Source organism: Rhodovulum sp. FJ3 (assembly GCF_032918305.1).
Taxonomy (GTDB): domain Bacteria; phylum Pseudomonadota; class Alphaproteobacteria; order Rhodobacterales; family Rhodobacteraceae; genus SAT37.
On record NZ_JAWJUU010000001.1, the window covers coordinates 454,249 to 905,690 of the forward strand.

The 451,442-nt window shown below is 60.9% G+C and carries 467 protein-coding genes, 7 tRNA genes and 1 pseudogene (2 of these 475 only partly in view); 211 read left to right on the plus strand and 264 right to left on the minus strand.

Annotation, left to right across the window (positions count from 1 at the left end):
* Positions 1-310: the 5' end (the start) of an AraC family transcriptional regulator gene (locus R1W00_RS02205; RefSeq protein ID WP_317261079.1), read on the minus strand. It extends 575 nt beyond the left edge of the window; 310 of the gene's 885 nt are visible here — the first part of the coding sequence; the start codon lies at positions 308-310; its stop codon lies beyond the left edge, outside the window.
* Positions 311-781: 471 nt separating this feature from the next.
* On the opposite strand from R1W00_RS02205, the gene R1W00_RS02210 reads away from it, so the two are divergent.
* Entirely contained in the window at positions 782-1,342 is a 561-nt protein-coding gene (locus tag R1W00_RS02210; RefSeq protein ID WP_317261080.1) for a hypothetical protein, read from the plus strand.
* Positions 1,343-1,357: 15 nt separating this feature from the next.
* Positions 1,358-1,483, plus strand: coding sequence for a hypothetical protein (locus R1W00_RS02215; RefSeq protein WP_317261081.1), 126 nt, complete (start codon positions 1,358-1,360; stop codon positions 1,481-1,483).
* A 69-nt stretch (positions 1,484-1,552) separates the two neighbouring features.
* On the opposite strand, the gene R1W00_RS02220 is transcribed toward R1W00_RS02215, so the two are convergent.
* Together R1W00_RS02220 and R1W00_RS02225 are read right to left on the minus strand one after the other, a co-directional pair.
* The gene (locus R1W00_RS02220; protein ID WP_317261082.1) at positions 1,553-2,101 is read right to left on the minus strand and encodes a hypothetical protein; all 549 of its coding nucleotides are present in this window, start codon (positions 2,099-2,101) and stop codon (positions 1,553-1,555) included.
* Between the two features lie 209 nt (positions 2,102-2,310).
* The gene (locus R1W00_RS02225; protein WP_317261083.1) at positions 2,311-3,135 is read right to left on the minus strand and encodes a hypothetical protein; all 825 of its coding nucleotides are present in this window, start codon (positions 3,133-3,135) and stop codon (positions 2,311-2,313) included.
* A gap of 411 nt (positions 3,136-3,546) precedes the next feature.
* Here R1W00_RS02225 and R1W00_RS02230 point away from each other — a divergent pair, with 411 nt between their 5' ends.
* Complete coding sequence (locus R1W00_RS02230; RefSeq protein WP_317261084.1) at positions 3,547-4,341, plus strand: hypothetical protein; 795 nt, start codon at positions 3,547-3,549, stop codon at positions 4,339-4,341.
* A gap of 194 nt (positions 4,342-4,535) precedes the next feature.
* Here R1W00_RS02230 and R1W00_RS02235 read toward each other — a convergent pair whose 3' ends face one another.
* Positions 4,536-5,207, minus strand: coding sequence for a hypothetical protein (locus R1W00_RS02235; protein ID WP_317261085.1), 672 nt, complete (start codon positions 5,205-5,207; stop codon positions 4,536-4,538).
* 169 nt (positions 5,208-5,376) lie between these two features.
* On the opposite strand from R1W00_RS02235, the gene R1W00_RS02240 reads away from it, so the two are divergent.
* A complete protein-coding gene (locus R1W00_RS02240; RefSeq protein WP_317261086.1) occupies positions 5,377-6,120 on the plus strand; it encodes a hypothetical protein in 744 nt (247 codons plus the stop codon).
* 119 nt (positions 6,121-6,239) lie between these two features.
* Here the strand turns inward: R1W00_RS02240 and R1W00_RS02245 are convergent, their stop codons facing one another.
* Both R1W00_RS02245 and R1W00_RS02250 read right to left on the minus strand, forming a co-directional pair.
* A complete protein-coding gene (locus R1W00_RS02245; protein ID WP_317261087.1) occupies positions 6,240-6,485 on the minus strand; it encodes a DUF2842 domain-containing protein in 246 nt (81 codons plus the stop codon).
* Positions 6,486-6,495: 10 nt separating this feature from the next.
* Entirely contained in the window at positions 6,496-7,791 is a 1,296-nt protein-coding gene (locus tag R1W00_RS02250; protein ID WP_317261088.1) for an adenylosuccinate synthase, read from the minus strand.
* A 158-nt stretch (positions 7,792-7,949) separates the two neighbouring features.
* On the opposite strand from R1W00_RS02250, the gene secG reads away from it, so the two are divergent.
* The 13 genes from secG to R1W00_RS02315 all read left to right on the plus strand — a co-directional run bounded on the left by secG (position 7,950) and on the right by R1W00_RS02315 (position 20,926).
* Positions 7,950-8,312, plus strand: coding sequence for a preprotein translocase subunit SecG (gene secG / locus R1W00_RS02255; protein ID WP_317261089.1), 363 nt, complete (start codon positions 7,950-7,952; stop codon positions 8,310-8,312).
* A 164-nt stretch (positions 8,313-8,476) separates the two neighbouring features.
* Complete coding sequence (locus tag R1W00_RS02260; protein ID WP_317261090.1) at positions 8,477-10,120, plus strand: CTP synthase; 1,644 nt, start codon at positions 8,477-8,479, stop codon at positions 10,118-10,120.
* A 3-nt stretch (positions 10,121-10,123) separates the two neighbouring features.
* Positions 10,124-10,852: a hypothetical protein gene (locus R1W00_RS02265; protein ID WP_317261091.1), complete on the plus strand. Its 729-nt coding sequence runs from the start codon at positions 10,124-10,126 to the stop codon at positions 10,850-10,852.
* A gap of 143 nt (positions 10,853-10,995) precedes the next feature.
* Entirely contained in the window at positions 10,996-11,439 is a 444-nt protein-coding gene (locus R1W00_RS02270; protein ID WP_317261092.1) for a TerB family tellurite resistance protein, read from the plus strand.
* 188 nt (positions 11,440-11,627) lie between these two features.
* On the plus strand, positions 11,628-12,410 hold the full coding sequence (locus tag R1W00_RS02275; RefSeq protein WP_317261093.1) for an ABC transporter ATP-binding protein: 783 nt from the start codon (positions 11,628-11,630) through the stop codon (positions 12,408-12,410).
* A gap of 27 nt (positions 12,411-12,437) precedes the next feature.
* Positions 12,438-13,169, plus strand: coding sequence for a transporter substrate-binding domain-containing protein (locus R1W00_RS02280; RefSeq protein WP_317261094.1), 732 nt, complete (start codon positions 12,438-12,440; stop codon positions 13,167-13,169).
* Positions 13,170-13,232: 63 nt separating this feature from the next.
* Positions 13,233-14,111 carry an ABC transporter permease gene (locus tag R1W00_RS02285; protein ID WP_317261593.1) on the plus strand — a complete coding sequence of 293 codons (879 nt, stop codon included), beginning with the start codon at positions 13,233-13,235 and terminating at the stop codon, positions 14,109-14,111.
* Positions 14,108-14,914: an ABC transporter permease subunit gene (locus R1W00_RS02290; protein WP_317261095.1), complete on the plus strand. Its 807-nt coding sequence runs from the start codon at positions 14,108-14,110 to the stop codon at positions 14,912-14,914. The genes R1W00_RS02285 and R1W00_RS02290 overlap by 4 nt, the downstream gene beginning before the upstream one ends.
* Entirely contained in the window at positions 14,911-16,245 is a 1,335-nt protein-coding gene (locus R1W00_RS02295) for a glutamine synthetase family protein (protein WP_317261096.1), read from the plus strand. Before R1W00_RS02290 ends, R1W00_RS02295 begins: the two co-directional genes overlap by 4 nt.
* 60 nt (positions 16,246-16,305) lie before the next feature.
* On the plus strand, positions 16,306-16,998 hold the full coding sequence (locus R1W00_RS02300) for a type 1 glutamine amidotransferase (protein WP_317261097.1): 693 nt from the start codon (positions 16,306-16,308) through the stop codon (positions 16,996-16,998).
* Entirely contained in the window at positions 16,991-18,346 is a 1,356-nt protein-coding gene (locus R1W00_RS02305; protein WP_317261098.1) for a glutamine synthetase family protein, read from the plus strand. Before R1W00_RS02300 ends, R1W00_RS02305 begins: the two co-directional genes overlap by 8 nt.
* On the plus strand, positions 18,343-19,647 hold the full coding sequence (locus R1W00_RS02310) for an FAD-binding oxidoreductase (protein ID WP_317261099.1): 1,305 nt from the start codon (positions 18,343-18,345) through the stop codon (positions 19,645-19,647). The genes R1W00_RS02305 and R1W00_RS02310 overlap by 4 nt, the downstream gene beginning before the upstream one ends.
* A gap of 79 nt (positions 19,648-19,726) precedes the next feature.
* Complete coding sequence (locus R1W00_RS02315) at positions 19,727-20,926, plus strand: DegT/DnrJ/EryC1/StrS family aminotransferase (protein WP_317261100.1); 1,200 nt, start codon at positions 19,727-19,729, stop codon at positions 20,924-20,926.
* Here R1W00_RS02315 and R1W00_RS02320 read toward each other — a convergent pair whose 3' ends face one another.
* Positions 20,927-21,901 carry a LysR family transcriptional regulator gene (locus tag R1W00_RS02320; RefSeq protein WP_317261101.1) on the minus strand — a complete coding sequence of 325 codons (975 nt, stop codon included), beginning with the start codon at positions 21,899-21,901 and terminating at the stop codon, positions 20,927-20,929.
* Between the two features lie 201 nt (positions 21,902-22,102).
* Here R1W00_RS02320 and R1W00_RS02325 point away from each other — a divergent pair, with 201 nt between their 5' ends.
* Positions 22,103-23,488, plus strand: coding sequence for an aminotransferase (locus R1W00_RS02325; protein WP_317261102.1), 1,386 nt, complete (start codon positions 22,103-22,105; stop codon positions 23,486-23,488).
* A gap of 77 nt (positions 23,489-23,565) precedes the next feature.
* On the opposite strand, the gene phaR is transcribed toward R1W00_RS02325, so the two are convergent.
* The 3 genes from phaR to R1W00_RS02340 form a co-directional block, all read right to left on the minus strand.
* Positions 23,566-24,132, minus strand: coding sequence for a polyhydroxyalkanoate synthesis repressor PhaR (phaR, locus tag R1W00_RS02330; RefSeq protein WP_317261103.1), 567 nt, complete (start codon positions 24,130-24,132; stop codon positions 23,566-23,568).
* A gap of 152 nt (positions 24,133-24,284) precedes the next feature.
* Positions 24,285-24,734 carry a phasin family protein gene (locus R1W00_RS02335; protein WP_317261104.1) on the minus strand — a complete coding sequence of 150 codons (450 nt, stop codon included), beginning with the start codon at positions 24,732-24,734 and terminating at the stop codon, positions 24,285-24,287.
* A 117-nt stretch (positions 24,735-24,851) separates the two neighbouring features.
* Positions 24,852-26,672, minus strand: coding sequence for a class I poly(R)-hydroxyalkanoic acid synthase (locus tag R1W00_RS02340; protein WP_317261105.1), 1,821 nt, complete (start codon positions 26,670-26,672; stop codon positions 24,852-24,854).
* A 102-nt stretch (positions 26,673-26,774) separates the two neighbouring features.
* Between R1W00_RS02340 and phaZ the strand changes: the two genes are divergently transcribed.
* Positions 26,775-28,043 carry a polyhydroxyalkanoate depolymerase gene (gene phaZ, locus R1W00_RS02345; protein ID WP_317261106.1) on the plus strand — a complete coding sequence of 423 codons (1,269 nt, stop codon included), beginning with the start codon at positions 26,775-26,777 and terminating at the stop codon, positions 28,041-28,043.
* On the opposite strand, the gene R1W00_RS02350 is transcribed toward phaZ, so the two are convergent.
* Both R1W00_RS02350 and R1W00_RS02355 read right to left on the minus strand, forming a co-directional pair.
* Positions 28,044-28,751: an alpha/beta hydrolase gene (locus R1W00_RS02350; RefSeq protein ID WP_317261107.1), complete on the minus strand. Its 708-nt coding sequence runs from the start codon at positions 28,749-28,751 to the stop codon at positions 28,044-28,046.
* Between the two features lie 304 nt (positions 28,752-29,055).
* Positions 29,056-29,808, minus strand: a complete 753-nt coding sequence (locus tag R1W00_RS02355; protein WP_317261108.1) for an alpha/beta hydrolase — start codon at positions 29,806-29,808, stop codon at positions 29,056-29,058.
* A gap of 103 nt (positions 29,809-29,911) precedes the next feature.
* On the opposite strand from R1W00_RS02355, the gene R1W00_RS02360 reads away from it, so the two are divergent.
* Together R1W00_RS02360 and R1W00_RS02365 are read left to right on the plus strand one after the other, a co-directional pair.
* On the plus strand, positions 29,912-31,027 hold the full coding sequence (locus R1W00_RS02360; protein ID WP_317261109.1) for a pyridoxal phosphate-dependent aminotransferase: 1,116 nt from the start codon (positions 29,912-29,914) through the stop codon (positions 31,025-31,027).
* 65 nt (positions 31,028-31,092) lie between these two features.
* Complete coding sequence (locus R1W00_RS02365) at positions 31,093-31,266, plus strand: hypothetical protein (RefSeq protein ID WP_317261110.1); 174 nt, start codon at positions 31,093-31,095, stop codon at positions 31,264-31,266.
* On the opposite strand, the gene R1W00_RS02370 is transcribed toward R1W00_RS02365, so the two are convergent.
* Complete coding sequence (locus R1W00_RS02370; RefSeq protein WP_317261111.1) at positions 31,257-32,459, minus strand: pyridoxal-phosphate-dependent aminotransferase family protein; 1,203 nt, start codon at positions 32,457-32,459, stop codon at positions 31,257-31,259. The genes R1W00_RS02365 and R1W00_RS02370 overlap by 10 nt on opposite strands.
* Before the next feature lie 252 nt (positions 32,460-32,711).
* On the opposite strand from R1W00_RS02370, the gene R1W00_RS02375 reads away from it, so the two are divergent.
* From R1W00_RS02375 to R1W00_RS02420, 10 genes are all read left to right on the plus strand, one after another.
* A complete protein-coding gene (locus R1W00_RS02375) occupies positions 32,712-34,388 on the plus strand; it encodes an ABC transporter ATP-binding protein (protein ID WP_410901521.1) in 1,677 nt (558 codons plus the stop codon).
* Between the two features lie 62 nt (positions 34,389-34,450).
* Positions 34,451-35,212 carry a folate-binding protein gene (locus R1W00_RS02380; RefSeq protein WP_317261113.1) on the plus strand — a complete coding sequence of 254 codons (762 nt, stop codon included), beginning with the start codon at positions 34,451-34,453 and terminating at the stop codon, positions 35,210-35,212.
* A gap of 97 nt (positions 35,213-35,309) precedes the next feature.
* Positions 35,310-35,603: a hypothetical protein gene (locus R1W00_RS02385; protein ID WP_317261114.1), complete on the plus strand. Its 294-nt coding sequence runs from the start codon at positions 35,310-35,312 to the stop codon at positions 35,601-35,603.
* Between the two features lie 77 nt (positions 35,604-35,680).
* Positions 35,681-36,964 (plus strand): homoserine dehydrogenase, encoded by a 1,284-nt coding sequence (locus R1W00_RS02390; protein WP_317261115.1) that lies wholly within the window; start codon positions 35,681-35,683, stop codon positions 36,962-36,964.
* Between the two features lie 131 nt (positions 36,965-37,095).
* Positions 37,096-38,064 (plus strand): class II fructose-bisphosphatase, encoded by a 969-nt coding sequence (gene glpX, locus R1W00_RS02395; RefSeq protein ID WP_317261116.1) that lies wholly within the window; start codon positions 37,096-37,098, stop codon positions 38,062-38,064.
* A 43-nt stretch (positions 38,065-38,107) separates the two neighbouring features.
* On the plus strand, positions 38,108-39,871 hold the full coding sequence (gene recJ / locus R1W00_RS02400; protein ID WP_317261117.1) for a single-stranded-DNA-specific exonuclease RecJ: 1,764 nt from the start codon (positions 38,108-38,110) through the stop codon (positions 39,869-39,871).
* Between the two features lie 93 nt (positions 39,872-39,964).
* A tRNA-Glu gene (locus tag R1W00_RS02405) sits at positions 39,965-40,039 on the plus strand.
* A gap of 25 nt (positions 40,040-40,064) precedes the next feature.
* A tRNA-Glu gene (locus tag R1W00_RS02410) sits at positions 40,065-40,139 on the plus strand.
* 25 nt (positions 40,140-40,164) lie between these two features.
* Positions 40,165-40,239: transfer RNA gene (locus R1W00_RS02415), tRNA-Glu, on the plus strand.
* 25 nt (positions 40,240-40,264) lie between these two features.
* Positions 40,265-40,339 (plus strand) — tRNA-Glu (locus tag R1W00_RS02420).
* Between the two features lie 35 nt (positions 40,340-40,374).
* On the opposite strand, the gene R1W00_RS02425 is transcribed toward R1W00_RS02420, so the two are convergent.
* From R1W00_RS02425 to R1W00_RS02440, 4 genes are all read right to left on the minus strand, one after another.
* Positions 40,375-41,382, minus strand: coding sequence for a diguanylate cyclase (locus R1W00_RS02425; protein ID WP_317261118.1), 1,008 nt, complete (start codon positions 41,380-41,382; stop codon positions 40,375-40,377).
* Positions 41,379-41,957 carry a heme NO-binding domain-containing protein gene (locus R1W00_RS02430; protein ID WP_317261119.1) on the minus strand — a complete coding sequence of 193 codons (579 nt, stop codon included), beginning with the start codon at positions 41,955-41,957 and terminating at the stop codon, positions 41,379-41,381. Before R1W00_RS02430 ends, R1W00_RS02425 begins: the two co-directional genes overlap by 4 nt.
* Positions 41,958-42,020: 63 nt before the next feature.
* Positions 42,021-43,748 (minus strand): DUF4153 domain-containing protein, encoded by a 1,728-nt coding sequence (locus R1W00_RS02435; RefSeq protein ID WP_317261120.1) that lies wholly within the window; start codon positions 43,746-43,748, stop codon positions 42,021-42,023.
* A gap of 35 nt (positions 43,749-43,783) precedes the next feature.
* Positions 43,784-44,488 carry an HAD family hydrolase gene (locus tag R1W00_RS02440; RefSeq protein ID WP_317261121.1) on the minus strand — a complete coding sequence of 235 codons (705 nt, stop codon included), beginning with the start codon at positions 44,486-44,488 and terminating at the stop codon, positions 43,784-43,786.
* Positions 44,489-44,593: 105 nt separating this feature from the next.
* On the opposite strand from R1W00_RS02440, the gene R1W00_RS02445 reads away from it, so the two are divergent.
* Positions 44,594-45,049 (plus strand): MarR family winged helix-turn-helix transcriptional regulator, encoded by a 456-nt coding sequence (locus R1W00_RS02445; protein WP_317261122.1) that lies wholly within the window; start codon positions 44,594-44,596, stop codon positions 45,047-45,049.
* 11 nt (positions 45,050-45,060) lie between these two features.
* Here R1W00_RS02445 and R1W00_RS02450 read toward each other — a convergent pair whose 3' ends face one another.
* Positions 45,061-45,339 (minus strand): DUF3572 domain-containing protein, encoded by a 279-nt coding sequence (locus R1W00_RS02450; RefSeq protein ID WP_317261123.1) that lies wholly within the window; start codon positions 45,337-45,339, stop codon positions 45,061-45,063.
* A 99-nt stretch (positions 45,340-45,438) separates the two neighbouring features.
* Here R1W00_RS02450 and R1W00_RS02455 point away from each other — a divergent pair, with 99 nt between their 5' ends.
* Positions 45,439-46,815 carry a diguanylate cyclase domain-containing protein gene (locus R1W00_RS02455; RefSeq protein WP_317261124.1) on the plus strand — a complete coding sequence of 459 codons (1,377 nt, stop codon included), beginning with the start codon at positions 45,439-45,441 and terminating at the stop codon, positions 46,813-46,815.
* Between the two features lie 7 nt (positions 46,816-46,822).
* On the opposite strand, the gene R1W00_RS02460 is transcribed toward R1W00_RS02455, so the two are convergent.
* The 4 genes from R1W00_RS02460 to R1W00_RS02475 form a co-directional block, all read right to left on the minus strand.
* The gene (locus R1W00_RS02460) at positions 46,823-47,320 is read right to left on the minus strand and encodes a periplasmic heavy metal sensor (RefSeq protein ID WP_317261125.1); all 498 of its coding nucleotides are present in this window, start codon (positions 47,318-47,320) and stop codon (positions 46,823-46,825) included.
* The gene (locus tag R1W00_RS02465) at positions 47,317-47,691 is read right to left on the minus strand and encodes a dihydroorotate dehydrogenase (protein ID WP_317261126.1); all 375 of its coding nucleotides are present in this window, start codon (positions 47,689-47,691) and stop codon (positions 47,317-47,319) included. The genes R1W00_RS02460 and R1W00_RS02465 overlap by 4 nt, the downstream gene beginning before the upstream one ends.
* Entirely contained in the window at positions 47,684-48,268 is a 585-nt protein-coding gene (locus R1W00_RS02470) for an RNA polymerase sigma factor (RefSeq protein WP_317261127.1), read from the minus strand. The genes R1W00_RS02465 and R1W00_RS02470 overlap by 8 nt, the downstream gene beginning before the upstream one ends.
* 85 nt (positions 48,269-48,353) lie before the next feature.
* Positions 48,354-48,878 carry an EF-hand domain-containing protein gene (locus tag R1W00_RS02475; protein WP_317261128.1) on the minus strand — a complete coding sequence of 175 codons (525 nt, stop codon included), beginning with the start codon at positions 48,876-48,878 and terminating at the stop codon, positions 48,354-48,356.
* Positions 48,879-49,127: 249 nt separating this feature from the next.
* Between R1W00_RS02475 and R1W00_RS02480 the strand changes: the two genes are divergently transcribed.
* On the plus strand, positions 49,128-49,505 hold the full coding sequence (locus tag R1W00_RS02480; protein ID WP_317261129.1) for a DUF983 domain-containing protein: 378 nt from the start codon (positions 49,128-49,130) through the stop codon (positions 49,503-49,505).
* The gene (locus R1W00_RS02485) at positions 49,466-50,173 is read left to right on the plus strand and encodes an NUDIX hydrolase (RefSeq protein WP_317261130.1); all 708 of its coding nucleotides are present in this window, start codon (positions 49,466-49,468) and stop codon (positions 50,171-50,173) included. The genes R1W00_RS02480 and R1W00_RS02485 overlap by 40 nt, the downstream gene beginning before the upstream one ends.
* A gap of 6 nt (positions 50,174-50,179) precedes the next feature.
* On the opposite strand, the gene R1W00_RS02490 is transcribed toward R1W00_RS02485, so the two are convergent.
* A complete protein-coding gene (locus R1W00_RS02490) occupies positions 50,180-51,223 on the minus strand; it encodes an aldo/keto reductase (RefSeq protein WP_317261131.1) in 1,044 nt (347 codons plus the stop codon).
* Between the two features lie 135 nt (positions 51,224-51,358).
* On the opposite strand from R1W00_RS02490, the gene R1W00_RS02495 reads away from it, so the two are divergent.
* Entirely contained in the window at positions 51,359-51,991 is a 633-nt protein-coding gene (locus tag R1W00_RS02495; protein ID WP_317261132.1) for a hypothetical protein, read from the plus strand.
* Between the two features lie 88 nt (positions 51,992-52,079).
* Entirely contained in the window at positions 52,080-53,801 is a 1,722-nt protein-coding gene (gene metG, locus R1W00_RS02500) for a methionine--tRNA ligase (protein WP_317261133.1), read from the plus strand.
* A 40-nt stretch (positions 53,802-53,841) separates the two neighbouring features.
* Here the strand turns inward: metG and R1W00_RS02505 are convergent, their stop codons facing one another.
* The gene (locus tag R1W00_RS02505; protein ID WP_317261134.1) at positions 53,842-54,213 is read right to left on the minus strand and encodes a hypothetical protein; all 372 of its coding nucleotides are present in this window, start codon (positions 54,211-54,213) and stop codon (positions 53,842-53,844) included.
* A gap of 21 nt (positions 54,214-54,234) precedes the next feature.
* Positions 54,235-54,678: a cupin domain-containing protein gene (locus R1W00_RS02510; RefSeq protein ID WP_317261135.1), complete on the minus strand. Its 444-nt coding sequence runs from the start codon at positions 54,676-54,678 to the stop codon at positions 54,235-54,237.
* 111 nt (positions 54,679-54,789) lie between these two features.
* Between R1W00_RS02510 and R1W00_RS02515 the strand changes: the two genes are divergently transcribed.
* On the plus strand, positions 54,790-55,722 hold the full coding sequence (locus R1W00_RS02515) for a LysR family transcriptional regulator (RefSeq protein WP_317261136.1): 933 nt from the start codon (positions 54,790-54,792) through the stop codon (positions 55,720-55,722).
* On the opposite strand, the gene ggpS is transcribed toward R1W00_RS02515, so the two are convergent.
* From ggpS to R1W00_RS02570, 11 genes are all read right to left on the minus strand, one after another.
* Positions 55,719-57,227, minus strand: a complete 1,509-nt coding sequence (gene ggpS, locus R1W00_RS02520; protein ID WP_317261137.1) for a glucosylglycerol-phosphate synthase — start codon at positions 57,225-57,227, stop codon at positions 55,719-55,721. The genes R1W00_RS02515 and ggpS overlap by 4 nt on opposite strands.
* A gap of 3 nt (positions 57,228-57,230) precedes the next feature.
* Complete coding sequence (locus tag R1W00_RS02525; protein WP_317261138.1) at positions 57,231-58,013, minus strand: HAD-IIB family hydrolase; 783 nt, start codon at positions 58,011-58,013, stop codon at positions 57,231-57,233.
* A gap of 2 nt (positions 58,014-58,015) precedes the next feature.
* Positions 58,016-59,176, minus strand: coding sequence for an NAD(P)H-dependent glycerol-3-phosphate dehydrogenase (locus R1W00_RS02530; RefSeq protein WP_410901522.1), 1,161 nt, complete (start codon positions 59,174-59,176; stop codon positions 58,016-58,018).
* A 208-nt stretch (positions 59,177-59,384) separates the two neighbouring features.
* Positions 59,385-59,948: a maleylpyruvate isomerase N-terminal domain-containing protein gene (locus tag R1W00_RS02535; protein ID WP_317261139.1), complete on the minus strand. Its 564-nt coding sequence runs from the start codon at positions 59,946-59,948 to the stop codon at positions 59,385-59,387.
* A 3-nt stretch (positions 59,949-59,951) separates the two neighbouring features.
* On the minus strand, positions 59,952-61,025 hold the full coding sequence (locus R1W00_RS02540) for a cupin domain-containing protein (RefSeq protein ID WP_317261140.1): 1,074 nt from the start codon (positions 61,023-61,025) through the stop codon (positions 59,952-59,954).
* A gap of 15 nt (positions 61,026-61,040) precedes the next feature.
* Positions 61,041-61,688 (minus strand): maleylacetoacetate isomerase, encoded by a 648-nt coding sequence (gene maiA / locus R1W00_RS02545; protein ID WP_317261141.1) that lies wholly within the window; start codon positions 61,686-61,688, stop codon positions 61,041-61,043.
* Positions 61,685-62,380, minus strand: a complete 696-nt coding sequence (locus R1W00_RS02550) for a fumarylacetoacetate hydrolase family protein (protein ID WP_317261142.1) — start codon at positions 62,378-62,380, stop codon at positions 61,685-61,687. The genes maiA and R1W00_RS02550 overlap by 4 nt, the downstream gene beginning before the upstream one ends.
* A 43-nt stretch (positions 62,381-62,423) precedes the next feature.
* The gene (locus tag R1W00_RS02555) at positions 62,424-63,611 is read right to left on the minus strand and encodes a 3-hydroxybenzoate 6-monooxygenase (RefSeq protein ID WP_317261143.1); all 1,188 of its coding nucleotides are present in this window, start codon (positions 63,609-63,611) and stop codon (positions 62,424-62,426) included.
* Positions 63,612-63,626: 15 nt separating this feature from the next.
* Positions 63,627-65,018 carry a TRAP transporter large permease gene (locus tag R1W00_RS02560; protein ID WP_317261144.1) on the minus strand — a complete coding sequence of 464 codons (1,392 nt, stop codon included), beginning with the start codon at positions 65,016-65,018 and terminating at the stop codon, positions 63,627-63,629.
* Positions 65,011-65,508 carry a TRAP transporter small permease gene (locus R1W00_RS02565; RefSeq protein ID WP_317261145.1) on the minus strand — a complete coding sequence of 166 codons (498 nt, stop codon included), beginning with the start codon at positions 65,506-65,508 and terminating at the stop codon, positions 65,011-65,013. Before R1W00_RS02565 ends, R1W00_RS02560 begins: the two co-directional genes overlap by 8 nt.
* A 75-nt stretch (positions 65,509-65,583) precedes the next feature.
* Complete coding sequence (locus R1W00_RS02570; protein ID WP_317261146.1) at positions 65,584-66,612, minus strand: TRAP transporter substrate-binding protein; 1,029 nt, start codon at positions 66,610-66,612, stop codon at positions 65,584-65,586.
* A gap of 183 nt (positions 66,613-66,795) precedes the next feature.
* Here R1W00_RS02570 and R1W00_RS02575 point away from each other — a divergent pair, with 183 nt between their 5' ends.
* Both R1W00_RS02575 and R1W00_RS02580 read left to right on the plus strand, forming a co-directional pair.
* Positions 66,796-67,236: a MarR family transcriptional regulator gene (locus R1W00_RS02575; protein WP_317261147.1), complete on the plus strand. Its 441-nt coding sequence runs from the start codon at positions 66,796-66,798 to the stop codon at positions 67,234-67,236.
* Between the two features lie 140 nt (positions 67,237-67,376).
* The gene (locus R1W00_RS02580) at positions 67,377-67,589 is read left to right on the plus strand and encodes a hypothetical protein (protein WP_317261148.1); all 213 of its coding nucleotides are present in this window, start codon (positions 67,377-67,379) and stop codon (positions 67,587-67,589) included.
* Between the two features lie 37 nt (positions 67,590-67,626).
* Here R1W00_RS02580 and R1W00_RS02585 read toward each other — a convergent pair.
* Together R1W00_RS02585 and R1W00_RS02590 are read right to left on the minus strand one after the other, a co-directional pair.
* A tRNA-Leu gene (locus R1W00_RS02585) sits at positions 67,627-67,712 on the minus strand.
* A 105-nt stretch (positions 67,713-67,817) separates the two neighbouring features.
* Positions 67,818-68,345 carry a tetratricopeptide repeat protein gene (locus tag R1W00_RS02590; RefSeq protein WP_317261149.1) on the minus strand — a complete coding sequence of 176 codons (528 nt, stop codon included), beginning with the start codon at positions 68,343-68,345 and terminating at the stop codon, positions 67,818-67,820.
* A 113-nt stretch (positions 68,346-68,458) separates the two neighbouring features.
* On the opposite strand from R1W00_RS02590, the gene R1W00_RS02595 reads away from it, so the two are divergent.
* The gene (locus R1W00_RS02595) at positions 68,459-69,202 is read left to right on the plus strand and encodes a rhomboid family intramembrane serine protease (RefSeq protein ID WP_317261150.1); all 744 of its coding nucleotides are present in this window, start codon (positions 68,459-68,461) and stop codon (positions 69,200-69,202) included.
* Positions 69,199-69,561, plus strand: coding sequence for a GFA family protein (locus R1W00_RS02600; protein ID WP_317261151.1), 363 nt, complete (start codon positions 69,199-69,201; stop codon positions 69,559-69,561). The genes R1W00_RS02595 and R1W00_RS02600 overlap by 4 nt, the downstream gene beginning before the upstream one ends.
* A 15-nt stretch (positions 69,562-69,576) precedes the next feature.
* On the opposite strand, the gene R1W00_RS02605 is transcribed toward R1W00_RS02600, so the two are convergent.
* The 5 genes from R1W00_RS02605 to R1W00_RS02625 form a co-directional block, all read right to left on the minus strand.
* Positions 69,577-70,365, minus strand: a complete 789-nt coding sequence (locus tag R1W00_RS02605; RefSeq protein ID WP_317261152.1) for an inositol monophosphatase family protein — start codon at positions 70,363-70,365, stop codon at positions 69,577-69,579.
* A gap of 103 nt (positions 70,366-70,468) precedes the next feature.
* Positions 70,469-71,146 (minus strand): hypothetical protein, encoded by a 678-nt coding sequence (locus tag R1W00_RS02610; RefSeq protein ID WP_317261153.1) that lies wholly within the window; start codon positions 71,144-71,146, stop codon positions 70,469-70,471.
* Between the two features lie 21 nt (positions 71,147-71,167).
* On the minus strand, positions 71,168-71,974 hold the full coding sequence (locus R1W00_RS02615; RefSeq protein WP_317261154.1) for a hypothetical protein: 807 nt from the start codon (positions 71,972-71,974) through the stop codon (positions 71,168-71,170).
* A gap of 11 nt (positions 71,975-71,985) precedes the next feature.
* Positions 71,986-72,609 (minus strand): hypothetical protein, encoded by a 624-nt coding sequence (locus R1W00_RS02620; protein WP_317261155.1) that lies wholly within the window; start codon positions 72,607-72,609, stop codon positions 71,986-71,988.
* 125 nt (positions 72,610-72,734) lie between these two features.
* Positions 72,735-73,640 carry a LysR family transcriptional regulator gene (locus tag R1W00_RS02625; protein ID WP_317261595.1) on the minus strand — a complete coding sequence of 302 codons (906 nt, stop codon included), beginning with the start codon at positions 73,638-73,640 and terminating at the stop codon, positions 72,735-72,737.
* 100 nt (positions 73,641-73,740) lie between these two features.
* On the opposite strand from R1W00_RS02625, the gene metF reads away from it, so the two are divergent.
* Both metF and R1W00_RS02635 read left to right on the plus strand, forming a co-directional pair.
* Positions 73,741-74,610 carry a methylenetetrahydrofolate reductase [NAD(P)H] gene (gene metF, locus R1W00_RS02630; protein WP_317261156.1) on the plus strand — a complete coding sequence of 290 codons (870 nt, stop codon included), beginning with the start codon at positions 73,741-73,743 and terminating at the stop codon, positions 74,608-74,610.
* Positions 74,611-74,667: 57 nt separating this feature from the next.
* The gene (locus R1W00_RS02635; protein WP_317261157.1) at positions 74,668-75,156 is read left to right on the plus strand and encodes a PaaI family thioesterase; all 489 of its coding nucleotides are present in this window, start codon (positions 74,668-74,670) and stop codon (positions 75,154-75,156) included.
* Here the strand turns inward: R1W00_RS02635 and R1W00_RS02640 are convergent.
* From R1W00_RS02640 to R1W00_RS02650, 3 genes are all read right to left on the minus strand, one after another.
* Positions 75,124-76,254: a DUF2235 domain-containing protein gene (locus R1W00_RS02640; protein ID WP_317261158.1), complete on the minus strand. Its 1,131-nt coding sequence runs from the start codon at positions 76,252-76,254 to the stop codon at positions 75,124-75,126. The two genes, R1W00_RS02635 and R1W00_RS02640, sit on opposite strands and share 33 nt — an antisense overlap.
* Positions 76,255-78,549, minus strand: coding sequence for a xanthine dehydrogenase family protein molybdopterin-binding subunit (locus R1W00_RS02645; protein ID WP_317261159.1), 2,295 nt, complete (start codon positions 78,547-78,549; stop codon positions 76,255-76,257).
* Positions 78,550-78,624: 75 nt separating this feature from the next.
* On the minus strand, positions 78,625-79,752 hold the full coding sequence (locus R1W00_RS02650) for a type III PLP-dependent enzyme (protein ID WP_317261160.1): 1,128 nt from the start codon (positions 79,750-79,752) through the stop codon (positions 78,625-78,627).
* Between the two features lie 123 nt (positions 79,753-79,875).
* Here R1W00_RS02650 and R1W00_RS02655 point away from each other — a divergent pair, with 123 nt between their 5' ends.
* From R1W00_RS02655 to R1W00_RS02665, 3 genes are all read left to right on the plus strand, one after another.
* Positions 79,876-80,304, plus strand: coding sequence for an Lrp/AsnC family transcriptional regulator (locus R1W00_RS02655; RefSeq protein ID WP_317261161.1), 429 nt, complete (start codon positions 79,876-79,878; stop codon positions 80,302-80,304).
* Between the two features lie 100 nt (positions 80,305-80,404).
* Entirely contained in the window at positions 80,405-80,587 is a 183-nt protein-coding gene (locus tag R1W00_RS02660; protein ID WP_317261162.1) for a hypothetical protein, read from the plus strand.
* A 94-nt stretch (positions 80,588-80,681) separates the two neighbouring features.
* Positions 80,682-83,747: a valine--tRNA ligase gene (locus R1W00_RS02665; RefSeq protein WP_317261163.1), complete on the plus strand. Its 3,066-nt coding sequence runs from the start codon at positions 80,682-80,684 to the stop codon at positions 83,745-83,747.
* On the opposite strand, the gene R1W00_RS02670 is transcribed toward R1W00_RS02665, so the two are convergent.
* Positions 83,748-85,025 (minus strand): MFS transporter, encoded by a 1,278-nt coding sequence (locus tag R1W00_RS02670; RefSeq protein WP_317261164.1) that lies wholly within the window; start codon positions 85,023-85,025, stop codon positions 83,748-83,750. It lies immediately after the preceding gene.
* A gap of 135 nt (positions 85,026-85,160) precedes the next feature.
* Here R1W00_RS02670 and thrS point away from each other — a divergent pair, with 135 nt between their 5' ends.
* The 5 genes from thrS (at position 85,161) to R1W00_RS02695 (ending at position 89,835) form a co-directional block, all read left to right on the plus strand.
* Positions 85,161-87,107, plus strand: a complete 1,947-nt coding sequence (gene thrS, locus R1W00_RS02675) for a threonine--tRNA ligase (RefSeq protein WP_317261165.1) — start codon at positions 85,161-85,163, stop codon at positions 87,105-87,107.
* Between the two features lie 211 nt (positions 87,108-87,318).
* The gene (locus tag R1W00_RS02680) at positions 87,319-87,615 is read left to right on the plus strand and encodes a DUF2282 domain-containing protein (RefSeq protein ID WP_317261166.1); all 297 of its coding nucleotides are present in this window, start codon (positions 87,319-87,321) and stop codon (positions 87,613-87,615) included.
* Positions 87,616-87,667: 52 nt separating this feature from the next.
* A complete protein-coding gene (locus R1W00_RS02685) occupies positions 87,668-88,522 on the plus strand; it encodes a DUF692 domain-containing protein (protein ID WP_317261167.1) in 855 nt (284 codons plus the stop codon).
* Positions 88,519-89,265, plus strand: coding sequence for a DNA-binding domain-containing protein (locus tag R1W00_RS02690; RefSeq protein ID WP_317261168.1), 747 nt, complete (start codon positions 88,519-88,521; stop codon positions 89,263-89,265). The genes R1W00_RS02685 and R1W00_RS02690 overlap by 4 nt, the downstream gene beginning before the upstream one ends.
* A gap of 3 nt (positions 89,266-89,268) precedes the next feature.
* Positions 89,269-89,835: a DoxX family membrane protein gene (locus R1W00_RS02695; RefSeq protein ID WP_317261169.1), complete on the plus strand. Its 567-nt coding sequence runs from the start codon at positions 89,269-89,271 to the stop codon at positions 89,833-89,835.
* Here the strand turns inward: R1W00_RS02695 and R1W00_RS02700 are convergent.
* Entirely contained in the window at positions 89,817-90,173 is a 357-nt protein-coding gene (locus R1W00_RS02700) for a hypothetical protein (RefSeq protein ID WP_317261170.1), read from the minus strand. The two genes, R1W00_RS02695 and R1W00_RS02700, sit on opposite strands and share 19 nt — an antisense overlap.
* A 15-nt stretch (positions 90,174-90,188) precedes the next feature.
* Positions 90,189-90,518, minus strand: coding sequence for an arsenate reductase family protein (locus tag R1W00_RS02705; RefSeq protein ID WP_410901513.1), 330 nt, complete (start codon positions 90,516-90,518; stop codon positions 90,189-90,191).
* A gap of 218 nt (positions 90,519-90,736) precedes the next feature.
* Here R1W00_RS02705 and R1W00_RS02710 point away from each other — a divergent pair, with 218 nt between their 5' ends.
* On the plus strand, positions 90,737-90,943 hold the full coding sequence (locus tag R1W00_RS02710) for a cold-shock protein (protein WP_317261172.1): 207 nt from the start codon (positions 90,737-90,739) through the stop codon (positions 90,941-90,943).
* 92 nt (positions 90,944-91,035) lie between these two features.
* Here R1W00_RS02710 and R1W00_RS02715 read toward each other — a convergent pair whose 3' ends face one another.
* Both R1W00_RS02715 and thyX read right to left on the minus strand, forming a co-directional pair.
* On the minus strand, positions 91,036-91,362 hold the full coding sequence (locus R1W00_RS02715; protein WP_317261173.1) for a hypothetical protein: 327 nt from the start codon (positions 91,360-91,362) through the stop codon (positions 91,036-91,038).
* A 187-nt stretch (positions 91,363-91,549) separates the two neighbouring features.
* Positions 91,550-92,458 carry an FAD-dependent thymidylate synthase gene (thyX, locus tag R1W00_RS02720; RefSeq protein WP_317261174.1) on the minus strand — a complete coding sequence of 303 codons (909 nt, stop codon included), beginning with the start codon at positions 92,456-92,458 and terminating at the stop codon, positions 91,550-91,552.
* A 177-nt stretch (positions 92,459-92,635) separates the two neighbouring features.
* Between thyX and R1W00_RS02725 the strand changes: the two genes are divergently transcribed.
* Genes R1W00_RS02725 through R1W00_RS02745 form a run of 5 tightly spaced genes read left to right on the plus strand, consistent with a single transcriptional unit; the run spans position 92,636 to position 96,796 of the window.
* Positions 92,636-93,562, plus strand: coding sequence for a thymidylate synthase (locus tag R1W00_RS02725; RefSeq protein WP_317261175.1), 927 nt, complete (start codon positions 92,636-92,638; stop codon positions 93,560-93,562).
* A gap of 6 nt (positions 93,563-93,568) precedes the next feature.
* Positions 93,569-94,933, plus strand: a complete 1,365-nt coding sequence (locus R1W00_RS02730; RefSeq protein ID WP_317261176.1) for a hypothetical protein — start codon at positions 93,569-93,571, stop codon at positions 94,931-94,933.
* A 50-nt stretch (positions 94,934-94,983) separates the two neighbouring features.
* Entirely contained in the window at positions 94,984-95,412 is a 429-nt protein-coding gene (locus R1W00_RS02735; RefSeq protein ID WP_317261177.1) for a VOC family protein, read from the plus strand.
* Positions 95,379-96,119 carry a DUF1194 domain-containing protein gene (locus R1W00_RS02740; protein ID WP_317261178.1) on the plus strand — a complete coding sequence of 247 codons (741 nt, stop codon included), beginning with the start codon at positions 95,379-95,381 and terminating at the stop codon, positions 96,117-96,119. Before R1W00_RS02735 ends, R1W00_RS02740 begins: the two co-directional genes overlap by 34 nt.
* Before the next feature lie 35 nt (positions 96,120-96,154).
* Positions 96,155-96,796: a DUF1194 domain-containing protein gene (locus R1W00_RS02745; RefSeq protein WP_317261179.1), complete on the plus strand. Its 642-nt coding sequence runs from the start codon at positions 96,155-96,157 to the stop codon at positions 96,794-96,796.
* Here R1W00_RS02745 and R1W00_RS02750 read toward each other — a convergent pair.
* From R1W00_RS02750 to R1W00_RS02760, 3 genes are all read right to left on the minus strand, one after another.
* Positions 96,790-97,287 carry a MarR family winged helix-turn-helix transcriptional regulator gene (locus R1W00_RS02750; RefSeq protein WP_317261180.1) on the minus strand — a complete coding sequence of 166 codons (498 nt, stop codon included), beginning with the start codon at positions 97,285-97,287 and terminating at the stop codon, positions 96,790-96,792. The two genes, R1W00_RS02745 and R1W00_RS02750, sit on opposite strands and share 7 nt — an antisense overlap.
* Positions 97,288-97,360: 73 nt before the next feature.
* Positions 97,361-97,624 (minus strand): succinate dehydrogenase assembly factor 2, encoded by a 264-nt coding sequence (locus R1W00_RS02755; protein ID WP_317261181.1) that lies wholly within the window; start codon positions 97,622-97,624, stop codon positions 97,361-97,363.
* The gene (locus R1W00_RS02760) at positions 97,621-98,022 is read right to left on the minus strand and encodes a helix-turn-helix transcriptional regulator (RefSeq protein WP_317261182.1); all 402 of its coding nucleotides are present in this window, start codon (positions 98,020-98,022) and stop codon (positions 97,621-97,623) included. Before R1W00_RS02760 ends, R1W00_RS02755 begins: the two co-directional genes overlap by 4 nt.
* 87 nt (positions 98,023-98,109) lie before the next feature.
* Between R1W00_RS02760 and R1W00_RS02765 the strand changes: the two genes are divergently transcribed.
* Both R1W00_RS02765 and R1W00_RS02770 read left to right on the plus strand, forming a co-directional pair.
* Entirely contained in the window at positions 98,110-99,312 is a 1,203-nt protein-coding gene (locus tag R1W00_RS02765; RefSeq protein WP_317261183.1) for a pyridoxal phosphate-dependent aminotransferase, read from the plus strand.
* Positions 99,313-99,319: 7 nt separating this feature from the next.
* On the plus strand, positions 99,320-99,736 hold the full coding sequence (locus tag R1W00_RS02770) for a hypothetical protein (RefSeq protein WP_317261184.1): 417 nt from the start codon (positions 99,320-99,322) through the stop codon (positions 99,734-99,736).
* Here the strand turns inward: R1W00_RS02770 and R1W00_RS02775 are convergent.
* The 4 genes from R1W00_RS02775 to R1W00_RS02790 all read right to left on the minus strand — a co-directional run bounded on the left by R1W00_RS02775 (position 99,705) and on the right by R1W00_RS02790 (position 103,748).
* On the minus strand, positions 99,705-101,096 hold the full coding sequence (locus R1W00_RS02775) for an MATE family efflux transporter (protein ID WP_317261185.1): 1,392 nt from the start codon (positions 101,094-101,096) through the stop codon (positions 99,705-99,707). The genes R1W00_RS02770 and R1W00_RS02775 overlap by 32 nt on opposite strands.
* A 36-nt stretch (positions 101,097-101,132) precedes the next feature.
* Positions 101,133-101,798: an SOS response-associated peptidase gene (locus tag R1W00_RS02780; protein ID WP_317261186.1), complete on the minus strand. Its 666-nt coding sequence runs from the start codon at positions 101,796-101,798 to the stop codon at positions 101,133-101,135.
* A gap of 9 nt (positions 101,799-101,807) precedes the next feature.
* Positions 101,808-102,116, minus strand: a complete 309-nt coding sequence (locus R1W00_RS02785; protein ID WP_317261187.1) for a DUF1992 domain-containing protein — start codon at positions 102,114-102,116, stop codon at positions 101,808-101,810.
* 66 nt (positions 102,117-102,182) lie between these two features.
* Positions 102,183-103,748 (minus strand): bifunctional metallophosphatase/5'-nucleotidase, encoded by a 1,566-nt coding sequence (locus R1W00_RS02790; protein ID WP_317261188.1) that lies wholly within the window; start codon positions 103,746-103,748, stop codon positions 102,183-102,185.
* A 234-nt stretch (positions 103,749-103,982) separates the two neighbouring features.
* Here R1W00_RS02790 and R1W00_RS02795 point away from each other — a divergent pair, with 234 nt between their 5' ends.
* The 3 genes from R1W00_RS02795 to arsC are packed head-to-tail and all read left to right on the plus strand — an operon-like array spanning position 103,983 to position 105,717.
* On the plus strand, positions 103,983-104,321 hold the full coding sequence (locus R1W00_RS02795) for a DUF952 domain-containing protein (RefSeq protein ID WP_317261189.1): 339 nt from the start codon (positions 103,983-103,985) through the stop codon (positions 104,319-104,321).
* Entirely contained in the window at positions 104,318-105,379 is a 1,062-nt protein-coding gene (locus R1W00_RS02800; protein ID WP_317261190.1) for a quinone-dependent dihydroorotate dehydrogenase, read from the plus strand. Before R1W00_RS02795 ends, R1W00_RS02800 begins: the two co-directional genes overlap by 4 nt.
* On the plus strand, positions 105,376-105,717 hold the full coding sequence (arsC, locus tag R1W00_RS02805; RefSeq protein ID WP_317261191.1) for an arsenate reductase (glutaredoxin): 342 nt from the start codon (positions 105,376-105,378) through the stop codon (positions 105,715-105,717). The genes R1W00_RS02800 and arsC overlap by 4 nt, the downstream gene beginning before the upstream one ends.
* Here arsC and R1W00_RS02810 read toward each other — a convergent pair.
* Genes R1W00_RS02810 through R1W00_RS02820 form a run of 3 tightly spaced genes read right to left on the minus strand, consistent with a single transcriptional unit; the run spans position 105,704 to position 107,998 of the window.
* Positions 105,704-107,056: an MATE family efflux transporter gene (locus tag R1W00_RS02810; RefSeq protein ID WP_317261192.1), complete on the minus strand. Its 1,353-nt coding sequence runs from the start codon at positions 107,054-107,056 to the stop codon at positions 105,704-105,706. The two genes, arsC and R1W00_RS02810, sit on opposite strands and share 14 nt — an antisense overlap.
* Positions 107,049-107,558 (minus strand): PaaI family thioesterase, encoded by a 510-nt coding sequence (locus tag R1W00_RS02815; protein ID WP_317261193.1) that lies wholly within the window; start codon positions 107,556-107,558, stop codon positions 107,049-107,051. The genes R1W00_RS02810 and R1W00_RS02815 overlap by 8 nt, the downstream gene beginning before the upstream one ends.
* Positions 107,555-107,998: a PaaI family thioesterase gene (locus tag R1W00_RS02820; protein ID WP_317261194.1), complete on the minus strand. Its 444-nt coding sequence runs from the start codon at positions 107,996-107,998 to the stop codon at positions 107,555-107,557. The genes R1W00_RS02815 and R1W00_RS02820 overlap by 4 nt, the downstream gene beginning before the upstream one ends.
* A gap of 202 nt (positions 107,999-108,200) precedes the next feature.
* Here R1W00_RS02820 and R1W00_RS02825 point away from each other — a divergent pair, with 202 nt between their 5' ends.
* The 9 genes from R1W00_RS02825 to R1W00_RS02865 all read left to right on the plus strand — a co-directional run bounded on the left by R1W00_RS02825 (position 108,201) and on the right by R1W00_RS02865 (position 117,014).
* Positions 108,201-109,247: a putative manganese transporter gene (locus R1W00_RS02825; RefSeq protein ID WP_317261195.1), complete on the plus strand. Its 1,047-nt coding sequence runs from the start codon at positions 108,201-108,203 to the stop codon at positions 109,245-109,247.
* Between the two features lie 58 nt (positions 109,248-109,305).
* Positions 109,306-109,677, plus strand: a complete 372-nt coding sequence (locus R1W00_RS02830; RefSeq protein ID WP_317261196.1) for a MerR family DNA-binding transcriptional regulator — start codon at positions 109,306-109,308, stop codon at positions 109,675-109,677.
* A 119-nt stretch (positions 109,678-109,796) separates the two neighbouring features.
* Positions 109,797-110,195 carry a MerR family DNA-binding transcriptional regulator gene (locus R1W00_RS02835; RefSeq protein ID WP_317261197.1) on the plus strand — a complete coding sequence of 133 codons (399 nt, stop codon included), beginning with the start codon at positions 109,797-109,799 and terminating at the stop codon, positions 110,193-110,195.
* Positions 110,196-110,208: 13 nt separating this feature from the next.
* Positions 110,209-111,987, plus strand: coding sequence for an acyl-CoA dehydrogenase C-terminal domain-containing protein (locus R1W00_RS02840; RefSeq protein WP_317261198.1), 1,779 nt, complete (start codon positions 110,209-110,211; stop codon positions 111,985-111,987).
* Positions 111,988-112,011: 24 nt separating this feature from the next.
* On the plus strand, positions 112,012-112,224 hold the full coding sequence (locus R1W00_RS02845) for a hypothetical protein (protein WP_317261199.1): 213 nt from the start codon (positions 112,012-112,014) through the stop codon (positions 112,222-112,224).
* 259 nt (positions 112,225-112,483) lie between these two features.
* Complete coding sequence (locus tag R1W00_RS02850) at positions 112,484-113,113, plus strand: glutathione S-transferase (protein WP_317261200.1); 630 nt, start codon at positions 112,484-112,486, stop codon at positions 113,111-113,113.
* A 15-nt stretch (positions 113,114-113,128) separates the two neighbouring features.
* Positions 113,129-114,340 (plus strand): acetyl-CoA C-acetyltransferase, encoded by a 1,212-nt coding sequence (locus tag R1W00_RS02855; RefSeq protein WP_317261201.1) that lies wholly within the window; start codon positions 113,129-113,131, stop codon positions 114,338-114,340.
* Entirely contained in the window at positions 114,340-114,813 is a 474-nt protein-coding gene (locus R1W00_RS02860; protein ID WP_317261202.1) for a cupin domain-containing protein, read from the plus strand. The genes R1W00_RS02855 and R1W00_RS02860 overlap by 1 nt, the downstream gene beginning before the upstream one ends.
* On the plus strand, positions 114,810-117,014 hold the full coding sequence (locus R1W00_RS02865; RefSeq protein ID WP_317261203.1) for a 3-hydroxyacyl-CoA dehydrogenase NAD-binding domain-containing protein: 2,205 nt from the start codon (positions 114,810-114,812) through the stop codon (positions 117,012-117,014). The genes R1W00_RS02860 and R1W00_RS02865 overlap by 4 nt, the downstream gene beginning before the upstream one ends.
* Positions 117,015-117,040: 26 nt before the next feature.
* Here R1W00_RS02865 and R1W00_RS02870 read toward each other — a convergent pair whose 3' ends face one another.
* The 3 genes from R1W00_RS02870 to R1W00_RS02880 all read right to left on the minus strand — a co-directional run bounded on the left by R1W00_RS02870 (position 117,041) and on the right by R1W00_RS02880 (position 118,907).
* A complete protein-coding gene (locus tag R1W00_RS02870; RefSeq protein ID WP_317261204.1) occupies positions 117,041-117,691 on the minus strand; it encodes a Hint domain-containing protein in 651 nt (216 codons plus the stop codon).
* Between the two features lie 204 nt (positions 117,692-117,895).
* Positions 117,896-118,084 carry a hypothetical protein gene (locus R1W00_RS02875; protein ID WP_317261205.1) on the minus strand — a complete coding sequence of 63 codons (189 nt, stop codon included), beginning with the start codon at positions 118,082-118,084 and terminating at the stop codon, positions 117,896-117,898.
* A gap of 172 nt (positions 118,085-118,256) precedes the next feature.
* Positions 118,257-118,907: a sulfotransferase family 2 domain-containing protein gene (locus tag R1W00_RS02880; protein ID WP_317261206.1), complete on the minus strand. Its 651-nt coding sequence runs from the start codon at positions 118,905-118,907 to the stop codon at positions 118,257-118,259.
* Positions 118,908-119,012: 105 nt separating this feature from the next.
* On the opposite strand from R1W00_RS02880, the gene R1W00_RS02885 reads away from it, so the two are divergent.
* Positions 119,013-120,650 carry an AMP-binding protein gene (locus tag R1W00_RS02885; RefSeq protein ID WP_317261207.1) on the plus strand — a complete coding sequence of 546 codons (1,638 nt, stop codon included), beginning with the start codon at positions 119,013-119,015 and terminating at the stop codon, positions 120,648-120,650.
* Between the two features lie 90 nt (positions 120,651-120,740).
* On the plus strand, positions 120,741-121,757 hold the full coding sequence (locus R1W00_RS02890; RefSeq protein ID WP_317261208.1) for a hypothetical protein: 1,017 nt from the start codon (positions 120,741-120,743) through the stop codon (positions 121,755-121,757).
* Between the two features lie 66 nt (positions 121,758-121,823).
* On the opposite strand, the gene R1W00_RS02895 is transcribed toward R1W00_RS02890, so the two are convergent.
* The 6 genes from R1W00_RS02895 to R1W00_RS02920 form a co-directional block, all read right to left on the minus strand.
* Positions 121,824-123,041: an SPOR domain-containing protein gene (locus tag R1W00_RS02895; protein WP_317261209.1), complete on the minus strand. Its 1,218-nt coding sequence runs from the start codon at positions 123,039-123,041 to the stop codon at positions 121,824-121,826.
* Positions 123,042-123,290: 249 nt separating this feature from the next.
* Entirely contained in the window at positions 123,291-123,923 is a 633-nt protein-coding gene (gene upp / locus R1W00_RS02900; RefSeq protein ID WP_317261210.1) for a uracil phosphoribosyltransferase, read from the minus strand.
* The gene (locus tag R1W00_RS02905) at positions 123,916-124,908 is read right to left on the minus strand and encodes an adenosine deaminase (RefSeq protein WP_317261211.1); all 993 of its coding nucleotides are present in this window, start codon (positions 124,906-124,908) and stop codon (positions 123,916-123,918) included. Before R1W00_RS02905 ends, upp begins: the two co-directional genes overlap by 8 nt.
* Entirely contained in the window at positions 124,895-126,103 is a 1,209-nt protein-coding gene (locus tag R1W00_RS02910) for a phosphopentomutase (RefSeq protein WP_317261212.1), read from the minus strand. Before R1W00_RS02910 ends, R1W00_RS02905 begins: the two co-directional genes overlap by 14 nt.
* Positions 126,103-127,410 (minus strand): thymidine phosphorylase, encoded by a 1,308-nt coding sequence (locus R1W00_RS02915; protein ID WP_317261213.1) that lies wholly within the window; start codon positions 127,408-127,410, stop codon positions 126,103-126,105. Before R1W00_RS02915 ends, R1W00_RS02910 begins: the two co-directional genes overlap by 1 nt.
* Complete coding sequence (locus R1W00_RS02920; RefSeq protein ID WP_317261214.1) at positions 127,410-127,805, minus strand: cytidine deaminase; 396 nt, start codon at positions 127,803-127,805, stop codon at positions 127,410-127,412. Before R1W00_RS02920 ends, R1W00_RS02915 begins: the two co-directional genes overlap by 1 nt.
* A 217-nt stretch (positions 127,806-128,022) precedes the next feature.
* On the opposite strand from R1W00_RS02920, the gene R1W00_RS02925 reads away from it, so the two are divergent.
* Both R1W00_RS02925 and prpE read left to right on the plus strand, forming a co-directional pair.
* Positions 128,023-130,302, plus strand: a complete 2,280-nt coding sequence (locus tag R1W00_RS02925; protein WP_317261215.1) for an NADP-dependent malic enzyme — start codon at positions 128,023-128,025, stop codon at positions 130,300-130,302.
* 227 nt (positions 130,303-130,529) lie between these two features.
* On the plus strand, positions 130,530-132,425 hold the full coding sequence (gene prpE / locus R1W00_RS02930; RefSeq protein ID WP_317261216.1) for a propionate-CoA ligase PrpE: 1,896 nt from the start codon (positions 130,530-130,532) through the stop codon (positions 132,423-132,425).
* Positions 132,426-132,488: 63 nt separating this feature from the next.
* Here prpE and R1W00_RS02935 read toward each other — a convergent pair whose 3' ends face one another.
* A complete protein-coding gene (locus R1W00_RS02935) occupies positions 132,489-133,253 on the minus strand; it encodes an NAD kinase (RefSeq protein ID WP_317261217.1) in 765 nt (254 codons plus the stop codon).
* Between the two features lie 229 nt (positions 133,254-133,482).
* On the opposite strand from R1W00_RS02935, the gene glyA reads away from it, so the two are divergent.
* Positions 133,483-134,778 (plus strand): serine hydroxymethyltransferase, encoded by a 1,296-nt coding sequence (gene glyA, locus R1W00_RS02940; RefSeq protein WP_317261218.1) that lies wholly within the window; start codon positions 133,483-133,485, stop codon positions 134,776-134,778.
* A 68-nt stretch (positions 134,779-134,846) separates the two neighbouring features.
* Here the strand turns inward: glyA and R1W00_RS02945 are convergent, their stop codons facing one another.
* The gene (locus R1W00_RS02945) at positions 134,847-135,218 is read right to left on the minus strand and encodes a hypothetical protein (RefSeq protein WP_317261219.1); all 372 of its coding nucleotides are present in this window, start codon (positions 135,216-135,218) and stop codon (positions 134,847-134,849) included.
* A 91-nt stretch (positions 135,219-135,309) separates the two neighbouring features.
* Between R1W00_RS02945 and R1W00_RS02950 the strand changes: the two genes are divergently transcribed.
* Positions 135,310-136,080, plus strand: a complete 771-nt coding sequence (locus R1W00_RS02950; RefSeq protein ID WP_317261220.1) for an alpha/beta fold hydrolase — start codon at positions 135,310-135,312, stop codon at positions 136,078-136,080.
* Here R1W00_RS02950 and R1W00_RS02955 read toward each other — a convergent pair whose 3' ends face one another.
* The gene (locus R1W00_RS02955) at positions 136,081-136,263 is read right to left on the minus strand and encodes a CTP synthetase (protein WP_317261221.1); all 183 of its coding nucleotides are present in this window, start codon (positions 136,261-136,263) and stop codon (positions 136,081-136,083) included.
* A gap of 132 nt (positions 136,264-136,395) precedes the next feature.
* On the opposite strand from R1W00_RS02955, the gene R1W00_RS02960 reads away from it, so the two are divergent.
* Positions 136,396-136,524 (plus strand): entericidin A/B family lipoprotein, encoded by a 129-nt coding sequence (locus tag R1W00_RS02960; protein ID WP_317261222.1) that lies wholly within the window; start codon positions 136,396-136,398, stop codon positions 136,522-136,524.
* Positions 136,525-136,576: 52 nt separating this feature from the next.
* On the opposite strand, the gene lepA is transcribed toward R1W00_RS02960, so the two are convergent.
* On the minus strand, positions 136,577-138,376 hold the full coding sequence (gene lepA, locus R1W00_RS02965) for a translation elongation factor 4 (RefSeq protein WP_317261223.1): 1,800 nt from the start codon (positions 138,374-138,376) through the stop codon (positions 136,577-136,579).
* Positions 138,377-138,621: 245 nt separating this feature from the next.
* Here lepA and R1W00_RS02970 point away from each other — a divergent pair, with 245 nt between their 5' ends.
* The gene (locus R1W00_RS02970; protein WP_317261224.1) at positions 138,622-138,924 is read left to right on the plus strand and encodes a hypothetical protein; all 303 of its coding nucleotides are present in this window, start codon (positions 138,622-138,624) and stop codon (positions 138,922-138,924) included.
* Here R1W00_RS02970 and R1W00_RS02975 read toward each other — a convergent pair.
* Positions 138,915-139,376 (minus strand): low molecular weight protein-tyrosine-phosphatase, encoded by a 462-nt coding sequence (locus R1W00_RS02975; protein ID WP_317261225.1) that lies wholly within the window; start codon positions 139,374-139,376, stop codon positions 138,915-138,917. The genes R1W00_RS02970 and R1W00_RS02975 overlap by 10 nt on opposite strands.
* A gap of 41 nt (positions 139,377-139,417) precedes the next feature.
* Here R1W00_RS02975 and R1W00_RS02980 point away from each other — a divergent pair, with 41 nt between their 5' ends.
* Positions 139,418-140,116 (plus strand): NAD-dependent deacylase, encoded by a 699-nt coding sequence (locus R1W00_RS02980; RefSeq protein WP_317261226.1) that lies wholly within the window; start codon positions 139,418-139,420, stop codon positions 140,114-140,116.
* A gap of 32 nt (positions 140,117-140,148) precedes the next feature.
* Here the strand turns inward: R1W00_RS02980 and R1W00_RS02985 are convergent, their stop codons facing one another.
* From R1W00_RS02985 to R1W00_RS03005, 5 genes are all read right to left on the minus strand, one after another.
* Positions 140,149-140,640, minus strand: a complete 492-nt coding sequence (locus R1W00_RS02985) for a copper chaperone PCu(A)C (protein WP_317261227.1) — start codon at positions 140,638-140,640, stop codon at positions 140,149-140,151.
* 38 nt (positions 140,641-140,678) lie between these two features.
* Entirely contained in the window at positions 140,679-141,026 is a 348-nt protein-coding gene (locus R1W00_RS02990) for a hypothetical protein (RefSeq protein ID WP_317261228.1), read from the minus strand.
* Positions 141,027-141,127: 101 nt separating this feature from the next.
* Positions 141,128-141,415 carry a 50S ribosomal protein L28 gene (gene rpmB / locus R1W00_RS02995; RefSeq protein WP_317261229.1) on the minus strand — a complete coding sequence of 96 codons (288 nt, stop codon included), beginning with the start codon at positions 141,413-141,415 and terminating at the stop codon, positions 141,128-141,130.
* 196 nt (positions 141,416-141,611) lie between these two features.
* Positions 141,612-142,589 carry a methylmalonyl Co-A mutase-associated GTPase MeaB gene (gene meaB / locus R1W00_RS03000; RefSeq protein ID WP_317261230.1) on the minus strand — a complete coding sequence of 326 codons (978 nt, stop codon included), beginning with the start codon at positions 142,587-142,589 and terminating at the stop codon, positions 141,612-141,614.
* A 61-nt stretch (positions 142,590-142,650) separates the two neighbouring features.
* Entirely contained in the window at positions 142,651-143,553 is a 903-nt protein-coding gene (locus R1W00_RS03005; protein WP_317261231.1) for a LysR family transcriptional regulator, read from the minus strand.
* A gap of 89 nt (positions 143,554-143,642) precedes the next feature.
* Between R1W00_RS03005 and R1W00_RS03010 the strand changes: the two genes are divergently transcribed.
* On the plus strand, positions 143,643-144,257 hold the full coding sequence (locus tag R1W00_RS03010) for a methyltransferase domain-containing protein (RefSeq protein WP_317261232.1): 615 nt from the start codon (positions 143,643-143,645) through the stop codon (positions 144,255-144,257).
* Between the two features lie 37 nt (positions 144,258-144,294).
* Positions 144,295-146,721, plus strand: coding sequence for an ATP-dependent helicase HrpB (gene hrpB / locus R1W00_RS03015; RefSeq protein WP_317261233.1), 2,427 nt, complete (start codon positions 144,295-144,297; stop codon positions 146,719-146,721).
* Between the two features lies 1 nt (position 146,722).
* On the opposite strand, the gene R1W00_RS03020 is transcribed toward hrpB, so the two are convergent.
* The 3 genes from R1W00_RS03020 to R1W00_RS03030 all read right to left on the minus strand — a co-directional run bounded on the left by R1W00_RS03020 (position 146,723) and on the right by R1W00_RS03030 (position 148,095).
* Positions 146,723-146,977 carry a DUF6455 family protein gene (locus R1W00_RS03020; protein WP_317261234.1) on the minus strand — a complete coding sequence of 85 codons (255 nt, stop codon included), beginning with the start codon at positions 146,975-146,977 and terminating at the stop codon, positions 146,723-146,725.
* Between the two features lie 2 nt (positions 146,978-146,979).
* The gene (locus R1W00_RS03025) at positions 146,980-147,240 is read right to left on the minus strand and encodes a DUF6455 family protein (protein WP_317261235.1); all 261 of its coding nucleotides are present in this window, start codon (positions 147,238-147,240) and stop codon (positions 146,980-146,982) included.
* Between the two features lie 105 nt (positions 147,241-147,345).
* Positions 147,346-148,095: a M48 family metallopeptidase gene (locus R1W00_RS03030; RefSeq protein WP_317261236.1), complete on the minus strand. Its 750-nt coding sequence runs from the start codon at positions 148,093-148,095 to the stop codon at positions 147,346-147,348.
* 116 nt (positions 148,096-148,211) lie between these two features.
* Between R1W00_RS03030 and R1W00_RS03035 the strand changes: the two genes are divergently transcribed.
* Positions 148,212-148,460, plus strand: coding sequence for a hypothetical protein (locus R1W00_RS03035; RefSeq protein WP_317261237.1), 249 nt, complete (start codon positions 148,212-148,214; stop codon positions 148,458-148,460).
* Here the strand turns inward: R1W00_RS03035 and R1W00_RS03040 are convergent.
* Complete coding sequence (locus R1W00_RS03040) at positions 148,457-148,774, minus strand: DUF167 domain-containing protein (protein WP_317261238.1); 318 nt, start codon at positions 148,772-148,774, stop codon at positions 148,457-148,459. The two genes, R1W00_RS03035 and R1W00_RS03040, sit on opposite strands and share 4 nt — an antisense overlap.
* Positions 148,775-148,802: 28 nt before the next feature.
* Between R1W00_RS03040 and R1W00_RS03045 the strand changes: the two genes are divergently transcribed.
* Positions 148,803-149,381 carry a nitroreductase gene (locus tag R1W00_RS03045; RefSeq protein WP_317261239.1) on the plus strand — a complete coding sequence of 193 codons (579 nt, stop codon included), beginning with the start codon at positions 148,803-148,805 and terminating at the stop codon, positions 149,379-149,381.
* Complete coding sequence (locus R1W00_RS03050) at positions 149,366-150,067, plus strand: EI24 domain-containing protein (RefSeq protein WP_317261240.1); 702 nt, start codon at positions 149,366-149,368, stop codon at positions 150,065-150,067. Before R1W00_RS03045 ends, R1W00_RS03050 begins: the two co-directional genes overlap by 16 nt.
* On the opposite strand, the gene R1W00_RS03055 is transcribed toward R1W00_RS03050, so the two are convergent.
* On the minus strand, positions 150,033-150,329 hold the full coding sequence (locus tag R1W00_RS03055; protein WP_317261241.1) for a DUF1467 family protein: 297 nt from the start codon (positions 150,327-150,329) through the stop codon (positions 150,033-150,035). The two genes, R1W00_RS03050 and R1W00_RS03055, sit on opposite strands and share 35 nt — an antisense overlap.
* Entirely contained in the window at positions 150,329-150,733 is a 405-nt protein-coding gene (gene mce / locus R1W00_RS03060; protein ID WP_317261242.1) for a methylmalonyl-CoA epimerase, read from the minus strand. The genes R1W00_RS03055 and mce overlap by 1 nt, the downstream gene beginning before the upstream one ends.
* 144 nt (positions 150,734-150,877) lie before the next feature.
* Between mce and R1W00_RS03065 the strand changes: the two genes are divergently transcribed.
* Positions 150,878-151,573 carry a response regulator gene (locus R1W00_RS03065; RefSeq protein WP_317261243.1) on the plus strand — a complete coding sequence of 232 codons (696 nt, stop codon included), beginning with the start codon at positions 150,878-150,880 and terminating at the stop codon, positions 151,571-151,573.
* Positions 151,574-151,576: 3 nt separating this feature from the next.
* Here R1W00_RS03065 and R1W00_RS03070 read toward each other — a convergent pair whose 3' ends face one another.
* On the minus strand, positions 151,577-152,281 hold the full coding sequence (locus R1W00_RS03070) for a GNAT family protein (RefSeq protein ID WP_317261244.1): 705 nt from the start codon (positions 152,279-152,281) through the stop codon (positions 151,577-151,579).
* A 114-nt stretch (positions 152,282-152,395) separates the two neighbouring features.
* Positions 152,396-154,174, minus strand: coding sequence for an aspartate--tRNA ligase (gene aspS / locus R1W00_RS03075; protein WP_317261245.1), 1,779 nt, complete (start codon positions 154,172-154,174; stop codon positions 152,396-152,398).
* Between the two features lie 138 nt (positions 154,175-154,312).
* On the opposite strand from aspS, the gene R1W00_RS03080 reads away from it, so the two are divergent.
* Positions 154,313-155,578, plus strand: coding sequence for a cyclopropane-fatty-acyl-phospholipid synthase family protein (locus tag R1W00_RS03080; RefSeq protein WP_317261246.1), 1,266 nt, complete (start codon positions 154,313-154,315; stop codon positions 155,576-155,578).
* Between the two features lie 3 nt (positions 155,579-155,581).
* On the opposite strand, the gene R1W00_RS03085 is transcribed toward R1W00_RS03080, so the two are convergent.
* The gene (locus R1W00_RS03085) at positions 155,582-156,232 is read right to left on the minus strand and encodes an aminotransferase class IV family protein (protein ID WP_410901514.1); all 651 of its coding nucleotides are present in this window, start codon (positions 156,230-156,232) and stop codon (positions 155,582-155,584) included.
* Positions 156,193-157,323, minus strand: a complete 1,131-nt coding sequence (locus R1W00_RS03090; protein ID WP_317261247.1) for an aminodeoxychorismate synthase component I — start codon at positions 157,321-157,323, stop codon at positions 156,193-156,195. Before R1W00_RS03090 ends, R1W00_RS03085 begins: the two co-directional genes overlap by 40 nt.
* Positions 157,324-157,524: 201 nt before the next feature.
* On the opposite strand from R1W00_RS03090, the gene carB reads away from it, so the two are divergent.
* Positions 157,525-160,755, plus strand: a complete 3,231-nt coding sequence (carB, locus tag R1W00_RS03095) for a carbamoyl-phosphate synthase large subunit (RefSeq protein ID WP_317261248.1) — start codon at positions 157,525-157,527, stop codon at positions 160,753-160,755.
* Positions 160,756-160,806: 51 nt separating this feature from the next.
* On the opposite strand, the gene R1W00_RS03100 is transcribed toward carB, so the two are convergent.
* Positions 160,807-161,454 (minus strand): DUF3047 domain-containing protein, encoded by a 648-nt coding sequence (locus tag R1W00_RS03100; RefSeq protein WP_317261249.1) that lies wholly within the window; start codon positions 161,452-161,454, stop codon positions 160,807-160,809.
* 110 nt (positions 161,455-161,564) lie between these two features.
* Positions 161,565-162,023 carry a hypothetical protein gene (locus R1W00_RS03105; protein WP_317261250.1) on the minus strand — a complete coding sequence of 153 codons (459 nt, stop codon included), beginning with the start codon at positions 162,021-162,023 and terminating at the stop codon, positions 161,565-161,567.
* Between the two features lie 386 nt (positions 162,024-162,409).
* Between R1W00_RS03105 and R1W00_RS03110 the strand changes: the two genes are divergently transcribed.
* Positions 162,410-163,000, plus strand: coding sequence for a thymidine kinase (locus tag R1W00_RS03110; protein ID WP_317261251.1), 591 nt, complete (start codon positions 162,410-162,412; stop codon positions 162,998-163,000).
* On the opposite strand, the gene R1W00_RS03115 is transcribed toward R1W00_RS03110, so the two are convergent.
* The 4 genes from R1W00_RS03115 to R1W00_RS03130 all read right to left on the minus strand — a co-directional run bounded on the left by R1W00_RS03115 (position 162,997) and on the right by R1W00_RS03130 (position 165,455).
* Complete coding sequence (locus tag R1W00_RS03115; RefSeq protein WP_317261252.1) at positions 162,997-163,338, minus strand: tRNA-binding protein; 342 nt, start codon at positions 163,336-163,338, stop codon at positions 162,997-162,999. The genes R1W00_RS03110 and R1W00_RS03115 overlap by 4 nt on opposite strands.
* Positions 163,335-164,150: a pyrroline-5-carboxylate reductase gene (gene proC / locus R1W00_RS03120; protein WP_317261253.1), complete on the minus strand. Its 816-nt coding sequence runs from the start codon at positions 164,148-164,150 to the stop codon at positions 163,335-163,337. The genes R1W00_RS03115 and proC overlap by 4 nt, the downstream gene beginning before the upstream one ends.
* A 68-nt stretch (positions 164,151-164,218) precedes the next feature.
* Positions 164,219-164,722 (minus strand): YbjN domain-containing protein, encoded by a 504-nt coding sequence (locus tag R1W00_RS03125; RefSeq protein WP_317261254.1) that lies wholly within the window; start codon positions 164,720-164,722, stop codon positions 164,219-164,221.
* A 484-nt stretch (positions 164,723-165,206) separates the two neighbouring features.
* The gene (locus tag R1W00_RS03130; protein WP_317261255.1) at positions 165,207-165,455 is read right to left on the minus strand and encodes an accessory factor UbiK family protein; all 249 of its coding nucleotides are present in this window, start codon (positions 165,453-165,455) and stop codon (positions 165,207-165,209) included.
* 95 nt (positions 165,456-165,550) lie between these two features.
* Between R1W00_RS03130 and lgt the strand changes: the two genes are divergently transcribed.
* The 5 genes from lgt to R1W00_RS03155 all read left to right on the plus strand — a co-directional run bounded on the left by lgt (position 165,551) and on the right by R1W00_RS03155 (position 169,645).
* Positions 165,551-166,444: a prolipoprotein diacylglyceryl transferase gene (gene lgt, locus R1W00_RS03135; RefSeq protein ID WP_317261256.1), complete on the plus strand. Its 894-nt coding sequence runs from the start codon at positions 165,551-165,553 to the stop codon at positions 166,442-166,444.
* The gene (locus R1W00_RS03140; RefSeq protein WP_317261257.1) at positions 166,441-167,508 is read left to right on the plus strand and encodes a class I SAM-dependent methyltransferase; all 1,068 of its coding nucleotides are present in this window, start codon (positions 166,441-166,443) and stop codon (positions 167,506-167,508) included. Before lgt ends, R1W00_RS03140 begins: the two co-directional genes overlap by 4 nt.
* Positions 167,505-168,260, plus strand: a complete 756-nt coding sequence (pgeF, locus tag R1W00_RS03145; protein WP_317261258.1) for a peptidoglycan editing factor PgeF — start codon at positions 167,505-167,507, stop codon at positions 168,258-168,260. The genes R1W00_RS03140 and pgeF overlap by 4 nt, the downstream gene beginning before the upstream one ends.
* A 147-nt stretch (positions 168,261-168,407) precedes the next feature.
* Positions 168,408-168,542, plus strand: coding sequence for a hypothetical protein (locus R1W00_RS03150; RefSeq protein ID WP_317261259.1), 135 nt, complete (start codon positions 168,408-168,410; stop codon positions 168,540-168,542).
* 422 nt (positions 168,543-168,964) lie between these two features.
* Positions 168,965-169,645, plus strand: a complete 681-nt coding sequence (locus tag R1W00_RS03155; RefSeq protein ID WP_317261260.1) for a Hint domain-containing protein — start codon at positions 168,965-168,967, stop codon at positions 169,643-169,645.
* Positions 169,646-169,649: 4 nt separating this feature from the next.
* Here the strand turns inward: R1W00_RS03155 and R1W00_RS03160 are convergent, their stop codons facing one another.
* The gene (locus tag R1W00_RS03160; protein WP_317261261.1) at positions 169,650-170,150 is read right to left on the minus strand and encodes an Lrp/AsnC family transcriptional regulator; all 501 of its coding nucleotides are present in this window, start codon (positions 170,148-170,150) and stop codon (positions 169,650-169,652) included.
* Between the two features lie 178 nt (positions 170,151-170,328).
* Between R1W00_RS03160 and trxB the strand changes: the two genes are divergently transcribed.
* Both trxB and R1W00_RS03170 read left to right on the plus strand, forming a co-directional pair.
* Positions 170,329-171,276, plus strand: a complete 948-nt coding sequence (trxB, locus tag R1W00_RS03165; RefSeq protein ID WP_317261262.1) for a thioredoxin-disulfide reductase — start codon at positions 170,329-170,331, stop codon at positions 171,274-171,276.
* Positions 171,277-171,441: 165 nt separating this feature from the next.
* Positions 171,442-173,151, plus strand: coding sequence for a bifunctional sulfate adenylyltransferase/adenylylsulfate kinase (locus R1W00_RS03170; protein WP_410901515.1), 1,710 nt, complete (start codon positions 171,442-171,444; stop codon positions 173,149-173,151).
* A 72-nt stretch (positions 173,152-173,223) separates the two neighbouring features.
* On the opposite strand, the gene R1W00_RS03175 is transcribed toward R1W00_RS03170, so the two are convergent.
* From R1W00_RS03175 to R1W00_RS03185, 3 genes are all read right to left on the minus strand, one after another.
* Positions 173,224-173,439 carry a 4-oxalocrotonate tautomerase family protein gene (locus R1W00_RS03175; protein WP_317261264.1) on the minus strand — a complete coding sequence of 72 codons (216 nt, stop codon included), beginning with the start codon at positions 173,437-173,439 and terminating at the stop codon, positions 173,224-173,226.
* 162 nt (positions 173,440-173,601) lie between these two features.
* The gene (locus R1W00_RS03180) at positions 173,602-173,844 is read right to left on the minus strand and encodes a DUF1150 family protein (protein WP_317261265.1); all 243 of its coding nucleotides are present in this window, start codon (positions 173,842-173,844) and stop codon (positions 173,602-173,604) included.
* Positions 173,845-173,858: 14 nt separating this feature from the next.
* Complete coding sequence (locus tag R1W00_RS03185; protein ID WP_317261266.1) at positions 173,859-174,272, minus strand: Hsp20 family protein; 414 nt, start codon at positions 174,270-174,272, stop codon at positions 173,859-173,861.
* 168 nt (positions 174,273-174,440) lie between these two features.
* Here R1W00_RS03185 and R1W00_RS03190 point away from each other — a divergent pair, with 168 nt between their 5' ends.
* From R1W00_RS03190 to R1W00_RS03200, 3 genes are read left to right on the plus strand one after another with little or no spacing between them, the layout of a single operon-like run.
* A complete protein-coding gene (locus tag R1W00_RS03190; protein WP_317261267.1) occupies positions 174,441-174,662 on the plus strand; it encodes a YdcH family protein in 222 nt (73 codons plus the stop codon).
* Positions 174,663-174,708: 46 nt separating this feature from the next.
* Entirely contained in the window at positions 174,709-175,197 is a 489-nt protein-coding gene (gene purE / locus R1W00_RS03195; RefSeq protein WP_317261268.1) for a 5-(carboxyamino)imidazole ribonucleotide mutase, read from the plus strand.
* Positions 175,190-176,269, plus strand: coding sequence for a 5-(carboxyamino)imidazole ribonucleotide synthase (locus R1W00_RS03200; protein WP_317261269.1), 1,080 nt, complete (start codon positions 175,190-175,192; stop codon positions 176,267-176,269). The genes purE and R1W00_RS03200 overlap by 8 nt, the downstream gene beginning before the upstream one ends.
* Here the strand turns inward: R1W00_RS03200 and R1W00_RS03205 are convergent, their stop codons facing one another.
* Positions 176,270-177,112, minus strand: a complete 843-nt coding sequence (locus tag R1W00_RS03205) for a DMT family transporter (RefSeq protein ID WP_317261270.1) — start codon at positions 177,110-177,112, stop codon at positions 176,270-176,272.
* A gap of 91 nt (positions 177,113-177,203) precedes the next feature.
* Here R1W00_RS03205 and R1W00_RS03210 point away from each other — a divergent pair, with 91 nt between their 5' ends.
* Complete coding sequence (locus R1W00_RS03210; protein WP_317261271.1) at positions 177,204-177,656, plus strand: NUDIX hydrolase; 453 nt, start codon at positions 177,204-177,206, stop codon at positions 177,654-177,656.
* Here R1W00_RS03210 and R1W00_RS03215 read toward each other — a convergent pair.
* The 4 genes from R1W00_RS03215 to R1W00_RS03230 all read right to left on the minus strand — a co-directional run bounded on the left by R1W00_RS03215 (position 177,653) and on the right by R1W00_RS03230 (position 181,162).
* The gene (locus tag R1W00_RS03215; RefSeq protein ID WP_317261272.1) at positions 177,653-178,150 is read right to left on the minus strand and encodes an N-acetyltransferase; all 498 of its coding nucleotides are present in this window, start codon (positions 178,148-178,150) and stop codon (positions 177,653-177,655) included. The genes R1W00_RS03210 and R1W00_RS03215 overlap by 4 nt on opposite strands.
* Before the next feature lie 190 nt (positions 178,151-178,340).
* Entirely contained in the window at positions 178,341-179,984 is a 1,644-nt protein-coding gene (gene groL / locus R1W00_RS03220) for a chaperonin GroEL (protein WP_317261273.1), read from the minus strand.
* A 40-nt stretch (positions 179,985-180,024) separates the two neighbouring features.
* The gene (locus R1W00_RS03225; RefSeq protein WP_317261274.1) at positions 180,025-180,312 is read right to left on the minus strand and encodes a co-chaperone GroES; all 288 of its coding nucleotides are present in this window, start codon (positions 180,310-180,312) and stop codon (positions 180,025-180,027) included.
* Positions 180,313-180,427: 115 nt separating this feature from the next.
* Positions 180,428-181,162: a DUF2161 domain-containing phosphodiesterase gene (locus R1W00_RS03230; protein WP_317261275.1), complete on the minus strand. Its 735-nt coding sequence runs from the start codon at positions 181,160-181,162 to the stop codon at positions 180,428-180,430.
* A gap of 148 nt (positions 181,163-181,310) precedes the next feature.
* On the opposite strand from R1W00_RS03230, the gene R1W00_RS03235 reads away from it, so the two are divergent.
* From R1W00_RS03235 to R1W00_RS03260, 6 genes are all read left to right on the plus strand, one after another.
* Positions 181,311-182,231, plus strand: a complete 921-nt coding sequence (locus R1W00_RS03235; RefSeq protein ID WP_317261276.1) for a manganese-dependent inorganic pyrophosphatase — start codon at positions 181,311-181,313, stop codon at positions 182,229-182,231.
* A gap of 141 nt (positions 182,232-182,372) precedes the next feature.
* Positions 182,373-183,242: a TIGR01459 family HAD-type hydrolase gene (locus tag R1W00_RS03240; RefSeq protein ID WP_317261277.1), complete on the plus strand. Its 870-nt coding sequence runs from the start codon at positions 182,373-182,375 to the stop codon at positions 183,240-183,242.
* A 144-nt stretch (positions 183,243-183,386) separates the two neighbouring features.
* Complete coding sequence (locus R1W00_RS03245) at positions 183,387-183,830, plus strand: MaoC family dehydratase (protein ID WP_317261597.1); 444 nt, start codon at positions 183,387-183,389, stop codon at positions 183,828-183,830.
* Between the two features lie 32 nt (positions 183,831-183,862).
* Positions 183,863-184,798, plus strand: a complete 936-nt coding sequence (locus tag R1W00_RS03250; RefSeq protein ID WP_317261278.1) for a bifunctional riboflavin kinase/FAD synthetase — start codon at positions 183,863-183,865, stop codon at positions 184,796-184,798.
* A gap of 26 nt (positions 184,799-184,824) precedes the next feature.
* Complete coding sequence (locus R1W00_RS03255; protein WP_317261279.1) at positions 184,825-185,295, plus strand: YcgN family cysteine cluster protein; 471 nt, start codon at positions 184,825-184,827, stop codon at positions 185,293-185,295.
* Between the two features lie 2 nt (positions 185,296-185,297).
* On the plus strand, positions 185,298-186,356 hold the full coding sequence (locus R1W00_RS03260) for a low specificity L-threonine aldolase (protein ID WP_317261280.1): 1,059 nt from the start codon (positions 185,298-185,300) through the stop codon (positions 186,354-186,356).
* Here the strand turns inward: R1W00_RS03260 and R1W00_RS03265 are convergent.
* Both R1W00_RS03265 and R1W00_RS03270 read right to left on the minus strand, forming a co-directional pair.
* Positions 186,353-187,168 carry an alpha/beta hydrolase gene (locus R1W00_RS03265; protein ID WP_317261281.1) on the minus strand — a complete coding sequence of 272 codons (816 nt, stop codon included), beginning with the start codon at positions 187,166-187,168 and terminating at the stop codon, positions 186,353-186,355. The two genes, R1W00_RS03260 and R1W00_RS03265, sit on opposite strands and share 4 nt — an antisense overlap.
* Positions 187,168-187,764, minus strand: a complete 597-nt coding sequence (locus R1W00_RS03270; RefSeq protein ID WP_317261282.1) for a 2-hydroxychromene-2-carboxylate isomerase — start codon at positions 187,762-187,764, stop codon at positions 187,168-187,170. The genes R1W00_RS03265 and R1W00_RS03270 overlap by 1 nt, the downstream gene beginning before the upstream one ends.
* Before the next feature lie 107 nt (positions 187,765-187,871).
* On the opposite strand from R1W00_RS03270, the gene R1W00_RS03275 reads away from it, so the two are divergent.
* The gene (locus R1W00_RS03275; protein WP_317261283.1) at positions 187,872-188,888 is read left to right on the plus strand and encodes a ribose-phosphate pyrophosphokinase; all 1,017 of its coding nucleotides are present in this window, start codon (positions 187,872-187,874) and stop codon (positions 188,886-188,888) included.
* Between the two features lie 54 nt (positions 188,889-188,942).
* Here R1W00_RS03275 and R1W00_RS03280 read toward each other — a convergent pair whose 3' ends face one another.
* The 8 genes from R1W00_RS03280 to R1W00_RS03315 form a co-directional block, all read right to left on the minus strand.
* Positions 188,943-189,719, minus strand: coding sequence for a sulfotransferase family 2 domain-containing protein (locus R1W00_RS03280; protein WP_317261284.1), 777 nt, complete (start codon positions 189,717-189,719; stop codon positions 188,943-188,945).
* A gap of 41 nt (positions 189,720-189,760) precedes the next feature.
* Positions 189,761-190,108: an H-type lectin domain-containing protein gene (locus tag R1W00_RS03285; RefSeq protein ID WP_317261285.1), complete on the minus strand. Its 348-nt coding sequence runs from the start codon at positions 190,106-190,108 to the stop codon at positions 189,761-189,763.
* A gap of 144 nt (positions 190,109-190,252) precedes the next feature.
* A complete protein-coding gene (locus R1W00_RS03290) occupies positions 190,253-190,672 on the minus strand; it encodes a F0F1 ATP synthase subunit epsilon (protein ID WP_317261286.1) in 420 nt (139 codons plus the stop codon).
* A gap of 11 nt (positions 190,673-190,683) precedes the next feature.
* Positions 190,684-192,108 carry a F0F1 ATP synthase subunit beta gene (gene atpD / locus R1W00_RS03295; protein WP_317261287.1) on the minus strand — a complete coding sequence of 475 codons (1,425 nt, stop codon included), beginning with the start codon at positions 192,106-192,108 and terminating at the stop codon, positions 190,684-190,686.
* Between the two features lie 17 nt (positions 192,109-192,125).
* Positions 192,126-193,004, minus strand: coding sequence for a F0F1 ATP synthase subunit gamma (locus R1W00_RS03300; RefSeq protein ID WP_317261288.1), 879 nt, complete (start codon positions 193,002-193,004; stop codon positions 192,126-192,128).
* Positions 193,005-193,026: 22 nt separating this feature from the next.
* Positions 193,027-194,565: a F0F1 ATP synthase subunit alpha gene (atpA, locus tag R1W00_RS03305; protein ID WP_317261289.1), complete on the minus strand. Its 1,539-nt coding sequence runs from the start codon at positions 194,563-194,565 to the stop codon at positions 193,027-193,029.
* Positions 194,566-195,126, minus strand: coding sequence for a F0F1 ATP synthase subunit delta (locus tag R1W00_RS03310; RefSeq protein ID WP_317261290.1), 561 nt, complete (start codon positions 195,124-195,126; stop codon positions 194,566-194,568).
* A 261-nt stretch (positions 195,127-195,387) separates the two neighbouring features.
* A complete protein-coding gene (locus R1W00_RS03315; RefSeq protein ID WP_317261291.1) occupies positions 195,388-196,125 on the minus strand; it encodes a hypothetical protein in 738 nt (245 codons plus the stop codon).
* Between the two features lie 62 nt (positions 196,126-196,187).
* Here R1W00_RS03315 and gloB point away from each other — a divergent pair, with 62 nt between their 5' ends.
* The 3 genes from gloB (at position 196,188) to R1W00_RS03330 (ending at position 200,437) form a co-directional block, all read left to right on the plus strand.
* Positions 196,188-196,952 (plus strand): hydroxyacylglutathione hydrolase, encoded by a 765-nt coding sequence (gene gloB, locus R1W00_RS03320; protein ID WP_317261292.1) that lies wholly within the window; start codon positions 196,188-196,190, stop codon positions 196,950-196,952.
* Positions 196,953-197,135: 183 nt separating this feature from the next.
* Positions 197,136-199,472 (plus strand): ATP-dependent Clp protease ATP-binding subunit ClpA, encoded by a 2,337-nt coding sequence (gene clpA, locus R1W00_RS03325; protein ID WP_317261293.1) that lies wholly within the window; start codon positions 197,136-197,138, stop codon positions 199,470-199,472.
* A gap of 62 nt (positions 199,473-199,534) precedes the next feature.
* Positions 199,535-200,437 carry a M23 family metallopeptidase gene (locus tag R1W00_RS03330; RefSeq protein ID WP_317261294.1) on the plus strand — a complete coding sequence of 301 codons (903 nt, stop codon included), beginning with the start codon at positions 199,535-199,537 and terminating at the stop codon, positions 200,435-200,437.
* Here the strand turns inward: R1W00_RS03330 and R1W00_RS03335 are convergent.
* The 3 genes from R1W00_RS03335 to R1W00_RS03345 form a co-directional block, all read right to left on the minus strand.
* Positions 200,434-202,380, minus strand: a complete 1,947-nt coding sequence (locus R1W00_RS03335) for a peptidoglycan -binding protein (protein WP_317261295.1) — start codon at positions 202,378-202,380, stop codon at positions 200,434-200,436. The genes R1W00_RS03330 and R1W00_RS03335 overlap by 4 nt on opposite strands.
* A gap of 4 nt (positions 202,381-202,384) precedes the next feature.
* Positions 202,385-203,560, minus strand: a complete 1,176-nt coding sequence (locus tag R1W00_RS03340) for a biopolymer transporter ExbB (RefSeq protein ID WP_317261296.1) — start codon at positions 203,558-203,560, stop codon at positions 202,385-202,387.
* Between the two features lie 65 nt (positions 203,561-203,625).
* The gene (locus R1W00_RS03345; RefSeq protein ID WP_317261297.1) at positions 203,626-204,189 is read right to left on the minus strand and encodes a gamma-glutamylcyclotransferase; all 564 of its coding nucleotides are present in this window, start codon (positions 204,187-204,189) and stop codon (positions 203,626-203,628) included.
* A gap of 68 nt (positions 204,190-204,257) precedes the next feature.
* Between R1W00_RS03345 and R1W00_RS03350 the strand changes: the two genes are divergently transcribed.
* The gene (locus R1W00_RS03350) at positions 204,258-205,211 is read left to right on the plus strand and encodes a DUF2125 domain-containing protein (protein ID WP_317261298.1); all 954 of its coding nucleotides are present in this window, start codon (positions 204,258-204,260) and stop codon (positions 205,209-205,211) included.
* On the opposite strand, the gene R1W00_RS03355 is transcribed toward R1W00_RS03350, so the two are convergent.
* From R1W00_RS03355 to R1W00_RS03380, 6 genes are all read right to left on the minus strand, one after another.
* Entirely contained in the window at positions 205,208-206,074 is an 867-nt protein-coding gene (locus R1W00_RS03355; protein ID WP_317261299.1) for an extensin family protein, read from the minus strand. The two genes, R1W00_RS03350 and R1W00_RS03355, sit on opposite strands and share 4 nt — an antisense overlap.
* The gene (locus tag R1W00_RS03360; protein WP_317261300.1) at positions 206,071-206,991 is read right to left on the minus strand and encodes a prephenate/arogenate dehydrogenase family protein; all 921 of its coding nucleotides are present in this window, start codon (positions 206,989-206,991) and stop codon (positions 206,071-206,073) included. Before R1W00_RS03360 ends, R1W00_RS03355 begins: the two co-directional genes overlap by 4 nt.
* Complete coding sequence (gene hisC / locus R1W00_RS03365; RefSeq protein WP_317261598.1) at positions 206,988-208,043, minus strand: histidinol-phosphate transaminase; 1,056 nt, start codon at positions 208,041-208,043, stop codon at positions 206,988-206,990. Before hisC ends, R1W00_RS03360 begins: the two co-directional genes overlap by 4 nt.
* A 213-nt stretch (positions 208,044-208,256) precedes the next feature.
* A complete protein-coding gene (rpsD, locus tag R1W00_RS03370; RefSeq protein ID WP_317261301.1) occupies positions 208,257-208,877 on the minus strand; it encodes a 30S ribosomal protein S4 in 621 nt (206 codons plus the stop codon).
* Between the two features lie 165 nt (positions 208,878-209,042).
* Complete coding sequence (locus tag R1W00_RS03375; protein ID WP_317261302.1) at positions 209,043-209,930, minus strand: Hint domain-containing protein; 888 nt, start codon at positions 209,928-209,930, stop codon at positions 209,043-209,045.
* A 286-nt stretch (positions 209,931-210,216) separates the two neighbouring features.
* Positions 210,217-211,152 carry a lipid A-modifier LpxR family protein gene (locus R1W00_RS03380; protein WP_317261303.1) on the minus strand — a complete coding sequence of 312 codons (936 nt, stop codon included), beginning with the start codon at positions 211,150-211,152 and terminating at the stop codon, positions 210,217-210,219.
* A gap of 152 nt (positions 211,153-211,304) precedes the next feature.
* Between R1W00_RS03380 and R1W00_RS03385 the strand changes: the two genes are divergently transcribed.
* Entirely contained in the window at positions 211,305-212,507 is a 1,203-nt protein-coding gene (locus R1W00_RS03385; protein WP_317261304.1) for a dienelactone hydrolase family protein, read from the plus strand.
* 53 nt (positions 212,508-212,560) lie between these two features.
* On the opposite strand, the gene R1W00_RS03390 is transcribed toward R1W00_RS03385, so the two are convergent.
* From R1W00_RS03390 to R1W00_RS03405, 4 genes are all read right to left on the minus strand, one after another.
* Positions 212,561-213,508, minus strand: coding sequence for an alpha/beta hydrolase (locus R1W00_RS03390; protein ID WP_317261305.1), 948 nt, complete (start codon positions 213,506-213,508; stop codon positions 212,561-212,563).
* 39 nt (positions 213,509-213,547) lie between these two features.
* Positions 213,548-214,168 (minus strand): pyridoxamine 5'-phosphate oxidase family protein, encoded by a 621-nt coding sequence (locus tag R1W00_RS03395; protein ID WP_317261306.1) that lies wholly within the window; start codon positions 214,166-214,168, stop codon positions 213,548-213,550.
* 23 nt (positions 214,169-214,191) lie between these two features.
* The gene (locus R1W00_RS03400; protein ID WP_317261307.1) at positions 214,192-214,656 is read right to left on the minus strand and encodes a nuclear transport factor 2 family protein; all 465 of its coding nucleotides are present in this window, start codon (positions 214,654-214,656) and stop codon (positions 214,192-214,194) included.
* Between the two features lie 114 nt (positions 214,657-214,770).
* A complete protein-coding gene (locus tag R1W00_RS03405) occupies positions 214,771-214,941 on the minus strand; it encodes a hypothetical protein (protein WP_317261308.1) in 171 nt (56 codons plus the stop codon).
* Positions 214,942-215,157: 216 nt separating this feature from the next.
* Here R1W00_RS03405 and R1W00_RS03410 point away from each other — a divergent pair, with 216 nt between their 5' ends.
* Positions 215,158-215,760, plus strand: coding sequence for a TetR/AcrR family transcriptional regulator (locus R1W00_RS03410; protein ID WP_317261309.1), 603 nt, complete (start codon positions 215,158-215,160; stop codon positions 215,758-215,760).
* A gap of 246 nt (positions 215,761-216,006) precedes the next feature.
* Entirely contained in the window at positions 216,007-216,444 is a 438-nt protein-coding gene (locus R1W00_RS03415) for a MarR family transcriptional regulator (protein WP_317261310.1), read from the plus strand.
* A 55-nt stretch (positions 216,445-216,499) separates the two neighbouring features.
* Here the strand turns inward: R1W00_RS03415 and R1W00_RS03420 are convergent, their stop codons facing one another.
* A complete protein-coding gene (locus R1W00_RS03420) occupies positions 216,500-217,816 on the minus strand; it encodes an aspartate aminotransferase family protein (protein WP_317261311.1) in 1,317 nt (438 codons plus the stop codon).
* A 142-nt stretch (positions 217,817-217,958) separates the two neighbouring features.
* Here R1W00_RS03420 and R1W00_RS03425 point away from each other — a divergent pair, with 142 nt between their 5' ends.
* Entirely contained in the window at positions 217,959-218,528 is a 570-nt protein-coding gene (locus R1W00_RS03425; protein ID WP_317261312.1) for a cupin domain-containing protein, read from the plus strand.
* On the opposite strand, the gene R1W00_RS03430 is transcribed toward R1W00_RS03425, so the two are convergent.
* The 7 genes from R1W00_RS03430 to urtA form a co-directional block, all read right to left on the minus strand.
* A complete protein-coding gene (locus R1W00_RS03430; RefSeq protein ID WP_317261313.1) occupies positions 218,529-218,861 on the minus strand; it encodes a zinc ribbon domain-containing protein in 333 nt (110 codons plus the stop codon).
* Positions 218,862-218,918: 57 nt separating this feature from the next.
* Entirely contained in the window at positions 218,919-220,154 is a 1,236-nt protein-coding gene (gene fmdA, locus R1W00_RS03435) for a formamidase (RefSeq protein ID WP_317261314.1), read from the minus strand.
* 26 nt (positions 220,155-220,180) lie between these two features.
* Positions 220,181-220,870 carry an urea ABC transporter ATP-binding subunit UrtE gene (gene urtE, locus R1W00_RS03440; RefSeq protein WP_317261315.1) on the minus strand — a complete coding sequence of 230 codons (690 nt, stop codon included), beginning with the start codon at positions 220,868-220,870 and terminating at the stop codon, positions 220,181-220,183.
* A gap of 11 nt (positions 220,871-220,881) precedes the next feature.
* Positions 220,882-221,631 carry an urea ABC transporter ATP-binding protein UrtD gene (gene urtD, locus R1W00_RS03445; RefSeq protein ID WP_317261316.1) on the minus strand — a complete coding sequence of 250 codons (750 nt, stop codon included), beginning with the start codon at positions 221,629-221,631 and terminating at the stop codon, positions 220,882-220,884.
* An 11-nt stretch (positions 221,632-221,642) separates the two neighbouring features.
* Positions 221,643-222,770, minus strand: coding sequence for an urea ABC transporter permease subunit UrtC (gene urtC, locus R1W00_RS03450; protein WP_317261317.1), 1,128 nt, complete (start codon positions 222,768-222,770; stop codon positions 221,643-221,645).
* A 14-nt stretch (positions 222,771-222,784) separates the two neighbouring features.
* Positions 222,785-223,711: an urea ABC transporter permease subunit UrtB gene (gene urtB, locus R1W00_RS03455; protein WP_317261318.1), complete on the minus strand. Its 927-nt coding sequence runs from the start codon at positions 223,709-223,711 to the stop codon at positions 222,785-222,787.
* 94 nt (positions 223,712-223,805) lie between these two features.
* Positions 223,806-225,077 carry an urea ABC transporter substrate-binding protein gene (gene urtA, locus R1W00_RS03460; protein WP_317261319.1) on the minus strand — a complete coding sequence of 424 codons (1,272 nt, stop codon included), beginning with the start codon at positions 225,075-225,077 and terminating at the stop codon, positions 223,806-223,808.
* Between the two features lie 211 nt (positions 225,078-225,288).
* Here urtA and R1W00_RS03465 point away from each other — a divergent pair, with 211 nt between their 5' ends.
* From R1W00_RS03465 to R1W00_RS03495, 7 genes are all read left to right on the plus strand, one after another.
* Positions 225,289-228,627, plus strand: coding sequence for an ATP-binding protein (locus tag R1W00_RS03465; protein WP_317261320.1), 3,339 nt, complete (start codon positions 225,289-225,291; stop codon positions 228,625-228,627).
* Complete coding sequence (locus R1W00_RS03470) at positions 228,614-229,513, plus strand: DNA-binding response regulator (RefSeq protein ID WP_317261321.1); 900 nt, start codon at positions 228,614-228,616, stop codon at positions 229,511-229,513. The genes R1W00_RS03465 and R1W00_RS03470 overlap by 14 nt, the downstream gene beginning before the upstream one ends.
* A 78-nt stretch (positions 229,514-229,591) precedes the next feature.
* Positions 229,592-230,068, plus strand: a complete 477-nt coding sequence (locus tag R1W00_RS03475) for a GNAT family protein (RefSeq protein ID WP_317261322.1) — start codon at positions 229,592-229,594, stop codon at positions 230,066-230,068.
* 102 nt (positions 230,069-230,170) lie between these two features.
* Positions 230,171-230,998, plus strand: coding sequence for an NmrA family NAD(P)-binding protein (locus tag R1W00_RS03480; protein ID WP_317261323.1), 828 nt, complete (start codon positions 230,171-230,173; stop codon positions 230,996-230,998).
* Between the two features lie 11 nt (positions 230,999-231,009).
* Complete coding sequence (locus R1W00_RS03485) at positions 231,010-231,516, plus strand: DUF1772 domain-containing protein (protein ID WP_317261324.1); 507 nt, start codon at positions 231,010-231,012, stop codon at positions 231,514-231,516.
* A 61-nt stretch (positions 231,517-231,577) separates the two neighbouring features.
* A complete protein-coding gene (locus R1W00_RS03490) occupies positions 231,578-232,702 on the plus strand; it encodes a class I SAM-dependent RNA methyltransferase (protein WP_317261325.1) in 1,125 nt (374 codons plus the stop codon).
* Positions 232,703-232,780: 78 nt separating this feature from the next.
* Positions 232,781-234,037, plus strand: coding sequence for a 3-deoxy-D-manno-octulosonic acid transferase (locus R1W00_RS03495; RefSeq protein WP_317261326.1), 1,257 nt, complete (start codon positions 232,781-232,783; stop codon positions 234,035-234,037).
* On the opposite strand, the gene R1W00_RS03500 is transcribed toward R1W00_RS03495, so the two are convergent.
* On the minus strand, positions 234,034-235,218 hold the full coding sequence (locus R1W00_RS03500) for an acetoin utilization protein AcuC (protein ID WP_317261327.1): 1,185 nt from the start codon (positions 235,216-235,218) through the stop codon (positions 234,034-234,036). The genes R1W00_RS03495 and R1W00_RS03500 overlap by 4 nt on opposite strands.
* Entirely contained in the window at positions 235,149-235,670 is a 522-nt protein-coding gene (locus tag R1W00_RS03505; protein WP_317261328.1) for a glutathione peroxidase, read from the minus strand. The genes R1W00_RS03500 and R1W00_RS03505 overlap by 70 nt, the downstream gene beginning before the upstream one ends.
* 118 nt (positions 235,671-235,788) lie before the next feature.
* Between R1W00_RS03505 and R1W00_RS03510 the strand changes: the two genes are divergently transcribed.
* From R1W00_RS03510 to ptsP, 4 genes are all read left to right on the plus strand, one after another.
* Positions 235,789-236,244 (plus strand): DUF1178 family protein, encoded by a 456-nt coding sequence (locus R1W00_RS03510; protein WP_317261329.1) that lies wholly within the window; start codon positions 235,789-235,791, stop codon positions 236,242-236,244.
* A 10-nt stretch (positions 236,245-236,254) separates the two neighbouring features.
* A complete protein-coding gene (locus R1W00_RS03515) occupies positions 236,255-236,917 on the plus strand; it encodes an SDR family NAD(P)-dependent oxidoreductase (RefSeq protein WP_317261330.1) in 663 nt (220 codons plus the stop codon).
* A gap of 63 nt (positions 236,918-236,980) precedes the next feature.
* Positions 236,981-238,216, plus strand: coding sequence for an aspartate kinase (locus R1W00_RS03520; protein ID WP_317261331.1), 1,236 nt, complete (start codon positions 236,981-236,983; stop codon positions 238,214-238,216).
* Positions 238,217-238,488: 272 nt separating this feature from the next.
* Positions 238,489-240,741: a phosphoenolpyruvate--protein phosphotransferase gene (ptsP, locus tag R1W00_RS03525; protein WP_317261332.1), complete on the plus strand. Its 2,253-nt coding sequence runs from the start codon at positions 238,489-238,491 to the stop codon at positions 240,739-240,741.
* A 4-nt stretch (positions 240,742-240,745) separates the two neighbouring features.
* Here ptsP and R1W00_RS03530 read toward each other — a convergent pair whose 3' ends face one another.
* The gene (locus R1W00_RS03530) at positions 240,746-241,231 is read right to left on the minus strand and encodes an N-acetyltransferase (protein WP_317261333.1); all 486 of its coding nucleotides are present in this window, start codon (positions 241,229-241,231) and stop codon (positions 240,746-240,748) included.
* Positions 241,232-241,311: 80 nt separating this feature from the next.
* On the opposite strand from R1W00_RS03530, the gene R1W00_RS03535 reads away from it, so the two are divergent.
* Positions 241,312-241,920 (plus strand): flavin reductase family protein, encoded by a 609-nt coding sequence (locus R1W00_RS03535; RefSeq protein ID WP_317261334.1) that lies wholly within the window; start codon positions 241,312-241,314, stop codon positions 241,918-241,920.
* Between the two features lie 15 nt (positions 241,921-241,935).
* On the opposite strand, the gene R1W00_RS03540 is transcribed toward R1W00_RS03535, so the two are convergent.
* Complete coding sequence (locus R1W00_RS03540; RefSeq protein WP_317261335.1) at positions 241,936-242,109, minus strand: hypothetical protein; 174 nt, start codon at positions 242,107-242,109, stop codon at positions 241,936-241,938.
* A 336-nt stretch (positions 242,110-242,445) separates the two neighbouring features.
* Here R1W00_RS03540 and R1W00_RS03545 point away from each other — a divergent pair, with 336 nt between their 5' ends.
* Positions 242,446-242,985 (plus strand): adenine phosphoribosyltransferase, encoded by a 540-nt coding sequence (locus tag R1W00_RS03545; RefSeq protein ID WP_410901516.1) that lies wholly within the window; start codon positions 242,446-242,448, stop codon positions 242,983-242,985.
* Between the two features lie 6 nt (positions 242,986-242,991).
* On the opposite strand, the gene R1W00_RS03550 is transcribed toward R1W00_RS03545, so the two are convergent.
* The 11 genes from R1W00_RS03550 to coxB all read right to left on the minus strand — a co-directional run bounded on the left by R1W00_RS03550 (position 242,992) and on the right by coxB (position 252,383).
* Complete coding sequence (locus R1W00_RS03550; protein WP_317261336.1) at positions 242,992-243,426, minus strand: DsrE family protein; 435 nt, start codon at positions 243,424-243,426, stop codon at positions 242,992-242,994.
* A gap of 67 nt (positions 243,427-243,493) precedes the next feature.
* On the minus strand, positions 243,494-244,906 hold the full coding sequence (locus R1W00_RS03555) for an FAD-binding oxidoreductase (protein ID WP_317261337.1): 1,413 nt from the start codon (positions 244,904-244,906) through the stop codon (positions 243,494-243,496).
* 31 nt (positions 244,907-244,937) lie between these two features.
* Complete coding sequence (locus R1W00_RS03560) at positions 244,938-245,522, minus strand: GNAT family protein (RefSeq protein ID WP_317261338.1); 585 nt, start codon at positions 245,520-245,522, stop codon at positions 244,938-244,940.
* Positions 245,522-246,784, minus strand: coding sequence for a pitrilysin family protein (locus R1W00_RS03565; protein ID WP_317261339.1), 1,263 nt, complete (start codon positions 246,782-246,784; stop codon positions 245,522-245,524). The genes R1W00_RS03560 and R1W00_RS03565 overlap by 1 nt, the downstream gene beginning before the upstream one ends.
* Positions 246,781-248,172, minus strand: a complete 1,392-nt coding sequence (gene thrC / locus R1W00_RS03570; protein WP_317261340.1) for a threonine synthase — start codon at positions 248,170-248,172, stop codon at positions 246,781-246,783. Before thrC ends, R1W00_RS03565 begins: the two co-directional genes overlap by 4 nt.
* A gap of 10 nt (positions 248,173-248,182) precedes the next feature.
* Entirely contained in the window at positions 248,183-248,857 is a 675-nt protein-coding gene (locus R1W00_RS03575; RefSeq protein ID WP_317261341.1) for an SURF1 family protein, read from the minus strand.
* A gap of 78 nt (positions 248,858-248,935) precedes the next feature.
* Positions 248,936-249,739, minus strand: coding sequence for a cytochrome c oxidase subunit 3 (locus R1W00_RS03580; protein ID WP_317261342.1), 804 nt, complete (start codon positions 249,737-249,739; stop codon positions 248,936-248,938).
* Positions 249,740-249,761: 22 nt separating this feature from the next.
* Positions 249,762-250,343, minus strand: coding sequence for a cytochrome c oxidase assembly protein (locus R1W00_RS03585; RefSeq protein WP_317261343.1), 582 nt, complete (start codon positions 250,341-250,343; stop codon positions 249,762-249,764).
* Positions 250,340-250,531 carry a hypothetical protein gene (locus tag R1W00_RS03590; RefSeq protein ID WP_317261344.1) on the minus strand — a complete coding sequence of 64 codons (192 nt, stop codon included), beginning with the start codon at positions 250,529-250,531 and terminating at the stop codon, positions 250,340-250,342. Before R1W00_RS03590 ends, R1W00_RS03585 begins: the two co-directional genes overlap by 4 nt.
* A complete protein-coding gene (gene cyoE / locus R1W00_RS03595) occupies positions 250,525-251,460 on the minus strand; it encodes a heme o synthase (protein ID WP_317261345.1) in 936 nt (311 codons plus the stop codon). Before cyoE ends, R1W00_RS03590 begins: the two co-directional genes overlap by 7 nt.
* A gap of 53 nt (positions 251,461-251,513) precedes the next feature.
* Positions 251,514-252,383, minus strand: a complete 870-nt coding sequence (gene coxB / locus R1W00_RS03600) for a cytochrome c oxidase subunit II (RefSeq protein ID WP_410901517.1) — start codon at positions 252,381-252,383, stop codon at positions 251,514-251,516.
* A 173-nt stretch (positions 252,384-252,556) separates the two neighbouring features.
* Between coxB and tldD the strand changes: the two genes are divergently transcribed.
* From tldD to R1W00_RS03625, 5 genes are all read left to right on the plus strand, one after another.
* On the plus strand, positions 252,557-253,978 hold the full coding sequence (gene tldD, locus R1W00_RS03605) for a metalloprotease TldD (protein WP_317261346.1): 1,422 nt from the start codon (positions 252,557-252,559) through the stop codon (positions 253,976-253,978).
* 201 nt (positions 253,979-254,179) lie between these two features.
* Positions 254,180-255,274 carry a DNA-processing protein DprA gene (gene dprA / locus R1W00_RS03610; RefSeq protein ID WP_317261601.1) on the plus strand — a complete coding sequence of 365 codons (1,095 nt, stop codon included), beginning with the start codon at positions 254,180-254,182 and terminating at the stop codon, positions 255,272-255,274.
* 153 nt (positions 255,275-255,427) lie between these two features.
* Positions 255,428-257,932 (plus strand): type I DNA topoisomerase, encoded by a 2,505-nt coding sequence (gene topA / locus R1W00_RS03615; RefSeq protein ID WP_317261347.1) that lies wholly within the window; start codon positions 255,428-255,430, stop codon positions 257,930-257,932.
* A 78-nt stretch (positions 257,933-258,010) separates the two neighbouring features.
* The gene (locus R1W00_RS03620) at positions 258,011-258,715 is read left to right on the plus strand and encodes a CoA transferase subunit A (RefSeq protein WP_317261348.1); all 705 of its coding nucleotides are present in this window, start codon (positions 258,011-258,013) and stop codon (positions 258,713-258,715) included.
* Entirely contained in the window at positions 258,715-259,344 is a 630-nt protein-coding gene (locus R1W00_RS03625; RefSeq protein WP_317261349.1) for a 3-oxoacid CoA-transferase subunit B, read from the plus strand. The genes R1W00_RS03620 and R1W00_RS03625 overlap by 1 nt, the downstream gene beginning before the upstream one ends.
* 94 nt (positions 259,345-259,438) lie before the next feature.
* On the opposite strand, the gene R1W00_RS03630 is transcribed toward R1W00_RS03625, so the two are convergent.
* Entirely contained in the window at positions 259,439-259,810 is a 372-nt protein-coding gene (locus R1W00_RS03630; RefSeq protein ID WP_317261350.1) for a hypothetical protein, read from the minus strand.
* A 165-nt stretch (positions 259,811-259,975) separates the two neighbouring features.
* Positions 259,976-260,785 carry a transglycosylase SLT domain-containing protein gene (locus R1W00_RS03635; RefSeq protein ID WP_410901523.1) on the minus strand — a complete coding sequence of 270 codons (810 nt, stop codon included), beginning with the start codon at positions 260,783-260,785 and terminating at the stop codon, positions 259,976-259,978.
* A gap of 339 nt (positions 260,786-261,124) precedes the next feature.
* Here R1W00_RS03635 and R1W00_RS03640 point away from each other — a divergent pair, with 339 nt between their 5' ends.
* The 15 genes from R1W00_RS03640 to pdeM all read left to right on the plus strand — a co-directional run bounded on the left by R1W00_RS03640 (position 261,125) and on the right by pdeM (position 276,382).
* On the plus strand, positions 261,125-261,325 hold the full coding sequence (locus R1W00_RS03640; RefSeq protein ID WP_317261351.1) for a pilus assembly protein: 201 nt from the start codon (positions 261,125-261,127) through the stop codon (positions 261,323-261,325).
* 160 nt (positions 261,326-261,485) lie between these two features.
* The gene (locus R1W00_RS03645; protein ID WP_317261352.1) at positions 261,486-261,674 is read left to right on the plus strand and encodes a hypothetical protein; all 189 of its coding nucleotides are present in this window, start codon (positions 261,486-261,488) and stop codon (positions 261,672-261,674) included.
* Between the two features lie 160 nt (positions 261,675-261,834).
* Positions 261,835-262,689: a Flp pilus assembly protein CpaB gene (gene cpaB / locus R1W00_RS03650; protein WP_317261353.1), complete on the plus strand. Its 855-nt coding sequence runs from the start codon at positions 261,835-261,837 to the stop codon at positions 262,687-262,689.
* A 198-nt stretch (positions 262,690-262,887) separates the two neighbouring features.
* Positions 262,888-264,318: a type II and III secretion system protein family protein gene (locus R1W00_RS03655; RefSeq protein WP_317261354.1), complete on the plus strand. Its 1,431-nt coding sequence runs from the start codon at positions 262,888-262,890 to the stop codon at positions 264,316-264,318.
* A gap of 4 nt (positions 264,319-264,322) precedes the next feature.
* Positions 264,323-264,988 (plus strand): OmpA family protein, encoded by a 666-nt coding sequence (locus R1W00_RS03660; protein ID WP_317261355.1) that lies wholly within the window; start codon positions 264,323-264,325, stop codon positions 264,986-264,988.
* A gap of 215 nt (positions 264,989-265,203) precedes the next feature.
* Positions 265,204-266,469: a CpaE family protein gene (locus R1W00_RS03665; RefSeq protein ID WP_317261356.1), complete on the plus strand. Its 1,266-nt coding sequence runs from the start codon at positions 265,204-265,206 to the stop codon at positions 266,467-266,469.
* Between the two features lie 18 nt (positions 266,470-266,487).
* Positions 266,488-267,924, plus strand: coding sequence for a CpaF family protein (locus tag R1W00_RS03670; protein ID WP_317261357.1), 1,437 nt, complete (start codon positions 266,488-266,490; stop codon positions 267,922-267,924).
* Between the two features lie 5 nt (positions 267,925-267,929).
* Positions 267,930-268,898, plus strand: coding sequence for a type II secretion system F family protein (locus R1W00_RS03675; protein WP_317261358.1), 969 nt, complete (start codon positions 267,930-267,932; stop codon positions 268,896-268,898).
* Between the two features lie 8 nt (positions 268,899-268,906).
* Positions 268,907-269,911, plus strand: a complete 1,005-nt coding sequence (locus tag R1W00_RS03680; protein WP_317261359.1) for a type II secretion system F family protein — start codon at positions 268,907-268,909, stop codon at positions 269,909-269,911.
* A 3-nt stretch (positions 269,912-269,914) separates the two neighbouring features.
* The gene (locus R1W00_RS03685) at positions 269,915-270,481 is read left to right on the plus strand and encodes a tetratricopeptide repeat protein (RefSeq protein ID WP_410901518.1); all 567 of its coding nucleotides are present in this window, start codon (positions 269,915-269,917) and stop codon (positions 270,479-270,481) included.
* 26 nt (positions 270,482-270,507) lie between these two features.
* Positions 270,508-271,368, plus strand: coding sequence for a tetratricopeptide repeat protein (locus R1W00_RS03690; protein WP_317261360.1), 861 nt, complete (start codon positions 270,508-270,510; stop codon positions 271,366-271,368).
* An 8-nt stretch (positions 271,369-271,376) separates the two neighbouring features.
* Entirely contained in the window at positions 271,377-271,859 is a 483-nt protein-coding gene (locus tag R1W00_RS03695; RefSeq protein WP_317261361.1) for a prepilin peptidase, read from the plus strand.
* Positions 271,860-271,934: 75 nt separating this feature from the next.
* Entirely contained in the window at positions 271,935-273,245 is a 1,311-nt protein-coding gene (locus R1W00_RS03700; RefSeq protein WP_317261362.1) for an ATPase, read from the plus strand.
* A gap of 38 nt (positions 273,246-273,283) precedes the next feature.
* A complete protein-coding gene (locus tag R1W00_RS03705; RefSeq protein ID WP_317261363.1) occupies positions 273,284-275,689 on the plus strand; it encodes a ligase-associated DNA damage response DEXH box helicase in 2,406 nt (801 codons plus the stop codon).
* A gap of 39 nt (positions 275,690-275,728) precedes the next feature.
* Positions 275,729-276,382, plus strand: a complete 654-nt coding sequence (gene pdeM / locus R1W00_RS03710; protein WP_317261364.1) for a ligase-associated DNA damage response endonuclease PdeM — start codon at positions 275,729-275,731, stop codon at positions 276,380-276,382.
* Between the two features lie 56 nt (positions 276,383-276,438).
* Here the strand turns inward: pdeM and folD are convergent, their stop codons facing one another.
* The 15 genes from folD to ruvC form a co-directional block, all read right to left on the minus strand.
* The gene (gene folD, locus R1W00_RS03715; protein WP_317261365.1) at positions 276,439-277,332 is read right to left on the minus strand and encodes a bifunctional methylenetetrahydrofolate dehydrogenase/methenyltetrahydrofolate cyclohydrolase FolD; all 894 of its coding nucleotides are present in this window, start codon (positions 277,330-277,332) and stop codon (positions 276,439-276,441) included.
* Positions 277,333-277,433: 101 nt separating this feature from the next.
* Positions 277,434-279,107: a formate--tetrahydrofolate ligase gene (locus R1W00_RS03720; RefSeq protein ID WP_317261366.1), complete on the minus strand. Its 1,674-nt coding sequence runs from the start codon at positions 279,105-279,107 to the stop codon at positions 277,434-277,436.
* Between the two features lie 196 nt (positions 279,108-279,303).
* Entirely contained in the window at positions 279,304-281,223 is a 1,920-nt protein-coding gene (gene ftsH / locus R1W00_RS03725) for an ATP-dependent zinc metalloprotease FtsH (RefSeq protein ID WP_317261367.1), read from the minus strand.
* Positions 281,224-281,292: 69 nt separating this feature from the next.
* A complete protein-coding gene (gene tilS, locus R1W00_RS03730) occupies positions 281,293-282,531 on the minus strand; it encodes a tRNA lysidine(34) synthetase TilS (RefSeq protein WP_317261368.1) in 1,239 nt (412 codons plus the stop codon).
* A complete protein-coding gene (gene ybgF, locus R1W00_RS03735) occupies positions 282,522-283,355 on the minus strand; it encodes a tol-pal system protein YbgF (RefSeq protein WP_317261369.1) in 834 nt (277 codons plus the stop codon). The genes tilS and ybgF overlap by 10 nt, the downstream gene beginning before the upstream one ends.
* Positions 283,356-283,377: 22 nt before the next feature.
* Positions 283,378-283,881 (minus strand): peptidoglycan-associated lipoprotein Pal, encoded by a 504-nt coding sequence (gene pal, locus R1W00_RS03740; RefSeq protein ID WP_317261370.1) that lies wholly within the window; start codon positions 283,879-283,881, stop codon positions 283,378-283,380.
* 69 nt (positions 283,882-283,950) lie between these two features.
* Entirely contained in the window at positions 283,951-285,270 is a 1,320-nt protein-coding gene (tolB, locus tag R1W00_RS03745; RefSeq protein WP_317261371.1) for a Tol-Pal system beta propeller repeat protein TolB, read from the minus strand.
* 4 nt (positions 285,271-285,274) lie between these two features.
* Positions 285,275-286,453 (minus strand): cell envelope biogenesis protein TolA, encoded by a 1,179-nt coding sequence (locus tag R1W00_RS03750; RefSeq protein ID WP_317261372.1) that lies wholly within the window; start codon positions 286,451-286,453, stop codon positions 285,275-285,277.
* Positions 286,443-286,919: a protein TolR gene (gene tolR / locus R1W00_RS03755; protein ID WP_317261373.1), complete on the minus strand. Its 477-nt coding sequence runs from the start codon at positions 286,917-286,919 to the stop codon at positions 286,443-286,445. The genes R1W00_RS03750 and tolR overlap by 11 nt, the downstream gene beginning before the upstream one ends.
* Positions 286,920-286,922: 3 nt before the next feature.
* Positions 286,923-287,618: a protein TolQ gene (gene tolQ, locus R1W00_RS03760; protein WP_317261374.1), complete on the minus strand. Its 696-nt coding sequence runs from the start codon at positions 287,616-287,618 to the stop codon at positions 286,923-286,925.
* A 105-nt stretch (positions 287,619-287,723) separates the two neighbouring features.
* On the minus strand, positions 287,724-288,119 hold the full coding sequence (gene ybgC / locus R1W00_RS03765) for a tol-pal system-associated acyl-CoA thioesterase (protein ID WP_317261375.1): 396 nt from the start codon (positions 288,117-288,119) through the stop codon (positions 287,724-287,726).
* Complete coding sequence (locus tag R1W00_RS03770) at positions 288,116-288,739, minus strand: hypothetical protein (RefSeq protein ID WP_317261376.1); 624 nt, start codon at positions 288,737-288,739, stop codon at positions 288,116-288,118. The genes ybgC and R1W00_RS03770 overlap by 4 nt, the downstream gene beginning before the upstream one ends.
* A 98-nt stretch (positions 288,740-288,837) precedes the next feature.
* On the minus strand, positions 288,838-289,866 hold the full coding sequence (ruvB, locus tag R1W00_RS03775) for a Holliday junction branch migration DNA helicase RuvB (protein ID WP_317261377.1): 1,029 nt from the start codon (positions 289,864-289,866) through the stop codon (positions 288,838-288,840).
* Between the two features lie 11 nt (positions 289,867-289,877).
* Complete coding sequence (gene ruvA, locus R1W00_RS03780; protein WP_317261378.1) at positions 289,878-290,552, minus strand: Holliday junction branch migration protein RuvA; 675 nt, start codon at positions 290,550-290,552, stop codon at positions 289,878-289,880.
* Complete coding sequence (gene ruvC / locus R1W00_RS03785; protein WP_317261379.1) at positions 290,549-291,052, minus strand: crossover junction endodeoxyribonuclease RuvC; 504 nt, start codon at positions 291,050-291,052, stop codon at positions 290,549-290,551. The genes ruvA and ruvC overlap by 4 nt, the downstream gene beginning before the upstream one ends.
* Positions 291,053-291,368: 316 nt before the next feature.
* Here ruvC and R1W00_RS03790 point away from each other — a divergent pair, with 316 nt between their 5' ends.
* Complete coding sequence (locus R1W00_RS03790; protein ID WP_317261380.1) at positions 291,369-291,557, plus strand: DUF1127 domain-containing protein; 189 nt, start codon at positions 291,369-291,371, stop codon at positions 291,555-291,557.
* Between the two features lie 81 nt (positions 291,558-291,638).
* Here the strand turns inward: R1W00_RS03790 and R1W00_RS03795 are convergent, their stop codons facing one another.
* The 4 genes from R1W00_RS03795 to R1W00_RS03810 all read right to left on the minus strand — a co-directional run bounded on the left by R1W00_RS03795 (position 291,639) and on the right by R1W00_RS03810 (position 294,932).
* A complete protein-coding gene (locus R1W00_RS03795; RefSeq protein ID WP_317261381.1) occupies positions 291,639-291,986 on the minus strand; it encodes a hypothetical protein in 348 nt (115 codons plus the stop codon).
* A gap of 72 nt (positions 291,987-292,058) precedes the next feature.
* The gene (locus tag R1W00_RS03800) at positions 292,059-292,928 is read right to left on the minus strand and encodes a 50S ribosomal protein L11 methyltransferase (RefSeq protein ID WP_317261382.1); all 870 of its coding nucleotides are present in this window, start codon (positions 292,926-292,928) and stop codon (positions 292,059-292,061) included.
* 69 nt (positions 292,929-292,997) lie between these two features.
* A complete protein-coding gene (gene msrA / locus R1W00_RS03805) occupies positions 292,998-293,648 on the minus strand; it encodes a peptide-methionine (S)-S-oxide reductase MsrA (RefSeq protein ID WP_317261383.1) in 651 nt (216 codons plus the stop codon).
* 51 nt (positions 293,649-293,699) lie between these two features.
* Positions 293,700-294,932 (minus strand): MFS transporter, encoded by a 1,233-nt coding sequence (locus R1W00_RS03810; protein WP_317261384.1) that lies wholly within the window; start codon positions 294,930-294,932, stop codon positions 293,700-293,702.
* 116 nt (positions 294,933-295,048) lie between these two features.
* On the opposite strand from R1W00_RS03810, the gene R1W00_RS03815 reads away from it, so the two are divergent.
* Complete coding sequence (locus R1W00_RS03815; protein WP_317261385.1) at positions 295,049-296,116, plus strand: YeeE/YedE family protein; 1,068 nt, start codon at positions 295,049-295,051, stop codon at positions 296,114-296,116.
* On the opposite strand, the gene R1W00_RS03820 is transcribed toward R1W00_RS03815, so the two are convergent.
* A complete protein-coding gene (locus tag R1W00_RS03820) occupies positions 296,113-298,308 on the minus strand; it encodes a primosomal protein N' (RefSeq protein WP_317261386.1) in 2,196 nt (731 codons plus the stop codon). The two genes, R1W00_RS03815 and R1W00_RS03820, sit on opposite strands and share 4 nt — an antisense overlap.
* Before the next feature lie 89 nt (positions 298,309-298,397).
* Here R1W00_RS03820 and fsa point away from each other — a divergent pair, with 89 nt between their 5' ends.
* The 6 genes from fsa (at position 298,398) to R1W00_RS03850 (ending at position 303,402) form a co-directional block, all read left to right on the plus strand.
* The gene (gene fsa, locus R1W00_RS03825) at positions 298,398-299,051 is read left to right on the plus strand and encodes a fructose-6-phosphate aldolase (RefSeq protein WP_317261387.1); all 654 of its coding nucleotides are present in this window, start codon (positions 298,398-298,400) and stop codon (positions 299,049-299,051) included.
* Between the two features lie 46 nt (positions 299,052-299,097).
* Entirely contained in the window at positions 299,098-299,805 is a 708-nt protein-coding gene (locus R1W00_RS03830; RefSeq protein ID WP_317261388.1) for a DUF484 family protein, read from the plus strand.
* Positions 299,802-300,737: a tyrosine recombinase XerC gene (locus R1W00_RS03835; protein WP_317261389.1), complete on the plus strand. Its 936-nt coding sequence runs from the start codon at positions 299,802-299,804 to the stop codon at positions 300,735-300,737. Before R1W00_RS03830 ends, R1W00_RS03835 begins: the two co-directional genes overlap by 4 nt.
* An 84-nt stretch (positions 300,738-300,821) precedes the next feature.
* On the plus strand, positions 300,822-301,415 hold the full coding sequence (locus tag R1W00_RS03840; protein ID WP_317261390.1) for a cytochrome P460 family protein: 594 nt from the start codon (positions 300,822-300,824) through the stop codon (positions 301,413-301,415).
* Between the two features lie 101 nt (positions 301,416-301,516).
* Complete coding sequence (locus R1W00_RS03845) at positions 301,517-302,230, plus strand: CDP-alcohol phosphatidyltransferase family protein (RefSeq protein ID WP_317261391.1); 714 nt, start codon at positions 301,517-301,519, stop codon at positions 302,228-302,230.
* A 119-nt stretch (positions 302,231-302,349) separates the two neighbouring features.
* The gene (locus tag R1W00_RS03850) at positions 302,350-303,402 is read left to right on the plus strand and encodes a cytochrome-c peroxidase (protein WP_317261392.1); all 1,053 of its coding nucleotides are present in this window, start codon (positions 302,350-302,352) and stop codon (positions 303,400-303,402) included.
* A gap of 65 nt (positions 303,403-303,467) precedes the next feature.
* Here R1W00_RS03850 and ileS read toward each other — a convergent pair whose 3' ends face one another.
* Together ileS and R1W00_RS03860 are read right to left on the minus strand one after the other, a co-directional pair.
* A complete protein-coding gene (gene ileS, locus R1W00_RS03855) occupies positions 303,468-306,371 on the minus strand; it encodes an isoleucine--tRNA ligase (RefSeq protein WP_317261604.1) in 2,904 nt (967 codons plus the stop codon).
* A 259-nt stretch (positions 306,372-306,630) separates the two neighbouring features.
* Positions 306,631-307,791 (minus strand): MFS transporter, encoded by a 1,161-nt coding sequence (locus tag R1W00_RS03860; RefSeq protein ID WP_317261393.1) that lies wholly within the window; start codon positions 307,789-307,791, stop codon positions 306,631-306,633.
* Positions 307,792-307,858: 67 nt separating this feature from the next.
* On the opposite strand from R1W00_RS03860, the gene R1W00_RS03865 reads away from it, so the two are divergent.
* Both R1W00_RS03865 and R1W00_RS03870 read left to right on the plus strand, forming a co-directional pair.
* On the plus strand, positions 307,859-308,290 hold the full coding sequence (locus tag R1W00_RS03865; protein ID WP_317261394.1) for a helix-turn-helix domain-containing protein: 432 nt from the start codon (positions 307,859-307,861) through the stop codon (positions 308,288-308,290).
* Positions 308,291-308,362: 72 nt separating this feature from the next.
* A complete protein-coding gene (locus R1W00_RS03870; RefSeq protein ID WP_317261395.1) occupies positions 308,363-308,770 on the plus strand; it encodes a group III truncated hemoglobin in 408 nt (135 codons plus the stop codon).
* On the opposite strand, the gene R1W00_RS03875 is transcribed toward R1W00_RS03870, so the two are convergent.
* Positions 308,767-309,783 (minus strand): TIGR01620 family protein, encoded by a 1,017-nt coding sequence (locus R1W00_RS03875; RefSeq protein ID WP_317261396.1) that lies wholly within the window; start codon positions 309,781-309,783, stop codon positions 308,767-308,769. The genes R1W00_RS03870 and R1W00_RS03875 overlap by 4 nt on opposite strands.
* Positions 309,780-311,198 carry a YcjX family protein gene (locus R1W00_RS03880; protein ID WP_317261397.1) on the minus strand — a complete coding sequence of 473 codons (1,419 nt, stop codon included), beginning with the start codon at positions 311,196-311,198 and terminating at the stop codon, positions 309,780-309,782. The genes R1W00_RS03875 and R1W00_RS03880 overlap by 4 nt, the downstream gene beginning before the upstream one ends.
* Before the next feature lie 101 nt (positions 311,199-311,299).
* On the opposite strand from R1W00_RS03880, the gene truA reads away from it, so the two are divergent.
* On the plus strand, positions 311,300-312,070 hold the full coding sequence (truA, locus tag R1W00_RS03885; protein ID WP_317261398.1) for a tRNA pseudouridine(38-40) synthase TruA: 771 nt from the start codon (positions 311,300-311,302) through the stop codon (positions 312,068-312,070).
* Between the two features lie 66 nt (positions 312,071-312,136).
* Positions 312,137-313,132 carry an aldo/keto reductase gene (locus R1W00_RS03890; protein WP_317261399.1) on the plus strand — a complete coding sequence of 332 codons (996 nt, stop codon included), beginning with the start codon at positions 312,137-312,139 and terminating at the stop codon, positions 313,130-313,132.
* 236 nt (positions 313,133-313,368) lie between these two features.
* On the opposite strand, the gene R1W00_RS03895 is transcribed toward R1W00_RS03890, so the two are convergent.
* The 13 genes from R1W00_RS03895 to R1W00_RS03955 all read right to left on the minus strand — a co-directional run bounded on the left by R1W00_RS03895 (position 313,369) and on the right by R1W00_RS03955 (position 326,969).
* A complete protein-coding gene (locus R1W00_RS03895) occupies positions 313,369-314,961 on the minus strand; it encodes an acyl-CoA dehydrogenase family protein (RefSeq protein ID WP_317261400.1) in 1,593 nt (530 codons plus the stop codon).
* Positions 314,962-314,991: 30 nt separating this feature from the next.
* The gene (locus tag R1W00_RS03900; RefSeq protein WP_317261401.1) at positions 314,992-315,465 is read right to left on the minus strand and encodes a MarR family winged helix-turn-helix transcriptional regulator; all 474 of its coding nucleotides are present in this window, start codon (positions 315,463-315,465) and stop codon (positions 314,992-314,994) included.
* Positions 315,465-316,232: a crotonase/enoyl-CoA hydratase family protein gene (locus R1W00_RS03905; RefSeq protein ID WP_317261402.1), complete on the minus strand. Its 768-nt coding sequence runs from the start codon at positions 316,230-316,232 to the stop codon at positions 315,465-315,467. The genes R1W00_RS03900 and R1W00_RS03905 overlap by 1 nt, the downstream gene beginning before the upstream one ends.
* 9 nt (positions 316,233-316,241) lie before the next feature.
* Complete coding sequence (locus R1W00_RS03910) at positions 316,242-317,009, minus strand: SDR family NAD(P)-dependent oxidoreductase (protein ID WP_317261403.1); 768 nt, start codon at positions 317,007-317,009, stop codon at positions 316,242-316,244.
* An 84-nt stretch (positions 317,010-317,093) separates the two neighbouring features.
* Positions 317,094-318,410: a TRAP transporter large permease gene (locus R1W00_RS03915; RefSeq protein WP_317261404.1), complete on the minus strand. Its 1,317-nt coding sequence runs from the start codon at positions 318,408-318,410 to the stop codon at positions 317,094-317,096.
* On the minus strand, positions 318,407-318,994 hold the full coding sequence (locus tag R1W00_RS03920; protein WP_317261405.1) for a TRAP transporter small permease: 588 nt from the start codon (positions 318,992-318,994) through the stop codon (positions 318,407-318,409). Before R1W00_RS03920 ends, R1W00_RS03915 begins: the two co-directional genes overlap by 4 nt.
* A gap of 295 nt (positions 318,995-319,289) precedes the next feature.
* On the minus strand, positions 319,290-320,435 hold the full coding sequence (locus R1W00_RS03925; protein ID WP_317261406.1) for an iron-containing alcohol dehydrogenase: 1,146 nt from the start codon (positions 320,433-320,435) through the stop codon (positions 319,290-319,292).
* A gap of 1 nt (position 320,436) precedes the next feature.
* Positions 320,437-321,819, minus strand: a complete 1,383-nt coding sequence (locus tag R1W00_RS03930; protein WP_317261407.1) for an aldehyde dehydrogenase family protein — start codon at positions 321,817-321,819, stop codon at positions 320,437-320,439.
* Between the two features lie 3 nt (positions 321,820-321,822).
* A complete protein-coding gene (locus R1W00_RS03935; RefSeq protein ID WP_317261408.1) occupies positions 321,823-323,193 on the minus strand; it encodes a glutamine synthetase family protein in 1,371 nt (456 codons plus the stop codon).
* A 58-nt stretch (positions 323,194-323,251) separates the two neighbouring features.
* Positions 323,252-324,286, minus strand: coding sequence for a TRAP transporter substrate-binding protein (locus R1W00_RS03940; protein ID WP_317261409.1), 1,035 nt, complete (start codon positions 324,284-324,286; stop codon positions 323,252-323,254).
* Between the two features lie 78 nt (positions 324,287-324,364).
* The gene (locus tag R1W00_RS03945; protein WP_317261410.1) at positions 324,365-325,687 is read right to left on the minus strand and encodes a TRAP transporter large permease subunit; all 1,323 of its coding nucleotides are present in this window, start codon (positions 325,685-325,687) and stop codon (positions 324,365-324,367) included.
* Positions 325,687-326,193, minus strand: a complete 507-nt coding sequence (locus R1W00_RS03950; RefSeq protein WP_317261411.1) for a TRAP transporter small permease subunit — start codon at positions 326,191-326,193, stop codon at positions 325,687-325,689. Before R1W00_RS03950 ends, R1W00_RS03945 begins: the two co-directional genes overlap by 1 nt.
* Positions 326,178-326,969, minus strand: a complete 792-nt coding sequence (locus R1W00_RS03955; RefSeq protein WP_317261412.1) for an N-formylglutamate amidohydrolase — start codon at positions 326,967-326,969, stop codon at positions 326,178-326,180. The genes R1W00_RS03950 and R1W00_RS03955 overlap by 16 nt, the downstream gene beginning before the upstream one ends.
* Positions 326,970-327,088: 119 nt before the next feature.
* On the opposite strand from R1W00_RS03955, the gene R1W00_RS03960 reads away from it, so the two are divergent.
* Positions 327,089-327,961, plus strand: a complete 873-nt coding sequence (locus R1W00_RS03960; protein WP_317261413.1) for a MurR/RpiR family transcriptional regulator — start codon at positions 327,089-327,091, stop codon at positions 327,959-327,961.
* 3 nt (positions 327,962-327,964) lie between these two features.
* On the opposite strand, the gene R1W00_RS03965 is transcribed toward R1W00_RS03960, so the two are convergent.
* A complete protein-coding gene (locus R1W00_RS03965; protein ID WP_317261414.1) occupies positions 327,965-329,038 on the minus strand; it encodes a DUF2793 domain-containing protein in 1,074 nt (357 codons plus the stop codon).
* Between the two features lie 163 nt (positions 329,039-329,201).
* On the opposite strand from R1W00_RS03965, the gene R1W00_RS03970 reads away from it, so the two are divergent.
* Positions 329,202-330,068 (plus strand): 2-dehydro-3-deoxygalactonokinase, encoded by an 867-nt coding sequence (locus tag R1W00_RS03970; RefSeq protein ID WP_317261415.1) that lies wholly within the window; start codon positions 329,202-329,204, stop codon positions 330,066-330,068.
* Here the strand turns inward: R1W00_RS03970 and R1W00_RS03975 are convergent.
* The 7 genes from R1W00_RS03975 to R1W00_RS04005 all read right to left on the minus strand — a co-directional run bounded on the left by R1W00_RS03975 (position 330,065) and on the right by R1W00_RS04005 (position 335,866).
* The gene (locus R1W00_RS03975) at positions 330,065-331,150 is read right to left on the minus strand and encodes a DUF1513 domain-containing protein (protein WP_317261416.1); all 1,086 of its coding nucleotides are present in this window, start codon (positions 331,148-331,150) and stop codon (positions 330,065-330,067) included. The two genes, R1W00_RS03970 and R1W00_RS03975, sit on opposite strands and share 4 nt — an antisense overlap.
* A 2-nt stretch (positions 331,151-331,152) precedes the next feature.
* Positions 331,153-332,142 carry an imelysin family protein gene (locus tag R1W00_RS03980; RefSeq protein WP_317261417.1) on the minus strand — a complete coding sequence of 330 codons (990 nt, stop codon included), beginning with the start codon at positions 332,140-332,142 and terminating at the stop codon, positions 331,153-331,155.
* The gene (locus tag R1W00_RS03985; RefSeq protein ID WP_410901524.1) at positions 332,139-333,710 is read right to left on the minus strand and encodes a di-heme oxidoredictase family protein; all 1,572 of its coding nucleotides are present in this window, start codon (positions 333,708-333,710) and stop codon (positions 332,139-332,141) included. Before R1W00_RS03985 ends, R1W00_RS03980 begins: the two co-directional genes overlap by 4 nt.
* Before the next feature lie 89 nt (positions 333,711-333,799).
* On the minus strand, positions 333,800-335,068 hold the full coding sequence (locus R1W00_RS03990; protein WP_317261418.1) for an imelysin family protein: 1,269 nt from the start codon (positions 335,066-335,068) through the stop codon (positions 333,800-333,802).
* Between the two features lie 29 nt (positions 335,069-335,097).
* Positions 335,098-335,514: a hypothetical protein gene (locus R1W00_RS03995; RefSeq protein ID WP_317261419.1), complete on the minus strand. Its 417-nt coding sequence runs from the start codon at positions 335,512-335,514 to the stop codon at positions 335,098-335,100.
* Between the two features lie 41 nt (positions 335,515-335,555).
* Positions 335,556-335,705: a hemin uptake protein HemP gene (gene hemP / locus R1W00_RS04000; protein ID WP_410901525.1), complete on the minus strand. Its 150-nt coding sequence runs from the start codon at positions 335,703-335,705 to the stop codon at positions 335,556-335,558.
* Between the two features lie 2 nt (positions 335,706-335,707).
* Positions 335,708-335,866 carry a hypothetical protein gene (locus R1W00_RS04005; RefSeq protein ID WP_317261420.1) on the minus strand — a complete coding sequence of 53 codons (159 nt, stop codon included), beginning with the start codon at positions 335,864-335,866 and terminating at the stop codon, positions 335,708-335,710.
* A gap of 176 nt (positions 335,867-336,042) precedes the next feature.
* Between R1W00_RS04005 and R1W00_RS04010 the strand changes: the two genes are divergently transcribed.
* The 12 genes from R1W00_RS04010 (at position 336,043) to R1W00_RS04065 (ending at position 347,191) form a co-directional block, all read left to right on the plus strand.
* Positions 336,043-337,035: a LysR substrate-binding domain-containing protein gene (locus tag R1W00_RS04010; RefSeq protein ID WP_317261421.1), complete on the plus strand. Its 993-nt coding sequence runs from the start codon at positions 336,043-336,045 to the stop codon at positions 337,033-337,035.
* Between the two features lie 245 nt (positions 337,036-337,280).
* Positions 337,281-337,460 carry a hypothetical protein gene (locus R1W00_RS04015; RefSeq protein WP_317261422.1) on the plus strand — a complete coding sequence of 60 codons (180 nt, stop codon included), beginning with the start codon at positions 337,281-337,283 and terminating at the stop codon, positions 337,458-337,460.
* Positions 337,461-337,568: 108 nt separating this feature from the next.
* On the plus strand, positions 337,569-338,372 hold the full coding sequence (gene cpaB, locus R1W00_RS04020; RefSeq protein WP_317261423.1) for a Flp pilus assembly protein CpaB: 804 nt from the start codon (positions 337,569-337,571) through the stop codon (positions 338,370-338,372).
* 6 nt (positions 338,373-338,378) lie between these two features.
* Positions 338,379-339,839: a pilus assembly protein TadG-related protein gene (locus R1W00_RS04025; protein ID WP_317261424.1), complete on the plus strand. Its 1,461-nt coding sequence runs from the start codon at positions 338,379-338,381 to the stop codon at positions 339,837-339,839.
* Positions 339,840-339,848: 9 nt separating this feature from the next.
* Positions 339,849-340,331 (plus strand): TadE/TadG family type IV pilus assembly protein, encoded by a 483-nt coding sequence (locus R1W00_RS04030; protein WP_317261425.1) that lies wholly within the window; start codon positions 339,849-339,851, stop codon positions 340,329-340,331.
* Complete coding sequence (locus tag R1W00_RS04035; RefSeq protein ID WP_317261426.1) at positions 340,328-340,969, plus strand: TadE/TadG family type IV pilus assembly protein; 642 nt, start codon at positions 340,328-340,330, stop codon at positions 340,967-340,969. The genes R1W00_RS04030 and R1W00_RS04035 overlap by 4 nt, the downstream gene beginning before the upstream one ends.
* Before the next feature lie 12 nt (positions 340,970-340,981).
* Positions 340,982-342,190, plus strand: coding sequence for a CpaE family protein (locus tag R1W00_RS04040; RefSeq protein WP_317261427.1), 1,209 nt, complete (start codon positions 340,982-340,984; stop codon positions 342,188-342,190).
* Between the two features lie 18 nt (positions 342,191-342,208).
* Positions 342,209-343,597 (plus strand): CpaF family protein, encoded by a 1,389-nt coding sequence (locus R1W00_RS04045; protein ID WP_317261428.1) that lies wholly within the window; start codon positions 342,209-342,211, stop codon positions 343,595-343,597.
* Positions 343,594-344,565: a type II secretion system F family protein gene (locus tag R1W00_RS04050; RefSeq protein ID WP_317261429.1), complete on the plus strand. Its 972-nt coding sequence runs from the start codon at positions 343,594-343,596 to the stop codon at positions 344,563-344,565. The genes R1W00_RS04045 and R1W00_RS04050 overlap by 4 nt, the downstream gene beginning before the upstream one ends.
* A 9-nt stretch (positions 344,566-344,574) precedes the next feature.
* Positions 344,575-345,567 carry a type II secretion system F family protein gene (locus tag R1W00_RS04055; protein WP_317261430.1) on the plus strand — a complete coding sequence of 331 codons (993 nt, stop codon included), beginning with the start codon at positions 344,575-344,577 and terminating at the stop codon, positions 345,565-345,567.
* 329 nt (positions 345,568-345,896) lie between these two features.
* Complete coding sequence (locus R1W00_RS04060; protein ID WP_317261431.1) at positions 345,897-346,736, plus strand: helix-turn-helix transcriptional regulator; 840 nt, start codon at positions 345,897-345,899, stop codon at positions 346,734-346,736.
* The gene (locus tag R1W00_RS04065) at positions 346,733-347,191 is read left to right on the plus strand and encodes a prepilin peptidase (protein WP_317261432.1); all 459 of its coding nucleotides are present in this window, start codon (positions 346,733-346,735) and stop codon (positions 347,189-347,191) included. The genes R1W00_RS04060 and R1W00_RS04065 overlap by 4 nt, the downstream gene beginning before the upstream one ends.
* Here R1W00_RS04065 and R1W00_RS04070 read toward each other — a convergent pair.
* A complete protein-coding gene (locus R1W00_RS04070; RefSeq protein WP_317261433.1) occupies positions 347,188-347,955 on the minus strand; it encodes an ABC transporter permease in 768 nt (255 codons plus the stop codon). The two genes, R1W00_RS04065 and R1W00_RS04070, sit on opposite strands and share 4 nt — an antisense overlap.
* 163 nt (positions 347,956-348,118) lie before the next feature.
* Between R1W00_RS04070 and R1W00_RS04075 the strand changes: the two genes are divergently transcribed.
* Together R1W00_RS04075 and R1W00_RS04080 are read left to right on the plus strand one after the other, a co-directional pair.
* Positions 348,119-350,155, plus strand: a complete 2,037-nt coding sequence (locus R1W00_RS04075; RefSeq protein WP_317261607.1) for a 4Fe-4S binding protein — start codon at positions 348,119-348,121, stop codon at positions 350,153-350,155.
* Positions 350,152-351,015 (plus strand): FAD:protein FMN transferase, encoded by an 864-nt coding sequence (locus R1W00_RS04080; protein WP_317261434.1) that lies wholly within the window; start codon positions 350,152-350,154, stop codon positions 351,013-351,015. The genes R1W00_RS04075 and R1W00_RS04080 overlap by 4 nt, the downstream gene beginning before the upstream one ends.
* Positions 351,016-351,106: 91 nt before the next feature.
* On the opposite strand, the gene R1W00_RS04085 is transcribed toward R1W00_RS04080, so the two are convergent.
* From R1W00_RS04085 to pedF, 6 genes are all read right to left on the minus strand, one after another.
* The gene (locus tag R1W00_RS04085; protein ID WP_317261435.1) at positions 351,107-351,895 is read right to left on the minus strand and encodes a xanthine dehydrogenase family protein subunit M; all 789 of its coding nucleotides are present in this window, start codon (positions 351,893-351,895) and stop codon (positions 351,107-351,109) included.
* A 64-nt stretch (positions 351,896-351,959) separates the two neighbouring features.
* On the minus strand, positions 351,960-354,335 hold the full coding sequence (locus R1W00_RS04090) for a xanthine dehydrogenase family protein molybdopterin-binding subunit (protein WP_317261436.1): 2,376 nt from the start codon (positions 354,333-354,335) through the stop codon (positions 351,960-351,962).
* A 24-nt stretch (positions 354,336-354,359) separates the two neighbouring features.
* Positions 354,360-354,848 (minus strand): (2Fe-2S)-binding protein, encoded by a 489-nt coding sequence (locus R1W00_RS04095; protein ID WP_317261437.1) that lies wholly within the window; start codon positions 354,846-354,848, stop codon positions 354,360-354,362.
* A gap of 48 nt (positions 354,849-354,896) precedes the next feature.
* Entirely contained in the window at positions 354,897-355,457 is a 561-nt protein-coding gene (locus tag R1W00_RS04100) for a carbon monoxide dehydrogenase subunit G (RefSeq protein WP_317261438.1), read from the minus strand.
* Positions 355,458-355,528: 71 nt separating this feature from the next.
* Positions 355,529-356,407 (minus strand): substrate-binding periplasmic protein, encoded by an 879-nt coding sequence (locus tag R1W00_RS04105; protein WP_317261439.1) that lies wholly within the window; start codon positions 356,405-356,407, stop codon positions 355,529-355,531.
* Positions 356,408-356,438: 31 nt separating this feature from the next.
* On the minus strand, positions 356,439-357,131 hold the full coding sequence (gene pedF / locus R1W00_RS04110) for a cytochrome c-550 PedF (RefSeq protein ID WP_317261440.1): 693 nt from the start codon (positions 357,129-357,131) through the stop codon (positions 356,439-356,441).
* A 168-nt stretch (positions 357,132-357,299) separates the two neighbouring features.
* On the opposite strand from pedF, the gene R1W00_RS04115 reads away from it, so the two are divergent.
* From R1W00_RS04115 to R1W00_RS04140, 6 genes are all read left to right on the plus strand, one after another.
* Positions 357,300-358,460 carry an ABC transporter substrate-binding protein gene (locus R1W00_RS04115; protein WP_317261441.1) on the plus strand — a complete coding sequence of 387 codons (1,161 nt, stop codon included), beginning with the start codon at positions 357,300-357,302 and terminating at the stop codon, positions 358,458-358,460.
* A gap of 10 nt (positions 358,461-358,470) precedes the next feature.
* Positions 358,471-359,439, plus strand: coding sequence for a YVTN family beta-propeller repeat protein (locus R1W00_RS04120; protein ID WP_317261442.1), 969 nt, complete (start codon positions 358,471-358,473; stop codon positions 359,437-359,439).
* 15 nt (positions 359,440-359,454) lie between these two features.
* Positions 359,455-359,904, plus strand: coding sequence for a hypothetical protein (locus R1W00_RS04125; protein WP_410901519.1), 450 nt, complete (start codon positions 359,455-359,457; stop codon positions 359,902-359,904).
* Between the two features lie 13 nt (positions 359,905-359,917).
* Positions 359,918-360,640, plus strand: coding sequence for an ABC transporter ATP-binding protein (locus R1W00_RS04130; RefSeq protein ID WP_317261443.1), 723 nt, complete (start codon positions 359,918-359,920; stop codon positions 360,638-360,640).
* Positions 360,637-361,428: an ABC transporter permease gene (locus R1W00_RS04135; RefSeq protein ID WP_317261444.1), complete on the plus strand. Its 792-nt coding sequence runs from the start codon at positions 360,637-360,639 to the stop codon at positions 361,426-361,428. Before R1W00_RS04130 ends, R1W00_RS04135 begins: the two co-directional genes overlap by 4 nt.
* 76 nt (positions 361,429-361,504) lie before the next feature.
* A complete protein-coding gene (locus R1W00_RS04140) occupies positions 361,505-362,047 on the plus strand; it encodes a sel1 repeat family protein (RefSeq protein WP_317261445.1) in 543 nt (180 codons plus the stop codon).
* Here R1W00_RS04140 and R1W00_RS04145 read toward each other — a convergent pair.
* Both R1W00_RS04145 and R1W00_RS04150 read right to left on the minus strand, forming a co-directional pair.
* Positions 361,987-362,688, minus strand: a complete 702-nt coding sequence (locus tag R1W00_RS04145) for an ABC transporter ATP-binding protein (RefSeq protein WP_317261446.1) — start codon at positions 362,686-362,688, stop codon at positions 361,987-361,989. The two genes, R1W00_RS04140 and R1W00_RS04145, sit on opposite strands and share 61 nt — an antisense overlap.
* Before the next feature lie 10 nt (positions 362,689-362,698).
* Positions 362,699-363,664 (minus strand): ABC transporter substrate-binding protein, encoded by a 966-nt coding sequence (locus tag R1W00_RS04150; protein WP_317261609.1) that lies wholly within the window; start codon positions 363,662-363,664, stop codon positions 362,699-362,701.
* 168 nt (positions 363,665-363,832) lie between these two features.
* Between R1W00_RS04150 and R1W00_RS04155 the strand changes: the two genes are divergently transcribed.
* Complete coding sequence (locus R1W00_RS04155; protein ID WP_317261447.1) at positions 363,833-364,246, plus strand: c-type cytochrome; 414 nt, start codon at positions 363,833-363,835, stop codon at positions 364,244-364,246.
* A gap of 3 nt (positions 364,247-364,249) precedes the next feature.
* Here the strand turns inward: R1W00_RS04155 and R1W00_RS04160 are convergent, their stop codons facing one another.
* On the minus strand, positions 364,250-364,777 hold the full coding sequence (locus R1W00_RS04160; protein WP_317261448.1) for a hypothetical protein: 528 nt from the start codon (positions 364,775-364,777) through the stop codon (positions 364,250-364,252).
* A 213-nt stretch (positions 364,778-364,990) separates the two neighbouring features.
* On the opposite strand from R1W00_RS04160, the gene R1W00_RS04165 reads away from it, so the two are divergent.
* The 3 genes from R1W00_RS04165 to R1W00_RS04175 all read left to right on the plus strand — a co-directional run bounded on the left by R1W00_RS04165 (position 364,991) and on the right by R1W00_RS04175 (position 368,898).
* Positions 364,991-366,757 (plus strand): PQQ-dependent methanol/ethanol family dehydrogenase, encoded by a 1,767-nt coding sequence (locus R1W00_RS04165; RefSeq protein ID WP_317261449.1) that lies wholly within the window; start codon positions 364,991-364,993, stop codon positions 366,755-366,757.
* 421 nt (positions 366,758-367,178) lie between these two features.
* Positions 367,179-368,072: an FkbM family methyltransferase gene (locus R1W00_RS04170; protein ID WP_317261450.1), complete on the plus strand. Its 894-nt coding sequence runs from the start codon at positions 367,179-367,181 to the stop codon at positions 368,070-368,072.
* Positions 368,073-368,175: 103 nt separating this feature from the next.
* Complete coding sequence (locus tag R1W00_RS04175; protein ID WP_317261451.1) at positions 368,176-368,898, plus strand: hypothetical protein; 723 nt, start codon at positions 368,176-368,178, stop codon at positions 368,896-368,898.
* Positions 368,899-368,900: 2 nt separating this feature from the next.
* Here the strand turns inward: R1W00_RS04175 and R1W00_RS04180 are convergent.
* Positions 368,901-369,422: pseudogene (locus R1W00_RS04180) on the minus strand (IS5 family transposase); the annotation flags it as partial.
* Positions 369,423-369,796: 374 nt separating this feature from the next.
* Here R1W00_RS04180 and R1W00_RS04185 point away from each other — a divergent pair.
* The 3 genes from R1W00_RS04185 (at position 369,797) to R1W00_RS04195 (ending at position 373,927) form a co-directional block, all read left to right on the plus strand.
* Entirely contained in the window at positions 369,797-370,483 is a 687-nt protein-coding gene (locus tag R1W00_RS04185; protein WP_317261452.1) for a response regulator transcription factor, read from the plus strand.
* Positions 370,484-370,661: 178 nt separating this feature from the next.
* Positions 370,662-371,714 (plus strand): FIST N-terminal domain-containing protein, encoded by a 1,053-nt coding sequence (locus R1W00_RS04190; protein WP_317261453.1) that lies wholly within the window; start codon positions 370,662-370,664, stop codon positions 371,712-371,714.
* Positions 371,711-373,927, plus strand: coding sequence for a PAS-domain containing protein (locus R1W00_RS04195; protein ID WP_317261454.1), 2,217 nt, complete (start codon positions 371,711-371,713; stop codon positions 373,925-373,927). The genes R1W00_RS04190 and R1W00_RS04195 overlap by 4 nt, the downstream gene beginning before the upstream one ends.
* A gap of 3 nt (positions 373,928-373,930) precedes the next feature.
* On the opposite strand, the gene R1W00_RS04200 is transcribed toward R1W00_RS04195, so the two are convergent.
* The 8 genes from R1W00_RS04200 to R1W00_RS04235 form a co-directional block, all read right to left on the minus strand.
* Positions 373,931-375,997 carry an exonuclease domain-containing protein gene (locus tag R1W00_RS04200; protein WP_317261455.1) on the minus strand — a complete coding sequence of 689 codons (2,067 nt, stop codon included), beginning with the start codon at positions 375,995-375,997 and terminating at the stop codon, positions 373,931-373,933.
* A complete protein-coding gene (locus tag R1W00_RS04205) occupies positions 375,990-376,367 on the minus strand; it encodes a response regulator (protein WP_317261456.1) in 378 nt (125 codons plus the stop codon). Before R1W00_RS04205 ends, R1W00_RS04200 begins: the two co-directional genes overlap by 8 nt.
* Before the next feature lie 18 nt (positions 376,368-376,385).
* Positions 376,386-376,892, minus strand: a complete 507-nt coding sequence (locus R1W00_RS04210) for a hypothetical protein (protein WP_317261457.1) — start codon at positions 376,890-376,892, stop codon at positions 376,386-376,388.
* A 14-nt stretch (positions 376,893-376,906) separates the two neighbouring features.
* Positions 376,907-378,748: a DUF294 nucleotidyltransferase-like domain-containing protein gene (locus tag R1W00_RS04215; protein WP_317261458.1), complete on the minus strand. Its 1,842-nt coding sequence runs from the start codon at positions 378,746-378,748 to the stop codon at positions 376,907-376,909.
* 117 nt (positions 378,749-378,865) lie between these two features.
* On the minus strand, positions 378,866-380,650 hold the full coding sequence (locus R1W00_RS04220) for a sodium:solute symporter family protein (RefSeq protein ID WP_317261459.1): 1,785 nt from the start codon (positions 380,648-380,650) through the stop codon (positions 378,866-378,868).
* 6 nt (positions 380,651-380,656) lie between these two features.
* Positions 380,657-380,917 (minus strand): DUF4212 domain-containing protein, encoded by a 261-nt coding sequence (locus tag R1W00_RS04225; protein WP_317261460.1) that lies wholly within the window; start codon positions 380,915-380,917, stop codon positions 380,657-380,659.
* A gap of 83 nt (positions 380,918-381,000) precedes the next feature.
* The gene (locus tag R1W00_RS04230; protein ID WP_317261461.1) at positions 381,001-381,675 is read right to left on the minus strand and encodes an adenylate kinase; all 675 of its coding nucleotides are present in this window, start codon (positions 381,673-381,675) and stop codon (positions 381,001-381,003) included.
* Between the two features lie 428 nt (positions 381,676-382,103).
* Positions 382,104-382,613: a DUF2478 domain-containing protein gene (locus tag R1W00_RS04235; protein ID WP_317261462.1), complete on the minus strand. Its 510-nt coding sequence runs from the start codon at positions 382,611-382,613 to the stop codon at positions 382,104-382,106.
* A gap of 76 nt (positions 382,614-382,689) precedes the next feature.
* On the opposite strand from R1W00_RS04235, the gene mobA reads away from it, so the two are divergent.
* Positions 382,690-383,325, plus strand: coding sequence for a molybdenum cofactor guanylyltransferase MobA (gene mobA, locus R1W00_RS04240; protein WP_317261463.1), 636 nt, complete (start codon positions 382,690-382,692; stop codon positions 383,323-383,325).
* Here mobA and R1W00_RS04245 read toward each other — a convergent pair.
* Genes R1W00_RS04245 through deoC form a run of 4 tightly spaced genes read right to left on the minus strand, consistent with a single transcriptional unit; the run spans position 383,286 to position 387,484 of the window.
* The gene (locus tag R1W00_RS04245; RefSeq protein ID WP_317261464.1) at positions 383,286-383,537 is read right to left on the minus strand and encodes a sulfurtransferase TusA family protein; all 252 of its coding nucleotides are present in this window, start codon (positions 383,535-383,537) and stop codon (positions 383,286-383,288) included. The genes mobA and R1W00_RS04245 overlap by 40 nt on opposite strands.
* Entirely contained in the window at positions 383,534-384,193 is a 660-nt protein-coding gene (locus R1W00_RS04250) for an HAD-IA family hydrolase (protein ID WP_317261465.1), read from the minus strand. Before R1W00_RS04250 ends, R1W00_RS04245 begins: the two co-directional genes overlap by 4 nt.
* On the minus strand, positions 384,190-386,544 hold the full coding sequence (locus R1W00_RS04255) for an aldehyde dehydrogenase family protein (protein ID WP_317261466.1): 2,355 nt from the start codon (positions 386,542-386,544) through the stop codon (positions 384,190-384,192). Before R1W00_RS04255 ends, R1W00_RS04250 begins: the two co-directional genes overlap by 4 nt.
* 10 nt (positions 386,545-386,554) lie before the next feature.
* Positions 386,555-387,484, minus strand: coding sequence for a deoxyribose-phosphate aldolase (deoC, locus tag R1W00_RS04260; RefSeq protein ID WP_317261610.1), 930 nt, complete (start codon positions 387,482-387,484; stop codon positions 386,555-386,557).
* Between the two features lie 573 nt (positions 387,485-388,057).
* Between deoC and R1W00_RS04265 the strand changes: the two genes are divergently transcribed.
* From R1W00_RS04265 to R1W00_RS04285, 5 genes are read left to right on the plus strand one after another with little or no spacing between them, the layout of a single operon-like run.
* Entirely contained in the window at positions 388,058-390,043 is a 1,986-nt protein-coding gene (locus tag R1W00_RS04265) for an FAD-dependent oxidoreductase (RefSeq protein WP_317261467.1), read from the plus strand.
* A gap of 11 nt (positions 390,044-390,054) precedes the next feature.
* Complete coding sequence (locus tag R1W00_RS04270; protein ID WP_317261468.1) at positions 390,055-391,572, plus strand: ammonia-forming cytochrome c nitrite reductase subunit c552; 1,518 nt, start codon at positions 390,055-390,057, stop codon at positions 391,570-391,572.
* Between the two features lie 58 nt (positions 391,573-391,630).
* Positions 391,631-392,209, plus strand: coding sequence for a DUF3365 domain-containing protein (locus tag R1W00_RS04275; RefSeq protein ID WP_317261469.1), 579 nt, complete (start codon positions 391,631-391,633; stop codon positions 392,207-392,209).
* A gap of 4 nt (positions 392,210-392,213) precedes the next feature.
* Positions 392,214-392,672, plus strand: coding sequence for a c-type cytochrome (locus tag R1W00_RS04280; RefSeq protein ID WP_317261470.1), 459 nt, complete (start codon positions 392,214-392,216; stop codon positions 392,670-392,672).
* Position 392,673: 1 nt separating this feature from the next.
* Positions 392,674-393,093 carry a globin family protein gene (locus R1W00_RS04285; RefSeq protein ID WP_317261471.1) on the plus strand — a complete coding sequence of 140 codons (420 nt, stop codon included), beginning with the start codon at positions 392,674-392,676 and terminating at the stop codon, positions 393,091-393,093.
* Between the two features lie 7 nt (positions 393,094-393,100).
* On the opposite strand, the gene R1W00_RS04290 is transcribed toward R1W00_RS04285, so the two are convergent.
* From R1W00_RS04290 to R1W00_RS04350, 13 genes are all read right to left on the minus strand, one after another.
* Positions 393,101-393,286, minus strand: a complete 186-nt coding sequence (locus R1W00_RS04290) for a DNA gyrase inhibitor YacG (protein WP_317261472.1) — start codon at positions 393,284-393,286, stop codon at positions 393,101-393,103.
* Positions 393,283-394,326, minus strand: coding sequence for a ribonuclease E/G (locus R1W00_RS04295; protein WP_317261473.1), 1,044 nt, complete (start codon positions 394,324-394,326; stop codon positions 393,283-393,285). Before R1W00_RS04295 ends, R1W00_RS04290 begins: the two co-directional genes overlap by 4 nt.
* Positions 394,323-394,901 (minus strand): Maf family protein, encoded by a 579-nt coding sequence (locus tag R1W00_RS04300; RefSeq protein WP_317261474.1) that lies wholly within the window; start codon positions 394,899-394,901, stop codon positions 394,323-394,325. Before R1W00_RS04300 ends, R1W00_RS04295 begins: the two co-directional genes overlap by 4 nt.
* A 4-nt stretch (positions 394,902-394,905) precedes the next feature.
* Positions 394,906-395,124 carry a translation initiation factor IF-1 gene (gene infA / locus R1W00_RS04305; RefSeq protein ID WP_037209844.1) on the minus strand — a complete coding sequence of 73 codons (219 nt, stop codon included), beginning with the start codon at positions 395,122-395,124 and terminating at the stop codon, positions 394,906-394,908.
* 81 nt (positions 395,125-395,205) lie between these two features.
* Positions 395,206-396,093, minus strand: coding sequence for a carbon-nitrogen hydrolase family protein (locus tag R1W00_RS04310; protein WP_317261475.1), 888 nt, complete (start codon positions 396,091-396,093; stop codon positions 395,206-395,208).
* Positions 396,090-396,677 carry a GNAT family N-acetyltransferase gene (locus R1W00_RS04315; RefSeq protein WP_317261476.1) on the minus strand — a complete coding sequence of 196 codons (588 nt, stop codon included), beginning with the start codon at positions 396,675-396,677 and terminating at the stop codon, positions 396,090-396,092. The genes R1W00_RS04310 and R1W00_RS04315 overlap by 4 nt, the downstream gene beginning before the upstream one ends.
* On the minus strand, positions 396,674-397,069 hold the full coding sequence (locus R1W00_RS04320) for a ketosteroid isomerase-related protein (RefSeq protein WP_317261477.1): 396 nt from the start codon (positions 397,067-397,069) through the stop codon (positions 396,674-396,676). The genes R1W00_RS04315 and R1W00_RS04320 overlap by 4 nt, the downstream gene beginning before the upstream one ends.
* Before the next feature lie 4 nt (positions 397,070-397,073).
* A complete protein-coding gene (locus R1W00_RS04325) occupies positions 397,074-397,469 on the minus strand; it encodes a low molecular weight phosphatase family protein (RefSeq protein ID WP_410901526.1) in 396 nt (131 codons plus the stop codon).
* A 65-nt stretch (positions 397,470-397,534) separates the two neighbouring features.
* A complete protein-coding gene (locus R1W00_RS04330; RefSeq protein ID WP_317261479.1) occupies positions 397,535-398,026 on the minus strand; it encodes a UPF0262 family protein in 492 nt (163 codons plus the stop codon).
* The gene (gene hisD, locus R1W00_RS04335; protein ID WP_317261480.1) at positions 398,026-399,333 is read right to left on the minus strand and encodes a histidinol dehydrogenase; all 1,308 of its coding nucleotides are present in this window, start codon (positions 399,331-399,333) and stop codon (positions 398,026-398,028) included. The genes R1W00_RS04330 and hisD overlap by 1 nt, the downstream gene beginning before the upstream one ends.
* A gap of 66 nt (positions 399,334-399,399) precedes the next feature.
* Positions 399,400-399,879, minus strand: coding sequence for a DUF2948 family protein (locus tag R1W00_RS04340; protein ID WP_317261481.1), 480 nt, complete (start codon positions 399,877-399,879; stop codon positions 399,400-399,402).
* A complete protein-coding gene (murA, locus tag R1W00_RS04345; RefSeq protein ID WP_317261482.1) occupies positions 399,879-401,144 on the minus strand; it encodes a UDP-N-acetylglucosamine 1-carboxyvinyltransferase in 1,266 nt (421 codons plus the stop codon). Before murA ends, R1W00_RS04340 begins: the two co-directional genes overlap by 1 nt.
* A gap of 4 nt (positions 401,145-401,148) precedes the next feature.
* Positions 401,149-401,295 carry a hypothetical protein gene (locus R1W00_RS04350; protein WP_317261483.1) on the minus strand — a complete coding sequence of 49 codons (147 nt, stop codon included), beginning with the start codon at positions 401,293-401,295 and terminating at the stop codon, positions 401,149-401,151.
* Positions 401,296-401,384: 89 nt separating this feature from the next.
* Between R1W00_RS04350 and R1W00_RS04355 the strand changes: the two genes are divergently transcribed.
* Positions 401,385-401,459, plus strand: a tRNA-Thr gene (locus R1W00_RS04355).
* Positions 401,460-401,637: 178 nt separating this feature from the next.
* On the opposite strand, the gene R1W00_RS04360 is transcribed toward R1W00_RS04355, so the two are convergent.
* The 5 genes from R1W00_RS04360 to dnaE all read right to left on the minus strand — a co-directional run bounded on the left by R1W00_RS04360 (position 401,638) and on the right by dnaE (position 409,546).
* A complete protein-coding gene (locus R1W00_RS04360) occupies positions 401,638-401,820 on the minus strand; it encodes a hypothetical protein (RefSeq protein WP_317261484.1) in 183 nt (60 codons plus the stop codon).
* Between the two features lie 154 nt (positions 401,821-401,974).
* Positions 401,975-403,867 carry an acyl-CoA synthetase gene (locus R1W00_RS04365; RefSeq protein WP_317261485.1) on the minus strand — a complete coding sequence of 631 codons (1,893 nt, stop codon included), beginning with the start codon at positions 403,865-403,867 and terminating at the stop codon, positions 401,975-401,977.
* 120 nt (positions 403,868-403,987) lie between these two features.
* The gene (locus R1W00_RS04370; protein ID WP_317261486.1) at positions 403,988-405,781 is read right to left on the minus strand and encodes an ABC transporter transmembrane domain-containing protein; all 1,794 of its coding nucleotides are present in this window, start codon (positions 405,779-405,781) and stop codon (positions 403,988-403,990) included.
* Positions 405,782-405,916: 135 nt separating this feature from the next.
* Positions 405,917-405,991: transfer RNA gene (locus tag R1W00_RS04375), tRNA-Gly, on the minus strand.
* A 69-nt stretch (positions 405,992-406,060) separates the two neighbouring features.
* Positions 406,061-409,546, minus strand: a complete 3,486-nt coding sequence (dnaE, locus tag R1W00_RS04380; RefSeq protein ID WP_317261487.1) for a DNA polymerase III subunit alpha — start codon at positions 409,544-409,546, stop codon at positions 406,061-406,063.
* Positions 409,547-409,779: 233 nt separating this feature from the next.
* On the opposite strand from dnaE, the gene xdhA reads away from it, so the two are divergent.
* Genes xdhA through R1W00_RS04415 form a run of 7 tightly spaced genes read left to right on the plus strand, consistent with a single transcriptional unit; the run spans position 409,780 to position 419,145 of the window.
* Positions 409,780-411,159, plus strand: coding sequence for a xanthine dehydrogenase small subunit (gene xdhA, locus R1W00_RS04385; RefSeq protein WP_317261488.1), 1,380 nt, complete (start codon positions 409,780-409,782; stop codon positions 411,157-411,159).
* Entirely contained in the window at positions 411,156-413,504 is a 2,349-nt protein-coding gene (xdhB, locus tag R1W00_RS04390) for a xanthine dehydrogenase molybdopterin binding subunit (protein ID WP_317261489.1), read from the plus strand. The genes xdhA and xdhB overlap by 4 nt, the downstream gene beginning before the upstream one ends.
* On the plus strand, positions 413,501-414,445 hold the full coding sequence (gene xdhC, locus R1W00_RS04395; protein ID WP_317261490.1) for a xanthine dehydrogenase accessory protein XdhC: 945 nt from the start codon (positions 413,501-413,503) through the stop codon (positions 414,443-414,445). The genes xdhB and xdhC overlap by 4 nt, the downstream gene beginning before the upstream one ends.
* Complete coding sequence (locus R1W00_RS04400; RefSeq protein WP_317261491.1) at positions 414,442-415,962, plus strand: ABC transporter ATP-binding protein; 1,521 nt, start codon at positions 414,442-414,444, stop codon at positions 415,960-415,962. Before xdhC ends, R1W00_RS04400 begins: the two co-directional genes overlap by 4 nt.
* A gap of 48 nt (positions 415,963-416,010) precedes the next feature.
* Positions 416,011-417,090 (plus strand): ABC transporter permease, encoded by a 1,080-nt coding sequence (locus tag R1W00_RS04405; protein ID WP_317261492.1) that lies wholly within the window; start codon positions 416,011-416,013, stop codon positions 417,088-417,090.
* On the plus strand, positions 417,090-418,019 hold the full coding sequence (locus tag R1W00_RS04410) for an ABC transporter permease (RefSeq protein ID WP_317261611.1): 930 nt from the start codon (positions 417,090-417,092) through the stop codon (positions 418,017-418,019). The genes R1W00_RS04405 and R1W00_RS04410 overlap by 1 nt, the downstream gene beginning before the upstream one ends.
* 52 nt (positions 418,020-418,071) lie before the next feature.
* Entirely contained in the window at positions 418,072-419,145 is a 1,074-nt protein-coding gene (locus tag R1W00_RS04415) for a BMP family ABC transporter substrate-binding protein (protein WP_317261493.1), read from the plus strand.
* Positions 419,146-419,192: 47 nt separating this feature from the next.
* Here R1W00_RS04415 and R1W00_RS04420 read toward each other — a convergent pair whose 3' ends face one another.
* From R1W00_RS04420 to R1W00_RS04440, 5 genes are all read right to left on the minus strand, one after another.
* Positions 419,193-421,082, minus strand: coding sequence for a bifunctional sugar phosphate isomerase/epimerase/4-hydroxyphenylpyruvate dioxygenase family protein (locus tag R1W00_RS04420; protein ID WP_317261494.1), 1,890 nt, complete (start codon positions 421,080-421,082; stop codon positions 419,193-419,195).
* 36 nt (positions 421,083-421,118) lie between these two features.
* Positions 421,119-422,390, minus strand: a complete 1,272-nt coding sequence (locus R1W00_RS04425) for a TRAP transporter large permease (RefSeq protein ID WP_317261495.1) — start codon at positions 422,388-422,390, stop codon at positions 421,119-421,121.
* A 1-nt stretch (position 422,391) separates the two neighbouring features.
* A complete protein-coding gene (locus R1W00_RS04430) occupies positions 422,392-422,922 on the minus strand; it encodes a TRAP transporter small permease (protein WP_317261496.1) in 531 nt (176 codons plus the stop codon).
* 75 nt (positions 422,923-422,997) lie between these two features.
* The gene (locus tag R1W00_RS04435) at positions 422,998-424,002 is read right to left on the minus strand and encodes a DctP family TRAP transporter solute-binding subunit (protein ID WP_317261497.1); all 1,005 of its coding nucleotides are present in this window, start codon (positions 424,000-424,002) and stop codon (positions 422,998-423,000) included.
* Positions 424,002-424,934: a shikimate dehydrogenase gene (locus R1W00_RS04440; RefSeq protein WP_317261498.1), complete on the minus strand. Its 933-nt coding sequence runs from the start codon at positions 424,932-424,934 to the stop codon at positions 424,002-424,004. The genes R1W00_RS04435 and R1W00_RS04440 overlap by 1 nt, the downstream gene beginning before the upstream one ends.
* A 130-nt stretch (positions 424,935-425,064) precedes the next feature.
* Here R1W00_RS04440 and R1W00_RS04445 point away from each other — a divergent pair, with 130 nt between their 5' ends.
* Positions 425,065-425,724, plus strand: a complete 660-nt coding sequence (locus R1W00_RS04445) for a TetR/AcrR family transcriptional regulator (RefSeq protein WP_317261499.1) — start codon at positions 425,065-425,067, stop codon at positions 425,722-425,724.
* Positions 425,725-425,730: 6 nt separating this feature from the next.
* On the opposite strand, the gene R1W00_RS04450 is transcribed toward R1W00_RS04445, so the two are convergent.
* A complete protein-coding gene (locus R1W00_RS04450; protein ID WP_317261612.1) occupies positions 425,731-426,378 on the minus strand; it encodes a GntR family transcriptional regulator in 648 nt (215 codons plus the stop codon).
* A gap of 303 nt (positions 426,379-426,681) precedes the next feature.
* On the opposite strand from R1W00_RS04450, the gene R1W00_RS04455 reads away from it, so the two are divergent.
* The 5 genes from R1W00_RS04455 (at position 426,682) to R1W00_RS04475 (ending at position 431,385) form a co-directional block, all read left to right on the plus strand.
* A complete protein-coding gene (locus R1W00_RS04455; protein ID WP_317261500.1) occupies positions 426,682-427,665 on the plus strand; it encodes an ABC transporter ATP-binding protein in 984 nt (327 codons plus the stop codon).
* Positions 427,666-427,710: 45 nt separating this feature from the next.
* Positions 427,711-428,976 (plus strand): PotD/PotF family extracellular solute-binding protein, encoded by a 1,266-nt coding sequence (locus R1W00_RS04460; RefSeq protein WP_317261613.1) that lies wholly within the window; start codon positions 427,711-427,713, stop codon positions 428,974-428,976.
* Positions 428,977-429,037: 61 nt separating this feature from the next.
* On the plus strand, positions 429,038-429,907 hold the full coding sequence (locus R1W00_RS04465) for an ABC transporter permease (protein WP_317261614.1): 870 nt from the start codon (positions 429,038-429,040) through the stop codon (positions 429,905-429,907).
* A 2-nt stretch (positions 429,908-429,909) separates the two neighbouring features.
* Positions 429,910-430,746 (plus strand): ABC transporter permease, encoded by an 837-nt coding sequence (locus R1W00_RS04470; RefSeq protein WP_317261501.1) that lies wholly within the window; start codon positions 429,910-429,912, stop codon positions 430,744-430,746.
* A gap of 3 nt (positions 430,747-430,749) precedes the next feature.
* A complete protein-coding gene (locus R1W00_RS04475) occupies positions 430,750-431,385 on the plus strand; it encodes an aspartate/glutamate racemase family protein (protein WP_317261502.1) in 636 nt (211 codons plus the stop codon).
* Positions 431,386-431,402: 17 nt separating this feature from the next.
* Here R1W00_RS04475 and R1W00_RS04480 read toward each other — a convergent pair whose 3' ends face one another.
* The 12 genes from R1W00_RS04480 to glpD form a co-directional block, all read right to left on the minus strand.
* Positions 431,403-431,573 (minus strand): DUF2256 domain-containing protein, encoded by a 171-nt coding sequence (locus tag R1W00_RS04480; protein WP_317261615.1) that lies wholly within the window; start codon positions 431,571-431,573, stop codon positions 431,403-431,405.
* Positions 431,574-431,575: 2 nt separating this feature from the next.
* Positions 431,576-433,114 carry a cryptochrome/deoxyribodipyrimidine photo-lyase family protein gene (locus R1W00_RS04485; protein WP_317261503.1) on the minus strand — a complete coding sequence of 513 codons (1,539 nt, stop codon included), beginning with the start codon at positions 433,112-433,114 and terminating at the stop codon, positions 431,576-431,578.
* A gap of 22 nt (positions 433,115-433,136) precedes the next feature.
* Positions 433,137-434,273: an iron-containing alcohol dehydrogenase gene (locus tag R1W00_RS04490; RefSeq protein WP_317261504.1), complete on the minus strand. Its 1,137-nt coding sequence runs from the start codon at positions 434,271-434,273 to the stop codon at positions 433,137-433,139.
* Positions 434,270-435,271 (minus strand): class 1 fructose-bisphosphatase, encoded by a 1,002-nt coding sequence (locus tag R1W00_RS04495; RefSeq protein ID WP_317261505.1) that lies wholly within the window; start codon positions 435,269-435,271, stop codon positions 434,270-434,272. Before R1W00_RS04495 ends, R1W00_RS04490 begins: the two co-directional genes overlap by 4 nt.
* A 4-nt stretch (positions 435,272-435,275) precedes the next feature.
* Positions 435,276-436,760: a glycerol kinase GlpK gene (glpK, locus tag R1W00_RS04500; protein ID WP_317261506.1), complete on the minus strand. Its 1,485-nt coding sequence runs from the start codon at positions 436,758-436,760 to the stop codon at positions 435,276-435,278.
* A 111-nt stretch (positions 436,761-436,871) separates the two neighbouring features.
* Positions 436,872-438,518: an ABC transporter substrate-binding protein gene (locus R1W00_RS04505; protein WP_317261616.1), complete on the minus strand. Its 1,647-nt coding sequence runs from the start codon at positions 438,516-438,518 to the stop codon at positions 436,872-436,874.
* A gap of 150 nt (positions 438,519-438,668) precedes the next feature.
* Positions 438,669-438,941 (minus strand): DUF2160 domain-containing protein, encoded by a 273-nt coding sequence (locus R1W00_RS04510; protein ID WP_317261507.1) that lies wholly within the window; start codon positions 438,939-438,941, stop codon positions 438,669-438,671.
* 18 nt (positions 438,942-438,959) lie between these two features.
* Positions 438,960-439,811 (minus strand): carbohydrate ABC transporter permease, encoded by an 852-nt coding sequence (locus R1W00_RS04515; RefSeq protein WP_317261508.1) that lies wholly within the window; start codon positions 439,809-439,811, stop codon positions 438,960-438,962.
* A gap of 3 nt (positions 439,812-439,814) precedes the next feature.
* Positions 439,815-440,684: a sugar ABC transporter permease gene (locus tag R1W00_RS04520; protein ID WP_317261509.1), complete on the minus strand. Its 870-nt coding sequence runs from the start codon at positions 440,682-440,684 to the stop codon at positions 439,815-439,817.
* Positions 440,684-441,766 (minus strand): ABC transporter ATP-binding protein, encoded by a 1,083-nt coding sequence (locus R1W00_RS04525; RefSeq protein WP_317261510.1) that lies wholly within the window; start codon positions 441,764-441,766, stop codon positions 440,684-440,686. Before R1W00_RS04525 ends, R1W00_RS04520 begins: the two co-directional genes overlap by 1 nt.
* Positions 441,767-441,776: 10 nt before the next feature.
* Entirely contained in the window at positions 441,777-442,865 is a 1,089-nt protein-coding gene (locus R1W00_RS04530) for an ABC transporter ATP-binding protein (protein ID WP_317261511.1), read from the minus strand.
* A gap of 12 nt (positions 442,866-442,877) precedes the next feature.
* Positions 442,878-444,476 (minus strand): glycerol-3-phosphate dehydrogenase, encoded by a 1,599-nt coding sequence (gene glpD, locus R1W00_RS04535; protein ID WP_317261512.1) that lies wholly within the window; start codon positions 444,474-444,476, stop codon positions 442,878-442,880.
* Between the two features lie 211 nt (positions 444,477-444,687).
* Between glpD and R1W00_RS04540 the strand changes: the two genes are divergently transcribed.
* The gene (locus tag R1W00_RS04540; RefSeq protein ID WP_317261513.1) at positions 444,688-445,452 is read left to right on the plus strand and encodes a DeoR/GlpR family DNA-binding transcription regulator; all 765 of its coding nucleotides are present in this window, start codon (positions 444,688-444,690) and stop codon (positions 445,450-445,452) included.
* A gap of 3 nt (positions 445,453-445,455) precedes the next feature.
* Here the strand turns inward: R1W00_RS04540 and R1W00_RS04545 are convergent, their stop codons facing one another.
* The 7 genes in view from R1W00_RS04545 to R1W00_RS04575 are tightly spaced (at most 48 nt apart) and all read right to left on the minus strand, a layout consistent with a single transcriptional unit that may run on beyond the window.
* Positions 445,456-446,316 carry a TauD/TfdA family dioxygenase gene (locus tag R1W00_RS04545; RefSeq protein ID WP_317261514.1) on the minus strand — a complete coding sequence of 287 codons (861 nt, stop codon included), beginning with the start codon at positions 446,314-446,316 and terminating at the stop codon, positions 445,456-445,458.
* Between the two features lie 47 nt (positions 446,317-446,363).
* Complete coding sequence (locus R1W00_RS04550; RefSeq protein ID WP_317261515.1) at positions 446,364-447,155, minus strand: SDR family NAD(P)-dependent oxidoreductase; 792 nt, start codon at positions 447,153-447,155, stop codon at positions 446,364-446,366.
* A 1-nt stretch (position 447,156) separates the two neighbouring features.
* Positions 447,157-448,590 (minus strand): AMP-binding protein, encoded by a 1,434-nt coding sequence (locus R1W00_RS04555; protein ID WP_317261516.1) that lies wholly within the window; start codon positions 448,588-448,590, stop codon positions 447,157-447,159.
* A complete protein-coding gene (locus tag R1W00_RS04560; protein WP_317261517.1) occupies positions 448,590-449,177 on the minus strand; it encodes a thermostable hemolysin in 588 nt (195 codons plus the stop codon). The genes R1W00_RS04555 and R1W00_RS04560 overlap by 1 nt, the downstream gene beginning before the upstream one ends.
* A 48-nt stretch (positions 449,178-449,225) precedes the next feature.
* Positions 449,226-450,611 (minus strand): HAMP domain-containing sensor histidine kinase, encoded by a 1,386-nt coding sequence (locus tag R1W00_RS04565; RefSeq protein WP_317261518.1) that lies wholly within the window; start codon positions 450,609-450,611, stop codon positions 449,226-449,228.
* Complete coding sequence (locus R1W00_RS04570; protein ID WP_317261519.1) at positions 450,608-451,285, minus strand: response regulator transcription factor; 678 nt, start codon at positions 451,283-451,285, stop codon at positions 450,608-450,610. The genes R1W00_RS04565 and R1W00_RS04570 overlap by 4 nt, the downstream gene beginning before the upstream one ends.
* A 10-nt stretch (positions 451,286-451,295) precedes the next feature.
* Positions 451,296-451,442: the end of a DUF6134 family protein gene (locus R1W00_RS04575; protein WP_317261520.1), read on the minus strand. Its footprint extends 447 nt past the window's final position; only the last 147 of its 594 coding nucleotides appear in the window; its start codon lies off the right edge, out of view; the stop codon is at positions 451,296-451,298.

Genomic DNA, 451,442 nt, shown 5'->3' on the forward strand with positions numbered 1-451,442 from the left:
GGTAGACATGCGTAACCTCGATCGGTTCCTTCCAGTTCCACGATACTTGCTGTGCACGTGTCAGCAGCGAAGCCGCCCCCGGCCCCAACGTGTCCTTGCTCCAGCGCCCGTCAAAGCGACGCTGCATCGGCGTTACCCCCGTGCGATAGCCAACCAGCATGAAGTCCTTCATGCTCGGCACGATCACGTCCTGCGCCTCATAGTGATAGGCGCGCAGGCCGACGTTCTTCCAGCCCAGCCCGTCGCTGGCCAAAAGCACCCGCCCCGGTACCCACTGGGGCAGTTCCTCGAAATTGATGAAATCGCTCATCACACACCTCCTCCCAAAGCCATGCGAAACGAATACGAGGGCACATGGCGCGCCCCGACGATTTGCTACCTGCCTTCAGCCGCGCAATTCTGGCCGGTGCATCGAGGTCCGGCAGCCCCTCCTCGACGCATTGAAGCGCTCAGATGCCCGCAATGGCCGTCGCGTGCCGAACCTTTGGTGACACAGCGCAACACGTTATTGGGCGCACCGGCGCGGTCTTCGGTGCGAAGGTCTTTCATGATGTCCTCCCGCGAACAATGCGTCACAGGATGCCCGTCCAATGCAGAAAGCGCTATCAGCGATCGGCAGACCATGTCCGGTTTCGGAAGCCGAATAGCCTTTGCGGCACCCACGTCCGCATTTACGAGGGCACCGCGAAAACAATCACGGCAGCTTGGTCCGCCATGCGACATATGAGGCGGATAGTGTTCGCACGTTGGGAAATCAGAACTTATGCTGCGACATTGATCAATGTCCACTTCAGTGGCACATGGATTGAAAGTTCCCGAGGGATTGATTGTGCTCTACTCTGCATTGCTTTTGTTTAGCTTGTTGCTTGCACCGCTTCTGGCTCAACTCCGCGGTTGGAGGCCCGCCGGATTGTTCTTCGCTGTAGCGGCGGTCTACGGGGTTTTCGGGGCAGTCAACTTGGCGCCCCCCCAGATTTCTCAGATTGCGTTTCAGGGCACCATTAACGTAGGGAGCCATGGCCGTTTTTTTATAAGTATTGGCATCGCAATGGCGGTCTTCGGCGCAATAACATGGGTGCAAGCGCGTTTTGGGGCAATGCTATACCCGACCCTGACCAAAATCCTATTTTGGGTTCTTCATATCGCCCTGATGGGAATCACCTCATTTCAAGCAGTGTTCGCTTTTCTCCAACTTAAACCACTCAGATATATCGACTATGCGAAATTTTTGAAAACCCACGTCGTGATAATCTCGTGGTCAGGCCCCCTTTCACACGCTGCACTACTCGGTTTGTTGTGCCTGCTCTTGTGGTCGATCATGGCGAAACGGCTTTTGCGGTAAATCACGACTTGCGAAATGACGGTCGTGGAAGCGCTGGCCGCCCAATCCGCCAAGCCGACCTATGCGCTGAATGGCCTTCGCACATGGTTCAATCAGGAATTTCGCTATGATCCACTTTGGATCGAAGCGGGTCGCGCCTAAAAGCATATCTCGACGCCCGCTGTGAGCCTAACTCCACCCATTCTGCGCACGCCACCAACGGCTGCTTTGTCAACTCCGCCACGGTGAGACCGCGAATGCACGTAGGTGCAACAGCCAAAGGATGAGTAGAGCCTCGACAACCGGTAACACCTGCAAAACTGGGCGTCTCAAGGAAACCGTGATTTCCTCTGCTCGGCCCGCGCAGTCTGCTGTCCAAGTCTTCACAAAAAGGACGTCGAAAAAAAAGCTCCCGACGTCATACGCAAATGGCGCGATCAGTATCGCCGCAACGAGTGTCATAAACCAATCTCGCGCCGACTTGCGCAATCGAAAGTCAAAAATATCCTTTCCACCAAGCCTGTTTTTCGTCGAAACGAAGGTGAGCAGGCCGGAAGTGATAAGGGCTATTGCAGCAAATGGCAGAGCCACGTGATATGCCTGCATGAGCGGAATACCCAAGCTGTCGCAACTCCAGTGGGGCGCGAACCAATGGGGAGCAATAAAGATGTCGATAACGTGCGCGGGGACCACTAGCCAAATCAGGAACGCACCACTCAGCCAATAAGTTAATGGTTTGGCGCTCGCGTATCGCCAATGTCTTTTTGAATCGGTTTCCATGGAGCCACCATCGCGAAAAATCTGTTATTGCTCAACTGGAAAGCCGCCACTGGCGCAACCGCAGCGAACTGGTGCTTTGTACGTTAAGCCGGCCATCGGGCTGGGTGACTTCTAGGCGTTGGGAAATCAGGGTTTTGAGCGAATATCCAGTTTCGCGCTTGCATCGGCGGGGCAATCAAACGACGAAATCCGAGTATTCTCACAGTCGCCTAACGCTTCGACGCCATGATCAGGTCCGCAAGCGTGACGCAGTAAATTCCATCCTGCCACAACAGGGCCGCTGTTCCACCTCGCGTCGCGATCAAAGTGCGCCCGATTGGCTCACCCTCGACTGTGAGATCGAACCACGTGCCTTTCTGTGCTTCGATATCAAACAGGAGGACGCGGTCATCGTTATAGTTCCCGAAGAAGGCGACATGACCACCACCAACCAAAATTGCTCTGGCACCCTTCACAGGGCAGCTTTCTATGACGATCTGGACGTCTTCATTCGAAATCCGCGCAAGATAGAAGTCTGTATACGGATAGACCCATATGTTTCCCTCGGCGTCCAAGTCCATTGCGTAGAGGTCAAAAATATTATGACCAGAGGACGCGTTGAAATCATAGATCAGGTCGCCCTTGTCCGAGAACTTTCGCAGGCCCAAAGGGTTTTCATCGAAGTAACCGACCCAAATTTCGTCGTTGGGATCGACGATGACTTGTTCAATCGCGTCGTCCAGTCGGAATTCACTAAGGAGATCCAGATCTGTAGAGAATATGCGGGCGTTTCGGTCTGTGCCCTTGCAGCGGCGACCCACAACAAGCCACCGCCCATCGGCGAACCGTTGAACAAGGGGGAAAAGAAAGTCCTGAAATTCGAATTGCACAGGCTCCTGCCAGTTTCCTTCGCAAACAACGTATGTTGACGTATCTCCGCCCGACCAAGCCAAAAGCAGCTCCCCGCGCGCGTCGTAATTAAAGGATAGGTAGTCCCGCTGCGGCTGCGACGGGACGGAGGTTCGTTTCGTCAATTCCAGTGTTTGCGTCGCCATTCCCATCCGTTCCTATTTCTGCATCATCCCAATCCCGCCATACCTATGGGAGACCTTAGCCTACGACACGCAAAGGGCCGCAGGAACGTCAAGGGCGCGGTGTATTTACATTCGTCGCCACATCTCGATTTATCAACACCTGATCCCACCACGAAAACCAGTCGGAAGGAACGGTATTGGTGATCAGCGAACAAAAAGGGCCCTCCGATGGGGCCCTTTTGAATATTGTGATGTAAGAGGATACCATTCAGATACATACCTCGACGACCACTTTGTGTCCTGATTACCAGATCCTGCGAGATACACCAATGGCAGTTATCGGTGTTGCTTCTACTTTGCCTAACTTGCCTATCGTCCTGGGAAATGGTTCAGTTTTCCTCAACTAGCCCTTTTTCCCAAACTTGTTTGCTTATGCTTGATAAACCTCGGCCCGCCATTGAAAGACTGTTGAGAGGCATTTCGACGGATCATGCTGAAACCGTTCGAGATGCGTGGCGAGATATTTTACAGGGTGGCACAAGTTCGATCAGACAAATCGAAGAAAAACTCGCGTCTCCAGCATGGGCCGAGAACCCTCGCGGGCCATTAGCAAAATATTTTGCTGTGTTGCTTGCCATACTTGCAGAGCTGGACGCCTCTGCCTTCAAAAAAGAAACTGAGAGGCTCCGAAAGAGCAAGTTGCATCCGATGCACAAAAAGACGCTCGACCTTCTTTCGCGGCGTGTCCTTGATAGTCCTGCCACATATGTTGCCGACAAAATCCCCGTCTTTGTCGCCTCAGACATCGAGGATCGCGCGCAGGTCATCAGAAATGTCGAACGCTGGAGCAAGACAAAACACCTGTCGCTCGACGATGTGACCCGCATAGATGTTCTGGCTCGCGACATCGGCCTTGATTATCTGGGAAAGTACAACTTGTTTTTCTCCGGCATCATCCTGACATGGCCCGCCAGCCCATCCAAGGGCATCAAACTTTGGTGGCGTTGTCTGGATGCGGAGTTCACTTTCTACCATGAGGTTGGGCATCACGTGTCCGGCCACATTGAGGGTTGGCAGGTGGCTGAACAGGAAAAGGAAGCAGATGAGTTCGCTCGGTCAATGATGCGGAATTCGAGGCCCATCTTGATGGGGATTGGTAAGATTTTTCGCCGGCCACTCAGACCACTTCTCAACCGACGCCTCACTCATATGATCGCGCCTGAGTAGACTTCCCTCATCAATCGCAGCACGAGTGGCCATCGCCGCAACCACAGTGAATTGGCACCGTATCCGCCAGGCCGCCGATGGCCTGGATAGCTTGAAAACATTGGACGATCAGGGATTATGCTATGATCCATAGTGGATCGAGGCGGGACCCGTCTGGAAACACGTCTCAAAGACTGCTTTGAGCCCAGACCCACCTATAACTGATCCGGTCTACTCGACATCCAAGAGCTGTAGGTATTTTCAAGTTGAGTAATTTTACCGGGCTGCAAACTGATGATGTCGAAGCCTCCATCATATGGCGCAAACACAGTTTGAGCATCTTCGGAAAACAAAACTGCCCGTTCTCGATCTTCAGCGATTTCTCGAAAAAGCCAATCCAAAGAGCTTCGCGTCCATTCCGCGCGAGAGGCGAAAAATGACCATTCCTGTTGATATGCGGGCGCTTCGTCCTCGTCTATCCAATCCATTACTTTCGACATATTCATACGAATAGGGAGATCATCGTCGTTTAAGGCAATTTCCGAGAGGCGTCCGGTAGCAATCCAGATAGGTGTCTGTTTCTCGAAACATTCTGCCGCGAGAGTGTTGGCCCGTTCGAGAAGAATGCCAAATTCTTCGTCACTTTTTGCAAGCCGTTTGGAGTTAGGTAGAGAGTGGAACCGCGTCCAATTTTGGAAGTAATCATACCTCAGCACATACCCCAGAGGTGGGCTCATCCCAAAGGATCGCCGCCACGCTTTGGAGAACTCATTTTGCTCAACTTTGGATTCGCTTTCTGGCATACAGTTTGAATAAACCATTCCTACGAACGGTGGCAATGTCGGCCAAGCCGAGCTGCGGGCCGAGTGGCTTAGAACATTGGACAATCAGGGTTCATGCGATGATCCATAGTGGATCGAGGCGGGACCCGTCTGGATGCATATCTCAACGCCCTCTTTGAACCCAGATTGACCAATGCGGCAGGGTGATTGAATGGCTGCTGTTGTGATGTAGACTTAGGAGCAAATGATTGCCGCTATACATACACAGGGCGTTATGAAGATTGCTTTTACAGACAAAATTTGGAGCCGTCTGTACGGCCCCTACGGGAACCGCTCGGTCAATGCGCGGCTGATGTCACTTTCCGAAAGATGGGACAAAGCTGCTGCAACGGAGCTCTTTTGGGAAGAGCTGCACCATCAGGATGATATATACCCTTCGACGTTTGCAGCTTTGCCCTGGTTGGTAGAAGTCTCGCCTTCTCACAATGAAGCGTTCAAAGAAACGCATCTCTTTCTGTCTCACGTAATCCACTGCGCTTGCACCGAAGGCGGTACAGGATGTGATGGGGCAGAACCGAGAGGAAAATACCGAGGGCTATCTACAGTAATCGCGGATCACCAGCATTCGTGGATACCGCAGAGTGAATGGTTGACCGTCGAGGACCAACCCATACTCATCGGCCTCGAACAATGGTTTTCCGAAAACTGGAAAATGATCGCAAACCGGTGTCTCAACTTGATTGGTTCTGATTTGGTGGTCTCAGCCCATGCAATTGAGGGGTTCGCCTCTGCAAACGGCAGTTCAAGGGTAGCTAGGTCCATCCAAATGTTCGCAGATGGCGAAGACGTCGATTTCATCAGCCGAGAACTGGGAGGCTACGACGATCGTGATGCACTGGTGGTCGCGAAGTTGTATCCACATGTCCATGAAAGAAGCCCTGATTTGGCTTCATTCCTGCTGGATTACCCTGGCTGCAACTTTGTTCCGGATGATCCCCGACAAAGAAGTTTATTTTGACAACAAAGCCGACTTTGGCGCAGCGGCAGCGAAAGTCCGCCTCGTGCGCCAAGCAGACCTTGAGGGTGAACGGTTTGGGTGGGTAGAGAAGAAAAGGGCCCTGCGATGGGGCCCTTTGCTTATTTCTGGTTCTGGTCGTCGGCGGGCGGGGCCGCGTTGGGGTCGTCTTTGCCGACCCCTTTGAACACCGCCTTGAACGGCAGGGCCCACAGGAAGCCCAGCACCACATAGACCACCAGTTCCACCCAGAACGGCGGGCGTCCCAGCGCGTTGATGATCGTGACCGCGATGACCACATAGGCGGGCATCCCGACCACAAGGATCAACAGCGACAGGCGCTTGCGGGCTTTGTGGCTGAGGGCCATGCGTGTCCCCTTAGTCCGCGAACGGGTCGGTGACGAGGATGGTGTCGTCACGCTCGGGCGAGGTCGACAGCATCGACACCGGACAATCGATCAGCTCTTCGACGCGACGCACGTATTTGATCGCATTGGCGGGCAGATCGGCCCAGCTGCGCGCGCCTTCGGTGGATTCAGACCAGCCCGGCACGGTTTCATAGATCGGGGTACAGCGCGCCTGTTGATCGGCGGCGGTCGGCAGGTAATCCAGAACCTCACCATCCAGATCATAGCCGGTGCAGATCTTGAGTTCATCAAACCCGTCCAGCACGTCCAGTTTCGTCAGGGCAATGCCGTTGACGCCCGAGGTCGCACAGGTCTGACGGACCAAGGCCGCGTCGAACCAGCCACAGCGGCGCTTGCGGCCCGTGGTGGTGCCGAACTCATGACCGCGCTCGCCCAGACGCTGACCGTCTGCATCGTCAAGCTCGGTCGGGAACGGACCCTCACCCACGCGGGTGGTGTAGGCCTTTACGATGCCCAGAACATAGTCGATCGCACCCGGACCAATACCGACACCAGTAGCGGCCTGACCTGCGATCACGTTGGACGAGGTCACGAACGGATAGGTCCCGAAATCGATATCCAGCAGCGCGCCTTGGGCGCCTTCAAACAGGATACGTTTGCCCGACTTGCGCTTTTCGTTCAGCACCTTCCAGACCGGTGCCGCAAAGGGCAGGATCTTGGGCGCGATTTCATTCAGTTGCGCCAGCAGCGCGTCGCGATCAACGGGCTCAAAGCCCAGACCCTTGCGCAGGGGATCGTGGTGCTGCAGCGCACGGTCGACGCGGGCCTCAAGCGTGGCAGGATCGGCCAGATCGGCAACGCGAACCGAACGGCGGCCCACCTTGTCCTCATAAGCCGGACCAATGCCGCGACCGGTGGTGCCGATTTTGGTGCCTTTGCTGGCGGCCTCTTCGCGGGCGCGGTCCAGTTCACCGTGGATCGGCAGAATCAGCGGCGTGTTCTCTGCGATCATCAGGGTCTCGGGCGAGATATCGACGCCTTGGGCGCGGACCGTCTCGATTTCGTTGATCAGGTGCCACGGATCCAGAACGACGCCGTTGCCGATCACCGACAGCTTGCCACCGCGCACAACACCCGAAGGCAGGGCGTGCAATTTATAGACGTTTCCATCAATGACCAGCGTGTGGCCCGCGTTGTGACCGCCCTGAAAGCGCGCGATGACATCTGCGCGTTCCGACAACCAGTCTACGATCTTGCCTTTTCCTTCGTCACCCCATTGGGCGCCGACGACGACGACATTGGCCATGAGAGATCCTTGCTTTGTATGTGATCAAACCCGCGCCCGTATAACGACACTGAACGCCGCCCGCAAATGGCAAATGCGACGCATGCCAAATCGGGGGGTTGCGACCAACGACACATGCGCCTACATAGACGCGTCAAACAAACCGGATCCCTGCCGCTATGGAAAACGTCGTACTTGTCATTCACCTGATCCTTGCTCTGTGCCTGATTGGCATTGTTCTGCTGCAACGGTCCGAAGGTGGCGGTCTGGGTATGGGCGGTGGCGGCGGTGCCGTATCCAGCCGCGCAGCGGCGACCGCTCTGGGTAAACTGACGTGGTTGTTCGCGATTGCGTTCATCATCACTTCGATCACTCTGACGGTCATTGCGGCGCAAAACTCCGGTAGTTCTTCGGTTCTGGACCGTCTTGGCGTTGAGGCCCCTGCGGCCGATGCTGGCTCGGACGCTCCGGCGGATGGTCTGGGCGACCTGCTGCCCCCGACCTCGTCGGATTCGCCGCTGGTTCCGCCGCGGGCCGAGTGATCGTAACTACTAAAGCTTGATTCTGGCTCTTTATTAGCCCCAGTATGTTGCGGTCTGGTTGCGGCGCGCTTGCGAATCCGTTATACCTTAAATCCCGTGATGCTGTGGTTTTCACGAGCAGTTGAGCACAGCCAAAATTCTGAATTCACGGGGGATGCCAGCCAATGGCGCGTTATATCTTTATTACCGGCGGCGTTGTTTCATCACTGGGCAAGGGTCTTGCCTCGGCCGCATTGGGTGCGCTGTTGCAAGCGCGCGGGTATACGGTGCGTCTGCGCAAGCTGGACCCCTATCTGAACGTCGATCCCGGCACGATGAGCCCGTTTGAACACGGTGAGGTTTTCGTGACCGATGACGGCGCGGAAACGGACCTCGACCTTGGTCACTACGAGCGTTTCACCGGCGTGTCCGCGCGGGCAACGGATTCGGTGTCCTCGGGGCGGATCTATTCCACCGTTCTGGAAAAAGAGCGTCGCGGCGATTACCTTGGCAAAACCATTCAGGTGATCCCCCACGTCACGAACGAGATCAAAGATTTCCTTAAGGTTGGCTCGGATGAGGTCGATTTCATGCTGTGTGAAATCGGTGGCACCGTGGGCGACATCGAAGGTCTGCCCTTCTTTGAGGCCATCCGCCAGTTCAGTCAGGAACAGCCGCGCGGCGAATGTATCTTTATGCACCTGACCCTGCTGCCGTGGATCAAGGCCTCGGGCGAACTCAAAACCAAACCGACCCAGCACAGCGTCAAGGAACTACGCTCGATCGGGATTGCGCCTGACGTTCTGGTCTGCCGGTCCGAGGGTCCGATCCCCCAGAAAGAGCGCGACAAGCTGGCCCTGTTCTGTAACGTGCGCCCCGATTCCGTGATCGCCGCGCAGGACCTGAAATCCATCTACGAGGCCCCGCTGGCCTATCACCGCGAAGGTCTGGATCAGGCGGTTCTGGATGCCTTCAACATCAGCCCCGCGCCCAAGCCCGACCTGACCCGTTGGGAAGATGTCTATGACCGTATCTTCCATGCCGAGGGCGAAGTGCGCGTTGCGATCGTCGGCAAGTACATCCAGCTGGAAGACGCCTATAAATCCATCGCCGAGGCCCTGACCCACGGTGGCATGGCCAACCGCGTCAAGGTCAAGGCCGAGTGGATCGACGCCGAGATCTTTGAAAACGAAGACCCCGCACCCCATCTCGAAGGCTTTCACGCGATTCTGGTGCCCGGCGGCTTTGGCGAGCGCGGCACCGAGGGCAAGATCAAGGCGGCCCAATTCGCCCGTGAACGCAAAATCCCCTACATGGGCATCTGTCTGGGCATGCAAATGGCCGTCATTGAGGCCGCACGCAACATGGCCGACCTGACCGACGCAGGGTCCGAGGAATTCGATCACGAGGCAGGCGGCAAACGCTTTACCCCCGTGGTCTATCACCTCAAGGAATGGGTGCAGGGCAACCACACCGTCAAACGCAAAGTGGGCGATGACAAGGGCGGCACCATGCGCTTGGGCGCCTATACCGCGCATCTGGTCGAGGGGTCCAAGGTGGCCGAGGTCTATGGCAGCACCGAGATCGAGGAACGCCACCGCCACCGCTATGAGGTCGACATCAAGTACCGTGAGGCGCTTGAGGAAAAGGGCATGGTCTTCTCGGGTCTGTCGCCCGATGGCCGCCTGCCCGAGATCGTCGAATGGAAAGATCACCCGTGGTTCATCGGCGTTCAGTTCCACCCCGAACTGAAATCCAAACCGTTTGAGCCGCACCCGCTGTTCGCGGACTTTGTCCGTGCCGCGCGGGACATCTCGCGTCTGGTCTAAGACATGAATTTTGGGCGGCGACAGATACACCTCTGCGCCGCCCTTTTTCTATGGGCCGCCCTGCCCGCGCCCGCGTTGGCCGAGGGGCAAATCATCGACATGGATTATGATGAGGTCGCGGGCATCGTGCCGGGCCATGTGGGTTTTACCACCCTGCCGGGTCGCGCCTATCCGGGCTATACGCTGAACGCCGGATACGCCTTTGCGGGCGGACGGATCGGGGAACATTTCGCGGGACAGGTGGTGGGTGAGGTCACTCTGGACGGCGACCGGTTTGACCAGATCACCGGCACACCCAGCGCGCCCCTAACGGTGCAAAACGGCCCACCGGATCGCAATATCTCCATCAGCCTTCACCGCGCGTTCGGCTCAAACGCGCTCTATCCGCTGGGTCCTGTCGGGCAACCCGCCCCCGAGGGCCGTGGCGAGGGCGCGGTGTCGGTGCAATTCACCCCGCCGGTCTGTGCGGCGGGACTGCGCATCCATACCGAATACCTGAACGATCTGGGCACCACGGACACGCATCAGGGCGCGGTGACGATCCGGTTCTTTGGCGCGGATGGGGCGATGCTGGCGGATATGCCCCTGACCCTTGGCGCGGGGATCAATGACCTGGGCTTCGGGCATCACCGGTTTCGCGGGGAAATTGCGGGGATGCAGATCGAAAACCGTGATCCGGGCGGGATTTCCGTTGACGACCTGCGCTTCGGTTGCCAGCCTGCGACCAGTTGACCCAAGGTCAGGCCACACGCCCGACCCCATGAACAACGTTCGCGTCGCGGAATTTTGCCGGGGCCGATGCCAATCGTGTGTATGTAAAGGATAAGACGGACAGGTGCCTTTCCCAATCGCCCCCGCCGTCCTATATGGACCTTATGTTTGCTGATTTTCTGACGCGGCTGTTTCAGCCCAACCTTGATCCCCTGCCCGACCCCGATGCCCGCCTTGCGCTGGCCGCGCTGTTGATCCGCGTGGGTCGCTCGGACGGTCAATATGACGTGGCCGAGGCCAGCCGGATCGAACGCATCCTGACCAAACGCTATGACCTGCCGCCGGATCAGGCCGCCGCCCTGCGCAGCGATGCCGAGCAACTGGAATCCGAGGCCCCCGATACCGTGCGTTTCACCCGCGCAATCAAGGACGCCGTGCCCTATGAACACCGCGCCTCGGTGATTGAGGCGCTCTGGGACGTGGCACTGGCCGATGGGGTGCGCGATCACGAAGAGGATTCGCTGTTGCGTCTGGTGGCGAACCTGTTGGGCATCAACGACCGCGACAGCGCCCTCGCCCGTCAGCGCGTGGAAAACCGCCAAGACTAAAACGTCGCAAAACCCACATGAAACGGCGCTTTTGCGCCGCGCGGATCGGGGCACTGATCACGCTTTGGGCGCATCCATCCGGTGCGCCTTATTTTTCGCCACGTCACCTGCGAATTTTTTGACTGTTTGTTGCAATTTTGGATTTCCGGCGCGTAATCTAGTCCAAACCTAACGATCAAGCGGTCCTTGTGTCAGACACCACGCCCAACACACCCGTCCTCGAAATCCGCAACCTTCATAAGGCCTATGGCGATCTGGAGGTCCTGAAGGGCGTCAGTATCACCGCCCACAAAGGTGACGTTGTGTCCCTGATCGGGTCGTCGGGGTCGGGGAAATCCACCATTTTGCGCTGTGCCAACTTGTTGGAGGACAGTCAGGGCGGCGAGATCCTGTTCGAGGGCGAACCGGTCAAATGGAAGGGCACGGGCCACAACCGCCAACCCGCCGACCGCAAACAGGTTTTGCGGATGCGCACCAACCTGTCGATGGTGTTTCAACAGTTCAATCTGTGGGCCCATATGACCATCCTGCAAAACGTGATGGAGGCCCCCGTGACCGTCATGGGCCGTCCGCGTGATGAGGTCGAGGATGCCGCGCGCCGCTATCTGGACAAGGTGGGGATCGGCGACAAATGCGACGTCTATCCCGCGCAACTGTCCGGTGGCCAGCAACAGCGCGCCGCGATCGCCCGCGCCCTGTGTATGGAGCCGCGCGCGCTCTTATTTGACGAGCCGACCTCCGCGCTGGACCCCGAATTGGAACAAGAGGTCGTGCGCGTGATCCGCGCCTTGGCCGATGAGGGCCGCACGATGCTGATCGTGACCCACGACATGCGCATGGCCAATGACGTGTCCGATCAGGTCGTGTTCCTGCACCAAGGTTTGATTGAGGAACAGGGTGCGCCAAGTGACATCCTGACCAATCCCACAAGCGCGCGTTTGCGCCAATTCCTAAGCGCCACAATGGCGTGAACCAACCAGAAATGGGGAGAGACTGATATGAAAAAACTGATCATGACGACGGCTGCGCTTGCACTTAGCGCGGGTGCGGCAATGGCAGCGGGCCACGAACTGGTCCGTCTGGGCACCGAGGGCGCCTACCCTCCGTACAACTTCCTTGACGACAACGGTGAGGTCGCGGGTTTTGAGCGTATTCTTGGCGATGAGCTGTGCAAGCGCGCCGAACTGACCTGTGAATGGGTCACCAACGACTGGGATTCGATCATTCCGAACCTCGTCTCGGGCAACTATGACGCTATCATCGCCGGCATGAGCATCACCGCCGAACGCGCCGAGGTGGTTGATTTCACCCAGAACTACACGCCCCCCTCGCCCTCGGCCTATGTCGCCCTTAGTGCGGATGTGGATCTGGCCGGTGGTGTGATCGCGGCCCAAACCGGCACGATCCAAGCGGCCCACGTCATTGAAACCGGCGCGACCCTGCTGGAATTCCCGACACCCGACGAAACCATTCAGGCGGTCAAGGCCGGTGAGGCCGACGCGGTCATGGCCGACAAGGACTTCCTGATCCCCGCGGTTGAGGAATCTGGCGGCGAGATGGTGTTCGTTGGCGACGATGTGCCGCTGGGCGGCGGGATCGGCATGGCCTTCCGCAAATCGGACCCCGAAATGCGCGCCAAATTCGACGCGGCCATCCAGTCGATGAAAGACGACGGCACGCTGAACACGCTGATCGTGGAATGGCTGGGCGAAGACAGCCCGAAATTCTAAGATCCCATTGGACAGGCGGCCCCGCGTCGCCTGTCCATGACCCGCAGGACGCCGAGGCCCACCATTTTCAGCTATTGTACAGAACCGGACACGCTGGCCCGCCTTGAATGGCTGTCCTGCTTTTTGACGACGGGTAAACACCTGTCGTTTTACGCGTCTTTCGGCACGGTGTTGGCGCTGTTGGCCATCACGGCGCCGGTGGCGTTGCTGTTCGGATTTGGCGGGGCAACGGCGGCGCGCGCGTCCCTGTGGCCTGTGCGGATGCTGGGCAAGATTTACATCTCGGTGGTGCGCGGCGTGCCCGACATCGCCTTTTTCATGTTCTTTGTGATCGCTCTGGATCAGGGGTTTGAATGGCTGCGCCATCAGGTGAAATGCCCTGAATGGACCGATCCTATCCGGCAGGGAAACGATTTCATCGTCTGCGCGGCGGCGAAACTGCCCCTGAATACGGATCCGCAATGGATGCATGAGGTCTACGGCTTTCTGATTGCCGTCCTGACCTTTGCCATCGTGTTCGGCGCCTTTGCCGCCAATATCATTTTCGGCGCGATGAACGCCGTTCCCCGAGGTCAGCTTGAGACCGCCGAGGCCTATGGCTTTTCCCCGCGTCAGACGTTCTGGCGCATTCTGGTGCCGCAGATGTGGCGCTATGCCCTGCCCGGCCTGTCGAACCTGTGGATGATCCTGATCAAATCGACGCCCCTGTTGTTCCTATTGGGGGTTGAGGACATCGTGTATTGGGCGCGCGAACTGGGTGCCTCTAAAACCGCGCGGTTCACCGACTACCCGCATGGCGATTGGCGGATGTGGTATTTCCTTGCCCTGCTGGTGTTTTACCTTGCCTTTACCAAACTGTCCGAGGTCGTTCTGGAACGCGTCATGCGCCGGTTGAATAGCGGTCAGGCCGTCGTGCCGACCAGTGGAAAGGCCGCCGCATGAGTTGCCTTCAGACCATTCAGGATTACGGCCTGCGCGCGCTTGGGATGGGCGAACGCCTATTGCCGCGCACCGACTTCACCCTGTGCGATCAGTTCACCCTGATCGGATCGGGGATGCTGTGGAACATCTATTTCGCCATCATCGCGGTCAGTTGCGGGTTCGTCTTTTCGACCCTCCTGGCCCTCGCCAAGGCCAGCCACAGCGCCGCCTATCGCAAGCCCGCCGAATGGTTCATCTTTGTCTTTCGCGGCTCGCCCTTGTTCATCCAGTTCTTCTTTGCCTATTTCCTGTTCCTCAGCCTGAAATCGAACGTCCCCGCCTTGGGCATGTTCACCTCGGCATGGGCGGGGGCGGCGGTCGTTCTGTTCCTGAACACCTCGGCCTATAGCGCCGAGATTTTCTATGGCGCGCTGCGCACGATCCCAAAGGGCGATATCGAGGCCGCAGATGCCTATGGCCTAACGGGCTGGGCACGGTTTCGGCGGATCATCTGGCCGACCATGCTGCGCCTTGGCTGGCCCGGCTACACGAATGAGGCGATCTTTCTCTTCCACGCCACGACGCTTGTTTTCTTTAGCGGCTTTCCCTCCTACCAACAGCGTGGCGATGCCCTCTATTACGCGAACTATTTCGCGATCAAGACCTACAACCCATTCATCCCCTATCCTATTTTGGCGGGGTACTTTATCCTGTTCACATTGTTGATCATCGCCGTGTTCGGCCTTGTAAACCGCCGTCTGAACAGGCACCTCCCCGCCAGTGCTCGGCGTAAGATACGCATAAAACCGCAGGTTATCAGATGAGTGAATGGTTAATGGCCCACCCCGAGGTCCGCACAATCCGCGTCGCGGCGTGCGACCTAAATGGTCAGGCCCGAGGCAAGCGCATGCCCACCCGCTTTGCCAGCAAGATCGAAAGCGAGGGCACCCGTTTCCCCTTTTCCGTTCTGAACCTCGACATCTGGGGCGAAGACATCGACGACAGCCCCCTTGTCTTTGACACGGGCGATCCCGATGGCGTCCTGCACCCGACCGAGCGCGGATTTGTCCCCATGCCGTGGCTGTCCGCGCCCACCGCCCTGTTGCCGCTGTGGATGTATCACGAGGACGGTCGCCCGTTTGATGGCGATCCGCGCCACGCGCTGGCCCGTGTGATCAAACGCTATGCCGACAAGGGCCTGACGCCCGTGGTCGCGACCGAGCTGGAATTCTACCTGATCGACGACAGCACGCGGCAATTGCGCGTGCCGCCCTCGCCGCGCACGGGCAAACGCCGTCCGGGGGCGGATACGCTGGCCCTGCGGGCGCTGGACGCGTTCGATATCTTTTTCTCGGACCTCTATGACGCGTGCGAGGCGATGGATATCCCCGCCGACACCGCGATTTCCGAGGCCGGTCTGGGCCAGTTCGAGATCAACCTTGTGCATCAATCCGACGCGCTCAAGGCTGCCGATGACACGTGGCTGTTCAAGATGCTGGTGCGCGGATTGGCCCGCAAACACGGCTTCGCGGCCAGCTTCATGGCCAAGCCCTATGACGATTACGCGGGCAACGGGATGCACACGCATTTCTCGGTGCTGGACCGCGACGGCAACAACATCTTTTCCGACGGTGGCCCGCGCGGCTCGGACGCGCTGCACCACGCGATTGGCGGCTGTCTGAACGCCATTCCGGGCAGCAGCCTGCTCTTTGCGCCGCACGGCAATTCCTATGACCGCTTGGTGCCTGAAAACCACGCGCCAACCGGTATCTGCTGGGCCTATGAAAACCGCACGGCGGCCGTGCGCGTGCCCGGCGGTGGGGCGGCGGCGCGCCGGATCGAACACCGCGTGTCGGGCGGGGATGTGAACCCCTATCTGATGCTGGCCGGTGTTTTGGGCGCAGCCCTGATCGGGATAGAGGACGCCATTACCCCCCACCCGCCGATCACCGGCAACGCCTATGATCAGGACCTGCCGCAAATGCCCAACACATGGGGCGCTGCGATCGACACGTTCGAGGGCTGCCCGATGATGGCGCGGATTTTCCCCGAGGGCCTGATCCGCAACCTCGTCCTGACCAAACGGCAAGAGGTCAAATACTACGCCGAACTGACCCCCGAAGAGCAGGTGGAATTGTATCTGGACACGGTTTGATCCCTTGCCCCGCCCCGCGCGCGGGACTACCGTGATCAAAACCAATCTGACAGGCACATCATGCGGATCGGCATCCTTCAAACCGGCCATGTTCCCGACACGCTCAGGGACGACTTTCCATCCTATGCGCTGATGTTCGAACGGCTTCTGGCGGGGCACGGGTTTACCTTTGCCCACTGGATGGCGGTCGATATGGACTTTCCGACGGGTCCCGAGGACGCCGACGGATGGCTGATCACCGGATCGCGCCACGGCGCCTATGAGGACCTGCCGTTCATCGCGCCGCTGGAACAGTTGATCCGCGATATCCACGCCACACAGCGTCCGCTGGTCGGGATCTGTTTCGGCCATCAGATCATCGCGCAGGCCCTTGGCGGCAAGGTCGAAAAGGCCCCCGCCGGATGGGCCGTCGGCCCGACCACCTATTCGTTTGATGACCGGTCTGTGCGCCTGATGGCGTGGCATCAGGATCAGGTGACACAGTTGCCCGAAGGCGCCCGTGTCCTTGGCGGCAACGATTTCTGCCCCTATGGGATGCTTGGCTATGACGACAGCATCCTGACCGTACAGGCGCATCCCGAATTCGACCCCGATTTCGTCACCGGCCTGATCGATACACGCGGGCGCGGCGTTGTGCCTGACGCGCAACTCGACCGCGCCAAGGCCGATCTGAGCGATCACATCGACAAACCTTATCTGGCGACGCGTATCGCCGACTTCTTTCTCGCACACCAAGAGGCCCCAAATGTCTGACTGGATCGAAACCCTGCCCGAGGCGGCTCAGCTCTATCTTGAGGGCCGCCGCCTGGATGAGGTCGAATGCATCGTCTCGGACCTTGCCGGTGTCGCGCGCGGCAAGGCCATGCCTGCCAGCAAATTCGCCAAGCAAACCCATTTCTACCTGCCAAACTCGATCTTTTTGCAGACGATCACCGGTGACTGGGCCGATCTTGAGGGCGAGGTCTTTACCGAGCCCGACATGGTTCTGGTCCCCGACATGTCCACCGCCACCGCCGCGCCATGGACCGCCGACTGGACCTTGCAGGTGATCCACGACATCAACGATCAGGACGGCAACCCCGTCCCCTTTGCGCCGCGCAACGTGCTGCGCCACGTGGTCGAACAATATAACGCGCGCGGCCTGCAACCCGTGGTCGCGCCGGAAATGGAATTCTTTCTGGTCGCCCGCAACATCGACCCGTCCCAACCCGTGGAACCGCCGATGGGACGTTCGGGTCGTCGCGCCGCCGCGCGGCAGGCCTATTCGATGTCGGCGGTTGATGAATACGGCCCCGTGATCGACGACATCTATGATTTCGCCGAAGCCCAAGGGTTCGAGATCGACGGCATCCTGCAAGAGGGCGGCGCGGGTCAGATCGAAATGAACCTGCGTCACGGCGATCCTGTGCGTCTGGCCGATGAGATCTTTTTCTTCAAACGCCTGATCCGTGAGGCAGCGTTGCGTCACGATTGCTATGCGACCTTTATGGCCAAACCCATTCAGGACGAACCGGGCAGTGCGATGCATATCCACCATTCGGTCGTGAACGCCGAAACTGGTCAGAACATCTTTTCCGACGCAACCGGCCAAGAAACGCCCGAGTTCATGCATTTCATCGCCGGCATGCAGACGCATATGCCCTCGGTCATTGCCCTGCTGGCGCCCTATGTGAACAGCTATCGCCGTTATGTGCCCGATTTCGCCGCGCCGATTAACCTTGAGTGGGGGCGCGACAACCGCACCACCGGTCTGCGCGTACCGATTTCGGACGCTGCTGGTCGGCGGATCGAAAACCGGATCGCGGGCATGGATTGCAACCCCTATCTGGGCATCGCGGCCTCGCTGGCCTGTGGTCTGCAAGGTCTGGTTGAGGCCAAGGACCCCAAGCCCGAGTTCAAGGGCGACGCCTATTCCAGCATCGAAGGCATTCCCGGCCATTTGAATGAGGCCTTGGACCTCTTTGCCGAAAACCCCGCCATCCGCACGATGCTGGGTGAGGATTTTTGCAAGATTTACGAGACCGTCAAAACCCTTGAATACAAGGCGTTCTTGCAAGTCATCAGCCCCTGGGAACGTGAACATCTGTTGTTGAACGTATGAACCTGCTGTTTTCCAACGACCGGCGCGGGGAATTCCCCAACAGCTGGTATGCGGCAACTGCCACGCCGCCCCTGCCGTTTTCGCCGCTGCGCGGGCGGGACACGGCCACGGTCTGTGTGATCGGGGGCGGGTTTACGGGGTTGTCGACCGCGCTGCATCTGGCGACGGCCGGTGTGGATGTCGTGGTGCTTGAGGCGCACCGCATCGGGTTTGGCGCATCGGGGCGCAACGGCGGTCAGGTCGGCAGCGGTCAGCGTTTGGAACAAACCGATCTGGAAAAGATGATGGGCGACGCGGATGCGACCGCCCTGTGGCAATTGGGCGAAGACGCCAAGGCCAAGATCACCGACGTCTGCGCCACCCACGGGATCGACTGTGACTATCGCCCCGGCGTGGTCCATGCCGATTGCCATGCGCGCGATGTGCCCCATGCACACGCCTATGCCAAACACCTGCATGACCGTTATGGCTATGACCGGATTGAGTTGCTGGACCGCGAGGGCCTGCGCGCAATGGTCGATAGCCCCGCCTATCACGGTGGATATGTGGATTGGGGCGCGGGGCATTTGCATCCGCTCAAGCTGGCCTTTGGCTTGGCGCGCGCCGCCGTGACCGCGGGCGTCCGCATCCATGAAGGCACATGGGTCCACGACATCCAAACCGGCACCCGCCCGTTGGTGCGCACGGATATGGGATCAATCGAATGCGACCACGTGGTTCTGGCGACCAACGGCTATATGGGTCGTCTGAACGATCAGGTCGCCGCGCGGGTCATGCCGATCAACAATTTCATCGTCGCGACCAAACCCTTGACCGAACCACAGGAACAGGTTCTGAAACAGGACGTGGCGGTCGCCGATAGCAAGTTCGTCGTGAATTACTTTCGCCTCAGCGACGACAAGCGCCTGTTGTTTGGCGGGGGCGAGACCTATGGCTATCGTTTTCCGCGCGACATTGCCGCGCTGGTGCGCAAGCCGATGTCGCAAATTTTCCCGCAACTGGCCGATGTCGCGATTGAATACGCGTGGGGCGGGACCTTGGCGATCACGCGCAATCGCCTGCCCTGCTTCATGCGCCCCGCGCCCGGTGTCTGGTCCGCCTCGGGCTATAGCGGGCATGGCGTCGCCTTGGCCGTTCTGGCCGGTGACATCATCGCCGAAGCGATTTCGGGCAACAGCGCGCGGTTCGACCTGATGGCCCGCTTGCCACAGCCGCGGTTCCCTGGTGGAACGGGATTGCGTAGCCCCCTGTTGGCGGGTGCGATGACGTGGTTTTCCCTGCGCGACCGTCTGGGATTCTAGCGTCATATTTATTTGACTTGGCCCACGGAGCACATGCGGTTACGGTTTTCCCGAAAATAGATTTCAGGAAAGCGAAAACATGTCCAACGCGCCGAATGTGTATGATGCTGAACCGATCCCCGCCGCCGCGCGTGCGGAAATCGAACGGCTGCTGAACTCGGGGGATTTGTTTCGTTATACCGCGCCGGAAAACGCGCCTGTGGCCCTGTTGGAACGCGAATTCGCCGAAATGATGGGCGCGAAATACGCCCTGTGCGTGGCGTCCTGTTCGGCGGCACTGTTCCTGTCGCTCAAGGCGCTGGACCTGCCACGTGGCGCACGCGTTTTGATCCCCGCGTTTACCTTTGGCGCGGTCCCATCCGCCATTGTCCATGCCGATTGTCAGCCGGTTCTGGTCGAGGTGGGCGACAATTACCGCATCGACATCAACGACTTCCGCGCCAAGTTGAACCAAGGGGCGGATGCGATCCTGATCAGCCATATGCGCGGGCATACCTCCGACATGGACGCGATTATGGCGCTGGCCGCGGAATACGACCTGCCCGTGGTTGAGGACGCGGCGCATTCCCTTGGGACCACGTGGCACGGGCGCAATATCGGCACGATTGGCAAGATCGGGTGCTTTTCGTTCCAGTCCTACAAGCTGATCAATGCGGGCGAAGGCGGGGTGATGATCACCGACGATCCCGACCTGATTGCGCGCGCCATCATCATGTCGGGCGCCTATGAACATAACTGGAAAAAGCACCCCGTCCTGCAGGACCATTTCGCGCGCTGGCAGAACAAGCTGCCCCTTTATAACACGCGGATGCAGAACCTGTCGGCGGCGGTGATCCGTCCGCAACTGGCCGAGGTGCCCCGCCGTGTCCGCGACGGGCGCGCGAACCACGACTATGTGGCCGAACGGTTGAACCGGTCCGCGTGGCTAGCGGTGCCGGACAAGTTGGACGCCGAAGAGCGCGCGCCGGATTCGATCCAATTCAATCTGGTGGGCCTGAACAGCGAGGACAGCGCCCGCGCCTTTCAGGACGCCGCCAATGCGCGCGGCATTTCGGTTCAGATTTTCGGCCTATCAACGGACAACGCGCGCGCCTATTGGAACTGGGAATTCATCGACGGGCCGGTGCCCGATCTGCCGCAGACAAAGGCGATGCTGATGCGGGCCTGTGACGTGCGCCTGCCCGCGCGCCTGACGCGCGAGGATCTGGATTACATCGTGGACGCACTGGTCGGGGCGGCGGAACAGGTGTTTGACGCCCCCCGCGCCTTTGGCACCTGATCAGGGCAAAACGCGCAGATCATCCGCCAACCACGGCGCGTCCCGCACCATCGGATCAACCACCCGTGCCTGCAACAGCGGGCGCAGACGTCCGGCCACCTGTTCGGGCAGCACCCCCAATACGCCCTTGCGCGCGGTCAGGGTGATCCGGCGCGACAAGGTCCCGAACGGCAGCGGCACCAGATCGACGGTTTCGGCACAGCTTGGCACGCTGTGACAGGCCAGCGCGCTAAGGATGGTCCAGCCGATCCCGCCCGCCACCATGCCCATGATGGCGTTATAGCTGTCCAATTCGAACCGGTGGGCCAAAGGCACCTGCGCGTGCTCCAGATGCTGGGCGATCTGGCGGCCCATATAGTGGCGCGATGTGTACTGGATCAGGGGCAGATCACCCAATGCGGCCAAGGTATCGCCCCCCGCCGCGACCGCGCCCTTGGGCACGGCGGCGATATAGGGGTCGTTGATCAACGGATGGACCTCAACCATGTCGCCATGGCGCACGGCGTCGAATTCCGCCGCGACCACAACGTCCAACGCACGGGTGTCCAAAAGGTCCAGCAACCGGTGGCTAGGCCCCGTTTCCAGAACGAATTTACACGCGCTATAGGCTTGTCCCAGATCAGACAGCAGATCGGGCGTGATGTGGCGATCGAAATCCTCAATCATGCCCAGACGGAAATCGGTCAGGGCGGTCAGGTCCTGTTGCGCGACCTCGGCTTGGGCCAATTGCGCCTGTGACAGGATGGTTTGCGCGCGCAGGCGGAACACCTGACCGGCGGGGGTGGCCTGAACGGGCCGTGTGCTGCGATCAATCAGGGCCACGCCAAGCGCGCCCTCTAGCGACGTGATCTGTTGGCTGACCGAGGAGATCGAGGCGCGCAGTCGCCGCGCCGCGCCCGACACGGACCCCTCATCAAGTGTGGCCAGAAACACCTCAATTCCCCACAGGGTAATGCGACCCGTATTCGGTGCCATGTCCGTTCCCTATCCTACCCCCTTTCACGCTAGGGCCATGACCGCGCGGGCGCAATATCGCGCGCTGCCGTCGATGTGCCAAAACCCGCCGGTCGCGGTAAACTTTGTGCCCAACGGCGCGTCAGAATGGCGGGCACCGATTGCGCCCGCCTGCGCGCAAGAGTAGCGTGAGGAAAACCGCGTTGACCAAGGATGACTGTGATGCGTGACGAGACCCCCAACAGCTGGGAAGCCCGCGCCGAAACCAATAGCTTTTACGGCTTTACCGACCTGCCCTCTGTGCATGAGCGCGGCACGGTCGTTCTGACCCATGGCGAAGGCCCTTATGTGTTCGACGTCCATGGCGGGCGCTATCTGGATGCGAACTCGGGCCTGTGGAACATGGTTGCGGGGTTCGATCACCCCGGCATGGCCGCCGCCGCCAAGGCGCAATACGACAAATTCCCCGGCTATCACGCCTTTTTCGGGCGGATGTCGGACCAGACCGTGATGCTGAGCGAAAAGCTGGTCGAGGTGTCGCCGTTTGAGCGCGGCAAGGTGTTCTACACCAACTCCGGCTCCGAGGCGAACGACACCATGGTGAAAATGCTGTGGTTCCTTGGCGCGGCCGAGGGTCACACAGAGAAACGCAAGATCCTGACGCGCAAGAACGGCTATCACGGGGTGACGGTCGTGTCGGCCTCAATGACCGGCAAACCCTATAACAGCGTGTTTGGCCTGCCCTTGGACGGGTTTATCCACCTGACCTGCCCGCATTATTGGCGCGAAGGTCAGGCCGGCGAAACCGAGGCCGAGTTCACCGCGCGTCTGGCCAAGGAGCTTGAGGATACCATCGCCGCCGAGGGCGCAGAGACCATCGCCGGTTTCTTTGCCGAGCCGGTCATGGGCGCGGGCGGTGTGATCCCGCCGTCTGACGGGTATTTCCAAGCCATCGCGCCGATCCTGAAAAAACACGGCATCCCATTGATCGCGGATGAGGTGATCTGTGGTTTCGGCCGGACCGGTGGCGTCTGGGGCTGTGAGACCTATGATTTCATGCCCGACGCGATCATCAGTTCGAAAAACCTGACCGCGGGTTATTTCCCGATGGGCGCGGTGATCCTTGGGCCGGAACTGTCCGACCGTCTACAGGCGGCCAGTGAGGCGATTGAGGAATTCCCGCACGGGTTCACCGCCTCGGGCCATCCGGTTGGCAGTGCGATTGCCCTTAAGGCGATTGATCTGATCCTGAACGGCGATGACGACAGCGGCCCGTTGATCGAGAACGTGCGCCGCATGACCCCCATCTTTGAGCAGCACATGGCCCGTCTGGGCGAGCATCCCCATATCGGTGAAATCCGTGGCAAGGGTCTGATGGGCGCGCTTGAGGCGGTTCAGGACAAGGCGACCAAAACCCCGTGGCCCGGCGATCTGTCGGTCAGCGAACGTATCGCCAACACATGCACCGATCACGGGTTGATCTGTCGTCCGCTGGGCCAGTCGATCGTGCTGTGCCCGCCGTTCATCATCACCGAATCCCAGATGGCCGAGATGTTCGAGAAACTGGAACGGGCCCTGACACAGGTGTTTGACGGTCTGACCGCCTGACACGGGCACCATCCACGCAATAAAAAACGGGCGTGTCTCCTCCAGCCGCGCCCGTTTTCAATTCTGGTGTAGCCTGATCAGGGCTTCATTTTCATCAGTTGCGCCTGAAGTTCGGCCAGCTGTTTCTTGATCGCGTTCAGGTCGTCGCCGCCCGCCTCTTCGCCTTCGGCAGCGGGACCCGAGCTTGCACCCGGCCAACCGCCCGACATGCCAGCAGTCATCGCCTGCATAAAGGCCTGCTGTTGTTTCTGCATCGCATCAAACCCCGGCATGGCCGACATCGGGTTCGGCATAGAGGCCATGTTTTCCATCATCTTGGACTGGCCGTCCTGCAGCATCTCAAAGCTCATCGCAAGAAACTGCGGCACGACGCTTTGGGCTTGGGTCGTATAGCTGCGCACCAGATCGGTCAGAACGTTGATCGGCAGGACGTTTTCGCCCCGGCTTTCGTGTTCGGCGACAATCTGTAGCAGATACTGGCGGGTCAGATCGTCCCCGCTCTTGAGGTCGACAATCTGGACCTCACGGCCATCGCGGATGAAACCGGCGATGTCCTCTAGTGTGACATAGTCACTTGTTTCCGTGTTATACAGCCTGCGGCTTGCATAGCGCTTGATCAGAAGCGGTTTCGCGTCGTCCGTCACAAGCTCCCCCCTTTTGCGGTTATCGTGCATGTGCAGAGAAGCTTAGGCAGCTTTTTCGCATATTGCAAAAAGAAAGGGCGGGCTTGCGCCCGCCCTCAGCGACCACATCGACCGGGAGGAGGAGAGTCGACGTGTAGTTCTAAGCCTGAAGCTTATTTCGAAGCAGCGGTTGCCTTTTTGGCAGCGGCGGTTGCTTCTTCAGTAGCTTTTTTGACAGCGGCGGTGGCGTCTTCCGAGAAGTCTTTGCCAGCAGCCAGCATCAGTTCAACGGTTTCCATCTGAACTTTTTTCGCGATCTCAGCGAAGGCAGCCATGTTTTCGGTGGCAGCTTCAGCCGAAGTCGAAGCGAAATCGGTTACAGCTTTGGAGTAATCAGCAGGGTCTGCTTTGACCTTGGTGACAGCGCCCAGCTGAGCGATGGTGTCTTTGGTCCATTTGCTGGCCAGCTCGGTCGATTTGTCAGCAGCTTCCAGAGCGACTTTCGACATTTTCTCGCCCATAGCGGCCGAGGTTTTGAAAGCGTCTTCGAAGGATTTGGTGTCAACCGAGAACGAAGCCATCATGTCTTGTACGGTTTTGTTAAAGTCAGTTGCGGTAGCCATTGTTCTATCTCCTTGGGGTTGGGGTCGCCCCGTTTCGTCGTCTGATAGAACATATACTTGCTGCACCGCAGCATTTCAAGTCTTTTTTGCTGCGGTGCAGAAAAATCCGGTTTTCCCTTATTTTTCTGGCTCTTCTTCGCCTTTTTCCGCCGGAAGCACGTATGTTCCGGGGGCTGGGCACAGGCTGGGGTGTGAAGAATCACCGGGCTGACGTGCCGGAACCTGCTTGCCCGATTGCTTGGACAACCACTCTCCCCAACGCGGCCACCACGAGCCCTGATGGAAATCGGCGCTCTCGCGCCACTCGTCGGGGCCGGACACCGACGACATATCGACGTCATTGGTATAATGACCGTACTTGCCCTTGGATGGCGGGTTGATGATCCCCGCGATATGGCCCGATTCCGACAGGATGAACGTCTTGCTCTTGCTGCCCATCTGCGCCACGCCACGGAAGCTGGACCGCCACGCGGCGATGTGGTCCGTCTCGCAGGCGATCGCGCACACGGGGATCGAGATGTCCGACAGTCTAGGCATTTCGCCACAGATTTCGAACTCGCCCTTGGCCAGCTTGTCCTCTTGGCAAAGACCGCGCAGATACTCGACCACCATCTTGGCCGGCAGGTTCGTCCCGTCCCCGTTCCAATAGAGCAGATCAAACGCGGGCGGCGATTCCCCCATCATGTAGCTGCGGATCGCGGGGCGATAGATCAGGTCGTTCGAGCGCAGGAAACTGAAGGTCCGCGACATAAAGAAGCTATCGAGATAGCCCTCGCGGTCGACCTCGCGCTCAATCCCCCCGACGAAATCCTCATCGAGGAAGACGCCCACCTCCCCCTGATCCGAGAAATCGGTCAGCGTCGTAAAGAAGGTCGCGGATTTGATCGAGGTGTCCTTGCGCTTTTTCATAAGGCCAAGCGTCAGGCTGAGCGTGGTGCCCGCAATACAGTAGCCGACCACGTTGACCTTTTTCTCGCCGGTGATCTTTTTCACCTCATCAACGGCAGTCAAATAGCCCTCGGTCACATATTCATCCATGCCCACATCCACATAGGACACGTCGGGATTGACCCAGCTGACCACGAACAGGGTAAAGCCCTGATCAACGATCCATTTGATCAAGGAATTCTTTTCCTTGAGGTCCATCACGTAGAACTTGTTGATCCACGGCGGGAAGATGATCAGAGGCGTCGCATGCACCGTTTCCGTCGTCGGCGTATATTGGATCAGCTCGAACATACGGTTGCGGAACACGACCTCACCAGGCGTGGTGGCGATGTTTTCGCCCACGGTGAACGCGTCCTTGTCGGCCAGCGTCACCAGAACCTCACCGCGGTTGGCCTCTATATCACGCACGAGGTTTTCCAGACCTTTGACAAGGCTCTCGCCCTCAGTCTCAACCGCGCGCTCCAAGGCCTCGGGGTTCGTGCCCAAGAAATTGGTCGGGGCCATCATGTCGACGATTTGCTTGGTGAAATATTCCAGCCGCTTGCGATCCCGCGGCTCTAGTCCCTCAACCTTGTCCACCGCGTCCTCGATGGCTTGGGAGGTCATCAGGTAATGTTGTTTAACGTAATTAAAGTAAGGATGGGTTTCCCAAAGCTCATTCTGAAAACGTGGATCTTTGGGGGTGCTATCCGGGGGAACTTCGAGTTTGCCAGAGGCTAATGCCTCTTGCGCCTCTAGGAAATGCTTGACCGTTTTTCCCCAATAGCTGACCTGCTGTTCGAAGACTTTTGAGGGGTTGTGCAGCCATTCATTCCAGTAGGCGGTGCTTGCTTTGACGAATAAATCTTGGCCGGGGCCCTGCAGATTCGGGTCAATCTGCCGTTTGTTAGAGAGAACTTTCACTAATCTCTCAGAAAGCTGTTCAACTTTCTGCAAATTTTCATTGAGACGTTCGACCTTAGCCGTATCCGGCACTTCTCCAGTTGTCACCTCTCCAAATCCTCCCTATCCTTTGCATTCGCAGCATTGAATAAACGGTAATACGGGATGGTCCGCCTGTAAACGGGCCGACGGGGGGGATCGGAGAATAGAATGAAAAATCTTGCCACATACGATCTGATGGAATCCATTCGGAACACCAATCAGTGGCTCGGCGCATCTGCACTGGCAATGGCGTCCTATCCCATCACGGGTATCGTCCCAAATCCGATGTTCAAAATGATGGCCGCTTGGGGCGAAGTGACCGAGCGCTCTTTCGCGCGCATGGTCGCCAAGCCCGACTGGAACATCTACACCGTCGTGGCCGAGGATGGCCGTGACCATATCGTCGATATCGAAACCGTGGTCGAACGCCCCTTTGGCGATCTGATCCATTTCAATGTCCGCGGACGTGAGCCGAAGAAACGCCGCGTCCTGCTGGTCGCGCCCATGTCGGGCCACTATGCGACCCTGCTGCGCTCGACTGTCGCCAGCCTGTTGCCCGATTGTGAGGTCTACATCACCGATTGGCACAACGCGCGCGACATTCCCGTTTCTGAGGGCAAGTTCGACATTGAGGACTATACCCTCTACCTCGTCGACTTCATGAAAGAGCTGGGCAGCGACATCAACGTCATCGCCGTGTGTCAGCCCGCGCCGCTGGCCCTTGCCGCGACCGCCTACCTCGCCGAAGAAGACCCCAAGGCCCAGCCGCGCACCCTGACCCTGATCGGGGGCCCGATTGATCCGGACGCTGCCGCGACCGACGTCACCGATTTCGGCAACCGCATCACCATGGGTCAGCTGGAGCAACTGGCGATCCAACGCGTCGGGTTCAAATACGCGGGCGTTGGCCGTCTTGTGTATCCGGGCCTATTGCAGCTGACCTCGTTCATGTCGATGAACATGGACCGCCACGCCAAGGCGTTCGGCGACCAGATCCTGCGCGCCGCCAAGGGTGAGGCCAGCGATCACGACAAGCACAACCGCTTTTACGACGAATATCTGGCCGTCATGGACATGACCGCCGAATTCTACCTGTCGACCGTGGATCGCGTGTTCAAAAACCTCGAAATCGCCCAAAACCGGTTCGTTGTGAACGGCAAAACGGTCGATATCGGCAAGATCACCGACGTTGCTGTGAAAACCGTCGAAGGCGAAGAGGATGACATCTCGGCGCCCGGTCAATGTGTGGCCGCGCTGGACCTGCTGACCGGTCTGTCGGACGACAAAAAGGCCAACCACCTTGAACCCGGTGCGGGTCACTACGGGATTTTCGCGGGCAAAAGCTGGCGCAACAACATCCGCCCGCTGGTTCTGGACTTTATCGATGCGAACTCGGACGGGCCCAAGGGCAACGTCACCAAGCTCAAGACCGCCTGATCACATCAGGCGCATCGGCATCGCCATAAATTCCTGTAACGCCCGGGTCACGCGCTCGGGCGTTTCCAATAGGGGCATATGCCCCGCCTCTTCGATCACCTCAAGACGCGCGTTCGGGATCAGTTCGGCCATGAATTGGTGACGGCGCGGGGACACGATCGTGTCTTTGGCCCCGCACAGAACCAGCGCGGGCAAACGCGACTGGCGCAGGACTTTTTGCTGATCAGGACGGCGTTGCAGCGCGCGGGTCTGGCGCACAAAGGTCTCAACGCCCAAGGACAGGCCCATCTGCACCAAGGCCTCTTGGACCTGATCCTGATAAGGCCCGTCGGCAAAAGCACTTAGCGGGTATTCCTCACGTAGGGCCGCGTCCAGTTGACCGGCCTGTGCCTTGACGATCCGCGGCTCACGCAGCGCAGCGTCCTGCGGGGATTCAAGCAGGGGCGAACACCCCATCAACGCAATCCGCGACACCCGTTCAGGGGCCTGTCGCAGCACATCCATCGCCACCAACGCCCCAAGACCCTGCCCCACCAAGGCAAGGTGGTTCGGCGCGCCCTCAAGCACCTTTTTCGCCATCGCAGGGATCGTGGTGTCCAGTGACAACGGGGCCAGATGGATGGCCTGTTCGGCGTTCAACGCCAAAATCTGATCGGAAAATACCCGCGCGTCGCACATGAACCCCGGTAGAAAAACAAGGGTTTCCACAGTGCTGCCCCCTGCGGGGCGCAAATGTCGCTCCGGCCTCATGATGCCCTGCCCGTATGTTTTGTTTTTATGGGCTCAGGGTAACAGCGGGCCGAAATTCGATCCATACTTTAGTTGGGGCCGTCCGCAATTCCCAACCCGCGCGCGTTTTTTACAACACCGCCCCGCGACAGCACGAATTGTTTGATTTGTGTGATTGAGGCGAGTCAAAGATCGTACAATTAGCCCTTGAATCTAGATGATTAAAAGAAGACGGACGCGAAAACCGCGCCCATCGAAAATCACCGAATTCTGTAGAATTTGTTCAAGCCACAGAGACGCGCGACAGCACCTTGGCCACGCTATGCGCGATCAGGGACAGGCAATCGGGCGTCGAAAACCGATGATCTGCGCCTTTGACCAGCGTCAGGCGAATATCATCGCCTTCGGCATGCTCCAACAGCCGCAGCGCCACGGATGTCGCGACCGCTTCATCCTCGGTACCTTGCACAAACCGGACCGGAAACGGCAGGGGCAGCGGGTCGCGCAGCACCAGATTGTTGCGCCCGTCCTCAATCAAACGGCGGGTGATGGTATAGGGGGTGTCATAGTCGCTGGGCAGTTCGACGCGGCCATCACGCATCAACGCCGCGCGCTGTGCCTCATCGAAACCGGCCCACATCGAATCCTCGGTGAAATCGGGGGCGGCGGCGATCCCGACCAGACCACAGACCCGTTCCGGCATCGCCCGCGCCGTCAGCAGGGAAATCCAGCCCCCCATGGAGGACCCGACCAGAACCTGCGGCCCCTCGGTCAGATGCGTCAGAACCTCGCGCGCGTCCTCGGCCCAATCGCCAATCGCGCCGTCCTCAAACGCCTCGGAACTTTCACCGTGGCCCGAATAATCGAACCGCAGAAACGCGCGACCCTGTTGTTTCGCCCAATCCTCAAGGAAGACCGCCTTGGTGCCCTGCATGTCCGACCGAAATCCACCCAGAAACACGATACCGGGGCCAGTGCCTTCGGTTTTGACATAGGCGATTTTGCGTCCTTGGGATGTGGTCAGATAGTCGGTCATGGGGGCCTCTTACGTTACGGGGCGACCTTATCCATCCCGCGCGCCCTTGCCAAAGCGAAATCCGCCGTCCTACATCAGGGGCACAAAATCGGAGGACCCCCATATGACCGGACCACGCTATACCCCGTTGGTGCAATCGCTGCCTGCGTCTGTGCCGTTTGTGGGCCCCGAAACCCAAGAGCGCGCTCGTGGCCACGCCTTTCGTGCCCGCCTAGGGGCCAATGAGAACGTGTTCGGCCCCTCGCCCAAAGCGATTGCCGCGATGCAGGGCGCGGCGGGCGAGGTCTGGAAATACGGCGACGCACAGAACTATGACCTGCGCGCGGCGATTGCGGCGGACCTGAACATCGGGATGGAAAACATCACCATCGGCGGCGGGATTGACGGGCTGCTGGGATCACTTGTGCGGCTGCTGATCGAACCGGGTGATGCGATTGTCACCTCCGCGGGGGCCTATCCGACGTTCAACTATCATGTGACGGGCTATGGCGGGGTGCTGCACATGGTGCCCTATCGCGAGGATTGCGAGGACCCCGAGGCCTTGATCGCCAAGGCGGCCGAGGTTGACGCGAAACTGATTTATATCGCCAATCCCGACAACCCGATGGGCACCTGCCACGACAGCGCACGGATTCAGGCGATGATTGACGCGGTGCCGGATGGGGCGCTGTTGATCCTTGATGAGGCCTATGTCGAATTCGCGCCCTTGGGCACGGCGCCCGCGCTGGACATCACCGACCGGCGCGTCATCAGAATGCGCACCTTTTCCAAGGCTTATGGCATGGCGGGCGCGCGGATGGGCTATGCCATCGGGCATAGCGACCTGATTACCGCCTTTGACAAGGTGCGCGATCATTTCGGCATCAACCGCATTGCACAGGCCGGTGCGTTGGCCGCGTGGCAGGATCGCGACTGGCTGCAAACCACGGTCGATAATGTCACCCGCGCGCGGGGCATCATCGCGGAGATCGCCACCGAAAACGGTCTGACCACCCTGCCCTCGGCCACGAATTTTGTGACGATTGATTGCGGCGCGGACGGGGATTTTGCGCGCGCGACGCTGGCGGCACTTGTCGAGCGGGATGTGTTCGTGCGCATGCCCTTTGTCGCGCCACAGGACCGGTGCATCCGCGTGTCTTGCGGCACGGATGAGATGTTGGAGGTTTTGCGCAAGGAATTGCCAAACGCCCTAGCCGAGGCGCGGCGCACCCAAAAGTGACTGTTCAAACGGGATTCTGACGCTAATCTTTTCGTTATGGGAGGGCCCTAGCGAGAGAGAGACCCGTGAAAGAAGCCCCGAACTACACCAACGCCTTTCTGGTAATGGCGTTCGTCAATCTGGTCACCGCCCTGATCATTATCTGGGCCGCTTATGGTTATCTGGCCGCGCTGCTGACCTGCACTGGGATTTATACGGCCCTGCAGATGTGGCAGGATCGTCACCGCCCTCAGGCCTGAGCGATCACCGCCGCCGCCGCGTCCAACGCCCCGTCACCATAGGGGATTTTCAGCGCGCTCATCCCTGCCTGAATACAGCCAAGCACGCCCATGATCATATGCGCGTTGACGTGGCCCATGTGACCGATGCGGAAAATCCCGTGCCATGCCGGATCACCAGGATCGGCCAGCCCCATACTGATCCCCAAGGTAATCCCCGCCTTGTCCGACACCCAATCGCGCAGCGCCGTAGCGTTCGGGCTCTGCATCCGGATCGTCGTCACCGCGTGTGAGCGCAGGTGACGCGGCGCGATGTTGCAGGCAATCTCGCCCCCCGTGCCCCATGCATCCACCGCCGCCCAGATCGTTTCGGCCAGTTTCGCGTGCCGCGCCCAGACGTTTTCCAGACCCTCTTCGTGCACGATCATGTTCAGCGCCTCGCGCAGCCCGAACAGGTGGTGCGTCGGGGGCGTGCCACCGAAATAGCGATAGAAATTCTCGGGGAAGGCACGCGGGGTCCAGTCCCAGTTCGGGCTGACCCGCTCTAACCCCTTGCGGGCCTCATGCGCCTTGTCGTTGAAATAGACAAACCCCATGCCTGCGGGCGTCATGAGGCCCTTTTGGCTGGCCGCGATGGCAACATCCGCGCCCCAGTTCTGCATCTCGAACCGATCACACCCCATGGAGGCCACGCAATCCACCATGAACAACGCGGGATGGTTCACCCCGTCAATCGCCGCACGGATGGCGGGCACATCATTGCGTATGCTGGTCGCCGTATCGACGTGGACCATCAAAACCGCCTTGATCTCATGCGCCGTGTCCGCGCGCAGATGATCGGCCACGCGGTCCGGATCAATCGTGTCCTGCAAGCCAAAGTTCAACAGATCGACATTGATCCCCATGGCGCGCGCGGTGTTGGCCCACCATTCGCCAAAGGTCCCCGTGGCCAGCACCAGAACACGCTCTCCGGGTGCGACGGTGTTGGCCAGTGCCGCCTCCCACGTGCCGTGCCCGTTGGTGATATAGATCGCCACATGACCATCGGGCAGGCAGGCCACGCTGCGCAGGTCCTTGACCAGATCGCCCATCATATCGACCAGTTCCCCGTAATAGATGTTCGGGGACGGCTGATGCATCGCCTGCAGCACACGATCAGGCATGACCGAAGGACCAGGAATGGCCAGATAGGGGCGACCGTTATGCAGGGACATGGGAACCTCGTCATATGTGGTGAATCCCAGTTAAGTGCAGAACCCCAACAGGTCAATCGCACCCGTTCACGGTTCTGGGTCCGCACTTGAAACAACGGGGGGTTTCGGTCTATGTCCAGCAAGCTTGGCCATATTCTGGCTTAACAAAAGGCATTCCGCGTGCGCCAAACCCCCAGCCCGAAAACCAAAGCCCCGTCCGCGCCCCTGTTGCGTCGGTTCTGGCGTGACTATCTGGTGCATTATCGCGGCTGGATGATCCTATCCCTATGTCTGATGGCGATTGAGGGCAGCACGCTTGGCGCGCTCAGCTATTTGCTTAAACCGCTGTTTGATCAGGTGTTTGTCGCCGGAAATGCAGGCGCGATCTGGTGGGTCGGTCTGGGGATTTTCTCGCTGTTTATCATCCGCGCGGTGACTTCGGTTTGCTATCGCACGGTGCTGGCGCGCATCTCGCAAAAATCATCGTCCCAGATGCAGATCGACCTGTTGCGTCACCTGCTGGGCTTAGAGTCGGGGTTCTATCAGGCCAACCCGCCCGGTGCCCTGATCGAACGCGTCCAAGGCGACACGATGGCGGTTCAAAACGTCTGGTCGGCCATTATCACCGGTGCAGGGCGCGATATTGTCGCCCTGATCGCGCTGTTTTCGGTGGCGGTGACGATGGCCCCGAAATGGACGTTTCTGGCCCTGATCGGCATTCCGTTGCTGGTGGTACCGACCGCAATGGCGCAACGTTATATCCGGCGCAAGACCAAGCATATGCGCGAACAATCCGGCGACCGCGCCACCCGTCTGGACGAGGTGTTCCACGGCATCAGCGCGGTCAAACTGAACCGGATGGAGGCCTATCAGATGGGCCGCTATCAGGGCATCGTTAAACGGATCGTGCGCGCCGAAATCAAGCTTATGGCGATCCGCAGCACCATCCCCGCAATGATCGACATCGTCACCGGTTTGGGCTTTTTCCTTGTGCTGTTGGTGGGGGGGCGCGACATCATCGCGGGCGACAAGACCGTTGGCGAATTCATGAGCTTTTTCAGCGCGATGTCGCTGGCCTTTCAACCGATGCGCCGTTTGGGCAACCTGACGGGTGTCTGGCAAACCGCGGCGGCGAACCTGACGCGAATTTATGAGTTGCTGGACCGTCCCGCCGCAATCACCAGCCCCGGAAAACCCGCCGACATGCCCGAGGCGCGAACGGCCGATCTGGCCCTGAGTGACGTGCATCTGTCCTATGGTGACACCAAGGTTCTGAACGGTCTGACCCTGACCGCCAAGGCCGGTCAGATGACCGCGTTGGTCGGACCTTCGGGCGCGGGGAAGTCCACGGTGTTTCACCTGTTGACCCGCCTGATCGACCCCGATCAGGGCGCGGTGACCCTTGGCGGCGTGCCGGTCACCGACCTGTCCCTGCCCGATTTGCGCAGCGCGTTTTCGTCGGTGTCCCAAGACGCGTTGCTGTTTGATGAAACGCTGCGCGAAAACATCCTGCTGGGCCGCGAAGATGTGGATGAGGCGCATCTGGAGCAGGTGCTGCAGGTCGCGCATGTGGCGGACTTTCTGCCCCAACTGGCCGATGGCCTGAACAGTCCCGCCGGTCCGCGCGGGTCGAACCTGTCCGGAGGCCAGCGTCAGCGCGTCGCGATTGCGCGTGCCCTATTGCGCGATGCGCCGATCCTGTTGCTGGATGAGGCAACCAGCGCCCTTGACGCCCAGTCCGAGCGCGCCGTCCAAACCGCCCTCGACACCCTCAGCCGTGGGCGCACCTCCATCGTCATCGCGCACCGCCTGTCGACCATCCGTGACGCCGATCAGATCATCGTGCTGGATCAGGGTCGCGTCGTTGAACAGGGCACCCATGATGACCTGCTGGCGCAAAACGGGGCCTATTCGAACCTGTTCAAATTGCAATTCGGCGGGGACGCGTAACCTTGCGCGGGGCGAAAACGGCCCCACATCGTGATGCGTACCGCCCAAATCCGACTGGACCCATGACCGAGACCCTGCCGCCCCTGCCCCGCACCGTTCTGGAACTCACCGGCGCCGACCGCGTGACCTTTTTGCAGGGGCTGATCAGCAACGACATTTCCGATCTGGACGGGCGTCTGGTCTATGCCGCGCTCTTGTCGCCGCAGGGCAAATATCTGGCCGATTTTTTCCTGACCGCGCGGGGCGATGCGATCCTGATGGATTTGCACCGCGATCTGGCCCCCAAGATTGCCCAGCGTCTGAGCATGTACAAACTGCGCGCGGATGTGGCGATTGCGGCCACCGATCTGGCGGTCGGTTGGGGCACGGGCGATGCACCTGACGGAGCATTGGACGATCCGCGCGATGCGGCGATGGGCTGGCGTCACTATGCGGTCACGCCGGTGGTTGCCGGTACGCCTGCGGAGTATGACGCCCTGCGCGTCGCCCATGTGGTGCCCGACACCTTGGTCGAGCTGATCCCCGATCAATCCTACATCCTTGAGATGGGGTTTGAACGTCTGCACGGCGTTGATTTCAAGAAGGGATGTTATGTCGGCCAAGAGGTCACCGCGCGGATGAAGCATAAGACCGAATTGCGCAAAGGTCTGGTACAGGTCGAAATCGACGGCGCGGCCCCCGTCGGCACCCCGATCATGGCGGGCGAGAAAGAGGTCGGAACGCTGTTCACGCAATCGGGTGACCGCGCGCTGGCCTACCTGCGGTTTGACCGTGCGGGCGGCGACATGGTGGCGGGCGGCGCGACGGTGCGCTGGACCGCCTGAGGTACAGACGCGAAAATCCACCGACCTGATCGCGCCTGCCTTGCCCCCTGACCCGAACGGGCGATACAGTCACGGCACCCAACCGGATTCCACGTCGATGATGAAACCCCTATTCACCGCCTGCCTGATCGTTTTGACAGGCTGCACCGATTTTCCCGACGTGGATAGCCGTCTGGCCACCTCGGCGGACGGGGCGGCGTTTCCGACCCTCGTGCCGATCGACGCCATCCTCTATGGCGGGGATTCGCCGCGCTTGGGCGAGGATGACGCCGAGAACCTGTTGAACCGCGTCGCGAACCTGCGGGCCAAGGCGCGCCGCCTGCAAACCACGGTTCTGACTGGTGCCGAACGCACACAGCTGCTTGAGGCGGTGAAACGACACGGCACCTGAACGTCCTGTCACGTTGCAAGCCGCGCCTCAACGCGCTAAAGCCCAGCCGATAATTCGATCGAGCGGAGAACCTCCAGATGTCCACCCCCCTGCGCCTTGGCATTGCCGGGCTTGGCACCGTCGGTATCGGCGTCGTCAAAATCATTCAGTCGCACGCCGACCTGTTGACCCTGCGCGCGGGACGCCCGATCACCATCTCTGCCGTCTCCGCCCGCAGCCGCCGCGACCGTGGGGTCGATCTGGACGGCTATGCGTGGGAAGACGATCCCGTCGCCTTGGCCAAACGTGACGATGTCGACGTGTTCGTCGAACTGATGGGCGGCAGTGACGGCCCCGCCAAAGCCGCGACCGAGGCCGCGATTGCCGCAGGCAAGGATGTCGTGACCGCGAACAAGGCGATGCTGGCCCTACATGGCAACGAGCTTGCCCAGAGCGCCGAAGACGCCGGTCGCGCCATCCGGTTCGAGGCCGCCGTCGCCGGTGGCATCCCCGTGGTCAAGGCCCTGACCGAGGGCCTGGCCGGCAACGAGATCAAGCGCGTCATCGGCGTGATGAACGGCACCTGTAACTACATCCTGACGCGGATGGAGACCTCGGGCTTGCCCTATGACGATATTTTCGCCGAGGCAAACGATCTGGGCTATCTTGAGGCCGACCCGACGCTGGACGTGGGCGGGATTGATGCGGGGCACAAGCTGTCGCTGTTGTCCTCGATTGCTTTTGGCACGCGCGTCGCCTTTGACGACGTCGAACTGCAAGGCATCGAACGCATCAGCATCGACGACATCCGCCACGCGTCCGATATGGGCTTCAAGATCAAGCTGCTGGGCGTGGCCCAGATGACCGGTCGCGGTCTGGAACAGCGCATGACCCCCTGTCTGGTCCCCGCGACCAGCCCCCTTGGCCAGCTGGACGGCGGCACGAACATGGTTGTCCTAGAGGGCGACAGCGTGGGTCAGATCGTCCTGCGCGGTGCGGGTGCGGGCGAAGGTCCGACCGCCAGCGCGGTGATGGGCGATGTGATCGACCTTGCCCGTGGCCTGCGGATTTCGACCTTTGGTCAGCCCGCCGCGTCCCTGCAACCGGCCCCCGCCGCCAAGGCCACCGCCGCCGCACCTTATTACCTGCGCGTTGTGCTGCAGGACAAACCGGGGGCATTGGCCAAGATCGCGACGGTTCTGTCGAACTCGGGCGTGTCGGTTGACCGGATGCGTCAGTACGGCCACGCCGACACCACCGCGCCGGTTCTGATCGTGACGCATAAAACCACGCAGGATGCACTGGATCACGCGATCTCTGGCTTTGCTGAAACCGGTGTGGTTGTAGGCGAACCCGTCGCCATCCGTATCGAGAACGTTTGATCGGCCCGAAAACCGATTCTGCCCCTGACTCTTGTCGCTAACACCGCGCCGCGTCGGGGGCGGCGGCTTGTCTCATGCCTGTTGCACGGGATAGATAGAACGAAGTGACTTTATAAATGACTGGACGCGCTATGCAGCACACCGTTGATTTCAATGACCGCATGCTTTCTCTGGGTCTTGCCCGTGTTTCCGAGGCGGCAGCGATGGCATCGGCCGATCTGGTCGGACGCGGCGATGAAAAGGCCGCCGATCAGGCCGCGGTCAACGCGATGCGCGAACAGCTGAACAAGCTGGACATCGCCGGCGTCGTTGTCATCGGCGAGGGTGAGCGCGACGAGGCCCCGATGCTCTATATCGGCGAAGAGGTCGGCACCGGCTCCGGCCCCGCCGTGGACATCGCTCTGGACCCGCTTGAGGGCACGACCCTGACGGCCAAGGACATGCCCAACGCCCTGACCGTGATCGCCATGGCCCCGCGCGGCACGCTGCTGCACGCGCCCGACGTGTACATGGACAAACTGGCAATCGGTCCGGGCTATCCGACCGATGTGGTGTCGCTGGACATGACGCCGGCGGAACGTGTGAACGCCCTTGCCGCCGCGCGCGGCTGCGCCCCCAGCGCGATCACCGTCTGTGTTCTGGAACGCCCGCGCCATCAGGACATGATTGACGAATTGCGTGGCACCGGCGCGGCGATCCGCCTGATCACCGATGGCGACGTGGCCGGTGTCATCCACTGTGCCGAGGCGCATCTGACCGGCATCGACATGTATATGGGGTCCGGCGGCGCACCCGAGGGTGTTCTGGCGGCCTCGGCCCTGAAATGCATGGGCGGTCAGATGTGGGGCCGTCTGTTGTTCCGCAATGACGACGAACGTGGCCGCGCCACCAAGGCCGGTATCACCGATTTCGACAAGATCTACACCCGCGATGAAATGGTCACCAACGACGTGATCTTTGCCGCGACGGGTGTCACGGACGGCTCGATCCTGCAGGGGATCAAGCGTGAGCCGACCCACCTGACCACGGAAACGATCCTGATGCGGTCGAAAACCGGCTCGGTGCGGCGCATGATCTATCGCAACCCGATCAACCGCTGAGTTCGGACAGGGCGCGCAGCGATGTGCGCCCGTCTTGTTTGCGATGACTGACACGCCCGCCCGCCCCGCATTTCTGAACGTATCCACCTCGGCCACGGGGCGGCGCTGGATCGGGCCGAGCGCCGAGGACGACCGACAGGCGGAGGCGCTTGAACAGGCGACCGGCCTGCCCCCTGCGTTGTGTCGTGTGTTGGCCCGTCGGGGCGTGCCTGCGCAAGAGGCCGAGTTGTTCCTTGCCCCCGCCCTGCGCGATTTGCTGCCCGATCCGCGCAGCCTGCGCGATATGGACAAGGCCACCGCGCGCTTCCTTGAGGCCGTCGAGAAACGCCAGCGCATTGCGATTTTCGCCGATTACGACGTGGATGGCGGATCGTCCGGCGCGCTGTTGATTTGCTGGCTGCGGGACATGGGCCTGCCCGCGACTCTCTATATTCCCGACCGCATTGATGAGGGATACGGCCCCAATGACGCGGCGATGTCTGCCCTTGCCCGCGACCACGACCTGATCATCTGTGTGGACTGCGGCACCCTTAGCCACGGGCCGATTGCCGCCGCCGTGGGCGCCGATGTGATCGTTCTGGACCACCACCTTGGCGGCGAGACCCTGCCGCCCGCGCTGGCCGTGGTGAACCCCAACCGACAGGACGAAACCGGCGATCTGGCGCATCTTTGTGCCGCCGGTGTGGTATTCCTGATGCTGGTTGAGGCGGGCCGCCTCCTGCGTGAGGCGGGGCACAAGGGTCCCGACCTGTTGTCACTGCTGGATCTTGTCGCGCTGGCCACCGTGGCCGATGTGGCGCCCCTGATCGGGGTGAATCGCGCCTTGGTGCGTCAGGGTCTTACCGTGATGGCGCGCCGCAACCGCCCCGGTCTGGTGGCGCTGGCCGATGTTGCGCGCATGGACACCGCGCCGACGCCCTATCACCTTGGGTTCCTGTTGGGTCCGCGGATCAACGCCGGTGGCCGGATCGGTCAGGCCGACCTTGGCGCGCGGTTGCTGTCGACCGTCGATCCGCATGAGGCGGGCGCGTTGGCCGAACGTCTGGATCAGTTGAACACCGAACGCCGCGATGTGGAAAACGCCGTGCGCGCAGCGGCCGTGGATCAGGCGACCGAGCGCGGTCTGGACGCGCCCCTTGTCTGGGCGGCGGGCGAGGGTTGGCATCCGGGCGTGGTCGGTATCGTCGCCTCGCGCCTGAAAGAGGCCAGCAACCGCCCCGCCATCGTCATCGGGTTCGACGGGGATGAGGGCAAGGGATCGGGCCGCTCTGTATCCGGCATCGACCTTGGCGCGGCGATCCAACGGCTGGCCTCCGAGGGTCTGTTGATTAAGGGCGGCGGGCATAAAATGGCCGCCGGTCTGACCGTGGCGCGCGACAAATTGGAACCCGCGATGGCGCGCCTGGCCGAGCTGTTGGCCAAACAGGGCGCGGCGGATCTGGGTCCTGCCGATTTGCGTCTGGACGGGGTGTTGATGCCCGGTGCGGCGACGGTTGAGTTGATCGAGCAGATCGAAAAGGCAGGTCCCTTTGGGGCCGGCGCCCCCGCGCCGCGGTTTGCCTTTCCTGATGTGCAGATCGCCTTTGCCAAACGGGTCGGGGAATCACATCTCAAGATCAGTTTCAGCGACGGGATCGGTCCGCGCATTGACGCGATCGCATTTGGCGCGTTTGACACGGACCTTGGCCCGATGTTGGAAAAGCACGGCGGGATGCGGTTTCACCTCGCCGGACGCCTTGAAATCAACAGTTGGGGCGGGCGTCAGCGCCCCCAACTGCGGCTTGAGGATGCGGCGCCGGTTAGTTAATTTTGGCCCCCTCGCATAAAGGCGCGAATTTTTCTGAAAACCCTCTTGCGCAGTCGCCGCAATTTCCCTAATTACCGCGTCACGCCACGGTATGGCCCGTTCGTCTATCGGTTAGGACGCCAGGTTTTCAACCTGGAAAGAGGGGTTCGATTCCCCTACGGGCTGCCATTTTGGACCACGGCGTGAAACGTGTGGCCCGTTCGTCTATCGGTTAGGACGCCAGGTTTTCAACCTGGAAAGAGGGGTTCGATTCCCCTACGGGCTGCCATTTTGGACCACGGCGTGAAACGTGTGGCCCGTTCGTCTATCGGTTAGGACGCCAGGTTTTCAACCTGGAAAGAGGGGTTCGATTCCCCTACGGGCTGCCATTTTGGACCACGGCGTGAAACGTGTGGCCCGTTCGTCTATCGGTTAGGACGCCAGGTTTTCAACCTGGAAAGAGGGGTTCGATTCCCCTACGGGCTGCCACTTTTCCCTTAAAGTTCTGACACCTACCCGCGCCATCAGGCGGTTTGGCGCGTGTCGTCCTCTTGGCCGATTTCGGCCATGCGGAAACAGCCCTTACCGGCGTCTTTGGCCGCATAGAGGGCCACATCCGCGTCATGCAGCAACTGATCAATCGCGGGAAAGCGATAGGACCGGCTGGTCGTCGCACCGATACTGCCCGAGATTTTGCACAGGGTGCCGTCAAACGGGATCGGCTCTTCAAGACGCGCAATAATCCGGTCAGACAGGATTTTCAGGACCTTGGGGTCGCTCTCGCCCTCAAGGACGACGACAAATTCGTCCCCACCCGCCCGCGCGGCAATGTCGTGACCCCGCGTTTCATCGGTCAGGATCTCCCCCACACGGCGCAGAACCTCATCGCCCGCCGCATGGCCCATCGTGTCGTTGACCGTCTTGAAGAAATCCAGATCGATATGCAGAACACTGAACACCGCGCGTTTCGCGATCAGCGCCTCTAGCGCTAGGTTCAGACCACGACGATTGCGCAGCCCCGTCAGCATATCGGTCAACGCCTGTTCCTGCGCCTTGCTGCGCGCCGCGCTCAGGCGGGAATTGAGGCGCATCGCCTCGCCCATCACCGCATTCTTGGCCTCAACCAGATAGAGCAATTCAACCGCCAGATCGGTCGAGGCGAAATCGCGTTGGGTCAGTCCGAATTGGCGCACCGCATCCACGATCGAAATCCCCAGCGACAGGTTGATAAACACCCCCTGCCCGCCGCCCAGCGCAATCGCCTCGCCCTTCAAGGCACAGCGCGCGCCGTTGCGCGGATAGAGGCGGACCTTTTGGCGCGGCACATAGCCCGCCAGCAGTTTTTCCAGACCATCCGCCGGATGACGCACATCAAACAGGTCGTGCAGGGCCCGCCCGACCATGTCCTCATCGGCGAAAATCTTGGCCAAGGTCGGACCGGTTGAACGCACAACCCCGTTCCCGTCCAAAACCATGTGCATGGGCATCAGGGCGGCCAATGCCCCGCCATTCAGTTCAATCGCATCACTCATCGTACCACCGCCAATTCGAATTCCCGTCCGGCGGAATGGGCGTCGTCAAACAGGGTGATTTCGATGGCATCGGGCCGTGTGTCGGAAAAATCCATCATCGCCAGCACCCCGTAATCATCGGCCATGGCCCGCAACACACCGACGACAACCGCTGCACACCCCGGGATCGTCCAGCCACAATCGAGAACAAAACTGTTTGGACCCGCGCTGTGCAGATGCAGGACCGGTAAATCCAGATCATCGACGGCAAGGCGGGCCCGGTCGCGCAGGTCGTCCAATGAAAACAGAAAATCCCGAAAGTCCTGCCCGCCAAAGCGCAGCAATCGTCGCAAGGCCTCGGACGAGGGGCCGGACACCAGAAACGCGCCGGTGTCTTCCAATATCGCATCGCGCGAGGTGTTCAGGTGCGCCATTGCCGCCGACAACAGGCGTTCGGTCAGGGCGTCGTCATATTGCGCGAACGCCTCAATCCCGTCGGGCGTGACCCCGGCCTGTGTTGCGACAGCATCCCATGCGTCGGGGCCATGTGCCCCGATAACGAACGCCTGAATGGCCTTGTTGACCAAACCGTGCATCCCCATCCCTCCAGTAAGATGGGATCAGCCTAGCGTGTAAAACGTTAACAATTCCCCAACCCATTAAGGAATGATCAGGATCACCATATCCCCGACCTTGATCCCCGGATAGGTCAGTGGAACCGCCCCCGCGCCGGCCTGAATGTATTGATCGAATAGGTCGCCTGTAGGATCGGAAACCGAGGGACGGTTGGCCAAAGCAGACCCATTGCGTTCGGATGAGACATCTGTAGAGGACACTTTATCACCGGTCCAGTACACTAGAAGGTCGACAAAACGACCGGACCCGTCCTGATACAGAACATGTGTGATCAGGCACCCCGCATGTCCGGCTGGCGAAGACAGCTTACAGGCGCGCGAAACAACCTCGCGTCTAAGATACGCGCCTGTGTTGTCGATGAAATCAAAATAGTCGCTCTCGGTCGGGGCATAGTCCGCGGCGAACCCATAGCGCGGGATGGCCTCAAACATCTCGCGTGTGAACACGTCGGTCGTCGGTCTGGCAAATTTATCGTTCGACAGATAGTTGCGGACAGAGGGGCTTATCTCGGGATGATCAAGCGCGACGAGTTGATCAAGGGCCGTCCTGCCCGCAACGCCCCACTCATTGCGCATATCGAACAGTTCGGCCCAATCGGGGTCTTCGCCCTCCGCGATGATGCGGGCGATCTTATCGCGGGTCGAAATGGCCTCGGGGTTGATCACGGGGGTCAGGGTCAGCGCGGCAAGCACGCCCACCACCGGCGCCATCACCGTATTGGTCCGCCGGATGCGCGCCATCCAGTCCCCCCGCCGCACAACCGACACCGCATAGAACGCGCCATAGGAAAGCGCGATCAGGCTGGCCACAGCGGCATAGATGCGCGCGGGGCTGAACCCGTGCTGATCAATCCTGAGCCACAGGGCATAGCTTGCCACCCCAGCAAGGATCACCACGAACAGGGCCAACAGACGCACCGCGTTGCGCATCAGGGGGTTGTGGACCGCCTGTTCCGCACCGCAATCCAGACCGATACTGACCAAGGTCGTCGCGACCATCGCCGCCAACAGGGCCGTTGTCGCCGCCGAGCCCCAAGGCGCACCGGACAGGCCGTTGATCGGCAAAAACAGCGCAAACAACCCGATAATGACCAGCGCGGGCAGGATAAACACCCGCAACAGGCGCAGCACCAGCGCGGCGGAAAGCACTTCTGACAGCTCATTCAAAATCGCCGCCGACAGCCCAACCGCCGCCCCCGAGATCAGCCACGGCACGGCAGGCAGGTTCAGAAACTGGTTCAGAAAGGTCAGTTGCACCGTCACCAACAACTGGTTCGCCAGAATAATCGCCAGCCACATCAGGCCGACGAAGACCCCGCCGCTGGCCACGCGCACGATGACGTCCCATGAATGGGTGAACAGGCCCTGATAGTTCCAGAAACTGCCATCCACCTCACGCGCCATAACGAACGGAATGGGCAACAGACCAACGATCAGAAAGGCAAAGACCGGCATAATCGTTTCGAGGTACTCCTCAACCTCGACAAATCTTAGCGATCCCCATGTCAGTAGGCCCGCCGCAACCGCACCGATCACGACCGCATAGGGCACCGACCGGCGCAGGGGCACGGCCCCCGCCGTCACCAGAATGGCGGTAAACCCGATCCCCCAAAGCGCGCCTACGAACAGGTGCAGACGCTCGGCCCCTTCGAATACATCCGTGGAAAAGAGATTATAACCGCCGAGCCCCGCCAGCAGACCCACCAAGGTCAGGATCACGCGGGTTTTCACGGTGGGGGACAGATTGGGCATGGGGCACCTACAGTATAACTCGTTTTTCAGGGCGATCAGGCGGGCGCGGCCAGCCCGATCAAACCGGGAACCGCGCCGATATCGGGCGCAATCGCATCTGCATAGGGCCGCAACTCTTCCGCGATGGCAACACCTGTTAACACGCCCAGCGTGTTCACCCCCGCCGCGCGTCCCGCCATCAGGTCATGCAAACTGTCGCCGACCATCAGGATATGACGCGGGTCGATGCCCATCGCCGCGGCAAAGGCATTGATCTGACCCGGTTCGGGTTTCGCGCCATAGCCACTGTCGCAGCCCGCCACGAAATCGAACCGCTCTAGCACGCCCTCGGCCATCAGATGCGCGCGGGCGGGGGCCTCACCATCATTGGTGATAACGCCGACGCGGATGCCCGCCGCCCGCAAGTGATCCAGCAGCGGCGCCAAGGGCACGGCGGGTTGCAACGGCGCATGGGCGGCCTGTTCATTCATATGGGCAATCAGATCGCCGCGCGCCCAATCGGGTAACAGCGGCAACAGCCCCCCCGCGATTTCCCCGGGCGTGCCCGCGATCACGGGGCTGTCGGGCGCATAGGTGGCGGTGTCCACGTCAAACCCGATGGCCGTGCCGAGCGCGCGCGCCCGTTCGGATTCCCCACCGGCCAGTCCGGTCAAAAACCGCTGGGCCCACGCCGCCCATGTTGCGTGAAAATCGAACAGCGTTCCGTCCTTGTCGAACGCCACGGCGCGTATGTCCTGCATAGCCCCTCCTCTTTCGGTTCCAAGATGTGTCAGTGCGCCGCACAAACGCAACCCTTATCGGCTTGGCTGTTGACAGACGTAAGACACATAAGAGAAACAGCCCCGATGGCAGAAAACACCACATACCGCCTGCATGACAGCTTGGGCTATTACATGTCGCTGACCTCGCGGATGCAGGAACGGCGGCTGGACGACTGGCTGCGCCCGCTGGGTCTGACGCGGATCACGTGGTGTATCCTGTTGGCCGTCGAGAACGAGGGCCTGAGCCGCCCGTCGGAAATCGCCGATTTCGTCGGGATTGACCGCACCGCCACCTCGCGCGCGCTGCGCCAGATGGAAGAGGCCGGGTTGATCAGCCGCGCCAGTGCGCGCGACGACCGGCGCATGACCGATGTCCGCCTGTCCGATCTGGGACGGGATCTGATGACACGGGCAACCCCGCTGGCCGAAGAAAACAACCGCATCGCCGCCGCCCGCCTGAGCAGCGAAGAGCGCGACGAACTGGTCCGTTTGTTGGCCAAGTCGATTGAAGGTGCCGAGCTCGGCCTTAACAAGTTGTGAAGCGCCCGTGATCAGGTCCAGTGTGTCTGGGCCCCACCCGGCAGAGCCATCCGCGCCTGCATCGGGGTCTCATAAGACAACGCGTTGGCGTCGCAAAACGCCACGACCCACGCATCGTCCATACAGATGAAATCGAGCAAAGATCCAAGGAATTCAGGGTTTTCCGCCTGATTTCGCAGGTCATCCAGCGACGCCCCGCTGGACCCCAGAAACACCGGCAACAGCTCGTCATTGGTCACAAGCCACGACAGCGCCTGCAGGGCCACAGTTTCGGCGGTTTCTTGCCTCATGCATTGATTCCCAAAGCAACGTTAAAGGGTTTGTTAACCTTTATTGCCGAAGGTCTAAAGGATCAACGCATGGGGATTTCCAGAACGGAGGGATGCGAAATGCCGGGAACAATCCTGGTTCTAGATCCGGTCGCAACCAGTCGCATCGTCACCAAGGTGCGCCTGTCGCAGGCCTTTTACCACGTCGAACAGGCGTCGGACATTGAAACCGCTGTGGATATCGCCACGCGGGTTCATCCCGATCTTGTTTTGGCAAACATGGGGCAGGATGACACCATCCTTGCCCTTCCCGCACGGCTGCGCGCGATTGAGGGGCTGGGCACCCTTCCGGTCGTGTTCATGGGCGAAGAGCACGGGGGCGCGTTCACTCTGCGCGCATTGCGTGCTGGGGCCGATGACTATATCGCGCGGCCTTTTGACGAGGTGCAGTTGCTTGCGCGGGTGCGCAACCTGATCCGCATCGGGGATGTGGCGCGCGAATTGGACCTGCGCCATGACGTGTCCGATGTCGCCGGTTTTGGCGAGGCGGGCGCGGCGTTTACACCGCAAACCACCTGCGCCTTGATTTCCTATTCACCTGAGGCCGCGATGGCGTGGCGCAATGCGTTGGGACCGTTTCATATCGGGCGATTGATCATCGGGTCGCGCGCCGATGCGGTCGTACAGCGTCCGGATGGCACCCCGCCCGATGCGTTCGTGATCTCCGCCGATCTGGCCAGCAAGGGTGAGGGCCTGCGCCTTCTGTCCGAACTGCGCTCGGCCAGCGGCACGCGTAACGCGGCCATCATCATCGCGGTTGAGGACGGGGATACGAACACTGCCGCGCTGGCCTTGGACATGGGGGCAAATGACGTCATCACCATGCCCTTTGCGGCCGAGGAGCTGGCCCTGCGCCTACAGAAACATCTGACCCATAAACACCGCGCGGATCAGTTGCGCGATAACGTGGCACGCGGGTTGCGCCTTGCCTCGGTGGATCCGCTGACGGGGCTTTATAACCGGCGCTATGCCCTGCCCCATCTGGACCGGATCGCGCTTGAGGCACAGGCGAACGCCACCCCCTATGCGGTGATGGTTCTGGACATGGACCGGTTCAAACGGATCAACGACCAGTTCGGCCATTTTGTTGGGGATCAGGTGTTGGCGCATGTGGCCAAAACCCTGCGCCTGAACTTGCGCCCCGAGGATCTGATCGGGCGTCTGGGGGGCGAGGAATTCCTCGTCGCGCTGCCCGGTGTCACGCCAACAAAGGCCAATGTGGTCGCGACCCGCCTGTGCGAGGCGGTGCGCACCACGCCCGTCACCCTAAGCGACGGACCGGCCAACGCCCTGTTTGTGTCGATCAGTATCGGTCTGGCGACCAGTGCGCGCGGCCACCACGCCGCCAAGGAGATGATGCAAGAGGCCGACCTTGCCCTTTATGAGGCCAAGGCCGCCGGTCGCAACACCATCTCAACGCATAGTTTCGCCGCTTAGGCCCGTCCTACTTGCGGGGCGGGCCGCGACGCAGGACCCGTTCCAGGCGGTCCGCAAACTCTTCTCGCTCTTCGGCGCTCATCTCGGTCAGTTGCTCTAGCAAGACGCGGCTGACCAGATCGATCTGCTTTTGCACCCGCGCCTGTTGCTCGGCCATGATGGCGGCGGTCGCTGCGGGGTCATAGGGTTCGGCGCGAACAGCGTTCAAAAGGCGCTTGAAATCGGCCTTAACCGCCCGCCGGTTGTCGCGGATTTCGCCCTGTGCATCGACCAACCGCTCCAGCAGAACCTCACGGTCTTCTTCGGTCAGGGCACTGGTATAGGGGCCATAGCTTAGGATTTCGGACTTGGGCGGACGGCGGTCATGATCGCGCGGCCCGTGTTTCAGAACCGCCCCGATCACCAACCCTGCCACGGCCACATTCACCGCCAGCGAGATCACCAGCACAATGCGTGTCACCGAGAACCGTTTGCTCTTGGTGGGGGTGTCACCTGATGCGCTCATCCCTCGACCTCCGCGTAAAATCCATCCATCGACGGGATCAGATCAACCACGTCATAGCCTGTCCCGATCTCCAGCCCAAAGCCCGAGGTCACATTCCCGACCGGCCCCGGCGCGGCATATCCGATCGACACGCCCGTCACCGCCGCCGTCACCAGACCGGCCGCCGCGGGCCAACCGCCCAGCGCGGACAGGAACCGGCGCCATGCGGGGGCGCGGGACACGGGGGCAACGGCAACCTCGGCCACCGGCATATGCGCCAAGCCATCGTCCAGAACCCGCGCCAACAGATCGCTCGAGGGTTCGATCGACGTCTCTCGGGCCTCTTGGAACAAGAGATCAAGGTGGCTGTGGTCTTCTGTGTGCTTAACCATTGCTATACCCCAGTTCTTCGCGCTGATCGGACAATGCCGCCGCGAGGGCGCGCTTGCCCCGCGCGGTCAGACTTTCGACAGCCTCGACGCTGATGTCCAGAATCTCGGCAATTTCGGGGTTCGACAACCCCTCTATGTGGCGCAGGACCACGGCTTCGCGTTGACGATCCGGCAGCGTCGCCAACGCCTTGTCCAATGCGGCCATGCGCGTGGCCTGTTGCAGGCGCTCATCGGCGGCGGGTTGGTCGTCCTCAGGCTCGGGCACGGCGTCGATGTCCACCCCGCGCGTCCGGCGCAACCGGTCCGTGCACAGGTTCGTCACCACACGATAGAGCCACGTTGACACCTTGGCCTCGCCACTGCGCCAGTCGGGTGCCATCTTCCACAGGCGCAGCATCGCCTCTTGGGTGACATCCTCGGCCTCGGCCCGATCCGTCAGAAGACGCGCCGCATAACCCAGAACGCGCGGCGTCAACCGCAGCGTCAGCGCCCGCGCCGCTGCCGGATCGCCCTGACCATACAGGTCCAAGAGCGTCTCGTCCGACATCTCGTTCATCTGGTCCAGAGCCATATTCATCCCAAAACGGCGTAACCTGTTTCCTGCGTGCTCGCAATGGACTGCCCTGCCCCCTCACAGGGGCAGGACACCCGGTGTGAGGGCCTTAGTTGGCGCCCTTCTTTTTGAATTTGCCGCCCATTTCTGCGTGGGCTGCGTCAAATTCCTCTTGCGAGATCGCGCCGTCGCCATTGGCGTCAATCTTTTCAAACATCTGGGCCGGTTTCGGGTTGGCCGAGAGTTCCTCGAGGCTCAGCAGGCCGTCACCATCGGCATCCAGATTGGCGATCATCTTGGCCGCGCGGTCGCCACGGTTGCCGCCGTGCTCGCCACCATGTTTGCCGAACTTACCACCGCCAAAGCGTTTGCCCTCACCCTTTTCAGGGCCGGCGGCGTTCAGTTCATCGGCGGACAGGTTTCCGTCGCCATCGGTGTCGGCCGATTGAAACCGCTCCAACATCGGGGCCTGCATTTCCTCAACGCTGAGGACGCCATCGCCGTTGGTGTCCAGATCGGCAAAGGACATATGTCCGCCACCAAATCCACGGGCCGAGGCCGGAACCACGGTCGAGGCCAGCATCGCGCCAACGGTCAGGGCCGACAGGGTGCTCAAAAGGATCTTGCGTGTCATTCTTTGTTCTCCAGTGTACTCAAAAACTGTTCTTTTTGATCGCGATCTGGACATAGAACGGGGCAGTTCGGCGCTTCCGTCGAAAAAAGTTCAAACTTATTCAAAAAAACGAATTGCGACATTCCGGCGCAAGGACAATGCGCCCCCTATCACATTACGCCTTTGGTCCCATATAACGCTTGAATTGTTAACGTTAGCGCCGTAACCGGCGTGCCCGACCGAATAGGGATCAAATAGGGAATGCCGTCCATGACTTCGACCGACGAACGGGCTGTGAAACCTGCGCTGCTGCGCGGTTGGCGCCGGAAATGCCCGAACTGTGGCGCAGGCCCCATGCTCAGCGGCTATTTGACCGTGCGCGACAGTTGCCCCGTCTGTCATGAGGAACTGCACCATCACCGCGCCGATGACGGGCCTGCCTATCTGACCATTCTGGTGGTCGGGCACCTGATGGCGCCGTTCCTGCATTTCTCGTTTACCAAGTGGCAACCGGAACCTTTGGTTCTTGCGTCCACATTATCGGTTGGCTGTGTCGCGCTGGCGCTCTACCTTTTGCCCCGACTGAAAGGCGCAATTGTGGGGTTCCAATGGGCGAAACGGATGCACGGGTTCAAAGCCCAGAGCTAGACAAAAGCGCGCTGCGCGACGCCGCGACGGTGATCGTGCTGCGCGACCGCGACACCGCGCCCAAGGTCCTGATGGGCCAGCGCGGGTCCAAAGCGGCCTTTATGCCCAACAAATTCGTCTTTCCCGGCGGGGCGGTGGATGCGGACGATCACCGGATCGCGCTGAACACGCCGCTGCGCGAGGTTTGCGATGCGCGCCTGCGTCAGGCCTGTGCGCACTCCGCGCCCGACGCCATGGTGATCGCCGCTATTCGTGAACTGTGGGAAGAGACCGGTTTGATCCTTGGCCAGCGCGGCGATTGGCCTGCGCCCGTGCCCGCCGATTGGGTCGAATTTGCCGAACGCGGTTATGTCCCCGATCCGGGCGGCGCCTATTTCATCTTTCGCGCCATCACGCCCAAGGGCCGCCCGCGCCGGTTCGATGCGCGGTTTTTCTTGGTGGATGCGGACCGGATTGCCGGTGATCTGGATGATTTTTCCGGCGCGCAGGATGAGTTGTCCCATCTGCAATGGGTTCCCTTGGACCGCGCGCGGGAATTCGATTTGCCCTTTATCACCGAGGTGGTCTTGGGCGAGGTCAGCCAGATCCTGACCCGTGGGTTGCCGCCGCAATCGGTGCCGTTTTTCGACAACAGCACCGATCTGTCGCATTTCAAGCGGCTGGTCTAACCCCGATCAGAACGGCATCGGGTGGGCCTTGTGCACCGCCGCGATGTCGGCCAGCGCGTCCTCGGACAGGGTCACATCAACCGAGCCCAGCACCGTTTTCAACTGATCCAGCGAGGTCGCGCCGATGATCGGCACCACCGGAAACGGGCGCGACAGGACAAAGGCAATCGCCATCTGAACGGGGTCCAGACCGTGATCCTTGGCCACGCGCAGATAGGCCGATACGCTCTCCCACACTCGCGGGGTGATGCGCCCGCCCAGATCGGAAACGCGGCTGCGACGGGTGCCTTCGGGCGTGACATCGCCCGCGTATTTCCCACTGAGCAGACCCGCCGCCAGAGGCGTATAGGCCAACAGGGTCACGTCCTCATGCACGCCAAGTTCCGCCAGATCGAGGTCATAGAGACGGCAGAGCAACGAGTATTCGTTCTGGATGCTGACCGCGCGCGGGCCATAGCCCTCGTCCGACAGGCGCAGCCATTGTGCCATGCCCCATGTAGTTTCGTTCGAGGTGCCGAAATGGCGGATTTTACCGGCCGAGACCAGATCCTGTAGCGTGCCCAGAACCTCAATCATATGCTCGCGCGTGGTGGCGGTGTCCTGTCCCGAGGCGTCATAGGTCCAGTTCTGGCGGAAGTGATAGGAGCCGCGGTTGGGCCAGTGCAATTGATACACATCAATGTAATCGGTCTTTAGCCGCGTCAGGGATTGATCCACCGCCGTCAGGATCGTGTCGCGCGTAATCGGCGCGCCGTCACGGGTGGCCTTTTGGCCCTCACCGGTGATCTTGGTGGCAAGGATCACGTCCTCACGCCGACCGGTCTTGGCGAACCATTCGCCGATCACACGCTCGGTGTCGCCGACGGTTTCTTTGGAGATCGGAGCGACGGGGTACATCTCGGCGGTGTCGATGAAATTGACCCCTGCATCCAGCGCCATGTCGATCTGCGCGTGGCCCTCGTCCATGGTGTTCTGGCTGCCCCATGTCATCGACCCGAGGCACAGTTCGGACACCTGCAGGCCCGTACGGCCCAATGTGCGGAATTTCATATCTCTGCTTCCCTGTTAGGTTTGATCGAAAGGTAAACTCTGGCAGTCGGGGCACAACCCCCTGTCCCGAATTTTCCGCGCCGAACCCACGCATGGAAATTGAGAACAAAATAAGAACATGGTAATTTGCGGGGCATGAGCATCCCGTTGCTGAGTCGCACCCACGCCCACCGCCCTGCCCCCCATCTGACGGTGATGGGGCCTGTCGCGCTGACCCTTGGGCGGGTGCATGAGATCTGTGGCAGTGCGCGACGCACGCTGGCCCTGATGGCGGCGGCGGCGACCGAGGGGCCGGTGTTCTGGATCCAACTGGATTGGGCACCGGATCGTCTGTACCCCGACACGGTGGCCGCGTTCATCCCGCCCGGACGTCTGACCCATGTGCGCCCCCTGCACCCCACCGATTTGTTGTGGTGCATGGAGGAAACCCTGCGCTCTGGCGCGGTGCCCCTTGTGATTGCCGATCTGCCCGACCCGCCGGGTTTGACGCCCGTGCGCCGGTTGCATCTGGCGGCCGAGGCCGGTGCCGCCACGGGGCGCAGCCGTCCCATCGGTCTGATCCTGACCCCCGGTCAGGGCGGCGCGGCGGGGGTGGAGAGCCGTTGGCACATGGCCCCGCGTCACGGTGGCGAGCATAACATGTGGCGTCTGGACCGGCTGCGCGCGCGCACCGCGCCGCCCAAGACATGGCACCTGCACGCCACCGCCGATCCCGAAACCCTAAGCCCCGCGCACCCCCGCCCGATGGAGATCCGCGATGCGCCCTAGCCCTGTACACATGACATGTCGCCAAATACTGGCCAATCGCGCGGGGCTGCGCTAAACGGGGCGGGAAACCGGAACAGAAGGCCCCACCATGGCACGCATCCTGATCACCTCGGCACTGCCCTATATCAACGGCATCAAACACCTCGGGAACCTCGTCGGCTCACAGCTGCCGGCGGATTTGTACGCCCGTTACATGCGTCAGCGCGGCCATGAGGTCATGTTCATCTGTGCAACAGACGAACACGGCACGCCCGCCGAACTGGCCGCCGCGAAAACCGGCGAAGAGGTGGCCGATTACTGTGCGCGGATGCATGACGAACAGGCCGAACTGGCGCGGGGGTTCCGTCTGTCGTTTGACCACTATGGCCGCTCGTCCTCGGGGCGCAACCACGCCCTGACCCAGCATTTCGCGGGCAAGCTGGCCGAGAACGGGTATATTCAGGAAGTGTCGGAAAAGCAGGTCTATTCGAACGCCGATGGCCGTTTCCTGCCTGACCGCTATATCGAGGGCACCTGCCCCAACTGTGGCTATGACAAGGCCCGCGGGGATCAGTGTGAAAACTGCACCAAGCAGTTGGACCCCACCGATCTGATCGAGCCGCGCTCGGCGATTTCCGGTTCGACCGACCTTGAGGTGCGCGAGACCAAGCACCTTTACCTGCGCCAATCCGCCCTGAAAGGCGAGATCGACCAATGGATCGACGCACAGGACGGCTGGCCCGTGCTGACGACCTCGATCGCCAAGAAATGGCTGCATGATGGCGACGGGCTACAGGACCGTGGCATCACCCGCGACCTGAAATGGGGCGTGCCGGTGAAACGCGGCGATCAGGACTGGCCGGGCATGGAGGGCAAGGTCTTCTATGTCTGGTTCGACGCCCCCATCGAATATATCGGCGCGACTGCCGAATGGGCCGACGCCAACGGCAAAACCGACGCGGATTGGGAACGTTGGTGGCGCACGGACAAGGGCGCGGACGACGTGCGCTATGTTCAGTTCATGGGCAAGGACAACGTGCCGTTCCACACCCTGTCCTTCCCCGCGACGATCATGGGGTCGCGCGAGGACTGGAAGCTGGTCGATTACATCAAATCGTTCAACTATCTGAACTATGACGGCGGCCAGTTCTCGACGTCCCAAGGGCGCGGCGTGTTCATGGATCAGGCCCTTGCGATCCTGCCCGCCGACTACTGGCGTTGGTGGCTGCTCTCGCATGCGCCCGAAAGCAGCGATAGCGAATTCACGTGGGAAAACTTCCAAGCCAGCGTGAACAAGGACCTTGCCGACGTTCTGGGCAACTTTGCCAGCCGCGTCACGAAATTCTGCCGCTCCAAGTTCGGCGAAGTCGTGCCCGAGGGCGGCGATATCGCAACCGACGCCAATCTGGATAAACTGGCGGGCTTTGACGCGAAACTGGCCGAATACGTCGCCAACATGGAGGCGATGGAGGTGCGCAAGGCCGCAACCGCGCTGCGCGCTCTGTGGGCGATGGGCAACGAGTGGCTGCAAGAGGCGGCCCCGTGGACCGCATTCAAGGAAAACCCCGATCAGGCCGCCGCCATCGTGCGCGTCGCACTGAACCTGATCCGTGCCTATGGTGTTTTGTCGATGCCGTTCATCCCCGATGCCTCGGGCGCGATGCTGGGTGCGATGAAGACCGACAATGCCGAATGGCCCACCGATCTGAACAGCGCCCTGTCCGCCCTGCCCGCCGGTCATGCGTTCGAGGTGCCCGAGAACCTGTTCCGCAAGATCACGGATGACGAACGCGAAGAATGGCAGGCCCAGTTCGCGGGCGTGCGCCAATAACAAAACGCCCCGCGCGATCACAGCGCGCGGGGCGCCTCCGTCAGACCGGTTTACGGTGACGGATCATAACCACCACAAACAGCAGCATCGACAGCACCGCCAAGATCGACCCGATTTTGGCCAAGGCCTCCCCCTGTTCGGAAATGGCCCGCGCGATACCCGGGATCAGAACAACCACCGATACGATCGCCAGACCGAAATGCGCACTGCCCAGTTTGGACGCCGCCGCCGACGGGACCAGCGCGTAATAGGTCCCGAAAACCGCCATCGCCACGAACCCGATCAGGTTTAGGTGCCCGTGCGCCGGTGACAGGCTGTGATCGCCCGTGGCCGACATCTGAATGCCCCAAACCATACCGCACAGCGCGAAAATTCCTGCGGCCAGATAGAACCGCGTTGCTAGTGTATTCATCCCTGAAACTCCCTTGTTCCCTTAATCCAACGGCGGACCGGTGAATGTCATGTTGTGCCGTTCCCCCGATTCAACGATCGACGGCATGTCGTCTGGAATGGCGAACTTGCCCGCCGCCATATCCGCAAAAAAACCCTCAAACCCGCCAGGCGTCAGGATCACCAAATGGCGGCAAGGCTGATCGCCGACCGGTTGAAAGGTGTGTTCTTTGCCGCGCGGAATGAATGCCGATTGCCCCGCATTCAACAGCTGTTCCTCGCCCTCGATCCAGACGCGGCAGGCCCCCGTCAGGATCACAAATGTCTCGTCTTCGGCGTGGTGGATGTGGCGCGGCGGGCCGCTGCCAACGGGGGAGGTGCTGTCGACAATCGACATCGCGCCGCCCGTGTCACTGGTTGAAAGAATGGTTTTATATGTGACGCCCAACCACTCAAGCGTCTCTGGCTGTCCCTCTAGCTGCGCCATGGCTTCCCCTACTTTTTACCCTGAACAAACGACCAAAGGCCGTTGACCCAACTTTAGTTCACAGTAACGTTATCAAACAAATTCGTATTCCAGATAAAGGATATCGAGCGCATGAATTTCGCGACCTTTGATCTGAACCTGCTCAGGGTACTGGACGCGCTGTTCATTGAGGGATCAACGGTCAAGGCCGGTGCGCGGCTGGGTCTATCGCAGTCGGCGGTGTCCTCGGCCCTCTCGCGGATGCGGCACGCGTTGGACGATCCGCTGTTTCTGCGTCAGGGTAATCGACTTGTGCCGACAGACTATGCCCGTGGCCTACAGGGACCGTTGCGGGAGGAACTCTCGCGGCTGGAAACACTGCTCGCCCCGCCCCGCGCCTTTGATCCCGCGACGGCGGAGGGGACGTTCAAAATCTCGGCCTCGGATTTCATGGCGGAAATGCTGATGCCGCAATTGGGTAGCCTGCTTTATGAAACCGCGCCGAACATCCGCGCACAGTTGGTCGATCTGGTGCCCGACGATTACATCGGCAGCCTCGAGCGCTATGACGCCGATCTGGCCCTGATCCCCGACGCCCCCATCCCCAGCTGGATCAGCCGCGAGGCCCTATTCCTGTCGCCGTTTGTGGTGATCGCACGGCGCAGCAATCCGCGTGTCGCCCATATCGACGAGGGCGATGTGATGCCGATGGACCTGTTTTGCGATCTGCACCACGTGCTGTTTTCGCCCGAGGGGCGGCTGGCCTCGCTGGGGGATCGCTCCTTGGCCCGCGTCGGGCGTCAGCGTCACGTGGCCATGACGGTACAGGTCTTTTCCGGCGTGTGCCGCGTGGTGCGGGGCAGCGACCTGATCGCGCTGATCCCTGCGCAATTGGCGCATGAGGTGCGTACCGCCTATGACCTGCGCCTGTTTGAACCGCCCATGCCCGTTGATCCCGCCCTGATCGTCGGCATCTGGCACAAGCGGTCCGACAATGACCCGATGGCCCATTGGGTGCGGCAACAGATCTTTGACCTGTTGCGCGCCTTGGACATGCGGGATTAGGCCACTTCGCGCGAGAAGGCGATCACGGCCCCTTGGTCCCCGCCAAACGCCTGCATCTGATCCTCGGCCCAGTTGCGGATGTCCAGCTTGCGCACCATTTCGCGGTTCAGGCGCATCCGGCCACGGCGTTCGTCCTTGGGCAGGTCCAGCGCGTATTCAATCGCCCCGTCCATGGATTTGTGCGAAAACGGGTTGGTCGGCACCGCAGTCGCCAGTTCGACCGCCGCCCCCGCAAATTCCGACAGGACCAGCACCCCGTCCTCATCCGTGCGGGCCGCGCAATATTCCTTGCATACCAAGTTCATCCCGTCGGCCAGCGGCGTAATCCACGCCACATCCGCCGCGCGGTAATAGGCCACCAGTTGATCAAACGGCACAGGCCGCGAGATCAGCGCGATCGGCTGCCAGTCAAACGAGCCATAGCGCCCGTTGATGCGACCGGCCATTTGTTCCAGATCCTGCTGAATTTCCTCATAGGCGGTCATGTTGGAATTGGCCGCCACGGACACATGCATCAAACGTACCTTGCCACGTAGATCGGGGCGGCTTTCCAACAGACGCTCATAGCTGGCCAATTGTTCGATGCCGCCCTTGGTGTAATCCGTGCGCCCGACCGACAGGATCAATTGACCATCGCCAATTTCCTGTTTGATCTGCTCGACCTTGGCCGCCGTGGCGTCCGATTTGGACAGGGTTTCGATATAGTCCACATCGACGCCCACGGGACTGCTCTGAAGGCGGATTTTGCGCCCCTCATAGCCCAGTTCGGTGACGACGGATTGCTCGGACAGGGCGGATGTTTCCGCCTTCATCTCGGGTTTGACCTTTTCACGCTGCAAGGTTTCCACGTCCAAAAGGGACCGCGCGGCAGAGACGAAATTGTTCGCATAACGCGGGATGTGGAAGCCGACCACGTCGCAACACAGCAGGCTTTCCAAAATCTCTTTGCGCCACGGCAGCACGTTGAAAATATCCGCATTCGGAAACGGCGTGTGGTGGAAGAAACTGATCTTCACATCAGGGCGCAGCGTGCGCAGATACCCCGGCACCAGCCACAGGTTATAATCATGCACCCAGATCACCGCACCCGGCGCGGCCTCGGCGGCGGCGGCCTCGGCAAAGGCCCAGTTCACCTCACGAAAGGTCGGCCAATCGACGGGGTCATAGTTATAGCGCTCTTTGAACCCGTGCAGGATCGGCCAGAACGCCTCTTTGGAGGAGACGTGATAAAAGCTCTGGACCTGCTCGGCGGTCAGCGGCAGGCGCGACACGGTATAGGCGCCGTGCTGATCCTCGATCTCGATCACCTGTTCGAAATCGGGATTGGCGGGATCATCGGCCTGTTTCCACGCGATCCACGCGCCCTTGTCCACGCGGCCAAAAAAGCTCTTGAGCGTGGGAACAATGCCGTTGGGGCTTTTGTTTTCGCGGTATTCGATTTTGCCATCGACCTCGACCTCTTCGTAAGGTTGACGGTGGTAAACAATCACAAGGTTCGAAGACATGGGTTAGACTCCTTTCGGGATGTCATGCAGGTTCATCGCGTCAATCGCCTCAAGGATGCCGGCGGCACCGTGGGCACGGGCGTGATAGACGCGGGGATGATCGTCGATTTGCGCCAACAGGGGCGGCTCGGAATTGCCCACCGCCACGGCGGGCAGGCCTGAGATCAGCATCGACAGATCGTTCAATGTGTCGCCTGCGCAGAGCACCGTTTCGGGGGGAATCCCCAGATGCGCGATCAGGCGGGTGATCGACGGCCCCTTGGACACCCCACGGGGCAGCACGTCGAAATAGCGGTTGTCCGAAATCAGCCAGTCCAGCCCCAGATCGGTCACGATCTCTTCGGCGCGGCAATCATAGATGTCGGGGTTCAGGTCATAGCTGATCCGGTGGCGAAATTCGGTCGGTTGACGTGTCAGGCCACGATGGCCGTCCAACGCGGCCTCAACCCGCGCGCCCGCATTGTCCCAGCGCAGGGCGATATCGGCCTCCAGCGCGGGGATGGGCGCGATGGTGCCGTCGGCGCGCACCTTGGCAATCGTGGTGCCAACGTCACCGACCACGTACTCGGGCCACGGCAGACCACGGTCGCGGCACATCTCGATGATGAACGCGGGATCGCGACCGGTGACAAAGATCAAACCGATGCTATCGCGGTTCTGTTCGATCCAATCGTAAAGCGTGCTGCGTTCGGCCTCGGTCCCGCCAAGAAAGGTGCCATCCAGATCGGTGGCCAATGTCATGCGCCGCCCCGAAATCGGGGGGCGTGTTTGGGTGTAATGGGTCATGATTATGCCTTGAATTGCAGGGGCAGATCGGGCGACGGATGGGATAGGGACAGATCAAGCGCGGCTGGCTCGGCCTCAATCGGGCGGGCCCAGAGCGCGGTAAAGGCGTCCTGTAAATCCGCGCCCTTGTGCAGGATCGCGTGCACGGTTTCGCAGATCGGCATCGCCACCCCGATCCGACGCGCAAGGTCGGTGACGGACACCGCGTTCACCTCGCCCTCGACCACCACAGGGCGGCCATCGAAACAGGACGGGCGCGCGATCCCTTGGCCAAGCTGATGGCCCAAGGACATGTTGCGCGACGTGGTCGAGCCACAGGTCAGCATCAGGTCCCCCGCCCCCGCCAGACCGGTGACGGTTTCGCGTCGCCCGCCCAGTGCCTCGGCGAGATGTTTCATCTCATCAATGCCACGGGTCACAAGGGCCGCGCGGGTGTTTTCGGCAAACCCCGCCCCCGACATCATCCCGCAGGCGATGGCGATCACGTTCTTGACCGCGCCGCCGACCTCAACCCCCGTCAGGTCGTCGGACACATAGGCGCGAAAGCCCCCGCCCGACAGCGACACCGCCAGACGTGCGGCAGTGCTGCGCTCGGGCGATAGACGATCGGCATAGCGGAACGGAAAGGCCACGGTCGCCCCTGTGGGGTGATCCAACGCAGTTTCGCGGGCAAAGGTCGGACCGGACACCGCGCCGATAGGATGGCCCGGCAGTTCCTCAGACGCGGCCTCGGACAGCAGATATCCCGTGCGCTGTTCCACGCCTTTACAGGCAAGGGCGACGGGAATTTCGGCGGGGATGATCGGGGCAATCGCCTGACACATAGACCGCAGGGTAAGGGACGGCGTGGCCAAGATCACGGCCTCGACCCCGTTCAGAGCAGCCGTCAGATCGGCCGTGGATGTGATACCGGGGGGCAGATCGACATCGGGCAGATACGCATCGTTTCGGCCAGTGTCGTTGATGGCGCGGGCCTGTTCGGGGCGGCGCGCCCACAATCGGACTTGGCGGCCATTTCGGGCAAGTACTGTGGCAAGGGCTGTGCCCCAGCCACCTGCGCCGAGAACGGCGATCCGATCATAAGGGGAAGACGGGGTATGTGCGGTCGAATCCTTGATAGGGAGCTCCTTTTGGGTGCTCGGATGGTCAGTTTCTGTTTTGATTTCTCACGATCCGCGGATCGGTCGCGCCCCCTCCCGGCGGTTGCAATTTGGGACGGACGCGCGCGGCGCATCAACAGAACCCGAGACAGCAACATGTCTACCCTTAAGCCTAGCGTGCAGACGCAGCATGTCAAAGGGACCTGCAAAGAAAGTCCGCAAAATATTGATTTTAAATTGTACTTTTAGGAAATCCGCAAAGCGCCGCCCACTATTTGTGCGGGCGCAGCATCACCGGCAGGTCCACGATCCGCGCCCCGTTGTCGAGATCCAGCGCGCCCTGCCACACCTCGACCGCGCGTAAACGCGGCAAATCGGACACCGGCACGACACCCCCGTCCATCAGGGTCACAGACGCCCCCCACCCCGCATCGGGCAGGTCGCGCCATTCGACGTCCAGATGCTTGACCGCGTGATCGAACAGATGGCGCAGCGCCTGCGCAGGCAGGGTCGCGCCCAGCGCGATTTCGCCGTCCCGCGCGGCGGCGGAGGGGTACATCGGCACGGGCGCGTCGATGCGCACGCCCTCAACCACATGGGCCAGCGCGCGGGCGTGATAGGCCACATGCGCTATCAGATGGCGGCGCGTCCAGCCGTCCCGCGCAGACGCGCCCGACAGATCATCATCGCCAAGCTCATTCAGTTTGCGCGCGAAAAACGCCGTCCCGCGACGGGCCAGCAACAGGTCGTCGTGCGGGGCGGCGTCGGCATCGTATCGCGCGCCCGCCCCCTGTTTTTCGCGCAGCGCGGCGCGGGCGGCGTCCTGATCGGACATGACCTAGGCCCCGCCCATTTGGGTGCGCATAAAGTTCAGCCGCTCCATGATCGGGGCGTCCGAGAAATGGAACAGATCGAACTGTGTCTCGGCCTGCAACGACCACGACACCCACGACGGCACCACGAACAAATCCCCCTTGGACAGGTTTTTGACCTCGCCGTTCAGGACAACCGCGCCTTCGCCCTCAAACACCTGAAAAACCGACGATCCGACGTCTTGGCGGGTCTGGGTTTCGGTGCCCGCGCGCAGACGGTGGAATTCGCAACGGATCGTCGGCATCACATCGCCGCCCGTCGTCGGGTTCACATAGCGGATCGCCGCGTGGCCTTGTTCGACCGTGGCGGGGTTGCCTTCATCCTCAAGCAGCAGCTGTTGCGTCAGCGCCTGATCGGTGAAGTCCCAGCGGTAGGCCCCGATGGGCGAGGACACTGTGTCCTGAAGCTGGGACAGCGGGCGCAGGCCCGGATGACACCACAGGCGTTCCCCTTGCGAGAAATTCGGCGTGGCGTTGTCGGTCACACGCTCGGACCCGAATTCAAAGAACCCGACGTCCATCTGTTGGCTGAACGGGATGTCCAGCCCGTCGATCCACGCCATGGGTTCGGTCGCGACATTGTGGTGACCGTGGAAATTCCAACCGGGTGTCAGCAACAGATCTCCGCGCGACATGCGCACCGGATCGCCGTTGACGACGGTCCAGACGCCTTCGCCTTCAACCACGAACCGGAATGCGTTTTGGGAATGGCGATGCTCGGGCGCGTTTTCACCTGGGCACAGGTATTGGATCGCGCACCAAAGGGTCGGGCTGACATACGCGCGTCCGCCCAGACCGGGGTTGGCCAGACCGATGGCGCGGCGCTCACCCCCGCGGCCCACGGGAACCAGTTCGCCCGACTTTTCCGCCATCGGCAACAGGTCCGCCCATTTCCAGACATGCGGCACCGCCTTGGGTTTAGGGTGCAGCGGCATCAGGTCCCCCGTTTGCGTCCAGAGCGGGTTCAGGTGATGTTCCTTGAACCCCTCATAAAGGGCGCGCAGTTCCGGGGTGTCTTCGGGTTGCATGGCGTTGTCCATGGGCGGCTCCTGTGCTTAGGTGGCGTCGGGTTGATTGGGGGGCGCGGCGTTGCGGAATTCGGGCAGTGCGTCCAGCGCGGCGAAAATGCGCGAAATGGTCGGCCACGGGTCCAGCGCGATGTCAAACCGGCGGTTGTTCCAGACCTGCGCATAAAGACACACATCGGCCAGACCGGGGGTATCCCCGTGGCAGTAGGTGCCGGTGTCGGGACTACTGGCCAAAGCGTCCTCAAGCGCATCAAAGGTGGTGCTGACCCAATGGGTGAACCATTCTTTTTGCGCCTCCTCATCCGCGCCGAACTGATCGCGCAGACGGAACAGAACCCGCAGATTGTTCAGCGGATGGATCTCGCAGGCGATCATATAGGCCAGCGCCCGTACCCGCGCACGCCCCGAAGGATCGGCGGGCAACAGCGCGGGGGTGGGATGGGTTTCCTCCAGCCATTCGATGATGGCCAGAGATTGGGTCAGGTTGGTGCCGTCATCCAGTTCCAGCGTCGGCACCAAGCCCTGTGGATTGCGCGCCAGATATGCGGGCGTGCGGGTTTCCCCGTCACGCAGCACATAGGCGACATAGTCATAGTCCAACCCCTTTAGGTTCAACGCCGCCCGCAGGCGGGTTGAGGTCGAGGACCGGAAAAAGTTGTGAAGCTTGAGCGTCATGCGCGCGGCCCGATCGTGGTGGTCAACTCGCCCACGCCTTCGATTGTCACGACACAGACGTCACCGGGCACCAGCGGGCCAACACCGGCGGGCGTGCCGGTCATGATGACATCGCCGGCCTTCAGCTCCATCGAATGGGACAGGATCGAAATCATCTCGGGGATCGACCAGATCAATTCGGACAGATCGGCGTCCTGTTTGACCTCACCATTCACCGTCAGTTTGATCGAGCCCTTGGACGGATGGCCGACCTTGGACACGGGATGGATCGGCGCGATGGGGGCCGAACGGTCGAACCCTTTGCCCAGATCCCACGGACGCCCCTGTTCGCGCGCGATCAGTTGCAGGTCACGGCGGGTCAGGTCATTGCCCACCCCATAGCCCCAGACGTGGTCCAGCGCATCGGCCTCGGCGATGTTCACGCCGCCCTTGCCGATCACCGCGACCAGTTCGGCCTCATAGTGGAAATTCTCGGTCTGGGGCGGGTACGGGATGGTCGCGCCGTCCTCAACCACCGCATCGGCGGGCTTCAGGAAAAAGAACGGGGGTTCACGATCAGGGTCGCGGCCCATTTCGCGCGCGTGGGCGGCATAGTTGCGCCCGATGCAGAAAATGCGGCGCACGGGGATGCGGTCGTCACTGTCGGCAACGGCGACGGTGGGGGTGTCTTGGGGCGGAAATACCAGTGCCATGTTCATGTCCTGTCTGTCTAAAATCGCGTTTCGTGTTTGGGTCTCAGGCCTCTTCCAGCCCGTTCGAGCCGTAGAGCCAATTCAACTGGTTGTACCAATCATCTGCGCTCATCCCGCGCATGATGTGGTTGCGCACGGCGGCCTTGGCGTCGTCGGGATGATAGATATATTCCCCGATCAGACGCGAATTCATCTGCACCCGCGCGGTACGCACGCGGCGCATGTCCTGATAGCGCTGCAAGGCGTTTTCGATGTCGTCCCCACCCGTTTCGATGCAATGGGATAGGGCCACCGCGTCCTCCATCGCCATACAGGCGCCTTGGGCGAAATATTGCAGCATCGGGTGGGCCGAGTCCCCCAGCAACGCCACACGCCCGTCGACCCAGTTCGAGATCGGATCGCGGTCGCACAGCACCCAGAGCTTCCAATCCGAACCGTGTTCAATGATCTGGCGCGCTTTGGGGTGGATGTGTTCGAACCCTTGGGCGACTTCCTCTTTGGACACGGGGCGGCCCGCAATCGCCTCTTGGACATCACGGTGATAGGTGACGACAAGGTTGTAAACCTTACCGCCCTTCAGCGGATAGTGCACGATATGGCATTTCGGCCCCGCCCACAGGGTCGCCGCGTTCCAGCGCAGATCCTCGGGCATCTGTTCGGTCGGAATGACGGACCGGTAGGTGGTGTGGCCGGAAATGCGCGGCTCACCATCGCCGATCATCTGCCCCCGGATGGGTGAGCGCAGCCCCTCGGCCCCGATCAGGATACGACCCTTGATCGGTTCGCGGTCCTTGCACAGCAGGGTCGCACTGGTCCCGTCCTGCTCGTATCCGGTGACGACGTGGCTGGTGCGGATGTCGACAAGGGGGCTTGCCTCACAGAACTTCAACAACACCCCGTGCAGATCGGCGCGATGCACCACCGCATAGGGGTTGCCGTAGAATTTGCGAAACGGCTCATCCAGCGGGATTGAGGTAATATCCTCCGCCGTTTTGGCGTCCATCAGGCGCAGATGGTCGATGTAAACGGCGACCGCGCGCGCCTCATCCCCGACGCCCAGATAGTCGAAACAGTGAAACGCATTCGGGCCGATCTGGATGCCTGCGCCGATCTCGCCCAGTTGCGCGGCCTGCTCGACCACGATGGATTTGATCCCCTTGCGGGCCAGACCACAGGCCGCCGCAAGGCCGCCAATACCGCCACCGGCGATGATGATAGGAAGGTCGGACATGGTGTCTCCTCTCGCTCAGCCGCCGATCAATCGGGGCACAATCAGGGTTAGCGCGGGCAGCATCAGGATCAGGGCGACGCGAATAACCTCGGCCCCCAGAAACGGCAGCACACCGCGAAAGACCGTCGACATCGGCGTGTCCCGCGTCAGCGACGAGATGATGAATACGTTCAGACCCACAGGCGGCGTGATCAGGCCCAGTTCGACCACGATCAGGGCCAATATCCCGAACCAGATTTTCAGGCTGTCGTTGTCCATGCCAAAGGCGGCCGTTTCGGCGGTGACATAATCGCCCCCGTTCAACGCGATCAGTGTCGGCCAAAAGAACGGCACGACCACAAGGATCATCGCAAGGCTTTCCATGAAACAGCCTAGGATCACAAAGATCACCAGCATGATGATCAGCACCAGCATCGGGTCCAGACCACTGACCGCCGCCCAATCGCTGAGGGCTTGGGGCAGACCCGTGCGGGTGAAAAAGCCCTTTAGGACCTCGGCCCCGAACAGGATCAGATAGATCATACCGGCGGTGATGGCCGTGGCACGCACGGCGCGCATCAGGCCCGCAAGGTTCAGACCCTCACCCGTGCGCCACCGCAGGACAAAGCCGTAGACCGCAATCACGAACACCCCGATTGAGGCCGCAGGCGTCGGCGTGAACAACCCAAACCCTAGACCAAGGATAATCGCGCCGAAAATCGCTATGACGGGGATCAGACGGCGGATCGCCACGCGGCGTTCGTCCGCGGGCATGGGTTTGGGTTCGGGGGCCAGCGACGGGTTCAGACGCACCTGAACGGCGATCACCAAGATGAACCCCAGCACCGCCAACAGACCCGGCACCACAGCCGCCTGAAACATCTTGAGGATCGAGCCCTCAACGATAATCGCATATATCACCAGCGCGACCGACGGCGGGATCAGAATCCCCAACGTCCCACCAGCGGCCAGAGCACCCGCCGCCAGTCGCGGCGCATAGCCAAGATTGCGCAACTCGGGCAGTGCGACCTTGCCCATCGTCGCCGCCGTCGCAAGGGACGAGCCGCACACCGCGCCGAAGCCCCCACAGGCCGCCACAGCCGCCATTGCGACCCCGCCGCGCAGACGGGACAACAGCGCCTCTAGCCCCTTGAACAGGTCCGAGGACAGGCGCGCCTCGGCCGCGATATAGCCCATAAGAACGAACAAGGGCACGACCGACAGGTCATAGTTCGCGACGTTCCCCCACAGGAGGGATTTGAACTGTCGCAGGTAGGGCACGAACCGGACGAACGGGACAGACAGGCTTAGGACCCATGTGCCGCCAATGCCCACGACGATCATCGCGATGCCAACAGGCATGCGCAGCAACAACAGCGCGAACAGAACCACAAGGCCCAGAATGCCGATGGTGATGGGATCAAGCATGGCTGACCTCGCCAAACATCTGGGACAGGGCCACCGCCCCCCACAGGATCATCGCCAGAATACCGGGGATGTAGAACGGCCACACGGCCCAGCCCAACACGGCCATCACCACGCCGTCCGATTTCGCCTCAAGCAATCCGAACACCATCCAATAGGCCAGAAACAGAGCCACCCCACAGGTCACCGCCAACCACGCCCGATCAAAGGTCCGGCGCACAACGGCGGGGGCCATCTGCATCACCAGATCGACCGCCACATGGCCGCGATTGGCCTGACAAAACGGAAAGAACATCAGGGCCGCGCCACTGATCGCCAGTTGTACGAAATCCTCATACCCCGGCAGGCCCGCCACATCGCGCCCGAAAAGGCCCGCCAGACGGTCCAGAATAAAGGCGGTCGTGTTCGTCGTGGTCACAGCGACGATGATGACCAAAATCACCCCGCCCAGTGCCGCGAACAGGTCGCTGGTTCGCCAGAGAATGGCGCGCATGATCCTCTCCCTTGATCTTGCGTCGGATTGGTTGATTGGGTCGGGTGCCCTCCTCGTGGCGCCCGACCCTTGGCGTTATTGACCGGCGGCCGCGATTGCGGCGCGCGCCTGATCAACCAACGCAGCCCCATCAATGCCTTTGGCGGTGACTTCGTCGATCCAGCGTTGGACGACGGCCTCGCTCTGGGCGTTGAACTTGGCGGCCTCACCCTCGGACAGAACAATGTTCTCAACACCGGCTGCGGCCAAGGCATCGACGCCCGATTGTTCGAACCCTTCCCACATCGCACCGATCTCGGCGGCGATATTGGTGCCCGAGTTGGCGTCGATCACGGCCTTGAGGTCATCCGAAAGGGCCTCATACGCGTCCTTGTTCATGGCCAGCATAAACACAGCCGTGCCGAACCGGCCCCCGTCGGGCAATTCGGTGGTGTATTTGTCCAGCTCCTGCAACTTCAGCGCGGGCACGATTTCATAGGTGGTCAGCGCGCCATCGACGACGCCCTTGGCCATCGCCTCGGGCAGGGCCGGAACAGGCAGGCCCACGGGTTCGGCGCCCATGCCCTCAATCACCCACGCACCGGTCCGACCCGGCGTGCGCAGTTTTAGCCCCGCCGCGTCCTCAAAGGTGCGCACGGGTTTGGTTGCGGAGTGGATCAGGTTGCCATCGTGGGTGTGCAGGAACAGCACATGGATATCGTCAAAATCCTCGGCCAGCAGGTCCATCGACGCGTTCAGGGCGATGGTTGTATCCGTCGCCGATCCCGCATGCACGAGAGGCAGTTCGAACACCTCGCTGCGCGGGAACACACCGGGGGTATAGCCCAACAGCGTCCACACGATGTCGGCGGTCCCATCACGCACCTGACCATAGAGTTCGTTCGGCTTGCCCCCCATCGCCATGGCGGGCGCGATTTCGACGGTGATCTGGCCATTGCTCTGCTCGGCCACGCGGTCCGCCCACGGCTGCAGCATCACTTTGTGCGCATTCGCGACCGGCGGCAGGAAGTGATGCATCAACAGCGTCACGTCCTCGGCCATTGCGGCGGTGCTCATCATCAGGCCAAGGCCGGTTGCGCCAAGAAACTTGGTCAATTGGTTCATGGTGTCCTCCCTGAGGTCGAGGCGAGTCGACCTGTAATATGTAGACATATAATATGTGTACCTACTATTATTGCGTCAACCGAAAAAGGCTCTACACTTACTAATGCAGCTCGGCTAAGACGCGTTCGGCGAAAAATACAGGGAGATCCGCGCACCCACTGAGACGCGGATATGGGGGAACACATGGCATTCAGCGACATGACGGGGCACTTGATTCGACGCCTGCATCAACACGCGGCCCATGTATTTCAGGTCCGCACCAAAGAGGCGGGCCTCGACCTGACGCCGGTGCAATTTGCCGCCATGGACGCCGTCGCCACCACCCCCGGAATTGATCAGGCCAGCATCGCCGCCCAAATCGCCTATGACCGCGCGACCATCGGCGGGGTGATTGACCGGCTGGAGCAAAAGGGCTGGATCAAACGCACGATCAGCAACCGAGATCGCCGCGCGAGAGAGGTGACTCTGACCCCGACCGGACGTGAGATTCTGGACCGCGCCATCCCCGTGGTCAGCGCCCTTCAGGTCGACATCCTGCCGGGCCTTAGCGAGGATGAAACTTCACATTTACGTGATCTAATCGAGCGAACGACCCGATTGATCGACGAAAACAAAGACACATAGCCAAGAAATCCTGTTAAAAGTGTATCGTGTGCGATACTTTTGCACATACTGGAGAATTGTGGGAAATTTCTTCACCTCAGGGTTGTGAATCTTAACAAGCTTTGTCTATCGTCCGGCTAAGTAGTTCGGAGTAATCAGAAATGACCGCCAAGGATTTTCTGGCATGGATGGAGCAGACCGGTCACGCCTCAGGCGCGGACATTACACGGTCTTTGGGGTTAGGTCGAAATCAGGCGCAAACCTTGGTCGCGCGCGCCCGCGCCGGAGAAGATGTGCAAATCAAACCGGCTATTGCACTGGCTATGACGGCCATCGCCAACGGGCTACGCCCGTGGGATCACTACGACCGGTAATACGGTCGCAAACCTTTGAACTGTCTGGGATTTAACGTGGTGCGGGCGGTGGGACTCGAACCCACACGGCACAAAGGCCTTCGGATTTTAAGTCCGATATGTCTACCATTCCATCACGCCCGCGACCGACGCTTGGCCCCTGCGGGCCGGACATATGCCTAGCGCCGCGCGCGGGCAAAAACAATGCCTTGGCGCGATATAGATCGGGATTTTTATTCGGGTGACGACCTAGATCGGCTCGCCCTGAAGTTCCGGCAAGAAACCACGTTCAGGTAACCATGGGTTGAGCGTCAGCGCCTCGCGCAACACCACATGCGCCTCATCCAGACGCCCAAGCCCAAGCAGGCTAAGCGCCTTGCCCGACATGGCCGCGAAATGATCCGGCGACAGGTCCAGCGCACGGTCCAGATCCACAATCGCAAGGGCATAGTCCTGACGAATGAAATTCACGAATGCCCGCTGATTATAGCCCTCGGCGTAGTTGGGGCAGTAATCCACCAGCGCATTTAGCGCCGCCAAGGCCCCCGCGAAATCGAATGCCTCCCGCCGGTCGATCCCTTCGTTCAGAAGTTCCTGCGCGGTGACATCGGGCGCGCGGGTCCAGAGTTCCCACATCTCGTTCGCCATTTCCCGCGCCCGCAACTCAGACGGGGCGGTGCGCACGGCCTCTAGCACACGGGATTTGTCCGGCTCCAGATCCGGCGCGGGGGGACAGGTTTCGGCGTTGACCGCCGTGCCAAGACATATGGCCATCATAGCAAGTCGCATGACCTAAGGATGGGGCAGATCGGCGATGGGTCAACTCACTTTTCGGGGATGGCGCGGCGTTGGCCGCTTGACCGCGCCGTAAACGGCAATAGCCTGAGCGCATGTTTCCTATCCGCGATCACAACCCGTCCAACCGCACGCCCTATGTCACCTATGGCCTGATTGCGGTGAATGTGTTGATTTATCTGGCGATGCTGCCCCTGTTCGGGGACCCGCGCGCCTTGCAGAGCTTTTACTATGACTGGGCGTTGGTCCCTGCGGCGGTGTCCGAGGGGCAGTTGCTGCACGGGCTGTTTACGTCGATGTTCCTGCATGGCGGGTTCATGCATATCGCGGGCAATATGCTGTTCCTGTGGATTTTCGGCGATAACCTAGAGGACGCGTTCGGCCACCTGCCCTTTCTCGGGTTCTATCTGGCCAGTGGCCTGGCCGCCGCGTTGATCCAGTATATCGCGGCACCGGGATCGGTTGTGCCGGTGGTGGGTGCATCAGGGGCGATTGCGGGGGTGATGGGGGGATACCTGTTGCTGTTTCCCAAGGCGCGGGTCGATATCCTGTTCATCTTTATCATCTTTTTCAAAGTCTTCTCGGTGCCCGCATGGGTGATGCTGGGCATCTGGTTCGGCCTGCAACTGTTCAACGGATTGGGCAGCGCGGCGGATGTCGGTGGCGTCGCCTATTGGGCGCATGCGGGCGGGTTTGTGGCCGGTCTGGTGCTGGCCTATCCGTGGTGGACGCGGCGGGGCGGCACGGGGTTCTGGGCGCGCAATGACGGGCACCCGCCCCACCCCGAAATCACCTATTCCCGATCCAACATCCCAACCGTAAGGCGCAAACGCAAATGACCCATCACGCATCCTGTCATTGCGGCACAGTCGAATTCACGGTGGACCTGAGCGACGGGTTCAACACCGCGCGGCGGTGTGATTGTTCGTTCTGCCGGCGTCGCGGCGCGATCGCGGTCAGCGCCCCGTTAGACGGGATCAAGATCACCAAGGGCGCGGAGAACCTGACGCTCTACACGTGGGGTACGGGCGCGGCGAAACACTATTTCTGTAAGACCTGCGGGATTTACACGCACCATCAACGCCGCTCCAACCCGAATGAATACGGGGTGAACGTGGCCTGTCTGGACGGGGTGAACCCGCGTGATTTGGGGAATGTGCCGTGGGTCGACGGGGTGAACCACCCCAAGGACCGCTAGGGCGCGGGCGGCGGGTTACCCGCCGCGCACGACCTTGGAGAAGCTGTCGAAAATCGGCTCGTTCGAGGCGATGATCGAGCCGTCCTGCAAAATATCGCCTTCGACATCGACCGGCGAAATCAGGCCACCGGCCTCACGCACCAGAATCATGCCCGCCGCGACGTCCCACGGTTTCAGGTGACGCTGCCAGAAGCCGTCAAAGCGGCCCGAGGCCACATAGGCAAGGTCCAGCGCCGATGCGCCGTGATGACGGACGCCCGCCGTTTGGGGCAGAATGCGCGCCAGATCCTGCAGGGTTTCGGGCAGGTAGGGACGGCCCGATGCGGGGATGCTGGTGCCAAACAGACCTTCGGACAAACGGAACTTGGCCGAGACCCGCAGACGGGTTTCGTTCATCCATGCGCCCGCACCTTTTTCGGCAAAGAACATCTCGTCCTTGGCGGCGTCGAAAATCACGCCCGCGACGATATCGCCTTTATATTCAAGGGCAATCGAGATCGCCCAATGCGGCAAACCGTTCAAAAAGTTGGTCGTCCCATCCAGCGGATCAACGATCCAGCGACGGGTCGGGTCCTTGCCCTCGACCGGCTCGCTTTCTTCGCCCAACCAACCGTAGTTCGGGCGCGCTTCCATCAGCTCATCACGGATGATCTTTTCCGCCGCGATATCCGCACGCGAGACAAAGTCACCCGCGCCCTTGCGGCTGACCTGCAAGTTCTCGACTTCGCGAAAGTCTTTGACCAAGCTGCGCCCCGCTTTGCGGGCGGCCTTGATCATGATGTTCAGATTTGCGCTGCCTTGCATGGTGACCCTTTCCTATTGATCCCCCCTTTACGGGCAACAGGTGTGCATGCCAAGGGGCAAGGCGTGAAAAAACGACCCGCACAGGGCGGGCCGTTTCCTAGGATCAATAGGCGATTTTGCCTTTGCCCTTACCCTTTTTCAAAAGGGTCTTGTCGGTGATGGTGATCCCGTCGGTATCCTCGACGGCAAAGAACACCGTCTGCCCGGTCGCGATACGCAACTCTTTGGGTTTCACCTTGTCGCCGACAATATGGACCAGCGCGCCCTCGCTCATCCGTTCGATGGCGCGCTCGGCCCCGCGTTTGCCTTCGGCCGGATCATTCTCGACGATGATCACCCCCTCAACGCCGGACCCGTTCGCATCCGCCCATTCATACCGCCCCGGCAGGCCAAAGGCATGGGTAAACACGGCCTGATCGCGTAGCTCGGCCGAGGAAAACACCTGTTTGCCCATGCGCCCCGACACGGCAAAGCCGCTGCCGTCGCGATTGGCATTGTGAAAGAGCAAGGCATCGCCCAACTCGACCTCACCCGGAGTATCGCCGATCTGAACCGCGCCTTTCTGACTGTGGACGGCGATGTGATGCGTGCCGCCACGGGCGCGCATCTTGGCCTTGCTCAGCTTGAGGTCCTTGACCTTGACGCGGTGGGCCAAATGTTCAGCCAGCGGCAGGAACCCCGCCGCCGCCTTGCGGGTCTCGAACACCACCTCGCCCGGTTCGGTGATTTTCTGGATAAAGCAATTGGTCGGGCCCAAAATGCGGCTGTCCAATACGTTCATGTGTCTTACTCCGATAACTGGTTAAACAGGCGCGATATCTGCGGCCAACAACAACTCGTCCTCGTCGCTGCTGACGACCGAGGCCCCAAGGGACGTGATGCGGATTTGCACGGCGGGATCGAACGCCCCACCGGCAGGGATCACCGTTTGCAACTGTGGCGCACGGTAGAGCTCAAACGTCAGCCCCGACAGGAACAGCGACAAAATCGGCCCCAACCATCCGGTGATCGCCGAGACGGCAAAGATCGCCCCGATGGCCGCCGTGGCCAGCGCAAGGAACGGCCCGATGAACGGGATCGTCGACAGGGCAAGCGCCACCGCCCCCATGATCGCCGCCACAATCGCGGTCGAAATCGCGTCCAGTTGCAGGTTCGGGATATCCACGATTTCGATCTCCGCGACCCACTCGGACCCGTCCGCCGTGGCGTTCAGGCGGAAATCGGACGTGAAAGTCACCATCCCCGAATGATTGATCGTCGGCAGGGTGATCGTGGGCCAGTTGATACAGACCTCGGGCGTGCAGAGATCCGGCAGGAACGGGATCGGGATACAGACCTGCGGAATACAGAAATCCGGCAGGATGTCGCTAAGGTCAAAAGACAAGCCAAGGCCCAGCGAGAAGTTGAAGTTCACATTCGCCAGCCGGATGATATCCGGCGCGCGCAGATCAACGGTGCCTCCCGTGATGCTGGCCGAGGCCGACCAATTCGCGTCAAACGGCCCAAGGGAGCTTGTGCCTGATCGCGATTGGGTGCCCAACATGCTTTGCCCACGCGCCACCAACAGGGCGGCTTGGGCTTCATCAACGGCAATTTCGAGTTCGCTCATGTCCTGTCCTCCTACACGATGGTCGCGAATGCTTTGGCACGGTCGTCTTCCATGACGATCCCGCCGTCGGGCACCAAGGTTCCGATCTGGATGAACACCGCCGTGTAGGGGATGCGCAGATCGTCCAAGATGTGCTGCAGGATCATGCGCATCATGCATTCCAGAACATGGGCAAGGCTCTCGGGCTGAACGTCTTTCAGCATCACCTGATCCAGTTGCAGCAACAGGTCGTTGCCGTCGCGGATCACGCGGCCTTTGACGTAGACCTCCAGAAAGGTCGAGGTGCGCGACACGATGGGCGCGCCGTCATCGGCGTCGCGCCCCCCTTTGCGGGCACAGCCCACGGTCAGGGTGACACCCACCTGCATGGTGAACGTGCCCGCCGTCGGGGATAGGGGAAACCCCCGCGTATCCGGCACGATGTCGATCACCGGGCGACGCAACTCGACCATGTAATCGATCCCAAAGACCGGAATAGCGGGGATTTGCGTGGCAGATGCAGATGTCGCCGAAACAAAGGCCGGAGAGCCCCATTTCAGATAGCGCGGTCTGGCTTGGAAAAACGCGGTGATGAAGTCGTTAACAGCGTCTTCATGCACGCCTGCATATGCCCCTGAGGACAGTGTGAAACTCATAACAAAATACCTCTTACTCAACACAGGTCGGTCAAACACACGACCAACGGAGAACAGCCTAGGCGGCAAAGATTTTACCGCCTAGTCAGGATCACCCGCCTTGACTCGCTGGTTTCAGAGATTCGTTAACCGCGCTGCAATTTGACCGGTTCGGTGCGCGCAAGACGGATGAAATGCGCCATAAAGGGCTTGGTCGCGTCTTCTTCGCGCACGGCGGCGTACATGCGCCGTGTGACGCCCTCTTTCTTCAGGGGGCGGGTGATCAGGCCCTCGACCTCGCCCTCTTCGCGCACAACCCAATCGGGCAGCACCGCCACCCCGCGCCCCGATGCGGCCAGCATCAGGATCACCGCCGTCAGCTCCACCTGCCGGACCGAGCGCGGCTCGACCCGCGCGGGCGTCAGCAGTTCTTTGAACACGTCCAGACGGCTGCGGTCCATGGGATAGGTGAACAGGTTCTCGTCGCGCAGATCCTCGGCCTCGATATAGGCCTTGTCGGCCAACCGGTGGGTTTCAGAGGCAATGAAAACGGGCGCGTAGTCAAACAGCGGGATGAACGTGACCCCGTCGATGTCATCAGGGTCGGACGAGATCACCAGATCGACCTCTTCGCGTTCCAGCGCGGGCAATGCGCCAAACGACAGACCCGCGCGGATGTCGACATCGACCTCCCCCCATGTCTTGCGGAAATCGCGCAGCACCGGCAACAGCCAGTCAAAACACGCATGGCATTCCATCGCGATATGCAACCGCCCCGATTTTCCGGCCAGCATCGCGTGGAATTCATCTTCAGTCGCGGCAACCTCGGGCAGGACCTTTTCGGCAAGGCGCAACAGTTTCAGGCCCGCCGCCGACAGTTTCAGCGGTTTGGACCGGCGCGCGAACAACTCCATCCCCACCTGTTCCTCAAGGCCTTTGACCTGATGGGACAGGGCCGATTGGGTCATGTTCAGAACGTCCGCCGCACGGGCAAGCCCGCCTGCCTCATGAATGGCGCGGATGGTGCGAAGGTGCCGAAGCTCAAGATGCATTTGAATGGATTTCATATAGATGATGAGAATTATGAATTTGTTTCACAAAAGATGACATGAGACAAGGGTTCACGAAATGATGACCAAAGGGAATCACACCATGTCCGGCGCACCGCGTATCTCGTTCGAATTCTTCCCCCCCCAGTCTCTGGAGGCCAGCTTCCGCTTGTGGGATACGGTTCAAACGCTTGCGCCGATGCAACCGGGCTTTGTGTCCGTGACCTACGGGGCCGGCGGGACCACCCGCAAACTGACCCATGATGCTGTAGCCACGATCCACAAGAACTATGGCCTGAACGTGGCCGCGCACCTGACCTGTGTGGACGCGACGCGTGAAGAGACGCTTGAGATCGTCAATTCCTATGCCAAGGCCGGTGTGACCGAGATCGTCGCCCTGCGCGGCGATCCGCCCAAGGGTCAGGGCCATTTCACGCCCCACCCCGACGGGTTCGCAAACTCGATCGAACTGGTTGAGGCCCTTGCCGAAACGGGAAAATTCAACATCCGCGTCGGTGCCTATCCCGATCCGCACCCTGAATCCAAGGGCACGGGGGATGACATCACGTGGCTGAAACGCAAGATCGATGCGGGCGCAAGCTCGGCCATCACCCAGTTCTTCTTTGAAAAGGACACGTTCCTGCGGTTCCGCGACAAATGCGTGGCCGCCGGTATCGATGCGCCGATCATTCCCGGTATCCTGCCGATTGAAAACTGGACCGGCGTGCGCAAATTCGCCGCCCGCTGTGGCGCCTATATTCCCGCGTGGCTGGACGAGGCGTTTGAAGCCGCGATCCGCGACGACCGTCACGATCTGTTGGCGACCTCGCTGGCGACCGAGCTGTGCACCGATCTGTTGGACGAAGGCGTTGAGGATCTGCATTTCTACACGCTGAACAAACCGCACCTGACGCGCGATATTTGTCATGCGCTGGGCGTTCAACCCGACGTTAGTTTGGAAAAGGTCGCCTGATCTATTGTCCATGACGGGATGGGCGGCTAGGCCTGTGGAAAACACAGGACACCGCCCATGCCGCCCAAATTCACCGCAGAAACACCGGATCAACTGATCTCGCCTGACGCGCTTTTGTCGATGTCGGGCTATGCGTTTTTGTGCGGCGTGCGCGATGGCACGATCTCGGGTCCCCCCATCGGCGCGGTTTGCGGTTTTCTGATTGATGAGGTCGAAGAGGGCCGCGTGTCGTTCCGCGGCGCACCGTCCTTTGAGCACACCAATATCGTCGGCGGCGTCCATGGCGGGTGGTATGCGACCATTCTGGACAGTTGTCTGGCCTGTGCGGTGACGTCTCTGACCCCGCAGGGCAGCTATATGACCACGCTTGAGTTGAAAATTAACATCACCCGCGCCGTGCCCATCGGGACAGAGGTCATCGCGACCGGCACCATCCAACACATGGGACGCAGCACGGGCGTCGCGTCGGCCGAGTTGCGTGACGCGAAAACCGGACGCCTTTATGCGACGGGGTCAACCACCTGCATGATCCTGGACGGGGCGTAACAGGCCCGTGCTCATATGCTGAATGCTCTGCAAGGGCGGCATCGGTATATCCGGCACCGCAATCCCCGCTGTGACACGGCGATGATAGACTGACGGGTGCAGGGTTTCTGACGGGTCCGCCCCGACTACCCGTGTATGGCGCAGTAAAAACAGCCGCCCCCAGCCACGGTTCAACCCGACACTGGGCGCCATCGGATCACAGGGGAAACGGGCGCGCCATCCCTCGGGCAACGGCACGCCGTTCTTTTCGACACGCGCCAACATCCACACCAGTGACAAGTTCGCCAATGGGCGGGCGTCCTCGTCCCCGTCGATATGGCCGCCGACATCGCCATGCGTGCCGGGAAACCAGACCTGTTCTAACCGGCCATGCCAATCGGCGCGGCTCTGCCACAGGACCGGTTCAAACGCCTCGCGCGTTTCGTCCAGCGCCAGCGCGTGATAGCCGTGGCGGACGTTGTCACTGAGGCTGTGGTCGTGAAAGGCGTGCTGTTCCTCGGTGAGCTTCCACAGAACCGGCAAACGCACGCCCAGCGCCTTGACCGTATCCCAGACGCCGACCATCTGAATGTCGACCGTCGGGTGGCAATAGGCATCGTTGAACACCGCCGCCGCACCGGTCCGCGCGCCCTTGCGATACAGGCGATAGGCCTGTTCGACATTGCGCTCGGTCGCATAGCGCCCCTGCAACAGGCCAACGCGGTCAATCACACCGGCCAGCGAACGCACGGCAAATGCACCGCGCGAATAGCCCAAGAATATGATCCGGTCACCGGGATGATAGCGTGACGCCAGATAGCCATAGGCGCGTTTGATCTGGCTGTTGATCCCGCGCCCGAACGCGACGTGATGGGTATTGCGCCACGTGGTCCATTGCACCCCCGCCTCATAATAGAGGGACAGATGCGCCGAGGCCGGCAGGCGCGACAGCATCTTATAGCTCAGGCCCGCATGGGTTTCATGCCCCGCGTCCAGCGACGAATTGGTGCCGTCCAGAATGATCACATGCGTCAGAGGAACCCGGGCAAAGGAGGGTTGATGCGCCTCTGTCTGACGCAGCCCCCGCAGCCAATCCCACGTTCGTCTGGCGATCCCCATTTAGACCTCTTTCAGCATCTCCCACACACGCAGCGGCGTGAATGGCATATCGACCTGCCGCACACCTTTGGCCCAAACCGCATCGGTGACGGCGTTCGCTACTGCTCCTAGTGCACCAACCGTGCCAGCCTCGCCGCATCCCTTCATCCCAAGGATGTTTGCCGTCGAGGGCGTGCTTTCGGTGGTAAAGACGATGTTGGGCATATTATCGGCGCGTGGCATCGCATAGTCCATGAAACTTGCCGTTAACAGCTGGCCGTCCTCGTCATAGACCGCGCGTTCCATCAACGCCTGCCCCAAACCTTGGGCAATGCCACCATGCACCTGCCCTTCGGCCAGCATGGGGTTCATCAGGTTCCCAAAATCATCGGTCACGCTGTATTTCACCACCTCGGTCACGCCGGTTTCGGGGTCGATTTCGACCTCGGCCACATGGGCGCCGTTGGGATAGGACCGCCCGTCCAGCTCATATTCTGCCTGATGGCGCAAAAGATCCGTGCGACCGGCGGCGCGCGCCATCTCGACCACATCCATGACGCTGGGGCGGTGGTTCGATCCGGGGATGATGAATTGACGCTCTTCCTCGTCGAACTCGACCGCGTCCGCATCGAACTGTTCGGCCACAAACGGGGCCATGGCGGCGACTGCGGCGCGCAGCGTGACCAAGGTCGCGCCGGATTGAATGGTGACCGAGCGCGATCCGCCCGTGCCCCCGCCCGTCGCGATCCGGTCGCTGTCGCCTTGGACCACGCGGATTTTGTCGACGGGAATGCCACTGCGATCGGCAAGGAACTGGGCATAGACGGTTTCATGCCCCTGCCCGCCCGATTGCGTACCCACATAGAGATAGACCAGACCGTCCTCGCCGAATTCAATCGTCGCGCCCTCGGTCGGGTCACCCAGAATGGATTCGATGTAATAGGCCAGACCCAGCCCCCGCAGACGCCCGCGCGCCGCGCTTTCGGCCTTGCGCGCGTCGAAACCCGCGACATCGGCGACCTCGGCCACGCGGCTGAGGACGCGGTCGAAATCCCCCACGTCATAGAGTTGATCCGACACGGTGCGATAGGGAAAGGCGTCCTTGGCGATAAAGTTACGGCGGCGCAACTCCCACGGATCGACGCCCAATTGCCGCGCGGCGTAATCCATCACGCGTTCAAGAACATAAATCGCCTCGGGCCGACCGGCCCCGCGATAGGCATCCACCGGCGCGGTGTTGGTGAACAAACCCTGCACCCCTAGATAGGCCACCGGAATGTCATAGGCCCCCGTCAGAACCTTGGCGAACAGGGCCGATTGGATGTTCTGTGCGAATTCGGAATTATACGCCCCGAGGTTCGACAGGTTATGCACGCGGTAGGCAAGGATCTTGTGGTTCTCGTCAAACGCCAGTTCCGCGTGCGAGGTCAGATCGCGCCCGCCATTGTCGGTCAGCATCGCCTCCGTCCGCTCCGACATCCAGCGCACAGGCCGCCCCAGCATCCGCGCCGCATGCGCCACAAGGAAATATTCGGGATAGACAAAGCCCTTCATCCCGAAACCGCCGCCCACCTCGGGCGTGGTGACGCGCACCTGTTCGGGGGCGAGGTTCAGGATTTTGCTTAGCGAGCCCTTGAGCCCCCAAACCCCCTGCCCCGTGAACCCGACATGCAGACGGTCACCGTTCCATTCGGCATAGGCCCCGCGCGGCTCCATCGAGTTCACGATGATCCGGTGATCGGCCACGTCCAGAGACACCACATGCGCGGCGCGGGCAAAGGCGGCCTCGGTCGCCTCGGCATCGCCCAGCGCCCAGTCATAGGCGACGTTGCCGGGGGCCTCGGGGTGGATGTCGGGATCGGCAGATGGGGTCAGAGACGTCGCGACGGGCAGATCGTCGATGTCCAGCATGACCAATTCCGCCGCATCACGCGCTTGGTCCAGCGTTTCGGCAATGATGAACGCCACCGCGTCGCCCACGAACCGCACACGCGTGTCGGCAAGGATCGGGCGCACGGGCCGCGCGCCACGGCTGCCATCGCGGTTGGTGACGACGGATGCAGAGATGGAATTCTTGACTCCCGCCTCGGCCAGATCGGCGGCGGTGATGACGGCATGCACACCGGGCGCGGCGCGCGCCTCCGCCACATCCAGTTCTGTGATCGTCCCATGGGCCACGGAGGACCGTACCGCATAGCCAAACAACGCCCCCTCAGGCGCAATGTCGTCGATATACTGCCCGTTTCCTGTCAACAGGCGCAGGTCTTCGCTGCGCTTGGCGGTCTGGCTTGCGCCGAATTTTTCGATGGTGCCCATGGTCCTCTCCCGTTCGAGGTTATGGGCCAAACCTAGAGGGTTGCGACATACTGTCCAGCCCCTTCGTAGGGTCCCTCAGAGGTTCTGCACCAAAACCGCGTCCGACGCCCCATAGCCGTTAAACCGCGTGGCGGTCACAACGGAATAGGCGCCAAATCCGTCAAAGATCAGATAATCCTCTTCGGCGGTGCTACAAGGCAGGGTCAGGCGGTCGGACAGGCGATCCAGACTGTCACAGGTCGGGCCAAAGGCGGCGAATGTGGTGGTCGTGCCGGTCTTGGGCGTGCCATCGGGCGCAACCACATGCACGCGGTCAAACCCGCGCACCACCGGCAGTTCGGCCAACGCGCCATAGGTCCCGTCATTGAGGTAGAGCGCCCCCGCGCGGCGCGATTTTACCCGCACGGCCAGCGAAAACGCTTCGGCCACCATGGCGCGGCCCGGCTCGCAAACCAGATCGACGCGATAGGGGAACGCGGCCTTGGCCGTGGATTTGATCGCCTCGAATATCGCGCTTAGGGCGGGGCGTTGCCCGTTGCGCCACGCCGGAAACCCGCCCCCGACGTTCAGACGGTGGATATGGACGCCCGCGCGCTGGGCGATATCGGCGGCCCCAAGGATATAGCTGACCCAAGCCACAGGATCAGCGCATTGCGTACCCGGATGGAATGTCATGGACGCGCGATGCCCCGCCGCCGCCACACGGTGCAGCAGGTGAACCGCCATATCGGCGGGCGCGCCGAATTTCTCACCAAAATCATATGCCGCGCCAGAAACCGACATTTTGAACCGCACCGCGATTTCGCTGTGCGGTGGGAGAATGTCCAACAGTTTCGACAATTCAACATCGCAATCGACCGACCACGACGTGACACCGGCGGCCCCGCCTGCGGCGATCTCGGACCGGCTGCGGACGGGGTTGTGATAGTGCAGTGCCGCATGCGGACAATTCGCCCGCACAAGGTCGATTTCATAGGGCGAGGCCACGTCGAACGCCGTCACCCCCGCCGCACAGAGGTTCGCCAGAACCAATGGATCGGCATTCGCCTTGACCGCGTAGGTCACCAGCCCGTCAAACCCGTCGATGAATTCGCGCGCGACGGACTGTAGGACGGCAGGACAGGCGTAGAACGTGGGAACATCGGGGCGGACCTTGGCCAAATGGTCAACGGGGCTGGCCCAGAAGGGATCGGACTGCTGCATGGCGTTTCCTTTCTTTGACTGCTCGCCTTCAAATTTTTGACCAAGAAAGGTGTGATTTCACCGGACAGAACTGTTAAATTAGAGTCATAATCGGGCATATCGCCAAAATCGGGGGCAAATTGCATGGATGCCTTGGACAAAGACATTATCGCCTGCCTGACCAGCGACGCGCGCATGTCGGTTGCGGTGATGGCGCGGCGGTTGAATGTGGCGCGATCCACGGTGCAGGCGCGGCTAGAGCGGTTGGAAACCAACGGCACGATTGCGGGCTATACCCTGCGCCTGAACACGGCGATGGAGGAAACCCGCATCCGCGCAACAATCCTATTGTCCGTTGAGCCGCGTGCGCAGGCGTCGGTCCTGACCCGGTTGCGGGCCATTCCCGAAATCCGCGCGGCGCATACGACGTCAGGGCGGTTTGACATGCTCTTACGGGTCAGCGCGGACACCACCGCCGCGCTGGACGGGGTGCTGGATCAGATCGGCGACATGCCCGGCGTCAAATCATCCGAAAGCCTGATCCACCTCAGCACGAAAATTGCACGGCAATAATTCACGCGCAGATGGTGATTTTTCACACTTCCGCCTTATTCGTGATATAGTCGTGATCATAGTTAACGCTACGTTAGGTAAATCGTCGCAAGGTTCGCTCATGTTTTCTCGGCTTCGTCCCCAATCCGCTTCGCACACCCTGCCGCATATGGACCCCGTCCTTGCGCAGCAAATCCGCACCCTGCCCCCGTCCAAGGTCGCCCATGATCGGCGCGTGCGATACCAGACGGTGATCTACCTGACGCTGCTGATTGCGGTGATCACCCTGCCCCTGATGCTGTGATCGCTCTGGGCACCCCCTAAAAACATCGACCAAGGCTTTTCCTTGGCATAGTCGCGCGTTAAACAGCCCCAAACCACATGTGGGACGGATGACTATGTCGATGGAAAAAACCTTTAACGCCGCCGAGGCCGAAGCACGCCTGTACGCGGCATGGGAAGAGGCCGGCGCATTCAAGGCCGGCGCAAACGCGTCGCGCGATGAGACGTTTACGATCATGCTGCCCCCGCCGAACGTCACCGGCGCGCTGCATGTGGGTCACGCGTTCAACCACACGATCATGGACATCCTGATGCGTTGGCACCGGATGCGCGGGTTCGACACCCTGTGGCAGCCCGGTCAGGACCACGCCGGTATCGCGACCCAGCTGCAGGTCGAGAAAAAGCTGATGGCCGAAGAAGGCCGCAAACGCCGCGACATGCCGCGCGACGAGTTCCTGTCCAAGGTCTGGGAATGGAAGACCGAAAAAGGCAGCACCATCATCGACCAGATGAAGCGCCTTGGCGACACCTGTGACTGGTCGCGCAACGCCTTCACCATGTCCGGTGCGCCGGGCGCGCCCGCCTCGGATCAGGACGGCAATTTCCACGACGCAGTGATCAAAGTCTTTGTGGACATGTACAACAAGGGCCTGATCTATCGCGGCAAACGCCTGACCAACTGGGACCCGCATTTTGAGACCGCGATCTCGGATCTTGAGGTCGAGAACATCGAAACGCCCGGCCATATGTGGCATTTCAAATACCCGTTGGCCGGTGGTCAGACCTATACCTACATCGAAAAGGATGAGGACGGGAACGTCACCCTCAGCGAAGAGCGCGATTACATTTCGATCGCCACGACCCGCCCCGAAACCATGCTGGGCGATGGCGCGGTTGCGGTGCACCCGTCGGACGAACGCTATGCCCCCATCGTGGGCAAGATGGCCGAAATTCCGGTCGGCCCCAAGGAACACCGCCGCCTGATCCCGATCATCACCGATGAATACCCCGATCCGACCTTTGGTTCGGGTGCGGTGAAAATCACCGGCGCGCATGATTTCAACGACTATGAGGTCGCCAAGCGCGGCAACATCCCGATGTACCGCCTGATGGATCAGCGCGCGGCGATGCGCGCCGATGGCCTGCCCTATGCCGAAGCGTCCGCGATTGCACAGGCCGTATCGAACGGCGACAAAACGCTGAGCGAGGCCGAGATCGACGCGCTGAACCTTGTGCCCGATGCCCTGCGCGGTTTGGACCGGTATGAGGCGCGCGAGGCCGTGGTGAAACAGATCACCGACGAAGGTCTGGCGGTCATGACCACCGCGATCGAAAAGGACGACGAGGGTAATGAGGTCGAGGTGACCGTGCCCTATGTCGAGAACAAACCGATCATGCAGCCGTTCGGCGACCGGTCCAAGGTCGTGATCGAACCGATGCTGACGGACCAATGGTTCGTGGACGCGGCCAAAGTGGTTGAGCCCGCGCTGGAGGCCGTGCGCACCGGCCGCACCAAGATCATCCCCGAAAGCGGCGAAAAGACCTATTACCACTGGCTGGAAAACATCGAACCCTGGTGCATCTCGCGTCAGCTCTGGTGGGGACACCAGATCCCCGTGTGGTATCTTCCTGGTCGCAATGCCGATGGTTCCCCAGCGGATCCAGATGCGCCACAAACGAGCCCGATGGCCGTTTGCGCCGCAAGTTTCGAAGAGCTATCTGCCAAATTGAAGGATCAGCTTGGTGCTTCCAAAGTCAAGGAAATCCCTGCGGACTTTACCTTGGCTGACAACAATTTCATGGACGCATTTCTGGTCAACTCCAGATTTGGCAGCGACGAAGACCACGACTACTTGGTTGCATATCGCGACCCCGACGTCCTCGACACGTGGTTCTCGTCCGGCCTGTGGCCGATCGGCACGCTGGGCTGGCCCGAGCAGACGGCGGAGATGGAAAAATACTTCCCCACCGATGTTCTGGTCACCGGTTTTGACATCCTGTTCTTCTGGGTGGCGCGGATGATGATGATGCAGCTGGCCGTGGTGGACGACATCCCGTTCCACACCGTGTACCTGCATCAGCTTGTCCGCGACGAGAAGGGCAAGAAGATGTCGAAGACCACCGGCAACGTCATCGACCCGCTGGAAATCATCGACGAATACGGCGCGGATGCGCTGCGGTTCACCAACACGGCGATGGCGTCGATTGGCGGTGTGCTGAAGCTGTCGGTGGACCGTATCAAGGGCTATCGCAACTTCACAACCAAACTGTGGAACGCCGCGCGTTTTGCGGAAATGAACGGTGTGTTTGAGGGTTATGCCCCCGATGGCACGATCCCGACCGCGAACGAGACGGTGAACAAATGGATCATCGGCGAAACCGCCAAGGTTCGCGAACTGGTCGACAGCGCCTTTACCGATTACCGGTTCAACGACGCGGCAAACGGCCTTTATGCGTTCGTCTGGGGCAAGGTCTGTGACTGGTACGTGGAATTCGCGAAACCGCTGTTGAACTCGGACGACGCCGCCGTGGTGGCCGAAACCCGCAAAACGATGGCGTGGGTGATTGACCAGTGTCTGGTCCTGCTGCACCCGATCATGCCGTTCATCACCGAGGAACTGTGGGGCATTCTGGGCGAGCGGTCCAAGATGCTGATCCACGCCGATTGGCCGACCTACACCGCCGCCGATCTGGTGGATGCGGACGCCGACCGCGAGATGAACTGGGTTCTGACCCTGATCGAGGAAATCCGCAGCTCGCGCGCGCAGATGCACGTGCCCGCCGGCCTGAAACTGGCCATGCTGCAACTGGATCTGGATGACGCCGGTCAGGGCGCGTGGGACCGCAACGAGACGCTGATCAAACGTCTGGCGCGCATCGACAGCCTGACCGCCGTGGACGCCGCGCCCAAGGGCTGTATCACCATCGCGGTTGAGGGCGGCACATTCGCCCTGCCCCTTGCCGATGTGATTGATGTCGCAGAGGAAAAGGCGCGTCTTGAGAAGTCCCTGCAAAAACTGGCCAAGGAATTGGGCGGTCTGCAAGGGCGTCTGAAGAACCCGAAATTCGTGGCCAGCGCCCCCGATGAGGTGGTCGAAGAGACCCGCGAACTGGCCGCGCAGAAAGAGGACGAAAAGGCCAAGCTAGAGGCCGCTTTGGTCCGTCTGGCGGAGCTGGGCTAATCAGACCTCTTTCAACGTGAACCCGATTGCGGCCCCGGCGATGCTGAGGGCCGCAAACACCCCCAAGATGCCCGTGACGCCGATCAGACCGGACAGGGCCCCGATCCCCCCCATCGCAATCAAAACCGCCCCGACCACTGTGTTGGCGACCGCGGTATAGCTGGCGCGCTGATCCTCTGGCGCGAGGTTAACGAGATAGGTTGAGCGGCTGTTGCGCACGCCCTGATAGGCGATCATCACCCCGAACAGGCACAGCGGGATTGCCCATTGCGTCGCGCTGAGCCCTGCCAGATCAAGGGCAATCGCAAGGATCAGAAACACCGCAGCCGCCCCACCGGCAAGTGACAGAACCAAACGCGACGACCGGTCCGACAGGCGACCCCAGATATAGGCGCTGCTGACACCTGCCAATGCGGTGGCCAGCATCATGACGCCAAGGCCCTGAAACACGTCCTCACCCGCGCGGGCGGACAGCACCACCAGATAGGGCGGCGCAAGCGCGGTTGGCAGCAGAAGACACCGCACAATCACGAACCGGCGCAAATCGCCATCTGTCCCCAGCAGCGACAGTTGCGACAGGCCGACATGATCGCCCTCGGCCGGTTGGGCGGGCTCCCGCAGACCGGCGAAGATCACCGCGGCCAGCGCGAAACAGGTCGCCGCCGCCGCAACCGCCCCGATCACAAGGTCCTGACGCGGGATCAGATTGGCGATCAACAGGACCGCGAACAGCGCGACAATGACCGGCGCGACACTGCCCGCACTGCCCGTGACGGTGCCGCGCCGTGGCTTGCCTACGGTTTTTCCCAACACGTCCTTGTACGCCACGGAACAGACCGACCGCGACACGGCGACAAGGCCAAGGGCCGCGACAATCGCCACACCGGCGGCCAACCCCGACAGGGTCAGCGCGGCAAACACGATAACGCCCGCGCCCACCGCCTGTCCTGCCGCGCCAAGGGTCCACGCCCATTTGCGCCGCGCCATCGCGCGGATGCGGGACGCGGTGAAGAGTTGCGGCAAGAGCGCCCCCGCCTCGCGCACGGGCACCAGCATCCCGATCAACGCGGCAGGTGCCCCAAGCGCGCTGAGCAAAAAGCTGAGCACCAGTTTCGGGTCAAGCAACCCGTCGGCGATCTTGGACAGGGTCAGCGCGCCCATATGGCGCAGGAAATTTCCATGTTCGGCCTCTTGGGCACAGTCGGGCAAATCGTCGTCGCGCCCGGCGTCCCCCGTCAGCAACTCAAATGCAGTGTCGGCAATATCGTGACTTTTCATACCCAATGACCTAGCCCACCCGCGCAATTGACAAGGGCAACTTGACAGGCCCTGCCCCGCCCGTCAAAACGCGCATCAAACCTTTACCCGCAACCGGGCGTTCCGTGGGCGCCAAACCGACGAGGAGACCGGCCAATGGCCCAGATTTCCCTGACTTTTCCCGATGGCAATGCACGTGAGTACGAGGCCGGCATCACCGCCGCCGCCGTGGCCGAAAGCATTTCCAAATCCCTGTCCAAAAAAGCCATCAGCGCGACCGTAAACGGCGAACATTGGGACCTGCAATGGCCGATCAACGCGGACGCCAACATCGCCATCCACACGATGCAGGATGACGCGCAGGCCCTTGAACTGATCCGTCACGATTTGGCACACGTCATGGCGCGCGCGGTTCAGGACATCTGGCCCGACGTCAAGGTCACCATCGGCCCCGTGCGCGACAACGGCTGGTTCTACGATTTCGACCGAGCTGAGCCCTTCACCCCCGAGGACCTTGGCCAGATCGAGGCCAAGATGAAGGACATCATCAACGCCCGCGACGCCGTCAAGACCGAGGTCTGGTCGCGCGAGGATGCGATCAAGTTCTATCAGGACAACAACGAGCCCTATAAGGTCGAGCTGGTTGAGCGCATCCCCGCAGGCGAAGATATCCGCATGTACTGGCACGGCGATTGGCAGGATCTGTGCCGTGGCCCGCACCTACAGCATACCGGCCAACTGCCCGCCGATGCGTTCAAACTGACCCATGTGGCAGGGGCCTATTTCCTTGGCGATAGCGACCGCCCGATGCTGCAACGTATCTACGGCGTGGCCTTCAAGAACCGTAAGGACCTGAAGGCGTGGGAACTGATGATGGAAGAGGCCGCCAAGCGCGATCACCGCAAGCTGGGCCGCGAAATGAACCTGTTCCACATGCAGGAAGAAGCCCCCGGTCAGGTGTTCTGGCACCCCAACGGCTGGCGCATCTATACCACGCTGCAGGACTATATGCGCCGTCAGCAGACCCGCGACGGCTATGTCGAGGTGAACACGCCGCAGGTGGTGAACCGCAAGCTGTGGGAAGATTCCGGTCACTGGGAAAACTATCAGGAAAACATGTTCATCGTCGAAGTCGACGAGGATCATGCCCGTGAAAAAACGGTCAACGCCCTGAAACCCATGAACTGTCCCTGCCACGTGCAGGTGTTCAATCAGGGCCTGAAATCCTATCGCGACCTGCCCCTGCGCATGGCCGAGTTCGGCTCGTGCAACCGCTATGAACCCTCGGGCGCGCTGCACGGGATCATGCGTGTGCGCGGGTTTACGCAGGATGACGCGCATATCTTCTGCACCGATGACCAGATCGAATTCGAAACCAAAAAGTTCATCGAATTCCTGTCGGGCATCTATGCCGATCTGGGCTTTCACAACTGGACCATCAAGCTGTCGACCCGCCCTGAAAAGCGCATCGGCAGCGAAGAGAGCTGGGACCGTGTCGAGGCCGCCCTTGGCAACGCCTGTCGCGCCGCCGGTCATGACTTTGAGATCCAAGAGGGCGAAGGTGCCTTCTATGGTCCGAAACTGGAATTCACCCTGACCGACGCGATTGGCCGTGACTGGCAGTGCGGCACGCTGCAGGTGGACCCGAACCTGCCCGAACGTCTGGACGCGACCTATATCGGCGCGGACGGGGACAAGCACCGTCCCGTCATGCTGCACCGCGCGGTTCTGGGCAGTTTTGAGCGGTTCATCGGTATCCTGATTGAGGAACATGCCGGTAAACTGCCCTTCTGGCTGGCCCCGCGTCAGGTGGTTGTGGCCTCGATCATTTCGGACGCTGATCCCTATGTGCATGAGGTCGTCGCGGCCCTGAACGCCGCCGGTGTCCGCGCCGAGGCCGACATCCGCAACGAGAAGATCAACTATAAGGTCCGCGAGCATTCGGTCGCCAAGGTTCCGGTCATTCTGGCCATCGGTCAGAAAGAGGTCGATGAGCGCACGGTGACCCTGCGCCGCCTCGGGGAAAAGCAGACCCGCGTGGTCGAACTGGACCAAGTTGTTACAGATTTGGCGACTGAGGCCACCGCGCCGGATTTGCGGTAAAATCCGCGCCGCACCGCAGAGATTTGAACAAGCCCCTGATTTTCAGGGGCTTTTTCTTTATCTGCGCCCAATATCAATTTTTCGGAATGTTTCACGCAATAACGGGGGTGTCAGACACTTTCTTGTGAGTAGAAAGCGAGCGTTTAGGTCTCTTAAGTTATTCCCATACCACGATGTGGTGCCGAAACCTGACTAACCAAAGGGAACACTCATGTCCAAACACGCTAAAATGCTGACCGTTGCCGGTGCTGTTGCTGCTGCTGTCACCGCTTACGCTCACAACCCCGCTCCGGCCCAAGCCCAAGCCATGGAGAAATGCTTTGGCGTTTCGCTGGCTGGTGCAAACGATTGCGCCGCTGGCCCCGGCACGACCTGCGCTGGCACCTCGACCGTTGACTACCAAGGCAACGCTTGGTCGCTGGTTCCCGCTGGCACCTGCGAAAGCATGGAACTCGAAGGCGGCCGCCACGGCTCGCTGACCGCGCTGGACCGCGACCTGCCGGCATAAGCCGATTTCGCCCGGCCTCTTTTGAGGCCGGGCCTTTTGCTTGGGGATGAGCATGCTAGACCACCGTATTTCCACCCTGCCCGCAGATGTCGGCGTCGGCTACAAGCCGCAGCATTTTCCCGACATCATGCGCGATGCCGCGCCGGTCAAATGGCTAGAGGTGCACGCCGAGAACTATGTCGGTGACGGTGGTCGTCCCTTGGCGCAATTGCGCCATCTGGCAGAACGCTTTCCGATTTCCGTGCATGGGGTGGGTCTGTCGATTGGCGGTGAGGGTCCTCTGGACGCCGAACATCTTGGCCGTCTACGCCATCTGGTGGATTGGCTGAAACCCGCGAGTTTTAGCGAACATCTGGCGTGGTCGACCCATGACACGCATTTCCTGAACGATCTCTTGCCCCTGCCCTATGACGAGCCGACCCTGGCGCGGGTGTGCGATCATATCGATCAGGTCCAGACCGCATTGGGCCGCCGGATGCTGCTGGAAAACCCGTCGACCTATCTGGCGTTTGCGGACAGCACCATGTCCGAGACCGATTTCCTGCGTGAGATCGTGGCACGCACCGATTGCGGGCTGCTGCTGGACGTGAACAACGTCTATGTCTCCTGCACGAACCAACAAACCGACCCTGTCGCCTATCTGGCCGGCTTTCCGCTACAGGCCGTTGGGGAAATCCACCTCGGCGGGCATGACACGGATCACGACGAATACGGCGCGCCCCTGTTGATTGACAGCCATGCCGCCGAGGTCGTCGATCCCGTCTGGCGTCTGTATGAGCACGTTCTTGAACTGGCCGGTCCGAAACCAACCCTGATCGAATGGGACACGGATGTGCCCGCGTGGAATGTGCTGGCCTCGGAGGCACGGCGCGCGACCTATATCATGAACGGGGTGCGCGCGGCATGAGTGGCCAGAGCGCCTTTACCACCGCGGTTCTGCACGCGGATCGCCCTGTGCCCGATGGCCTGATCGACCCCAAGGGGCGTCCGGCGGGTAAACGGTTCGATGTCTATCGCAACAACGTGGTGATCAGCCTGCGCAAGGCGCTGGAGACCGGATTTCCGGTGCTGCGCAAACTGGTGGGCGATGACTTCTTTGCAGCCATGGCCGAACTCTACGTGCGTAACCACCCGCCGACCTCGCCCCTGTTGATGCATTACGGGCGCGATATTCCGGTGTTTTTGGAACATTTCCCCTATGCCGCGCACTTGCCCTATCTGCCGGATGTGGCGCGGTTGGAACTGGCCCTGCGCCACAGCTATCACGCCGCCGATATCGCGCCGATTGCGCCTGAAAACCTTGCATTGGACGAGGCGACTTTGGCGCGTGCGACCCTGACCTTTGCGCCTGCGATGGCGCTGTTGCGGTCGCGCTATCCGGTGGCAAGCCTTTGGCACGCCAACACCGACCAACCGAACCTCAAGGTGCCTGATCGCGGCGAAAACGTCCTGATCACGCGCCCCGAATACGACCCCGTGGTGCAGATCCTGCCCGCTGGGGGCGGCGTTTTTGTCGAGGCCCTGAAACAGGGTCACAGCATTCAGCACGCCGCCGAGCGCGCAAGCGCCGCAATCGCGAATTTTGACCTAGCCGGAGTCTTGGGGATGCTGATCGCGGGCCACGCGATCACCGGCGTAACGATAGGATAAGACATGAACGCTTTGATTTCCGCCCACGACCGCCTGTTCGGCGCGATCGAGAACCTGACCGCATCGTGGCTAATGCCGACGCTGGCGCGGTTCGCCTTTGCCGCGACCCTGATCACGTTCTTCTGGAACTCGGCCAAAACCAAGCTGGGCGAAGGGATCGGCGGGCTGTTCAGCCCCTCGTTCGGGGCCTATGCCCAGGTGTTCCCGAAACAGATGGAGGCCGCGGGCTATGATATCTCGAACTTTGGCGCCTTCCACACGCTGGTCGTCGTCGCGGGCATGTGGGCCGAGTTCATCCTGCCGCTGTTGGTCGTGATCGGTCTGGCGACGCGTCTGTCGTCGCTGGCGATGATCGGTTTCATCGTCGTTCTGACCCTGACCGACCTCTATGGCCACGGCGCGATTGGCGTGCCCGAAACCCTTGGCGCGTGGTTTGACGGCAAACCCGATAGCGTGATCATGGACCAGCGTCTGCTGTGGTTGGTGCCGCTGGTCCTGTTGGTGGTGCGCGGCGCAGGCCCGATTTCCATCGACGGCCTGCTGCGCCGCTCTCAGGCCGTGTCGGGCTGAGACGCCAATAGGGCGAACAGACCGCCCAAACCGGCCATGGCGATCGGGAACATGGTGAACACGCCAAACCCGAACGCCCAATACATTCCGGCCGCAGAGACCAGCATCAGCCCCCCGCCGATGCGGTTTTGCGACCGGGCCATGCCCCCACCCGCAATCGCCAGAATCGGCGCGATCAAGGCCGCACCACGGATCAGGGCGACGTTATCCACCTGTGTTAGCAGATCGCCCCGTTCCCCGAAATGGTCGATAAAGACCGTATAGCCATAGCTGAAAAAGCCGACCAGCAGGCCAATCAGACCCGCAATAATGCCCAGCATCAACGCCGCGTTGCGCATGTTCCTGCCTCGTTTTTATTCGACACCAAGGGCGGATTGAACGTCCTTGCTCCAGCCCAGATACATCTGATCGCCGTCTACAATCACCGGACGCTTCATCAATGTCGGATGTTCGACCAGCAATTCAACCGGATCTTTTGCGCGCGTCGCCTCATCCAGACCGCGCCATGTGGTCGAGCGCCGGTTGATCAGATCCGCGCCAAAGCGGTCATAGAACGCCGCCAGTTGCGACCTTTCAACACCGTCCGCGCGCACATCAATGACCTTGAAGTCCGGAAAATGCGGCGCTAGGCTTTTTTGTGCCTTACGACAGGTGTCACAGGTTTTCAGTCCAAAGAAAATCATTTCGCCCCCTTTTTGCGCAAGATAAGGCAGCTTTACGCAGGATACGAGACTTCGCCCTTGCCTTTTTTGCGATTCGGGGGCCTTGATCATATGCGTGACAACAGACTTTCTTTGACGACCTATCCTCGTGCGGGGACAGCAGGAAGAATTGGAAGACCCTGGCTGTGACCGACCCGACGCACAATGCAGAGGGCAAATTAACACGATGGAGAAACGGAATGGCCACTGGCACCGTTAAATGGTTCAACGCAACGAAGGGCTATGGGTTCATTGCCCCCGATGATGGCGGCAAAGACATCTTTGTGCACATCTCGGCAGTTGAACGCGCAGGCATGCAAGGCCTGAAGGACAACCAAAAGATCGAATTCGAAATGATCGAAGGCCGTGACGGCCGTCAGTCCGCAGGCGATCTGAAACTGCTCTGATAGCAGGCATTCGACCGTAAGATGACGAATGCCGCGCCGATCTTTATCCGCGCGGCATTTTTATACGTACCGTTGACCGGCCGTGCCCCGCATTATTGCAGGGTCTGGTAGCCGGATTTGTACGGGTTGATCACGAACACCCGACCAGTATAGCCCGCAGGCACCTGATCCGCCGTGACAAAACGGTTGATCGGTTGACCGTTGCAGAAAACCGTCCCATCGCGCGTCATCGGCACCGTCCCTGCGGGGCAGGTGCTGTTGCTGGCATCGACCGAGCGCAGCGGAATCGCATTCGGGTCGTTGGGCGCGACATAGTTCCATTCGCGCGTGATAGCGTCCGTCGTCGGATTCGCCATGGCCGTTCCCGCGGTGGCCAGCATCAGAGCAGCCGTCGCGACGGCGTATTTAGTAAGTACCATAATACCCCCATCAAGATGTAGACTGCTCGGAAAGTTTTTTAATTAACAACACCTTAACAGCATCCGCAAATGTGTCAATTTCAAGGCGCGGGTGAAACGGGTTGTTTCCAGATGCAAAACAAAACCGGCCTGAAATCAGACCGGTTTTGCTAATTGTTTCGATGTCAGACGCCAAATGTGGCGCGGATCAGCCGTTCAGCAGACCCTGAAACTCGCGCCATTCGCCCTTGCTCATACCCGAGCTTTCCTGCGTGACCTCGTTTCCGGCCAGCATCTGACGCACGCATTCCAGCGCCCGCCCCGACAGGGTCGCGCCGCCCATGCGGTAATCTTCAAACGCACCAAAGGCCGCCGGCACCCAATCCGCTACGACCTTGCAGATCGCATCGGCATAAACGCGGATTTCATATTGGGCGTGACTATCGGCGCGCAGACGCAAGAAATGGAAGAGGTTGTGCAAATCCACCTTCCAATACCATTGCGTGTAGATGTTCGCAGGCAGATTCATCCGCGCCAGTTCCCGCGCCAGACCTTGCTGGCCCTCGTCGCTGATCATGGATTCATAGTTGTCATAGCACCGCGCCGCGTCCGATTTCAGGATTTCCAGAACGCGCGCCGCCTCATCCCCTGTCAGGGTCTCGCCGCGCCCTTGGTTGTTCACGGTCGACTGGGCCGCGATGTGCTGGGGTTCAGGGATGTAGAATTCCCGATCCATGATCGAATAGCGAGCCGAATATTCGTTCACGTTGGCGGTCCGGTGACGGATCCATTGACGCGCGACGAAAACGGGCAGTTTGACGTGCAGTTTGATCTCGCACATCTCGAACGGGGTCGAGTGCCAATGGCGCATCAGGTAACGGATCAGGCCCTCGTCGTTGCTGACCGATTTGGTGCCCTTGCCATAGGACACGCGGGCCGCCTGACAGATGGCCGCGTCATCCCCCATATAATCGATGACCCGAACGAACCCGTGATCCAGCACCTCAATCGGTTTGTAGAGGTGCTGTTCCATCCCTTCGGACACCGCGCGCAGTGTCATTTTCGGGCTGGCGCGCAGTTCTTCGATTTCGTCCAGTTGCTCTTGGGTCAACGGCATGGGCGATCCTTCCACGAGAGTGAGTCGGGTGCCACTATATCTATGGCGCGCTTCAAATTGAACCACGATATCCGCCGTTGCCAAAACGAAACGTGATTTAAGAAAAGTATCATCAGGATTGACTTGGAGGCCCTCAATCGCGGATTCTTCTGCAAAAATTAGGGGCGAGAGCAGATTATGTTTCGGAATTGGGTATCAATTGGTTTGATCGCGGGCCTTGCGGCCTGTGGCGGTGGTGAGGGCAACAATCCGATCAACGGCGGCGGCGGCGGCGATGGGGAAACCACCCAGAACGACATCCCCGAAGAACTGGCCCGCAACCTACAGCGCATCAATTACAATGCGGATACGGACACGTTGATCGTGGAAATCTCCTCGCTCGACTCGGGCGACGGTGAGGCGACCTATGACCGCAATCCGGCCTTGGACGTACCTGGCTATTCGGCGTTCACCTTGCAGGACGATCCGCTTGACCGGATGTTCATCGCCCTTGTCGCGGCCAGCACGGATGGCTCGGTCCAAGCGGGCGTTGTCGGCGATGGCGGTCAGTTCAACCGCTATTTCAGCGGCGGCTTTTATGAGCGCACCGGCCCCTACAGCCAACCCACAACCGGTCAGGTGTCCTATGCGGGCGCCTATGCGGGGATCACCAACCTGCCTGCGGCGGGTGACAACCTACTCGACCCGCCCCCCGGAACGGACCCCAGCCTGTTACCGCGTGAGCCGCGGATCACCGTCGGCACCGCGTTCCTGAACGTCAGTTTTGGCGACAATTCGGTGAACGGCGCGATTTTCGACCGGAGCTTTGTTGACGATGGCTCGACCCTGCCCGACGTGGCGCTGATTGAAACCGAGCTGGACAGCAACGGAGAATTCCTTGGGACCGTTGAATTCTCGGGCCGTCCCGATGAGGGCCAGATCGGCAGTTTCGGCGGCATTCTAGGTGGTGAAGGCGCGACCAGTGTCGCGGGCGTGATCTATCTGGACAGCATTTATGTGTCCGACGATCCCCGCAACAGCGGCTTTGAAAACGAGGTCGGGGTGTTCGTTCTGCCGCAATGTGGCACACCGGGTGCGCCGTCGATCTGCGACGATCTGAACTAATCCGCGATGCGCCGGTTTCTAATCGGTTTAATCCTGTGCCTGTGGCCTGTTCTGGCCACGGCGCAATCGGTTGAACTGACCCTTGATCAGGCCCGTTCACTGGCGCGGCGCGCGTTCTTGGCGGGCGACACGGTCTTTGCCAACGAATTGGCGCATGGGTTGATCACCGCCAATCCCGATGACGTCGGCGCGCTACTGCTGTTGGCCGCGACCGAACCGTTGATGGGCCGCGCCAATGAGGGGCGCGAGGCGGGCGCCAAGGCGTGGAAACTGGCCGAGACAGACACCCTGCGCCATGAGGCGGCGTTCTACACCGCACGCGCCGCCGTGTTTGATCGCAGCTTTGCCAATGCGCAATTCTGGTTGCGCCGCGCCTATGACACTGCCCAGACCGAGGCGCAGGAACGCCGCGTTGCGGTCGATTTCCAACGGGTGCGCGCCGTGTCGCCGTGGGTCAGCACGTTGAACTTTTCCGTCTCGCCCTCGTCCAACTTGAACGGCGGGGCCAGTTCGCCGTTTTTGGTGATCGACGATTTCGCGGGGATTGGCGTCCTCAGTGGCACCGCGCAGGCCCTGTCGGGCGTGCGCGCGGATGTGCAGATCGGGCTGGGCTATCGGTTCGGACGCTCGGAAAATTCGCAAACCACGCTGAAATTCGATGGCTATCACAACTTCAACACGCTCTCGTCCGAGGCCCGCGCCCTTGCCCCCGGCGTGCCCGGGTCGGCGTTCAATCAGGCGGTCGCCGAAATCAGCGTCGTCCATGACCGGTTCGCGCCGGTTGGGCCGCTGCCCTCGCAATATTCACTGGCTTTTGGGCGCAGTTGGTTTGGCGGTCAGCCATTGGACGAATACGCGCGCCTCGGTCTGGCGCGTCAGCTCCGTCTCGGCCAGCGCAGTTCTCTGACCCTGTCCGCGCAAACCGAAGAGCACTGGTCCCTGACCACCGTGCCGGATTCCCGCGGGTTTGAGGGCGAGATCGTCCTGCGCCACCGGTTGCAGTCGGGCGCGACCATGGGTCTGTCCGTCGGCGGGGTCGAGGTCACATCGCCCAGCGTCAACCAAACCTACACCGGCTGGTCCCTGTCCGCCGAATATGCCCCTGCCAAACCAGTCGGCCCTGTCGATCTGGCCTTTGGCATCGGCGTTTCGACCAAGGACTTCCCGACCTATTTCGTCGGCACGTTCGAGGCCCCCGGCGGGCGGCAGGAAACAACCGTCTCGGCCACGATCGAGGCCCAGTTCACCGACGCCGAGGTTCTGGGCTTTCACCCCGTTCTGACCCTGAACGCCAGCCAGAGCACATCGAACATCAGCCGCTTTACCGGCGAAACGATTGGCCTGTCTTTCGGGATCAAATCTGCGTTCTGACCTCGTCTTGGCAGCAGACTGTGCTAGTCTCTGACCCAAAGGAGACACGCATGGATATCAAATACCTGCACACGATGGTCCGGGTTAAAGATCTGGAAAAATCGATGGCATTTTACGAACTTCTGGGCCTGCGCGAAACCCGCCGCCATGAGAGCGAAGCGGGACGGTTTAGCCTGATTTTTATGGCGCCCCCGGGACAGGAAGAGTGTCCAGTTGAACTGACCTATAACTGGGACGGCGACGATGCCCTGCCCGATGACAGCCGCCATTTCGGCCACCTCGCCTATGCGGTCGAGGACATTTACGCCATGTGCCAACACCTGATGGACAATGGCGTCACCATCAACCGCCCGCCGCGTGATGGCCGCATGGCCTTTGTGCGCAGCCCTGACAATGTGTCGGTCGAACTGCTGCAGATGGGCGACGCACTGGAGCCCGCCGAGCCATGGACCAGCATGGAAAACATCGGTCACTGGTAAGGGCGATCTGCGCGGGGGCCGCGGTCGCGGTCCTTGGCGCGGGGCCTGCGGTGGCGCAATGCCGTCTGGCGCTTGTTCTGGCGCTGGACATTTCGTCCTCGGTCGATGCGGCCGAGGATGCGTTACAACGCGCGGGTCTGGCCGCGGCCCTACGTGCGCCCGAAGTCGTCGATGCGATTTTGGCCGATCCATCGGCGCCCGTTGCCCTAGCGGTTTATGAGTGGAGCGGGCGGTATCAGCAGGACATGGTGCTGAACTGGACCTTGTTGAACAGCGTTCCCGCGATCGACAACGCCGCCGCCGCGATTGCCGGATCCAAACGTTCCTACGCCGAATTTCCGACGGCGGCGGGATATGGCATCGGCTATGCGGCCAGCGTGTTTGACACCGCCCCGCCCTGTTTGTTCCAGACGCTGGATGTGTCGGGCGATGGAGTCAACAACGACGGGTTCACGCCCGAACAGGCCTATGCGAATTTTCCTCTGGATGATGTGACGGTAAACGGCCTTGCCATTGGCGGCGCGACGCCCCACGATCAGGATGTGTTCGATTTCTATCTGGACCAAGTCGCCAAGGGGCCGGGATCATTCGTAGAAACTGCCGACGATTTTCAGGATTTCGCGCGCGCAATGCGGCGCAAACTGCTGCGCGAGGTCGAAATGCGAATCCTTGGCGCGGTGCAGGACGGTGGACCGCCCGAGGGGTAATCGCGGCGATCATCGGATTTTCCGCCTCAACGGCCATGGCCGAATGTCGTCATGCGCTGGCTGTCGGGTTGGATGTGTCGGGGTCCGTTGATCAGGTTGAGTATCGCCAGCAGTTGGACGGTCTGGCCTATGCCCTGACGCGCCCCGATGTGATGGCGGTTCTTTCCCCACTTGGCGGCCGTCAAACCGAAATCATGGTCTATGAATGGGCGGCCCAGCAGGACATTCGCGTCCTAACGGACTGGCGCACGATCACGTCCGCACATGATCTGACCCACATCGCCGATCACCTGCGCGCAACCGCCCGAACGCTGAGCAGCCCCGAAACCGCATTGGGTGAGGCGCTTGATTACGGGTTGGCGGCATTGTCGACGCGGCGCTGTGATCGGTTAACGCTGGACCTGTCGGCGGATGGGCCGTCGAATGAGGGGCCGCGTCCGCGCGATATCTACAAACGCTACCCCTATGTGGATGCGACGGTGAACGGGTTGGCCGTGGTGTCGCCCGAAAACGGGGCCGTGCGGAATGGGGATTTATTGGCCTATTTTCGCGCCGAGGTCCTGAACGGGCCGAATGCCTTTGTGGAACAGGCCCAAGGCTATGACGGCTATGCCCGCGCGATGCAGCGTAAATTATTGCGCGAGATGCGCGCGTTAGAGGTCGCGGCGCGTCAGTAGATATAGCGGATTTGATCGGTCCAATAGCGTTCCATCCGGCGCAGGCTCTGGGTGATTTGATCAAGACCCTCACCGTCAATCACGCCGCGCTCTTCCAGACCATCGGCATGGCGTTCAAACAGTTCGGCCACGATATCGCGGATTGCGCGGCCCCGTTCGGTCAGACGCACCCGCACGGACCGGCGGTCAATCATACAGCGTTGATGGTGCATATAGCCAAGATCGACCAGTTTCTTCAGGTTATAGGACACGTTCGATCCCTGATAATACCCGCGGCTTTTCAACTCGCCCGCCGTCACCTCATTATCGCCGACGTTGAACAGCAACAGCGCCTGAACCGGATTGATCTCCAGTTCATTCAACCGTTCAAATTCGTCCTTGATCACGTCCAGCAACAACCGGTGCAGCCGTTCGACCAGCGCCAGCGCCTCAAGATAGCCGGTCACGAACGCCGCCTGACCCGGCGTCGAAAAGGGGGCATGTATACTCATCCGATACCTCGTCCGTCTGTATAGAACGGGGATAACCGGTGAGGTTCAAAGATTCGGTTAAAATTTCCGCAGCTCAGCGCGCGCCGGCATGAACCGCAATCGTTTCAATCAGATCGCCAAAGGGCGCAGGCGTCGGTGCCTGCCCCGTGACCCATTGATAGAGGTCCTGATCGTTCTCTTCGAGAAGCGCGTCGAACAGATCAAGTCCGGCCGTATCAAACGCGGCCAGACGATCCGTCGCAAAATTCCCTAAAATGATATCCATCTCTTTGATGCCACGGTGGGTGGCGCGCATGTACATACGTTTCAGGCGGATATCATGGGGTTCTGTGCTCATACGTGATCCTTTAGCGCAAGGCGCAGGCGCTTTTCAAGTCGTCCCAGACGTCCGCCCAGCGCGTTGACCTCTAGTTTGACCTGACGGATGTCGGACAACAGGTTCGCCACATCCGCAGGCAGGGCCGCCTCATTGTCGGGACCGTCGATGCCGTCGCCCTCGCCGTTCAACAGCCACATGATCGAGACGTTCAGAACGCCCGCCAGCATCTGCAGCTTGTTCGCGCGGGGTTCGCTGAGGTCCTGTTCCCATGCGCCAACGGTCTTGAGCTTGACCCCAAGACGGCGGGCCAGATCAGCTTGGGACATGCCCATCGCCTCACGCGCACCAACCAAGCGATCGCCAAAAGTTGCGGCATCTTCCGAGTACCAGTTTTCTTGTTCCATTTCTTGGTCCATTTCGTGCTCCTCTTGGCCGATCTTGCTTGAATGGCCTTGCCCCCCACCCTATGAGTGTCGCGATGCGTTTTCAAACCGGAGGCGACCATGTCCTTTCTGTCTGCGACACTTTCACGTGTTAAACCCTCGCCCACCATCGCGGTCACCAACAAAGCCCGCGAGCTCAAAGCCGCAGGCAAGGATGTCATCGGCCTTGGCGCTGGTGAGCCCGACTTTGATACCCCCGACAACATCAAAGCCGCCGCAAAGGCCGCGATTGATGCGGGTCACACCAAATATACCGCCGTTGACGGCCTGCCCGAACTGAAAGAGGCGATCTGCGCCAAGTTCAAGCGCGACAACGGTCTGGACTACACGCCCGCACAGGTGTCCGTCGGGACCGGCGGCAAACAGATCCTCTACAATGCGCTGGTTGCGACCCTGAACCCGGGTGACGAGGTTCTGATCCCCGCGCCCTATTGGGTGTCCTATCCGGACATGGTTCTGCTGGCCGGTGGTGAGCCGGTTGCGATCGAATGCCCGATCGAGAACAACTTTAAACTGACCCCTGAGCAGCTTGAGGCGGCGATCACGCCCAAAACCAAATGGCTGATCTTCAACTCGCCCTCGAACCCGACCGGTGCGGGCTATACCTGGGATGAGCTCAAGGCGCTGACGGATGTGTTGATGAAACACCCGCATGTCTGGGTCATGACCGACGACATGTATGAGCACCTGACCTACGGTGATTTCGAATTCTGCACCCCCGCACAGGTTGAACCGGGTCTCTATGACCGCACCCTGACCTGTAACGGTGTGTCCAAGGCCTATGCGATGACCGGCTGGCGGATCGGCTATGCCGCAGGTCCGGTTGAGGTCATCAACGCCATGCGCAAGATCCAGTCGCAGTCGACCTCGAACCCCTGCTCTGTCAGCCAGTACGCCGCGCTTGAGGCGCTGAACGGCACGCAGGATTTCATTCCGGTCAACAACGAGCTGTTCAAGCGTCGTCGCGACATGGTTGTCGAGATGCTGAACGCGGCCGAGGGCATCAACTGCCCGACGCCCGAAGGTGCGTTCTATGTCTATCCGTCGGTTGCCGGTTGCATCGGGAAAACCACGCCTGCTGGTGCGAAAATCACCAACGACGAGGAATTCGCGACCGCGCTTCTGGAAGAGAAAGGCGTTGCTGTTGTGTTCGGGGCCGCATTCGGTCTTTCCCCGAATTTCCGCGTCAGCTACGCTACCTCCGACGAGGCACTGAAAGAAGCCTGCACGCGTATTCAGGACTTCTGCGCCTCGCTGAGCTGAGGGATAGATGAGCGACCTGCCGGAATATTATTTCCGTGTCCGTGAGAATGGGGCGGCGGTTTTTCGGATCGACACCGAGAACCGCCAACGCCGCATCGAAATGGATCAGATTGCGGTCGTGAACATCCGAAACGGAGAGGTGCGCCCCCAAGGCGACCGAGAATTGAGCGACGAAGACATCCGCGTCATCAAGGATTGGGTCGACGAGCGGCGCACCATTCTGGCCGAACGCGAGGTGGACGATATCCGCCGCGCCATCGACCACCTGAACCTGACCACCCAATGGGCGCAATCGCGCGCCACCGATGATCAGTTAGAGGCGATTACAGACGCGCTCTTGTTGACGATGCACGACCTGCGCTCGGTCCTTGTGCGCAAAAAGGCCGATCGCATCATGAAAGATCATCAACAGCGCGGGGAATGATCCCTGTCACCTTGGGGTGACGCCAGAACCGCGCCATCAGGGCCGCCGCCGCAAAGGCCAAGCCCACCGCAAGGCCCAGCCAGATCCCGACCCCGCGCCAATCGGCGACAAAGCCCAGAACATAGCTGACCGGCACACCGATGATCCAATAGCTGACCGCCGCGATCAGTAGGGGCACGCGCGTGTCCTGAATGCCGCGTGACAGTCCCATGCCCAGAACCTGAATGGCATCGCCCACCTGAAACGCCGCCGCCGCCGCCAACAGGGTGATCCCGATGGCCAGAACCTCGGCCTTGGCGGGTTCATCGGGGGCGATGAACATCTTGATCAACGGCGTCGGGAACAGGACAAAGACCACAACCGTCGCCACCGCGACCAGCGCCGACAGGCCCAGAACCATCCGCGCCCCGCGCCGCAAATCGGGCAGGTTCCCCTTGCCAAGTGCACGCCCCACCCGCACGGTCGCCGCGTTGCTGAGGCCCACATGGGCCATGAAACTGACCGTACAAATCTGAAGCGCAATCCCGTGCGCGGCCAGATCAATCGGCCCCAGCCACCCCATCATGATCGCCGCCGCCGCGAACAAACCGACCTCGGCCAGATTGGTCAGACCGATGGGCCAGCCAAGGCGAAACACCTGCCAAAACGCCTCGGCATCCGGACGCCAGAGACGGGTGAACAACGCGTGCGCGGGAAAGGCGCGCGCGGCGTAGAGCGCCATCAGGATCAGGGACAAGGCATGCACGCCCAAAGACGCCACAGCCGCGCCGCGTATACCCATCTCCGGCGCACCAAAATGACCGAAAATCAGGACATAGTTGATCACCGCGTTCAGGCCCACCGCCAACAGGGTGATGACCAGAACCGGCTTGGTCCGTTCGGCGGCGGCCAGAAAGCTCTTCAACACCATCACCAACAGCGCCGGAAACAGGCCCCAGCCCGCAATCATCAAATACGCCCCACCCAGATCGGACATCTGCGGGGTCTGCCCCATCAGGGTCAGAAACGGCGTGGCGAAGATGAACAGGGGTGTTGTGATCAGCGCAAACAACATCGACACCCACAGGCCCATCCGCGTCACGCGCCGCGCCTGAACGTGATCGTCCATGCTGTCGGCCTCGGCCACCATGGGCATGACCGCAAAGGCAAAGCCCGAGCCGAAAATGAACAGCACGAAAAAGATCATCCCGCCCAGCACCTGCGCGGCCAAGGCCGTCACATCGTACCAACCCAGCATCAACGCATCCGTAAACCCGATGGCGACCTGCGCAATGTGACTGCCGATCAGGGGCAGCCCCAGCTTGAGGATCGCGCGCAGGTGATGGCCGCGGCTGTTCAAGGGAGGATTGGATTCGCTCATCCCCCAGACATGCGCCGGAACGCGCAAACTGCCAAGTCAGAAATTGATCTGTTTGGTCAAATCCGGTCCCGATGCACGGTTCGAATTCACCGCCGTGCCAACGCGATGAAAATCGACCTGATCCTCGGCGCCCGCGCGCATCAAGCGCGCCGCGCCATGCCCAGCCTCGCCCAGCCACAGCGCCCATTGATCGGGGTTCAGGATCACGGGCTGACGTTTGTGGATCGCAGACAGGCGCTCATTAGCCGCCGTTGTCACAATGGCGCAGGTGGTCAGGTCCTGATCGCCCATGCGCCACGTCTGCCAGACGCCCGCAAAGACCATGACCTGCCCATCCGCGCGGTACAGATACCACGGCAGGCGCGCGCCGGTCTCATCCTTGGTCCATTCGTAAAACCCGTCGGCGGGGATCAGACACCGGCGTGTGCGACAAGCCTCGGCAAAGGCGGGTTTTTGCGCGATGGTCTCAGAACGGGCGTTGATCAACAGCGGCCCATCGGTTGGCGTCTTGTACCACGTCGGAATGAACCCCCATCGCATCGCCACCAACCGCCGCACTCCATCGCCCGCAACCACGGTCGCGACATCATTCGTGGGACAGACGTTGTAATTCGGCACAGGCGGCAGGTCATTGGACGGGGCCGCATCAAACAGGCGCGCCATCGCATCCGTAGGTTGGGTGATCGAAAAACGGCCGCACATCGCGCGGGCCTATTTGCGCCAGTCGCGGCGCGAAATTTCGATCTTGGCCTCCAGCGTGGACATCTCGACCATCAGCGTGCGCCGTTCCGTCCGGTCCGCGGTTTCGCGCAATTGCGCGCGCAGCTTTTCCAACTCGCGTGCCATCAGGACAAAGGGCGGCGCGCCACCGGCGTCTTTGACCACACGTGTCAGAACAGAATTTTCGGGATCATCATCGCGGGGCAGCGGTCGACCGGCACCGGTCAGATTGTCGAATTCGCCCTGCTCTTCGGCCTTGGCGATACGGGCGTTAATCAGATCGATCAGCGGATGGTCCATGGCCCGTTTCCATAATGTCCCCCGCGCACCATGCGCGCGGGGGGCAGTTTCAGTGATTTGGCGACCTTATTCAACCGCCGTGATGCGGCCATCGGTGTAGGGCGCATAGGGACCTTTGGCCGCCATATATTCCGCCGTCACATCAGCCAGATCGGGGCCAAAGTCATAGGCATCCGTCGCATCAACGAACATCTTGTAGCCGTCGCCGCCGTTACGGACATAGTTGTTGGACACAACGCCATAGCTGGCGGCCGGATCGATCGGGGCATCGCCCACGGTGACCGACACGATACGCGCGCCTGGTTCGGCCTTGGGGTCCCACGTAAAGGCGATACCGGCCACTTGGGGGAAGCGACCTGCGCCCTCTTCCACCTGACTTACGCCGTTTTCCAGCGCGTCGATGATGGTTTGCCCCGTGACGGTAAAGGTCGACAGGGTGTTCTGGAACGGCAGAACCGTCAAAACCTCACCCATGGTGACCTCACCCGCGTCGATGCTGGCGCGGATACCGCCGCCGTTCTGGATCGCGATCTGGATGCCTTGATCGGCCACACGGTCCAGCATCGCATCGGCGATCAGGTTGCCCATCGGGCATTCCACGGCGCGGCAGACGCTGCGGTCGCCCTCAATCGCGTCACCGGTTTCGGCAACGACCTTTTGGCGGATTTCCTCAAGCGGACCGGCCAGTTCGGCGATGCGGGCCTTGGTCACCTCATCCTCGGCAACGGCGGCGTCCATGATGATCGGCTCACCCGTTGCGGAGATCACGTTGCCATCGTCGTCAAAGGTAACGTTCAGCTCACCCAAGAACTTACCATAGGCATAGGCCGACACGATTGCCGTGCTGCCGACCATGGTCGGATAGGGCCCCTCGGCGCGCTCATTCGTGTTGGAGAGCAGCGTGTTGGTATGCCCGCCCACGATCACGTCGACACCGGTGGTCTTGGCCGCGACCTCTTGGTCCACGGCATAGCCCGAGTGGCTGAGGACGATGATCTTGTTCACACCCTCGGCGGTCAGCTTGTCGACCTCACCCTGAACGGCGTCCACGGGTGCGGTAAAGATGACGTTCTTGCCCGGGCTGGCCAGTTCATGGGTGTCCTCGGGCGTCAAACCGATCAGGCCGATTTTTTCGCCGCCCTTTTCGATGATGGTGGATTTCTGGATCGCACCGGCCAGCAGGGGTTCGCCGGAGACATCGGCGTTCGACATCAGGATCGGGAAATCAACCGCATCGACAAAACCGCGCAGAACCTCGGGGCCATCGTCGAATTCGTGGTTGCCGACGGTCATCCCGTCATAGCCCATCTTGTTCATCATCTCGGCGGCGACTTTACCCTTGTAATAGGTATAGAACAGCGTGCCTTGGAATTGGTCGCCACCGTCCACCAGAACATAGTTCCCTGCGCGCTCTTTCGCCTCTTCCAGTGCGGACACCAGACGAGCCGAGCCACCAAAGCACTTGCCCTCATCGTTGTCCTCGGCGCTACAGCCGCTGTCGTATTTGGAAATCGGCTCGAACCGCGCGTGGAAATCGTTGGTGTGCAGAACCGTCAGCGAATAATCCGCCATAGCCGAGCCAGCCATCAGGGCCAAACCGGCCGTGCTGGTCGCAAACAAACGCATGAACATGCAAAACTCTCCCAGTGGAATTATAACTCTTATGGCGTCACGTTGGCGCGAATTTACCATTGAGTCAAAGTGAGAGTCGGGCAAATCGGCGATCCTTTGCCCGCACAAACAGGTGACGCTGGGGCAACTGGCAAAACCGCCCAGAAACCGCGCAGAAGCGTGTTTTGCGCCCTGAACCGCCCAAACGCGCGGCAATCTCTTGACCGGATGGGCCTTTCGCGGCAATGGAGCGTCATGCTGATTTACAAGATATTCCGCCGCCCCGAATGGGATGCGCTGCGCGACAACGGCCAGACCTCTGGCGCGCCGATCGACCTGAGCGACGGCTACATCCACCTGTCCACCGCCGAGCAGGTCGTGGAAACCGCCGCCAAGCATTTCGCGGATCAAAGCGATCTGGTCCTTGTCGCGGTTGAGGCGGACGCGCTGGCGCCCGATCTGAAATGGGAACCCTCGCGCGGGGGGGCCCTGTTCCCGCATCTCTATCGCGATATGCACATGGATGATGTGGTGTGGGACAAGTCCCTGCCGCTTGGCGCGACGGGCCATATTTTCCCCGAGGGCGTGGTATGAGTGTGATTGAAAAACTGGGCCTTGCGGCGCTGCACAAAATCGACCCCGAAACAGCGCATGGCCTGTCGCTTAAGGCGATGCGTGCGGGGATTGCGCCGATGCCCGCGCCCTATCGTTCGGCCCGTCTGGAAACGACAGTGGCGGGTCTGAACCTGCCGACGCCGGTGGGTGTTGCGGCGGGGTTTGACAAGAACGCGGTCGCGCTGAACGCGCTGGCGAAATGCGGTCTGGGCTTTGCCGAGGTGGGCGCGATCACCCCCCGCCCGCAAGAGGGGAACCCGCGCCCCCGCCTGTTCCGCCTGCCCCAAGATCGCGGCGTCATCAACCGGTTCGGGTTCAACAATGAGGGCATGGATGCGGTCCTGCCCCGTCTGGCCGCGCGGCCCAAGGACCTGATCCTTGGGCTGAACCTCGGCGCGAACAAGGACAGCGCGGACCGCGCCGCCGATTTCGCGACGGTTCTGGGCCATTGCGGCGCGCATCTGGATTTCGCGACGGTCAACGTGTCCTCGCCCAACACCGAAAAGCTGCGCGATCTGCAAGGGGCCGATGCCCTGCGCGCGCTGCTGAACGGTGTGGTTGAGGTGCGCGCGACCCTGCCCCGTCCGATCCCCGTCTTCCTGAAAATCGCACCGGATCTGACGCCCGAGGAGTTGCAGGAAATCGCCGAGGTTGCCGTGGAAACCGGCATCGACGCCATCATCGCGACCAACACCACCCTGTCGCGTGACGGTCTGGTCAGTGAACACCGCGACCAGATGGGCGGCCTGTCGGGTCAGCCCCTGTTCGAAAAATCCACCCGTGTTCTGGCCCAACTCTATCAGATGGTTGACGGGCGCGTGGCCCTGATCGGGGTGGGCGGCATCGGCTCGCCCGAGCAGGCCTATGAGAAAATCCGCGCAGGCGCGAACGCTGTTCAACTCTATTCCGCGCTGGCCTATCAGGGCATGTCGCTGATCACCGAGATCACCCGTGGCCTTGATCACCTGCTCAAACGGGACGGGTTCAAATCGGTCGCGGATGCGGTCGGCACCGGGAACAAGGATTGGGCGGCATGATCACCATCTGGCACAACCCACGTTGTAGCAAATCGCGCATGGCGCTGGCCGCGCTGCAAGAGCGCGGCGATGATCCCGTGGTGCGCAAATACCTTGATGACGCGCCCAGTCTGGATGAACTGCGCCTTGCGCATCAGACGTTGAACATCCCCGTGATCGAGATGATGCGGTCCAAGGATGCCCTGTTCAAGGAGCTTGGCCTGTCGGCGACGGATGGGGATGAGGCGTTGCTGGCCGCGATGGCCGCGCACCCCGCCCTGATCGAACGGCCCATCGTGTTTGCCAACGGCAAGGCCGCAATCGGGCGCCCGACCGAGGCGATTTTTACGATCCTGTAGACTGGTCCGGATTCTGGGACGCGGGCGCGTCTGCCGCCCGCTCCAACGCCATATAGCGCGCGCCCAACGTCGCCCCGCGCGCCGCGAACGACACCAACAACGCGACCCACAATCCATGGTTCCCGAACACGGGCACCAGCAGGGCCAGCGCGCCGACGTAGATCACAAACGATAGGGCCATCATGTTGCGCATGTCGCCCGTGCGCGTCGCGCCGATGAACACCCCGTCCAACAACCACGGCACCACCCCGATCAGCGGGGCCAGGACCATATAGGGCAGGTAATGGCGGGCTTCGGTTCGGATGTCGGGCGCGGTGGTCATCGCATCGATGATCGCGCCGCCAAAGACACCGAACGCCACCGCCGTGCCCGCCGCCGTGATCCCCGACCAGATCGCACAGAGAACAACCGCACGGCGCAGCGCCGAGCGCCGTCGCGCGCCCAGCGCCTGCCCCACCAGCGTTTCCACCGCAAAGGCAAACCCATCAAGGCCATAGGCGGTGATGTGCAGAAACTGCAACAACACCTGATTGGCCGCCAACGGTCGATCCCCGAACCCCGCCCCAAGGAACAGGAACGACACGAACATCGCCTGCAACAACAGGGACCGGATCAGGATATCAGTATTGACCCGCGCCATGTGGATCAGGCGCGCGCGATCCAATATCCGCGCCCACTCCCATCGCAACCTGAACGCCGTTCGACAGAGGTACAGACCAAGGCCAAGCGCGCTCCACTCCGCGATGAAGGTGGCCCATGCCACGCCCGCCACGCCAAACCCCATGCCCGGCACGAACAACAGATCCAACAGGATGTTCACCCCGTTCATCCAGACCTGCAAAACCAGAACCGCGCGGGTGCGCTCCACCGCGATTAGCCATCCGGTGATCCCGTATATCGCAATCGCCGCTGGGGCCGACCAGATGCGGATGCCGGCATAGGTGCGGGCAAGGGTCTCGACCTCGGGACTGGCGGGTGACACCATAAACGCGCCGTGGATCAGAGGCACCTGTAGCGCGATCAGACCGACACCGGCGGCCAGCCCGATCAACAAGGCGCGCAGAAACATCGCGCCGACCTCGGGCGTATCGCCGCGCCCGAATGCCTGTGACGTCAGGCCCGTCGTGCCCATCCGCAGAAAACCGAACACCCAATAAAGCGCCGTCAGGATAATCGCGCCGACACCGACCGCGCCAATCGGGGCCGCCTGCCCCATGCGTCCGACGACGGCTGTATCGACCACGCCCAGAATGGGCACGGTCGCATTGGACAGAACAATCGGCAAGGCAATCGCCAGCACACGCCGGTGGCCAAGCGCCCCCATCCGCGTGTCAGCCATTGCTGGACGGCATCAGGAAATGACCGGTAGCCTGCGCAAACAGGCGGTCGCGGTTGTCTTGCCAGCCCTCGACATGGACGCTTGCGTACCGCCGCCCCGACCGGTTCACCCGCGCCCGCGCATAGGCGTCGCGCGGCAGACCCGCGCGCAGGTAATCGACGGTGAAATCAATCGTCTTGGGCATTTTCGGCAGGGTGTCGGGCGTCAGGGCGTCGGGGTTCAATTCGCCCGTTTCCATCTGATCCCACAGGGTGGCCCAGCTGAGGCCGACAATCGCCGTGACCTCTAGAAACGCCGCTGTGACGCCGCCGTGGATCGCGGGCAGCATCGTGTTACCGATCACTTTTTCATCGAACGGCAGGATCGCGGTCAACTCATCCCCGCGCCGGTCAAACCGGATGTCGAGGAACTGGATATACGGAATACCGGTCAACAGCGCGTTCAGCACCCCGTCGCGGCGTTGCTTGATCTGTTGAACAGGTTCGGGGCGACGGGCGCTCATGCCTGATCCTCGCTCTTTTTCGGGCGTTCCAACGTAAAGGCACCGGTGGCGGTGGCCACAGGGCGATCACGGTCCTCATCTGTGGCAACCGCGCGCACAAAGGCGATGGAGCGCGTCACGTGATAGCATTCGGCGCGCGCCGTGATCCGCTGACCCGGCGTGGCGGGACGCATATAGTCGATCCTCAGATCCAGCGTCGCCGTCCCAAGGCTATCGGTCGGGTGGCTCATCACCGCCGCGCCGCCGCTTGTGTCCATCAGCGCGGACACCGCCCCGCCATGGATCACACCGGTTGCCGGATCGCCCACCAGTTTCGGATCATAGGGCATCGAGATTTCGGATACGCCGTCCTCTAGGTACTCAACCCGCAAATCGAGTGCCCGCGAATGCGGCATTCCCTCGATAAACTGCCGCACTAATGTCACTTTGTCGTCAGCCATCGCCGTCCCCTTTTCCCTGTGGACTATTTGGTCTTGCCAACGAGGTCGCAAGTGTTAAGTTTGAAAATGAGAATAATTCGCAAAAGCAAATAGGCATCAAATGTCCTCCGAAACTCTGAATTCCCACCGCACCGGGCCACTGCGCCTACCGACCGGCTTGGGACCGTTTCGTATCAGACGGGCGCTCATCGCGGCGGTTTTCGTGGCGTTGGCGGTGTTTCCGGGGGAATTGGGCGCGCTGACACGGTCGTTGATGACGGATGCGTTTGTGCAGGTGTCTGTGTTTGTGGCCGCGACCCTGATGCTGTTTTACGGGGCCGAGCGGGTGTTCAAATTCGACATCGGCACCGCACTACAGAACGCGCGCGGCGCACAGGTGCCCTTGGCGGCGCTGCTGGGCGCGACGCCCGGATGTGGCGGCGCGGTGGTCGTTGTGGCCGCCTATAGTTCGGGTCACGTCGGGATGGGCGCGCTGGTCGCGACCCTGACGGCGACCATGGGGGACGCTGCGTTTTTGTTGATCGCCACGCGCCCCGATGTGGCCGCGGTGGTTCTGCCCGTGTCGATGGCCGTGGGCGTCGCGTCGGGCTGGATCGTCGATCTGATCCACCCGCGCCACACCATTCCGCGCGGCCAGACCTGTGACGTGGTCGCGCCCATCGGCAAACTGCGTCTGCGCGATCTGGTCTATCTGGCTGTGGCCGCTCCCGGCCTGATCGTAGGTGCGGCGCAATTGTTTCAGATCGAGATCACCGGCTTTTTCGGCGTCCCGATTGAACCCATCGCATTGGCCGGTGTGGCGACGGGTCTGTTTGTCTGGGCCACCTCGCCCGTCAACGCCATGACCGCCACCAGCGACAGCCCCGCCACCCGCGCGACCGAAGAGACCAGCTTTATCACCGTTTGGGTTCTGGGGGCCTATCTGGCCTATGATTATGCGGCGGCCTATCTGGGCCTCGACCTTGCGGCGACGTTCCAATCGATTGCGCCCCTGTTGCCGCTGATCGCGATTGCCATCGGGTTTGTGCCCGGATGTGGTCCGCAGGTTCTGGTGACGACGCTCTATATCAACGGGGTGATTCCGTTCGCCGCGCTGATCGGCAACGCGATCTCGAACGACGGGGACGCCCTGTTCCCCGCGATTGCCCTCAACCCGCGCGCAGCCGTGATCGCAACGATCTATTCGTCGGTCCCTGCCCTGATCGTGGCATACGGGTTTTACTTTGCCGCACCGTCCTTCATGAACTGATTTGCACCCCCGCACGTATGCCGCTACCGTTCGCGGCATACGACCAAGGGAGGAGCCCGTGTCGGAAGACACCCTGACATTCAAGGAAATGTGCGCCAAGTTCGACGTGACCCCGCGCACCCTGCGGTATTACGAATATATCGAACTGCTGAGCCCCATCAAAGAAGGCCGCAGCCGGTTCTACACCCCGCGCGAAGTGGCGCGCATGACGCTGGTCCTGCGGGGACGCCGGTTCGGGTTCAGCCTTGAGGAAATCCGGCAATGGCTGGAAATCTACGAACAACAAGGCACCGAGGCCCAGATGGAGGCGTGGATCGCCATGGCCGACCGCCAACTGGGCGAATTGCGCACCCAGTATGAGCAACTGGCCGAAACCATCACCGACCTGCAAAAACTGCGCGACGACATCGCCGCCGACATGCCCAAGTAACGACGTGGCGTCATAGTCCGAATGCCGGAAATTTGACGCCACGTTCCGTTTACGTAAACGTCACCTTCGCGCTAACGTCCTGACACATACCTCAATCAGGGTAACTGCCGGACGTGACGATGACACAAGACACTTTGACCATACGCCAGATGTGCGACGCCTTTGAGGTGACGCCGCGCACGCTTCGTTTTTACGAGGCCAAGGAACTGTTGTTCCCCGAACGCGAAGGCCAAAAGCGCCTCTTCACCCGCCGCGACCAAGCGCGGCTCAAGCTGATTCTGCGCGGCAAGCGGTTTGGCTTTAGCCTCGAAGAAATCCGACAGCTTTTGGATATGTACGAAATTGGCGATCAGCAGGAAACGCAACTGCGTGAAACCCTGCAGGCCGCCCAGCAACATCTCGGGGATTTGGAACGTCAACGCGAAGAATTGGACATCGCGATCGACGATCTACGTGAACAAATGGCGTGGGTGGAAAAGCGCCTCACCACGCTGAGCAGCGACCAAGCTGCCGAATAAGGGAGAGAGACACATGCCCATTTACAACGCACCGGTGCAGGACCTGCAATTCGTTCTGCACGACGTCCTGAACGTCTCGTCCAGCGACGTTGACGGCTACGGCGAACTGGAACCGTCCTTTACCGCCGCCGTTCTCGAAGAGGCCGGCAAACTGTCATCCGAGGTTCTGGCCCCCCTGAACCCCGTCGGCGACACCGAGGGCTGTACGCTTGAGAACGGGGTCGTGCGCACGCCGACCGGTTTCGGCGACGCATTCGAAAAGATCAAAGAAGGCGGCTGGAACGGTCTGGACCTGCCCGAGGAATATGGCGGTCAGAACCTGCCCTATGTCCTGTCGACGGCGGTTGGCGAAATCATGGTCTCCGCCAATATGGCGTTCAACATGTATCAGGGCCTGACCCACGGCGCGATCAGCGCAATCCTCGCCCACGGCAGTGACGAGCAAAAGGCCAAATACCTGCCCAAGATGGTCAGCCTCGACTGGACCGGCACCATGAACCTGACCGAACCGCATTGCGGCACGGACCTTGGCATGATGCGCACCAAGGCCGAGCCGCAGGATGACGGCTCCTATCTGATCACCGGCCAAAAGATTTTCATCTCGGCGGGCGATCACGACATGGCCGAGAACATCATCCACCTCGTGCTGGCCAAGGCACCCGGCGGTGGAGAAGGCACCAAAGGCATCTCCCTGTTCATCGTGCCCAAATTCATGGTCAACGACGACGGCAGCCTTGGGGACCGCAACCCCGTCACCGTCGGCAAGATCGAAGAGAAAATGGGCATCCACGGTAACGCGACCTGTGTGATGAACTATGACGGGGCCAAGGGCTTCCTGATTGGCGATCTGCACAAAGGCATGCGCGCCATGTTCACCATGATGAACGAGGCCCGTCTGGGCGTCGGCCTGCAGGGCTATGCCCAAGCCGAGGCCGCCTATCAAAACGCCGTCGCCTATGCCAACGACCGCCTGCAAGGGCGCGACGTGACCGGCGTGAAAAACCCCGACGGCCCCGCCGATCCGATCATCGTGCACCCCGACGTGCGCCGGAACCTGATGGATCAGAAATCCTTTATCGAGGGCGCACGCGCCTTTACCCTCTGGGGTGCGAAACTGATCGACGCCGCCCACCGCGCAGGCGATGAAGACGCCGAAGGCCTGATCTCGCTGATGACGCCGGTGATCAAGGGCGTGCTGACCGACCGCGGGTTTGAGATGGCCGTACAGGCGCAACAGGTCTATGGCGGCCACGGCTATATCGAGGAATGGGGCATGTCCCAATTCGCCCGCGATGCCCGTATCGCCATGATCTACGAAGGCGCCAACGGCATTCAGGCGCTGGACCTCGTGGGTCGCAAACTGGCCCAATCGGGCGGGAAATACGTGATGGCGTTCTTTGAGATGGTGAAAAACTTTATCAAGGAAAACGAGGGCAACGAGGCGCTCAAGTCCGATTTCCTCGACCCGCTCAAAGCCGCCTCCAAAGACCTGCAGGCCGCCGGCATGTTCTTTATGCAAAACGGGATGAAGAACCCCAATGCGGCCTTGGCGGGGTCCTATGACTTCATGCACCTGTTCGGGCATGTCTGTCTGGGCCTGATGTGGGCCCAAATGGCCAAAGCGGCCCACGGCGCACTGGACGCGGGCACCGATGATCCCGCATTCTATGAGGCGAAACTGACGACCGGAAAATATTACATGGCGCGCCAACTGCCCGCCACGGCCCTGCATCTGGCCCGTATCCAGAGCGGTGCCGATCCGGTCATGACACTCGCTGCGGCTGATTTCTAGGGGCCGCGCAGAAACGGAGACACCATGCCAAAACGCCTTCGCCTCACCAGACGGTTTCCGGTCGCTATGACCGAGGATTCCTACCGCCGCTTGCGCCGATTTGCCCGCGAGGCCGGTCTGGATGAAGGCGAGGCCCTGTCGTTTCTCTTCGAGAATTTCGACAGCGTCATGGACGAAGAAAAACTTCCGCATCGGCTGCGCCTGTTCAATGCGGAATTGGAAGCACGGAAAAAATGACGGGGGGACACGCGGCTCGCGCAGGAATTTGAGTATTTGAACCAAGATGAAAGACAGGTCGGGCCCCACCTTCCGCCCACCCGAACGCAGGAGGGAAGGTAGGGCCGTCTTCACCTTGGGCGGTCATCGGCTCTCCAGCCTGTACCGCACAACAAGTTGAAAACGATCAGGGTTAATAAAATCCTTCCTGCCTTCATCTTGGCAAAAATACTCAAATCCAAACCGCGCCGTGCGCACACCCGATTGGGAGGAAGTGAATTTGACCAGAAAACTCTATTGTTTTGGCGAAAGCGGGCATTCCTATAAGGCCGCTTTGGCGTTGGAGCTATCCGGCCTTGAATGGGAACCGGAATATATCGATTTCTTTAAGGGCGGCACGCGTACGCCGGAATATCTTGCCCTTAACCCCATGGGTGAGGCGCCGGTATTGGTCGATGGCGATCTGGTCCTAAGCCAATCGGCGGTCATTCAGGATCACATTTTGGACCTATCCGACCGGTTCGCCGTCTCAGATCCCGCCGAACAGCGCGAGGTCTACCGCTGGACTCTATGGGACAACCACAAACTGTCGTCGCAGGCCGGGGTTTTGCGGTTCCTTATGAACTTTGTCCCCGAAGAGAAGCGTCCCGCCGAGGTGATCAACTGGTTGACCGGTCGCTGTGCCGGGGCGTTTGCGACGCTGGAGCGCGCATTGGAAAACCGCGACTGGATTGCCGCCGCGACGCCGAGCATGGCCGACCTGACGTGCTGTTCCTACCTCTATTATCCTGAGCCGTTCACCTTTGATCGTGCCGATTACCCCAACATCGACGCCTGGCTGTCGCGCATCAGCGCCCTGCCTGGTTGGAAGCACCCTTATGACCTTATGCCGCGCGCATTCGGGTCCTGATTTGAAAGGCAGATGATGACCGACGCATATATTTATGACGCTGTACGCACGCCGCGTGGCAAGGGCCGCAAGGATGGCGCGCTGCATGAGGTAACGTCGCTGCGCCTGTCGGCACAGGTGCTGGACGCGCTGGCCGAGCGCAACAATCTGGATGGCCATGCGGTTGAGGATGTAATCTGGGGCAATGTCACGCAGGTCGGGGAACAGGGCGGCTGTTTGGCGCGCTCGGCGGTTCTGGCGTCCAAGCTGGACGAGACGATCCCGGGGCTGTCGATCAACCGCTTTTGCGCCAGCGGGATGGAGGCGGTGAACCTTGCCGCGAACCAAGTCCGTGGCGGCGCCGGTGAGGCATACATCGCCGGTGGTGTCGAAATGATGGGCCGCGTGGCCATGGGCAGCGATGGCGCGGCGATTGCCGTTGATCCGTCCCTGGCTATGAAGACCTATTTCGTGCCCCAAGGGATTTCGGCCGATATCATCGCCACCGAATACGGGTTCTCGCGCGATGATGCGGACGCCTTGGCCGTCGAAAGCCAACGCCGCGCCGCCGCCGCATGGAAGGACAACCGGTTCGAGAAATCCATTGTCACCGTGCGCGATGTAAATGGTCTGCCCATTCTGGACCACGACGAATACATGCGCCCGGGTACCGACATGCAGGCGCTTGGCGCGCTGAAGGCCTCGTTCAAGGACATGGGCGAAATGATGCCCGGGTTCGACAAGGTGGCCCTGCTGAAATACCCGCATCTTGAGCGGATCAACCACATCCACCACGCGGGCAACAGCTCGGGCATCGTGGACGGCTCGGCCGGTGTTCTGATCGGCAACAAAGAGTTCGGTGAAAAGCACGGGTTGAAACCGCGCGCGCGCATCCGCGCCACGGCAAAAATCGGGACGGACCCGACGATCATGCTGACCGGTCCGGTGCCTGTGACGCAAAAGATCCTTGCCGATCATGGCATGGCGATTTCCGACATCGACCTGTTTGAGGTGAACGAGGCATTTGCCAGTGTCGTTCTGCGCTTCATGCAGGCGTTCGATGTGGATCATGACAAGGTCAACGTGAACGGCGGTTCGATTGCGATGGGGCATCCCCTTGGCGCGACCGGTGCGATCATCATCGGCACCCTGCTGGATGAGCTTGAGCGCAGCGATAAAGAGGTTGGATTGGCGACCCTCTGCATTGCCTCGGGCATGGGCGCGGCCACGATCATCGAGCGCGTCTGATGGGCGTCATCGACCAAGGTAAGGCGCCGGTGAAAACCGGTTCGATCTATCCCGAACCTTATGCCAGTCAGATGGCGGGGCGCACATCGCTGCGCCTTGGGGATTTGGGTGGATTGACCCAGTTCGGCGCGAATATCGTGATCCTGCAGCCCGGCGCGAAATCGTCCCTGCGTCACTGGCACCTGAACGAGGACGAATTCGTGATGGTGACCGAGGGCGAATGCACCTTGGTGCAGGACGCGGGCGAAACCGTGATGCGGGTTGGCGATTGTGCGGCCTTTCCTGCGGGGGACACGGATGGCCATTGCTTTGTGAACAAGACCGACGCCGAGGCGCGCTTTTTGGTGGTAGGCACCCGCGCGCCCCGCGAAGTTGCAACCTATTCTGATGTCGACCTGAAGGTTGAGATCGCCGACGGCAAGGCGACCTTTACCCACAAGGACGGCCGACCCTTTGAGGGAGGAAAACCATGACCGAATTCCATTACAACGTCGATCAGGACGGTGTGGCCACGCTGACGTGGGATGTGCCGGGTAAATCGATGAATGTGCTGTCCTTTGACGCGCTGGCCGAGTTGAACGACGGGATCGACAAGGCACTGGCCGATGACGCCGTCAAAGGCATCATCATCACCAGCGGCAAAAAGGATTTCGCGGGCGGGATGGATTTGAACATCCTTGCGCGGATGAAAGAGGACGCGGGCGACAACCCCGCCCAAGGCCTGTTTGACGGCATCATGCAGATGCACGGCTTGCTGCGCAAAATCGAACGCGCGGGCATGGACGCCAAGACCAATAAGGGCGGCAAACCGATTGCCGCCGCCTTGCCCGGCACCGCCGTGGGGATCGGTCTGGAACTGCCGCTGTCGTGCCACCGGATTTTCGCCGCCGACAACCCCAAGGCCAAGATCGGCCTGCCCGAAATCATGGTCGGCATCTTTCCCGGTGCGGGCGGCACGACCCGTCTGGTGCGCAAGCTGGGCGCAATGGCGGCCGCGCCGTTCCTGCTTGAGGGCAAGCTGCAGGACCCGAAAAAGGCCAAGATGGCCGGTATCATCGACGAGGTGACCGCGCCGGAGGACCTGCTGGCCAAGGCCAAGGAATGGGTCCTGTCGGCCAAGGACGCCGATATCGTCAAACCGTGGGACGCCAAGGGATATAAAATGCCCGGCGGTGCGCCCTATCACCCTGCCGGTTTCATGACCTTTGTCGGCGCAAGCGCGATGGTCCACGGCAAAACCCAAGGCGTCTATCCGGCGGCCAAGGCGTTGTTGTCGGCGGTGTATGAGGGCGCATTGGTGCCGTTTGACACCGCGTTGAAGATCGAGGCGCGGTGGTTCACCAACGTCCTGATGAACCCGTCCTCGGGCGCGATGATCCGGTCCCTCTTCATCAACAAAGAGGCCTTGGAAAAAGGCGCGGTGCGTCCTACCGATGTGCCCGATCAATCGGTGACCAAGGTCGGCGTTCTGGGCGCGGGCATGATGGGTGCGGGCATCGCACTGGTCTCGGCTATGGCGGGGATTGAGGTGGTGCTGCTCGATCAATCTCTGGAGGCGGCGGAAAAGGGCAAGGCCTATACTGCGACCTATATGGACAAGGGCATCGCCCGCAAAAAGGCCACGCCCGAAAAGAAAGAGACGGTTCTGGGCCAGATCACCGCGACCGACGATTACGCCGCGCTTGCCGGTTGTGATCTGATCGTCGAGGCGGTGTTCGAGGATCCGAAAATCAAGGCCGAGGTCACCGCCAAGGTCCTAGAGGTGGTGCCCGAGGACTGTATCTTTGCCTCGAACACCTCGACCCTGCCGATCAGTGAACTGGCCAAAGCGTCCAGCAAACCCGAGCAATTCATCGGCATCCACTTCTTTAGTCCCGTGGAAAAGATGATGCTGGTCGAGATCATCAAGGGTCGCGAAACCGGTGATCGCGCGGTGGCCAAGGCGCTGGACTATGTGCGCCAGATCCGCAAAACGCCGATCGTGGTGAATGACGCGCGGTTCTTTTACGCCAACCGCTGTATCATCCCCTACATCAACGAAGGTATCCGCATGGTGGCCGAGGGCGTTGCGCCCGCGCTGGTGGAAAATGCCGCGAAAATGGTCGGGATGCCTTTGGGTCCGCTGCAACTGGTCGATGAGACCTCGATTGATCTGGGCGTGAAAATCGCCAAGGCAACCAAGGCCGCGATGGGCGATGCCTATCCCGATGGGGCCGTCGATGACGTGTTGTTCTGGATGTTCGATCAGGGCCGACTGGGGCGCAAATCTGCCGCCGGTTTCTATGCCTATGACGACAAGGGCAAACGCACCGGTCTGTGGGACGGCCTTGGCGCGCAATACGCGGTGGCCGAGGATCAGCCCGAGTTGACCGAGGTACAGCACCGCCTGTTGTTCGCGCAGGTGCTTGAGGCCGTGCGCGCGCTGGAAGAGGGCGTTCTGATGGACATCCGCGAAGGCGACGTTGGCGCGATCCTTGGCTGGGGCTTTGCGCCGTGGTCGGGCGGGCCTCTCAGCTGGCTCGACATCATCGGTGCGGCCAAGGCCGTGGAATGGTGTGACCGGCTGACGGAAAAACACGGGGACCGCTTTGCCGCCCCCGCGCTGTTGCGTGATATGGCCGCCAAAGGCGACACGTTCTATGGCCGGTTCAATCCGGCACAGGCGGCGGCCTAGTCGCCCGGCTTATTGGCCGTCGTGGGCTAACAGCCCGTTACGGCGGCCAATTCGCGACACACCGCCCGCGCACTGTCGCGCGGCAGCGGTGTGTAGGCAGATGCCTTGGGGGTGACCATCAGGTTCTCGCCCTCAAGCGCGCCATTGGGGCAATGCACCAAGGCCGATCCGTTCACGAACACCACCTCATCGCGGGCGAAACATAGGGAATAGACCTTTTGCGGTTCGGTCGGACGTATGCGATGCACACCGCACACCCCGTCCAGTTCGCAGGCAGGCACCATCGCAAAGGGATCGCCGAATTGCGCCTCGGCCAGATCGCTTTCGATGATCACATTCTGCTGGGGCATCAGACAGAGACGGTCACGATTGCCGATATAGCCCGCCGGCACCTCAAGGGGCCATTGCGCATAGGGGCAATCGGCGTCATCCGCGCAGAGCTCGGTCACGCCAACGGATTCAATCCGTTGAAATCCGTTATCAAAGGTCATCACCCGATCCCCCGGGCGCAGGGTTGAGACGGGACGCCAATCCGAAGGCGTCGCGACCATTGTTTGTCCGATCAGGCCGTAAATCGGCCGTGCCGGTTTCTTTTCCGGGGTGTTATCCGACGACCAACTCGCCCCACCCGCTTTTTCATTGCCACCGAATACTGCTGTAATCCATTCGCCGACCATTTTAATTTCCGTTCTCTACCGTATTCGTTTCAAATTTTATGTGGCGACCATCAGACGATTCCAAATCGCGCCGCTATCCCTACGGTTGAGGACATTCAGGGCGCGTTCGGGTCCGAAATGTGGCGAAAATGCGCCACGGGATCACCATACGGTGACAGAACGCGTTCCTGATTTTGCCTGTATTAAACGCTCTGCCTCAGCCCCCTAACGCCTTAGGGTGGCAAACCGTTCCATAGAATCTATCTGGGGGGCCATTGTGCACCATTCATCGCCCACCATGACCCAATGGGCGTCGCGCTCGGTGGCGTGGACAATGATGCGACCGGGCTCGGTCGTGATGTTGGCGGCAATAAGGTTGAGAAACAGCGCAAGCGCTTCGGCTGACATACACATAGGGGTTCTCCGGATCAGGTTCAGATACCCTGTGTCCTCCCGCACAGATGCGATGAACCTAGATACGCGGGGCGAAATTGCTGCGTCGCAGCATCGCAAATGCGACCAAAGAGAGCGTGAACGGGGACGTTTCGCACAAATTTCCCCCTGTTTTGGCGAAACCGCCCGAATCCTAGCCGGAAAATGTATATTTGAACCGCAGGATATCAGTGGCACAGACATCCGCCAGATGTGCCGCCAAAGCGTCATCGTAGTACGCACGATAATCCGTGTCGCGATCCGACCGGTTCTCATGTGGCAGGCCCAGGCGAAACCCCAGATGGTCCCACAGCGGCGCGCTATCCTCGGCGAAATGTTCTAGGCGGATGAACAGCGCGTCGCGCTCCGCCCCCGTCGCGTCCTGCATGTACCGACCGGCGGGCCAGTCGCGCAAACTGTCGACAATCACCGGCGCGCGCAAAAAATCCGGAAACGACAGGGTCTGCGCACAGGTGATCGCGGGGTGTTCAAATGTCTGCGATTTTAGCCAGTGGTAATAGCTGACGGCGCGGTCCCACGGGTTTCTGACCATGGTGAACAGAAACATCCGGTCCAGATCCTCCGCCCCCAGCACCCCGTCGATATCGGCAAGGGTCGAATGTTTCCACAACCGCCCGCGCGGGGTCAGGTCGCGCAGACGTCCGCGACGCTTTTTGGCCTTTGGGGTGTCCCCGATCAGGATGTCGTCGCGATGCGCCCGATCCTCAAGCGCAAGCCCAAGCGACGTCCCCCCCGTCTTGGGGATATGGACGAACACAAACTGACGGCCCGGGGAAATGATCATGCCCTGTTCTAGACGCTACGACAGTCGCCTCCAAGGACTCTTTGCCCCCTTTTCATTCGCCTTCTCCCCCGCCAATATCACCGCGACACATGGATGGAGGATCGTATGGGTTGGCTGGCTGATGAAACGGGACTGGAGAAATGCGCGGCGAACCACGTTCCGTTGACGCCGCTGTCGAACCTGCGGTGGGCGGCCGAGATTTTCCCGCACCGCGAGGCCGTGATCGACCGGTCCGTGCGCCTGAACTACGCCGAACTGAAGGACCGCGTGACGCGCCTTGCCTCGGCCCTGAGCAAACTGGGCGTGAAGCCCGGTGACGTGGTGGCGACCTTGCTGCCCAACACCGCGCCCCATGTTCTGGCGACATGGGCGGTTCCGGCCTGTGGTGCGATCCTGAACACGATCAACACCCGCCTTGAGGTCGAAACGATCCAATACATCTTTCGCCATGCCGCGCCCAAGGTGGTTCTGGTCGATGCGGCGTTCCTGCCCACCGTGGAAAAGGCCGTCGCCCAGATGGATGAGGCCGATGTGCCCCTGCTGGTAGAGGTGGTCGATCACGACGCCGGTTTCCAGCCCGACGGCCGCCACCCCGATATGGACGACCTGATCGCGGATGGTGATCCCGATTTCGACTGGATCCTGCCCGAGGATGAATGGGAGAGCATCGCGCTCAACTACACCTCTGGCACCACGGGGCGGCCCAAGGGCGTCGTCTATCATCACCGCGGGGCCTATCTGGCCGCAATCGGAAATATGATGTCGTGGCAGATGCAGCGCCACGCGCGGTATCTGACCATTGTGCCGCTGTTTCATTGCAACGGCTGGACCCACACATGGATGGTGCCCGCCGTGGCCGGTGTTGTGATCTGTTGTCGCGACGTGACCGCGCGCAACGTCTATCACGCGATTTCGGTCGATGGGGCCACGCATTTCGGCGGCGCGCCCATCGTTCTGAACACGATCATCGCCGCCAAAGAGGACGACCGCCTGCCGTTCGATCACACGGTTCAGGTGTTCACCGCCGGTGCCCCGCCGCCCGCCGCGACGCTGGCCAAGATCGAACCTCTGGGCTTCAACGTCACGCAGGTCTATGGCCTGACCGAGGTCTACGGCCCCGCCACCGAATGCGCATGGCAGGACGACCTCTGGGGCGAAACAGAACAGGCCGAGCGCGCCGCGATCAAGGCCCGCACCGGCGTCGCCATGCCCGTTCTGGAAGAGGCGACCGTTCTAGACGAAAACATGGACCCTGTACCGTGGGACGGCGAAAGCACGGGTGAAATCATGATGCGCGGCAATATCGTGATGAAGGGGTATTACAAGAACCCCGAGGCCACCGCCGAGGCCTTTGCAGGCGGCTATTTCCATTCGGGCGACGTCGCATTTCGCCACCCTGACGGCTATATCAAGATCACCGACCGCGCCAAGGACATCATCATCTCGGGCGGCGAAAACGTCAGCAGCGTCGAGGTCGAGGGCGCATTGATGCACCACCCCGCCGTGTCCCTGTGCGCCGTGGTCGCGAAACCGGACGAAAAATGGGGCGAGGTGCCCTGTGCCTTTGTCGAACTGGCCGAGGGTCAGTCGGTCACCGAGGCCGAGTTGATCACCTTTAGCCGCGACCATCTGGCGGGCTTTAAAACCCCCAAACGCGTGGTGTTCATGGAGCTGCCCAAGACCTCGACCGGCAAGATCCAAAAGTTTGAGCTGCGCGGCGTGGCCAAGGCCTTGGACGACTAAACCCCGAGCTACATCGCCTTGGCCCGTTTGTGCGGGCCTTGGCGGTGAATGCGTCTTTTCCTTTACCTCCAGTCAGGATAACAGCCGCATATGACGGCATTGACACAGTATCAGCGGTTAGAGAGTTCGGGCCTGTGGCGCGAAGCCCCCGACGCCCAGCGGCGTGAGGTCATCGTGACCTTTGGCGATGCGTCGATCATCATCACCGACAAGAACGAACGCCCCCTGACGCACTGGTCCCTTGCCGCGCTGATCCGTCAAAATCCGGGCGAGGTGCCCGCCTTGTTCCGTCCCGGCCCTGACGCCGGTGAGGATCTGGAAATCGACGACAATACCATGGTCGAGGCGATTGAGACCGTGATGAGCGCGATTGACCGCCGCCGCCCCCGTCGCGGACGCCTGCGTCTGGCGACCACGGCGGTGTTACTGGGGGGCGTGGTGGCGCTGGCGCTCTTCTGGTTACCCGGTGCGCTGCGCCGTCACACGACACAGGTGGTGCCGCCATCCGTTCGCCAAGACATCGGTCAGTCCCTGATGTCCCAGATCACCCGCGTGTCCGGCCAGACCTGTGCAGTTGGCGGTGGGCAACGTGCGCTGACCCGTTTGGGCCGGGCCCTGTTGCCCGCAAACGCGCCCTCGCCGCGCGTGATCCCCGGTGGCATCCGCGACACGCTGCATGTGCCGGGCGGTCTGATCCTGTTGAACCGGTCGGTGGTTGAGGACCATGAGGATCCGATCGTCGCCGCCGGTTTCATCCTTGCCGAACAGGCCCGTCTGGCCGAGCAGGATCCGCTGGACCGGATGCTGCGCTATGTCGGGCCGATTGCCACCTTCCGCCTATTGACCACGGGCGCCCTGCCCGATGCCAAGATCACCGAATACGCCGAGCACCTTGTGGCCGCTGATCACCCCGAGGTGCCCGCGGAAAACATGCTGGCCGTGTTTGAACAGGCGGGCGTGCCCTCCTCGCCCTATGCCTACGCGCTGGACATCACCGGCGAGAGCGTCCTGCCCTTGATTGAGGGCGATCCCGTCCGCACCCCGCGCGGCGCCCCGATCCTCAGCGACGCGGACTGGGTCCGGCTACAGGGCATTTGCGGCGCGTGATCCCGAAATGAAAACGCCCCGTCGCGATGGATCGGACGGGGCGTATTTTCTACAGGGTGTTCGCGCTTATCTCAGATACGCATCCCCATAGCCTGCCTTACGGATGTTGGCCAAAACGCGCGGCGCACTGTCCGCGGCCACGGGGCCAACCATAATCGTTTGCAACACGCGCCCGTTCGAGCGCACCGTGCCCTGACGGACCGGCAGGCCCAGCGCCTGCATCCGCGCCACAGTGGCCGATGCATTCGCCGGATCGCCGAACAGGCCAACCTGAACATAGCGCGCACCAGATGCCGCCGGTTTTTGCGAGGCGGGCTTGGCGGCGGGCACCGATTTCGTGGAGACGCGCACCTTGGGCTTGGCCTCGGGTTGGGATTTGGTCGAAATCGCCACCGTGTATTGCGGCGCATCGGGCAGGACCAGACGACGCGGCACGGTCTGGGTCCAGACCATGTTCATCGTCGCTTCACCCTCTGCCGTGCCCTTGCCACGGTTGGGGTTCAAACGGTCATCTTCCCACGCGACCTTATACCCCTCGGGCGGCTCGACAACGCGGCGCGGCTGGGGCGCGGGCGCGGAGGGACGCACGGTCAGAGCCAAGGCCTTGGGACGCGGCGCGACCGTCGGCTGAACCGGCGTGACCGGCGCAATCACCGAGGATTGCGGCGGCAAAGCGGGCTGACCCGGGAAGGTGCCCTCTTCTTGCGGACCACAGCGCACAGGGTATTTCGCGCCCGAATTCACGTATTGCGCGGAAAGTTCGCTTAGCCCCTCACAGGCAGGCGCGCCCGTCGCGGCGGGTTTTGGGATCGGTGCGGCCGACGGGGCCGGAACCGGCACAGCCGCCACAACCGGCGCGGCACAGCGCACGGCCAACTGACCATCCGCATTGTAGCGCGCCGACAGAATTTCGCGCCCGCCACAGGCATCCGCAGGCACCGCGTCAATCGCGGCAACACGCGGCGCTTCCACCGGTGCTGGCGTTTGAACAGCCACGGGTGCGGCGATCTCTGCCCCGCATTTGACTGCGACCGCACCGCTATCGGTATAGCGTGCGGATACCAGTTCCCGCGACCCACAGGCCCCTGCGGGCACCACGGTCATCGGGTCAGGTCGGGCGATCTCGACCGGCGCACTTGCCGGCTCAGAGGCCTCGGGAATAGTGATTTGGACCGGCTCTTGTGGCTTGGCCACAGCCGTCTGTTGCGGGACGCCTGCCGCGAATGTGGGTGTGAACCCGCACAGCAACCTGCGCTCACGCGAAACGCGCGGAATCCATTCCACGTTTCCGGCGTATCCCGCCCGGATATAGACACAGCCCTTGCTGTCCACATATTGCCCAGCGGTATAGCTGGCAGGTGGTATTTCAGCGGGGCCGTCGTCTCTTTTCAGTGTTTGCGCATTACCTGTATTTGTTATCAACACTGCGACAAGCGCGATCGCGGGTGCTGTTTTATATGCTCGCATTTGTGCCCCCACAAAATGTGGGGGAATGTTGCCGGATTAGACACAATCAGTAAAGGGAAAACTGGATTATTTGGTGCCAAACATGCGGTCGCCCGCATCACCTAGGCCCGGGACAATATATCCTTGGTCATTCAGGCACTCATCCACAGATGCTGTGATGATCGGAACGTCGGGATGCGCCTCTTTCATGCGGGCCACCCCTTCGGGTGAGGCCAGCAAGCACACAAACCGGATATTCTTGGCGCCCGCGTCTTTCAACATATCAATCGCCGCAACGGACGAATTGCCGGTGGCGAGCATCGGGTCGACCGCAATCACCAACCGATCCTCCAACGCATCGGGCACCTTGAAATAATATTGAACCGGTTCAAGGGTTTCCTCGTCGCGGTAAAGACCGACAAAGCCGACACGCGCCGCAGGGATCAGGTCCAAAATACCGTCCAGCAATCCGTTACCCGCCCGTAGGATCGAAATCAGGGCAAGCTTTTTGCCGTCCAGAATGGGCGCCTCAATCGTCTGCAACGGCGTTTCGATGGTTTTCGACGTCATCTCCAGCTCGCGCGTGACCTCATAGGCCAAGAGATGCGAAATCTCGCGCAACAACCGGCGGAACCCCGCGGTCGACGTATCCTTGTCCCGCATGATCGTCAGCTTGTGCTGAACCAAGGGGTGATCAACAACGGTCAGATGCTCAGCCATAGGCGCTCTCCAGATCTTTGGTCAGTTGGGCGCGCGTGTCTTCGTCGCAAAACGCCGCCCGCACCGCATTCATATTTACGGTTTTAAACACATCCGCGTCCCAGTCGAAAGTCCGGTTCAGATTTTCATACTCTGACACCAAATTCGTGTGAAAAAACGGCGGATCATCGGTTGAAACGGTCACTTTGACGCCACGTTCCAACAGGGTGGAAATCGGATGGCGGTGCCACGCGGGATAAACCCCAAGGGCGACGTTCGATCCCGGACAGACCTCTAGCGTGATTTCATGCTCGGCCAGATAGTCGACAAGGGCCAGATCATCGATCGCCTGCACCCCATGCCCGATCCGCGAAACCCGCAGATCGCGCAGCGTGTCGCGCACCATACCCGCCCCGCCCCATTCACCGGCATGGGCGGTCAGGCCCAGCTCGGCCTCGCGCGCAAGGTCAAAGGCATAGGCGAAATCGGCGGGTTTGCCGCGCGTCTCATCCCCGCCCATGCCGAAACCGGTGATAAAATCGCCCTTGGTCTCCGCCGCGCACAGGGCCGTTTCGCGCGACCACATGGGATCGAAATGCCGGATGCAGGTGACGATGCCGCGCGTCTGAATACCGGTTTCACGGCGCGCCTGATCGGCGGCCTCTTGCATCGCATGGACGTATTCGCGCCATGCCGCCACGTCCCGCCCGCCGCAAAAGTCCGGCGAGAGAAATAGTTCGGTATAGACAACGCCCTGTTCGGCACTGTTTCGCAGCACATCTAGGGTCAGACGGGCGTAATCAGCCGGTGTTTGCAGGACCGAGGTGACTGCCTCATAGGTCCGTAGGAACGACTGAAACCCCTCGAACCGGTACATTCCCTGTTCAGTGAAAGCACCTGAAATATCGATAGATTTCTCTTTGGCCATATCCCGCATCAGGGCGGGGTTTGCCGCGCCTTCGAGATGCAGATGCAATTCGACCTTGGCCAGCTCACGCATGATCATCCCCTTTGATCGGCATAACCCCTAAATGATCCGCCACGATCCGCGCAACATCGGAAAACTGCAAGCGGCCCAGTTCCTTTTGCCCAATGCCATGGATCAAAACCGGCACCTGTTCGCGGGTGTGATCGGTGCCGGACCACGTCGGGTCGTTTCCATGATCGGCAGTAAACAGGATCATGTCGCCCTCGCGCGCATGTGCGAACAGACGGGGCAGTTGGGCGTCGAACCACTCAAGCGCCTCACCATATCCGAGCGCATCGCGGCGGTGACCATAGAGGCTGTCGAATTCGACAAAGTTCGCGAAAGTCAGGCTGCCGTCCTCGGCGGTTTTGACATGGTCGATCAGGTGTTCAAACAGGTCGGCGTCACTGCCCTTGACCAGATGATCGATCCCTCGCATCGAAAAGATATCGCCAATCTTGCCGACCGCATAGACCGTCCGCCCCGCGCCCTGCACCCAATCGCACAGGGTCGGGCGGGGCGGAGCGACGGCGAAATCGCGACGGTTCTGTGTGCGGGTAAAACCGGTTTCAGCGTCCCCGACAAACGGGCGCGCAATCACGCGCCCCACCCGCATCTCATGCAGGAACGGCGCCAGACCGCGACACAGGTTCAACAGGTTCTCAAGGCCGAAATGTTCCTCATGCGCGGCGATCTGAAACACGCTATCCGCCGAGGTATAGCAGATCGGCCATCCGGTCCGGATATGCTCGGCCCCCAGCTGTGCGATGATCTCGGTCCCCGAGGCATGACAATTGCCAAGGATACCGTCGGTGCCCGCGACCGCACAGGCCTTGGCGACCACCTCGGGCGGGAACGAATTCTGTTTGTCGGGAAAGAAATGCCAATCCCACGGCACCGGCACACCGGCCAGTTCCCAATGGCCCGACGGTGTGTCCTTGCCCGGGCTGACTTCACGCGCCACGCCCCACGCGCCGGCAGGCGTCGCATCAAGGTTCGGCGCAGTCACACCCGAGGCCAGCGCGATCGCCGCACCCAATCCCAGATTGTCGAGATTGTTCAACTGGACCGGCTGAATTCGGCCATCCGCCCGCGGATTGGACGCCAGAAATTGTGCGATATGTCCAAGCGTATTTGCCCCGACATCCGGCAATTCATCATTGAAAAACCGATCCGCGTCGGGCGCGCCACCGCATCCGACGCTGTCCATAACGACCAAGAAGGCGCGTGCCATTACCGAATGCTCCGCAGGATCAATGGGGGTGTTTCGCCCTCCTCTTCGGCCAAAACATAGGCCTTGCGCAAGAGCTGTTCCGCCAAATCCGCCGCGTCCTCATTCGCCGCGTGGATGCGGCCAATCGGCATGTCGGGCGTCATCGCCTCACCCAAGCCCGCCAGTCCGGACAGACCCACCGACGGGTTGATCCGGTCCCCGTCGCGTTTGCGTCCGCCGCCCAGCTCCACCACCGCCAGGCCCAGCATCTGGCAATCAATCGCCCCGATCACCCCCGAACGCCCCGCGCGCACCTCGCGCACCACGGGGGCAGACGGCAACCGGTCGGGCCAACGTTCGACAAAATCCAACGGGCCGCCCAATTCGGCAACCATATCGCCAAAGACATCCGCCGCCGCACCATTGCCAAGAACGGCGGCAATGCGCCCGGCCCCGTCCTCGGCCGTGGCAGCCAGCCCGCCCAGCGCCAACAACTCGCCCCCCAAGGCGCATGAAATCTCATGGAGGCGCGGGTTCACATCCCGACCTGTCAGGGTGCCCATCACCTCAATCACCTCAAGCGCATTGCCCGCGCTTGGCACCAGAGGCTGATCCATGTCCGTGATCAGGGCCGAGGTCATGCAACCCGCCCCCTGCGCCGTGCGCACCAGTGCATCGGCCAGCGCGACGGCCTCGTCCACGGTTTTCACAAACGCGCCCGAGCCGACCTTGACGTCCAGAACCAGCCCTTCCAACCCCGCCGCCAGCTTTTTGGACAGGATCGAGGCGGTGATCAAATCGAGGCTCTCGACCGTCGCGGTGACATCGCGGATCGCATAGAGACGTTTGTCCGCGGGGGCGATGTCGTGGCTGGCCCCGACGATAGCGCATCCGACCTGTGCCGTGACCGCGCGCAGGCGGCTAACCGAGACGTCGGCGCTGTATCCCGGGATGGATTCCAACTTGTCCAAGGTGCCGCCGGTATGCCCCAGCCCGCGTCCCGAAATCATCGGCACATAGGCCCCGCAGGCGGCCAGCGCGGGCCCAAGCACCAGAGACACACAATCCCCGACGCCGCCGGTCGAATGTTTGTCCAACACCGGCCCGTCCAGATCCCATGACAGGACCCGACCGCTGTCGCGCATTTCGCGGGTCAGGGTGATCCGCTCATCCTCGCTCAGGCCATTCAGGACGACGGCCATGGCAAAGGCACCGGCCTGCGCATCACTGACCGTGCCATCGGCAATCCCGCGCGCGATCCAGCGGATTTCATCATCATCCATAGGCTGGCGATTGCGCAGCTTGGTGATAATGGCGCGCGCATCCATCAGGCGCTTTTGTCCATATGGGCGTTGACGAATGCGCCGGGTAGCAGTTCGGCAATCGTCATCGTCAGGGTCTGACCATCGGTCGTCGCCATGGTGACGCGCACATCCGCGGCCCCGAATTCCAACAGCTTTTGGCGGCACCCGCCACAGGGCGGCACGGGCGTCGGGGCATCGGCAATCACCGCAACCTCGGCGATCTCATAATCGCCCGCCGCGCACATGGCGGCAATCGCCCCCGCCTCGGCACAGGTGCCTTCGGGATAGGCGACGTTTTCGACGTTGCACCCTTGGTAAACTTTGCCAGATGCCGCGCGGATCGCGGCCCCGACCTTGAACCCCGAATAGGGCGCGTGGGCGTTTTCCCGCACCTGCGCCGCAGCTTTGATAAGTGGCATGAAGCACCTCCAGAGCCACAGAATGTCGCCCATGCGACCGTTGCGCAAGCCTGCCCAGACGGCAAAAGCCATAATTCCCCGTGTTTTAGGGGGGAATTGCGCCGAATACGTCACCACAGCCTGTGAAACTTTCCTTGCGGTGTTGGGCGCAAAGGCGTATCTGACGGGTGTCTGCGAATTTAGTTTAACGCTAAACTATCAACCCCCGGAGGACGCGATGCCCAAGACCACCACCCCCACGGCGCGTGAGGCTGCGCTGGCCTATCACGCCAATCCCAAGCCGGGTAAGCTTGAAATTCGCGCAACCAAACCACTGGCGAACGGGCGCGACCTGTCCCTCGCCTATAGTCCCGGGGTGGCCGAGGCCTGTACCGAGATCAAGGAAAACCCCGCCGCCGCCGCGCAATACACCGCGCGCGGCAACCTTGTGGCGGTGGTCAGCAACGGCACCGCCGTTCTGGGCCTTGGCAACATTGGCGCGCTGGCCTCGAAACCGGTGATGGAGGGCAAGGCGGTCCTGTTCAAGAAATTCGCGAACATCGACTGTTTTGACATCGAACTGAACGAACCCGATCCCGAAAAGCTGGCCGATATTGTGTGTGCGCTGGAACCGACCTTTGGCGCGATCAACCTTGAGGACATCAAGGCGCCCGACTGTTTCGTGGTCGAAAAGATCTGTCGAGAGCGGATGAACATCCCCGTTTTCCACGACGACCAGCATGGCACCGCGATTGTGGTTGGTGCGGCCGCGACGAACGCCCTGCGCGTTGCCGGCAAGAGATTCGAGGACATCAAGGTCGTTTCGACCGGCGGTGGCGCGGCGGGTATTGCGTGCCTGAACATGCTGCTGAAACTGGGTGTAAAACGCGAAAACGTCTGGCTGTGCGATATTCACGGTCTGGTCTATCAGGGCCGCGCCGAGGATATGAACCCGCAAAAGGCCGACTATGCCCAAGCGTCCGACCTACGCATGCTGGACGACGTGATTGGCGAGGCCGACCTGTTCCTTGGCCTGTCCGGCCCCGGCGTTCTGACACAGGACATGGTGCGCAAAATGGCGCCGCGTCCGATTATCTTTGCCCTTGCGAACCCGACGCCGGAAATCATGCCCGACCTCGCACGCGAGGTTGCCCCCGACGCGATCATCGCAACGGGCCGCAGCGATTACCCCAATCAGGTGAACAACGTTCTGTGCTTCCCATTCATTTTCCGTGGGGCACTGGACGTTGGCGCGACCGAGATCAACGACCAAATGAAAATCGCCTGTGTCGAAGGGATCGCCGCCCTCGCCCGCGCCACGACAAGCGCCGAGGCCGCCGCCGCCTATCAGGGGGAACAGCTGACCTTTGGTGCGGATTACCTGATCCCGAAACCGTTTGACCCGCGCCTGATGGGGGTCGTGGCGACATCGGTTGCGCGCGCGGCGATGGAAACCGGTGTTGCCACCCGTCCGATTGCGGATATGGACAATTATAAGGCCGGTCTGGACGGGTCGGTGTTCAAATCCGCCCTGATCATGCGCCCCGTTTTTGCCGCCGCCGCCCAGGCCGAGCGCAGCATCGTCTTTGCCGAGGGCGAGGATGAGCGCGTCCTGCGCGCCTCGCAGGCGATGGTCGAAGAAACCACCGATATCCCGATCCTGATCGGTCGTCCCGATGTGATTGAGGCCCGTTGCGAACGCGCGGGCCTGACCATCAAACCGGGCAAGGATTTCCAGATCGTGAACCCCGAAAACGACCCGCGTTACCGCGATTATTGGGGCACTTATCATGAGGTCATGGCACGGCGCGGTGTGACGCCTGATCTGGCCAAGGCGATCATGCGCACGAACACCACCGCCATTGCCGCCGTCATGGTGCATCGTGGCGAGGCCGACAGCATGATCTGCGGCACCTTCGGCCAATATCTGTGGCACCTGAACTATGTTCGTCAGGTACTGGCGCGCGGCGGGTTGCATCCCGTGGGTGCCCTTAGCCTGATGATCCAAGAGGACGGACCGTTGTTCATCGCGGACACCCACGTCCACCCCGAACCGACGCCCGAACAGATCACCGAAGCCGTCATCGGCGCCGCTCGTCACGTGCGCCGCTTTGGTCTGGCGCCGAAAATCGCGCTGTGCTCGCATTCGCAGTTCGGCAACCTCGACATCGACACGGGCCGCCGGATGCGCGCCGCGATGGATATGCTGGCCGCCCAAGAGCCTGATTTCGAATATGAGGGCGAGATGCACATCGATAGCGCCCTTGATCCCGCCGTGCGCAACCGTATCTTCCCGAACTCGCGTATGGAAGGCGCGGCAAACGTTCTGGTCTTTGCCAATAGCGACGCGGCCTCGGGCGTGCGAAACATCCTGAAACTGCGCGGCGGCGCGCTTGAGGTCGGGCCGATCCTGATGGGGATGGGCAACAAGGCGCATATCGTGACGCCCTCGATTACCGCGCGCGGATTGTTGAACATCTCGGCCCTCGCCGGGACACCCGTCGCGCATTACAGCTAATTTGCAGGTGTCGGGGGATTCTGGTCCTCCGACGCCCCAAATTTGCAAAGTTTTGCTATTTTTGCCGCCACAGCATGCACTTTTGGAATGTTTGCAAAAGTTTGCTAAGCCGCACACCATAAATCTGCAAATTTTTCAGCAAACCCCGCCGCTGTGAACGGTAACGTCGTTGCGACTATACCCTCCATAGGACTAAGACTTTAGTCAAAGTCAGGAGGAGGGACAGCATGAGCTACGCTGACGTTTACGGTCGTTGGAAATCGGACCCCGAGTCGTTCTGGATGGAGGCCGCACAGGGCATCGACTGGGACCAAGCGCCCTCCAAGGCATTGTTCGACGACAAGGCGCCGATCTACGAGTGGTTCTCGGACGGCATGGTCAACACCTGCTGGAACGCGGTGGACCGCCACGTTGAGGCCGGTCGCGGCGAACAGACGGCCATCATCTATGATAGCCCCGTCACCCACACGAAACAGGAAATCACCTATTTCGAACTTCGCAACCGCGTGGCCTATCTGGCCGGTGCGCTGCGGGCCAAGGGCGTCGAAAAGGGCGACCGCGTCATCATCTACATGCCGATGGTACCCCAAGCGCTTGAGGCGATGCTGGCCTGTGCGCGTCTGGGCGCGATCCATTCGGTCGTGTTCGGTGGCTTTGCGGCGCATGAACTGGCCGTGCGGATCGACGACGCGAAACCCAAATGCATCATCGCCGCGTCCTGCGGGATCGAGCCGGGTCGTACCGTGCATTACAAACCCCTGCTGGACGGCGCAATTGAACAGGCAACGCACAAGCCCGAGTTCTGCGTGATCTACCAACGCGAACAAGAGGTCGCGCAACTGATCGAAGGGCGCGATTACAACTGGCATGGGTTCCAGTACGGCGTTGAACCCGCAGATTGTGTGCCGGTTGAGGGCAACCACCCCGCCTATATCCTATACACCTCGGGCACCACGGGTCAGCCCAAGGGCGTCGTGCGTCACACCGGCGGCCATCTGGTCGCGCTGAACTGGACGATGAAGAACCTCTATAACGTGGAACAGGGCGATGTGTTCTGGGCCGCGTCGGACGTGGGTTGGGTCGTTGGCCACAGCTATATCTGCTATGGCCCCCTGATCCACGGCAACACCACCATCGTGTTTGAGGGCAAACCGGTCGGCACCCCCGATGCGGGCACCTTCTGGCGGGTCATCTCGGAACATAAGGTCAAAAGCTTCTTCACCGCGCCGACCGCCTTCCGCGCCGTCAAACGCGAAGACCCGACCGGTGAATTCGTCAAGAAATACGACCTGTCGAACCTGCAAGCCGTCTATCTGGCCGGTGAGCGCGCCGATCCGGACACCATTGTCTGGGCACAGGATCAGTTGAAGGTACCGGTGATCGACCACTGGTGGCAGACCGAAACCGGTTGGGGCATTGCCGCGAACCCGCTCGGGATCGAAGAACTGCCCGTCAAACTGGGCAGCCCCTCAGTCCCGATGCCGGGCTATGACGTGCAAATCCTTGATGAGGCGGGCCACCCCGTCCCTGCGGGCGAACTGGGCGCGATTGCGATCAAACTGCCCCTGCCGCCGGGCACCCTACCGACGCTCTGGAACGCCGAGCCGCGCTTCCGCAAGAGCTATCTCGACCACTTCCCCGGATACTATGAGACCGGCGACGCGGGCATGGTGGATGAGGACGGGTATCTCTACATCATGGCGCGCACCGATGACGTGATCAACGTCGCCGGTCACCGCCTGTCGACTGGCGGGATGGAAGAGGTTCTGGCCAGCCACCCCGAAGTCGCAGAATGCGCCGTCATCGGTGTCGCCGACAACCTGAAGGGCCAGTTGCCGCTGGGCTTCCTTTGCCTGAACGCCGGTGTGAACCGTCCCCATGACGAGATCGTCAAGGAATGCGTCAAACTGGTCCGTGACCAGATCGGTCCGGTTGCCGCGTTCAAACTGGCCGTGGTTGTGGATCGCCTGCCCAAAACCCGCTCGGGCAAGATCCTGCGCGGGACGATGGTGAAAATCGCGGACGGGCAAGAGTTCAAGATGCCCGCCACGATCGACGATCCCGCGATTTTGGACGAGATCGCAGAGGCCCTGAAAACACTGGGTTATCCCCAAGCAGCCTGATCTCTCTCTAGGTTGCTTATCCGCCCGTCGTCCCACCCCAAGGACGGCGGGCAAATTTTCAGATCAGGCGAATTGCTCGCGGATCAGACGTTCCTCAAGCCCGTGACCCGGGTCGAACAGGATACGGTGTTTGACGTCCTTGGCGGTTTCGATTTCCACGGACACGACCACACCGGCGGTGCGGCTGTCGGCGTCGGCCATGACGGGCCGTTTGCTGGGCTGAAGGACATCGAACCGGACCTTGGCGCCGCTGGGCAACAACGCCCCGCGCCAGCGCCGTGGCCGAAACGCCGACATCGCCGTCAGGGCCAGCACATCGGACCCGATCGGCAAGATCGGCCCATGTGCGGAATAGTTATAGGCGGTCGAGCCCGCAGGCGTCGACACCAGCGCCCCGTCGCAGACCAACTCGTCCAGACGCATACGCCCGTCGACCGAAATCCGCAGCTTGGCCGCCTGCGGTCCCGCGCGCAGCAGCGACACCTCGTTGATGGCCAGACCTTCGTGCACGGTTCCATCTGGGGCAATTGCGCGCATGCGCAGGGGGTGAATCACCTCTTCCTCGGCGGCCATCAGACGCGCCATCAGGGCCGGTTCATGATATTCGTTCATCAAAAACCCGACCGTGCCACAGTTCATCCCATAGACCGGCGTGTCCAGATGCTGGGTCCCGTGCAGGGTCTGCAACATGAACCCGTCCCCGCCCAATGCGACGATGACATCGGCGTCTTCGGGGCTAACATCCCCATATTCCTCAGACAAATGGCGCCGTGCGGTTTCCGCAATCGACGTGTCGCTGGCCATGAATGCGATTTTCGGATCGGACATCTGATACCCCTCTTGGGCGCATTGTTCGCGCCGCTGCACCGGAAACTCAACCCCAAACGGGCCCCTGCGCGACCATTGGACCTGATTTCCTCTGAGCACAAAAATTTCCAAAACGTCACACAGATTTCGCATTTTGATCTGCACAGGACGTTATCAGCCCTTTTTCCTGCGTCGCATGTGGGCTAAATAGCCGGGAAAATTGCTGTCTTAGCTGCCACAGGAGAAGCTGATGAACGCCCCCCATCGTGACAACGGGTTCTTTACCCAGTCCTTGCTTGAGCGCGACCCCGAAATTGCAAAAGCCATGGAGCTGGAGCTGGGCCGTCAGCGTGACGAGATCGAACTGATCGCTTCGGAAAACATCGTAAGCGCGGCCGTGATGGAAGCCCAAGGCTCGGTCATGACCAACAAATACGCCGAAGGTTATCCGGGTCGCCGTTACTACGGTGGCTGCCAGTACGTCGATATCGCCGAGAACCTCGCGATCGACCGCGCCAAGGAAATGTTCAACTGTGAATTCGCCAATGTTCAGCCCAACTCGGGCAGCCAGGCGAACCAAGGTGTGTTCACCGCGCTGCTCCAGCCGGGCGACACCATTCTGGGCATGTCGCTGGACGCAGGTGGTCACCTGACCCACGGCGCAAAGCCCAACCAGTCGGGCAAATGGTTCAACGCCGTTCAATACGGTGTGCGCAAGCAAGACAGCCGCATCGACTATGAACAGATCCAAGAACTGGCGACCGAGCATCAGCCCAAGCTGATCATCGCCGGTGGTTCGGCCATCCCGCGTCAGGTGGATTTCGCCAAGATGCGCGAAATCGCCGATAGCGTTGGTGCCTACCTGATGGTCGACATGGCCCACTTTGCCGGTCTGGTCGCCGGTGGTCAGCACCCCTCGCCCTTCCCCTATGCGGACGTGGCAACCACCACCACCCACAAGACCCTGCGCGGTCCCCGTGGCGGTATGATCCTGACCAACAACGAAGAGATCGCGAAAAAGGTCAACTCGGCCATCTTCCCGGGCATTCAGGGCGGCCCCCTGATGCACGTGATCGCCGCCAAGGCCGTTGCCTTTGGTGAGGCCCTGCGCCCCGAGTTCAAAGACTACACCGCTCAGGTCGTGAAAAACGCCCAAGCGCTGGCTGATCAGCTGATGAAGGGGGGGTTGGACACCGTCACCGGCGGCACCGACACCCACGTCGTTCTTGTGGACCTGCGTCCCAAGAACGTCAAAGGCAACGCCACCGAAAAGGCACTGGGCCGCGCGCACATCACCTGTAACAAGAACGGCATCCCGTTCGATCCGGAAAAACCGATGGTCACTTCGGGTATCCGCCTGGGTTCGCCCGCCGGCACCACCCGTGGTTTCGGCGAGGCCGAGTTCCGTCAGATCGCAGACTGGATTGTTGAGGTTGTCGACGGTCTGGCCGCAAACGGCGAAGACGGCAACGCCGAGGTCGAAGCCAAGGTTCGCGCCGAGGTCGAAGCCCTGTGCGCCAAATTCCCGATGTACCCGAACCTGTAATCAGGTCTACATCGCAACGCATAAGGGGACGCCGCGTGCGTCCCCTTTTTTGTTCGGTTGGCGGGCGGTTAAACGTAGCCGCGCCAGATCAGAACGCCGATCACCAAGGCCCCCGTCGTCAGGATCGACAGGGCCACGCCCCCCGCCATCCCCAGCACCATGTCCAACCGCCGCTCGCGCGGGTCCACGGTTTTCAGCCACGCCAGCACGCGCCGTTCCGCCGTCTCAAGGCGCGCCACATCCACCTGCCGGATCAGTTTCGGGTGGCGCACCAACGGCAGGGCCTCGGCAATACGTTTCGCATCCGCACGGACCGCGCGCGGCATCAACCGCCCCCCTCGGTGCAGCTTGGCCGCAAGGCCACGCCCGCCGATCCCCATACGGGTTTCCATTTCATTCGCGATGTTCTGCGCCAGTTGCTCGACCGTGACCTCAGCCATTGTTTTTCCCTTTGCTTTACAGGTCCCTGCGCGGGTGCTTCTCGATATTGCTACTGGTTCTCAGATCATCAAGGCGATATGCAATAACACTATGTTGAGATGCCTTATCAATGACCCTCAGACGCCCGAGGCGGCAAACCGCCCGCCCCTGTTGATCGTGCATGGCCTGTTCGGCTCGGCGCGCAATTGGGGGGTGATCGCCAAACGGATGTCCTCGGATCGCAAGGTAATCGCGGTCGACATGCGCAATCACGGGGAAAGTCCGTGGTTCCCGACCCATAGCTATCCCGACCTTGCCGCCGATCTGGCTGAGGTGATCCGCGCCCACGGGGGCCAAGCGGACGTTGTGGGACATTCCATGGGGGGCAAGGCGTCGATGGTTCTGGCCCTGAACGAGGGCGCACTGGTCAACCGTCTGATCGTCGCCGATATCGCGCCCGTCGCATATGAACACGACCAGAGCAGCCTGATCTCGGCCATGCGTCATGTGGACCTCTCGCGCGTAGAACGCCGTTCGGACGCCGATGCGCAACTGGAACCGTTGGTGGCGGAACGGGGCACGCGGGCGTTTCTGATCCAGTCGCTGGACGTCAAGGAACGCAAATGGCGTCTGAACTTTGACGTGCTAGAGGCCGAGATGTCCAAGATCGTCGGCTGGCCCGAGGATGTCACCGGACAGTTCGACGGGCCTGCCTATTTCGTCTCGGGCGCGGAATCGCACTATGTCCTTCCCGAATACCGCGACCGGATCAAAGGCTTCTTTCCCGCCGCGCGGTTCGCGAAAATCCCCGGTGCGGGGCATTGGCTGCACGCGGACAAACCGCGTGAGTTCGAGGCCGCGCTGCAGGCCATTCTGGCGTAATCAGCTGGTATAGATCGCGCGCGCCACGCCCCACGACACGGGCAGCGCGGCGATAAATCCGACCGCCACAGCCGCCAGAATGGGCGTCATGGTGTCATACCCCATGCTCAGAACCACCACGACCGCCGAGCCCATCAAACTTGTCGCGATCAGGGAAAACAGAACCATTGCCAAACGTAACATCGAATTGCCCTCTGTTGGCGCGTTTCGAGGTTCAGTTTAGGCGAACACACATTCAAAATATTTGATTTGTCTCAAGTTCGGGAACGATTTTCGCGCGTCCGCGTTGTCCCCATGAAACCGAAAGAGGACAGTATGACCAAATTCATCACCACCGCCGCCCTTTTGTTCAGCCTTGGCGCATGTGCCACCATTGAAGGTGCTGGCGAGGATATCGAATCCGCTGGCGAAGCGATCAGCGAAGAGGCCCGTGAGGCCAGCTAACGCCCACGCCACCAAACGCAACCGGCCGCCCCTTGGGGCGGCCGTTGTCGTTTTAGTCGTCCATTTTCAGCGCGTTGATAAAGGCGGATTGCGGGATTTCCACCTTGCCGAACTGACGCATCTTTTTCTTACCGGCCTTTTGTTTTTCCAACAGCTTGCGTTTCCGCGTCGCGTCGCCGCCGTAACATTTGGCCGTCACGTCCTTGCGCATCGCGGCAAGGGTTTCCCGCGCGATCACACGGCCCCCAATTGCGGCCTGGATCGGGATTTTGAACATGTGGCGCGGAATCAAATCTTTGAGCTTTTCGCACATCGCGCGGCCACGGGCCTCGGCGCGGTCGCGGTGCACCATCACCGACAGCGCGTCCACGGGTTCGTCGTTCACAAGGATCTGCATCTTGACCAGGAAATCCTGCTGATAGCCAATCATCTGATAGTCAAAGCTGGCGTAACCCTTGGTCACCGATTTCAGGCGGTCGTAGAAATCGAACACCACCTCGTTCAGCGGCAGGTCATAGACCACCATCGCGCGGTTGCCCGCATAGGTCAGGTCCAGCTGAACCCCGCGACGGTCCTGACACAGCTTTAGGACATCGCCCAGGTACTCGTCAGGTACCAGAATGGTCGCCTTGATCCGCGGCTCTTCGATGTGATCCACATGCGTCAGGTCGGGCATGTCGGCGGGGTTGTGCAAATCAACCGTCGTGCCGTCTTTCATATGCAGATGATAGATCACCGACGGGGCCGTCGTGATCAGGTCGATATCATATTCGCGCTCGATACGGTCGCGGATCACCTCGAGGTGCAGCAGACCCAAGAACCCGCAACGGAAGCCGAACCCAAGCGCGGCCGAGGTTTCCATCTCATACGAGAACGACGCATCGTTCAGGGCCAGCTTTTCGATCGCATCGCGCAGGTTTTCGAACTCGGCGCTATCGACGGGGAACAGACCACAGAACACCACCGGCTGGCTGGGCTTAAAGCCCGGCAGCGGCTCGGCACAGGGTTTGCGTTCATGCGTGATGGTGTCGCCCACACGGGTGTCGCGCACCTGTTTGATCGACGCGGTGATAAAGCCGATCTCGCCCGGACCCAATTCGTCGATGTTTTCCATTTTGGGACGGAAGACGCCCAGACGGTCAACGGGATAGGCGCCACCGGTTTTCATCATGCGGATACGGTCACCCTTGCGGATTTTCCCGTCGATCACGCGGATGATGACGACCACGCCCAGATAGGCGTCATAATAACTATCGACCAGCATCGCCTTGAGGGGCGCATCGGGGTTGCCTTCAGGCGCGGGCAAACGGGTCACAATCGCCTCAAGCACATCGGGAATGCCGATACCGGTTTTCGCCGAAATCTGAACCGCGTCCGTGGCGTCGATGCCGATTACATCCTCGATCTGCTCGGCCACGCGATCAACATCTGCGGCGGGCAGGTCGATCTTGTTCAGAACCGGCACGATCTCATGATCCGCCTCAATCGCCTGATAGACGTTGGCCAGCGTCTGTGCCTCAACCCCTTGGGTGGCATCCACAACCAGCAACGAGCCCTCAACCGCCTGCATCGAGCGGCTGACCTCATAGCCGAAATCGACGTGGCCGGGCGTGTCGATCAGGTTCAGCACATAGTGCTGACCGTCTTTGGCCGGATAGTCGATGCGCACGGTGTTGGCCTTGATGGTGATCCCGCGTTCGCGTTCGATATCCATCGCGTCCAGCAACTGGGCCTTCATATCGCGTTCAGCCACGGTGCCGGTCATTTGGATCAACCGGTCGGCCAAGGTGGATTTCCCGTGGTCGATATGGGCAACAATAGAGAAATTGCGGATGTTTTTAAGGTCGGTCATTGCGCCGATATGCTTTGCTTTTGCGAGCCGGTCAAGCACTGTCGCAGCCCTATGTATAAGGAAAATCGTCGCGTCCCGCGCGGGGCTCGGCGTCAAACCGCGCAGGCCCACCAATTTGTGACCCTTTGCGCGCCATCCACCATATCTCGTGAATTGAAAAATGCCGCCCGATCCGGCACAGTACATGCAAAGATCAATGACGGGAAAATCCCGCATCCGACCGAAATTGAGGAACGGCAGTCGTTATGAAACACCTCACAATTGCAGTCATCATCGCAACGCTGGCGGCCCCCATGGCCTATGCCGGCCCGATTGAAAGCGCCTGTTTGAAATCAGACCGCAAGGGCGTGAACCGCGCCGTCTGTAACTGCATTCAGCAGGCCGCAGACCTGACCCTGACCAGTTCCGAACAGCGCAAGGCGGCCAAGTTCTTTAACGATCCGCACCAGACGCAGGAACTGCGCCAGTCCAGCAAGTCCAACGATGAAAAGCTGTGGCTGCGCTATAAGGAATTTGGCAACGCGGCACAGGCGTTCTGTCAGATCTGACCGGCCTTTAGACGGGCGATCAGGCCCGCGCTGGCGTCTTCGATCAAATCCAGAACCATATCGAACCCGCCCTCGTAATAGGGATCGGGCACCTCGGTGCGCGTCGATGTGCCAAAGCTTAGGAACAGGTCCACCGGCGTATCATCCCCCATGGGCCGCATCCGTTCCAGCGCGGCAATATTGGCGTGATCCATCCCGATAATCAGATCAAACCGCCCGAAATCGCGCGCCGTCACCTGTTGGGCGCGCAGGTGGCTCAGGTCATAGCCCCGCGCCGCCGCCTCGGCCGTGGCGCGCCGATCAGGCGGATCGCCAATGTGCCAGCGGCCCGTACCCGCGCTTTCAACCACAACATCGATCCCCTCGCGCGCGGCCAGTGTTTCAAACACCCCATGCGCCGAGGGTGAGCGGCAGATATTGCCCAGACAGACGAATAGGATACGGTGGGTCATGGCGGGTCTCCTGTTCCCCCGTCATAACCGTTGGAGGGCCTATGGCCAAGATCGTCATCCTGACCGGCGCGGGCATTTCCGCCGAAAGCGGCCTTGGCACCTTTCGCGACAAGGATGGTCTGTGGACCAAATACGACCTGAATGAGGTCGCCACGCCCGAAGGCTTCGCCGCAAACCCCGCCTTGGTCCACGAATTCTATAACGCGCGGCGTAAGAACTGTGTCGAGGCGACGCCGAACGCCGCCCACGCCGCGCTGGCGCGTCTGGAACAGGCCCTACCAAAGGGCGAGGTGATCATCGTCACACAAAACGTCGATGACCTGCACGAACGGGCCGGATCACGCGCGGTTCTGCATATGCACGGGGAGCTGGCGGGGGCGCTCTGCGCGGCCTGCGATCACCGTTGGCCCGCGCCCGCCGTGATGGCCCCTGCCGACCCCTGCCCCGCCTGTGGCGACCCCGCGACCCGCCCCGACATCGTCTGGTTCGGGGAATACCCCTATCACATGGAAACGATCTGGGACCTGCTGCGGGGCTGTGACCTGTTCGTATCGATCGGAACGTCCGGCAATGTCTACCCCGCCGCCGCTTTTGTCCAAGACGCGGACCGCGCGGGGGCGGATACGCTTGAGCTGAACCTCGAACCCTCGGCGGGCGTCAGCGACTTTGCCGAGGCGCGGTTCGGACCCGCCACGGACATCGTGCCCGCGTGGGTCGACGAGGTCCTTTCGCGCCGCTAGGTGGGGGCGGTGCCCCGCCCCCAAGCCCCGCGTTATTGACCGTGACCCGCGCCGTGGCCCGCACCATGCCCACCACCGCGTTCGGGCTTGCGGTTCAAATCGACAGGGATCTCCACGGCAACCTCACCGGCGTGTTCAAACACCAAGGTCACCGCCACGGTATCGCCATCGGCGAACGGTTCGTTCAGGCCCATGAACATCACATGATCGCCACCACGAGCCAACATATGCGTCCCACCGGCGGGGATGGCAAAGCCCTCTTCGACTTCCATCATCTTCATCACGCCATCGGCGATCTCACGGTGCGTATGCAGCTCAACCCGCGCGGCCACATCCGATTTCGCCGAAACCAACCGGTCATCCTGATCGCTGGTGTTCATCAACACCATAAACGCCGCACCGGACTTGGCCGTCGGGGTCGAGGCCCGCGCATAGGCGTCCTCCACCACAATACCGTCGGCCCACGCGGCCGCACCAAAACCCATGGCCATCGCAGCCACGCCAACAAATTTCGCGAATTTCATCTGGGATCATCCCTTGTGTTTGAGTGTCGATTTAGGTCTCACACAAACACCGGCGGCCCCCGCGCCACCGCAGGCACATCCTCCCGCCCTTGGGCATCCGCGCGGCGCAGAACGGCAATCACCTCACCATCCGCGCGCCACAAAACATCCGCAACAGGGACAGATGCGGACGCATCGGCAAACACCGCCACACCATCCGGACAAATATGCGGATCCCCAATCGGATCGCCATTCTCGTCCAGCGCGATGACCTGTGTCCCGAATCCTGAACAGATCACCATGGTGGTCACGGGGCTTGCCTGACCACGCGCCACAGCCAGGCTAAAGGACGTTACCCCCAAAACCAGTATCAGCCACGCGGCGCATATCTGACGCAAATGCCTCATGCCATCGACATATCGCACGACCCGACTAAGCACCAGAGCGACAAAGCGAAGCGGCCCCGCCGTTTCCGACGAGGCCGCTCACAATAACGATCAGACAAAACTTAGGCGGCTGCCGCAGCTTTTTCGATGTCTTTCTTGATCTTCAGCGCTTTGGCCGACAGTTCAGCGTCCTTGGCTTTTGCCAGAAACGCATCCAGTCCACCGCGGTGGTCCACCGAACGCAGAGCCGACGCCGAGATGCGCAGCTTGAAAGAACGGCCCAGCGCATCCGAGATCAGCGTCACATCGTTCAAGTTCGGCAGAAACCGGCGCTTGGTCTTGTTGTTGGCGTGGCTGACATTGTTGCCAACCATCGGGCCTTTTCCGGTCAGTTCGCAAACGCGCGACATAGGTCTCTTCCTTGCTTCGTATAAAACAATTGGGCGCCGTTGGAACAGCGCCCCGAATTCCGTTCGCGTGCTTTAATTGCAAAACCAAACCCGCGTCAAGGGATTCGCCGCGATTTTCTCAACAAACCCCGAACCCCCTGTTTTCATCTTGGCTAAAATACTCACATCCCGCCGCAAACAAGGGGCCAGACCCACCCTATTTGCGCAGATGCGCCAACATCTGCGCCACGGCACCGGATACACTGGTCCCGCCTTGCGCCACCTCTTGGCCCAACGCGCCCATCTGCGCCTTGACCTCGGGATCACGCTCGAGCCGCGCCAACAGGGCCAACCGCACTTCTTCCTCGAACCAATGGCGCGCCTGATCCGCGCGACGGCTGTCGAAATGCCCGTTCTCGCGCCGCCAGTGGGCCAGTGCCTGCATCTCGCCCCATGCGATTTCCAGACCCGCCTCTTCCATGGCCGAAACGGTCATCGCCTTGGGGAACCCTTCAGGATCCTGCGCGCGTTTGCGCAACAGGCGCAGCGCCCCTGCATAATCCGCACAGGTCCGCATCGCCGCAGACTTCAGATCCCCGTCGGCCTTATTGACCAGAATGATATCGGCCATCTCCATGATGCCGCGCTTGACCCCTTGCAATTCATCCCCACCGGCGGGGGCCAGCAGCAGGATAAACAGGTCCGTCATATCGGCGACCATGGTTTCGGATTGGCCCACGCCCACGGTTTCGATCAGGATCACGTCAAACCCCGCCGCCTCACACAGGCTGACCGCATCACGGGTGCGGCGCGCCACACCGCCAAGGGCCGACTGGCTGGGCGAGGGTCGGATAAACGCGTTGGGCGCACGGCTGAGGCGCTCCATCCGCGTCTTATCGCCCAAAATCGACCCGCCAGAACGCGCCGAACTGGGGTCCACGGCCAACACCGCCACCTTCAGCCCCTGCTGGGTCAGCATCATGCCAAAGCTCTCGATAAAGGTGGATTTCCCCACCCCCGGCGTGCCCGACAACCCGATCCGCAGGGCCTGACGTCCCGATCCAGCCAAACGTTCCAGCAAGTCCACCGATTGGGCACGGTGATCATCGCGACCGCTTTCGACCAAGGTGATCGCCCGCGCAAGGGCCCGACGTTCCCCCGCCAAAATCCGCGTTGCCAACTCTTGGGTATCCATGCCGCGCCCTCCGATCACATCCGGCCCGTGTTTTCCCAGCGCATCCGCGCGATGTCCAGCGCTATTCCCCCGCCAACACCCCTGTTAGCGCCCGCGCAAGCGCATCAAAGACCGTGCGGATGCGGGCGCTGTGCTGAATCTCGCGGTGGCTGACCAACCACAGGGGAATGGGAACGGGCGGCAGGTCCGGCGCGATCTGCACCATTTCGGGGAATTTCGCGGCGATTTCGCGGGTCATGATCGCCACGCCCGCCCCCGCCCGCGCCAATTCCCAGACCGCCACGGCGCTGGACGATGTGACCGCGAACTGCTCGGCCCGCGTGGCGATGCCGAAGCCCTTGAACGCCTCGACCATGCGCGCGGGCTCATCAAAACCCAAAATCTGGGCCGCACCCAAAACCTTCGCCCCGTCCCTGTCCGGCAAGCCCGCCGCATAGGACGGGGCGGCGTAGAAGGCCGCACTGGTCTCTCCGATCTTGCGGGCGATCAGGTCGCCTTGGGTCGGGCGCAGATGGCGCAGGGCAATATCCGCGTCCCGTCGCCGTAAATCCGTGACTTCATTAGACACGACCAGTTCAATTTCGATCCCCGGTGCCTCGGCACGGATTTGGGTCAGGATAGGCGGCAGGATATAGGCCGCCATCGTGTCACTAACGGCAAGACGCACCAGACCCGAGGCGGTTTGCCCGTGCCCTTGGGCAACTTGGCTGACCTGCGCCGCCGCCTGTGCCATCGCGTTAACATGGTCCAGCATATCCGCCCCCGCAGGCGTCAGCCGCATCCCGCGCACATCGCGGTCAAACAACAGCACGTCCAGATCGGATTCCAGCGCCGCAATCTGGCGCCCCACGGTCGGCTGTGTCTGCCCAAGACGGCGCGCCGCCGCCGACAGGGACCCCGTTTCGGCCACCGCCAGAAACGCCCGTATGTGGTTCCAGTCAAATTTGATCGCACCCCAGGTCATACATAAATGCATACCAAATAGGCGAATTTCCGCAATTTATTTTCGATATGCGCATATCTATCTGACACTCCAGAACACGGAGCATCCCCATGACCCTGACATCCGAAACCTTTTGGGACGACCGCGCCCAGAGCTATACCGCCCGCCCGATCACCGACGTCCCCGCCTATGAGGCGGGGTTGGACGTCATCATTCCACATCTGCGCCCCGAACATCACGTGGTCGAATTGGGCGCGGGCAGCGGGGCAACCGCCGCGCGCCTGTCGCGGCATGTGACCCATATGCTGGCCACCGACAGCGCGGCCCAGATGGTGCGCATCGCCCGTACCAACGCCACCGCCAATATGGACGTGGCCCAGCAAACCGCGAAAACACTGGCCCAGCAGGGTCTGCGCACCGATGTGGTGCTGGCCCTGAACCTGCTCCATCTGCTGCCCGATCTGGACGGGGACCTTGGACATATCGCGGAGATCTTGCCGCGTGGCGGGCTGTTCATCTCGAAAACGCCCTACACCGGCGGGGGCCTGAACCTGTGGGCGCCCCTGTTATGGGTGATGCGCAAGATCGGACAGGCGCCGTTCGTGAGGTTCCACCGTCTAGACGCGCTGAAATCCACAATCGCGCGCGCGGGGTTTGAGGTGGTTGAGACCACAATCCAATCCGGCGCGCCCTCCCGCGCGATCATCGTGGCGCGCAAAATCTGAACTTTCCCCCGCGCCGTGTTTGGCGGATAAGGTCGTTATGACGACCCTGCCCATTCATGACGCCCTGCCCGACGTGATCGCCGCCCTGCGCGGGCATGGCCGCGTTGTGTTGCAGGCCCCGCCGGGCGCGGGGAAGACGACCGTCGTGCCTCTGGCCCTGTTGGACGCGGGCCTGAGCGACGGGCGGATTGTCATGCTGGAACCCCGCCGTCTGGCCGCGCGCGCCGCCGCTGAACGCATGGCCGAGACACTGGGTGAGCCGGTGGGCCAAACCGTCGGCTATCGCATTCGGGGTGAGGCCAAGACGTCCAAATCCACGCAGATTGAGGTCGTGACCGAGGGCATCCTGACCCGCATGATCCAATCCGACCCCGAACTGACCGGCATCGGCGCGATCCTGTTTGACGAATTTCACGAACGGTCCCTGAACGCGGACCTTGGCCTTGCCCTGACGTGGGAGGTGCGACAGGCGCTGCGCGACGATCTGCTGTTGGTGGTGATGTCGGCGACGCTGGACGCGGAACCGGTGGCGCGGCTGCTGGATGATGCGCCGGTCGTGACCTCGGCGGGGCGGATGTATCCGGTGGACATCAAATGGCTGGACCGGCCCGTGCCGAAAACCACACGGTTTGACGCGGCTATGGCCGATCTGATCGTTGAAGCCGCCAAAAACACCGCCGGCGGCATTCTGGCGTTCTTACCGGGTGAGGGCGAAATCCGGCGCACGGCCGCGCGGCTAGCGGGGCGTTTGCCCGCGGATTGCGCCGTGCGGCCCCTTTATGGATCTCTGCCCTTTGCCGAACAGCGCGCGGCGATTGCCCCCGCGACCACGGGGCGGAAAATCGTTCTGGCGACCTCTATCGCCGAGACCTCCCTGACCATCCAAGACGTCCGCGTGGTCGTTGATGGCGGGCAGAGCCGCCGCGCACGGTTCGACCCGAATTCCGGCATGTCCCGCCTTGTGACCGAGCGCACCACCAAGGCCGAGGCGACCCAACGCGCAGGCCGTGCCGGTCGTGTGGCCGAGGGCACGTGCTATCGCCTGTGGACCAAGGGCGAAGAGGGCGGATTGCCCCCCTTTCCCCCCGCCGAGATCGAGGCCGCCGATCTGACCGACCTTGCCCTTGAACTGGCCCTGTGGGGCAGTGCGGATGACCTGATTTTCCTGACCCCGCCGCCCGAGGCCCCGCTGGCCGAGGCGCGTGCGTTGCTGCGGGATTTGGGGGCACTCGACGCGGGCGGGCGGATCACGGATCACGGGCGCGATCTAGCGGCGATGCCGTTGCACCCGCGACTGGGGCATATGGTGCGTGCCGGTGGGCCGCGCGCGGTCGATCTGGCCGCGCTGTTGTCGGAACGCGACCCGATGCGCGGCGCGGGCTGTGATGTGACCCGCCGCCTACGCGCTCTTGCAGCCCCGCGCGACGGGGCGGTGAACCGTGGTGCGGTCGAACGGATCAAATCCGAGGCGCGGCGCCTGAAACCGCTGGCCGGTCCCGCGCGTGACCTCAGCATCGGGCAATGCGCCGCCTTGGCCTATCCCGACCGCGTGGGTCTGCGCCGCAAGGGCGATCAGGCGCGGTTCGTTCTGTCGGGTGGCAAGGGCGCGGTGATGGACGATGGCGACGATATGGCGGGGGACCGGTTGCTGATCGCGCTGGATCTGGACGGCGACACGCGTGAGGCCCGGATCCGCCTTGCCGCCCCAATCACCGAGGGCGAGTTGCGCGCGCTGTACCCTGATCAGATCGGTTGGCACGACCTGTGCGAATGGTCCAAACGCGAGCGTCGCGTGATCGCCCGCCGTCAGGAACGGTTCGGCGCGCTGGTTCTGGACGACCGCATCTGGAAAGACGCCCCGCCCGATGCGATAGCGCGCGCGATGCTGGACGGGGTGCGCGACCTTGGCTTGCCTTGGAGCGATCCGGCACGGCGTCTGCGCGCGCGCATCGATCTGTTGCGCGAACAGGGGGCGGATTTCCCCGACACCACGGACGCGGCCCTGATTGATGCCGCCGAGGACTGGTTGCTGCCCTATCTCAACGGGATCAAGACGGCGGATCAGTTGAAAAACCTCGACCTGACGGGGCCGTTGAAAAACGCGCTGAGTTGGGAGCAACAACAGGATTTGGACCGTCTGGCACCGGGGTCGTTCACCACGCCACTGGGCCGGAAAATCGCGATTGATTATGCGGGGGGCACGCCGGAAATTCAGGTCCGGTTGCAGGAAATGTTCGGCCAGACCACCCACCCGACCGTGGGCCCGTCGCGCGCGCCGTTGAAGATTACACTGCTGTCGCCCGCGCAGCGTCCCGTGCAGACGACGATGGACCTGCCGGGGTTCTGGACGTCGTCCTATGCGGATGTGCGCAAGGATATGCGCGGCCGTTACCCCCGCCACCCGTGGCCCGAGGATCCGACCGTGGCCGACCCGACCCTGCGCGCCAAACCGCGCGGCACATAGATCAATGAGTCAGGCGGCGCAGATCATCGCGGATTTCGCAATATTTGGGCGGATCGGGCGCCACATCGCATTGATGCCCCATCCATTGCGCGCATTGCCCCGCATTCGGGCACAGAGCACAGCGCGCCACGGTGTCCTGCAGGTCCGTATGGGCCAAACGGCCCGCACGGATTTCATGGCTCAGATTGATCCCGACACAGCGCGCCATCCCGTTGGTCAGCCAGTAGTGTTGGGAAAATCTGGATGGCCCAGACATTGTTATTCCCCTTTCAGCGCCTCGAACGTGTCCGCGTTGCGGCAATAGCTGGGAGTGTGGTCGAGCGTTTCGCCCGCGTGCTCGGCCAGAAACTGGCGGCACTTACCGGTCTCACGGCACCCGACACAGCGCAGAACCGCGCCCCGCAACTCGCTGGGCGACAGGGTGCCGCGCTGAAGCTCTTCGACCAGATCGACACCGACGGTGTCGCCCATCTTGTTCACAAGGGTCGAATGATCGTCAAATTTCTGAAATCCAAACATGTGGTCGCTCCGCTTGATCCGTGGAAAGGGTCCTGCCCCCAGCCAACCAAGGCTGGGACGTGCGGTCTTTGATCCGGATCAAACGGGCCATATCTGTGAAGGCGGTCAGAGGTTCGCCGCAACCTTTTGCACAGTTTCTTGGCGTTTGGCGTTGGGCGGATGCGAGCCAAGGAAGGTTTCACCAGGATCGGGGATGCGGTCAAAGAATTGCGCGCCAAGGACCGGATCATACCCCGCATCATGGGCGATCACGGTGCCAAGGGCGTCCGCCTCAAGCTCCATATCCTGCGAGAAGAACCGCCCGCCTACAGCCGCCCCCAGACGCGTGAACGAGTCGATGCTTTCGGCGCTGGCCCCGCCAAGACCCGCCGCAGTGCCAAGGATCAGCGCCCCCAGAACCGCCGTCCCCTGTTGCTTCGGGATATGACCCGCGATGTGGTGGGCCGCCTCATGCCCCAGAACAAAGGCCAATTCATCCGTGTTCTGCGCATCGGCCAGCAGGGCCTTGGTGAACACGATCACAGGGCGGTTTGCATTGTCCAGCGTCTGATAGGCGTTCGCGGGCTCGGACGGGTTGGCGTCGATATAGATCGCGAAATCACAGTTCGATCCGCGCGTCGCCTGACGACACTGCGCCTCGGCGATCGGCTCAACACGGCGCACAACGCCGGCAAAGCGCGCATTGGCATTCACGGTTTGAAACCCAGCGGGCGCTGAGGTCAGGGCGGTGCTGTCCATGCTGGACACGGGCGCGCCCCCACCGCCGCCCGAGGACGGCGCAGACGTGGGTGATGTCACCTCGACACAGCCCGCGACAGAAAGGGCAAGGGGGAGTATCAGACTGCTCAGACGCATGATGTGCGGCCTCCGGCGGATGGTTTTTCCGGCATCTTATGGGGGCGGACAAAAAAGACAAATCCCGTTTTCGCGCGCCCTCTTCCCAAGCGCATATCCGCGCGCTAGCGTGGGGTATGTTTACCATCGAACACGAATTTGACGCCACTGTCGTCACCCTTGTGGATGAAGGGCCCCAGCCCCCGCTGCAAGAAGATATCACCATCAATGCATTTGAGGATTGCGTCACGCTTGAGCAATACGATCCGCGCACAGATACGGTGAACAAGATCACCTTTTCCATCGATCAGTTGGATGAGCTTGCGGCGGCTCTGGACCTGCCCGAGGGCGTTTACCGTCTGTATAACGACGACGGCAAGGATTAATCCAGCACGGCAAAAACCTTGTCGCGCGATGTCTGGCCACGGATCAGGTCAAACCGCGATTTCGCGATCCCGAACTCTTTGGACAACAGCTTGACCACCGCCGCATTGGCCTTGCCGCCCTCGGGGACGACGGTGACATAGACCCGCACCTCGCCGGTTTCAGGATCACAGGTCACACGGTTTTTCGCCGCCTTGGGCGTCACCCGCACGGCCAGTTCACCGCGTTCGTTCAACCATTTTTCCAAACCGTTTTGCACGTTTGCCTCGGGTTTCTGCGCCGCCGCACTTGAATACCCGACTATTTTACCCGACATTTCCGGTAACAAACAGGAGAAACCCCCGATGCCTACCCCGAATTCTGCGGTGATGGACTTTTTGCTGACCCGCCGCTCGCGCCCTGCGAAAACGCTGGTTGCGCCCTACCCCACCCGTGAGGACCTGACCGATATCCTGACCGCCGCTGCGCGCACGCCCGATCACGGCAAGCTGGAACCGTGGCGGTTCATCGTGATGGGCAAGGAGGCTCTGGCCCGCGTCGCCGGTGAAATCGCGACCCAAGGGCCCAAGCTGGGCTATGACGCGGACGCGATTGCGAAACAGACCTCCACCTATGAAAACGCCGGACTGGCCGTGGTTGTGGTCAGCGCGCCGGTCGACTCGCCCAAGGTGCCCCAGATCGAACAGATCTATTCGGCGGGCGCGGCCTGCCTTGCTCTGGTCAATGCGGCGCTGGCGTCAGGTTGGGGGGCGAACTGGCTGTCGGGTTGGCCATCGCATGATCCGGATATTTGCACACGTGGCTTTGGCCTGAACCCCGGGGAAAAGATCGCGGGCATCATCCATCTGGGGACTGAGCGCGCTGCGCCACCCGAACGTCCCCGCCCCGATCTGGATCAGATCACCACATGGGACGGCGTATGATCCTGACCTCGTTCCTAAAGGCGCTCGGGCAACTGCCCGACCGTCCTTTCCGGTCGGTGCTGTTCAGGGGAATCGGCCTGTCGGTCGCCCTTTTGGCCGCCCTGACCTATGGGATCAGTGTTCTGGTGGGGATTTTCGTGCCCGACGCGGTCAGCCTGCCCTATATCGGTACCGTGAACTGGATCGACAGCGCGGCGTCTTGGGCGGTGATCCCGTTGATGATGGTGCTGTCGGTGTTTTTGATGGTGCCGGTCGCCTCGGCATTTACCGGTCTGTTTCTGGATGACGTCGCGCAGGCCGTTGAGGACCGCCATTACCCCGGCCAAGGTCCCGTCACCAAGATCAGCCTATCCGACAACCTGCGTGACAGTTTGGGGTTTCTTGGGGTGATGGTCGTGGTCAACGCGGTTGCGTTGATCCTGTACCTGCCCGCCGGACCGCTTGCGCCGTTTTTGTTCTGGGCGGTGAACGGGTATCTGTTGGGGCGGGAATATTTCCAGATGGCCGCCATGCGCCGCCTTGGGCGGACCGAGGCGTCCCGCCTGCGCCGCCGTTATTGGGCGCGCATTTGGGTGGCGGGGACGCTGATGGCGGTGCCGTTGTCGTTGCCGCTTGTGAACCTGCTTATTCCGGTTCTAGGCGCGGCAACCTTTACTCATCTGTATCACCGGGTGCGGGGATCATAGTCAGCTTGTTCAGGCCCTGAAGATCCGCGATGGAATAAGGGCCCCACTGGATGACACTGCCCAGCACGATCCAGATCGCAACCGCCCAAAGGGTCACGATCTTGGCCGTACGGCGCGGTTTGAAATCGGCGGGCGCGCTTGCGGGCGTGCCCGGTACGATTTCGCCCACATCACCCTGCGTGCGCAGACGGACCGGCAGGGTGACAAACAGCACCATAAACCAGATCACGGCAAACAGGACGATCGCGGCGGTGATGGTCATCAGACTTGCTCCAGCTCAACCAGACAGCCGTTGAAATCCTTGGGATGCAGGAACAGGACCGGCTTGCCATGGGCGCCGATCTTGGGTTCGCCTGTTCCAAGGACGCGGGCGCCTTCGGCCTTTAGTTTATCACGCGCGGCCAGAATGTCATCGACCTCATAACAGATGTGGTGGATGCCACCGGCGGGGTTCTTTTCCAGAAAGCCGTTGATCGGGCTGTTCTCGCCCAGCGGGTACAGCAGTTCGATTTTCGTGTTTGGCAGGGTGATGAACACCACCGTCACGCCGTGATCGGGTTCATCCTGCGGCGCGCCAACCTCGGCACCAAGGGTGTTTTTGTATTGCGCAGCCGCGGCCTCTAGGTCCGGTACGGCGATGGCGACATGGTTCAGACGTCCGATCATCGGCTTGCTCCTCTATCAAGCGGTTTGCATGGGGTTATGCGGCGATGCAGCAGGCAAAGCAAGGCGGCGCGCCGGAATGCCGCAACCATTAACCCGCGATTAAGCACAACCATGGTCCGATGGACGGGCCAAAGGAGATGTCTGATGCCTGCCACCGCTGATTCCCTGCCGATTTCCACTGCGCCCTCGTTTGCTGCTGCGATGGCGCGCCCCCTGTCCGGTCTGACCGTCCTGTTGGTTGAGGACAGTCGATTCGCGTCCGAGGCGATGCGATTGCTGTGCCTGAATGCCGGTGCCCGTATCCGGCGCGCCGATTGCATCCACGCCGCGCGCCGCCATCTGTGCGTCTATCGTCCGCATGTGGTGATCGTCGATCTGGGCCTGCCTGATGGGATGGGTGAGGATCTGATCGCCGATCTACACCACGCGACACCGCGTATCGACGTGATCCTTGCCACCAGTGGCAATGATGACGCCGAGGATCGCGCGATCGCCGCAGGGGCGGATGGGTTTCTGGCCAAACCGCTGACCAACCTTGCCCAGTTTCAACAGGCGATCCTGCGCCACCTGCCGGAAATGCACACCGGTCCGCAACTTGTCACCGGCCAGACCGTGACCCCCGATGTCTTTGCGTTGAACGAGGACATTCGCGCCGTCTGTGACGATCTGCGCGCGGGGCGGTCGGATCGTGCCTATTTGCGTCAATTCCTGACCGGTCTTTCCCGTCTCAGCCCCGACAGTCCCGCCTCCGAGGCCGCCGAGATGATCCGCGACGGCGCACCGACCGCGGCTATTCTGGACGTGCTGACCCCGCATCTGGCCAACGCGCGCCCTGTCTAAGGCCTATAGGGTCGGGTCGTCGTTGGCGCGCACCAGACGGGTCAGATCGGACAGGCGTTCGACCTGTGATCCGTCGGGGCGGAAATTCTCGGGCGCCAGCCAGACGTGAAACGCCTCTTTCAACGCGGGCCATTCGCGGTCGATGACGGAAAACCACGCGGTGTCACGGTTGCGCCCCTTGACCACGGCGGCCTGCCGAAACACGCCCTCATAGCTAAAGCCCAACCGCTGGGCCGCGCGGCGCGAGGGCAGGTTCAGGGCATCGCATTTCCATTCGTACCGGCGATAGCCGGCCTCGAACGCCCACTGCATCATCAGGAACATCGCCTCAGTCGCGGCGGGGGTGCGTTGCAACAGGGGCGAAAAGGTCAGGAACCCGACCTCAATCGTGCCGGCATTCGGCGTGACGCGCAGGAACGAAGCGACACCTGCCCATTTGCCCGACATCTTGTCCTGAATGGCGAAAAAATAGGGATCGATCGAGGTCTCGTTTTCGCGGACCCAGCGCTGATACTGCGCCGAGGAATGGAACGGCCCCACGGGCAAGTAGGTCCAAACCGCGTCATGCCCCGAATAGGCCTGAAACAGGGCCGCGCCGTGGCGATCGCTGCTCAACCGCTCAAGACGCACATATGGACCGTCCAGAACATCCACATCCGGCACCCGTGGCGGCACCCACCCCGGCAATTCGAACCCGACTTTCTGCATCCCTGCCCCCAATCGTTAACGCCTCACAGAAACACGCCGCCCGCCACCGCGCAAGCAGACAAAAAGAAACCGGCCACGGGGGCCGGTTCCAAATTCCAGATGGGCAGGTGCGCCTTAGTCTTCTTGCTCGATCACGCGCAGCGACAACTCGCGCAGCTGTTCGTTCATCGGCAACGACGGCGCGCCCATCATCAGGTCCTCGGCGCGCTGGTTCATCGGGAACATGATGACCTCACGGATGTTGGCGGTGTCGGCCAACAACATCACGATCCGGTCGATCCCTGCGGCGCAACCACCGTGCGGCGGGGCGCCGTATTTGAACGCGTTGACCATCCCGCCAAAGCGCTTGGTGACCTCATCCGCCGGATAACCGGCCAGTTCGAACGCCTTGAACATGATTTCGGGTTTGTGGTTCCGGATCGCGCCCGAGATCAGTTCGTAGCCGTTACAGGCCAGATCGTACTGATAGCCCAGAACGTCCATCGGATCGCCGTTCAGCGCCTCTTCGCCGCCTTGGGGCATCGAGAACGGGTTGTGGCTAAAGTCGACCGCACCGGTTTCCGGATCCTTTTCGTACATCGGGAAATCGACGATCCACGCAAAGGCAAAACGGTCCTTGTCGGTCAGGTTCAGTTCCTCACCGATAACCGTGCGGGCCTTACCGGCCACGCCCTCAAACACCGAGGGTTTACCGCCAAGGAAGAACGCCGCATCACCGATACCAAGGCCCAGTTGCTGACGGATTGCCTCGGTGCGCTCGGGGCCGATGTTTTTGGCCAGCGGACCGGCGGCTTCCATCTCGCCGTTCGTTTCACGCCAGAAGATATAGCCCATCCCCGGCAGGCCCTCTTTCTGGGCAAAGGCGTTCATGCGGTCACAGAATTTGCGCGAGCCACCCGTCGGTGCGGGGATCGCACGGATTTCGGTGCCGTCTTGCTCCAACAGCTTGGCAAAGATCGCAAAGCCCGAACCGCGGAAGTGTTCGGACACGTCCTGCATCTTGATCGGGTTGCGCAGGTCGGGCTTGTCCGTGCCGTACCATTTCGCCGCGTCCTTATAGGAAATCTGCGGCCATTCGGCATCGACCTTACGACCGCCGCCGAATTCCTCAAAAATGCCACCGATCACCGGCTGGATCGTGTCGAACACGTCCTGCTGGCTAACAAAGGACATTTCCATGTCCAACTGATAGAAATCGGTGGGCGAACGGTCGGCGCGCGGGTCTTCGTCGCGGAAGCACGGCGCGATCTGGAAATACTTGTCGAACCCCGACACCATGATCAGCTGTTTGAACTGCTGGGGGGCCTGCGGCAGGGCGTAGAATTTACCGGGGTGCAGACGCGACGGCACAAGGAAGTCGCGCGCGCCTTCGGGCGAGGACGCGGTGATGATCGGCGTCTGGAACTCGCGGAACCCCTTGTCCCACATGCGGCGACGGATCGAGGCGACCACGTCCGAGCGCAGGGTCATGTTGTCCTGCATCTTTTCGCGGCGCAGGTCGAGGTAGCGATAGCGCAGGCGCGTTTCCTCGGGATATTCCTGATCGCCGAACACCATCAGCGGCAGTTCCTCGGCAGCGCCCAGAATTTCCAGATCACGCACGAACACCTCAACCTCACCGGTCGGCAGTTTCGGGTTCACCAGTTCGGGGTCACGTGCCTTGACGGTGCCGTCGATACGGATACACCATTCCGAACGCACGGTTTCCATCTGCGCAAAAACCGGGCTATCGGGGTCGCACAGGACCTGAGTGACGCCATAGTGATCGCGCAGATCGACGAACAGGATGCCGCCGTGATCGCGGATCCGGTGGACCCAGCCCGACAGGCGAACGGTCTCGCCCACGTTGGATTTGTTAAGGTCAGCGCAGGTATGGCTGCGGAAAGCGTGCATCGGGTATCCCCCAGGGGTTCTGGAAACGGTCCGCGCCGATACACCTGTCTTGGGCGGCAAAGTCAAGGGATGGGCGTTGCCACAGGTGCAAAATTGGTGAAGATTACGGTAACCCCAAGTTGTTTTTAGGACGAATACATGCTGAATAAGTTGTTTATTGGTATGGCTGGCCGGCTCATTAAGTCCGGAACGCTGCACCTGACGCTGGCCGATGGCAGCACGCATCGCTTTGGCGATGGGTCCGCGCCCGAGGTGTCGGTACGCTTTACCACCAATAAATTGCCAATGAAACTGTTGCGCAACCCCGAGCTTGCCTTGGGTGAGGCCTATATGGACCAAGAGTTGGTGATCGAGGGCGACGATGTGCGCGGGCTCTTGACCCTTGTGGTGCGCAATGCCGAACGCGGCCATATGCCCGCATGGCAACGTTGGGCCAAGGCGGCGCGGCGTCAGTTGCGCAAGTGGCATCAATGGACCCCGCTGGCCAAGGCGCGCAAGAATGCCGAGCACCATTACGAAATCTCGACCCCGTTTTATGAGCTCTTTCTGGATGAAAGCATGCTCTACACCTGTGCCTATTTCCGCGACATCGACGACACGCTGGAACAGGCGCAGGACAACAAGAAACACCACATCGCCAAGAAACTGCTGATCAAGCCCGGGATGCGGGTTCTGGACATCGGCTGTGGCTGGGGGGAACTGGGCGTGACGCTGGCGCGCGACTATGGGGCGAACGTCGTCGGCGTTACCCTGTCCGAACAGCAACGGCAACACGCGATTGAGCGCGCGAAAAAGGCCGGTGTCGCGGACAAATGCGATTTCCGCCTGATGGATTACCGCGACGTGGATGAGACGTTCGACCGGATTGTGTCGGTCGGTATGCTGGAACACGTCGGCCAGCCCCAATACGGCACCTATTTCCGGCAGGTGGCCAAGAATTTGGCCGAGGACGGCGTTGCCCTGATCCATTTCATCGGGCGCAGTTCACCGCCCGGCAACCTAAGCCCGTGGTTCAACAAATACATCTTCCCCGGTGGCTATACCCCTGCCCTGTCCGAGGTGTTCACCGATATCGAAAAAACCACGCTGTTGCAGACCGACATCGAATGCTGGCGGACGCATTATGCGCGTACACTCTACGAATGGCTGCTGCGGTTTGAGGACACGTTGGATCAGGCGCGCGACATGTATGACGAACGGTTCATCCGCATGTGGCGCTATTATCTGATCGCATCAGAACTCAGCATGTCGGACATGCCCCATGACCTCTATCAGGTGCAACTGGCCAAGCGCAAAGACGCCGTGCCGATTGCGCGTGACTATCTCTATGGTGGTGAGGTCGATAGCGCCTTGCGCAACGCGATCCGGATTGAAGAGCAACCGCCGAAACTGGCCGCGGAATAAGGCCTAGGCGCGGGCAGAGATCACCCGAGAGACCGAGATCAGCCCGCGCAAACAATTGCCCATGAACACGCCTCCGGCGACCAAATCGGCGGGGCGCAAAACCGCCTCCCGCGCTAGGCCGCGGTCCAGCAGGTCCTGCCGCAACACGCCGGGCAACACGCCCGAGGTCAACGGCGGGGTCAGGAACACGCCCTCGCGTTCTATAAAGACGTTGGTGATTGTGCCCTCGGCAACCTCACCGCGCTCGTTCAGGAACACCCATTCATGCACACCGGCGGGGCGTGCCGCGTAGGCGGGGCCGTAAATCGGGCGGTGACTGGTCTTGATCCGCAACCACGGGTCGTCAGACTGCAGACGGGTTTCGGAAATCTGAATGGTCCACGGGCGATTTTCCGGCGTAAACACCGCCTGTGTCAGATCAAACGCGCCCTCACCCGACAGGGCCAAACGCAGGCGCAGCGCCTGTTCCCCCGCAACCGAGTGCAACAAATCCGAGGCCAAGATCCGGTCGAACGGAAACCCCAACGCCGTGGCCCCGCGCGCCATCCGGTCCAGGTGCAGGTCCATCCGAACAGGGCCCTGCCCCGGCTCATACCGCATGGTTTCAAATACGGTTACGCCGTCTGGGGCAGTCTCGCAAAGCGGGCTTTCCAAAGCGCCTCCTGATACTCGGACGCGGCGGTGCTATCGTGCACCACGCCGCCCCCGACGTTGAAATGGACCTGTCCACCACGATCAAGGCGCAGCGTTCGAATGCCCACATTAAATTCCATATCCCCATCGGGTGCAATCCACCCAAGCGCCCCGCAGTAGGCGTCCCGCGCGCCGGATTCCAGTTCCGCCAGAACCTGCATCGCGCGGATCTTCGGCGCACCCGTAACAGACCCGCACGGAAACAGTGCCGCGAACATGTCGCGCAGGGTCAGGTCCGGCACCAGATCCCCCCGCACCCGCGACACCATCTGGTGCACGGTGGCATAGGTTTCAATGGCGAACAGGTCGGGCACCTTGACCGACCCGACCTTGGCGATGCGGGAAATATCGTTGCGCAACAGGTCCACAATCATCAGGTTCTCGGCGCGGTTTTTCGCATCCCCCTGCAACCAATCGCGCGCGGCCTTGTCCCGTGCAGGGTCGGGATCACGGGCGATTGTCCCTTTCATCGGGTGGGTCTGGATCACGCCGCCCTTCACCCGAAAGAACAGTTCGGGCGAGCGGGACAGGATCACCGGACCACCCAGATCGTGATAGGTGCCATAGGGCACGGGCTGGGCCGCGCGCAGGGACCGGTAGAGATCCATCGCCGTCCCAACCATTTCGGCGTGCAGGGCGAAGGTCAGGTTGGCCTGATAAAAATCGCCCGCACTTATATAGTCCTGCACGACATCAAACGCGCGGGCATATCGGGCCTCGTCCCAGTCGGGTGTGATATTGACCAGATGCGCGTCCTGCGAACCTTGGGCAAACTCACCCGCCGGTTCGGCGTCGCGAAATACCCCGAATTCCATCAGGGGCACCGCGCGATCCTTGGGCAGATACGGGCGCAGCTTGGCGTCAAAACAATAACCAAGCTCATAGGCGGCCATGCCAACGACCCAATGCCCATCGGCGCGGGCGCGCTCAATCGAGTCAAAGGCCCCGTCCAGATCGTCCGGCGTCTCCGCACGGATCACATCCACGGGGTCCCGGAACAGGGTTCCGCCCGGAATCGGTCCGTGATCAAACAGGACAAATGGTGCTGACATCCGCTTTCCGCCGTGACTCGTCGCAGGGCACATAGGCCGCAGTGCCCCCATGGGCAAGCAACCCACCCCGTTTTAGCGCCATTTTCCCCCCGCAAATTCCCCTGAACGCCAAATAAGGGACCATTTGCGGCGAAACTTGTCTTGCGCATCGACTTTGCATGGATATAACCCCCAAGAATTTGCCAACTCAGGGGTGCTGTCATGCCGAAAAGAACCGATATCAGTTCCATTATGATCATCGGCGCGGGCCCTATTATCATCGGCCAAGCGTGTGAGTTCGACTATTCCGGTGCACAGGCCTGTAAGGCGCTGCGCGAAGAAGGCTACCGCGTTATTCTGGTGAACTCGAACCCCGCAACGATCATGACCGACCCCGGTCTGGCCGATGCGACCTATATCGAGCCGATCACCCCCGAAGTCGTCGCCAAGATCATCGAGAAAGAGCGCCCCGACGCCCTGTTGCCGACCATGGGTGGCCAAACGGGTCTGAACACCGCTCTGTCGCTGGCCGACATGGGCGTGCTGGAGCAGTTCAACGTCGAACTGATCGGTGCCAAGCGCGAGGCCATCGAAATGGCCGAAGACCGCAAGCTGTTCCGTGAGGCCATGGATCGTCTGGGCATCGAAAACCCCAAAGCGACCATCGCCAACACCATCGAAGAATGCATGGCCGCCCTCGAAGACATCGGCCTGCCCGCGATTATCCGCCCCGCATTCACCCTTGGCGGGACCGGCGGCGGCGTGGCCTATAACCGCGACGATTACGAATACTATTGCCGCACGGGCCTTGATGCCTCGCCGGTGAACCAGATCCTGATCGATGAATCCCTGCTGGGTTGGAAAGAATACGAGATGGAGGTGGTGCGCGACACCGCCGACAACGCCATCATCGTCTGTTCGATCGAAAACGTGGACCCGATGGGTGTGCACACGGGTGACTCGATCACCGTGGCCCCCGCACTGACCCTGACGGACAAAGAATACCAGATCATGCGCACGCACTCGATCAACGTGCTGCGCGAAATCGGCGTGGAAACCGGCGGCTCGAACGTGCAATGGGCCGTGAATCCCGCCGATGGCCGTATGGTCGTGATCGAAATGAACCCGCGCGTGTCGCGTTCGTCCGCGCTGGCGTCCAAGGCGACTGGCTTCCCGATTGCGAAAATCGCGGCGAAACTGGCGGTTGGCTATACGCTGGACGAGTTGGACAACGACATCACCAAGGTCACGCCCGCCTCGTTCGAGCCGACCATCGACTATGTCGTCACCAAAATCCCGCGCTTTGCGTTCGAGAAATTCCCGGGCTCGAAACCCGAACTGACGACGGCGATGAAATCCGTGGGCGAGGCAATGGCCATCGGTCGCACCATCCACGAGTCGCTGCAAAAGGCGCTGGCGTCGATGGAAACCGGCCTGACCGGCTTTGACGAGGTCGAAATCGAAGGCGCACCCGACAAGGCCGCCGTGATCGCCGCCATCTCTACCGCGACGCCCGACCGGATGCGCACCATTGCACAGGCCATGCGCCACGGTCTGACCAACGACGAAATCCAAGCCGCCACCGCGTTTGATCCGTGGTTCCTTGACCGTATCCGCGAGATCGTCGAGGCCGAAGAAGGCGTGCGCAAGAATGGCCTGCCCGTCACCGAGGCCGGCCTGCGCGAACTGAAAATGCTGGGCTTTAGCGACGCGCGTCTGGCTAAACTGTCGGGCCGCGACGAGGATCAGGTGCGCCGCGCGCGTCACAACCTTGGCGTCACTGCGGTGTTCAAACGCATCGACACCTGCGCCGCCGAGTTCGAGGCGCAAACGCCCTACATGTACTCGACCTATGAGGCCCCCGTGCTGGATGAGGTCGAATGCGAGGCGCGCCCCAGCGACAAGAACAAAGTCGTCATCCTTGGCGGTGGCCCCAACCGGATCGGTCAGGGGATCGAGTTCGACTATTGCTGCTGTCACGCGTGTTTCGCGCTGACCGAGGCGGGGTATGAGACCATCATGGTCAACTGTAACCCCGAAACAGTGTCGACCGACTATGACACCTCGGACCGTCTGTACTTTGAGCCGCTGACGTTTGAACACGTGATGGAAATCCTGCGCGTGGAACAGGAAAACGGCACCCTGAAAGGGGTCATCGTTCAGTTCGGCGGCCAAACCCCGCTGAAACTGGCCAACGCGCTTGAGGCCGAAGGTATCCCGATCCTCGGCACCAGCCCCGACGCCATCGACCTTGCCGAAGACCGTGAGCGGTTCCAGGATCTGGTGAACCGTCTGGACCTGAAACAGCCCAAGAACGGCATCGCCCATTCCGACGCCGAGGCGCTGGAGATCGCGGGCGAGATCGGCTTTCCGCTGGTGATCCGCCCGTCCTATGTTCTGGGCGGTCGCGCGATGGAAATCGTGCGCGATATGGCCGGTCTAGAACGCTATATCAAAGAGGCCGTTGTGGTCTCGGGCGATAGCCCCGTTCTGCTCGACAGCTATCTGTCGGGCGCAACCGAGCTTGACGTTGACGCGCTGTGTGACGGCGATGACGTCCATATCGCGGGCATCATGCAGCACATCGAAGAGGCGGGCGTCCACTCGGGCGACAGTGCCTGTTCGCTGCCGCCCTACTCGCTGTCGGATGATCTGATCGCCGAAATCAAACGTCAGAGCGTGGCCTTGGCCAAGGGTCTGAACGTGGTCGGCCTGATGAACGTGCAGTTCGCGATCAAAGACGGTGAGGTCTACCTGATCGAGGTGAACCCGCGTGCCTCGCGCACCGTGCCTTTTGTGGCCAAGGCGGTGAATTCGCCCATCGCCTCGATCGCCGCGCGTGTGATGGCCGGTGAGAAACTGACGGCGTTTGATCTGGTCGATCCCAACATCGACACGTTCGCCGTGAAAGAGGCCGTTCTGCCCTTCGCCCGCTTCCCGGGTGTGGACACGATCCTTGGGCCGGAAATGCGCTCGACCGGCGAGGTCATGGGCAGCGACGCCACCTTTGAGCGCGCCTTCCTCAAGGCACAGCTGGGCGCAGGTGTGATCCTGCCGACCGAGGGCAAGGTGTTTGTCTCGATCAAGGACGCGGACAAGACCGACATCATGATAGAGGCCGTGCGCATCCTGTCGGATCTCGGCTTCAGCATCATCGCCACACGCGGCACCGGTGCCTTCCTCAGCGAAAACGGCATCGCCTGTCAGGTGGTGAACAAGGTCTATGAGGGCCGCCCGAACATCGTCGACATGATGAAAGACGGTGAAATTGCGCTGGTCATGAACACGACCGAAGGCGCCCAAGCCGTCGAAGACAGCCGCGAAATCCGCAAGGTCGCCCTGTTCGACAAGATCCCCTACTTCACCACCGCCGCGGCCAGCAACGCCGCCGCGCGTGCGATGAAGAGCCGGGATGAGGGCGACATCACCGTGCGCAGCCTACAAGAGGTCTAGGCGCCAAATCTGCTAAAGACTGCAAATGGCCGCCCCTTGGGGCGGTCATTTTCATTTTAGGACGAGGTTCGACAGGCGGGCGCGTATGCCGGTGTCCGTATCGTCACTGTCGGCAGACACAGCCAGCCCAACAAGACTAAGCGGGTTTTCCCCGAACGCGCGCTGATGATCGGCCAACAGGTCCACCATCTCCCGTGCGGACCCGATTCCCGACGGGCGCAGCGCAATCGCCCGTCCACGCGGGCCCAGATAGGGGCTCTCCAAAATCTCGCCACGCTTGTACGCCCCGCCCCAGACATAGGTCAGGACCCGCGCGTCAGGATGTTCCAGATAGGACCGCACGCCCTCATCCTTGGCCGCGACGACCTCGGCTTCGGGCAGGAACAGGAAATAGAGCGACAGGTTCCGGTCATCATATCCTTTGAGTTCCAGATCGGTGGCGGGCACGGATTGCTCAACCGTCCATTCCCACGACGCGGCACGGGCGTCCCATTCCGATTGCGGCAATGCGCGCCACATCAAGGACACCGTCCCCTCGGATTCGACGTCCAGAGATCGTCCCGCCAACCGGTACTCATTGCTTGAGAACAGCGAGAACTTTTGCTCGCTCCACGTGGTGTCGAACAGAATACTGTCCGCCGATGCGGGGGGTCCAAGCATCGGCAAACAGGTCAGAGCCGTGATTATGAGGCGGTACATGGTGACGTCTTCCCTGTGATCTTCCTCTGTTAAAAGAGGGCAAATGAGCGAATGCTCAAGTCACAAGGGCGTCAGACCCACGTTTCCGTGAGATTTTTGTCAGATGGCCGTCAGCCAGCCTCTTCTTCGAGGTGGAGCTTCATCTCCAGCAAAACCTGCTGCAGTGCGGTGGTTTCGCGCAGCAACCGCTTGGCCTCATTGATGGTGATGATGCCGTCTTCAATCGACTGGCTATACTCGGACATCAGCATCGCAAACCGCTGGGACAGCGCAACAACATCGGCATTCACACCGCCCGAGCTCTCGGAATTGCGGCGGGCCTTGTCATAGCTCAGGGTGATTCCCTGCAGCTCGGCCAAGGCTGTGGTCACGTGCGGGAAACGCGCTGCGGTCTCAAGCGCGGCCACGGCGTCAATCGGCATGAACCGATCGGCGTGCTCGGGCATGTCGGAATAGTACCGGCCCAGCGTTGCCTTGGACCGTCCCGTCAATTCGCACGCGGCCTCAATACCCACATCCTTCACCAACGCCTCGGTGTGCTTTTTGAGATAACTCCCGTTCGACGCCATTCCCCACAAACCCCGTTATTCTTGCCCCGCCTCAGAAACGGGGAAACCAACTTTCCTTTTCCCATTAATGAGTTTTGCATTGTTTGTCATTTTTAAATCGTTCCCGAGATATCGGGGACAGGTGTGAGTGGCCGACGTCCCCAGCGTCGGTTTCATAGGATGAGGGGCAAACCGCACTTGTTTGGGCATCGCGGCAGAGGACGTTGCCAGCGGTTCCCAGGTAAATGGTATTGGTGACCTCGGCCTGCGCGTTCCAAGATGTTCTTGGACCCCGGCAAAAGGTCGATTGCTCAGTAGCGGTACACGAGCTTTCGGCCTTGTGGTTTGACCCCTCATCCTTTTTTTCCCAAGTTTTCTTGCTGAAAAAACCGTGGCATAAGCACGCCATGGCAAAGCTCTATTTTCACTACTCGACCATGAATGCGGGCAAGTCCGCGATTCTGTTGCAGGCGGCGCATAACTATCAGGAACGCGGCATGCATACCTATCTGCTGACGGCGGGGTTTGATGACCGCGCTGGATGCGGGCGGATCGAATCGCGCATCGGCATCGGTCAGGACGCCGATACTTTCCATGTTCACGAAAACGTGTTTTCCAAGATCGAGGCCCGCCTCGCTGCCGGTCCCTGCACCTGTGTCTTTGTGGATGAGGCCCAGTTCCTGAGTGCCGATCAGGTCTGGCAACTGGCCCGCGCGGTGGATGACCTAGGCGTGCCGGTGATGTGCTATGGGCTGCGCGTTGATTTTCAGGGCAACCTCTTTCCCGGCTCTAGTGCCCTTTTGGCGCTGGCCGATGAAATGCGTGAGGTGCGCACGATTTGCCATTGCGGAAAAAAGGCGACGATGGTCGTGCGCATGGGGCCGGACGGACAGGTCGTCACCGACGGCGCACAGGTCGAGATCGGCGGCAATGACCGCTACGAATCCCTGTGCCGCCGTCATTGGCGGATCGCGATGGGCGATCTGGTCGAGGCCTAGTAGAGACGCCCGCCCAGCGGCACGTCGAAATCGGGCGACAGGAGGACAGGTTGGTCCTCGTCATCGGGCATCCCAAGGATCAAGGCCTCGGACATGAATTTACCGATCTGGCGCGGCGGGAAATTCACCACCCCGATCACCGTTTTCCCGATCAGGGTTTCGGGCGTGTAGTGCTTGGTCAACTGGGCCGAACTTTTGCGCGTGCCGATCTCGGGGCCGAAGTCCACCCACAGCTTGATCGCCGGCTTGCGCGCCTCGGGATAGGGTTCGGCATGGGTCACGCGGCCCACACGGATGTCGACCTTGGCGAAATCGTCAAATGTGATCGGATCGCTCATTTGCCCAACTCGCGGCTGCGCTCGGCGGCGGCGGTGACGGCGCGGTCCAGCAAGGACGGGAACCCGGTTTCTGCGTCCATCAACACGTTCAGCGCGGCCGCCGTCGTCCCCCCCGGCGAGGTGACGTTGATACGCAATTGATCCGGACCATCGGGCGATTGTTCGGCCAAGGCCCCCGCCCCTGCCACGGTCGCCTTGGCCAGTTGCAACGCGAGGTCCGCCGACAGCCCCTGCGCGGCACCGGCGGCGGCCAGCGTTTCGATCAGGTGAAACACATAGGCCGGACCCGAGCCTGACACGGCGGTGACCGCGTCCATCTGATCCTCGGACTGTAGGCGCACGGTTTGGCCCACGGCCTGTAGCAGCGCATCGGCCAGATCGACCTGATCCGCCGTTGCCGTGCCATTGCCGATCAATGCGGTGATGCCACGGCCCACGGCGGCGGGCGTGTTCGGCATGGCGCGCACGATGGGGGTGGCGGCGCCCAGCGCGCCCTCAAAATAGGAAATCGGGGTGCCTGCGGCGACGGACACAAACACCGTGTCGCCCCCGCCCAGACCGGTGACGGTCGGGATCGCCTCGGCCATCAGTTGCGGTTTGACCGCCAAGAGGACAATCGCGGGGTTTTCGGGCAGGTCGGTATTGATATGGATACCGTCCAGATCCTGCACCCATGCAGGCGCATGGGGATCCATGATCCAGACCGCGCGCGGTTCAATCCCGCGCTCTAGCCATCCCTGCAACATGGCCGAGCCCATCCGGCCACAGCCCAGCAAAACCATCCCGCGTGCGTTGATATCGGAAAAATCCATGTCGACCCCGTGTGTAATTCGGGGTCAACCTAGGACGACTGTGCACCGCCCGCAATGGGCGACGCCGGTCAGGCGCGGCCGTAGGCCTCGGTCATGGCGATGTTCATCGCCTTGGCGGGCGCTTGATCCGCCCAAGCCACCAGTTGGAACGCCGGATAGAAGCGTTCACAGGCGGACACCGCCGCGCCGATCAGATGGTCGATCTGACCGCCATTGACCCCTTGCCCGCCGGTCAGAACCAGACCGTAGCGGTAGACCATCAGGCGCTGCTCCTTCCAATAGGTGAACGCGCCATTCCAGCACATGTCGTTGGCTTGGTTCAGGGCCTCATAGACCGCAGGCATCGAATCCGCCGGCGGGTCCATTTCAAACGTGCAGATCAGTCGAAGGGTCTCATCATAATGGGACCACGCCAAGGTGATGGAATAGGTGCGCCATTGGCCCTCGACAGCCATGGCGATCTGGTCATCCCCAACCCGATCGAATTCCCAATCGTGATGCTCGGCAATCGTTTCCACCATGTCGATGGGATGCAGATCATCGCTCAGCATAAAGTCTTCAGTAAGTGACATGCCCGGCCTCTTTTATAATAGCCGATGTGGGTTGGCAGCCCCACAAGGCTTAGGTGCCTGATCAATAAACGGCGGTGATTTCCGTCGCCTATACAAGATATGGTCCCTTTTCAGAGGCTTTGTGTAAAGCAAAATGTTGGGGGCAACTTATCCACACACCCCTATCTGTCGTGTTTCGACTAGATATAGCGGTCAGGCGTGACATCATCCCGAGGGAAAGGTCAGCAGGCCAGACATTTCACCCAACACACATTGAATTCCGCGATTTTTCTCCTGTGCGCCCCGTGGTTTCGCCCAAAAACCGAGCCACTAGAAAAAAAATCATCGCGCGCAAGTTATCCACAGACTTACCCACATAGATGTGGATGAATTTTTGACACTCGGGGCCAGAATCCCCCGAATCGCGGGCAAAATCCGCCGCCCCCAAAGCAAAGGGCGCGCCGCAGCACGCCCCGCAAACCGTCCATACCGGATCAAAGACGCGTTATGCGTCCTTGCCGGATTCCAGCGCCTCAATGCGCTTTAACAGGGCCGCGTTTTCCTCACGCGCCTTTTGCGCCATGGCGCGCACGGCGTCGAATTCCTCGCGGGTGACAAAGTCACGATCGGCAAGCCACCGGTCCATAACGCTTTTGACGGCGTTCTCGGCTTCGTCCTTGGCGCCTTGGGCGACACCCATCGCGTTGGTCATCAACTGCGACATGTCTTCAAAAAACTTGTTGCGGCTTTGCATCTGGCCCTCCGCCGTTACATTTGCCCCCTATATGGGCCGTAGCGCGACCAAGCTCAAGGTTGACTTCGTCGCAGACCAACAGGCAAGAGGCGCGCATGTCTTTGATCATACAGTATCCGCAAATTGATCCTGAACTGTTCTCGATTTCCCTGTTCGGGATGGAGTTCGCGCTGCGTTGGTATGCGTTGGCCTATATTGCCGCGCTGATCCTTGGGTGGTTCATCGTTGTGCGCCTGATGGCGCGGCCCAAGCTGTGGCCGAATGACGAGGCCCCGGTGACCCGCCAACAGGTCGAAGAGTTGCTGACCGCCGTCATCCTTGGCGTCGTTCTGGGCGGGCGGTTGGGCTATGTCCTGTTTTACCGACCTGCCTATTACCTGCAAAACCCGCTGGAAATTCCGATCCTGTGGAATGGCGGCATGGCATTTCACGGCGGATTTCTGGGGGTCGTAATCGCGGTAATCTGGTTCTGTCGCCGCCATAACCTGCGCCTGATGTCGGTCGCGGATGCTCTGGCCCTTGCGACGCCGACGGGGTTGTTGTTCGGGCGGCTGGCGAATTTCGTGAACGGGGAACTCTGGGGCCGTCCGGCCGAGGTGCCGTGGGCGATGGTGTTCCCCGACCCGCGCGCGCAAGTCTGCCCGCCGGAATGGGTCGGGGCCTGTGCGCGCCATCCCTCGCAGCTCTATGAGGCGGGGCTAGAGGGCATCGTTCTTGGGCTGGTTCTGGCCCTGCTGGTGTTCGGGGCGCGGATCCTGAAACGGCCGGGTGTGGCGACGGGCGTGTTTTTCGCGGGCTACGGCATTTCCCGGTTCATCGTTGAATATTTCCGTCAGGCAGATGCACAATTCATCACATCCGAGAACCCGATGGGTCATATCCTGTCACTGGGTCCCGTGGGCGTCACGATGGGGCAAATCCTGTCCCTGCCGATGATCGCGATTGGCGTGGCGGTGATCCTCCATGCGCGGCGCAAGGCGGCGGCATGAGTGATCTCAAGGCCCAACTGATCCGGCGCGTCGCCGCAACCGGCCCGATCACGGTGGCCGAGTATATGGCCGAATGCCTGCTGCACCCAACGTTGGGCTATTACAGCACGCGCGATCCGTTCGGCGCGGCGGGCGATTTCACCACTGCCCCCGAAATCAGCCAGATGTTTGGCGAAATGATCGGCCTGTGGCTGGCGCAGACGTGGCTGGATCAGGGGCGACCGGCGGCGTTCACCTTGGCCGAACCGGGGCCCGGTCGCGGGACGTTGATGGCCGATATCCTGCGCGCGACGCGGGGCGTTCCGGGTTTCCATGACGCGGCCGAGGTCCATCTGATCGAGGCCTCTGCGACCCTGCGCGACGTGCAACGCGACCGCCTGTCAGACGTCACCCCCACGTGGCACGACGACCTCAGCACCCTGCCCGACGACCGCCCCCTTTATCTTGTCGCGAACGAATTTTTCGACGCCCTGCCCATCCGCCAGTTTCAGCGCACCGAGGGCGGTTGGTCCGAGGTTCAGGTGGGCACGGATGGCAACGAGTTGCAGTTCGTTTTGGCCGCACCCCTGCCCCTCGGGGCGCTGGAGCAGCGTCTGGATGACACCAAAACCGGTGACATCGTTGAAACCTGCGCCGCAGCCATTGCGCCGGTCCAAGAGATCGCCGCGCGGATCGCGTCCCATGGGGGCACGGCCCTGTTCATCGACTATGGCGGGTGGCATTCGCTGGGCGACACGTTGCAGGCCCTGCGCAACCATCAACCCGATCCGCCACTGGCGCATCCTGGTGCGGCCGATCTGACCGCCCATGTGGATTTTGAGGCCCTCGCCCACGCCGCGACCGGTGTTGCCGTGACCAAGATGACCGGCCAAGGTGCATTTCTGGAACGGCTGGGAATTACGACACGCGCACAGGCCTTGGCCGCAAACTTGCAAGGTCAGGCATTGGACAACCACATCGCCGCGCATCGGCGCTTGACCCACCCGCAAGAAATGGGAACGCTCTTTAAAACTCTGGCGCTCTATCCGACGGATGCGCCGCAACCACCCGGATTTGACCAATGACGCTGGAGATTCTGACCGCCCCCGAACTGTCCCCTGTGCGCCACGGGTTCTTTACCCGCAAGGGCGGCGCATCCTCGGGGATTTTCAAGGGTCTGAACTGTGGCGAAGGGTCCTCGGATCAGGCCGAGATGGTGCGCATCAACCGCGCCCGCGTGGCCGAGGCGATGGGCGTCGCCCCCACGCATATGGTCGGTGCGATGCAGGTCCATTCGGCGGATGTGGCCGTGATCACCGGCCCGACCGACGACAAACCCCGCGCCGACGGTTTGGTCAGTGCGACACCGGGCGTGACCCTTGCGATTCTGACCGCCGATTGTCAGCCCGTGTTGTTCGCCGATCCGGATGCGGGCGTCATTGGGGCGGCCCACGCGGGATGGCGCGGCGCACTGGACGGTGTGCTAGAGGCAACAGTGGACGCCATGGTCGATCTCGGTGCCGCCCGCGACAACATCACCGCCATCATCGGCCCCACGATCAGCCAACGCGTCTATGAGGTCGGCCCCGAGTTTCTGGACAACTTTGTCGCCGACGACCCCGACAACAGCCGGTTTTTCGTTAATGGCGAGGGCGACCGGTATATGTTCGACCTTCCGTCCTTTGGCCTGCATCGCCTGCGGTCTGCGGGAATCGGCACAGCGGGTTGGATTCGGCACTGCACCTATTCCGATCCCGACCGGTTCTTTTCCTACCGGCGCAGCACCCATACGGGTGAGGCCGACTATGGCCGGTTGATCTCGACCATCGCCCTCTGACGCGGCCCGACCCCGCGCCACATTTTCACCACACCAAGACCGCGAAACGACACAATCAGGGCCATAGACCCGCCCCAATGCCCCGCCATAACGGTCCCAAGCAAGAACACAGGCCGCAATGATCGGCCCGCATGAGGAGCGAGTAAAATGAAAAAAGAACGCCGTTGGATGAAATGGGTCATCGCAGAGAGCGCCAAAGAACAGCCCGCCCTGCCCTGGACCCGCGCCTCGCGCAACGCACGCCGCGACGCCGGCAAATCGGGCAAGGCCGCCCGCGCGTAATCACGCCAAAATCGCCAAAGAATGCAGAACCCGTCGATGCCCCGCATCGGCGGGTTTTTCATTGGCCCTATGCAGTCCACGTTAAATGATTCGTGGCCCCGCGTTGGGGCCCGCATCAGGAATGTGGCAACAGGGCGCGGGCACCGGAAACAATCACCGCGCGTATCACCGACCGTTTCTGCACCCAACTGTAAATCAGGCGATATTTTGACAGGTAGGCCTCTGTTAACCTTATAACGGGTACTAGGACATTGTTTCTGCACCGCGCGCGGTGGGGCCGCCGCAGATTGTTTAGACACAGGTTGCTTGGTATGGCCCCCGCTTGGACATCCGCAGGTGCGGAATATGGAATATCTCAGGGCAGAAGTGCCCATCTCTCGACGGTTCGGACAGGCCGGCATACAGGGCGCGCTCAGCCTCAAATGCGCGCTTATGACATTGCCGGCCTGACGACCGCAGGCTCTCAGACCGAAATGACGATAGATGGCCCGATGGGGGTTCCGTTTGAACCAGCCTTTTCGGGTATGGTGCGCGGCACCTTGATCGACACGCCGCGCGGACGCACCCCGATTGAGGACTTACGCCCCGGTGATCTAATCGCAACCACGCACAATGGTCCGCAGCCCATCCAATGGATCGGGTCGATGCTGTTGTTTCCCGACCGTACGGCGCATGCAGGCGCGCCCCTGATCCGGATTTGTGTGGACACATTCGGAATGGATCGCCCGACCAGTGACCTTATCATCGGGCACGGGATGCGGTTGTTGCACCATGGCGCGCACCTGCAGGACCGGTTCGATACGGCGGATGTGGCGATTCCGGCCCATGCGCTGTGTGATGGATACGGGGTGTTTCCGTTGCACCCGTCGGTTCCGGTGCGCCTCTATCACATCGTGTTGCCGATGCAGGAAATGCTGCGTGCCAATGGCGTGCCCGTCGAAAGCTATCACCCCGGCCCCGAAATTCAGCAAATGCTACCACCCGAGACACTGGCACAATTGCTAGAGTACTTCCCCCACGCAAACAGTGTCGCGGATTTCGGGCCGATGGCCTATCCGCGACTGACGGGGTTTGAAACGCGTGAATTGCTGGGCCTGACCTGAGCGGTCAGGACAGTTTGGCCAGACGATCCTCTAGCACGTTGAACGGGACGCCCGGTTCATCCTTGGCGCCGCGAATGACCAGCGAGGTTTTGACACTGGCCACGTTGTCGGCGGCGGTCAGCTGCTCGGTCAGGAAGGTCTGGAACGTCGACAGGTCGGGCGCGACGCATTTCAGGATGAAATCCACCTCCCCGTTCAGCATGTGGCACTCACGAACCAGCGGCCAGTCCTGACACCGCGCCTCAAATGCCGACAGATCGACCTCGGCCTGACTTTGCAGACCGACCATCGCGAACACCTGAACCTCAAAGCCCAGTTCACGCGGATCGACATCCGCATGATAGCCACGGATGTAGCCCGATTCTTCCAACGTCCGTACCCGACGCAGACAAGGAGGCGCCGAAATCCCAACACGTTTGGCAAGCTCTACGTTTGTCATCCGACCGTCCGCCTGCAGTTCTGCAAGGATCTTGCGGTCAATCGGATCCAACTTGGTGTTGGGCATTTATACCTCCGAACCATTTTTGCGGATAATATTGTTGCGCGACCGATTGCGCAATAATGTTTCACAGCTGCGCAATAAATTAAATCTCATCCAACTTGAACCACGAAATGCGCCAAGGGCCTTTTATGGCGACGGGCGCATCGTTATATGGGCGGAACACGTTTTCATGGGGGTTATGATGTCTGAAACGCGCCACACCAAACTGTTGATCATCGGCTCGGGGCCTGCGGGCTATACGGCGGCTGTTTATGGCTCGCGCGCGATGCTGGAACCGATCCTGATCCAAGGCATTCAACCGGGTGGCCAATTGACCATCACCACCGAGGTCGAAAACTGGCCCGGTGAGGTCGAGATTCAGGGCCCCGACCTGATGGTCAACATGGAAAAGCACGCCCGCGCCGTCGGGACCGAGATCGTGGCCGACTACATCAACCGTCTGGACCTGTCCGAGCGCCCCTTCAAGGCCTACAGTGACAGCGGTGTCACCTACACCTGTGATGCGCTGATCCTTGCGACCGGTGCACAGGCGAAATGGCTGGGCCTGCCCTCTGAGGAGAAATTCAAAGGCTTTGGCGTCTCGGCCTGTGCGACCTGCGACGGATTTTTCTATCGCGGCCAAGAGGTTGTCGTCGTTGGCGGCGGCAACACCGCCGTCGAAGAGGCCCTGTTCCTGACCAACTTTGCCTCCAAGGTCACGCTGATCCACCGCCGCGACAGCCTGCGTTCGGAAAAAATCCTGCAGGATCGCCTGTTCAAAAACCCCAAGGTCGAAATCCTGTGGAACCACGCGATCGAAGAAGTGGTCGGCGGTGACAATCCGGCGGGCGTCGAAGGCGTGCGCGCCAAACATGTCGAAACCGGCGAAATCACCGAGGTGCCCTGCAAAGGCTTCTTTGTCGCGATCGGCCACGCGCCCGCCTCGGAACTGGTCAAGGACATCCTTGAGACCCACAATGGCGGCTATGTCGTCACCAAACCCGATAGCACCGAGACCTCGATTCCCGGCGTTTTCGCGGCGGGTGACCTGACCGACCACAAATATCGTCAGGCCGTGACCTCGGCCGGCATGGGTTGCATGGCCGCGCTTGAGGCCGAGCGTTTCATCGCAGCCACCGAAGCGGAATAATTTCCCACGAACGGCCAAAAACGCGTCCTTTTCGCCGCAATTGCAAAATAGAACGGCGCTTGGACTTGATATTTGTCCAAAATAACGGCACCCCGCCCCCATAGATCGGGCGGGGGACCGATCGCGTTTTTGGATGTTTTACAAGGCCGAGTTGATCAGATGACGATGACAGATCACGCTCCGATCCCGGAGCTCTATGTTTCCCATGAGAGTGCACAGAAACTAAAAGTAGAAGCAGCCGACCTGCCCAGCTGGGACCTGACCCCGCGCCAGATCTGCGACCTCGAACTTTTGATGAACGGCGGGTTTAACCCCCTCAAGGGTTTCCTGACCGAAGAAGATTACAACGGCGTTGTTGAAAACATGCGCCTTGCGGACGGCTCGCTGTGGCCGATGCCCATCACGCTGGACGTGAACCCCGAGTTCGCCGCAAGCCTTGAGCCCGGCCAAGACATCGCGCTGCGCGACCAAGAAGGTGTGATCCTGGCGATCATGTCGGTCTCCGACAAATACACCCCCAACAAATCGCGCGAAGCTGAAAAAGTGTTCGGCGCAGACGATCTGGCGCACCCCGCCGTGAACTATCTGCACAACACCGCTGGCGAGGTTTATCTGGGTGGTCCGATCACCGGCATCCAACAGCCGATCCACTATGATTTCCGCGCCCGCCGCGACACCCCGAACGAGCTGCGTGCGTTCTTCCGTAAAATGGGCTGGCGCCGCATCGTTGCGTTCCAAACGCGCAACCCGCTGCACCGCGCACACCAGGAACTGACCTTCCGCGCCGCGAAAGAGGCTCAGGCCAACCTGATCATCCACCCCGTTGTGGGCATGACCAAACCGGGCGACGTTGACCACTTTACCCGCGTGCGCTGTTATGAGGCCGTTCTGGACAAGTATCCGGCCGCGACGACCACCATGTCGCTGTTGAACCTTGCGATGCGTATGGCCGGCCCGCGTGAGGCGGTTTGGCACGGTCTGATCCGTAAGAACCACGGCTGCACCCACTTTATCGTTGGTCGCGACCACGCTGGCCCCGGCAAAAACTCGGCTGGCGAAGATTTCTACGGCCCCTACGACGCACAGGACCTGTTCCGCGAGCACCAAGATGAAATCGGCATCGAAATGGTCGACTTCAAACACATGGTCTATGTTCAGGAACGCGCCCAGTACGAGCCGAACGACGAGATTGCCGACAAGGACGAAGTCACCATCCTGAACATCTCGGGCACCGAACTGCGCCGTCGTCTGCGCGAAGGTCTGGAAATCCCCGAGTGGTTCTCGTTCCCCGAGGTGGTCAAAGAGCTGCGCCGCACCTCGCCGCCGCGCTCGCAGCAGGGTTTCACCGTATTCCTGACCGGTCTGTCGGGTTCGGGCAAATCCACCATCGCGAACGCGCTGATGGTCAAGCTGATGGAGATGGGCGGTCGCCCGACGACCCTGCTGGACGGTGACGTTGTGCGTAAGCACCTGTCGTCCGAGCTGGGCTTTAGCAAAGAGCACCGCGACATCAACATCAAGCGGATCGGCTATGTGGCCTCCGAGATCACCAAGAACGGTGGTATCGCGATCTGTGCGCCTATCGCGCCCTACACCGCGACCCGCCGCGCCGTGCGTGAGATGATCGAGGCCTACGGTGCCTTCGTTGAGGTGCACGTCGCAACCTCGCTTGAGGAATGCGAACGCCGTGACCGCAAGGGTCTCTACAAACTGGCCCGCGAAGGCAAGATCAAGGAATTCACCGGGATTTCCGATCCCTATGAATCGCCCACCAACGCCGAACTGGTCGTGGATACCGAAGGTGTGGACGTTGATTACTGCGCCCACCAGGTTCTGCTGAAACTGGAGAGCATGGGTCTGATCGGTCTGCAATAAGCGGACCCAACCCCGAAAAAGCAACCGCCGGCGCGATTAACGCCGGCGGTTTTTTGTTGGGCGAGTGGCGGGTTAGCTGACCATGATCGCCTTGACGTCCGGCAGGCCAAGCGCGTTGCCGCCCACGCCCCAATGGCCATCCTTGACCTCATTGATCACGACCCACGTCACATCGCGCAGCTTGTCGCTGGTGACTTCGGCAACTGCGTCGGTGAATTTCGCGATCAGTTCTTTCGCCTGTTCGTCGGTCAATTCGTCTTTGAATACTTTTACGTCGATCAATGGCATGTGCGCTCCTCCGGCTAAAACCATTTAACATGTTGGTCCAAGATACAGAAAATACGTAACCATCATATAATACTATAGGAGGTTATAAAACTTATCGTGAGCACGAAAAAAACCCGCCCTGAGATCCAGAGCGGGTCAATTATTTCAACGGGTTGGCGGTGCTTAGTGCACGCTGACCGGAGCCAAGTCGTTTTGGCGGGCAAGAATGAACGCCACGCGGCGATCTTTCACCAGCGCCAGACGTTCGCCGGTCGAATCGTAAACGGCATAGAGGTTCTCCGCCCCGTCCACCTGTTCACGCACCTCGTCCTGCATGTCCTCGGGCAGGTCCAGTACTGCAACGGGGCGCACGTAGACGATGTTGCTTTCGCCAGTGCCCGGCAGTGCGTCATATGTCGTGTCCATTTGGATCCCCTCTGTTACTGCGTTTTGATTGCAATCGTTTGTACAACTTTCTCGGGCTCGGCCCGTTCCAAGTCGACGTGCAATAATCCGTTTTCCATTTCCGCACCGGCCACATCCACCCCGTCGGCCAGCACGAAAGAGCGCTGAAATTGGCGGGCGGCGATTCCGCGGTGCAGGAAAACCCGTGTGTCGTCATCGTCGCGCTGGCGTCCCCGGATGACCAGTTGGCGGTCCTCGACGGTGATGGCCAGATCGTCCTCGCTAAACCCCGCGACGGCCAGCGTGATGCGATAGCCACGCTCCGAGGTCTGCTCGATATTAAAGGGGGGATAGCCTTCGTTGCCGGATTTGGCGTTGCGTTCCAGCAGGCGTTCCAGTTGCTCAAACCCCAACAGATACGGGTGCGAGCCAAGAGTCAGTTTCGTCATTGCGCAAGTCCTTGAATAAGCGACCTGAAGTCCGGAGCGCCCATTCTGGCGCGTTCCTGTGTTGAATATGGGCGTGGATCGCGCCATGCGCAAGGCCACCCTTCCCGCAAGGGTCTGAAATGGCTATGATCAGATGACGTGAACTGACGACTCGGGTCCAAAAATCAGATGAACATCGCAAGCGAAATGAACAGCGAAGAAGTCCTGCGCGTAAAGCTGGAGGTTCTTCGTCGTGAGCACCGCGATCTTGATGACGCGATCCATGCCCTTGCCGAGCGCGGCAACCCCGCCGACCAGTTCACCCTGCGTCGTCTTAAGAAACAGAAACTGACGCTAAAAGATCGCATCGCGGTGATTGAGGATCGCCTGACCCCGGACATCATTGCATAAGCGGGCCATCTGGATATAGTGCCGCCTCCGAACACATGAGGGCAGCATGAGCGACGTAAAAGTGGGCATCATCATGGGCAGTCAATCCGACTGGCCGACGATGAAACTGGCAGCTGATATTCTGGACGAACTGGGCATTGCCTATGAGGCAAAGATCGTATCGGCCCACCGTACCCCCGACCGTTTGTGGAGCTATGGCAAAACCGCCGCCGAACGTGGTCTGCACGTGATTATCGCGGGCGCGGGCGGCGCGGCCCACCTGCCCGGCATGATGGCCAGCAAAACCCGCATCCCCGTCATCGGCGTTCCGGTTCAGACCAAGGCCCTGTCGGGTGTGGATAGCCTCTATTCCATCGTGCAGATGCCCAAAGGCTTTCCCGTGGCGACCATGGCGATTGGGGCCGCGGGTGCGTCGAACGCGGGCCTGATGGCCGCCGGTATCCTTGCAATTGCCGACCCTGACCTTGCTGAACGGCTGGACGCGTGGCGCGATGCCCTGTCGGCCTCTATTCCGGATGAACCTGTCGATGACTGATCCCCTGTCCCCCGGCGCAACGATTGGCATTTTGGGCGGCGGTCAGCTTGGCCGGATGCTCTCGGTGGCGGCGTCCCGCCTTGGGTTCAAGACCTGCATCTTCGAACCGGGCGGCGATTGCCCCGCCAGCCACGTGTCGAACTATCATTTCCAAGCGTCCTATGACGACCACGATGCCCTGCGCAAATTCGCGCAATCCGTGGATGTCGTGACCTATGAATTCGAGAACATCCCGACCGAGGCGTTGGATGTGATCGAGGCGATCAAGCCGATCCGCCCCAACCGCAAGGCATTGGCGGTGTCGCAGGACCGCCTGACGGAAAAGACGTTCCTGAACGATCTAGGCCTGCAAACCGCGCCCTTTGCCAATGTCGAAAGCGCGGCAGACATGACCGCCGCCGTTGCCGAGATCGGCGCCCACGCGATCCTAAAAACCCGCCGGTTCGGATATGACGGCAAGGGTCAGGCGCGCCTGAAAACCGCCGACGACGCCGATGCGGCATTCGCGGCCATGGCCGATGCGCCCTCGGTTCTGGAGGGGTTCGTCGACTTCACGCATGAGGTGTCGGTGATCGCCGCGCGCGGCCTGAATGGTGAAGTCGCCTGTTTCGATCCCGGTCAGAACGTGCACAAGGACGGTATCCTGCACACCACCACCTTGCCTGCGACATTGACCGGCGCACAGCGCACCGATGCGGTCCTGATCGCGGCCAAGATCCTGAACGCGCTGGATTATGTCGGCGTGATGGGGGTCGAACTGTTCGTGACGCGCGCGGGTCTGATCGTCAATGAAATCGCGCCGCGGGTCCATAACTCGGGTCACTGGACACAGGACGGCTGTGTCATCGACCAGTTCGAACAGCACATCCGCGCCGTGGTCGGCTGGCCCCTTGGGGACGGGTCGCGTCACAGCGATGTCGAGATGCTGAACCTGATCGGGGACGATGTGAACGACGTTCCGACCTATGCCGGTCAGAGCGACGTCGCGATCCATCTCTACGGTAAGGCCGAGGCGAAACCCGGCCGCAAAATGGGGCACGTCAACCGCGTGCTGCGCCCCGCGCAAGGGTAATCAGTTCGGGCGGCGTGGCTTGATCAGCGACACGGCGATGCCGCCCAACACCAAGACACAGGACACTGCGAACCGCAGGGTCAGCGCCTCTCCCAGAAACACCATCCCACCGGCCAGCGCGATGACCGGAACGGTCAATTGCGCCACCGCCGCGCGGGTGGCCCCAAGGCCCGGCAGGACGCTGTACCACAGGGCATAGCCAAGTCCCGAGGTGATCGCGCCCGACACAATCGCCAAAGCAATGCCATAGCCCGACACGCCATCGGGCAGGATCGCAAAGACCAACAGGGCAATCGGACTGGCCCATGCGAAGTTCACCGCCGTCATTTGCAGCGGCTGACGCGCCCCACGCCCCAGCAGGGAATAAATCCCCCAGCCCACAGCCGCCGATGCCATCAGGGCCAGCGCGCCGATGGGATAGCTGACATCCGCGCCGCCCGTCGGCCAGAGCAACCAGACCAAGCCACCAAAGGCCATCACGGCGCCGATCCAGCGGGTGATCGGCACGTCCTCTTTGGCCAGAACCGCGCCCGCGAACATGGTGATCTGCACGCCGCCAAACAGGATCAGCGCGCCCAGACCTGCGGGCAGGCTGACATAGGCGAAGGAAAACCCAAGGACATAGACGGCCAGCGACAGAACCCCGCCAACACGCCCCGGACCGCCCCATTGGATCGACCCGCGCATCGCCGACAGGGCCACCAAAACCACCGCGCCAGACAACAGGCGCACCGCCGCAAAGGCCGCAGGCCCCATCGCCCCGTCAATCAGCGCAAGGCGGTTCAAAACAGAGTTGGCCGCAAAGGCCACCATGGTCAGGGCAGTCAATAAAAACAAACGCATGGCGCGATCTTGCACGGAATTCACACATGCGCAAATGACAGTTTCGTTTCCACATCTTGCAGTGCGTGCGCCACTGGGGCAGCATCGCCTCATGTCTTCACCTGCCCCCAGCCCCCGCATCGCCGTGCGCGCGATTATCTTGCATGAAAACCGCCTACTGCTGGTGAACGCATGGCCGGATGGGGTCAGCGACCTGTGGTGCGCGCCCGGCGGTGGCGTGGAACGCGGCGCGTCCCTGACCGACAACCTGCGCCGAGAGGTGCATGAGGAAACCGGCCTAGACATCGTTATCGGCGCGCCCTGTCTGGTGAACGAATTCCACGACCCCAAGGGTACGTTTCATCAGGTGGATATCTATTTCCGCTGTCAGATCACCGGCGGGGACATCGACCATGACTGGATCGATCCGGCGGGCGTCGTGACCACCCGTCGCCTGTTTACCCGCGCTGAAATGGCGTCCATCCGCGTGAAACCCGACAGTTTGGCCAATGTGGCGTGGTCGGACAGCGTGTTCTACGACCCGTTGGAACCGATCGTGCGCTAGAGGACGCTGAACGCGGGTGGATAGACCAAACGGCCTGTGACCTCTTTGGCCCCCGTTGCAATCGGATAGACCATCGTGTGCGCCCGCGAATAAGGGGAATCGAGCCCCGCCGCCGCGGCCTTGGAAAACCCGAAACGGCTGTAGAAATCGGGATCTCCCAGAACCACAACACCCGCCGCACCGGCGCGTCGCATCCCGTCCAACCCACGTCTGATTAGCTGATCACCAATGCCCTGCCCTTGGTAGGCGCGCTTGATCGCCACAGGCGAGAGGGACCAGAACCCGAAGGGCGACACCATCCGCGCAAAACAGATATAGCCATAGATGCCGTCCTCATCCTCACAGACAAGTTCCAGCCCGATATCACCGTCTTTGCGCAATTTCTCAACCAGACGCGCCTCGCCCGGCCCATCAAAGGCCGTGGACAGCAACACAGACACATCCAGATAATCGTCAGGGGTCACGTCGCGCGGAGAGAGGTTCAGAACGTCCATGCCATGCCTCTTGTGATGCCCTTGATGCTAAACCCGTTGCTCGGGTGATCACAAATCACTTTGGCCGTGACAGACGGGCCAGATGCCAAGTTGAGCAGCCCCACGCGCAGATGCCGTCATTTCCGGCAGGGCGCAAACGAAAAAGGGGGCCGTACGGCCCCCTTTCCCAAGATCACTATGGATCGACAGATTACATCATGCCGCCCATGCCGCCCATGTCGGGCATGCCGCCAGGTGCGGCAGCGCCTTCTTTGGCGGGTTTGTCTGCAACCATTGCTTCGGTGGTGATCAGCAGGCCAGCAACCGATGCCGCATCTTCCAGAGCGGTACGGGTGACTTTGGCGGGGTCGATCACGCCGAATTTGAACATGTCGCCATATTCTTCGGTCTGAGCGTTAAAGCCGAATGCGGTGTCGTCCGATTCACGGATTTTGCCGGCAACAACTGCACCGTCAACACCAGCGTTCTCAGCGATCTGACGCAGCGGAGCCTCAAGCGCGCGGCGCACGATGGCGATACCGGCGTCCTGATCGGCGTTTGCACCGGTCAGCGATTCCAGACCTTTGCCAGCCTGAACCAGAGCAACACCACCACCCACAACGATGCCTTCTTGGACAGCAGCGCGGGTCGCGTTCAGTGCGTCATCAACGCGGTCTTTACGCTCTTTCACTTCGACTTCGGTCATGCCGCCGACGCGGATAACAGCAACACCGCCTGCCAGTTTGGCAACGCGCTCTTGCAGCTTCTCACGGTCGTAGTCCGACGAGGTTTCTTCGATCTGGCCACGGATCTGAGCAACACGTGCTTCGATCTCGGCTTTCTCGCCAGCACCGTCAACGATGGTGGTCTCGTCTTTGGAGATCGCCACTTTCTTGGCCGAACCGAGCATGTCCATGGTGACGTTCTCAAGCTTCATGCCCAGATCGTCGCTGATGACCTGACCACCGGTCAGGATTGCGATGTCCTGCAGCATGGCTTTACGGCGATCGCCAAAGCCCGGAGCCTTAACAGCAGCGATTTTCAGACCGCCACGCAGTTTGTTCACAACCAGCGTTGCCAAAGCTTCGCCTTCGACGTCTTCAGCGATGATCAACAGCGGCTTTTGCGACTGGATGACCGATTCCAGCAGGGGAACCATCGGCTGCAGCGACGAAAGTTTCTTTTCGTGCAGCAGGATCATGCAGTCTTCGAGGTCTGCGATCATCTTGTCGGGGTTGGTGACAAAGTAGGGCGACAGGTAGCCGCGGTCGAATTGCATACCTTCGACGACTTCGACTTCGGTCTCCATGCCTTTGTTTTCTTCGACGGTGATCACACCCTCGTTGCCAACTTTCTGCATAGCGTCCGCGATCTGACGACCGATGGTTGCTTCGCCGTTGGCCGAGATGGTGCCAACCTGAGCAACTTCGTCGCTGTCGTTTACAGGGCGCGAAGCGGCTTTGATGGCTTCAACAACGTTGGTCGTTGCCAGATCGATGCCGCGCTTCAGGTCCATCGGGTTCAGACCAGCAGCAACCTGCTTCAGGCCTTCTTTAACGATGGCTTGGGCCAGTACGGTCGCGGTGGTGGTGCCGTCGCCGGCTTCGTCGTTGGTGCGGCTGGCGACTTCTTTCACCATCTGCGCGCCCATGTTCTCGAACTTGTCTTCCAGTTCGATTTCCTTGGCAACCGATACACCGTCTTTGGTGATGCGCGGTGCGCCAAACGATTTCTCGATGACGACGTTACGGCCTTTGGGGCCCAGGGTCACCTTTACCGCATCGGCAAGGATGTTGACGCCTTTCAGCATACGATTGCGGGCGTCGGTATCGAATTTTACGTCCTTAGCAGCCATTGTGCTTGCTCCTGACTAGATAATTTCTGGGAAAGACGAATTAGGCGATGATGCCCATGATGTCGGATTCTTTCATGATCAACAGCTCTTTGCCGTCGACCGTGACTTCAGTGCCCGACCATTTGCCAAAGAGAACTTTGTCGCCCTCTTTTACGTCCATTGCGATCCGGTTGCCTGCTTCGTCTTTGGCACCGGCGCCTACGGCCACAACCATACCTTCAGCGGGTTTTTCTTTTGCGCTGTCGGGGATGATCAGACCACCAGCGGTTTTTTCGTCGCTCTCAACACGTGCGACCAGAACTCGGTCGTGCAGCGGAGTAAATGCCATTTGGAACGCTCCTTGGTTCGCTAATTCTCATCATTAGCACTCACCTCCTTCGAGTGCTAACGCAACACAGCTAGGGAGTCCGCCGCGGCCTGTCAACAGCCCCGTTTCAAATTTTTCACGTGTCCGTGTGAGAGTCTTGCGCGACGCCCTGATCCGCCTCCGCACGCGGGCCGAACTGTGTTCTAAGGTCCGCCGCAAGCGTCGCCAGCACCTCGCGTCCTGCCCCGTCCAGATCGTATAGGCCGGTGCCGATGCGCGCAAACCAACCATAATGATTGTCGCGCATCAAGGTGGTCGCGCGCCCCACGCCCGTGTCGGCGGCAACCCGCGCGCCCTTGGTTTCGCCCGCGCTCTCTAGATACAGGGCACAGCGCAATGCGTCCTGTCGATAGGCCGTCATGATCTGCCCGCGCGAGCCGCCCACATTCGGGTCCCCGTCCCGTGCGGCGAATTCACGCATGAGGCGCACCTGTTTCTTGCGCGACTTGCGCGGCGCATAGGGACCGGGGTCCAGCAGACATTCCACCGTGCCGTCCGACAGGCGCACGCACAAAAGGCCCACGCCCAGATACCGGCACAGTTTCAGGTTCTCGCGCAGCGCGTTTTGAAACCGTTTTCCCGTCCCACGCGGCACGGCCACATAGACCGCGTCTGATACCGCCAAACGATCAATCGCCTGATGAAACAGCGTAAGGGAAAAGGTCGTTTTCATCTCGACAATGACCGGCACATTGTCCGCACCCACGGCCACGATATCGGCCCCTGCGACCTCGGACTTGACCTCGAATCCGCGCGCGCTCAGGAAGGCCTTGATCGGGGCATAAAGGTCGGTTTCACGGATCGCTGTCATGGGCGCACTATCGGATGTGTGACACCCCGCGCGCAAGAGGCACAAAATCGCCCATCCCCGACCAAATGACAGCGCTCACACGGGTGACAACCCCGCCGCCCCTGCCTATAAGGGCGCGAAATTGACCTCCACAATCCGGACCGTAGACATGACGATCAAAGTTTTTGGCCACAAATCCCCCGACACCGATTCCACCGGCTCGCCGCTGATCTGGGCATGGTACCTGTCGGACATCCGCAACCAGCCGGCCGAGGCCAAACTGCTGGGCGAGCCCAACACCGAAGCCGCCTTCGTCATCAACAAATGGGGTTTTGACAAGCCCGAGATCATCTCGGACGTCACCGCCGAAGACACCGTTGTCATCGTCGACACCAACAACCCCGCCGAACTGCCCGCCGCGATCAACGACGCCAACGTCATTCAGATCATCGACCACCACAAGCTGACCGGTGGTCTGGAAACCAAAGGCCCGATCGACATCACGATCAAGCCGCTCGCTTGCACCGCGACCATCATGTACAACCTGATGGGCGACAACGCCGCCAAGATGCCCGAGAACATCAAAGGCGCGATGCTGAGCTGCATCCTGTCGGACACTCTGGAATTCCGTTCGCCCACCACCACCGATCAGGACAAGGCACTGGCCGAGAAACTGGCCGCGGAACTGGGTCTGGATATCGCCGCCTACGCCAGCGAGATGTTCGAAGCCAAATCCGACGTGTCCGCGTTCAGCGACGCAGAGCTGCTGCGCATGGACTCCAAAGAATACGCCGTTGAGGGCACCAAATTCCGCGTGTCGGTTCTGGAAACCACCGCGCCGAAAATCGTGCTGGACCGCAAGGACAGCCTGATGGAAACCATGACCACCGTCGCAGCCGAGGACGGCGTCGATCAGGTTCTGCTGTTCGTTGTCGACATCCTGAACGAAGAGGCCACGCTGCTGGTCCCCAACGATCTGGTCAAAACCGTCGCCGAAAAGAGCTTTGACGCATCCGTTTCGGGCGACACCGTTGTCCTGCCGGGCATCATGAGCCGCAAAAAACAGATCATCCCGAACCTGAAACTCTGATCGTTTCGGATCGACCGTGATTTTGAAATGGCGCCCTTCGGGGCGTCATTTTCGTTTGGGCGGGCGTGACGTGCCCTCACCTCTTGGCCTTGGGGCGCTGACATGCGAAGACTGGCGCGCGTTCACAGGAAAGGCACAGCTATGACCCAGATCATCACCCACCTGCATGAGATTTCCGATCAGTATAAGGCGCTGTTCGTGGACCTGTGGGGCTGTGTCCATAACGGGCAGACGCCGTTCCCCGGCGCGGTCGATGCTCTGATGGCTTACCGTGAACGCGGTGGCATTGTGGTTCTGCTGACCAATGCGCCCCGCCACCGCCACAGCGTGGCCGAGCAACTGGCGCACATCGGTGTGCCCGAGGATTGTTGGGACACGATCACCACCTCGGGCGACAGTGCGCGCGCGGCCATGTATCAGGGTGCTGTGGGCGAAAAGGTCTATTTCATCGGAGACTCGAATGATCAGAGCTTTTTCGATCCGCTGAAAATCATCGAAAACCCCGTGTCGATCACGCAGGTCCCGTTGGAAGAGGCAGAGGGTATCGTCTGCACCGGTCCGTTCGACGTGCATGCCGATCCGTCCGAGCTGCGCCCGCAACTCCTGTACGCGAAGCAAAAGGGGATGAAGTTCCTCTGCGCCAACCCCGATATCGTTGTGGACCGCGGCGAGACACGGGAATGGTGCGCCGGTGCTCTGGCCGCGCTCTATACGGAAATGGGCGGCGAGAGCCTCTATTTCGGGAAACCGCACCCGCCGATCTATGATCTGGCGCGCAAACGTCTGGCCCAGATCGCCGATATTTCCGACGATCGCATCCTGTGCATCGGCGATGGACTTGGTACGGACGTCAGCGGCGCAGGCGGGGAATCGCTGGACTGTTTGTTCATCACCGGCGGCTTGGCGGCGGCGGAAACCGGCACCATCGAGCAACCGGATCCCGAGAAGTTGAACGCCGTTCTGGAGACCGCACAGCAAAATCCGCGCTATTCTATTGGGTTTCTGCGCTAAGCAGGGAATCCGCGCCGCAACAAAGTTGCGCAAATGCATCGACTATGGTCGTAAAATTACTCTGCCGGATTGCCTAACCGGGCCGACTCGCTTATGCTGCACTGCAACATGAGCGAGTCACACACCCAATCAGGAACCGAAGATATGCTGGACAACCTGCCCCGCGGCACGATCTGTATCGAAGATATCGAAATCGGCATGACGCGGTATCTGCGCAAGGTCGTTACCGACCGCGATATCGAACTGTTTGCCGAGGTTTCCACAGACCACAACCCCGTCCACATGGACGAGGAGTTCGCCCAGCAAACCCGTTTTGAGGGCCGCATCGCCCACGGCATGCTGAGCGCGGGCCTGATTTCTGCGGTGATTGGCGAACAACTGCCCGGCCATGGCACGATCTACATGAGCCAGACATTGAAATTCATGGCCCCCGTGCGTCCCGGCGATGTGGTCTATACCGAGGTCAAAGTGACCGACATCAACCACGCCAAGCGCCGCGTCACCCTTGAATGTCATTGCGCAGTGGGCGATACGGTTGTCTTGAAGGGCGAAGCGCTTGTTCTGGCGCCCAGCCGCAAGTTTGACTGACACCGTCGGGTTCCCGGCGTGATCGGGGACCGATGGAAACGTATTCGCACTGGACCGGCATCAAACCCGAGGATCGCGGCGCATCTGCCGCGATCGGCAATTTTGACGGCGTGCACCGTGGGCATCAGGCGGTTCTGGACATCGCCCGCGCCTATGCCACCGACAAGGCGTGCAAGCTGGGCGTTGTGACGTTCGATCCGCATCCGCGCGAGTTCTTTGCCCCCGATGCCCCCCCGTTTCGTTTGATGAACCCCGAGGCCAAGAGCAACCGCTTGGCCAAGCTGGGGGTCGATGTCCTGTATCAACTGCCGTTCGATCAGGTGATGGTCGGCTTTACGCCCGAGGATTTTGCACGCACCGTCATCTGCGAGGGCCTTGGCCTGCGCCACGTGGTCGTGGGCGAGGATTTCTGTTTCGGCAAGGGCCGTCAGGGCACCGCACAGGATCTGGTGACGTTCGGCGCGGCGATGGGGTTTGACGTGACCCTTGTGCCGCTGCTCAACACCGGTGACAGCGCGATCAGTTCGACCGCCATCCGCACCGCGCTGGGTGCCGGTCGCCCACAGGACGCGGCGGACATGCTGGGCCACCTGCACCGGATTGAGGGCGAGGTCCTGCACGGCGACAAACGCGGTCGCGATCTGGGCTTTCCGACCGCGAACATGGCGATCTCGGGCATGCATCCGCCCCGTTTCGGCGTCTATGCGGTCAGGGTCGACGTCCTGACCGGCCCCCACAAGGGCAGCTATCACGGCGCGGCCTCGGTTGGCGTGCGCCCGATGTTCGGTGTGAACACACCCAACTGTGAAACCTATCTGTTCGACTTCAAAGGCGACCTCTACGGGGAACATATTTCCGTGGCTCTGGTTGAATTCCTGCGCCCAGAGGTCAAGTTCGACAGTATCGAGGCATTGATCACCCAGATGAATGCCGATTGCGACAAGGCGCGGGACATCCTGAACGGCTGACCGCCCCAACCTGCGATGAGGCCCCAGTGAAAGACCCGATCGACCGCACGGCATTGCGCCCGCGCTTCTGGGAAAAGGTCCCCCTGACCCGCATGACCCCCAAAGAATGGGAGGCGCTGTGCGATGGCTGTGGGAAATGTTGCCTGAACAAGCTGGAGGACGCGGACACGGGCGAGGTCGTCTTTACCCGCGTGGCGTGCCGTTTGCTGGACGACGAAAGCTGTCGCTGTGCCAATTATGAGGTGCGCAAGACCATTGTGCCGGAATGCGTGGTTCTGACGCCGAAAAACATCGGCGAGATTGCCTATTGGATGCCCTCGACCTGTGCCTATCGTCTGCTTTGGCAGAAACAGCCTTTGCCGGACTGGCACCCGCTGATTTCGGGCGATCCGAACGCCGTTCATGAGGCCGGTGAATCCGTCCAAGGCTGGACCGTGCCCGAATTTGACGTGCCGGTCGAGGACTGGGAAGATTACGTAATCGAAGGGGATTTGTGAGCATGAATTTCGCATCGGACAATACATCGCCCGTCCCGCCGCAGGTTCTGGACGCCCTGCGCGAGGCGAACCACGGCTATGCCATGCCCTATGGCAACGACGCCATCGCCGCCGAGGTCCGCGATCAGATCCGCACCCTGTTTGAGGCCCCCGAGGCCGAGGTCTTTCTTGTCGCCACCGGCTCGGCGGCAAACGCGCTGGCGCTGGCTTGTATCTGTCCGCCGTGGGCGACGGTGTTCTGTCACCGCAATGCCCATATCGAAGAGGACGAATGCGGCGCGCCAGAGTTCTATACGGGCGGCGCGAAAATGACGCTGGTCGAGGGGCCGGATGTCAAAATGACACCTGGCAATCTGGACGCCGAAATCGCCTTTGCCGCGCGTGGGGGCGTGCACAATGTCCAACGCGGCGCGGTGTCGATCACCAACGTGACAGAGGGCGGCACGGTCTATTCCGTGGATGAGGTGCGCGCGCTCTGTGCTGTGGCGCGGGCCTATGACCTGCCGGTTCATATGGACGGCGCGCGGTTCTCGAACGCCCTTGTGACGACGGGAGCCACGCCTGCGGACATGACGTGGCGCGCGGGTGTCGATGTCCTGTCCTTTGGCGGGACCAAGAACGGGTTGATGGGGGTTGAGGCGGTCGTGCTGTTCAACCCCGAAAAGGCGTGGGAGTTTCAGTTGCGCCGCAAACGTGGCGGCCATCTGTTTTCCAAACACCGCTATCTGTCGGCCCAGATGCAGGCCTATCTGACCGATGATCTGTGGATGAAACTGGCCACCCGCGCCAACGCCAGTGCGGCGCGCTTGTCGGCGGGTCTGTTGCGGGTTGAGGGCGCGGAACTGATCTATCCGACCGACGCCAACATGGTGTTCGCCAAATGGCCCCGCGCGAAACACCGCGCGGCTATGGACGGCGGCGCGGCCTATTACATGTGGCCCATGGACCAGAGCCTTGACGGACCGGCAGAGGAGCTGATCAGCGCGCGCTTGGTCTGTTCGTGGTCGACAACGGATGAGGACGTGGATCAATTCCTCGCCCTGCTGGGGGTAGACCCCTAAGCCACCGGATGGCGGTCGAGAAAGGCCGCGATCTCCGCACTGACCGGACGGACATGGGTGATGGGCAACATATGCCCCGCCCCATCCACCCGCGCCCGTTCCAGCACCGGCATACGCGCCTGAAACACGTCTGCAATGTCATGGACGATACGCGGGGACGCGCCGCCCTCAACCAACAGGGTTGGAATGCGGTGACGTTCCAACCGGTCACCGCTCAGGATGCCGGGCGTGTCGGGCACAAGGGCTCGGTCGCCCTCGGTGATGATGTGGATACGGTCACGGATATAGGCGCGCTGCCCCTCGGGCAGGTCCGCCCATGCCTGTCCCGTGCCCCAATCCGCCATAAAGAGATCAGCCGCCTCATCGCGCCGCCCCTCGGCCACCGCCGCGTGAAACGGGGCCATCATCGCCTGATAGGCGGGAAAGCTGTCATAGCTGCGCGCGGCTGCAAACAGCACGGGTTCGATCAGGATCAGGCGCGACACCAGTTCGGGGTGCTCTAGCGCCAGACGCAGGGCCACCGTCGCCCCGAACGAATGGCCGATCACCGTCTTGGGCGCGCCATCCTGCAACAGGGGCAGAACGGCCCCCGTGGTCGTGTCATGAAAATCCGCGCCGCCCGGCAAATCCGCACTCTGACCATGGCCGGGCAGATCGGGCGCCACGGCCAACAGACGGTGCCCAAGCGCCGCCATCACCCCCGCCCATGCGCGCCCATGGGCCATTGAGCAATGCAACAGCAACGCCGCATCGCCCCCCTGCCCCATCTCGCGCCAGAACAGGTCGTGCCCGCCTAGAACGGCGCGCGGCATCAGATGTCGCCGGACAGATGCGCGTCCAGATGCGCCAGACGGTCCTGACCCCAGAACGGTTCGTCACCGACGACATAGAACGGCGCGCCAAAGGCCCCGCAGGCCACCGCCTCTTCAAGGTTCGCGGCATAGGTTTCCGCCCCGCTGAGAAGCCCGCTGTCGGCCAATGCGGGATCGAACCCTGCCTCGATCAGGCAGGCGCGGATCACGTCGTCCTCGGCGATGTTTTGTTCCTTGACCCAGACCGAGGTCAGCAAGGCCCGCACCAAGGCCCCGACATCGCCCGTGCCCGCCGCCTGCGCCGCAATCACCGCATAGGACGAAGGCGCAGCGTTGGTCGGGAAAAACGCGGGTTTCAGATTCAGATCCAGCCCGTTCAGCTTTGACACACGCGCCAGATCCTTGGCGCGATAGGCCTGCCGGTTTTCGTGACGTTGCGCGGGTGGGGTACCGCCGGTGCGCCCGAACAGGGCCACGATGTCCAGAGGTTTATAAACGATCTCGGCGCCGTGTTTTTCGGCGATTTGCTCAAGCTGGTCGCCCGCAAGGTAGGTGTAGGGCGAAATCGTCGAAAAGTAGTAGTCAATTTTGGGCATAATGCGCTCTTCCGGTCAGTCGTGGTTTGGCAAGACCGTAACTGGGTGATAAGCGGTGTCAACGTTACGATTCTGTGATCCGGATGCAGCACTTGGGGACCTCTGCCATGCCTTCTGTCAATGAGCCGAAACTGATTTCGGGCAACGCCAACCGCCAACTGGCATCCGCGATTTCGCGTCGCATGTCGATCCATCGCGGATTTGACGTGGGCCTCGTCGATGCGCGGGTCGAGCGCTTTAACGACGGTGAAATCTTTGTCGAAGTGTACGAGAACGTACGCGGCGAAGATATGTTCATCATTCAGCCGACCTCGAACCCGGCCAACGACAACCTGATGGAACTGCTGATCATTGCAGATGCGTTGCGCCGCTCGTCGGCCGGTCGCATCACCGCCGTGATCCCCTATTTCGGCTATGCCCGTCAGGACCGCCGCACCAAGGCCCGCACGCCGATCTCGGCCAAGCTGGTCGCGAACATGATGGTCGAGGCCGGGATCGAGCGCATCCTGACCATGGACCTGCACGCCACGCAGATCCAAGGCTTCTTCGATATCCCCGTGGACAACCTCTATGCCTCGCCGGTCTTCGCGCTGGACATCCGCCATAACTTTAAGGGAAAGATGGACGACATCATGGTCGTTTCGCCCGACGTTGGCGGCGTGTCGCGTGCCCGCGAACTGGCCAAACGCATCGACGCGCCCTTGTCGATCGTGGATAAGCGCCGCGAGAAACCCGGTGAGGTCGCAGAGATGACCGTGATCGGTGACGTGGTGGGCAAGAAATGTATCATCGTGGATGACCTTGTGGACACCGCTGGCACCCTTTGCAAAGCAGCCGAGCACCTGATGGAGGCCGGCGCGCAAGAGGTTCACGCCTATATCTCGCACGGCGTTCTGTCGGGCCCCGCGGTTGAGCGCGTGACGAACTCAAAACTGTCGTCGCTGGTCATCACCGACTCGATCCAGGCGACCGAGGCTGTGAAGGGCTGTAAAAACATCCGCATCGTGCCGACCGCGCCCCTGTTCGCACAGTCGATCATCAACACATGGAACGGCACCTCGGTCTCGTCGCTGTTCGAAGATAAAACACTGATCCCGCTGTATGAGGGTGTCTATCACCCCTGATCGCGGATCAGACCGGACAATGAAAAACGCGGCCCTGTTACGGGGCCGCGTTTTTTATGTCTGCTTCCAGTGCGGGAAATCAAAGGCCGCGTAATCCGCCGCATAAAGGGTGCGCAGGCGCGCGTCGATGTCGGGGGTGCGCCATGCTTGGGCCGAGGGCGGCGCGGCACGTTTGTTGGCCTGCGGCATCGTCGCGATACGGGCCAGAGCGTCCTCATCCACCCCGAAATCGCGCAGCATCGGAACAAGATCCTGCCCCATCGCGCGCAAATCCAGAACACGGTCAAACCGGTTCGCCGGCAGGTTCAGCAATTCGGCCTGCACCGCGTAATGGGCATCCATTGACGGGCCGACCTGCTCCATCGCGGTGACAAAATCGGGAAAGCTGAGAAAGCGTTGCACCACCCGGTTTCCGGTCTCGACGCGGTCCCAATGTTTCGGACCACGCAGGATCTGGGTCAACTTGCCCAGCGTATAGAGAAACGGGCGGTGCGCCTTGGTATAGCGGTTCAGCTTGTTGAAATAGGCCGAATAGAGACGCGCCGCCGGTTCACGCACGACGGTAAAGCTGTGATACTCGCCGTAGCGCGCCAATAGGGCCGTGGCACCCGCTGTGTCGGTCTGATGGAACTCTGTCCCCGCGCGTTCCAGATCGCCCGAACGGGTCAGTTCAAGCGCCATATGACGGATGCGGCGCGGTTGCGGGTCAAAGCCCGCAAGGCGCAAAAACACCTCAACCAAAGTGCTGGACGCACATTTGGGCAATGCGACGCAAATGATCCGCGCGGGATGCGAAATCAGAACGTTAATCTTGGCGTGTTTGTCCGTCATGACCGGTCCCTTGTGGTTTGGGTTCTATTGCCACAACTCGCCTAAAGCTGCCAGTCATCCTCGTTCGGCAGTTCGCCAATGGCCATCCAATCGGCACGGATGCGGGCCACACGGGTGTCACCCCATGTTTTGAACAGGATGCTAAAGCCTTCGGTCGTGATGTCCTGCGCCGAAACATCCGCGCGGCCATTGGTTTTCTGGTCGAGATCCCACATCGAGATGCTGACGGTCACCGCCGGAACGCTGCGAAATTTCTCTGAAAACGTGATCTGTGTAACGGAAGAGCGCGGTCCCGTCCCCGTCCACATCACACCCCCGTCTTCATAGTCGGAAAACAAAACACGGGACCCTTGGTCCACACCGACGCGGTGACTGGATAGTTTCTTCATATTTTTATCATCCTCCCGAGTGCCGCACGACAAAACACACTGTCCCCAGACCAAAGCGGCACCCGCACACACCTCAATACAAAAAGAAAAAGGCCCCGACAACATCGGGGCCTCTTCACTGTCCGTATGTGATTTTGTCCGGCCTTAGATGGACGGTACGTTCGGGTCGAGCCCGATATGGGTCCCCATCGCAACCATGTCGGCCAGCAGTTTGGCCGCCGTGTCAGCCACATCAGGATGGGCCTCTTTATGAGCGGCATGCGCAGAGGCAACCATCTCATCGACCATTTCCTGAGTCACTTCTTCGACAGGATGCGAGCGTTCCGCCAGAACCGAAGTCCCCTCTGCCGAAATCTCGGCAAAGCCACCGGTGACGATGTAACGGCTGGACCCATCGGTCGTGACCACTTCCAGCACGCCCGGGCGCAGGGTGGTGATCATCGGCGCATGGTTGGGCATCGCCGTCAGGTCGCCATCGGCTCCCGGAATGCGGACCTCGGTGGCCTGAACAGAAGCAAGCTTCCGTTCAGGGGATACCAGGTCAAATTGCATAGTCTCAGCCATCAAGGCCTCCCTTAGGCAGCTTCAGCGGCCAGTTTTTCGGCTTTGGCGATCACTTCGTCGATGTCACCGACCATGTAGAACGCAGCTTCGGGCAGGTGATCGTATTCACCAGCAACCACAGCCTTGAACGATGCAACGGTTTTTTCCAGGGGAACCTGAACACCGTCCGAACCGGTAAAGACTTTCGCAACGTCGAACGGCTGCGAGAGGAAACGCTGGATCTTACGGGCACGTGCCACGGTCAGCTTATCTTCTTCGCTCAGTTCGTCCATGCCAAGGATGGCGATGATGTCTTGCAGCGATTTATAGCGCTGCAGGATGTTCTGAACATCGCGTGCAACTTGGTAGTGCTCTTCGCCAACGATCTGCGGGTCAAGGATACGCGAGGACGAGTCCAGCGGGTCCACAGCCGGGTAGATACCCAGTTCCGAGATCGAACGGTTAAGAACGGTCGTTGCGTCCAAGTGGGCAAAGGTCGTTGCCGGTGCGGGGTCGGTAAGGTCATCCGCGGGAACGTACACAGCCTGGATCGAGGTGATCGAACCGTTCTTGGTCGAGGTAATGCGTTCCTGCATCGCACCCATGTCGGTGGCCAGCGTCGGCTGATAGCCCACAGCCGAAGGAATACGACCCAGCAGAGCCGAAACCTCAGAACCGGCCTGGGTAAAGCGGAAGATGTTGTCCACGAAGAACAGAACGTCGGTACCCGAAGCGTCACGGAACTGTTCCGCCAGCGTCAGACCGGTCAGAGCAACACGTGCACGTGCCCCCGGCGGTTCGTTCATCTGGCCGTAGACCAGAGCCACCTGCGACTCTTCCAGGTTATCGGGTTTGATAACGTTGGATTCGATCATCTCGTGGTACAGGTCGTTCCCTTCACGGGTCCGCTCACCAACACCTGCGAACACCGAGTAACCCGAGTGCACTTTTGCGATGTTGTTGATCAGTTCCATGATCAGAACGGTTTTGCCCACGCCGGCACCGCCGAACAGACCAATTTTACCACCCTTCGAGTACGGAGCCAGCAGGTCGATAACCTTGATGCCGGTTTCCAGAACTTCCGACGCGGTCGACTGTTCTTCGAATTCGGGGGCTGCCTGGTGGATCGCGCGGGTTTCTTCCGCGTTCACCGGACCTTTTTCGTCAACGGGCTCGCCGGTGACGTTCAGGATACGGCCCAGGGTCGCTTTACCAACCGGCACCGAGATCGGTGCGCCGGTGTCGACCACTTCTTGACCGCGAACCAGACCTTCGGTTGCGTCCATTGCGATGGTACGAACGGTGTTTTCACCAAGGTGCTGGGCAACTTCCAGAACCAGTTTCTTGCCGTTGTTGTCAGTGTCCAGTGCGTTCAGGATCTCGGGCAGAGCGTCCTCGAACTGCACGTCCACAACGGCGCCAATCACCTGAGTGATTTTGCCTTTTGCGTTTGCCATGTCGTTTCTCCGGTTCCTTAGAGCGCCTCAGCGCCCGAAATAATTTCGATCAGCTCGTTGGTAATCACAGCCTGACGCGAGCGGTTGTATTCGATCGTCAGCTTGTCGATCATATCGCCTGCGTTGCGGGTTGCGTTGTCCATTGCGCTCATCCGTGCACCCTGTTCGGATGCACCGTTTTCCAGCAGTGCCGTGAAGATCTGGGTCGCGACGCCGCGCGGCAGCAGATCGGCCAGGATGCCTTCTTCGGACGGTTCGTACTCATAGAGATTGCCACCGTCGACGTCGCCTTCGGGCGCGTCGAAAGAGGCCGGAACCACCTGTTGTGCCGTCGGGATCTGCGAGATCACCGACTGGAACTTCGAGAAGAAGATCGTCGCAACGTCGAATTCACCCGCGTCAAAGCGGTTGAGAACGTCACGCGCGATATCCTGAGCAACATCGTAACCGATGCGCTTTACCTCACTCAGGTCGACGTGATGGATCATCAGATCGGCGTAGTCACGGCGCAGTTGCTCGCGACCTTTTTTGCCGACGGTGATGATTTTAACCGTCTTCCCTGCTGCTTTCAGCTCTTCGATCTTGGTGCGTGCAAGACGCACGATCGACGAGTTGAAGGCGCCGCAAAGACCGCGTTCTGCGGTCATCACGACCAAGAGCTGTACCTGATCGCTGCCGGTACCCGACAGCAATTTCGGTGCGCTCTGCGACCCTGCGACCGATGCCGCGAGACCGCCCATGACCGATTCCATACGTTCGGCATAGGGGCGTGCACTCTCGGCAGCTTCTTGGGCGCGACGGAGTTTAGCCGCCGCGACCATCTGCATGGCCTTCGTGATCTTTCGCGTCGATTTGACGCTAGAGATCCGGTTTTTAAGGTCCTTAAGGCTTGGCATCTATCCAGTCCTTACCCGCCCCTTAGGCGAAGTCTTTCGCGAAATCGTCGAGAGCTGCTTTGATTTTGTCAGCCAGCTCACCTTTGACCTTACGGTCGTTCTCGGTGATGTCTGCCAGCAGATCAGCATGTTTCTGACGCAGGTGGTTCAGCATAGCTTCTTCAAAGCGACCGACGTCTTTAACTGCGACGTTGTCCAGATAGCCGTTGGTGCCTGCGAAGATAACGCAAACGATTTCGGCGTTGGTCAGCGGCGAGTACTGCGGCTGTTTCATCAGCTCGGTCAGACGTGCACCACGGTTCAGCAGACGCTGGGTTGCAGCATCCAGATCCGAACCGAACTGAGCAAACGCAGCCATCTCGCGGTACTGAGCCAGCGACAGTTTAACCGGACCAGCAACCGAGGACATTGCCTTGGTTTGGGCCGACGAACCAACGCGGGACACCGACAGACCGGTGTTCACAGCAGGACGGATACCTTGGTAGAACAGTTCGGTTTCGAGGAAGATCTGACCGTCGGTGATCGAGATCACGTTGGTCGGAATAAACGCCGAAACGTCGCCACCTTGGGTTTCGATGATCGGCAGCGCGGTCAGCGAGCCAGCACCGTGATCCTCGTTCAGCTTTGCCGAACGCTCCAGCAGACGGGAGTGCAGGTAGAAAACGTCACCCGGATATGCTTCACGCCCCGGCGGACGACGCAGCAGCAGCGACATCTGACGGTACGAAACGGCCTGTTTGGACAGGTCATCGTAGATGATCAGGGCGTGCTTGCCGTTGTCACGGAAGTATTCGGCCATTGCGGTCGCGGCGTAGGGTGCCAGGAACTGCATCGGAGCGGGGTCCGAAGCGGTTGCAGCAACAACGATCGTGTATTCGATCGCGCCGGTTTCTTCCAGCTTCTTCACCAGCTGGGCAACGGTCGAGCGTTTCTGACCAACTGCAACGTAAACGCAGTACAGTTTCTTGCTCTCGTCGTCGCCAGCAGCGTCGTTGTACGATTTCTGGTTCAGGATGGCGTCCAGAGCCACAGCCGTTTTACCGGTCTGACGGTCGCCGATGACCAGTTCGCGCTGACCACGGCCGATCGGGATCATCGCGTCAACCGACTTCAGGCCGGTTGCCATCGGTTCGTGAACCGATTTACGCGGGATGATGCCCGGTGCTTTGACGTCAGCGATGCGGCGCTCGGAGGCTTTGATCTCGCCTTTGCCGTCGATCGGGTTGCCCAGACCGTCAACAACGCGACCCAGCAGGGCGTCGCCTGCGGGAACGTCCACGATCGAGTTGGTGCGCTTAACCGTGTCACCTTCTTTAATGTCACGGTCCGAACCGAAGATAACAACACCAACGTTGTCTGCTTCGAGGTTCAGCGCCATCCCGCGGATACCACCGGGGAATTCAACCATTTCACCGGCCTGAACATTGTCGAGGCCGTGAACCCGCGCAATACCGTCGCCGACGGAGAGCACGCGGCCCACTTCGGCGACTTCGGCTTCTTGACCGAAGTTCTTGATCTGCTCCTTGAGGATCGCAGAGATCTCAGCTGCTTGGATACCCATTTATCCGACCTCTTTCATGGTGTTCTGGAGTGCCGCGAGCTTGGAGCGGATCGACGTATCGACCATCTTCGAGCCCACTTTTACGATAAGTCCGCCGATGAGGCTTTCATCAACGGACGCATTGATGTTGACAGTTTTGCCAACAGTTTTCTTCAGGACCGCAGCAAGTTTCTCTTGCTGGGCCTTGGTCATTGCTTTGGCGGCGACGACCTCGGCGGTCACCTCACCTTTTTCTTCCGCAATCATGTCGCGCAACTGGGCAGCCAGCTGCGGCAGGGCGAACAACCGGCGCTTGCCGGCCATCAGGCCCAGTGCGTTGGTCATCGTGCCGGTCAGGCCCATGGCCTTGCCCAGAGCAGCGACAGACGCGCCCAACTCATCACGGGTATAAACCGGCGACGAGATCAGGTCACGGAACTCGGCACTGTCGGCCAGTGCGGCCTCCAGCGCGTCGAGATCGTTCTCCAACGCAGAAATTACATTGTCTTCTTTGGCCAGTTCAAAAATGGCCGAGGCATAGCGGGCTGCAATGCCTGCTGAGATCGAAGCCGGTTCGGACACGTCCACCCTTTCGATGTCTTTAGCCCCCGAAAGCCGCAGGAGGCGGCAGGGGCTGCTCACGCTCACGCCAATATGGCGCGCTCCCGAAATCAGCGCGGATGTAGCAGAGCATTCCCCGTGTCGCAACAGTCAACAACACCTTCGGGTGAGTCGATTTTCTGACCAATTGCGCAGTTTGGACGCTAACTGGTGAAGATGTGGGCGAAATGCCTGATTTACAGCCCCTGCCGAGTCGCCATTTTCTGCGTAAAAACGTCGCAGTTACGCGGGATTTGCCGCCGGAGCGGGCAAAACGCTAAGCGGGCGGCGCAGGGCGTTCGTCACCGGCGTGCCCGTTGGGCGATAGACCTGTTTTGACACCTCAACCATCAACACACCCCCAGCAAAATAAGCACTTACGCGCCGTCCCATGCCCTCAAGCAGGTCCGAGGTCTTGAGCCAGAATCGCTTGTGACTGGGGGGGGCATAGAGGGCCGCGCGGTGGCCTTCGGGCTGAAACCCGTGGCGCTTTAACTGATTTTCAAGCTGTCCCAGCGAATAGGGCCGCCCAAAACCGAACGGCGTTCCATCTCCGCGCGCCCAAAGACCCGACCGATTGGGCACAATAAACATCGCACGTGCCCCCGGCCCCATGACGCGCGAACATTCCTCTAATAACGCGGTGGGGTGTTCGCTTGTTTCAAGGCCATGCATGACGACCAGCTTGTCCGCGATTCCCGTCGCAAGGGGCCAATTCACCTCTTCGGACAGGACGGAGACGTTCGGGCGACCGGCAGGCCAATGCATCACCCCCTGTTGGCCGGGCATGACACCGACAATGCGCCGCGCCTCTTCCATATAGGGGCGCAGCATCGGCACCGCGAAACCGAATCCCACCACCGTCTGGTTCTTTGCCTCGGGCCAGAATTCCAGCAACTGGTTCCTGATCGCACGCTGCGCCACCCGACCCAAATTGGTCCGGTAGTAAAAATTCCGCAGATCCAACACATCAAGGTGCATTGCAGTCCCATCCCACTTCGGCGAATCTGACGCTAGGCGCAATCGAGCAAAGGAACAACATCGTGTCACTGGAAATCGTTACGGTCCCCTGCCTGTCAGACAACTACGCCTATGTGCTTCATAACGCCACGACCGGTGAGACCGCCGTCGTCGACGTGCCCGAAGCCGCGCCGTTGAAGCAGGTTTTGAACGATCGTGGCTGGACCCTGACCGATATCTTGATCACGCACCACCACTATGATCATATCGACGGGGTTGAGGATTTGCGCGGCCCCGGTGTGCGGGTGATCGGCGCGGCGGCGGATGCGCACCGCCTGCCCCCGCTCGATCTAGCCGTTGAACAGGGTTCAGACCTGATCGTCTGCGGCGAGGCGGTTCAGGTGTTCGGCACCCCCGGTCACACGATTGGCCATGTGTCGTTCTATTTCCCCGACACGGGCGCCGCCTTTACCGCCGATACATTGATGGCGATGGGATGTGGCCGTTTGTTCGAGGGCACGCCGGATATGATGTGGGCGTCCTTGTCTGCGCTAATGGCCCTGCCGCCCGAGACGACTATCTGTTCTGGTCACGAATACACCGCCGCCAACGCGCGGTTTGCCATGACTATTGAACCCGATAATCCCGACCTTATCTCTAGGGTACAACAGATCACCCAAGCCCGGGCGGACAACCGCCCCACAGTTCCCAGTAAATTGGCAGACGAGATCGCAACAAACCCGTTCTTGCGCGCCAATGTACCCACCCTCAAAGCGGCACTTGGCATGGAACATGCTGACGATGTTGCAGTCTTTGCCGAAATCCGTCGGCGCAAGGATAATTTCTGATCGAACGATGGTCAAAGCCGAAAAACAGCGACGCTTAAAATTTGGCCCTTGACCCGATTCCTTTGGAAAATTGTCCAGAAAACACTTGAAGCGGGCCGTTAAAAACCGATCCTTAATATCATACGGCCACAGTTGAGGTGGGCCCCGTCGCCCCCTCCGCCTAACAGGAAAGGAGCACGCGCAGTGCCTTCATTTTCGAGCACCCTTGAACAAGCCATCCACGGCGCACTGGCCCTTGCCAATGCGCGACGCCATGAACTTGCCACGCTGGAACACCTGCTCTTGTCTCTGATCGACGAACCCGACGCGGCCAAGGTCATGAAGGCCTGTTCGGTTGATCTCGAAGAGCTGCGTCAGACGCTGGTCGAATTCATCGACGAAGAACTCTCGACCCTCGTGACCGAGATCGAGGGCTCCGAGGCCGTTCCGACCGCCGCGTTTCAGCGCGTGATCCAACGCGCCGCGATCCATGTCCAAAGTTCCGGCCGCACCGAAGTGACCGGCGCGAACGTTCTGGTCGCGATCTTTGCCGAACGGGAATCGAACGCCGCCTACTTCCTTCAGGAACAGGACATGACGCGTTATGACGCGGTGAACTTTATCGCCCACGGCGTGGCCAAGGACCCGTCCTTTGGCGAAAGCCGCCCCGTCAAAGGCGCCACCGATTTCGAAGAAGAGGCCCAAAGCGCCCCCAAAGCCGCCCAAGAAGAGGGCGACGGCAAGGAATCCGCGCTGGCCAAATACTGTGTCGACCTGAACGCCAAGGCCGCCGAGGGCGACGTCGATCCCCTGATCGGTCGCGCGCATGAGGTGGAACGCTGTATTCAGGTGCTGTGCCGCCGCCGCAAGAATAACCCGTTGCTGGTCGGCGATCCCGGTGTTGGCAAAACCGCCATCGCCGAAGGTCTGGCGCGCAAAATCGTCAACGGCGAAACCCCCGAGGTTCTGTCCGGCGCGACGATCTTCTCGCTGGATATGGGCGCGCTGCTGGCGGGTACGCGTTACCGCGGTGACTTTGAGGAACGTCTCAAGGCCGTTGTGACAGAGCTTGAACAACATCCCGATGCGGTTCTGTTCATCGACGAAATCCACACCGTGATCGGTGCCGGTGCCACCAGTGGCGGCGCGATGGATGCGTCGAACCTGCTGAAGCCCGCCCTGCAGGGTGGCAAGCTGCGCTGTATGGGCTCGACCACCTATAAAGAATTCCGTCAGCATTTCGAAAAGGACCGCGCCCTCAGCCGCCGGTTCCAGAAAATCGACGTAAATGAACCTTCGGTCGAAGATGCCGTGAAAATCCTCAAGGGTCTGAAACCCTATTTCGAGGAACACCACGCCATCAAATACACCAGCGACGCGATCAAATCCGCCGTGGAACTGTCCGCACGCTACATCCATGACCGCAAGCTGCCCGATAAGGCCATCGACGTGATCGATGAGGCCGGCGCGGCCCAGCATCTGGTCGCAAGCGCCAAGCGTCGCAAGACGATCGGTGCCAAGGAAATCGAAGAGGTGATCGCCAAAATCGCGCGCATCCCCCCGAAAAACGTGTCCAAGGACGATGCCGAGGTTCTGAAAGACCTCGAAAAGACCCTGAAACGCGTTGTGTTCGGTCAGGATAATGCGATTGAGGCCCTGTCCTCCGCGATCAAACTGGCCCGTGCGGGTCTGCGCGAACCAGAAAAACCCATCGGCAACTACCTGTTCGCGGGTCCGACCGGTGTGGGTAAAACCGAGGTCGCGAACCAACTGGCGCGCAGCCTTGGTGTGGAACTGGTCCGGTTCGACATGTCCGAATACATGGAGAAGCACGCGGTCAGCCGTCTGATCGGTGCCCCTCCGGGCTATGTCGGGTTCGATCAGGGCGGGATGCTGACCGATACGGTCGATCAACATCCGCATTGTGTGTTGCTGCTCGACGAGATCGAAAAGGCCCACCCCGATGTCTACAACATCCTGCTACAGGTCATGGACCACGGGAAACTGACCGACCACAACGGTCGCACGGTCGATTTCCGCAACGTGATCCTGATCATGACCTCGAACGCGGGTGCTGCAGAACAGGCCAAGGCGGCCATCGGTTTCGGCCGCGACCGCCGCGAGGGCGAGGATACCGCCGCGATCGAACGCACGTTCACGCCGGAATTCCGCAACCGTCTGGATGCCGTGATCAGCTTCCAGCCGCTGCCCAAAGAGGTCATTCTGCAGGTCGTCGAAAAGTTCGTGCTGCAGCTTGAGGCCCAGCTGATGGATCGCAACGTGACCATCGAACTGACCAAACCTGCCGCCGAATGGCTGGCCGAGAAGGGCTATGATGACAAAATGGGTGCGCGTCCTCTGGGTCGTGTCATTCAGGAAAACATCAAAAAGCCGCTGGCCGAGGAACTGTTGTTCGGCAAGCTGGCCAAGGGCGGTCTCGTCAAGGTTGGCGTTAAGAACGGCGAATTGGACCTGCGCGTCGAGGAACCGACCAAGCGTCAGATCGCCTCGAAAAAGCCGCCGCTGCTGACCGCAGATTGATACGGACGGCCCTGATATCAATGCTTGCCCTCGCCGCACCCTCTGCGGCGGGGGCATTTCTTTTGTCCGTACCCTTGGACTGTGACCTCGGGGACGACTGTTATATCCAACAATATGTAGACCGCGATCCCGGCCCGGGCGCTGCCGATTTCACCTGTGGGCCATTGGCCAATGACGGGCACAAGGGCACGGATTTCGCGATCCCGTCTCTGTCGGCAATGGCCACCGGTGTGAACGTTCTGGCCGCCGCACCGGGCACCGTGACGGGCGTGCGCGACGGTATGGCCGACATCCCCGTGACTGCGGACAATGCCCCCGATATTGAGGGGCGCGAATGCGGCAACGGGGTTGTCATCCGCCACGGTGATGGTTGGGAAACGCAATATTGCCATCTGAAACAGGGCTCGATCGCTGTCCAATCCGGTCAACGCGTGGGCAAGGGCACGGTCCTTGGGCAGGTCGGTCTTTCAGGTCAAACGTCCTATCCCCATGTCCACATGAGTGTGCGCAAAGACGGGGCGGTCACCGACCCCTTTGACCCAAGCGGTACCCCGACCACATGCGACGCGCCCGACACGACCCTGTGGGAGGACCCGATCGCCTATCAGGCGGGCGGGATGATCTCGGTTGGGGTCGCTACGGCGGTGCCCGATTACGACACGGTCAAACTTGGCCCGCCACCTATCGACCAACTGACAACCGACATCCCCGCGCTTGTCCTGTGGGGCTATGCCTATGGGGGTCGTGCGGGCGATGTGTTGCGCATTGATATCGCGGGGCCAAGCGGCTTTCATTTCACCCATGACGCGGAACTGGACCGGTCACAGCCACAGCTTTACCGCGCGGCGGGCACGCGCAATCGGGGCGAACGCTGGCCCATCGGGAGTTACACCGGCACGGTCCACATGCTGCGCGACGGGGTTGAGATTGATCAGCGTAGCGTGACGTTTGACATCACGCCCTAGCGTTCGGTCAGTTTCAATTCGATCCGGCGGTTTTGCGCATAGGCCTCGGGCGTGTCGCCAGCGACCGCGGGGCGATATTCGCCGAACCCCGTGGCGGCCAGACGGCTGGGATCAAAGCCCAACGCATCTGTCATATAGCGCACCACAGACAAGGCGCGCCCTTGGCTCAGTTCCCAGTTATCGCGATAGCGCCCCGTGCCCGACAACGGCACCTTGTCCGTGTGGCCATCGACGCGGATGATCCAGTCGATTTCGGACGGGATTTCGCCCGAAACGTCCCGCAGGATCGACACGACATTGGCGATCTGCTCCTCGCCCGAGGGCGACAAATCGGCCGAGGCGGGTTCGAACAGAACCTCGGACGAGAACACGAACCGGTCGCCCTCGATCCGGACACCTTCGCGGCCTGCCAGAACCTGACGCAGACGGCCAAAAAATTCCGAACGGTAGTTTTCCAAATCCTTGGCCTCGGCGGCCAAACGGGCCGCTTCGGCCTCAAGGCGGAGACGCTCGGCCTCTTCCAACTCGGCGCGGGCGCGTTGTTCGGACGCCGCGCGGGCAAGCGCCGCGTTCAACTGATTGCCCAGCGACTCCAGCTGCACCTTCGCCGCAGCATCGCGCGACGCCGCATCATCCAACAGCGCCTGAAGCGACCCAAGCTGCGCACGCAACTGTGCGATTTGCTGGTTCAACAGGGCGATTTTGCGCTGGCTCTCGGCGGATTTCGCCTCTTCGGCCGACAGGGCCTCATTCGCTTGGGCCAACAGGATTTCCTGTCTCTGGGCCTCGGACAATTGCGCGGCCGCCTCTTGTTCGGCGGCCAGTTTCGCGGCCAATGCGGCGGTCAATTGATCACGCACGGTCGCCTGATCCGGCGCAGCGGCGCGCAGGGCGTCCACCTCGGCCTGTAGGGCATCGCGCGCGGTGATCGCGGCGGCCAGTTGCGCCTGCAGATCGGTTTGGCTGGTCTCGGCGGCGTTTAGAGCGGCCTCAAGTTCACTGCGCCCGTCCTCGACCCCCGCCAATGCGGCGCGCAACGTGTCCGTGTCCAACAATGCGGCGGCCAGTTTTGCGTTCAAATCCGCCTCGGCCGTTTCCGCCGCCGCCAACAGGGTCAGCGTCTCTTCGGCCTGTCTGCGCTGCTCCTCAAGCGCGAGGGTCATCGCGGTCAACTCATCCTGCGCATTGGCCAGACGTTCGCGCAACAGGCGCGCAGCCTCGGCCTCGGCCAACTGCTGGGCCTCTTGCGCGCTTAGTTCCTGCTCCAACTCATCCACGCGTCCCGACAGGGTCAAACGTGCCGTTTCCGTATCCGCCAGATCGGCGCGCATCTCGGCGACCAGCGCCTCAAGCGCCTCACGCTGTGCTGCCGCCAAACGGGCCGCCTCGGCATTGGCGTCGATTTCGGTCCGGGCACGCGCAAGGGCCAGTTGCAACTGCTCCTGCGCTGACAAAAGCTCGGTCTTTTCGGCCTCTAGGGCGTCCAGATCGGCGCGCAACAGGGCACCCTCATCCCGCGCGGCATCGCGCTCGGCCAATAGGGTGGCGACCTGCGCCTCAAAATCGGTGATCCGCGCGGCGGCGGCGGACAGGGACTGCGCCTGATCGTCAATCGTCTGGCTGAGGGTGGCGATCAACGCAGCCTGTTGTTCGGCGGCGACACGCGCCTGTTCTAGCGTCCCCGACAAGGTGCCGATTTCGGTCTCCAACTGGAACGTGCGTTGTTGTTCCAACCCCAAGGCCTCGGCCAGCGCGGAGAGTTCGGCGTTCAGTTGGCTTAGCTCATTTTCCTGACCGGTGATCGTGTCGCGCAGCATGGATTGCACGATCATAAAGATCGACAGAACGAACATCAGCACCAGCAACAGCGCCGTCATCGCATCCACGAAACCGGGCCAGATGCTGGCCTGAAAGCGTTGTCCGGTGCGCCGCGTCAGGGCCATGGCGTCAGTCCTCGGCGCCGGTGGCGCGGCGGATCGTTTGGTTCAGCGTTGACAGATCCGCGCGCAGATTGCCGATGGCCTCTTGGCGACCGGCGCTGATTTCCTCAAGGATGCGCAAGAGTTGCACGTCGATCGAGCGCAGGCGCATCCGGCTTTCGGCGTCGGAATGGGCACTACCGCCCTCGCCCGCGATGGCCTCAATCGCGGTGGCCAGACGATCCTGACCGGCGGCAAGTTGCGCAATCGCCTGATCCAGATCGCGGTTGCCCTCAAGCTGTCCCGCGACGCGGTCCAAGGTCGCGGTCATCTGCGCCAGATGGCCCTCGACGTTATCGCGGTTGGCCTCGGAATTGGCGACGATGGTTTGCAGCGCGTCCATTTGCAGCGACATCTGCTCCATCACCGCCGCGACCGCGCCCATTTCATTCGCGCCTTCGCCCTCGGCACCCGCAAAGCCGATGCGGGTAAAGGTCGACAGCCATTCCTCAAGCTCACGATAAAACCGGTTCTGACCGTGGCCCGCAAACAGTTCAAGCAGACCCACAACCAGCGACCCCGCCAGACCCAACAGGGATGAGGCGAAGGCCGTGCCCATACCGCCGAGCTGGGCCTCAAGGCCGGTCATCAGGCGGCTGAATACGGCGACGCTGTCCTCGCCCTCGGTCGGGGCAAGGGATCGGATGGTCTCCACAACCGCCGGAACGGTCGTCGCCAGACCATAGAATGTCCCCAAAAGGCCAAGGAAAATCAAAAGGTTGACGATATAGCGCGTGATATCGCGCGCCTCTTCGATCCGCGTAGCGACGGATTCAAGGATGGAGCCCGCCGAGGAGGCGCTGATGTGCATGCGCGATTGACGGTTGCCCAAGAGGGCCGCCAACGGGGCCAACAGGCGTGGCGCGCGGCCCTTGCTGTCGTCGCGGTTCTTGCCGCTGAACCGTTCGATCCAGCGCACCGATGAGATCAGTTGCACCATCTGCAGGATACAGGCCAGCACACCGGCCAGAAACACCGCCGCAATCAACCCGTTCAAATAGGGGTTGGCCAGAAACACCGGCGCCACCCGTGGCAGGGCAATATAGCCGCCAAAGGAAAACAGCCCCAGCGCCACCAGCATCAGGAAAATTTGACGGACCGGTTGGGAAAAATGCGGCTCGGCCTCGTGATCGGTCATGTCCATTGGGTGCGTCCCGGATCGTTATTTTACACGCAAAGCCTAGGGTAAGCTGTGCACTGAAACAATCATCAATCTGTCGGATTGGCCTCGCTCACGGCACTCTGAATTTCGCGCACGCGGCGGCTGAGCCAGCTGAGTTCCTCATCCACGATCCCGAGATCGGCAAGGTGCCCTGCGGAATTGAACAGGTATTCGGTGTTCGGCCCGCGCCCACCGACGGCGTGGGTGATGATATGGGCCTGCTCTTCTAACGGCAGGTCGCCGCAATATTGGTCGTGATCGGGGTCAATAATATAGGTCACCGCATCGACCATCCGCCCGTCCGACAGGCGCACGGGCTGAACCGTTTCCAGATAGGCGGAGGAGACCAACTCGCGTTCGCGCAGATAGGCCATGGTTTCCTCTTCGGTGCCGGCGGCGACGCGAAAGGCCACGCCCTCACAGGCCGCGCCGTCCTTGGCGTCCAGCGCAAGGACCAGCCCCGGTTCCTCAACCGAGCCGCGGTGGTGGATCGAACGCATACAGAACGACCTGTGAAACCCCTTAAGGCGGGCCACATGCGTTTCGGAAAACTCAAAGCCCGGGTTCCACACCAGCGATCCATAACCAAACACCCAAAGAGGCGCATTCATTTGTCTGGTCCTTCTGCCACATGCCCATTAAATACCACCATATACCAAAGGTTTGAGGAACCCCAGCCATGCGCAAACTGTTATCCATCACGATCGTATTGGCGCTGTTGTGGGCAGGGTATTGGTTCGTGGCCGCGCGCGGCTTGGACAAGGCGTTGAACGCAGGGATCGAGGCACAACGCGCCGCCGGTTGGACGATTGCCTATGACGATCTGTCGGTGTCCGGATTTCCGAACCGCTTGGACACGACCCTGACCGCACCGACGGTGACCGCGCCAACCAGCGATTTCGGATGGTCTGCGCCGTTTTTTCAGATCCTGACGCTAAGCTATCGGCCAAATCACATCATCGCCGTCTGGCCGGAAACCCAAACCCTGACCCTGCCCGATCTGGGCAAGGTGACGGTCCTGAACACAGACATGCGGGCAAGCGCGGTGGTCCGCGCCGAGGGCGACCTGACGCTGGATCGCGCCAATCTGGTCGCGGAACAGATCGCCGCACGGTTTGAGACGGGCGACCGGATCGCGGCGGACAAGGTGTTGTTGGCCCTGCGCGCAACCGAAGAGCCGACCACCTATGACGTCGCCGTGGATGCGACCGCCCTGTCGGCGGCGGGCCATGTGATCACCGCAACCAAGGTCAACGCGCGGGTCGGCCTGTCCCAACCGCTGAACCGGTTCGCCCTTGCCCCCCTGCCCCATGCGACGCGGGTCGATCTGGACAACGCACGTATCGAATGGGGCGAGACCGTTGTCACAGCAACTGGCGGGTTCGACATCGATCTGGATGGCTATGCGACGGGCGCGCTGACCCTCGGGATTACGAACTGGCGCGCGGCCCTGAGCATGGCTCAGGACATGGGCACAATGCGACCCGCCGATGTCAAACAGGCCACGCGGGTTCTGCGTCTGCTGGCGGCAAGCGATGGGGATGACACGACCCTAGATGTGCCCCTGTCCCTGCGGGGCGGTCAGGTGTGGCTGGGTCCGGTCAACCTAGGTCGGATGCCCCGCCTGCGTTAACGGCAATAGGCGCCGTTGCCGTATTTCGCGACGTCGAAATGGAAATGATCCTTGTGGTATTTGTCTGCATCCGGCCCCAGAACGGTGCCAAACGGACCACAGGCCGATTTGTGCATCTTGGCCAACAACTGCCCCTCGGCGCCCTTGCCCCAATGGCTTAGGACGTTCAGGGTTTTGCCGTTCACGAGGGTCAGTTGCGAGATATCAATCGCCTTACCTTTGCCGTGCTCGGAGACCTTTGCACCGGGTTGGTTGTTGCGGGTACGACAGGAATAGCCCGCCGCGACCGAGAACTTGGCCGGACCGCCGCCAAGACTTCCAATCGCGGGTTTAACGCCCTTATTCACCCATTTATTCAGGGCCTTGGCCGCATCGCAAGTCATCACCGCAGGCGGGTTAAGTTCAACCCCGCCGACCGAATAGACCTCAACCGGATTGGACACGCCACAGCCTTTGAGCGTGCCTTGGATCGGCGACACCTTGCGACCCAAGATCGCCTTGTTGCCACAGATTTTCTGAACCTTGCCGCCGCCAGATAGAACCGGCGCGGGCGCGGGTGCATAGGCGACTTGGGTCGGGCGGGCCTGCGGGCGCAGGGCGACCACGACCGAATAGGCACTGTTCGATGTGGATGTCTGAACCGGCGCGGGCGCGATTGCGACGACCGTTGATCCAGGACGCGGACGCGGGCGGACAGTGTCCGCCGTCGGTCCGAAAACAGGCACGAACAGGGGACCAAAGGGCGGCTCAACCACCGCCGTTTGCGGACGTGGTTTCGGGATCAGGGCGGTCGTGATCGATTCCGCCGAAACCGCCCCTGCCCCCATCAGCATCAGCGCCAGATATGACGCCAGACGCTTCATTCTTTGGTACCGCTGCGTCCGAAATCGGGGGCCTCGGTGTCCTGACCGGCCTCGATGATGCCACGACGGATCGCGCGCGTACGGGTGAAATAGTCGAACAGATGCTCGCCATCCCCCGTCCGGATCGCCCGTTGCAGCGCGAACAGTTCCTCGGTGAACCGCCCGAGGATTTCCAGCGTCGCCTCTTTGTTCGTCAGGAACACATCGCGCCACATGGTCGGATCAGAGGCCGCGATCCGCGTGAAATCGCGAAAACCGGCAGCCGAGTACTTGATGACCTCGCTATCGGTCACACGGCGCAGGTCATCGGCGACCCCCACCATCGTGTAAGCGATCAGGTGGGGCGTGTGACTGGTGACGGCCAGAACCAGATCATGGTGCTCGGCGTCCATTTCGTCGACATTGGCCCCCATACCTTCCCACAAGGCGCGCAAGCGGGCGGCGGCATCGGCGCTGCTGTTTGCGGTTGGAACCAAGAGACACCACCGGTTTTGGAACAGGCTGGCAAACCCTGAGAGAGGCCCCGAATGCTCGGTTCCTGCCAGCGGGTGCCCCGGCACGAAATCGACGCCCTCGGGGATGTGCGGTCCAACGGCGTCAATCACCGCCTGTTTGACCGAGCCGACGTCAGTGACGGTCGCACCCTTTTTCAGATGCGGACCGATCTCGGCGGCAACGGCACCCATCGCGCCAACCGGCACGGCCAGAACCACCAGATCGGCATCCTGAACGGCCTCGGCTGCCGTGTCGACAATCCGGTCGCACAGGTTGATTTTCGCCGCAGTTTCGCGGGTCTCGGCCGAGCGGGCCGTGCCGACGATTTCACCGGCCAGCCCGTGCAGACGCATGGCATGTGCCATCGACCCCGCAATCAGGCCCAGCCCGATCAGGGCAACGCGGTTGTAGATCACGCTCATTCCTTGGCCTCTTTGAACCCGCGGATGGCGTGGACAATACGACGGCACGATGCCTCATCCCCGACCGTGATGCGCAAACAATCGGGCAATTTGTACCCCGCCACGCGGCGCACGATCAGACCGTTTTGTTTCAGGTATGCGTCACAGGCGTCCGCCTCATCCGCGCTCTGGAAGCGCGCGAGGATAAAGTTGGTGTAGGACACGTCGCTGGGCACGCCCACCTCGGCCAATGCCTCGGACAGCCACAGCCGCAGACGGGCATTTTCGGACAGGCATTTTTCCAGATACTCGCGGTCGCGCAACGCCGCCTCAGCCGTGTCCAACTGGGCGTCAGACAGGTTGAACGGCCCACGAACACGGTTCAGAACGTCGATGATCGCCTGCGGACCATAGCCCCAGCCGATGCGCAGCCCGCCAAGGCCATAGACCTTGGAAAAGGTGCGCGTCATGACAACGTTCTCGCGCGCCTCAACCATCGCCGCGCCGCCGTCGAACCCGTCGACATATTCGGCATAGGCCCCGTCCAGCACCAGAATGGTGTGCGCGGGCAGGCCATCGGCAAGGCGCGTGATCTCATCGCCCGTCACAAACGTGCCCGTCGGGTTGGCGGGGTTTGCGATGAAGACCAGTTTGGTGCGCTCAGTGCACGCGGCCAGAATGGCGTCGACGTCCACTGTGCGGTCGACCTCGGGCACCTCAACGGGCGTGGCACCGGCGGCCAGTGTCGAAATCCGGTACATGGAGAACCCGTGTTCGGTGTGGATCACCTCATCGCCGGGGCCGGCATAGGCCTGACAGAGAAAGGTGATGATCTCATCCGAGCCGACGCCGCAAATGATCTTGTCGACATCCAGACCGTGCACCTCGGCAATCGCCGTGCGCAGGGACAGGTGGTCGGTCGAGGGATATCGATGCAACTGATGGGCACAGCGGGCAAAGGCCTCTTTGGCCTTGTCCGACGGTCCAAAGGGGTTTTCGTTGGACGACAGTTTCACAACGTCGGCCACGCCTTCGATTTTGGACTGACCACCCTGATACAGGGCAATCTGCATAATCCCGGGTTGCACTTCGATTTTAGACACGGTGTGGTCTCCTCTTACGCGGGGATTTCTATCCGCCTGCAGGGGCCAAGACCAGACGCAAAGACGCGCGATTGGACCAATGTTGCGCAAAATCCAACGCCACGGCCAAACCGACCCGTCCAAAACAGAAAACCCGCCGAAGTCGGCGGGTTTTCCAGTTCTCGTGAGTGAGAGGCTAAGAACTTAGTTCTTAGCGTAGAATTCGACGACCAGGTTCGGCTCCATAACAACGGGGTACGGAACGTCCGACAGGCCGGGGGTGCGAACGAAGGTCACGGTCAGTTTGCCGTTGTCGACGTCCAAGTAATCGGGAACTTCGCGCTCGGCCGACTGAACAGCTTCCAGAACCAGAGCCATTTGCTTGGAACGGTCACGCACCTCGATCACGTCGCCTTCTTTGACGCGGTAGGAGGGGATGTTCACGCGCTGACCGTTGACGGTCACGTGGCCGTGGTTCACGAACTGACGTGCAGCGAACACGGTCGGAACCAGTTTGGCGCGGTAAACAACAGCGTCCAGACGACGCTCCAGAAGACCGATCAGGTTTTCACCGGTATCGCCTTTAACACGCTCAGCTTCGCCATAGATGCGACGGAACTGTTTCTCGGTCAGGTCGCCGTAGTAACCTTTCAGCTTCTGCTTGGCGCGCAGCTGAATACCGAAGTCCGACAGTTTGCCTTTGCGGCGCTGGCCGTGCTGGCCGGGGCCGTATTCGCGGCGGTTGACGGGCGACTTGGCGCGGCCCCAGATGTTTTCGCCCATACGGCGGTCAATTTTGTACTTGGCAGACGTGCGTTTGGTCACGGCTGATCTCCTTCATAAAAGCGAACGCCGCGGGGCGTTCAGAAGGGCGTTGTCCTTTCCCGTAGGATGGGAGACAGGCATCCCCTTGCGGGGGCCACCAACACCAATGAAAACCCGGCCACAGTGGGCCGGGATGGCGTGCTTATACAGCGCGCGATGTCCGAGTCAATGACGGAATCCGCCCTCATGCTGCAAAATAGCGGCCTCGCCTGTGTTCAGGTTGCGCCGCGCAAACCCGCCATAGGATTGCGGGTCGCGATCCACCGTCGGGAAGCAGGACAACAACTCGGCCCGCTGCGCGTCAGGGACGGCGGCGATGTCGGTGTTGGCGGGGTGAAAGCTCTCGGCATCCACACCGTTGGCGGTGATCACCTGATGCTGCTCCAACATAAGATGGACATAGGTCACGGACTTTAGCGTCGTGTCGACCATGATCGAATGGTCGTTCAACATGTCCTTTGCCGCGATCAGAACCTCGGGCGTGCCAAATAGGGATCGGGCCGCCGGACCGCGCATCAACAAGCGGTGCTCGGGCGAGACCACCAGATCGGGCTGGGGGCAATCAATCCCAAAGGCCTGTGCCTTGACGCGGATCGGACGCAGATGCGGCAATGCATAGAGACGCGCGCCGGACATATAGCGCTGCCCGCGCCAGACGATTTTCTGGGGACCATTGTCGCGCGTGCTGATCTCGTCGCCTTGATGCAGATCCTCGATCAAGCGCGGCCCATGCGGGGTTTCGATCATCGTGCCGGTCGCGAAACAGATCACGCCCTCGGGCTGATCCGTGTGGCGGGTGACAGGCGGGGTTTCGGCGATTTCACGCACGACCCACAGCTCAACACCTGGCGGTGGCAACTGATCGACGAACATCAACAGCGGCGGCTTGCCCACCGTCGTTGGAATTTCCGTTGCCGTGAACGACGCCTGCCCGTCTGTCAGAACAAAGCCCTTGTCCAACAGAGGTGTATTCAGCGGCTCGTAGACCGAGCGCTGAGGATCAAGTGCCGCCCCAACCAAGCGACGCACCGAGCGTGCTGCACGGCGGCGCATGTCTGCCGCTCCATCAGCCTCACCAAGAAGCAAAAAATCACTCGAACCGTCGACCCGCGTCGCGTCGCCATTCCAACGCCACACGGATCCAACCCGCAACGTACCCAAGGGCGCGTTTTTCGCGCCGTCTACTTCTGTGTGCGACCAAGGGATGACAAACGTGCCTTTCAAGCCCGTTTTCATTCCGAAATCTGCCCCAATTATATTTTTATTGGCAGCAGGTTAACACGCGACGTTAATGCTTGTGAAGGAGGGAAATATCCCAAAGTGTAGAATTTTATATACTTTAGAATTTAAGCCGCAGGTCGATGGTGCCGACGATCTGGCTGTCGCTCTGGCCGACGAATTCCTTGCCCAGCCACGTGACCCCGTAAAACAGACCAACCCGCTCGCCCTGCCAGTTCACACCGGCACGCACACGGTCGCGCGTATCGGTCAGCTGCAGACCACTGTTGGCGGGGATGATTGCGCTGTGGAACACCTTGGCGGTGTCCGCCCCGATCAGGAAGGACAGACCACGGTCATCCTTACCCACCGCATCATAGAGCTGGCCGCTGAACTCATCGCGCAGCAGAAGGCTATTCTGACCAAAGCCGCCGAAAATCACGTCCCCACCCACACGGGCAAGGGTCTCGATCCCGCTCTGGACCTGAAAAAACGGACGGAAGGTCACGCCGTCAGAGATACGGAAATCCCCCGTCACATCCAGTTCCGCCGTCAGATAGACCGCGTTGCCAATCTGGTTGGCCAGAACCGCGTCAGACGGCGGCGTGACACCCAACAGCTCATGCGCCTCGCGCTGGAACGATCCGTGGCCCGTATCCGGACCGGTAAAGGCCAGACCGCCCCCCAGACCGATGTCGGCCTTGCCGAACTGAAAATGCGAATAGGCCCCGACGCTAAGCGCACCGGCATAGGCGCGGTCGGCGGGGTTCGGGGTCGTCAGATCCTCGGGCGTGATGGTCGAGGCGTTAAAGCGGTACTCGATCACCTCACCGAAACTGTCGGGCAAATCGCCGGTCCAGTCCTGTCCGCGCACCCAGCTGACCGTGTAGGACGAACTGCGCCACCGGTCGCGCCCATCACCGAACACATCGTTGGTAAAGACACTGCCGATCCCCAAGGTCTTGTTGCCTTCAACCTCGACCTCTTGCGCCATTGCGCCGGTTGCGGCGACCATTACCCCAGCGGCCAGCGCAAATGCGGCACAGATCTGTGTCATATCCGAATCCTGTTCTTGGCCCTTCTGGGCATACGCGTCTTTGGTGTGTTATCCGTTAGTTACAGAATTTGGCAAAAGAATGGAATGTCACGATAATGCGAGACGGCGACCTGTGTGCATTTCGCCCCGCCCCATTGAAATGGGCGTGTCGCGTGGCGTTAACCCTTTGTCTTACCGTCTTTTCCAGCACTCTTAGCTTTGGTCAGATCATGCCCGCCGATGTTCCCCTACCCGAAAAAATCGACATCATCCCCGATGAGACATCCGCATTTTCGGGCATCTGGGCGGGGGAATGGACCGGCGGGATGCGGGTTTTGCTGGTGGTTGAACAGATCACGGACGGCAATCGCGCGCGTGTGGTCTATGCGGTCAACGGGCGCGCAATCGCGAATATCCCGCCGCAATGGGCGCGCCATGATGCGGTGATCATTGGCGACACCCTGCGCCTGACGGGCAAGGACGTGCCAAAAATCGCGTTCACCCTATCGCCGGCGGGGCGTCTGCGTGCGGTGTATGAGGGCGATCAGGGGTTCGGCATCCTGACCAAACAGGACGATCTGGAAAACCTGAACTGGTCGGGTGGCACGCGGTTCATGATCGAAACCGATTTGATTGAGGACGCGGGCATCGTGCGCCTTGACGTCACGACCTTTGCCCCGCCGGGGGATGGGCCGTTTCCGTTGGCGGTTGTGAACCACGGCTCAACCGGACGTGGGACACAGGCGGACCGGTTTGCCTCGAACTGGGCTGACGGACGACTGGCCGATGCGTTGAACGCACAGGGGTATATCGTCGCCTTTCCCATGCGACGCGGACGGGGAAAATCTGATGGCCTTTACGACGAAGGGTTCGGCGATGACCGGTCCAAGGGCTATACCTGTAACGCCGAGCAATCCGTCGCGGGGTCCGAGCGCGCAGCCGAAGATGTCCGCGCCGTCATCAAATCCCTTCAGGCACAGCCCCATATCACCGACGATCCGGTCCTGTTGGCGGGCGTCTCGCGGGGCGGTGCATTGTCCCTGAAACTGGCCGCCGAGGGCGACATCCCAACCCGTGGCGTGATCAATTTCGTTGGCGGCTGGATCAGCGACAAATGCCCGACCGCCACCCGCATCAACACCGCCGTCATGACCGCGAAATCGGATGTGCCCAGCCTCTGGATCTACGGGAACGAGGACGCATTCTATGCGATCACCCACGCCCAGAAAATATTCGAAAAGTACAAGGCGAATGGCGGCAACGGCACCTTTTCCGCCTATGACCTACCCGGATCGGGGAACGGCCATTGGGTACATGCGTTCCCGAACCTGTGGGAACAGCCGGTCACGAAATTCCTGACCGACCTATCCAAATAAGGCGGGGCGCCCGCACTGGCGGACGCCCCAAGTGGCCAAGAGTGGAGACAGTCTTAGTTGGCCACACGTTCCAAGAATTTCAGCATCTTATCCCCGATAACCTCGGCATGGTCCTCAAGCGCGAAGTGACCGGTGTTCAGCAAGTGGAACTCCACGTCGTTCAGATCACGCTTGTACGGATGCGCGCCCGACGGCGGAAAGATCGCGTCATTTTCACCCCAGACGATCAACGCCGACGGCTGGTGCTGGCGGAACAAGTCCTGCCAATGCGGATAGTGTGTCAGGTTAGTCCGGTAATCGTAGAAATACTCCAACTGAACCTCTTGGTTTCCCGGGCGGTCCAACAGGTATTGCACATTCCAATAGTTGTCCGGATTGATCTTGGACGGATCCTGAACGCCGTGGGTGTATTGCCACTTGGTCGCCTCAAGGGTCAGGAACCCGCGCAGGGCCGCCTCATTCTCACCGGCGGGTTCTTCCCAATAGGCGCGGAAAGGGTCCCAGAAGTCCGTCAGCCCCTCTTCGTAAGCATTGCCGTTTTGGATCACGAAACCTGTGACTTGCTCGGGATGCGCGGCAAACAGTCGATAACCAACCGGCGCGCCGTAATCCATGACATAGGCGGTGTAGTGCTCAATCCCCTTGGCATCCAGCAACGAACGGACCGTCGCCGCCGCGTTGTCAAAGGTGTAGTCATAGTCGTCAGCCGGCGGCATGTCGGACGCGCCGAACCCCGGATAGTCGGGGGCGATGACATGATAGTCGTCCTCAAGGATCGGGATCAGGTCACTGAACATCTGCGACGAGGTCGGGAACCCGTGCAAGAGCAGAACCGTCGGCTTGGACGGATCGCCCGCCTCGCGATAGGCGATGCTGATGCCATCGGCATCATGGGTGCCATAGGTTACCTCCGCCCGCGCGGCAGAGCCCATGGTCACCGGCAAAAGCAGCGCGCCCGTCAAAAACGCAGCGGCCGTGGTCATCAGGATATCTTGTTTCATTGGTCGTCCTCCTAAAGATAAGAAATGGGTCGTGGATGGTCAGGCAGTCGCACTTGTCGCTTGGGCCAAGGCTGCTTTGAGGCGTTCAACCTCTTTGCGCAGCTCAAGCGTTTCTCCGGCAAATTCCTCAACCGTCAGACGGCGAGGGATATGGCGCGGGCAGTTCCAGCTCATCGCCTCGATTTCGATGATGAACAGGCGTTCGATACGGGCATCACTGCCGTCCGGGCGCAGGGCCTCGGCGGCTTCGGGATTGTCCTCGGCCTCAATGATGCGCACAGTCCCCCAGATTTTCAGACGGCGCGCATTCACATAATCCACCGCGATCAAGGCGACCCGCGGATTGACCCGCATATTGCCCGTCGACAGGTACTGACGATTGCCTGCCAGATCGGCGAACCCGATGGTTTTCTCATCCAACAGCTTGATAAAGCCCGCCGGACCACCACGGAATTGCACATAGGGCCAGCCCGTTTCGGACACGGTCGACATGTAAAACCCGTCCCGCTCCAGCAGGAACGTGGCCTCGGCCATGGTCAGGACATCCCCGCCCTGCCGCTCATCCGATAGAAACTTGGCATAGCCCTCGGCAGAGCCACGCTTTTCCTGTTCGGCGCGGACAGTGGGCGTGAAGGCCAGTTTTGCAAAGGACAATGCCATGGTTTCTCTCCATTTCTCAGGGCCTAGAGGCCCAGTTCACTCAGGCCGGGGTGGTCGGCAGGACGCGGGCCATTGGGCCAGCGGAACAAGCGGTCTTCTTCGCGGATCGGCTGATCGTTGATTGAGGCGCGACGCACGGCCATCAGACCGTCCTCGGCAAATTCCCAGTTCTCGTTCCCATGCGAACGGATCCAGTCGCCATCGGCCGTTTGCCATTCGTAGACAAAACGCACGGCGATGCGGTTGCCGTCCTGCGCCCAGATTTCCTTGATCAGGCGGTACTCGGTTTCCTTGGCCCATTTGCGGGTCAGGAAATCGGCGATCTCTTCGCGTCCGTTCAGAAACTCATCCCGGTTCCGCCACACGCTGTCGACCGTATAGGCCAGCGCGACCTTTTGCGGATCACGGGTGTTCCACGCATCTTCGGCGGCGCGCACTTTCTGCATCGCGGTTTCGCGTGTGAACGGAGGGAACGGAGGACGAGACATTGTATTCCTTTCAATTGGGTAGGGTCTTCCGACCGACGCCTACAGAGACGACGAGAAGTGGATACGCCGGTCGGAAGAAACAGCCCGGGACAGGATCGGGCCGTATTCGGTGTTTCAGGTGATCAGATGGGCCATGGGCCCGAACTGGCACAGGGCGGCACACAGGGTGTCAGTCAGATGCAGGCCAAGCCCGTCGATATGCTCCAGAACCATCCCCGCGGAAATCGAAACCGACAGGACAAGCGGCCCGAAGGGCGGCGTAAATGGCAAAACCGAACGTCTCATATTTCTGCACCTCGCAACTTGGTGTACCGATCTGTTAACTCATGCCATCATAGGTGTACCGATCTGTCACCTATTGCAAGCGTTTTTTTGAAAAATTTTTGAGGCGCACCCCCAAAAGGGGCACTAACCCACCATTTTTTAAGTTATTTTCAGGGTTGTTCAAAATTTTTGATCCACTATATATGGATCACAGATCAGTACACCGAAGGCAGCGGAATGCGGCAGAACAAACGAGATGAATTGGTCCGTAAGGCCCTGGATACGTTTTATAAAAACGGGTTCACTGCGACTGGCATGGATATGCTGGTCAAAGAAACGGGCGTGTCCAAGACATCCATGTACAAGCACTTTCGTACCAAGGACGAACTGATTCTGGCGGTGCTTCGCCTGCGCGACGAACGGTTCCGCGACTGGCTCTATCGTCGTATAGATGAACTTGGCGGGGATAGCGCGCGTGGCAAGCTGATTGCACTGTTTGATGCATTGGGCGAATGGTTCGGCGAGACCTATTTCCAAGGCTGTATGTTCATCAAAGCCAGCGCCGAGTTCCAAAAAGCAGACTGCCCCATCAACATGCAGTCCGCCGAGCACAAACGTATTTTGCTGGACTACTTTGCGGGCCTTTGCGCCGAGGCAGGGGCCGAGAACCCGCGCGATCTGGCCTATCAATTGTTGATCCTGAAAGAGGGCGCAATCATCCTTGCGGCGATGAAACACACCACGGAACCAGCCATCCACGCCAAGGCGGCGGCGCAGACCTTGCTGGCGTCTGCGTTGGACGGTGGCAGCGTGGCCTCGACAGCCACAGCCGCCGAATAAATCGATTGCGATCTGATCGCGCACCCCCAATACGTGCATTCAATTGCGAGATGTGCACCTATTGATGCACTCGCGCCATCAGTCTATCCTTTAGGATAGCCTGCGCATTTTTCTATACAGCAATGGTCACAAACACAGTTGAGATCGGTTGACCTTTCTCCGGAATGGGTGTGCGCTCTGCGCCACCACTTATAATCGGGGCGTTGGCCCCCAATAAAACGAACAACCGCCTTTTGGGGGGCATAAATGACGACCGCATCCATCGAAGACCACCTGTGCTTTTCCCTGTACAGCACGTGGAGCATCGCCCACCGCACATTCAAATCCGAGCTTGGCGAACTGGACCTGACCTACCCCCAGTATTTGGTCATGATGATCCTGTCCGAGCGTGACGGCCAGTCCGTCAAAGCCATCGGCGAACGCATCTTTTTGGATAGCAGCACACTGACCCCGCTGCTGAAACGGCTGGAGGCCAAGGGCTGGGTCAAGCGCGAGCGGGATTTCATTGACCAGCGTCAGGTCAATATCTCTCTAACGCCCGAGGGCCGCGCCAAAGCGGATGAGGCAGGCGCCCTGCCCGACTGCCTCAGCCTACTGAGTGGCCTGCCGGAATGTGACATCAAGGCGCTCAAGGACCAGATCGATTCCTTGCGCGACACGTTACACGCGCAAATGACCGCATAACCCAACGCAAAACGGCCGCAGAATTCTGCGGCCGTTGTTCATTTTGTGGGACGGTTTAGGCGATCCGGCCCAGGATTTCCGAAATCGTGGTGACGATACGGTCGATTTCCGCCTCGGTGATGATCAGGGGCGGCGACAGGGCAATGGTATCCCCCGTCACGCGCAACATCACGCCCGCCTCCCACGCGGCATTCAGCACCTCAACCCCGCGCGCACCAACCGCACCATCGCGGGCGTGCAGCTCAATCCCTGCGACCATGCCGAGGTTGCGGATATCTTTGACCATCGCATTGTCCCGCAGGCTATGCACTGCGGCCTCCAGAACCGGCGCCATTTCGGTGCCGCGTTCAAACAGGCCCTCTTCGTCATAGGTGTCCAGCGTCGCAAGCGCAGCGGCAACCGCAATCGGATGCGCCGAATAGGTATAGCCGTGGAACAGTTCGATCGGGGCATCCGCGTTGTCCATGGCGGACTGGTAAATCTTGGAGGACACCATCACCGCACCCATCGGGATCGTCCCGTTGGTCAGGCCCTTGGCCGTCGTGATGATATCGGGAACGACGTCGAAATATTCCGCGGCCGAGGCTTTGCCCAGACGGCCATAGGCGGTGATGACCTCATCAAAGATCAACAGGATGCCATAACGGTCACACAGTTCGCGCAGGCGGCGCAGGTATCCGACCGGCGGGATCAGAACGCCGGTCGAGCCCGCGACGGGTTCAACGATCACGGCGGCGATGGTGGACGGATCGTGCAGTTCGGCCATACGGATCAGATCGTCGGCCAGTTCGGCACCATGCTCGGGGCAGCCTTTGGAGAACGCGTTGCGCTCAAGGTCGTGGGTGTGACGCAGGTGGTCCACACCGGTCAGCATTGAGCCATAGTGCATCCGGTTCTTGACGATCCCGCCAACCGAAATCCCACCAAAACCCGAGCCGTGATAGCCGCGCTCGCGCCCGATCAGGCGGGTACGGGCCGCGTCGCCGCGCATGCGGTGGTAATGGATCGCGATTTTCAGGGCGGTATCGACCGCCTCGGACCCCGAGTTACAGAAAAACGCGTGGTTCAGATCGCCGGGGAACATCGCCGCAAGGCGGGTCGAGAGGTCGTAGATCTCGGGCGTGCCAAAGTTGAAATGCGGCGCGTAATCCATCGTCGCGACCTGTTTCTGGACGGCCTCGACGATCTTGGGGCGGTTGTGGCCCGCGTTGACGCACCACAGACCGGCCGAGCTATCGAGGATCTGACGCCCGTCGTCCGAGGTATAATACATCCCGTCCGCCGCGCGCAGCAGACGCGGGTTTTCGTTGAACGCACGGTTCGGGGTATAGGGCATCCAAAAGCTGGACATTACATCATTGGACAGGGTCATAAGGTGCCTCGCAGAAATGGGTTAAAACAGTTGTCCCACCGCTCTGCTTGGCGATCAATCCTGCTTTGGATCACAGAATCGCGCCCTTGTTATTTCGCGGTTTTTTGACAAAGTGCTCTGGATACAAAGCAGGAAATCACGCATGTCCACGCCCCCTACCCCGACCGACGCCTTGCTGGCGCGCCGATTGCGCGTGATCCGCAAATCCAAGGGCCTGTCGCAACGCGAATTGGCGCGGCGTACGGGCGTGGGATCGGGCACGATTTCCCAGATTGAATCGATGGCGATGCAGCCGTCCGTCGCCGTGCTGAAAAAGATCCTCGACGGCATTCCGATGGACCTTGCGACGTTCTTTAGCTTTGAGCTTGAGACCGCCCAATCCCCGATTTTCCGGCGCGAGGATCACATCGACATCGGCGCGCCGGGGGTGCGGTATCTGTTGATCGGTGCGCAGGTGCCGGGTCGGAACCTGCAACTGCTGCACGAATATTATGAACCCGGGCGCGATTCCGGGCGCCGCAACCTGTCCCATGAGGGCGAGGAATGCGGCGTGGTCATTCGCGGGCGGCTGGAACTGACCGTCGGGGATGAGGTCTATGTGCTGAGCGCGGGGGACGGGTATTATTTCCCGTCCACCACGCCGCATCGGTTTCGCAACAGTGGCACAGAGGTCTGCGAGGTCGTCAGCGCCTGCACCCCGCCCACGTTCTGATCAGTGCGAGATCATCCAAGGGCGTTTCGTCGGAAAGCTTTTGGAGCCATCGGGACGATAGAGCGTCTTTGATTTCTTCTTGTGGCCACCGCTACAGCACCCGCAGCCCGGACCGTGCGAGGACAGCTTTTTCGGGCTGTCGGAGGCGCGTTCGTTGGTTTCGTGGGCGTGGCGGGTGGACGATGACACGCCCGACACATGGGGCGCGGTCATCATGATGCGCGGCGCGGTCGCGGCGCAGTCGGGGCAATCACAGGGATCGGCGAATTTCGACATGGGGGCAAGGGCTTCAAAGGGGCCGCAGCTGTCGCAGAGGTATTCGTAAACGGGCATGGTCCGGACTCCGTTAAATTCGGGATGGCGGGCCCGCGCGGGGCCCGCCCGTCAGCATCACAGATCGGGGGCCAGCGGCACGTCGACCGAGCCGTCCAAGAACTTGGTCGGGCCATCGGGCGAGGGCATCATATTGCCGCCGAATTCAAAGATATCGGTCGGCAGCCACAGGGTCGCACAGGCGTTCGGAATATCCACCACGCCCGAGATATGCCCCTGCACCGGCGCGGTCCCAAGGATCGCATAGGCCTGCGCGCCGGTGTATCCGAACTTTTTCAGATACTCGATCGCGTTCAAACACGCCTGACGATAGGCGATGTGCACGTCCAGATAATGCTGGGTGCCGGCTTCATCGACCGAAATGCCCTCGAAAATCAGGAAGTCATCGTATTTCGGCTGAATGGGCGACGGGCGGAACAGCGGGTTTTTGACACCGTATTTCGCGACACCGTCTTTGATCAGCTCGACCTTGAGGTGCAGCCAACCGGCCATTTCGATCGCGCCACAGAAGGTGATTTCGCCGTCGCCTTGGCTAAAGTGCAAATCCCCCATCGAGAGACCCGCGCCATCGACATAGACGGGGAAATAGATTTTGGAACCGCGGCTGAGGTCCTTGATGTCACAGTTGCCGCCATGTTCGCGCGGCGGCACGGTGCGCGCGCCCTCGGCGGCGGCCTTGTCGCGGGCCTCGCCTTTCATCGCGCCCATATGCGCGCTCTGGGTGTTGGGCAGCGCGGCCAAGGGCGGCGTGCGGTCGGGGTCCGTGTCAAACAACGCCTTTTCGCGGCTGTTCCACATGTCCAGCATCTTGCGATCCGGCAAACAGCCGATCAGACCGGGGTGGATCAGGCCCGCGTATTTCACGCCGGGAACGTGGCGCGATTTGGTGAACATGCCGTCGATGTCCCAGATCGATTTCTGGGCCTGCGGGAAATGTTCGGTCAGGAAGCCGCCGCCGTTCTGTTTGGAAAAGAACCCGTTAAAGCCCCAGAGCATGTCCTCTTTGGCCCCGATGTCGAGGATTTCGACAACCAGCAAATCGCCCGGCTCGGCCCCTTTGACGCCGATGGGACCGGACAGATAGTGTACCTGTTCCAGCTCCACGTCGCGCACGTCGGAGGCGTCGTCGTTGTTCTTGATCTGGCCACCGGTCCAGTCATAGGTCTCGATCTTGAAATCATCGCCCGGTTCGACCCAGACATTGATCGGAATATCGGGGTGCCAGCGGTTGTGCACGTTCTCGTTGGTGTGCGGGCTTTCGCTGAGGTCGACCGAAATAAGTGTATCAGCCATCTTACTGTCCTTTCATTGTTGCCGGATCAAACCGATAGGAATTTGGAAACTTTGGCTTCGTCGATGCCGTCGCGGGGGCTGTCGTGGACGATCTCGCCGTTCTCGATGACCAGAACGCGGTCCGCGACGTCGAGGGCAAAGCTGAGCACCTGTTCGGACACGATGATCGACAGGCCCTTTTGGTCGCGGATTTTGCGCAAGGTCCGCGCCATTTCGCGGATGATTGAGGGCTGAATACCCTCGGTCGGTTCATCCAGCAGCAGCACCTTGGGGTTGCTGGCCAAGGCGCGGGCGATGGCCAATTGTTGCTGTTGTCCCCCCGACAGGTTCCCGCCGCGGCGCGACTTCATCTCCAGAAGAACGGGGAACAGCTCATAGATATCGTCGGGCACCGTTTTGCTACCCGTGACGGTCAGGCCGGTTTCGACGTTTTCCTGTACGGTCATCGCCGAAAAGATCATCCGCCCCTGTGGCACATAGGCGATGCCCTTGGCGACGCGCTGATGCGATTTCAGACCCGTCACCGGATCATCGCCCACCGCGACCGAACCGGATTTTTCCGGCACGATCCCCATCAGGGTCTTCATCAGCGTGGTTTTCCCCATGCCGTTGCGCCCCATAATGGCGACGATTTCACCGGGTTTGACCTTTAGATCCAGCCCGTGCAGCACCTCGGATTCCCCATAGGCCGCGCGCAGATCAGTGACATCCAACATGATGGTTCTCCTTAATGGCCGAGGTAGACTTCGATGACTTTGGGGTCGTTCTGGACGCGTTCCATGGACCCCTCGGACAGGGTCTTGCCCTGATGCAGAACCGTGACGCGGGTCGCGATATCCTCGACAAAGCCCATGTCGTGTTCGATCACGATCACGCTGCGGTCTTGGATGATACGGTTCAGCAGTTCGGCGGTTTTCTTGCGCTCGGCCACCGACATGCCCGCGACCGGTTCATCCAGCATCAACAGTTCAGGGTCCTGGATCAGCAGCATCCCGATCTCTAACCACTGTTTCTGGCCGTGGCTGAGATAGGCCGCCTTTTCGTCCAGCTGATCGTCCAGAAAGATCGTCTCGGCGATCTCTTTGATGCGCGCCTTGACCTGATCGTCCCGCCGGAAGGTCAGCGCGCCAAAGACGCCGTGCCCCTTGGGATAGCTGAGTTCGAGGTTCTCAAAGACCGTCAAATCCTCGTAAACCGATGGCGTCTGGAACTTGCGCCCCACGCCTGCGTGGACGATCTGGTCCTCACGCATGTTCAGCAGTTCATGCCCCTCGAAGTTGACCGAGCCCGAGGTCGCCTTGGTCCGGCCACAGATCAGGTCCAGAACCGTGGTTTTCCCCGCCCCGTTCGGACCGATGATCACGCGGCATTCGTTGGGTTCGACATAAAAGCTGAGGTCGTTGACCGCCTTGAACCCGTCAAAGGACACCGTCAGCCCCTCAACCATCAGAACAAAGTTCGGATTGCTTGTAGACATCTTGTGCGCTCCTATTCCGCAGGGGTTTTCGCGCCCGCCATATCGGCGGCGGACTTGTTGAACAGGCGATTGATGCGGGGGGCGACGTGTTCGGCGTAAACACCGGCCAGACCGTTCGGGAACACCATCACAACGGCGATGAACAACGCCCCAAGGCCCAGCAGCCACAGTTCGGGGAAGCTCTCGGAGAAGGTCGTCTTGGCCCAGTTGACCAACAACGCGCCGTAAACCGCGCCAAGGATCGAAATCCGGCCACCCACGGCGCAGAAAATCACCATCTCGATGGAGGGCACGATCCCCACAAGGGTCGGCGACATGAACCCGACCTGCAAGGTGAACATCGCCCCGCCGATCCCTGCGAATGCAGCGCCTGCGCAGAAGACAAAGATCTTGAACGCAGCCACGTCATAGCCGGAAAAGCGCACGCGGTCCTCTTGGTCGCGCATGGCGATCAACAGGCGGCCCAGCTTGGATTTACGGATGAATTGCGCGGCGAACAGAACTACGAACAACATCACACCGTTGACGTAATAGAGGATCTCTTTGGCCTCATCCGTGCGGATGTCCCAGCCCTTGAGCGTGCGCAGGTCGGTGATCCCGTTGACCCCACCGGTATAGCCCTGCTGCCCGATGATCAGGATGGTCAGGATCGCGGCAAAGGCCTGCGTGATGATCGCGAAATAAACCCCGCCCACGCGGCGGCGGAACATCGCCACCCCGATGATAAAGGCAAAGAACACCGGCACGGCCACCACCGCAAACAACGCGAACGCAAGGCTGTGGAACGGTTCCCACCACGCGGGCAGCGCCGTCAACTGGTTCCAGTCCATGAAATCTGGAATGCCGGGCGTGGATTGGATCGACGTGTTTTCGGGCGTCGAGGCCTCCAGTTTCAGGAACATCGCCATGCAATAGCCGCCAAGGCCAAAGAAGACCCCCTGCCCGAGGCTGAGGATCCCCCCAGCCCCCCAGCACAGGACCAGACCGATCGCGACAAACGCATAGGTCAGGTATTTGCCGAACAGGTTCAGACGGAACGTATCCAGAGAGATCGGCAAGAGGACAAAGATGACCACGGCAAGGATCGCAAAGCCGACCATGTCCTGACGTGTCATGAACGAAGAGAAAGACCGTTTCATATCCAACTGCCCCCTTATTTACGCAGTTTCAGGGCAAACAGACCCTGCGGGCGCAGCATCAGGATGCCCACCACCGTCAGCAGGGTCAGAACCTTGGCCATCGAGCCGGACAAGAAGAATTCCATGATCGACTGGGCCTGACTGATGGAGAACGCGCTGGCGATGGTGCCAAGCAGGCTTGCCGCGCCGCCAAAGACGACCACAAGGAAGGTGTCCACGATATAGAGCTGGCCCGCGGTCGGACCCGTGGACCCGATCATCGTAAACGCGGACCCCGCAACACCGGCCACACCACAGCCGATCCCGAACGTCAGGCGGTCAGTCCATTCGGTGTTGATCCCGACGGCACCGGCCATCACGCGGTTCTGGTTGATCGCGCGCACCTGCCGCCCCCAGACCGAGCGGAACATCATATAATAGACCGCCATCGAAATCCCGACGGCCAGAACCATCACGAAAATCCCGTTGATCGGCACCTCGATCAGATCGGTGACGGGCAGCGACCCGATCATCCAGTCGGGGATCGTGACGCCCACCTCACGCGCGCCAAAGACGCTGCGGTAAATCTGTTGCAAAATCAGGCTCAGACCCCAGGTCGCCAACAACGTGTCGAGGGGCCGCTTGTAAAGATGCCGGATCATCGCCCATTCCACGAACAGGCCCAGCGCACCGGACGCCAGAAACGCCAATCCCATCGCGACAAAGAAATACATCCCGAACAGGGCCGGGATGTAGGCGGAAAAGAAATTCGACGTCAGATAGGTGACATAGGCACCAAGGATCATGAACTCGCCATGGGCCATGTTGATGACCCCCATCTGGCCAAAGATGATCGCCAAACCCAGCGCCATCAGGACGAAAACAGAAAACAGGATCAGGCCGGCGAACCCTTGCATCGCAAAGATCGCGCCCAGCTCGCCCATGGAATAGTCGGAAAACATCGGTGGACCTCCGAAGTCAGGCTGAGAAATGTGGCGAAATCAAAAGGGGACGGCCCGCGTGGAGCCCAAACAGGGGGCGGGCCGTCCAAAAGGCTTACTGATAGCCCTCGGGGAAGGGGTCCGGTTCTACCAGATCAGCCGTTTCGAACACGACTTCGTACTGACCATCCAACTTGGCCTTGCCTACGCGGGTCTTGGACCACAGGTGGTGGTTTTCGTGCACTTTGACGTAACCTTCGGGCGCAGAGGTCAGCTCGATCCCCGGCGTTGCGGCGCGGACCTTGTCCACATCGAACGAACCGGCCTTTTCAACGGCGGCCTTCCACAGCCACGGGCCCAGATAGGCGGCTTGGGTCACGTCACCGATCACCATGTCATCGCCCCACATTTCCTTGAACGCGGACACGAATTCGGCGTTGTTCTCGTTCTCCAGCGACTGGAAGTACTTCATGCAGGCATAGGCGCCTTCGATGTTCTCGCCGCCGATGCCGCGGATTTCGTCCTCGGTCACCGAGATGGTCAGAACGATGGGCGACTCTTTGGTCATGTCGATGCCCGCCGCCTTGAGCTGTTTGTAGAAGGCAACGTTCGAGCCACCCACAACGATCGCATAGATCACGTCGGGTTTCTTGAGGCGGATCTTGTTGATGACCGAGTTGAACTGGGTGTGGCCCAGCGGATAGTACTCTTCGCCCACGACCTTGGCACCGTCGAGGAAGTTCTCGATGTGCTTGCGCGCGATCTTGTTCGACGTACGCGGCCAGATGTAGTCCGACCCCAGCAGGTAGAAGCTCTTGGCGCCTTTTTCCTTGGCGACCCAATCCAGACCCGCGATGATCTGCTGGGTGGCTTCCTGACCGGTGTAGATGACGTTCGGGCTCTCTTCCAGGCCTTCATAGAAGGTCGGGTAGTAGAGGAAGCCGTTGTACTGTTCGAACACCGGCAGAACCGCCTTGCGGCTGGCCGAGGTCCAGCAGCCCATGACCGAGGCCACCTTGTCGTTCACCAACAGCTTCTTCGCCTTTTCCGCGAAAGTCGGCCAGTCGGACGCGCCATCCTCTTGGATATACTCGATTTTGCGACCCAGAATACCGCCTTGGGCGTTGATCTGTTCAATGGCCAGCTTTTCCGCCTGAACCGAACCGGTTTCGGAAATCGCCATGGTGCCCGTGACCGAGTGCAGGATACCGATGGTCACCGTATCGTCGGTGACGGCCAGACCCGTGGTGTTAACCGCCTCGGTCGGGAAGTCAGCAGCGCGCAGATGCTTGGGCGTAAACAGCGACGCGGTCAGAGCCGCACCACCAGCCAGAACCGCGCGGCGGCTGACCTGTGTGTTGGTAATGGATTTCGATTTGTCAGACATGACACCTCCTGAAGGTTTGATGAGATTTTGGGCAATTCTTCCGAGCCCGTTCTCCCAAATCATGTCCGCAAGTTGCTGCGCTGCAGTATACGTCGAATGACGTATGTAACTGCGCGTTTCTCCACCCCATAGTGATTTTCGGGACAGCGGCCGGTCATCTCGACAGCCGCATAGGGGGCGGTTTTCGCCCCTCAGGGGATATAGGCATTCTATGCTGGCTGGGACAAAAACCACGAAGGAGCGTCGGCGCTATAACCGTTGGGTGGCCGATGAAACCATGGAAGATTTCGCGCTGCGCTTTACCGCGCGGCGGGCGCGCAAATGGTCCTATGGACGCGTCGCCAATACCGCCATCGGGTCGATCTCGTTTCTGGCGCTTGAGGCCATCGGCGGTGCCCTGACCCTTGCCTATGGGTTCGATATCGCGGTGACGGCGATCATGCTTGTGGGGATCCTCCTGTTCCTGACGGGGTTGCCGATCAGCTATTACGCCGCCAAGTACGGGGTCGACATTGACCTGCTGACGCGGGGGGCGGGGTTTGGCTATATCGGATCGACGGTGACGTCCCTGATCTATGCCAGTTTCACCTTTATTTTCTTCGCACTCGAGGCCGCAATTCTGGCCCTCGCAATGGAGTTCTGTTTCGGGGTCCCCATGGTTCTGGGATACCTGATCAGCGCGGTCGTCGTGATCCCGATGGTGGCCAAGGGGTTCACCAAAATCTCGACGTTCCAGACATGGACCCAACCCCTGTGGGTGGTTCTGCACATCCTGCCCTTTGGCCTATTGGCGCTGGTCGGGTTCGACTTTGACATGTGGACCGGGTTTCCAGGCACCAAGCCCGAAGAGGTCCAAGCGCGCTCAACCCTACTGATGGTCGGCGCGGCGGCGGGGGTTGTGTTTTCCCTGATCGCGCAGATCGGCGAACAGGTGGATTTCCTGCGCTTTCTGCCCGAACCCAAAACCGCCGCGGACCGGCGCAAATGGTGGGCCGCTTTGTTGTCCGCCGGACCGGGGTGGTCGATTCTGGGCGTGCTCAAGATGCTGGCGGGGTCCTATCTGGTCACACTGGCCCTGCGCGAAGCGGTGCCGCTGGCCGCCGCGACCGACCCCACGCGGATGTATTTCACCGCCTTTGCCCAAGTCATCGACACCCAATGGATCGTCTTTGCCCTGACCGGCGTCTTCGTCATCCTGTCTCAGCTAAAGATCAACATCACCAACGCCTATGCGGGTTCTATCGCGTGGTCGAATTTCTTTTCCCGCCTGACGCACAGCCATCCGGGTCGTGTTGTGTGGTTGGTGTTCAACGTGGCGATTGCCCTGATCCTGATGGAACTGGGGGTGTTCACCGCCCTTGAAAGCATCCTAGCCCTCTATTCCCATGTCGCACTGTCGTGGATCGGGGCGTTGGTGGCCGATCTGGTGATCAACAAACCCCTCGGCCTCAGCCCCAAGGGAATCGAATTCCGCCGCGCGCATCTTTATGACGTGAACCCCGTCGGCATCGGATCGATGGTGGTTGCCTGTATCCTGTCGCTGTTGGCCTATACAGGGATCGGCGGGGATTTGGTCCATTCCCTGTCCTCGATCATCGCGCTGGGGACGGCCTTTGTGATGGCGCCCTTGATCGCGGTCGCAACCAAGGGCCGGTTCTATATCGCCCGCCCTGCCCCCAAACCAGGCCCGCCGCTGGGCCTGCAGGAATGTTGCGTTTGCGAATACCGGTTTGACGCCGAGGACATGACGCATTGCCCGTTCCACGCCGGCCCGATCTGTTCGCTGTGCTGTACGCTGGACAGCGCATGCCGCGATGATTGCAAGCCCGAGGCGCGGCTGGACCATCAACTGGCGTCCTTTATCCGCGACCGTTTCCCCGATCCCGTGGCCACCGCGTTGATGTCGCGCCTGTCGATGTTCCTGATCTTTACCACGGCTCTGGCGTTGGGCTTCGGGGGGTTGTTGTTGATCATCCGCAGCGTCCAGTCCCAGCCGAATTTCGACGGCCTTTTGACGATCATCTTCTGCACCATGCTCATCGTGATCGGGGTCTGCGTGTGGATGTTCATCCTTGCCACCGAGAGCCAGCGACAGGCCCGCGATGAGGCGAAACGCCAGACAGATAGCCTGTTGCGGGAGGTGCGCGCGCATGAACGCACCGACCGCGCCTTGCAAGAGGCCAAGGAAAAGGCCGAGGCCGCCAACCTTGCCAAAACGCGGTACATGAGCGGGCTCAGCCATGAGTTACGCACGCCGTTGAACGCGATCTACGGCTTTGCCCAGATTCTGGAAAAGGACCCGCGCATCCCTCTGGAACGTCGCAACGCGGTGACAACGATCCGCCGGTCGTCCGAACATCTGGCCGGTCTGATCGAGGGGCTGCTCGACATCTCGCGGATTGAGGCGGGCCGTCTGGAACTCAGCCGCGACCGCATCAACCTGCGTCTGTTCCTGCATCAGGTGGCTTCGATCTTTGAAGAAACCGCGCGCGAAAAGGGCATCGGGTTTGAGATCAAGACCCACGGCGCCCTGCCCGACTGGATCGCCTGTGACGAAAAACGTCTGCGTCAGATCATCATCAACCTGATGTCGAACGCGATCCGGTACACCGATCACGGGTCGGTGGTTCTGACCCTGAACTACCGCAATGAGGTCGCCGTGATCGAGGTCGCCGATACCGGTTGCGGCATCCCGCCCGAGGACATGAAACGCATCTGGCGTCCGTTTGAGCGTGGCCGGTCGGCGACGGCGGCGGGGTCGGGCCTTGGGCTGACGATCACGCGGTTGCTTGTGGAAATTCTGGGCGGCGAGATTGAGGCCGAGAGCACCCCGGGCCAAGGCAGCCTGTTTCGCGTGCGCATGATGTTGCCGTCCATCTCCCATGCCCATGTCGCCCCGCGCGACACCAAACGCAAGGCCGCCTCGGGCTATACCGGTCCGCGCCGCACGTTGATGGTGGTGGATGACGACCTGAACCATCTGTCGCTGGTCGATAGCTATCTGACCCCCATCGGATTCTCGGTCCTGCAGGCCCCGAATGGCGAAACCGCGTTGGAGATGCTGAACGACATCACGCCGGAATTGTTCATTCTGGACATCGACATGCCCGGCATGGACGGCTGGGAATTGGCCCAGCGCCTGCGCACGGGATTTCACGCCACAACGCCGATTGTCATGATTTCCGGCCATGCCTCGGATGCGCAAAAGCCTATGGCGCAATCGGTGCTGTGTGATGCGTTTATCGCCAAACCCTATAACCTTGATGACCTTCTGTTGCGCATCGGGGATTTGTTGAAAATCGACCTGACGATGGCACCGCACGCCGAACCCGAAGCCCCCGCCCCGCACCTGACCGAGGCCGACCGCGACGCCCTGATTGCGCTGGTCGATCTTGGCCATATCAAGGCCGTACGCGACCACCTCGACGTCCTCGAAAGGACAGGTCGCATATCCCCCGACCTGTGCATATCCCTACGCCGACGGGCCGATCAATTCGATCTTAGCGGTTTGAAAACACTCATAGAAAGGGCTGACCGTGAACCCGTTTGACCCAAACACGCACAACATCGCACTGGTCGTGGATGATAGCCCTGAATCGCTGGGCATGGTGTCCGCCGCGCTTGAGGATATCGGCATGACGGTCCTGATCGCGCGCGACGGCACGGCGGCGATTGACCTTGTGAACCGCGTTCAACCGGACGTCATTTTGATGGATGCGATGATGCCCGGGATCGACGGGTTTGAGACCACCCGCATTCTGAAATCCGCACCGCATTCGGTGGATGCACCCATCGTGTTCATGACCGGATTGACCGACAGCGACAGCATCATCAAGGGCCTGCGATCCGGCGGCGTGGATTACATTACCAAACCCGTCGATGTGGACGAGATGATCGCGCGTCTGACGGTGCATATGCTGAACAGTAAAATGGTGCGCAGCGTGCGTGAGGCGCTGGATACCTCCGGTCGCGCAGTTCTGGCGGTTGAGGACGACGGCGCCATCGCATGGGGCACGCCGCGCGCGTTGCAGATGATTGACGACAACGCCCTGCACACCGGATCGCGGGTGGTACGCGACTGGCTATCCCTTGCCCGCACACAGGCGGTGTCGCAGGTGCAATCCCTGACGGTTGGCGCGCTTCAGATGCATCTGGTCGGGCGCGCGTCCAGTGGCGAAATCCTGATCCGCCTCAGCGCGGCCACCAATGGCGAGGGCAAGGATCATCTGGCCCGCGAATTCAACCTGACCCAGCGCGAGGGCGAGGTCCTGTTCTGGCTGTCCCAGGGCAAGACCAACCGCGACATCGCCGAAATCCTGAACCTCAGCGCGCGCACGGTGAACAAGCACCTTGAACAAGTGTTTCAAAAACTGGGCGTGGACAACCGCACCTCGGCCGCCGTTCTGGCCGACCGCACCTTGGCCAGTTACAGATAGGCGCAGAAACGTGATCGCCGCCCCCTAGACGGGGCGCGGGTTTACAGTAGGGTGCGCGCATTCTGAACGAGTGTGATTATGCCCGATATTGAACTGCTTCCTCTGTCCAGCATCCCCAAACAAGAGATCGTCGATCTGATGAACATTCCCGATGTGGGGCGGTTGCTGCCGCTGCTGCGCGGCGGGTTCACCATGGAACAATGCGAGGCGTTTCTGGCCGCAAAACAGGCGATCTGGGACGAGGTCGGCTATGGCCCCTATGCGTTTCGCGTGGACGGGGTGTTTGCCGGTTGGGGCGGGTTGCAACCCGAACAGGGCGAGGCGGATTTCGCCCTGATCCTGCATCCCGATTTCTGGGGCTTGGGGCGTCAGATCTTTGCCGCCGTGCGCGACGATGCGTTTGGCTGTCTGAACCTGCCCGCTATGACGATCCTGTTTCCGCCGAACCGCAAGAACGCGCGCGCCATCACCCGCGCCGGATTTGTCGAAGACGGCACGGTCACCGTGGACGGCGCAACCTTCCGGCGGTTCCGCCTGACCAATCCCGCCACATAGGGCGTCTTTGGCCGCAACGGTCAAAACCCTGACGGGATCGGTCAATATTTAACGCTGCATTTCGGGGCATTTCAGGATCATCAACCTGAATGGAGACCCGAGATGACGACCCCCAAAATCCTGATCACCGGCGCAACCGGCAAAACCGGCAGCCGCATTTTGACCCGCCTCAGCGACATGAGCATCCCCGCCCGCGCCGCATCGCGCGGGTCTGACATCCCGTTCGACTGGGAGGCCCCTGAAACATGGCCCGCCGCATTGGACGGGATCGAAACGGTTTACGTCTCCTACTTCCCCGATCTCGCCGTGCCCGGTGCCGTCGACACGATCGCGGCCTTTTGTGACGCGGCCAAGGCCGCCGGTGTGCGCCACCTGATCCTGCTGTCGGGACGTGGTGAAACCCACGCTAAGGAATGCGAAGACCTCGTCCGTGAGAGTGGTCTGATCTACACCTTGCTGCGCTGCGCGTGGTTTTCGCAGAACTTTTCCGAAGGCTACCTGCGCGACCCGATGATGGCGGGCGTGATCGCCTTGCCCGCCGGTGACACCTGTGAGGCCTTGGTCGATGTCGAGGACATCGTTGATGTCGCCATCGCCGCCCTGACCGAAGAGGGGCATGAAAACCAGCTCTATGAAATCACCGGTCCGCGTCTGATGCATTTTGCGCAAGTGGCCGCCGAACTGTCGCGCGCCGCGAACCGTCCCGTGACCTATACCCCCCTAACGCTGGAACAGTTCCGCGCAGGCATGGCCGAGGCCGCCGGTCCCTTTATTGCCGACGTGATCACCCATGTGTGTTCTGAGGCGCTGGACGGGCGCAACGAATGGCTGGGCGACGGGGTACAGCGCGCCCTTGGCCGTGCGCCGCGCGATTTCGCCGATTTCTGCAACCATGCCGCCCGCATGGGCGTGTGGCGCGACGCGGCCTGAGGGGACATGCGATGACACTCTGGTTTTATATCCTGATCCATTTCACCCTGATCTCGGCCGCCGTTTTATGCGGGGTGTTCATGGCGTTTTCCGATTTCATCATGCGTGGCTTCGGAAATGCCACCCCCATCGCGGGGGCCGAGGCGATGCAGCAATTGAACATCACCGTCTACCGCTCGGTCTTTATGGTGCTGTTCTTTGCCACCGCCGTTGCGTCGCTTATACTGATTGCGACAGGCGCCCTGCATGCGTTTAACGGGCGCGGATTGGTGGTCGCCGCCGGTCTGATTTATCTGCTGTTCGGGTTCGGGGTGACGGCGGCGTTCAACGTGCCACTGAACACGACGCTGGAACAGCTTGGGATCGGCACAGACGCCGCAGGGGCCTATTTCCAAGAGACGTACCTGTCGCGCTGGACCGCGTGGAACTGGGTTCGGACGGTTGGATGCGGGACGACGGCGGTGTTGCTGTTAATCGTGCTGCCGGTTTTGGGCCGCACGGGACAGGTCCCCACCTGATCGCACCGCGGGGCAGACGATTTCGGTCGATCTGCCCCGCAGTTGCCGCTAATCAGGCAGGATGAGCACACCCGATCCCCTGACCCTGTTTCTGGTCGCCGCCCCCGGCCTTGAGCCTGCCCTGATCGCCGAGGCCAAGGCGCATGGCTTTGGCCCGCTGAAACCCATTTCCGGTGGCGTGGAATGCACGGGCGACTGGCCCGATGTGTGGCGCGCGAACCTGATGCTGCGCACCGCGACGCGGGTGTTGGTGCGGATCGGTGAATTCCGCGCCTTTCACCTTGCACAGCTCGACAAGCGCGCGCGCAAGTTTCCGTGGGGCGATGTGCTGCGCGCCGATCAACCGATCCGCGTTGAGGTCAGCACGAACCGGAAGTCCAAGATCTATCATGCGGGCGCCGCCACCCAACGGATCGAACGCGCGATCACAGAAACCCTTGGCGCGCCGGTTTCGCCGGACGCGAAGATCGCGCTGAAGGTCCGGATCGACGACAACCTGTGCACGTTCAGCGTGGATAGCTCGGGCGAGAGCCTGCACAAACGCGGGCACAAGGTCGCCCTGAACAAGGCCCCGATGCGCGAAACACTGGCCGCCGCGTTCCTGTACCAAGCGGGGTATCGCGGCGAAGAACCCGTTCTGGACCCGATGTGCGGATCGGGCACGTTCGTGATCGAGGCCGCCGAGATCGCCCGCGCCCTGCCCCCCGGACGGACGCGGGACTTCGCGTTTGAACATCTGGCGACCTTTGATGCCGAGGCATGGGCCCAAATGCGCGTCGATTGGGCCGCGCGGGACGTGACAGACGGGATCGTGTTTCGCGGATCGGACCGCGACGCGGGCGCAATCACCATGGCCACCGACAACGCCGAGCGCGCGGGCGTGGCCGATCTGACCGCGTTTCACCACGCCGCGATCAGTGATCTGGAGCGTCCTGATGGCCCACCCGGATTGATCATCGTGAACCCGCCCTATGGCGAACGGATCGGCAATAAAAAGGCGCTGTTTGGCCTTTATGCCGCGATGGGCGCGGCGTTTCGCGAACGGTTTGCCGGTTGGCGTGTGGGGATCGTCACCACCGATGCGGCCCTTGCCCGCGCGACCGAATTGCCCCTGTTGCCCCCCGGTCCGCCGGTGCCCCATGGCGGGCTAAAGGTTCGGCTGTTTCTGACCAAGCCCCTGCCCTAACCGCCACGGGGCTTGTCACCCCGCCCGTCCCCGCGCTATCCCAAGGCCAGAGTTCACAACCAGATCGGATCGTCGCCGGTGTTTTTGTATCGGTTCCTGTTGTCTTTGGCGGCCCCGCTTTTTGCCCTGCGCCTGTGGCGCGACGGGGCGGACACGCGGCGTGAACGCCTTGGCGGGCATGGCCCGGACCGCATCACCCAGCATCAACGCCTGTGGATCCACGCCGCATCGAACGGCGAACTGACCTCGGCACGGCCGTTGATTGAGGCGCTGTTGAACGCGGATGCGCGTCTGGATCTGGTGATCACCTGCAATTCCGAGACGGGCAAAGAGTTGGCGCGCGGTTGGCACCTGCCCCGCACAGATATCCGCAGCGCGCCGTTGGACTACCGATGGGTCCTGCGACGGTTCATGGCGAACTGGTCTCCCGATGCCTTGGTCGTTGTCGAAAATGAGCTGTGGCCGAACCGCATGGCGATGATGCACGGATCGGGGCGCGCGGTGATGATCGTGTCCGCGCGTTTGTCTGAGCGCAGCGCCAAGATGTGGAACCGCCTGCCCGCCCTGCGCGATCAGGTCCTGAGCGCAATTTCGTTGATCAGCGCGCAGGACAACGCCACCCGCGACCGGTTCCTGACCCTTGGCGCCGCGCCGGAAACGGTGGGCCGCGTGGTGAACCTGAAACTGCGCGCGGGTCCCGCCGTCACTGCGCCCGAGGACGCGGCGGCGATGCGCGCGGCCTTTCCGCCGGGCAAGGTGTTTCTGGCCGCCTCGACCCATGAGGGCGAGGATGGCGCGATCCTGCTCGGGTTTGAACGCGCATTGGCCCAAGACCCCGATCTGCGGCTGATTTTGGCCCCGCGCCACCCGCGTCGCGCGCCCGAGATCATCAAACAGATCACCCGCATGCGCCTGCCCTTTGCCGCCCGGTCCCAAGGTCAATCGCCGCGCAACGCCGCCGTTTATCTGGCCGATACGCTGGGGGAAATGGCGCTGTGGTACGGGTTGGCGGATTGGGTGTTTGTGGGCGGATCGCTGGTCGACAAGGGCGGGCATACGCCGTTCGAACCGGCACAGTTCGGCTGTGCGATCCTGCACGGGCCGCATCTGTCGAACTTTGCCGAAGGGTACAACGCGTTGATGGGTGCGGATGCCTCGGTCATGGTGCAGTCTGCCGATGACATCGCCCGCGCCCTGCACGAACTGGATCAACCGACCCGCGCCGCAATGGCCGCACGCGCAAACGCCGCGATTGCAGGGATGACGCAGGGCGATACACTTGCCCCGCTGCTGCGCGATATAGGGCGGCTGACGGGGAACAGCTCCCTGACCTAGGGCACATCGCGGGCGCGCAAGGTCGCCACGTCGCGCCGGATGTCGTCACGGATCGCCCCGTTTCGCGGTAAATCGCGCAGGGTGGTTTTCATATGTGGCAGGACAGGGCGCGATTTCGGGGAGCCCGCCCATGTCAGCGCACCCAGCACATCGCGCGCCGGATCAGGAATGTCGATCGGGACCTCATACCCGTTCAACGCCCCCCAAACTCCGGCCCATAGGCGCCCGACCGACCACGGGTTATACCCGCCCCCGCCAAGGACCAGATAGCGCGACGCGATCCCCATCAGGGCGCGTACAATCGCCCAATGCGCGTTGTTGGACAGGGACAGGCGGGACAGGGGATCCTCTTCGACCGCATCGGCCCCGCATTGCAGGATAACCGCATCGGGACGAAACGCAGTCACAACCGGCAGGATCAGATGATCGCGGATATAGGCCATCTCATCGTCATTCAGCCCCCGCGCCACCGGTAGATTAAAGCAATTCCCGCCCCCTTCATCGCCCAGCGCACCGGTAAAGGGCCAGCGTCGCGCCTCATGCACCGACACCAACAGCGCCTCCATATCACCGGCAAAGCCGTGCTCGACCCCGTCGCAATGATGCGCGTCGATGTCGATATAGGCGATCCGCCGCACACCCGAACGGCGCAGCGACAGCATCCCCAAAACCGGATCGTTCAGATAGCAAAACCCGTTGGCACGGTCGGGCATCCCGTGATGCGTGCCCCCCGCCGGATGGTAGATCACCCCGCCATGCGCCAACAGTTCCCCGGCAAGCAGCGATCCCCCCGCCCCCGTCGCCGGACGGCGGTACATCTCGGGGAAGACAGGGTTGGAATGGGTGCCGATATTGAACCGCGTTCGCGTCTCGGAATCGACCTCTAGCGCGGCCTCGGCGGCCTGCAACGCGGCGATGTAATCGGGATCGTGCCAGAGGGTCAGGGCGGCGGGCTTGGCACGCGGGCAATTGCGGTATTGATCCGGTCCCAGCCACCCCATCGCGCGCGACAGATCGGTTGCTGTACTGACCCGCGGAATGCGCAGCGGATGCCATTCCCCATAGGTCGAGGCGCGAAACACCTCGCCCCCGAAAAAGAGCGGTCGGTCGATCAGCGGGCCAGTTCGGCCTCGATCCGGCGTGTGATCTTGGGGGCTTCGGGTTTGGTCATCGATCCCCATGTGGCGACAATATCCCCATCGGCCCCGATCAGAACCTTGTTGAAATTCCAGCGCGGCACGAACCCGTCTTGGTCGGCCAGCCATTGATAGAACGGATGCGCCTGATCGCCCCGCACATGCAGGATATCGGTCATCGGCATGCTCAAGCCATAGGTGATTTCACAAAATTCCTTGACCGCCTCGGCATCATCCAACTCTTGCCGGAAATCATCGGACGGCACGGCCAGAACGACCAACCCTTGCGCGCCATAGGTGTCATGCAGCGCCTGCAGGCCCTCGTATTGCGGGGTGAACCCGCATTGGGATGCGGTGTTCACGACCAGAACCGGCTGACCGGCCCAATCGGACATCTGATGCGTACCGCCGTCGATATTGGGAAACTCGAACGACAGATCGGCATAGGCCGGCGCGGCCATCACAAGTGCGGCAAGGGCAACAATCACGGGGCGCATGGGCGTTCCTTTCGACGGGTTACGTATCGAGCTATTGCGCCACCCCGCAACGTCAAGCCAATTGTCATTCGCCGCGAAATCCTTATGTACTATCTGACCACCAACACATGGGACCACGATGATCCGGTTTGCACTTAAATGCAGTCAGGGCCACAGCTTTGACAGTTGGTTCAAATCAAACGACGCCTATGACAGTCTCAAGGCGGCGGGCATGGTTGCCTGTGCCGTCTGCGGCGATGCTTCTGTCGAAAAGGACCTGATGGCACCGACCCTGTCCAAGGGCGCCAAGGTCCCCGCACGCCCCGCATCCGCCCCCGTACCAGACGCGGCGCCCAGCCTTTCCGCCCCCGCCTCACCCGCCGAACAGGCGCTGGCCGAGCTGCGCAAAAAGGTTGAGGAAAATTCGGATTATGTCGGCGCAAAATTCACCGAAGAGGCACGGCGCATTCACAATGGTGACACAGCCGAGCGCTCTATCTATGGCGAGGCCACGGCCAAAGACGCCAAGGAATTGATCGAGGACGGTATTCCCGTCGTTCCCTTGCCGTTCATGCCGGGGCGCAAAACCAACTGAGGAGCCCAAGATGACCATCCTGATTACCGGCGCCAATCGCGGCATCGGCCTTGCCCTTGCCCAAGAACAAATCGCACGCGGGGAAACGGTCATCGGAACCTACCGCACCTCACACCCCCAGATCGCGGGGATTGAGTGGCAGCGCCTGTCGATCACAGAACCGGCCAGCCACCACGCCCTGTCCCATACCCTGTCGGGGCGGGTGATCGACACGGTCGTGTGCAACGCCGGTGTGTATCTGGACGCGGGCAGCACCCTGAACGGGGGCCTGACCGCCGATATCTGGGCGGATACCTTTGCCACGAATGTGACGGGTGTGTTTCTGACGGTTGAGGCGGTCATGGCCAACCTGCGCCAATCGGACACTCCCAAGATCGCGCTGATCTCGTCACAAATGGCGTCGCATGAACGCGCGCCGGGACGGTCCTATGCCTATCGCGCGTCCAAGGCGGCGGTTCTGAACCTCGGGCGCAATATGGCAACCGATCTGCGCGCCCAAGGCATTGCCGTGGGCATCTTCGATCCCGGCTGGGTTGTGACGGATATGGGCGGACAGAACGCCGAAATCACCGTCACCGATTCCGCGCGCGGGCTGTCGGATCGGCTGAATTCACTGTCAATTGACACCACTGGGACGTTTTTGCAGTGGAATGGACAGCCTCAGGCCTATTAACCCACTTGCCCTTGGCGCGCATGTGACCTAGGAAACAGCCCGATTAAACGGGCGAGAGGCACCATGCCCCTTTTGGTAATGAAATTCGGCGGAACATCCGTCGGCGATCTGGATCGGATCAAAAACGCGGCCCAAAAGGTCAAGCGTGAGGTCGAGCGCGGCTATGACGTCATCGTCATCGTGTCGGCCATGTCCGGTAAAACGAATGAACTGGTCGGTTGGGTCGAGCAGACCTCGCCGCTGTTCGACGCGCGCGAATACGATGCCGTGGTCAGCTCGGGTGAGAACGTCACCGCGGGTCTGATGGCACTGACGCTGCAGGAAATGGACATCCCCGCCCGCAGTTGGCAGGGCTGGCAGGTGCCGCTGAAAACCACCAGCGCCCATTCCGCCGCACGTATCGAAAGCATCCCGCGTGACAATCTGGACGCCAAGTTTGGCGAAGGGATGCGCGTTGCCGTGATCGCCGGTTTCCAAGGCATCAGCCCCGAGGGCCGCATCACCACGCTTGGCCGTGGGGGCAGTGACACGACCGCCGTGGCCTTTGCCGCCGCGTTCGATGCCGAGCGTTGCGACATCTACACGGACGTCGACGGCGTCTATACGACCGACCCGCGCATTTCGGACAAGGCCCGCAAGCTGGACCGGATCGCGTTTGAGGAAATGCTGGAACTGGCCTCGCTGGGCGCCAAAGTTCTGCAAACCCGCTCAGTCGAGCTGGCCATGCGCTATAAGGTGAAACTGCGCGTGCTCTCCAGCTTTGAAGACACTGACGAAAATTCTGGTACGCTCGTCTGCGACGAGGAGGATATTGTGGAACAGAACGTTGTCTCCGGCGTCGCCTATCAGCGCGACGAAGCCAAAATGACCCTGATCTCGGTCGCTGACCGTCCCGGCATTGCCGCCGCGATCTTTGGCCCGCTGGCCGAGGCCGGTGTGAACGTCGATATGATCGTCCAAAACATCAGCGAAGAGGGTCGCACCGACATGACCTTCTCCTGCCCTGTCAATCAGGTCGCCCGCGCAAGCGAGGCCCTGACCAAGGCCAAGGACGAGGGTTCGATCAACTTCCACGATCTGGTTGCGGACACGGATGTCGCCAAGGTGTCGGTCGTTGGCATCGGTATGCGCAGCCACGCCGGCGTCGCCTCGCAGATGTTCGAGGCCCTGTCGCGCGAAAACGTCAACATCCGTGTCATCACCACGTCCGAGATCAAAATCTCGGTCCTGATCGACCGCAAATACATGGAACTGGCGGTGCAGGCCCTGCACGACACCTTCGGTCTGGAAAAGGCCTGATCCACAGCGGATCACCGGATTTGGAAACGCGGGCCTTCGGGTCCGCGTTTTTGTTTTTCGGTGCTTTTTTCGGCATTTGCAAATCTCGCAAGCCTTTGCAAATGCAGAAACCTTTCGCCTTTGCAGAAATTTCCTGACGTAAACTCGACTTTCGTCGGCAGTATTGCGCTATCACGGACATAGGTGCTTGATTTGCCCTATCGCTTGCCTTCATTTCTGCACTAAAGACGTATCGCACCCGCCACCAAGGCGGGAAACGAAAACGGGGACGGATGGCACATAGCCTAGAAAGCGAAAGCCGCAAACTGCTTGGGCGGCTCAAGGAAACGCTGGCTGAAGACAGCGCCGGTCAGGAACGCCTTGACCGGATTACGCATATTATTGCGGATTCCATGCGCACCGAGGTGTGTTCGATCTATCTGTTCCGCGACGCCGAAACTCTGGAACTGTGCGCGACCGAGGGCCTGAAACCCGAGGCGGTCCATATCACCCGCATGCGCATTGGTGAGGGTCTGGTCGGGCGCGTCGCGAAATTTTCCCGCGCGATCAACACCGGCAACGCCCCCGCCGAAAAAGGGTTCCGGTACATGCCGGAAACGGGCGAGGAAATCTATTCCAGCTTCCTAGGCGTTCCCATCCAACGTCTCGGCGAACGCATGGGTGTTCTGGTTGTCCAGTCCAAAGAGGCGCGCCAGTTTTCCGACGATGAACTCTACGCGCTAGAGGTCGTCGCGATGGTTCTGGCCGAGATGACAGAACTGGGCGCGTTTGTGGGTGAGGAATCCGGCCTGTCCGCCCTCCACCAACGCCCCGAACTGTTCCGCGGTACCAGCGGCCAAGAGGGCGTCGCCGCCGGTCACGTCTGGCTGCATGAACCGCGCGTGGTGGTGACGAACCCCGTGGCCGATGACCCCGCCGCCGAAAAGACACGCCTGCAAGAGGCCGTTGATCAGCTGCGCGTCTCGGTCGACGAGATGCTGAGCATCGCCAGCACCAGCGACACCGAACAGTTGCAGGTGCTAGAGGCCTATCGCATGTTCGCCAATTCCCGCGGCTGGATGCGCCGTATGGAAGAGGACATCGATCGCGGCCTAAGTGCCGAGGCCGCCGTCGAAAAAGAACAATCCGTCGCGCGCTCGCGCCTACAGACGGTGCCGGACGCCTATCTGCGCGAACGTCTGCAGGATCTCGATGATCTGTCCAACCGGTTGCTGCGCATCCTGACGGGTCAGGGGAATGAAACCGGCGCCGAGATGCCCGAGGACCCGATCCTGATCGCGCGCAACATCGGTCCCGGTGAATTGCTGTCCTATGGGCGGAAACTGGCGGGGATCGTGCTTGAAGAGGGCTCGGTCGGGTCGCACGCCGCGATTGTTGCGCGGGCGCTGGCCATTCCGTTGGTGATCCACTGTAAACGCATCACGACCGAGGCCCTGAACGGCGACAAGATTTTGGTCGATGGCGAACAGGGCGTCGTGCATCTGCGCCCCGATGAGCAGGTGCAAAAGGCGTTCATGGACAAGATCGCCATGCAGGCCGAGGCGCAGGAACGCTATGCCTCGATCCGCGATGTGCCTGCGACGACCAAATGCGGCACGACGATCAGCCTGCACATGAACGCGGGCCTGATGGCCGATCTGCCCAGCCTCGAAAGTTCGGGGGCCGAGGGCGTTGGCCTGTTCCGCACGGAACTGCAGTTCCTGATCCGCAACAAGGTCCCGCGCCGCGCCGAATTGGCCGCGCTCTATGGTCGTGTGATGGACGCCGCACAGGGTAAGCGCGTGGCATTTCGCACGTTGGACATCGGGTCGGACAAGGTCCTGCCATATATGAAGCCGAACGACGAACCGAACCCCGCCTTGGGCTGGCGCGCGATCCGCGTGGGTCTGGACAAATCGGGCGTTCTGCGGATGCAGCTTCAGGCGCTGATCCGTGGTGCGGGGGGGCGTCCGTTGACGGTGATGTTCCCGTTTGTGGCCCAGTTCGACGAATTCAAAACCGCCCGCGAGTACCTCCTGCGCGAGTTGGACCGCGAAGAAAAGCTGGGCCATACCCTGCCCAGCAGCGTGGAAATCGGTGCCATGCTGGAAACGCCCAGCCTTGCCTTTGCGCCGCGTCAATTCTTTGAAATGGCGGACTTTATTTCCATCGGCGGTAATGATCTAAAGCAGTTCTTTTTTGCCGCCGACCGTGAAAACGAACGGGTGCGGCGGCGGTATGATACCCTTAACGTCAGTTTCCTGACCTTTATCGAACAGATCGCCAACCGCTGTGACGACACGGATACCCCGGTGTCCTTTTGTGGTGAGGACGCGGGCCGTCCGGTTGAGGCGCTGTGCTTTGCCGCGATGGGTCTGCGCAGTCTGTCGATGCGCCCTGCCTCGGTTGGCCCGATCAAGAGCCTGTTGCGCAGTGTCGATTTGACCGAAGTGCGCGGTGTGATCGACGAATCCATTGCCAATGGCGATCAATCGGTGCGCCCGTCGGTTCTGGATTACCTCGCGCGACAGGGCTGGGCGTTCTGATCCCCTAGGGGTGCTTTTCGACCTGCCCCGACACGCCCGACCATCCGCCCGGCAACAGGGATTGCCCCAGCACGCGTTCGGGGTTGGTGGGCGGCGGCATTGTCACCCCGTGCATCCGTTCAAACCCGAACCGCGCGTAATAGGGCGCATCCCCGACCAGCAACACGCGTTCCCAGCCGATGTTGCGGGCACGCTCGAGGCTGTCTTGGATCAACAGCGCGCCAAGGCCTTCGCCCTGATGCGTGGGGTGCACGGCCACCGGCCCCAGCAACAGAACCGGCGCGCCCCCGACCAGAACCGGCCAATAGCGGATTGCACCGGCGATGATCCCCAACTCATCACGGGCCACCAGACACAGATCCCCGACCGGCGCCACGCCGTCGCGCAGACGATAGGACGACAGGGCCTCACGACCTGGCGCAAAGCACAGATCATAGAGCGCCTCGACCTCCCACCAGTCGTCCTTGGTTTCCCGCGTCAGGGTAATCATACCCGCCTCATGCATTTGTTTGTGGATCGTGGCGTAGCACGGCGCTAGGTCTGGGGCAAACACGTCAGAACGGAGATCACATGTTCTATCGCCCCGAACAGGGCCACGGCCTGCCCCATAACCCGTTTAACGCCATCATTACGCCGCGTCCGATCGGATGGATTTCGACCCGTAGCAGTGACGGTCAGGATAACCTTGCGCCCTATTCGTTTTTCAATGGCGTCGCCTATGAACCGCCGCAGGTGATGTTCTCATCCACCTCGGCCAAAGACGACCGCGGCGACACCAAGGACAGCGTGGCCAACATCCGCGACACCGGTGTGTTCTGTGTGAACATCGTCCAATACGACATGCGTGACGCGATGAATGCCTCGTCCGGCCCGTGGGACAAAGAGGTCGACGAATTTGACCTAGCCGAGATTGAGCGCGCGGAATGTGAGGTCATCGCCTGTTCCCGCGTCGCCGGTGCGCCCGCCGCGTTGGAATGCAAACTGACCCAGATTGTCCCGCTGGAGGGCACGTCGAACTTTGCCGTGTTCGGTCAGGTAGTAGGCGTCCACATCCGCGACAATGTTCTGGTGGATGGCATGATCGACGTCACTAAATACCTGCCGCTGGCGCGTCTGGGCTATCGCGATTACGCCTATATCGACCGGCCCTTTACCCTGAAACGGCCCAACGAAACCTGATCACAGGACCGGCGGTTAGTCTGCGTTTTCCTTTAGAAAACCACGGATGAACCGCCGGATTTCCCGCGCGGCACTGGTGTCCATGTCCTTGCACAGCTCGACAAACGCGTCGCGCTCTTCCTTATCAAGGCGAAGGACCAGTTGGCTGTCTTTTTTCCCAGCCTTCTTTTTTTCAGACTTTTTGTTCACGCCGAATCCTTAGGCCTTGAAATAAGGTTATGCAATGTATATACATAACATATGCAACCGCAGTACCTTTTTAACGAGTTAAACCAGAAGGATAAAGTAAAATGAACCTCTACTCTGCAAAACAGATGCTGGTTCGCGATCAGATGGACTGGAACAAGCCGCACCTGAACTGGCTGCCGGACTGGGCCTATCGTCTGTTCCGTGAGACAAAGCACTAAGGTAAACGCGCGTTCGGCACATGCTTGTGCCGCTCCGAGGGGGGCGCGGCGCATTCTTGCGAAAGGACGCTATTTGGGCCAGAACGGGGGCTGACCTGACCATCTCCCGAGGCCCGACATGATCCAGAAAAACTCTGTTCAGGACTATATCCGTACCATCGTCGATTTCCCGCATGAGGGGATCATGTTCCGCGATGTGACGACCCTGTTTTCCGATCCGCGCGGATTTCGCATGGCGATTGACCAGATGCTGTTGCCCTATGCGGGGATGGCGATTGATAAGGTCATCGGCCTTGAGGCACGGGGGTTTATCCTTGGCGGCGCAATTGCGCATCAGTTGACCAAGGGGTTCGTGCCCGTGCGCAAAAAGGGCAAATTGCCCGGCACCACCATCAGCGAAGAGTATCAACTGGAATACGGCCAAGCGGTCGTTGAAATCCACGATGACGCCATTCAACCGGGTGAGCGCGTCTTGCTGGTCGATGACCTGTTGGCGACGGGCGGCACCGCCGAGGCGGGGATCAAGCTGGTCGAACGTCTGGGCGGTCAGATCGTCGGATGTGCCTTTATCGTCGATCTGCCGGATCTGGGCGGACGTGCGCGGCTAGAGGGCATGGGCATGGATGTCCACGCCCTCTGTGCCTATGAGGGCCTGTAAGACGCCTCAGGGGCGCACATAGGCGTATCCCTCTTCCTGTAGCTGGATCAGACGCACAACGCCCGAGGGAACCACGGTCGCCTCCTCCATCAGGGTGATGTCGTGGCCGGCCTTGGCGCTCATCGCGCGCAGGGTGTTCCCGCAGGCCGCAAAGGACAGGTTGTCCATCTCAAGGCTCATGGTGCTGATACGGTCGGCAACAGGGCTTTTACCCGGTACATACATGTTCAGACCGGGGCCATAGGCGACCACCTCAATCACCACCTCATCGCCGACGGACGCATAATAATTGGCGACGTTTTTGGCGTTATTCAGGGCCATGTTCATCACCTGCGGATCGTTCTGATCGACATGGATCGCGACGTGATGGGTCATGCCCTCGGCCCACGCACCCGTCGCCATGACGCCCGCAAGCACGGCGCCCATTACAAATTTTTTCATGACTGTTCCTCCCTTGAACAGGAACAGCTTAGGCGCAGATCACACCCACACATAGAAAAATCTGAATTTACGCAGAAACGATGACGCCGGGGTTCATGATGCCCTGCGGATCCAATGCGGATTTGATCGCACTGATCAGGGCAACCTTGGTCGGATCTCCGTATTTCTGCAAATCCTTGACCTTCAGTCGTCCGATGCCGTGCTCGGCACTGACCGAGCCGCCCATCTCATGCACCAGATCATGCACACAGGCCTTTACGTCCCCGCGCAGGTGATCGAAGGCATCGCGGGTCTGACCGGCGGGCGGAAAGACGTTGTAATGCAGGTTTCCGTCACCCAGATGGCCAAAACAGTTGATCCGCATCTCCGCGATTTTGCCCAAGGCAGCACCGCCACGGGTGATGAATTCGGGAATCGCACTCAGCGGCAGGGAAATGTCATGGGACGAGATGGACCCGATCACACGGTTCGCCGCCGGAATGTTTTCGCGCACGGCCCAGAATTCCTGACGCTGGGTTTCGGATTGCGCCACAAGGCCGTCGGTCACAAGGCCCTGCTCAAACGCCTCGGCGAACAAGGTCTCCAGCGCCTCTTGCGGATCCTGCCCCGCCGCCATGCCCAGATCGATCAGAACCATCCAATCGGGCACATCGTCAAACGGCAAACGGACCTGCGGCATCGCCTCGGCCAGAAAATGCAAACCCATCGCCCCAATCAGTTCAAAGGCCGACACGCTATTGCCCAACAGCTTGCCCGCCAGCGCCAAGAGGTCCAGCGCGGCCTCGGGTCCCGGCACGACCAACAGGCCCGCGCCGGTTTGTTCGGGCTGCGGGAACAACTTCAGGCTGGCCGCGGTGATGATGCCCAACGACCCCTCGGACCCGATCAGGAGGTTCTTCAGATCATAGCCGGTGTTGTCCTTGCGCAGACGGCTGAGGCCGTTCCAGATCGACCCGTCAGGCATCACCGCCTCAAGGCCCAGACACAGGTCGCGCGCATTGCCATAGCGCAGCACGTTCACCCCGCCCGCATTGGTCGCAAGGTTCCCGCCGATCCGCGCTGTGCCTTCGGAGGCCAGGGACAGGGGGAAAAGGCGACCCTGTTCTTCGGCGGCGGCCTGAACCTCGGCCAGGGTCACACCCGCCTCAACCACCATCGCGTTTTCCACGGGATAGACGCCACGAACGGCGTTCATACGTTCAAGCGTCAGAACCACCGGCGCGGGGCCGGTCTCTTGCACCTGACCGCCGACAAGGCCCGTCCCCCCGCCATAGGGCACGACCCCGACATTGGCCGCCGCACAGGCGCGCACGATCGTCGCGACTTGTTCAGTCGTTTCGGGGGCCAGCAACGCCGCGCCCTGCCCCGTGAACCGACCGCGCGGTTCTTCCAGATAGGCGGGGGTCAGTTCGCGAAAACAGGTGGCGGGCAGATCCCCGCGCAACGTGTCGATAAATTCCGGCGTCGCGGCGTTCAGCATCACAATATCCTATTAAAAACGGGCGAGTGCCCTACCCGATCGAGGTGCGCCCACGGCGGTCACTGCGCAAATTGGCATAGAGCACGTGGTTGCGCCAGCGCCCGTCGATTTGCAGATAGCTTTGGGCGACGCCTTCGTATTTGAACCCTGTCTTTTCCAGAACCCCGCGCGAGGCGCTGTTTTCCGGCAGGCAGGCGGCCTCAAGCCGCGACAGGTCCATCTCGTTAAAGGCGTAATGCACAACGGCCTCAAGACCCTCGCGCATGAACCCGTGGCGCGCGTATTTCTGGCCGATCCAATAGCCAAGCGTGCCGGATTGCGCCGGACCCGTGCGGATGTTGTCCAACGTGATCGCCCCCAAAAGGGCGTTATCGTCACGGCGGATCATGAACAGTGGCACGGCGGTCCCTTGGGCAAGGGCACGGCTGGCCCAATAGACGCGGTTGGTAAAGGCGCGGCGGGACAGGTGGTCGGGGGCCCACTCGGGCTCCCACGGGGTGAGAAAGGCCTGACTCTCGCGGCGCAGGGACGACCACGGCACGAAATCCCCATGCGTCGGCAAACGCAAGGTCATGCGTGGCGTTTCGATCCGTACCTTGCGCCGACGGGTGAACATCAGGCTGCGATCTTCTCCTTTATGGCCTCAAGCCGAGGCGCGTCCTCTACCGGACCATAAAGGGCCATCGCCGCACGTCCAGAGGTAATCAACCCTTCGCCAAACGCCTTGACGTCACCGGTGGTCACCGCGTCGATGCGCGCGATGGTCTCGTCCAGCTCGGGCACACGGCCCCAGATCGCGATGTTGCGGGCCAGACGTTCGGCGCGCGAGGACGGGCTTTCCAGCCCCATCAACAGGCCTGCCTTCATCTGGGCGCGGGCGCGACCGACCTCAGCCGGGGTGATGTCACCGGCGGCGCGGATCATCTCATCCACGGTCAATTCGGCCAGATCGGCGACCTGCGATCCCGACGTACCGGCATAGAGCGTCACCATGCCCGTGTCGGCATAGGCACCGGCTTGCGCAAAGATCGAATAGCACAGGCCGCGCTTTTCACGGACCTCTTGGAACAGACGGGACGACATCCCGCCGCCAAGGGCGCTTGCGTAAATCTGGGCGGCATAGATCGACGGATCGCGGTAGCCGGGGCTTTCAAACGCGAGGGTGAAATGCGCCTGTTCCAGCGGCTTGATCATCCGCTTTTCCCCACCGGCAAAGCTTGCCCCCGTGGGTTCCAGATGGCCCGCCGGTTTCAAACCGCCAAACAGGGCCTCGGCCATGCGCACGATTTCGTCGTGATCAACGGCACCTGCGGCGGACAGGATCATCTGATCCGGTGCATAATGTTCGCCAACGAAACCCGACAGGTCATCACGGCTAAAGGCGCGGACGCGTTCGGCGGGGCCAAGGATCGAGCGACCCAATGCCTGTTCGGGATAGGCCGCCTCTTGCAGCCAGTCGAATACGATATCGTCGGGCGTATCCAGAACCTGCCCGATTTCCTGCAGGATCACGCCGCGCTCAACCTCGATCTCGTTCAGATCGAAGACCGGGTTCAAAACGATGTCGGAAATCACATCAAGCGCGAGGGGCACATCGGCCTCAAGCACGCGGGCGTAATAGGCGGTCATCTCGCGCGAGGTATAGGCGTTGATATAGCCGCCCACGTCCTCAATCGCCTCGGCGATCTGCAGGGCGCTGCGTTGCGAGGTGCCCTTGAACGCCATGTGCTCAAGGAAATGGGCAATGCCATTCTGTTCGGGACGTTCGTGACGGCCACCGGCCATCACCCAGATACCCAAAGCCGCCGATTTCAGACCCGGCATGGATTCCGTCACAATGCGGAACCCGTTCGACAGTGTGTGCAGCTCTACGCTCAACCGCGTCGCCCTTCTTTGATCAGTGTCTGAATGGCCGCCAGATCGTTTTCGACGCGTGTCACGCGCTCGGGCAGGTCAAACAGGTTTTTCATACGTTCGGGCAGCGCGGGACGCTGATGGACCGCCTGTTCCACCGCATCCGGGAATTTCGCCGGATGCGCCGTGGCCAAGGTGATCATCGGCACCTGCGCGTCCTGATGTTCCTCTGCAACTTTTACACCAACCGCCGAATGGGGGCACAGCACCTCACCCGTGGCGGCAAATTGTTCGGTGATGGTGCGCGATGTCTCATCCTCGGAACAACGGCCCGAGGTGAACACGTCCTGCAAACGCTGGAGCGCGCCTTGGCTGATCGTGAAGCCACCCTCGGCCTTGAGTTCATCCATCAACTGCGTCACCGCCGCGCCATCACGGTCATAGGCGTCAAATAGCGCGCGTTCAAAGTTCGATGAGACCTGAATGTCCATCGACGGGCTGATCGAGGGGGTGACGCCCTGCTTGATATAACCCTTGCCGCTGATCGCGCGGTGCAGGATGTCGTTCTGGTTGGTCGCGACGACCAGCTTGCCAATCGGCAGGCCCATGCGTTTCGCGACATAGCCCGCAAAGATGTCACCAAAGTTGCCGGTCGGCACGGTGAAATCAATGGTGCGGTGCGGCGCGCCAAGGGACACAGCCGACGAGAAATAATAGACGACCTGTGCCAGAACCCGCGCCCAGTTGATCGAGTTCACACCGGCCAGACCGACCGCATCGCGGAATTCGAAATCGTTGAACATGTCTTTGACCGCCGCCTGACAGTCATCGAAATCCCCATCAACCGCGATGGCGTGCACGTTGTCATCGGCGGGCGTGGTCATCTGGCGACGCTGCACATCCGACACGCGGCCATGCGGGAACAGGATGAACACATCGACATTGTCCAAACCGCGGAAGGCCTCAATCGCGGCACTGCCCGTGTCGCCCGAGGTCGCGCCGACGATGGTCACGCGATCACCCGAACGGCCAAGGGCCGCTTGGAAAAGCTGACCGATCAGCTGCATCGCGAAGTCTTTGAAGGCCAGAGTCGGGCCGTGGAACAGTTCCAGCAGGAAATGGTTCGGGGCCAGTTGCACCAGAGGCGCGCGCGCCGCGTGGCCGAAACCGGCATAGGCGCGGGCGATGATGTCTTTGAATTCCGTATCCGTGAACGTGTCGCCGATATAGGGGCGCATCACGCGGAACGCGATCTCCTCATAGGACTGACCGGCCATATCGGCGATCTCGTCCGAGGAAAAGGTCGGAAAGCTCTCGGGCACATAGAGGCCACCGTCGCGGGCCAGACCCGTCAGCATCGCCTGTTCAAAGTTCAGTTCCGGCGCATTGGCGCGCGTGGAAATGTATTTCATCTCTTGCCTCTTAAACCTGTTGGCGTCTGATACGCCACAAAAGCAGCCCTGTCATCCCCAGCCAAATCGCGGCCAGTGAAAACCACGTAATCGCATAGCTACGGTGATCATTGGGGATGCCCGAACTGTCCACGGGCCACGGGGAAATCGCGGGATCGGCGGGGGTGATAGACCGCGCAACGATCAACACTGGTTCCGTGTTCAGGGTGGCGGCCATATCGGGCACCTGTCGCGCGAACCAAAGGCCGCCGTCGATATCGGGCTCGGGGGTGAAATTGCTGATCTCGTCGGGCCAGTGCAGGTTACCGACTACGGTGACGGGACCATCGGGAAACGCACCGGGCGCATCACCGTTTTTCAGGAACCCGCGATCGACCATGATCTGACGCCCGTCGACATCGAGTACGGTGATGATGCGATGGCCCGCGCCGATGATCTTGCGGCTGGCCAGAACACGCAGACCGCGGGGTTCAAACGTTCCGGTCACGGTGACGGGCATGTACTTGTCCGCCTCGGGGTCGGGTGTTTCCGGCAGGGCCACAGGCGCGTCGCCGATGCGCGCATCAATCTGGGACAGGATGTTTTCCTTCCACGCAAGGCGGTCCAATTGCCACTTTCCGAGGCTCATCAGAATCGCCGCGCCCAGCAGGCCAAACAGCAGCGGAACGATCATTCGTTTGGTCATAGTCCCTCACAGCAAAGGCGCGGGGTTTCCCCCGCGCCCGTTGTTCTTTCACACTTGTTTCGCAAATGCGAGAGGCGTTTAGCCGCCCCAGATGTATACGGCTGCAAACAGGAACAGCCAGACAACATCAACAAAGTGCCAGTACCAAGCGGCGGCTTCGAAACCGATGTGCTTTTCCTGGGTAAAGTCGTTCTTCAGCGTCAGACGCAGCAGGCAGATGAACAGGAAGATCGTACCGATCAGAACGTGCGCGCCGTGGAAACCGGTCGCCATAAAGAAGTTGGCACCATAGATGTTGCCCGAGAAGCCGAAGGCCGCGTGGCTGTATTCGTAGGCTTGGAACACGGTGAACACAGCGCCCAGAGCAATCGCAAGGATCAGACCGTTGCGCATGTCTTTGCGGTTGTTCTCATGCACCAGAGCGTGGTGGGCCCAAGTTGCCGCCGCACCCGAGCACAACAGGATCAGCGTGTTGATCAGCGGCAGGTGCCACGGGTCAAACGTCTCGATGCCAACCGGCGGCCATACACCGTCAACGGCGGGGCTTTCCGGACCCATGGGGTACAGGGCGTGTTTGAAGAAGCTCCAGAACCACGCAACAAAGAACATCACCTCGGACATGATGAACAGGATAAAGCCATAGCGCAGACCGATACGCACCACGGGGGTGTGATCGCCAGCGCGGCTCTCGGAAACAACGTCCGACCACCATGCGAACATGACGTAGGCGACCATGGCCAGACCAACGAGGAACATGGCGATGCCTTCATCATGCATCAGACGCACAGCGCCGTAGAGCATGATCAAAGCGCCAACAGCACCCAGAAACGGCCAGATGGACGGGTTGATAATGTGATAGTCGTGGTTTTTCTCATGCGCCATGATGGGTCCCTCGCCTGAGACGTCAGTTAAAGTTTTGTTTTGTTTCGGGGCCGTCGTACAGGGTCACCTGTGCCTCGGGCAAGTCGATCTCGTGGAACGTATAGCTAAGCGTGATCGTATGCACGTACTTGCCTTCGCGGTCTTCCACGATTTCGGGATCGACGTAAAAGGTGACCGGCATCTGAATGCGTTCACCTGGTTGCAGGACCTGCTCGGTAAAGCAGAAACAGTCGATCTTGGTAAAATAGCCACCCGCCGCAAAGGGGGCGACGTTGTAGCTTGCCGAACCGGCAACGGGCCGGTCGGTCGGGTTGTAGGCCTCGTAAAAGGCCAGACCGGTTTCCCCGATCTTGAGTTCCATTTCACGCTGGGCCGGCTTGAATTCCCAAGGGAAGTCACGCTCTTTGCTGGCGTCAAAGCGCACCTTGATGGTTTCCTCAAGGACCACGTCCGAGCCCGCATCCGCCTGCAGCGTCTCACCGCCATAGCCGGTCACGCGGCAGAACAGGTCATAAAGCGGCACCGACGCCCAGCCGAGCGAGCCCATGAAGGTCACCACAGCCAACAGCTTCACAACCGTTTTGGATTTCGCCTTGTCCGTCATTGCGCCTCCACGGCCAGTTCGGGGCGAACAACGTGGTCAAAGCCCTGCAAACTGGATCCTTCAGAAATTTTGACGATCGTCAGGCCGAAAACAAGCAGGACAAAAGCAATAAGCACCCCGCCAAGCCCCATATTGCGGCCGAAACGACGTTTATGCAGTTCATGATCCTTGCGGAATTCGCTTACCATGTGCCCACCCCGAAATCGGCCAGAGCCACGCCCACCATCAGGGCGACAAAGTGCAGGAACAAGTAGACCAGCGAAAAGCGGAAGAATTTCTTTTCCACTTTGTACTCGTCTGCGACGGCAGCATCCTCATCACGGCGCCAGATGGTGATCGCGCCCTTGATGAACAGCGCGTTCAGAACCACCGACATCGCCAGATACAGCGGGCCACCGATCGAGGTCGCCGCCAAAGCCAGAGCCATCGGCGCAAGCAGCAGCGTGTAAACCAGAATATGCGTGCGGGTGGTCTTGCGGCCGTGGGTCACGGTCAACATCGGCACACCGGCGTTGGAATAGTCGTCCTTCATGAACAGGGCCAGCGCCCAGAAATGGGGCGGCGTCCACATAAAGATCAGGACGAACATCAGAACGGATTCGACGCTGACACCACCGGTGGCCACAGCCCAGCCGATCATCGGAGGGAACGCGCCCGCCGCACCACCGATCACGATGTTCTGCGGGGTCGAGCGTTTCAGCCACATGGTGTAAACGACAGCGTAGAAAAAGATGGTAAAGGCCAGAAGACCGGCCGCAACCCAGTTGGCCGCCAGACCCAGCATCAGAACAGACAGAACCGACAGGGCCAGACCAACCGACAAAGCCTCACCCGCCGTAACGCGGCCCGACGGGACGGGGCGTTTCGCGGTGCGACGCATCACGGCATCGATATCGGCATCCCACCACATGTTCAGCGCGCCAGAGGCGCCGCCGCCGATGGCGATGAACAGGATCGCGGTGAAGGCAACGAACGGATGCACGGAAACAGGCGCGACAAACAGGCCCGCCAGCGCCGTGAACACCACCAGCGACATCACGCGCGGCTTGAGCAGCGCGATGTAATCGCCGAATTCGGCTTCATTACTGTGATCGATAAGGGTCGTGGTATCGGTCATTTCTGCCCCCTGCTGGGTGGACTGGCCGCGTGGGCCAGCCCGCCTTGCGGAGTTTACTCGGCCGACGCGACGGTCAGCGTGCGCGGGGTGCCGGCGTATTCGTCAATCGCGCCGTTCAGCCATGCGTCGTAGTCCTCTTGCGACACAGCGCGAACCACGATGGGCATGTAGGCGTGTGCAATACCGCAGAGTTCCGAACACTGGCCGAAATAGACACCTTCCATGCCTTCGTCGACTTCGAACCACAGTTGCGCCAGACGACCCGGAACAGCGTCCTGTTTCACGCCAAATGCGGGGATGGTCCAGCTGTGGATCACGTCAGCACCGGTCACGGTCATGACAACCTTTTTGCCGGTCGGGATGACAACGGCGGTGTCGGTCGCCAGCAGGTGATGCTCGGGCGCGTAACCGTAATCGGCCAGTTCGTCCTCGGCCAGCATGAAGCTGTCAAAGGCGAAATCGTGGTCGGTGTATTCATAGCCCCAGTACCACTGGTAGCCGGTGACCTTGATGTTCACATCCGCCTCGGGGATGGTCTGTTGCTTGAACAGAACCGGCAGCGAGAAGGCGCCAATGACCACAAGGATCACCAAAGGCACGATCGTCCAAGCCACCTCAAGCGGGGTGTTGTGCGTAAAGGTCGAGGGCGTCGGGTTCGCCTTGCGGTTAAAGCGGACAATCACGAACAACAGAAGCGCGGTCACGAAGATCACGATCGCGGTGATGATCACCAAGATCAGCGAGTTCAGGCCCTGCAGGTCACGGGCCAGTTCGGTCGCGGCGGGCTGAAAGCCCAGCGCCTTGTCGGTCGGAATGCCAACAACCTTCAACCCGTCCACAGTGTCCTGAGCCAGAGCCGAAGTCGCGGTAAAAGTAGCAGCAGCTGCGGCCATAAAGCCGTTGCGCAAAGTAGAGATCTGCATCGTCTTTCCCTGTATCATCAGCGGCACGTCAGCCGCGACACGGCGCCAAAATTTCGGCATACCGTTGTGTTCCCGCGCCCCAAAAACCATATTAAGCCGAATGAAACAAGCAAGATTGTTGCGGCAAGTAGCCGCGATAGCCCTTGGAAAATACTGATATTACGGACGCATCTATGCAGCACCCCCGATTCTCGCCGTTTTCTGATACTTTGGAACTAGACGCGGCGCTTGATACGCTACGAAAGGCCACGGACGGGGCCGATGACGGCGAGCTGTTTCTGGAACGCCGCCGGTCCGAGGCGCTTGTTCTGGACGACGGGCGAATCAAAAACGCCAGTTACGATGCATCCGAGGGATTCGGCCTGCGCGCCGTGAAAGGCGACGTCACCGGCTATGCCCACTCCAGCGAGTTAAGCGAAAGCGCCCTGCGCCGCGCCGCCGAAACCGCGCGTTTGGCGGTGGGCGATGGCGGCGGTGTTATTGCCGACGGGCCGTGCGCCACAAACACTATACTATATAGTGACACCGACCCGCTGACCGAAACGACGTTCAAGGTCAAAATCGACACCCTGCGCGAGATCGATGCCTATGTCCGCGACATGGACCCCCGTGTGGTACAGGTCAGCGCGACCCTGTCGGGATCATTGCAAGAGGTGTTCATCCTGCGTCCCGACGGGCAATTGGTCCAAGACACCCGCCCGATGTCGCGCCTGAACATCTCGGTCATCCTCGAAGAAAACGGTCGCCGCGAATCCGGTGGCCACGGCGGCGGCGGGCGCACCGGTATCTTGGGTCTGATGAAGCCCGAGCATTGGCAGGGCGTCGCGAAACAGGCCCTACACGTGGCACAGGTCAACCTGCGCGCCATCCCCGCCCCCGCCGGTCAGATGAGCGTCGCGCTTGGCGCCGGTTGGCCGGGGATTTTGCTGCATGAGGCCGTCGGCCACGGGCTGGAGGGCGACTTCAACCGCAAGGGCACATCCGCCTTTGCCCAACTGATGGGCAAGCGCGTCGCCTCACCCGGCGTGACGGTTCTGGACGATGGCACCATCCCCGACCGACGCGGGTCGATCACCGTGGATGATGAGGGCACGCCCTCGGGCAAAAACGTGTTGATCGAAGACGGCATTCTGGTCGGCTACATGCAGGACCGTATGAACGCGCGTCTGATGGGCGTTGATCCCACCGGCAACGGGCGTCGCGAAAGCTATGCCCATGTGCCGATGCCGCGCATGACGAACACCTATATGCTGGGCGGGGATGTCAGCCCGGGCGATATCGTGGGCGATGTCAAAGACGGGATTTACGCGGTCGGGTTCGGCGGTGGACAGGTGGACATCACCAACGGCAAATTCGTCTTTAGCTGCACCGAGGCCTATCTGGTCAAGAACGGCCAAATCGGTGAACCGGTCAAAGGCGCGACCCTGATCGGCGACGGCCCCACCGCGATGCAGCAGATTCGCGCGATCGGCAACGACATGGAACTGGATCCGGGAATCGGGAATTGCGGCAAAGCGGGCCAATGGGTGCCCGTCGGCGTTGGACAACCGACCCTGCTGATCGACGGTTTGACCGTTGGCGGCTCGGCCACCTGAACCGCTAAGCAACTGAAATCGTTCTGTTTCAACGAGGTCCGCTAAAATTATCGCGCATTATGCCCGAATTTTAGCGGACCTTTACCGCGCGTTAACCTTCTTGCGGCCAATCTGTCCCCACGAATGAGACGGAGCCGAGCCAAAGTGCCAAACACCCCTTCCGATCACCCCCTCGCACCACCCACCCAGGAAGAGGCATTGATCGCTTGGCTCCGTCTTATTCGGTCGCGCCGTGTCGGCCCGACCACCTTTTTCCGCCTGATGTCCGAACATGGCAGCGCCGAGGCCGCCCTTGACGCCCTCCCCGGTGTCGCGCGGGATGCGGGCGTCAGCGATTATCAGGTCTGGTCAGAGGAAGGCGCACGCGCCGAATTACGCGACGGGCATCGGATGGGCGCGCACCTGATTGCCTATGGCACGCCCGAGTATCCCCGCGCCCTGATGTCCCTGTCCGATGCCCCACCCCTGATCTGGGCAAAGGGCGACCTATCCCTATTGAACCGCTCTACCGTCGCAATGGTTGGCGCGCGCAACGCCTCATCCCTCGGGCTGCGGATGACGCGAAAACTGGCGACCGAATTGGCCGAGGACGGGCATGTGATCGCATCCGGTCTGGCGCGCGGGATCGACACCGTGGCGCATGAGACGACGATCGAAACCGGCACAATCGCCGTTCTGGCTGGCGGGATCGACGTGGTCTATCCCCCCGAAAACGCCAAACTGATGAATCAGATCGCCGAGAAGGGCCTGTTAGTTAGCGAGAGCATGATCGGCCTGCGCCCGCAGGCCCGCGATTTCCCCCGTCGCAACCGGATCATTTCCGGTCTATCCCGTGCCGTTGTGGTGATTGAGGCCGCCGCCAAATCCGGTAGCCTGCTGACCGCGAAAAATGCCCTCGATCAGGGGCGCGAGGTTCTGGCGGTGCCCGGTCATCCGTTCGATGCGCGCGCGTCGGGGTGCAATATGTTGATCAGGGACGGGGCGGTTTTGGTGCGCGATGCCAAAGATGTGATCGACGCCCTACCGGCCGAGGACACCCCATGGCCCGACCCCGTCGCCAACATCGCACCAGAAACACCCGTGCCCCCCGCCGAACCCGAAAAACGGACCCTGCGCGAAACGGCGCATCTGCACCAAGAAATCCTTGATCGCCTTGGGCCCTCCCCTCTGGCCGAGGATCAGTTGATCCGCGATCTGAACCTGTCGGCGGGTCAGGTGTCCCCCGCCCTGACTACGCTGGAATTGGACGGGGAAATCACCCGACAACCCGGTGGATTGGTGTCGCGCGCGGTGTGATCCCTGCCGCCCGCCTGATGCGCGCGCCCATCGTTTCCCCCTTTGCATCCGCCCCGACCGGCACTAGGTTCCAAAGCATCGCATTGACAAGTGGTGCCCCCACGGCCCATGTGAGGCCCGCACCGGCCAGTGTTGCGAGTCGAAAGGAATTTCATGCCAGTTGTCGTCGTCGAATCCCCAGCCAAGGCGAAAACCATCAACAAATATCTTGGCTCGGCGTATACGGTACTTGCCTCATACGGCCACGTCCGTGACCTGCCGCCCAAGGATGGATCGGTCGACCCCGAGCATGAGTTTGCCATGACTTGGGAGGTCGGCAGCGACAGCAAAAAGCACGTCAAAGCCATCGCCGACGCCCTGAAAGACGACAACAGCCTGATCCTCGCGACCGACCCCGATCGCGAAGGTGAGGCGATCAGTTGGCACCTCGAAGAGGCGCTGCGCAAACGGCGCGCCATTAAAAAGGACACCGAAGTCAAGCGCGTGGTGTTCAACGCGATCACCAAATCCGCCGTGACCGAGGCCATGAAAAACCCGCGTCAGGTCGATGAGGATCTGGTGCACGCCTATCTGGCGCGCCGCGCGTTGGACTATCTGGTGGGCTTTAAACTGTCGCCCGTTCTGTGGCGCAAATTGCCTGGCGCGAAATCGGCGGGCCGTGTGCAATCGGTCTGTCTGCGGCTGATCGTTGAGCGCGAGATGGAGATTGAGGCGTTCCGCGCCCGCGAATATTGGACCGTCAAGGCGATGCTGGAAACGCCGCGCGGCCAACAGTTTGAGGCGCGCCTGACCTCGCTGGCGGGTAAAAAGCTTGAGAAATTCGATCTAGAGAACAGCACCGCCGCCGAAATGGCCGTCCAAGCGGTCACCAGCCGCGATTTGACCGTCGCTGCGGTTGAGGCCAAACCGGCAAGCCGTAACCCCTCGCCGCCCTTTATGACCTCGACCCTGCAACAAGAGGCCAGCCGCAAGTTCGGCTTTGGCGCGCGCCAAACCATGAGCGCGGCCCAGCGTCTCTATGAGGCCGGATATATCACCTACATGCGGACCGACGGCATCGACATGGCGCCCGAGGCGATCACCGCCGCGCGCGATGCAATTGGCGACCGCTATGGCAAGGAATACGTGCCCTCGTCCCCGCGGGTGTACAAGAACAAGGCGAAAAACGCCCAAGAGGCGCACGAATGTATCCGCCCGACGGATATGACCAAAGACGCCGCCGCCCTGAAAATTTCCGATGGCGATCAGGCCAAGCTGTATGATCTGATCTGGAAGCGGACGCTGGCCAGCCAGATGGAAAGCGCGCGGATGGAACGCACCACCGCGATTATTTCCAGCGCCGACAAACAGGTTGAACTGCGCGCCACCGGTCAGGTCGTCCTGTTCGACGGGTTCCTGCGCGTCTACGAAGAAGGCCGCGATGACGTGGTTGAGGACGACGACAAACGTCTGCCCCAACTGGCCCAAGGCGACAAGACCGCCAAAAAGGACGTCACCCCCGAACAGCATTTCACCCAGCCCCCGCCCCGCTTCACCGAGGCCACGCTGGTCAAACGCATGGAAGAGCTGGGCATCGGGCGCCCGTCCACCTATGCCAGCATCGTCACCACCATTCAGGATCGCGGCTATGTTCGCAAAGATGCCAACCGCCTGATCCCCGAGGACAAGGGGCGCTTGGTCACGGCGTTCTTGGAGAATTATTTCCGTCGCTATGTGGAATATGAATTCACCGCGAACCTAGAGGGTGAGTTGGACGATGTATCCGCAGGTGAGCTGGACCATATCGACGTTCTCAGCCGCTTTTGGCGCGATTTCTCGGCGGCGATTGCCGAAACTGCCGATCTGCGGATTACCGAGGTTCTGGACAAGATCGACGAGGTGCTTGCGCCCCACTTGTTCCCGCCGACCGAAGACGGCAGCGATCCGCGCGTGTGCCCCAAATGCGGTGCGGGCCGGTTGAACCTGAAAACCGCACGCTCTGGCGGTGCGTTTATCGGGTGCTCGAACTATCCCGAGTGCCGCTATACCCGCGCCCTGTCGACATCGGGCGATGATGGGACGGCGGAACTGGATGGCAAGGTCCTTGGCCATGACGGCGAGGATGAGATCACCCTGCGCGTGGGTCGCTTTGGCCCCTATGTGCAAAAGGGCGAGCCGACCGAAGACGTGCCCAAACCTCCGCGCGCCAGCCTGCCCAAGGGCTGGAAGCCCGAAGAGATCGATTTCGAAAAGGCGCAGATGCTGCTCAGCCTGCCGCGCCCCATCGGGCAACACCCCGAGGACGGTGAATTGGTCGAGGCGGGCATCGGTCGCTATGGCCCCTTTGTCAAACACGGCAAGGTCTATGCGAATCTGCCAGAGGTTGACGAAGTGTTTACCATAGGCATGAACCGCGCCGTTGAGGTTTTGGCGGAAAAGGCGTCGCGTGGCCGTGGTCGCGCCGCCGCCGCACCGCCCCTGAAAGAGCTGGGCGAACACCCCGAAAGTGGCGGCGCCGTCAACGTAATGGCAGGGCGCTATGGTCCTTATGTTAAATGGGAAAAGGTCAATGCGACCCTGCCCAAAGACGTAGAACCGACCGACGTCACCATGGAGATGGCCGTTCAGTTGATTGCGGAAAAGGCCGCAAAAAAAGGGACCCGCAAAAAGAAATCCTGAGTTTCTGCAGGGCGGCATATTGTTGACATTGTCACCTAGCAAGGCGACAAATCACCCGTGAGAATAGGGGAGAATTCCATGAGTAAGGTTTATGGCAGTGCCGCCGAGGCCCTTGATGGGCTTTTGACGGATGGCATGCTGATCGCCGCGGGTGGCTTTGGCCTGTGCGGTATTCCCGAGCTGTTGATCGACGCGATTGTCGACAGCGGCGTCAAGGATCTGGAAATCGCGTCCAACAACTGTGGCGTGGACGGGTTCGGTCTGGGCAAACTGCTCGACACCAAACAGATCAAAAAGATGATGTCGTCCTATGTGGGCGAAAACGCTGAATTCATGCGTCAGTACCTGTCGGGTGAGCTGGAGCTGGAATTCAACCCTCAGGGCACCTTGGCCGAGCGCATGCGCGCCGCCGGTCACGGCATTCCGGGCTTTTACACCAAAACCGGTGTGGGCACCGTGATCGCCGAGGGCAAAGAGCACAAAGAGTTCAACGGCGAGACCTATATCCTCGAAGAGGGTATTTTCGCCGACCTGTCGATCGTGAAGGCATGGAAAGCAGACGAGAGCGGCAACGCCATCTTCCGCAAAACCGCCCGCAACTTTAACCCGCCTGCGGCCATGTGCGGCAAAATCTGCGTGATGGAGGTCGAGGAAATCGTCCCCACCGGCAGTCTGGACCCCGACCACATCCACCTGCCCGGCATTTATGTGCACCGCCTGATCCAAGGTGAGCACGAAAAACGCATCGAACAGCGCACGACGCGCCCGCGGGAGGAAGCATAATGCCTTGGGATCGCAATCAGATGGCCGCGCGCGCGGCAAAAGAACTGCAAGACGGCACCTATGTGAACCTCGGCATCGGCATTCCGACGCTGGTTCCGAACTTTATCCCCGAGGGGGTGACGGTGACCTTGCAATCGGAAAACGGGATGCTTGGCATGGGGCCGTTTCCGTTCGAGGGCGATGAAGATCCCGATCTGATCAACGCCGGCAAGCAAACCATCACCGAGGTCCCGAACACCGCCTATTTCGATAGTGCGACGTCGTTTGGCATGATCCGTGGCGGCAAAATCGCTATGGCGATCCTTGGCGCGATGGAAGTCGACGAAAACGGCGATCTGGCCAACTGGATGATCCCCGGCAAGCTGGTCAAAGGCATGGGCGGCGCGATGGATCTGGTGGCTGGTGTTGGCCGCGTGGTTGTCGTCATGGACCACACCAACAAGCACGGCGACAGCAAGGTTCTGAAATCCTGCACCCTGCCCCTGACCGGTAAGGCCGTGGTTAACCGCATCATCACCAACCTCGGCGTCATGGACGTTGTTGAGGGCGGCCTCAAGATCGTGGAACTGGCCGATGGCGTCACCGAGGAAGAGCTGCGCGCAGCCACCGAGGCCACCATCGTCGGTTAATCCGCAAGGACATTCTAGAAATAGAAACGGGGGCCGCTTGGCCCCCGTTTTCATGTCGGCCCCTTGCGGGACCGACGATGTTATATGCGGTCGATTAGTCTTCGTCGTCCAGCAGTTCAAAGATCGCAGCAGCGCGGTCATTTACAGCTTCGCCCGAGAACTGGGTGACATAGCCGAGTTTCGACAGGCCGCTGTTGCTGTCGCTTGCATCTTCCAGCTCTGCAAAGATTTCAGCAGCGCGGGTGTTTACGACGTTGCGGGTCGAAACCGATACGTTCGAGGGCGAGGTGGCTTCGTCGATGACGTAGGCCGACAGACCTTCGTTAAAGCCATCCGATTCCAGAGTCAGTTGTGCTTGGATTTCAGCAGCTTTCTGGTTGGCAAAGCCCGGAGCTTTGATGGTGTCAGCAAAAGCCGGAACAGAAGCACCAGCGATCAGGGCGGTAGCAAGTACGATACGTTTCATTGTGTAGTCTCCAAATTTTTGTCTTCGCGGACTGTCCCGCGGTCATGACATTGATTTGGGGTCTATGATCGAAACATCAATGCACACCAACCCTAAAAGTATCCGATTTTATGTGCACTTATGCACGATCAATGTGTCGTCAAAAATCTGTGAATAACACTTGTGTCAGTTGCCATTAGGGCTAACGAACACACAGCCGTCGCTGATCAACTCGGGCGGGGTTACACACAGGGCCCGTGTGACCGTCCACGCCGCCAGAACCTTGGGAACATAGTCACGGGTCTCGGGAAAGGGCGGGACGCCCTCATGGCGGCGCACGGCGTTCTCACCGGCATTATAGGCGGCAAGCACCATGATCGGATCACGCCCAAAGGTCTCCATCAGCCAATCCAGATAGGCAACGCCACCCTTGATATTGTCAGCCGCGTCTTTCGCATCACTGACATCGAACCGCTCGGCCGTGGCGGGCATCAGTTGCATCAGACCTGTGGCACCTGCGGGGCTGACCGCGTCCGCGCGCCCGCCGCTTTCGACCATTATGACGGCAAGGGCAAAGGCCGGTGAGACGCTTGTCCCGACCGTCGTCCGTAGAAGATCTATATTATACTGTGCCGCGACCGCCTGTACGTCTTGCAACCGCGGCGCGCCAACGCGCTGATCCGGAGTGTCACCGGAGAGGGCCGCGATCGCATCATCAAGACGCCCCGGTCCGCTCTGATCCAAGGCAGGCGAGATCGCCGCCCAAAACCAGTCATAGCGCCCCGCGTCCGCCGCAGGTGCCAAATCAGGCAAAACCGCATCGGGCACCGTCTCTGGCATCGGCGTGATTTGCACAGTGATCCGTTTCGATGTGCCGGGCGCGGGCGGCTTGACCCGTTTAAAGGTGAATTCGGGATAGGGCGGCGGCGCATCCTGTGCCGCTGCTCCCCCTACAGATGACACACAGATCAGCGCGCTCACCGCCACCAGTTGCATTATACGCCGCACCCGCCACCTCCGATTTCGCGAATATCACCGAAAGAATAGGTGATTTAGGGCCCGATTCCTCGGAAAATTCGCGTGTACTTCCATAGAAATCAAAATTATCGAAACTTTTTCAAACAAAATTACTGTTTAATTTCATCGCATTAAAAGAAATCACCCAGAAAAAATCATGCTCTCCAAAATTGTCCAAACCCTGCCCAACTCTCGCCCCAATCAAAAGGCCATATAGGCTCATACCGAGGCGGTGATGAGGTAAACAAGAGGCTACCGACACACACCGAAGAGGTAAGAGAGATGAAACTTACTTAACCTTTTAGAGGGACTACTGAGATGAAACTGTTTGCTCAAATCAAAAACTTCGCCAACGACGAGTCGGGCGCTGTAACCGTAGACTGGGTTGTTCTGACCGCTGCTGTTGTTGGCCTGGGCTTCGCTGTTCTGACCGCTGCTCAGTCGGGCATGAACACCCTGGCTGGCTCGATCTCGACCGAAGTTGGCGGCATCACGCCCGACGCTGGCGACGGTGTATAAGTCGTAAAATCCAGTTCGCTGGATTGGGGCCGTGCCGGTATCGGCGCGGCCCTTTCTTTCGGTTCTCGCAGGCCCCTGCCCCATTCGGGGTTAACCTTGGCGTAACAGGCCCTGCGATAGGTATTCAGTATTGCATTCGCACTGGATGAAGGAGACCCCGATGCGCCGCTTGTTCCAACGATTTCTGTTCAGCGAAACCGGTGCTGTGACCGTCGACTGGGTCGTCCTGACCGCGGCCTGTATCGGCCTTGGGTTTGGCGTCGTGACCGTCATCGCAAGCTCTGAGGAAAACGTCGCCAATAGCGTCAGCACGACGATCGCGACGATCACCCCAGAGGCGGGCGACTAATCCACCCGCCCGCAGGGAACTGTTCCTGAAATCGCAAAAATCCGCTGTTTCGCCGCGACTGAACCACGTTTTTGCCCCATTTCACGAGCATGTTTTACCCTGAGGTACGAGGTACGCGCGCGCCCCACGGGTCCGTTGTGCGATTGGGAAAGGAAACACCATGCGTATGGTATTTGGTCTTGTCTTGCTGGTTGGCATCGGCCTTGCCGGTTTTGCCGTGTACATGGCGCAAGGGTATATTTCGCAGTATCAAACCGCTTTGGCACAGGAACGTGCCGCGCGTGAAAAACAGGTCAAGCTGACCGACGTTTACGTCGCCGCCCGCCCGTTGAAGTATGGCGAACAGCTGACCCTTGAAGACGCCAAACTGATCAAGTGGCCCGAAGAATTCCTGCCCGAAGGTGCGTTTACGACCGAAGACGCGCTGCTGCCCGGTGAAAACGCCGAATTCCGCACTGTTCTACGCGCGATGGAGGCGAATGAGCCCCTGTTGGCCGTAAAACTGACCGAACCGGGTCAGGATGCGGGGATCACCTCGCGTCTGTCCCGCGGCATGCGTGCCTTTGCAATCAATGTGGATGTCAGTTCCGGCGTTTCTGGCTTTCTGCGCCCGGGCGACCGCGTCGATGTATATTGGACCGGCTCGACCGGTCAGGCCCGCGAGACCCGCAAGGTGACCAAATTGATTGAGGCCAACGTCCGCCTGATCGCCGTGGACCAAACGGCTGATGAGGACCGCTATAGCCCCGTCATTGCGCGCACTGTCACGGTTGAGGCCTCGCCCCAACAGGTGGCCGCCCTGGCACAGGCCCAATCAACCGGCAAACTGTCCCTGTCCCTTGTCGGGGCACAGGATGACACCACCGCAGAATCCGTTGAAATCAACCAGCGTCAGTTGCTCGGCATTCCCGAAGAAGAGCAAGTCGTCGAAAAGAAAGCCGAAAAACAGGTTTGCACTATTCGAACACGCAAAGGCTCGGACGTGATCGAAATCCCGATCCCCTGCACGAACTGATCCCGTGGTTTTAAACCGAACGTCGCGGCGCGCCCTCTTGGGTGCGCCGTACCCGTTTGTGAACATTGTTGCCGGTTATCCACATTAAAACACCTATTCAAGTTCTTGTTTGTTGCAAAAAAACAGGGTTTCACGCATTCTGACCCGCAAAAGGGCATAAAGACCCGAACTGAGGCGTGATCGGAAAGGCAGGATCACATGAAATTTTTGACGATTTTACGCGCCGCTGCGTTGGGCGCGGTATGTGCGTTTTCATTTGCCCAACTTTCTTGGGCTGAAAACCTGCGCATCATGGAAGGCGGAACCTCCAGCACGTTGAGCGTGCCGATGAACCGCGCCGTCGTGGTCGAGAGCGATACCGTCTTTGCCGAATTGTCGATCGCCAACCCCGCGATCGCCGATATTTCTACGCTGTCGGATCGCACGATCTATGTTCTGGGCCGCACGCCCGGTCGCACAACCCTGACGCTGCTCGGGCCGGATGGACGCTTGATTACCAACGTCGATGTCCATGTCAGCCCCGACATCAGTGAACTCAAAGAACGTCTGGGCGAGGTATTGCCTGGTGAACCGATTGAGGTCCGCCCTGCCAACGATGGCCTTGTGCTGTCCGGCACCGTGTCGTCGGCCGCTTCGATTGACCGCGCCTTGGATTTGGCCAACCGTTATGCCCCCGAACGCGTGTCGAACCTAATGGTCGTCGGTGGCAGCCAGCAGGTCATGCTCAAGGTTCGCTTTGCCGAAATGAACCGCTCGGTCCGCAAGAGCCTGTCTTCGTCCATCGCGATCAGCGGGATCGGAGATGGCGGAGACATCGGTTTTGTGGGCGGCAACGGCACCTACATTGAGGGCGACAATCTTGTGAACCTGTTTGACGGCGACTCGACCACGGGTGTCGCGCGCAGCAGCGAGGCGAACGGTGCATTCCAGTTCGGCATCGACGCCGGGAGCTTTCAGGTCGCACTGCTGCTTGAGGCATTGGAGACGAACGGGTTTGTACGCACCTTGGCCGAACCGAACCTGACGGCCTTGTCCGGTCAGGCCGCAGAGTTCCTTGCCGGTGGCGAATATCCGGTTCCAGTCACCAATGATGAGGGCGCGATTTCGGTCGAATACCGTCCCTTTGGTATCCAGCTGAACTTTACCCCGCGCGTTGTGGGCAAAAACATCAACCTGCGCCTGAACGCCTCGGTCAGCGGGATCGACCCGACCGTTTCGTTCTCGGACGGCGGCATTACTGTGGCGGGTTTCTCGACCCGCTCGACCTCGACCACGGTTGAACTGCACGACGGTGAGAGCTTTGCCATCGCTGGTCTTTTGCAGGACGATTTCACCTCGCTGAACGGTCAGGTGCCGTGGCTGGGCGATATCCCGATCCTTGGTGCCCTGTTCCGCAGCTCGGAATATCAGCGTAGCCAGAGTGAATTGGTGATCATCATCACCGCCCATCTGGTCACCCCAACCCGTGGTGAGGCGCTTGCCCTGCCGACGGATCGCGTGCGTCCCCCGACCGAGAACGAGCTGTTCCTGCACGGTCAGGTCGCCGCACCGAACCGTCCGAAATCCGGCGCAGCGGGCGAAGTTGCCCGTCAGGATTTCAGCGGATCCTATGGCTATGTGCTGGAGTAAGCCGATGCAGATCAAACATGTCCTGATCACCGGTGCCGTCGCGCTTGGCCTGTCCGCCTGTAGCCCCAGTAGCGTGGTCGATTTTTATTCGCCTGCTGGGGATTCGCTTGACGATGGGGATTTCGGCAACTCGACGCGCAATAACCTGCTGGTTCAGACCGGTCAGGCAAACGCCGCCATCAACCTGACGCGCAAATTCGCCTCGGACGTCCCCAGCACCGTGAACTTTGCGTTCAACAGCGCCGTTCTGGACCAAGAGGCGCGCATCGCGCTGGATCAACAGGCGGCGTGGATCAACGAATATTCGCTGGCCACGTTCCGTGTTTATGGTCACACCGATGCCGTCGGCTCGGACAGCTATAACAAATCGTTGGGCCTGCGCCGCGCTCAGGCTGCGGTGAACTATCTGGTGTCGCGCGGCGTGTCGCGTGATCGTCTTGAGGCGCTGGTCTCGTTTGGTGAAACCCAACCCCTGATCGTCACCGAAGGGCGTGAGCGTCGCAATCGCCGTACCGTGACCGAGGTGTCTGGCTTTATCAAAGGGCGCGAACAGTATCTGGACGGCAAATACGCCCAAGCCATCTATGAAGGCTATATCCAGAGCGCCGCCGAACCCCACGAAGAGGTCGAAGCAGGCGGCGGTGACGTCACCATCGACGCGGGCGGCTAGATCCCCTGACAATTCGGAATTTTGGGCGCCCGTGGACATCCGCGGGCGCTCTTTTTTCTGTTACCGTTTCCAAACAATTACGGCTTTTAGGCCCTAATGTTGCCCAGATTGAACTTCATCTTCCTCTTGAGGCAGAAGGCGCGATTCCGAGTCGCGCCGCGGTTTTCCCAACAAAAATAGGGGGACCGTTCCGAAACAGAAGGAAATGAACGACAATGGCCAGCTCTGCAGCGCTTCAGCCCGAACCGGCACCGATTGTTGCGTGCACGATTTCCCGCGACGTCCAGAACTTTGATCTGTTGATCGAGGATATGGAGGCCGAACTGGGCGAAAAATGGGGTGACCTGTCGTTTGAGGACGCCGCCGTCTTTCTGAAACAGGAAGACGCCGCATCTTTGGATTTTCTGGCCATCGCCGTTGATGATCAGGACGAAGAGCACCTGCCCGACATTGGCCAGTTGATCACCGACGCCAAAAGCCATGGCATCCGCGTGATCCTGATCGCCGAAGAGGTCAGCCCCGTTGCCCTGCACGAATTGTTGCGCCTTGGGGCGGATGATTTTGTGCCCTATCCCCTGCCCGAGGGCGCATTGCACGACGCAATCGCGCGATTGAACGCGGCGCCTGCCGTCGCGACCGCCGCTGCGCCGACAGATGAAGAAGCCCCCGAAATGGTCTCCGCGCCCAAGGCCGGTGCGGGCGGACACAACGGCGTCGTAATCGCGACGCACGGATTGTCCGGCGGCGTGGGATGTACGAATTTCGCGGTGAACCTCGCCTGGGAACTGGCCACGGTCGCCAAAAAGGACAACCCGCGCGTCTGTCTGTTGGATTTTGACCTGCAATTCGGGGCCATCGCAACCTATCTGGACCTGCCCCGTCGTGAGGCCGTGTTCGAACTGCTGAGCGACACGGCGTCCATGGATGCGGATTCGTTCCATCAGGCCCTGCTGACCTATAACGACAAGCTGCATGTGCTGACCTCGCCCGCGGATATGCTGCCGCTGGACCTGATCACCGGTGAGGACGTCGATGCGATCATCGCCATGGCGCGCAACCACTTTGACTTCGTCATCGTGGATATGCCCAAGACGCTGGTTCAGTGGTTCGAAACCGTTCTGAACCAATGCGACGTCTATTTCGCGCTGTTGGAACTGGACATGCGGTCGGCCCAGAACACGCTGCGGATGATCCGCGCGCTCAAGGCCGAGGATCTGCCGCATGAAAAGCTGCGGTTTATCCTGAACCGTGCGCCGAAATTCACCGATCTGTCGGGCAAAAGCCGCGTTAAACGTCTGGCCGAGAACCTCGATATCGAGATTGAGGTCCAACTGCCCGACGGCGGTCGCCCTGTGACACAGGCCAATGACCACGGCATGCCTTTGGCCGAGAGCGCCGCCAAAAGCCCGCTGCGCAAAGAAATTCAGAAACTGGCCAAATCGGTGCATGAACATGCGCTGGCCAGCGTCGTGAACGAGTAAGTACGGCAGGATAAACATATGTTTTCGCGATACAAAAAACCTTCTTCTGCCACTCCGGTTCAGCCCAGCGCGCCAACGGCCGCCCCCAAGACCGCAACGCCCCAACAGGCCAAGGCACGCCCCGCACCCGCCCCCAAAAAGGCCGCACCGGCCCGCGCCACGCCCGAGGACAAGGAACGCAAGCGCCGTCAGCGCCTGGGCGAGATCAAGGTCGAGTTGCACAAACGCCTGCTTGAGGATCTGAACCTCGCCGCGCTGGAACACGCCAGTGAATCCGACCTGAAACAGGAAATTCAGGCGATTTGTGGCGAAGCTCTCGAAGAGATGAGCGTCGTTCTGAACAAGGATGAGCGCGTCACCCTGCATCAGGACCTGTTTGATGAGGTGATGGGCCTTGGTCCGCTTGAAACCCTGCTCAAGGACGAGACGGTCAACGATATTCTGGTCAACGGTCCGCAACAGATTTTCGTCGAACGCGCGGGTAAACTGCAACTGACCGACATCACGTTCAAAGACGAAAAACACCTGCTGCGGATCATCGACAAAATCGTGTCCGCCGTGGGTCGTCGCGTTGATGAATCCAACCCCTATGTGGACGCCCGTTTGCAGGACGGGTCGCGTTTCAACGCCATGGTGCCGCCGATCGCCGTGGACGGGTCGCTGGTGTCGATCCGGAAATTCAAAAAAGAAAAGCTGGCGATTGATGATCTGGTCAAATTCGGCGCCTTTACCGAAGAGATGGCCGCCTATCTTCAGGCGGCGGTGGCCTGTCGTCTGAACGTGATCGTGTCTGGCGGTACGGGCTCGGGGAAAACGACGACGTTGAACGCGTTGTCCAGCTTTATCAACGACGCCGAACGTATCCTGACGATCGAAGACACCGCCGAATTGCAGCTGCAACAGACCCACGTGGGCCGGATGGAAAGCCGCCCCGCCAACGTCGAAGGCAAGGGCGCGGTCAGTCAGCGTGACTGTTTGCGCAACGCACTGCGGATGCGTCCCGACCGCATCATCGTGGGGGAAACCCGCGGCGAAGAGGTGATCGACATGTTGCAGGCCATGAACACCGGCCACGACGGGTCGATGACCACCATCCACGCCAACAGTGCGCGCGATGGCGTGTCGCGTCTTGAAAACATGATTGCGATGGCCGGGATCGAAATGCCGCTCAAGGCCGTGCGCTCGCAAATCGCGTCGGCTGTGAACCTGATCGTACAGGCCAGCCGCTTGCAGGACGGGTCGCGCCGCATGGTGTCGATCACCGAACTGACCGGCATGGAGGGCGAAGTGATCTCGATGCAAGAGGTCTTCCGCTATGAGCGTCTGGGCGTGGAGCCCGATGGCAAAATCATCGGCCGGTTCACCGCGACCGGCGTCCGCTCGCACTATTCCGAGCGTTTCCGGCAGTGGGGCTATGACCTGCCGCCGTCCTTGTTTGAACCGGTTGCGGGGTAAGAGCCATGCAAATTAGTGCCGAACCGATTATCTATATCCTGATCTTTGTCGGCGTGCTTGCGCTGGTCGAGGGTCTGTACCTGACCGTCTTTGGCAAAAGCATCAGCCTGAACAGCCGCGTGAACCGCCGTCTGGACATGCTGGAAAAGGGTGCCGGACGCGAACAGGTTCTGGAACAGCTGCGCAAAGAGGTGCGTCAGCACATCAATGCGCAGGGCATTCCGCTTTATTCGCTGCTGGCGGATAAGGCGCAAAAGGCCAACATCGCCTTTACCCCCAAGGCCCTGATCATGATCATGTTTTTGGTCAGCGCCATGGCGTTTATGGGTCTGACGGTCGGCACCACGGCCTCACTGCCGGTGCGTGCATTGGTCTCCGTCTTCATGGGCTTTGGCGGCACCTATTTCTGGGTCGCGGGCAAGGCGAAAAAGCGTCTTGGCATGATTGAGGAACAGCTGCCCGAGGCGGTCGAACTGATGGTCCGTAGCCTGCGCGTCGGCCACCCGTTCAGCTCCGCCGTGTCCATCGTCGCCAATGAGGTGCCCGATCCCTTGGGATCCGAATTTGGCATGATCGCGGATGAGGCCGCCTATGGTCGTGACGTCTCCGAAAGCCTGAAGGAACTGGCAGAACGCATGGACATGCAGGATTTGCGCTTTCTTGCGGTGGCCGTGACCATCCAACAGCAATCCGGTGGTAACCTTGCCGAGATCCTTGACGGTCTGGCCAAGGTGATCCGCGCGCGCTTTAAACTGTTCCGCCGCGTCAAGGCCATCACCGCCGAGGCGAAATGGTCCGGCATGTTCCTGTCGGCCTTCCCCATCGTGGCGATCATCGTCCTGAGCGTGGCCAAGCCCGACTATTACGACGAGGTCCGCGAGACCGCCCTGTTCATTCCCTGCGCGCTTGGGGTTGGGGTCTTTCTGGTCATCAACATGATCTTCATGCGCGTCATGGTTAACATCAAGGTCTGAGGCACAACATGAGCATTCTGTCCCCTATCAATGACATGCTGGTCGCCCGCTTTGGTGAGTTGGGCCCGCTCTTTGGTCTTGCCGGCTTGGGCGCCGTGTTCGTCATCATCACCCTGCCGGTGCTGTTGAAAAAGAACGACGACCCGCTGAACCGTCTGAACGGTGAAACCCGTGCCCCGCGCCAAAAGGCCAAGGCGGACGACAACGCGAACGAAAAGCGCCTGCGCCAGACGTCGAAATCGACCGAAAAGCTGGACCGCTATGCGAACTTCCTTGAACCGCAAAACGAAGAAGACTTCTCGGCCATTCGCCTGACCCTTATGCAGGCCGGTTACCGGTCGAAACAGTCGGTCCGCATCTTTCACTTTATGCAATTCGCCTTGGGGCTCGGGTTCCTTGTGCTGGGTGTGCTCTATGCGCTGGTCGCGTCAGCCGGTGGCGAGATGAGCACCCAGCAATTGGTCCTGTCGATCCTGATCCCTGGCGGGGCGGGGTATTACCTGCCGAAATACTGGGTGAACCGTCGTCTGCAACAACGTCAGCAAGAGATCGAAGAGGGCTTTCCCGATAGTCTGGACATGATGCTGGTCTGTGTTGAGGCCGGTCAGTCCTTGGATCAGGCGATTATCCGTGTGGCCCGCGAGATGCGCGCGGCCTTCCCCGCGCTGTCCGAAGAATACGAAATCGTGTCGCATGAGATGAAGGCCGGCAAGGACAAAACCAGCGTTCTGAAGGACATGGCCGAACGTTCGGGCGTGGCCGACGTGGCCTCGTTTGTGACGGTTCTGGTCCAGTCGACACAGTTCGGTACCTCCATCGCCGAGGCCCTGCGGATGTATGCAGGCGAGATGCGCGACAAACGCGTCATGCGCGCCGAAGAACGTGCGAACAAGTTGCCCACAAAACTCACCCTTGGGACGATGATGTTCACAGTACCGCCATTGCTGTTGATCCTGATCGGGCCTGCCGTATACCGGGTATCGAACATGGTGAATTTGACCGCAGGCGGATAACGCATGATCCAACGCGCGTTGGGCTTTCTTATGATTATGGCCACGGCCGCCTGTCAGCAATCGACGGGCGGCCTGACGCCATTATACGAAGGCCCCGAAGCACCGGCAGGCACGCCCGAGGTCACACAGGCAGTGGATGGTCTGGTCGTTGGGCACCGTTTGATGGCGGCGGGTGAATACGAACTTGCGCTCAAGGCCTATTACCGCGCCGCAGGAGAACAGGGGATCACGGTGGACGTCCTGTCCGCGCTGGGGTCTGCCAACCTGAAACTGGCCCGTTTGGGTCAGGCCGAGGCCCTCTTGCGTGAGGCGATTGAGCAGGATGAGACGTTCGTGCCCGCGTGGAACAACCTTGGCGTGACATTGATGGAACAGGGCAACGTGGCCGAGGCCCGCAATGTTTTTCGAACAGCGTTCGGTTTGGACCGTGGCCTTTCTACAGAAATCCGTGAAAATCTGCGCTTGGCTATCGCAAAAACAGAAAATACTGCGTATGATACCACTCAAAACGATAATTTCGAGCTGGTGAGACGGGGGAGCGGTTCCTACCTTCTGCTGTCCACCCCCTGAGGTCAGAGCAGTAAAAGGACGCAAAAATGCGCCAACTGTCCGTTATTTCTATCTGCCTGTGCAGTGCATTGGTATTGGCCGCATGTTCCGGTCCCACCTCTGAAGAAGAGGTCGAACGCGCTATTCAGGACGTCATCGCCTCGGATGAGGCAAGCCTGAACGAAATCATGCTGTCCGTCGCGGACCCGAATGAGGCCGCCGCCTATTACCGCCGTCTGTTGTCCGAGCAGCCCGACCGGATTGATTATCAACGCGGCCTTGGCACCTCCTTGGTGCGCGCGAAAAAATCGGTTGAGGCCGCCGCCGTCTGGCGCAACGTGACCCAGCATCCCCTGTCCAACAACGACGACAAGGTGGATTACGCCGATGCCCTGATCCGTGCCGGTGAATGGGATGAGGCCGAGGTGGTTCTGGATTCCATTCCCCCCACCATCGAGACCTATAAACGCTATCGCCTTGAGGCGATGGTCGCCGACAGCAACAACGAATGGGACCACGCCGACAGTTTCTATGAAACCGCCGTCGGCCTGACCACCAAACCGTCGAGCGTGCTGAACAACTGGGGCTATTCCAAACTGACCCGCGGTGATTTCCAAGACGCCGAACGTCTGTTCTTTGAGGCGTTGAACTACGACCGCGATCTGTTCACGGCCAAGAACAACCTTGTTCTGGCCCGCGGGGCACAGCGTAATTATAAGATGCCCGTGATTGAGGTCAGTCAGGTCGAGCGCGCGCAACTGCTCTATACGCTTGCCCTTTCGGCGGTGAAACAAGGCGACATCACCATCGGCAAGGGCCTGTTGCAGGACGCGATCGACACGCACCCCCAGCACTTTGAAGAGGCCGTCCGGTCCCTGCGGGCGCTGGAAAGCAACATCTCGAACTGATCCGACCGATGAACGCTGATCTGATTTTTCTGCCCTTTGCTGTTGTGATCGGCCTTTGGGTGGCCTTTAGCGACGTGAAAACCATGCTGATCCCGAACAAGGCGGTCATCGCCCTGTTGGCGGTGTTCGCGGTGATCGGCCCGTTTGTTCTGCCGCTGGACGTCTATGCGTGGCGGTGGGCGCATTTCGCGGTGGTTCTGGTGATCGGCTTTGTTCTGGCGTCCGTCGGGCCGTTGGGCGCGGGCGATGCGAAATTCGCCGCCGCCATGGCCCCCTTTATCGCGAATGAAGACATCGGCGGGTTCCTGATGATGTTTTCCCTGATCCTGATTGCGGCCTTCATCGTGCACCGCGTGGCCAAACGCATCCCCGCCTTGCGCCGCGCCACCCCCGATTGGCAAAGCTGGGAGCGGCGCGATTTCCCCATGGGTCTGGCCCTTGGGACGGGGTTGCCGATCTACCTTGCATTGTCGGCATTTGCCGCCTCCTGACGCAGTCCTGCCCAAGATTTGCCACACCGCGCTGTTATCCATCCGGAAACAGTTTAGCGGTTTAAGAGCAAATTCATGAACGCACCCATTTCCAACGTCATCGCACCGCCCGCGCCCAAGTCGCTGGCGGAAATGCAGCTGCCGATCGTGATGATGCGGGATATCCTGCTGAAAACGATCTTCCGCACGAATGCCGACATGGTCAGCGACATCGCCAAGGCGATCTGTCTACCCCTGACCGTGACACAGGAATTGGTCGATCTGGCGCGCTCGCAAAAACTGCTCGAGGCGACGGGGACCCTGCACGCGAACTCGGGCGGGGAAATGGGCTATCAACTGACCGATGCGGGGAAATCGCGCGCGCTGGATGCGCTGGCGCAATCGGAATATTACGGCGCGATGCCCGTGCCGATGGATGTCTACGCCGAACAGGTCAAACGCCAATCCATCCGCAACATCCAGATCACCCGCCAACAATTGACCGGCGCGATGGGTCACCTGATCCTGCCCGATGACCTGTTGTCGAACCTTGGCCCTGCGGTGTCCGCGGGTCGTTCTATCCTGATGTATGGCCCGCCAGGCAACGGTAAATCGTCGATCTCGAACGGGATCCGTGATGCATTGGGCGACAAGATCTACGTCCCTCGCGCCGTGGAATATTCCGGTCAGGTGATCACCGTTTATGACCCGATCATCCACTCGGCCGCCGAGGAAATGGTCGATGATCCAAACAGCCTGCGCCGCAGTGGGCGGCGGTTCGACACGCGCTATGTGCTGTGCGAACGCCCGACCGTTGTGACGGGGGGTGAACTGTCCCTGTCGATGCTGGACCTTGTCTACAACCCGACCGCGCGCACCTATCAGGCCCCGCTGCAGATGAAATCAACGGGCGGCGTGTTCATCGTGGACGACCTTGGCCGTCAGGCCGAACCGCCGCAGGCACTGGTCAACCGGTGGATCGTTCCGCTTGAAGAAAACCGCGATATTCTGGCCCTACAATCGGGTGAGAAATTCGAGGTGCCGTTCGACACGCTGGTGATTTTCTCGACCAACTTCCACCCGAACGAAATCTTTGACCGCGCCGCGTTGCGCCGGATTTTCTACAAGATCAAGATCGACGGCCCTTGTCAGGAAGATTACCTGAAAATCTTTGCCCTTGTGGCGCGCAAAAAGAAAATGCCGCTGGACGAGGATACGTTGATCTATCTGCTCAAGCACAAATACCCCGAGATCGACAACGAATATGCCAACTATCAACCGGTGTTCCTGATCGACCAGATGATCTCGATTTGTGAGTTTGAGGGCATCCCGTACCAGATGACGCCCGAGTTGATCGACCGCGCATGGGCCAACATGTTCGTGCGCGAAGAGGCGATCATCCACTGACCTCTTGACCTTTGGCACGGGCGGCGCACCTTGGGTGTATGCCCGCCCTGCCCCCCTATATCCAAGACTGGTTTGACGCCCGAAACTGGGATCTGCACCCGCATCAGCACGCGATGCTAGACCGCGCCGATGCGCCCGCGACCCTGTTGGTGGCCCCGACCGGCGGGGGCAAAACGCTTGCCGGTTTTCTACCGACATTGGTGGAACTGGGGGCGGAACCCGACGCAGGCTTGCACACGCTCTACATTTCACCGCTCAAGGCGCTGGCCAACGATATCCGCCGGAACCTGACCACGCCGATCACCGAAATGGGCCTGAACATCCGTGTTGAGGACCGCACCGGCGACACATCGCAAACCACCCGAAAACGTCAACGCGCCGATCCGCCCCACATCCTGTTGACCACCCCTGAGAGCCTCGCGCTATTGCTCAGCTATCCCGACGCGCCCAAGATTTTCGCGGGTCTGCAACGGGTGGTGGTCGACGAAATCCACGCCCTAGCCGAAAGCAAACGCGGCGATCAACTGATGCTGTGCCTGTCGCGCCTGTCGACCCTTGCGCCCGATCTGCGCCGCGTGGGTCTATCGGCGACGGTTGAGGACCCTGCCGCATTGGCGACCTTTCTTGCGCGCCACCCCGATCCATGCGCCGTTCTGCACGCCGATCCCGGTCCCGCGCCGGATATCGACATGCTGCGCACCGACGCGCCGCCCCCGTGGTCGGGCGGCGGCGGCACCTATGCGATCCCCGCGATTTTGGAGCAGGTCAAGGCACACCAAACCACCCTCATCTTTCACAACACCCGCGCGCAGGCCGAGATCTTTTTTCACGCCCTGTGGTTGGCCAATGAAGACGCCCTGCCCATCGCCATCCACCACGGCAGCCTGTCGCGCGAACAACGCGACAGGGTTGAGGCCGCGATGGTCGCGGGACAGTTGCGCGCGGTGGTTTGCACCGGATCGCTGGACCTTGGGATCGACTGGGGGAATGTCGATCTGGTGGTGCAGGTCGGCGCGCCCAAGAACGTCAAACGCCTTGTCCAGCGGATCGGGCGCGCGAACCACCGCTATAACGCCCCGTCCAAGGCACGCTTGGTCCCCGCCAACCGGTTTGAGGTGGTGGAATGCGTCGCCGCCCTACAGGCCGTGCGCGACGGGGATCTGGACGGCGATCCGCGCGGCGATGGGCCGTTGGACGTGCTGTGTCAGCACATCATGATCATGGCCGCCTCTGCCCCGTTTAGTGCGGACGACCTATTTGACGAAGTGCGGCGCGCGGGCCCCTATCACCGCCTGTCCCGCGCGGATTTCGACGATTGTCTGACCTTTGTGGCCACGGGCGGCTATGCCCTGCGCGCCTATGATAAATATCAGCGCCTGCAAATACGCGGCGATCTCTGGCACCTGCGCGACCCGCGCACGGCCTCCCAAATCCGCATGAACATCGGCACGATTGTCGACAGCGAAATGATGAAAGTGCGTCTGAAACACCGGCGCGGCGGCGCGCCCTTGGGTGAGGTCGAAGAGGCATTTGCCGCGACCCTAACCACTGGCGATACGTTCCTGATCGGCGGACAGATCGTGCGCTATGAGGGCCTGCGCGAAATGACGCTAGAGGTCACCCCGAACCACAGCAAAACACCGAAAATCGCCGTGTTTTCAGGGACTAAATTCGCCACCTCGACCCAATTGTCCGACCGCGTGATGGGGATGCTGCACCGTGGGGATTGGTCCGCCCTGCCCTCCCATACCGCAGATTGGCTGGACCTGCAAAAACAGGTGTCCCGCCTGCCCGCGCCGGACCGGTTGTTGATCGAAACCTTTCCCCATGACGGGCGCGCGCACACCTGTGTTTACGGGTTCGCGGGGCGCAATGCACAACAGACGCTAGGGTTGCTTTTGACCCAACAGATGGAACTGGCGGGTCTAAACCCGCTTGGCTTTGTGTCGACGGATTACGCGACGCTGATCTGGGGATTGGACCTGCCGCCCGATCCAGGCGCGCTATTGTCGATGGATCAAATGCGGGACGGGTTTCAGGATTGGCTGAACGGAAACGCCGTGATGAAGCGCACCTTTCGGGGCTGCGCCGTGATCGCGGGCCTGATCGAACGAAACACGCCGGGCCGCCGCAAATCCGGACGCCAAGCCACGTTCAGCAGCGATATTCTGTACGACACCTTGCACAAATACGACCCGGGTCACCTGTTGATGCGCATCACCCGCGATCAGGCGCATGAGGGCCTTGTCGATTTCGGGCGGATCGAACACATGCTGACCCGTGTTGCGGGCCGGATTGACCATGTGGCGTTGACCCGTGTCAGCCCCCTTGCCGCGCCCTTGTTCCTTGAGGCGGGCAAAATCCCGATCAAGGGCGCGGCGCAGGAAACCATGCTGGCCCGCGCGGCGGAACAGGCCATGGCGGCGGCGGGGTTGGCACCCTAGCACCTTGCATTCCGCGCCCGATCCGGTCCAGAACAAGGCATGAACAACCACGACTTTCCCTTTGGCGATCACAGCCTAAGCGCGCGCGCATCCGGCGCGTTGTGGTGGGCGGCGCGCGGGCTGTTGGTGGTATCGGACCTACACCTTGGGAAATCGGACCGGATGGCGCGGCGCGGCGGCGCGTTCCTGCCGCCCTATGAAACGCAGGACACCCTGTCCCGGCTAGAGGCCGAGATTGAGGCGACCGGCGCGCGCACGGTCATCTGCCTTGGCGACAGTTTCGACGATCTCGGGGCCGAGCAGAACCTGCACCCCGATATGCGCGACTGGATCCTGCGTCTGATGGCGGGGCGGGAATGGATCTGGGTTGAGGGCAACCATGACCCCGGCCCCACCGATCTGGGCGGCACGCATCGGGCCGAGGTCGCGCTGGACGGGCTGATGTTTCGCCATATCGCGACGGATACGGGGATGGGGGAACTGTCCGGCCATTACCACCCCAAGGCACGGATCGCAGGCATCGCGCGGCCCTGTTTCCTGTATGACGCGCGGCGCGTGATCCTGCCCGCGTTTGGCACCTATACCGGCGGGTTGCGGGCGGGCTCGGACGTTCTGTCGGGGCTGATGGCACCGGACGCCCGCGCGGTGTTGATCGGGGCGCGCACGCATGTTGTGCCCTATGGCGCGTGCTGAGCGATTGGACGCACAAAAACGACGGGCGGGACATGTGCCCCACCCGCCGCGCGATCTTAAGCCGTCAGACCTTCGGGTTCGGGCAGGTCATTGGCGCGACAGCACGCGGTCAGCGTATTGGCCAGCAGACAGGCGATGGTCATCGGACCAACCCCGCCCGGCACCGGCGTGATCGCACCGGCCACGGCGGCGGCACTGTCAAAATCGACGTCGCCCACCAGACGCGTGCCGCCCTCAGGCTTATCAATACGGTTGATACCCACGTCGATCACGGTCGCGCCGGGCTTGACCCAATCGCCGGTGATCATCTGCGGACGACCCACGGCGGCCACAAGGATATCGGCCTGTTTACAGATCTCTTCGATGTTCTTCGTGCGCGAATGGGCGATGGTCACGGTGCAGCTATCGCGCAGCAACAGTTGCCCCATGGGTTTACCCACGATGTTCGACCGGCCCACAACCACCGCGTTCATCCCCGACAGCGACCCGTGGCGGTCGCGCAGCATCATCAAACAGCCCAAAGGCGTGCAAGGCACCATGGCCTTTTGCCCCGTGGCCAACAGACCGACGTTCGAGATATGGAAGCCGTCAACGTCCTTGGCCGGATCGATGCGGTTGATCACCAGATCCTCGTTCAGATGGCCGGGCAGCGGCAGTTGCACCAGAATACCGTGGACGGCGGGGTCGGCGTTCAACTGATCCAGCAGGGCCAACAGGTCCTCTTGGGTCGTGTCGGCGGACAGCTTGTGCTCATAGCTGTTCATGCCGCACTCAATCGTCTGTTTGCCCTTGTTGCGCACGTAAACCTGGCTGGCGGGATCCTCGCCCACCAGAACCACGGCCAAACCGGGGGTCAGCCCGTGCACCTCTTTCAGGGTTGCCACGTGCTCGGCCACTTTAGCCCGAACCGAGGCGGCGAATTCCTTGCCATCAATCAAGTCTGCAGTCATCTGTCCCGTTTCCAAATGCGCCCGCGATGCGCGCCGGTTGCTGTCTTTGCGCGCTCTGTACACTGACCGTGTGGCACGCGCAAACCACCGGCAATTTGGCCCTAAAACAGGCCGGTGATATGTCCATCTGCGCCTATTGCGATGCTTTCTGCGGCGGGATGACGCGGTAAACCGGGCATTGTCATGATGTCCCCGCAGATCGCGACCACAAACCCCGCACCTGCAGACAGGCGCACCTCACGCACGGGAATCGTGAACCCCGTGGGCGCGCCGCGCCGTGTCGGATCGGTGGTGAAACTGTATTGCGTCTTGGCCATACAGATCGGCAGGTTCCCATGCCCCGCCTGTTCCCATTCGGCCAGTTGTGCGCGGATTTTCGCGCCAATCTCAACCCCGTCGGCGCGGTAGATGCGGGTCGCGATGGTTTCGATTTTCTGGGCCAGCGGCATGTCATCGGGATAAAGCGGGCTCAGGCGTGCCCCACCCTCACACAGATCGGCCACATGTTCGGCGAGGTCCGCCGCCCCTGCACCCCCGTCCGCCCAGTGACGGCACAGGATGGCGCGCGCGCCGCGCTCGGCCACATAGGTGCGGATCGCGTCCACCTCGTCCTTGGTATCGGCGGTAAAATGGTTGATCGCCACGGCCACCGGCACCCCGAATTGCGCAAGGTTTTCCAGATGCCGCCCAAGGTTCGCACAGCCCCGCGTGACCGCATCCGCGTCCGGCGTGCCAAGGTCGCCCTTTTCCACGCCGCCCGACATTTTCAGCGCACGAACGGTCGCGACCAGAACCACCGCCGACGGGGCCAGATCGCCCTTGCGGCATTTGATGTCCAAAAACTTTTCCGCGCCCAGATCGGCCCCGAACCCCGCCTCGGTCACCACATAATCGGCAAGGCGCAGCGCCGTCTCCGTCGCGATCAGGGAGCTACAGCCATGGGCGATATTGGCGAACGGACCGCCGTGCACAAAGGCGGGCGTGTGATCCAGCGTCTGCACCAGATTGGGCATCAGCGCATCGCGCAGCAGCACCGTCATCGCCCCGTCCGCCCCCAGATCGCGCGCGGTGATCGGGGCGCGCTCACGGGTGTAGGCGACGATTATATTGCCCAGACGCCGCTCCAGATCGCTCAGATCGCGCGACAGGCAGAGGATCGCCATGATCTCGCTTGCCACCGTGATGTCGAAGCCCGTCTGGCGCGAAAACCCGTTGGCCACGCCGCCCAGCCCCACCACGATATCGCGCAGCGCGCGGTCGTTCATGTCCATCACCCGCCGCCAGACGATCCGGCGGTCGTCGATGTTCAGGGCATTGCCCCAATAGATGTGGTTGTCGATCATCGCCGAGAGCAGGTTATGCGCCGCCGTGATCGCGTGGAAATCGCCGGTGAAATGCAGGTTCATGTCTTCCATCGGGATGACCTGCGCATGACCACCACCGGCGGCGCCGCCCTTCATCCCGAAACAGGGGCCAAGGCTTGCCTCACGGATACAGATCGCGGCACGTTTTCCGATATGGGACAACCCGTCGCCAAGGCCGACCGTGGTCGTCGTCTTGCCCTCACCCGCGGGGGTTGGGGTGATCGCGGTGACAAGGATCAGATGGCCGCGCGGACGATCCTGCAGGGTGGCGATATGGTCTTGGGTGATCTTGGCCTTGTCGCGGCCATAGGGGATCAGGGCGTCCTCGGGGATGTCCAATCGCGCGCCGATTTCGGTGATCGGCCGTTTGGGTGCCGCTCGTGCGATTTCGATGTCACTTTTCACAGTCATGCCCGGTTCCTCCTACGCCAAGCGGTGAAGCCCCTCGCGCCCGTCATAGCGGCTGTCGGTCCCGTGCGCATTCTGGAAACCGACCTGCAAGGGGTGGGAATCGCCGTTCCCCGTTTCATTTCGGAAACGCCGCGTCCCGAAACGAAACAGCCCCGGCGCATGTGCAACCGGGGCTGTGAATGATGTTCAGACCGTCTTAGGCGGTGGGCTCGGGTTCCATACCCGACCCATCGTCCGACTTGGGCTTGGTCGTTTTAGGCACTGCCGTCAGCGACGGGGCCGAGCCATTGTCGGACGAGTTGTCCTCATCATCGCCGCGCTTCAGAGGTTCGCCCGCGATGACCTTGGTGATCTCGTCGCCGGTCAGGGTTTCGTATTCCAGCAGACCCTGCGCCAGACGTTCCAGATCCTCGGCCTTTTCGGTCAGGATGCGTTTCGCGGTCTCATAGCCCTCATCCACCAGCGCCTTGATCTTGTCGTCGATGGTTTTCTGGGTGATGCCCGAATGGTTCGTGCCGCCGCCATAGTTGCCAAGATAGCTATCTTGTTCGTTGGCGTAGTCGACATAACCCAGTTCAGGGTCAAAGCCGAATTGCGTCACCATTGCGCGCGCGATGCGGGTCACCTGTTGGATGTCCGACGACGCGCCCGAGGTCACGTTCTCCGGCCCAAAGATCAGTTCCTCGGCCACACGGCCACCCATAGCCATCGCGATTTTCGAGGTGTATTTGGTATAGCTCACCGACAGCTGATCGCGTTCGGGCAGCGACAGAACCAGACCCAGAGCACGGCCCCGCGGAATGATCGTGGCCTTGTGGATCGGGTCATGCTGGGGCACGTTCAGACCGACAATGGCGTGACCGGCTTCGTGATAGGCGGTCAGTTTCTTTTCGTCCTCGGTCATGACCATCGAGCGACGCTCGCTGCCCATCATCACCTTGTCCTTGGCGTTTTCGAAATCTTCCATCGTGACAAAGCGACGGCCAACACGCGCAGCCATCAGCGCGGCCTCGTTCACGAGGTTCGCCAGATCGGCACCCGAGAAACCGGGCGTGCCACGGGCGATAATACGCAGATCGACATTCGGGCCCAGCGGCACCTTGCGCGCATGAACGCCAAGGATTTTCTCGCGGCCTTTGATGTCGGGGTTGGGCACCTGAACCTGACGGTCGAAACGACCGGGGCGCAGCAGCGCGGGGTCCAGAACGTCGGGGCGGTTGGTTGCGGCGACGATGATGATCCCCTCGTTCGCCTCAAAGCCGTCCATTTCGACCAGCAGCTGGTTCAGCGTCTGTTCGCGTTCGTCGTTACCACCGCCATAGCCTACGCCACGCGAACGGCCAACGGCGTCGATCTCGTCGATGAACACGATACAGGGGGCGTTCTTTTTCGCCTGTTCGAACATGTCGCGCACACGCGATGCACCAACACCGACGAACATCTCGACAAAGTCCGAGCCCGAGATGGTAAAGAACGGCACGCCCGCCTCACCCGCGATTGCACGGGCCAGCAGGGTTTTACCGGTCCCCGGAGGGCCGACCAGCAGCGCGCCTTTGGGGATCTTACCGCCGAGGCGGCTGAATTTTTGCGGATTGCGCAGGAACTCGACGATCTCTTCCAGTTCGTCCTTGGCCTCATCAATGCCGGCCACGTCGTCAAAGGTCACGCGCCCCTGCTTTTCCGTCAGCAGTTTCGCGCGGCTTTTGCCAAAGCCCATCGCGCCACCACGGCCACCGCCCTGCATCCGGTTCATCAGGAAAATCCAGATGCCGATCAGGATCAGGAAGGGCAGCAGCGTGCCAACATAGGACAACAGGCCGTTTTGTTCCTGCGGTTCGCCCGTCACATTCACACCGTTGTCCAACAGACGTTCGGTCACGTCGGTGCCGTCGGGGATGATGGTCGAAACATTGGTGCCGTCATTGCGGCGGATCAGGGCGCGTTCCCCGTCAAGGGTAACCGACGAGACCTCACCGGCCTCTACGCTCTGAACGAATTCGGAATAGCTGACCGTCTGCGACGACATCGTCGTCTGACCGCCACTGATCAGGTTGAACAAGGCCAGGATCAATAGAAACAGTACGACCCAGAAAGCGATGTTACGTGCGTTGCCCACGATGCACTCCTTAGAATTGGACGGCAGAAACTGCGGCCACCCCTTAAAATAGACATAAGCGTCTGAGGTTCAATGCGATATAATGCAAGAAAAGGGCCCATCGACCGCGTTGTTCAGCCGAGCCTCGTATCCATTGGCCCATCCGGCGGCGGGCGCGGCGATTAATTCCGTGCCGGACCAGACCGCGGGGGTTGTTATCGCCGCCTGTCTGGGCAGGGCCGGTTCGATTTCCGACCTCAGTCGGCTCCACCCCGCACCACCAAGGCCCGCGATGGACAAGCCGTTGTTTTCGGGGCCGGAAACCACCCAACGCCCATCCCAAACCTGACCAATCCCTGCCGTCACGCCGGAAATCACATTCCATTCGCGTCCGATCGTGATGGTGGTCTGATCCGCGTCAATCAGACACCCGTGCACCGTGTGGCGCCCGCCCGCCATCACCGTGGTCTCTAGATCGCCAAGCGCGCTTGCCCGTGGGCCATATGCCGCCGAGGCGACCCATTTCAGGGCCTCAAGCAGCATCCGGCGACGGATTTCTGACGATTGCGCCTCAAATCCCGCGCGTTGAATCACCACATCCCCGCCAATGAGGGTCGCGTGGTCGCGCAACGCCTCTGCCGTGACGGCGTCCAGTGCGGCGCGGGCGGTTTGCATGTTACGGGCCACCGCCGATAGGGCCGACGCATCAATACCGATCTCGGCCAATTGGTCCATCGCGCCGCGCACACGAATACGGTCAAAACGCGGATCATCATTCGACGGGTCCTCAACCCATTTGGCACCGACGCCATTTAACGCCGCGCGCAAATCGGCGCGCCCCACGTCCAGAAACGGGCGCAGCCACGTGATTCCGTCGGCCCGACGCAGGGGCGACATGGCGGACAGACCGTCCACCCCGCCCTTGCGCGCCAGCCGCATCAAAACCGTTTCCGCCTGATCATCGCGGGTGTGCGCCAATGCAATCGCGTCGATGCCATGCGCCCCCGCCCAATCGCGCATCAGGGCATATCGCGCCGCGCGCGCCGCACCTTGAAGGTTGCCGCGATTGTCCCAGCCGTCCCATGTCAGGATATCATGCGCCACGCCCAGATCGGCGCAGGTCCGCGCTACCAACGCGGCCTCATCCCGTGCCTCGGGACGTAGACCGTGATCCACCGTGACGGCACGCACGGCCGGTCCATCAAGCCCCGCCGCCGCGTGCAGCAGGGCCATGCTATCGCCCCCGCCGGACACGGCCAGACCCAAGGACGCGACACCCGCGTCCCGAACGGCGTTTGAGATCAGATCGCCAAGCGCGCTTAGTTGCATCCGATGGACTGAATCGCGGCGTTTGCGTCCAGCGCGACCGACGACGCAGGGAACCGCGTGCCGACCTCGCCCAAGGTCACACAGGCCTCATGCGATTGGCCCAATTCGTTCAACGCCATACCCAGTTCGAACAGAGCCTGCGGCGCGACCGTCCCTTGGGGAGAGCCGCTAAAGCTCTCCAGATAGGCGCGGGCGGCATTGGCTGTGTCGCCCGATTGGCCCAAAGCGACACCACGGTAATAATGTGCCTCACCGGTCAAGGGACTGCCGGGATAGGTCTGGGCAAAGGTCGCGAATTGCTGGGCGGCCTCGGCGAAACGATCCTGATCCAGCGCGGATTTCGCCGCGTCGAAATCGGACTGTTCGCCCACGGCCAATTGCACGGTGTCGCCACCCGTCGCGGGCGGCACCGGCACGTTCACGGTCGTGTCCACTCCGCCAAGGGTCGGCGTTTCCCCAAGCGAACCGATGTCGCAATCGGGTTCCAATTCGCACAGGCGGAATTCAAGATCGCCAATGCGGTTGGTGCCGTCCCGCACCACGGATGTGATGCGGAACTCAAGCTCTTCGGTATGGGCGGTCAGCGATTGCAACTGCGCCTCCATCGCGTCGATGCGCTGCAACGCCGATCCCGACGTGCCCGCCCCACCGGCAACCCCGCCGGTGGTGGACAGTTCACGGTTCAGCCGCTGCACCTCGACATAGAGGACGCTGAGTTGCTGGCGGATATCGGCCAGCGTCTCGGCCTGCGATTGGGCCGCCACGGGCAGCGCCGTCAAAACACTCAGGCCGATCCCGGCCACGATCCGATGCAATTGCCCCATAACGCCCCCTCTGGGTTTTGGATTAGCTGTTGCCGCCTGCGGTCACGACCGTAACCGCGCGACGGTTTTCCGCATAGCACGATTCAGCCGAGCACAGCGCCAGCGGACGTTCCTTACCATAGCTGACCGTGCGCACGCGTGCGGGCGAGACACCGCGCGACACCAGATATTCCTGAACCGAGTTCGCGCGACGCGCCCCAAGGGCAAGGTTGTATTCCCGCGTGCCCTGTTCGTCGGCGTGACCCTCGATCACGACGGTATAGGCGGCGTTGGCCATCAGCCACGTGGCCTGTTGGTCCAGAACGCTGGTCGCTTGGGCGGACAGGGTGCTTTGATCGACGGCAAAGAATACGCGATCGCCAACGGTCTGTTGGAAATACGCGACCGAGGTCGGGTCAGACGCACTGCCCGAGGCAAAGCCGCCGTTTGCACCACCGGCGCCGGCGTTGTCGAAACTGCTGTTGTCAGAACAGGCCGCCAAACCCAGCGCGGCCAGTGCGATCAGGGATAGTTTGAAAGAAGTCATGGAACGCGTCCTTGGATATGTGGTGCCGCGCCAGCCTATCAGCGCGGCAATTGTTTTCAACTCTGTGCCTTAGGGCAGCAATGGCGACCAGCTTGCGTCAGAGGCACCGGTACTGACCGGCACCTTGCGCAGATTGCGCCCCGACACGTCAACGGAATAGAGCGCAGCCGAGCCGCTTGCCCCCGATGTTTCGCGCGTGAACATGATCACACGCCCATTGGGCGACCACGTCGGGCCCTCGTCAAGAAACGATGACGTCAACAGACGCTCGCCCGAACCATCCACGCGCATCACACCGATATGGAACCGGCCCTGATGCTGTTTGGTGAACGCGATCATGTCACCGCGCGGCGACCAAACGGGCGTGGAATAGCGACCGGGGCCAAAGCTGATCCGGCGCGGTTCGCCCCCGGTGACAGGCATAATGTACAGTTGTTGCGACCCCGAGCGGTCGCTTTCGAACACGATCTGGCGGCCATCGGGCGCAAAGCTGGGCGCGGTTTCAATCGACGGCGCGCTGGTCAGGCGGGTGCGACCGCCCCCCGAAAGAGACATCGAATAAAGGTCCGTGTTGCCGCCTTGCGCGACCGAGAACAGGATCGTGTTTCCGTCCGGCGAAAAGCGCGGCGAGAACGTCATCGTGCCCGGCTGTTCGTCCAATGCACGCACCCCGCCACCGGCGGTGTTGATCACATAGATCCGCGGAAAACCGGTGTCATAGCTGGTGTACAGCAACCGGTCGCCATTGGGCGAAAAGCGCGGGGCCAGAACGATGCTATCGCCGCGGGTCAGGTATTGAACGCCCGCGCCGTCATAATCCATGACGGCCAGACGTTTCTGACGCTGTCCCTTGGTGCCGGTTTCGGCGATGAACGCAACGCGGCTGTCGAAATAGCCCGCCTCACCAGTGATGCGGCTGTAGACCTGATCGGCGACCTTATGCGCCACGCGACGCCACGCGGTGGTGGTGCCGCCAAATTGCAGACCATCGCCCAACGGCGCCTCGGCGAACACGTCGATCAATCGGAACTTCACCGTGATCCGGTCGCCCGAGACGCTGACCGCACCGGTGATCAGACCTTGGGCGTTGATCGCTTTCCAGTCGGCGTATTGCACGGGGCTATCGAAGCTGGTGACGCGCGAGATGAACGCGGTCTGCGGGATTTCGCGGAACAATCCGGTGTTCACCAAATCCGCCGCCACCAGACGCGAGATGTCCTCGGCGTATTTCGCAGCGTCGGGCGTTTCGGCCACAAAGGTCGGCACGGCCATGGGGACCGGTTCGGTCACACCTTGGTTGATCGTGATCCGCAACGGACCGTTTTGCGCCACCGCAGGGGACACCGCCCCCGCGATCACCACAGCCAGAATAGTCAAAAGTCGCAACATGAGATCACCTCGTTCTCGGGTCGAATGTCAGTTCAATTCGACTCCACTGATCATATTTCTCGGCGGGCAGATCATAGCCGTTCCGGCCTTGGCTCTGGCACCGCAGAATGGCGCGTCGTGCGGCCTCATAGGCCGTCTGCACGGTGGTCGTATCGCCACCACTTGCCGACAACAGCTCCAACGAACTGGACACAACGCGACCGTCCTCTTGCATATCCATGCCCACTGTTAGCACCACTTGGTACGTGGGTGAGCCCGGATCAACCGTCCAACATCCCTGAACCGCAACGCGAAACGCGTCCTGTTCCCCTTGGGTCAGGGGCGGACCAACCCGCGCGGAGCCATTGCCCGACGTTTGCGTAGAGCCCCCCAACGCCTCGGCAAGGGCGTCATTAACCGCCGAGGATGTGTCGGGCGTCGGCTCAGCCTCCGGCGCGGTGGCGGTTTCGGTCACGGGTTCGGGGTCCGGTTCCGGCGTGGGCGCGGGGCGGTTCGGGCGGGGACGCGGGCGGATGGCCGCGCTGATCCCCAACGAATTTTCATCGGGCTGATCCGCCTCGGTCACGATCTGCGTCGTGGATTGTTCACGCGCGGTGCTTTCCGGTGCGACCTCGACCGGCGTCTCAGAGGGCAGTTCGGCGGGTTCGGGGCGAACCTGATCCACCTCGTCAATGCGCACATCGGGATCGGGGGCCGCGACGACCTCATCCGTGACGCGATCGGCGGCAACGGGCGGTGCGGTGTCGGGCAAAACCGTCGGCGTCACCGGCGCATTGTCGACCTCGGGCACCACGGGTTGGGGCGGGGTTTCGATAACCGGCTCAGGCTCGGGCGTCGGTTCGGGTTCCGGTGCGGGGGCCGGCTCGGGTTCGGGCACGGGTTCCGGTTCCGGCGCGGGCTCGGGTTCCGGCGCGGGCTCTGGCTCGGGGCGCGCTTGGGGGCGCGGGGCACTGTCGACACTGGGTGGCTCTGGCTGTTCTTCCTCAACCGCGCGCGGCGCAGAGGCCTCAGCGGTCAGGGCCGCGAATTCCTCGGCCGAGATCAGCGACACGGGCGCGACGTCCAATGGCTCAGGGCGTGGCGCGGAAAACAATCCGCCCAGCAACATCCACAGGATCAGGCCACCATGGCCCGCCCCCGAGATATAGAGCCCCCATTTCATCGGGCCTGGTTTATTCGCCAATTCCATCATCCAGATCCGGCCCACCGCTCTCGGTCACCAGACCGATGTCGCGAAATCCTGCGGCATTCAGTGCGCCCATAACCTGCGCTACACGCTCATAGGGCACGGCCCCATCCGCGCGCAGGAAGATACGGTTGCTGTCCCGTTCGGCGGCAATCGCACGCAGCTTACCCACCAGTTCCGCCGCAGGCGTCGCCGTGGTTTGCACCATGATCTCACCGCCCGCGGTCAGGGTCACGGTCAACGGCTCTTCCTGTTCCCCGGGCAGGGGTTCGGCCGCCGTTTCCGGCAATTCCACCGGCACGCCCACCGTCAACAGGGGCGCAGCCACCATGAAAATGATCAGCAGAACCAACATCACGTCCACAAAGGGCGTGACGTTGATTTCCGACATCGCCGCCGAACCACCGCTGCGACCACGCCGCCGCCGGTGATTGCTTTTGCGTTTGATGACACCCGCGCCCATGGATCAGCTGTCCAACTGGCGCGACAGAATCGTCGAAAACTCATCCGCAAACGCCTCGTACCCGCCAAGGATACGGTCGCTGTCCGCCGACAGTTTGTTGTAAAACACCACCGCCGGAATAGCCGCCAACAGACCCAGCGCCGTCGCCAACAAGGCCTCGGCAATACCGGGGGCCACGACGACAAGGCTGGTGTTTTGCTGACGCGCGATTTCCTCAAACGCGTGCATGATGCCCCAAACGGTGCCGAACAGACCCACAAACGGGGCCGTTGAGCCAACCGTCGCAAGGAAGGACAACCCGCCCGTCATCGCCTCGGATTCCTTGGCAATCGCCACATCCATCGACCGGTCAATCCGCGGCGCGGCACCAGGGATCAGCTTGCCATCCTGCCGGTGACTGCGCCGCCATTCCATCATACCGGCGGCAAAGACCCTCTCGGAGGCGCCGTTCGGCTCGGCCCCGATTTGATCAAACAATTCATCCAACGGCTCACCCGACCAGAACGCCGCATCAAAGGCATCCGCCTCCCGACGGGCCGCGCGATAGGAAATGGTTTTCTGGATGATGATCGCCCAACTCCAGAAAGAGGCCGCAATCAACATGATCATCACGATTTTGACGGTAATCGTCGCACGTGCAAATAGGGCCAGCATGGAGAAATCGATCTCCTGCGCGGCCGCAAGTGTTTGGGTATCCATATGCCTGCTCGTTGTTGGGCCGAATTGGTCCGGCTCTGATTACGCGTCAGACTACAGGCTTTTAAGGGGAAAATCCAACACAACCGCGCGATGGACGCTCTTTGCTCAATTCTCTGTCAACAATTGGCGAATATCCGCCGGAAGCGCCACCGGATACCCATCGACAGACAGGGAAACGATCATAACTTTGGCGGTAAAGATCTCTTCACCCTCGCGCAACACCCGCTGGATCAGGTTCAACCGCGCGCCGGTCTGCGATTCCACAACCGTCTCGACCGTCAGAACATCGTCATACACCGCAGGACGCAGGAAATCGGCATCCACCTTACGCACCGCAAAGAACATACCCTCTTTCTTCAACCGCGCCTGATCAATCCCGATGCTGCGCACCCATTCGCTGCGCCCGCGTTCAATGAACTTCAGGTAATTGGCGTAATAGACAATCCCCGCCATATCGGTGTCTTCGTAATAGACCCGAACCTGATGATGATGCGCCTTCATGCCGCCCCCAATCGCGCCGCCAAACGCAGGGCGTGGCTGGCATCCTCTGCTGCAACCGGCATCACCGGATCATAGGCCGCGCGGATCACATCGGCCACATCGGGGCGCAACACCGTCACCCCCTCGGGCGTCAGGGCCAGCGGACTGCGCTCGGCAAAGGCCTGATCCGACCACAACACAATACCCTGCACGATCTGGCCAAGCGCAATCACATCCGCCGACTGTTTCTGCATATCGCGGTCCATCCGCAAGAATGTGAAACAGGCCTTGATCGACCCATCCGGATCAAACCGAAAAAACCGGTACTGGTTCGCGTTACTGCCCTGCAACCGCGCGACAACCCCGTCCAGATCCGGCACCAAACGGTCCAAATTCGGCGTCTCGGCCAACTCGTCCCACGACTGGACGAAAAAGATCATGAAATTCGCGCCCAACTCGGGGTCGGTCTCTGCCATCTTGTGACCGGCCATCGCGACCACCGCTTCACATGCGCCTTTGAACACCCCAAGGCTCTCCTCGGTCACGCCAAACACCACCGGCACAATCGGCCGCCCCCAGCGCGCAAAGGCATAGCGCCCGTCGCCGCGTGTAAACAGGGCCTCCACCGTCTCAGGGCTCATCGCACATCCTTCCGCATCCCGCGCCAGTTCCCCCTGACATAAAGGCAACGCAGACGGGGCTCAAGCACGCCCTGCCCCCTTCATCTTGGCAAAAATACTCAACTGCTGAACAGATCACCCGCGCGCCCCGCATCGGGCATGGGCAAGCCGATCTGGGTCCAGCCCTTTTGCGCCAACATCCGGCCGCGCGGCGTGCGCTGGATCAACCCCTGCTGCAACAAATAGGGCTCGATCACCTCTTCCAATGCATCGCGGCTCTCGGACAAGGCCGCCGACAGGGTCTCGATCCCGACGGGCCCACCGCCATAATTCTCGGCGATCAGGCGCAGATACCGGCGATCCGCCCCGTCCAACCCCATGTCATCGACGCCCAACCGTGTCAGGGAACTGTCGGCGATCTCGGCGGTGATGCGTCCGTCGCCCTCAACCACCGCGAAATCGACCACGCGGCGCAACAGGCGCCCCGCAATCCGCGGCGTGCCACGGGCGCGCTTGGCGATCTCGCGCGCGCCCTCGGGTTCCGCCGGAACGCCCAACAACCGCGCCCCGCGCGTCACGATCTCGAACAACTCATCGACATTATAAAACTGCAACCGCGTCGGAATGCCGAACCGGTCGCGCAACGGCGTGGTCAGCAATCCCAACCGCGTCGTCGCCCCGACCAGCGTAAAGGGCTGCAACTCAATGCGCACCGTGCGCGCCGCAGGCCCCTCGCCAATCACAAGGTCCAGTTCAAAATCCTCCATCGCGGGATAGAGAACCTCCTCGACCACGGGGTTCATGCGGTGGATTTCGTCAATAAACAGAACATCGCGCGCATCCAGATTGGTCAGGATCGCCGCCAGATCCCCCGCCTTGGCCAATACAGGCCCCGAGGTCATTTTGAAATTCACGCCCAATTCGCGCGCCATGATCTGGGCCAGCGTGGTTTTCCCCAACCCCGGCGGACCATGAAACAGGGTGTGATCCATCGCCTCACCGCGCCGCCGCGCGCTTTCGATGAACACGCGCAGGTTCGCGCGCGCCTCGGCCTGACCGATGAATTCGTCCAACCCCTGCGGGCGCAGGGCGCGGTCGGAATCTTCGGGCTGACGCTCGGGGCGCAGGGTGGGATCAGGGCTTTCCATAGATCAACCGATTACCCCTTTGGTGCCAATAGACGCAAGGCCGTGCGGATCAAATCGGCTGTGCTGGCCTCGGGTTCATCCCCTGCGGCCTGTGCCACGGCGCTGGCGGCCTCGGACGGGCTATAGCCAAGGTTTGACAGGGCCGACAGGGCCTCGGATTGGGTGTTCGCGGTCTGCACAGGTTGCGGCGTGGCGACGGGTGTCGGCACCGAAACCGGTTCATCGTCGATCACCGCATCCGTCTGGGTGGACACGGTGTTGACCGCCGCGCCCATCGCCATAACCGTGGGTGCCTTGTCTTTTAGCTCATTCACAACGCGTTGCGCGATCTTGGGACCGACACCTGGCGCGGCCTTGACCGCCGTCCAATCACCCAGCGCAATTGCGCGCGAGACGCCATCCGGTCCCAACGTCCCAAGGATCGCCATCGACGCTTTGGCCCCGATGCCCTGCACGCTGATCAACAGGCGATGCCATTCCTTTTCCACCAGTGAGGTAAACCCAAACAACTGCATCAGGTCTTCGCGCACCATCAGTTCGGTATAAAGCGCGGTGAACTCCCCTGCACGGGGCAGTGCGGCCATGGTCCGTTCAGAAACATAGACGATATATCCCACCCCGCGCACATCCAACAAAACATGGTCCGTGCCGCGATAATCGATCCGTCCGCTCAGCTTGCCAATCATCGTGCCCGCCCCACTGCGGCGGCCAGACGCCCCGCGCTCTGTGAATGATGGGCGTGGCACAGCGCGATGGCCAAGGCATCGGCGGCATCCGGCCCTTCGATTTGCACGCCCGGCAATTGCAGGCGCACCATATGATCGATCTGTTGTTTCGCGGCATGGCCCACACCGACCACGGTCTTTTTAACCGCGTTCGGGGCGTATTCCCCGATGCTGAGCCCCGCTTTGGCCGGCACCAACAGGGCAATCGCCCGCGCCTGACCCAGCTTTAGGGTCGCGACCCCGTCCTTGTTCACAAAGGTCTGTTCGACCGCCGCCGTGTCGGGCACATAACGTTCGATCACCGCCTGCAACTGATCATGCAGAGACAACAGCCGGTCCGCCAATTCGCCCTTGGCCGTGTGGCAAATCCCGTTGGCAACATGCGCGATTCGCGATCCGTTCACCTCAATCACGCCCCAGCCCATGTTCCGTAGCCCCGGGTCTATTCCCAAAACACGCATGCTCGCCTCATTTTGTTCTGCTTTTGACCCCAAGTAGCACGAAAAGTGAACATCGGCTAGGATGAATAGGTTTTCCCCGCGAAATGTCGTTTTCAGAGCATTTCGCGCGATCCTGTTCTAAACGCGACACCCAGATGCGGGATCGCGACACCAGAACACAGTTTTATTAAAGTTTTTCAACAGCTTGTTAGCCACCCTAAGCTATGCAGTTGCAGCATGTCAGGGATGACAAATATCATTCTTGTGCGAAAAGCGGGCGATATTTAGATGGCAATCACCAATAAATAGGCACTTTGAAAACTGAAAGGGCGCTCCAATGCGTGCATACGACATCTACCGTCCCGCGCTGACCGATCTGGGTCTGTCGTCGGCCATCTACCACGTCGTTTCCGCCGTCATGGACTGGATGGAAACCCGCAAAACCCAAGACGTTTTGTCGGACCTCAGCGACGAAACTCTGTCGGACATCGGTCTGACCCGCAGCGATATCCAGAAGCTGCGCTAAGAGGCATTTATGACACCTCGAAAAAATTGAACCCCGCCCGGTACGACCGCGCGGGGTTTTCTTTTGCCGAAATGGCACCGGTCAAACGGGTGTTTTGAAGAGTTCCTTCAAAAAATCCGAAATCGCGATGGTGACCGCGTCTGCCTGCATCACATAGGCACCGATTTGTTCAACCTCGGTCCCCTGACGCAGACGGTCCACACGTTCCGCATAATCCACAGGGCCAATCTGTGCGTACAGACCCGCCTTGAGCATCACAGCACAACCCAGCACCAAGATCAGAGGCCGCATAAGCGACCGCTTTTGTGCGGGCTGACGATAGCTAGAACGTCCCAAAGTGCCAGCCGCCTCGAACCCGCCGCCACGCTTGTGGATGCGTTCGATACGTTTCAGCCGTCCTTGGAAATCCCTCATATAAGGGTCAGCCATAAACACACTCCTACACTGGCCCCACCTGTGTGTTTTTTACGCAGAAAGTGGGGCAGAAGTGTGGCGCACGACCTACTGTTTTTGCAACAATAGGCAGGTCCAGTCGGTGATTTCTTCACGATTGATAACAGTAAACCCGTTTTCACCATAAGTTGCGACAACTTCATCGGCTTGGGGGTTCAGAATGCCGGACAGAATCGCATAGCCGCCGGATTGGATATTGCTGGCCATATCGGGGGACAGCGCGATCAGCGGCCCCTTTAGAATATTAGCGAACACCAGATCAAAGGGCGCTTTGGCCTGTAGGTCGGGGTGATCGAAACCGGCGGCCTCGACACATTTCACGCGGCCCGCAAGATCGTTGGCGGTCACGTTGGCCTCGGCCACGTCCACGGCGACCTGATCAATGTCGCTGGCCATCATGACCCCGTCCCAGATCTTGGCCGCCGCCATCGCCAGAACCGCCGTGCCACAGCCAATATCAGCGACGTTTTTGCCGACAAACCCGCGTTCGGCCAGCAGGTCCAGCGCCCGCAAACAGCCAAGCGTCGTGCCATGGTGCCCCGTGCCGAACGCCATCGCCGCCTCAATCAACAGCGCGACCGAGCCCTCGGGGATCTGATCAGCATCGTGGCTGCCGTAAACAAAGAACCGGCCCGCAACGACGGGGGCCAGTTCGCGTTTGACCTTGGCCACCCAATCCACGTCGGGCAGTTCGGAAACGGTGAAATCCTTGGCCTGATGCATCGTGGCCAACAGGGCCAGACCGGCCACATCGGGGGCCTCGTTGAAATAGCCGCCAACCTCCCACAGACCCGAGCCGTCCTCGATCTCGAACACACCGACGCCATAGGGTTCGGGGATCAGCGTTTCCATCGCCTCACCAAGGGCTTCGGCGGCGTCCTTGCCGGTCAGGGTCGTCAGGGCGGTAAAGGTCGGCATGGCGCGGGCTCCTATCAGTGTTGTTTGGTCGATAGCCACGCGCCCGCCAGTGGTCAAGCCAAACAGGCCCTAAACGCCCACCCCGATGGGACAGGACACGCCGGTGCCGCCCAACCCGCAGTACCCGTTCGGATTTTTGGCAAGGTATTGCTGGTGGTAATCCTCGGCGTAATAGAACACCGGCGCGGGGATGATTTCGGTCGTGATGGCACCATATCCGGCGTCCGACAGACGCGGGGCAAAGGCGGCCTTGGACGCCAGCGCGGCGGCCTGTTGTTCGGGCGAATAGGTGTAGATGCCCGAGCGGTACTGCGTGCCCATATCATTGCCCTGACGCATGCCTTGGGTCGGGTCGTGCCCCTCCCAGAACACTTGCAGCAGTTGTTCATAGGTGACGCGGGCGGGATCAAAGATCACGCGCACGACCTCATTATGGCCGGTCTGGCCCGTACAGGTCTCTTGATAGGTCGGGTTCGGGGTATAGCCGCCCGCATAGCCCACCATCGACAGCCAAACGCCATCGGTGTTCCAGAACAGACGCTCCACACCCCAGAAACAGCCCATGCCGAACATGGCTTCCTCCATGCCGTCCGGCACTGGGGATTTCAGGTCGATACCGGACAGGAAATGTTTGGGCGCGGTGGGGATCGGCGTCTCGCGCCCTGGCAGGGCGTCGGCGGGCGCGATCATCTCAACCTTTTTGCGGGCGAAACCGAACATGGGATGCTCCTTTGTGATCTGCCCAGAATATAGGGTGCGCCGCGCGGATTTCTATGCGCGCGCCACGTGACGTCCGCGTGAGAACACGGTCTCATACCCCGGTTCGGGGTGGCGCGGGATCATCAGGGCAAGGATCAGAGACACCGAAGCCATCCCCGCCGCCAGCAAAAACACCGCCGCGGGCGAGGCCACCCACAGGATGCCCAGAACCGTCGGGAGGCCCACCGCCGCGATATGGTTGATGGTAAAGGCCACCGCCGCCGTGGGCGCGATATCACCCGGATCGGCGATTTTCTGGAAATAAGTTTTCAGGGCAAAGGCCAGCGCGAAAAACAGATGGTCGATCACATAGAGGGCCGCCGCCAAAACCACGCCCCATCCGAAATAGTAAATCCCGCCATAGGCCAGAAACACCGCGATCAGGCCCACATATTCAAACGCCAGCGCGCGCCGTTCGCCCCATTTGCCGACGGCCTTGCCCATCAGGGGAGCGAAAACCATGTTCGCGACAAAGTTCAACAGGAACAGGCCGGTCACCTCATGCACCTCGAACCCGAACAGTTCGACCATCATAAAGGCCGCAAACACCACGAAAATCTGACGCCGCGCACCGGCCATGAATTGCAGCAGGTAATACAGCCAATAGCGACGGCGCAGGATGAATTTCTTAACCTGTGGATGAGGCGTTTCGAACTGTGGAAAGGCGGCGATACAGAACAGCGTGACCAGAACGGTGAACCCGCCTGCGATCATGTAAACAATGTTATAGGTCAGGCCCAGCGGCCCCCATGTCAGCACCAGAATGCTATAGGCGACCAGCGACGCCGCAGACCCCGCCGCGACCAGCCATCCCAGAACCTGCGGCGCGCGTCCCTTGTCGATCCACTGAAGCTGGAGGCTCTGGTTCACGGTCTCATAGTAGTGAAACCCGATTGAACTAAGCATGGTGATGGTCAAAATCCCGCCAAGCGACGGATACCACGCCGTCACCGCCGTCGCCACCCCGAGTAGCAGCAGCGCAATCAGGCCCAGAACCTGTTCGCGGATGAACATGATCAACGCGATCACCCCGACCGCCAGAAACCCCGGAATTTCGCGCACGGAATGCAGCAGGCCGATTTCCTTGCCCGTAAAATCCGCGACCTCGATCACAAAGTTATTCAGCAGCGCCGACCACGTGGCAAAGGCCACGGGCATCGCAATCGACATCAGGATCAACAGAACCACCGGACGACGCCAGCGCGGCAGGTGATCAATGTCATTCAGGGAAACAGATTCGAACATAGCCCATCGTTAGCCCCAGCGCGTGTCATTGACGAGGTCAATTTACGCCTGATCCAGATCAAGGATCGGTGTGCGCCCGCATTATACATTCACGAAAATCAATGTATGGGGTCACTATGGATATCCTGCCACTTGTCGAGACGCTGGGCGAAACGCACACGGCGCTGATCCTTGGATTGCTGACGGGCGTGTTGTTCGGGTTCTCGGCGCAACGATCCGCGTTCTGTCTGCGCGCGGCGACGGTGGAATTCGCGCGGGGCCGGATGGGGACGCGGGTGTCGGTGTGGCTGTTGACCTTTTCGACCGCGATCTTCTGGGTGCAGGGGGCGCAGATGCTGGGCCTGATGCGTGCCAGCGACGCGCGAATGATGGCCGTCACCGGATCATGGTCGGGCGCGATCATCGGCGGGTTGATGTTTGGCGCGGGCATGGTTCTGGCGCGGGGTTGTTCGGGGCGATTGCTGGTTCTGGCGGCGACTGGCAACCTGCGTTCTGTGGTGTCGGGCCTGATTTTCGCGGTGGTGGCGCAGATGTCGTTGCACGGGTGGCTGGCCCCGCTGCGCAACAATTTGGCCGCGCTCTGGGTCACGCCGGGGGGCAAGAACGTGGACCTGTTGGCCGCGCTGCACCTGCCCGATGCGACGGGGTTGGTGTTTGGCGCGGGATTGGCCGTGTTCGCGATCTTTGTGTCCCTCCGCAACCGCATCTCGGCGCGGGTTCTGGTGTTTGCCTCGGGCGTCGGGTTTGCCGTGGCCGTGGGGTGGATTTCGACATTCGCACTGGCCCAAGTGGCGTTTGATCCAGTCCAGATCGAAAGCGCGACCTTTACCGGACCATCCGCCAATATGTTGATGTTTTTCCTTGAGGAAAATCCGGTGATCGAGTTCGACATCGGCCTTGTCCCCGGCGTGTTTTTCGGCGCGTTTCTGTCGGCGCTGCTGCGCGGTGAGCTGATCTTTCAGGGCTTTCAGGACGCCGACAATATGAAGCGCGCGATGATCGGCGCGGCGATGATGGGCTTTGGCGGGATGCTGGCGGGGGGCTGTGCCATCGGCGCGGGCGTCACGGGTGGGTCCATCTTTGTGGCGACGGCGTGGCTGGCCCTATTTTGCATGTGGATCGGGGCGATGGCGACCGACATCCTGATCGATCAGCCGGGCCATCACGCGCCGTCCTTTACCTAGTAAAAACTCTGCGGATCGATGTCGATTTGCAGCCGTACATTGTTGGGCAGTTTCACCTGTGCCGCCCAATCGCGCAGGGCGTTCTGGATCGGCACACCCTTGGCCGCCTTGATCAACAACCGGACGCGGTGACGTCCGCGCACACGGGCGATGGGTGCCGGCGCGGGGCCGAATACCTGTGCCCCGACCGCGCGCAGCGGACCGTCGCGCCGCGCCAGTTGCCCCGCCACGTCAAACACCGTCGGCGCATCGGGACCGGACAGAACCACCCCCGCCAACCGCCCAAACGGGGGGACGCCCGCCGCCTTGCGCTGTTCCGCCTCGGCGCGCCAGAACCCTTCGTCATCGCCCGATAGGATCGCGCGGATCACGGGATGCTCGGGCTGAAACGTCTGCAACAGAGCCAGACCGGGTTTCACCGACCGCCCCGCGCGCCCTGCCACCTGTCGCATCAGTTGGAACGTCCGTTCCGCCGCGCGCAAATCCGATCCCTGCAGGCCCAGATCGGCATCAATCACCCCGACCAGCGTGAGGTTGGGAAAGTTATGGCCCTTGGCGACGATCTGGGTGCCGATGATGATGTCCGCGCCACCTGCCGCGATGGTCTCGATCATCTCTTTCAACGCGCGGGCCGAACCGTAGAGATCCGAGGACAACACCGCCACGCGGGCATCGGGGAACAGGTCGGACACCTCTTCGGCGATGCGTTCGACACCGGGACCGACGGGGGCCAGCTTGCCCTCGACCTGACAACTGGGACAGGCCTCGGGGATCGGTTTCGTCTCGCCGCATTGGTGACAGACCAGACGTTTCTGGAACCGGTGTTCAACCATGCGCGCATCGCAATGATCGCACCCGATCTGATGGCCACAGGCGCGACAGATCGTGACGGGCGCATAGCCGCGCCGGTTCAAAAAGATCAGGGATTGTTCGCCCGCCGCGACGCGTTTGGTGACCTCGCCCTGTAGGGTCGGGGAAATCCAGCGGCTGCTCGGAAGCTCCTCATCACGCATGTCGATCGCGCTCATCTCGGGCAAAACCGCATCGCCAAACCGCGACGTCAGATCCAACCGGTCGTATTTGCCCGCCTCGACATTGGCCCAGGTTTCAAGGCTGGGCGTGGCGGATGCCAAAACCACCCGCGCCCCGCAATAGGACGCCCGCAACACGGCCATATCGCGGGCGTTATAAAGGGCACCGTCCTCTTGTTTGTAGGAACTGTCGTGTTCCTCATCCACGACGATCAGGCCAAGGTCCTGAAACGGCAGGTACAGCGCGGACCGCGCGCCAACGACGACCTGTGCCGCGCCCTGCCCCACCATTTTCCAGCACCGCCGCCGTTCGGTCATGGTCACGCCCGAATGCCACTCGGCGGGACGCGCGCCAAACCGCGCCTCAATCCGCGTCAGGAACTCGGTGGTCAGGGCGATTTCCGGCAACAGGACCAGCGCCTGCCGCCCTTGGGCCAGACATTCCGCAACGGCCTCTAGATAGACCTCGGTCTTGCCCGAACCGGTCACGCCCTTCAGCATCGTCGCCCCAAAGGCACGCGCGGCAATCGCGTCGCGCAGGGTCTTGGCCGCCGCCGCCTGATCGTCGGTCAGATCCTTGCCCGCACGCATCGGATCCAGACGCGGATAGGGCATGTCGCGTGGCGCGTCTTCCTCGGACACGGCACCGGTTTTGACCAACCCCTTGACCACAGACGTGGTGACGCCCGCCATTTCCGACAGTTCCGACAGGGTAAAGGACAGCCCGCCGTAATCGTTCAACACCTCAAGCACACGGCGGCGCGCATCGGTCATCCGGTCGGGTTCGACATCCCCGCGCCGGTAAACCTTGCGCATCGACACCGCCCCGCCCAGACCCGGTGCCCGCGTCGCAAGGCGCAGCATCGAGGACAGCGGCGTCAACGTGTAATCCCCCGCCCGCATCAGGAAGGCGCGCATGTCCTCGCCCATCGGGGCCACATCCAGAACCCGCGACACGCCCCGCACCCGCGACAGGTCATAGCCGCCCTCGCCCGGTCCCCAGACCACGCCGATCACCTTGCGCGGGCCCAGAGGCACCTCGACAAAGGCCCCAACGGCACAGCCCCCTTCGGGCGCGCGGTAATCCAGCGCACGGTCAAGCGGCTGGGTGGTCTGCACTGCGATCAGTGCTCCCTCTTCAAAGAAATCTTGCGCGTTCATCCGGATGGTTCGTAACAGGGGTTTTCGATAATCTATGCTTGCGCTATCACGGGCGCAAACAATCCCCTTGTAACCGCAGGACGTGAACAATGAAATTCTTTGTCGATACCGCCGATGTGGCCGCCATTGCAGAACTGAACGATCTGGGCATGGTCGACGGGGTCACCACCAACCCCTCGATCATCATGAAATCGGGTCGTGACATTCTGGAAGTCACCAAAGAGATCTGTGATCTGGTTGACGGCCCCGTCTCGGCCGAAGTCGTTGCAACCGAAGCAGACGACATGATCGCCGAGGGGCGCAAGCTGGCCCAGATCGCCGAAAACATCTGCATCAAGGTTCCGCTGACGTGGGACGGCCTGAAGGCCTGTAAGGTCCTGTCGGACGAGGGCAACAAGCTGAACGTGACCCTGTGCTTTAGCGCGAACCAGGCTCTGCTGGCTGCCAAGGCCGGTGCGACGTACATTTCGCCCTTTATCGGTCGCCTGGATGACATCAACATCGATGGCATGGACCTGATCGCGGACATCCGCACGATCTATGACAACTACGGTTTTGAAACCCAGATTCTGGCGGCTTCTGTGCGCACTGTGAACCACATGAAAGACGCCGCGCTGATCGGTGCCGATGTGGCCACTGCACCGCCCGCCGTGATCAAGTCGATGGCCAACCACGTCCTGACCGACAAGGGCCTTGAGGCCTTTATGGCAGATTGGGCAAAAACAGGGCAGAAAATCCTGTAAACTTGGTGTAACCTCTGGCTAACGACAAAAACACCAAGGCCCGAGCATGAGCGGAACCGCCCTGACCGAACGCAATCTGCGCGACAAGATCATCGCCGATCCGAATGTGATTCTAGAGGATCACGATCTGATGCGGGCGCTGATCGCCGCGAACGAGAAGCGTTTGGGCGCCAATATTGTCGACCTGCGCGGTGTGGCGATGGAACGTCTTGAGGCCCGTCTAGAACGGCTGGAGGACACCCATCGCTCGGTCATCGCGGCGGCTTATGACAATCTGGCGGGCACCAATCAGGTGCATCGCGCGGTTCTGTCGATGCTGGAACCCACGGATTTCGCGACCTTCCTGACCAATCTGGCCACGGGGGTCGCGGGTATCCTGCGGGTCGATTGCATCAAGCTTGTGCTGGAAACCAAGGGCGACGGTTCGGACAGTGCCCTGTCCAAGCTGAACGAGGTTTTGATCGTCGAAAAACCGGGGTTCATTGATGATTACATCGCGCGTGGCCGCTCTGGCACCCCGCGCGATGTCACCCTGCGCCAAGCCGTGCCCGAGGACAGCATCCTTTACGGCACCGAGAGCGATTGGGTCCAATCCGAGGCTCTGTTGAAACTGAACCTTGGCGAGGGTCGTTTGCCCGGTCTGTTGGCGATGGGGTCCGAGGATCCGCACCAATTCGCGCCCAGTCAGGGGACCGATCTTCTGACGTTTTTTGCGGGCACGTTTGAGCGCGCGATGCGCCGCTGGTTGTCGTGACGGCGGGCAATCTGCCGGACACCGCCGCGGGCGATCTGCTGGATCGTTGGCTAACCTATGAACGCGCCATCAGTGGGCGCGCCGAAAACACTCTATCGGCCTATCGCACCGATTTATTGGCGTTTTTCGCCTTTATAGTCCCCCATACAGGTGAGGCGATTTCATCCGCCCGCCTTAGCCGCATCACCCTGCGCGACATGCGGGCATGGATGGCGCATGAACGCACGCGGGGGCTATCGTCACGGTCGCTTGCCCGCGCGCTATCCGCCGTTAAGACCTTTTACAAATGGCTGTCGCGGGAAACCGGCGCGGATGTGACGCCGGTCCTGTCCACGCGCGCGCCGAAATTCCAACGCAAACTGCCCCGTCCGTTGACCGAGGACGCCGCCCGCGCCGTGATCGACCGCGTCGAGGTTCAGGCCGAGCGCCCGTGGGTGGCCGCGCGGGATACGGCGGTTGTGACGCTGCTCTACGGCTGTGGCTTGCGGATTTCCGAGGCGCTGTCGCTGACAGGGCGGCACGCGCAACTGGATGAGGTCCTGCGCATTCGCGGCAAGGGCGATAAGGAACGGATCGTCCCCGTGATCCCCGCCGCCCGCGCCGCCGTCGCCGATTACGTGAACCAGTGCCCCCATAAATTGGGTCCGGATGAGCCGCTGTTTCGCGGGATACGCGGCGGGCCGTTGAACCCGCGCCTGATCTCCAAGGTGATTGAGGACGTGCGCCACCAACTTGGCCTGCCCAGCAGCGTCACCCCCCACGCCATGCGCCACAGCTTTGCCACCCACCTGTTGGCCGCTGGCGGCGATCTGCGGTCTATCCAAGAACTGTTGGGGCATGCGTCCCTGTCGACGACACAGGCCTATACGGCGGTCGATGCGGCGCATCTGATGTCCGCCTATGAAAAGGCCCACCCCAAGGCCCGCGGTTAACCTCACGTTTTCTTGTTTCGTCTTTATTTCCCCGGAATCGCGGGTGCGGCGATCCTGTCCGCACTTAGGGAGAAGGGACATATCATGAAAATCCACCTGACTTTGGGTGCTCTGGCCGTGGCCGCCACGGGGTTCACCGTCACACCAGCCACCGCCGCAAACACCTGTATCGTTGCGGGCGATCCGTTTGATTTGGACGACGCGGGGGTGCATGCGCTCTATGACTGTATCAAGGACGAAATGGCCGCCGCATACGCCAAAGACGGCCATGAGGTCGGCAGCGTGTTCCGCGATTGGGCCCCGACCGCGACGCGCCCCGCTCTGCCCGGCATCCATGGCGAACGGTTCCTGAACACCTTCGTCAACGACATCGGCGCCGAGGAATACCTGAAATTCGCGACCGAGGGCGTCCATATGCCCGCCGGTTCCGTCATCGCGAAGGAAAGCATCCAGATCGGCAAGGGCGGCAAGGCCTCGGTCGGACCGCTCTTCATCATGACGAAACTGGATCCGGGCGGCGCGCCTGAATTCGGCGACTGGCTCTATGGCGGGGTTCAACCCAACGGCAAAGTCATGAACGTCTCGCAACAGTTCTGCCATGACTGCCACGTCGCGTATGAGGATCAGGACGCGCTTGGCTATCCTCTGGAAGAGGTGCGCATCGGCGCCCCCGAATGATACACCCGCCCCGCCTGTCACCCGACCGGCGGGGCGATATTTATTTGACGTACACGCATCCGGCATTTGAACCACGCGACAGTTTGCTTCATTAGGGGTGAATGACGCCAAAATTTGCCGCCCTCTCCGTCCATCTGTTCACCGCCACCGGTGCTGTTTTCGCAATGCTGGCCATGTTGGCCGCCGCCGACGGGAACTGGGCACTGATGTTCCTGTGGCTGGTGGTATCTTTCATCGTCGACGGGATCGATGGCCCGCTGGCGCGGCGCTATGACGTCAAAACCAACGCCGCCGTCATTGACGGTGTGCTGATGGACCTGATCATCGATTATCTGACCTATGTGTTCATCCCCGCCTTTGCCCTGTTCAAATCGGGCCTATTGCCGGGGTGGACCGGTTGGCTGGCCATCATCCTGATCACCTTTAGCAGCGTGATCTATTTCGCCGACACGCGGATGAAGACCAAGGACAACTCCTTTGCAGGCTTTCCGGGCTGCTGGAACATGTTGGTGCTGGTCCTGTTCGCCATCCAACCGGGATTCTATGTGACCCTTGGTCTGGTGGTGGTGCTGACCATCGCCATGTTCACCCCGCTAAAATTCATCCACCCTGTGCGCACACGACGTTGGCGCATGGTGTCACTACCCGTTGCCCTTGCATGGACGGGTTTTGCGGGCTGGGCCGCATGGGTGAATTTCCACCCGCAATCCTGGGCGCATACGGGCCTGATCGTGACCTCGATCTACCTGCTGGGCGCGGGCATCGCACAACAAATCCTCCCCGAGCGCAGCCCCGCGAACGTCACACCAAAGTGAGTTCACGAGACTGAGAAGCTTGATCCAAATCAAGCGCTTAGCCCTCCCGTCGTGAAACCGTGCACCCGCGTCCGCTCATTCAGAACGGCGCAGGTTTCCACATAGCGACGGAGAGCATCATGCACCCCCTTGTCCGCGTTCCCCTGTTAACGATCGGCACCGTTTTACTGGCCACCACCGCACAGGCCGACGACCTGCGCGATGTGGCCCTCGACATCTTTCGCCCCCTACCGTCCACCGTCCCTGCGGTGTCCGACAACCCGATCACGCCCGCCAAAATCGAACTGGGCAAGGCGCTGTTCTTTGACCCGCGAATGTCCGCATCGGGCGTGTTCTCGTGCAACTCGTGCCACAATCTGGCGACGGGGGGCGATGACAACCTAGAGACCTCGATCGGCCATGGCTGGCAGCGTGGCCCGCGCAACGCGCCCACCGCCCTGAACTCGGTCTTTAACGAGGCACAGTTCTGGGATGGCCGCGCTGCCGACCTCGCCGAACAGGCCAAGGGCCCGGTTCAGGCGGGCGTCGAAATGGCCAACACGCCGGAAAACGTTATTGCGACACTGAACTCCATGCCGCAATACGTCGAATGGTTCGCCGAGGCGTTTGGCGACGATCCCACACCGGTCAGCTTTGACAACTTTGCCAAGGCGATTGAGGCGTTCGAGGCGACATTGATCACCCCCGCCCCGTTTGACGCATGGCTGAACGGCGACGATGCCGCCCTCACCGCCGATCAACGCGCAGGTCTGGAACAATTCGTCGATCTGGGCTGTGCCGCCTGCCACTCCGACATCAACGTCGGCGGGCATGGCTACTACCCCTTCGGCCTGATCGAAAAACCGGGGGCCGATGTCCTGCCCGTCGGGGATAAAGGCCGCTTTGCCGTCACCGAAACGGCCAGCGACGAATACGTCTTCCGCGCCGCCCCCTTGCGCAACGTCGCCCTGACCGCGCCCTATTTCCACTCGGGCAAGGTCTGGGACCTCAAGGTCGCGGTACAAATCATGGCCGAAAGCCAGCTGGGCGAAGAACTGGATGACCAGAGCGCCGATCAAATCGTCGCCTTCCTCCACAGCCTGACCGGCACCCTGCCCGACGTCACCTATCCCGTGCTGCCCGCGGAAACGGCGACAACCCCGCGCCCCTCGGGTGAGGTCCTCGCCCAATAACGCTAAAACAGTATGGGCCGGTCGCAAGACCGGCCCATTCATTTTGATAACGCTGCGGCGCGGGTTCAGCCCAGCGCGTCGTTACACCGTGCACAGGTGTCCGGATGGGCGTGAGTGCCGACATCGGGCAGGATTTTCCAACACCGCTGACATTTCTCGCCTTCGGCCATTTCAAACACGACGCCGATCCCGTCCACCTCCGGCAGGCGGAATGCTTCATTCGGGCTGGGATCACCGGTCAGGGTCAGGTCCGAGGTGATGCAGACATCCTCAAACGCGACGGTTTTCAGGATCTCCAACACCTCAGGATCGCGCACATGCACGACCGGCGCCGCCTCAAGCGAGGCCCCGATCACCTTCTCGGTGCGCTGCACCTCCAAGGCCGCCGTCACGGCGCGGCGCGACTGACGCACAACCGCCCATTTCGCGGCCAGAGGTTCGTCCAGCCAATCAGCGGGCGTCGCAGGAATATCCACCAGATGGACCGAGCTCTCGTCACCCGGGAACCGCTCCAGCCAGATTTCCTCCATCGTGAACACCAGAATGGGGGCCAGCCACGTGGTCAGACGGTGGAACAGGATGTCCAGAACCGTCTGCGCCGAACGGCGTTCAAGGCTGTCATCGCCATCACAATACAGAACGTCCTTGCGCACATCGAAATAGAAGGACGACAGATCAACCGTGCAGAAGTTGAACAGCGCTTGGAACACGCCTTGGAAATCGAACGCGTCATAGCCCGTGCGCATCTTGTGATCGAGTTCGACCAGACGGTGCAGAACCCAACGCTCCAGCTCGGGCATATCCGCCGGGTCGACCCGCGCGCTCTCGTCAAAGCCCGCAAGGTTACCAAGGATAAACCGCATCGAGTTGCGCAAACGGCGATAGCTATCCGCGACCCCTTTCAGGATCTCCGGCCCGATCCGCTGATCCGCGCTATAGTCGGCCTGCGCCACCCACAGACGGGCGATATCAGCCCCGTATTGTTTGACGATCTGCTCGGGCACGATGGTGTTGCCCAAGGACTTGGACATCTTCATGCCCTTCTCGTCCAACGTAAACCCGTGCGTCACCACATTGCGATAGGGCGCGCGGCCCTTGGTGCCACAGGCCTGCAACAGGCTGCTGTGGAACCAGCCGCGGTGCTGGTCGGTCCCTTCAAGGTAGACGTCCGCAATCCCGTCCGGCGCCCCATCCGCGCGGTCGCGCAGAACAAAGGCGTGCGTCGAACCGGAATCAAACCACACGTCCAGAACGTCAAATACCTGATCATAGTCATCGGGATTCGCGATCCCGTCCAGAACCTGCGCCTTGAACCCATCGGTGTACCAGACATCCGCGCCGTGCTCTTCAAAGGCGGCGGTGATGCGGGCATTCACCTCGGCATTGCGCAACAGGAACTCTGGATCCGTCGGCAAGGTGTCTTTCTTGGTGAAACAGGTCAGGGGCACACCCCACGCGCGCTGACGCGACAGAACCCAGTCGGGGCGCGCCTCGATCATCGAATAGAGACGGTTGCGCCCCGTTTTCGGATGCCACTCCACCAGCTCGTCGATGGAACGCAGCGCACGACCACGGATCGTATCGCCCAGATCGCCCATGCCGTCGTCCAGCTTGGCGTCAATCGCGGCAAACCACTGCGGCGTGTTGCGGAAGATCACCGGCGCCTTGGACCGCCACGAATGCGGATAGCTGTGGGTCACGCGCCCACGGGCAATGATGCCACCGGCCTCGACCAGCTTGGAAATGACGGCGTTATTCGCCTTGCCCTCTTTGCCCTTGCGATCAAACACCTGCAGACCGGCAAAGAACGGCACATGGGGCAGGAACTCGGACTCTTCGCCCACGTTATGGGTCATCCGCGTCAACCAGTTGCGTTTGACGAAACATTCATAGTCGTCAACACCATGGGACGGCGCGGTGTGCACAAACCCCGTGCCCGCATCATCGGTGACGTGATCGCCATCGATCATCGGCACCTCATAGTCCCAAAACCCGTCGGCCCCCTCGACCCCGGCAAACGGGTGGCTCAGGGTCAGCGCGCCCAACTCATCCCCGGTCACGTCGCGCACGCGGGTGAACTCGGTCACACGCGATTTGCCCAACGCATCCTCGGCCAAGGCATCGGCAAACACATAAAGATCACCGGCATTGGTCCAGCTCTCTTCCTCGGTCGCCTCAACGCGGTACAGGCCATAGGCAATCTTGGGGTTATAGGCGACGGCCTTGTTCGACGGGATCGTCCACGGCGTGGTGGTCCAGATCACAACGCGCGCCTCGCTCAGATCACCCTCGGCCCCCGATACAACACGGAACGGTACCCAGATCGTATGCGACTTGTGATCGTGATACTCGATCTCCGCCTCGGCCAGCGCGGTCTTTTCAACCGGCGACCACATCACGGGCTTGGACCCCTGATAGAGCGTCCCGTTCATCAGGAACTTCATAAACTCGTCGGCAATCACCGCCTCGGCGTGATAGGCCATCGTCAAATACGGATCGGCCCAATTGCCGGTGATCCCCAACCGCTTGAACTCATCGCGCTGGATATCGACCCAACCTTCGGCGAACTTGCGGCATTCCTGACGGAAATCGATGACCGGAACGTCATCCTTGTTCTTGCCCTTCTTGCGGTACTGCTCCTCGATCTTCCACTCGATCGGCAGACCGTGACAATCCCACCCGGGGATATAGCGCGCATCCTTGCCCAGCATCTGCTGCGAGCGCACGATGAAATCCTTCAGCACCTTGTTCAGCGCGTGACCAATGTGCAAATGCCCGTTCGCATATGGCGGTCCATCATGCAGGACAAAGGGCACCCGCCCCTCTTTTTCCCGCAGTCTGTCGTAAACCCCGATCCGCTCCCAACGGGCCAGCCACTCGGGCTCACGCTTGGGCAATCCCGCACGCATCGGGAAATCGGTTTCGGGCAGGTTCAGGGTGTCTTTATATTCGGGCGTATCGGCGCACATTGATCCGTGATCCTCAAGATCGAAATATCGCATAGGGGGTGATGGACGGCGCGAAACACATGCGCCTTTTCCCGGCCGCTCTCAGGTTTCAGAGCGCCGGGCCGCTAATTCGAATAATGATCGCAGCGTCCATAAGCATGGCCCGCTTATAAGCCGCCGGCCGCACCGCGTAAACCCGCCAAAACCCCGCATTTCCGCTTCATCTTGGCCAAAATACTCCGGGGGAGCGCAGGCCCCGCCTGCGTGGGGGCAGCGCCCCCTACCCCCACCGCCACAACAGCACACCCAACCCGACCATCCCGACACAGGCCACCAGAAAAACCACCCGCACCGCATCGGCGATGTCACCCGCTCCGGCGCTCTGCACGGGAACCCCGCCCAAGACGCAGGTGAACAGCGCGCCAAATCCCCACGCCCCGATCAACAGACCCAGATTGCGCGCAACGCCCAGCGCGCCCGCAACACCACCCTGCGCCCCCTCGGGCGCACGCGCCATCACCGCGCTGGTGTTTCCGGCCTGAAACAGCTGATAGCCCGGCGTCAGGACCGTGATCCCAATCAGATACCCCAAAACGCCCCAAACGGGGCTCAATAGGGCCAGTGTGAAACTCCCAAGTGCCACCAACCACGAACCCAAACGGGCCACGGGTCCCGCGCTAAAACGATCAACGGCCCGCCCTGCCAGCACGCCACCGATGATCGACATTACCGGCCCGACCGCCATGACCATGCCGACCATGCGCGTGCTTAACCCCGCGCCAAAGCTTAGGAAAAACGGCCCAACCACCAGCGTGCCCATCATCACCGCCGCCACGCCCAGATTGGCCAGATACCCGATCCACAGGCCGCGCGGCGCGCCTTGGCCTGCCCGCACCGGCGGCGCGCCATCCGGAATCCGCGCGACCATCCCCGCAACGGCAGCCAACCCTGCCAGCGCCCAGAAACACGCGCGCCAGCCCGACAGGTCCACCAAGACACCGCCGATCACGGGCCCCGCCGCTGTGCCAAGGGCGGACATGCTGCCCAATGCGCCAAACACGCGGCCCGACCGCGCGGGGCCGGATACCTGTCGGACCAATCCGACACTCAGGACCATCAACGCCGCGCCGAATACACCCTGCACGGCCCGCGCGGCGATCAACGCCCCCATCGTCGGGGACAGCGCGGCCAGAACCGACGCACCGGCAGACCCGACCAATGCCGCGCGCAACACCCGTCCGCGCCCGAACCGGTCCCCGATCCGCCCGACCAGAATCGCCGCCACCGTGACCGCCGCCAGATAGACCACGCTCACACGGTTCGCGCCCTGCGCCGTCTCCCCGAAATCCCGCGCAATATCGGGCAGGGCCACGTTGGCGATACTGATCCCCATCGCCCCCACCATCATCGCAAGGGCCAGCGCCCAGATCTGATTTCGCATCCCACTCTCCTTGTCAGAATCACAACCGACGGGCACGATACGAATTCAAGTCAACTTGAGGTCAACCATGGCATTGCTGGATATTTCGGAGGTCGCAAAACAGACGGGCCTGCCCGCCTCGACCTTGCGCTACTACGACGATATCGGCCTGATCGCGGCGGCGGGGCGCAAGGGGCTGCGACGGCAATTCCTGCCCAAGGTGGTCGCGCAATTGCGCCTGATCTCGCTGGGTCAAACGGCGGGATTTTCCCTGACCGACATGGCGCAGATGCTGCCCGCACATGGCGCGCCACAGGTGGACCGCGACACGCTGCATGCCCGCGCGGACGAGATCGACCGCCAGATCGCCGATCTCCGCAAGCTTCGCGATACGCTGCGCCATGTGGCGGACTGTCCCGCGCCGTCGCATCTGGAATGCCCGACGTTTCAACGCATGATGGCGGCCTCGGGACGCTGGGCGCGTCGGGACAAACCGTCCGCGAAACGCAGCGCGCCCTAACGCGGCGAAATGGCCCTTTTCGCCCTTGCCACCGCGGTCTAAGGTCGGCCCACCCCAAAACGAGGCCCCGCCATGCCCCCGATCCCGCCCAAATTCGACATCACCCGCCCCGACATCGAACGAGTGGTTGCGGCGTTTTATGCGGTGGTGCGGGAGCATCCGGGACTGGGCCCCATTTTCGCGGCCCATGTCACGGATTGGGACGCGCATGAGGTCAAGGTCGCCGATTTCTGGGCCAACGCAATCCTGCACGAAAGGTCCTATGACGGGAACCCGATGACCGCGCATCAGGACGCGGGCAACGTCAAACCGGGGATGTTTTCGATCTGGCTGGACCTGTTTGACAAGATCCTGACGTTGGAACTGCGGCCGGATCAGGCGGCGGCGTGGTCGGAACTGGCCCACCGGATCGGGCGCAGTTTGCGCGCGGGCGTTGTGGATCGTGAAACCCTGCCCGGTGGCGTGCCGAAACTGTTCTAACCTTTACCGGTCTGAAACAGCCCCTTTAGGGCGCGGGCGACGACCGCGCTGACCGACGGTTTTTTGCCTGTGCCATAGGGCATGGGGCGGCAGACCTCGATCGCGGCCAGACCGACACGCGCGGTCAGGGCCCCGTTCACAACGCCCTCACCGAACCGGCGGGACAGCTTGGACAACACCCCGCCGCCCGCGACCGACCCGATCAGGTCATCGCCCACCGCAATCGCCCCCGTCGCCACCAGATGCGCAAAGACCGAGCGCGTCAGGCGCCAACTACCCAAGGTGCCCGAACGCCCGCCATAAACCTCACCAATGCGGCGGATCATGCGGATATTGCCGATCAGCGCTGCCGCCAGATCGGCCAGCGCCAGCGGGACCAGCGCGGTCACACTGGCCACCTGACGCGCGGCGGCCTCAACCTCGGCCACGGCGCGGGCATCTAGGGGCGCGATCACCTCACGCTCCACCAAATCCAGCAGGGTTTCGGTATCGACCACCTCGGACATTCGTGCGGACAGACGCGCGCGGTCCCATTCGACATCGGCGCGATCACGATAGAGACGCTCAATCCCGGCGGCAAAATCGCGCGCCTGTTTCAGATCATCCGCCGCGCGCGACGTCGTCGCCTGATGTTGCAGGTCATCCAACCGGCGCAGCCGCGCAAAGGCCCCCAGTTCCACAGCGACCCAGCGCAGAACCCCAAGCCCCACGACCACAACCAACCCCACCGCGACCCAGCCAAGGATCACGTTGCGCGCCAGCAATCCGGTCACGAAATCCCAGATCGCCACGGACACGATCATGCCCAGTAACGACACCGCCGCCGCCCCGATCCACGATATCCTGCGCGACACGGGGCGCGCGGCCATGACCGCCGCGCCTTGCAGCGCGGTGCCGGTGGGGGCATCGCCCTCGGGCACGGGTGGGGCGGTGACGGGGGTCAAGTCGGGCGCGTCATCCGTGTCCTCAAACACCATCGGGCCACGTGCGGGGCGGTTCATCGGGTCGCTCATGTCAGATCATCCCCAAACAAAAACTGGGCCGCGCGGTCCAAACGGATATGCGGCGGACCATCACCGGGCTCCAAGTTCAGATGCGGCGGCGCGAAATGCATATTGGCATAATCGGCGTTCAACCACCCATCCTGTCCCTGACGCGCGGGGGTCAGGATGCGGGCCGGATCGGTGGGCAGATCGCCCGCGTAAAAGGTCACGACCTTATCCGCCCCCTCGACCCGACCACGGACGCAATCATAGGCCTGTCCGCCGTGGGTTTTCTGATCCTCGACCGTGGCGCGCAGGGCGGCGATGGCCATGGCCGATGTCCGCGCGCCGGAAAAATCGGCGCGGTCGCGGGCATCGCGTACCAAGGCCTCGGTGATCGCCGTCAGGCGGGCGTGTTGCGAGTGATGCAGATGGTCCGCCTTGGTCGCGGCAAACAGAATGCGGTCGACCTTTTGCCCCGTGATCAGACGCGACAGCCACCGGTCCTTACCCGGACGAAAGGCAGACAGGATACCGGCCATGGCGCGGCGCAATTCCTCAACCGCGGGGGGACCCGCATGCAGTGCGTCCAGAACATCGACCAGAACGATCTGGCGGTTGATGCGGGCGAAATGATCGCGAAAGAACGGTTTGACGACCTCACGCTTATACGCCTCAAACCTGCGTTCGCATTCACGCCACAGGGACCCGCGCGCGGGCCGGTCGGGACGGGGCAGCGGCGCAAAGGTCAGAACGGGCGACCCCGCCAAATCACCGGGCAACAGGAACCGCCCCGGCGTGCAATCGGCCATACCTGCGGCGCGCGCGGCACCTAGATGGGCGGCAAAAGCGGTCGACAAAGCTTTCGCCGTGACCTCGTCGAAATCGGCGTTCGGGTCGGTTCGGGACAGCAGGTCAAGATAGGCATCACTGTCGGGTCGTGCGGGTAGGCGCGACAGGGTCTGCTCGGCCCAATCGGCATAGGACAAATCCATCAACCCCACATCGAGCAGCCATTCACCCGGATAATCCACGATATCCAGATGCACCGTGCGCGGCCCCGACAGGGCCGACAGCATCCCGCGCGGTTGCACCCGAAACGACAGGCGCAGCTGCGACACCGACCGCGTGCTGGACGGCCAATCGGGGTGGTCCCCCGCCAGCGCGCCAAGGTGCGTTTCATAGTCAAAACGGGGCACGGTATCATCGGGCTGGGGGCGCAAAAACGCGCTCTGGATTGTGCCGGTGCTGGCACCAGACAATTGCCCCATACGCCCACGGTCCAGCAGGTTCGCCACCAACGAGGTGATGAACACCGTTTTCCCCGCCCGCGACAAACCGGTTACGCCCAACCGGATCACGGGCTCGAACAGGGTCTCGGAAACCGTGTCCCCCAAACGCTCAACCTGACGGGTTACACCATCGGCGATATCTGTAATGCGCACTGTCATCCCTTTGCTTGACCCCACCAAGATAGGAACGATCGCCCGCCCGCGCCAGATGCCAAACAATTGCCAAGCCGCGCGCGGCGCGCTAACCCGTGCGCATGGCGCGATATGCATTGAAAATCGAATACGACGGCGGCCCGTTCGCGGGCTGGCAACGTCAAGACAATCTGCCGACGGTTCAGGGTGCGGTGGAACGGGCCCTGTCACGGCTGGAACGCGATGTGCCCAGCATCGGCGCGGCGGGGCGGACAGATGCGGGTGTGCATGGTCTGGGTCAGGTCGCCCATTGCGATATGGCCAAGGACTGGGACCCGTTCCGTTTGTCCGAGGCGTTGAACCACCACCTGAAACCCGATCCCGTGGCGATTGTCGATTGCGTGCGGGTGGAGGATGATTTCCACGCGCGGTTTTCGGCGGTTGAGCGTCAGTATATCTTTCGCCTTGTGACGCGGCGCGCCCCCATGACGCATGAGCGCGGCAAGGTCTGGCAGGTGATGCACGATCTGGATGTCGAGGCGATGCGCGCGGGCGCGGCCCATCTGATCGGGCTGCATGATTTCACCACGTTCCGCGCGTCGATGTGTCAGGCCAAATCGCCCGTCAAAACCGTGGATGAAATCACGATCACCGCCCTGAACACGCCCCATGGGCGCGAATACCAATTCTACATCCGTGCCCGCAGCTTCCTGCACAATCAGGTCCGCAGCTTTGTCGGCACCCTTGAACGGGTCGGCGCGGGCGCGTGGGAACCGGTTCAGGTGAAACAGGCGCTTGAGGCCTGTGATCGCGCGGCCTGTGGTCCGGTTTGCCCACCGCAGGGCCTGTATCTGGCCGGGGTCGGCTATCCCACAGACCCGTTTGTGCGCTGACACACGGTTGCGCATTTCGCGTGTGCAGCACAGATTGGTCCCAGACCAACAGGAAAGAGCGCGCATATGCAAAACCGTCAGATGGGGCCGGACGGCCCGTTTGTATCGGCCCTCGGGATCGGTGCGATGTCCTTTAGCGACATGTACGGCCCGACCACCAAGGAACAATCCTTTGCCATTCTCGACCGCGCGGTCGAGGCCGGCGTGACCCACATCGACACCGCCAACATCTATGGGCGGGGCGTGTCGGAAACGGTGATCGGCGAATGGCTGGCCAATCGGGGCGGCGAAAACCCGTTTTTCATCGCGACCAAGGCCTCGATCACCTCGGACGCAGACGGGAACCGGACCTTTGATAACTCGCCCGAACATCTGGAGGCCGAGTTGGACCAGAGCCTGATGCGCCTTGGCCTTGACTGTGTGGACCTGTTCTACATCCACCGCCGCGATCCACGGTTCGAGATCGAAGAGGTCAGCGAGACCCTGATCGGCCTGATGAAAAAGGGGAAGATCAAGTCGTTCGGCTATTCCGAAATCGCGCCCAGCAGTTTGCGTCGTGCGCAGGCCGTCCATCCCGTAGCCGCCGTTCAGAACGAATATTCCCTGTCCACGCGCGCGCCCGATCTGGGCCTTGTGCAAAACTGTGCGGAAACCCGCACGGCGATGGTCGCGTTTTCCCCCGTGGGACGCGGGTTGCTGACCGACACGCCGCCGTCGGCCGAGCGGATCGCCGCGTCTGTGTTCCTGCGCGACAATCCGCGTTTCACCGGACGCGCCTATCAGGATAACCTTAAACGCATGGAATTACTGCAATCCTTGGCCCGTGACATGGGGATCAGCACCGCAGGTCTGGCCATCGCATGGGTTCTATCGCGCGGCGATAACGTCATTGCCATCCCCGGCACGCGATCGGTTGAGCACCTGAACGAGATGTTGCAGGGCACGGAAAAGACCCTGTCCGCCTCGGATCTGGAGGCGATTGAGACCGCTTTGCCCGTCGGTTGGGCATCCGGTGATCGCTATGGCCCCGCCCAATGGAACGGGCCCGAGCAATATTGCTGATTTACTTGCGCGATTGTTTAGAATTTCTAATCGAAAAGCTTAAGAATCGCGTTGCCTGTGACAACTCGGCGCACTAGGGTCACGGGGCGCGGCCCGCTTTGGACCCCGATCTTTGCAGGAGGGAGGACTTGCATGGATTGGGATGACAGAACGACAGGTTTACCGAGGCGGGCCGCACCGCAATCCTGACATGAAAAACGCGCCTCAATCGGGCGCGTTTTGTTTTAATACCGGTTTTAGGCGGCCATGGCGCGGGTGGCGTTGAACCGGTCCCGCGCTGCGGTGAATTCCGGCGCGAACCGGATCGCCACCAGTCGCGACAGGCGGGCAATCCGGTCGGGTGCGTGGGATGTTTCGCCCGCCGCCGACAGACGCCCCCAAAGGCCAAGGACCAATGCCCACGCCGTCATCTGCATGAAATCATGGGCTAATTCCGGTGCAGACCGCTTTTCCGCGCGCAGCACATCGCGCGCCGCGATCCAATCCGACACGATCGAACTTTCGCCCAGCATATCGGTCAACACCTCGGCAAACCGATCCGCGCCCGCGCCATAGTTCACGCTCCGCGTTGCGGTGGCCAGCGCGTGGATCCCGTTCGCGCCCTCGTAGATCGCGGTGATCCGCGCATCGCGCCAGACCTGCGACACCGCATATTCCGTCAGATAGCCATAACCGCCCAGCACCTGAATGCCGGTGTCCGCCGCGCGCAGGCCGGATTCGGTACAGAACACCTTGGCCACCGGCGTCAGAAAATCGACCAGATCGTTCTGATCCCCGCGTTCAAGGTTCACCATCGCGAAATGCGCGACCGCCCGTGCAGACAGGGCCAGCGCATCCATTTCGTCCAGCATCCGGATCACATCGGGGTGCTGATCCAATGTCGCTTCGCCCTCGGCGGTTCGGCCCTGAGTACGCTCGGCCGCATAGGCGCGGGCAATGTGGGTGGCGCGCGCGGCATGCGCGACACCCTGCAGGGACACGTCCAGACGCGCGTGGTTCATCATGGTGAACATCGCCGCCAGCCCCTGCCCCGGCTTGCCAAGCAATTCCGCGTGCGCCCCGTCAAAGGCCATCTGGCAGGTGGGCGAGGCATGCAGGCCCATCTTTTCCTCAATCCGCGTAATGGTGATGGGGTTGCGCGACCCGTCCGGCAAATGCGACGGGCAGGCAAACAGCGACAGCCCCTTCACCCCGTCATCCGAGGTCCGCGCAAGGACGAGGTGCAGGATCTCCTCGCTCATGTCCTGATCGCCGCCCGAGATGAAAATCTTTTCGCCGCTGATGGTCCAGCCGCTATTGTCGCCCTCAACCGCGCGACACCGGATGCGCGACAAATCGGACCCTGCGCCGGCCTCGGTCAGGGCCATGGTGGAAATCGCGCGCCCCTCAACCAGCGCGGGGATATAGCGCGCCTGTTGATCAGGCGTGCCGAAGTTCAGGACCGTGCGGATCGCGCCCGGCACAAGACCAACCACCATCTGCAAGGAATGGTTCGCGCCGATGAAAATCTCGCTGGTCACCGCGCCGATCAGACCGTTTTGCTCTTGCCCGCCGAATTCTTCGGGCGCGCACAGACCCTGCCAGCCCTGTTCGGCATAGGCGGTATAGGCGGCACCGAACCCATCGGGCATTTTGACCCGTCCGTCGATCAGGCGCGCGCCCTGCTCATCGCCGGACATGTTGATCGGGGCCAGTTCACCTTCGGCAAACTGGGCGAAAAACCCGCCCAGTTCGGCCGTCAGATCGCGGTCGTAATCGGGCAGATCGGACGCACCAACCGCGTCCAGGGAAAACAGGATATCATCCAGAGGGGCAGCAAAAGGGATCATCGCACAGTCCTCGACATTGGGTGTCTGTGGTCAGGCGCGGGGCGCCTCGACCCGTTTCAACAGAGAAATCAGCGTCGCGATTTCGGACGCTTCAAAGTTGTTCAACAGGGCGGCCTCATGCGCATGAACGGCGTTCAACGCACGCGCATACACATCGCGACCCGCGTCCGTTGGGACCAAGGCATAGGCGCGCCGATCGGTGGGCACCTGTGTCCGCTGAATCAGCCCGCGTTGCTCCAGATCATCAACGATCAGAACAAGGTTTGAGCGTTCAATCGCCAAGGCATTGGCCAGCCGCGTTTGCCGCACACCGGCGTTGTCCACGATCAGAACCAGCGCCGCAAAGGTGATCATCCGCAGGCCCAGAGGTTCCAGCGTTTTGGCCAGATCGGCCTGCATGATCTGGGACGTCCGGCGCAGGTTATACCCCGCCAGATCGCGCAGCGTGTGGTCGCTGACGTGATCGGGATCGGTGTGCGGATCAGCCTTTGCAGCGCGGGTCATTAGCGGAAACTCGGGTCACGTTTTTCAAGGAAGGCGGCCAGACCTTCGACCGCATCGGGGCTGGTCTGGGTCAGGGCGGCGCAGAGGCTCTCGGTGAACAGACCGTCGGCCTTGGCCATATCCTCAATCCGGCTGAGGGCCTGGATCATGATATAGTTCGACAAGGGCGCGTTGCCCGCAATCCGGTGCGCCAGTTTCAGCGCAAGGTCCAGAGCCTCACCCTCCCCCACGCTATAGTGGCACAGGCCCAGAGACAGGCCCTCATCGGCGGAATATTTACGCCCCGTCAGCATCATTTCGACCATCCGGTCGGCCCCAAGGATACGGCCAACCCGCACCGATGCACCGCCGCCGACAAAAATGCCGCGACGCCCCTCGGGCAGCTGAAAGATCGTGGACGGCTCGGCAATGCGCACATGCGTGGCCGAGGCCAGTTCAAGCCCGCCACCGATCACCGCGCCGAACATGGCCGAAATCACCGGCAGACCGCCGTATTGGATACGGTCCATCACCGCGTGCCAGCCGCGCGAGTGGCGCATCGTGCCCTCGGCGTCGCGCGCCACATGTTCGGACAGATCAAGACCCGAGCAGAAATGCCCCGCCGTCCCCGTCAGAACCACCGCCTTGATGTCCTTGGGCGGCTTGCTAAAGAACGCGTCGATCTGTTCCAGCAACTCATCGCACATCGCATTGCGCTTGGCGGGGCGGTTCATGGTCAGGATGGCAATCTGGCCATCCAGTTCGATTTTCAGGATATCTTCGGACATCGTATTCCCTTAGCGCGGCGGCAGGCGCACAGCGCCGTCCAGCCGGATGGTGGTCCCGTTCAGGAACGGGTTACGGGCGATCTGCTCCACCAACAGCGCGTATTCGGACGGCTGCCCCAAACGGGCGGGGAACGGGATATTCGCGGTGATTTCGGCGGTGACTTCGGGCGGCAGGCCTTCCATCATCGGGGTGTGGAACAGGCCCGGCGCGATGGCGACGGTACGGATACCGGTGCGCGCCATTTCCCGCGCAATCGGCAGCATCATCGCGGCAACGCCGCCTTTGGACGCGGAATAGGCCGCCTGACCCAGTTGTCCGTCCTGATAGGCCACGGACGAGGTGCACACGATCACGCCGCGCTCACCATCCTCGTTCAGAGGCTCGGCCGCCTGCATGGCGCGGGCGGCAACACTCAGGATGATATAGGTGCCGGTCAAGTTCACGCGCAGGGTCTTTTCGAACATGTCGACGGACAACTTACCCTCACGGCCCACCACGCGAGAGGCCAGACCGATGCCTGCACAGCTGACCACGATGCGGGGACAGCCGCCCAGATCGGCGATGCATTTTTCAAACGCGGCCTCGACCGCGACCTGATCGCCGACATCCGCCTGCAGGGCCAGACCGTCGATTTCCGCTGCCACTTCGGCGGCACGCGCGCCGTCAAAATCCAGAACCGCGACCTTGGCGCCGAGACTTGCCAGATGGCGGGCGGTTGCGGCCCCAAGGCCACTGCCCCCACCGGTGACCAGCGCTATTTGACCAGATACGTCCATTGCTCCACCCGTTTACTTTTCATTACTGTTATAGATCATAACAATCTAGAGATGCCAAGCCCCATTGGGGGCACTTGCCCGGCATTAACCGGGCAAGAGGAAGAGTGTGATTGACGGGAACAAGACCAGAATGATCACCCGCACGATGTCCGAGCCGACAAAGAACATAACGCTCTTGTAGGTTTCGATCATGGGCGTGCTGCGGTCCATGCCGTTGATAACGAACAGGTTCATCCCCACTGGTGGCGTGATCAACCCGACCTCTACCACGATCAGAACAAGGATGCCGAACCAGATCGCCAGATGCTCTTGGCTGAGGCCGAAATCCAGCTGCGAGATCAGCGGGAAGAAGATCGGGATCGTCAGCAGGATCATCGACAGGCTGTCCATCAAACAGCCAAACACCAGATAGAACGCCAGAATGATCACAAGGATCGTCCACGGGCCAAGGCCACTGTTCGCCACCGCCATCGACAATTCCTGCGGCACCTGCGTCAAAGCAAGGAACGAGTTATAGAACCCCGCGCCAAGGATGATGAAAAAGATCATCGCGGTGTTGGTGGCGGTGGACAGGATGCTCTCGACAAAGACGCGCCACGTCAGGTTGCCCGACAACAGGGCGATGATGCCCGTTCCCGCTGCGCCAACCGCCGCGCCCTCGGTCGGGGTGAACCAGCCAAGGTAGATCCCGCCAACCACAAGGCCAAAGACCAACAGAACCGGCCACACATCAAGCAGCGCGCGCATGCGTTCGCCGTAAGGCACCCGCTCCCGTGTTCCGGCCGCATCGGGGTACAAGCGTACATAGATCGAGATCGTGATCATATAGCCGATCGCCGCCAGAATACCGGGCACAAAGGCGGCCAGAAACAGTTTGGCGATGTTTTGCTCGGTCAGGATCGCGTAGATCACAAGGATCACCGACGGCGGGATCAGGATCCCCAAGGTGCCTCCGGCAGCCAATGTCGCGGTCGAAAACCCGCCCGAATAGCCATAGCGGCGCAGTTCCGGCAGGGCGACCTTGGACATGGTGGCCGCCGTCGCAAGGGACGAGCCACAGATCGCGCCGAACCCCGCACAGGCCCCGACCGCGGCCATGGCGACGCCGCCCTTGCGGTGGCCAAGCCAGCTTTCGGCGGCTTTGAACAGGGATTTCGACATGCCCGACAGGGTCGCGAACTGCCCCATCAACAGGAACATCGGAATGATGGTCAGCGAATAGCTGCTAAAGGTGGAATAGGTTTCGCTCTTGAGTTTGGACAGAAAGATATTGCTGCCCCCCATCGCGAAATAAAGACCGCCAATCCCGCACAGCATCATCGCAAGGCCAATCGGGGCCCGCATAAAAATCATGACCAGAAGAACCGGAAATGACAGGAAACCAAGTTCGAGCATACTCAATGGAGGGCTCCTTCGGATGCAGGCATGTAGGATTTACCGGTGAGCACGGTCATGACGCGGGCATAGGCGCAATAGATGGCCACAATTGCCGCGACGACCGAGGCAAGGAAGCTGGCCAGATAGGACCACCAGATCGGAAATTGCAGCAAGAACGTCGTCTCGCCATAGCGCATCTTGTCTTCCATGCCGACGAATAGGCGCCAACTGATGACCACGATCAGGATGGCCAACAGGACCTCCCAGAACGCAATCAGAAAGCGGTTGAATTTCTCGGGCATCAGAGACGTGAACACATCCACAGTCGCGTGCCCGCTGTGCAACTGACACAGCGGCAAAAAGGCGAACACCGCGAAGGCAACCCCCGCCTCAAGCAGCTCAAAGTCGCCCGTGACCGGCCCCACGCCCGTGTTCACGATCGACTGCGCCAATCCCGGCGCCAACCCAGTCAGAAAATCGGAATGGCCAAAGGTGCTGGCCCCGCGTCCAATGACGCTGACACATGTCAGGACGACCAGCACGACAAGCGTGATCCCCCCGATAATCGCTGTCCATTTGGCCAGCATTTTCATCGCCCGTAACAGCATTTGCCTCCCCGCTCATGCCTGGCCCGTGCGGGCCACTGTTCGTCCCCTACAGATCATGCGCCGCAAAACGCGACGCGCCCCTCTCTCCCAAAGGGGCAGAACCGTAGGCTTGAAGAAACGTTATGACTCGTAACGATTATGGTCAATACCAATTAACACGTTCATTAGTTAACATGTTTATCATGACGCTGAGCGTCACCCTGCCCGCCGACCACGCAGGCGTCAACATGCACCACCAAAAAAAGACGCGCCCATGGGGATGGGCGCGCCTCGGGGTCACACGAACCAAATCGTCTCAGAGACAGGCCTTGATCAGATCAGACGTGTTTTCTGTGTTCATTTCAACGGGGTTACCGCCCACGGACGGATCGCGCAACGCGACCTCGGTCAGGGCGGCAATGTCGGGATCGGTGACGCCAAGATCGGTCAGGTTGGCCGGAATTTTCAGGGTCGCGTTCAACTCGCCCACAAAATCGTGAAAGCCTTGGAAGCCACCGGGAATCGACAGATAGCGCGCCAAGGCCTCAATCCGGTCCTCAATCGCGGGGCGGTTGAACCGCAAAACCGCCTGCATGACGACCGCATTCGTGGTGCCGTGGTGGGTGTTGTGCACCGCGCCGATCGGGTGGCAGATGGCGTGAATCGCGCCCAGACCTTTTTGAAACGCAACGGCCCCCATCGCGGCGGCGGCCATCATATTGGCCCGCGCGGTCAGATCGGTGCCATCCGCATAGGCGGTCGGCAGGTTGTCCTTGACCAGACGCATGCCCTCAATCGCGATCCCTTGGGACATGGGGTGGAAATGGGGGCTGCAATAGGCCTCAAGGCAATGGGCGAACGCATCCATCCCCGTCCCTGCCGTGATCGCGGGCGGCATGCCGACGGTCAGTTCGGGGTCGCAAATCACCACACCGGGCAGGATTTTGGGGTGGAAGATGATCTTTTTCTCATGCGTTTCGGAATTGGTGATGACGCTGGCGCGGCCCACCTCTGACCCTGTGCCGGCAGTCGTGGGCACGGCCACGATGGGCGCGATGGCATCCGCGTCCGCGCGGGTCCACCAATCGCCGATGTCCTCAAAATCCCAGATCGGGCGCGTCTGACCGGCCATGAACGCCACGACCTTGCCAAGGTCGAGACCCGAGCCACCGCCAAACGCCACAACCCCGTCGTGATTACCCGCCTTATAGGCCGCAACACCAGCGGCGGCGTTGACTTCATTCGGGTTGGGATCGACATCGGCAAACAGGGCCGCGCCCAGACCGGCACCGGTCAGGATGTCCAGCGCCTGTTTGGTGATCGGCAGCCCCGCCAGACCACGGTCTGTCACCAGCAACGGGCGCGTGATCCCAAGGGACACACAGGCCTCGGCCAGTTCGGAAATACGTCCCGCCCCAAACCGCACAGCCGTGGGATAAGACCAATTTGCAGTCAACGTCATCTCAGATCGCCTTTTTCAGATGGAAGGATTTGGGTCGCGTCAGGTTGTGATAGCCGATCACCGACAAACCGCCGCCCCGCCCCGTGTTCTTGCACCCCGTCCAGCACAGCGCCGGATCGAGGTAATCGGCACGGTTCATGAACACCGTTCCGGTCTCGATCTGCTGGCCCAGAGTTGCCGCGCGATCCACGTCCTTTGTCCACAGGGACGCGGTCAAGCCATAGTCGCAATCGTTCATCAGGCGCAGGGCCTCGGCGTCATTGTCGACCTTCATGATGCCGACAACGGGGCCAAAGCTTTCTTCGCGCATGACGCGCATGGAATGATCCACACCGGTCAGAATCTGCGGCATCAGATAGGCGCCCCCGTCGTTCGGGAATTGCGCCGGATCAATCAACGCACGCGCACCGGCGGCAATCGCATCGCGGGTCTGGCCGCGCACCAGATCGGCGAACCGCACCTGCGCCATCGGGCCCATGGTCGTTTCAGGGTCCAGCGGGTTGCCCAGAACCGTGCCCGACAAAACGTCCAGACAGGCCTCGATGAAATCGTCATAGACCGCGGAGGCCACATAAATCCGTTCAATCCCACAGCAGCATTGACCCGAGTTAAACATCGCCCCGTCCATCAGGGTGTCAGCGGCGGCGCGGATATCGGCGTCTTCCATGACATAGCCCGGATCCTTGCCGCCCAGTTCCAGACCCAAACCGGTAAATGTGCCCGCCGCCGCGCGCTCAATCGCCTGACCGCCCCCGACCGAGCCGGTGAAGTTCACGAAATCAAACGCCCGCGCCCCGATCAGGGCCGAGGTCACATCGTGGCCCAGAAACAGGTTCTGGAACACATCTGTGGGCACGCCCGCGCGTTCAAACGCGGTGGCAAGGCGTTCGCCCACCAGCGGCGTTTGGCTGGCGTGTTTCAGGACCACGGTGTTGCCCGCGATCAGAGCAGGCGCGATGGTGTTGATCGCCGTCATGAACGGATAGTTCCACGGCGCGATGACCAGAACGACGCCATGCGGCACACGTTCGATATAGCGCCCGAACGTCGCGCTATCCTCAACCATGATGGGGGCCAACGCGGATTGTGCGATCTTGGCCATATAGGTGGCGCGTTCGTTGAACCCACCAAATTCCCCACCATAACGCACGGGACGGCCCATCTGCCACGCCAGTTCAGGGACGATTTCATCGTTCATCTCACCGATGATCGCGGTGGCCTTGGTGACCAGCGCGATGCGTTCGGCCATGGGGCGCGCGGCCCAATCGCGCTGAGCCGCGCGGGCGGCGGCGACCGCGCGCTCGGCGTCGGCCAGCCCCATCAGGGGACGTTCGACATAGACCGATCCATCGACCGGCGAGATACATTTCAGGGTAGTTGTCATGCTTTACGCTCTTTCAAATCCGCGGGCGACTTCATAGTCGGTCACCTTGCGATCAAAATCTTCCTGCTCCCAGCGGGCCGCGTGGACATAGTGATCCACAACGCCGTCCCCAAGGGCCGCCCGCAACATTGTCGAGGCATCGAATTCCGCCGTCGCCTCGCGCAGGGTCAGCGGGATCGACCGCGCGCCCTCGGCGGCATAGGCATCGCCGGCAAATTCGTCCTCAAGCGTGTAATCACCGGTGATCCCCGCGATACCGGCGGCCAGTTGCGCCGCCAAGGCCAGATAGGGGTTCAGGTCCGAGCCGCCAACGCGACATTCCACGCGCACGCCGCCCGTACCCGGACCGCAAACGCGGTAACCGGCGGTGCGGTTGTCGACGGACCAAATCGCCTTGGTCGGGGCAAAGGTGCCCGCCACAAAACGTTTGTAGGAATTGATATAGGGCGCAAGGAACAGCGTCGTTTCCCGCGCGTGTTTCAGCAATCCCGCCAGATATTTGCGCATCAGATCGGACATGCCATGCGGGCCATCGGGATCAAAGAACGCCGATTTGCCACTATCAAGATGGATCAGGGATTGGTGGATGTGACTGGACGATCCGGCGGCATCATGGCTCCACTTGGCCATAAAGGTCACGGCATTGCCCGTCAGGAACGCGATCTCTTTGACCCCGTTTTTGACCAGAACATGCGTATCCCCCATGTCCAGCGCGTCGCTATATTTCACGTTCACCTCGGCCTGACCGGCGTCGGCCTCGCCCTTGGTGTTTTCGACGGGAATGCCCGCGCCATAAAGGCCTGTGCGGATCGCGCGCATCAGGCCCTCTTCCTTCGTCGTCTGGAAGATATGGTAATCTTCGTTATAGGGGCTGATCAAGGTCATATCGCGATAGGCCTGATCGCGCATCTGATCAAATGTTTCGCGGAACACAAAGAATTCCAGTTCCGTCGCGGCCATCATATCGAACCCCAGTTCCTGCAGGCGGGCCAGTTGCCGTTTCAAGACCGAACGCGGCGCATGGGGCACCTCGTCATGCGTGTGATGGTCCAACAGATCGCACAGAACCAAGGCCGTCCCCGCCAGCCACGGAATGATGCGCAACGTGTCCATGTCGGGGCGCATGACATAATCGCCATAGCCCTTGGCCCAACTGGTCGCGGCGTATCCTTCGACCGTGTTCATCTCCATGTCGGTGGCCAGCAGATAGTTACAGCAATGCGTCTCTTCCCACGCGCTTTCGACAAAATGCTGGGCCTGAAAACGTTTGCCCATCAACCGGCCCTGCATATCGGGGGCACAGGCAATCACCGTGTCGATTTCCCCGCTGGCCACGCGGGATTTCAGCGCATCAAATGTCAGGTTTCCGGGCATTGCGATCTCACCTTGGGTTAGAGCGCGGGGCGCCCGAACGGCACCCCGCAATGTCAGATTAGCCGTAGCGGTACGGACGACCAGCCTTTTGCATATCGGCGTTATATTGGCGGAAGATCTCCACCACTTTGGCCTTGGTCTCGCTCTCGGCGGCGATCTCTTCCCAGAAGGTCTGGGCGGCGGCCTCGACCTGCTCCCATTCAGCGTCGGGGATAGAGGTCAGCTGCATCTTGGTGCCGTTGACGCGCAGCGCGGCCTCACCACCCCAATACCACCACTGACGGTAATAGTGCGATTGCTCCATGCAGACCTTGAGCAGTTCCTGCAGATGCGGCGGCACCTCGTTCCAGCGGTCTTGGTTGGCAAAGAAATGCCCGATCCATGCGCCCGAGATGTTGTTGGTCAGGAAGTAGTTGGTCACATCGGCCCAACCGACCGTGTAATCCTCGGTGATGCCCGACCATGCGATCCCGTCAAGCTCGCCCGTCTGGACCGCGACCTCGATGTCTTCCCACGGCAGGGTGACCGGCACGACGCCGAACTGCGACAGAAAGCGACCGGCGGTCGGGAAGGTAAAGACGCGCTTGCCCTTGAGATCGGCAAGGCTGTTGATCGGGTCCTTGGTCGCGAAATGACAGGGATCCCACGAGCCCGCGCTGATGTGTTTGACACCGACCTTGGAATATTCCGCGTCCCAGATTTCGTTCAGGCCGTATTGGTTGAACAGAACCGGTACGTCGAGGCTATAGCGGCTGGCGAAGGGGAAATAGCCGCCGAACACGGTGACCTCGGTGGGCGAGGCCATCGAGTCGTCGTCGGATTGCACCGCGTCGATCGTGCCCTGCTGCATCGCGCGGAACAATTCGCCCGTCGGGACCAGCTGATCGGCATAGTACAGTTCGATCTGCATCTGATCGCCGGCGATCTTGTTAAAGCTGTCGATGGCGGGTTTCACCACATGTTCGGCAAGTGCAGCACCGGCATAGGTCTGCATCCGCCATTTGATCGTGGACTGCGCATGAACGGCGGGTGCGGCCAATCCGGCGGCACCGGCCAGACCGGCGGTCTGTAGGAACTTACGTCTTGTCGTCATCTGTTCTTCTCCATGTTGGTCGTTTTGAAACGGCGGGTTTGCCCGCTCTTTTCCGCCCCGAATTCTCAGGGCCGTTTGTTAAAGTCCGTACACGTAATGCGGCAGCCACAGGGCGATTTGCGGGAACGCCATCACAAGGATCAGCGCGAACACCATCACCAGAACAAAGGGCAGGATCGACGCATAGATGTCCCGCATGCCGATTTCCGGCGGGGCCATCGCGCGCATCAAAAACAGGTTATAGCCGAACGGCGGCGTCATATAGGCGATCTGGGTCGTGATCGTGTAAAGCACCCCGTACCAGATCAGATCGAACCCAAGCACCTTGACCAACGGCACATAAAGCGGCGCCACAATCACCAGCATCGCCGTGTCATCCAGAAACGTGCCCATGATGATAAAGCTGAGCTGCATCAGGATCAGGATCATCCACGGATCAAGGCCAAGGCGTTCCGTAAACAGGGTATCAATCGCGCGCACCGCCCCAAGGCCGTCAAACACCGCCCCAAAACCCAGTGCGGCCAGAATGATCCACATGAACATGCACGTGATCGCCAGCGTCTGACGCACCGAGACCTCGAACACCTCGCGGGTCATGCGCCGCTTGATCACCGCCGCCAAAAACGCGGTCAGCGCACCAATGGCCGAACTTTCCACCAAGGACGTCCAGCCGTTGATAAACGGCACCATCATCGCGGCGAAAATGATCAGGGGCAGCAAACCGGCCCGCAACAGGCGCAGCTTTTCCGCGCGGGAGACATTGCGCTCTTCGGGCGGCAGGGTCGGGCCCAACTCGGGCTGCAACCGGCAGCGGACCACGATGTAAATCACGAACAGCGCGGCCATCATCAGGCCCGGCACGATCCCCGCCAGCCACAGCTGGCCAACCGGCTGGCGCGCGATCATCGCATAAAGAACCAGAACCACAGACGGCGGCACAAGGATGCCCAAACTGGACCCCGCCTGAATGACGCCTGTCACCATGCGTTTGTCATACCCACGGCGCAACAGTTCCGGCAGGGCAATCGTCGCCCCGATCGCCATCCCCGCCACGGACAAGCCGTTCATCGCGGAAATCAGAACCATCAACCCGATCGTACCAATGGCCAATCCGCCCTGCACCGGCCCCATCCAGACATGGAACATCTTGTACAGATCATCGGCGATTTTGCTCTCGGACAGAACATAGCCCATGAAGATGAACATCGGCAGAGTCAGCAGCGGATACCATTTCATCAGCTTCATCGTGGACGAGAACGGAATCACCGATCCCCCCTGCCCCCACAGGGCCAGCGCGGCAATCACCGCCACCCCGCCAATCGCGCCGAACACCCGCTGACCGGTCAGCAGCATCAGCATCATGGATGAAAACATCAAAATGGCGATCATCTCGTAGGACATTACAATTCAACCCCACGGATCTTGGCGATGTCTTTGCACAGTTCAGAAATGGCTTGGAGCAGCATCAGGAAGATACCCACGCACAGCGTCACCTTGATCGGCCAGAGATAGGGCCGCCATGCGGTCGGGCTGCGCTCATTATACTGTAGGGAATAGGCGGTGCTATCGATCGCGCCGTAGAGCAGGACGCCCAGATAGAACATCAACAGCAGGATGGTGAAACTGTCAAACCACGCCTTCTTGCGGTCCGACCATTCCGCATAAAACAGGTCCATCCGCACGTTTGAGCCCAGTTGCAACGAATACGGCCCGCCCATGATGTAATAGGCGACCAATGCAAACTGCGCCATTTCCAGCGTCCAGAGGGACGGCAGGAAAAACGTCTTGGAAATCGACGACCACAGTAAAATGCCCATCATGACGAAAATCCCGTACATCATGATCCGGCCAATCCGGTAATTCACCGCATCCACGATACGCACATAGTGGCTTATGATTTTGGGCATGGCTCGGCCTCCTCTTTCAGGGGGTGACCGATATCGGCCATCGCCGCGCGGATCATGCGGTACAGGTCATCCGTAACCGCGTCCTGTTGCGCCTCTGTGACCAACAGGTCATTGCGGATTTCGATCATCACATTGGCGATGCCCCGCGCCATCGCGTGCAGCTTTAACGTATGCGTCACCCCGTCCGCCGGCCCATAGGGCTCGTTGCGCAGGGTCACCATCTTGGTCTCATCCGCATGGGCCAACATCGCATCGGCCAACCGTGCGTCATCGTCGTGCAGAATGCCCAGTTCGACCGCGCGCGCCTGCCCTTTGTAAACGGGGGTAAAGCTGTGGAGGGTGATCATCGCAGCGGGGTTCTGCGTCTCCAGAACCGCGGCCAGTTTGGTGCAGAACGGGTCGTAAAACCGAGCAACACGGGCCGCGCGTTGATCGGCGCTCAGGTCGATATTGCCGGGGACATCGGTCATCTCGCTGCGCGCAGGGATTGCATCGGCGGCCTCGGGCGGGCGGTTACAATCATAAAGCAACCGCGACGCACAGGCATGGACCAAAGGCGCATCAAACCGATCGGCCAACCCCATGGCCACCGCCAAGGCACCCGGATCCCACGCGATGTGGGACACCTGCGCGGCCGCGTCCAAACCCAGCGCGTCAAACTCGGGCGGAAAGAAATTACTGGCGTGTTCGCACACAAACACCACCGGCGCGCGCCCCTCGGGGTTCCACACGTCAACAGCTTTGTCCGTACATTCCAGTTTTTGACTATTTTTCATCAGACCCTCGCCTGCTGAAAAGATTTCTCCAGACTCGCTTGACCTGTCAACTGAAATTCTGAAAACTTCTCTTCAAGAGGGGATGGCCTGTTGGTATATGTAGAAAAAAAGGGCACGACGTGAGAGACACCCCAGACAGCATTGCCGAACTGCTTCAGTCCCGTCTTGACGACCTGACACGGGCCGAACGTCAGTTGGCCCACACGATCCTTGAGAATTATCCGATGTCGGGCATGGGCTCGATCACCACGGTGGCGCAGGCGGCGGATGTGTCATCGCCCACCGTCGCGCGCATGGTGCAAAAGCTGGGTTTCAAGGGCTTTCCCGATTTCCAGAATGCCCTGCGCGCGGAACTTGAGGCGAAAATCTCGGGTCCGATCACCAAGCACGATCTATGGGCTGAACAGGCACCGGATGGGCATATCTTGAACCGGTTCACCGAGGCCGTGATTGGCAACATCCGCCAATCCCTTGGCCAGATTGATATGGAGATGTTCGATCAGGCCTGTGATCTGTTGGCCGATCAGGACCGCACGATCAACGTCGTGGGCGGTCGGATCACGCATGCATTGGCAGAATATTTCTACATGCACATGCAGATGATCCGCGCCGGAGTGGTGAATTTCCATTCAAATTCGAACACGTGGCCGCATTACCTGCTGGACATCAAACCCGGCGATGTCTTGGTGATTTTCGACGTGCGCCGGTATGAAAACAGCACGCTCAAGCTGGCCGAAATGGCCCGCGAACAGGGGGCCGAGATCATCCTGTTCACGGATCAATGGCGCTCGCCCATCCACCGTCTGGCACGGGCCAGTTTCAACAGCCGGATCGTCGTGCCGTCTGCGTGGGATTCGAATGTGGTGACGTTGCTGTTGCTGGAAACGATCATTTCCGCAGTACGCGAGCGGAACTGGGACCAGACCCGCCCGCGCATGGAAAAACTCGAAGAGATGTTCAATCAGACACGGTTTTTCCGGAAATTCACCTGAGGATCAGCCGATTTTGGCGATCCAAATCGTGGTCTGATCCGCCGCCGCATAAACGGGTGCACCAACCCCCTGCCCCTGCAGCGTGACCACATCACCGGCGGACAGCGACACAAGCGTCTGTAGGTGCAGAACCGCCTCGCCGCTTGTGATCCCGACAGGCAGTTCCGCCCGTCCACCGCGCAGTTGTGTCGCGCCGTTCAGAACCAGACGCCCGCGGATGCCCGCCGCCGTGCTGTCCTGTTGATAGGCCAGTGTCGCGCCAATCTGATACGTCCCCGCCACCGGCGCGGTGAACGCATTGGTCGCGCCGTTAAACACACCTTGGGCATTGTAATCGGCGTTGTTCAGACCGACCGTCGTCCACCCCGCACTGTCCAGCCAGTTGTCGTAGTTCGTATAGGCAATCGCGCGCGGCAGTTGCGGCTGCGATGCGATCCCCGTCGCGGGATCAATCGAAATCCCGTCAAAGAACGCCGACCCGTCCTGCGACACCGACAGGCGCATCGCATCCGACCCGAAACACCCCAGTAGCGCCTTGGTGACATAGCCCGTCTGGAACACCATGCCGACATCGTCGCCGGCCGTGTCCTTGTTCATCGTCATGCGGATATCACCGCTGCCCCCATCGGCCACGGGCAGGGCCGTCCACAGGGCCGAGTTGACCTTGGCCGAAAACGGGTTGGCGCCATCGGCGGTGGTGTTCAGCCCGATCAGATCGGCGTTCTGCACCTCGGACACCCCAAGGGCACCCCACGCCGCGCCGTCATAGATCACCATCGCCCCGCGTGCGGCGACATAGGCGCGCCACCCTGCGGCGGGCGTCAGAAACTGCCACGACCCGTCCTGCAACGTGGCGATCTTGCCGTCCTGACCGGCCCAATCGAACTGTCCGCCCAGCGGCACAATATGGCTGTCCCCGTCCACGGCGCCCCCCGGCGGGGCGGTGTTATCGTCGCTTTGCACGCTCATCTGGGTCAGCACATCCAGAATGCGGATCGCCTCATTATGGGTCACATGTTTTTGCGCCTGTGAGGGCTGAATATACGGCAGGTTCAATTTATCGGAACTGTCAGACATCGGATTCCCCGGTTAAAAAGCATCGCCCGAACCGTGGGTGAAAATGGTAAGAACGGGGTAAGGCGCGCGGGCGAGGTGTTAACGCCCGGTTAAGGAACGCCCCCTTTTCGCGCGGGGTGTTTTGGCCTATCTCGGCTTGGATGTATCGACAGAGGAACCGGCAATGACACAGGCACACTGGATCGCGGTAGACTGGCGCGCGGACGCATTGACCATCTGGATGATGGGCGACGGCGACGCTGTTCTGGACCAGATCGACGTGCCCTTGGGGACACCTGTGGCGGACATCTCTGGGTTTTGCGCCGCGATCCTGCCCCATATCGAGCCGTTCCTGTCGGGCACAACTCCAGTCGTGGTCGGCGGTGCACCCGTGGCCCTTGGCGCGGGGTTTGTGCCGGTGCCGTGCAAACCGGCAGAGCTGTCGCCTGTTGACGCAACCGGCGGCGATCCGCGTCTTTCCATCTACTTGATCCCCAACGTGTCACAGGATCAGCCCGCCGATATAATGCAGGGGACCGCGGCGTTGATCGCGGGCTATCTCGCAGATCATCCGAAATTCGACGGCATCCTGTGCGTCCCCGGTCCAGCCACGAAATGGTGCCACATCAGCGCCGAGGAAATCGTCAGTTTTCAGTCCTTTGTCAGTGGCGAATTGATCGCGTCCCTAGCACCGCCCCTGACCAACGACTTTGACCGGCCCACGTTTTTGAACGCCGTTCAGGATGCGATGTCGAACCCGCACCGGATGGCATCGCGCCTTGCGACTTTGCGCGCAGAGCAGGTCCTGAACCCCAAAGGCGCAAGCGACCTTGCCGCCGGTATCGCGGGCACGGTGATCGGCGTCGAACTGGCCGGTGCGCGGGCCTATTGGCTGGGCCAGATGGTGGTGGTTCTCGGCGACGGCGCGCTGACCGAGGCCTATCTCGCCGCCCTGCAAGACGCGGGCGCGATGGTTGAGCGCGCCTCGGTCGACGGTCTGATCCCCAAGGGCCTGACCGCGTCTCGAAACCACAAACCTGAGGCGGATTAAACCGCCTCAACCTTGATCAGGTGGTTGTCCCACGCCCGCCCATCGGACAGGTGCAGTGGACGCACACGACCGTCGCACAGCCCGCTGAACCCGCCCAAACCGTCGCTGATGACAAAGCCGTTCAGCGCGGGTGCAAGACCACAGACATCCGCGCGCGCGAACGACGACAGGAACGTGCCGCGATCGTCAAACCGGTGCACGCGTCCCCCACGGGGCGAGGTGATCGCCACGGTTCGCCCGTCGATCCCGTCAAACGAGATGGACCCGGCATAGCCGTTCATCGCGCGCTGTTCTGCATAATCGGCCTCGGCCAGGATGGGCGCGTCGCCGCGACGATGCAGGCCCAACAGGGGCACAACATCTAATGCATCACCTTCCCATTGCATGGCAAAGGCGACCAATCCATCCCCGCGCACCGCCAGATGGCGGATCGACGCGTGGTGCAACTCGGGGTCCAGTTCGACCATGTCCAGCACCTCACCCGTGCTCGACAGGTAGGCAAGGTTCGGGCGCATCGTATCGAGGTTCAGCTTGTCCCGCCCGTGATCGGGGTGGGTCAGGATCCCGCCATTCGCAACGACCAACACGTCCCCATCCAACCGGCGGATATCGTGGGGGCCAATCCCGTGCGAGGCGAATTCGCCAATGCGTTTGTACCCTTGGGACCGCGACCACAGGCCGATCCGGCCCTGCCCGCTGTCGATATGGTTCTCGGTCGTGGCAAGGATATCGCCGCCGTCGATGAAAACACCGTGGCCATAGAAATGATGCCCGTCGGGCGCATCCATCTGGTGCGTGACCTGCCCCGTGACGCAATCCAGAACAATCGCGAACCGACCCGGACGGCGGGCAAAGGCCACGGCCTCGGGCACAGTCGGGTGACAGGCGGCGGCATGACCACGATCAGGCAGCGGGATGCGGAAAATATCCGCGCCCGCCTCATCCAGACCGAACAAGGCGAATTGCCCATCGGCCTCTTTCGCGGCCCCCAGATAGACAGGGCTACCCGCCGCGGCCCAACCGATGCGCGGGGCGGCCAAACCGGCCAGAAACGTTCCAAGTACTTGACGACGCGTTGGCATAATCAATCCCCGTCCGAAGAGTTGAAACCGGCCGCGATCCCCAACGGCTCTCCAATATCCGTGGCGATTGCCTGTTCGACTTGTTTGATCGATTGGCGCATCACATCCGCCTCGAACCAGCCCTGCGGGTCCGCCACCCGCGCAAAGACCGGATCGCCGAATTTTTGAACAGAGTTCATCGCGCGTTCAAATGCGGCGTCCATCGTGGGCGTCGGCCCATCGGCAAATTCCTGTGCCAGATCATAGAGCGCGTTTAGGGACAGTTCGACATTGCGCAAACTGCGGGCGGATCGCCACGCCTCGGCCCGCGTGGGGCGGGGCGTGTCAAATGTACCAAGGGGGCGGCCAAGGCGTTGATCGGCGGTGAATTCCAACCCCGTCACGATAGATGTATAGATCGCGCGCTGTGCCTCAACCGGGGACAAGAACCGCGTGTTTCCCTCGGCCCCTGCATTGATCAGGGATGGTCCATACTCCTGTGTCCATTCGGCTTGGATATCTTCGGCCATGGTGACCATGTCGGCACTGATCGCGCGCACCATGGCACAGGTGTAATCCCCCGCCTGATAGATCGACAGTTCCGGATCGAACAACAGATATTCCAGCGCGAACAGGCCCCGCCCCGCAATCGACACCTCACCGAATTCGCCGGGGTTCGTCACGATCGGGTCCTGATCGGCCACCATGCGGGTCACGGTGCGCTGAACCATGCCGCGTTTATCCGGCCAAAACGCAATCGCCAGACCACGCCCGCCCGTTTCGACCGGCCCTGCCTGCAGATGCGACATGCCCATCCACGCGTCATAGGCGGCGTTATAGGGATCGACCATCGCCTCGGCCAGACAGTCACGGATCGAGGCCTCAAACAAATCCGTTGCGGCCGTATGGAACGCGTCAATCGCAGGCAGGGCGTGGTTTTCCACCGCGTCCTTTACATCCGCATATGCAGGTGCCGCGACAACGACCGCAGCCGCAAAAATCAGATGTTTCATAGGCTTTCCAAAAATTCTATCAGCGCATTCCGGTCCTCGGCAGACAGGTCGACCACATGATCGCGGGCCGATTGGGCCTCACCGCCGTGCCACAGAATAGCCTCTAGCAAACTGCGCGCCCGCCCGTCATGCAGAAACTGCGTATGGCCGTTCACTTGTTCCGTCAGACCGATCCCCCACAGGGGCGGCGTTTTCCATTCCTGCCCGTTCGCACGCCCCTCGGGACGGTTGTCGGCCAGACCGGCACCCATATCGTGCAAGAGCAGGTCCGTATAGGGCCAGATCAGTTGAAAGCTCTGCTCGGGCTGATCGTTCAGGCGGCTGGTGACGTATTTAGGCGTGTGGCAGGAGGTGCAACCGGCGTCATAGAACACCTGTTTGCCCTGCAAAACGGTCGGGTCCTCAATGTCGCGGCGCGCAGGCACGGCCAAGTTGCGGCTGTAAAAGGTCACAAGGTCGAGACCCTCGGCGTCAATCTCGAACCCCCGATCATCATTATCGCCATGCGGGGCACTGACACAGGCGTCTTGGGCCGTGGTGCAATCGCCATGAGGGCGGTTCACGAGGGGGCTGGAAATCCCGATGTCACCGGCAAAGGCCTCGGCGCTTTGCTGACGGACGGTGGGATTGCCGCCCTTCCATCCGAACCGGCCCAGCATCGGGCGATCAAACTCGGCGGACCAAACGATTTGAGGTTTGCCCGAAATACCGTCGCCATCCGCGTCCTCGGGATCGGCGTTTGCGATGATGTCGGCGGCGGGGATCGCCTCGAGCAGGCCCAAACCGATCATCGGCGGGGCGACGCGGGGCGAAAGCATCGTGCCCTCAGCCATAGCGCCATAGCCCAGATCGGCCACGCCATAGGTCGGGCGGCGCAGTTCAACCACGGTGCCCTCGGCCAGTTCAACGGGTTCAACGGTGTATTCAATCACCATCCGCCCCTCGGACGCGTGACCGGCAATGCCGAAATCCTGAAACTGGCCGCCATAGGTGGGTTCAGGGCGCGTGCGGGGCGTCGTGTCGCCCAGATCAGCCAGATAGGCCTCAATCGCGGTCATCTGGTCCTGTTCGGTGGCGGGCACAGACACGCGCAGGAACATCGAAACCGCATCGTCACTGGCATCAACCGGCGTATGGCCCCGCCCGTCTTTCAGGTGGCACCGCTGACAGGACCGCGCGTTGTAGACGGGTCCCAGCCCGTCGGACGCCAAGGTCGAGGATGGCGAAGACACCCAGAGCTTTTTGAACAACCCGTTGCCCAGTTTGAAATCCAGTTCGCGCGCGAATTCGATGTTGCCCGAGGGCTGAGAAAACGCGTCGGCGTCCGTGCGGGCGCGCACCGTGGCGGCCCCGGCGGGGTTGGTTTCAAAGGATTCAGGTTTGGAAAAATCGGTGGTCGGCGCGGTGACAGCGGCGATGCGCGCGGCCTCTTTGGCGGTGCGCGGGATCACCGACAGATGCGGGTCATCCCAGATGGTCGCGGGTTCGGCCCCTGCGGCCCCTGCCCCCAGCGCGATACCGGTGGCCAAAACCAGATTGAACGCAGTCATTGCTGCACGCGAACCCATAGTCATTTTCGGATACTCCTGGCGCGGTTCGACCGCTGGCTGGGATCATCAAAGGGGTCGGGGGGCCGATCTGGCCCCCCGTTTTGGTCTTATTGGAACACCGCGTCGGGATTGTCCAAGCTATCGCTGCCTTCAAACCCGATTTGGTCAAGGCCGAGGGCGGAAACCGCGCGCTCAATCTCGCGGGTCTGCCCGACCAGCGCGTCCACAGCGGACAGGATCAACGCCTCACCCTCGGCATTGCCCCGCTCCAGCATCATGTCATAGCTGAAGCCCGCCTCGGCCGCGATCTTGATCTGGGCCAGTTCGAACATGGTCTTGTCCAGCGCCGCATTCAGAGCCGCGTCAACATCGGCATCTGCGGCCGCGACCAGCGACGACAGGCTCTCGCCCGACACAACGCGCCCGTCTACGCCGACATATTCACCCACATAGACGTTGCGAATGCCCAAACCGTCATAGAAATGGCTGTTGTGCGTGTTGTCCGAGAAACAATCGTGCTCTTCCTCGGGGTCGTTCAACAGCACGCCCAGTTTCATCCGCTCGCCGGCTTGTTCGCCATAGGACAGGCTGCCCATGCCGGTCAGGATGGCGACGATCCCCGCGTCGGGATCATCAAGCAGGGTTTGGCGTGCCTCACCCTCGGCCCCCCATTGGGCCGCCATCCATTCCAGATCGGAAACCAGCAATTCGGTGGCTGCCGTCAGGTATTCGCCCCGACGGTCACAGTTGCCATTGGTGCAGTCTTCACCAGCGGCAAAGTCGGTCCACGGACGGTTGCCTGCGCCCGCCTCGGTCCCGTTCAGGTCCTGCCCCCACAGCAGAAACTCAATCGCGTGATAGCCGGTGGCGACGTTCGCCTCGACCGCGTCGGCCTCATGCAGGTTTTCGGCCAACAGGGCGGGCGTGATCGCGGTGGCGTCGATGTCCGCACCCGACAGGGTAAAGGTCGGCGTCGCAACCACGTTCAGAACCGCATAGGTGTTTTCGTCGGTCGCACCACCATAGGCCGCATCAACATAGTCGATCAGACCCTCGTCCAGCGGCCATGCGTTGACCTTACCTTCCCAGTCATCAACGATCGCGTTGCCGAACCGGAAGACCTCGGACTGCTGATAGGGAACGCGCGCCGCCAGCCATGCGTCCTTGGCTGCCTGCAGGTTTTCTGCCGACGGGGCCGCGACCAGGGCGTTGACCGCCTCTTGTAGGGTTTTCGCGGTGCTCAGGCTGTCGGTGTAAACAGCATCGGCGATGTCGGCATAGGTGTTCAGGACCTCTTGCTGACCTGCGTGTGCGGCACCGGCGGTCATCGCCGCACCCAGTGCAATCGCCGAAACGGTGGTTGCTACGTTCTTCATCTTGTTTTCCTGTAAGCTAGATAGTCGTCTTAGTGTTTCGTGGTGTTGACCGCACCAATCGGTGCGGCCGCGTTCTCTGGCAGGTTGACGCCCAGACGCATCGCCGCGTCCACAAGCGGGCGGATCATGTCGGCGCGCACTAATAGCGCACCAATCATCATGGCTTCTTCTTCGGCCCCTGTTGCGGCGGTGCTGACCATCAGGGCGACCACGGCTTCGTCCGAACCGACACAGGTGCAATTGGCCTGATGGCGCACCAACGGGCGGCGTCCAAACGCCAGCAGGATCGCCACCATATCCTCAAACGCCTTCAGCGCCGCCTGCCCCCGCGCGGGGCCAAGCCGTGTCGCCAGATCCGACCAGACGCGGACTTGGCCATCGGCGCTGTCGCACCAATCCCGTAGATAGCGCACCATCAGGGCCTGACGCCCGGGCAAGGTGGCCATCGTGCTGACGGGGGCGCCGCCGGTTATGGGGGCATGGGCCGTCATTTCGTGAGGATCAGCTTGCCCGCGCGGGTGATGCGCAAGGTGTAAACCTGACCGTCCAGAACGATCGACGCGGTCTGGCCACCTTGGGTCAACAGACGCGCATCTACGCAGGGCACGGTTTCCATCGTAATATTCGTGGTCTGCATGTTCATCGTTTTGCCCCCTCGTAGAAATCCAGAACGGCATTGATGCGGGGCTCGGCGCCCAAGCCACCGTTGAACACCTGCGAGACCAGATCGAACCAATCATCGCAGACAACGCGCGAGGCTTCCCTTTGCCCCGTGTCGGTCTTTTTCGGCAGAGACATCAATCTCTCCTCATTGGAATGGTTGCTTGGCTTTCCCGAAGGGATGGCTTGGATAGGTCATTACCTGACTGATTCAGTCGGACATGTCAATCCTGACTTTTATAGTCGGAAATTTTTTCCTTTGCATTTCAGCTCAAAGCCTCATTCATAGGCACATCACCTCCAACGCCGGTCCCATGTCCAAAGAACCCAGCCTCAACAGCTATCTCTATTTCGAAACCGTTGCGCGGCGGGGCACCCTGTCCAAGGCGGCGGTGGAATTGTCGGTCTCGCCCAGCGCGGTCAGCCAACAAATCAAGCTGCTTGAGCAACAGATGGGCCTGCGCCTGTTTCGGCGGGACGGGCGGCGCCTGAGCCTGACACTAGAGGGCGAACAGCTATTTCAGGCCAGTTCGTCCGCCATCCGCATCCTGCGCGATGCGCGCCGTGATCTGGGCAAGATCCATGAGGGCCGCCGCCTGAGCATCCGTGCCTCGCCCAGCTTTGGCGTGCGCTGGCTGGGTCCGCGTCTGGCCGATTTCGTCGAACGATTCCCAGAATGGGACCTGCGCGTCGATGCGGCCCCCGATGCGACCGACTTCGACCGCGAGGTGATGGACGTCGACATCCGCTATGGCGCGGGCGACTGGCCGGGCCTGTCCAGCATTCCGGTGATCGAGGACGTGATCATCCCGCTGGTCAGCCCTGATTACCTGAAACACCTGCACCGCACCTGTGAAACGCCCGAGCAGATGATCACAAAGGCCCGCCTGATCAACAGCGCCCGCACGGTGGTGCAATGGTCGGCATGGCTGTCGCGCAACGGGTTCGATCCGGCGCTGGACACGCGCACGATGTTGATCGACCGCTCGTCCATGGCCCTGCAAATGGCCGCCGATGGCGCGGGCGCGGTTCTGGAATCGCTGGCCCTGACGGCGGGACTGGTCGATAGCGGCGCGTTGGTGCCGATGCTGCCGCAGTTCCCCGCCCTGCGCTATGACGCCTATTGGCTGGTCTGTCCGAACCGGCACCTGCAACGGCGCGCCGTGCGGGTGTTCCACGACTGGCTACGCGGACAGGCCGTAGCGCACACCCTGACCGTGGACCGCATTCTGGATATCAACGGAATCAAAAGCGTGACCACAGACATTTCGCAATCCACCGCCCCCGGTTCGACACGGATGACCTAGGCCCCGCGAATCCCTCGCGTCCACGGCCTCGAATCTGACACCCGATTCCCCGATATCCCGCCGATTTCACCCAAATCGAGCGTTAGCGCGCAAATAATACAACCTATGCGCGATTTCTTCGCCGCCACGGACGATGTGAACCTCGCCCAGCCTGCGTAGTTTAATCCTACATGCCAACGGCCCCAAACCGCCAAGGCAGATCGCCGGACCTCCGGTATGTCCCTCGCTGTGTAAGGAGTATTGTTATGCGGGAACTCATTCTTTCTACCCTGATCCGTCTGCGTCACGATGACGAAGGCGTCACCCTTGTTGAATACGGCATCGCACTGGCACTGGCTGTGACCATCGGCGTTGCTGCCCTGTCGCTGCTGGGCGGTGAAATCACCGGCGCAATGACGGCGGCCGGGACCGCGATGCCCGACTAATCCCGCAAACCCAAGCGACCTTTGGCGCGGGGTTTCAGGCGTGGCACCCGACAGCCCCTAAGCGGGTGCCACGCATTTTGTTTTAACCAGTAACACCGAGGTGTGAGTATGCGTACCAAATCACTCTCTCTGGCCCTTGCAGGGCTGATGGTTGCCGGGGGCTCTACCTATCTTGCCAGCAACCTGATCAACGCCCATTCCGCACAGGCCGACACAATCGCCGCCGATGCCTTGGTCGAAGTTGTCGTTGCCAGCCAAGACATCGCATTCGGTCAAGAAATCGAAAGCCAGTCCCTGACCACCATCAAATGGCCCCGCCAAGCGGTCCCCACGGGTGTGTTCACGGGCTATGAGAACCTGTTGCCGAACCCCGGTGATCCGGGTCGCCGCGCCCGTCGCGCGATCGCACAGGGCGAATTGATCCTAGCCAACAAAGTGTCCAAGTTCGGCGAAAAGGTCACCATCGTGCAGACCCTTGGCCCGAACCATCGCGCCATGGCCGTCAAGGTCGACGCCGAAACCGCCGTGGGCGGGTTCGTGACCCCCGGTGATTTCGTGGACATCCTGTTGACCCAAGGGCGCGACGAGAACCTGCGCGCCGTGACCATCCTGCAAAACATCCGTGTCATCGGTGTGGATCAGGACGCGGATGAACAATCCGACACCCCCGAGGTTGCCCGCACCGTCACGGTCGAGGTCACCCCCGAACAGGGTCAGCGCCTTGCCCTCGCGCAAGAGGCCGGCACGCTCAGCCTGACGCTGCGCACGCTTGAGGCCACCGAGGACGCGCCGCTGGATTCCATCCGTCTGAGCGATCTGATGATTGAGCGCTCGCCACTGCCGGTGACCGATCCGGTCAAGACGATCAAGGTCCGTCGCGGCAATGTCCTGACCCGCGAAGAAATCCGGTAACATCCGATGAAAACGCAGTTCGGCATAACGCGGCTCGTTCATGACGACGCCGGATCGATGATGGCTGTCTGGGGCGTGTCCTTTGCCGCGCTTCTGGGCATCGCCGCCCTGTCCTTTGACATGGGTCGCGTGGCCGCCACGCAGACCGAACTGCAATCCTTTGCCGATGCGGTAGCTCTGGCCGCCGCCGGCGAACTGGACGGGCATCCCGATGCTTTGATCCGCGCGCGCACAGCCGCCGCATTGATCACCGACACGCAAACCTATGGCGCGGGCGCGGCGGCCCTGTCGGTCGATACCGACGTGACGCTGACCTTTCACGATGCCCTGCCGAACGACGATCGCAACCCCATCACCACCCAGACGACCGAGGCCCGCGATGCGGTTTATGCCCGCGCCGTTATCACGCCCCGCGAGGTCGGCCTGACCTTTGGCGCGGCGTTTTCGGCCCTATCGGGCGCCGATGCCCCCGACAGCACCGCACGGGCCAGCGCCGTCGCGGGCTTCACCCAATACGCCTGTGACATCACCCCGTTGATGTTCTGCATCCCCGAAGCGGGCTTTGACGCGAACGCCAGCACCGGCCGCATGATCCGCCTGCGCTCGGGCGGCAAGGACGCATCATGGGCCCCGGGTGATTTCGGTTTTCTCGACCCCAAGGACACGCTGATCGACCCCAACGGCCCCTGCGCGGGCAAGACAGGCGTTAACCTGACCAGCTGTCTGATCGGGGCAAACGGGTCGATCACGCGCTGCTTTTCCATCCGTGGGGTGGATATTGAGCCGGGCCAGAAGGTCGGGATCGAGGACGCGATCTTTAACGTCCGGTTCGACATCTACAAGGGGATCATGAACGGCGAACGCAACAGCGCCGCCTATGCCCCCGCCCCCAATGTGATCAAGGGCATCGTCCCTGCAAGTGGCGGCCAGTGCATCGGCAATAACGAGGCGATTTCGCCCGACACCGTGGGCATTCCGCGTGATGATTGCCTGACGCTTGGGACCTGCGACACCTACGGCGATGGCGATTGGTCGCTGGGCCGCGCGGATTACGTGGCGACGAACTATGGCGGCATCGACCCGCACCCAAGCGCCTTGACCCGTTATGACTATTACAAGGCCGAGATCGACGCCGCCGGTGGCGGGGCCTCGACCAATCCCCTGTTGATCGGCAAGGCCGAAACCGGTCGCCCGCAATGTTCGATGCATCAGGCCACCGATCCCGACCGCCGCGTGGTTGTGGCCGCCGCGATTGATTGCAACGCCTACCCCCTTGGCGGTGCCGCCGAAGACGTGCCGGTCGAGGAATTCGTCAAACTGTTCCTGACCGAGCCCGTGGGCGATGACGGTCTGTCCCCCCCGACCCTTGATATCTGGGCCGAAGTGATCGGCAGCGCCGGTGGCGACGGGTCGGGCAATGGCGATGACGGCGGTATCTTCCGCGACGTTGTCCAACTGTACCGGTAGGGGGCGATGATGCGTGATGTGAAACCCTTCCTGACCTCTCAATCCGGTGCGATCCTTGCGGAATTCGCGATGCTGTTGCCGGTGATGGTTCTGGTGTTCGGCGTGGTCATTGAGGGCGCGCGCCTGTTCTGGGCCTATCAAGCGACCCACGCCGGTGTGCGCGACGCGGCCCGCTATGTCGCGCGGGTCAGCAACCGCGACATCTGTGACAGCGGCGGATCGCTAGGCGTCAGTGGCGCCACCCTGCAGGGGATCGTCGCCAACGCCAAGGACGGCACCGCCCTTTTCCCGTCGGGGATTTCGATCCTGTCCGTCACCCCGACTTATACCTGCATCGACAGCGGTCTGCGCGGCGGGCGCACGGCGATTGCCACCGTCACCGCGCGGATGGAAATCACCTTTCCTCTGGCGGCGATTTTTTCTCTGGTGAACACCAGCTACGGCACACTGAGCACGTCGATCACCGACCAAGCACGGGTCTTGGGGACATGAGCGCCCTGATCCGCATAACGCGCGCCTTTTGGCGGGATGAGCGCGGCGCGACCTTGGTTGAGCTGGGCATGGTCATGCCCGCCTTCCTGTTGCTGTTCTTTGGCATCATCGACTTTGGCCGTCTGTCGTTTCATGTCGTCACCGCCGAAAAGGCCCTGCAGATCGCCGCGCGCATCGCCGCAGTGCGCCCGCCTGCCTGTGACGGGGTCGCGGTGATCAACACGGTCGGCGTCGTGCCCAATGGCGAGATCGCCCCGAAATACGGCACCAATTGCCGTGCGGGATCGACGGTCTGTTCGCAACCCGCCGATGTGACGTGCACGGGTGATGAAACCAACGACACGGTCGCCGAGATCTGGCCGCTGATCTCGGGCGCTCTGCCCATCGGGGCGACCGCCGCCGATTTGCAATTCACCTATGCCTCTGATCCGAACCTCGGCTTTTTGGGTGGACCGTTCGTACCGGTTCTGACCGTCACGCTGACCAACCAGACTTTCACCTTTGTTTCGCCTCTGGGCACGTTGGCGGGGATGACCGGTGCCGCCGACGATCCCGACCTGCCCGCGATGAGCATTTCCTTTCCCGACCTCAGCGTCTCGTTGCCTGCTGAGGATCTGGCCACCGGCAACACAGGTTAAAGGGGCCGCGCCATGACAGAAGCACCCTCCTCCATCATCTATATCGCCCCGAACGCGGGCAGTTCCGACAGTGGCCTTGCCGCCCTGCGCGACATGGCTGAGGTCAATGTGGTGGACCGCAACACCACCCTGTCCGCCCTGAACGGCAGCGCGGTCCAACTGGCCAGCCAGCACGACATGGTCGTCCTGCGCACGGACAATGTGGATGAGAGCGACATCGCCGCGATCAAGGCCCTGCGCGCCGAAATCCCCGCCCATACCGCGATCCTTGCCCTGACACAGGCGGACACGCCTTTGGCCATTGCGCGGTTCCTGACACTGGCCGGTGTGGACGATGTCCTGCCCGATAGCCTGTCGGGATCGGAATTGCAGGATCAGGTGCGCAAATGGCTACAACGACCGCTGTTGATGACCGCCCCCATGCGCCCCGAGCGCGGCAAGATCATTTCCGTCTCGAAATCGCGCGGCGGCATTGGCGGCACGACTGTGGCTGTGAACCTTGCCGATCAACTGCGCCAATCCCATGCCAAGGGTCAGCCGAAACCGTCGGTTGCCCTTGTCGATCTGGACATCCAGTTCGGCAATATCGCGAGTTTCCTCGAGGTCGAGACCTCGGAAATCCTCTATGACTTTGCGATCAGCGGCCACATGCCAACGCCCGCCATCATTCAGGAATGGGCCAAGGCCGGTCCCGGTGGCCTGTCCGTCTGTGCCGCGCCGTCGCGCATGGTGCCTTTTGATGCGCTGAACCGTGATCAGATCGCGCGCTTTTTGAACCTGCTGGCCGATCAGTTCGACTATGTCGTTCTGGACCTGCCGCATGTGGTTGTCGACTGGCTGGGCGCGGTGCTTGAGGCCAGCGATATGATGCTGATGGTCAGCGACACCAGCGTGCCCTCGATCCGTCAGGCGCGTCGCCTGATCGACACCTTCGCCGAAGAGGCGATGACCCTGCCGATTGAGATGGTCGTCAATTTCGAGAAACGCCCGATGGTTTTACGCAGCCACCACAAGGCGGCCGCCAAGGTTCTGGAACGGCCGCTGTCACATTGGCTGCCGTCCGACCCGAAAACCGCGCGCGAGGCGATTGATCGCGGCGTGCCCGTATCGCAGGTCGCCGGTCGCGCCGGTCTGACCAAGGGCATCCAACGTCTGGCCAAGGACGTGCGTGCCACACTCAGCACCACCCAGAAACAAACCACCGCGCGTCAAAGCGCCTGATCACAAGGGGGATAGATCATGTTCCGGAGCTTTCACAAAGAACCAGCCCAACCCTCGGCCAAGGTGGTCCCGCTGCAACCGGCGACCGCGGTTGACGCCCCCGCACCGGGGCCCAGCCCCGATGACATCGCCCTGCAACAGTCGCTGGAACTGAAAAGCCGCCTGCACGATGTCCTGCTGGACCGGATGAACCTTGCCGTCATCGACAAGATCGAAACCGAAGAGCTGCGCCGCGAGGTCGCCACACTAGTCACTCAGGAACTGTCCCAAGACGGGCCGACCCTGCGCGCCGAGGCGTTCAAGGCGCTGGTGGATGAATTGCTGGATGAGGTTCTGGGCCTTGGTCCGCTGGAACCCCTGCTGGCCGATCCGACCGTCAGCGACATCCTGATCAACGGGCATCGCAACGTCTTTGTCGAACGGCGCGGCGTTCTGGAACGCACGCCCACGCGGTTTCGCGACGAACGCCATCTGCTACGCATCATCGACAAAATCGTCAGCCGCGTCGGACGCCGCATCGACGAAAGCAACCCGTGGGTCGATGCCCGCCTAGAGGACGGCAGCCGCGTCAACGCCATCATCCGCCCCTGTGCGATTGACGGGCCGTCCATGTCGATCCGGAAATTTTCGACCTCACCCCTGACCATGGATAAACTGGTCGGGCATGGCGCGCTGAACGGTGCGGCGGCGCAGTTTCTGCACGCCATCGTCTCGGCGCGGCGCAACGTTCTGATCTCGGGCGGGACGGGGTCGGGCAAGACCACCATGCTGAACGCGATGTCGGCCAGCATCGGCAAGACCGAACGCATTGTCACCATCGAAGACGCCGCCGAATTGCAACTGCAACAGGCCCATGTGGTGCGTCTGGAAACCAAGGCCCCGACACCATCGGGCACCGGCGCGGTCGATCAACGCGACCTGCTGCGCAACGCGCTGCGGATGCGGCCCGACCGCATCATCGTGGGCGAGGTCCGTGGCGCCGAGGCGTTTGACATGCTTCAGGCGATGAACACCGGCCACGACGGGTCGATGACCACGGTCCACGCCAACACCGCCCGCGATGCCGTGGGCCGTGTGGAACAGATGGTCACCATGATGGGCATGGATTTCCCCCTGAGTGCCATTCGCGCCCAGATCGCGGCGGGCCTGCATTTCGTGGTGCAGTTGAACCGCCTGTCGGACGGCAAACGCAAGGTGATGAGCATCTCGGAACTGACCGGCCTTGAGGGCGACGTGGTCACCATGCAGGACATTTTCGTGTTCCGCCGCCGTGGGAAAACCGATCAGGGCGATGTGATCGGGGAATTCGTGTCGACCGGCATCCGCCCCCAGTGCTGGGACCAACTGATGGCCGCAGGCGTGCGCCTTGATCCGTCGATCTTTGTGCATCAGGGGGGCGCAGAATGAGCGATCTGCTGCAACGTCAGGAATTCATCTATCTGATCTACACGGGCGTCGCGCTTGGGGTTTTGCTGGCCTTTACGGGTCTGGCCCAGATGATGGGACGCAAGGAAAACCTGGGCGAGGTGCGCAACCGCCGGATGCGGATGCTGGCCGAGGGGAAATCCACGGCCGAGCTGCTAGCCCTCCTAAAACCCCGCCAGAATGCGGGGCCCCTGTCCAACCTGCCCTTTATCGGCAACCTGCCCGCCCTGTTGACGCAGGCGGGGGTGCGCATGAAACCGCAAGTGTTTCTGATCCTGTGCCTGACCCTGACCATCGGGTTCGGCGCGGCGGCTGTGCAGGTTCTGAACCCGCTGGGCGGGGTCGCCTTGGGCGTGACTGTGGGCCTGTTGATCCCCGTCGCGATCCTGCGCCATATCCGCAAGAAACGCATGGACACGATGGTGCATCAATTGCCCGACGCGCTGGACCTGTTGGCGCGGGGGCTCAAGGTTGGGCATCCCCTGAACAATTCTATCGGTGCCGTGGCCCAGCAGATGGCCGACCCTATCGCCGCCGAGTTCGGGATCATTTTCGACAGCATCAGCTATGGCGACGACCTGACCGATGCCTTTTCGGAATTCGCCGAACGCGTGGACATAGAGGACGTGCATTACCTGTCGGCCAGCATCGGCATCCAATACGGCACCGGCGGCGATCTGGGCCGTGTGATCCAAGTGCTGTCCCGCGTGATCCGCAACCGCATCACCATGCGCCGCAAGATCAAGGCGATCACGTCCGAGGGCCGTTTGACCGCGTGGTTCCTGTCGGGTCTGCCGGTGGCGATCTTCGCCGTCACCTCGGTCTCGTCGCCCGACTATTTCGGCGGCGTGCGCGAGGACCCGATGTTCGTTCCGATGATGTCCAGCATCGTGTTCTTCACCGTGCTGAACTTTCTCATCCTGCGCAAAATCACCAATTTCCGGATGTAGGGGGCCGTGATGGATCAGGTTTTAGCCCGCCTTGGCGCTGTGTTCAGTTCCACCGAAACTGTGATCTCAATCGGGGTCGGGATCGGATTGCTGTTGGTGTTCTTTGCCGCCGTCAGCTTCGTCAATGACCGCAACCCTGCAGCCGAGCGCATCAGCCGCACCAACAAACGCCTGCACCGCGATGAACGCGGGTTCCTGCACACGCCGACCCAAACGCCCGGCGGATTGATGAAAACCATCCTGCCCGGCGATCAGGCCGAGCGTACTGCGCTGCAACAGAAACTGGCACAGGCGGGATTCAACGGGCCGCGCGCCTTGATCAACTTTACAATCGTGCGGGCGATGCTGGGCTTTGCCATCCCTGCGGTTCTGTTGGTCCTGATTTATCTCAGCCGCGTGCCGGGTCTTAGCCTGCCGTTTGAACAGGTGCTGCCCTTTGGCCGCATGAACAGTTTGCAGACCTTCCAGACACTAACGGTGCTGGTCGCGCTGGGGTTCTTTGGGCCGGTCTATTGGCTGAACGGGCGTCTGGCCGAACGCAAACGCCGGATCGAAGAAAGCTTTCCCAACGCGCTGGACCTGATGCAGATTTCGGTCGAATCCGGTCTGGGGTTTGACGCGGCGATGACGCGGGTGGGCAATGAGCTCTCCGAGATTTCGCCCGACATCGCGTTTGAATTCCTGAGCGTTCAGCGTCAGGTCCAAGCGGGCCGCGCGCGTGAGGCCGCCCTTGCCGACATGGCCGCGCGTACCGGTGTGGATACCGTACGGTCCTTCGCCAACGTCGTGGTGCAGTCGATGCAATTCGGCACAGGCATGTCCGAGGCCCTGATCACCTATGCCGATGAGCTGCGCGAGATGCGCGAATTGCGTGCGCAGGAAATGGCGAACAAGCTGCCGGTGAAAATGTCCGCCGTTCTGGCGGGGTTCATGTTGCCTGCGCTGATCCTGTTGACGGTTGGGCCGGTCTTGATCCGGTACATCCGGTATTTCGGCGGATAGACGTCAAAATACTGACATTCGCCATTGCATTTCCGACACCTGACGCATCGCGCGACACCCGCCCGATATCCCCCCATTTTCGCGCGACCTATCCCTTTGGGCGAATTAATCCATCTTGTAGATATAATACCGCCGTCAGACTCTGTCGTCCGCGCGCCTGATTTCCTTAAGGCCAAGCGGCAACTTTCCCCGATTCTGTCGCCAAAACGCCTTTTGACAGATTTCCCCCCGAAGGTTGGCATGGCTCTTGCCTTACCCATCCTTAGATCGGGTGGCATACCCAAACCCGCCGGATCTGTGTTGTGTAAACAGTAACTTGGGGGCAAGTTATGGGCGATATGTCCAAGATCATGGGGGGTCCGGTTTCCACCGTCCCCAGCGCAGCCGGCGGGATCGCCGCCATCGCAAACTGGTGCGAAGCATTGCAGGGCAAGAGCCCGCTGATCAACGCGCTACATTCCATCAAAGACGCGGTTCTTGCCGATATGGCGATCCTGACGCGCTATAGCCGTGTGTCGGGCGATGCCTATCGCGGGCTTATTGCCGACAACGCACCCCATGCCCATCGCACGCCCAGCGTTCAGGGCGGGTTCGGTCAGGACATGCTGGGTGCCTATGCCACCATGGCCAAACCGGGCAGCGTCTGGTTGCACTCGATGCTGGATGAGGGCGACAACGACGCCCTGCACGCCTTTCACCGCGCACGTGGTTTTGTTGAAACGGCCGTGATCCCTCTGGGCATGGACGAAAAACACTACGTCCTGTTTGAGCTGCATTTCGCCCATGCCATCGGCCCCGCCGAGGTCGGCCTGATCAACATGTTCGCCGCGACCATGGCGCAGACGTGGAAAAACCGCACGCCGGGCGTTCTGACCGAAAGCATGCTGAACCGTGCGCGCCGTCCGCAGCCTGTCACGGCGGCCCCGATCCTCAGTTATGAAAACCCCTGCCGCCTCAGCCGCGCGGAATACCGTGTGTGCCTGATGCTGAGCCGCGGGTTGAGCAAGCCGCAAATCCAGTCGGAACTGGCCATCACCAATTCCACCATGCGCACCCATCTTCGCAACATCTACGCCAAGACCGGCACCACCGGCCAAAGCGACCTGATCTACGCCTTGATGAGCGCCGAGCCCGCCACCCACCTTGGCCTTGCCGGTGCCGTGGCATGAGCATAGCCATGATGGGGGCCATCACCGCGCTGTTGTTGGTGGTGGCGTGGTATGACATGCGGTGGCTGCGCATCCCGAACGCGTTGGTCCTGTTGGGGCTGGCCCTGTTCGTGGCCTGCGCGCCGTTCCTGACCACCACCGATATCGTGCTGCGCATGACCGCGGCGGCGGCGGTGTTTGCCGTCGCCCTGATCGCGTTTTCGATGCGCCTGATGGGTGGGGGGGATGCGAAATTCCTGCCGGTTCTAACGCTGTTCATTTCGCCGCTGCAGTGGCAGATGGCGCTGATCCTGCTGGCCGTTGGGGTCGTGGGTACCATTGCCCTGTTGGCGGTGGCGCGCCGCATTCCCGTGGCCGCGCGCGCCGATTTGCGCGCCATCGCCCATCCCGACCGTATGCCGATGGGTCCGGCCTTTGCCGCCGCGGGGATCGGGCCGATGTTGATGACGCTTTAGGCGCGTTGCAGACCCGCGCGACGCCACCGTGTCGCGCGCCGCTCCCAGCTTTGGACGACGCCGTATTCGATCACGAACATCACCGCGACAAAGCTAAGCGCGTACGCCAGAACATATCCCGTCTCGAACAGCGAGAAATACAGGTGGATTTGGAACCCGACCCCGTTGGACCGGCCCAAGAATTCCACCACCAGAACGATTTTCCAGATGATCGCCAGACCATTGCGCGTGGCCGAGGCGACGAACGGCGCCAGCTGTGGCCACAGGATATGGCGCGCCCAAGCGATGCGCGACATGCGTTGCACCCGCGCCATGTCGTCCAACGCCGGATCCATCGCGCGCACGCCCTCGCGCAGGGTCACGGCCACCATCGCGGTCTTGTTCACGGCCACCGCCACAATCGCCGCCGTCTCGTTCAGACCGATCCACAGGTAGCACAGGACAATCACCACCAGCGCGGGCACGTTTAACAACATTGTGATCCACGGCGCCATCCAACGGTCCAACGCCGCCGAACGGCCCATAACCACCCCTAGGACCGACCCGATCCCCATCGCCAGAACAAAGGCCGCCGCAACCCGCCCCAATGTGGCCAGAACATGCGTCGCAAGCTCACCCGACTGGGCGAGTTTCCAGATAAGTCCCCCAACAATCCAAGGACTTGGCAAAGTGGTCGGATCATCGGTCAGCCATGCTGCCACAACCCAGAGCCCGCCCAGCATGGCAAGCGACGTAAAAGTCACGGGAAAACGGGTGTTTGTCATGGGCTCCTCCGCCCCCAAAATGCCAGTTCCCCCGCAAACACCAAAGGACATTCGCATGTGTTTCGACCATGGTCGTATATTTCGCCCGAACGCCCCTGCCTAGTCTCGCGCCATGAGCACTTTTGGGAGGAATGTGCTGGGACTGATTTGCGCCGTGATTGCCATGGCCCAAGCAGTGTTCGCCGACACATTACAACGAGATGATATTGCGCCGCTGATCGTGCCGCCCTTTGAATTGGGTGAGCCGCTGAACGACAATGGCGTTTGGGAATTGCTGAACTCGGGCGGGGCACCGGCGGGCTATGTGTTTGAAACCGAACCCATGGCGCCCTTGCCGGGGTTCTCGGGCGCGCCGATCAACATGCTGGTGACGCTGGACACGGACGGGCGGTTTCTGGACGTACGGCTGTTGTCCCATAACGAACCGATCTTTGTCTCCGGTTTGGGAGAGGCCCCGTTCCATAAATTCATGGAGCAATATCGCGGCCATTCGATTTCCGACACGCTGGTCGTCGGCACCCCTTATGGATCGGGCAGTGACGGCAGTGCGCTGGTCTATCTGGACGGTGTGACCAAGGCCACGGCCAGCGTCCGCATCGCCCATGAGAGCATCCTTGCCGCCGCCCTACAGGTCGCGCGCGAAAAGATGGGCGGCATCCGCACCGGCCCGCCTGCGCACCCCAACCCCGACTACGCCGAGGACCTGACATGGCAGGACCTGCTCGACACCGGCATCGTTCAGCGCAAGACCTTTACCAACGCCGAGGTGCAGGACCTGTTCAAGGGCACGATCTGGGAATTCGACGACCCCTTTGCGACGGATGAACCGGACGAGACCTTTCTCGACCTTTATGTCGTTGACCTTGGCCCGCCCTCGATCGCACGCGCGGTTCTGTCCGATAGTGGCACGCGCGAATTGAACGATTTCCTGTCCATCTCGACCTCGGATGAACCCATTCTGGTCATCGGCGCGGGCCGCCATGGCCTCGTGTCCGAAGATTTCGTGCGCAACACCTCCCCCGACTGGATCAGCGCGTCTCAGGGCGGCTTTCCCATCGCATTGCGCGATGCCGACCTGTTGGCCGATCTGCATCCTGACCTCCCAGCAGAGCTGCATGATGCCCCGCGCCTGATCCTGCGCACGGACCGCCGCCTTGGGTTTGATCCCACGTCCGACTGGACGCTTAGCGTGCGGGCCGTGCGCGAACATGGCATGTTCCGCCCCGAGGCCGGTTCGGTCGACATGACCCTGACCCATAGCACGCCCGAGCGGTTTTTTACCCGCCCCGAGGTCATCAAACCGGCCCCCCCGTGGCTAGAGGCGCTGCGCAACCGCCAGACCGATCTGATCATTCTGGCGGTGTTCCTGACGGGGCTGACGGCGGCTTTGGCATGGCGGCAATCGGCCCTTGCGGGCACGCGCATGTTTACCCCGATCCGCCTTGGCATTCTCGCCTTTGTCGTCGGCTTTGTCGGCTGGTGGGGACAGGGACAGCTCTCCATCGTCACCGTCCTTGGCACCCTGCGCACGGCGGTTGAGGGCGGATCGTTCGGGTTCCTTTTGTACGACCCGTTCTCTCTCTTGATCTGGGCCTTTGTGATCGTCGGGTTTGTCCTGTGGGGGCGCGGGTATTTCTGTGGCTGGCTGTGCCCCTATGGCGCGCTACAGGAATTCGCACACCACATTGGCCGCGCCCTGCGCCTGCCGGAAATCAAACCGTCGAACGCGTGGGACCAACGCCTGAAGGTCGTGAAATACCTGTCGCTGGCCGGTCTCATCGTCACCGCATTCGTCACGCCCGAGCACACCGAAACCGCCGCCGAGATCGAGCCGTTTAAAACCGCGATCACCGTGTTTTTCATCCGCGACTGGTATTACGTGGCCTATGCGGCGTTCTGGCTGATCCTCGGCACGATGCTTTTCAAAGGGTTCTGCCGCTATGTCTGCCCGCTTGGTGCGGTGATGGCGATTGGCGGGGTTCTGCGCATCCGCAAATGGATCCCCCGCCGGATCGAATGCGGCTCCCCCTGCCAGCTGTGTAAGGTGAAATGCGGCTATAACGCGATCAAGAAAACCGGCGAGATCCAGTATTCCGAGTGTTTCCAATGCCTCGACTGTGTGACGATTCACGACAACAAAGACACCTGCGTGCCGCTGGTTCTGGCCCAGAAACGCAGCCAAAGGATGGCCGCCAAATGACGCAATTGACCCGCCGCCGGTTCCTGACGATCTCTGCCGCGATGGCCGTGGCCCCGCGTATGGCCACCGCATCGACATGGCGCGGCTATGCTCTTGGGGGACAGGCCGAGATCACCCTGCGCGGCCCCTCGGACCTGACCCGCGCCGCCCTGAATGCGGCCATCAACACCCTGCGACGAGGAGAGGCGTTGTTTAGCCTCTACGATCCGACCTCGACCCTGTCCCAGTTGAACCGCACCGGCCACCTGCGGCCACCACCGCCGGAATTCCTTAACCTCCTGGGCGAGGCGAACACTGTTCACGCGGCCACCAATGGCCTGTTCGACCCGACCGTCCAAACCCTGTGGCAAACGCCGAATGCCGACCCGTCCCTGATCGACTGGACCCGCGTGCAAATCGCACCGGATGCGATCACCCTTGGCGCGGGTCAAACCATCACGCTGAACGGCATCGCCCAAGGGGCCATTACCGACATGGTCACCGCGACGTTACGCGATCACGGGCTGACCGATTGCTTGGTCAACATGGGGGAATTCGCTGCGTTGGGTGGCCCTTGGACCGTGGGGATTGCCGACCCGCTGACCGACGTCGTCGCCACCCGTCGCCTACGCAACGGCGCAATTGCGACGTCCAGCCCCCTTGCCGATCTGCGCGGCACCGCGCCCCATATCCACCACCCACAGGGCGGCGCGCCGCTCTGGTCTACCGTATCGGTCGAAGCCCCCAGCGCGACCCGCGCCGATGCCGCCTCAACCGCACTGACGCTGACACCACTCACGGATTTCGCCCGTGTCAAACAGGCCCTCGACCTCACCCGCATCACCGCCGTCGATTTTGACGGGAACATCCGGACGGTCTAGGCGCCAATCCACTAAAACAGCAAACCCCCGCCCAATCGGGCGGGGGTTTTCATTTTGGGTACGGGCCGGACATCGCCGACCCGCGTAAACCTTATACGGCTTCGTTGACGCCGCGCTTGGTCAGGACCTTGATCAGGTGCGCGCGGTATTCCGCGGTCCCGTGCAGGTCGGTGATCAGAGCTTCGCTCGGCAGGTCAAGCGCCTCAACCGCAGCGGCCGAGAAGTTCGCCGACAGGGCCGCTTCGGCCTCTGCCCAACGGAACACACCGTCTTCGCCTGCGCCGGTCACCGCAACGCGGACACCATCCGCGAATTTGGCGACGAACACGCCAACCAGCGAAAAGCGCGACGCGGGCTGCTCGAACTTTTGATAGCTGGCTTTCTCCGGCACGGGGAAGCGCACGGCGGTGATGATCTCGCCCTCTTCCAGATCCGTGGCGAACATGCCTTGGAAAAAGTCGTCTGCGGCGATTTCACGGCTGTTGGTGACAACGGTCGCGCCCGAGGCCAGAACGGCCGACGGATAGCACGCTGCGGGGTCGTTGTTGGCGACGCTGCCGCCGATGGTGCCACGGTTACGGACCGCCGGATCACCGATGCGACCGGCCAGCGCGGACAGCGCCGGATAGGTTGCAGCGACCTCTGCCGAAACGGTTGCGTGGGTGGTGGCACCGCCGATGGTGATGGTGCTGCCCGAGATGGTCACACCTTGCATCGACGCGATACCGGTCAGGCTGACCAGTTGCTCGGAGCCTGCCAGACGCTGTTTCATCGTCGGGATCAGGGTCTGACCCCCCGAAAGCGGCTGAGCATCATCACCTTGCAGGGCCGCGACGGCTTCTTCCACCGTGGTGGGTTTTACCAATTCGAAGTTATGCATTTTACGTTCTCCCTTGGGTTGCCCGCCGGCCCGCGAAACGGACCGACAGACGCGCCATCACGGCTTATTTGTTGTTGATTGCGGCCCAGACACGCGCGGGGCTGACCGGCATGTCGATATGTTCGACATGGGTATGACCACCACGATGCAGAGCATCAATCACAGCGTTGACAACCGCGGGCGGCGAACCGATCGCACCGGCCTCACCACAGCCCTTTACGCCAAGCGGGTTGTGCGTACAGGGCGTCACGCATGAATGGTCAACCGAGAAGTTCGGGACGTCTGCGGCGCGCGGCATCGCATAGTCCATGTAGCTCCCCGTCAGCAGCTGGCCGTTTTCATCATAAACGGTGTTTTCCAGCATCGCCTGACCGATCCCTTGTGCCACACCACCGTGCACCTGACCCTCAACAATCATCGGGTTGATGACGTTGCCAAAGTCGTCCGCAGCGGTAAAGCCAAGGATGTCCACCTTACCGGTTTCCTCATCGACCTCGACCTCACAGATGTAGGCGCCCGACGGGTAGGTAAAGTTCGAGGGATCGTAGAACGCTGTCTCTTCGAGACCCGGCTCCAGATCCTCAAGCGGGTAGTTGTGCGGCACATAAGCAGCCAAGCAAACCTCGCCCCAAGTGATCGACTTGTCGGTGCCGGCCACGCTGAACGCGCCGTCCTTCAGTTCGATGTCACCCTCGCTGGCTTCCAACAGGTGCGACGCAACCTTTTTGGCCTTGGCGATGATTTTCTCGGTCGCACGCACCATGGCCGAGCCACCAACCGCGATCGAACGCGAACCGTAGGTGCCCATGCCCATCGGGGCATTGTTGGTGTCACCGTGGACGATTTCGACCATGTTTTCGTCGATCCCGATCATGTCGGCAACAACTTGGGCAAAGCTGGTTTCGTGGCCTTGGCCGTGGCTGTGCGAACCGGTCATGACGACCAGACCGCCGGTGGCGTTCACACGCACCGTTGCCGATTCATAGAGACCCGCACGGGCACCCAGCTGACCAACGAGGTTCGACGGTGCGATACCGCAGGCCTCGATGAAGTGGGCAAGGCCCAGACCGCGCAGCTTGCCGCGGGCTTTGGACTCCGCAACGCGCTTGTCGAAGTTGGCGTAATCAACCATCTCCAGACCCTTTTCGAGGGTCGCGTGGTAGTTACCGGTGTCATAAACAACCGCAACCGGCGTCTGATAGGGGAACTCTTCAGGTTTGATAAAGTTCTTACGACGCAGTTCTGCCGGATCCATTCCCACTTCGCGGGCGGCTTTGTCGACAACGCGCTCAAGCTGATAGGTCGCTTCGGGGCGACCTGCGCCACGATAGGCATCAACCGGAACAGTGTTCGTGAACACGGCTTTGACGTTCACATAGACCAGCGGGGTTTTGTAGTTACCAGCCATCAGCGTCCCGTGCAGCCACGTCGGGATCGACGGCGCAAAGGTCGACAGATAGGCACCCATGTTCGCGTAGGTCTCGGTGCGGACCGCGGTGAACATGTGGTTTTCGTCCATCGCCAGTTCGATCTTGGTGACGTGGTCACGACCGTGGGCATCGGAAACGAAGGCCTCGGAGCGCGAGCAGGTCCATTTGACCGGACGGTTCACCACTTTGGACGCAAAGGTCACCATCGCCTCTTCGGCATAGTGGTAGATCTTCGAGCCGAAACCGCCACCAACGTCAGGGGCAACCACGCGCAGCTTGTGCTCGGGGATGCTCAGAACAAAGGCACCCATCAACAAACGGATGACATGGGGGTTCTGCGAGGTGGTGTAGAGGGTGTATTCGTCCTTGCCACGCGAATAGTCACCGATGGCAACGCGGGGTTCCATCGGGTTCGGGACCAGACGGTTGTTCGTCAGTTCCAGAGTGGTCACATGGTGGGCGTTTTTGATCGCCTCATCAACGGCATCACGGTTCTCTTCAACGAAACCCCAGTCATAGCAGAGGTTGTTGTCCAGATCGTCGTGCACCTTGGTGGCGCCGTCGTTCAGAGCGGCCTTCATGTCGATGACGGCCTCAAGCTCTTCGATGTCCAGCTCGATCGCTTCGGCGGCATCGCGGGCCTGTTCCAGGGTCTCTGCAACAACACAGGCGATCGGATCACCCACGTGGCGCACCTTGCCCTCGGCGAGGATCGGGTGCTTGGGTTCCTGCATCGGGTTGCCAAAACGGTCGGTCACCTGCCAACCGCAGGGCACGCCGCCCGCAGCCGTCAGATCATCAGCCGTAAAGATTTTCAGAACGCCCGGCATGGCCGATGCGTCTGCGATATCGAGGTTGGTGATCTTACCATGTGCCACTTCCGAACGCAGGAAGTAGGCAAAGGTCTGACCGTGCATATTGATGTCGTCGGTGTAGTTGCCAACGCCGGTCAGAAACCGGACGTCTTCGCGCCGCTTGCTGCTGGCGCCGATGCCGCTATCTTTGGGCATAGTCTCTCTCCCTTAACCTTGTTCTTATTCGGCCGCGGCGACGGGCGTAACTTCTTGACCAGAAGCTGCCATGATCGCTTTGACGATGTTGTGGTAACCGGTGCAGCGGCAGATGTTGCCCTCAAGGTACTCGCGCACTTCGTGCTCGGTCGGCTTGGGGTTGTTCTCTAGCAGCTTGGTCGCGGTCATGATCATGCCCGGAGTGCAGAAACCGCACTGCAGGCCGTGATAATCCTGAAACGCCTGCTGAACCGTGCTCAGCGTGCCGTCGGGCGCGGCAATGCCTTCGACCGTGGTCACGTCTGCGCCGTCTGCCTCAACAGCAAACATGGTGCAGGATTTTACGTTTTGACCGTTCACATGGACCGTACAGGCGCCGCATTGCGACGTGTCACAGCCGACGTGGGTGCCGGTCAAGCTCAGCGTTTCGCGCAGGAAATTCACCAACAGCGTGCGGCCTTCGACCTCACCGCTGTAGGACTTCCCGTTCACCGTCATCGTGATCTTTGTCATTAGATCCTCCCTAAACCGATATACGTTCTTGTTTGTTTATCTCGTGCCTCAGCCGCCAAACATGCGCTTGAGGAAACCTTTCTTGGCCGGTGCGGCCTCTTCTGCCGGTGCAGCAGCAGCCGGTGCAGCCTCGGCCATTACGGGCGCGGCTTCTTCGGCTGCGGCCTCGGGGCCTTCGACTTCTTGCTGGAAACGCTCAAAGAACTGATCCGCCATTTTCTTGGCAAAACCGTCGATGATGCGGCTACCCAGCTGGGCCAGCTTACCACCAACCTTGGCTTCGACGTCATAGATCAGACGCGTACCACCGGGGATTTCTTCCAGACGAACATCCGCGCCACCTTTGGCGAAACCCGCTGCGCCGCCTTTGCCTTCGCCCGACAGGGTCACGCTGTTGGGGGCATCCATGTCCGACAGGGTCACCGCACCTTTGAAGGTCGCCTTTACGGGGCCAACTTTTTGAACGACGGTGGCCTCGAACCCTTCTTCGGGCGAGCCGGACATTTCCTGACAGCCAGGCACACACGCCTTGAGCACGTCTGCGTTCAGCAGAGCGGCCCACACCGTTGCGCGGTCGGCTTTGATCTCACGGGAATCACTTAGTTTCATGGTTCGTCTCCATCCTCGTTTCGATGTTAGTGCCTGATGGCCGCGCTTCTTATTCGACTAAGGTGTTAGCCTTAGCGGACGGGCGGCTGGAAACTCAGGCCGTAGTCGTTAAAAATCTGTTCAATTCGCCCATCTTGCAGGGCCGCATAAATCGCATCATCCACCGCATAGGACAGGCCGCGATAGGCGAAATGCACGCCAACGCCCAAGGTCCATTTGCTGACGGCAAAGCCCGCCAACGGCGGTTGGTGCACGCCGATGTCATCGGTCATGCCTGCCTCAAGCTGTCCCAGAGGTCCCATTGCCGCCATCACCTCTCCTCGGGCCAATGCTTGCATCGCTTGGTCCATCGTGGGGTAACGGCGAATATTTGCAAGCAGTTGTCCGCCCGCGAACCCAGACAGATAAAAGTCGGAAATCGAGTCATTCTCGACCGCGACCGTATCGATCCGGAAATAGGCAGGGATCGGTTTTTCCTCAGGATATTCGGATTTCGCATAGGCGATGGCGATGGATTCTTCGGTGTATTGACCGGTGAATGTCACCTGTTCGACCCGACAGCGAAAGGCGCTGTTATAGGGCACCCGCATCATCACATTTGCGATACGGCCACCGATTAAGGCACCTTTCCACAGGTTGAACCGCAGATCGGCCTCTAGGTTCTCGGCAGCGGCAACAAAGCTGAACCGCGCCTCGACACCCAGATCCTCGGCAATCAGGCGCGCGATTTCAACATCGACGCCCTTGGGCTTGCCCCCTTCCATGTAGGAATAGGGCGGATAGTCCTCATAGACCGCAAACAACATCGAACCCTGATCCATGATCTGGTCGATGTCCTGCCCGACGATATCGCGGCTGGCATTTTGCGGTTTTGCTTGGGGGGTGTAATCCGCGCACGGATCTGCGGCATACGCCGGGGCCGTCAGCCCCAGCGCAATTGTACATCCCAATACGAGCCGCTTTACCCCCCCAAACATGTGCTTAGTGTGCAGCCGACAGACCAATGGTCAAGATCTCTGCTGCCTCTGCGTAAGCCTCGCCATTGGCTTCCAGAGCGTTTGCAGCACGATAGGCGATGCTATCTGCAACGGGCGCACCCGACAGGGTTTCGATCTGACCCGCGATTTCACGCAGTTGACCGATCACCGCACCGGTGTCGACCGAACCACCCTCTGCCGCAGCAGCGAGATCGTCGCGAATACCCTTCAGAGCGGGGCTTGCATCTTCGATTGCGGCGTCATCGGGACGGGTTTCAACATAAGTGCGGATCGCCCAAGCGGCCTTTTGGCCCAGCAGTTCACCGAAGGCAGGCATCTTGGTGATGCCGTTCTGGGTGTAGCCGTGGATGAAACGCTCCATGAACCACTCATCGCCGTATTCTTCGGCTTCGAGGAAGCGCAGGTCAGGTGCCAGACCGCCCGAGATCACCTCAAGGCCGTGGCAGCGCGCGCAGTTCTGGTTGTAGCCCGACGAACCGATTTTGACGGCGGCGGCCCAGACTTCCTCACCGGCCTCTTCGGCACGATAGGGGTTTTCGGTCAGCCACTCTTCGCCCACATCGGGCAGCGCATCGGTGTTCACCGGTTGCGGGGCGACATCGCCATGCGCGTTAACAAGGGTAGCGGTTGCAAGAGTTGCGGCGGCAATGCCCGCCAGCAGGCGCGAGTGAATCATTTCAGCTCCTCCCAGAGTTTCGGTCTTGCCACTCTTCTACGCAGCCGCAGAAACGGGCGATATTGGACTTTGGTTGCGATTGGGTTCGCACGCGCGCCCGCGCGGTTAGACCATGGTCGCATTCCACATTCGCGCGCGGTCAACTTAGGGTCGAAGCGGGAGGAAACGATGAAAAAACTGCTGCTTGCCTGTGCGACTGTACTGGGGGCCTCTGCCGCTGTGGCCGAGACCCAAGTGGACATCGGATTTCTGCGCGTAGACGTGCCCCAGCCCGCTGTTTTGTCGAATCTCGACCCTATCCCCGAGAATGAGGGTTTGGCGGGCGCGACGCTTGGCCTGACGGATAACAACACCACGGGCCGTTTTTTGGGCCAGACCTATACACTGATTGATCAGAACGTACCGGTGGACGGCGATGTGATCGGGGCCGCCGAGCAGATTCTGGCGCAAACCGACCTTTTGGTTCTGGATGCGCCCGCCGAGGTTCTTTTGCAAATCGCCGACCTGCCCGCCGCCGAGGGGGCGATGATCTTTAACGCCGCCGCACAGGACGACGCCCTGCGGTCCGATCAATGCCGCGCGAACCTGTTTCACACGATCCCGTCTCACGCCATGCGCGCCGATGCGATGATGCAGTTCTTTTTGGCGCGGCGTTGGGATGACATCGTGATGATCGCGGGCACCCACCCCGATGACGTGGAATGGGCCGCCGCCCTTGAACGGTCGGCCACGAAATTCGGTCTGAAAATCCGCGCGCGCAAGGACTGGGCCTTTGACGCCGACATGCGCCGCAACGCCAGCCAAGAGGTCCCCCTCTTTACACAGGATTTCGGCGAGTACGACGTTCTGATTGTCGCGGATGAGACCGACGATTTCGCGCGCTACATCGCCTATAACACATGGCTACCCCGTCCCATTGCGGGTAGCGAGGGTTTGCGCCCACGCACATGGGCGCCCGTGGTCGAACAATGGGGCGCGGTCCAGTTGCAATCGCGGTTCAACGACCAATCTGCCCGCGACATGCGCCCCCGCGACTATGCCGCATGGGCCGCCGTGCGCGCGATTGGGGAGGCCGTCACACGCACCAATCAGGGCGAGGTAGACACCTTGCGCGCGTTTATGCTGTCAGATGACTTTGAACTTGCTGGGTTTCGCGGGCGTCCCCTGACATGGCGCGACTGGAACGGGCAGTTGCGCCAGACGGTCCCGCTTGTGACCGAACGCGCGGTGGTGGCCAACGCCCCCCTCCCCGGCTTTTTGCATCAACACAACGAACTGGACACGCTGGGCATCGACCGTCCCGAGAGCGCGTGTACCGCATTCAACTGAGGACCAAACGATGAAATACGCGATCAGCCTGATTGCCCTGTTGGCCGCCGGTGCCCTGCCCGCCGCCGCCGATGAAATCTGGGTCACGAATGAAAAGGACGACACGATCAGCGTGATCGACATCGACACGCTAGAGGTCACGCGCACGATCGAAACCGGCGAACGCCCGCGCGGGATCATCTTTTCGCATGACTATAGCGTTCTTTACGTCTGTGCCTCGGACAGTGACGCGGTTCAGGTGATCGACCCCGAAACGGGCGAAATCCTGCACGACCTGCCTTCGGGCGAGGACCCTGAACAGTTCGTGCTGCACCCCGATAACCGCCACCTTTATATTGCGAATGAGGATGACGCGATCACCACGGTGGTAGACACCGAAACCCGTCGCAACGTGGCGCAGATCAACGTCGGGATCGAACCCGAAGGCATGGCCGTTTCCCCCGACGGCAAGATCGCGATCACCACGTCCGAAACCACCAACATGGCGCATTGGATCGACACCGAAACGCATGAATTGTTCGCGAACACGCTGGTCGATAGCCGCCCGCGCCACGCCGAGTTCGTGAAAGACGGCACCGAATTGTGGGTCAGTTCCGAAATCGGTGGGACCATCTCGATTTTCGACGTCGAAACACAGGCCCCCAAGGGCAAGATCGAGTTTGAGATTTCCAACATCCACCCCGACCGGATTCAGCCCGTCGGGTTCGAATTCACCAACGGGGACACCCACGCCTTTGTCGCGCTGGGGCCGTCGAACCATGTGGCTGTGGTCAATGCCGAAACCTATGAGGTTGAGGACTATCTGCTGGTCGGGCGCCGCGTCTGGCACATGGCGTTCAACGCCGACCGGTCGCTGCTGTTTACCACGAACGGCGTATCGGGCGATGTCACCGTGATCGACGTTGCCAAGCGCAAACCGATCAAAACGATCAAGGTCGGCCGCTTTCCTTGGGGCGCGGCATTCCGGCCCACGAATTAATCCGGAGAAGATTCTATGAACAAGTTTACAACGATGCTCTGCGTCGGCCTGATGTGCGCGGCCCCTGCGTTCGCGGACGACGACGATGACGACAACGGCTTTGGCCTTGCCGGTATCCTGTCGGCCAGCAACAAAGAAGACCTCGAACCGATCCAGCTCTCGGCGGGTGAGCCCCTGACCAGCGCGCCTTGGGTCCTGAAATCCGGCACCTATTACGAGTTTGAAATCCAAGGCGACGGCAGCGCCGAGCTTGCCCTTGTTGGCCCCGAATTCTTTCGTGCGATCTGGATCGACGAGATCGTCGTCGAAGGGCTTGAAATCCGCCCCCTTGGTCTGGACAGTATCGAGTTTGACGAGGCCGGCGAGATGGAGATCGGTTTTCTGGCGATCAAGCCCGGCTCGTACTATCTGAAAATTCCGGGCTCGACCGGGGAAACCCAGCGTCTGGAAATCACGATCCAATAGGGAACGAACAACGGTGTCATCCGGCCTACGTGTCCAAAACCTCAGCTTTCGCTATGGCGCACGGGTTGCGCTGGATGACGTCAATCTCTCGATTGACCCCGGCGCGTTTGCGGCCCTTTTGGGCCCGAACGGGGCGGGAAAATCGACTCTGTTCGGATTGCTGACGCGGCTGTTCACCACCGAAAACGGCACGATCTCAATTGCGGGGCATGACCTCTCCCGCGATCCGCGCGCCGCCCTTGGCGCAATGGGCGTGGTGTTTCAGCAACCCACGCTGGACCTTGACCTAAGTGTCGAACAGAACCTGCGCTATTTCGCGGCGCTGCACGGGATTTCGGGGCACGACGCGGGGGTGCGGATCGGCGCCGCGCTGGACCGGCTTGGCATGGCCGAGCGCGCGCGGGAAAAGGTGCGCGCGTTGAACGGTGGCCATCGTCGGCGTACGGAAATCGCGCGCGCATTGTTGCACCGGCCCAAGATCCTGCTGTTGGATGAGGCGACTGTCGGCCTTGACGCCGCCGCGCGCCAATCCATCACCGCCCATGTGCATGATCTATGTGCCAATGACGGGATGACGGTCCTTTGGGCGACCCATCTGACGGATGAGGTGTACGATACCGACCGTCTGTTCATCCTGCATCGTGGCAAAATCCTACAGGACGGGATCACCCGCGACATCGTCGGGGACCGCGACCTGAAAACCGTATTCCTGTCGCAAACGGGGGCCGAGGTATGAGCCCTTATCTGACCTCTCTCATCGCCATCGTGAAACGTGAGGCGCTGCGTTTTGTCCATCAACGCGAACGGTTCATCGCCGCTTTGGTGCGCCCGCTGGTGTGGTTGTTGGTGTTCGCAGCGGGGTTTCGCGCGGCATTGGGCCTGTCGATCATTCCGCCCTATCAAACCTACATCACGTACGAGACCTATATCGTCCCCGGCCTGTGCGGGATGATCCTGTTGTTCAACGGCATGCAAAGCTCTCTCAGCCTTGTCTATGACCGCGAAATGGGTTCGATGCGGTTGTTGTTGACCAGTCCCCTGCCCCGTTGGTGGTTGTTACTCTGCCGGTTGATCGGGGCGACGGTGATTTCGGTTCTGCAGGTCTATGCGTTCTTGTTGATCGCCTATCTGTTCGGGATCGACCTGCCGCCGATGGGCTATGTCGCGGTTTTGCCTGCACTGATTATTTGCGGGGTGATGCTGGGCGCGCTTGGCCTTGCCTTATCCAGCATTATCAAACAGTTGGAAAACTTTGCGGGCGTCATGAACTTTGTGATCTTTCCGATGTTTTTCCTGTCCTCCGCCCTCTATCCCCTTTGGAAAATGGCCGAGAGCAGCCCGCTGCTCCACGACATCTGTGCGGTGAACCCCTTCACCCATGGGGTCGAACTGATCCGGTATGCCCTGTACCTAGACCTGAACCTGCCGGCGCTGGGGTGGACGGTTTTGGCGGCTGTCGGGTTTTTGATATTGGCCATGTGGGGATACGATCCGGCGCGCGGGCTAATACGTCGCAAAGGCTGACCCATCCACCGACCAAAGCCCCAGATACCCACCAAAACGCCTGTGATACGGTTACTCTAACAGGAGGACATGTATCATGTTTAAGCGCGCGATGATTCTGGCCGCGTTTGCGGCCACTTCGGCCTATGCGACCGGCGTTGAGGATACCGGCGGGGAATTGAACCCCGACGAAATGACATGGCAGAGCTATCAGAAAAAAGCACAGCGCGGGGAAACCGGCATGGTGCTGTGCTCGATGGGCTATGCGATCACCAAATCCGGCGATCATGAAACCGCGCGGCAACTGTTTCAGGCCTGTGCCGATGATGGCTATACCGGCGCGATGACATGGATGAGCCAGCTGGACAACAACGGCCTTGGCGGGGAATACAACCCCGAGGCCGCCGCCGAATGGGACCGCAAGGCCGCCGAGCTGGGTGATCCCGTGGGCAAGTTCAACTATGGCATCGACCTGATGCGCGGGCATGGGGTCAAACAGGACGACAGTCTGGGGCGTCAGTATGTCGATGAGGCTGCCGCCGAAGGTCTGGAAATCGCGCGCCGCCTACAGGGTGCGGATTACGATCTGGATGAGGTCACGCCAGACGCCGACAACTGGAAATACGCGCCCTTGTTCTGATCGTCTCGGGCGATCTGGGCGGGCTTGCCGTCCAGTTTGATAATGCGTGAGGCCAGTAATTCGGCTTCACGTTCGGAATGGGTGACCAGAACGGTGGTCAGTTTCCGCGCCGCGCGCAGACCGGCAAACAGGCGCATCATCTCGTCGACCAGATCGGGATCAAGCGACACAAACGGTTCATCCAACAGCATCAGGTCAGGGTCAGACGCAAACGCGCGCGCCAGCGATAGGCGGCGTTGTTGCCCCAGCGACAGTTGGTCGGGGAACAGATCCTCACGCCCTTTCAGACCCACATCGGCCAAAACACTGCGCGCCCGCGCCGCCGACACGCCGCAGGTCAGGGTGATGTTTTCCACCGCATTACGCCATGGCAACAAGGTCGGTTCCTGAAACACCATCGCAACCTTGTCCGGTCGTGCGATCGTCCCGCGATAGCGCGTATCCAACCCCGCAATCGCACGGATCAGGGTGGATTTCCCCACACCCGACGGGCCGGTCAGGGCCAAGGTGTCACCGCGTTTCAGATCAAACGAAATCTGGCCCAGAACGATATCGCGTCCATAGGCCATGCCCTGTACATCGACAGACAGCAGAGGCCGCCCCTGATCGGGACGGCCGTTTTGTTCTGTGGGTGCGCTCACCGCGGTGTCCTTAGCTGCCCGGCTGAACGAACAGACCCTCGGGCAGGGAAGTAGCCGTCCCCAACAGGTCCTCACCGCCCAGTTGGGCCATCAGGCGCAGCATCTTGTCGGCAGCGGCCTCATCTACGCGGCCCTTGTTCGGGATGCCTGCGATGAAACCAGCCTTGAGCGCGTCGAACTGCGCATCGGTCTTGGCGTTCATCCGTTCGCGCAGACGCTCAAACGCGGCGGGATCGGTGGCCAGCTTGTCCTTGGCGGCACGCGATGCGGCGGCCAGACCTTTGACCAGATCGGGGTTGTCACGCAACATCTCGCCCTTGACCACATAACCCAGCAGCGGCGTGTCAGGGTCCAGACCCAGCGAGCGCGCCGCATCGGCCACGTCGATCAGCTTGCGCATGCCGGCGGCCTCCATCTTGGCCATAAAGTGCCAGAAGTTGATCGCCGCATCGGTTTCCCCGCCCAGCGCGGTTTTGAACACCAAAGGCGGCGCGCCGAACACCTGTTCGGTCTGTCCTTTCAGGTCCATGCCCAGTTCCTGTTGCGCATAGGCCTGCAGGATCAGCCAGCTTTTATCCAGCGGACCACCGGCGATACCGATCTTTTTACCGTCCAGATCGGCCAGCGTTTGCGCGGAGCTATCCTTGGGGACCATCACGCCGCCAACAGCCTTGGAATAGGGGATAAAGACATAGTCCTTACCGGCCGCGCGTTGGCGGGCCACCCACAGCCAATCGGACACGATCACATCCGTCTCGCCACCTTGGAAGGCGATTTGACCGGCCGAGCCGCTGGCCACGCCCGACACGTCCAAGGTGAACCCGTTTTCCGTGTCCAGACCATAGTGTTTGATGGTGTCCAGTTCCCAGTTCACCGTGCCGAATTTCAGCACCGCCGCCCGCAGAACAGGGGTCTCGGCCAGGGCCGCACAGGTCGTCATCCCCAGCGCCAGCGCACCGCCCAGAAGCGATTTCATAAAGGTCATGTGTTTCCTCCCAAAAACTTGTGAAAAAGCTACCAGTTTGGACCGCGCTTGGCGAATACGACCAAAGGACGATGACCCAATGGTCGTAGTTTTGACCTGTATCAATTCCCCGTGTCCGGCCCCGTCCTAGCCTGCCCCCATCAGACATAGGAGACTGATATGAAACCGTTTTTTCAAATGGCCTTGGCAGGTGCGTCAATTTTGGTCGCGGGCATGGCTCAGGCCGACACCTTTGCCGAGATCAAGATCAACGCGGGCCACGAGTTGTTCAACAAGGAATGCCGCCGCTGTCACGCCGATGATTCCGACCATGAATCATATGGCCCCCCTCTGGAGAACGTGATCGGGCGCGCGGCGGGCAGCATCGAGGACTATGACTATTCCGTCGCGCTTGAGGCCTCGGGGATTGTCTGGACCCCCGCAGCCCTGCGCGCATGGATGGAAGACAACGACGGCTTTATGCCCGGCACCAAGATGCGCCATGTCGGGATTGAGGACCGCACGGTTCAGGACTTTATCCTTGCCTATCTCGCCAGCATCACCACGCGCGATGGTTCGGCGATTTCGGAATGAGCCCTATTCGATAACCAACCTCGGCAGCCAGTGGCTGTCGGGGTCGGCGGGGTCCATGTCCGCGCGATTGATCGGGCGCAGATCACCTTGTTCAGGCGGCACCCCCAGCGGGTCGAGATTTAATTCATGCATGGTCCCGACATAGCCGGACTCGCCCTCCGTCAATTGGTAGTAGACGCCATTCCACAAATTAATCCCGTATTCAGTGGCGCCTTTCCACACAAACAGGAAATCATATTCCAGATCGGTCAGATCGGCCGATATATCCCGTTTGATTTCATAGGGATACGGCAGGTGGCACCAATGCTTTTGATCGCTGGTCAAACATTTGAACGGGCGCATCGACAGAAAGTGGTCTGAGAACACCCCATCGGCCATCACGATTTCGTAAGTCGGGCCATCGAACCGGATTTCGGCGATTTCAACGCGGGTTCCATCGACCTGTTCCAGATAGGCATGACGGGTTTCCGCGCCCGCCGGAAACGTCACAATTGACCCTAATATCAGACCCTTAACCCCATTCCAGACCATCGAACACACCTCCCTCTCCGGTTCGCAATTTTTGCGAATCAAATATCAGGCAGAGCGAACCTTTAGTTGTCAATCAAACAAGGGTCGTACGACCTAAGCCCCGTTGAGGGGCCTGTGGTGATTTTCCATACTTCGGACACGAAAAGATTTTCGACGAGGAAGCCGGACCCCGAACCAACTCGGGATTTCCGGGCTTTGAAGGGAGGATAACCTATGAACCGTTTCGTCGCCGCGGCAATCGCGGGCGTCTTTGCGACCAATATGGCGCAAGCTGGTGTAACCGAGGCCGATCTGGCCAACGACCAGACCAATGTCTCGCAAGTTGTAACCAACGGCATGGGCCGTGACCTGCAGCGTTACAGCCCGCTGGACACTCTGAACAAAGACAACGTCAAAAACCTGGTTCCGGCATGGGCCTTCTCGATGGGCGGCGAAAAGCAGCGCGGCCAAGAGACCCAGCCGCTGGTTTATGATGGCATCATGTATGTCACCGGTTCGTATTCGCGTATGTACGCGATCGACGTCGAGACTGGTGAAGAAATCTGGCAGTACGACGCGCGTCTGCCCGAAGGCATCCTGCCCTGCTGTGACGTGATCAACCGTGGCGCCGCCATCTATGGCGACAACATCTATTTCGGCACGCTGGACGCACGTATCGTTGCTCTGGACCTGAAAACCGGTGACGTGAAGTGGCGCGACAAGATCGCGGACTACAAAGCGGGCTACAGCTACACGGCTGCTCCGCTGATCGTTGACGGCCTGATCATCACCGGTAACTCGGGCGGTGAATTCGGTATCGTTGGCGAAGTTCAGGCACGTGACGCCGAAACCGGCGACATCGTTTGGACCCGTCCGGTGATCGAAGGCCACATGGGTACGCTGAACGGCGAAGAATCGACCATGACCGGTACGCTGAACGCGACTTGGCCGGGCGATCTGTGGAAAACCGGCGGTGGCGCAACCTGGCTGGGTGGCTCCTACGACGGTGAAACCGACACGCTGGTGTTTGGTACGGGTAACCCCGCACCGTGGAACAGCCACCTGCGTGGCGCTGGTACGCCCGCCGAAGGCAACACCGGTGACAACCTCTACGCCGCAAGCCGTCTGGGCATCGACCCCGCAACGGGCGAAATCAAGTGGCACTTCCAAACCACCCCGCGTGAGGGCTGGGACTATGACGGCGTGAACGAAGTCGTCGCCTACACCGACAAGAACGGCGACAAGCGTTTCGCGACCGCCGACCGTAACGGTTACTTCTACGTTCTGAACCGCGAAGATGGTGCATTCGTTTCGGCAACCCCGTTCGTCAAGGACATCACCTGGGCCAACGGTATCGACGAAAACGGTCGCCCGATCTTCAACGAACCCAACCGTCCGGGCAACCCCGCTGATGCGGCTGATGGCAACAAAGGCGAAGTCGTCTTCTCGTCGCCCTCGTTCCTGGGTGGTAAGAACTGGATGCCGATGGCCTACTCGCAGCGTTCGGGCCTGTTCTACATCCCCTCGAACGAATGGGGCATGGACATCTGGAACGAGCCGATCACCTACAAAAAAGGTGCTGCGTATCTGGGTTCGGGCTTTACCATCAAACCGAACTACGAAGACCACATCGGCAGCCTGAAGGCGATCGATCCGACCACCGGCGAATGGAAGTGGGAATTCAAAAACAACGCTCCTCTGTGGGGTGGTGTTATGACCACGGCTGGCGGTCTGGTGTTCACCGGTACGCCTGAGGGCAAGTTCATCGCGTTTGACGATGAAACCGGCGAAGTTCTGTGGTCCTTCCAGACCGGCTCGGGCATCGTTGGCCAGCCGATCACCTGGGAAATGGACGGCGAACAGTACGTCTCGGTTGCCTCGGGTTGGGGTGGCGCTGTTCCGCTCTGGGGTGGTGAAGTTGCCTCCAAGGTCAACTACCTGAACCAAGGTGGCACCATCTGGACCTTCAAACTGCCCCGTCAGCTGGCTTCGGCCAACTAAGACGGACACCAGTCCAAACAATTCGAACGCCCGGGCCCCTCGCCTGGGCGTTCATTTGCAAGTGCCATGGAAACATCGCGCCAACATGTTGTTCCGAGATCTTCGGGGCCACGCGTCAGTCCCGTATCAACCCGATCTTCTGGATCGACGGGTCGTCGCGATAGAGCTGCAGCATTCAGCATTTCCGCCTCTTCAACATGCTTAGGCACCATCTGGTCTGCCCCTGTCGGATGGTCCGGCTTGATTGCTGGCGCACTGGGGGAAGAGCAACAATTCCCCGTACCATGATGGTGCTGTGTGACCGTGCAAGGATTCCAGCAGGAAAACAATTTTTTGCCTGACAGCACACATCTTGCGTCAAGCCTCACTTAAAAGCACTTAGAAACCTAAAGAACAGAACAAGATACAAAAGGGGATCACGGTGCCTTTCACTTACCTGCAGCGCATTGAGCTTTTAGGAAAGATACTTTCACCGTCGCGCCTTTTGAGAATTGTGGATGTTGGAGCGAACCCCTTAGAGTCGCCTCCGTATAAATCTCTTCTTGAAGTCGGATTGGCCGAAGTATGGGCGTTTGAACCACAGAAATCTGCCTATGAAGAGCTCTTAAAAGATAAGCGTCCCAATTTCCATCTGCTGCCATATGCAGTGGGTGATGGCCAAGACGCGAATCTGCATGTGTGCAAAAGCTCTGGCTTCTCCTCGCTATTAGCACCCAACCAAAACGCCATATCTTATCTCAATCGTTGGCAACGGGCTATGCGAGTGGTTGAAACGATACCAATTCAAACCCACCGCTTAGATGACATGAAGGACATTCCTTCAATAGACTTCCTTAAAATTGATATTCAGGGTGGCGAAACCAAAGTATTCTCTAATGGCCTTGAGAAACTATCTGGTGTGCTTGGAGTAGTTACTGAAGTTGCCGCCATACAACTTTACGAAAACCAACCTCTGCTTGATGAACAAATGCGCATGCTTCGTTCGTTGGGGCTTGATCTTCACAAGTTTCTCTTTTTCAAATCAGCATCACTCAATCACAGCAGCGCCGCTCAATTGAGACAACGCCGCATAAAAAACCAGTTAATTGACGGCGATGCTGTGTTCGTGCGCTCTCTACTCAATTTAAAAGACCTAACTGATGAACAATTAAAGTTTCTGATATTGTTATCGGACAGTGTTTTCGAAAGTTTTGATCTGGCATTGCACCTGTTAAGCATTCTTGAAACTAGGGAAGCTATTCCAAGCGGGTCAACAGACAAATACTTGCAAAAATTACCTGAAAATTTGAAAACAACGTCAAGTCAGGACACATAGCCCATACAGGAAGAGTATTGCACCTGAACGTAACATGACGCTGACCGATCTCGGGCAATCTTAGAACATTACGCAATGTCCAAGCCAACGGTTTCAAAAAGCTATGCCATCAAACGTCAGCTTAACAATCAGCTCGGGGGTTTTCGCCCTCTCTATTGTTTTCGCGCATTTTTCCACAGCGTCCGAATTGAATGCCAATGCGGATAATCAAGAACTTTCGTTCTCGCAATGTGACATTGATCTTTCGAGCTTAGATTACAGGAAATCACACCTGTGTTCGGATCAAACCGGAGGAATTAAGTTTGAATTCACTGGACTGAACCGTGCAAACTCCGGCTTGATGGGTGACCTAACGCCCATATTCAACAATTTCTGGAGGAATGAGGGTGAAACTCCGGATTACACGATTTCCCTCACGCCTTTCTCCGAGGCTCCGGAGATGTGGCAAGTTCAGTACCTTCGAGAAGATGGTAGTGAAATAAATACAACGTTTTCATACTTTGTTTGGTCAAGGAATTTTTCCATTCCAGGAGTCGGAAAAAATGAATTTGCCATTCCTTTCGGGCCCACCCGATCGTTAAAGTGCTTAAAGGATGCCGAAGGGGAACATCCTTTTAATCAGTGTATTGCGTATTATACAGCAGCCGTGTGCGCCACTTGGCACGACAGGTACAATCAGCCGGTCAGGCTGGTGAGATATCCAACCATTTCCGCGCGTGCTGATGGATACGAATCCTCACTCTTAATGATGAAGCAGTTTGAAGTCGTCCAAAGAACGGCTGAGGAACTACTTGATGAAACCTTGACCATGTCATGTGACAATTAGGGTCAGGATCCATAACCCTTGACGAGAGCCGCGAGGGCGATGACTGAGAGGAACACCTTGGGGCATCGGTTATAGCGGGCCGCGACGCGCCTCCTGTCCTTGAGCCTGCCGAACATGATTTCGATGCGGTTGCGCCGCTTGTTTCTTCGCTTGTCATCTTTGACCGGCGCGTTGCGTCTCTTCCGGCCCGGGATGCAGGCACGTAGCCCCTTGTTCGGCAACGCTTCTCTGAACCAGTCAGCATCATATCCGCGATCCCCGAGCGGCCATTTGACGTGAGGCGGGCCTCTGAGCAGCGCCCGTGCGCCGATATAGTCGTAACCTGTCCAGCGGTGACGAACAGGTCGATCGATCGTCCCTGACTGTTGCAGATGGCGTGCAGCTTGGTGTTCTTGCCGCCTTTGGTTCGACCAATCAGGTGACCATTTGGCGGCCATGCTGGTCGCCGTTTGGTGGGCCTTGAGGTATGGCGCGTCGATCATCACGGTCGTCTTCTCACCGTGTTCCACCGCCAGTCCAGCCATCTGTGCGTCGGTCAGCCAGAAGAGATCACTCCTCTTTCGGAGGCGTGAATCACGCAGCGCAACCGAAATCAGTGCATCCTGACACTAGTCATATCCCCTCCTAAATATCCCCTGGACCGCTAGCGGGGTGTCGTCTTTCGCCAGCGCTTGAGGGTATTCATGGTCACGCTGACCGCACTGGTCTGCCGCTACCGGGCGCTCCGGTTTGGTTGTTCGTGCGTGATGGGTCTCGGATCCATGGGAACTTAGCTTTCTGGCGCGCCCGGGCCCCTCGCACGGGCGTTTTTGTTTTATGACAGTTAGACCTTTTGCCAAGTGACGTTTCATCGCAGCGCCGGTAGGCTTATCCAAAGGCCTCAACATCGGGGATAATGATGGACCAGACTACACCGGCAAAGACCTTGGGCACGGCGCTTGTGATCGACGATCACCCGCTGTTTTGCGATGCGTTGGCCCTGACGCTAAAGTCCATTGTGCCCAGTGGCGAAATCCGCACCGCCGACCGGCTTGAGGCCGCGTTGGAGGATTTGCAGAACGCGACACGTCCCGATGTGATTCTTCTTGACCTGAACCTGCCTGACGTGAACGGGCTTGAGGGTCTGATGCGCCTCAAGGCGATTGCGCCGCGCGTGCCGGTGATCGTGGTCTCGTCCATGGCCGACAACCGCATGATTTCCAACACGCTCAAGGCCGGTGCATCGGGGTTCGTCCCCAAGCACAGCCAGCGCACCGTGTTCCGTGACGCGTTCGAAAAGATTTCCCGCGGCGAGGTCTACACCCCCGAGGGCTATATCGGCACCCATGGCGGTGGCGCCGAGGCACCAGGCGATGATGCCCTGACACGCCTATCCAGCCTGACCAATCAACAGGCCCGCATTTTGCAATTGATTTGCGAGGGCAAACTGAACAAACAGATCGCCTATGATCTGTCGATTGCCGAAACGACGGTCAAAGCACACGTGACTGCGATCATGCGCAAGCTGGGCGTCCAAAGCCGCACCCAAGCGGTTCTGGTCGCGCAAGAGGCCAGCTTTGCAAGCGCTGCACCCAGAGGTCATTGACAAGCCCTGAGAGGCTTCACAACATTGGGGGATGTACGTGGACGGGAAACTGAAACCGTCCGCAGGGGAGGAGAACAGACGCCAGACTCTCTGTGTGGCGCAGGTGGCTTGCGATGAGCGGTCGCCGATTACCGAGTTAGGGAATGCCCTGGGCGCGCATGACTTTGCCCAGATTTGTTTGTTTATCAGCCCCCAGGCGGACTTTGATGCCTTAACGGCAGAGGCGGCGCGGCGTTTCGCGCCCGCTACTGTGTTGGCCTGCACCACCGCGGGCGAGATCGGCAGCGCGGGCTATGAAGAAGATCAGATCATCGCCATCGGCTTTCCCCGTGACCGGTTTGCGACGGCGGCCCTTTTGGTCGCCCCTCTGGATGATCTGAACCATCAGGGCGAAGTGGATCAGGTGATCCGCGCGCGCCTGAAACTGGCGAGTGCCAGCCCCCAGATGGAAAATGAATTCGCCTTTTTGATGGTGGACGGCATGTCCATGCGTGAGGATGAGCTGACCTCGATGTTGTCCTCGGGGCTGGGCGGGGTGCCGTTGTTCGGCGGCTCGGCGGGCGATGGCACTCAGTTCCAAAGCACGCGGCTCTCCCTGAACGGGGTGACCTATAGCAACGCCGCGATCCTGTCGCTGATCCGCACGACCTGCCCGGTCAAGGTGTTCAGCCTCGACCACCTTGCCCCCACCGAAATGCGCATGGTTGTGACCGAGGCCGACCCCAGCCGCCGCGTTGTACGCCGCATCAATGCCGAACCCGCCGCCGCCGAATATGCGCGGATGCTGGGCAAGGACCCGAACCAGTTGGACCAGTTCACATTCGCCGCCCACCCTGTCGTCGTGCGCCTTGGCGACCGCCACCACGTGCGCGCCATTCAACAGGTCACACCCGAAGGTGAACTGGTGTTCTTTTCCGCGATTGACGAGGGCATGGTCCTGACCTTGGCCGAGCCCCAGCATCTGGCCGAACATCTGGATCAGGGCCTGTCGCAGATCGCGGGCGGGGATCAGCCGGACATGGTTCTGGCCTGCGATTGTATTCTGCGTCGTTTAGAGGCAGGTCAAAAACAAATGAGCCGTGACGTTTCAGAAGTATTGAAGAAACACAACGTCACCGGCTTTGGCACTTATGGTGAGCAAATCGGTGCGCTACATGTGAACCATACGATGACCGGTGTCGCCCTCTATCCGCCGACCTCGGTTCCCCTGACAAAGGTGCCGCCTGAATGACCCTAGTAAGCCCTGACGACAGTCTGGAACGGCAGAACGAAAAGCTGCTTCAGATCACGCGCGCATTGATGCGCCGTGTCGAACAGGGCGGGGATCAGAGCAACATCGCCTATGCCCAATTCGAGCGCGCAGCCCTGCTTGAGGATCAAGTGCGCCAGCGTACGCGCGAGTTGGAACAGGCGCTGGACCTTTTGCATGAATCCAACATCCGTCTGGCCGAGGCCAACCGCGAAACCGAGGCCGCCCAGACCAACCTGACCGATGCGATCGAAACCGTGCGCGAGGGGTTCGCGCTGTTTGATCAGCACGAGAAACTGGTCCTGTGCAACAGCCGCTTTTGCCGCGATTTCCACGACATCGTGGCCGAGCTGAAACCGGGTCTGGACTTTGAACGCTATGTCGATCTGATCTCGCACAGCCCGCATTTGTCCCTACCCGAAGGCGAAGACGCCGCCAGTTGGGCGCGCAAACGCAAACGCCGTCACCGTGACACGCATGTGATGTTCAACGTCTGTCTGACGATGGACCGCTGGATTCAGGTCAGTGAACACCGCACCCACAACGGCGGCACCGTGATCATGCAGACGGACGTCACCGACATCGTCCGCATGGAGCGTCAGGAACGCGAACGCCTGCGCGACACACAGGCCCGCATGATCCGCGCGACGCTGGACCACCTGAACCAAGGTGTGTGCATTTTCGACGGCCAGCGCCAATTGGTCGGCTGGAACAGCCGTCTGGGGTTCTTGTTGAACGTTCCCCTTGTCCAACTGCGTCTTGGTCTGCCGTTTGAACGGTTTCTGGACCATTTCGACGGACGTCTACACCTAGAGGAAACGCGCGACGCCGAGCCTCTGCGCGATTGGGCGGCCAAGGGCACATCGCGTCGTCCGTTTTCCTGTGAGGCGCGGCGATTGGACGGACGCATCTTGGACGTGTTCGGACAGGAAATGCCCGACAATGGCTTTGTGATCAGCTTTACCGACGTGACCGCCGAACGCGAAGCCGCACGCGCCCTGCGTGAGGTGAACGAGCATCTTGAACAACGGGTCGCCGAACGCACTTTAGAGCTTGAGGACGCTTTGGCCTCGGCCGAGCGCGCGAATGCGTCGAAATCCCGTTTCGTGGCCGCCGCATCGCATGACCTGTTGCAACCCCTGTCGGCGGCGAAACTCTTCGTGTCCTCCCTGTCGGGTAAGGGCCTGAGCGACGATGACCAGAGCCTGATCGGCAAAACCGAAACCGCGCTGGCCAGTGTCGAAGAGATCATCGACGCGCTGCTGGACATCTCGAAACTGGAATCCGGCAAGGCCAGCTTCGACATCGCCACCGTGCATCTGTCCGACATCCTTGTGCCGCTGCGCCATCAACTGGAACCGATTGCCGCCGCCAAGGGGTTGGAGTTGCAGGTCGTTGATAGCGCGCTGTGCGTACGCTCTGATCCCGGATACCTGCGCCGGATCGTGCAGAACCTTGCCTCAAACGCGCTGCGCTATACCGAAAAGGGCAAGGTCCTGATCGGGGTGCGCCGCAATGGCGGTTCTGCGCGGATTGAGGTCTGGGACACCGGCCCCGGCATCGCCGAACAGGATCAGCGCCTGATCTTTGAGGAATTCCGCCGCCTGAACGCCAAGGCCAGCGCAAGCGAGGGCATGGGCCTTGGCCTTGCCATCGTGAAACGGGCCTGTGCGCAACTGGAACATCCCCTGTCGCTGTGGTCCGAACCCGGTCAGGGCAGCGGGTTCTTTGTCAACGTCCCGATGGCCCCCAGTTCGCCGCGCATGCCCATCCGCGAAACCGCGACCACCGGTCCCGATCCCCGCGATTTGGGCCTGATTGTGCTGTTGGTGGAAAACGATCCCGACGTGCGCCGCGCGATCACCATTAACATCGAAAGCTGGGGCGTGAACGTCATCGACGCCGAGAGCGCCGAGGACGCCCTCCAACTGCTTGAGGATATCCAGATCCGGCCCGATGCCTTGTTGCTGGACTATCAACTGGGCGAGGGGATGAACGGCTTGGACCTCTACACCATCATCCGCGACAAATACGGCAGCCCGCCCGCACGGATGATTTCCGCCGACCGTTCACCCACATTCCGGCGTCAATGCGAAACGGCGGGAGTGGAACTACTGACCAAACCCTTGGATGAGGGCAAGTTGCGCGGGTTCCTGCAATCCGTTGCGTCCGAGTTTCAGAGCGTCGCCGAGTAACCCCTAGGTGCCATAGTTCTGGGCCTTGCGGATTTGGGTCATCTGTTCAGAGGCGGAAATCGCATCGCCAAGGGTCAGAATGCCCCGCGCCTCCAGCAAATCCAGCATGTGCAAAAACACCTGCGCCGTCGCCCGCGCGTCCCCAAGGGCGGTGTGGCGCAACTCGGCCGGTAGATCGACGCCAAACCGGTCACACAGCGCATCCAGCGTGTGATCGCCCGTGTGATCGAACAAAACGGCAGACAACAGAACCGTGCACAGGGCCGGTTGCCCGAACCGCGCGCCGATCCGGTCCTGCGACTTGCGCAAAAACGCCATATCGAACGGGGCGTTATGCGCGACCAGAACCGAACCTTCGCAGAAATCGTGAAACGCCTGACCCGCCGCGCCGATATTCGGCGCATCGACCACCATCGTATCGTCGATCTTATGCACCGCCGTGGACGCGGGCGGGATTTTGCGCCCCGGATTGACCAATGTGTCAAACACCTCACCGGTCAACAGACGCCCGTTCACGATCCGCACCCCCGCGATTTGCACGATCTCATCCCGTCCGGCGGGGTTCAGGCCGGTCGTTTCCGTATCAAACACCACGAACCGCAGCGCCCGTAGGGGCACCGTCATCCAGTCGCGGTTGCCGTCCGCACCGGGCAGGTTGAAATCATAGAACTCGGGGCGTTCTTCCTGTGGCTTCAGCACCTGCGGCTGGGCCGAGCGCAATGGCAGAACAAGGCACGTGCGCCCGTCCGTCTCTTCGGGCCAGATTTCGGTGCGATGCCCCTGTAACGCATCGCGTCCCGAATATTGCCCGTAACTGGCCGACAGGGGCACCTGCAGCCACGCCTCCAGCGCGCTATCGGCGACCTTTGGACCGGCCCAGTCGAGGGTGATCCAGACCTCATCCCCCGCCGTGCGGGTGCCGATGGCGAAGTCGCTGCGCGCCGGATCGTCCGCCAAACCGCCAATGATCCGGTCGAGGATTTCGAGAACCGCATAGCCGTCGCAATGCAGGAATGCCTCGCCGCCGGACTGCGCGACCACCTCAGGGCGGCGCGCGGCAAGGGCGTCGAAAATATCGCTGGCCGCGACCTCGGTCATCGGCCAATGGCGCGACGTGGCCGCGTCATAGGCCCCTGCGGTTTCGTTCAGGGTGTCATAAACACGCTGCAATTCCTCATGCAGGGCGGTGTCAAATGTCGCGCGCAGGGGCAGTTCGATATCCGGATCGGCGGTCAGCACGTCTAGGATCGCGCCCATCGCCGCCGCACTGCGCCGCACCTGTTCCAGAAGGTCGTTAAAGATGTGATCGTGCTCGGCATGGGCCTGTAGATCGTCGGTCGCGTCATGGAACACCACCACATGGCCCACGGATTTCCCAGCGCTGATGACCCGCGACACCCGCCCGATCAACAACCTCGCCCCATCCGCCGAGGCGGTCAGGAACGCCTCGGGCCGGGTTCCCTCGCCCGGATCGCGGTGGTTCAGACGTTCGATGGCGTGCAGCATCGGATCGACGCGGATCACACCGGACAGGGGCCGGTCCAGTCCCGCGCCCGGCAGGATATCGCGCGCCGCACGGTTATAGAGCATGATCCGCTGATCCGGTCCGATGACGAACACGCCCTCGGCCAGATCATGCAGCAATGCGGCAAACAGCGCCTTTTCCCGCTCGATCGCCGCCGTTTTGCGGGCGACCTGTTCTTCGCCAGCCGCACGCGCCTCGGTCAACGCGGTGTGCAGATTGCGCGCGGCGGGGGCCAGCGCCCCAAGGTAGCGCGCCGCGCTCTGGTCGATCTCGCCGCCCGCATCCGTGCGCGCCCGCGTGGATAGGTCCGAGGTCAGCGCCACAATCGGCCGTGCCACGTTCTGATCAAACAGGAACCCGATCCATGCGACCAGACCCAGAACGCCGAACATCCCGATCAGGGCGGCGATCACGAACCCGTCCGCCGCACCCGCGCTGCGCGACAGGCCGACCCACGCGCCCAGCCCGATCGCAACGCACGCCCCGATCCCCAGCGCCGCAAAGAACAGCGCGAACCGTTTGCGCAGGCCAAGGCGTTCAGGCATGGACCGGCCCCGCCAGAACCTGATCAATCTCCGCGATCAGGTCACCGGTGACAAAGGGTTTGTGCATGAACCCGTCCGCCCCCATGGCAAGGCTCTTGCGGCGCTCAACCTCGCCGCCGCGGGCAGTCATCATGATGATACGGGGGCGATCCGCCTGTTCCTGCACCGTCTGGCACAGTTCAAATCCCGAAATATCGGGCAGCATCACATCCAAAAGGACCAGATCGGGTCGGAAATCCGTCAGCTGTTGCAAGGCATCCCGCCCCGTCGCGGCGCGGCAGGTGCCAAACCCCTGACGGCGCAGCAGGTGCTCTAGCGCAAGGGCGATGTTGTCTTCGTCTTCGACCAGCAGAATTCGTTTTTCGTCCATTCCGGCCCCTCCTCCGGGCTAGGTTTGGCAGGCCCCCTGCAACAAGGGATCGTCCTGATCCAAGGGCTGCCATTGCGCGCGGTCGAAATCCGCAAAAACGGTGTTCGTTGCATCCGCGCGCGTCGCATCGGCACAGTTGACGAATTGCGTGACCTTGGCGGGCGGGGCCCAGCGCGCGAACAGGTACAAATCGACCAGTCGCACATCGGGGTGCTCGGGGTTGTCACGGATCGTCGCCGTATCCAGCGCCATGAACCGCGTGGCCTGTGGAACCACATAGGTCCACGGCTTCCACGGTTTGCTCTCCTCCACGGTTTGCAGGTTCACCACGCCTTCGGGTTGGCCTGCCATGGTCCTTGCAGCCCATGTGTATTCCGACCAGATGGTCATCGCGATCATCGCCCCACCAGCGGCCACAGGCATCGCCCATTTGGGCAGACGCCCGCGCGTCAGGTGGTTCAGGATCAGGATGATCCCCGCCCCGGCAAAACCGGCGGCAAAGGTCGCTATCAAATCAATAAACACGGTGTTCCCCCATTTTATGCACTCCGCCCGTGTCCAAGGGCCGACTGCATCGTCTTTATCACCATGAATGCATCGCGCAGGTGGTTGCGCTCAAGGTCTGATAAGCCGCTTGGGGCCATAAAGTTATCTGGTTTGATCCCGTCGCGGATTTGGCGCGCCTGATGGATCAGGCGGGTTTCGGCGATCATCTCATAGGCGTCGATCAGATCGCGCGCGCCACTCTGCGACACCACACCGGCATCAAGAGCCGTCTCAAGCCGGTCGCGAGTGTTCACCGCCTGCAACCCGCCCTGCAACGCATAGACACGGCCCAGATCGGTGACGGGGACGACGCCACTGTGTTTCAGGTCGACCATGTTCTTGTGATCGCCCGATTTGATCAGGGAAAACCCGCGCAACAGGCCCAAGGGCGGCGTGTGTTTCAGCGAGTTCGCGATCATATGGGCCACAAAGATCGAATTGCCCCGCGCCATGTCCAGCGTTTCCTGCTGGAGATCGTCATAAAGGGCAAAGTCCCCCGCGATCGGGCGCAGATCGAACATGACCGAGGCCAGCATCTGGGCCTCTTCGTCCGGTTGGGCGATCCATTTGGTGAAATACTCACGCCAGACACGGCGCGGTTGGCGCCAGCGCATTGCTGTCGCCATCATATCACCGGGGCAATAGACAAACCCGCAGGTGTCCAGACCATCGGACACGAATTTCGCTAGTTTCGCGAAATAGGCGTCGTCCTCGGGACGCATGTCGTCCGAGATGATCAGGCAATTGTCCTGATCGGATTGCCCCGTCTGTTCACGCCGCCCTTGCGAGCCGCAGGCCAGCCACAGATAGGGCACCGGCGGCGGGCCGAATTCCGCCTCAGCCAAGGCCAGCAACCGGCGCGTGATCGCGTCGGTGATATCGGTGATCCGGCGGCAGATCGGGTTCGGACGCGTGCCCGCCATCACCAGTTGGGACAAAAGTTCCGGAATGCGGGCGGTCACGGCGGCCATTTCATCGGCGGAATTCGCGCCAACGATTTCCAGAACCATGTGGCTGGCCGTGGCGGCCTGCTGGCGGAACAGGTTGGTTTTCCCCACCATGCCCAGCAATTCATCCCCATCCGCCACCGGCAGGTGACTGATCCCGTGACTAGCCAACAGCATCATCGCGTCCAGACCCACGGCATCGGGGCGGATCGTAACGGGGTTGCGGGTCATCACGTCGGTGACGGGCGTCGTGCCATCGCGCCCTTCGGCCAGAACCTTGTTCGTCAGGTCGGTCGTGGTCACGATGCCCTGTAGATCATCGCCCTGCATCACCAACAGGGACGAAATACGGCGATCCCGCATGACCTTGGCCACGTCGGTGATCGAATTGTCCGCCTCACAGGTGATCGGCGGCGCGGACATCAGGTCGCGCACATGCAGCGCCGTCAGACCGGTGGCATAACCCGTCTCGGCCTCATCCGACCATGCGGGGGCGCTGCGGGTGAACCATTCGGCGAAGGCGGGTTCGTTTTCGACAAAGTCGTGGAACAACTCGGACGACAGGGTGATCAGGTCGGACGGCTCAATCGCGCGGACATCCATCACCGCATAGCCATCGCGCAGCAATCCGCGCTCACCCAGAATGTCGCCCGCAACACGGTGGGACACGACCGCGCCACCGGGGGCCACGATGTCACACACACCGGATTGAATGAAATAAAGCCCCCCAAGGGGCGCACCACGCGGCACCACCAAATCGCCGGCTGCGACCTGCATCTGGCTGAGGCCAGTCGACAGTCGTTCCTGCGCCGCCTCTCCCAACAGGGAAAACGGGGCGTGGGCGATCAGGGCCTGTACCAAGGCAGACGGATCGTTAGCCTGCATCATCGGTGGGTGTCCATCGGATTGGGTCATTTGAATGCGTGCCTGCTTGGCACCTCGCCTTGGGACGTTACTCTACCAAGGCAATATAGGGGGCCGAAGCCCCCTATACCTTGATCTTGATCAGTGATCGACGGCGTCGCCTGCACCACGGGGGATGCGCACGCTTTCGACCAGATCCTTGATCTCTTGCGGGATCGGCTTGGTCATGCTGGTGACGATGTAAGCAACTGCAAAGTTGATGATCGCACCGATTGCACCGAACGAGGTCGATTTAATCGTACCCAGCAGCGGGTCAGCATCCGTGAACGAGTTCGTACCCGGAACAAAGAACCAGCCTTTGTGCAGGAAGATATAGACCAGCGTCACGATCAGACCTGCCAGCATACCAGCAACCGCGCCGGTGTTGTTGATGCGGGTCGAGAAGATCCCCATCATCAGCGCCGGGAAGATCGAAGCCGCTGCCAGACCGAACGCCAAGGCCACCGTTTGTGCGGCAAAGCCCGGGGGGTTCAGACCCAGATAGGTTGCAACCGCGATGGCCACAGCCATGGCAATACGTGCCGACATCAGTTCGCCTTTTTCCGAGATGTTCGGGTTGATGGCGCCTTTGATCAGGTCGTGCGACACAGCCGACGAAATCGCCAGCAACAGACCAGCAGCCGTCGACAGAGCAGCCGCCAGACCACCCGCAGCCACCAGACCGATCACCCAGCTGGGCAGGTTGGCGATTTCCGGGTTCGCCAGAACCAGGATGTCACGGTTAAAGTTGGTCAGTTCGTTGCCGGTCCAGCCTTCAGCCGCTGCACGCTCGGCCATCGCCGGGCTTGCATCGTTGTAGTACTGGATCATGCCGTCGCCGTTCTTGTCCTCATAGCCCAGCAGACCGGTTTTTTCCCAGGTCGCCATCCAGGCATAGTCGGGGTTGGTGTTGATCGTTTCGATCGACACAGCCTGACCTTCGGTACCGTTCGGCCACATCAGTTCGGTGATGTTCAGACGCGCCATCGCACCAACAGCCGGAGCCGTCAGATACAGCAGAGCAATGAACACCAGCGCCCAGCCAGCCGACCAACGTGCATCAGCAACGCGCGGCACGGTGAAGAAGCGCATGATAACGTGCGGCAGACCAGCCGTACCAATCATCAGCGACAGGGTGAACAGAACCATGTTGAACGTGTCACCGTTGTGCGCCGTGTACTGGTTAAAGCCCAGCTCTTGGATGGTGGCGTCCAGCTTGCTCAGCAGAGCCTCACCCGAAGCAGCGTGCTCGCCAAACAGACCCAGTGCAGGGATCGGGTTGCCGGTCAGTTGCAGCGAGATAAAGATCGCAGGGATCGTGTAGGCCACGATCAGAACACAGTACTGGGCAACCTGCGTGTAGGTCACACCCTTCATGCCGCCGAAAACGGCGTAGGCGAACACAACACATGCACCGATCAGCAGACCGGTCGTGTTGCTCACCTCAAGGAAGCGGCCAAACGCAACGCCAACACCGGTCATCTGACCGATAACGTAGGTGGTCGAGGCAACGATCAGACAGATAACTGCAACCAGACGTGCGGTCGGGCTGTAGAAACGGTCGCCGATGAATTCCGACACGGTGAACTTGCCGAACTTACGCAGATAAGGCGCAAGCAGCAGAGCCAGCAGAACGTAGCCACCGGTCCAGCCCATCAGGAACGAGCTGTTGTCATAGCCGGTAAAGGCGATCAGACCAGCCATCGAGATGAACGACGCCGCCGACATCCAGTCCGCAGCCGTAGCCATACCGTTGGTGACGGGGTGAATACCGCGGCCAGCGGCGTAGAATTCGCTGGTCGAACCCGCACGGGCCCAGATCGCGATGCCGATGTAGAGCGCGAACGACGCGCCCACAAACAGCAGGTTAATGGTAAACTGATCCATGGCCGATTACTCCTCGTCCACGCCGAATTCGGCGTCCAGTTTGTTCATCCGCCACGCGTAAAAGAAGATCAGGCCCAAAAAGACCAGGATCGACCCTTGCTGCGCGAACCAGAACCCCAAATCAGAGCCGCCAACGGCGATCCCCGACAGCATCGGGCGCAGCAGAATGCCGAACCCGAAAGAGACCAGTGCCCAGATCACCAGACACACTGCAATCAGCCGGATGTTGGCCGACCAATATGCATTATTGGATTGATTGTCGGACATCGCGTCCTCCCTTCCTCCAGTTCCTCCAAAGGGATGCACCGCGCGCGCATCCCCAGCCCCCGATCCCTGTGGATCGTGTGCGATCAGGCGACGATCTTTTGAACGATCGTTCCCAATTCCGTAGCAATCACGTCGATATCGCCCATGGCGTCGACGCGCTGCAAAATGCCTTTGTCATCGTAAAACGCGATCAGCGGCGCGGTCTGCGCGTGATAGGCCGCCAGACGTTCGGACACGGTCTCGGCGTTGTCATCCGCGCGACGTTTGAATTCCGTCCCGCCGCATTTATCGCAGGCGCCCGCAGTCGCAGGCGTTTTGAAACTGTCGTGGTAGCCCTCGCCGCAACCGGCACAGGTGTAGCGGCCCGCGACGCGCTCAACCATGGCCGCATCGTCAACCTCAAGGCTGATCGCGGCGTTGATGGCGCTGTCGATGGTGCCCATCAGATCGTCAAGCGCGGCGGCCTGAACCGGCGTGCGCGGGAAACCATCAAGGATCACACCAGCCGCGCAATCAGGCTCGGCCAGACGGTCGCGTAGAATCGCGATGACGATCTCGTCGCTGACCAAACCGCCGGCTTCCATGACCGATTTGGCCTGCTTGCCGGCCTCGGTGCCCGCCGCCACAGCCGCACGCAGCAGATCGCCGGTCGACAGTTGAACGAGGCCGAATTTCTCTTCCAGCATACGCGCCTGCGTGCCTTTACCGGCGCCCGGCGGGCCCAACAGGATCAAATTACAAGCCGCGGTTTTTGTCATGGTGCCGTCCATCAATGTTCCTCCATCGCGCGGTGTTCCCAAAACCGGATGTCCGGTCCACTCACCTGTCGCGTGCATTCAAGGCGCTGATCTTGCGGGCCGGAAACTGGGTTTCGCTGGCCACGCTCCCTCCAAAAATCAGGCGCGCTCCCACTGCAGGGGTAGATTGCCACCAGCCTGTAAAAAATTCACCGGCGAAGTGTTGCCGATTGATAATTGAGTAATTTTTCTGACACACGCATCACGAAAATTGTAAATTAGTTTTCACACAGTGCGCAATTTACTGATTTTTAATGATATTTCAAAAGGTGAATGTTTTTGACTTATTAACAGACCAAGGTCGCGCATGCGCTGATTGCGTTAACACTTTGGTATTACGACCTTCGCAACCCTTGAAACGGGGCGACTCAACCCTAGGGTTCTGATGCTCAGGCGGGGGTCTGGACGATCTCGGCCACCCATGCGTGCATCGAATCCACATCCGCGTCGATCTGCACGGCCAATTCATCGGCAAAAGCGCGGAACCCCTCAAGGTTCTTGGCATTCACACTGGTCAGAACGGGGATGCCTTGGGCAATGGCCGCCCCGATCACGGTGCGAAAGCCGCGCCCCTCGACCTCTTGCTTGCCGAACTTGTTGACGATCAACAGATCGACGGGCGCGTCCAACTGTGCCGCGACCGCGCCGACAACGGTCTCCAATCCCGCAGGATCCAAGCGGCATCCCGACGAATGCGCGCCCAAGGATTGGCTGATCCGGACCGCCGTATCCTGACCGATCACACAGAGATCCATGTGACAGGGGCGATCCTCGTCCACCTCAACGTTGGTTTGCACCGCACCGGCAAGGCGCAGACCATCGAACAGCAACCGGTCGACCAGAGCCGCCAACCGGCGGTCCCCCCCGCCCCGTTCATCCGCCACGATATAGCCAAGCATCGCATTGCCCTTGAAGAATCCTGTCAGACCTAAAAGATGTCAGCCAATCGCGAATGACAAGGGACTGATTGGTCTGATGACGCCCCCGCCCTATCCCGCCGTGATCCTTGCCGGTGGACAAAGCCGCCGCATGGGCGATCTGGACAAATCGACCTGCACCCTTGGCGGGGTGCCCTTGGTTCGGGTGGTTCTGGACCGGCTATTGCCCCAATGCGGCGCGGTGGCGATCAACACCGCCAATCCCGCGCATGACGCCCTTGGCCTGCCGGTTCTGCCCGATGTTGTGGACGGGGGTTTGGGTCCGTTGGCCGGTGTTCTGACCGCAATGGTCTGGGCCGCAACGCGTGGGCAGGATTGGGTCCTGACCGTCGCCACGGACACGCCGTTTTTCCCCCAAACCTTGGTTGCCGATCTGAGCGCCCTCGCAAACACGGCCGCACCGGTTCTGGCGGCCAGTCAGGGCGCGGACGGGGACGCGCGGTTACATCCGGTGTTCGGGCTGTGGCCCGTGGCCCTGATGGAGGATCTGCGCGCGGACGTTGATACCGGCGCGCGGCGGATCGGACGGTGGGCCAGCGAACGCGGCGCGCGGCGCGTGACCTATGCGTTTGACACGGTGGACCCGTTTTTCAACATCAACACGCCCGAGGATCTAGCGCGGGCCGAGGGTCTCTATGCCTCGGGCATCCCTGCGCCGCGCCTGATCACATAGGCGGTCGCGCCGTCCTGTTCATAGGTCTCGACCATCTCATGCCCCGATTGGGCACAGAAATGCGGGATATCGATCACCGCCACCGGATCGGTCGCCCAGAGGCACAGAACCTGTCCGGCCTGCATCCCATTGAGCGTCTTGCGCGCCTTCAGGACCGGCAACGGACACAACAGGTCACGCGCATCGACGGTGAGGTCATAATCGACGCTCATCCCCCTACCCCCAGTTCGGCGAATGCAGCGGGCAGGTCGCGCATGTGATGGACGACCGTCACGGCACCGGCGGCCATTAATCGGTCCGCGTGCGAAGGCAAGCAATGGCTGCCCCCCGCGAATCCGATAGCGCGCATACCTGCGCGGCGGGCGGCGGTGATGCCTGCGGGACTGTCCTCCACCACCACGGTGTCGGCGGGGTCGCTGCCGATCTGGCTGGCCGCCAATAGGAACACATCGGGCGCGGGTTTGCCGCGCGCGACCTGTTCGGCGGAATAGATATGCCCGTCGAAAAACCGCGTCAGATCACAGGTATCCAGCGACAGGCGCAGTTTATGCACAGACGAGGACGACGCCACCGCGAACGGCACGTCGAGCGTGGCCAGAACATCCGCCACCCCGTCAACCGGCAACAGCTCATTCGGGATGCGGTCGTGTAAAACCGCCTCGGCCCGCGCCAATAGATCCTCCGGCCACGGCGCGCCACGACGTTCGGCGACCGCGTCGAAAATCTTGGGCTTGGGCCAGCCGATGTAGTTCTCGAACAGGTCTTCTTGGGTGATCGGGAAACCCGCCTCGGTCATCATCCGCGCATCCGTCCCACAGGACAGGATTTCGCTATCGACCAACACCCCATCGCAATCGAAAATGATCATTCGCCGTAGGGTATCCAGATGGTTTTGACCTGTGTCGCGCGGGTGAGATAGTCGCGCCCTTGGGCGGTGGACCAATCAATGCCCGACGCGTGGCGCGCCCAGACCTGTTTCAGGTTGCCGGTGCTGTCGCGTTCGACCATTTCCACGCCCGCCGCGTCGCCCACATACCACAGACCGTTGACGCCGTCGTGGGTGGTCAGTGCATGGGCCAATTCATCGCGCGGACCGGTGACGATGTTCACCACCCCAGCAGGCACGTCCGAGGTGTCCAGCACTTGATAGAGGTCCGTCGCGGCCAAGGGATGCGTTTGCGAAGGCACGACAACCACCGCATTGCCCATCGCGATCAGGGGCAGAACCATCGACATCATCCCCAACAGGGGCCGTTCGGTCGGACAGACCACCCCGACCACGCCGACCGGTTCATGCGTCGCCACGGTCAGAACATCGGACAGGGTCGATTTGACCGCCCCGTCGAATTTGTCTGCCTGCGCCGCGTACCAGAAACAGCGTTGGATCGTCTCGGCCACCTCGGCGCTTGCTACAACGGGATCGGCACCGAACGATACCAGACGCGCGGCGAATTCGTCCTGACGCGCGGACAGGTTTTCGCCAAGGTAATAGAGAACCTGCGCACGGTTATGCCCCGTCGCGCGGGACCAGCCACCGGCCTTGTGCGCGGCCTCAACCGCGTTGCGGATGTCCTTGCGCGAACCAAGACCGGATAGGCCGACCGTGCCCGACGGCCCCGTGACGTCGTAGACATAACCGCTATCGGCGCGGGCCTGTTTGCCGCCGATGTAGAATTTGGCTGTGCGATCGATCTCTGCGCCCGAGCCCGGCCCACCGGCAAAAACGGACGGCGGGGACAGGGGCGCATCGTCGCCCGTCGCGTCGTTTGCGGGGGCGCGCAGATAGGCCGCCATGCCCTCACGCCCGCCTTCGCGGCCAAAGCCGCTCTCGCGATAGCCACCAAAGGCGGCGGCGGCGTCAAACATATTGGCACCGTTGATCCAGATGACACCGGCCTTGATCTTGGCCGCGATGTCCAGCGCAAGGTTAACGTTCTCCGACCACACCGACGCGGCAAGGCCATAGCGCGTGTTATTGGCCAGAGCGACCGCATCTTCGGGCGTGCGGAAGGTGGTCAGGGTCGCAACAGGGCCAAAGATTTCCTGCTCCCACAACAGGGACGCGGGCGCGACATTGCGGATGATCGTCGGCGCATAGAAACAGCCCTCGGGCGCATCACCTTGCACGATATCCTCGGCGCGCACGTCTCCGGCGGCGATCAGGTCTGCAATCCGGTCGCGTTGACGGGGGGACACGATCGCGCCCATGTCGACGTTTTTATCCATCGGGTTGCCGGTGACCAGACGGTCCATCCGGCGGCGCAGCAGGGTTTCGAAACGTTCCGCCACGGCCTCGGCCACCAGAACGCGGGACCCCGCGCAACAGACCTGACCCTGATTGAACCAGATCGCATCGACAACACCCTCAACCGCCGCGTCCAGATCCGCGTCGGCGAACACGACAAAGGGAGATTTCCCGCCCAGTTCCAGCGTCAGGTGCTTGCCCGATCCGGCGGTGGCGGCGCGAATGGCGCGGCCCACCTCGGTCGAGCCGGTGAACGCGACCTTATCGACGCCGCCGTGTTTGACCAACATCTCACCCACCGCGCCGTCGCCGGTCACGATGTTCAAAACCCCCGCTGGCAACCCGCATTCAACCGCAATCTGCGCAAGGGCCAGCGCGCTCAGCGGTGTGTCCTCGGCCGGTTTCAGGACGACCGCATTCCCGGCGGCCAAGGCCGGTGCGACCTTCCACGCCAGCATCAACAGCGGAAAGTTCCACGGGATCACCGCCGCACAAACGCCGTGGGGCACCTGATCGGGGAATTCGTCGTCCCGGATTTGGGCCCAACCGGCGTGGTGATAGAAATGGCGCGCTACAAGGGGGATGTCCGCGTCGCGGCTTTCACGGATGGGTTTGCCGTTGTCCAGCGTTTCCAGAACGGCCAAGAAGCGCGCGTGCTGTTGCACATGGCGAGCGATGGCATAGAGAACCTTGGCGCGTTCATAGCCCGACCGCGCGGACCACCCGGCCTGCGCCGCGCGCGCAGCGGCAATGGCGGTATCGACGTCGCCCGCGCTGGCCTGTGACACCTGCGTCAGGACCTCACCCGTGGCGGGATTCAGCACGTCGAATGTGTCGGCGGGCGCGGTGAACGCCCCGTTGATGAAATGGCCAAAGCCACCGTCATGCGCGGCCAGCCACGCGCGCACATGCGGGTCGCCCTCGGGCGCGCTGCCGTAATCCATCGCGGTGATCAGATCGGTAATGCCGGACATGCTATCCCCCTCAGGCCATCGCATTGCGCGACCCGTCGGCATATCGCCCGGTCACGTGATGTTCCAATTGCCGCTCGACATCGCCCAGCATCGAGGACGCCCCGAACCGGAACAGGTCGGGGTTCAGCCACGGGCGGCCAAGCTCTTCGTTCATCAGGACCTGCCATTGAATGGCGTCCTTGGCGGTCTTTAGACCACCGGCGGGCTTGAACCCGACGCGGTGCCCCGTGGCCATGTCGTAATCGCGCACGGCCCGCACCATGGTCAGGCTGACCGGCAGGGTCGCGTTGACCGATTCCTTACCCGTCGAGGTCTTCACGAAATCCGCGCCCGCCTGCATCGCGACCATCGAGGCCGCATAGACATTGCGCAGGGTCTGCAATTCGCCGGTCGCCAAAATCGCCTTGAGATGCGCATCGCCACAGGCCGCGCGCATCGCGGCGACCTCATCATAAAGGGCCGACCAATTGCCGCGCAGGACGTGTTCGCGGGTGATGACGATGTCGATTTCCGCGGCGCCCTCATCGACCGCGTATTCGATCTCTTTCAGCCGCAGGGGCAGCGGCATCAACCCCGCCGGAAACCCCGTCGCGACCGAGGCCACGGGAATGCCCGTCCCCTCCAACGCGCGCACCGCCGGTCCCACCATCGTGGGATAGACGCAAACCGCGCCGACACGGGCATAGGTGGGATCAATCCCCAGCCCCGCAATCACACGATCCGACAGGGGCGCACGCGCCTTGGCGCACAGACGGCGCACACGATCCGGCGTGTCATCGCCCGATAGGGTCGTCAGGTCGATCAGACGCACCGCATTCAACAGCCACGCTGCCTGACGGTCCTTTTTGACCGTGCGCCGCGCCTCGATCTGGGCGCAACGGCGTTTGGCCGCGGCGGTGTTGACCGGATGGCCCTCAAACATCGCAAGGTCCAGCGCCATTCCGGGGTTGCGCGGGTGTTCCGCGTCCCCCCGCGTGGCGGGCACGGGATGGGTCACCGCATCGGGGGCGGTTCCGGTCGGGGCCTTGGTGGTCATGGGACGTTCCTGTGGTCGGACTTTTGCTCTCTTCTGTTTAGCGGATTTATCGGAAAACCCAATGACCGAAATCCGATACATGAGCCCGACTTAGCGTCATCACATTGCCCCATGCGGTGCACAATATCCGCACACCACACCAAGCGCCTTGCGCCGATTCTGCCGCCCCGAGTCACCGGGCGACTTGGCGGAAAATTCCGCAGCACCATCGCCGCAGCGCAGCGACCAAAGCGCAAGCCGCCGATCAAGTTATTGTGCATACACCGGATTTCTGCGCCAAAAAATGCAGCAGAAAAATAACTTTGCCCCATTTCCACCGCCCCGCCCTAGCCAACAGACCCCGAAATTTCCCACGGTGATCGTGTAGGCATGGGAGCCTGCAGGGGGCAACGCCGTTCCCAACGCAACCATCAGGCAATGATGCCTTTCACTTGGCCGCGCCGCCAAGCGAAAGGTTTTTGTGTTTAAGGAACGGCAGTGCTAGAGCCCAAAGCCATAGACAACCGCGAACCGGAATCGACTGCTCTGAACACCGTGATCATCGGTGGAGGCCCTGTCGGAATGCGTGCCGCCCAGCGCCTGAGCGATGCGGGCATGGCCGTAACGGTTCTGTCCGCAGAACCCTTTGCACCATATAACCGCGTGCGCCTGACGCCCCTATTGGCGGGCGATGTGCAATTCGGCGATATCCTGTCCCCCACCATCCCAAGCAGCGATTTCTCCGTGATCACCGGTGTGCGCGCGACCGAAATCGACCGCGAGACATCAACCGTCACCACCGCAGACGGGCGCACATGGCCCTATGAGACCCTGATCATCGCGACCGGTTCGCGCGCCTTTGTGCCGGGCGTGCCGGGGTTCGATCTTGATAACGTCTTTACCTTTCGCACCGCCGAGGACGCACAGGCCCTGATGGCGCGCAGCTTTAGCGCGCGGCGCGTGGCCGTTGTGGGCGGCGGCCTGCTTGGCCTAGAGGCCGCACGCGGGATGCAGCGTCGCGGCGCAGAGGTCACCGTATTGGAACATGAGGGCCGCGTAATGCCCCGCCAGTTGGATCAGGTGGGCGGTGATATGCTGGCCGCACGCATCCGCGATCTGGGGGTTGAGGTCATCACCGGCGTCGCCGTGCGCGAAGCCATCGGCGCGCGTCAGGTGGAGGGTCTGATCCTTGCCGACGGGCGCACCCTCGACTGTGACACGGTGATCCTGTGTACCGGCGTGCGCGCCAATAACGATCTGGCGGTGGGCGCGGGCCTGCCGATCAACCGCGCCATCGTCGTCAATGACAACATGCAAACCGCCGATCCGCATATCTATGCCATCGGGGAATGCGCCGAACACAACGGCCATGTCCATGGCCTGGTCGGTCCCGGTTATGAGCAGGCAGACGCCGCCGTTGACCATATCCTGAGCCCCGTTGCAGGCGCGGGCTATGAGGGGTCGATCCCCGCAACCAAGCTCAAGGTGCTGGGGGCCGAGGTTCTGTCGGTCGGTGCGATTGAACAGCTTGAGGTGCGCCAAGGGGTGCGCAGCCATGTCTATGAGGACGCGGACGGATACCGCCGTATCTTTATCGAAAACGGGCGTCTGGTCGGGGTGACCGCCGTCGGCAAATGGTCCCAAGCTGGCAAGGTTCAGAACGCCGTTCAAACCGACGCCCGCGTCTATCCGTGGATGATCTACCGGTTCCGCCGTGAGGGCCTGTTGTGGCCCGAGGTCGACGAGGCCGCATCGGACATGCCCGATAGCGCGACGGTCTGTAACTGTACCGGCGTGACCTGTGGCCGCCTGCGCCAAGCCGCGCGTGAAGGCGCAAACACCCCCGAACTCCTGAGCCTTGCGACCGGCGCGGGAACGGTGTGCGGCACGTGCCGCCCCATGTTCGAAGAATTCACGGACGCCAAAGGCGGGTTCAGCGCAGCGCGCTATTGGAAGCCCCTCTTGGCCTTGTCCGCCACAGCCATGTTCGCCGCCCTTATTCTGGCTCTGGTGCCTCGCGTTCCCTTTCCCACAGGGTTTCAGGCCGATAACTGGCGCGAATGGCTGTGGCGCGACAACATCGTCAAGCAATGGACGGGCTATACCCTGCTGGGCATCACCGTCATCGCGATGGTTCTGGGCCTGCGCAAACGTTGGCGGTTTACGGACCGGCTGGGTAGCTATGACGTCTGGCGCCTGATCCATCTGGGTGTTGGCCTGTTGGCCGCCGTTGGTCTGTTTGTGCACACCGGCCTGCGTCCGGGGGCGAATTTGAACCTGTGGCTGTTCCTCAGCTTTGTGGCGACCCTGATCTTTGGGGCGATTGCGGGTCTGGCGACCGGCGGGGACCATAAGCTGCGCGAACATCACATCGGCACGGCCAAGAAACCGGCCCGCCGCCTGCCCGTCTGGGGACATATCATCGCGGTCTGGCCGTTGCCGGCGCTGCTGATGGTGCATGTCCTTGTGGTCTATGTGTACTGAGGGCGGGACGGATGACTAGAACACGCATTCTCTGGATCGTCTGGGTACTGGGCACGCTGATCGTCGCGGCCCTGTTCGCCAATAAACTGTTCTTTGCGGGCAACCGGACCGCCGTTTTGCCCGGCCAGACCGCAGGCGCACACCACCAGATTGAGGTCTCTTGCGACACCTGTCACACGTCGGGGCCGTTTGCCTCTGCCAAGAAGATCAAGAAAGACATCAACAAGACCTGCGTCACCTGCCACAAGGAAGAGCTTGCCGCCGCAGACGACAGCCACCCGTTGAAAAAATTCACCAACCCGCGCATGGCCTCCTATTGGGAAAAGGTCGACGGCCGGTTCTGCACCACCTGCCACGCCGAGCATCAGCCGGAAATCACTTCCGAGGCGATGGTCACCCTGCATGGTGATTTCTGTGTCGCCTGCCACAGCGAAGGCGATCAGGACATCCGCAAAGACCGCGCCAGCCACGCCGATCTGACCTTTGACACCTGTGCTAGCTCGGGCTGCCACAACTATCACGACAACCGCGCCCTGTACGAAGATTTCCTTGTGAAACATGCGGGCGCACCGTGGGTTGCCGCCTCGCCCGTCCACCCGACCGAGGCCTTGGCGCATAGCTACACCCCCGTCAGCGCGGATCAGATCGAAACCTATCTGGCCAGCATCGATGCACCCGCCGATGTTGTGCCCGCGCCCGCACCGGCCGTTGATCTGAACGAGATCACCCACGACTGGGCCGCCTCGTCCCACGCGGCGGCGGATGTGAATTGTTCGGGCTGTCACGCGCCCGAGGCCGAAACGCAGGCCGAGATCGACGAGCAATGGACGGACATCGTGACCGAGGCCACCTGCGCCAGCTGTCACAAGGACCAGATGCGTTCCTTTTCGACCGGCAAACACGGCATGCGCCGCCACCCCAAGATCGCCAAACCCCGTTCGGCCAAGGATGCATTGAAATTCCTGGGCGTAAAAAAGCCGTCCAAAGAATTGCAGGCCGAGGTCGCGAAATACCTGAACGATCCGACCAACCCCGGCGTCATGACCCCGGATGAGGCGTTGATCCACCTGAACCCCGAGGCGGCGCACGATAGCCTGACCTGCGCGACCTGCCACACGCCCCACCGCCAAGACACGCAACGCGCGGCGGTTGAGGCCTGTACGACCTGCCATGTGGATGACCACACCCGCGCCTATTTCGACAGCCCCCACTATGATCTGTGGCAGGCGGAACTGGCCGGTGATCTGCCCGCGGGGTCCGGTGTGACCTGCGCGACCTGCCACATGCCCAAATCCGAAAGCCGCGACAAGGTTGTGACCGACCACAACCAGACCGCGACGCTTCGCCCGAATGAAAAGATGATCCGGCCTGTTTGTCAGGCCTGTCATAGCCTTGGCTTTGCAATTGATGCCTTGGCTGACGATGCGCTGATCCAGAATAATTTCTCGGGTCAGCCCAGCGCCCACATCCCATCCATAGATTGGGCACTAGACCGCGTGGAGCCACCGACGCAAGGCGCCAACCAATGAATCGGCGGCCTCCACGCACCTGCCACCAACGAAAACGGAAGCAACAGGAGACAGTTTTATGACCCGTTTTAGCACCAAGATCAAAGCAACACTTGCCGCCGCAGCCGTCGCAACCGGCGTCAGCGCCCCCCAAGCCATGGCCGAGGGCATGGAATTCCAAACCGTAACCGACCTTCTGCACCTCGTGATGAGCTCGGACCGTACGGTTTACACCCGTATGATCGTTAACCGTCTGGCCGTCCAAGAGGGCGTGATCAAGGCATCCGAGCACTTTGTCGATGACAAAGCTCTGGTTCTGCCCGCCCAGATGTTCCGCTTTGGCTCGGAACTGGTTGCGGAATCGACCGACGAGTTCTCGTACTCGCTGCTGTCGCTGTGGCCGATCAACAAACAGAACGCCCCGACCACCGATCTGGAAAAAGAAGGTCTGGAATACATCGCCGACAACCCCGGTGAGAACTTCTACGGCGAAGAAGAGCTGGGCGGCACCACCTACTTTACCGCTGTGTACCCTGACGTTGCTGTGGCCGAGGCCTGCTATGCCTGCCACAACGATCACAAAGACAGCCCCCGCACCGACTTCCAAGCCGGTGATGTTATGGGCGGTGTTGTGATCCGCATCCCGATGGACAGCTAAGATCATGAACCTGCGGCAATCTCTCCTTGCCGCTTGGGCGGGGCTGGTCCTGTGTGGATCGGCCCCAACCCATGCTGACGGTCTGGACGCGATTTTGTCCCCCAAGGGGCTGGACGGGTTTGTGACTGTTGACCGCATCCCCACGCCCGATCATCCGACGCTACAGTCGGGACAGGCGGTTTGGGGTGGTCTTTGCCAGAATTGTCATGGCGGGGATCGCCTGACAGGGGCGCCGAAAATCACCGCAACAGACGCGTGGGCACCACGGATTGAACAGGGTCTGCCAACCCTGATCGATCACGCCATCAACGGGTTCTACGGACCCACATACAAAGAAATGCCCCCACGGGGCGGCAATCCCGATCTGACCGACGCTCAGGTCATCGCGGCTGTCGCCTTTATGGTCTGGGCAAGCGGCGGGGCAGATGAGGCCCTTGCCTATCTCAACACATCAGGACAGTGAAATGACGCCAGAACAAATCGATATGGTTCAAGCCAGCTTTAAAAAAGTGGCTCCCATCGCAGACACCGCCGCAGACATCTTTTACGACCGTCTGTTTGAAATCGCCCCCGAGGTCCGCAGCCTGTTCCCCGAGGACATGACGGATCAGAAAAAGAAACTGATGCAGATGATCGGGATCGCGGTGAACGGCCTGACGCGTCTGGACGACATCCTGCCCGCCGTTCAGGATCTGGGCGCGCGCCATGTGGGTTATGACGTCAAACCGGAACATTACGACGTGGTTGGCGCGGCGCTGTTGTTCACGCTGGGCAAGGGTCTGGGCGATGAATTCACCCCCGAGCTTGAGGCCGCATGGACCGAGACCTACACCACCCTCGCAGGCGTGATGATCAAGGCCCAAGAGGACGCAAGCGCGGCCTAAACCCGCCTTAGTTCAATTTGTTACGTTGGATGGCCGCCGCTTCTTCGGCGGCCTTTTCCATGCTTTCGGGATCGTCATCGGGAATGGCGTACCCACCGGTCAGCCACTTGCCCAGATCGATATCCGCGCATCGTTTGGAACAGAACGGGCGGTATTTCTGCACCGTTTCTTTTTTGCAAATCGGACAGCTCATTCCAGCCCCGCAATGTCGATCGGCAGGCGCTCGCGCTTGCGCGTCATTTCAAAACAGCCCATCGCGGTCCACCCGATCTGGGTCGTCTCGATCCCGTCTTGGCGAAACGCCGCGCGCAGGGATTGTTCGACCACACGGCGGTCCTTTTTCGGCATGGGCGCGAAATCGACCACCACCTGACCCGCCAGCCCCATCAGGCGCAGAACCCGCGGCAAATCCTTGGCAGCGGCGATATTGGCCTTGAGGCCCGCCGCAGGCGAAGTATCCCCGCCGGTGTTCACATCCACAGCCACAAGCGCGCGCGTAGGTTCGACATACATCTTGCCGCCACCGGACAGGCCAACACCACGGGTCAGGCCAATCAGACTGTCGAGCACGCCGAAATCATCAAACGCACCGTCGCGGGCGATGACGTCCTGTTCGCGGACCTCGGCCCAATCGCGCCACGCCAGATGGTGCGCATCCGCCCCATCGACCAGCAACTCGGGATCACCGGTTTGATCATCCATCACGGCCACGGCCAAATCGCGCATCGCCGCGATGTCATCGGCGATGTCATCGGCATCCGCCCCCGCACAGGCCGACCGCAGGATCAGACCAAAGCCCTCATCCAGACCATCCATGCCCTCATGCGCCAGTTCCAACAGACGATCTCGTTCCTCGTCGTCACGGATCGCGCGGGAAATGTTCAGACCGGGCGCGTTCGGGGTGATGATGGCATAGCGGCTTTTGAACAGGACACGCGGAGTGACCGGTACGGCCTTGCCGCCCTCGGCGTATCCCGTAACCATCACCAATAGCGCCTGACCGGGCGACAACCCCTTGGCCTGACGCAAAAACGCGGTGTCCCCATCGGGCAGGGTCAGGAACACACCGCCCTGACCTTTGACCTGACGTTCGACCTTGGCGCGGTAAATCGCACCGGGCAGTGGCGTGCCCTCGGGCGCGTCGATCAGCAGATCGTCCAGCTTGCCATCGCGCAGCAACGCGGCGGCCTTGCGTCCGTTCAGCTGATCCAGAATGACGGTCACGCCTTTCATGGCTGCTCCTTATAGATGGGATATCCGGCCGCGTTCAGAACCGCCGCCGTTTCGGCCAAGGGCAATCCGACGACGCCGGAAAAGGACCCGCTGATCCATGGGATGAACGCCTCGGCCAGACCTTGGATGCCGTATCCACCCGCCTTGCCCTGCCATTCGCCGGACTGCAGGTAATGGTTCAGTTCCTCATCCGACAGGCGCTTCATCTTGACGTTCGTAACGACCGAGCGTTCCCAGATGCGGTCCGCCGTGCGCACCGCAAGGGCGGTGATCACCTGATGGCGACGCCCCGACATGGCCAGCAGAAATTCCGCCGCCTGCCCCGCATCGGCGGGCTTGCCCAGAATACGGCGCCCAAGGGCCACGGTCGTATCCGCGCAGAGCACGATTTCACCCTCGGCAAGGGTAATCGCCTCGGCCTTCTCGCGGGCCATACGGGCGCAATAGGGTCGGGGCAATTCACGGGGATTGGGGTCTTCGTTGATGTCGGCGGGACGAATCTCATCCGCCACGACCCCGATCTGCGCCAAAAGTTCCTTTCGGCGCGGACTTGCAGATCCCAGTATCAGACGCAAAGCGTTACTTGAAACGATAGTTGATCCGACCCTTGGTCAGATCGTAGGGGGTCATTTCGACCTGTACACGGTCGCCTGCCAGAACACGGATACGGTTTTTGCGCATCTTCCCTGCCGTATGTGCGATGATTTCATGGCCGTTCTCAAGCTCGACCCGGAATGTCGCATTCGGCAGGAGTTCCTTTACGACGCCGGGAAATTCGAGCATTTCTTCCTTGGCCATGGTCACTCCATTCGCTGTTTCCTGCCTTTTCAAAGGCGTGGCCTTAAATGCTCTTGGTTTGGCTTATTTTCAAGGCCTAATTCAGAAAAGACGCCGAGATGTGACCGTTTGCGTGCGCTTTTCCTGTTCCGGCCAATGCGCGTGGTTGAAAACATGCCCCCCGTCGCGGACCGCGCGAATCTGATCAAGGGTCACATCGCCCATCACCCAGCCCGGTGCGTTCAGCGCCCCCTCGGCCAAAACACCCGTCGGCGGAAAGCCCAGATCGGGCGGGCCATAGATCGCCGCCGCCCCGACGTTTTCATCGACGGCGGGCGACCACATCGCATCACCGACGGTCGGCGATTGTACGACGACGCACTGTCCCTCAAGCGCGCGGGCCATCGCCCCCACCCGCACCCGCCAATATCCGGCCAGCGTATCGGTACAAGACGGCACCAACAGGATATCCACCCCGCCCTCGATCAACGCGCGGGCCAGCAGGGGAAATTCGCTGTCATAACAGATCAAAACGCCGATCCGCCCAAGGCGGGTTTCAAACACCTGCAGCGGATCACCGGCGGTGACGTCCCATGTTTCGCGTTCGAACCGCGTCATGATCTGTTTGTCCTGATACCCGCGTGTGCCGTCAGGTGTACACAGAACCGCGCGGTTGACGGGGCGCGCCGCCCCATCGGGCCATGCGGGACCGGATGGGGTCAGGATATGCACGCCGTGCGACACGGCCAGTCCCGCGAACACGTCCTGCATATCGGACAGGCGCGCGGCGGCAGAAGTCAGAGACGCCTCAAGGTCACCGGCCACCGCCGCCCCGTCCAACGCGGCCAGTTCCATCGCACCGTATTCGGGAAAGACCAACAGGTCCGCACCGCCCGCAACGGCGTCCTCCACCCACGCGGTCCATTTTGCGACCAGCGCGTCCCATGTGTCAAACGCGTCCAGCGGATAGGCCGCAGCGGCCAGCCTCATAGCTCTTTAATCCAGAACTGCAGGGATTTTGCCGTCTGCTCGGCCGCGCCCACATCGCGCCACGAGAACTGGGCGATTGCCCCGTCCAGTTTCGAATACCCGCGCCCACGCCAGAACCCATCCAGCGGACGATAATTCGGGTCGCGCATCGGGTGGTCATCGGGGCGCATCACCCCGCAAAACGCCGAATACCGGCGGCCCAATGCGCGGGCGTGCTGTTCGCGCGCGTCGAAAAACGCGTGCCCAGCCCCCTGACCGCGATAGTCGGACAACAGAACACTTTCGGCGCAATAAAACACGTCCCCAAGGGCAATGCCCGCCAGCCCAAACGGAAGCGCGAAGTCCTCGGCGTGATCTTCCATCGGGGTACCGGTCGATGCGCCGACCAATGTCTCGCCATCGAATGCGGCGACCAGAATGGCATCCGCACTGTCGCGGTAGCTGGCCATATAATCGCGCTCGTAGTCCAGATCGCCATCATAGAGATATGGCCAATCGCGAAACACCTGAATGCGCAGGTTTGCCAGCCCGTCCAGATGCGGGTCCAACTCATCGCCGGTCAGAACGCGGTACTCTAACGTCATGACAGTTGCTGCCGCAGTTCGTTCAGGTTGAAATAGGTGGTGAGGCGGCTGATCTTGCCATCGCGGAACGAGAAAAAGCTACCACCAGGCAGGACATAGACCTGTCCCGTCGCCTTGGGCATGCCGATATCCGTGCGCACATATTCGCCCCGCACCAGATATTCGGCCGCCCCGCGCATGTGGTCTGGGCTCTCAAGCTCGACCACGTTCAGCACGCGTTCTTGGTAACAGCGCATCAGTTGTTCACAATAATCGCGGAACAACGCCTTGCCCTCACGGATCGTGCCCTCATTCACATGATGGGACACATCGTCGGTCATCTGTTCCAGCATCCCGTCGATGTCACCGGCATTGAACGCCTCAAAATAACGGGTGATGGCGGATGCACTCATATACTCAGTCCTGTGTGGGCGGTCCGAAACGGTCGATCAGCTTTTGCTTTATCTGGTCGCGGGTCTGGCGATAGGCGGTCAGTTTCGACTCGCGGCTTTCACCGATGCCCGACGGGTCGAGAATAGGCCAATATTCCACCTCTAGGTGAAAAAACCGCGTCAGTTCCAGCGCCCGACGCTGACTTGCGGGAGACAATGCTACGATCAGGTCATAACCCGACAGGTCATCGCCCCAATCTTCCATTTCGTCAAAGCTGCGTGAGCGGTGGCGTTCCAGAGGGACGTCAATCTCGGCGCAGGCCGCAATGGCAAAGCCGTCGATCTCCATATCGTTCCGCACGCCCGCGGATTGGACGTAAAACGAATGTCCATACAGGCGCTTGGCAATGCCTTCGGCCATAGGCGAACGGATCGCGTTATGGTCACAGCAGAACAGAACCGAGCTTGGCAATCCCGACGGCACCCTCACCCCCCAAAGTGCAGAACGCAGATCAGGGTAAACAAACGGCGCGCGGTATCAAGGTCCAGATTGGCCTTACCCTCAAGCCGCTCTTGCAGAACGCGCGCGCCCTCGTTGTGAATCCCGCGACGGGCCATGTCGATGGCCTCAATCTGGCTGGGGGGCAGCTTTTTCACCGCGTCGAAATAGCTCTCACAGATCTGGAAGTAATCTTTGACCACCTGACGGAAAGGACCCAGCGACAGGTGGAATTCGGCCACCTTATCGCCCGCCTCTTGGCGGACATCAAACACCAGACGTTTTTCGCGGATGCCCAGAAACAGGTGATAGGGACCCTCGGGCATATCCACGCCCTCGCGCGTCGGCAGGGCGAAACTGTTGTCCTCTAGCAGGTCAAAGATCGCGACCTTGCGCTCCTGCTCAATCTCGGCGGTGGGGGCGGGCAGGCCGGCATCGTCGATCTCGACATGGCTGAGGCGTGCTGTGGAGGTGGACATCACTCTTCCTCGTTTAACCGTTCCAACCGCGCACGGACCGACAGGCCATGCGCCTCCAAGCTCTCGGATTTGGCAAGGCATTCAGCAGCCGGACCAATCGCCTTGAGCGCGGATGGTGTCATCTTGGCCAGTGTGGTGCGTTTGACAAAGTCCATTACCGACAATCCGGACGAAAAACGCGCCGAGCGCGCCGTTGGCAACACATGGTTCGGCCCACCGATGTAATCGCCGATGGCTTCGGGCGTCCAATTGCCTAGGAAAATGGCACCCGCATGGGTGATTTTCTCGGACAGGGCATCGGGATCGGCCACACACAGTTCAAGGTGCTCGGGCGCCACGCGATTCGACAGGGCCGCGGCCTCATCCAGAGTATCGACCACGATGACCGCGCCGAAATCGCGCCAGCTGGCCTCGGCGATTGCGCGGCGTTCCAGCGTTTCCAGACGTTTTTCAACGGCGGCAACCACGGCCACACCGAATGCGGCATCATCCGTGATCAGGATCGACTGCGCGCTTTCGTCATGTTCGGCTTGGGACAGCAGATCGACCGCGATCCAGTCGGGATCGTTGTTGCCATCCGCAATCACCAGAATTTCAGACGGACCCGCAATCATGTCGATGCCGACCTTGCCGAATACACGCCGTTTCGCAGCCGCCACAAAGGCGTTGCCCGGACCGGTGATCTTGTCCACGGGGGCAATCGTTTCGGTGCCATAGGCCAGCGCGCCAATCGCCTGTGCCCCGCCGATGCGATAGATCGTATCGACACCCGACAGTTTTGCCGCCAACAGAACCAGCGGATTGCATTCGCCCTTGGGCGTTGGCGACACGATAACCAAACGCTCCACGCCCGCAACCTGTGCGGGGATCGCGTTCATCAGAACCGACGACGGATAGGACGCCAAACCACCGGGGACATAGAGACCCGCCGCCGACACCGGCGTCCACCGCCAGCCCAGCATCGCGCCATGTTCGTCGGTCCAGCTCTGATCCTCGGGCAACTGACGGGCGTGATAATCGCGAATACGTTCCGCCGCCAGTTCCAGCGCGGCGCGTTCATCGTCCGGCACCTTGGCGCATTCGGCGTCGATTTCCTCGGCCGTGAACGCCAATGTCTCGGGCGTCAAATCCATACCGTCGAATTTGGCGGTATAGTCGATCAGGGCCTGATCGCCGCGCGTCTGAACATCATGCAGGATGTCGCGCACGATGTCGTCGACATCGGGGCTGTCCTCACGTTTTGCCCCCAAAAGGGCGGCGAAACGGTCTTGGAAATCGGCATCGCTGCTGTTCAGAAATACGGGCATGGGCCTTCTCCTATTTCGGGCCGTGGTAGCGCGTTTTGATATTGGGGTCTATCCCGAGATCGCCGCCTAGTCGCGGTGCGTCGGCACCTTACCCGAGGGGGCAACATAGGGCTTGGTCACGTCTTTCAACACGACATCCAGACATTCAACCGCCAGACGGATCACCCCGTCGCCGGCAAAGGTCAGGTCCACGTGCCCTGCCCCGTCTTCGCCCGCCTCGAACGTGATCGACAACAGGGACAGGATCACGTCCTTATCCGCGCGGTCGATCCCTTGGGACGAGACGCCCAGAACGTCCTGGACCGACAGAACCGATTGCACACGCTCAAACGCACGACCCGACCGTTCGGCCACGGGGCGATCTTCCCAGCGGAACCGGTTCAGCAACAGGGCGAACCGGCGCGCGCCGGATTGGTATGTCATCTCGGTCACCGGCAGGATCGCATCCTGCACCAGCGCCGAAATCACCGTCAGATCATCCGCGGTTTCGGCCATCAGGCTGACGGGGCGTTCGCCTCCGTCTTCAAATCGTGCGTCTTGGGGCATCAGCTACTGATCCGTTCGATATGGGCGCCACAGGCCCCCAGTTTCTCTTCGACACGCTCGTATCCGCGATCAAGGTGATAGACGCGGCTGACCACCGTTTCGCCCTCGGCCGCGAGGGCCGCAAGGATCAGGGACACGGAGGCGCGCAGGTCCGTCGCCATCACCGGCGCGCCTTTCAGACGCTCAACTCCCGTCACGGTGGCGGTGCCGCCGTGGACCTCGATCTGGGCCCCCATGCGGGTCAGTTCGGGGGCATGCATGAACCGGTTCTCGAAAATCTTCTCTTCCAGAACACTGACCCCATCGGCAGTGCACAACAGGGCCATCATCTGGGCCTGCAAATCGGTCGGGAAGCCGGGGAACGGTTCGGTGGTGACATCAACGCCGCTGATCCGGCCGTTCTTGCGGCTGACCTTGAGGCCGCGCGCGGTTTCCTCAACCGACACGCCTGCCGCATCCAGCTTCTCGGCAAAGGCCGCGACCAGATCCATACGACCACCCAGACATTCCACCGTGCCGCCGGTGATCGCGGGGGCCAGCATATAGGTCCCAAGTTCAATCCGGTCGGTCACAACGGGATGGGTCGCGCCGTGCAGGCGCTCCACACCTTGGATCGTGATGGTATCGGTGCCCTCGCCCTCAATCTGGGCGCCCATTTTGCGCAGGCATTGCGCCAGATCGACGATTTCGGGCTCACGCGCCGCGTTGCGCAGGACCGTCGTCCCCTTGGCCAGCGTCGCCGCCATCAGGATGTTTTCAGTCGCACCCACAGACACAAAGGGGAATTCGAATTCCGCGCCCTTCAGGCCGCCACGCGCCTCGGCGTGGACATACCCGTCCTTGAGCTCCAGCTCCGCGCCCAGCGCCTCAAGCCCGCGCAGGTGCAAATCCACAGGCCGCGCCCCAATCGCACAGCCGCCGGGCAGCGACACCTCGGCCTGACCGTGGCGCGCCAACAGCGGACCCAGAACCAGAATCGACGCCCGCATCTTACGCACGATGTCATATTCGGCGCGGTGCGTGCTCAGGTCATGCGACGACATCGCCAGAACCTGACCATCCTGCAGTTTGGTCACCTCGGCCCCGAGCGAGCCAAGCAGTTCCGTCATCGTGCGGATGTCCGACAAACGCGGCGCATTGGTCAGCGTCAGCGGCTCATCGCTGAGCAATGTCGCGGGCATCAGCGTCAGACACGCGTTCTTGGCCCCCGCAATCGGGATTTCGCCATTCAGCGCGCCGCCACCTTTAACCAGAATCGAATCCATCAACCTAACCTTTGTCTGCCGCCTCGTTCCCATCGCGCGCCCGCGCCTGCGCCTTACGACGCGCGAGGTTCGCCTTGAGCGCCTGTTTCAGGCGATCTTCGCGCGAGACCTGTTTTTGCGAGCTATTTTTCGATGGTTTTTTCTTTTCCATAAGCTTTCTCTACCCTAGTCGAAAAAAAGGGTCCAGATAGCGCTTGCACCCCGCGCGAAATGCGTCTAATCACCCGCCCACAGTGAGACGCCGCAGTAGCTCAGTGGTAGAGCGCACCCTTGGTAAGGGTGAGGTCGGGAGTTCAATCCTCCCCTGCGGCACCACCGGTTTTCCCGCAAAAATTCGGATATATCTGGCCTAGCCTAGGGCGAGGTTATTCTGTGCCTTTGACGCGCGATTCAATTGCCCCCGCTGTCCGCGCACGGATTTCGCGCCGACGACTGAGGTTCATCGTATGAACTGTGAAACGTGATTTGGACGCGGTTGTGCCCACGTCACCGATCAGGTGATATCGCGCAGTCCCATCTGGCCCTCAAGCGCAAGGACAGCCGCAGAAAGCGTGCCCACGCTTCCCGCCACCGAATAGATAAACACCATCATCATCCATGATGCGCCCAACATTGCCACGCCACACGCGCAAGCGATGCCAAACAGAAACCCCGCAGTCAGAACACCAATGCCCATCTGGTCTCTCCCCAAAAACGCCCCAGCCCAGATGTAACTAACAATATTTCAAATGCGGCTCACTTTGTGGTGTTTTTGTAAAGTGGACGTCAAAAAACTGTCGCACACGTCAATTTTGCAACGCCAACTCTGGGATAAGGTGCGCTTGAGGCGGTTATTGCTCCCAATCCCACGGGCGAGTGAACTCTCCCAACAGGTGGCGAACCGCGTCTTTGTCGACCTCACCCTCGGGGGCGAGAACGGCAACAAGACCGCGTTTCTTGTCCTCTCTGACCTCACGTACCGTGACCGCGTGTCCCGCCTCGGCCAGCGCGGCGTTGTACACCCGCGTGATGGCGCGCTTGCGCAAATCGGGCTTGAACACCTTACCCACGGCGGTCTTGGGCAGTTCATCCAGAATCTCGACATGTTTGGGCACGGCGGCGCGTTCATGGATGTGCTTGCGCGCATAGTCTCGCAGTTCGCTGGCCTCAACCTCAGCCCCGTCGACCAGTTCGACATAGGCACAGGGCAGTTCGCCCGCAAAACTGTCGGGCTGACCTATCGCACCGACAAAGGCGACGGCGGGATGACCGGCAAGGGCCTCTTCGATTTCGGCGGGGTCGATGTTGTGACCGCCACGGATGATCAGATCCTTGGCGCGTCCGGTGATGTAGAGATACCCGTCCTCATCCAAACGACCGAGATCGCCCGTGCGCAGGTATGTTTCGCCCGCGAACAGGCCCTCATTCTTGGATTGATCCGTGTAGGTCTGGCCGGTCAAGACACCGGGGTTGGCGACGCAAATCTCACCAACCTCATCCACACCGCATTCGCGCACGATAGTGCCACAGTCATCGCATTGCAGGATTTTGACGTCCGTATGCGGGAACGGCAAACCGACCGAACCGATTTTCTTGCGCCCCTCGGGCGGGTTGATCGACACAAGGCACGTCGCCTCGGTCAAACCATAACCTTCGCAGATGGTGACGCCGGTGGCCTTTTCAAACCGGTTATACAGTTCCACCGGCAAGGGCGCGGACCCCGAAAACGCATAGCGCAGGCTGGACACATCCGCGTCCACAGGCCGCTGCATCAGCGCGGCGATGGCGGTTGGCACGGTGATGACGAAGGTGACTTTCCAGCGCTCAACCAGCTTCCAGAAGTTATCAAATACGCCGTCCCCGCGATAACCGGCAGGCGTCGGAAACACCACATGCGCGCCGGATGCCAGAACCGACATCAGGACCGGATAGGCGGCAAACACATGGAACAGGGGCAGCGGACAGATCAGCGTGTCGTTCTCATTGAAGAGCATCCGGTGGCCCAACCAGCCGTTATAGATCATGCCGGAATGCTTGTGCTGGGCGACCTTGGGCATCCCAGTTGTACCACCCGTGTGGAACAGTGCGCCAATACGGTCGCCGCTCTCGACAAAGGTCAATTTGTCACCCGCATGTTTGGCGCATTCCGCGTTAAAATCCAGAACATCGGCGTGGTGGATGCGATCGTTTTTCGGTCGGATCAGGGGGGCGATCCATTTCTTGGGCGGCGTCATATAGCGCACCAGATCGACCTCAAGCACCGTGGTCACATGCGGTGCGTGCTCGACCGCCTCGGCGACCTTTTGGGCCACGTCGGTTTTCGGCAGGCTCTTGATCGTGACCACAACGCGGGCGTTGGTTTCTCGCAGGATCGCGGAAATCTGCTCGGGCTCTAGCAAAGGGTTGATCGGGTTCACGATCCCCGCCGTTGCACCGGCCAGCAGGGCCACCGCCGTCTCGTTACAGTTGGGCATGACATAGGCGACCACGTCGTTTTCACCCACGCCAATCGCGCGCAGCATATTCGCCGCGCGTGTCACCGCGGCGTGCAGGTCCGTCCACGTCAGCGTCTCGGCCTTGTCCTTGGGGCCAGAAAACAGCTGATAGCTGATCGCGGAACGGGTCGGGAATTTTGCGGCGGTCTGTGTCAGTTGTTGATACAGCGTCTCGGGCACATCCCGATCCGCCCAAGGCATCTCTGCCTCTATCGCCTTAACGTGGTCCAGTTCCGTGGTGTCAGCCATGGTTTCCCTCCTCCTGCGATCTGGCACGTGTGCCGATCTTGCTCCCTATCGGAACATGCAAAAGGGGAAAAATCCACGCAATCGTGACGCAACGATAAAATTTAATTGACGTAGCTGCCCCTATTCGGCGGCCAGACCTTCGGTGAATTGCAGACGCGCCAGACGGGCATACAGACCATCCTGTGCCACCAACGCATCATGGGTGCCCTCGGCGACGATCTGACCGTCCTCGAACACCAGAATGCGGTCGGCCTTTTTCACGGTGGCCAAACGGTGCGCCACGATCAGGGTGGTGCGGGTCGCGGCCATGTCGTCGACGGCGATCTGCACCGCGCGTTCGCTCTCGGCATCAAGGGCCGAGGTCGCCTCATCCAGCAACAGAACCGGTGCGTCGCGCAGGATCGCACGGGCAATGGCGATGCGTTGTTTCTGACCACCCGACAGCATCACGCCGCGCTCACCCACATAGCTGTCATAGCCATCGGGCAGCTTGGCAAGAAACTCATGCGCATGGGCGGCGCGGGCGGCGGCCTCAACCTCGGCATCCGTCGCATCGGGGCGGCCAAAGCGGATGTTCTCGCGCGCGGTATCGGCAAAGATCACCGGATCCTGCGGCACCAGCGCCATGAACTTGCGGAACTCATCGCGGGCAACGGCATTCAACGGCGTGCCGTCTAGCAAAATCCGTCCGCTCTGCGGATCATAGAACCGCAACAGCAACTGGATGATCGTCGATTTACCGGCCCCCGATGGCCCGACAAGGGCGACGGTTTCGCCTGCCTTGATCGTTACATTGATCCCCGACAGGGCCGATTGATCGGGGCGCGTGGGATAGTGGAAGGTGACGTTGTCGAACACCAGTTCTCCGCGCACGGGCGTCGGCAGGGTCTGCGGGGTTTCGGGGTCTTTCACCGCGTCCTCAGCCGACAGCAATTCGACCAGACGTTCGGTCGCACCGGCGGCGCGTTGCAGTTCGCCCCAGATTTCCGACAGGGCCCCGACCGCGCCTGCAACCATCACCGAATAGATCACGAACTGGACCAGTTCACCGACGCTCATGTCGCCCGCGCGCACGTCCCGCGCACCGATCCACAACACGCCCACGACACCGGAAAAGATCAGGAAGATCACGATCACGGTCATCATCGCGCGGGTGGAAATGCGGCGCTTGGCCGCGACAAAGGATTTCTCGGTCACGTCGGAAAAGCTGCGCCGCGTGGGGGCCTCATTCGTAAAGGCCTGAACCGCCTGCACGGACAACAGGGCCTCGGACGCGGACCCCGACGAGGAGGCGATCCAATCCTGATTTTCGCGGCTCAGCGCGCGCAGACGCCGTCCCAGCAGAACGATAGGCACGATCACCGCCGGCACCAACAGCAAGACCAACCCCGTCAGTTTCGCCGAGGTGACCAACAGCAGGACCATGCCGCCAAGAAAGATCAGGAAATTGCGAAGGGCCACGGACACGGACGACCCGATCACCGACAGGATCAGCGTGGTGTCGGTCGTGATCCGGCTGAGGACCTCACCGGTCAGGATACGCTCGAAAAACGCGGGGCTCATCCCGATCATGCGGTCAAACACCGCCTTGCGGATGTCGGCCACAACCCGTTCGCCCAGACGCGTCACAAGGTAATAACGCATCCCCGTGCCCAGCGCCAAAAGCGCGGTAATCGCCAGCGCGGCAGCGAAATAATCGTCCAGCAGAGTAACGCTTTCGGTTTCAAACCCGTCGACCACACGGCGCACCGCAAGGGGCAGCATCAGGGACACGCCCGCCGTCAGCACCAGCGCGCAAAAGGCCAGAAAAACCATGCCACGATAGGGGGCCAAAAACGGCGCAAGACCGCGCAACGCGCCAATACGTTTGGATTTCTCACGTTCTTCCAACGTGGTGTTCGGACGTCGAGCCATTGCGCCTATTCCCCTGTGTGCAGGGGGTCTTTACCGTCCGGCGTGCAGAACGACAAGAAAAAGCGCCCCAAACTCCGCATCAGAGCACAGGTTCCGGCCCATATGTCGCGGGCGGTCGTTCATGTCGGGATAGGCTGGAGCGGGCGGCGGGAATCGAACCCGCTTCATCAGCTTGGAAGGCTGAGGTAATAGCCAGTATACGACGCCCGCTCAGCGCAGATTGAACTATGGCATGTCCCCACTGGCGTCAAGGTCATTTTGACGGGCGCGGGCGGGGCTTTACGCGTCCTCAACCATCATCACACCGGGCAGGGATTTGATCGCGCCCTTGATCTGGGGATTGACCGGATATTCCTCGGGCAGGGCCATTTCGACCTCGGCAAAAAGGTCGGGCGCGGACAGGCAGAATTGAATCGGGCCACGCCCGCGCAGACCGTTTTCGCCCTTGGCCCGTTCCAGCAATCCGGCGACGCTCTGGACCGCTTCGGGGGTGTTCACGAACACCTTTAGGCCCGCACCGCCGACGTCGGCCACAACGCTATCGACCGGTTGAACCCCGCGGCAGAGCAGTTTCAACTGATCGCTCTCGAATGTGGCCTCAACCGTCAAAACGACGTTCGATCCGGCCTCAAGAAAATCGCGCGACGCCTCAAGCACATCCGAGAACAAAGTGACCTCGAACAAGCCCGTCGGGTCGGACAATTGGGCAAAGGCGAACCGGTTACCCTTGGCCGATTTGCGCTCCTGACGGCCGGCGACGGCACCGGCCATCTTGGTGATCTTGGGACCCGATTGGACGTCCTGCATCACCTGTTCAAGGGTCTGGATTTTCTTGCGTTTCAGCGCGGCCATATAGTCGTCCAGCGGATGGCCCGACAGGTAGAACCCGATCGCCTTATGCTCTTCGGCAAGGCGTTCATTGGGCAACCAGTCGCTGATGTTCGGGAGGCGCGGTTCGGGCAGATCATCGCCCGCCTCCCCAAACAGCGACACCTGATCCGAGGCGCGTTGTTCGTGGATCGCCGCCGAATAGGCGACCAGCGCGTCCAGCCCGTCAAACACGCGGCGACGGTTCGAATCCAACTGATCGAACGCACCCGCACGGGCCAGCATTTCCATCGGCCGCTTGCCGACCTTTTTCAGATCGACGCGACGCGCCATATCAAACAGGGTCGCGAACGGTTTGTCCCCGCGCGCCTCGACGATCATCTTCATCACCTCAAGGCCCACGTTTTTCAACGCGCCAAGGGCATAGACCAGTTCGCCGTTCACGACGCTGAACCTCGCGCCCGAGCGGTTCACACAGGGCGGCACGATTGTCAGGTCCAGACCGCGACGCACCTCTTCGGCATAAACGGCCAGCTTGTCCGTCAAATGCATATCGCAGTTCATGACGCCCGCCATGAACTCAACCGGATGGTTCGCCTTCAGCCATGCGGTTTGATAGGACACCACCGCATAGGCAGCCGCGTGCGATTTGTTAAAGCCGTAGTTCGCGAATTTCTCCAAGAGGTCGAACACCTCGGACGCCTTTTTCGCGTCCACCCCGTTCTTGGCGGCACCGGCCTCGAACTTGGGACGTTCCGCGTCCATCGCCTCTTTGATCTTTTTACCCATCGCGCGGCGCAACAGGTCCGCGCCGCCAAGGCTGTAGCCCGCCATGACCTGCGCGATCTGCATCACCTGTTCCTGATAAACGATGATGCCTTGGGTTTCGGCCAGAATGTGGTCGATGGTCGGGTGAACCGATTGCAGTTCCTTGCGTCCGTGTTTCACGTCGCAATAGGTCGGGATGTTTTCCATCGGCCCCGGACGATACAGCGCCACAAGCGCGACGATATCCTCAATACAGGTCGGTTTCATCTGGCGCAGGGCATCCATCATGCCCGAGCTTTCCACCTGAAACACCGCGACCGTTTTCGCCGAGGAATAGAGCTTGTACGTCAGTTCATCGTCCAGCGGGATATGCCCGATGTCGTTCTCTGCCCCCGCTGCAGGGTCGTAAATCTTGCCCCCATCCGCCGAGGTGTGCAGATCGCGACCGCTGGCGTGGATTTGTTCGATGGCATTCTGGATGACAGTCAGGGTTTTCAGGCCCAGAAAGTCGAACTTCACCAGACCGGCCTGTTCCACCCACTTCATGTTGAACTGGGTCGCAGGCATGTCCGAGCGCGGATCTTGGTACAGCGGCACCAACTCGTCCAACGGCCGGTCGCCGATCACCACCCCCGCCGCGTGGGTCGATGCGTTGCGCAACAAGCCCTCGACCTGTTGGCCATAGGTCAGCAGACGATCCACCACCTCTTCGGCGCGGGCGGCCTCGCGCAGGCGGGGTTCATCCGTCAGGGCCTGTTTGATCGAGACCGGTTTGACGCCCTCAACCGGGATCAGTTTCGACAGCTTGTCGACCTGACCATAGGGCATTTGCAACACACGCCCCACGTCGCGCACCGCCGCCTTGGACAACAGCGCACCAAAGGTTATGATCTGCCCCACCTTATCGCGACCGTATTTTTCCTGCACATAGCGGATCGTCTCTTCGCGGCGATCCATGCAAAAGTCGATGTCAAAGTCAGGCATCGACACACGTTCGGGGTTCAGGAACCGTTCGAACAGCAAACTGTAACGCAGCGGATCAAGGTCGGTGATCGTCAGGGCATAGGCCACCAGACTACCCGCACCCGACCCCCGTCCCGGACCGACGGGAATGTTGTTGTCCTTGGACCACTGGATAAAGTCCGCAACGATCAGGAAGTAGCCGGGGAATCCCATGCCCTCAATAATGCCCAGCTCAAAGTCCAGACGTTCCTGATATTCCTCGACTGACACCGCATGCGGGATCACGGCCAGACGTTTTTGCAGGCCCTCATTCGCCATGCGGCGCAGTTCCGTGACCTCGTCATCCGCGAATTTCGGCAGGATCGGGTCGCGTTTATAGGTAGCAAAGGCACAGCGGCGCGCGATTTCAACCGTGTTTTCCAACGCCTCGGGCAGGTCGGCAAACAGGGTCGCCATTTCCTCGGGCGATTTGAAATAGTGCTGGGCCGTTAGCATCCGGCGCGGCTCGGCCTGATCGACATAGGCCCCTTCGGCGATACAGATCAGGGCATCATGCGCCTCATACATATCGGTCTTGGGGAAATAGACATCGTTCGTCGCGACCAGCGGCAGGTTCATCGCATAGGCCATTTCGACAAAGCCGCGCTCGCTCAGGCGCTCGGCCTCGGGCAGTTGGCCGCCCTCGCCCGGATGTCGCTGCAGTTCCACGTACAGGCGGTCGGGATAGATCGCGGCCATGCGCGTCATCATCGCCTGCGCCTTATCGCGCTGCCCCGCGCGCAGGTGCCGCCCGATAGGCCCGTCCGGCCCGCCCGACAGACAGATCAACCCGTCGCTATATTGCTCAAGCTCATCTAGCGTCACCTTGGGCAGTTCGCCGCCCGCATCCAGATACAGACACGAGTTCAGCTTCATCAGGTTCATGTAGCCAGCTTCGTTCTGGCTGAGCAGGACAATCGGCGCGGGATCCGCATCTCCGCCCATGTCCACATCGACCTGACAGCCCACGATCGGCTGAATCCCCGCGCCCTTGGCCGTGACCGAGAATTCCAGCGCGGCGAACATGTTGTTCGTGTCGGTGATCGCAACCGCAGGCATCCCCGCATCGCGGCACATATCCGGCAGTTTCTTGGTCCGCACCGCCCCCTCCAGCAGAGAGTATTCGGTATGGACGCGCAGGTGGATGAATCGTGGCTGTTTGCTCATCCCCGCAGTCTATTCCCGCGCCCCAGTCCCGAAAAGAGGAATATGCCCCCACGCGCACGCCCATTTTTTGGGCAAACTTTGTGAGCCGCCCAAAAAAGAGCCGATCAAATTCTTGCCATTTGATCAAAACGGGGCTTTTCTGGATCGCGGTATAAAGGCCGCGCCATTGCTTTACGCCGCATCGGGCATTGGCGCCGCAGGCCTTGGGGAAGAGAAAGCGGCGGGCTCATCGCATGGATATTGCGTTTCTTCTGAATGGAAACGTGACGCGCATTCTCGGGGATCAGGCCACGCGCCCCCTGTTGGATTTTTTGCGCGACGAAAATCACCTGACCGGCACTAAAGAGGGCTGTAACGAGGGCGATTGCGGGGCCTGCACGGTCATCCTGACGGATGCGAACGGCGGGCGCGCGGTCAATGCCTGTATCCTGTTGATGGGTCAAGTGCACGGCAAGGCGATCCGCACGGTTGAAGGCCTGCGCAGTCCGGATGGCGAGCTGCACCCCGTTCAGGACGCAATGATCCGCCATCACGGGTCGCAATGCGGGTTCTGCACACCCGGTTTCGTCATGTCGATGGCCGCCGCCCATTCCAATGGCGCGACCGATTTCGACACGCAACTGGCGGGCAACCTGTGCCGGTGCACGGGGTATGCCCCGATCATCCGCGCGGCCGAGGACGCCGCGACAATGCCCGTTCCCGCGTGGATGTCCGAAGATTTGGGCGCCCTGCCGAACGCGGGGATCACCACGGATGGCGTGGCCATTCCCGATTGCATCGACGAACTGGCCGATTGGTACGCCGCGCACCCCGACGCGACCTTGATCGCAGGGGCGACGGATGTGGGTTTGTGGATCACCAAACACCTGCGCACCCTTGGGCCGGTCGCGTTCTTGCACCGTGTTCAGGGTCTGGACCTGTTGGACCTTGAGGGTGACGAGATCACCATCGGTGCAGGCATCACCGTGTCCCGCCTGCGCGAAGAGATCGCGGAGCTGTCCCCCGCGCTGGCCGAAATGCTGCGCCGGTACGGATCGACACAGGTCCGAAACAGCGCCACCATCGGCGGCAACCTTGCCAACGGTTCACCCATCGGGGACGGCGCGCCCGCGTTGATCGCATTGGGGGCCGACATCCATTTGCGCCACGGGGCGGCGCGCCGGTCGATGCCGCTAGAGGCGTTTTTTGTCGACTATGGCAAACAGGACCGTGTTCCGGGCGAGTTCGTCGAAAAGATCACCGTGCCGCGCGCGGGGTTTGACCGGTTGCGGTGCTATAAGCTATCGAAACGGTTCGATCAGGACATTTCCGCCGTCTGCGGCTGTTTCGTGATCAAGGTTGCGGATGGTGTTGTCACGGAGGCGCGCATCGCCTTCGGCGGCATGGCGGGCACCCCGAAACGCGCCAAGGCGGTCGAGGCCGCGTTGATTGGCCAACCTTGGACCGAGGCCACGGTACGGACCGCGATGGATGCCTTTGCCACCGATTTCACCCCGATGAGCGACATGCGCGCCTCGGCCCAGTATCGCCAAAGCGCGGCGCGCAACATGCTGATGCGCTATTTCCTTGAGGATCAAGGCGCGGCGGTCAATGTGTTGGAGGTCACGCCATGAGCAGCCTCGCCCGCCCCCAGCCCCATGACGCCGCGCGCCTGCACGTGACCGGGCAGGCGCGCTATGTCGATGATATCCCGACGCCTGCGGGCGCACTGCATCTGGCCTTTGGTCTGTCCGAGGTCGCCCATGGGGTGCTGCGCGGCATTGACCTCAGCGAAGTGCGAAACTGCCCCGGTGTGATCGACGTTTTGACGGCGGCGGACCTGCCGTTTGACAATGACGTCTCCCCATCCGCCCATGATGAGCCTCTTTTGGCCACGGACCGCGTGCATTACGTGGGTCAGCCCGTATTCCTAGTGATTGCCGACAGCCACCTGACCGCGCGCCGCGCCGCACGCAAGGGGCAGCTGGCCATTGATCCCCTGCCCGCGATCCTGACCGTGGATCAGGCGATAACGGCCAACAGCCGGTTCGAAGAGGGTCCCCGCGTCTATGAAAAGGGCGACGCCAAGGCCGCGATTGCCGATGCAGTGCATCGCCTGAAAGGAACGATTGAGGTCGGCGGGCAAGAGCATTTCTATCTCGAAGGTCAGGCGGCAATGGCCCTGCCCCAAGATGGCGGGGATATGGTGATCCATTCCTCGACCCAGCACCCAACCGAAATTCAGCACAAAGTGGCCGAGGCCGTGGGTCTGCCGATGCACGCCGTTCGGGTCGAAATGCGCCGCATGGGTGGGGGCTTTGGCGGTAAGGAAAGTCAGGGCAACGCGCTTGCCGTGGCCTGTGCCATTGCCGCGCGGCATACGGGACGGGCGTGCAAGATGCGCTATGACCGCGACGACGATATGGTCATCACGGGCAAGCGCCACGACATCCGCATCGATTATGACGTCGGGTTTGACGAAACGGGGCGCGTGGCCGGTTTGAACTTTGTTCACAAGCTGCGCTGCGGCTGGGCGATGGACCTGTCCCTGCCTGTTGCGGACCGGGCGATGCTGCATGCCGACAACGCCTATCACCTGCCGACCTGCCGGATCGAGAGCCATCGGCTTAAGACCAACACCCAGAGCGCGACGGCCTTTCGCGGTTTTGGCGGGCCGCAGGGCATGGTCGGGATCGAGCGGGTGATGGATCATATTGCGCATCATCTGGGGCGCGATCCTTTGGCCGTGCGACAGGCGAATTATTACAGCGAAGCGGGGGGGCCGTCTGCCCCCCCGAGCCCCCCCGAGAGTATTTCGGCCAAGATGAAAACAGAGGCGGTTCAAACCACGCCCTATTTCATGGAGGTCGAGGATTTCGAGTTGCACGCGATCACGGCGCGACTGGCCGATCAGGCGGGGTATGCGGCGCGGCGTGCGGCCGTTGCGGCGTGGAATGCGGACAATGCGGTGGTCAAGCGCGGTGTGGCGTTGACGCCGGTGAAATTCGGGATTTCCTTTACGCTGACCCATTTGAACCAAGCGGGGGCCTTGGTTCATGTCTATAGCGACGGGTCCATTCAGGTGAACCATGGCGGCACCGAGATGGGACAGGGCTTGTTCCAGAAGATGGCGCAGGTTGCCGATGCCAGTTTCGGCTGTGGTATCGAGCGGATCAAGGTGACCGCAACGGACACGAGCAAGGTGCCCAACACCTCGGCCACGGCGGCATCGTCGGGGTCGGATCTGAACGGTATGGCGGTGCGGGCGGCCTGTGAGGCGATCAAGGCGCGCATGGCCGAGGGGGTTGCGGCCTATTTCGGCTGTGATGCGCGTGACATCCGGTTCTCGGGCGGTCAGGTCAGCGATGGCGCGGGGCGCGAGATCAGTTTCGATGAGGCGGCCCAGCGGTGCTATGAGGCGCGGATTAGCCTGTCCTCGACCGGATTTTACAAGACGCCCAAAGTTGCGTGGGACCGGATCGCGGGGCGTGGGCGGCCGTTTTACTATTTCGCCTATGGTGCAGCGATGAGCGAGGTCGCGGTGGACACCCTGACCGGTGAGTACCGGATTTTGCGCAGCGACATCATCCATGATGTGGGCGCGTCCCTGAACCCCGCGATTGATGCGGGCCAGATTGAGGGCGGGTTCGTACAGGGGGCCGGATGGCTGACCAGTGAGGAACTGGTCTGGGATGGGGATGGGCGTTTGCGGACGCATGCGCCGTCGACCTATAAAATCCCCGCCTGTGGAGACCGGCCCGATGTGTTCAACGTCGATCTGTGGTCCGAGGGGCGCAACCGCGAGGATACGATTTACCGCTCCAAAGCTGTGGGCGAGCCGCCGTTCATGTTGGGAATTTCGGTTTTGATGGCGCTGAGCGATGCGGTGGCGGCCTGTGGGACGGATTATCCCGATTTGCAGGCCCCTGCGACGCCCGAACGCGTTTTGGCCGCCGTCAACAAGGTGCGGCGGGGATGAGTTTCGGGATCGACGCATTGCGCGGATTGGTGGCGCGTCACGGGGATGTGGCGCGCATTGTAGTGACCAGTGTGCGCGGGTCGGCCCCGCGCGGGGTCGGCACGTCGATGGTCGTTTTTGAGGGTGGTCAGGTCGGCACGATTGGCGGCGGCGCGTTGGAATTCCAGATGACCGAGGCCGCGCGCGCAATGATCCGCGAAGGCGTGGATCGGCGGGATCTGTCGATCGCGCTTGGCCCTGCGTTGGGGCAGTGCTGTGGTGGGGCGGTGCGGCTGTTGATCGAACGGTTTGATGCCGCGACCCTGCCCGATGGGGGTGCGGTGTTCGCGCGTCCGGTGGCGGGTGCGGCCGAGACGCCCCTGAGTGTGCGCCGCCGTCTGGCGGAGATGCGCAATGGCACGGTTGATCCCGCGCCCACGCTGATCGACGGCTGGTTCATTGAACCGATGCAGACCGCGCGCACGCCCATCTGGATTTACGGCGCGGGGCATGTGGGACGGGCAATTGTCGCGATGTTGGCCCCCCTGCCCGACCTGGACATCACATGGGTCGATACCGCCGCCGATCGCTTTCCGGACGATATCCCCGATGGCGTGCGCCCGTTGGTCGTGCCCGCGCCGCAGAACGCCGTTCAATTGGCCCCTGAAAACGCACGCCACCTGATCCTGACCTATTCGCATGAGATGGACCTCGCCCTGTGTCACGCCGCGCTGTGCCATCGGTTTGCCTTTGCCAGTGTGATCGGATCGGCGACGAAATGGGCGCGGTTCCGGTCACGGTTGGCGGCCCTTGGGCACCGGCCTGAGGTGATTGACACCCTGACCTGTCCGATTGGCGACCCTAACCTTGGGAAACATCCACAGGCCATTGCGGTCGGGGTGGTTGCGCAATTACTGTCCGCCCCTGACACATCCCATCAACGCCGGGAGATCCGCGCATGAGCGAGCTGTTACGCATCGAAAACCTGACCAAAGCCTATCCGGGGGTCGTGGCCAATAGCGACGTAAGCTTTACCATCGGCGCGGGTGAGGTGCATGCCTTGCTGGGGGAAAACGGTGCGGGGAAATCGACGCTGGTCAAGATGATCTATGGCCTTGTGAAACCCGATGCGGGGGCGATGACCCTGATGGGACAGCCGTTCACCCCGACCAAGCCAAGCGACGCGCGCGCCGCCGGTGTGGCCATGGTGTTTCAGCATTTTAGCCTGTTTGACGCCCTGTCCGTGGCGGAAAACGTCGCATTGGGCATGGAAAACCCGCCCGGCACGCGGCATCTGGCCCAGCAAATCCGCGAGGTGTCGCAGACCTATGGCCTGCCTCTGGATCCGGACCGTCAGGTGGGCGATCTGTCGGCGGGGGAACGTCAGCGGGTTGAGATCATCCGGTGCCTTTTGCAGGACCCCAAGCTGTTGATCATGGATGAGCCGACCAGCGTTCTGACTCCGCAAGAGGTGGATATCCTGTTCGAAACATTGAGGAAATTGCAGGCCGAGGGGACCTCGATCCTGTATATCTCGCACAAGCTGGACGAAATCCGCGCGCTGTGTCAGGCGGCGACGGTTCTGCGATTGGGCAAGGTCGTCGGGCGCTGTGATCCGACGGAAAAATCCGCGTCTGAGCTGGCCGAGATGATGATCGGCAGCAACCTGCACCGGCCCAGCCGTCCGGCACAAGAGGTGGGTCCGGTCGCGCTTGAGGTGAAAAACCTGTCCCTACCATCGCTGAGCGCCTTCGGCACGCCCCTGAAAGACATCAGCATGACCGTCCACAAGGGGCAGATTTTTGGCATCGGCGGGGTTGCGGGCAACGGGCAGGACGAATTGCTGGCCGCGCTGTCGGGCGAAATGCAGGCCCCGCGCGGGGCGATCACCCTGCACGGCGATGCGATCGGGCATCTGGGTCCGACCGAACGACGCAAGCGCGCACTCATGGCCGCGCCCGAGGAACGGATGGGCCACGCCGCTGTGCCCGCGATGAGCCTGACCGAAAACGCTGCCTTGACCGGAATGCAGCCCAAGGATCTGGCCACGCGCGGGATGATCGATTGGGGCAAGGCGCGCGATTTCGCCGCCGAGATTATCGCCCGGTTCGACGTGCGCACGCCGGGCACGCAGACCGCCGCAAGTGCACTGTCGGGCGGTAACCTGCAGAAATTCGTCATCGGGCGCGAGGTGATGCAAAACCCCGAGGTGTTGATCGTGAACCAGCCGACATGGGGCGTTGACGCCCATGCCGCCGCGACCATCCGGCAGGCCCTGATGGATCTGGCCAGCGCGGGCACCGCCGTCGTTGTGATCAGTCAGGATCTGGATGAGTTGATGGAAGTGTCCGATGTGTTTGCCGCCCTGAACGAGGGACGTCTGAGTGCGGCGCGACCGGCGGCGGGTCTGAGTATTGAAGAGATCGGTTTGATGATGGGCGGGGCCCATGATTTGGAGGTGGCGCATGTTGCGGGGTAAGGACGCCTCCGGCGGGAGTATTTGGGCCAAGCTGAAGGGGAGCGCGGCATGATCCGGTTAGAGCGGCGCGCGGTTCCGGCGGCAAAGCTGAGCTATGTCACGCCCGTGATCGCGGTGGTGTTGACCATGGTGTTTGGCGGGGCGTTGTTTGCGGCATTGGGCAAGGACCCGATTGCGGCGATCCGCACGATTTTCTACGAGCCTTTGTTTGGCGAGTTTTCGTTCTATTACCGGCCGCAGTTGTTGGTGAAGGCGACGCCGTTGTTGTTGATCGCGCTGGGTCTGGCGATGGGGTTTCGCGCAGGCATCTGGAACATCGGCGCCGAGGGACAGTATATCGTTGGCGCGATTTGCGGGGCGGCGGTGGCCTTGGCGTTTTATCCGCTGGACAGCCGGATTGTGTTTGTTCTGGCGGTTTTGGCGGGGATGATTGGCGGCGCCCTTTGGGCGATGATCCCCGCGTTTCTGAAGTTGCGGTTCGGGACGAACGAGATCCTTGTGTCCTTGATGCTGGTCTATGTGGCCGAAAACCTGTTGGCGGCGATGGCACTGGGGCCGTTGAAGAACCCCGAGGGCTTGGGCTTTCCGGGGTCGCGGAACCTGACGCAATACGAGGCCGCGAACAGTTGGATCGCGCAGGATTTGGGCCTGCATTGGGGTGGGGTTGCGGCGGCGGTGGCCGTGGTGGTGATCTTTGTTCTGATGGGCTGGCACGTGTTGGGGTTCCAGATCCGCGTGTCGGGCGAAAGCCCCCGTGCCGCGCGGTTTGCCGGTGTGCGCCCGCAGGTGTTGGTCGTGTTCTGCATGGCCGTTTCTGGGATGCTGGCCGGTGTGGCGGGGTATTTCGAGGTGTCGGGCCCCAGCGGTCAGATCAGTATCGATTTCAACTCGGGCTATGGGTTTACGGCGATCATCGTCGCGTTTTTGGGGCGGCTGCATCCGATCGGCATTCTGTTGGCGAGCTTCCTGATGGCATTGACCTATATCGGGGGGGAGATTGCGCAGAACCAGTTGGGTCTGCCTGCCGCCGCGATCCAAGCGTTTCAGGGGATGCTGTTGTTCTTTATCCTCGGGCTTGATGTGTTCACGAATTACCGGCTGAAGCTGAGCCAACGGGGGGCCGCGTGATGGTGTTTGGCATTGATCCCATTGTCCTGATTGCGTCCCTGATGGCGGCATCGACGCCGATCCTGTTGGCCGCGATTGGTGAGTTGGTCGTGGAAAAAACCGGCGTTCTGAATTTGGGCGTCGAGGGGATGATGATCACCGGCGCGGTGTGTGGGTTCATCGTCACCATGGAAACCGGCAGCCCCGGTGCGGGATTTGTCGCGGCGGCGGTTGGGTCGGCGCTCTTGTCACTTATCTTTGCGGTTCTGACGCAGGTGTTTCTGGCAAACCAGGTGGCGACGGGTCTGGCCCTGACGTTGTTTGGTCTGGGTCTGTCAGCCCTGATGGGGCAGAGCTATGTCGGGTTGAAATCGCCCAGCTTTCCGGCCGTGAATTTCGGGCCGCTGGCCGATATTCCGGTGATCGGGCCGATCCTGTTTAACCACGATCCGATGGTCTATGTCGCCCTGTTCACGGTTGTCGGTGTGTGGGCGGTTCTGCGCTATAGCCGTCTTGGGCTAATCCTGCGGGCGGTGGGAGAAAACCACGATGCGGCGCATGCCTTGGGCTATAAGGTCGTGCGCATCCGTATTCTGGCGATCATGTTCGGCGGGGCCTGTGCGGGGATGGGGGGCGCGTATCTGTCGCTTGTCCGCGTGCACCAATGGGTCGAGGGCATGACCGCCGGCGCGGGCTGGATCGCCCTTGCCATCGTCGTTTTCGCCAGTTGGCGCGCGGGTCGCGTGTTGCTGGGGGCCTATCTGTTCGGGGGGGTGACCTTGCTGCAGCTGAATTTGCAGGCCGCAGGATCGAATTTCCCTGTACAGTATCTGTCAATGTCGCCCTACCTGATCACCATTCTGGTGCTGGTCCTGATGTCCGCAGGACGGCGACGCAACGCTTTGCACGCGCCCGGATCGCTGGGCCGTGTGTTCCATGCCTCATCCTGAGGCGTCTCGATTTCCAACCCGGCCTAAGACCGGATCAACACGGGAGAAAACCATGAAACTGAAATCACTTCTGCTGGGCGGGGCTGTTGCCCTTGGTCTGGCGACCACCGCACAGGCCGAAGACCCGACCAAGGTCGGCTTTGTCTTTGTGGGTCCGATTGGCGATGGCGGCTGGACCTATGAGCACAATGAGGGCCGTCTGGCCGTCGAAGAGCATTTCGGCGACAAGGTCGAAACGGTCTTTCAAGAGAGCGTGCCCGAGGGTGCCGACGCCGAGCGTGTTCTGACGCAAATGGCCCTCGGTGGTGCCGATCTGATCTTTACCACCTCGTTTGGCTATATGGACCCGACCATCAACGTGGCCGCCAAATTCCCTGACGTGAAATTCGAGCACGCCACCGGATACAAGCGCGCCGATAACGTCAGCACCTATTCGGCCCGTTTCTATGAGGGTCGCGCGATCCAAGGTCACATCGCGGGCAAGATGACCGAAAGCAACATCATCGGTTACATCGCCTCCTACCCGATCCCCGAGGTTATCCGCGGCATCAACTCGGCGTATATCCACGCGAAAAAAGTAAACCCCGATGTGGAATTCAAAATCATCTGGGCATTCACGTGGTTTGATCCCGCCAAAGAGGCCGACGCAGCCAAGGCCCTGATCGACCAAGGCGCCGACGTGATCCTGCAGCACACCGATTCCACCGCGCCCCAAGCCGCCGCTGAAGAGGCCGGTGGCGTGATCACCTTTGGTCAGGCATCGGACATGGGCGAATACGCCCCGATGCCGCGCGTGTCCTCGATCATCGACAACTGGGCCCCCTATTACATCGCCCGCACCGCAGCCGTGATCGACGGCACGTGGGAATCGGTGGATACGTGGGACGGCATCAGCACCGGCATGGTCGGCATCGGTGAGATTTCCGACGCTGTTCCCGCGGAGGTCAAAGCCGAAGCTCTGGCCCTGAAAGACGCGATTGCGGCGGGCGAATATCACCCGTTCACCGGCCCGTTGAAAAAGGCCGATGGCAGCGACTGGCTGGCCGAAGGTGAAGTGGCCGACGACGGCACCCTGTTGGGCATGGGCTTTTACGTCGAAGGTATCGACGCCGAAATCCCGCAATAAGGGTCCCATATCCTGATACGAAAACGGCCCCCGAGGGGGCCGTTTTTTTATGCGCGCGGCACGCCTTTGTGGGCGGCCAGACGTTTTTGCGCGGCGATCCTGAATGGCGCGTTCGGCGCGCCATATCCACCGTATCCCGGTGCGCGTTGCAGGATTTCAAAGAACATCCCGCCCGCAAAGGTCCGCGAATACATCTGGAAAAAGCCCTGCCCGTCTTGTTCGTCATAGAGGATGTTATGGGCAATCATCCGGTCCAACAGGTCCTTGGGCAGATCAAACCGCGCGGCCAGATCGGCGTAATAGTTCGCGGGCATCGGCAGCACCTCGAACCCGTCTTTTGCCAGTGCAGCCGCCGTCGCGAAAATGTCGTCCGTGGCCAGTGCGATGTGCTGCACCGACGCGCCAAAGTTCTGCGCCAGAAAATCCCCCGCCAGCGTGCGGTGCGTCTCGGCCCCGTTCAGGGTGACGCGCAGGCTATTGTCGGGGGTCGATACCACCTGACTGCGGACCAACCCGTCGGGGTCGATCACGTCAAACATCGGGGATTTCCCCATCTCGAAAATCGTCGTGTAAAACAGGGTCCAGCTGAGCATGTCCTCATAGCTCATCGTCTGGGCCAGATGGTCGATCCCGCGCAGGCCTGCATCGACCACACCTGCCTTGTCCACCGGAACAAATTCCACGTCCCACACCCGCGCCAGATCGGATTTTTCGTCGATAAAGTGCAGGATGGACCCCTCAAGACCACGGATCGCGGGGATCTCCATCTCACCCGGTCCGATGGGTTGCGCGAACGCCTCAATCCCCAAGGCATTGGCGCGGGCGACCGTGTCTTTGGCCGAGTCGACCCGCAGCCCAACATCGCACACACACATGCCGCGCGCGTTCCACACATGGGCGGCGTGGCCTTCGGTTTCCGAGTTGATCAGAAACCGGATGTCGCCCTGTTGGAACAGGTCGATGTCCTTGTTGCGGTGCCGCCCGCGCAGGGCAAACCCCATCGATCCAAACAGCGACCGCAGTTTGTCGGCCTGCGCGCCACGGGCGGTGAATTCGATAAACTCAACCCCCTGCACACCCACACGCGGCGGCAGGTCGGGCGCGTCAATGTTCAGGTCAGGCTCGGCGCGGCGCACGTCATCCATCAGCGACACAAGCGACCGGAACCCGTCACTTGCCACGGTGCGCGGGTTGCCGCCACGGAACTGGTCGTTGAAAATCTCTAGGCTGATCGGACCGGAATACCCCGTCGCCATGACGGCCTGCATGAACCCTTGGACGTCCAGATCGCCCTCGCCCGGCATGTTGCGGAAATGGCGCGACCAGTAGAGCAGATCCATGTCGATCTTGGGCGCGTCTGCCAGTTGGACAAAGAAAATCTTGTCCCCGGGCACGGCGCGGATCGATTCAGGGCTAAGGCCACGACCCAGCGTGTGGAAACTGTCGACGATCAGGCCGACGTTGTCATGATCCGCACGGCGCACGATTTCCCATGCGTCGCGGTGGTCGTTCACGTGACGCCCCCACGCGAGGGCCTCATACCCGATGCGAAGGCCGCGTTTCGCGGCGCGCTCACCCAATTCACGCAGGTCATCCGCCGCGCGGTCAATCCCGCCAAGCGCCGCCGGATGCACGGTCGAACAGATCAGGATCAGGTCGGTGCCCAGTTCCTGCATCAGATCGAATTTGTGCTCGGCGCGATCAAACGCCTTGGTGCGCAGGGGTTCTGGCAGACATTCGAAATCGCGAAACGGCTGGAACAGGTCGATGCTCAGACCATGATCGCGCACCAGACGGCCCACATCGGCGGGCCGCCCGTCATGGGCGATAAAGTCCTGTTCGAAAATCTCGATCCCGTCAAACCCCGCCGCCGCAATGGCCGAGAGCTTTTCCGTCAGCGTCCCCGAAATAGAGACCGTCGCGATAGAACGTTTCATAGCAGTCGCCCAACAAATAAGGGCCCCGCGCGCGGATCAATACCCCAGAACGCGCGGCAGCCAGATTACGGTTTCCGGTACAAAGGTCAGAATGATCAAGACCAGAACCTCGACAAAAAAGAACGGCAGGATCGCGCGCGTCATGCGCACCATGCCGACCTGTGCGATCCCCTCGGCCACGAACAGACACAGGCCAAGCGGCGGTGTGATCAAACCGATCATCAGGTTAAAGATGACCAGAATGCCAAAGTGCACAGGGTCCACGCCCATCGACACCGCAATCGGGTGCAGGATTGGCACCAGAACCAACATCGCCGCGATGCCCTCAAGGAACAGGCCGACGAACAGGAACAACAGGATCACCGCAATCAGGAAGGTGGTCTTGCTGTCGACATTGCTCAGAACCCAGTCGGTCAACATGTTCGGCACGCGGTTATAGGTCAGCAGCCAGTTCGCTGCCCCCACCGCCGCTATGATGATCAGGATGACGGCGCTGTCCTTCATCGCGCCCGAGAACAGGCGGGGCAGCGCGCCAAAGCTGATCTTGCGATAGACAAACAGGCCAAGGATCAGGGCATAGGCCACGGCGAACGATGCGGCCTCGGTCGGGGTGACAATCCCCAGAAGGATCGAGCCCACAACGAACACCGGCATCAGCAGGGGCAAGATGCCCTCAAGCAAGGCCTGACGCGGGGGGATGGCGATCATGTCGCTTGTATCGGTCTCCTCAACCTTGACCGTCAGCATGACGTAGGCCGACAGGAAGATCGCCAACAGGATACCGGGCACAATCCCCGCAAGGAACAGCGCGGGCACGGACACGCCCGATACGATCAAGGCGTAGATGATCACGGGAATGGACGGCGGGATGATTGGGCCGATGACACTGGACGCCGCGGTAAGGGCCGCCGCGAAATCGCGCTTATAGCCATGCTTTTCCATCTCGGGGATAAACACGCGACCGATGGCCGATGTGTCCGCCACAGCAGACCCCGACAGGCCCGCGAAAATCACCGAGGCCCAGATGTTCACCATCGCCAGACCCGCACGCATCCGCCCAACCAACACGTTGGCAAAGGCGATGATGCGGCCGGTGATGCCGCTTTCGTTCATCAACTCGCCCGCCAGAACGAACAGAGGGATCGCCAGCAACGGAAAGCTGTTCATGCTGCGATACATTTCAGTCGCCACAATTCGCAGCGTATAGGGCGCATCGTTCAGTGCCATGAACGACAACAGTGCCGCAAAGATCGCGAATGCAATCGGAACACCGGCGATCAGACCGCCAATCAGAATGACGTAAACCATATCAGTTTGCCCCCTTGAACGTGCGCAGACGCGCCGCCAAACGCAGGGCCGCCGCCACCGCGAACAATGCGCCACCGATGGCGATTGCATATTGCCACGTCCCGACCTTGCCGACCCATTCCAGCGCGGCAATCCCCGTGCTTTCGGCCAGCCAATCGCCCGCAGCTTTCAAACCCGAACTATCCAGATGCCCGCGTCGCATCGCAAAGGCATGCCCCGCATAGGCAAGCGCGACGCCCGACGCCAAAACCACCAAATCCGATACAACGTCCAGAGCGCGACGCACCTTGGTCGACAACAGGTCGCTGATCACAGAAAACCGGATGTGGCTGTCCGTCATATAGGCATAGGCCACGCCGAACATGACGCCATAAATCGTCAGATAGATCGGTAATTCTTCGCCCCAGGCGATCGATTTACCCAGCGTATAGCGACGCAGGGCGTTGACGAAGATGATCGCAAAAACCAGCGCCATCGACAGTCCTGCGCCAAAGGCAAACAGGCGTTGAACGCCACGGTTGATCTTGTCCATATCGGAACTCGCTCTTGGGGGTCGTAGATAGAATTCGGGGCAGCACGAAACCGGCTGCCCCGAACGATGGTTGGATTATTGCGCTGCGGCAACGGCCTCTTGCAGGCGGTCGATCCAAACAGCGTCGTCACCCAGTTCACCGCGCAGGTATTCCACAACGGCGGGCTGTGCTTTGGCGGCGAATGCTGCGATCTCGTCGGCGGTCGGCGAGTAGACCTGCATGCCTTCTTCTTGGACTTTCAGAACGCCCTCGGCGGTACCCCACTGCTGGATCGAGCGGCCCATGTTACCTGCAACGCGGGCGGCCTTTTTGACCACAGCCTGTTCGGCGGGCGACAGGGTTTCATAGAACTCGTCCGAGATGACGATAAAGTCGGCGGCGTATACGTGGCCATCAAGGGTCATGTATTTCTGCAGCTTGTGCAGGCCGTTGTTGTAGATCGTACCAACGGGGTTTTCCTGACCGTCAACAACGCCGGTCGACAGGGCGTTGGGCAGTTCGGTCCATGCGATCGGGGTCGGCTCACCGCCCAGACCTTTGACCATCTCAACGTAGAGCGGGATCGGCTGAACGCGGAATTTCAGGCCTTCCATGTCCTCGGGGCTGCGGATTTCGCGGGTGCCATTGGTGAAGTTACGGAAACCGGTTTCACCATAGGCCAGCGTGCGCAGGCCAGTTTCGGCGAGGCAGTGCTCGGCCAGTGCGTCACCGAATTCACCGTCCAGAACGTCCCATGCGATGGTCGCCGACGAGAAGGTGTAGGGGATATCCAGAACGCCAGCTGCGGCGCAAACCTTGGACATTGCGCCCGATACGATCGCAACTTGGGTCAGACCTTCTTGGGCCTGTGCGACCAGCTCGGTCTCGTTGCCCAGAGCACCGGCGGGGAAAAGTTCAACCGTCAGGTCGGTTTCACCCTCAACAATGTTTTTAAAGATGTGGGCAGCCGCACCTTTTTTCGACGCGGTCCAATCATCGGGGTCCACATGTGCAACACGCAGGGTTTGTGCCGAAGCAACCGAAGTCATGCCAACAGCCAGAGCCGCCGCAGCAGCAATCGTCTTGAGTCCGAACGTCATTAGATTTCCTCCCTTTTTCGTTCAGAAGGTCGCGCATCCGTCGCGACCGGTTCACTGTCAAAGGCCCGAAACGTGGCCTTCATCCGTTCAGGGTCCGCAGGGGAACCCGTGAAAAACTCAAACGCACGAACGGCCTGAAAGACCGCCATGCCTTCGCCCGGCAGAACCCGACAGCCCGCCGCGCGCGCCCCGCGCAGCAGTTCGGTTTCAAGCGGGAAATACACAATGTCCGCGACCCACATCTCAGGGGTTAGCAGATCGACCGGAAACGCCGTTCCGGGCAGTTTCGCCATGCCCATCGGGGTCGCATTGACCACGCCGTCGGGGCGATCCTTGGCGACCATTTCTGGGATGTCGCGAACGATGTTCACCTCGACATCGCGTTCGGTCGTCTGAAGCAGTTGTTTCGCCAAATCCGCCGCTCGGTTGGGATCAACATCACTGATCGACAGGCGCGAAACTCCGCACTCCAACAGGGCATGCGCCACGGCGCCACCGGCCCCACCCGCACCAATCATCAGCGCATGATCGGTCTTGGCCCCGTTCAGGCCACGGCGGAAACTCTCGCCAAAGCCCCACATGTCGGTGTTGTGCCCAAACCGGCGACCGTCACGGAAGACAACCGTGTTCACCGCATCCACCGCACGTGCGGCGGGCGACAGCTCATCCAATAACGCCATCACCTCACGTTTGAACGGATAGGTGACATTGACGCCGGCGTATCCCTCGGCCTCAAGACGGGTCAGAAGATCGGGCAAGGTGACATCGGCCATCGCCGCGTCATCCATGTCGAGCAGATTATAGGTGCAAACCATTCCCTGTGCGCGAGCCTCGGCCACGTGCATTGCGGGCGTGCGGGACAATGAAATCCCCCGCCCGATCAGACCGACCAGAATTGTGCGGTCCCCAGAATGATGTTCGGCATGCGGCATGTGTGGATGCCCCTCCCCAAGCGTCCTCGATTCGACGCAACAATGTACCACGCGGTTAATTTGCGCAAGAGCTTTGTACCGGCCGGTTAATTTGCTTGACCTCGCCGCCCTGTTTTGGGACAGTCCCGCCATGTCCGAAACCGGTGAAAACACACGAAAAAAGGCGCGTTCCTGGAAACAGGATCCCGAGGCCGTACGCGCGGATATCCTTTGTGCAGCGCGCGCCGAATTCGCGGAACACGGCCTGTCGGGCGCCCGCGTTCAGGACATTGCCGACCGGATTCAAACGTCCAAACGCATGATTTTTTACTATTTCGGGGACAAAGAGGGCCTGTACCGCGCCGTCCTTGATGAGGCCTATCGCAGCGTGCGGAAGGCCGAGGCCGAACTGGAGCTGGACGGCCTGCCGCCCGAAGAGGCGCTGCGTAAGCTGGTGGAATTCACCTTTGACCACCATCGCGCGAATGCGGATTTTATCCGGCTGGTGATGATCGAAAACATCCATGGCGCGCGGCACATGCACGAGATCGACTCGCTCAGCCAGACCAACACCGCCGCGATTGGCCAGATCGAACGCATCTGCAAGGCGGGGATCGACGCGGGCCTGTTTCGGGCCGATGTGTCACCGTTGGAAATCCACTGGCAGATCAGCGGGATGAGCTTTTTTAACGTGGCGAACATGGCGACGTTTTCGGTCAACTTTGGCCCCGATCTGTTCACGGATGACGCCCAGTTGCGCCTGCGCGAAACCGTGGTGAACAGCATTTTGGCCTCGGTGCGGGCGACCTAGCCGCTTCTAGTCGGGGGCGAGGATGTCGCGCAGGCTGACCTCGGGTTCGGGCGTGTCGCGCAAATCCAATGCCGAGACGATGTCGATCAGGTGGCTTTTCATCTGCGCCTCGGCCTCATCCCCGTCACCACGACGAAAGGCCTCGACCAGCGCATGATGCGCGTGTTTTTCGCAGAGCGCGCTTTCCCGTTTCCAATAGAGCGCAATGATCAGCGACGACCGCGCCACAAGGCGTTCAACAAAACCCGCGATGGTTTCCTGATCCGCGATATGGGAAATCTCGATATGGAATTGCCCCGAAAGGCGCAGGGCGCGGCCCGGCTCACCCTCGGCAATCGCCTGATGTTCGGCCGCGATGTGGGATTCGAGCCGCGCAAGAGCCGCATCCGTCATACGCTCTGTGGCCGAGCGCGCGGTGCGCGGCTCCAACAACGCGCGGGCCTCAAATACCTCGCGCGCCTCACGGATCGTGGGTTTCGCGACGAATGCCCCACGGTTGCGTTTCAATTCAACCAACTGCACATGCGACAAGGCCTGTAGCGCCGCACGCACGACCGTGCGGGACACGCCATAGATCTCGCTCAGGTCATCTTCGCCCAGCTTGGTTCCGGGTTTCAGGCGGTGTTCGTGAATCGCTTGGGACAGGGATGTCATCAACTTGGCCGCCGGCCCCGTCACTGTGGGCGTAATAAAGGCAGGGTTTTCGGCGATTCGGTTCATGTCTGTGCTCCTGCTTTTATGTGTTGCACCCAAAGCGGATTCACACAAGCACGGCCCATGACGACAACCTGTATTCAATTTTGTATACAATTTGATTGCACATTTTTAGACAAATTACCCAGCAAACCGATGAAATATTCAGCAAAATAAGAATCTGCGCCCGTCGAGCCCGTAAAATTCTTGCGCGAATTCCCCGACACGCGCCCAAGATGGCCTCAACACCACATGGGGCCCAGAATGAGTATTGTATCCGATCTTGAGCTAGTCTCGCTGACGAAACGCTATGGTCAAACTGTGGCCGTCGATGCGATTTCGCACCATTTCCGCGCGGGCACCTATGCCTGTCTGCTGGGCCCGTCGGGATGCGGTAAATCCTCGACCCTACGGATGATCGCCGGTCATGAGAGCGTGTCGGACGGGTCGGTCGTTCTGGCCGGTCGCGACGTGTCGCATCTGCCGCCCGCAAAACGCGGCACGGCAATGATGTTCCAGAGCTATGCCCTGTTCCCCCACCTCACTGTGCGCGACAACGTGGCCTTTAGCCTGCGCATGGCCGGTGTCGACAAAGCCGAACGCCACAAACGCGCCGACGAGATGCTGGAACTGGTCGAGATGACCCAGTATGCCGCGCGCAAGCCTGATCAGCTGTCCGGCGGGCAGCAACAGCGTGTCGCGCTGGCCCGTGCGTTGATCACCCGCCCGCAGGTTCTGTTGCTGGACGAACCCCTGTCCGCGCTGGACCCGTTTCTGCGCATCCGGATGCGCGCTGAACTGAAACGTCTGCAGCGCGAACTGGGTATCAGCTTTATCCACGTGACCCACGGTCAGGACGAGGCGCTGGCCCTTGCCGACGACATTATCGTTATGAACAACGCCCGCATCGAACAGGCTGGCCCCGCGCGTGAGGTGTTCAGCGCGCCGCGCACCGCCTTTGTGGCGCGGTTCATGGGCGGCCATAACGTCCTGTCCCTGCCCCAAGGTCAGATAGCCCTGCGTTCAGACGCAATGAGCATCGCGCCCGCCCAAGGTGGCCGTTTGGACGGCAAGGTCAGCAACATCGAATATCAGGGCACGCATGTGGCCCTGACGGCGCAGGTCGCGGGCGATCAAGAGGTCACCGCCCTGCTCTCGGACGAGGCGTTTTTTGCCGCCCCGACCGAATTGGGTCAAGTGATCGGTCTGAACTGGTCCGATCAAGCAGCCCACCCCCTAAGCGAATGACGACATAAAAACCAAGCGCAACAGAGAGGAAGACCAATGACGACGATTTCCAAGGTCCGCTATAGCCGCCGTGCTATGCTCAAGGCCGGTGGGGCCGCACTGGCCGCATCGACCCTGTCCGCACCGATGGTGTGGGGTCAGGAAACCAAGAACATCACCCTGCGCCAGTTCGGCACCGGTGTTTCGAACCTGAACGACGTGGCCACCAAGGTTAAGGAAGACCTGGGCTTTACCCTGGAAATGACCGCGCTGGATTCCGACAGCGTGACCCAGCGCGCCGCGACCCAGCCTGACAGCTTTGACATCGCAGACATCGAATACTGGATCTGTAAAAAGGTCTGGCCGACCGGCAACCTGCAGGCGATGGACACTTCGAAAATCGCCAACTACGACAAGATCGTCGGCATTTTCCGCAGCGGTAAGCTGACCCCCGAAAGCACCATCGCACAAGGCACCGCGCCGCATTCGGTCGGCTTTGTTGACGGTCCCGGCGGCACCAGCTTTGCCGATAGCGAAACGGGTTGGATGACCCTGATCCCGACCATCTATAACGCCGATACCCTTGGCATCCGTCCCGACCTGATCGGTCGCCCGATTGAGAGCTGGACCGAGCTGCTGAACCCCGAGTTCAAAGGCAAGGCCTCGATCCTCGACATCTCGTCGATCGGCATCATGGACATGGCTATGGTCTGTGAAGCGATGGGCGAAATCCAGTACGGCGACAAAGGCAACATGACCAAGGAAGAGATCGACAAGACCTTTGCGATCTTTACCGAAGCCAAGAAAGCCGGCCAGTTCCGCGCCTTCTGGAAAACCTTTGATGAATCCGTGAACCTGATGGCCTCGGGTGAGGTTGTGATCCAATCCATGTGGTCGCCCGCCATCACCGCCGTCAAATCGCGCGGTATCCCCTGTGTCTATCAGCCGCTGAAAGAGGGCTATCGTTCGTGGGGCGGCGGTCTGGGCCTGTCGGCCAACTTGTCGGGCATAGAGCTTGAGGCCGCTTATGAATACATCAACTGGTACCTGTCCGGTTGGGTTGGCGGGTACCTGATGCGTCAGGGTTACTACTCGGCCGTTCCGGAAACCTCGAAGGACTACATGAGCGAAAACGAGTGGGGCTATTGGTTCGAGGGCAAAGCAGCCACCGACGTCATCACCTCGCCGACCGGCGATACGCTGGCCCAAGCGGGCGAAGTGCGCGACGGTGGTTCGTTCGAAGAGCGTATGGGCCGCGTGGCGTGCTGGAACGCCGTCATGGACGAGAACCAGTACATGGTTCGCAAATGGAACGAATTCATCGCCGCCTAAGCGATGGTTCCAAGGCTGGGGGGCGATGCCCCCCAGACCCCCTTTGAGTATTTTCACCAAGATGAAGAGGCAGGCCGTGCTGCAAAATCGGAATGTATTGGGGTGGCTACAAGCGTCGCCTCTTGCTGTGGTCCTGCTGGGGTTTCTGGTGGCGCCGATCGTGATGATCGTCATCGTCAGTTTCTGGGGTGCGACGGAGTATTCGATCTATCCGGCGTTCCAGTTTGATAACTATGAATTTCTTTTCGGGTCCTCGGTGACCTACACGGTGTTTTTCAACACGTTCAAATATGCTCTGATCACATGGGCGATGACGTTGGTGTTGGGGTTTACGGTTGCGTATTTTCTGGCCTTTGAGGTGCGTAGCCTGAAGTGGCAGATCGGGTTGTTTCTGGTCTGTACGATCCCGTTCTGGACGTCGAATATCATTCGCATGATAAGTTGGATCCCGTTTCTGGGGCGCAATGGCTTGGCGAACTCGACCCTGATCAGTTGGGGTGTGATTGATGAGCCGCTTGAGTGGCTATTGTTCTCGGATTTCTCGGTCATTTTGGCCTTTGTGCACCTTTATACGCTGTTCATGGTGGTGCCGATTTTCAACTCGATGATGCGGATTGATCGGTCGTTGTTGGAAGCCGCGCGCGATTGCGGAGCCAGTGGGTTCCAGACCCTACGCAATGTGATCATCCCCCTGTGCAAGCCGGGGATCATGATCGGGACGATCTTTGTGACGACCCTTGTGATGGGGGATTTCATAACGGTCCGGTTCATGAGCGGGTCGCAACGCGCCAATGTAGGTCGCCTGATTTCCAATGATATCAGCCTGTTGCAGTATCCGTCGGCCTCGGCCACCGCGGTTGTGTTGCTGTGCACCGTTTTGATCGTGATCGCGCTGTTGCTGCGTCTCGTCGATATTCGCAAGGAGCTGTGATCATGGAAAAGCGCAGTCGTTCGTTCTATGCCCTCGCCGCCTTTTTCGGTCTGTTCGTTCTGTTCCTTTACGGGCCCATCGTGACCATCGGCATCCTTAGCTTTCAGGGGCCGCAGGGCGGTTTGACCTTTCCGATGAATGGCGTGTCCCTGCATTGGTTCCGCGACCTGTTTCAGGAGCAGGCGGTTGGCGACATCTGGGGCAGTTTTCGACGGTCCTTTGCACTGGGCCTGATGGTGATGGTGACCACGGTGGTTGTGTCGGTTCTGGGGGGCCTCGCGTTTCGCAAACGGTTCGCCGGATCGACGGTTCTGTTCTATCTGACCATTGCGTCGCTGGTGATCCCGTCGATCCTGATTTCGCTGGGCGTGGGGTTGATTTTCAACCAGATCGGATTGCCCGTGCATTGGGCGTCCTCGGGGTTTGGCAGTCAGCTGACTTGGACGATCCCCTTTGGTCTGTTGATCATGTTCGCGGTGTTTAACCGGTTCGACAAAAGCTATGAAGAGGCCGCGCGCGATCAGGGCGCAACCGCATGGCAGACCTTCACCTATGTGGTGTTGCCGATCATCGCGCCGTCGCTGCTTGGGGTGGCCTTGTTCGGCTTTACCCTGAGTTATGATGAGTTTGCGCGGACCCTGTTGACGGCGGGCAGCTATAACACCCTGCCCTTGGAAATTTTCGGGATGACGACCAATGTCACGACGCCGGTGATTTTTGCCCTTGGGACGTTGACGACGCTGTTTTCGTTCATCGTGATTGGCGTATTTTTCTTGGCGGTTTGGCTGTCCTCGCGCCGGCAGGATAAGACGTCGGATGCCGGCAAAGGGATGGTGTGACCCATGGCGGTCATTCTGATCAACCCCAACAGCACCGAGTTGATGACCCAAAACGCCCTTGCGGCGGCGCGGGTCGCGGCCCCGGATGTGGAGTTTGATGGCTGGACCTCGCTAAAGGGCCCCGCGTCGATTGAGGGACCCGAGGATGGCGCGACCGCCGTTCCGCCGCTGTTGGATCTTGTGCGGATGGCGGACAATGGCGGGGCGGATGCGATCATCATCGCCTGTTTCGACGACACCGGTTTGGTTGAGGCACAGAAAATCGCGCGCTGTCCCGTGATCGGGATCGGGCAGGCCAGTTTCGTGATGGCGTCCCTGTTCGGGGGCAAGGCAGGGGTCGTGACCACGGTGCCCGAGGCCGTTCCGGTCATCCAAGGCAACATCGCAATGCACGGGTTGGATCATGTCGTTGGACAAGTGATTGCGTCGGGGGTTCAGGTTCTGGCGATTGATCATGAACCGGGCGTCGCCGCGCAGGGGTTTATCGTGGCGGTCGATGATTTGGACGCCGATGTGGACACGATCATTCTGGGCTGTGCGGGAACGGTGTCGATCCTGAATGCGGTCCGCGCGGCGGTGGATAAACGGGTGATCGACGGCGTTTGGGCGGCGGCACGCCTGTGTCGCGCCTTGCCATAATCGAATATGGGGTCGGATTATTTTCCACTTTGAGTGATTTTGGATGACTTTTTCCGACCTTTCGCCCCACGACACCGGTCCGAGCAAAATCGCACCTCTTCCCAGACATCGGCCCACTTCTTACGCCACGTAAACGGGCGGCCACAGGTGGCACAGGTTTTGGTCGGCAGGTCGGATTTTCGTCGCATTTTCATCGGGCATCCCCGTCAAACGGCAGACTTAACTGCCCATCATCCACCCGTTTGCGCGGGGTGCTGCGGCGGGACTTGCGGCTGCCATGTGTGCTTAGGATGCGCGCCGATTGTTCGCGATGGCCCGCACCGCGCCTCACGGCCCAGACACGATCACGCGCCTCCCGCGCCGCCACAACGTGGTCGACAATTGGCATCGGATAGGCGCGCCCCAGCACCTGCCCTGCCTCGTCCGCGCGCCATGGTTCATGGATAAACTGGTCCGGAATGCCCGCCAGTTCCGGCACCCATTTGCGGGTGAACGTGCCCGTCGGGTCCTGATCGTACCCCTGTTTGACTGGGTTATAGATGCGCACCGTGTTAATCCCCGTGGTGCCCGATTGCATCTGCACTTGGCTCCAGTGAATGCCAGGTTCGAAATCGGTAAAATACCGCGCCAATTGCAGGCCCGGCGCGCGCCAATCCAACCACAGGTGATAGGCCGCGACCGACATCACCATCGCGCGCATGCGGAAGTTCAGCCACCCCGTCGCACGCAGCGACCGCATACAAGCATCCACGAACGGCAAACCGGTTTCGCCACTTGCCCATGCCGCCAACCGATCTTGATCGGGCGCGGACGGGCGCAATCCGTCATAGGCGGGATGCATGTTTTGGAACTCAATCCGCGGGTCGGATTCCAGTTTCTGGATGAAATGACAATGCCAATGCAGGCGGCTTTGGAACGATTTCAGGGACCGCGCCCATTGCCCCGTCCGCCCCTTGGCCGCCGATTTCGACACTTGCGTGACCTCACGCATCGACAGTGTGCCCCACGCCAAATGCGGCGACAGGCGCGAGCAGGCCCGCGCGCCCGCATCGGGCGAGGACATCGCGCGCTGATACGGTTCGCCCCGCGTGTTCAGGAACGTGCCGAGACAGTCCAGACCAGCCCCCCGCCCGCCGGTCTGACGTTCGGGGCACGGGTCGGGCGACAGGCCCAGATCAGGCGCACCAGGCACCCCACCGACGTCAATTCCGGCGGGCAATGGGGCCAAATCGGGCACCCCAGCCACAGGCGCGGCCATGAACCGGTCCCAGTTGCGCGCCCACCCGTCGCGCGACGCCATCGCGCGCCAAACGCCGTGCTGTCGCACCTGATGCCACGGGATACCGTTCGCCCGACACCACGCGACCACCCGCCTGTCCCGCGCGTAGGTCCAGTCGTTGCCGGTTTCCTCATGCGACCACAGCGCGGTGAGATGCCCGCGATCCCGAAGGTCCTGCAAAACGTCGATCACATCGCCGGTCCGCAGCACCAGAGGCGCCCCCGCGCGGGAAAGGTCATCGCGCAATTCCGTCAGGGACTCTGCCGCAAATGCCCATTGGCGCGCGGACATGTCGGGCCCCCGCCACCACTCTGGTTCGGCCACATATAGGGGGAGAACGGGGCCGCATTGCGTCGCCGCTGTAAGCGCCGCATTATCCGCCGCCCGCAGATCGCGCTTGAACCACATGACCTGCATTTTCGCCCTTTCCGCCGTTGTCTGGCGGGTCATTTAGGGCAGATCGCAATGGGGTCTAGGCATCGGCCATGATCGCGATGATCTGGTCCTTGGTCAGGGGGACGGGGTTGGCCTTGCTGGACGATGCATTCGCGGCACCTTCGGCCATATCGGCATAGATTTCGGGCGGGCAATTCAGCGCGGCCAGATCGGGTAGGCCATTCGCATCAACAAAGGCGCGCAGGGCACTGGTCGCCTGATCCGCGGGCACGCCCAAGGCCGCAGCGATCCAGCCCGACACCTCATCAAACCGCGTCAGGTCGCGCCCCGTCTCGGCGGCAATCCGGCGGTTTGCGTCCAATGCGGGGGCCAGCAACCGGCCACAAATCGCGCCATGCGCCCCGCCCTGCCCGCCAATCGGCGCGGCCAGACCGTGCACGATCCCAAGGCCGGAATTGGCCAGTGCAACACCGCTAAGGTAACTGGCACGCGCCAGATCATCACGGGCCTGTGCGTCCTCGGCCCCCATCAACGTCACCAGCGCCCGCATCCCGTCACCAATCGCATCGCGCCCGAACGCATCAGTAAACGGGTTGGCGCGGATGCAGAGATAGCTCTCGATCAACTGCGTCACCGCGTCCAGACCGCTGGCCAGTGTCAGGGACCGCGGCGCATTATCCGTCAACGCCGGATCGACAATGGCCAAGATCGGAACCAGACGGGCGTCTCGCAAACTGACCTTGATCTGGCGGTCGGGCACGGTAATGACGGCGTTTTTGGTCGCCTCGGCCCCTGTGCCGGATGTGGTCGGCATCGCGACGAACGGCAATGGATCGGCCAGAACCCGACCCGTTCCGACGATTTCGAGGTATCCAACCGGATCACCGGTTGAGGGCGCGAGACCCGCAATCGCCTTGCCCAGATCAATGACCGCGCCGCCCCCGATGGCGACGACACAATCGCCCGCAAAGGCGCGCGCCTGATCCACGGCGTCCACCAATTCGGGCAGTTTGGGTTCGCCCTGCGACACCACCTGATGCACGTCACAGCCCCGCGCGATCAGATCGGCGCAGAACGTATCGACCCACGCGACGGACCGGCCCCGCACCACGACGATGCGCCGTCCCATATCCGCCACGCGCGCGGCGGCCTGATCGCGCATCCCTCGCCCGAACAGCGTTTCGCGCGGTGTGATCAGGCCAAAACCGGTCATCCTGCGGCACGATCCTGTGCGTGGTACTCGGCGACGCGATTGACCTCGTCGGCCGAGCCAAGGATCACGCCGACGCGTTGGTGGAAATCATCGGGCATCAGGTCAAGGATCGGCATGGTGCCGGTCGAGGCCGCACCGCCCGCCTGTTCGATGATCGCGCCCATCGGGTTCGCCTCATAAAGCAGGCGCAGACGTCCGCCCTTGGCCGCGTTTTCAGTGTCTTGCGGGTACAGGAACACCCCGCCACGGATCAGGATACGGTGCACCTCGGCGACCATCGACGCGGTCCAGCGCATGTTGAACGCCTCACCGCGCGGGCCCTCGGTACCGGCGATGCATTCATCGACATAGCGGCGCACCGGCGACTGCCAATAGCGATAGCGCGAGGCGTTGATCGCGAATTCGCGGGTCTTGGCGGGCACGGTCATCGACGGATGGGTCAGGCGGAAATCACCGGTCCCGTATTCGCAGGTGAACCCGTCCACACCGTGGCCCAGCGTCAGAACCAGCATCATCGCTGGCCCATAGATCGCATATCCGGCGGCGACCTGTGCACGGCCCTTTTTCAACAGGGTGCGGTCGCCGTCCTTTTCCACCTGACAGATCGAAAAGATCGAGCCGACGGACAGGCCGACCTCAATATTCGACGAGCCATCCAGCGGATCGTAATAAAGCAGATAGTCGCCCTCTTCGGGTTCTTTCAGCCACGTCGCCTCTTCGCGCTCTTCGCTGACCAGCGCGGCCAGACGCGGCGAGTTCTCGCAAATCCGCGCAAAGGTCTCATCGGCCACCACGTCCAGCTTTTTCTGATCCTCGCCTTGGACATTGGTGTCCCCGACCAGACCATGGTTCCCCTCAAACGCCGCATTGCGCAGGCTGTTGCCGATCACGCGACAAGCCGAGGCGATGTCTTCGATCAGGAAAATCAGGTTGGGATCAAGACCATCCAATGCAGAATGGCGGGTCATATAGCGGCGCAGGGTGGGCCGTTCGGTCATAGGATCAGAACCTTATCGTTGCATCTACCGCCCGTTTCCAAGCCGCATACTTGGTCGCGCGGGTCTCTTCATCCATAGCGGGCGTGAAACTGCGATCCAAGGCCCAAGAGCGCGCAAAGGCGTCCTGATCGGGGTAAATACCCATCCGTTGACCGGCCAGCCACGCCGCCCCCATCGCCGTGGTTTCCAACACCTGCGGGCGATCCACAGGTGCGCCGATGATGTCGGACAGGAATTGCATGGCGTAGTCCGACGCGCTCATCCCGCCGTCGACGCGCAGGGCGGTGTCGCTGTTGCCGTCCCAATCGGCGGTCATCGCGTCCAGCAAATCGCGGGTTTGAAAGCCCACGCTTTGCAATGCCGCGCGGGCCAATTCCTCGGGTCCCGAATTGCGGGTCAGGCCGAACACCGCGCCGCGACATTCCGCGTTCCAATAGGGCGCGCCAAGGCCAGTGAACGCAGGCACCAGAACCACGTTTTGACCGGGATCGGCGCGTTCGGCCAAGGGTTGGGTCTCTTTCGCCTCGCGGATGATTTTCAACCCATCGCGCAGCCATTGCACAACGGCACCGGCGATAAAGATCGACCCTTCAAGCGCATAGGTCGGTTTCCCGTCCAACTGATAGGCGATGGTGGTCAGCAGACGATTGTTCGACACAACCGGCGTGTCACCGGTGTTGAGCAGGGCAAAACACCCCGTCCCATAGGTCGATTTCAACATGCCCGGCGTGAAACAGGCCTGCCCCACCGTCGCGGCCTGTTGATCGCCCGCAATGCCACAGATCGGGATTTTGCGTCCAAACAGATCGGGGCGGGTTTCACCGAAATCGGACGCGCAATCGCGCACCTCGGGCAGCATCGACATGGGGATATTGAACCGGTCACAGATGGTCTTGGACCAGCGTCCCTTGCGAATATCATAGAGCATCGTGCGCGCCGCGTTGGTGGCGTCGGTCACGTGCTGGGCACCGCCCGTCAGGTTCCAGACAATCCACGTGTCCACGGTTCCAAAGGCCAGTTCACCCGCCTCGGCCCGCGCGCGGACACCGTCCACATTGTCCAAAATCCACGCCAGTTTCGTTCCGGAAAAATACGGGTCCAGCAACAGACCCGTGCGGTCGGTCACCGTGTCCTCAAACCCGTCGGCCTTGAGCGCCTTGCAAAACTCGGACGTGCGCCGGTCCTGCCAGACGATGGCGTTATGCACCGGTTTGCCGGTCTTGCGGTCCCAGACGAGGGTCGTTTCACGCTGGTTGGTGATGCCGATTGCGGCGATACCTTCGGCGCCCATGCCCGCCTTTTCGATGGCCGAGCGGCAGGTCGCAGCGGTCGTCGACCACAGATCGGCAGGATCATGTTCGACCCAGCCACTGGCCGGAAAATGCTGTTCAAACTCTTCTTGGGCGGTCGCGACCACGGTCAGATTTTGATCGAACAGAATGGCCCGTGTGGATGTTGTGCCCTGATCGATTGCCAAAACATAGGTCATCGCCGCCTCCCGTCTGCGCGATCTTGGTGTCCCCTATCTATAGGGCACCGCATTGAATTTGTGAGGGATAAAGTGACCGGGGCCCGCATTGGGCCCCGGCCGTGTGACGTCTTACTGCCAGGACTGGATCAGCTCGTCATAGCTGACCGTCGCGGGCGTTTCGTCTTCGTTGTCGAGCTTGGCGTAGGGCGCACCGGGCTGGGCGAACCAGTAATCGGCGTCCTGCTCGTCGTTCAGCTTGGGACCGATGTCACCCTGGATACCGGCGCGCTCCAGACGCTGCAGGACTTTTTCCTGATCGGCGCACAGCGCATCCAGTGCCTCTTGCGGGGTTTTGGCACCCGACATTGCGTCACCGATGTTCTGCCACCACAGCTGGGCCAGTTTCGGGTAATCCGGAACGTTGGTGCCGGTCGGCGACCACGCAACACGGGCGGGCGAACGGTAGAATTCGACCAGACCACCCAGTTTATCCGCACGTTCGGTAAAGCTCTCGTGCTGAACCGTGGATTCACGGATAAAGGTCAGACCCACGTGCGACTTTTTCACGTCGACGGTTTTCGAGGTCACGAACTGGGCATAGAGCCAAGCCGCCTGAGCGCGATCAACCGGGGTCGACTGCATCAGGGTCCAGGAACCCGCGTCCTGATAGCCGACCTTCTGGCCTTCTTTCCAGTAGACGCCATGCGGGCTGGGGGCCATGCGCCATTTCGGCGTGCCGTCCTCGTTCATCACCGGCAGACCAGGTTTCACGGTGTCCGCGGTGAACGCGGTGTACCAGAACATCTGCTGGGCGACGTTACCCTGTGCGGGGATCGGGCCAGCCTCGGAGAAGGTCATACCTGCCGCTGCGGGGGGCGAGTATTTCTCCAGCCATTCGATCGCCTTGGTCACAGCATAGACCGCTGCGGGCGAGTTGGTCGCGCCGCCACGGGCCACACAGGAACCGGTGGGCTGGCTGTTTTCGTTGACGCGGATACCCCATTCGTCAACCGGCAGACCGTTGGGTTCGCCAACGTCGCCCATACCAGCCATGGACATCCACGCGTCGGTGTAACGCCAGCCAAGGCTGGGGTCTTTTTTACCGTAGTCCATGTTGCCAAAGACTTCGCCGTCCACACCCAGATGCGACAGGTCGCGACCGGTGAAGAACTCTGCGATGTCCTCATAGGCCGACCAGTTCACCGGAACGCCGAGGTCATAGCCATATTTGGCCTTGAAGTCCGCCTTGTTCTTTTCGTCGTTGAACCAATCGTAACGGAACCAGTAGAGGTTCGCGAACTGCTGGGTCGGCATTTGGTAGACCTTGCCGTCCGGACCTGTGGTGAAGCTAAGGCCGATGAAATCGTCCATGTCCAGCGTCGGCAGGGTGACGTCTTTGCCCTCTTGCGCCATCCAGTCGGTCAGGTTGCGCACCTGCTGATAGCGCCAGTGGGTCCCGATCAGGTCACTGTCGTTGACGTAGGCGTCATAGATGTTCTCGCCGGACTGCATTTGCGTCTGCAGCTTTTCAACCACGTCACCTTCGCCGATCAGGTCATGGGTGACCTTGATGCCGGTGATTGCGGTGAATGCGGGGGCCAGAACTTGGCTTTCGTATTCGTGGGTGGTGATCGTTTCTGAAACGACCTTGATCTCCATCCCTGCGAACGGTTTGGCGGCATCCACAAAGAACTGCATCTCTGCTTCTTGCTCGGCGCGGCTCAGCGACGACAGATCGCCGATTTCGCTGTCCAGAAACGCCTTGGCCGCGTCCATGTCGGCAAAGCTGGGCCCGGCAAGGCACAGAGCTACTGCCGTGCTGGCAATAAGTTTCTTGGTCACTTTAGTCCTCCCAAAAGTATCCAGTTTCTTGAGGTTTATGATTGTTTGACCAGGCTTCCTCAGGTCCCGATCAACGCACCCGTCCTAGACCCAGCGAAACACCGCTGCGGCATAGATCAGGCAAACGATCAGGGCATAGGGTTGATGCGCCCCGACGATCCCCAGCCAGGCCAGATTGATAAAGGCCGAGCCAAGCAAGGTGATGAACAACCGGTCCCCGCGCGTCGTTTCGATCCGCAAAACACCGGTGCGCGGTGTCTCGGGAAACTTGATCGCGAGGACGGTAAAGGTGATCAGCAAGCTGGCGATCACCATAAAGAAAATCGCGGTCGGCCAGGTCCATGCCATCCATTCCATAACAGGTCTCCTTTCGGCTTAGACGCGGCCCAGGGCAAAGCCCTTGGCGATGTAGTTGCGGACGAAGTAGATCACCAAAGCCCCCGGAACGATGGTCAGGATACCGGCAGCAGCCAGTACACCCCAGTCGATGCCAGACGCGCCTTGGGTACGGGTCATGATCGCGGCGATGGGTTTCGCATCGACCGTCGTCAGGGTGCGCGACAACAGCAGTTCAACCCAGCTGAACATGAAGCAAAAGAACGCCGCGACCCCGATCCCGCTTGCGATCAGCGGCATGAAGATCTTCACGAAGAACCGGCCAAAGGAATAGCCGTCGATATAGGCGGTCTCGTCGATCTCTTTGGGCACGCCACGCATAAAGCCTTCCAAAATCCAGACGGCCAGAGGCACGTTGAACAGACAATGCGCCAAGGCGACCGCGATATGCGTGTCAAACAGGCCCACCGACGAATAGAGCTGAAAGAACGGCAGGGCGAACACGGCGGGCGGTGCCATCCGGTTGGTCAGCAGCCAGAAGAACAGGTGCTTATCCCCCAAGAACGAATAGCGGCTGAACGCATAGGCCGCGGGCAGCGCCACCGCCAAAGAGATCACCGTGTTCATCGACACATAGATCAGCGAGTTCACATAGCCCATGTACCACGCCGGATCGGTCAGGATCGTCGCATAGTTCGCAAAGGTCAGATCGCGCGGCCACAGGGTGAATTCGTTCAGGATCTCGGTGTTGGTCTTCAGGCTCATGTTCAAGAGCCAGTAGATCGGCAACAGCAGGAACAAGAGATAGATCGTCATCACCACCGCGCGGCTGTTGACCTTGGGCAGGCTGCGCGAACGGGTGGGTGCGGTTTGTACGGTCATATCGGCCATCGGTTAGCCCTCCCGCTTATCGAGGTTGGTCATGACGGTGTAGAACACCCACGAAATCAACAGGATCACGAGGAAATACATGATCGAGAACGCCGCAGCCGGACCAAGGTCGAACTGACCCAACGCCATTTTCACAAGGTCGATCGACAACAGCGTGGTGGCATTGCCCGGACCACCGCCGGTGACGACGAACGGCTCGGTATAGATCATGAAGCTGTCCATAAAGCGCAACAGGATCGCGATCATCAGAACGCCCATCATCTTGGGCAGTTCGATGAAACGGAACACTTTCCAACGGCTGGCTTGGTCGATCTTGGCGGCCTGATAATAGGCGTCGGGGATCGATTTCAGACCGGCAAAGGCCAACAGCGCCACCAGAGACGTCCAATGCCACACGTCCATCACCACGATGGTGATCCATGCCGCGACGGTGTCTTGGGTGTAGTTATAGTTCACGCCCAGCGCGTCCAGAACATAGCCCAGCAGGCCAATGTCGACGCGGCCGAAAATCTGCCAGATCGTACCGACCACGTTCCACGGGATCAGCAACGGCAGCGACATCAGGACCAGACAAAAGCTGGACCAGAAGCCCGATTTCGGCATGTTCAGCGCGACGAAAATCCCCAGCGGAATTTCAATCGCCAGAATGATGCCCGAGAACATCAACTGACGGACAAGCGCATCCCACATCCGTTCGGACGACAGCATCTCTTGGAACCACTCCAGACCGGCCCAGAAGAACTGGTTATTGCCGAACGTGTCCTGCACGGAATAGTTCACCACCGTCATCAGCGGAATTACGGCGGAAAACGCCACAAGGATCAGAACCGGCAGGACCAGAAACCATGCTTTTTGGTTGACTGTCTTTTCCATTACGCCGCCTCCCCTGCGGGTTTGATCCGCCAGTCATTGGCGTAGACGTTGACGTGCGACGCATCGAATGTGACGCGGTTCATATCCGCGCTGATGTGGTCGTCCTCGCCTGCGATGATGTTGATATCGTGGCCAAAAAACTCGGCGCGAATGATCTTGTGACGGCCCACGTCCTCGACACGGCGCACCTTGATTGGCAGGCCATCGGATTGGGACAGGCGGGCGAATTCTGGACGCACACCGATTTCCACCTTGCCGTCCAGCGCGCCATAGCCACCCGACAGATCAATGTGCGATCCGTTGATATAGGCCTTGGCCCCATCCACACGGGCGGGGATCACGTTCATACCGGGCGAGCCGATGAAATAGCCGACAAAGGTGTGCTCGGGGCGCTCGAACAGCTCTTCGGGCGTGCCGATCTGCACAACGCGCCCGTCGTACATCACCACAACCTTGTCCGCAAAGGTCAACGCCTCTGTCTGGTCATGCGTCACGTAGATCATCGTGTGACCGAAATCGTGGTGCAGCTTTTTCAACTGCGTGCGCAGCTCCCATTTCATATGGGGGTCGATCACGGTCAGCGGTTCATCGAACAACAGCGCGTTGACGTCTTTACGCACCATGCCCCGACCAAGGCTGATCTTTTGCTTGGCATCGGCGGTCAGGCCGCGCGCCTTGCGGTTCAGCATCTCTTCCATGCCGATCATGCGCGCGATTTCCTGAACGCGCTCGGCGACATAGCTCTCGTCACGACCACGGTTGCGCAGCGGAAACGCCAGATTGTCGTGCACCGTCATCGTGTCGTAGACCACGGGGAACTGGAACACCTGTGCGATGTTGCGTTCGGCGGTGGGGGCATTCGTGACGTCCTGATCGTCAAACAGGATACGCCCCTGCGACGGTTTCAACAGGCCCGAGATGATGTTCAACAGGGTCGATTTTCCGCAGCCGGACGAGCCCAGCAGCGCATAGGCCGCGCCGTCGTCCCAGACGTGGTTCAATTCCTTCAGCGCAAAGTCATCCTCGGACGTCGGGTTCGGCGAATAGGAATGCGCGAGGTTATCCAATGTGATCTTGGCCATCTTTCCCCCCTTACGCCGCTTGGGCATAGGCGGCGGGTGCCACCAATGCGCCATCTTGGCCGAAAATGTAGACGTGGCGCGGGTCCAGCCAGACCGACAGCTCCGCCCCGATTGTCAGGTCATGAACACCATGCACCAGACCGACCCAGCGCTCGCCGTGGTGGTTGAGATGCACAAAGGTTTCCGAGCCGGTCAGTTCGGTCACGTTCAACGTCGCCTTGAATTCCATCGCGTCGGCGGCGTGCTTGCCGATCTCAAGGTGGTTCGGACGGAACCCCGCCATGTACCGACCATCGGCCAGATCGCTGAGGGCACCGGTTGCGGCGGCACTCTGGCCGTCACCGAACATGATCCGGTTGCCGGTTTTAGAAATCTGCAGGAAGTTCATAGGCGGATCCGAGAACACGCGCGCCGTGGTCGCATCGACCGGCTGACGGTAAACGGACGGGGTTAGACCAAATTGCGTCACGCGTCCCTCCCACAGGGTGGCGGTGTTTCCGCCCAGCAACAGCGCCTCTTCGGGTTCCGTCGTCGCGTAGACAAAGATCGAACCGGACGCCTCAAAAATCTTGGGAATTTCGACGCGCAGTTCTTCGCGCAGTTTATAGTCGAGGTTCGCCAGAGGTTCGTCCAGCAACACCAGGCCTGCGTTTTTCACCAAGGCACGCGCCAGAGCACAGCGTTGTTGCTGACCGCCCGACAGTTCCAGCGGCTTGCGCTCTAGCATCGGGGTCAGCTTCATCAACTCGGCGGTTTCGCGCACGCGGCGGTCAATCTCGGCCTTGTCGACGCCCATCAGTTTCATCGGCGAAGCGATGTTGTCATAGACGGTCATGGACGGATAGTTGATGAACTGTTGATAGACCATCGCGACCTTGCGGTCCTGAACGCGTTGGCCCGTGACGTCCTCTCCGTTCCAGAAGATCTGACCGGTTGCTGGCACATCAAGCCCAGCCATCAGACGCATCAAGGACGTCTTGCCCGACAAAGTCGGCCCCAAAAGGACGTTCATCGTCCCCTTTTCCAGTGTCAGATCCGTCGGGTAGATATGCGTCTGCCCCTCGACGGTCTTTGACACGCCCCTTAATTCCAGCGTCATCAGATCCTCCCTTTACTCGGCGGCGGCGGGACGCGGACGGCGGCGTACAGCCATCCAGTCATCCAGCGCCTGAATCTGCTCTGCCGTCAGGCGCAGACCCAGTTTGTTCCGGCGCCACACCACATCCTCGGCGGTGCGCGCGTATTCATGTGTCATCAGCCACTCAACCTCGGCTTGGGTCAACGTGGCACCGAAATCGTGTCCCAGATCGGACGCCACATGCGCATCCCCCAAGACCCGCTGCGCCTCGGTCCCATAGGCACGGATCAGGCGTTTGGCCCAAAACGGCGTCAGGAACGGATATAGCGCTAACAACTTCTGGACTAATTGGTCAACTTCCTCGACCAAAAAATCACCGCCAGGCAGCGGCACACCCGCCGTCCACGGGCCGGCGTCCACATCCAGATGTTGGCCGATTTTTTCCAAGGCGGATTCGGCCAAACGGCGATAGGTCGTGATTTTGCCCCCGAAGACGTTCAGAACCGGCGCGCCGCCATTGGCATCGACCTTTAGGACGTAATCGCGGGTTGCGGCGGTCGCGCTGCTTGCCCCGTCGTCATAGAGGGGCCGCACGCCGGAATAGGTCCACACGACATCATCGGCGCTTACCGTCTGCTTGAAATACTGGTTGGCAAAGTTCAGCAGATAGTCGCGCTCGGCGGGTGTGCACTCGGGTTTTTGCGAGGGCTCGGGATGATCCGCATCGGTCGTCCCGATCAGGGTGAAATCGGTCTCGTACGGGATCGCGAAAATGATCCGGCCGTCTTCGCCCTGAAAGAAATAGCATTTGTCGTGGTCATACAGGCGGCGGGTCACAATGTGACTGCCACGGACCAGACGGACGCCTTCACGCGAATTCAGACGCACCTTGGTCTGGATCACGTCACCGACCCACGGGCCACCTGCGTTGATCAACATCCGCGCATAATGCGTGGTGCGTTGATCGGTTTCGGTATTGCGCGTTTCGATGCGCCACAGATCGCCGTCACGCGCCGCGCTCAGGACCTCGGTGCGTGTCATGATCTGCGCGCCACGGGCCTCGGCATCGCGGGCGTTTAGAACGACCAGACGGGAATCCTCGATCCAGCAATCGGAATATTCATAGGCCTTGGCGAACCGATCTTGCAGCGGCGCGCCCTCTTGCGAACCGGTCAGATCAACGGTCTTGGTGCCTGGCAAAATCTTGCGTCCACCCAGATGGTCATACATGAACAGACCCAACCGGATCAGCCACGCAGGGCGACGCCCCTTCATCCACGGCATAAACAGGCTCAGCAGTTTGGACGTCGGCGTATCCGATTCAAACCGCATATCCTTATGATAAGGCAGGACGAATCGCATGGGCCAGCTGATGTGCGGCATGGCGCTGAGCAGCACCTCGCGCTCAATCAACGCCTCACGCACAAGACGGAATTCAAAATATTCGAGATAGCGCAGACCGCCATGGAACAGCTTGGTCGACGCGGATGAGGTCGCCGAAGCGAGATCGTTCATCTCGGCCAAGGTCACAGTCAACCCGCGGCCCACCGCATCGCGTGCGATACCACAGCCGTTGATGCCACCCCCGATCACAAACAGATCGGTCGTATTTTGGTCTGCCCCTTGCGACACGCGAATCTCCTCCCAACGCGTATTTGAGCCTTTATGACCATATCCGCGCCCATTCGCAACAATTTTATGTTCGTTTATGTTCGTTTTTGATTAAGACCTTGTTTTTCATCCGCTTTACGCTAGGGTCCCTCCACTGATTTCGGCGAATAACGTCGGGTTTTTAGGGCGATTTCCGATATCGCCCGCGCAGAAACGAAAAAGGTCGCCGCAGATGTCCCAAACCTTTCGCCATCCCGAAATTCTGGAAATCGCGCGTCGTGAGGGCAAAGTAACGGTCGAAGGTCTGGCCGCGCATTTCGGGGTGACCTTGCAAACCATTCGCCGCGATCTGACCGATCTGGCCGACGCGGGGCGACTGGAGCGGGTCCATGGCGGCGCGGTTTTGCCCTCGGGCACTGTGAACATCGGGTATGAAGAACGCCGTTCACTCTACCCCGAGCAAAAGGCCGCCATCGCGCGTGAATGCGCCGCGCGCATCCCGCATGGTATTTCCCTGTTTCTGAACATCGGCACCTCGACCGAGGCCGTGGCGCAGGAACTGGTGCATCACAAGGACCTGATGGTCGTCACGAACAACATGAACGTGGCCAATATCCTTGTCGCCAATCCCGATTGCGAAATCATCGTCACCGGCGGACATTTGCGCCGCGCGGATGGGGGATTGATCGGCAATCTGGCCACCGACACGATCCGGCAGTTCAAATTCGATCTGGCGGTGATCGGCTGTTCGGCATTGGATCGCGACGGGGATATGTTGGACTTTGACATCCAAGAGGTCAGCGTCAGCCAAGCCATCCTGCGTCAGTCGCGCAAAACCTTTCTTGTGGCGGACCACACCAAGTTTTCGCGCAGTGCACCGGCCAGAATTGCGTCTCTGGCCGATGTCGATACGTTTTTCACCGACCGCGCCCTGCCCGGTCCGTTGGGGACGGAATGCGCGGCGTGGGGGACCGAGGTCGCCATCGCGACCCCGTAGCCTTTACAGGCGGCCCATCCCGATGAACAGCTGGCGGTCCTGATCCTTGATCGCGCGACGGCCATGCATGATGCGTGTGTTGTCCAGCACCGCAATATCGCCGTCCTGCCAGTTGATTTCGACCGTGCATTCCTCGGCAATCGCGCGCAGGGCCTCAATCTCATCGGTGCTGACGGTGCTGCCATCGGCAAGGGTGTAGACCGGCGGTTCATAGTTGTGCGACGGCCCCAGAATAGCGTTGGCAAAGGCCAGGCCGCCGGACATGGACGACGGGCGCACGGGCGCGACGGTCAGCATATAGTCGATCGACCCGTCGGCGCGGGGGGCAAAGTCCTGACCGGGGATGGCGGCCTTGAACTGCATGATGTGTTCTTCGGTCACTTCGGACGGGTCGCTGATCGCGGGGTGTTCGTTGGCCAGATAGCGTTTCCACAGGGCCTCGGGCAGGTTGCGCTTGACCGTCATCGCTTGGGTCCAGCGCTCTTTCTGGGCGGGATCGAATTTCTCGAACACCGCGCGCCCGTCACAGATCGTGGTTTGCGAGCCCTCGAATGCCGCGCGGGTGCAATAGAACGCGACCACATCGGGACAGATCGGCGTGTTGCCGTTTTCGATATGCAAACCGATGGGGCCCAGACCCGCATCGACCTTTTGCGTGTTCTTTTCCGAATATTCGCGCGCCGGATCAAAGGTGATCGTGCGGCACATACGGGCGGTCAGGTCGCTGAACCCCATCATGTCGGTCTCAAATCCACGCAGCAATGCCCAGCCATCGCGGGCCAGCATTTCGCGGGTTTGTTCAATCACGGCATCGGTAATAACGCGGGCGCCATCGTCGGCGGCACGGATGATATTATAGGTCATCTTGGTCTTCCTACTAGTCGTCTCAAACGTGGGATAGGCGGTTTGGCTTACGCCTTGCTTACGGTTTCCAGCGCGCGCAAAGTTTTCGGATCGCGTGCCTGTGCGCCCACAGCCTTGTCGATGATCGAGGGGAACAGGCGTTGGATTTTGACGAACAGGCGTTCCTTGCCACGGGGAAAGGATTCGCGTTTTCCGGCCTCGATCGCATCCCATGCTTGGGTGGCGACGCGGGCGGGCATATCCATGGTCATGTCCATCGGTTCCACCAGCGCGGCGAACTCGGCCTCGGCGGCGGTTTGGGTGGCCCGCGGCGCGATATAGGTGACGCCGACGCCCCGCCCCGACATTTCGCGGCGCAACGCATCCGAAAACCCGCGCAATCCGAATTTGGTCGCGGAATAGGCGGCAAAGAACGGATAGGCGATATCGCCGAACACAGAGCCCACATTGACCACACGGCCCTGCGCGGCCTCAAGACTGGGCAAGAGGTCGCGCGCCACCGCCATCGGCGCGATCAGGTTGGTCGCAACCACGCGGTTCAAACGGTCATCGTCCAGATCGCGCAGATGCCCCACGGCCAGAACGCCCGCGTTGTTGATCAGGATGTCCAGCCTACCGCCCGTCGCAGCCACCATCGCGGCGCGCCCGTCGCGCGTCGTGACGTCACCGGGAACAAGGGTCACATCCCCCACGCCGATCATGTCGCGCGTCGCCTCTAGGTTCGCAACCGTGCGCCCCGTCAGGATCAGGGCATAGCCCCGTCGCGCGCCCTCAATCGCCATGGCGCGACCGATACCGGACCCTGCGCCGGTGATCAGAACGGTTTTCTTGGTGCTCATATCAGGCCTCTTCGACTTGGGTCGCGCGTAACTCATTCGCGGCGCGGGATTGGATGATTTGCGCGGCAACGGCGCGGTTCGGCGTTCCGGCGGGGAACAACAATCCGGGCTCATCCGCGCGGGTCAGGATGATCGCGGTGGGGCGCGCGTAATCGGGCAGATCGGCCATTAGCGCGGCCAGATCGGCGGCCTCGACCGGCGCGGCCAGCGCGGCAATCAGGACCAGTGCCCCGTCGACCTCCCGCAACCCGAGGGCCGAGGCGACAACGCGCGGATCGGCATTCACGCGGGCCTCAACCCATTCGGGGGATACATTGCGCCCCGCAGGTGTCACCAACAGGTTGTCCTTGCGCCCATCGACCACCAGATTGCCGTCGTTGAAATGCCCGACATCGCCGGTGTGCCAACGGTCCGGCAGCGCATCGCCCCGCAAATAGCCGCCCATAACAGTCGGCCCCGCAACGGTGATTTCGCCATCAATGATTTGCACATCCAATCCGTCCAGAACCGGCCCGACCGTTCCCGGCGCGTTTTGCCCCGGACGGTTCATCGCCACCACGGCGCAACATTCCGACAGGCCATAGCCCTCATAGACCGGCAAGCCCACGGCCTCGGCCGCGTGGATCAGGGCCGCAGACGAAGGCGCGCCACCAACCGCCACGAACCGCAAACAGGCGGGCGCGGATTGACCGGCGGCGTTCAGCGTGGCAACCCAGCGGCCCAACAGACCGGGCGCAATCACGCTGGTCGTTGGCTGAACCTCTTGAACGGCGTTCAATAGGGCCTCAATCGGGGCACCGAACAGGGATTTCGTTGCCTCAAACCGCATATAGCTGGGCGCGCCAGCAAGGATCGGCAGGAAAATCCCGCAGATCTGTTCGAGCAGCTGGGCTAGGGGCAGAACCGACAGGTGGCGGTCACGCTGGTCTGCGGCAATGACGCGCGACAGCGCGTTCAGGGAGGCGGTCAATTGACGATCCCCGATGATCACGCCCTTGGGCTTGCCCGATGACCCCGAGGTATAGATCACCCGATCCGCCCCACCCTGAAAGGCGGGCAGCGGGCCATCGACGGGATCCTGACGCGGGGAAATCACCGGCACGGGCAGCGCGGCAAACAGGGATGGATCATTCGCCACCACCGCGCCGACGCCGGTTTCCATCAGGATATGGGCGTTTTGCTCATTGCTAAAGAAAAACGGCAGGGGAACCTGACGCCGCCCCGACAGGGTGATGGCCAGATCCGCCACGACATAGTCGATGCCACCCGCCAGACCGATGGCCACAGTCGGCGCCGCCCCGTCCAGCGCCCGCACCAGACCCGTCACCCGCGCGGCCAGTTCGGCCCATGTTACCGAGCCGGCGTCATCACTAAATGCCAGATCGCCACCACGTTGCGCGGCCAATTCGGCCAGTTTTTCGAATACCAGATACATTAGACGGCCTTTGCTTTGGTAGCGGATGCGCGGTTGCGCGGGGACAGGAAGACGGGGTCGAAACGGCCCTCGGTGCTGGCACAGACCCATGGGTCCTGATCGTAATAGCTGCCCCAACTGTCGGCGTTTTCGATGCGCGCGGGGTCGGCGCGGCAGATCGCGGTATAGTCAATTCCTGTGCGGTCGATCAGGCGGCGCAGCTTGGACGTCACGGTGAACACGCCACAGCGCATCCCGTTTTCGCGCCCCCAGCCCAGCAAAAAGTCCAGAACGCCCAACACCGGAAACGGCGTGGTCGAGGCGACCGAGACGACCTCCATCACCTGGTTCAACGGCACCGGCGCGCCATCGGGAAAATGCAGCGCGTTGGCAAAGCCGCCGTCGATATAGCTGTCCGAGAAAAACCCGTCCCGGGCGGTGCGCACACCGGCGGCACAAACGATTTCACCCTGCGAATTGCGGGCGGTCACCAGACGCGGCGCGAACCGTTCGATGCGCGCGCCGTAACAGGCGCTATAGACGGATTGAATGTGGTCACGCGCCTCTTGTTGGGCGGGGTGACCTTGCTCCAGAAACTCGATTTTCATGGCTGCCTACAAACATACGTTTCGTTTCTAGGCCCCGTTCTGGAATCGCTAACTTACCTCTTCCTTACAGGCGGCAAGGTCGCCCTCGAAAGCAAAGGTAAAAATGCTGCCGCCGCCGTCGCGGTCGGTGACAGAAACGGTTGCACGGTGGGCATCGGCAACGGATTTAACGATGGCCAAACCGATGCCCGACCCCGCCTTGTCTGCGGATGCACCGCGTTGAAACCGCTGAAATAACAGCGTCTTTTGCGTATCCGGCACGCCGGGCCCGCGATCCAGAACGCGCCAACCGTCGGGAACGGCGGTCACTTCGATCTCAATCTCGCCCGCCTCTGTCGTATAGTTGATCGCGTTGCGCACCAGATTGCCCAGCGCGATCCGCAACAGACCCGCGTGGCCGCGCACCACGACATCCATATCCCCGATCACGGCCAGCTGTTTGCCCTGTTTCATCGCCCCGACGCCCAGATCACAGGCCAGTTGCACCGCGATCTCATGCAGATTGACGGGCTCGAACGTGGACACGCCCAAGGCCTCGGCGCGGGAAAGGTCGATCAGCTGTTCGAAAATCTGTTCCAGCGGGGCGATGTCGCGGTTCAACGTCTTGCGCAACTCCGCATCGTTGATCCGGTCAATGGTCGAACGCAAAACCGCCAAGGGCGTGCGCACCTCATGTGCGACGTTCGAGGAAAAATCGCGCTGTGCCTGATAACCGCTCTCAAGGCGCGCAAAGGCCTCATTCACCGCACGGACAAGCGGCAATATCTCGGTCGGCAGGTTCTCGGTCGACAATTGCACCGTCCCCGTCCCCGGCCCGATGTGACGCGCCTGTCGCGACACCGGCCCAATGGCGCGCAATGTCCGCCGCGTCGCCAGAACCGCCGCCATCAGGATCGCCAGAATGCCAACCCCGACCCAGTGCAATTCCTCGGTCACCTCATGCAGCAGATCATCGACATATTCGTCATTCTTGGGATCAACCACTTGGGTCGAGGCAAGGACGATGTATCGCTGTCCCCAAACCTCGGTCATGATGGCCGCACCCACACGGCCCCCGCCCAGATCAAAAATCTCGGGCCGGTTCAGAACCCCGCCCGACAGACGCGGGGCAAGGTTGGCGGGATGTTCGCCACCGACAATGGCCACACCCATTTCGTCATAGACGGTATAGCGGAACGCGCCCTCATCCCCACGAAACCGGATCGTGTCAGGGTTCAGCCCCAGATCCGGCGCATCGGGCGTCAGTTGCGCGGCAATCTCGCGGGCCTCACGGGTCAGCTCGTCGTTCAGGTTTTCTTCGAGATGTTCCCAGAATTCCGAGGTCAGGATCGTCGCGGCCAAGGCGATACAGCAGGTGATCGCGATCAGGACATGCACGACCAAGGACCGGTGCAGCGACTGTTTCTCACCAAAGAGCGCGCGGAACCATGTCACGTGTCGTCGTCTTCCAGAAAATAGCCAATCCCGCGCAGGGTATGGATCGCAGCCGTCGCGTTCAAGTCCTGCAGCTTTTTACGCAAGCGGTGGGTCGCCACCTCAATCGCGTTGGGGGTGGGCGGTTCGTCAAACCCGTAAAGGGCGTTTTCGATCACATCCTTGGACAGGATGCGTCCCTTGCGCCGCATGAACAGGTCCAACAAGTCCAGTTCTCGGCGCGACAGGCGGGCGGGTTGATCACCCACCATCACCGTCCGCTCGGCCGTGTTCAGGGTGATATTCCCCGCCATTAGCATCACGCCCAGCGCCCCGCCCGGACGGCGCAGAACGGCCCGCACCCGCGCGATCAGTTCGGACACGTGAAACGGTTTCACCACGTAATCGTCCGACCCTGCATCTAGGCCCGCGATCCGATCCTCTAGCGCGTCGCGCGCGGTGCAGATGATAAATGGCACATCGGGTTTGGCGTCCTTGACTGACTTCAAAACCGAAATGCCCTCAACATCCGGCAGGCCCAGATCCAGAATGATTGCGTCATAGTCAAAGGATTGTGCCGCGTGCAGGGCATCCTCGCCCGTGTGCACACAGTCCACGGTGAACCCGTTGGATTTCAGGCTGGCCGATGTGTTCTGGGCCAGCCGTTCGTTATCCTCGACATAGAGCAATCGCATGGATCAGGTCCTAACGGCGGACATAAGAGACGGTCGACCCATCATCGGCGGTAAACACGACATGGGCAAGGTTGCCCGCATCGTCATACCACAGATCGCGCGCCAGATCGCCGGTCAGACGATAGTGGTGTGCGGTGATTTTACCCGAACCCGTGGC

Excerpts from the sequence above, each read along its gene's own strand:
- R1W00_RS02210 (WP_317261080.1), top strand. The coding sequence starts at position 782 with ATGTCCACTTCAGTGGCACATGGATTGAAAGTTCCCGAGGGATTGATT.
- R1W00_RS02215 (WP_317261081.1), top strand. The coding sequence starts at position 1,358 with ATGACGGTCGTGGAAGCGCTGGCCGCCCAATCCGCCAAGCCGACCTAT.
- R1W00_RS02220 (WP_317261082.1), bottom strand. The coding sequence starts at position 2,101 with ATGGAAACCGATTCAAAAAGACATTGGCGATACGCGAGCGCCAAACCA.
- R1W00_RS02225 (WP_317261083.1), bottom strand. The coding sequence starts at position 3,135 with ATGGCGACGCAAACACTGGAATTGACGAAACGAACCTCCGTCCCGTCG.
- R1W00_RS02230 (WP_317261084.1), top strand. The coding sequence starts at position 3,547 with ATGCTTGATAAACCTCGGCCCGCCATTGAAAGACTGTTGAGAGGCATT.
- R1W00_RS02240 (WP_317261086.1), top strand. The coding sequence starts at position 5,377 with ATGAAGATTGCTTTTACAGACAAAATTTGGAGCCGTCTGTACGGCCCC.
- R1W00_RS02245 (WP_317261087.1), bottom strand. The coding sequence starts at position 6,485 with ATGGCCCTCAGCCACAAAGCCCGCAAGCGCCTGTCGCTGTTGATCCTT.
- R1W00_RS02250 (WP_317261088.1), bottom strand. The coding sequence starts at position 7,791 with ATGGCCAATGTCGTCGTCGTCGGCGCCCAATGGGGTGACGAAGGAAAA.
- secG (WP_317261089.1), top strand. The coding sequence starts at position 7,950 with ATGGAAAACGTCGTACTTGTCATTCACCTGATCCTTGCTCTGTGCCTG.
- R1W00_RS02260 (WP_317261090.1), top strand. The coding sequence starts at position 8,477 with ATGGCGCGTTATATCTTTATTACCGGCGGCGTTGTTTCATCACTGGGC.
- R1W00_RS02265 (WP_317261091.1), top strand. The coding sequence starts at position 10,124 with ATGAATTTTGGGCGGCGACAGATACACCTCTGCGCCGCCCTTTTTCTA.
- R1W00_RS02270 (WP_317261092.1), top strand. The coding sequence starts at position 10,996 with ATGTTTGCTGATTTTCTGACGCGGCTGTTTCAGCCCAACCTTGATCCC.
- R1W00_RS02280 (WP_317261094.1), top strand. The coding sequence starts at position 12,438 with ATGAAAAAACTGATCATGACGACGGCTGCGCTTGCACTTAGCGCGGGT.
- R1W00_RS02290 (WP_317261095.1), top strand. The coding sequence starts at position 14,108 with ATGAGTTGCCTTCAGACCATTCAGGATTACGGCCTGCGCGCGCTTGGG.
- R1W00_RS02295 (WP_317261096.1), top strand. The coding sequence starts at position 14,911 with ATGAGTGAATGGTTAATGGCCCACCCCGAGGTCCGCACAATCCGCGTC.
- R1W00_RS02300 (WP_317261097.1), top strand. The coding sequence starts at position 16,306 with ATGCGGATCGGCATCCTTCAAACCGGCCATGTTCCCGACACGCTCAGG.
- R1W00_RS02305 (WP_317261098.1), top strand. The coding sequence starts at position 16,991 with ATGTCTGACTGGATCGAAACCCTGCCCGAGGCGGCTCAGCTCTATCTT.
- R1W00_RS02310 (WP_317261099.1), top strand. The coding sequence starts at position 18,343 with ATGAACCTGCTGTTTTCCAACGACCGGCGCGGGGAATTCCCCAACAGC.
- R1W00_RS02315 (WP_317261100.1), top strand. The coding sequence starts at position 19,727 with ATGTCCAACGCGCCGAATGTGTATGATGCTGAACCGATCCCCGCCGCC.
- R1W00_RS02320 (WP_317261101.1), bottom strand. The coding sequence starts at position 21,901 with ATGGCACCGAATACGGGTCGCATTACCCTGTGGGGAATTGAGGTGTTT.
- R1W00_RS02325 (WP_317261102.1), top strand. The coding sequence starts at position 22,103 with ATGCGTGACGAGACCCCCAACAGCTGGGAAGCCCGCGCCGAAACCAAT.
- R1W00_RS02335 (WP_317261104.1), bottom strand. The coding sequence starts at position 24,734 with ATGGCTACCGCAACTGACTTTAACAAAACCGTACAAGACATGATGGCT.
- phaZ (WP_317261106.1), top strand. The coding sequence starts at position 26,775 with ATGAAAAATCTTGCCACATACGATCTGATGGAATCCATTCGGAACACC.
- R1W00_RS02355 (WP_317261108.1), bottom strand. The coding sequence starts at position 29,808 with ATGACCGACTATCTGACCACATCCCAAGGACGCAAAATCGCCTATGTC.
- R1W00_RS02360 (WP_317261109.1), top strand. The coding sequence starts at position 29,912 with ATGACCGGACCACGCTATACCCCGTTGGTGCAATCGCTGCCTGCGTCT.
- R1W00_RS02370 (WP_317261111.1), bottom strand. The coding sequence starts at position 32,459 with ATGTCCCTGCATAACGGTCGCCCCTATCTGGCCATTCCTGGTCCTTCG.
- R1W00_RS02375 (WP_410901521.1), top strand. The coding sequence starts at position 32,712 with ATGATCCTATCCCTATGTCTGATGGCGATTGAGGGCAGCACGCTTGGC.
- R1W00_RS02380 (WP_317261113.1), top strand. The coding sequence starts at position 34,451 with ATGACCGAGACCCTGCCGCCCCTGCCCCGCACCGTTCTGGAACTCACC.
- R1W00_RS02385 (WP_317261114.1), top strand. The coding sequence starts at position 35,310 with ATGATGAAACCCCTATTCACCGCCTGCCTGATCGTTTTGACAGGCTGC.
- R1W00_RS02390 (WP_317261115.1), top strand. The coding sequence starts at position 35,681 with ATGTCCACCCCCCTGCGCCTTGGCATTGCCGGGCTTGGCACCGTCGGT.
- glpX (WP_317261116.1), top strand. The coding sequence starts at position 37,096 with ATGCAGCACACCGTTGATTTCAATGACCGCATGCTTTCTCTGGGTCTT.
- recJ (WP_317261117.1), top strand. The coding sequence starts at position 38,108 with ATGACTGACACGCCCGCCCGCCCCGCATTTCTGAACGTATCCACCTCG.
- R1W00_RS02425 (WP_317261118.1), bottom strand. The coding sequence starts at position 41,382 with ATGAGTGATGCGATTGAACTGAATGGCGGGGCATTGGCCGCCCTGATG.
- R1W00_RS02430 (WP_317261119.1), bottom strand. The coding sequence starts at position 41,957 with ATGCACGGTTTGGTCAACAAGGCCATTCAGGCGTTCGTTATCGGGGCA.
- R1W00_RS02435 (WP_317261120.1), bottom strand. The coding sequence starts at position 43,748 with ATGCCCAATCTGTCCCCCACCGTGAAAACCCGCGTGATCCTGACCTTG.
- R1W00_RS02440 (WP_317261121.1), bottom strand. The coding sequence starts at position 44,488 with ATGCAGGACATACGCGCCGTGGCGTTCGACAAGGACGGAACGCTGTTC.
- R1W00_RS02445 (WP_317261122.1), top strand. The coding sequence starts at position 44,594 with ATGGCAGAAAACACCACATACCGCCTGCATGACAGCTTGGGCTATTAC.
- R1W00_RS02450 (WP_317261123.1), bottom strand. The coding sequence starts at position 45,339 with ATGAGGCAAGAAACCGCCGAAACTGTGGCCCTGCAGGCGCTGTCGTGG.
- R1W00_RS02455 (WP_317261124.1), top strand. The coding sequence starts at position 45,439 with ATGCCGGGAACAATCCTGGTTCTAGATCCGGTCGCAACCAGTCGCATC.
- R1W00_RS02460 (WP_317261125.1), bottom strand. The coding sequence starts at position 47,320 with ATGAGCGCATCAGGTGACACCCCCACCAAGAGCAAACGGTTCTCGGTG.
- R1W00_RS02465 (WP_317261126.1), bottom strand. The coding sequence starts at position 47,691 with ATGGTTAAGCACACAGAAGACCACAGCCACCTTGATCTCTTGTTCCAA.
- R1W00_RS02470 (WP_317261127.1), bottom strand. The coding sequence starts at position 48,268 with ATGAATATGGCTCTGGACCAGATGAACGAGATGTCGGACGAGACGCTC.
- R1W00_RS02475 (WP_317261128.1), bottom strand. The coding sequence starts at position 48,878 with ATGACACGCAAGATCCTTTTGAGCACCCTGTCGGCCCTGACCGTTGGC.
- R1W00_RS02480 (WP_317261129.1), top strand. The coding sequence starts at position 49,128 with ATGACTTCGACCGACGAACGGGCTGTGAAACCTGCGCTGCTGCGCGGT.
- R1W00_RS02485 (WP_317261130.1), top strand. The coding sequence starts at position 49,466 with ATGGGCGAAACGGATGCACGGGTTCAAAGCCCAGAGCTAGACAAAAGC.
- R1W00_RS02490 (WP_317261131.1), bottom strand. The coding sequence starts at position 51,223 with ATGAAATTCCGCACATTGGGCCGTACGGGCCTGCAGGTGTCCGAACTG.
- R1W00_RS02495 (WP_317261132.1), top strand. The coding sequence starts at position 51,359 with ATGAGCATCCCGTTGCTGAGTCGCACCCACGCCCACCGCCCTGCCCCC.
- metG (WP_317261133.1), top strand. The coding sequence starts at position 52,080 with ATGGCACGCATCCTGATCACCTCGGCACTGCCCTATATCAACGGCATC.
- R1W00_RS02505 (WP_317261134.1), bottom strand. The coding sequence starts at position 54,213 with ATGAATACACTAGCAACGCGGTTCTATCTGGCCGCAGGAATTTTCGCG.
- R1W00_RS02510 (WP_317261135.1), bottom strand. The coding sequence starts at position 54,678 with ATGGCGCAGCTAGAGGGACAGCCAGAGACGCTTGAGTGGTTGGGCGTC.
- R1W00_RS02515 (WP_317261136.1), top strand. The coding sequence starts at position 54,790 with ATGAATTTCGCGACCTTTGATCTGAACCTGCTCAGGGTACTGGACGCG.
- ggpS (WP_317261137.1), bottom strand. The coding sequence starts at position 57,227 with ATGTCTTCGAACCTTGTGATTGTTTACCACCGTCAACCTTACGAAGAG.
- R1W00_RS02525 (WP_317261138.1), bottom strand. The coding sequence starts at position 58,013 with ATGACCCATTACACCCAAACACGCCCCCCGATTTCGGGGCGGCGCATG.
- R1W00_RS02535 (WP_317261139.1), bottom strand. The coding sequence starts at position 59,948 with ATGTCCGATCAGGACGCCGCCCGCGCCGCGCTGCGCGAAAAACAGGGG.
- R1W00_RS02540 (WP_317261140.1), bottom strand. The coding sequence starts at position 61,025 with ATGGACAACGCCATGCAACCCGAAGACACCCCGGAACTGCGCGCCCTT.
- maiA (WP_317261141.1), bottom strand. The coding sequence starts at position 61,688 with ATGACGCTCAAGCTTCACAACTTTTTCCGGTCCTCGACCTCAACCCGC.
- R1W00_RS02550 (WP_317261142.1), bottom strand. The coding sequence starts at position 62,380 with ATGGCACTGGTATTTCCGCCCCAAGACACCCCCACCGTCGCCGTTGCC.
- R1W00_RS02555 (WP_317261143.1), bottom strand. The coding sequence starts at position 63,611 with ATGTCCGACCTTCCTATCATCATCGCCGGTGGCGGTATTGGCGGCCTT.
- R1W00_RS02560 (WP_317261144.1), bottom strand. The coding sequence starts at position 65,018 with ATGCTTGATCCCATCACCATCGGCATTCTGGGCCTTGTGGTTCTGTTC.
- R1W00_RS02565 (WP_317261145.1), bottom strand. The coding sequence starts at position 65,508 with ATGCGCGCCATTCTCTGGCGAACCAGCGACCTGTTCGCGGCACTGGGC.
- R1W00_RS02570 (WP_317261146.1), bottom strand. The coding sequence starts at position 66,612 with ATGAACCAATTGACCAAGTTTCTTGGCGCAACCGGCCTTGGCCTGATG.
- R1W00_RS02575 (WP_317261147.1), top strand. The coding sequence starts at position 66,796 with ATGGCATTCAGCGACATGACGGGGCACTTGATTCGACGCCTGCATCAA.
- R1W00_RS02580 (WP_317261148.1), top strand. The coding sequence starts at position 67,377 with ATGACCGCCAAGGATTTTCTGGCATGGATGGAGCAGACCGGTCACGCC.
- R1W00_RS02590 (WP_317261149.1), bottom strand. The coding sequence starts at position 68,345 with ATGATGGCCATATGTCTTGGCACGGCGGTCAACGCCGAAACCTGTCCC.
- R1W00_RS02595 (WP_317261150.1), top strand. The coding sequence starts at position 68,459 with ATGTTTCCTATCCGCGATCACAACCCGTCCAACCGCACGCCCTATGTC.
- R1W00_RS02600 (WP_317261151.1), top strand. The coding sequence starts at position 69,199 with ATGACCCATCACGCATCCTGTCATTGCGGCACAGTCGAATTCACGGTG.
- R1W00_RS02605 (WP_317261152.1), bottom strand. The coding sequence starts at position 70,365 with ATGCAAGGCAGCGCAAATCTGAACATCATGATCAAGGCCGCCCGCAAA.
- R1W00_RS02610 (WP_317261153.1), bottom strand. The coding sequence starts at position 71,146 with ATGAACGTATTGGACAGCCGCATTTTGGGCCCGACCAATTGCTTTATC.
- R1W00_RS02615 (WP_317261154.1), bottom strand. The coding sequence starts at position 71,974 with ATGAGCGAACTCGAAATTGCCGTTGATGAAGCCCAAGCCGCCCTGTTG.
- R1W00_RS02620 (WP_317261155.1), bottom strand. The coding sequence starts at position 72,609 with ATGAGTTTCACACTGTCCTCAGGGGCATATGCAGGCGTGCATGAAGAC.
- R1W00_RS02625 (WP_317261595.1), bottom strand. The coding sequence starts at position 73,640 with ATGCATCTTGAGCTTCGGCACCTTCGCACCATCCGCGCCATTCATGAG.
- metF (WP_317261156.1), top strand. The coding sequence starts at position 73,741 with ATGTCCGGCGCACCGCGTATCTCGTTCGAATTCTTCCCCCCCCAGTCT.
- R1W00_RS02635 (WP_317261157.1), top strand. The coding sequence starts at position 74,668 with ATGCCGCCCAAATTCACCGCAGAAACACCGGATCAACTGATCTCGCCT.
- R1W00_RS02640 (WP_317261158.1), bottom strand. The coding sequence starts at position 76,254 with ATGGGGATCGCCAGACGAACGTGGGATTGGCTGCGGGGGCTGCGTCAG.
- R1W00_RS02645 (WP_317261159.1), bottom strand. The coding sequence starts at position 78,549 with ATGGGCACCATCGAAAAATTCGGCGCAAGCCAGACCGCCAAGCGCAGC.
- R1W00_RS02650 (WP_317261160.1), bottom strand. The coding sequence starts at position 79,752 with ATGCAGCAGTCCGATCCCTTCTGGGCCAGCCCCGTTGACCATTTGGCC.
- R1W00_RS02655 (WP_317261161.1), top strand. The coding sequence starts at position 79,876 with ATGGATGCCTTGGACAAAGACATTATCGCCTGCCTGACCAGCGACGCG.
- R1W00_RS02660 (WP_317261162.1), top strand. The coding sequence starts at position 80,405 with ATGTTTTCTCGGCTTCGTCCCCAATCCGCTTCGCACACCCTGCCGCAT.
- R1W00_RS02665 (WP_317261163.1), top strand. The coding sequence starts at position 80,682 with ATGTCGATGGAAAAAACCTTTAACGCCGCCGAGGCCGAAGCACGCCTG.
- R1W00_RS02670 (WP_317261164.1), bottom strand. The coding sequence starts at position 85,025 with ATGAAAAGTCACGATATTGCCGACACTGCATTTGAGTTGCTGACGGGG.
- thrS (WP_317261165.1), top strand. The coding sequence starts at position 85,161 with ATGGCCCAGATTTCCCTGACTTTTCCCGATGGCAATGCACGTGAGTAC.
- R1W00_RS02680 (WP_317261166.1), top strand. The coding sequence starts at position 87,319 with ATGTCCAAACACGCTAAAATGCTGACCGTTGCCGGTGCTGTTGCTGCT.
- R1W00_RS02685 (WP_317261167.1), top strand. The coding sequence starts at position 87,668 with ATGCTAGACCACCGTATTTCCACCCTGCCCGCAGATGTCGGCGTCGGC.
- R1W00_RS02690 (WP_317261168.1), top strand. The coding sequence starts at position 88,519 with ATGAGTGGCCAGAGCGCCTTTACCACCGCGGTTCTGCACGCGGATCGC.
- R1W00_RS02695 (WP_317261169.1), top strand. The coding sequence starts at position 89,269 with ATGAACGCTTTGATTTCCGCCCACGACCGCCTGTTCGGCGCGATCGAG.
- R1W00_RS02700 (WP_317261170.1), bottom strand. The coding sequence starts at position 90,173 with ATGCGCAACGCGGCGTTGATGCTGGGCATTATTGCGGGTCTGATTGGC.
- R1W00_RS02705 (WP_410901513.1), bottom strand. The coding sequence starts at position 90,518 with ATGATTTTCTTTGGACTGAAAACCTGTGACACCTGTCGTAAGGCACAA.
- R1W00_RS02710 (WP_317261172.1), top strand. The coding sequence starts at position 90,737 with ATGGCCACTGGCACCGTTAAATGGTTCAACGCAACGAAGGGCTATGGG.
- R1W00_RS02715 (WP_317261173.1), bottom strand. The coding sequence starts at position 91,362 with ATGGTACTTACTAAATACGCCGTCGCGACGGCTGCTCTGATGCTGGCC.
- thyX (WP_317261174.1), bottom strand. The coding sequence starts at position 92,458 with ATGCCGTTGACCCAAGAGCAACTGGACGAAATCGAAGAACTGCGCGCC.
- R1W00_RS02725 (WP_317261175.1), top strand. The coding sequence starts at position 92,636 with ATGTTTCGGAATTGGGTATCAATTGGTTTGATCGCGGGCCTTGCGGCC.
- R1W00_RS02730 (WP_317261176.1), top strand. The coding sequence starts at position 93,569 with ATGCGCCGGTTTCTAATCGGTTTAATCCTGTGCCTGTGGCCTGTTCTG.
- R1W00_RS02735 (WP_317261177.1), top strand. The coding sequence starts at position 94,984 with ATGGATATCAAATACCTGCACACGATGGTCCGGGTTAAAGATCTGGAA.
- R1W00_RS02740 (WP_317261178.1), top strand. The coding sequence starts at position 95,379 with ATGGACCAGCATGGAAAACATCGGTCACTGGTAAGGGCGATCTGCGCG.
- R1W00_RS02745 (WP_317261179.1), top strand. The coding sequence starts at position 96,155 with ATGGCCGAATGTCGTCATGCGCTGGCTGTCGGGTTGGATGTGTCGGGG.
- R1W00_RS02750 (WP_317261180.1), bottom strand. The coding sequence starts at position 97,287 with ATGAGTATACATGCCCCCTTTTCGACGCCGGGTCAGGCGGCGTTCGTG.
- R1W00_RS02755 (WP_317261181.1), bottom strand. The coding sequence starts at position 97,624 with ATGAGCACAGAACCCCATGATATCCGCCTGAAACGTATGTACATGCGC.
- R1W00_RS02760 (WP_317261182.1), bottom strand. The coding sequence starts at position 98,022 with ATGGACCAAGAAATGGAACAAGAAAACTGGTACTCGGAAGATGCCGCA.
- R1W00_RS02765 (WP_317261183.1), top strand. The coding sequence starts at position 98,110 with ATGTCCTTTCTGTCTGCGACACTTTCACGTGTTAAACCCTCGCCCACC.
- R1W00_RS02770 (WP_317261184.1), top strand. The coding sequence starts at position 99,320 with ATGAGCGACCTGCCGGAATATTATTTCCGTGTCCGTGAGAATGGGGCG.
- R1W00_RS02775 (WP_317261185.1), bottom strand. The coding sequence starts at position 101,096 with ATGAGCGAATCCAATCCTCCCTTGAACAGCCGCGGCCATCACCTGCGC.
- R1W00_RS02780 (WP_317261186.1), bottom strand. The coding sequence starts at position 101,798 with ATGTGCGGCCGTTTTTCGATCACCCAACCTACGGATGCGATGGCGCGC.
- R1W00_RS02785 (WP_317261187.1), bottom strand. The coding sequence starts at position 102,116 with ATGGACCATCCGCTGATCGATCTGATTAACGCCCGTATCGCCAAGGCC.
- R1W00_RS02790 (WP_317261188.1), bottom strand. The coding sequence starts at position 103,748 with ATGTTCATGCGTTTGTTTGCGACCAGCACGGCCGGTTTGGCCCTGATG.
- R1W00_RS02795 (WP_317261189.1), top strand. The coding sequence starts at position 103,983 with ATGCTGATTTACAAGATATTCCGCCGCCCCGAATGGGATGCGCTGCGC.
- R1W00_RS02800 (WP_317261190.1), top strand. The coding sequence starts at position 104,318 with ATGAGTGTGATTGAAAAACTGGGCCTTGCGGCGCTGCACAAAATCGAC.
- arsC (WP_317261191.1), top strand. The coding sequence starts at position 105,376 with ATGATCACCATCTGGCACAACCCACGTTGTAGCAAATCGCGCATGGCG.
- R1W00_RS02810 (WP_317261192.1), bottom strand. The coding sequence starts at position 107,056 with ATGGCTGACACGCGGATGGGGGCGCTTGGCCACCGGCGTGTGCTGGCG.
- R1W00_RS02815 (WP_317261193.1), bottom strand. The coding sequence starts at position 107,558 with ATGAGCGCCCGTCGCCCCGAACCTGTTCAACAGATCAAGCAACGCCGC.
- R1W00_RS02820 (WP_317261194.1), bottom strand. The coding sequence starts at position 107,998 with ATGGCTGACGACAAAGTGACATTAGTGCGGCAGTTTATCGAGGGAATG.
- R1W00_RS02835 (WP_317261197.1), top strand. The coding sequence starts at position 109,797 with ATGACACAAGACACTTTGACCATACGCCAGATGTGCGACGCCTTTGAG.
- R1W00_RS02840 (WP_317261198.1), top strand. The coding sequence starts at position 110,209 with ATGCCCATTTACAACGCACCGGTGCAGGACCTGCAATTCGTTCTGCAC.
- R1W00_RS02845 (WP_317261199.1), top strand. The coding sequence starts at position 112,012 with ATGCCAAAACGCCTTCGCCTCACCAGACGGTTTCCGGTCGCTATGACC.
- R1W00_RS02855 (WP_317261201.1), top strand. The coding sequence starts at position 113,129 with ATGACCGACGCATATATTTATGACGCTGTACGCACGCCGCGTGGCAAG.
- R1W00_RS02860 (WP_317261202.1), top strand. The coding sequence starts at position 114,340 with ATGGGCGTCATCGACCAAGGTAAGGCGCCGGTGAAAACCGGTTCGATC.
- R1W00_RS02865 (WP_317261203.1), top strand. The coding sequence starts at position 114,810 with ATGACCGAATTCCATTACAACGTCGATCAGGACGGTGTGGCCACGCTG.
- R1W00_RS02870 (WP_317261204.1), bottom strand. The coding sequence starts at position 117,691 with ATGGTCGGCGAATGGATTACAGCAGTATTCGGTGGCAATGAAAAAGCG.
- R1W00_RS02875 (WP_317261205.1), bottom strand. The coding sequence starts at position 118,084 with ATGTGTATGTCAGCCGAAGCGCTTGCGCTGTTTCTCAACCTTATTGCC.
- R1W00_RS02880 (WP_317261206.1), bottom strand. The coding sequence starts at position 118,907 with ATGATCATTTCCCCGGGCCGTCAGTTTGTGTTCGTCCATATCCCCAAG.
- R1W00_RS02885 (WP_317261207.1), top strand. The coding sequence starts at position 119,013 with ATGGGTTGGCTGGCTGATGAAACGGGACTGGAGAAATGCGCGGCGAAC.
- R1W00_RS02890 (WP_317261208.1), top strand. The coding sequence starts at position 120,741 with ATGACGGCATTGACACAGTATCAGCGGTTAGAGAGTTCGGGCCTGTGG.
- upp (WP_317261210.1), bottom strand. The coding sequence starts at position 123,923 with ATGGCTGAGCATCTGACCGTTGTTGATCACCCCTTGGTTCAGCACAAG.
- R1W00_RS02905 (WP_317261211.1), bottom strand. The coding sequence starts at position 124,908 with ATGATCATGCGTGAGCTGGCCAAGGTCGAATTGCATCTGCATCTCGAA.
- R1W00_RS02910 (WP_317261212.1), bottom strand. The coding sequence starts at position 126,103 with ATGGCACGCGCCTTCTTGGTCGTTATGGACAGCGTCGGATGCGGTGGC.
- R1W00_RS02915 (WP_317261213.1), bottom strand. The coding sequence starts at position 127,410 with ATGGATGCGCGCGCCATTATCACCAAGCTGCGCAATCGCCAGCCTATG.
- R1W00_RS02920 (WP_317261214.1), bottom strand. The coding sequence starts at position 127,805 with ATGCCACTTATCAAAGCTGCGGCGCAGGTGCGGGAAAACGCCCACGCG.
- R1W00_RS02925 (WP_317261215.1), top strand. The coding sequence starts at position 128,023 with ATGCCCAAGACCACCACCCCCACGGCGCGTGAGGCTGCGCTGGCCTAT.
- prpE (WP_317261216.1), top strand. The coding sequence starts at position 130,530 with ATGAGCTACGCTGACGTTTACGGTCGTTGGAAATCGGACCCCGAGTCG.
- R1W00_RS02935 (WP_317261217.1), bottom strand. The coding sequence starts at position 133,253 with ATGTCCGATCCGAAAATCGCATTCATGGCCAGCGACACGTCGATTGCG.
- glyA (WP_317261218.1), top strand. The coding sequence starts at position 133,483 with ATGAACGCCCCCCATCGTGACAACGGGTTCTTTACCCAGTCCTTGCTT.
- R1W00_RS02945 (WP_317261219.1), bottom strand. The coding sequence starts at position 135,218 with ATGGCTGAGGTCACGGTCGAGCAACTGGCGCAGAACATCGCGAATGAA.
- R1W00_RS02950 (WP_317261220.1), top strand. The coding sequence starts at position 135,310 with ATGTTGAGATGCCTTATCAATGACCCTCAGACGCCCGAGGCGGCAAAC.
- R1W00_RS02955 (WP_317261221.1), bottom strand. The coding sequence starts at position 136,263 with ATGTTACGTTTGGCAATGGTTCTGTTTTCCCTGATCGCGACAAGTTTG.
- R1W00_RS02960 (WP_317261222.1), top strand. The coding sequence starts at position 136,396 with ATGACCAAATTCATCACCACCGCCGCCCTTTTGTTCAGCCTTGGCGCA.
- lepA (WP_317261223.1), bottom strand. The coding sequence starts at position 138,376 with ATGACCGACCTTAAAAACATCCGCAATTTCTCTATTGTTGCCCATATC.
- R1W00_RS02970 (WP_317261224.1), top strand. The coding sequence starts at position 138,622 with ATGAAACACCTCACAATTGCAGTCATCATCGCAACGCTGGCGGCCCCC.
- R1W00_RS02975 (WP_317261225.1), bottom strand. The coding sequence starts at position 139,376 with ATGACCCACCGTATCCTATTCGTCTGTCTGGGCAATATCTGCCGCTCA.
- R1W00_RS02980 (WP_317261226.1), top strand. The coding sequence starts at position 139,418 with ATGGCCAAGATCGTCATCCTGACCGGCGCGGGCATTTCCGCCGAAAGC.
- R1W00_RS02985 (WP_317261227.1), bottom strand. The coding sequence starts at position 140,640 with ATGAAATTCGCGAAATTTGTTGGCGTGGCTGCGATGGCCATGGGTTTT.
- R1W00_RS02990 (WP_317261228.1), bottom strand. The coding sequence starts at position 141,026 with ATGAGGCATTTGCGTCAGATATGCGCCGCGTGGCTGATACTGGTTTTG.
- rpmB (WP_317261229.1), bottom strand. The coding sequence starts at position 141,415 with ATGTCGCGCGTTTGCGAACTGACCGGAAAAGGCCCGATGGTTGGCAAC.
- meaB (WP_317261230.1), bottom strand. The coding sequence starts at position 142,589 with ATGGATACCCAAGAGTTGGCAACGCGGATTTTGGCGGGGGAACGTCGG.
- R1W00_RS03005 (WP_317261231.1), bottom strand. The coding sequence starts at position 143,553 with ATGACCTGGGGTGCGATCAAATTTGACTGGAACCACATACGGGCGTTT.
- R1W00_RS03010 (WP_317261232.1), top strand. The coding sequence starts at position 143,643 with ATGACCCTGACATCCGAAACCTTTTGGGACGACCGCGCCCAGAGCTAT.
- hrpB (WP_317261233.1), top strand. The coding sequence starts at position 144,295 with ATGACGACCCTGCCCATTCATGACGCCCTGCCCGACGTGATCGCCGCC.
- R1W00_RS03020 (WP_317261234.1), bottom strand. The coding sequence starts at position 146,977 with ATGTCTGGGCCATCCAGATTTTCCCAACACTACTGGCTGACCAACGGG.
- R1W00_RS03025 (WP_317261235.1), bottom strand. The coding sequence starts at position 147,240 with ATGTTTGGATTTCAGAAATTTGACGATCATTCGACCCTTGTGAACAAG.
- R1W00_RS03030 (WP_317261236.1), bottom strand. The coding sequence starts at position 148,095 with ATGCGTCTGAGCAGTCTGATACTCCCCCTTGCCCTTTCTGTCGCGGGC.
- R1W00_RS03035 (WP_317261237.1), top strand. The coding sequence starts at position 148,212 with ATGTTTACCATCGAACACGAATTTGACGCCACTGTCGTCACCCTTGTG.
- R1W00_RS03040 (WP_317261238.1), bottom strand. The coding sequence starts at position 148,774 with ATGTCGGGTAAAATAGTCGGGTATTCAAGTGCGGCGGCGCAGAAACCC.
- R1W00_RS03045 (WP_317261239.1), top strand. The coding sequence starts at position 148,803 with ATGCCTACCCCGAATTCTGCGGTGATGGACTTTTTGCTGACCCGCCGC.
- R1W00_RS03050 (WP_317261240.1), top strand. The coding sequence starts at position 149,366 with ATGGGACGGCGTATGATCCTGACCTCGTTCCTAAAGGCGCTCGGGCAA.
- R1W00_RS03055 (WP_317261241.1), bottom strand. The coding sequence starts at position 150,329 with ATGACCATCACCGCCGCGATCGTCCTGTTTGCCGTGATCTGGTTTATG.
- mce (WP_317261242.1), bottom strand. The coding sequence starts at position 150,733 with ATGATCGGACGTCTGAACCATGTCGCCATCGCCGTACCGGACCTAGAG.
- R1W00_RS03065 (WP_317261243.1), top strand. The coding sequence starts at position 150,878 with ATGCCTGCCACCGCTGATTCCCTGCCGATTTCCACTGCGCCCTCGTTT.
- R1W00_RS03070 (WP_317261244.1), bottom strand. The coding sequence starts at position 152,281 with ATGCAGAAAGTCGGGTTCGAATTGCCGGGGTGGGTGCCGCCACGGGTG.
- aspS (WP_317261245.1), bottom strand. The coding sequence starts at position 154,174 with ATGCACGCTTTCCGCAGCCATACCTGCGCTGACCTTAACAAATCCAAC.
- R1W00_RS03080 (WP_317261246.1), top strand. The coding sequence starts at position 154,313 with ATGCTGAATAAGTTGTTTATTGGTATGGCTGGCCGGCTCATTAAGTCC.
- R1W00_RS03090 (WP_317261247.1), bottom strand. The coding sequence starts at position 157,323 with ATGTCAGCACCATTTGTCCTGTTTGATCACGGACCGATTCCGGGCGGA.
- carB (WP_317261248.1), top strand. The coding sequence starts at position 157,525 with ATGCCGAAAAGAACCGATATCAGTTCCATTATGATCATCGGCGCGGGC.
- R1W00_RS03100 (WP_317261249.1), bottom strand. The coding sequence starts at position 161,454 with ATGTACCGCCTCATAATCACGGCTCTGACCTGTTTGCCGATGCTTGGA.
- R1W00_RS03105 (WP_317261250.1), bottom strand. The coding sequence starts at position 162,023 with ATGGCGTCGAACGGGAGTTATCTCAAAAAGCACACCGAGGCGTTGGTG.
- R1W00_RS03110 (WP_317261251.1), top strand. The coding sequence starts at position 162,410 with ATGGCAAAGCTCTATTTTCACTACTCGACCATGAATGCGGGCAAGTCC.
- R1W00_RS03115 (WP_317261252.1), bottom strand. The coding sequence starts at position 163,338 with ATGAGCGATCCGATCACATTTGACGATTTCGCCAAGGTCGACATCCGT.
- proC (WP_317261253.1), bottom strand. The coding sequence starts at position 164,150 with ATGGATTTTTCCGATATCAACGCACGCGGGATGGTTTTGCTGGGCTGT.
- R1W00_RS03125 (WP_317261254.1), bottom strand. The coding sequence starts at position 164,722 with ATGTCACTTACTGAAGACTTTATGCTGAGCGATGATCTGCATCCCATC.
- R1W00_RS03130 (WP_317261255.1), bottom strand. The coding sequence starts at position 165,455 with ATGCAAAGCCGCAACAAGTTTTTTGAAGACATGTCGCAGTTGATGACC.
- lgt (WP_317261256.1), top strand. The coding sequence starts at position 165,551 with ATGTCTTTGATCATACAGTATCCGCAAATTGATCCTGAACTGTTCTCG.
- R1W00_RS03140 (WP_317261257.1), top strand. The coding sequence starts at position 166,441 with ATGAGTGATCTCAAGGCCCAACTGATCCGGCGCGTCGCCGCAACCGGC.
- pgeF (WP_317261258.1), top strand. The coding sequence starts at position 167,505 with ATGACGCTGGAGATTCTGACCGCCCCCGAACTGTCCCCTGTGCGCCAC.
- R1W00_RS03150 (WP_317261259.1), top strand. The coding sequence starts at position 168,408 with ATGAAAAAAGAACGCCGTTGGATGAAATGGGTCATCGCAGAGAGCGCC.
- R1W00_RS03155 (WP_317261260.1), top strand. The coding sequence starts at position 168,965 with ATGCGCGCTTATGACATTGCCGGCCTGACGACCGCAGGCTCTCAGACC.
- R1W00_RS03160 (WP_317261261.1), bottom strand. The coding sequence starts at position 170,150 with ATGCCCAACACCAAGTTGGATCCGATTGACCGCAAGATCCTTGCAGAA.
- trxB (WP_317261262.1), top strand. The coding sequence starts at position 170,329 with ATGTCTGAAACGCGCCACACCAAACTGTTGATCATCGGCTCGGGGCCT.
- R1W00_RS03170 (WP_410901515.1), top strand. The coding sequence starts at position 171,442 with ATGACAGATCACGCTCCGATCCCGGAGCTCTATGTTTCCCATGAGAGT.
- R1W00_RS03175 (WP_317261264.1), bottom strand. The coding sequence starts at position 173,439 with ATGCCATTGATCGACGTAAAAGTATTCAAAGACGAATTGACCGACGAA.
- R1W00_RS03180 (WP_317261265.1), bottom strand. The coding sequence starts at position 173,844 with ATGGACACGACATATGACGCACTGCCGGGCACTGGCGAAAGCAACATC.
- R1W00_RS03185 (WP_317261266.1), bottom strand. The coding sequence starts at position 174,272 with ATGACGAAACTGACTCTTGGCTCGCACCCGTATCTGTTGGGGTTTGAG.
- R1W00_RS03190 (WP_317261267.1), top strand. The coding sequence starts at position 174,441 with ATGAACATCGCAAGCGAAATGAACAGCGAAGAAGTCCTGCGCGTAAAG.
- purE (WP_317261268.1), top strand. The coding sequence starts at position 174,709 with ATGAGCGACGTAAAAGTGGGCATCATCATGGGCAGTCAATCCGACTGG.
- R1W00_RS03200 (WP_317261269.1), top strand. The coding sequence starts at position 175,190 with ATGACTGATCCCCTGTCCCCCGGCGCAACGATTGGCATTTTGGGCGGC.
- R1W00_RS03205 (WP_317261270.1), bottom strand. The coding sequence starts at position 177,112 with ATGCGTTTGTTTTTATTGACTGCCCTGACCATGGTGGCCTTTGCGGCC.
- R1W00_RS03210 (WP_317261271.1), top strand. The coding sequence starts at position 177,204 with ATGTCTTCACCTGCCCCCAGCCCCCGCATCGCCGTGCGCGCGATTATC.
- R1W00_RS03215 (WP_317261272.1), bottom strand. The coding sequence starts at position 178,150 with ATGGACGTTCTGAACCTCTCTCCGCGCGACGTGACCCCTGACGATTAT.
- groL (WP_317261273.1), bottom strand. The coding sequence starts at position 179,984 with ATGGCTGCTAAGGACGTAAAATTCGATACCGACGCCCGCAATCGTATG.
- R1W00_RS03225 (WP_317261274.1), bottom strand. The coding sequence starts at position 180,312 with ATGGCATTTACTCCGCTGCACGACCGAGTTCTGGTCGCACGTGTTGAG.
- R1W00_RS03230 (WP_317261275.1), bottom strand. The coding sequence starts at position 181,162 with ATGACAGCGATCCGTGAAACCGACCTTTATGCCCCGATCAAGGCCTTC.
- R1W00_RS03235 (WP_317261276.1), top strand. The coding sequence starts at position 181,311 with ATGACGATCAAAGTTTTTGGCCACAAATCCCCCGACACCGATTCCACC.
- R1W00_RS03240 (WP_317261277.1), top strand. The coding sequence starts at position 182,373 with ATGACCCAGATCATCACCCACCTGCATGAGATTTCCGATCAGTATAAG.
- R1W00_RS03245 (WP_317261597.1), top strand. The coding sequence starts at position 183,387 with ATGCTGGACAACCTGCCCCGCGGCACGATCTGTATCGAAGATATCGAA.
- R1W00_RS03250 (WP_317261278.1), top strand. The coding sequence starts at position 183,863 with ATGGAAACGTATTCGCACTGGACCGGCATCAAACCCGAGGATCGCGGC.
- R1W00_RS03260 (WP_317261280.1), top strand. The coding sequence starts at position 185,298 with ATGAATTTCGCATCGGACAATACATCGCCCGTCCCGCCGCAGGTTCTG.
- R1W00_RS03265 (WP_317261281.1), bottom strand. The coding sequence starts at position 187,168 with ATGCCGCGCGCCGTTCTAGGCGGGCACGACCTGTTCTGGCGCGAGATG.
- R1W00_RS03270 (WP_317261282.1), bottom strand. The coding sequence starts at position 187,764 with ATGCCCAAAATTGACTACTACTTTTCGACGATTTCGCCCTACACCTAC.
- R1W00_RS03275 (WP_317261283.1), top strand. The coding sequence starts at position 187,872 with ATGCCTTCTGTCAATGAGCCGAAACTGATTTCGGGCAACGCCAACCGC.
- R1W00_RS03280 (WP_317261284.1), bottom strand. The coding sequence starts at position 189,719 with ATGACGGACAAACACGCCAAGATTAACGTTCTGATTTCGCATCCCGCG.
- R1W00_RS03285 (WP_317261285.1), bottom strand. The coding sequence starts at position 190,108 with ATGAAGAAACTATCCAGTCACCGCGTCGGTGTGGACCAAGGGTCCCGT.
- R1W00_RS03290 (WP_317261286.1), bottom strand. The coding sequence starts at position 190,672 with ATGGCTGAGACTATGCAATTTGACCTGGTATCCCCTGAACGGAAGCTT.
- atpD (WP_317261287.1), bottom strand. The coding sequence starts at position 192,108 with ATGGCAAACGCAAAAGGCAAAATCACTCAGGTGATTGGCGCCGTTGTG.
- R1W00_RS03300 (WP_317261288.1), bottom strand. The coding sequence starts at position 193,004 with ATGCCAAGCCTTAAGGACCTTAAAAACCGGATCTCTAGCGTCAAATCG.
- atpA (WP_317261289.1), bottom strand. The coding sequence starts at position 194,565 with ATGGGTATCCAAGCAGCTGAGATCTCTGCGATCCTCAAGGAGCAGATC.
- R1W00_RS03315 (WP_317261291.1), bottom strand. The coding sequence starts at position 196,125 with ATGCACCTTGATGTGTTGGATCTGCGGAATTTTTACTACCGGACCAAT.
- R1W00_RS03335 (WP_317261295.1), bottom strand. The coding sequence starts at position 202,380 with ATGGCCCTGACGCGGCGCACCGGACAACGCTTTCAGGCCAGCATCTGG.
- R1W00_RS03340 (WP_317261296.1), bottom strand. The coding sequence starts at position 203,560 with ATGGACATGACCGATCACGAGGCCGAGCCGCATTTTTCCCAACCGGTC.
- R1W00_RS03345 (WP_317261297.1), bottom strand. The coding sequence starts at position 204,189 with ATGAATGCGCCTCTTTGGGTGTTTGGTTATGGATCGCTGGTGTGGAAC.
- R1W00_RS03350 (WP_317261298.1), top strand. The coding sequence starts at position 204,258 with ATGCGCAAACTGTTATCCATCACGATCGTATTGGCGCTGTTGTGGGCA.
- R1W00_RS03355 (WP_317261299.1), bottom strand. The coding sequence starts at position 206,074 with ATGAAGCGTCTGGCGTCATATCTGGCGCTGATGCTGATGGGGGCAGGG.
- R1W00_RS03360 (WP_317261300.1), bottom strand. The coding sequence starts at position 206,991 with ATGAGCGTGATCTACAACCGCGTTGCCCTGATCGGGCTGGGCCTGATT.
- hisC (WP_317261598.1), bottom strand. The coding sequence starts at position 208,043 with ATGCAGATTGCCCTGTATCAGGGTGGTCAGTCCAAAATCGAAGGCGTG.
- R1W00_RS03375 (WP_317261302.1), bottom strand. The coding sequence starts at position 209,930 with ATGCGCCGCCGTGCAGCACGCTCGGTGCGTCGCTTGGTTGGGGCGGCA.
- R1W00_RS03380 (WP_317261303.1), bottom strand. The coding sequence starts at position 211,152 with ATGACACAGATCTGTGCCGCATTTGCGCTGGCCGCTGGGGTAATGGTC.
- R1W00_RS03390 (WP_317261305.1), bottom strand. The coding sequence starts at position 213,508 with ATGAAACAAGATATCCTGATGACCACGGCCGCTGCGTTTTTGACGGGC.
- R1W00_RS03395 (WP_317261306.1), bottom strand. The coding sequence starts at position 214,168 with ATGGCATTGTCCTTTGCAAAACTGGCCTTCACGCCCACTGTCCGCGCC.
- R1W00_RS03400 (WP_317261307.1), bottom strand. The coding sequence starts at position 214,656 with ATGTCTCGTCCTCCGTTCCCTCCGTTCACACGCGAAACCGCGATGCAG.
- R1W00_RS03405 (WP_317261308.1), bottom strand. The coding sequence starts at position 214,941 with ATGAGACGTTCGGTTTTGCCATTTACGCCGCCCTTCGGGCCGCTTGTC.
- R1W00_RS03410 (WP_317261309.1), top strand. The coding sequence starts at position 215,158 with ATGCGGCAGAACAAACGAGATGAATTGGTCCGTAAGGCCCTGGATACG.
- R1W00_RS03415 (WP_317261310.1), top strand. The coding sequence starts at position 216,007 with ATGACGACCGCATCCATCGAAGACCACCTGTGCTTTTCCCTGTACAGC.
- R1W00_RS03420 (WP_317261311.1), bottom strand. The coding sequence starts at position 217,816 with ATGACCCTGTCCAATGATGTAATGTCCAGCTTTTGGATGCCCTATACC.
- R1W00_RS03425 (WP_317261312.1), top strand. The coding sequence starts at position 217,959 with ATGTCCACGCCCCCTACCCCGACCGACGCCTTGCTGGCGCGCCGATTG.
- R1W00_RS03430 (WP_317261313.1), bottom strand. The coding sequence starts at position 218,861 with ATGCCCGTTTACGAATACCTCTGCGACAGCTGCGGCCCCTTTGAAGCC.
- fmdA (WP_317261314.1), bottom strand. The coding sequence starts at position 220,154 with ATGGCTGATACACTTATTTCGGTCGACCTCAGCGAAAGCCCGCACACC.
- urtE (WP_317261315.1), bottom strand. The coding sequence starts at position 220,870 with ATGTTGGATGTCACTGATCTGCGCGCGGCCTATGGGGAATCCGAGGTG.
- urtD (WP_317261316.1), bottom strand. The coding sequence starts at position 221,631 with ATGTCTACAAGCAATCCGAACTTTGTTCTGATGGTTGAGGGGCTGACG.
- urtC (WP_317261317.1), bottom strand. The coding sequence starts at position 222,770 with ATGAAACGGTCTTTCTCTTCGTTCATGACACGTCAGGACATGGTCGGC.
- urtB (WP_317261318.1), bottom strand. The coding sequence starts at position 223,711 with ATGTTTTCCGACTATTCCATGGGCGAGCTGGGCGCGATCTTTGCGATG.
- urtA (WP_317261319.1), bottom strand. The coding sequence starts at position 225,077 with ATGTCTGACAAATCGAAATCCATTACCAACACACAGGTCAGCCGCCGC.
- R1W00_RS03465 (WP_317261320.1), top strand. The coding sequence starts at position 225,289 with ATGCTGGCTGGGACAAAAACCACGAAGGAGCGTCGGCGCTATAACCGT.
- R1W00_RS03475 (WP_317261322.1), top strand. The coding sequence starts at position 229,592 with ATGCCCGATATTGAACTGCTTCCTCTGTCCAGCATCCCCAAACAAGAG.
- R1W00_RS03480 (WP_317261323.1), top strand. The coding sequence starts at position 230,171 with ATGACGACCCCCAAAATCCTGATCACCGGCGCAACCGGCAAAACCGGC.
- R1W00_RS03485 (WP_317261324.1), top strand. The coding sequence starts at position 231,010 with ATGACACTCTGGTTTTATATCCTGATCCATTTCACCCTGATCTCGGCC.
- R1W00_RS03490 (WP_317261325.1), top strand. The coding sequence starts at position 231,578 with ATGAGCACACCCGATCCCCTGACCCTGTTTCTGGTCGCCGCCCCCGGC.
- R1W00_RS03500 (WP_317261327.1), bottom strand. The coding sequence starts at position 235,218 with ATGGGGATCGATGACCAAACCCGAAGCCCCCAAGATCACACGCCGGAT.
- R1W00_RS03505 (WP_317261328.1), bottom strand. The coding sequence starts at position 235,670 with ATGCGCCCCGTGATTGTTGCCCTTGCCGCACTTGTGATGGCCGCGCCG.
- R1W00_RS03510 (WP_317261329.1), top strand. The coding sequence starts at position 235,789 with ATGATCCGGTTTGCACTTAAATGCAGTCAGGGCCACAGCTTTGACAGT.
- R1W00_RS03515 (WP_317261330.1), top strand. The coding sequence starts at position 236,255 with ATGACCATCCTGATTACCGGCGCCAATCGCGGCATCGGCCTTGCCCTT.
- R1W00_RS03520 (WP_317261331.1), top strand. The coding sequence starts at position 236,981 with ATGCCCCTTTTGGTAATGAAATTCGGCGGAACATCCGTCGGCGATCTG.
- ptsP (WP_317261332.1), top strand. The coding sequence starts at position 238,489 with ATGGCACATAGCCTAGAAAGCGAAAGCCGCAAACTGCTTGGGCGGCTC.
- R1W00_RS03530 (WP_317261333.1), bottom strand. The coding sequence starts at position 241,231 with ATGATTACCCTGACGCGGGAAACCAAGGACGACTGGTGGGAGGTCGAG.
- R1W00_RS03535 (WP_317261334.1), top strand. The coding sequence starts at position 241,312 with ATGTTCTATCGCCCCGAACAGGGCCACGGCCTGCCCCATAACCCGTTT.
- R1W00_RS03545 (WP_410901516.1), top strand. The coding sequence starts at position 242,446 with ATGATCCAGAAAAACTCTGTTCAGGACTATATCCGTACCATCGTCGAT.
- R1W00_RS03550 (WP_317261336.1), bottom strand. The coding sequence starts at position 243,426 with ATGAAAAAATTTGTAATGGGCGCCGTGCTTGCGGGCGTCATGGCGACG.
- R1W00_RS03555 (WP_317261337.1), bottom strand. The coding sequence starts at position 244,906 with ATGCTGAACGCCGCGACGCCGGAATTTATCGACACGTTGCGCGGGGAT.
- R1W00_RS03560 (WP_317261338.1), bottom strand. The coding sequence starts at position 245,522 with ATGTTCACCCGTCGGCGCAAGGTACGGATCGAAACGCCACGCATGACC.
- thrC (WP_317261340.1), bottom strand. The coding sequence starts at position 248,172 with ATGAAATACATTTCCACGCGCGCCAATGCGCCGGAACTGAACTTTGAA.
- R1W00_RS03575 (WP_317261341.1), bottom strand. The coding sequence starts at position 248,857 with ATGACCAAACGAATGATCGTTCCGCTGCTGTTTGGCCTGCTGGGCGCG.
- R1W00_RS03580 (WP_317261342.1), bottom strand. The coding sequence starts at position 249,739 with ATGGCGCATGAGAAAAACCACGACTATCACATTATCAACCCGTCCATC.
- R1W00_RS03585 (WP_317261343.1), bottom strand. The coding sequence starts at position 250,343 with ATGACGGACAAGGCGAAATCCAAAACGGTTGTGAAGCTGTTGGCTGTG.
- R1W00_RS03590 (WP_317261344.1), bottom strand. The coding sequence starts at position 250,531 with ATGGTAAGCGAATTCCGCAAGGATCATGAACTGCATAAACGTCGTTTC.
- cyoE (WP_317261345.1), bottom strand. The coding sequence starts at position 251,460 with ATGACCGATACCACGACCCTTATCGATCACAGTAATGAAGCCGAATTC.
- coxB (WP_410901517.1), bottom strand. The coding sequence starts at position 252,383 with ATGCAGATCTCTACTTTGCGCAACGGCTTTATGGCCGCAGCTGCTGCT.
- tldD (WP_317261346.1), top strand. The coding sequence starts at position 252,557 with ATGCAGCACCCCCGATTCTCGCCGTTTTCTGATACTTTGGAACTAGAC.
- topA (WP_317261347.1), top strand. The coding sequence starts at position 255,428 with ATGCCAGTTGTCGTCGTCGAATCCCCAGCCAAGGCGAAAACCATCAAC.
- R1W00_RS03620 (WP_317261348.1), top strand. The coding sequence starts at position 258,011 with ATGAGTAAGGTTTATGGCAGTGCCGCCGAGGCCCTTGATGGGCTTTTG.
- R1W00_RS03625 (WP_317261349.1), top strand. The coding sequence starts at position 258,715 with ATGCCTTGGGATCGCAATCAGATGGCCGCGCGCGCGGCAAAAGAACTG.
- R1W00_RS03630 (WP_317261350.1), bottom strand. The coding sequence starts at position 259,810 with ATGAAACGTATCGTACTTGCTACCGCCCTGATCGCTGGTGCTTCTGTT.
- R1W00_RS03635 (WP_410901523.1), bottom strand. The coding sequence starts at position 260,785 with ATGCAACTGGTGGCGGTGAGCGCGCTGATCTGTGTGTCATCTGTAGGG.
- R1W00_RS03640 (WP_317261351.1), top strand. The coding sequence starts at position 261,125 with ATGAAACTGTTTGCTCAAATCAAAAACTTCGCCAACGACGAGTCGGGC.
- R1W00_RS03645 (WP_317261352.1), top strand. The coding sequence starts at position 261,486 with ATGCGCCGCTTGTTCCAACGATTTCTGTTCAGCGAAACCGGTGCTGTG.
- cpaB (WP_317261353.1), top strand. The coding sequence starts at position 261,835 with ATGCGTATGGTATTTGGTCTTGTCTTGCTGGTTGGCATCGGCCTTGCC.
- R1W00_RS03655 (WP_317261354.1), top strand. The coding sequence starts at position 262,888 with ATGAAATTTTTGACGATTTTACGCGCCGCTGCGTTGGGCGCGGTATGT.
- R1W00_RS03660 (WP_317261355.1), top strand. The coding sequence starts at position 264,323 with ATGCAGATCAAACATGTCCTGATCACCGGTGCCGTCGCGCTTGGCCTG.
- R1W00_RS03665 (WP_317261356.1), top strand. The coding sequence starts at position 265,204 with ATGGCCAGCTCTGCAGCGCTTCAGCCCGAACCGGCACCGATTGTTGCG.
- R1W00_RS03670 (WP_317261357.1), top strand. The coding sequence starts at position 266,488 with ATGTTTTCGCGATACAAAAAACCTTCTTCTGCCACTCCGGTTCAGCCC.
- R1W00_RS03675 (WP_317261358.1), top strand. The coding sequence starts at position 267,930 with ATGCAAATTAGTGCCGAACCGATTATCTATATCCTGATCTTTGTCGGC.
- R1W00_RS03680 (WP_317261359.1), top strand. The coding sequence starts at position 268,907 with ATGAGCATTCTGTCCCCTATCAATGACATGCTGGTCGCCCGCTTTGGT.
- R1W00_RS03685 (WP_410901518.1), top strand. The coding sequence starts at position 269,915 with ATGATCCAACGCGCGTTGGGCTTTCTTATGATTATGGCCACGGCCGCC.
- R1W00_RS03690 (WP_317261360.1), top strand. The coding sequence starts at position 270,508 with ATGCGCCAACTGTCCGTTATTTCTATCTGCCTGTGCAGTGCATTGGTA.
- R1W00_RS03695 (WP_317261361.1), top strand. The coding sequence starts at position 271,377 with ATGAACGCTGATCTGATTTTTCTGCCCTTTGCTGTTGTGATCGGCCTT.
- R1W00_RS03700 (WP_317261362.1), top strand. The coding sequence starts at position 271,935 with ATGAACGCACCCATTTCCAACGTCATCGCACCGCCCGCGCCCAAGTCG.
- R1W00_RS03705 (WP_317261363.1), top strand. The coding sequence starts at position 273,284 with ATGCCCGCCCTGCCCCCCTATATCCAAGACTGGTTTGACGCCCGAAAC.
- pdeM (WP_317261364.1), top strand. The coding sequence starts at position 275,729 with ATGAACAACCACGACTTTCCCTTTGGCGATCACAGCCTAAGCGCGCGC.
- folD (WP_317261365.1), bottom strand. The coding sequence starts at position 277,332 with ATGACTGCAGACTTGATTGATGGCAAGGAATTCGCCGCCTCGGTTCGG.
- R1W00_RS03720 (WP_317261366.1), bottom strand. The coding sequence starts at position 279,107 with ATGACTGTGAAAAGTGACATCGAAATCGCACGAGCGGCACCCAAACGG.
- tilS (WP_317261368.1), bottom strand. The coding sequence starts at position 282,531 with ATGCAACTAAGCGCGCTTGGCGATCTGATCTCAAACGCCGTTCGGGAC.
- ybgF (WP_317261369.1), bottom strand. The coding sequence starts at position 283,355 with ATGGGGCAATTGCATCGGATCGTGGCCGGGATCGGCCTGAGTGTTTTG.
- pal (WP_317261370.1), bottom strand. The coding sequence starts at position 283,881 with ATGACTTCTTTCAAACTATCCCTGATCGCACTGGCCGCGCTGGGTTTG.
- tolB (WP_317261371.1), bottom strand. The coding sequence starts at position 285,270 with ATGTTGCGACTTTTGACTATTCTGGCTGTGGTGATCGCGGGGGCGGTG.
- tolR (WP_317261373.1), bottom strand. The coding sequence starts at position 286,919 with ATGGGCGCGGGTGTCATCAAACGCAAAAGCAATCACCGGCGGCGGCGT.
- tolQ (WP_317261374.1), bottom strand. The coding sequence starts at position 287,618 with ATGGATACCCAAACACTTGCGGCCGCGCAGGAGATCGATTTCTCCATG.
- ybgC (WP_317261375.1), bottom strand. The coding sequence starts at position 288,119 with ATGAAGGCGCATCATCATCAGGTTCGGGTCTATTACGAAGACACCGAT.
- R1W00_RS03770 (WP_317261376.1), bottom strand. The coding sequence starts at position 288,739 with ATGAGCCCTGAGACGGTGGAGGCCCTGTTTACACGCGGCGACGGGCGC.
- ruvB (WP_317261377.1), bottom strand. The coding sequence starts at position 289,866 with ATGGAAAGCCCTGATCCCACCCTGCGCCCCGAGCGTCAGCCCGAAGAT.
- ruvA (WP_317261378.1), bottom strand. The coding sequence starts at position 290,552 with ATGATTGGCAAGCTGAGCGGACGGATCGATTATCGCGGCACGGACCAT.
- ruvC (WP_317261379.1), bottom strand. The coding sequence starts at position 291,052 with ATGCGTGTTTTGGGAATAGACCCGGGGCTACGGAACATGGGCTGGGGC.
- R1W00_RS03790 (WP_317261380.1), top strand. The coding sequence starts at position 291,369 with ATGCGTGCATACGACATCTACCGTCCCGCGCTGACCGATCTGGGTCTG.
- R1W00_RS03795 (WP_317261381.1), bottom strand. The coding sequence starts at position 291,986 with ATGGCTGACCCTTATATGAGGGATTTCCAAGGACGGCTGAAACGTATC.
- R1W00_RS03800 (WP_317261382.1), bottom strand. The coding sequence starts at position 292,928 with ATGCCGACCTTTACCGCCCTGACGACCCTGACCGGCAAGGACGCCGCC.
- msrA (WP_317261383.1), bottom strand. The coding sequence starts at position 293,648 with ATGTTCGGTTTCGCCCGCAAAAAGGTTGAGATGATCGCGCCCGCCGAC.
- R1W00_RS03810 (WP_317261384.1), bottom strand. The coding sequence starts at position 294,932 with ATGTTCGAATCTGTTTCCCTGAATGACATTGATCACCTGCCGCGCTGG.
- R1W00_RS03815 (WP_317261385.1), top strand. The coding sequence starts at position 295,049 with ATGGATATCCTGCCACTTGTCGAGACGCTGGGCGAAACGCACACGGCG.
- R1W00_RS03820 (WP_317261386.1), bottom strand. The coding sequence starts at position 298,308 with ATGAACGCGCAAGATTTCTTTGAAGAGGGAGCACTGATCGCAGTGCAG.
- fsa (WP_317261387.1), top strand. The coding sequence starts at position 298,398 with ATGAAATTCTTTGTCGATACCGCCGATGTGGCCGCCATTGCAGAACTG.
- R1W00_RS03830 (WP_317261388.1), top strand. The coding sequence starts at position 299,098 with ATGAGCGGAACCGCCCTGACCGAACGCAATCTGCGCGACAAGATCATC.
- R1W00_RS03840 (WP_317261390.1), top strand. The coding sequence starts at position 300,822 with ATGAAAATCCACCTGACTTTGGGTGCTCTGGCCGTGGCCGCCACGGGG.
- R1W00_RS03845 (WP_317261391.1), top strand. The coding sequence starts at position 301,517 with ATGACGCCAAAATTTGCCGCCCTCTCCGTCCATCTGTTCACCGCCACC.
- R1W00_RS03850 (WP_317261392.1), top strand. The coding sequence starts at position 302,350 with ATGCACCCCCTTGTCCGCGTTCCCCTGTTAACGATCGGCACCGTTTTA.
- ileS (WP_317261604.1), bottom strand. The coding sequence starts at position 306,371 with ATGTGCGCCGATACGCCCGAATATAAAGACACCCTGAACCTGCCCGAA.
- R1W00_RS03860 (WP_317261393.1), bottom strand. The coding sequence starts at position 307,791 with ATGCGAAATCAGATCTGGGCGCTGGCCCTTGCGATGATGGTGGGGGCG.
- R1W00_RS03865 (WP_317261394.1), top strand. The coding sequence starts at position 307,859 with ATGGCATTGCTGGATATTTCGGAGGTCGCAAAACAGACGGGCCTGCCC.
- R1W00_RS03870 (WP_317261395.1), top strand. The coding sequence starts at position 308,363 with ATGCCCCCGATCCCGCCCAAATTCGACATCACCCGCCCCGACATCGAA.
- R1W00_RS03875 (WP_317261396.1), bottom strand. The coding sequence starts at position 309,783 with ATGAGCGACCCGATGAACCGCCCCGCACGTGGCCCGATGGTGTTTGAG.
- truA (WP_317261398.1), top strand. The coding sequence starts at position 311,300 with ATGGCGCGATATGCATTGAAAATCGAATACGACGGCGGCCCGTTCGCG.
- R1W00_RS03890 (WP_317261399.1), top strand. The coding sequence starts at position 312,137 with ATGCAAAACCGTCAGATGGGGCCGGACGGCCCGTTTGTATCGGCCCTC.
- R1W00_RS03895 (WP_317261400.1), bottom strand. The coding sequence starts at position 314,961 with ATGATCCCTTTTGCTGCCCCTCTGGATGATATCCTGTTTTCCCTGGAC.
- R1W00_RS03900 (WP_317261401.1), bottom strand. The coding sequence starts at position 315,465 with ATGACCCGCGCTGCAAAGGCTGATCCGCACACCGATCCCGATCACGTC.
- R1W00_RS03905 (WP_317261402.1), bottom strand. The coding sequence starts at position 316,232 with ATGTCCGAAGATATCCTGAAAATCGAACTGGATGGCCAGATTGCCATC.
- R1W00_RS03910 (WP_317261403.1), bottom strand. The coding sequence starts at position 317,009 with ATGGACGTATCTGGTCAAATAGCGCTGGTCACCGGTGGGGGCAGTGGC.
- R1W00_RS03920 (WP_317261405.1), bottom strand. The coding sequence starts at position 318,994 with ATGCTGTTACGGGCGATGAAAATGCTGGCCAAATGGACAGCGATTATC.
- R1W00_RS03925 (WP_317261406.1), bottom strand. The coding sequence starts at position 320,435 with ATGACGTTGACTGCAAATTGGTCTTATCCCACGGCTGTGCGGTTTGGG.
- R1W00_RS03930 (WP_317261407.1), bottom strand. The coding sequence starts at position 321,819 with ATGACAACTACCCTGAAATGTATCTCGCCGGTCGATGGATCGGTCTAT.
- R1W00_RS03935 (WP_317261408.1), bottom strand. The coding sequence starts at position 323,193 with ATGCCCGGAAACCTGACATTTGATGCGCTGAAATCCCGCGTGGCCAGC.
- R1W00_RS03940 (WP_317261409.1), bottom strand. The coding sequence starts at position 324,286 with ATGACGACAAGACGTAAGTTCCTACAGACCGCCGGTCTGGCCGGTGCC.
- R1W00_RS03945 (WP_317261410.1), bottom strand. The coding sequence starts at position 325,687 with ATGTCCTACGAGATGATCGCCATTTTGATGTTTTCATCCATGATGCTG.
- R1W00_RS03950 (WP_317261411.1), bottom strand. The coding sequence starts at position 326,193 with ATGCCCAAAATCATAAGCCACTATGTGCGTATCGTGGATGCGGTGAAT.
- R1W00_RS03955 (WP_317261412.1), bottom strand. The coding sequence starts at position 326,969 with ATGAAAAATAGTCAAAAACTGGAATGTACGGACAAAGCTGTTGACGTG.
- R1W00_RS03965 (WP_317261414.1), bottom strand. The coding sequence starts at position 329,038 with ATGTCTGACAGTTCCGATAAATTGAACCTGCCGTATATTCAGCCCTCA.
- R1W00_RS03970 (WP_317261415.1), top strand. The coding sequence starts at position 329,202 with ATGACACAGGCACACTGGATCGCGGTAGACTGGCGCGCGGACGCATTG.
- R1W00_RS03975 (WP_317261416.1), bottom strand. The coding sequence starts at position 331,150 with ATGCCAACGCGTCGTCAAGTACTTGGAACGTTTCTGGCCGGTTTGGCC.
- R1W00_RS03980 (WP_317261417.1), bottom strand. The coding sequence starts at position 332,142 with ATGAAACATCTGATTTTTGCGGCTGCGGTCGTTGTCGCGGCACCTGCA.
- R1W00_RS03985 (WP_410901524.1), bottom strand. The coding sequence starts at position 333,710 with ATGGGTTCGCGTGCAGCAATGACTGCGTTCAATCTGGTTTTGGCCACC.
- R1W00_RS03990 (WP_317261418.1), bottom strand. The coding sequence starts at position 335,068 with ATGAAGAACGTAGCAACCACCGTTTCGGCGATTGCACTGGGTGCGGCG.
- R1W00_RS03995 (WP_317261419.1), bottom strand. The coding sequence starts at position 335,514 with ATGGCCACCTTGCCCGGGCGTCAGGCCCTGATGGTGCGCTATCTACGG.
- hemP (WP_410901525.1), bottom strand. The coding sequence starts at position 335,705 with ATGCAGACCACGAATATTACGATGGAAACCGTGCCCTGCGTAGATGCG.
- R1W00_RS04005 (WP_317261420.1), bottom strand. The coding sequence starts at position 335,866 with ATGTCTCTGCCGAAAAAGACCGACACGGGGCAAAGGGAAGCCTCGCGC.
- R1W00_RS04010 (WP_317261421.1), top strand. The coding sequence starts at position 336,043 with ATGTCCAAAGAACCCAGCCTCAACAGCTATCTCTATTTCGAAACCGTT.
- R1W00_RS04015 (WP_317261422.1), top strand. The coding sequence starts at position 337,281 with ATGCGGGAACTCATTCTTTCTACCCTGATCCGTCTGCGTCACGATGAC.
- cpaB (WP_317261423.1), top strand. The coding sequence starts at position 337,569 with ATGCGTACCAAATCACTCTCTCTGGCCCTTGCAGGGCTGATGGTTGCC.
- R1W00_RS04025 (WP_317261424.1), top strand. The coding sequence starts at position 338,379 with ATGAAAACGCAGTTCGGCATAACGCGGCTCGTTCATGACGACGCCGGA.
- R1W00_RS04030 (WP_317261425.1), top strand. The coding sequence starts at position 339,849 with ATGCGTGATGTGAAACCCTTCCTGACCTCTCAATCCGGTGCGATCCTT.
- R1W00_RS04035 (WP_317261426.1), top strand. The coding sequence starts at position 340,328 with ATGAGCGCCCTGATCCGCATAACGCGCGCCTTTTGGCGGGATGAGCGC.
- R1W00_RS04040 (WP_317261427.1), top strand. The coding sequence starts at position 340,982 with ATGACAGAAGCACCCTCCTCCATCATCTATATCGCCCCGAACGCGGGC.
- R1W00_RS04045 (WP_317261428.1), top strand. The coding sequence starts at position 342,209 with ATGTTCCGGAGCTTTCACAAAGAACCAGCCCAACCCTCGGCCAAGGTG.
- R1W00_RS04050 (WP_317261429.1), top strand. The coding sequence starts at position 343,594 with ATGAGCGATCTGCTGCAACGTCAGGAATTCATCTATCTGATCTACACG.
- R1W00_RS04055 (WP_317261430.1), top strand. The coding sequence starts at position 344,575 with ATGGATCAGGTTTTAGCCCGCCTTGGCGCTGTGTTCAGTTCCACCGAA.
- R1W00_RS04060 (WP_317261431.1), top strand. The coding sequence starts at position 345,897 with ATGGGCGATATGTCCAAGATCATGGGGGGTCCGGTTTCCACCGTCCCC.
- R1W00_RS04065 (WP_317261432.1), top strand. The coding sequence starts at position 346,733 with ATGAGCATAGCCATGATGGGGGCCATCACCGCGCTGTTGTTGGTGGTG.
- R1W00_RS04070 (WP_317261433.1), bottom strand. The coding sequence starts at position 347,955 with ATGACAAACACCCGTTTTCCCGTGACTTTTACGTCGCTTGCCATGCTG.
- R1W00_RS04075 (WP_317261607.1), top strand. The coding sequence starts at position 348,119 with ATGGCCCAAGCAGTGTTCGCCGACACATTACAACGAGATGATATTGCG.
- R1W00_RS04080 (WP_317261434.1), top strand. The coding sequence starts at position 350,152 with ATGACGCAATTGACCCGCCGCCGGTTCCTGACGATCTCTGCCGCGATG.
- R1W00_RS04085 (WP_317261435.1), bottom strand. The coding sequence starts at position 351,895 with ATGCATAACTTCGAATTGGTAAAACCCACCACGGTGGAAGAAGCCGTC.
- R1W00_RS04090 (WP_317261436.1), bottom strand. The coding sequence starts at position 354,335 with ATGCCCAAAGATAGCGGCATCGGCGCCAGCAGCAAGCGGCGCGAAGAC.
- R1W00_RS04095 (WP_317261437.1), bottom strand. The coding sequence starts at position 354,848 with ATGACAAAGATCACGATGACGGTGAACGGGAAGTCCTACAGCGGTGAG.
- R1W00_RS04100 (WP_317261438.1), bottom strand. The coding sequence starts at position 355,457 with ATGAAACTAAGTGATTCCCGTGAGATCAAAGCCGACCGCGCAACGGTG.
- pedF (WP_317261440.1), bottom strand. The coding sequence starts at position 357,131 with ATGATTCACTCGCGCCTGCTGGCGGGCATTGCCGCCGCAACTCTTGCA.
- R1W00_RS04115 (WP_317261441.1), top strand. The coding sequence starts at position 357,300 with ATGAAAAAACTGCTGCTTGCCTGTGCGACTGTACTGGGGGCCTCTGCC.
- R1W00_RS04120 (WP_317261442.1), top strand. The coding sequence starts at position 358,471 with ATGAAATACGCGATCAGCCTGATTGCCCTGTTGGCCGCCGGTGCCCTG.
- R1W00_RS04125 (WP_410901519.1), top strand. The coding sequence starts at position 359,455 with ATGAACAAGTTTACAACGATGCTCTGCGTCGGCCTGATGTGCGCGGCC.
- R1W00_RS04135 (WP_317261444.1), top strand. The coding sequence starts at position 360,637 with ATGAGCCCTTATCTGACCTCTCTCATCGCCATCGTGAAACGTGAGGCG.
- R1W00_RS04140 (WP_317261445.1), top strand. The coding sequence starts at position 361,505 with ATGTTTAAGCGCGCGATGATTCTGGCCGCGTTTGCGGCCACTTCGGCC.
- R1W00_RS04150 (WP_317261609.1), bottom strand. The coding sequence starts at position 363,664 with ATGAAATCGCTTCTGGGCGGTGCGCTGGCGCTGGGGATGACGACCTGT.
- R1W00_RS04155 (WP_317261447.1), top strand. The coding sequence starts at position 363,833 with ATGAAACCGTTTTTTCAAATGGCCTTGGCAGGTGCGTCAATTTTGGTC.
- R1W00_RS04160 (WP_317261448.1), bottom strand. The coding sequence starts at position 364,777 with ATGGTCTGGAATGGGGTTAAGGGTCTGATATTAGGGTCAATTGTGACG.
- R1W00_RS04165 (WP_317261449.1), top strand. The coding sequence starts at position 364,991 with ATGAACCGTTTCGTCGCCGCGGCAATCGCGGGCGTCTTTGCGACCAAT.
- R1W00_RS04175 (WP_317261451.1), top strand. The coding sequence starts at position 368,176 with ATGCCATCAAACGTCAGCTTAACAATCAGCTCGGGGGTTTTCGCCCTC.
- R1W00_RS04185 (WP_317261452.1), top strand. The coding sequence starts at position 369,797 with ATGGACCAGACTACACCGGCAAAGACCTTGGGCACGGCGCTTGTGATC.
- R1W00_RS04195 (WP_317261454.1), top strand. The coding sequence starts at position 371,711 with ATGACCCTAGTAAGCCCTGACGACAGTCTGGAACGGCAGAACGAAAAG.
- R1W00_RS04200 (WP_317261455.1), bottom strand. The coding sequence starts at position 375,997 with ATGCCTGAACGCCTTGGCCTGCGCAAACGGTTCGCGCTGTTCTTTGCG.
- R1W00_RS04205 (WP_317261456.1), bottom strand. The coding sequence starts at position 376,367 with ATGGACGAAAAACGAATTCTGCTGGTCGAAGACGAAGACAACATCGCC.
- R1W00_RS04215 (WP_317261458.1), bottom strand. The coding sequence starts at position 378,748 with ATGATGCAGGCTAACGATCCGTCTGCCTTGGTACAGGCCCTGATCGCC.
- R1W00_RS04220 (WP_317261459.1), bottom strand. The coding sequence starts at position 380,650 with ATGGATCAGTTTACCATTAACCTGCTGTTTGTGGGCGCGTCGTTCGCG.
- R1W00_RS04225 (WP_317261460.1), bottom strand. The coding sequence starts at position 380,917 with ATGTCCGACAATCAATCCAATAATGCATATTGGTCGGCCAACATCCGG.
- R1W00_RS04230 (WP_317261461.1), bottom strand. The coding sequence starts at position 381,675 with ATGACAAAAACCGCGGCTTGTAATTTGATCCTGTTGGGCCCGCCGGGC.
- R1W00_RS04235 (WP_317261462.1), bottom strand. The coding sequence starts at position 382,613 with ATGCTTGGCTATATCGTGGCGGATGAACGGGGCGGGGGGGACCGCCGG.
- mobA (WP_317261463.1), top strand. The coding sequence starts at position 382,690 with ATGACGCCCCCGCCCTATCCCGCCGTGATCCTTGCCGGTGGACAAAGC.
- R1W00_RS04245 (WP_317261464.1), bottom strand. The coding sequence starts at position 383,537 with ATGAGCGTCGATTATGACCTCACCGTCGATGCGCGTGACCTGTTGTGT.
- R1W00_RS04250 (WP_317261465.1), bottom strand. The coding sequence starts at position 384,193 with ATGATCATTTTCGATTGCGATGGGGTGTTGGTCGATAGCGAAATCCTG.
- R1W00_RS04255 (WP_317261466.1), bottom strand. The coding sequence starts at position 386,544 with ATGTCCGGCATTACCGATCTGATCACCGCGATGGATTACGGCAGCGCG.
- deoC (WP_317261610.1), bottom strand. The coding sequence starts at position 387,484 with ATGGCGCTGGACCTTGCGATGTTTGAGGGCCATCCGGTCAACACCGCC.
- R1W00_RS04270 (WP_317261468.1), top strand. The coding sequence starts at position 390,055 with ATGACTAGAACACGCATTCTCTGGATCGTCTGGGTACTGGGCACGCTG.
- R1W00_RS04275 (WP_317261469.1), top strand. The coding sequence starts at position 391,631 with ATGACCCGTTTTAGCACCAAGATCAAAGCAACACTTGCCGCCGCAGCC.
- R1W00_RS04280 (WP_317261470.1), top strand. The coding sequence starts at position 392,214 with ATGAACCTGCGGCAATCTCTCCTTGCCGCTTGGGCGGGGCTGGTCCTG.
- R1W00_RS04285 (WP_317261471.1), top strand. The coding sequence starts at position 392,674 with ATGACGCCAGAACAAATCGATATGGTTCAAGCCAGCTTTAAAAAAGTG.
- R1W00_RS04290 (WP_317261472.1), bottom strand. The coding sequence starts at position 393,286 with ATGAGCTGTCCGATTTGCAAAAAAGAAACGGTGCAGAAATACCGCCCG.
- R1W00_RS04295 (WP_317261473.1), bottom strand. The coding sequence starts at position 394,326 with ATGAAAGGCGTGACCGTCATTCTGGATCAGCTGAACGGACGCAAGGCC.
- infA (WP_037209844.1), bottom strand. The coding sequence starts at position 395,124 with ATGGCCAAGGAAGAAATGCTCGAATTTCCCGGCGTCGTAAAGGAACTC.
- R1W00_RS04310 (WP_317261475.1), bottom strand. The coding sequence starts at position 396,093 with ATGAGGCTGGCCGCTGCGGCCTATCCGCTGGACGCGTTTGACACATGG.
- R1W00_RS04315 (WP_317261476.1), bottom strand. The coding sequence starts at position 396,677 with ATGACGTTAGAGTACCGCGTTCTGACCGGCGATGAGTTGGACCCGCAT.
- R1W00_RS04320 (WP_317261477.1), bottom strand. The coding sequence starts at position 397,069 with ATGAGTGCATCCGCCATCACCCGTTATTTTGAGGCGTTCAATGCCGGT.
- R1W00_RS04325 (WP_410901526.1), bottom strand. The coding sequence starts at position 397,469 with ATGGCCGAAGGCATTGCCAAGCGCCTGTATGGACATTCGTTTTACGTC.
- R1W00_RS04330 (WP_317261479.1), bottom strand. The coding sequence starts at position 398,026 with ATGTCCACCTCCACAGCACGCCTCAGCCATGTCGAGATCGACGATGCC.
- hisD (WP_317261480.1), bottom strand. The coding sequence starts at position 399,333 with ATGCCCGTATTTCTGAACAGCAGCGATGCCGATTTCCAAGACCGTTTC.
- R1W00_RS04340 (WP_317261481.1), bottom strand. The coding sequence starts at position 399,879 with ATGCCCCAAGACGCACGATTTGAAGACGGAGGCGAACGCCCCGTCAGC.
- murA (WP_317261482.1), bottom strand. The coding sequence starts at position 401,144 with ATGGATTCGATTCTGGTTAAAGGTGGCGGCGCGCTGAATGGCGAAATC.
- R1W00_RS04350 (WP_317261483.1), bottom strand. The coding sequence starts at position 401,295 with ATGGAAAAGAAAAAACCATCGAAAAATAGCTCGCAAAAACAGGTCTCG.
- R1W00_RS04360 (WP_317261484.1), bottom strand. The coding sequence starts at position 401,820 with ATGGGCATTGGTGTTCTGACTGCGGGGTTTCTGTTTGGCATCGCTTGC.
- R1W00_RS04365 (WP_317261485.1), bottom strand. The coding sequence starts at position 403,867 with ATGGCTGACACCACGGAACTGGACCACGTTAAGGCGATAGAGGCAGAG.
- R1W00_RS04370 (WP_317261486.1), bottom strand. The coding sequence starts at position 405,781 with ATGGCTCGACGTCCGAACACCACGTTGGAAGAACGTGAGAAATCCAAA.
- dnaE (WP_317261487.1), bottom strand. The coding sequence starts at position 409,546 with ATGAGCAAACAGCCACGATTCATCCACCTGCGCGTCCATACCGAATAC.
- xdhA (WP_317261488.1), top strand. The coding sequence starts at position 409,780 with ATGGATATTGCGTTTCTTCTGAATGGAAACGTGACGCGCATTCTCGGG.
- xdhB (WP_317261489.1), top strand. The coding sequence starts at position 411,156 with ATGAGCAGCCTCGCCCGCCCCCAGCCCCATGACGCCGCGCGCCTGCAC.
- xdhC (WP_317261490.1), top strand. The coding sequence starts at position 413,501 with ATGAGTTTCGGGATCGACGCATTGCGCGGATTGGTGGCGCGTCACGGG.
- R1W00_RS04400 (WP_317261491.1), top strand. The coding sequence starts at position 414,442 with ATGAGCGAGCTGTTACGCATCGAAAACCTGACCAAAGCCTATCCGGGG.
- R1W00_RS04405 (WP_317261492.1), top strand. The coding sequence starts at position 416,011 with ATGATCCGGTTAGAGCGGCGCGCGGTTCCGGCGGCAAAGCTGAGCTAT.
- R1W00_RS04410 (WP_317261611.1), top strand. The coding sequence starts at position 417,090 with ATGGTGTTTGGCATTGATCCCATTGTCCTGATTGCGTCCCTGATGGCG.
- R1W00_RS04415 (WP_317261493.1), top strand. The coding sequence starts at position 418,072 with ATGAAACTGAAATCACTTCTGCTGGGCGGGGCTGTTGCCCTTGGTCTG.
- R1W00_RS04420 (WP_317261494.1), bottom strand. The coding sequence starts at position 421,082 with ATGAAACGTTCTATCGCGACGGTCTCTATTTCGGGGACGCTGACGGAA.
- R1W00_RS04425 (WP_317261495.1), bottom strand. The coding sequence starts at position 422,390 with ATGGTTTACGTCATTCTGATTGGCGGTCTGATCGCCGGTGTTCCGATT.
- R1W00_RS04430 (WP_317261496.1), bottom strand. The coding sequence starts at position 422,922 with ATGGACAAGATCAACCGTGGCGTTCAACGCCTGTTTGCCTTTGGCGCA.
- R1W00_RS04435 (WP_317261497.1), bottom strand. The coding sequence starts at position 424,002 with ATGACGTTCGGACTCAAGACGATTGCTGCTGCGGCGGCTCTGGCTGTT.
- R1W00_RS04440 (WP_317261498.1), bottom strand. The coding sequence starts at position 424,934 with ATGCCGCATGCCGAACATCATTCTGGGGACCGCACAATTCTGGTCGGT.
- R1W00_RS04445 (WP_317261499.1), top strand. The coding sequence starts at position 425,065 with ATGTCCGAAACCGGTGAAAACACACGAAAAAAGGCGCGTTCCTGGAAA.
- R1W00_RS04450 (WP_317261612.1), bottom strand. The coding sequence starts at position 426,378 with ATGACATCCCTGTCCCAAGCGATTCACGAACACCGCCTGAAACCCGGA.
- R1W00_RS04455 (WP_317261500.1), top strand. The coding sequence starts at position 426,682 with ATGAGTATTGTATCCGATCTTGAGCTAGTCTCGCTGACGAAACGCTAT.
- R1W00_RS04465 (WP_317261614.1), top strand. The coding sequence starts at position 429,038 with ATGAAGAGGCAGGCCGTGCTGCAAAATCGGAATGTATTGGGGTGGCTA.
- R1W00_RS04470 (WP_317261501.1), top strand. The coding sequence starts at position 429,910 with ATGGAAAAGCGCAGTCGTTCGTTCTATGCCCTCGCCGCCTTTTTCGGT.
- R1W00_RS04475 (WP_317261502.1), top strand. The coding sequence starts at position 430,750 with ATGGCGGTCATTCTGATCAACCCCAACAGCACCGAGTTGATGACCCAA.
- R1W00_RS04480 (WP_317261615.1), bottom strand. The coding sequence starts at position 431,573 with ATGCGACGAAAATCCGACCTGCCGACCAAAACCTGTGCCACCTGTGGC.
- R1W00_RS04485 (WP_317261503.1), bottom strand. The coding sequence starts at position 433,114 with ATGACCCGCCAGACAACGGCGGAAAGGGCGAAAATGCAGGTCATGTGG.
- R1W00_RS04490 (WP_317261504.1), bottom strand. The coding sequence starts at position 434,273 with ATGACCGGTTTTGGCCTGATCACACCGCGCGAAACGCTGTTCGGGCGA.
- R1W00_RS04495 (WP_317261505.1), bottom strand. The coding sequence starts at position 435,271 with ATGACCGAACGGCCCACCCTGCGCCGCTATATGACCCGCCATTCTGCA.
- glpK (WP_317261506.1), bottom strand. The coding sequence starts at position 436,760 with ATGACCTATGTTTTGGCAATCGATCAGGGCACAACATCCACACGGGCC.
- R1W00_RS04505 (WP_317261616.1), bottom strand. The coding sequence starts at position 438,518 with ATGGACGCGGCCAAGGCGTTTCTGGACAGCGAAATCGGCGATCTGTCG.
- R1W00_RS04510 (WP_317261507.1), bottom strand. The coding sequence starts at position 438,941 with ATGGAATGGATGGCATGGACCTGGCCGACCGCGATTTTCTTTATGGTG.
- R1W00_RS04515 (WP_317261508.1), bottom strand. The coding sequence starts at position 439,811 with ATGGCCGATATGACCGTACAAACCGCACCCACCCGTTCGCGCAGCCTG.
- R1W00_RS04520 (WP_317261509.1), bottom strand. The coding sequence starts at position 440,684 with ATGGAAAAGACAGTCAACCAAAAAGCATGGTTTCTGGTCCTGCCGGTT.
- R1W00_RS04525 (WP_317261510.1), bottom strand. The coding sequence starts at position 441,766 with ATGGCCAAGATCACATTGGATAACCTCGCGCATTCCTATTCGCCGAAC.
- R1W00_RS04530 (WP_317261511.1), bottom strand. The coding sequence starts at position 442,865 with ATGACGCTGGAATTAAGGGGCGTGTCAAAGACCGTCGAGGGGCAGACG.
- R1W00_RS04540 (WP_317261513.1), top strand. The coding sequence starts at position 444,688 with ATGTCCCAAACCTTTCGCCATCCCGAAATTCTGGAAATCGCGCGTCGT.
- R1W00_RS04545 (WP_317261514.1), bottom strand. The coding sequence starts at position 446,316 with ATGACCTATAATATCATCCGTGCCGCCGACGATGGCGCCCGCGTTATT.
- R1W00_RS04550 (WP_317261515.1), bottom strand. The coding sequence starts at position 447,155 with ATGAGCACCAAGAAAACCGTTCTGATCACCGGCGCAGGGTCCGGTATC.
- R1W00_RS04555 (WP_317261516.1), bottom strand. The coding sequence starts at position 448,590 with ATGTATCTGGTATTCGAAAAACTGGCCGAATTGGCCGCGCAACGTGGT.
- R1W00_RS04560 (WP_317261517.1), bottom strand. The coding sequence starts at position 449,177 with ATGAAAATCGAGTTTCTGGAGCAAGGTCACCCCGCCCAACAAGAGGCG.
- R1W00_RS04570 (WP_317261519.1), bottom strand. The coding sequence starts at position 451,285 with ATGCGATTGCTCTATGTCGAGGATAACGAACGGCTGGCCCAGAACACA.